The 461,373-nt window shown below is 36.0% G+C and carries 406 protein-coding genes, 3 tRNA genes, 1 pseudogene and 2 riboswitches (1 of these 412 only partly in view); of the genes and pseudogenes, 231 read left to right on the forward strand and 179 right to left on the reverse strand.

From position 1 onward, the window contains the following. The first annotated feature begins 2 nt into the window (after positions 1 to 2). A tRNA-Lys gene (locus FW780_RS00005) sits at positions 3 to 75 on the forward strand. Between the two features lie 149 nt (positions 76 to 224). Here the strand turns inward: FW780_RS00005 and FW780_RS00010 are convergent. Both FW780_RS00010 and FW780_RS00015 read right to left on the reverse strand, forming a co-directional pair. Continuing rightward, positions 225 to 923: a LytR/AlgR family response regulator transcription factor gene (locus FW780_RS00010; protein ID WP_149831626.1), complete on the reverse strand. Its 699-nt coding sequence runs from the start codon at positions 921 to 923 to the stop codon at positions 225 to 227. After that, on the reverse strand, positions 920 to 2,590 hold the full coding sequence (locus FW780_RS00015) for a histidine kinase (protein ID WP_149831627.1): 1,671 nt from the start codon (positions 2,588 to 2,590) through the stop codon (positions 920 to 922). Before FW780_RS00015 ends, FW780_RS00010 begins: the two co-directional genes overlap by 4 nt. Before the next feature lie 110 nt (positions 2,591 to 2,700). On the opposite strand from FW780_RS00015, the gene FW780_RS00020 reads away from it, so the two are divergent. Beyond that, entirely contained in the window at positions 2,701 to 5,076 is a 2,376-nt protein-coding gene (locus FW780_RS00020) for an outer membrane beta-barrel family protein (RefSeq protein ID WP_149831628.1), read from the forward strand. A gap of 37 nt (positions 5,077 to 5,113) precedes the next feature. On the opposite strand, the gene FW780_RS00025 is transcribed toward FW780_RS00020, so the two are convergent. After that, positions 5,114 to 5,590 (reverse strand): GNAT family N-acetyltransferase, encoded by a 477-nt coding sequence (locus FW780_RS00025; RefSeq protein WP_149831629.1) that lies wholly within the window; start codon positions 5,588 to 5,590, stop codon positions 5,114 to 5,116. Positions 5,591 to 6,005: 415 nt separating this feature from the next. On the opposite strand from FW780_RS00025, the gene FW780_RS00030 reads away from it, so the two are divergent. The 3 genes from FW780_RS00030 to FW780_RS00040 all read left to right on the forward strand — a co-directional run bounded on the left by FW780_RS00030 (position 6,006) and on the right by FW780_RS00040 (position 12,766). Continuing rightward, a complete protein-coding gene (locus tag FW780_RS00030) occupies positions 6,006 to 7,499 on the forward strand; it encodes a tetratricopeptide repeat protein (RefSeq protein ID WP_149831630.1) in 1,494 nt (497 codons plus the stop codon). A 163-nt stretch (positions 7,500 to 7,662) separates the two neighbouring features. Continuing rightward, positions 7,663 to 9,087, forward strand: a complete 1,425-nt coding sequence (locus FW780_RS00035) for a tetratricopeptide repeat protein (RefSeq protein WP_149831631.1) — start codon at positions 7,663 to 7,665, stop codon at positions 9,085 to 9,087. A gap of 676 nt (positions 9,088 to 9,763) precedes the next feature. Further along, positions 9,764 to 12,766, forward strand: a complete 3,003-nt coding sequence (locus FW780_RS00040; RefSeq protein WP_149831632.1) for a reprolysin-like metallopeptidase — start codon at positions 9,764 to 9,766, stop codon at positions 12,764 to 12,766. Positions 12,767 to 12,858: 92 nt separating this feature from the next. Here FW780_RS00040 and FW780_RS00045 read toward each other — a convergent pair whose 3' ends face one another. Next, positions 12,859 to 14,025, reverse strand: coding sequence for an FAD-dependent oxidoreductase (locus FW780_RS00045; RefSeq protein WP_149831633.1), 1,167 nt, complete (start codon positions 14,023 to 14,025; stop codon positions 12,859 to 12,861). A 27-nt stretch (positions 14,026 to 14,052) separates the two neighbouring features. Further along, on the reverse strand, positions 14,053 to 14,808 hold the full coding sequence (locus FW780_RS00050) for a helix-turn-helix domain-containing protein (RefSeq protein ID WP_149831634.1): 756 nt from the start codon (positions 14,806 to 14,808) through the stop codon (positions 14,053 to 14,055). A gap of 208 nt (positions 14,809 to 15,016) precedes the next feature. On the opposite strand from FW780_RS00050, the gene FW780_RS00055 reads away from it, so the two are divergent. The 3 genes from FW780_RS00055 to FW780_RS00065 all read left to right on the forward strand — a co-directional run bounded on the left by FW780_RS00055 (position 15,017) and on the right by FW780_RS00065 (position 18,474). Further along, positions 15,017 to 16,678: a GIY-YIG nuclease family protein gene (locus tag FW780_RS00055; RefSeq protein ID WP_149831635.1), complete on the forward strand. Its 1,662-nt coding sequence runs from the start codon at positions 15,017 to 15,019 to the stop codon at positions 16,676 to 16,678. Positions 16,679 to 16,893: 215 nt separating this feature from the next. Beyond that, a complete protein-coding gene (locus tag FW780_RS00060) occupies positions 16,894 to 17,475 on the forward strand; it encodes a Crp/Fnr family transcriptional regulator (RefSeq protein ID WP_149831636.1) in 582 nt (193 codons plus the stop codon). A gap of 63 nt (positions 17,476 to 17,538) precedes the next feature. Beyond that, positions 17,539 to 18,474 (forward strand): ketopantoate reductase family protein, encoded by a 936-nt coding sequence (locus FW780_RS00065; protein WP_149831637.1) that lies wholly within the window; start codon positions 17,539 to 17,541, stop codon positions 18,472 to 18,474. 85 nt (positions 18,475 to 18,559) lie between these two features. Here FW780_RS00065 and FW780_RS00070 read toward each other — a convergent pair whose 3' ends face one another. The 4 genes from FW780_RS00070 to FW780_RS00085 all read right to left on the reverse strand — a co-directional run bounded on the left by FW780_RS00070 (position 18,560) and on the right by FW780_RS00085 (position 20,855). After that, positions 18,560 to 18,910: a 4Fe-4S dicluster domain-containing protein gene (locus tag FW780_RS00070; protein WP_149831638.1), complete on the reverse strand. Its 351-nt coding sequence runs from the start codon at positions 18,908 to 18,910 to the stop codon at positions 18,560 to 18,562. Positions 18,911 to 19,116: 206 nt separating this feature from the next. Beyond that, on the reverse strand, positions 19,117 to 19,701 hold the full coding sequence (locus tag FW780_RS00075) for an NADPH-dependent FMN reductase (RefSeq protein ID WP_149831639.1): 585 nt from the start codon (positions 19,699 to 19,701) through the stop codon (positions 19,117 to 19,119). Between the two features lie 3 nt (positions 19,702 to 19,704). After that, on the reverse strand, positions 19,705 to 20,205 hold the full coding sequence (locus FW780_RS00080; RefSeq protein WP_149831640.1) for a DUF2480 family protein: 501 nt from the start codon (positions 20,203 to 20,205) through the stop codon (positions 19,705 to 19,707). A gap of 23 nt (positions 20,206 to 20,228) precedes the next feature. Further along, the gene (locus FW780_RS00085; protein WP_149831641.1) at positions 20,229 to 20,855 is read right to left on the reverse strand and encodes a superoxide dismutase; all 627 of its coding nucleotides are present in this window, start codon (positions 20,853 to 20,855) and stop codon (positions 20,229 to 20,231) included. Between the two features lie 194 nt (positions 20,856 to 21,049). Between FW780_RS00085 and FW780_RS00090 the strand changes: the two genes are divergently transcribed. Further along, positions 21,050 to 21,670: a helix-turn-helix transcriptional regulator gene (locus FW780_RS00090; protein ID WP_149831642.1), complete on the forward strand. Its 621-nt coding sequence runs from the start codon at positions 21,050 to 21,052 to the stop codon at positions 21,668 to 21,670. Between the two features lie 36 nt (positions 21,671 to 21,706). After that, positions 21,707 to 22,354 (forward strand): hexitol phosphatase HxpB, encoded by a 648-nt coding sequence (gene hxpB, locus FW780_RS00095; RefSeq protein ID WP_149831643.1) that lies wholly within the window; start codon positions 21,707 to 21,709, stop codon positions 22,352 to 22,354. Between the two features lie 526 nt (positions 22,355 to 22,880). On the opposite strand, the gene FW780_RS00100 is transcribed toward hxpB, so the two are convergent. Beyond that, positions 22,881 to 23,507, reverse strand: coding sequence for an RNA polymerase sigma factor (locus tag FW780_RS00100; protein WP_149831644.1), 627 nt, complete (start codon positions 23,505 to 23,507; stop codon positions 22,881 to 22,883). Positions 23,508 to 23,749: 242 nt separating this feature from the next. Between FW780_RS00100 and FW780_RS00105 the strand changes: the two genes are divergently transcribed. From FW780_RS00105 to FW780_RS00140, 8 genes are all read left to right on the forward strand, one after another. Further along, complete coding sequence (locus FW780_RS00105; protein WP_241676804.1) at positions 23,750 to 24,703, forward strand: FecR family protein; 954 nt, start codon at positions 23,750 to 23,752, stop codon at positions 24,701 to 24,703. Between the two features lie 51 nt (positions 24,704 to 24,754). After that, positions 24,755 to 28,042: a TonB-dependent receptor gene (locus FW780_RS00110; RefSeq protein WP_149831646.1), complete on the forward strand. Its 3,288-nt coding sequence runs from the start codon at positions 24,755 to 24,757 to the stop codon at positions 28,040 to 28,042. 306 nt (positions 28,043 to 28,348) lie between these two features. Then, complete coding sequence (locus tag FW780_RS00115) at positions 28,349 to 29,641, forward strand: hypothetical protein (protein ID WP_149831647.1); 1,293 nt, start codon at positions 28,349 to 28,351, stop codon at positions 29,639 to 29,641. Between the two features lie 74 nt (positions 29,642 to 29,715). Then, positions 29,716 to 30,639 (forward strand): T9SS-dependent choice-of-anchor J family protein, encoded by a 924-nt coding sequence (locus FW780_RS00120; protein ID WP_149831648.1) that lies wholly within the window; start codon positions 29,716 to 29,718, stop codon positions 30,637 to 30,639. A gap of 178 nt (positions 30,640 to 30,817) precedes the next feature. Then, on the forward strand, positions 30,818 to 31,561 hold the full coding sequence (locus FW780_RS00125) for a hypothetical protein (protein WP_241676805.1): 744 nt from the start codon (positions 30,818 to 30,820) through the stop codon (positions 31,559 to 31,561). Positions 31,562 to 31,567: 6 nt separating this feature from the next. Beyond that, positions 31,568 to 32,908, forward strand: coding sequence for a S41 family peptidase (locus tag FW780_RS00130; protein WP_149831649.1), 1,341 nt, complete (start codon positions 31,568 to 31,570; stop codon positions 32,906 to 32,908). 116 nt (positions 32,909 to 33,024) lie between these two features. Beyond that, on the forward strand, positions 33,025 to 33,294 hold the full coding sequence (locus tag FW780_RS00135; protein ID WP_047384268.1) for a hypothetical protein: 270 nt from the start codon (positions 33,025 to 33,027) through the stop codon (positions 33,292 to 33,294). A gap of 79 nt (positions 33,295 to 33,373) precedes the next feature. Then, positions 33,374 to 34,096: a sterol desaturase family protein gene (locus FW780_RS00140; protein ID WP_149831650.1), complete on the forward strand. Its 723-nt coding sequence runs from the start codon at positions 33,374 to 33,376 to the stop codon at positions 34,094 to 34,096. 320 nt (positions 34,097 to 34,416) lie between these two features. On the opposite strand, the gene FW780_RS00145 is transcribed toward FW780_RS00140, so the two are convergent. The 5 genes from FW780_RS00145 to FW780_RS00165 all read right to left on the reverse strand — a co-directional run bounded on the left by FW780_RS00145 (position 34,417) and on the right by FW780_RS00165 (position 40,914). Next, positions 34,417 to 35,451 (reverse strand): phytase, encoded by a 1,035-nt coding sequence (locus FW780_RS00145; protein ID WP_149831651.1) that lies wholly within the window; start codon positions 35,449 to 35,451, stop codon positions 34,417 to 34,419. A 6-nt stretch (positions 35,452 to 35,457) separates the two neighbouring features. Next, positions 35,458 to 38,268: a TonB-dependent receptor gene (locus tag FW780_RS00150; RefSeq protein WP_149831652.1), complete on the reverse strand. Its 2,811-nt coding sequence runs from the start codon at positions 38,266 to 38,268 to the stop codon at positions 35,458 to 35,460. 331 nt (positions 38,269 to 38,599) lie between these two features. Then, complete coding sequence (locus FW780_RS00155; protein ID WP_149831653.1) at positions 38,600 to 39,130, reverse strand: TetR/AcrR family transcriptional regulator; 531 nt, start codon at positions 39,128 to 39,130, stop codon at positions 38,600 to 38,602. Between the two features lie 52 nt (positions 39,131 to 39,182). Beyond that, on the reverse strand, positions 39,183 to 39,896 hold the full coding sequence (locus FW780_RS00160) for a hypothetical protein (RefSeq protein ID WP_149831654.1): 714 nt from the start codon (positions 39,894 to 39,896) through the stop codon (positions 39,183 to 39,185). 136 nt (positions 39,897 to 40,032) lie between these two features. After that, the gene (locus FW780_RS00165) at positions 40,033 to 40,914 is read right to left on the reverse strand and encodes a cupin-like domain-containing protein (protein ID WP_149831655.1); all 882 of its coding nucleotides are present in this window, start codon (positions 40,912 to 40,914) and stop codon (positions 40,033 to 40,035) included. Between the two features lie 235 nt (positions 40,915 to 41,149). Here FW780_RS00165 and FW780_RS00170 point away from each other — a divergent pair, with 235 nt between their 5' ends. From FW780_RS00170 to FW780_RS22255, 4 genes are all read left to right on the forward strand, one after another. Beyond that, positions 41,150 to 42,451 (forward strand): Ig-like domain-containing protein, encoded by a 1,302-nt coding sequence (locus tag FW780_RS00170; protein WP_149831656.1) that lies wholly within the window; start codon positions 41,150 to 41,152, stop codon positions 42,449 to 42,451. 312 nt (positions 42,452 to 42,763) lie between these two features. Then, a complete protein-coding gene (locus FW780_RS00175) occupies positions 42,764 to 43,675 on the forward strand; it encodes a hypothetical protein (protein WP_149831657.1) in 912 nt (303 codons plus the stop codon). After that, the gene (locus FW780_RS00180) at positions 43,662 to 44,297 is read left to right on the forward strand and encodes an ATP-binding cassette domain-containing protein (RefSeq protein WP_149831658.1); all 636 of its coding nucleotides are present in this window, start codon (positions 43,662 to 43,664) and stop codon (positions 44,295 to 44,297) included. Before FW780_RS00175 ends, FW780_RS00180 begins: the two co-directional genes overlap by 14 nt. Before the next feature lie 91 nt (positions 44,298 to 44,388). Then, complete coding sequence (locus FW780_RS22255; protein ID WP_167510631.1) at positions 44,389 to 44,553, forward strand: bacteriocin-like protein; 165 nt, start codon at positions 44,389 to 44,391, stop codon at positions 44,551 to 44,553. Positions 44,554 to 44,608: 55 nt separating this feature from the next. Here FW780_RS22255 and FW780_RS00185 read toward each other — a convergent pair whose 3' ends face one another. Continuing rightward, entirely contained in the window at positions 44,609 to 45,751 is a 1,143-nt protein-coding gene (locus tag FW780_RS00185) for an MFS transporter (protein ID WP_241676806.1), read from the reverse strand. A 107-nt stretch (positions 45,752 to 45,858) separates the two neighbouring features. Between FW780_RS00185 and FW780_RS00190 the strand changes: the two genes are divergently transcribed. From FW780_RS00190 to FW780_RS00205, 4 genes are all read left to right on the forward strand, one after another. Further along, positions 45,859 to 46,215, forward strand: a complete 357-nt coding sequence (locus FW780_RS00190; RefSeq protein WP_149831660.1) for a winged helix-turn-helix transcriptional regulator — start codon at positions 45,859 to 45,861, stop codon at positions 46,213 to 46,215. Positions 46,216 to 46,264: 49 nt separating this feature from the next. After that, positions 46,265 to 47,260 (forward strand): MsnO8 family LLM class oxidoreductase, encoded by a 996-nt coding sequence (locus tag FW780_RS00195; RefSeq protein WP_149831661.1) that lies wholly within the window; start codon positions 46,265 to 46,267, stop codon positions 47,258 to 47,260. 61 nt (positions 47,261 to 47,321) lie between these two features. After that, positions 47,322 to 47,876 carry an AAA family ATPase gene (locus FW780_RS00200; protein ID WP_149831662.1) on the forward strand — a complete coding sequence of 185 codons (555 nt, stop codon included), beginning with the start codon at positions 47,322 to 47,324 and terminating at the stop codon, positions 47,874 to 47,876. Between the two features lie 63 nt (positions 47,877 to 47,939). Beyond that, on the forward strand, positions 47,940 to 48,503 hold the full coding sequence (locus FW780_RS00205; protein WP_149831663.1) for a DUF6624 domain-containing protein: 564 nt from the start codon (positions 47,940 to 47,942) through the stop codon (positions 48,501 to 48,503). Here the strand turns inward: FW780_RS00205 and FW780_RS00210 are convergent. The 3 genes from FW780_RS00210 to FW780_RS00220 all read right to left on the reverse strand — a co-directional run bounded on the left by FW780_RS00210 (position 48,500) and on the right by FW780_RS00220 (position 50,529). Then, the gene (locus FW780_RS00210) at positions 48,500 to 48,841 is read right to left on the reverse strand and encodes a YciI family protein (protein WP_149831664.1); all 342 of its coding nucleotides are present in this window, start codon (positions 48,839 to 48,841) and stop codon (positions 48,500 to 48,502) included. The genes FW780_RS00205 and FW780_RS00210 overlap by 4 nt on opposite strands. Before the next feature lie 127 nt (positions 48,842 to 48,968). Continuing rightward, positions 48,969 to 49,304, reverse strand: coding sequence for a nuclear transport factor 2 family protein (locus FW780_RS00215; RefSeq protein WP_149831665.1), 336 nt, complete (start codon positions 49,302 to 49,304; stop codon positions 48,969 to 48,971). A gap of 88 nt (positions 49,305 to 49,392) precedes the next feature. Beyond that, a complete protein-coding gene (locus tag FW780_RS00220; RefSeq protein ID WP_149831666.1) occupies positions 49,393 to 50,529 on the reverse strand; it encodes a tetratricopeptide repeat protein in 1,137 nt (378 codons plus the stop codon). A 169-nt stretch (positions 50,530 to 50,698) separates the two neighbouring features. On the opposite strand from FW780_RS00220, the gene FW780_RS00225 reads away from it, so the two are divergent. From FW780_RS00225 to FW780_RS00275, 11 genes are all read left to right on the forward strand, one after another. Further along, positions 50,699 to 51,202 (forward strand): DinB family protein, encoded by a 504-nt coding sequence (locus FW780_RS00225; protein WP_149831667.1) that lies wholly within the window; start codon positions 50,699 to 50,701, stop codon positions 51,200 to 51,202. A 72-nt stretch (positions 51,203 to 51,274) separates the two neighbouring features. Further along, entirely contained in the window at positions 51,275 to 53,041 is a 1,767-nt protein-coding gene (locus FW780_RS00230) for a S41 family peptidase (RefSeq protein WP_149831668.1), read from the forward strand. A 559-nt stretch (positions 53,042 to 53,600) separates the two neighbouring features. After that, positions 53,601 to 55,763: a type VI secretion system Vgr family protein gene (locus FW780_RS00235; RefSeq protein WP_149831669.1), complete on the forward strand. Its 2,163-nt coding sequence runs from the start codon at positions 53,601 to 53,603 to the stop codon at positions 55,761 to 55,763. A gap of 6 nt (positions 55,764 to 55,769) precedes the next feature. Beyond that, positions 55,770 to 57,029 (forward strand): tetratricopeptide repeat protein, encoded by a 1,260-nt coding sequence (locus FW780_RS00240; protein ID WP_149831670.1) that lies wholly within the window; start codon positions 55,770 to 55,772, stop codon positions 57,027 to 57,029. Positions 57,030 to 57,047: 18 nt separating this feature from the next. Beyond that, positions 57,048 to 61,829 (forward strand): RHS repeat-associated core domain-containing protein, encoded by a 4,782-nt coding sequence (locus tag FW780_RS00245; protein WP_241676807.1) that lies wholly within the window; start codon positions 57,048 to 57,050, stop codon positions 61,827 to 61,829. 1 nt (position 61,830) lies between these two features. Beyond that, positions 61,831 to 62,316, forward strand: coding sequence for a hypothetical protein (locus FW780_RS00250; protein ID WP_149831671.1), 486 nt, complete (start codon positions 61,831 to 61,833; stop codon positions 62,314 to 62,316). A gap of 364 nt (positions 62,317 to 62,680) precedes the next feature. Further along, complete coding sequence (locus tag FW780_RS00255) at positions 62,681 to 63,175, forward strand: hypothetical protein (RefSeq protein WP_149831672.1); 495 nt, start codon at positions 62,681 to 62,683, stop codon at positions 63,173 to 63,175. Positions 63,176 to 63,391: 216 nt separating this feature from the next. Continuing rightward, positions 63,392 to 63,479 (forward strand) — tRNA-Ser (locus FW780_RS00260). Positions 63,480 to 63,944: 465 nt separating this feature from the next. Beyond that, positions 63,945 to 64,841, forward strand: a complete 897-nt coding sequence (locus FW780_RS00265; RefSeq protein WP_149831673.1) for a hypothetical protein — start codon at positions 63,945 to 63,947, stop codon at positions 64,839 to 64,841. A gap of 10 nt (positions 64,842 to 64,851) precedes the next feature. After that, positions 64,852 to 65,697, forward strand: a complete 846-nt coding sequence (locus FW780_RS00270) for a complement C1q domain-containing protein (protein ID WP_241676808.1) — start codon at positions 64,852 to 64,854, stop codon at positions 65,695 to 65,697. Between the two features lie 12 nt (positions 65,698 to 65,709). Then, positions 65,710 to 66,618, forward strand: coding sequence for a hypothetical protein (locus tag FW780_RS00275; protein WP_241676809.1), 909 nt, complete (start codon positions 65,710 to 65,712; stop codon positions 66,616 to 66,618). A 90-nt stretch (positions 66,619 to 66,708) separates the two neighbouring features. Here the strand turns inward: FW780_RS00275 and FW780_RS22260 are convergent, their stop codons facing one another. Both FW780_RS22260 and FW780_RS22265 read right to left on the reverse strand, forming a co-directional pair. Next, entirely contained in the window at positions 66,709 to 66,855 is a 147-nt protein-coding gene (locus tag FW780_RS22260) for a bacteriocin-like protein (RefSeq protein WP_167375285.1), read from the reverse strand. Positions 66,856 to 66,882: 27 nt separating this feature from the next. Then, positions 66,883 to 67,026: a bacteriocin-like protein gene (locus tag FW780_RS22265; RefSeq protein ID WP_002980068.1), complete on the reverse strand. Its 144-nt coding sequence runs from the start codon at positions 67,024 to 67,026 to the stop codon at positions 66,883 to 66,885. A 285-nt stretch (positions 67,027 to 67,311) separates the two neighbouring features. Between FW780_RS22265 and FW780_RS00280 the strand changes: the two genes are divergently transcribed. The 12 genes from FW780_RS00280 (at position 67,312) to FW780_RS00335 (ending at position 80,020) form a co-directional block, all read left to right on the forward strand. Next, the gene (locus tag FW780_RS00280; protein WP_149831676.1) at positions 67,312 to 68,184 is read left to right on the forward strand and encodes an alpha/beta fold hydrolase; all 873 of its coding nucleotides are present in this window, start codon (positions 67,312 to 67,314) and stop codon (positions 68,182 to 68,184) included. A gap of 56 nt (positions 68,185 to 68,240) precedes the next feature. After that, entirely contained in the window at positions 68,241 to 68,609 is a 369-nt protein-coding gene (locus FW780_RS00285; protein WP_149831677.1) for a VOC family protein, read from the forward strand. 98 nt (positions 68,610 to 68,707) lie between these two features. Then, the gene (locus FW780_RS00290; protein ID WP_149831678.1) at positions 68,708 to 69,250 is read left to right on the forward strand and encodes a hypothetical protein; all 543 of its coding nucleotides are present in this window, start codon (positions 68,708 to 68,710) and stop codon (positions 69,248 to 69,250) included. A 435-nt stretch (positions 69,251 to 69,685) separates the two neighbouring features. Next, positions 69,686 to 69,877, forward strand: a riboswitch (cobalamin riboswitch). A 234-nt stretch (positions 69,878 to 70,111) separates the two neighbouring features. Then, the gene (locus FW780_RS00295) at positions 70,112 to 70,336 is read left to right on the forward strand and encodes a hypothetical protein (RefSeq protein ID WP_149831679.1); all 225 of its coding nucleotides are present in this window, start codon (positions 70,112 to 70,114) and stop codon (positions 70,334 to 70,336) included. Beyond that, the gene (gene prpB, locus FW780_RS00300; protein WP_149831680.1) at positions 70,323 to 71,219 is read left to right on the forward strand and encodes a methylisocitrate lyase; all 897 of its coding nucleotides are present in this window, start codon (positions 70,323 to 70,325) and stop codon (positions 71,217 to 71,219) included. The genes FW780_RS00295 and prpB overlap by 14 nt, the downstream gene beginning before the upstream one ends. Positions 71,220 to 71,221: 2 nt before the next feature. Beyond that, positions 71,222 to 72,376, forward strand: a complete 1,155-nt coding sequence (prpC, locus tag FW780_RS00305) for a bifunctional 2-methylcitrate synthase/citrate synthase (RefSeq protein WP_149831681.1) — start codon at positions 71,222 to 71,224, stop codon at positions 72,374 to 72,376. Positions 72,377 to 72,464: 88 nt separating this feature from the next. Beyond that, positions 72,465 to 73,916 carry a bifunctional 2-methylcitrate dehydratase/aconitate hydratase gene (locus FW780_RS00310; RefSeq protein ID WP_149831682.1) on the forward strand — a complete coding sequence of 484 codons (1,452 nt, stop codon included), beginning with the start codon at positions 72,465 to 72,467 and terminating at the stop codon, positions 73,914 to 73,916. Positions 73,917 to 74,049: 133 nt separating this feature from the next. Then, positions 74,050 to 75,546, forward strand: a complete 1,497-nt coding sequence (locus FW780_RS00315; protein WP_149831683.1) for a CoA-acylating methylmalonate-semialdehyde dehydrogenase — start codon at positions 74,050 to 74,052, stop codon at positions 75,544 to 75,546. Positions 75,547 to 75,650: 104 nt separating this feature from the next. Continuing rightward, positions 75,651 to 76,811, forward strand: a complete 1,161-nt coding sequence (locus FW780_RS00320) for an acyl-CoA dehydrogenase family protein (protein ID WP_149831684.1) — start codon at positions 75,651 to 75,653, stop codon at positions 76,809 to 76,811. 313 nt (positions 76,812 to 77,124) lie between these two features. Continuing rightward, entirely contained in the window at positions 77,125 to 78,222 is a 1,098-nt protein-coding gene (locus FW780_RS00325) for an enoyl-CoA hydratase/isomerase family protein (protein WP_149831685.1), read from the forward strand. 55 nt (positions 78,223 to 78,277) lie between these two features. Beyond that, positions 78,278 to 79,162, forward strand: coding sequence for a 3-hydroxyisobutyrate dehydrogenase (gene mmsB / locus FW780_RS00330; protein WP_149831686.1), 885 nt, complete (start codon positions 78,278 to 78,280; stop codon positions 79,160 to 79,162). Positions 79,163 to 79,237: 75 nt separating this feature from the next. Next, positions 79,238 to 80,020, forward strand: a complete 783-nt coding sequence (locus FW780_RS00335; protein ID WP_149831687.1) for an enoyl-CoA hydratase/isomerase family protein — start codon at positions 79,238 to 79,240, stop codon at positions 80,018 to 80,020. Between the two features lie 89 nt (positions 80,021 to 80,109). Here FW780_RS00335 and FW780_RS00340 read toward each other — a convergent pair whose 3' ends face one another. Continuing rightward, a complete protein-coding gene (locus FW780_RS00340) occupies positions 80,110 to 80,571 on the reverse strand; it encodes an Lrp/AsnC family transcriptional regulator (protein WP_047422640.1) in 462 nt (153 codons plus the stop codon). A 195-nt stretch (positions 80,572 to 80,766) separates the two neighbouring features. Continuing rightward, a riboswitch (cobalamin riboswitch) is annotated at positions 80,767 to 80,952 on the forward strand. A 176-nt stretch (positions 80,953 to 81,128) separates the two neighbouring features. On the opposite strand from FW780_RS00340, the gene metE reads away from it, so the two are divergent. After that, positions 81,129 to 83,432 carry a 5-methyltetrahydropteroyltriglutamate--homocysteine S-methyltransferase gene (gene metE, locus FW780_RS00345; protein ID WP_149831688.1) on the forward strand — a complete coding sequence of 768 codons (2,304 nt, stop codon included), beginning with the start codon at positions 81,129 to 81,131 and terminating at the stop codon, positions 83,430 to 83,432. 207 nt (positions 83,433 to 83,639) lie between these two features. Continuing rightward, on the forward strand, positions 83,640 to 84,350 hold the full coding sequence (locus FW780_RS00350) for a hypothetical protein (protein WP_149831689.1): 711 nt from the start codon (positions 83,640 to 83,642) through the stop codon (positions 84,348 to 84,350). 1 nt (position 84,351) lies between these two features. Here the strand turns inward: FW780_RS00350 and FW780_RS00355 are convergent, their stop codons facing one another. Together FW780_RS00355 and FW780_RS00360 are read right to left on the reverse strand one after the other, a co-directional pair. Then, positions 84,352 to 85,149, reverse strand: coding sequence for a helix-turn-helix domain-containing protein (locus FW780_RS00355; RefSeq protein WP_149831690.1), 798 nt, complete (start codon positions 85,147 to 85,149; stop codon positions 84,352 to 84,354). 126 nt (positions 85,150 to 85,275) lie between these two features. Next, positions 85,276 to 86,691 carry an aldehyde dehydrogenase family protein gene (locus FW780_RS00360; protein ID WP_149831691.1) on the reverse strand — a complete coding sequence of 472 codons (1,416 nt, stop codon included), beginning with the start codon at positions 86,689 to 86,691 and terminating at the stop codon, positions 85,276 to 85,278. Positions 86,692 to 87,199: 508 nt separating this feature from the next. On the opposite strand from FW780_RS00360, the gene FW780_RS00365 reads away from it, so the two are divergent. Next, positions 87,200 to 87,847 carry a DUF1062 domain-containing protein gene (locus FW780_RS00365; RefSeq protein WP_149831692.1) on the forward strand — a complete coding sequence of 216 codons (648 nt, stop codon included), beginning with the start codon at positions 87,200 to 87,202 and terminating at the stop codon, positions 87,845 to 87,847. A gap of 53 nt (positions 87,848 to 87,900) precedes the next feature. Here the strand turns inward: FW780_RS00365 and FW780_RS00370 are convergent, their stop codons facing one another. The 10 genes from FW780_RS00370 to FW780_RS00415 all read right to left on the reverse strand — a co-directional run bounded on the left by FW780_RS00370 (position 87,901) and on the right by FW780_RS00415 (position 95,946). Next, a complete protein-coding gene (locus FW780_RS00370) occupies positions 87,901 to 89,127 on the reverse strand; it encodes an RNA polymerase sigma factor (protein WP_149831693.1) in 1,227 nt (408 codons plus the stop codon). Positions 89,128 to 89,172: 45 nt separating this feature from the next. Next, the gene (locus tag FW780_RS00375; protein WP_149831694.1) at positions 89,173 to 90,084 is read right to left on the reverse strand and encodes a PhzF family isomerase; all 912 of its coding nucleotides are present in this window, start codon (positions 90,082 to 90,084) and stop codon (positions 89,173 to 89,175) included. A 140-nt stretch (positions 90,085 to 90,224) separates the two neighbouring features. After that, positions 90,225 to 90,626 (reverse strand): DoxX family protein, encoded by a 402-nt coding sequence (locus FW780_RS00380; RefSeq protein WP_149831695.1) that lies wholly within the window; start codon positions 90,624 to 90,626, stop codon positions 90,225 to 90,227. 13 nt (positions 90,627 to 90,639) lie between these two features. Continuing rightward, on the reverse strand, positions 90,640 to 91,260 hold the full coding sequence (locus tag FW780_RS00385) for a hypothetical protein (protein ID WP_149831696.1): 621 nt from the start codon (positions 91,258 to 91,260) through the stop codon (positions 90,640 to 90,642). Between the two features lie 64 nt (positions 91,261 to 91,324). Continuing rightward, positions 91,325 to 91,927, reverse strand: a complete 603-nt coding sequence (locus FW780_RS00390) for a Crp/Fnr family transcriptional regulator (protein WP_149831697.1) — start codon at positions 91,925 to 91,927, stop codon at positions 91,325 to 91,327. Between the two features lie 157 nt (positions 91,928 to 92,084). Then, the gene (locus tag FW780_RS00395) at positions 92,085 to 92,522 is read right to left on the reverse strand and encodes a hypothetical protein (protein ID WP_149831698.1); all 438 of its coding nucleotides are present in this window, start codon (positions 92,520 to 92,522) and stop codon (positions 92,085 to 92,087) included. A gap of 5 nt (positions 92,523 to 92,527) precedes the next feature. Beyond that, positions 92,528 to 92,875 carry a DoxX family protein gene (locus FW780_RS00400; RefSeq protein ID WP_149831699.1) on the reverse strand — a complete coding sequence of 116 codons (348 nt, stop codon included), beginning with the start codon at positions 92,873 to 92,875 and terminating at the stop codon, positions 92,528 to 92,530. A 184-nt stretch (positions 92,876 to 93,059) separates the two neighbouring features. After that, entirely contained in the window at positions 93,060 to 93,473 is a 414-nt protein-coding gene (locus FW780_RS00405; RefSeq protein WP_047385698.1) for a hypothetical protein, read from the reverse strand. Positions 93,474 to 93,670: 197 nt separating this feature from the next. Further along, positions 93,671 to 94,873: an MFS transporter gene (locus FW780_RS00410; RefSeq protein ID WP_149831700.1), complete on the reverse strand. Its 1,203-nt coding sequence runs from the start codon at positions 94,871 to 94,873 to the stop codon at positions 93,671 to 93,673. Between the two features lie 116 nt (positions 94,874 to 94,989). Beyond that, positions 94,990 to 95,946 (reverse strand): helix-turn-helix domain-containing protein, encoded by a 957-nt coding sequence (locus tag FW780_RS00415; RefSeq protein WP_149831701.1) that lies wholly within the window; start codon positions 95,944 to 95,946, stop codon positions 94,990 to 94,992. Between the two features lie 261 nt (positions 95,947 to 96,207). Here FW780_RS00415 and FW780_RS00420 point away from each other — a divergent pair, with 261 nt between their 5' ends. Then, positions 96,208 to 97,053 (forward strand): hypothetical protein, encoded by an 846-nt coding sequence (locus tag FW780_RS00420; protein WP_149831702.1) that lies wholly within the window; start codon positions 96,208 to 96,210, stop codon positions 97,051 to 97,053. Positions 97,054 to 97,180: 127 nt separating this feature from the next. On the opposite strand, the gene FW780_RS00425 is transcribed toward FW780_RS00420, so the two are convergent. From FW780_RS00425 to FW780_RS00435, 3 genes are all read right to left on the reverse strand, one after another. Then, the gene (locus FW780_RS00425) at positions 97,181 to 97,792 is read right to left on the reverse strand and encodes a response regulator (protein ID WP_149831703.1); all 612 of its coding nucleotides are present in this window, start codon (positions 97,790 to 97,792) and stop codon (positions 97,181 to 97,183) included. A 5-nt stretch (positions 97,793 to 97,797) separates the two neighbouring features. Then, positions 97,798 to 100,788, reverse strand: a complete 2,991-nt coding sequence (locus FW780_RS00430) for a sensor histidine kinase (protein WP_149831704.1) — start codon at positions 100,786 to 100,788, stop codon at positions 97,798 to 97,800. 741 nt (positions 100,789 to 101,529) lie between these two features. Further along, a complete protein-coding gene (locus FW780_RS00435; RefSeq protein WP_149831705.1) occupies positions 101,530 to 102,177 on the reverse strand; it encodes a DUF1349 domain-containing protein in 648 nt (215 codons plus the stop codon). A gap of 88 nt (positions 102,178 to 102,265) precedes the next feature. Between FW780_RS00435 and FW780_RS00440 the strand changes: the two genes are divergently transcribed. From FW780_RS00440 to FW780_RS00480, 9 genes are all read left to right on the forward strand, one after another. Next, entirely contained in the window at positions 102,266 to 103,003 is a 738-nt protein-coding gene (locus tag FW780_RS00440) for a response regulator transcription factor (RefSeq protein WP_149831706.1), read from the forward strand. 96 nt (positions 103,004 to 103,099) lie between these two features. Next, on the forward strand, positions 103,100 to 103,453 hold the full coding sequence (locus FW780_RS00445; RefSeq protein WP_149831707.1) for a helix-turn-helix domain-containing protein: 354 nt from the start codon (positions 103,100 to 103,102) through the stop codon (positions 103,451 to 103,453). 428 nt (positions 103,454 to 103,881) lie between these two features. Continuing rightward, entirely contained in the window at positions 103,882 to 105,138 is a 1,257-nt protein-coding gene (locus tag FW780_RS00450; RefSeq protein ID WP_047422657.1) for an aminotransferase class I/II-fold pyridoxal phosphate-dependent enzyme, read from the forward strand. A 6-nt stretch (positions 105,139 to 105,144) separates the two neighbouring features. Then, a complete protein-coding gene (locus FW780_RS00455) occupies positions 105,145 to 105,777 on the forward strand; it encodes a TetR/AcrR family transcriptional regulator (RefSeq protein WP_047422658.1) in 633 nt (210 codons plus the stop codon). A 98-nt stretch (positions 105,778 to 105,875) separates the two neighbouring features. Then, positions 105,876 to 106,961, forward strand: a complete 1,086-nt coding sequence (gene dnaX, locus FW780_RS00460) for a DNA polymerase III subunit gamma/tau (protein ID WP_149831708.1) — start codon at positions 105,876 to 105,878, stop codon at positions 106,959 to 106,961. Between the two features lie 38 nt (positions 106,962 to 106,999). Then, positions 107,000 to 107,575 carry a hypothetical protein gene (locus tag FW780_RS22610; protein ID WP_241676810.1) on the forward strand — a complete coding sequence of 192 codons (576 nt, stop codon included), beginning with the start codon at positions 107,000 to 107,002 and terminating at the stop codon, positions 107,573 to 107,575. A 401-nt stretch (positions 107,576 to 107,976) separates the two neighbouring features. Then, positions 107,977 to 109,056, forward strand: coding sequence for a chorismate mutase (locus FW780_RS00470; protein WP_047431451.1), 1,080 nt, complete (start codon positions 107,977 to 107,979; stop codon positions 109,054 to 109,056). Between the two features lie 162 nt (positions 109,057 to 109,218). Then, on the forward strand, positions 109,219 to 110,145 hold the full coding sequence (rsgA, locus tag FW780_RS00475) for a ribosome small subunit-dependent GTPase A (protein ID WP_149831709.1): 927 nt from the start codon (positions 109,219 to 109,221) through the stop codon (positions 110,143 to 110,145). A gap of 593 nt (positions 110,146 to 110,738) precedes the next feature. Beyond that, positions 110,739 to 111,155, forward strand: coding sequence for a nucleoside-diphosphate kinase (locus FW780_RS00480; protein ID WP_034687444.1), 417 nt, complete (start codon positions 110,739 to 110,741; stop codon positions 111,153 to 111,155). Between the two features lie 78 nt (positions 111,156 to 111,233). Here the strand turns inward: FW780_RS00480 and FW780_RS00485 are convergent, their stop codons facing one another. Then, a complete protein-coding gene (locus tag FW780_RS00485; RefSeq protein WP_149831710.1) occupies positions 111,234 to 113,081 on the reverse strand; it encodes an alpha-L-fucosidase in 1,848 nt (615 codons plus the stop codon). A gap of 236 nt (positions 113,082 to 113,317) precedes the next feature. Here FW780_RS00485 and chrA point away from each other — a divergent pair, with 236 nt between their 5' ends. The 3 genes from chrA to chrI are packed head-to-tail and all read left to right on the forward strand — an operon-like array spanning position 113,318 to position 115,161. Then, positions 113,318 to 113,539, forward strand: coding sequence for an MNIO class RiPP chryseobasin precursor ChrA (chrA, locus tag FW780_RS00490; protein WP_149831711.1), 222 nt, complete (start codon positions 113,318 to 113,320; stop codon positions 113,537 to 113,539). A 3-nt stretch (positions 113,540 to 113,542) separates the two neighbouring features. Next, a complete protein-coding gene (chrH, locus tag FW780_RS00495) occupies positions 113,543 to 114,640 on the forward strand; it encodes an MNIO family chryseobactin maturase (RefSeq protein WP_149831712.1) in 1,098 nt (365 codons plus the stop codon). Between the two features lie 35 nt (positions 114,641 to 114,675). Further along, positions 114,676 to 115,161 (forward strand): chryseobasin maturation helper ChrI, encoded by a 486-nt coding sequence (gene chrI, locus FW780_RS00500; protein WP_241676811.1) that lies wholly within the window; start codon positions 114,676 to 114,678, stop codon positions 115,159 to 115,161. Positions 115,162 to 115,378: 217 nt separating this feature from the next. Here the strand turns inward: chrI and rpe are convergent, their stop codons facing one another. Genes rpe through chrP form a run of 3 tightly spaced genes read right to left on the reverse strand, consistent with a single transcriptional unit; the run spans position 115,379 to position 117,431 of the window. Then, complete coding sequence (rpe, locus tag FW780_RS00505; protein WP_047375387.1) at positions 115,379 to 116,029, reverse strand: ribulose-phosphate 3-epimerase; 651 nt, start codon at positions 116,027 to 116,029, stop codon at positions 115,379 to 115,381. Positions 116,030 to 116,055: 26 nt separating this feature from the next. Next, complete coding sequence (locus FW780_RS00510; protein ID WP_149831714.1) at positions 116,056 to 116,355, reverse strand: hypothetical protein; 300 nt, start codon at positions 116,353 to 116,355, stop codon at positions 116,056 to 116,058. A 2-nt stretch (positions 116,356 to 116,357) separates the two neighbouring features. Beyond that, positions 116,358 to 117,431 (reverse strand): chryseobasin maturation metalloprotease ChrP, encoded by a 1,074-nt coding sequence (chrP, locus tag FW780_RS00515; protein ID WP_047375383.1) that lies wholly within the window; start codon positions 117,429 to 117,431, stop codon positions 116,358 to 116,360. Between the two features lie 51 nt (positions 117,432 to 117,482). Between chrP and FW780_RS00520 the strand changes: the two genes are divergently transcribed. Continuing rightward, positions 117,483 to 118,187, forward strand: coding sequence for a DUF4294 domain-containing protein (locus tag FW780_RS00520; protein ID WP_149831715.1), 705 nt, complete (start codon positions 117,483 to 117,485; stop codon positions 118,185 to 118,187). A 20-nt stretch (positions 118,188 to 118,207) separates the two neighbouring features. Here FW780_RS00520 and FW780_RS00525 read toward each other — a convergent pair whose 3' ends face one another. Together FW780_RS00525 and mnmD are read right to left on the reverse strand one after the other, a co-directional pair. Further along, on the reverse strand, positions 118,208 to 118,624 hold the full coding sequence (locus tag FW780_RS00525; protein ID WP_149831716.1) for an NUDIX domain-containing protein: 417 nt from the start codon (positions 118,622 to 118,624) through the stop codon (positions 118,208 to 118,210). Positions 118,625 to 118,825: 201 nt separating this feature from the next. Continuing rightward, positions 118,826 to 119,500: a tRNA (5-methylaminomethyl-2-thiouridine)(34)-methyltransferase MnmD gene (gene mnmD, locus FW780_RS00530; RefSeq protein ID WP_149831717.1), complete on the reverse strand. Its 675-nt coding sequence runs from the start codon at positions 119,498 to 119,500 to the stop codon at positions 118,826 to 118,828. Positions 119,501 to 119,585: 85 nt separating this feature from the next. Here mnmD and FW780_RS00535 point away from each other — a divergent pair, with 85 nt between their 5' ends. The 6 genes from FW780_RS00535 to FW780_RS00560 all read left to right on the forward strand — a co-directional run bounded on the left by FW780_RS00535 (position 119,586) and on the right by FW780_RS00560 (position 125,532). After that, complete coding sequence (locus tag FW780_RS00535; RefSeq protein WP_149831718.1) at positions 119,586 to 120,656, forward strand: branched-chain amino acid aminotransferase; 1,071 nt, start codon at positions 119,586 to 119,588, stop codon at positions 120,654 to 120,656. A gap of 195 nt (positions 120,657 to 120,851) precedes the next feature. Further along, a complete protein-coding gene (locus FW780_RS00540; RefSeq protein ID WP_149831719.1) occupies positions 120,852 to 121,364 on the forward strand; it encodes an FKBP-type peptidyl-prolyl cis-trans isomerase in 513 nt (170 codons plus the stop codon). A gap of 81 nt (positions 121,365 to 121,445) precedes the next feature. Then, positions 121,446 to 122,483 carry a peptidylprolyl isomerase gene (locus tag FW780_RS00545; RefSeq protein WP_241676897.1) on the forward strand — a complete coding sequence of 346 codons (1,038 nt, stop codon included), beginning with the start codon at positions 121,446 to 121,448 and terminating at the stop codon, positions 122,481 to 122,483. Between the two features lie 156 nt (positions 122,484 to 122,639). Continuing rightward, positions 122,640 to 123,215, forward strand: a complete 576-nt coding sequence (locus FW780_RS00550; protein ID WP_149831720.1) for a hypothetical protein — start codon at positions 122,640 to 122,642, stop codon at positions 123,213 to 123,215. Between the two features lie 156 nt (positions 123,216 to 123,371). Beyond that, on the forward strand, positions 123,372 to 123,593 hold the full coding sequence (locus FW780_RS00555) for a hypothetical protein (RefSeq protein WP_149831721.1): 222 nt from the start codon (positions 123,372 to 123,374) through the stop codon (positions 123,591 to 123,593). Positions 123,594 to 123,732: 139 nt separating this feature from the next. Then, on the forward strand, positions 123,733 to 125,532 hold the full coding sequence (locus tag FW780_RS00560; protein ID WP_149831722.1) for an AAA family ATPase: 1,800 nt from the start codon (positions 123,733 to 123,735) through the stop codon (positions 125,530 to 125,532). Between the two features lie 115 nt (positions 125,533 to 125,647). Here the strand turns inward: FW780_RS00560 and FW780_RS00565 are convergent, their stop codons facing one another. Further along, positions 125,648 to 125,878, reverse strand: a complete 231-nt coding sequence (locus FW780_RS00565; RefSeq protein WP_149831723.1) for a hypothetical protein — start codon at positions 125,876 to 125,878, stop codon at positions 125,648 to 125,650. A 599-nt stretch (positions 125,879 to 126,477) separates the two neighbouring features. Here FW780_RS00565 and FW780_RS00570 point away from each other — a divergent pair. Continuing rightward, a complete protein-coding gene (locus FW780_RS00570; protein ID WP_149831724.1) occupies positions 126,478 to 126,996 on the forward strand; it encodes a hypothetical protein in 519 nt (172 codons plus the stop codon). Positions 126,997 to 127,107: 111 nt separating this feature from the next. On the opposite strand, the gene FW780_RS00575 is transcribed toward FW780_RS00570, so the two are convergent. The 7 genes from FW780_RS00575 to FW780_RS00605 all read right to left on the reverse strand — a co-directional run bounded on the left by FW780_RS00575 (position 127,108) and on the right by FW780_RS00605 (position 135,150). Continuing rightward, positions 127,108 to 128,466, reverse strand: coding sequence for a M20/M25/M40 family metallo-hydrolase (locus FW780_RS00575; protein ID WP_149831725.1), 1,359 nt, complete (start codon positions 128,464 to 128,466; stop codon positions 127,108 to 127,110). Between the two features lie 3 nt (positions 128,467 to 128,469). Further along, on the reverse strand, positions 128,470 to 129,828 hold the full coding sequence (locus FW780_RS00580) for a M20/M25/M40 family metallo-hydrolase (RefSeq protein WP_149831726.1): 1,359 nt from the start codon (positions 129,826 to 129,828) through the stop codon (positions 128,470 to 128,472). 1 nt (position 129,829) lies between these two features. Then, positions 129,830 to 131,233 carry a M28 family peptidase gene (locus FW780_RS00585; protein WP_149831727.1) on the reverse strand — a complete coding sequence of 468 codons (1,404 nt, stop codon included), beginning with the start codon at positions 131,231 to 131,233 and terminating at the stop codon, positions 129,830 to 129,832. Between the two features lie 55 nt (positions 131,234 to 131,288). Then, entirely contained in the window at positions 131,289 to 132,533 is a 1,245-nt protein-coding gene (locus tag FW780_RS00590; RefSeq protein WP_149831728.1) for a DUF1015 domain-containing protein, read from the reverse strand. 2 nt (positions 132,534 to 132,535) lie between these two features. Then, positions 132,536 to 133,501 carry a D-2-hydroxyacid dehydrogenase gene (locus FW780_RS00595; protein ID WP_149831729.1) on the reverse strand — a complete coding sequence of 322 codons (966 nt, stop codon included), beginning with the start codon at positions 133,499 to 133,501 and terminating at the stop codon, positions 132,536 to 132,538. 123 nt (positions 133,502 to 133,624) lie between these two features. Next, on the reverse strand, positions 133,625 to 134,689 hold the full coding sequence (serC, locus tag FW780_RS00600) for a 3-phosphoserine/phosphohydroxythreonine transaminase (RefSeq protein WP_149831730.1): 1,065 nt from the start codon (positions 134,687 to 134,689) through the stop codon (positions 133,625 to 133,627). Between the two features lie 110 nt (positions 134,690 to 134,799). Next, entirely contained in the window at positions 134,800 to 135,150 is a 351-nt protein-coding gene (locus tag FW780_RS00605; protein ID WP_149831731.1) for a 4Fe-4S binding protein, read from the reverse strand. Between the two features lie 59 nt (positions 135,151 to 135,209). Between FW780_RS00605 and FW780_RS00610 the strand changes: the two genes are divergently transcribed. Genes FW780_RS00610 through FW780_RS00620 form a run of 3 tightly spaced genes read left to right on the forward strand, consistent with a single transcriptional unit; the run spans position 135,210 to position 137,462 of the window. Then, positions 135,210 to 136,244, forward strand: coding sequence for an acyl-CoA reductase (locus FW780_RS00610; RefSeq protein WP_149831732.1), 1,035 nt, complete (start codon positions 135,210 to 135,212; stop codon positions 136,242 to 136,244). A 49-nt stretch (positions 136,245 to 136,293) separates the two neighbouring features. After that, a complete protein-coding gene (locus FW780_RS00615; protein WP_241676812.1) occupies positions 136,294 to 136,731 on the forward strand; it encodes a peptidylprolyl isomerase in 438 nt (145 codons plus the stop codon). Positions 136,732 to 136,772: 41 nt separating this feature from the next. After that, the gene (locus FW780_RS00620) at positions 136,773 to 137,462 is read left to right on the forward strand and encodes a Bax inhibitor-1/YccA family protein (RefSeq protein ID WP_149831734.1); all 690 of its coding nucleotides are present in this window, start codon (positions 136,773 to 136,775) and stop codon (positions 137,460 to 137,462) included. A 466-nt stretch (positions 137,463 to 137,928) separates the two neighbouring features. Here the strand turns inward: FW780_RS00620 and FW780_RS00625 are convergent, their stop codons facing one another. The 5 genes from FW780_RS00625 to FW780_RS00645 form a co-directional block, all read right to left on the reverse strand. After that, positions 137,929 to 138,177: a DUF6952 family protein gene (locus FW780_RS00625; protein ID WP_149831735.1), complete on the reverse strand. Its 249-nt coding sequence runs from the start codon at positions 138,175 to 138,177 to the stop codon at positions 137,929 to 137,931. Next, positions 138,177 to 138,485: a thioredoxin family protein gene (locus FW780_RS00630; RefSeq protein WP_034698499.1), complete on the reverse strand. Its 309-nt coding sequence runs from the start codon at positions 138,483 to 138,485 to the stop codon at positions 138,177 to 138,179. The genes FW780_RS00625 and FW780_RS00630 overlap by 1 nt, the downstream gene beginning before the upstream one ends. Positions 138,486 to 138,608: 123 nt before the next feature. Next, positions 138,609 to 139,241, reverse strand: a complete 633-nt coding sequence (locus tag FW780_RS00635; RefSeq protein WP_047098363.1) for a peroxiredoxin — start codon at positions 139,239 to 139,241, stop codon at positions 138,609 to 138,611. 147 nt (positions 139,242 to 139,388) lie between these two features. Next, on the reverse strand, positions 139,389 to 142,328 hold the full coding sequence (locus FW780_RS00640; RefSeq protein WP_149831736.1) for a M16 family metallopeptidase: 2,940 nt from the start codon (positions 142,326 to 142,328) through the stop codon (positions 139,389 to 139,391). Between the two features lie 33 nt (positions 142,329 to 142,361). After that, positions 142,362 to 143,555, reverse strand: coding sequence for a pyridoxal phosphate-dependent aminotransferase (locus FW780_RS00645; RefSeq protein WP_149388719.1), 1,194 nt, complete (start codon positions 143,553 to 143,555; stop codon positions 142,362 to 142,364). Positions 143,556 to 143,815: 260 nt separating this feature from the next. On the opposite strand from FW780_RS00645, the gene FW780_RS00650 reads away from it, so the two are divergent. The 6 genes from FW780_RS00650 to FW780_RS00675 all read left to right on the forward strand — a co-directional run bounded on the left by FW780_RS00650 (position 143,816) and on the right by FW780_RS00675 (position 152,121). After that, on the forward strand, positions 143,816 to 145,153 hold the full coding sequence (locus FW780_RS00650; RefSeq protein ID WP_149831737.1) for a M20/M25/M40 family metallo-hydrolase: 1,338 nt from the start codon (positions 143,816 to 143,818) through the stop codon (positions 145,151 to 145,153). Between the two features lie 97 nt (positions 145,154 to 145,250). After that, positions 145,251 to 145,886: a 16S rRNA (guanine(527)-N(7))-methyltransferase RsmG gene (gene rsmG, locus FW780_RS00655; protein WP_149831738.1), complete on the forward strand. Its 636-nt coding sequence runs from the start codon at positions 145,251 to 145,253 to the stop codon at positions 145,884 to 145,886. 63 nt (positions 145,887 to 145,949) lie between these two features. Further along, positions 145,950 to 146,354: a hypothetical protein gene (locus FW780_RS00660; RefSeq protein WP_149831739.1), complete on the forward strand. Its 405-nt coding sequence runs from the start codon at positions 145,950 to 145,952 to the stop codon at positions 146,352 to 146,354. Beyond that, positions 146,354 to 146,890 (forward strand): DUF922 domain-containing protein, encoded by a 537-nt coding sequence (locus FW780_RS00665; RefSeq protein ID WP_149831740.1) that lies wholly within the window; start codon positions 146,354 to 146,356, stop codon positions 146,888 to 146,890. The genes FW780_RS00660 and FW780_RS00665 overlap by 1 nt, the downstream gene beginning before the upstream one ends. Next, positions 146,887 to 149,574, forward strand: a complete 2,688-nt coding sequence (locus FW780_RS00670) for a PD-(D/E)XK nuclease family protein (RefSeq protein ID WP_149831741.1) — start codon at positions 146,887 to 146,889, stop codon at positions 149,572 to 149,574. The genes FW780_RS00665 and FW780_RS00670 overlap by 4 nt, the downstream gene beginning before the upstream one ends. A 183-nt stretch (positions 149,575 to 149,757) precedes the next feature. Then, on the forward strand, positions 149,758 to 152,121 hold the full coding sequence (locus FW780_RS00675) for a patatin-like phospholipase family protein (RefSeq protein WP_149831742.1): 2,364 nt from the start codon (positions 149,758 to 149,760) through the stop codon (positions 152,119 to 152,121). Positions 152,122 to 152,292: 171 nt separating this feature from the next. Here FW780_RS00675 and FW780_RS00680 read toward each other — a convergent pair whose 3' ends face one another. The 4 genes from FW780_RS00680 to FW780_RS00695 all read right to left on the reverse strand — a co-directional run bounded on the left by FW780_RS00680 (position 152,293) and on the right by FW780_RS00695 (position 157,710). After that, positions 152,293 to 154,251, reverse strand: coding sequence for a T9SS type A sorting domain-containing protein (locus FW780_RS00680; protein ID WP_149831743.1), 1,959 nt, complete (start codon positions 154,249 to 154,251; stop codon positions 152,293 to 152,295). A gap of 159 nt (positions 154,252 to 154,410) precedes the next feature. Next, positions 154,411 to 155,589: an acyl-CoA dehydrogenase family protein gene (locus tag FW780_RS00685; RefSeq protein WP_047422691.1), complete on the reverse strand. Its 1,179-nt coding sequence runs from the start codon at positions 155,587 to 155,589 to the stop codon at positions 154,411 to 154,413. Between the two features lie 128 nt (positions 155,590 to 155,717). Continuing rightward, the gene (locus tag FW780_RS00690) at positions 155,718 to 156,509 is read right to left on the reverse strand and encodes an NUDIX hydrolase (RefSeq protein ID WP_149831744.1); all 792 of its coding nucleotides are present in this window, start codon (positions 156,507 to 156,509) and stop codon (positions 155,718 to 155,720) included. Positions 156,510 to 156,525: 16 nt separating this feature from the next. Beyond that, positions 156,526 to 157,710 carry an MFS transporter gene (locus FW780_RS00695; protein ID WP_262714021.1) on the reverse strand — a complete coding sequence of 395 codons (1,185 nt, stop codon included), beginning with the start codon at positions 157,708 to 157,710 and terminating at the stop codon, positions 156,526 to 156,528. A 176-nt stretch (positions 157,711 to 157,886) separates the two neighbouring features. Here FW780_RS00695 and FW780_RS00700 point away from each other — a divergent pair, with 176 nt between their 5' ends. Genes FW780_RS00700 through FW780_RS00725 form a run of 6 tightly spaced genes read left to right on the forward strand, consistent with a single transcriptional unit; the run spans position 157,887 to position 168,367 of the window. Continuing rightward, complete coding sequence (locus FW780_RS00700) at positions 157,887 to 160,808, forward strand: SusC/RagA family TonB-linked outer membrane protein (RefSeq protein WP_149831745.1); 2,922 nt, start codon at positions 157,887 to 157,889, stop codon at positions 160,806 to 160,808. A gap of 11 nt (positions 160,809 to 160,819) precedes the next feature. Beyond that, positions 160,820 to 162,379: a RagB/SusD family nutrient uptake outer membrane protein gene (locus tag FW780_RS00705; protein WP_149831746.1), complete on the forward strand. Its 1,560-nt coding sequence runs from the start codon at positions 160,820 to 160,822 to the stop codon at positions 162,377 to 162,379. Between the two features lie 3 nt (positions 162,380 to 162,382). Then, entirely contained in the window at positions 162,383 to 163,807 is a 1,425-nt protein-coding gene (locus tag FW780_RS00710; protein ID WP_149831747.1) for a glycoside hydrolase family 30 protein, read from the forward strand. 9 nt (positions 163,808 to 163,816) lie between these two features. Further along, a complete protein-coding gene (locus FW780_RS00715; RefSeq protein WP_149831748.1) occupies positions 163,817 to 166,039 on the forward strand; it encodes a glycoside hydrolase family 3 N-terminal domain-containing protein in 2,223 nt (740 codons plus the stop codon). Positions 166,040 to 166,077: 38 nt separating this feature from the next. Then, positions 166,078 to 166,887 (forward strand): glycoside hydrolase family 16 protein, encoded by an 810-nt coding sequence (locus FW780_RS00720; RefSeq protein WP_149831749.1) that lies wholly within the window; start codon positions 166,078 to 166,080, stop codon positions 166,885 to 166,887. A 40-nt stretch (positions 166,888 to 166,927) separates the two neighbouring features. After that, the gene (locus tag FW780_RS00725) at positions 166,928 to 168,367 is read left to right on the forward strand and encodes a glycoside hydrolase family 30 protein (protein ID WP_149831750.1); all 1,440 of its coding nucleotides are present in this window, start codon (positions 166,928 to 166,930) and stop codon (positions 168,365 to 168,367) included. Positions 168,368 to 168,609: 242 nt separating this feature from the next. Here the strand turns inward: FW780_RS00725 and FW780_RS00730 are convergent, their stop codons facing one another. Together FW780_RS00730 and FW780_RS00735 are read right to left on the reverse strand one after the other, a co-directional pair. Next, on the reverse strand, positions 168,610 to 169,419 hold the full coding sequence (locus tag FW780_RS00730; protein WP_149831751.1) for an enoyl-ACP reductase FabI: 810 nt from the start codon (positions 169,417 to 169,419) through the stop codon (positions 168,610 to 168,612). 120 nt (positions 169,420 to 169,539) lie between these two features. Beyond that, on the reverse strand, positions 169,540 to 169,839 hold the full coding sequence (locus FW780_RS00735) for a hypothetical protein (RefSeq protein WP_034697596.1): 300 nt from the start codon (positions 169,837 to 169,839) through the stop codon (positions 169,540 to 169,542). A 139-nt stretch (positions 169,840 to 169,978) separates the two neighbouring features. On the opposite strand from FW780_RS00735, the gene FW780_RS00740 reads away from it, so the two are divergent. Together FW780_RS00740 and FW780_RS00745 are read left to right on the forward strand one after the other, a co-directional pair. Continuing rightward, on the forward strand, positions 169,979 to 170,536 hold the full coding sequence (locus FW780_RS00740) for a DNA-3-methyladenine glycosylase I (RefSeq protein WP_149831752.1): 558 nt from the start codon (positions 169,979 to 169,981) through the stop codon (positions 170,534 to 170,536). A 143-nt stretch (positions 170,537 to 170,679) separates the two neighbouring features. After that, the gene (locus FW780_RS00745) at positions 170,680 to 171,441 is read left to right on the forward strand and encodes a Rossmann-fold NAD(P)-binding domain-containing protein (RefSeq protein ID WP_149831753.1); all 762 of its coding nucleotides are present in this window, start codon (positions 170,680 to 170,682) and stop codon (positions 171,439 to 171,441) included. A gap of 266 nt (positions 171,442 to 171,707) precedes the next feature. Here the strand turns inward: FW780_RS00745 and FW780_RS00750 are convergent, their stop codons facing one another. Both FW780_RS00750 and FW780_RS00755 read right to left on the reverse strand, forming a co-directional pair. Continuing rightward, positions 171,708 to 172,562, reverse strand: coding sequence for a nucleoside phosphorylase (locus tag FW780_RS00750; RefSeq protein ID WP_149831754.1), 855 nt, complete (start codon positions 172,560 to 172,562; stop codon positions 171,708 to 171,710). Between the two features lie 22 nt (positions 172,563 to 172,584). Further along, the gene (locus tag FW780_RS00755; protein ID WP_149831755.1) at positions 172,585 to 173,070 is read right to left on the reverse strand and encodes a hypothetical protein; all 486 of its coding nucleotides are present in this window, start codon (positions 173,068 to 173,070) and stop codon (positions 172,585 to 172,587) included. Positions 173,071 to 173,303: 233 nt separating this feature from the next. Here FW780_RS00755 and FW780_RS00760 point away from each other — a divergent pair, with 233 nt between their 5' ends. The 3 genes from FW780_RS00760 (at position 173,304) to FW780_RS00770 (ending at position 178,597) form a co-directional block, all read left to right on the forward strand. Further along, a complete protein-coding gene (locus FW780_RS00760; protein ID WP_149831756.1) occupies positions 173,304 to 175,133 on the forward strand; it encodes a cytochrome-c peroxidase in 1,830 nt (609 codons plus the stop codon). Between the two features lie 352 nt (positions 175,134 to 175,485). Continuing rightward, positions 175,486 to 177,639, forward strand: coding sequence for an alkaline phosphatase PhoX (locus FW780_RS00765; protein ID WP_149831757.1), 2,154 nt, complete (start codon positions 175,486 to 175,488; stop codon positions 177,637 to 177,639). Positions 177,640 to 177,697: 58 nt separating this feature from the next. After that, positions 177,698 to 178,597, forward strand: coding sequence for a leucine-rich repeat domain-containing protein (locus FW780_RS00770; protein ID WP_149831758.1), 900 nt, complete (start codon positions 177,698 to 177,700; stop codon positions 178,595 to 178,597). Positions 178,598 to 178,599: 2 nt separating this feature from the next. On the opposite strand, the gene FW780_RS00775 is transcribed toward FW780_RS00770, so the two are convergent. Next, positions 178,600 to 178,923, reverse strand: a complete 324-nt coding sequence (locus FW780_RS00775) for a translation initiation factor (RefSeq protein ID WP_034696743.1) — start codon at positions 178,921 to 178,923, stop codon at positions 178,600 to 178,602. Between the two features lie 212 nt (positions 178,924 to 179,135). On the opposite strand from FW780_RS00775, the gene gpmI reads away from it, so the two are divergent. The 5 genes from gpmI to FW780_RS00800 all read left to right on the forward strand — a co-directional run bounded on the left by gpmI (position 179,136) and on the right by FW780_RS00800 (position 184,068). Continuing rightward, positions 179,136 to 180,677 carry a 2,3-bisphosphoglycerate-independent phosphoglycerate mutase gene (gene gpmI / locus FW780_RS00780; RefSeq protein ID WP_149831759.1) on the forward strand — a complete coding sequence of 514 codons (1,542 nt, stop codon included), beginning with the start codon at positions 179,136 to 179,138 and terminating at the stop codon, positions 180,675 to 180,677. A gap of 150 nt (positions 180,678 to 180,827) precedes the next feature. Next, complete coding sequence (locus FW780_RS00785) at positions 180,828 to 181,805, forward strand: acyl-ACP desaturase (protein WP_149831760.1); 978 nt, start codon at positions 180,828 to 180,830, stop codon at positions 181,803 to 181,805. A gap of 98 nt (positions 181,806 to 181,903) precedes the next feature. Beyond that, positions 181,904 to 182,335 carry a BT0820 family HAD-type phosphatase gene (locus tag FW780_RS00790; RefSeq protein WP_149831761.1) on the forward strand — a complete coding sequence of 144 codons (432 nt, stop codon included), beginning with the start codon at positions 181,904 to 181,906 and terminating at the stop codon, positions 182,333 to 182,335. A gap of 156 nt (positions 182,336 to 182,491) precedes the next feature. Continuing rightward, positions 182,492 to 183,301 carry a type I methionyl aminopeptidase gene (map, locus tag FW780_RS00795; RefSeq protein WP_149831762.1) on the forward strand — a complete coding sequence of 270 codons (810 nt, stop codon included), beginning with the start codon at positions 182,492 to 182,494 and terminating at the stop codon, positions 183,299 to 183,301. After that, the gene (locus tag FW780_RS00800) at positions 183,301 to 184,068 is read left to right on the forward strand and encodes a class I SAM-dependent methyltransferase (RefSeq protein WP_149831763.1); all 768 of its coding nucleotides are present in this window, start codon (positions 183,301 to 183,303) and stop codon (positions 184,066 to 184,068) included. The genes map and FW780_RS00800 overlap by 1 nt, the downstream gene beginning before the upstream one ends. 47 nt (positions 184,069 to 184,115) lie before the next feature. On the opposite strand, the gene FW780_RS00805 is transcribed toward FW780_RS00800, so the two are convergent. From FW780_RS00805 to FW780_RS00815, 3 genes are all read right to left on the reverse strand, one after another. Beyond that, the gene (locus tag FW780_RS00805) at positions 184,116 to 184,826 is read right to left on the reverse strand and encodes a T9SS type A sorting domain-containing protein (RefSeq protein WP_149831764.1); all 711 of its coding nucleotides are present in this window, start codon (positions 184,824 to 184,826) and stop codon (positions 184,116 to 184,118) included. A gap of 139 nt (positions 184,827 to 184,965) precedes the next feature. Continuing rightward, the gene (locus FW780_RS00810; RefSeq protein WP_089691156.1) at positions 184,966 to 185,298 is read right to left on the reverse strand and encodes a DMT family transporter; all 333 of its coding nucleotides are present in this window, start codon (positions 185,296 to 185,298) and stop codon (positions 184,966 to 184,968) included. A gap of 225 nt (positions 185,299 to 185,523) precedes the next feature. Further along, a complete protein-coding gene (locus tag FW780_RS00815; RefSeq protein WP_149831765.1) occupies positions 185,524 to 186,087 on the reverse strand; it encodes a Crp/Fnr family transcriptional regulator in 564 nt (187 codons plus the stop codon). Between the two features lie 208 nt (positions 186,088 to 186,295). On the opposite strand from FW780_RS00815, the gene era reads away from it, so the two are divergent. Further along, the gene (gene era / locus FW780_RS00820; RefSeq protein WP_047384549.1) at positions 186,296 to 187,171 is read left to right on the forward strand and encodes a GTPase Era; all 876 of its coding nucleotides are present in this window, start codon (positions 186,296 to 186,298) and stop codon (positions 187,169 to 187,171) included. Positions 187,172 to 187,237: 66 nt separating this feature from the next. Further along, the gene (locus FW780_RS00825) at positions 187,238 to 187,666 is read left to right on the forward strand and encodes a DoxX family protein (protein ID WP_149831766.1); all 429 of its coding nucleotides are present in this window, start codon (positions 187,238 to 187,240) and stop codon (positions 187,664 to 187,666) included. A gap of 56 nt (positions 187,667 to 187,722) precedes the next feature. Here FW780_RS00825 and FW780_RS22270 read toward each other — a convergent pair whose 3' ends face one another. Then, on the reverse strand, positions 187,723 to 187,872 hold the full coding sequence (locus FW780_RS22270) for a bacteriocin-like protein (RefSeq protein ID WP_156121020.1): 150 nt from the start codon (positions 187,870 to 187,872) through the stop codon (positions 187,723 to 187,725). Between the two features lie 118 nt (positions 187,873 to 187,990). Here FW780_RS22270 and FW780_RS00830 point away from each other — a divergent pair, with 118 nt between their 5' ends. Next, positions 187,991 to 190,393, forward strand: a complete 2,403-nt coding sequence (locus tag FW780_RS00830) for an alpha/beta hydrolase family protein (protein WP_149831767.1) — start codon at positions 187,991 to 187,993, stop codon at positions 190,391 to 190,393. Between the two features lie 157 nt (positions 190,394 to 190,550). Here FW780_RS00830 and FW780_RS00835 read toward each other — a convergent pair whose 3' ends face one another. After that, a complete protein-coding gene (locus tag FW780_RS00835) occupies positions 190,551 to 191,240 on the reverse strand; it encodes an HAD family hydrolase (RefSeq protein ID WP_149831768.1) in 690 nt (229 codons plus the stop codon). 76 nt (positions 191,241 to 191,316) lie between these two features. On the opposite strand from FW780_RS00835, the gene FW780_RS00840 reads away from it, so the two are divergent. Both FW780_RS00840 and FW780_RS00845 read left to right on the forward strand, forming a co-directional pair. Beyond that, the gene (locus tag FW780_RS00840; RefSeq protein ID WP_149831769.1) at positions 191,317 to 191,877 is read left to right on the forward strand and encodes a Crp/Fnr family transcriptional regulator; all 561 of its coding nucleotides are present in this window, start codon (positions 191,317 to 191,319) and stop codon (positions 191,875 to 191,877) included. A gap of 383 nt (positions 191,878 to 192,260) precedes the next feature. Further along, on the forward strand, positions 192,261 to 192,764 hold the full coding sequence (locus FW780_RS00845) for a GNAT family N-acetyltransferase (RefSeq protein ID WP_149831770.1): 504 nt from the start codon (positions 192,261 to 192,263) through the stop codon (positions 192,762 to 192,764). Positions 192,765 to 192,911: 147 nt separating this feature from the next. Here the strand turns inward: FW780_RS00845 and FW780_RS00850 are convergent, their stop codons facing one another. The 8 genes from FW780_RS00850 to FW780_RS00885 form a co-directional block, all read right to left on the reverse strand. Continuing rightward, the gene (locus FW780_RS00850; protein ID WP_149831771.1) at positions 192,912 to 194,273 is read right to left on the reverse strand and encodes an MATE family efflux transporter; all 1,362 of its coding nucleotides are present in this window, start codon (positions 194,271 to 194,273) and stop codon (positions 192,912 to 192,914) included. Between the two features lie 100 nt (positions 194,274 to 194,373). Then, on the reverse strand, positions 194,374 to 195,558 hold the full coding sequence (locus tag FW780_RS00855) for a sigma-54-dependent transcriptional regulator (RefSeq protein ID WP_149388680.1): 1,185 nt from the start codon (positions 195,556 to 195,558) through the stop codon (positions 194,374 to 194,376). A gap of 56 nt (positions 195,559 to 195,614) precedes the next feature. After that, entirely contained in the window at positions 195,615 to 196,274 is a 660-nt protein-coding gene (locus FW780_RS00860; protein WP_149831772.1) for a YggS family pyridoxal phosphate-dependent enzyme, read from the reverse strand. A gap of 75 nt (positions 196,275 to 196,349) precedes the next feature. Beyond that, positions 196,350 to 197,216 carry a polysaccharide deacetylase family protein gene (locus FW780_RS00865; protein WP_149831773.1) on the reverse strand — a complete coding sequence of 289 codons (867 nt, stop codon included), beginning with the start codon at positions 197,214 to 197,216 and terminating at the stop codon, positions 196,350 to 196,352. 342 nt (positions 197,217 to 197,558) lie between these two features. After that, the gene (locus FW780_RS00870) at positions 197,559 to 200,420 is read right to left on the reverse strand and encodes a heavy metal translocating P-type ATPase (protein ID WP_149831774.1); all 2,862 of its coding nucleotides are present in this window, start codon (positions 200,418 to 200,420) and stop codon (positions 197,559 to 197,561) included. Positions 200,421 to 200,590: 170 nt separating this feature from the next. Then, entirely contained in the window at positions 200,591 to 201,151 is a 561-nt protein-coding gene (locus tag FW780_RS00875; protein WP_149831775.1) for a helix-turn-helix domain-containing protein, read from the reverse strand. Beyond that, positions 201,148 to 201,543, reverse strand: coding sequence for an acyl-CoA thioesterase (locus FW780_RS00880; RefSeq protein ID WP_149831776.1), 396 nt, complete (start codon positions 201,541 to 201,543; stop codon positions 201,148 to 201,150). Before FW780_RS00880 ends, FW780_RS00875 begins: the two co-directional genes overlap by 4 nt. A gap of 97 nt (positions 201,544 to 201,640) precedes the next feature. After that, complete coding sequence (locus FW780_RS00885) at positions 201,641 to 202,054, reverse strand: DUF6157 family protein (RefSeq protein WP_149831777.1); 414 nt, start codon at positions 202,052 to 202,054, stop codon at positions 201,641 to 201,643. Between the two features lie 364 nt (positions 202,055 to 202,418). Here FW780_RS00885 and FW780_RS00890 point away from each other — a divergent pair, with 364 nt between their 5' ends. Then, complete coding sequence (locus tag FW780_RS00890; RefSeq protein ID WP_047375252.1) at positions 202,419 to 202,775, forward strand: RNA recognition motif domain-containing protein; 357 nt, start codon at positions 202,419 to 202,421, stop codon at positions 202,773 to 202,775. A gap of 139 nt (positions 202,776 to 202,914) precedes the next feature. Further along, complete coding sequence (locus FW780_RS00895) at positions 202,915 to 203,664, forward strand: hypothetical protein (RefSeq protein WP_149831778.1); 750 nt, start codon at positions 202,915 to 202,917, stop codon at positions 203,662 to 203,664. Between the two features lie 56 nt (positions 203,665 to 203,720). Here FW780_RS00895 and FW780_RS00900 read toward each other — a convergent pair whose 3' ends face one another. The 3 genes from FW780_RS00900 to FW780_RS00910 are packed head-to-tail and all read right to left on the reverse strand — an operon-like array spanning position 203,721 to position 206,537. Further along, complete coding sequence (locus FW780_RS00900) at positions 203,721 to 205,505, reverse strand: DUF4153 domain-containing protein (RefSeq protein ID WP_149831779.1); 1,785 nt, start codon at positions 205,503 to 205,505, stop codon at positions 203,721 to 203,723. 25 nt (positions 205,506 to 205,530) lie between these two features. Continuing rightward, a complete protein-coding gene (locus FW780_RS00905; protein ID WP_149831780.1) occupies positions 205,531 to 206,022 on the reverse strand; it encodes a BlaI/MecI/CopY family transcriptional regulator in 492 nt (163 codons plus the stop codon). Between the two features lie 8 nt (positions 206,023 to 206,030). After that, the gene (locus tag FW780_RS00910) at positions 206,031 to 206,537 is read right to left on the reverse strand and encodes a phosphatase PAP2 family protein (protein ID WP_241676814.1); all 507 of its coding nucleotides are present in this window, start codon (positions 206,535 to 206,537) and stop codon (positions 206,031 to 206,033) included. 297 nt (positions 206,538 to 206,834) lie between these two features. Here FW780_RS00910 and FW780_RS00915 point away from each other — a divergent pair, with 297 nt between their 5' ends. The 12 genes from FW780_RS00915 to FW780_RS00970 all read left to right on the forward strand — a co-directional run bounded on the left by FW780_RS00915 (position 206,835) and on the right by FW780_RS00970 (position 219,969). After that, a complete protein-coding gene (locus tag FW780_RS00915; RefSeq protein ID WP_149831782.1) occupies positions 206,835 to 207,266 on the forward strand; it encodes an NIPSNAP family protein in 432 nt (143 codons plus the stop codon). 317 nt (positions 207,267 to 207,583) lie between these two features. Further along, positions 207,584 to 208,585 carry a pyruvate dehydrogenase (acetyl-transferring) E1 component subunit alpha gene (pdhA, locus tag FW780_RS00920; RefSeq protein WP_149831783.1) on the forward strand — a complete coding sequence of 334 codons (1,002 nt, stop codon included), beginning with the start codon at positions 207,584 to 207,586 and terminating at the stop codon, positions 208,583 to 208,585. 86 nt (positions 208,586 to 208,671) lie between these two features. Then, a complete protein-coding gene (locus FW780_RS00925; RefSeq protein WP_149831784.1) occupies positions 208,672 to 210,264 on the forward strand; it encodes a pyruvate dehydrogenase complex dihydrolipoamide acetyltransferase in 1,593 nt (530 codons plus the stop codon). A gap of 314 nt (positions 210,265 to 210,578) precedes the next feature. Next, complete coding sequence (locus FW780_RS00930) at positions 210,579 to 211,247, forward strand: ABC transporter ATP-binding protein (RefSeq protein ID WP_149831785.1); 669 nt, start codon at positions 210,579 to 210,581, stop codon at positions 211,245 to 211,247. A 16-nt stretch (positions 211,248 to 211,263) separates the two neighbouring features. After that, complete coding sequence (locus FW780_RS00935; protein WP_149831786.1) at positions 211,264 to 211,842, forward strand: murein L,D-transpeptidase catalytic domain-containing protein; 579 nt, start codon at positions 211,264 to 211,266, stop codon at positions 211,840 to 211,842. Positions 211,843 to 211,859: 17 nt separating this feature from the next. Then, positions 211,860 to 212,537, forward strand: a complete 678-nt coding sequence (gene radC, locus FW780_RS00940; protein ID WP_149831787.1) for a RadC family protein — start codon at positions 211,860 to 211,862, stop codon at positions 212,535 to 212,537. Then, on the forward strand, positions 212,534 to 213,448 hold the full coding sequence (locus FW780_RS00945) for a hypothetical protein (RefSeq protein ID WP_149831788.1): 915 nt from the start codon (positions 212,534 to 212,536) through the stop codon (positions 213,446 to 213,448). Before radC ends, FW780_RS00945 begins: the two co-directional genes overlap by 4 nt. Before the next feature lie 73 nt (positions 213,449 to 213,521). Further along, positions 213,522 to 214,454: a phytanoyl-CoA dioxygenase family protein gene (locus FW780_RS00950; protein WP_149831789.1), complete on the forward strand. Its 933-nt coding sequence runs from the start codon at positions 213,522 to 213,524 to the stop codon at positions 214,452 to 214,454. A gap of 91 nt (positions 214,455 to 214,545) precedes the next feature. Continuing rightward, positions 214,546 to 215,721, forward strand: coding sequence for a hypothetical protein (locus tag FW780_RS00955; RefSeq protein WP_149831790.1), 1,176 nt, complete (start codon positions 214,546 to 214,548; stop codon positions 215,719 to 215,721). Between the two features lie 24 nt (positions 215,722 to 215,745). Beyond that, positions 215,746 to 216,258: a DUF7935 family protein gene (locus tag FW780_RS00960; RefSeq protein ID WP_149831791.1), complete on the forward strand. Its 513-nt coding sequence runs from the start codon at positions 215,746 to 215,748 to the stop codon at positions 216,256 to 216,258. 18 nt (positions 216,259 to 216,276) lie between these two features. Next, positions 216,277 to 216,888 (forward strand): inorganic pyrophosphatase, encoded by a 612-nt coding sequence (locus FW780_RS00965; protein ID WP_149831792.1) that lies wholly within the window; start codon positions 216,277 to 216,279, stop codon positions 216,886 to 216,888. 348 nt (positions 216,889 to 217,236) lie between these two features. Further along, positions 217,237 to 219,969, forward strand: a complete 2,733-nt coding sequence (locus FW780_RS00970) for a sodium-translocating pyrophosphatase (RefSeq protein ID WP_149831793.1) — start codon at positions 217,237 to 217,239, stop codon at positions 219,967 to 219,969. A gap of 152 nt (positions 219,970 to 220,121) precedes the next feature. On the opposite strand, the gene FW780_RS00975 is transcribed toward FW780_RS00970, so the two are convergent. Continuing rightward, positions 220,122 to 221,261, reverse strand: a complete 1,140-nt coding sequence (locus FW780_RS00975) for an aminotransferase class I/II-fold pyridoxal phosphate-dependent enzyme (protein WP_149831794.1) — start codon at positions 221,259 to 221,261, stop codon at positions 220,122 to 220,124. Positions 221,262 to 221,421: 160 nt separating this feature from the next. On the opposite strand from FW780_RS00975, the gene FW780_RS00980 reads away from it, so the two are divergent. From FW780_RS00980 to FW780_RS01005, 6 genes are all read left to right on the forward strand, one after another. Further along, positions 221,422 to 222,462, forward strand: a complete 1,041-nt coding sequence (locus tag FW780_RS00980) for a M28 family metallopeptidase (RefSeq protein WP_149831795.1) — start codon at positions 221,422 to 221,424, stop codon at positions 222,460 to 222,462. A gap of 81 nt (positions 222,463 to 222,543) precedes the next feature. Further along, positions 222,544 to 222,993, forward strand: coding sequence for a GNAT family N-acetyltransferase (locus tag FW780_RS00985; RefSeq protein WP_241676815.1), 450 nt, complete (start codon positions 222,544 to 222,546; stop codon positions 222,991 to 222,993). After that, complete coding sequence (locus FW780_RS00990; protein ID WP_149831796.1) at positions 222,990 to 223,352, forward strand: VOC family protein; 363 nt, start codon at positions 222,990 to 222,992, stop codon at positions 223,350 to 223,352. The genes FW780_RS00985 and FW780_RS00990 overlap by 4 nt, the downstream gene beginning before the upstream one ends. Positions 223,353 to 223,362: 10 nt before the next feature. Beyond that, positions 223,363 to 223,863, forward strand: a complete 501-nt coding sequence (locus FW780_RS00995; protein ID WP_149831797.1) for an endonuclease V — start codon at positions 223,363 to 223,365, stop codon at positions 223,861 to 223,863. A gap of 154 nt (positions 223,864 to 224,017) precedes the next feature. Further along, on the forward strand, positions 224,018 to 225,193 hold the full coding sequence (locus tag FW780_RS01000; protein ID WP_149831798.1) for an acetyl-CoA C-acyltransferase: 1,176 nt from the start codon (positions 224,018 to 224,020) through the stop codon (positions 225,191 to 225,193). A gap of 238 nt (positions 225,194 to 225,431) precedes the next feature. Then, positions 225,432 to 226,742 (forward strand): T9SS type A sorting domain-containing protein, encoded by a 1,311-nt coding sequence (locus tag FW780_RS01005; protein ID WP_149831799.1) that lies wholly within the window; start codon positions 225,432 to 225,434, stop codon positions 226,740 to 226,742. 119 nt (positions 226,743 to 226,861) lie between these two features. On the opposite strand, the gene FW780_RS01010 is transcribed toward FW780_RS01005, so the two are convergent. Next, positions 226,862 to 230,200: a DEAD/DEAH box helicase gene (locus FW780_RS01010; protein WP_149831800.1), complete on the reverse strand. Its 3,339-nt coding sequence runs from the start codon at positions 230,198 to 230,200 to the stop codon at positions 226,862 to 226,864. 135 nt (positions 230,201 to 230,335) lie between these two features. Here FW780_RS01010 and FW780_RS01015 point away from each other — a divergent pair, with 135 nt between their 5' ends. Beyond that, a complete protein-coding gene (locus FW780_RS01015; protein WP_149831801.1) occupies positions 230,336 to 231,133 on the forward strand; it encodes an SDR family oxidoreductase in 798 nt (265 codons plus the stop codon). A 75-nt stretch (positions 231,134 to 231,208) separates the two neighbouring features. After that, the gene (locus FW780_RS01020) at positions 231,209 to 232,123 is read left to right on the forward strand and encodes a helix-turn-helix domain-containing protein (protein WP_149831802.1); all 915 of its coding nucleotides are present in this window, start codon (positions 231,209 to 231,211) and stop codon (positions 232,121 to 232,123) included. 131 nt (positions 232,124 to 232,254) lie between these two features. Here the strand turns inward: FW780_RS01020 and FW780_RS01025 are convergent, their stop codons facing one another. Then, positions 232,255 to 232,866: a GNAT family N-acetyltransferase gene (locus FW780_RS01025; RefSeq protein ID WP_149831803.1), complete on the reverse strand. Its 612-nt coding sequence runs from the start codon at positions 232,864 to 232,866 to the stop codon at positions 232,255 to 232,257. A 192-nt stretch (positions 232,867 to 233,058) separates the two neighbouring features. Between FW780_RS01025 and FW780_RS01030 the strand changes: the two genes are divergently transcribed. Next, complete coding sequence (locus tag FW780_RS01030; RefSeq protein ID WP_149831804.1) at positions 233,059 to 234,213, forward strand: MFS transporter; 1,155 nt, start codon at positions 233,059 to 233,061, stop codon at positions 234,211 to 234,213. Between the two features lie 88 nt (positions 234,214 to 234,301). Here FW780_RS01030 and FW780_RS01035 read toward each other — a convergent pair whose 3' ends face one another. Beyond that, positions 234,302 to 234,691 carry a hypothetical protein gene (locus FW780_RS01035; RefSeq protein ID WP_149831805.1) on the reverse strand — a complete coding sequence of 130 codons (390 nt, stop codon included), beginning with the start codon at positions 234,689 to 234,691 and terminating at the stop codon, positions 234,302 to 234,304. 36 nt (positions 234,692 to 234,727) lie between these two features. Then, positions 234,728 to 236,104: an MFS transporter gene (locus FW780_RS01040; RefSeq protein ID WP_149831806.1), complete on the reverse strand. Its 1,377-nt coding sequence runs from the start codon at positions 236,102 to 236,104 to the stop codon at positions 234,728 to 234,730. 71 nt (positions 236,105 to 236,175) lie between these two features. Between FW780_RS01040 and FW780_RS01045 the strand changes: the two genes are divergently transcribed. From FW780_RS01045 to FW780_RS01055, 3 genes are all read left to right on the forward strand, one after another. Continuing rightward, positions 236,176 to 237,024 carry an AraC family transcriptional regulator gene (locus tag FW780_RS01045; RefSeq protein ID WP_149831807.1) on the forward strand — a complete coding sequence of 283 codons (849 nt, stop codon included), beginning with the start codon at positions 236,176 to 236,178 and terminating at the stop codon, positions 237,022 to 237,024. 101 nt (positions 237,025 to 237,125) lie between these two features. Next, a complete protein-coding gene (locus FW780_RS01050; protein ID WP_149831808.1) occupies positions 237,126 to 237,620 on the forward strand; it encodes a MarR family winged helix-turn-helix transcriptional regulator in 495 nt (164 codons plus the stop codon). Further along, the gene (locus tag FW780_RS01055) at positions 237,617 to 238,381 is read left to right on the forward strand and encodes a hypothetical protein (protein ID WP_149831809.1); all 765 of its coding nucleotides are present in this window, start codon (positions 237,617 to 237,619) and stop codon (positions 238,379 to 238,381) included. The genes FW780_RS01050 and FW780_RS01055 overlap by 4 nt, the downstream gene beginning before the upstream one ends. A 77-nt stretch (positions 238,382 to 238,458) precedes the next feature. Here FW780_RS01055 and FW780_RS01060 read toward each other — a convergent pair whose 3' ends face one another. Beyond that, positions 238,459 to 238,701, reverse strand: a complete 243-nt coding sequence (locus FW780_RS01060) for a hypothetical protein (protein ID WP_149831810.1) — start codon at positions 238,699 to 238,701, stop codon at positions 238,459 to 238,461. Positions 238,702 to 238,941: 240 nt separating this feature from the next. On the opposite strand from FW780_RS01060, the gene FW780_RS01065 reads away from it, so the two are divergent. From FW780_RS01065 to FW780_RS01075, 3 genes are all read left to right on the forward strand, one after another. Beyond that, the gene (locus FW780_RS01065) at positions 238,942 to 239,226 is read left to right on the forward strand and encodes a hypothetical protein (protein WP_149831811.1); all 285 of its coding nucleotides are present in this window, start codon (positions 238,942 to 238,944) and stop codon (positions 239,224 to 239,226) included. Between the two features lie 32 nt (positions 239,227 to 239,258). After that, positions 239,259 to 239,624, forward strand: a complete 366-nt coding sequence (locus FW780_RS01070) for a hypothetical protein (protein WP_241676816.1) — start codon at positions 239,259 to 239,261, stop codon at positions 239,622 to 239,624. A 77-nt stretch (positions 239,625 to 239,701) separates the two neighbouring features. Next, complete coding sequence (locus FW780_RS01075; RefSeq protein ID WP_149831812.1) at positions 239,702 to 240,997, forward strand: cryptochrome/photolyase family protein; 1,296 nt, start codon at positions 239,702 to 239,704, stop codon at positions 240,995 to 240,997. 68 nt (positions 240,998 to 241,065) lie between these two features. Here FW780_RS01075 and FW780_RS01080 read toward each other — a convergent pair whose 3' ends face one another. The 5 genes from FW780_RS01080 to FW780_RS01100 all read right to left on the reverse strand — a co-directional run bounded on the left by FW780_RS01080 (position 241,066) and on the right by FW780_RS01100 (position 247,345). Continuing rightward, positions 241,066 to 241,761: an ABC transporter ATP-binding protein gene (locus FW780_RS01080; protein ID WP_149831813.1), complete on the reverse strand. Its 696-nt coding sequence runs from the start codon at positions 241,759 to 241,761 to the stop codon at positions 241,066 to 241,068. Beyond that, complete coding sequence (locus FW780_RS01085) at positions 241,755 to 243,101, reverse strand: DUF3526 domain-containing protein (RefSeq protein WP_149831814.1); 1,347 nt, start codon at positions 243,099 to 243,101, stop codon at positions 241,755 to 241,757. The genes FW780_RS01080 and FW780_RS01085 overlap by 7 nt, the downstream gene beginning before the upstream one ends. After that, on the reverse strand, positions 243,102 to 244,547 hold the full coding sequence (locus tag FW780_RS01090; protein WP_149831815.1) for an ABC transporter permease: 1,446 nt from the start codon (positions 244,545 to 244,547) through the stop codon (positions 243,102 to 243,104). A gap of 3 nt (positions 244,548 to 244,550) precedes the next feature. After that, the gene (locus tag FW780_RS01095) at positions 244,551 to 246,803 is read right to left on the reverse strand and encodes a TonB-dependent siderophore receptor (protein ID WP_241676817.1); all 2,253 of its coding nucleotides are present in this window, start codon (positions 246,801 to 246,803) and stop codon (positions 244,551 to 244,553) included. Between the two features lie 188 nt (positions 246,804 to 246,991). Continuing rightward, positions 246,992 to 247,345: a hypothetical protein gene (locus tag FW780_RS01100; RefSeq protein ID WP_149831817.1), complete on the reverse strand. Its 354-nt coding sequence runs from the start codon at positions 247,343 to 247,345 to the stop codon at positions 246,992 to 246,994. A 487-nt stretch (positions 247,346 to 247,832) separates the two neighbouring features. Here FW780_RS01100 and FW780_RS01105 point away from each other — a divergent pair, with 487 nt between their 5' ends. Beyond that, the gene (locus FW780_RS01105; RefSeq protein WP_149831818.1) at positions 247,833 to 248,273 is read left to right on the forward strand and encodes a lysozyme; all 441 of its coding nucleotides are present in this window, start codon (positions 247,833 to 247,835) and stop codon (positions 248,271 to 248,273) included. A 32-nt stretch (positions 248,274 to 248,305) separates the two neighbouring features. Here FW780_RS01105 and FW780_RS01110 read toward each other — a convergent pair whose 3' ends face one another. The 3 genes from FW780_RS01110 to FW780_RS01120 form a co-directional block, all read right to left on the reverse strand. After that, positions 248,306 to 248,548 (reverse strand): hypothetical protein, encoded by a 243-nt coding sequence (locus FW780_RS01110; RefSeq protein WP_149831819.1) that lies wholly within the window; start codon positions 248,546 to 248,548, stop codon positions 248,306 to 248,308. A 95-nt stretch (positions 248,549 to 248,643) separates the two neighbouring features. Beyond that, positions 248,644 to 248,838, reverse strand: a complete 195-nt coding sequence (locus tag FW780_RS01115; protein ID WP_149831820.1) for a hypothetical protein — start codon at positions 248,836 to 248,838, stop codon at positions 248,644 to 248,646. A gap of 46 nt (positions 248,839 to 248,884) precedes the next feature. Continuing rightward, positions 248,885 to 249,136 carry a hypothetical protein gene (locus FW780_RS01120; protein ID WP_149831821.1) on the reverse strand — a complete coding sequence of 84 codons (252 nt, stop codon included), beginning with the start codon at positions 249,134 to 249,136 and terminating at the stop codon, positions 248,885 to 248,887. A gap of 129 nt (positions 249,137 to 249,265) precedes the next feature. On the opposite strand from FW780_RS01120, the gene FW780_RS01125 reads away from it, so the two are divergent. The 3 genes from FW780_RS01125 to pelA all read left to right on the forward strand — a co-directional run bounded on the left by FW780_RS01125 (position 249,266) and on the right by pelA (position 254,673). Then, on the forward strand, positions 249,266 to 252,271 hold the full coding sequence (locus tag FW780_RS01125) for a LamG-like jellyroll fold domain-containing protein (RefSeq protein ID WP_149831822.1): 3,006 nt from the start codon (positions 249,266 to 249,268) through the stop codon (positions 252,269 to 252,271). Positions 252,272 to 252,469: 198 nt separating this feature from the next. Further along, entirely contained in the window at positions 252,470 to 253,651 is a 1,182-nt protein-coding gene (locus tag FW780_RS01130) for a DUF4861 domain-containing protein (RefSeq protein WP_142716626.1), read from the forward strand. Continuing rightward, positions 253,651 to 254,673: a pectate lyase gene (pelA, locus tag FW780_RS01135; RefSeq protein ID WP_241676818.1), complete on the forward strand. Its 1,023-nt coding sequence runs from the start codon at positions 253,651 to 253,653 to the stop codon at positions 254,671 to 254,673. Before FW780_RS01130 ends, pelA begins: the two co-directional genes overlap by 1 nt. Before the next feature lie 66 nt (positions 254,674 to 254,739). Here pelA and FW780_RS01140 read toward each other — a convergent pair whose 3' ends face one another. The 16 genes from FW780_RS01140 to FW780_RS01215 form a co-directional block, all read right to left on the reverse strand. Further along, positions 254,740 to 255,858, reverse strand: coding sequence for a pectate lyase family protein (locus FW780_RS01140; protein WP_149831823.1), 1,119 nt, complete (start codon positions 255,856 to 255,858; stop codon positions 254,740 to 254,742). Between the two features lie 263 nt (positions 255,859 to 256,121). Next, on the reverse strand, positions 256,122 to 258,596 hold the full coding sequence (locus FW780_RS01145) for a glycoside hydrolase family 95 protein (protein ID WP_149831824.1): 2,475 nt from the start codon (positions 258,594 to 258,596) through the stop codon (positions 256,122 to 256,124). 217 nt (positions 258,597 to 258,813) lie between these two features. Beyond that, positions 258,814 to 259,716, reverse strand: a complete 903-nt coding sequence (locus tag FW780_RS01150; RefSeq protein ID WP_149831825.1) for an alpha/beta hydrolase — start codon at positions 259,714 to 259,716, stop codon at positions 258,814 to 258,816. Between the two features lie 50 nt (positions 259,717 to 259,766). Next, a complete protein-coding gene (locus FW780_RS01155) occupies positions 259,767 to 260,108 on the reverse strand; it encodes a cupin domain-containing protein (RefSeq protein WP_149831826.1) in 342 nt (113 codons plus the stop codon). A 175-nt stretch (positions 260,109 to 260,283) separates the two neighbouring features. Next, positions 260,284 to 261,021, reverse strand: a complete 738-nt coding sequence (locus FW780_RS01160) for a rhamnogalacturonan acetylesterase (protein ID WP_149831827.1) — start codon at positions 261,019 to 261,021, stop codon at positions 260,284 to 260,286. Between the two features lie 232 nt (positions 261,022 to 261,253). Continuing rightward, positions 261,254 to 262,231, reverse strand: coding sequence for a pectinesterase family protein (locus FW780_RS01165; protein WP_149831828.1), 978 nt, complete (start codon positions 262,229 to 262,231; stop codon positions 261,254 to 261,256). A 191-nt stretch (positions 262,232 to 262,422) separates the two neighbouring features. Next, positions 262,423 to 263,334: an alpha/beta hydrolase gene (locus FW780_RS01170; RefSeq protein WP_149831829.1), complete on the reverse strand. Its 912-nt coding sequence runs from the start codon at positions 263,332 to 263,334 to the stop codon at positions 262,423 to 262,425. A gap of 158 nt (positions 263,335 to 263,492) precedes the next feature. Further along, entirely contained in the window at positions 263,493 to 265,157 is a 1,665-nt protein-coding gene (locus FW780_RS01175) for a glycoside hydrolase family 28 protein (RefSeq protein ID WP_149831830.1), read from the reverse strand. Position 265,158: 1 nt separating this feature from the next. After that, entirely contained in the window at positions 265,159 to 265,914 is a 756-nt protein-coding gene (locus FW780_RS01180) for a rhamnogalacturonan acetylesterase (protein ID WP_241676819.1), read from the reverse strand. Between the two features lie 172 nt (positions 265,915 to 266,086). Further along, positions 266,087 to 267,727, reverse strand: coding sequence for a glycoside hydrolase family 43 protein (locus FW780_RS01185; RefSeq protein ID WP_149831832.1), 1,641 nt, complete (start codon positions 267,725 to 267,727; stop codon positions 266,087 to 266,089). A 50-nt stretch (positions 267,728 to 267,777) separates the two neighbouring features. Continuing rightward, positions 267,778 to 269,037 carry a glycoside hydrolase family 88/105 protein gene (locus tag FW780_RS01190; protein WP_149831833.1) on the reverse strand — a complete coding sequence of 420 codons (1,260 nt, stop codon included), beginning with the start codon at positions 269,035 to 269,037 and terminating at the stop codon, positions 267,778 to 267,780. A 10-nt stretch (positions 269,038 to 269,047) separates the two neighbouring features. After that, positions 269,048 to 270,046, reverse strand: a complete 999-nt coding sequence (locus tag FW780_RS01195) for a DUF4861 family protein (protein WP_149831834.1) — start codon at positions 270,044 to 270,046, stop codon at positions 269,048 to 269,050. A gap of 50 nt (positions 270,047 to 270,096) precedes the next feature. Next, positions 270,097 to 271,515 (reverse strand): pectate lyase family protein, encoded by a 1,419-nt coding sequence (locus FW780_RS01200; protein ID WP_149831835.1) that lies wholly within the window; start codon positions 271,513 to 271,515, stop codon positions 270,097 to 270,099. A gap of 38 nt (positions 271,516 to 271,553) precedes the next feature. Then, positions 271,554 to 272,576 carry a pectinesterase family protein gene (locus tag FW780_RS01205; RefSeq protein ID WP_149831836.1) on the reverse strand — a complete coding sequence of 341 codons (1,023 nt, stop codon included), beginning with the start codon at positions 272,574 to 272,576 and terminating at the stop codon, positions 271,554 to 271,556. Positions 272,577 to 272,658: 82 nt separating this feature from the next. Beyond that, entirely contained in the window at positions 272,659 to 274,473 is a 1,815-nt protein-coding gene (locus FW780_RS01210) for a RagB/SusD family nutrient uptake outer membrane protein (protein ID WP_149831837.1), read from the reverse strand. Between the two features lie 12 nt (positions 274,474 to 274,485). Continuing rightward, entirely contained in the window at positions 274,486 to 277,506 is a 3,021-nt protein-coding gene (locus tag FW780_RS01215; protein WP_149831838.1) for a SusC/RagA family TonB-linked outer membrane protein, read from the reverse strand. Between the two features lie 879 nt (positions 277,507 to 278,385). Between FW780_RS01215 and kduI the strand changes: the two genes are divergently transcribed. The 8 genes from kduI to FW780_RS01255 all read left to right on the forward strand — a co-directional run bounded on the left by kduI (position 278,386) and on the right by FW780_RS01255 (position 288,472). Further along, a complete protein-coding gene (gene kduI, locus FW780_RS01220) occupies positions 278,386 to 279,222 on the forward strand; it encodes a 5-dehydro-4-deoxy-D-glucuronate isomerase (RefSeq protein WP_149831839.1) in 837 nt (278 codons plus the stop codon). Positions 279,223 to 279,230: 8 nt separating this feature from the next. Beyond that, complete coding sequence (locus FW780_RS01225; protein WP_149386301.1) at positions 279,231 to 280,013, forward strand: gluconate 5-dehydrogenase; 783 nt, start codon at positions 279,231 to 279,233, stop codon at positions 280,011 to 280,013. 18 nt (positions 280,014 to 280,031) lie between these two features. Beyond that, positions 280,032 to 281,429, forward strand: a complete 1,398-nt coding sequence (uxaC, locus tag FW780_RS01230; RefSeq protein ID WP_149831840.1) for a glucuronate isomerase — start codon at positions 280,032 to 280,034, stop codon at positions 281,427 to 281,429. Between the two features lie 244 nt (positions 281,430 to 281,673). Beyond that, complete coding sequence (locus FW780_RS01235; RefSeq protein ID WP_149831841.1) at positions 281,674 to 282,681, forward strand: sugar kinase; 1,008 nt, start codon at positions 281,674 to 281,676, stop codon at positions 282,679 to 282,681. A 251-nt stretch (positions 282,682 to 282,932) separates the two neighbouring features. Beyond that, positions 282,933 to 283,592 carry a beta/alpha barrel domain-containing protein gene (locus FW780_RS01240; protein WP_149831842.1) on the forward strand — a complete coding sequence of 220 codons (660 nt, stop codon included), beginning with the start codon at positions 282,933 to 282,935 and terminating at the stop codon, positions 283,590 to 283,592. An 89-nt stretch (positions 283,593 to 283,681) separates the two neighbouring features. Continuing rightward, a complete protein-coding gene (locus FW780_RS01245; RefSeq protein WP_149831843.1) occupies positions 283,682 to 285,217 on the forward strand; it encodes an MFS transporter in 1,536 nt (511 codons plus the stop codon). Positions 285,218 to 285,389: 172 nt separating this feature from the next. After that, a complete protein-coding gene (locus FW780_RS01250) occupies positions 285,390 to 286,853 on the forward strand; it encodes a tagaturonate reductase (protein WP_149831844.1) in 1,464 nt (487 codons plus the stop codon). A 5-nt stretch (positions 286,854 to 286,858) separates the two neighbouring features. Continuing rightward, positions 286,859 to 288,472, forward strand: coding sequence for a UxaA family hydrolase (locus FW780_RS01255; RefSeq protein WP_149831845.1), 1,614 nt, complete (start codon positions 286,859 to 286,861; stop codon positions 288,470 to 288,472). Between the two features lie 474 nt (positions 288,473 to 288,946). Here FW780_RS01255 and FW780_RS01260 read toward each other — a convergent pair whose 3' ends face one another. The 4 genes from FW780_RS01260 to FW780_RS01275 form a co-directional block, all read right to left on the reverse strand. Next, positions 288,947 to 289,975: a LacI family DNA-binding transcriptional regulator gene (locus FW780_RS01260; RefSeq protein ID WP_142716650.1), complete on the reverse strand. Its 1,029-nt coding sequence runs from the start codon at positions 289,973 to 289,975 to the stop codon at positions 288,947 to 288,949. 330 nt (positions 289,976 to 290,305) lie between these two features. Continuing rightward, on the reverse strand, positions 290,306 to 291,727 hold the full coding sequence (xylE, locus tag FW780_RS01265) for a D-xylose transporter XylE (RefSeq protein WP_149831846.1): 1,422 nt from the start codon (positions 291,725 to 291,727) through the stop codon (positions 290,306 to 290,308). Between the two features lie 55 nt (positions 291,728 to 291,782). Then, the gene (gene xylA, locus FW780_RS01270) at positions 291,783 to 293,111 is read right to left on the reverse strand and encodes a xylose isomerase (RefSeq protein ID WP_149831847.1); all 1,329 of its coding nucleotides are present in this window, start codon (positions 293,109 to 293,111) and stop codon (positions 291,783 to 291,785) included. A 67-nt stretch (positions 293,112 to 293,178) separates the two neighbouring features. Beyond that, positions 293,179 to 294,666: a xylulokinase gene (locus tag FW780_RS01275; RefSeq protein WP_149831848.1), complete on the reverse strand. Its 1,488-nt coding sequence runs from the start codon at positions 294,664 to 294,666 to the stop codon at positions 293,179 to 293,181. Between the two features lie 513 nt (positions 294,667 to 295,179). On the opposite strand from FW780_RS01275, the gene FW780_RS01280 reads away from it, so the two are divergent. The 12 genes from FW780_RS01280 (at position 295,180) to FW780_RS01335 (ending at position 317,503) form a co-directional block, all read left to right on the forward strand. Then, positions 295,180 to 296,559, forward strand: coding sequence for a rhamnogalacturonidase (locus FW780_RS01280; RefSeq protein ID WP_206669025.1), 1,380 nt, complete (start codon positions 295,180 to 295,182; stop codon positions 296,557 to 296,559). A 143-nt stretch (positions 296,560 to 296,702) separates the two neighbouring features. Next, entirely contained in the window at positions 296,703 to 298,025 is a 1,323-nt protein-coding gene (locus FW780_RS01285; RefSeq protein WP_149831849.1) for a rhamnogalacturonan acetylesterase, read from the forward strand. A gap of 11 nt (positions 298,026 to 298,036) precedes the next feature. Then, positions 298,037 to 300,814: a glycosyl hydrolase gene (locus FW780_RS01290; protein WP_149831850.1), complete on the forward strand. Its 2,778-nt coding sequence runs from the start codon at positions 298,037 to 298,039 to the stop codon at positions 300,812 to 300,814. A 75-nt stretch (positions 300,815 to 300,889) separates the two neighbouring features. Next, a complete protein-coding gene (locus FW780_RS01295) occupies positions 300,890 to 302,764 on the forward strand; it encodes a rhamnogalacturonan lyase (RefSeq protein WP_149831851.1) in 1,875 nt (624 codons plus the stop codon). Positions 302,765 to 302,810: 46 nt separating this feature from the next. After that, complete coding sequence (locus FW780_RS01300; RefSeq protein ID WP_149831852.1) at positions 302,811 to 303,974, forward strand: glycoside hydrolase family 88/105 protein; 1,164 nt, start codon at positions 302,811 to 302,813, stop codon at positions 303,972 to 303,974. A gap of 324 nt (positions 303,975 to 304,298) precedes the next feature. After that, complete coding sequence (gene rhaT / locus FW780_RS01305; RefSeq protein WP_149831853.1) at positions 304,299 to 305,387, forward strand: L-rhamnose/proton symporter RhaT; 1,089 nt, start codon at positions 304,299 to 304,301, stop codon at positions 305,385 to 305,387. Positions 305,388 to 305,677: 290 nt separating this feature from the next. Then, positions 305,678 to 308,716, forward strand: coding sequence for a SusC/RagA family TonB-linked outer membrane protein (locus tag FW780_RS01310; protein WP_149831854.1), 3,039 nt, complete (start codon positions 305,678 to 305,680; stop codon positions 308,714 to 308,716). A gap of 19 nt (positions 308,717 to 308,735) precedes the next feature. Then, positions 308,736 to 310,814 (forward strand): RagB/SusD family nutrient uptake outer membrane protein, encoded by a 2,079-nt coding sequence (locus tag FW780_RS01315; RefSeq protein WP_174774438.1) that lies wholly within the window; start codon positions 308,736 to 308,738, stop codon positions 310,812 to 310,814. A gap of 219 nt (positions 310,815 to 311,033) precedes the next feature. Then, positions 311,034 to 313,136: a bifunctional aldolase/short-chain dehydrogenase gene (locus FW780_RS01320; protein ID WP_149831856.1), complete on the forward strand. Its 2,103-nt coding sequence runs from the start codon at positions 311,034 to 311,036 to the stop codon at positions 313,134 to 313,136. Positions 313,137 to 313,316: 180 nt separating this feature from the next. Beyond that, the gene (locus FW780_RS01325; RefSeq protein ID WP_149831857.1) at positions 313,317 to 314,597 is read left to right on the forward strand and encodes a TIM barrel protein; all 1,281 of its coding nucleotides are present in this window, start codon (positions 313,317 to 313,319) and stop codon (positions 314,595 to 314,597) included. Positions 314,598 to 314,965: 368 nt separating this feature from the next. After that, entirely contained in the window at positions 314,966 to 316,351 is a 1,386-nt protein-coding gene (locus FW780_RS01330; protein WP_149831858.1) for an FGGY-family carbohydrate kinase, read from the forward strand. Positions 316,352 to 316,354: 3 nt separating this feature from the next. Next, a complete protein-coding gene (locus tag FW780_RS01335) occupies positions 316,355 to 317,503 on the forward strand; it encodes an alpha-hydroxy acid oxidase (RefSeq protein ID WP_149831859.1) in 1,149 nt (382 codons plus the stop codon). 344 nt (positions 317,504 to 317,847) lie between these two features. Here FW780_RS01335 and FW780_RS01340 read toward each other — a convergent pair whose 3' ends face one another. From FW780_RS01340 to FW780_RS01370, 7 genes are all read right to left on the reverse strand, one after another. Beyond that, positions 317,848 to 318,291, reverse strand: coding sequence for a nuclear transport factor 2 family protein (locus tag FW780_RS01340; protein WP_149831860.1), 444 nt, complete (start codon positions 318,289 to 318,291; stop codon positions 317,848 to 317,850). Positions 318,292 to 318,380: 89 nt separating this feature from the next. Then, complete coding sequence (locus FW780_RS01345) at positions 318,381 to 319,427, reverse strand: GntR family transcriptional regulator (RefSeq protein ID WP_149831861.1); 1,047 nt, start codon at positions 319,425 to 319,427, stop codon at positions 318,381 to 318,383. A 237-nt stretch (positions 319,428 to 319,664) separates the two neighbouring features. Next, entirely contained in the window at positions 319,665 to 320,753 is a 1,089-nt protein-coding gene (locus FW780_RS01350; RefSeq protein WP_149831862.1) for a family 43 glycosylhydrolase, read from the reverse strand. A 174-nt stretch (positions 320,754 to 320,927) separates the two neighbouring features. Next, positions 320,928 to 323,066, reverse strand: coding sequence for a hypothetical protein (locus FW780_RS01355; RefSeq protein WP_149831863.1), 2,139 nt, complete (start codon positions 323,064 to 323,066; stop codon positions 320,928 to 320,930). Positions 323,067 to 323,071: 5 nt separating this feature from the next. Beyond that, positions 323,072 to 326,680, reverse strand: a complete 3,609-nt coding sequence (locus FW780_RS01360; protein ID WP_149831864.1) for a DUF4450 domain-containing protein — start codon at positions 326,678 to 326,680, stop codon at positions 323,072 to 323,074. Position 326,681: 1 nt separating this feature from the next. Then, on the reverse strand, positions 326,682 to 328,085 hold the full coding sequence (locus tag FW780_RS01365; protein WP_149831865.1) for a glycoside hydrolase family 28 protein: 1,404 nt from the start codon (positions 328,083 to 328,085) through the stop codon (positions 326,682 to 326,684). Between the two features lie 874 nt (positions 328,086 to 328,959). Further along, positions 328,960 to 329,856, reverse strand: coding sequence for a helix-turn-helix domain-containing protein (locus tag FW780_RS01370; protein WP_149831866.1), 897 nt, complete (start codon positions 329,854 to 329,856; stop codon positions 328,960 to 328,962). A gap of 197 nt (positions 329,857 to 330,053) precedes the next feature. On the opposite strand from FW780_RS01370, the gene FW780_RS01375 reads away from it, so the two are divergent. The 8 genes from FW780_RS01375 to FW780_RS01405 all read left to right on the forward strand — a co-directional run bounded on the left by FW780_RS01375 (position 330,054) and on the right by FW780_RS01405 (position 336,407). Next, complete coding sequence (locus tag FW780_RS01375) at positions 330,054 to 330,905, forward strand: aldo/keto reductase (RefSeq protein WP_149831867.1); 852 nt, start codon at positions 330,054 to 330,056, stop codon at positions 330,903 to 330,905. A gap of 29 nt (positions 330,906 to 330,934) precedes the next feature. Then, positions 330,935 to 331,105, forward strand: coding sequence for a hypothetical protein (locus tag FW780_RS22275; protein ID WP_007845923.1), 171 nt, complete (start codon positions 330,935 to 330,937; stop codon positions 331,103 to 331,105). A gap of 12 nt (positions 331,106 to 331,117) precedes the next feature. After that, on the forward strand, positions 331,118 to 332,101 hold the full coding sequence (locus FW780_RS01380; protein ID WP_149831868.1) for an aldo/keto reductase: 984 nt from the start codon (positions 331,118 to 331,120) through the stop codon (positions 332,099 to 332,101). A gap of 105 nt (positions 332,102 to 332,206) precedes the next feature. Continuing rightward, positions 332,207 to 333,277 (forward strand): alpha/beta hydrolase, encoded by a 1,071-nt coding sequence (locus FW780_RS01385; protein WP_149831869.1) that lies wholly within the window; start codon positions 332,207 to 332,209, stop codon positions 333,275 to 333,277. Between the two features lie 78 nt (positions 333,278 to 333,355). Further along, positions 333,356 to 333,985, forward strand: coding sequence for a flavodoxin family protein (locus FW780_RS01390; RefSeq protein WP_149831870.1), 630 nt, complete (start codon positions 333,356 to 333,358; stop codon positions 333,983 to 333,985). A gap of 31 nt (positions 333,986 to 334,016) precedes the next feature. Continuing rightward, positions 334,017 to 334,757: a carboxymuconolactone decarboxylase family protein gene (locus FW780_RS01395; protein WP_149831871.1), complete on the forward strand. Its 741-nt coding sequence runs from the start codon at positions 334,017 to 334,019 to the stop codon at positions 334,755 to 334,757. Positions 334,758 to 334,859: 102 nt separating this feature from the next. Further along, positions 334,860 to 335,858, forward strand: a complete 999-nt coding sequence (locus FW780_RS01400) for an alpha/beta hydrolase (RefSeq protein WP_241676820.1) — start codon at positions 334,860 to 334,862, stop codon at positions 335,856 to 335,858. 87 nt (positions 335,859 to 335,945) lie between these two features. Further along, entirely contained in the window at positions 335,946 to 336,407 is a 462-nt protein-coding gene (locus tag FW780_RS01405) for a cupin domain-containing protein (RefSeq protein ID WP_047437606.1), read from the forward strand. Between the two features lie 137 nt (positions 336,408 to 336,544). Here the strand turns inward: FW780_RS01405 and FW780_RS01410 are convergent, their stop codons facing one another. After that, a complete protein-coding gene (locus FW780_RS01410; protein WP_007845912.1) occupies positions 336,545 to 337,132 on the reverse strand; it encodes a Crp/Fnr family transcriptional regulator in 588 nt (195 codons plus the stop codon). Between the two features lie 77 nt (positions 337,133 to 337,209). Then, complete coding sequence (locus FW780_RS01415; RefSeq protein WP_167510632.1) at positions 337,210 to 338,163, reverse strand: beta-1,6-N-acetylglucosaminyltransferase; 954 nt, start codon at positions 338,161 to 338,163, stop codon at positions 337,210 to 337,212. A gap of 438 nt (positions 338,164 to 338,601) precedes the next feature. On the opposite strand from FW780_RS01415, the gene FW780_RS01420 reads away from it, so the two are divergent. The 3 genes from FW780_RS01420 to FW780_RS01430 all read left to right on the forward strand — a co-directional run bounded on the left by FW780_RS01420 (position 338,602) and on the right by FW780_RS01430 (position 340,664). Next, positions 338,602 to 339,720 carry a DEAD/DEAH box helicase gene (locus FW780_RS01420; RefSeq protein ID WP_047438315.1) on the forward strand — a complete coding sequence of 373 codons (1,119 nt, stop codon included), beginning with the start codon at positions 338,602 to 338,604 and terminating at the stop codon, positions 339,718 to 339,720. A 50-nt stretch (positions 339,721 to 339,770) separates the two neighbouring features. Further along, entirely contained in the window at positions 339,771 to 339,965 is a 195-nt protein-coding gene (locus tag FW780_RS01425; RefSeq protein WP_002980989.1) for a cold-shock protein, read from the forward strand. Positions 339,966 to 340,205: 240 nt separating this feature from the next. Then, a complete protein-coding gene (locus FW780_RS01430) occupies positions 340,206 to 340,664 on the forward strand; it encodes a MaoC family dehydratase (RefSeq protein WP_002980988.1) in 459 nt (152 codons plus the stop codon). Between the two features lie 91 nt (positions 340,665 to 340,755). Here FW780_RS01430 and FW780_RS01435 read toward each other — a convergent pair whose 3' ends face one another. The 5 genes from FW780_RS01435 to FW780_RS01455 all read right to left on the reverse strand — a co-directional run bounded on the left by FW780_RS01435 (position 340,756) and on the right by FW780_RS01455 (position 342,786). Further along, positions 340,756 to 341,019 carry a hypothetical protein gene (locus tag FW780_RS01435; RefSeq protein WP_034692165.1) on the reverse strand — a complete coding sequence of 88 codons (264 nt, stop codon included), beginning with the start codon at positions 341,017 to 341,019 and terminating at the stop codon, positions 340,756 to 340,758. A 43-nt stretch (positions 341,020 to 341,062) separates the two neighbouring features. Then, positions 341,063 to 341,860: a hypothetical protein gene (locus FW780_RS01440; RefSeq protein WP_149831874.1), complete on the reverse strand. Its 798-nt coding sequence runs from the start codon at positions 341,858 to 341,860 to the stop codon at positions 341,063 to 341,065. 7 nt (positions 341,861 to 341,867) lie between these two features. Continuing rightward, positions 341,868 to 342,098 carry a hypothetical protein gene (locus FW780_RS01445; protein WP_034692167.1) on the reverse strand — a complete coding sequence of 77 codons (231 nt, stop codon included), beginning with the start codon at positions 342,096 to 342,098 and terminating at the stop codon, positions 341,868 to 341,870. Continuing rightward, positions 342,091 to 342,429, reverse strand: a complete 339-nt coding sequence (locus FW780_RS01450) for a cupin domain-containing protein (RefSeq protein WP_034692168.1) — start codon at positions 342,427 to 342,429, stop codon at positions 342,091 to 342,093. The genes FW780_RS01445 and FW780_RS01450 overlap by 8 nt, the downstream gene beginning before the upstream one ends. 138 nt (positions 342,430 to 342,567) lie before the next feature. Further along, the gene (locus tag FW780_RS01455) at positions 342,568 to 342,786 is read right to left on the reverse strand and encodes a hypothetical protein (protein ID WP_034692169.1); all 219 of its coding nucleotides are present in this window, start codon (positions 342,784 to 342,786) and stop codon (positions 342,568 to 342,570) included. Between the two features lie 464 nt (positions 342,787 to 343,250). On the opposite strand from FW780_RS01455, the gene FW780_RS01460 reads away from it, so the two are divergent. Beyond that, complete coding sequence (locus FW780_RS01460) at positions 343,251 to 344,348, forward strand: calcium:proton antiporter (protein ID WP_149831875.1); 1,098 nt, start codon at positions 343,251 to 343,253, stop codon at positions 344,346 to 344,348. Positions 344,349 to 344,392: 44 nt separating this feature from the next. Here the strand turns inward: FW780_RS01460 and FW780_RS01465 are convergent, their stop codons facing one another. Together FW780_RS01465 and FW780_RS01470 are read right to left on the reverse strand one after the other, a co-directional pair. Then, positions 344,393 to 346,660, reverse strand: coding sequence for a glycosyltransferase (locus tag FW780_RS01465; protein WP_241676821.1), 2,268 nt, complete (start codon positions 346,658 to 346,660; stop codon positions 344,393 to 344,395). A gap of 45 nt (positions 346,661 to 346,705) precedes the next feature. Continuing rightward, a complete protein-coding gene (locus FW780_RS01470; RefSeq protein ID WP_034692173.1) occupies positions 346,706 to 347,734 on the reverse strand; it encodes a glycoside hydrolase family 130 protein in 1,029 nt (342 codons plus the stop codon). A gap of 295 nt (positions 347,735 to 348,029) precedes the next feature. On the opposite strand from FW780_RS01470, the gene FW780_RS01475 reads away from it, so the two are divergent. Continuing rightward, entirely contained in the window at positions 348,030 to 348,590 is a 561-nt protein-coding gene (locus tag FW780_RS01475; RefSeq protein WP_202971510.1) for a helix-turn-helix domain-containing protein, read from the forward strand. Positions 348,591 to 349,097: 507 nt separating this feature from the next. Next, on the forward strand, positions 349,098 to 349,367 hold the full coding sequence (locus FW780_RS01480; protein WP_050791153.1) for a hypothetical protein: 270 nt from the start codon (positions 349,098 to 349,100) through the stop codon (positions 349,365 to 349,367). Positions 349,368 to 349,701: 334 nt separating this feature from the next. On the opposite strand, the gene FW780_RS01485 is transcribed toward FW780_RS01480, so the two are convergent. The 3 genes from FW780_RS01485 to FW780_RS01495 all read right to left on the reverse strand — a co-directional run bounded on the left by FW780_RS01485 (position 349,702) and on the right by FW780_RS01495 (position 352,734). Continuing rightward, positions 349,702 to 350,997, reverse strand: coding sequence for an NRAMP family divalent metal transporter (locus FW780_RS01485; RefSeq protein ID WP_034692175.1), 1,296 nt, complete (start codon positions 350,995 to 350,997; stop codon positions 349,702 to 349,704). A 241-nt stretch (positions 350,998 to 351,238) separates the two neighbouring features. Further along, entirely contained in the window at positions 351,239 to 351,913 is a 675-nt protein-coding gene (locus FW780_RS01490; RefSeq protein ID WP_149831877.1) for a DUF6629 family protein, read from the reverse strand. Positions 351,914 to 352,053: 140 nt separating this feature from the next. Continuing rightward, complete coding sequence (locus FW780_RS01495) at positions 352,054 to 352,734, reverse strand: BON domain-containing protein (RefSeq protein ID WP_149831878.1); 681 nt, start codon at positions 352,732 to 352,734, stop codon at positions 352,054 to 352,056. Between the two features lie 145 nt (positions 352,735 to 352,879). Here FW780_RS01495 and FW780_RS01500 point away from each other — a divergent pair, with 145 nt between their 5' ends. Both FW780_RS01500 and FW780_RS01505 read left to right on the forward strand, forming a co-directional pair. Then, positions 352,880 to 355,390 carry a cation-translocating P-type ATPase gene (locus FW780_RS01500; protein ID WP_149831879.1) on the forward strand — a complete coding sequence of 837 codons (2,511 nt, stop codon included), beginning with the start codon at positions 352,880 to 352,882 and terminating at the stop codon, positions 355,388 to 355,390. 89 nt (positions 355,391 to 355,479) lie between these two features. Continuing rightward, a complete protein-coding gene (locus tag FW780_RS01505; protein ID WP_149831880.1) occupies positions 355,480 to 356,037 on the forward strand; it encodes an inorganic diphosphatase in 558 nt (185 codons plus the stop codon). Between the two features lie 80 nt (positions 356,038 to 356,117). Here FW780_RS01505 and FW780_RS01510 read toward each other — a convergent pair whose 3' ends face one another. The 4 genes from FW780_RS01510 to FW780_RS01525 all read right to left on the reverse strand — a co-directional run bounded on the left by FW780_RS01510 (position 356,118) and on the right by FW780_RS01525 (position 359,504). Then, complete coding sequence (locus FW780_RS01510; RefSeq protein ID WP_149831881.1) at positions 356,118 to 357,176, reverse strand: MlaD family protein; 1,059 nt, start codon at positions 357,174 to 357,176, stop codon at positions 356,118 to 356,120. 11 nt (positions 357,177 to 357,187) lie between these two features. After that, complete coding sequence (locus tag FW780_RS01515; RefSeq protein ID WP_149833786.1) at positions 357,188 to 357,967, reverse strand: ABC transporter ATP-binding protein; 780 nt, start codon at positions 357,965 to 357,967, stop codon at positions 357,188 to 357,190. Next, a complete protein-coding gene (locus FW780_RS01520; RefSeq protein WP_149831882.1) occupies positions 357,967 to 358,731 on the reverse strand; it encodes an MlaE family ABC transporter permease in 765 nt (254 codons plus the stop codon). The genes FW780_RS01515 and FW780_RS01520 overlap by 1 nt, the downstream gene beginning before the upstream one ends. A 110-nt stretch (positions 358,732 to 358,841) precedes the next feature. Next, a complete protein-coding gene (locus tag FW780_RS01525; protein WP_149831883.1) occupies positions 358,842 to 359,504 on the reverse strand; it encodes a BON domain-containing protein in 663 nt (220 codons plus the stop codon). 165 nt (positions 359,505 to 359,669) lie between these two features. Here FW780_RS01525 and FW780_RS01530 point away from each other — a divergent pair, with 165 nt between their 5' ends. Then, positions 359,670 to 360,602, forward strand: coding sequence for a 1-phosphofructokinase family hexose kinase (locus tag FW780_RS01530; protein WP_034692182.1), 933 nt, complete (start codon positions 359,670 to 359,672; stop codon positions 360,600 to 360,602). Positions 360,603 to 360,652: 50 nt separating this feature from the next. Here the strand turns inward: FW780_RS01530 and FW780_RS01535 are convergent, their stop codons facing one another. The 3 genes from FW780_RS01535 to FW780_RS01545 form a co-directional block, all read right to left on the reverse strand. Next, positions 360,653 to 361,129 carry a Dps family protein gene (locus tag FW780_RS01535; RefSeq protein ID WP_149831884.1) on the reverse strand — a complete coding sequence of 159 codons (477 nt, stop codon included), beginning with the start codon at positions 361,127 to 361,129 and terminating at the stop codon, positions 360,653 to 360,655. Positions 361,130 to 361,174: 45 nt separating this feature from the next. Next, positions 361,175 to 361,936, reverse strand: a complete 762-nt coding sequence (locus tag FW780_RS01540) for an SDR family NAD(P)-dependent oxidoreductase (protein ID WP_034692184.1) — start codon at positions 361,934 to 361,936, stop codon at positions 361,175 to 361,177. 116 nt (positions 361,937 to 362,052) lie between these two features. After that, the gene (locus tag FW780_RS01545) at positions 362,053 to 362,718 is read right to left on the reverse strand and encodes a BON domain-containing protein (RefSeq protein WP_034692185.1); all 666 of its coding nucleotides are present in this window, start codon (positions 362,716 to 362,718) and stop codon (positions 362,053 to 362,055) included. Between the two features lie 357 nt (positions 362,719 to 363,075). On the opposite strand from FW780_RS01545, the gene FW780_RS01550 reads away from it, so the two are divergent. The 7 genes from FW780_RS01550 to FW780_RS01580 all read left to right on the forward strand — a co-directional run bounded on the left by FW780_RS01550 (position 363,076) and on the right by FW780_RS01580 (position 370,153). Next, on the forward strand, positions 363,076 to 364,446 hold the full coding sequence (locus FW780_RS01550) for a L,D-transpeptidase family protein (protein WP_034692186.1): 1,371 nt from the start codon (positions 363,076 to 363,078) through the stop codon (positions 364,444 to 364,446). Positions 364,447 to 364,453: 7 nt separating this feature from the next. Further along, on the forward strand, positions 364,454 to 365,329 hold the full coding sequence (locus tag FW780_RS01555; protein WP_034692187.1) for a universal stress protein: 876 nt from the start codon (positions 364,454 to 364,456) through the stop codon (positions 365,327 to 365,329). Positions 365,330 to 365,460: 131 nt separating this feature from the next. Further along, positions 365,461 to 366,669, forward strand: coding sequence for a PAS domain-containing sensor histidine kinase (locus tag FW780_RS01560; RefSeq protein WP_034692188.1), 1,209 nt, complete (start codon positions 365,461 to 365,463; stop codon positions 366,667 to 366,669). Positions 366,670 to 366,674: 5 nt separating this feature from the next. Further along, a complete protein-coding gene (locus FW780_RS01565) occupies positions 366,675 to 367,727 on the forward strand; it encodes a response regulator (RefSeq protein ID WP_034692189.1) in 1,053 nt (350 codons plus the stop codon). Between the two features lie 79 nt (positions 367,728 to 367,806). Further along, on the forward strand, positions 367,807 to 368,163 hold the full coding sequence (locus FW780_RS01570; protein WP_241676822.1) for a Rossmann-fold NAD(P)-binding domain-containing protein: 357 nt from the start codon (positions 367,807 to 367,809) through the stop codon (positions 368,161 to 368,163). 85 nt (positions 368,164 to 368,248) lie between these two features. Beyond that, complete coding sequence (locus tag FW780_RS01575) at positions 368,249 to 368,680, forward strand: Hsp20/alpha crystallin family protein (RefSeq protein ID WP_149831886.1); 432 nt, start codon at positions 368,249 to 368,251, stop codon at positions 368,678 to 368,680. Between the two features lie 105 nt (positions 368,681 to 368,785). Then, positions 368,786 to 370,153 carry an MBL fold metallo-hydrolase RNA specificity domain-containing protein gene (locus FW780_RS01580; RefSeq protein WP_149831887.1) on the forward strand — a complete coding sequence of 456 codons (1,368 nt, stop codon included), beginning with the start codon at positions 368,786 to 368,788 and terminating at the stop codon, positions 370,151 to 370,153. A gap of 50 nt (positions 370,154 to 370,203) precedes the next feature. Here the strand turns inward: FW780_RS01580 and FW780_RS01585 are convergent, their stop codons facing one another. Beyond that, positions 370,204 to 373,260 carry a DNA polymerase III subunit alpha gene (locus FW780_RS01585; protein WP_149831888.1) on the reverse strand — a complete coding sequence of 1,019 codons (3,057 nt, stop codon included), beginning with the start codon at positions 373,258 to 373,260 and terminating at the stop codon, positions 370,204 to 370,206. Positions 373,261 to 373,267: 7 nt separating this feature from the next. Then, complete coding sequence (dinB, locus tag FW780_RS01590) at positions 373,268 to 374,410, reverse strand: DNA polymerase IV (protein WP_149831889.1); 1,143 nt, start codon at positions 374,408 to 374,410, stop codon at positions 373,268 to 373,270. A gap of 61 nt (positions 374,411 to 374,471) precedes the next feature. On the opposite strand from dinB, the gene FW780_RS01595 reads away from it, so the two are divergent. Then, the gene (locus tag FW780_RS01595) at positions 374,472 to 375,248 is read left to right on the forward strand and encodes an XRE family transcriptional regulator (protein WP_149831890.1); all 777 of its coding nucleotides are present in this window, start codon (positions 374,472 to 374,474) and stop codon (positions 375,246 to 375,248) included. Positions 375,249 to 375,371: 123 nt separating this feature from the next. Further along, a complete protein-coding gene (locus FW780_RS01600) occupies positions 375,372 to 375,983 on the forward strand; it encodes an alpha-ketoglutarate-dependent dioxygenase AlkB family protein (protein WP_149831891.1) in 612 nt (203 codons plus the stop codon). A 102-nt stretch (positions 375,984 to 376,085) separates the two neighbouring features. Here FW780_RS01600 and FW780_RS01605 read toward each other — a convergent pair whose 3' ends face one another. Further along, complete coding sequence (locus tag FW780_RS01605) at positions 376,086 to 376,811, reverse strand: YoaK family protein (RefSeq protein WP_149831892.1); 726 nt, start codon at positions 376,809 to 376,811, stop codon at positions 376,086 to 376,088. Between the two features lie 127 nt (positions 376,812 to 376,938). After that, positions 376,939 to 377,622, reverse strand: coding sequence for a Crp/Fnr family transcriptional regulator (locus FW780_RS01610; RefSeq protein WP_149831893.1), 684 nt, complete (start codon positions 377,620 to 377,622; stop codon positions 376,939 to 376,941). A gap of 130 nt (positions 377,623 to 377,752) precedes the next feature. Between FW780_RS01610 and pckA the strand changes: the two genes are divergently transcribed. The 8 genes and pseudogenes from pckA to FW780_RS01650 all read left to right on the forward strand — a co-directional run bounded on the left by pckA (position 377,753) and on the right by FW780_RS01650 (position 386,379). Beyond that, a complete protein-coding gene (pckA, locus tag FW780_RS01615) occupies positions 377,753 to 379,336 on the forward strand; it encodes a phosphoenolpyruvate carboxykinase (ATP) (protein WP_149831894.1) in 1,584 nt (527 codons plus the stop codon). Positions 379,337 to 379,388: 52 nt separating this feature from the next. Continuing rightward, a complete protein-coding gene (gcvH, locus tag FW780_RS01620; protein WP_149831895.1) occupies positions 379,389 to 379,772 on the forward strand; it encodes a glycine cleavage system protein GcvH in 384 nt (127 codons plus the stop codon). After that, positions 379,773 to 380,866, forward strand: a pseudogene (gcvT, locus tag FW780_RS01625) (glycine cleavage system aminomethyltransferase GcvT). A 33-nt stretch (positions 380,867 to 380,899) separates the two neighbouring features. Next, positions 380,900 to 381,271: a glycine cleavage system protein H gene (locus tag FW780_RS01630; RefSeq protein WP_149831896.1), complete on the forward strand. Its 372-nt coding sequence runs from the start codon at positions 380,900 to 380,902 to the stop codon at positions 381,269 to 381,271. Next, positions 381,268 to 381,864, forward strand: coding sequence for a methyltransferase domain-containing protein (locus FW780_RS01635; RefSeq protein WP_149831897.1), 597 nt, complete (start codon positions 381,268 to 381,270; stop codon positions 381,862 to 381,864). The genes FW780_RS01630 and FW780_RS01635 overlap by 4 nt, the downstream gene beginning before the upstream one ends. Before the next feature lie 573 nt (positions 381,865 to 382,437). Then, entirely contained in the window at positions 382,438 to 382,719 is a 282-nt protein-coding gene (locus FW780_RS01640; RefSeq protein WP_002980966.1) for a helix-turn-helix domain-containing protein, read from the forward strand. A gap of 97 nt (positions 382,720 to 382,816) precedes the next feature. Next, positions 382,817 to 384,271, forward strand: coding sequence for a DUF3945 domain-containing protein (locus tag FW780_RS01645; protein WP_149831898.1), 1,455 nt, complete (start codon positions 382,817 to 382,819; stop codon positions 384,269 to 384,271). A gap of 20 nt (positions 384,272 to 384,291) precedes the next feature. Next, the gene (locus FW780_RS01650) at positions 384,292 to 386,379 is read left to right on the forward strand and encodes a type IA DNA topoisomerase (protein ID WP_149831899.1); all 2,088 of its coding nucleotides are present in this window, start codon (positions 384,292 to 384,294) and stop codon (positions 386,377 to 386,379) included. Positions 386,380 to 387,031: 652 nt separating this feature from the next. On the opposite strand, the gene FW780_RS01655 is transcribed toward FW780_RS01650, so the two are convergent. Further along, positions 387,032 to 387,697 (reverse strand): hypothetical protein, encoded by a 666-nt coding sequence (locus tag FW780_RS01655; RefSeq protein WP_149831900.1) that lies wholly within the window; start codon positions 387,695 to 387,697, stop codon positions 387,032 to 387,034. 690 nt (positions 387,698 to 388,387) lie between these two features. On the opposite strand from FW780_RS01655, the gene FW780_RS01660 reads away from it, so the two are divergent. From FW780_RS01660 to FW780_RS01685, 6 genes are all read left to right on the forward strand, one after another. Beyond that, a complete protein-coding gene (locus FW780_RS01660; RefSeq protein ID WP_149831901.1) occupies positions 388,388 to 389,938 on the forward strand; it encodes a T9SS type A sorting domain-containing protein in 1,551 nt (516 codons plus the stop codon). 10 nt (positions 389,939 to 389,948) lie between these two features. Further along, positions 389,949 to 393,452: a hypothetical protein gene (locus FW780_RS01665; RefSeq protein WP_149831902.1), complete on the forward strand. Its 3,504-nt coding sequence runs from the start codon at positions 389,949 to 389,951 to the stop codon at positions 393,450 to 393,452. Between the two features lie 8 nt (positions 393,453 to 393,460). Then, positions 393,461 to 397,000 (forward strand): DUF6443 domain-containing protein, encoded by a 3,540-nt coding sequence (locus tag FW780_RS01670; RefSeq protein ID WP_149831903.1) that lies wholly within the window; start codon positions 393,461 to 393,463, stop codon positions 396,998 to 397,000. Further along, positions 397,000 to 397,587 carry a hypothetical protein gene (locus tag FW780_RS01675; protein WP_149831904.1) on the forward strand — a complete coding sequence of 196 codons (588 nt, stop codon included), beginning with the start codon at positions 397,000 to 397,002 and terminating at the stop codon, positions 397,585 to 397,587. The genes FW780_RS01670 and FW780_RS01675 overlap by 1 nt, the downstream gene beginning before the upstream one ends. A gap of 406 nt (positions 397,588 to 397,993) precedes the next feature. Next, positions 397,994 to 398,590 carry a DUF4099 domain-containing protein gene (locus tag FW780_RS01680; protein ID WP_149831905.1) on the forward strand — a complete coding sequence of 199 codons (597 nt, stop codon included), beginning with the start codon at positions 397,994 to 397,996 and terminating at the stop codon, positions 398,588 to 398,590. Further along, positions 398,562 to 399,278 carry a DUF3945 domain-containing protein gene (locus tag FW780_RS01685; protein ID WP_149831906.1) on the forward strand — a complete coding sequence of 239 codons (717 nt, stop codon included), beginning with the start codon at positions 398,562 to 398,564 and terminating at the stop codon, positions 399,276 to 399,278. The genes FW780_RS01680 and FW780_RS01685 overlap by 29 nt, the downstream gene beginning before the upstream one ends. A 193-nt stretch (positions 399,279 to 399,471) precedes the next feature. On the opposite strand, the gene FW780_RS01690 is transcribed toward FW780_RS01685, so the two are convergent. The 12 genes from FW780_RS01690 to FW780_RS01745 form a co-directional block, all read right to left on the reverse strand. Next, a complete protein-coding gene (locus tag FW780_RS01690; RefSeq protein ID WP_149831907.1) occupies positions 399,472 to 401,022 on the reverse strand; it encodes a T9SS type A sorting domain-containing protein in 1,551 nt (516 codons plus the stop codon). A gap of 133 nt (positions 401,023 to 401,155) precedes the next feature. Then, positions 401,156 to 401,461 carry a hypothetical protein gene (locus tag FW780_RS01695; RefSeq protein ID WP_149831908.1) on the reverse strand — a complete coding sequence of 102 codons (306 nt, stop codon included), beginning with the start codon at positions 401,459 to 401,461 and terminating at the stop codon, positions 401,156 to 401,158. A gap of 41 nt (positions 401,462 to 401,502) precedes the next feature. Then, positions 401,503 to 402,780 (reverse strand): hypothetical protein, encoded by a 1,278-nt coding sequence (locus tag FW780_RS01700; protein ID WP_149831909.1) that lies wholly within the window; start codon positions 402,778 to 402,780, stop codon positions 401,503 to 401,505. Beyond that, entirely contained in the window at positions 402,780 to 403,439 is a 660-nt protein-coding gene (locus FW780_RS01705) for a hypothetical protein (RefSeq protein WP_149831910.1), read from the reverse strand. The genes FW780_RS01700 and FW780_RS01705 overlap by 1 nt, the downstream gene beginning before the upstream one ends. 35 nt (positions 403,440 to 403,474) lie before the next feature. Then, positions 403,475 to 406,474, reverse strand: coding sequence for an AAA domain-containing protein (locus tag FW780_RS01710; RefSeq protein ID WP_149831911.1), 3,000 nt, complete (start codon positions 406,472 to 406,474; stop codon positions 403,475 to 403,477). Positions 406,475 to 406,495: 21 nt separating this feature from the next. Then, positions 406,496 to 406,960: a hypothetical protein gene (locus FW780_RS01715; protein WP_149831912.1), complete on the reverse strand. Its 465-nt coding sequence runs from the start codon at positions 406,958 to 406,960 to the stop codon at positions 406,496 to 406,498. Between the two features lie 23 nt (positions 406,961 to 406,983). Next, positions 406,984 to 407,781 carry a hypothetical protein gene (locus tag FW780_RS01720; protein WP_149831913.1) on the reverse strand — a complete coding sequence of 266 codons (798 nt, stop codon included), beginning with the start codon at positions 407,779 to 407,781 and terminating at the stop codon, positions 406,984 to 406,986. Between the two features lie 12 nt (positions 407,782 to 407,793). Continuing rightward, positions 407,794 to 408,936, reverse strand: coding sequence for a DUF3800 domain-containing protein (locus FW780_RS01725; RefSeq protein ID WP_149831914.1), 1,143 nt, complete (start codon positions 408,934 to 408,936; stop codon positions 407,794 to 407,796). Positions 408,937 to 409,064: 128 nt separating this feature from the next. Further along, positions 409,065 to 410,909 (reverse strand): ATP-binding protein, encoded by a 1,845-nt coding sequence (locus FW780_RS01730; RefSeq protein WP_149831915.1) that lies wholly within the window; start codon positions 410,907 to 410,909, stop codon positions 409,065 to 409,067. Positions 410,910 to 410,911: 2 nt separating this feature from the next. Continuing rightward, positions 410,912 to 412,111, reverse strand: a complete 1,200-nt coding sequence (locus FW780_RS01735) for an SIR2 family protein (RefSeq protein ID WP_149831916.1) — start codon at positions 412,109 to 412,111, stop codon at positions 410,912 to 410,914. 388 nt (positions 412,112 to 412,499) lie between these two features. Next, a complete protein-coding gene (locus FW780_RS01740; RefSeq protein WP_149831917.1) occupies positions 412,500 to 416,417 on the reverse strand; it encodes an N-6 DNA methylase in 3,918 nt (1,305 codons plus the stop codon). Positions 416,418 to 416,759: 342 nt separating this feature from the next. Then, positions 416,760 to 417,008 (reverse strand): transcriptional regulator, encoded by a 249-nt coding sequence (locus tag FW780_RS01745; protein WP_149831918.1) that lies wholly within the window; start codon positions 417,006 to 417,008, stop codon positions 416,760 to 416,762. Between the two features lie 641 nt (positions 417,009 to 417,649). On the opposite strand from FW780_RS01745, the gene FW780_RS01750 reads away from it, so the two are divergent. Genes FW780_RS01750 through FW780_RS01760 form a run of 3 tightly spaced genes read left to right on the forward strand, consistent with a single transcriptional unit; the run spans position 417,650 to position 424,503 of the window. Further along, on the forward strand, positions 417,650 to 420,640 hold the full coding sequence (locus tag FW780_RS01750) for a SusC/RagA family TonB-linked outer membrane protein (RefSeq protein ID WP_149831919.1): 2,991 nt from the start codon (positions 417,650 to 417,652) through the stop codon (positions 420,638 to 420,640). Between the two features lie 10 nt (positions 420,641 to 420,650). Next, the gene (locus tag FW780_RS01755; protein ID WP_149831920.1) at positions 420,651 to 422,024 is read left to right on the forward strand and encodes a RagB/SusD family nutrient uptake outer membrane protein; all 1,374 of its coding nucleotides are present in this window, start codon (positions 420,651 to 420,653) and stop codon (positions 422,022 to 422,024) included. A 34-nt stretch (positions 422,025 to 422,058) separates the two neighbouring features. Further along, positions 422,059 to 424,503, forward strand: a complete 2,445-nt coding sequence (locus tag FW780_RS01760; protein WP_167510634.1) for a S9 family peptidase — start codon at positions 422,059 to 422,061, stop codon at positions 424,501 to 424,503. Between the two features lie 14 nt (positions 424,504 to 424,517). On the opposite strand, the gene FW780_RS01765 is transcribed toward FW780_RS01760, so the two are convergent. The 4 genes from FW780_RS01765 to FW780_RS01775 are packed head-to-tail and all read right to left on the reverse strand — an operon-like array spanning position 424,518 to position 426,755. Then, positions 424,518 to 424,787, reverse strand: coding sequence for a DUF6520 family protein (locus FW780_RS01765; protein WP_076597476.1), 270 nt, complete (start codon positions 424,785 to 424,787; stop codon positions 424,518 to 424,520). Positions 424,788 to 424,799: 12 nt separating this feature from the next. Then, positions 424,800 to 426,320, reverse strand: a complete 1,521-nt coding sequence (locus FW780_RS01770) for a DoxX family protein (RefSeq protein WP_323761340.1) — start codon at positions 426,318 to 426,320, stop codon at positions 424,800 to 424,802. An 18-nt stretch (positions 426,321 to 426,338) separates the two neighbouring features. Continuing rightward, positions 426,339 to 426,506 (reverse strand): hypothetical protein, encoded by a 168-nt coding sequence (locus FW780_RS22280; protein WP_164466612.1) that lies wholly within the window; start codon positions 426,504 to 426,506, stop codon positions 426,339 to 426,341. Between the two features lie 12 nt (positions 426,507 to 426,518). Next, positions 426,519 to 426,755 (reverse strand): hypothetical protein, encoded by a 237-nt coding sequence (locus FW780_RS01775; RefSeq protein WP_149831922.1) that lies wholly within the window; start codon positions 426,753 to 426,755, stop codon positions 426,519 to 426,521. A 277-nt stretch (positions 426,756 to 427,032) separates the two neighbouring features. Here FW780_RS01775 and FW780_RS01780 point away from each other — a divergent pair, with 277 nt between their 5' ends. Continuing rightward, a complete protein-coding gene (locus tag FW780_RS01780; protein ID WP_149831923.1) occupies positions 427,033 to 428,736 on the forward strand; it encodes a helix-turn-helix domain-containing protein in 1,704 nt (567 codons plus the stop codon). 46 nt (positions 428,737 to 428,782) lie between these two features. Further along, the gene (locus FW780_RS01785) at positions 428,783 to 429,628 is read left to right on the forward strand and encodes an RteC domain-containing protein (RefSeq protein WP_149831924.1); all 846 of its coding nucleotides are present in this window, start codon (positions 428,783 to 428,785) and stop codon (positions 429,626 to 429,628) included. A gap of 67 nt (positions 429,629 to 429,695) precedes the next feature. Here FW780_RS01785 and mobC read toward each other — a convergent pair whose 3' ends face one another. Further along, positions 429,696 to 431,696 (reverse strand): conjugal transfer protein MobC, encoded by a 2,001-nt coding sequence (mobC, locus tag FW780_RS01790; RefSeq protein WP_149831925.1) that lies wholly within the window; start codon positions 431,694 to 431,696, stop codon positions 429,696 to 429,698. Positions 431,697 to 431,872: 176 nt separating this feature from the next. Between mobC and FW780_RS01795 the strand changes: the two genes are divergently transcribed. Beyond that, a complete protein-coding gene (locus FW780_RS01795; protein ID WP_079240875.1) occupies positions 431,873 to 432,151 on the forward strand; it encodes a hypothetical protein in 279 nt (92 codons plus the stop codon). A 44-nt stretch (positions 432,152 to 432,195) separates the two neighbouring features. On the opposite strand, the gene mobB is transcribed toward FW780_RS01795, so the two are convergent. Beyond that, positions 432,196 to 433,455, reverse strand: a complete 1,260-nt coding sequence (mobB, locus tag FW780_RS01800; RefSeq protein ID WP_149831926.1) for a conjugal transfer protein MobB — start codon at positions 433,453 to 433,455, stop codon at positions 432,196 to 432,198. Continuing rightward, on the reverse strand, positions 433,452 to 433,886 hold the full coding sequence (gene mobA, locus FW780_RS01805; protein WP_079240877.1) for a conjugal transfer protein MobA: 435 nt from the start codon (positions 433,884 to 433,886) through the stop codon (positions 433,452 to 433,454). The genes mobB and mobA overlap by 4 nt, the downstream gene beginning before the upstream one ends. 630 nt (positions 433,887 to 434,516) lie before the next feature. Here mobA and FW780_RS01810 point away from each other — a divergent pair. The 3 genes from FW780_RS01810 to FW780_RS01820 are packed head-to-tail and all read left to right on the forward strand — an operon-like array spanning position 434,517 to position 436,316. Further along, the gene (locus tag FW780_RS01810; protein ID WP_149831927.1) at positions 434,517 to 435,284 is read left to right on the forward strand and encodes a ParA family protein; all 768 of its coding nucleotides are present in this window, start codon (positions 434,517 to 434,519) and stop codon (positions 435,282 to 435,284) included. Positions 435,285 to 435,288: 4 nt separating this feature from the next. After that, positions 435,289 to 435,684, forward strand: coding sequence for a DUF3408 domain-containing protein (locus tag FW780_RS01815; protein ID WP_149831928.1), 396 nt, complete (start codon positions 435,289 to 435,291; stop codon positions 435,682 to 435,684). A gap of 11 nt (positions 435,685 to 435,695) precedes the next feature. Beyond that, a complete protein-coding gene (locus tag FW780_RS01820) occupies positions 435,696 to 436,316 on the forward strand; it encodes a hypothetical protein (protein WP_149831929.1) in 621 nt (206 codons plus the stop codon). Positions 436,317 to 436,349: 33 nt separating this feature from the next. Here the strand turns inward: FW780_RS01820 and arsB are convergent, their stop codons facing one another. From arsB to FW780_RS01840, 4 genes are read right to left on the reverse strand one after another with little or no spacing between them, the layout of a single operon-like run. After that, positions 436,350 to 437,381 (reverse strand): ACR3 family arsenite efflux transporter, encoded by a 1,032-nt coding sequence (gene arsB / locus FW780_RS01825; protein ID WP_149831930.1) that lies wholly within the window; start codon positions 437,379 to 437,381, stop codon positions 436,350 to 436,352. A 21-nt stretch (positions 437,382 to 437,402) separates the two neighbouring features. Further along, positions 437,403 to 438,014 carry an arsenate-mycothiol transferase ArsC gene (locus FW780_RS01830; RefSeq protein ID WP_149831931.1) on the reverse strand — a complete coding sequence of 204 codons (612 nt, stop codon included), beginning with the start codon at positions 438,012 to 438,014 and terminating at the stop codon, positions 437,403 to 437,405. 14 nt (positions 438,015 to 438,028) lie between these two features. Further along, positions 438,029 to 438,502: a DUF6428 family protein gene (locus FW780_RS01835; RefSeq protein ID WP_149831932.1), complete on the reverse strand. Its 474-nt coding sequence runs from the start codon at positions 438,500 to 438,502 to the stop codon at positions 438,029 to 438,031. Positions 438,503 to 438,560: 58 nt separating this feature from the next. Next, the gene (locus FW780_RS01840; RefSeq protein WP_149831933.1) at positions 438,561 to 438,887 is read right to left on the reverse strand and encodes an ArsR/SmtB family transcription factor; all 327 of its coding nucleotides are present in this window, start codon (positions 438,885 to 438,887) and stop codon (positions 438,561 to 438,563) included. A gap of 212 nt (positions 438,888 to 439,099) precedes the next feature. Between FW780_RS01840 and FW780_RS01845 the strand changes: the two genes are divergently transcribed. Genes FW780_RS01845 through FW780_RS01895 form a run of 11 tightly spaced genes read left to right on the forward strand, consistent with a single transcriptional unit; the run spans position 439,100 to position 448,082 of the window. After that, positions 439,100 to 439,405 carry a DUF4134 domain-containing protein gene (locus FW780_RS01845; protein ID WP_047384015.1) on the forward strand — a complete coding sequence of 102 codons (306 nt, stop codon included), beginning with the start codon at positions 439,100 to 439,102 and terminating at the stop codon, positions 439,403 to 439,405. 10 nt (positions 439,406 to 439,415) lie between these two features. After that, positions 439,416 to 439,748 (forward strand): DUF4133 domain-containing protein, encoded by a 333-nt coding sequence (locus FW780_RS01850; protein WP_149831934.1) that lies wholly within the window; start codon positions 439,416 to 439,418, stop codon positions 439,746 to 439,748. Continuing rightward, entirely contained in the window at positions 439,745 to 442,255 is a 2,511-nt protein-coding gene (locus tag FW780_RS01855; protein WP_149831935.1) for a TraG family conjugative transposon ATPase, read from the forward strand. The genes FW780_RS01850 and FW780_RS01855 overlap by 4 nt, the downstream gene beginning before the upstream one ends. A gap of 22 nt (positions 442,256 to 442,277) precedes the next feature. Then, a complete protein-coding gene (locus FW780_RS01860; RefSeq protein WP_122637778.1) occupies positions 442,278 to 442,910 on the forward strand; it encodes a DUF4141 domain-containing protein in 633 nt (210 codons plus the stop codon). 1 nt (position 442,911) lies between these two features. Next, the gene (traJ, locus tag FW780_RS01865) at positions 442,912 to 443,904 is read left to right on the forward strand and encodes a conjugative transposon protein TraJ (protein WP_149831936.1); all 993 of its coding nucleotides are present in this window, start codon (positions 442,912 to 442,914) and stop codon (positions 443,902 to 443,904) included. A gap of 14 nt (positions 443,905 to 443,918) precedes the next feature. Beyond that, a complete protein-coding gene (traK, locus tag FW780_RS01870) occupies positions 443,919 to 444,542 on the forward strand; it encodes a conjugative transposon protein TraK (RefSeq protein ID WP_149831937.1) in 624 nt (207 codons plus the stop codon). Positions 444,543 to 444,552: 10 nt separating this feature from the next. Next, a complete protein-coding gene (locus FW780_RS01875; RefSeq protein WP_241676825.1) occupies positions 444,553 to 444,822 on the forward strand; it encodes a hypothetical protein in 270 nt (89 codons plus the stop codon). 3 nt (positions 444,823 to 444,825) lie between these two features. Continuing rightward, on the forward strand, positions 444,826 to 446,124 hold the full coding sequence (gene traM / locus FW780_RS01880) for a conjugative transposon protein TraM (protein WP_149831939.1): 1,299 nt from the start codon (positions 444,826 to 444,828) through the stop codon (positions 446,122 to 446,124). Positions 446,125 to 446,139: 15 nt separating this feature from the next. Continuing rightward, a complete protein-coding gene (gene traN, locus FW780_RS01885) occupies positions 446,140 to 447,042 on the forward strand; it encodes a conjugative transposon protein TraN (protein WP_149831940.1) in 903 nt (300 codons plus the stop codon). Between the two features lies 1 nt (position 447,043). Further along, positions 447,044 to 447,604 (forward strand): conjugal transfer protein TraO, encoded by a 561-nt coding sequence (locus FW780_RS01890; RefSeq protein WP_149831941.1) that lies wholly within the window; start codon positions 447,044 to 447,046, stop codon positions 447,602 to 447,604. Between the two features lie 10 nt (positions 447,605 to 447,614). Next, entirely contained in the window at positions 447,615 to 448,082 is a 468-nt protein-coding gene (locus FW780_RS01895; protein ID WP_149831942.1) for a DUF3872 domain-containing protein, read from the forward strand. 240 nt (positions 448,083 to 448,322) lie between these two features. Here FW780_RS01895 and FW780_RS01900 read toward each other — a convergent pair whose 3' ends face one another. Then, the gene (locus tag FW780_RS01900; protein ID WP_149831943.1) at positions 448,323 to 448,766 is read right to left on the reverse strand and encodes a JAB domain-containing protein; all 444 of its coding nucleotides are present in this window, start codon (positions 448,764 to 448,766) and stop codon (positions 448,323 to 448,325) included. A gap of 518 nt (positions 448,767 to 449,284) precedes the next feature. After that, the gene (locus tag FW780_RS01905; protein WP_149831944.1) at positions 449,285 to 450,280 is read right to left on the reverse strand and encodes a PDDEXK nuclease domain-containing protein; all 996 of its coding nucleotides are present in this window, start codon (positions 450,278 to 450,280) and stop codon (positions 449,285 to 449,287) included. Between the two features lie 214 nt (positions 450,281 to 450,494). Between FW780_RS01905 and FW780_RS22285 the strand changes: the two genes are divergently transcribed. Further along, positions 450,495 to 450,668, forward strand: coding sequence for a hypothetical protein (locus tag FW780_RS22285; RefSeq protein ID WP_167510630.1), 174 nt, complete (start codon positions 450,495 to 450,497; stop codon positions 450,666 to 450,668). A 95-nt stretch (positions 450,669 to 450,763) separates the two neighbouring features. Next, complete coding sequence (locus tag FW780_RS22745; protein WP_149833787.1) at positions 450,764 to 452,335, forward strand: recombinase family protein; 1,572 nt, start codon at positions 450,764 to 450,766, stop codon at positions 452,333 to 452,335. On the opposite strand, the gene FW780_RS01915 is transcribed toward FW780_RS22745, so the two are convergent. Then, positions 452,295 to 452,369, reverse strand: a tRNA-Arg gene (locus FW780_RS01915). The two genes, FW780_RS22745 and FW780_RS01915, sit on opposite strands and share 41 nt — an antisense overlap. A 566-nt stretch (positions 452,370 to 452,935) precedes the next feature. On the opposite strand from FW780_RS01915, the gene FW780_RS01920 reads away from it, so the two are divergent. Further along, positions 452,936 to 453,757, forward strand: coding sequence for a hypothetical protein (locus tag FW780_RS01920; RefSeq protein ID WP_149831945.1), 822 nt, complete (start codon positions 452,936 to 452,938; stop codon positions 453,755 to 453,757). Positions 453,758 to 454,232: 475 nt separating this feature from the next. Here the strand turns inward: FW780_RS01920 and FW780_RS01930 are convergent, their stop codons facing one another. Genes FW780_RS01930 through FW780_RS01945 form a run of 4 tightly spaced genes read right to left on the reverse strand, consistent with a single transcriptional unit; the run spans position 454,233 to position 456,303 of the window. Beyond that, positions 454,233 to 454,802, reverse strand: a complete 570-nt coding sequence (locus FW780_RS01930; protein ID WP_149831947.1) for a hypothetical protein — start codon at positions 454,800 to 454,802, stop codon at positions 454,233 to 454,235. Further along, a complete protein-coding gene (locus tag FW780_RS01935) occupies positions 454,780 to 455,346 on the reverse strand; it encodes a DUF4468 domain-containing protein (protein WP_149831948.1) in 567 nt (188 codons plus the stop codon). Before FW780_RS01935 ends, FW780_RS01930 begins: the two co-directional genes overlap by 23 nt. Next, entirely contained in the window at positions 455,324 to 455,866 is a 543-nt protein-coding gene (locus FW780_RS01940; protein WP_149831949.1) for a DUF4468 domain-containing protein, read from the reverse strand. The genes FW780_RS01935 and FW780_RS01940 overlap by 23 nt, the downstream gene beginning before the upstream one ends. Before the next feature lie 2 nt (positions 455,867 to 455,868). Then, positions 455,869 to 456,303, reverse strand: a complete 435-nt coding sequence (locus FW780_RS01945) for a hypothetical protein (RefSeq protein WP_149831950.1) — start codon at positions 456,301 to 456,303, stop codon at positions 455,869 to 455,871. Positions 456,304 to 456,494: 191 nt separating this feature from the next. Here FW780_RS01945 and FW780_RS01950 point away from each other — a divergent pair, with 191 nt between their 5' ends. Genes FW780_RS01950 through FW780_RS01960 form a run of 3 tightly spaced genes read left to right on the forward strand, consistent with a single transcriptional unit; the run spans position 456,495 to position 457,517 of the window. Further along, positions 456,495 to 456,779: a hypothetical protein gene (locus FW780_RS01950; protein ID WP_149831951.1), complete on the forward strand. Its 285-nt coding sequence runs from the start codon at positions 456,495 to 456,497 to the stop codon at positions 456,777 to 456,779. Next, the gene (locus FW780_RS01955) at positions 456,742 to 457,272 is read left to right on the forward strand and encodes a hypothetical protein (protein WP_149831952.1); all 531 of its coding nucleotides are present in this window, start codon (positions 456,742 to 456,744) and stop codon (positions 457,270 to 457,272) included. The genes FW780_RS01950 and FW780_RS01955 overlap by 38 nt, the downstream gene beginning before the upstream one ends. A gap of 2 nt (positions 457,273 to 457,274) precedes the next feature. Beyond that, positions 457,275 to 457,517 (forward strand): hypothetical protein, encoded by a 243-nt coding sequence (locus tag FW780_RS01960; protein WP_149831953.1) that lies wholly within the window; start codon positions 457,275 to 457,277, stop codon positions 457,515 to 457,517. A gap of 7 nt (positions 457,518 to 457,524) precedes the next feature. Here FW780_RS01960 and FW780_RS01965 read toward each other — a convergent pair whose 3' ends face one another. Then, entirely contained in the window at positions 457,525 to 458,082 is a 558-nt protein-coding gene (locus FW780_RS01965; protein ID WP_149831954.1) for a hypothetical protein, read from the reverse strand. A 25-nt stretch (positions 458,083 to 458,107) separates the two neighbouring features. Between FW780_RS01965 and FW780_RS01970 the strand changes: the two genes are divergently transcribed. Further along, positions 458,108 to 458,341: a hypothetical protein gene (locus tag FW780_RS01970; RefSeq protein WP_149831955.1), complete on the forward strand. Its 234-nt coding sequence runs from the start codon at positions 458,108 to 458,110 to the stop codon at positions 458,339 to 458,341. Here FW780_RS01970 and FW780_RS01975 read toward each other — a convergent pair. Next, complete coding sequence (locus FW780_RS01975) at positions 458,338 to 458,520, reverse strand: hypothetical protein (RefSeq protein ID WP_149831956.1); 183 nt, start codon at positions 458,518 to 458,520, stop codon at positions 458,338 to 458,340. The two genes, FW780_RS01970 and FW780_RS01975, sit on opposite strands and share 4 nt — an antisense overlap. Positions 458,521 to 458,740: 220 nt before the next feature. Next, on the reverse strand, positions 458,741 to 459,172 hold the full coding sequence (locus FW780_RS01980) for a hypothetical protein (RefSeq protein ID WP_149831957.1): 432 nt from the start codon (positions 459,170 to 459,172) through the stop codon (positions 458,741 to 458,743). 185 nt (positions 459,173 to 459,357) lie between these two features. Here FW780_RS01980 and FW780_RS01985 point away from each other — a divergent pair, with 185 nt between their 5' ends. From FW780_RS01985 to FW780_RS02015, 8 genes are all read left to right on the forward strand, one after another. Continuing rightward, on the forward strand, positions 459,358 to 459,630 hold the full coding sequence (locus tag FW780_RS01985; RefSeq protein ID WP_149831958.1) for a hypothetical protein: 273 nt from the start codon (positions 459,358 to 459,360) through the stop codon (positions 459,628 to 459,630). Then, complete coding sequence (locus FW780_RS01990; protein WP_149831959.1) at positions 459,627 to 459,842, forward strand: hypothetical protein; 216 nt, start codon at positions 459,627 to 459,629, stop codon at positions 459,840 to 459,842. Before FW780_RS01985 ends, FW780_RS01990 begins: the two co-directional genes overlap by 4 nt. Positions 459,843 to 459,902: 60 nt before the next feature. Further along, positions 459,903 to 460,295, forward strand: coding sequence for a hypothetical protein (locus FW780_RS01995; RefSeq protein ID WP_149831960.1), 393 nt, complete (start codon positions 459,903 to 459,905; stop codon positions 460,293 to 460,295). Positions 460,296 to 460,374: 79 nt separating this feature from the next. Then, entirely contained in the window at positions 460,375 to 460,587 is a 213-nt protein-coding gene (locus tag FW780_RS02000) for a hypothetical protein (protein WP_149831961.1), read from the forward strand. After that, the gene (locus tag FW780_RS02005) at positions 460,584 to 460,769 is read left to right on the forward strand and encodes a hypothetical protein (RefSeq protein WP_149831962.1); all 186 of its coding nucleotides are present in this window, start codon (positions 460,584 to 460,586) and stop codon (positions 460,767 to 460,769) included. The genes FW780_RS02000 and FW780_RS02005 overlap by 4 nt, the downstream gene beginning before the upstream one ends. Before the next feature lie 2 nt (positions 460,770 to 460,771). Beyond that, entirely contained in the window at positions 460,772 to 460,918 is a 147-nt protein-coding gene (locus tag FW780_RS22290; RefSeq protein ID WP_167510635.1) for a hypothetical protein, read from the forward strand. 2 nt (positions 460,919 to 460,920) lie between these two features. Beyond that, on the forward strand, positions 460,921 to 461,322 hold the full coding sequence (locus FW780_RS02010) for a hypothetical protein (protein ID WP_149831963.1): 402 nt from the start codon (positions 460,921 to 460,923) through the stop codon (positions 461,320 to 461,322). A gap of 11 nt (positions 461,323 to 461,333) precedes the next feature. Beyond that, a protein-coding gene (locus FW780_RS02015; protein WP_149831964.1) for a hypothetical protein crosses the window boundary here: on the forward strand, positions 461,334 to 461,373 show its start. 236 nt of this gene lie beyond the right edge of the window; 40 of the gene's 276 nt are visible here — the first part of the coding sequence; it begins with the start codon at positions 461,334 to 461,336; its stop codon lies beyond the right edge, outside the window.

Consider the following 461,373-nt stretch of genomic DNA (forward strand, 5'->3'; position numbering starts at 1 on the left):
CCGACTCGGTAGCTCAGCTGGTAGAGCAATACACTTTTAATGTATGGGTCCTGGGTTCGAATCCCAGCCGGGTCACTTAAGGAGATAACTATTTATTAGTTGTCTCTTTTTTATGTCAAAATAATAATTTCAGGTTGTGCTGCTGTGGCATTGATAGTTTGATTTTAAAACTAAAATTGATCAGCTTCTAAATGTAAAAAGCTAAAAAAATACTTTAATAGGTGTCAGATCACCTTATTTTTGATCTCTTTATATTTTGAACGTCCTATGGGTAGTATTTCTCCGTTTTTAATCTGCAGACCATATCTTGAGCCTGGGTTGATGAGTATTTTTTCTGCCTCTTGGAGATTGACGAGATAAGACTTATGAATTCGTTCAAACCCGTCCGGAAGAAGCTGCTGCAAAAGTTCAAGTGATTTATCATGCAATTCCTGCTTCCCATTTTTAAGATGCAGTTCTGTGTAAATTCCTGCTCCTTTAATATATCTAATTTCAGAAATGCTGATAAGCCGGATTTGCCCGGACTTCTTTACCGCAAGGTATTTCATCCCATCATCTGATTTTAATGTAGGACTAATAAATCGGTTCAGAGCCTGAAAAAATCTTTCTTTATCAAAAGGTTTGGGAACGAAATCAAGTACACCATAAGCAAAAGCAGTAATAGCTTTATCAGTATTGGCTGAAACAATAATGGTATGAAAAGAAGCAGCAACCATTTGTTCCAATACTTCAAAACCATTATCACCATTGAGATTGAGGTCTAGAAGGAGTAAATCCGGAAGTTGACGGGTAATTTGATCAAGCCCTCTTTGAAGAGAATCACAGATTGTGATTTGGATAGGCCTGTTTCCAAAGAATTCGGCAGTCATGCGCTGTAAACGACGCGCGATTCTGGCTTCGTCTTCTATGATTAGTATATTCATGGTTTTAAAATTTGAATGACAGATACCCACCCGTTTTCTGTAGTATGCGAATCGAATCTCCAGTTTTGCTCATAGCTTTCAGTGAGGCGCGCCCGGATATATTTAAGTCCATTACCTCCTGTACGTTCTGTGAGGATATTCCGGTTCTTTGCGATGGTTTCAAAAACATATTGATGATGACCTTCTTTCGTTACAAAATAACAGAGAATGAATTTAATAGTATTTCCTGGTAATGGTTCACTGTGGGTAATGCCATTTTCCAGCAATGTATGAATAATAGCGGGTGGTACCAGCTGAGTTTCATCTATTCCGTTTTGTTCCCATATATAATTAATCTCCTTACGAAAACCCATAACCGAGAGGTGTTGACGGCAAAGCTTCAATTCCGTTGTTATGGGAATCAGGGTTTGTTCGGAAATCTCGTTCATAATATCAAACTCTGCAGCCAGTGCCTGTATAAAACGCGCTCCTTCTTTTGGAGATTCTTCTACCCAATCCATCATTGAGGTCAGGGTATTTCTTAAAAAGTGAGGCTGAATATTTTTTTTGAGCAGTTCTAGCTGTAGTCTTGAGGAAAGTAAAATGGCATTCTGATGTTCCGCTTCCATAACACTTGTACGAATGGAATGCAGATAAAGCATGCTTAGAACAATGATCGTGAAACTGATGAACAGTCCAAAATCATAAACCAGTAAACGATTGACCATAGCACTCATTAAAAGGGCGAGCATTGCTATAAACCCTCCTTTTTCCTTTTGAATGATACCATTCAAAACCACAATAAAAGAAGCAACAAGCATAGCCAGACTATAGAGTCGGGCAGTCAGATCATAGTGTCCGTAATTGGACCAGTAAAGAAATACTAAAGCTATCAGGAGTGCCGCCATCAGCCATATTCCTTTTTTAAAATTGAACTGGATGATAAAATACAGCGGAACCAATAATGCATTGGCAAAAGTCAGCCAGCCGATAATCTCAAGGCGCACGAAAAATTGGGAGTAAGGGATTACAACATGAAATTTCAGATATTCCATAATCAGTAAAGAAAAAAACAGAAAACAGATGATACCAAAGATCAGTATATCCCATTGTTTTCGCTTGCTGTTTACATAAAGAAAAAAGTAATACACAGCTGCGATGAGAAAAGCGCCCGCCATGAGATTCATATAAGACATCGTAACCAATGGTTCTGTCAATAAGGAATTATACGGATCAATTTTATATCCAATACTACGTTGTACATGTGGAAGTAAAGATTGTGAACTGCGTAGGGCAACAGTGTGAAGACCAGGTGAAATCAAATGGTCCGGAATTCTGTAATAACTGCTTTCAGTACCGGGTATTTCCGGTTTGCCATTTTTTGGAATCTGACCGTTATTACCAATCAATACTCCATCCCAATACACTTCAAAAGCACCAAAGGATTCAATCTGAAGGCCAAGTGGTAATACCTCATCTTCAACCTGACGCAGATCTAAATGAGTTCGTGACCAGAAAATTTTATCAGAAGTATTCGCTCTCTCTGGTGACCAATTTTTGTCATTGTAGTCCTTAGATGCCCAAGCCATATCATCACCTGTCTTGTAAACAGGTATTGGATCTTCATTACGAATAACTGATGGATTCAGTATGCCGAGCAAAACCAGCAAAAACATAAAATTATGCATAATGTAAATATACAAGGTAATTTGTAAAAGCTGATGGCAGTTTGCAAGTCTGTAGAGCCGTTCACATGTTTTTACCCAAAATGAGTACTTCTGGAATCTAATTTTACATTATGAAACAAGTAATACTCCTTTTCCTGATCATGTTAACTGCTCAAAATTCCTTTGCGCAGCAAGCAAAAATAACGGGTGTCATTTATGAAAATCCATCTGTTCCTGTACCGCATGTTAATGTAACACTAAAAGATAGCACGGAAAAAATAATTATGACCAGTATTTCGGATACCAAAGGGATATTCAAGATGGAAAACATACCAGCCGGAATCTACCACATCACCTATAATCTGATAGGTTTTAAGACAATCAGTAAAACATTAGAAGTTAATACTGACCTGTCTATAGATGTCGGAATAATAACTTTGGAGGCTGATGCAAAACTTTTGAAGGAAGTAGCCTTAACCGGGCATCGGGGGGCGGTCAATTTAAAACTTGATAAAAAAGTTTTTGAAGTAGGTAAGGATGTTCTTTCTCAGCAAGGGGCGGTAACAGATCTGTTGAATATTGTCCCCTCAGTCAGTGTGAGCCCTACTGGTGCGATAAGTCTTCGCGGTAATGCTAATGTATTGGTATTAATTAATGGACGGCGAACTGGATTAACTCAAGGGAATGCCCTGGAACAGTTACCTGCCGATCAGGTAGAACGTGTCGAAGTAATTGCCAATCCTTCTTCCAGATTTGATGCCGGAGGGTCAGCAGGGATTATTAATATCATTCTTAAAAAGAATAAGAAAGATGGTTTCAGTGGCCAGCTAAGGGTAGTTGGGGGTATTCCTAATGAAACCCGTGTAAGTCCAAGCTTAAATTATAAATCAAATAAACTAAACCTGTTCGCAACTTATGGTTTGCGGTTATCAGATTATGTAGGGCTTTATAAAACAGAACAATCTACCGGGCTTTCAGGGATTCCGGTTTTTCTGAACCAACGACAGGATGAAGACCGTCATGATAATGCCAAGTTGCTTTATTTTGGTGCAGATTACCAGATTAATGACCATAATACGATTACCGCGGCCTTCCTTAGGAATTCTACGCATGATCATGATAAGACCCGGCTGAACTATTTATATTCAGGAAAGAATGGTGTTGGTGACAGTACACTCAGTCGAAGTGGCGAATCATGGGAAAAGCGAAGTTACAATCAGCTGGAATTTAATTATACCAAAAGTTTTGAACGCACCGGCAAAAAATTTACAGTGGATATGCAGTATGATTTCTGGGACAGTGATAAAGAATGGAATCTGGCAACCAATAGAGTTTTTCCGGCTTCTGTTATCTTTCCTACAATCAGAACTAGCTCAGTAGGAGGAAGTAAGGATTTGATGATTAAAACAGATATGATACAGCCGCTGGACAGTACTTCAACACTGGAATTCGGATTAAAACTCGAGAACAGGAGGGTGAACAGTGATTTTATTGCTGAACAGCAAAACTCTGCAGGTTGGGAAATTATTGATCAGATTGACAATCATCTTTTGTATAAAGAACTTATTGGAAGTGCTTATGTGCAGTTTGCCGGTAAAATGGGGGATTTTAGCTATCAGGGTGGTGTACGGGGTGAACTGACCCGTATAGGTATTGAAGACCGTATAGGAAGTTATACAAATGATAAAAATTATAGCAGGTTATTTCCTACGTTAAATATCAGTTACCGTTTTAAAACAGGTACTACCTTACAGGGGAGTTACAGTAAACGGATCAACAGGCCATCGTTAGGGATGATTTATCCTTTTAATGAGTTGACCGATCTGAATAGCCGTTATGTCGGGAATCCGGATCTGAACCCATCTTATGCTCATGTATTTGAACTGGCTTTCCTGAAGAACTGGAAGAGCCTTACTTTTAATCCATCCATTTATTATCAAAAAAATACCGGAGTCATTGAAGATTATACATATCAAAATGCTGACGGTTTGTTCATTACCATGCCAGTTAATATCAACAAAGAAGTACGCAGTGGTTTAGAGCTTTCCGTATTGTATAATCCTATCAAATGGTTGCAGTTAAATACTGAACTTAATATATTTCATTACGTAAAACAAGGGAGTTATCAGAATCAGATCTTTGATTATTCAGGGAATACGCTTACAGCCCGTGTCAGCGCTCAGGTGAAATTGAAGGATAAACTTGCTTTCCAGTCGGTGTATAATTTCAGAGGAGCAAATGCGACTGCCCAAACTTACTCAAACGCTTTGCATAGTATTGATTTTGGGTGCAGCAAAACTTTCCTGAAGGATAAAGCAACGGTATCCTTTGATGTCAGTAACTTATTCAATCTTAGGAAATCTATCAGCAAGACAACAGGAGTAGATTACCAGATAAATCAGACCAGTGTTCCCAATGCAGCCCGTTACCGATTAACACTTGTATACCGACTTAATTTAAGAGATAATCAGACCGTTCGACAGGCTAAAACAGGTAACCGCAATTGATAAGTTTTTTATCATTAAGATTTAATAGTAAAAAAACTTACTGAGGAACATATTTCATACTGATTTCTTCAGAAGAGGTATTGGGGATTTCCTGAAACCCTATTTTCCGATACAGATTGTAAGCCTTGTCATTTCCGGGAGTAACCTCCAGAATGATTTCAATACCTTTGAATTTTTGACTGGCTTCAGCAATAACAGCCTCAATCAATCCCTGACCAATATTTTTTCCCTGAAATTCTTTTTTTACATACATCTGGTAAATACTTCCGGTGCTGTTTTCATTTTTAACAAACGTACAGATGCCCACAAGTTCATGCTGTGCAAAAGCACCAAAAACAAATCTTTCCGGTGTTTCTTCTTCAATATCGCTTTCTATCCGGAATTTTTCAATATTCACGGCCTCCTGATAGGTTGCTCCAAAAGATTCAGGGAATTTCTCCAGACTTTCCAGACGGATGGCCCGGTAAATTTTACTTTCTTCGGGAAGAAGTTTTCGATAGGTAGTACTTGTCATAGTCATTTGGTTTACTTATTCTCATTGATACTCGGATACAAATATGGATATTATTTTGAACTTCTTCCTATTATAGCGGGCTGAATTTCAATAACTGTATTAAAATTTTAAACTCATCTGATGTATTTGTAACAAATTTCCTTTCAGATAGTCTTATTATAAAAAAAAACATTTTTTTGTTCGGAAAAGCCTGCAAAACTATCCGGAAATATAAGAAAATGCCTGTTTAAAGGAAAATTTGGGGACTTTATTTAAATGTTACATTTTTGCAAAATTAACTGCTTACTTCCTAATAAGCATGATAATTTATGTATATTTATAACACTTATTGGGGAAAATAGTAAAATAACAGTAGAGATTTATCAACATATTTCAATGGAATATGTATAGGTAGATATAGGGAAAAGTGGTACTGATGGAAAGAATTAGTCTGATCATTTTTAAAAATAAAAAAAGACATTCAAAAGATATTAACAAGATAATAGCCTGTACAATCTGCATAGGGTTATTTTTATGTATGCTTTCGTGCTGCCATGATTCTCAGGATAAAGAAAGAGAAAAATTTGATACTTCTTTATTAAACCAGACTTCAGACCTTCAGCTGTCAGGCGAATATGAAGCTCTTATCCGGCTGAATATAAAATATCTGAAAAAAGCTGCGAAAATGAAATATAAAGCTGGAAAAGGCCTTTGCTACCTGAATATGGCAGGCGTGAATGTCTCGGCAGGGAATTATGATAAAGCCCGTTTTTTTTTCAACAAAGCAGAGAAAGATCTCGGAAACTCTGAGAATAGTTATCATAAAGCAGCATTTTACAATGACTACAGTCTATATTATTCTCATCTTAAAATAAATGAAAAGGCTATTGAATGCAATAATAAAGCATTTTATTATTTAAAACAGGCCGCAAAAACGAGTCTTGCTCAAAAACTTCTTCCAAGACTGTATATAAATAAAGGAATTTACTATGCCTGGAAAGGCTGGTTCGGAACTTCTTTAAAATGTTTCACCAAAGCGAATGTACTGGAAAACTCGGCCTATAGCAATTGTATGGTTGCCCAGTACTATTTATTTGTTCATAAACCTGATGCTGCAGGAATATATATTGAGCGGGCAGATGAAAAGATGCTAAGTCAAAAGACAACTGATGTAGAATCCCTTTGGGTTTATTATACCATGGGGTATTACTATAATGAAGTTGATAACAGCGAACAGGCGGAGAAAGCACTTAGGAAAGCTTTGGACATCAATATTAAAACAAGACGTACTTATTCTTCACATATCAAAGAAGTTTACAAGGCACTGGCAGAGCTGTACAAGAAAAAAAATGACGGAGGTAAGGCTTATTTCTACCTGAAAAAATATATGGAAGAAGAAGGCAGATTTGATGCCGCACGATTTACCACGATGAATAAAGCGACTGAAGATTTTATATCCGAAGTAAAACAGGAGTCGGACTGGCATAAGAATGATCTTCCGTTATTTATTGCCTTGTCTATCAGTGTTCTTACCTTTTCAGGAGTATATGTCCGGAAGATAATTAACAAGTTAAAACTAAAGAAAAACTCCCTGAAAGAAGAAACAGATGAGCTGAAAAATCATGTAGAAACTAAACAGCTGGAAGAAGTAATAGAGCTTGCCAGGCGGAATGATTCTTCTTTTTTATTAAAATTCAAAGAACTGTATCCTGATTTTATAAAATCGCTTTTGAAAATCAATCCTGATCTTGAAAATTCAGAGCTGACTTTCTGTGCCATGTTGAAACTCCGCTTTTCTTCCAAGGAAATAGCAGATTATACCTTTGTACAGCACAGATCTGTACAGCAAAAAAAATACAGAATCAGAAAAAGACTGAATATTCCCGGAGATACAGATATTTATGACTTTTTTGAAAACTTAGCAGAATAAAGAAATTCATCACAATAAAAGATGCCGAATTCTGTTTTATAAAAAATTTTATTGTTGATCTCTGAGAAGTAAAGCTAGAGAATTAGAAAATAGAGTAATGTATTCTGAGAGATCATTTTTTAATCATAATTTATACAGAAATTTAGCTTAAATAGAGAAACATATGAAACGCATTTTTCTTGCTGTTTTACTTATTATTTTGGTTTCGTGCCATTCTCATTCAAAGAAAGAGGCAGAAAAGAAATTTGATGTTTCTCTGCTGAAGCAGAATGAGAAATTCAGAGTAGCCGGAGAATATGACTCTCTGATCAGTCTCAATAAAAGGTATTACAAACAGGCCGATAAAATAAATTATGCAGACGGTAAAGCGCTGTGTTATATCAATCTGGCTGAGCTTAATATTTCATTAGAAAACTTTCAGAAGTCCCAGATTCTTTTTGATAACGCACAAGAAATCCTGGATCAATCGGAAGATAATATCCACAAAGCCAGGTTCTATAATGTTTACGGCCGTTTCAATATAGAACTCCGCAGGGTTGACAAAGCTTTACAATATAATAATGAAGCAATGGCCCTGATACAGAAGAGCGGTCAATCTGAGCTTAAAAATGATCTTCTTTTCAGTATTTATTTCAGACAGGCCATCTATTTTGTCCAAAAAAAGAATTACGAAAAAGCACTTGAATTCTTTCACAAAGCAAAAAAACTGGATAATACAGGTCTTACAGATTGTGCTATAGGTGATTATGTTTATATGCATAAGAATAAAGACTCTGCCTACAAATACGTAAACACAGCTTACAATAAAGCCAATATAAGAGGGAAAGATGATGGGATAGCGCTGTATGCCAATACTATTATGGGAGAATATTTTCTTACCAACGCACAATACGATAAAGCAGAAGAAACCCTTAAGAAGGCTCTGAAGGTCAATGAGAAAACCAAACGGATCTATGCCTACTACGGTAAATATATCTATAATGACCTCAGGGTGTTGTATGAACGTACAGGAGATAAGGAAAAAGCATATTTCTATTTGAAAGCCTATACAGATGCTTATTATAAAACCAATACATCTTTACTAGCCACAATTAACCAGGATATGGAATCTTTTATTATGGGAGCCCAACAGGATGCAGACCATCATAAAAGTAAAATATACTGGATCATCTTTCTGTCATTGGCAGGCCTTTCTTTATTAGGATTATATGCCTGGAGAATTATCAGAGCATTGGGAAAAAGAAAAGAAGTACTTACCATAGAAGCTGAAAATCTTAAAATCAGGATAAATGATAATAAGCAGGAAGAGGTTTTAGAACTTGGTAAGAAAAATGATCCTGAATTTCTTAATCGCTTTAAAGAAGTGTATCCTGAATTTATAGATCAGCTTTTAACAATTAATCCCGGTCTTGAAAGTTCTGAATTGATTTTTTGTGCAATGCTGAAACTGCATTTTACATCCAAAGAAATTGCAAGCTATACTTTGGTTCAGCACAGAAGTGTTCAGCAGAAAAAATACAGAATTAGAAAGAAACTGAATATTCCCGGAGAAACAGATATCTATCATTTCTTTGATACCTTGAAATAACTCAAAAAAAAACTGTCTGATTTATCATGTCAGACAGTACTCGAAATATTCTCTTTTCACCACATGTATTTTTTTTAGTGGTCTCTGGGTCAAATATGAAAATTTTTAACGAAAACAGGAAAAAACGCTCTACTACATGGGTACTACATCAAATATTTTGATTTGTAATCAATTGGTATGTAGTGTGTTATTGTTTTTGTCTTTTTTGAGGATTTATTTATGAAAAAAAGTGCGGGCTATTCTAAACTGCTGTATTTTTTTAGACTGTATTTGTTATAATCTATCTCTTTAGATGCTATTTAAGTAGCATTTACGTATCAGTTTTTTTCCGATTTTCAATTTACTTTTTCATTGATATTTTAATCAAAACACTCAACGTATTTTCCCTTTTAAAATTCTGCTAATTAATGAATAGATTAGAACAGTGGTGTAAATTATTGATATTTAGTCGTTTACAATAATAGTGTATCTATGTAGTATCACTTTTTTTTGTTTTTTATTAAAAATATATAAGCTTTGCAATGAGTTTTATTGTGAATGTTATACGATATGTTTTGTTTTATTGAATTTATGATAATGTTTGTTTTTCGCCATAGAAACAACTAAAGAATAGAAACTGAAACAGTCTTTGGATAATAATTTTCAATAAACTTTCCAAAATAACTTAAATAAATCTATGAAAAAAAGAATTTTATTCGTTTGCGCGTTAGCGTCTTGTTTTACCGTTTTCAATGCGCAGAGATGGGAATCTGTTTCTCAAAAATCTTCGCAGATAAGAGAAGGAGTAGAAGTGCAGCATTCTTACAGAGTTGATTTGAAATCTCTGAGAGAAATACTGAAAAATGCTGAAGAAACAGGAAAGAATGCACGTCCTGTTATTATTTCTTTACCAACAGCAGAAGGAAAGATTGAAAAATTTGCGGTCTACAGCAATCCTGTAATGGATAAATCTCTCGTAGACAGATATCAGCTCGGATCTTATGTGGGAATTGGGGTTGATGATTCTTCTAAGTATTTAAGATTCAGTACGTCTCCGACTGATATGCAGTCTATGATTATCAAAGATGGTATATTTCAGTTTATAGAACCTATAAGTACAGATAAACAAACTTATGGTGTTTTCTATAAAACAAAGAATGAAGGAGAACATGGCTTCAAATGTGATACAGGAGAACATGATTTTAAAGATATTAATAAACTGGTAAAGAATGGTAAAAACATGCTTTCCGGATTAGGAATTACCAACAGACCTACCAATACAAAATACAGAAGTTTCAGAATGGCATTGTCCGTTACCGGAGAATACAGCCAATATCAGTTGACAGCAGCCGGAACCCCTGCTAACGCTACAGATGATGTAAAAAAAGGAGTTGTTTTGGCTGCAATGAACAATACAATGACCCGAATAAATGGTGTTTTTGAACGTGATTTTGGGGCTCATTTAACGGTTCAGGATCTTCCTCAGATTATTTATCTTGATTCTGCTACAGATCCTTATACTAACGACTTAAATACTCAGCTGCAACAAACCCTTACTGCTGCGGTAGGAAATGCCAACTATGATATTGGACACGTTCTTAATCAAAATGCGGAAAGGAGCGGGAATGCCGGGGGTATTGGAATTGTCTGTTTAGATCCTGCCAGTAATACGGACAAGAAAAAAGGATCAGCTTTTACACAAGGACCTGTACCTGTAGGAGAGATTTTTGATTTTACAGCGGCTCATGAAATGGGGCATCAGCTGGGGGCTAATCACACATTTTCAAATACTTCTGTTACAGATGCAAACAAAGGAGCTAATGTAGAACCAGGAGGAGGAACAACCATTATGGGGTATGCCGGAATTACCTATGATAATGTACAGGCTAACGCTGATGGATATTTTCATTACAAATCAATTGATCAGGTACTGACTAATTTAGAAGGTAAGGACAATTGTGGAGTATCTCAGAATATCATTGATAATACAGCTCCGGTAATTAATCCATTGGTAGCTTATAACATTCCTAAAGGAACTGCTTATTATCTTGAAGCTGCTGCTGTGGATGCAGAAAATAATCCTGTGAATTACACATGGGAACAGAATGACAGTACAGATGAATCTTCTACAATTTCAGGAGATAGCGGATGGGGATATAATCCAAAAGGAGCATTAACAAGATCACTTCCCGGTACACCGAACGGAAGAAGATATTTCCCTAAGTTGGAAACTGTAATGAATGGTATTCTAACAGATAAGCAAGGTTGGGAATCTGTATCTTATATCCCTCGTATCTTAAATTATGCTGTAACGGTAAGAGATCAAAATGCTCAGCGTCCTATGGTTTCCAGCTCCACAACTACAGTTACTGTAGGAAATGATGGACCATTCAAGTTCAATGGACTTACTGCATCTTCAGTGCTGTATAATGATGCAGTAAACACAATCTATTGGGATGTTGCCAATACAAATGTCACTCCTTATAATACAGCAAGTGTTAAAATAGATTATACTAAAGATAACGGTGTTACGTGGACTGATCTTGTAGCCGCAACTCCCAATACTGGAAGTTATAGCGCTCAAATGCCAGGTAATCTAAGTGGAGCTGTAAAGTTAAGAGTTTCAGCGGTAGGTAATATATTTTATGCTGTATCTCCTGCAATTACTGTTGGTAGTGCGCCTACATCTAATACATCAGCTCCTACAGGTATTGCTGCCATTGCTACTGAGATTTTCAAAACAACAGCAAGAGTATCATGGAATAGTGTTCCGGGAGCATCTTATTCAATCAATTACAGAAAAACGGGAACTGTAAACTGGTCTAACGCTGTGAGCCAGGCCAATTCAGTAGTTTTGAATAATTTAGAAGATGAAACAAATTATGAAGTACAGGTGGCTGCTGTAGTCAATTCAGTTCCTGGAGCATTTTCTAATAACTATACATTTAAAACAAAAGGATTAAAGACCGGAGTTGACTACTGTTTTTTAAATACAGGTTCACCTTATCTTGGAGCAATCTTAAAAGTGGCTGTTGCTAATATAGATTATACTGACGCTACTGCAAGATCTTATAAAGATTTGAGTGAAGACCCTACTAAAATTGTTAATCTGACACAGGGAAATACCTATACTCTTGCACCTAGAATAGGAAACTTGTTACAAAGCGGAATGCAGGTAAATGTTTCTGCATGGATTGATTACAACAGAAACGGGATTTTTGAAGCAACGGAAAGAGTAGCTCAGGGATCCGGAGCAGCGCCTACAGGTAACGTTGGAATGGGTAACCTCACTTTTACAGTTCCGGCAGCTACCTATTCGGGAGATAAATTGTTAAGAATGAGGATTGTGGGTAAGTTTTCAAATACTTCTCTTGCTGATGTATGTGGTGAAATTCCAAGCCAGGCAGGAGGTATTATGGATCTTCCTGTGAAGATTACTGCCGGCGCACTTGCTGTGAGAGAAGCAGTAGACACAAAATCTTCAGAGGTATCTATTTATCCTAATCCTGCAGATACATTTGTAGAAGTGAAAAACCTTAAAGGTAAAGCAGATTACAAAATCTACAGCGCAGATGGAAGATTGGTTCAGGAAGGTAAAATTGAAGGAAAGATCAATGTTGCTTCTTTGGTAAAAGGAATGTATGTGATTACTATAAAAGATGATAAGAATACTTATAATACTAAGTTAATCAAGAAATAACACATTTGAATCTCCGTATCAGGATCTAAAAAAACGGAGAGAAAAAAGATTTATTTAAAAAAGGCTGTCTCTGGTTGGGGCAGCCTTTTGTTTTATGATGAAGTAAGATGGCCATTAAAAAAATCCAGCATGGTTGCTAATGACTTTTCAGAATGCATCCGTTCTCCATTTTCAAGGGATTCCTGTGTGGCAACAACAGCTCTTTTTCGCATATTGTTTTCGTAGGCTGAAATAGCATACTGCAAAGAACTGTAATGATTATTCGTTAGATATTCACTCAATTCAAGAGCGTCCAACATAGCCATATTAGCACCTTCTCCAGCAAACGGAGGCATTACGTGGGCTGCATCACCTATTAAAGTTAGATTGGATTGTGCTTCCCAACTGTGATCTGAAGGCATAGAGTAGATCAGGCGCGGAACAAAAGGAGTTGCAGCATTTTCAAACAATTCATTCCAGACAGGGCTCCATTCGGAATATTCTGTTTTGAACCATTTTAATAATTGTGTATTATCAGAAAAATCAAGACCACTATCAGAAGGCCAGTTTTCGTCAGCTTTAAAGCTTGCATAAAATCCCAGATCCCCATTGCCTTTCTGGCCAAGCAGAATGTTTTTTGTATTTCCGAATGCCATTATTTTTCCTCCTTTAATCATAGCATCAATCTGAGGGGCACCTTCTTTTGAAACATTTCCTTCCAACATGATGATTCCTGAATAAACAGGTTTAATATCAGTAAGATAAGGCCGTATTTTAGAATTGGCTCCATCTGCTGCAATAACAAGATCTGCATATTCTGAAGTTCCGTTTTTGAAATGCATAAGCCATCCTTCATTCTGACGTTCCATCGTGAGAAAATGACTGTCCCAGACTACCGTTTCAGGATGTAAGGATTTTAAAAGCATATTCCTTAGAGGTCCACGGTCTATTTCAGGACGGAAATATTCCTCGCCAAAATCTTCTTCAGGCTTTGTCTCATGGTCACTGAAGAATATTTCTGTCTGCTCATTGACAATCAGTGTTCTGTCTGCTCCGGGGCGGAACGTCTTTTTAAATTCTCCCAGCAGTTCCGCTTTGCGTATAGCTGCCAGCCCTGAATCTTCATGCATATCAAGAGGAGAGCCCTGTACCCGTGCGTTTTTATTAAAGTCTCTTTCATATACTTTTACGTTTGCACCTTTCAACTGTAAAAGTCTTGCCAGTGTAAGTCCTGCAGGACCGCCACCAACGATTGCTATTGATTTGTTTTCTATCAGCATTTTTAATTTAAATTTTACAATGCAAATTTATTTTCCTTTCAGCACGGATAATAGTACAAATCGGTCGTTTTTATTTTTGGATAATTCTTTAGGAGCAACTCCTGAAAATTTTTTCACTTCCTTGATGAAATGGTTTTGATCGGTATAATTAAGTTCAGGGAAGAGCCTTCCCTGTGCGATGTGTTCCAAAGATGCCCTGAAACGTAAAATAGTAGAATAAGCTTTTAATGATAAGCCAAATTGTTTGGTAAAATAGCGGTTAATCTGCCTGCTGCTCCAGCCTGTTTTTTCAGAAAGTTCCTGTACACTCATTTCTCCTTTTGAGGTATATATCAGGTCGAAAAGCCTACGTTTTCTTTCATCTGCCTTTTGGGGAAGCAGATCCTTTATTGTCTGGGTTGCTTTTAAACAACAAATATCAAAATTTTGTAAATCATCAGCTTTAAAATCCCAGAATTCAGAAGAAAGCTCTTTTCCGATATTCAATAGATCAGCAATAGACGTTTTTAAAATATATTCAACAGCAATGGGTTTGAAACTGACAACAAAAGCAATCATATGAGGAGCGATATATCTTTGCTCCGGATAAGTCTCGAGCCCAAGAAGGGTAACGTGAAAAGGTTCAGTGGCTGATTGTGAAAAGAACAAATCAACTCTTCCGTCAGGGATAATCACTACTTCTTTAGCTTCGTTCGAGAGGTTTTGAAATGTTCCCAGATTTTCAACAAAATCGGCGATATCTTTGTCGGGTTCGATGAAGTTATAATAGAAATCTTGATCCATAGTTATGCCTGCAGAATGTTGCTTTTAAAGAAGAAAATTACAAAATTTGGGATAAACCGGCAAAGTTATAGATATATTCACTGCAATCAGGGAAGCAATATTCTTCAATGTAAAAGATGACTTTAAAATACAGGCTTTTTAGAGTTACGGTTTTCCGTAAGTTGTACCTGGTTTTTTTATTTAATATTGTCGGATAAAAATCTAAACCATGGCAATTTTATTGATTATTATTTTGTTTATACTGATGCTTTATGCATTTGGTCAATCAGGAAAATTTAAAAAAGAATCCCTTAAGAAAGAAACTCAGGTTACCAATCTAAAAAGGGAAAATAATCAGTTGAAAGCAGAGGTTTCCAAGTTACAGCTAGATAAGATTACTTTAAGCAAAAAAATAGCCGAAGTATTACGACACAATGATGCATTAAGAAAATATCAGGATATTATTGATATTAAAGTTGAATGTGACTATCTTCTTAAAAAAGCAGAAAGAGATAGTTTGAGATTGAGAGAAAGGGCTGGACAGGAACTTTCAGAAGCACAGAACCAGGCTAAGGAGATTCGTAGAAATGTAAAAGAAATTACTGAAAAGAAAACCAGAGAAATAGAATTATTGTATGAAAATGCTGTGAATGAAGCTAAGCGTATTGTAGAAAATGCGGAAGTAAGGGCGGAATCAATAGGTGGAGATGCCTATCGAAGTTTAAGAGAAGCAGATCAGATTGCTGATAGAATAAAAGCAATGAAAAATGTTATTCAAGGTTATGGTAATGAATATTTAATACCAACATATACTTTATTGGATGAATTGGCAGAAGATTTTGGCCACAAAGAAGCAGGTGATAATCTTAAAAAGCTAAGACAAAATAACAAGCTTATGATTGTAAGCAGACAGGCCGGTATCTGTGATTATATGGATGAATCAAGACGAAATACAGCTATTGATTTTGTTATTGATGCTTATAACGGGAAAGTAGATTCTATTTTGGCGTCTGTAAAGAAAGATAACTTTGGCATATTGAAACAAAAGATGGATGATGCATTTCAATTGGTTAATTTTAATGGACAGGCTTTTAGAAATGCGAGAATATCCGAAGTATACCATAGTGCGAGAGTTGAAGAGCTAAGATGGGCTGTAGTTGCCCAGGAATTGAAGTGGCAAGAGCAGGAAGAGCAAAGACAAATTCGTGAACAGATTCGTGAGGAAGAAAGAGCTCGTAAAGATTATGAAAAAGCAATCAAAGAGGCAGAAAAAGAAGAACAGACTTTAAAAAGGCTGATTGAAAAAGCTGAATCCCAGGTAGCTAGAGCTAATGAAGAACAAAAAATGCTTTTTCAGCAACAGCTTGAAGAATTACAGCAAAAACTTACTCAGGCTGAAGAGAAAAATCAAAGAGCAATTTCAATGGCACAGCAAACCAGAACAGGAAATGTATATATTATTTCAAATATCGGTTCATTCGGAGAAGATGTTTATAAAATTGGTATGACAAGACGTTTGGATCCTTTAGACCGTGTTCGTGAGCTTGGGGATGCAAGTGTTCCTTTTGAGTTTGATGTTCATGCTATGATCTATGCTGAAGATGCTCCGGCCTTAGAGAAGCAGCTCCATAAAAAGTTTCTAAAAAGCCAACTGAATAAAATTAATCCAAGAAAAGAGTTTTTTAAATTAAATATTCACGATGTCAGAAACTATATTGATTCTATGGGAATTGGTTGTAAATGGACACTGACAGCGGAGGCAAAACAATACCGTGAAACATTAAAGCTTGAGGAAGATATGAAAACTAATAAACAGCTTGAAGCAGAATGGGAACAATATCAGGAGGTTACTGATCCTGTGACTTATGACGAAGTTCTCTCAGACGAATAACTTTTCCACAAGAAATAGAATCCCTTTAAACTTTAGGCTTAAAGGGATTTTATTTTATAAATTTTATTTCGTATGATGTGAAAATTCCCCTCCTCTGGAGGGGTGGCGAAAATTCAAAGAATTTTTGACGGGGTGGTTTTACAACATATGATTAAACAGACTTCCACAAATTATCTCTATTTTTATAACTTAAAATAGATTTAGGACGATACCTCATGGACAAGTCATCACTTAACACTTACTTTCATTCCCTTTTCAGTATCAAAGAGGAGGTGGTTGAAAAGATCACAGAAAAATTCGTCTGTTTTGAATTAAAAACGAATACTGTTTTGCTGGATAAAGATGCCATCAGTACCAAAACATACTTTCTGGAAAAGGGCTATGTCCGTTCATACATCCTGAATGAAGACAATGAGGAGATTACAACCAATATTTATACAGCTCCTTGCTTTGTGAATGATTTTTTGTCTTTTTTCAGGCAGCAGCCTGCCAAGGAAATATATCAGACAGTGACTGACTGTATTTTCTGGGAGACAGGATTGGAAAATGTACAGGATAATTTTCATAATATCCCTGAATTCAGAGAGTTTAGCAGGCTTTTATTTGTTCTTAATTACTACAATATTCATGACAGATTGATAGAAATGGCAAGTCAGAAAGCTTCCACAAGATATTTCAACCTGATGAAGAAAGATCCTGATATTTTTCAGCATGTTCCTTTGAAGATCATTGCTTCTTATCTGGGAATTAAAGACAGTTCACTGAGCCGGATCAGAAGAGATATTCATAAGATGTAATTTCTTTTCATTTGTCAAGTGATATTTCAGAGATCATCACTGATCTTTGCTAAAAATAATGTCATGAACAAAAAACATATTGTCGTTGTAGGATTAGGTGGAGTAGGCGGTTACTTTGGTTTTAAAATAAATCAGACCAATGAAACTTCCGGAAAATATACTGTTTCTTTTGTTGCCCGGGGAGAAACCTATAAAAAAGTAAAAGAAAACGGATTGATTCTGCTTTCTCCCGAACATTCCAATACCCAAACACATCCTAATACTGTTGAAGAGAACATCAGTGATATTCAAAATCCTAATCTGGTGCTGATTTGTGTAAAAGAATATGATCTTGAAAACGTGTGTAAACAGTTACTGCCGGTCATCAATGAAAATACAGTCTTACTTCCGATGATGAACGGTGCAGATATCTATGACAGAATTCGTAAAATAATCCCAGATCATACCATTCTTCCAACCTGTATTTATGTGGCTTCCCATATTAAGGAAAGAGGAACTGTAGAACATAAAGGGAAAGCCGGGAAAATGATTGTAGGAAGAGATCCTGAACATTTCTCTACCCCTGTAGAATGGATTACCAATCTTCTGAGTGAAAGTAAAATTGATTTTGATTTTAAAGACAATTCATTAACGGATATCTGGACAAAATTTATTTTCATTGCCAGTTTTGGGTTGGTGACAGCTAAATATAATTCATCCATTGGGACGGTATGTTCGGATGAACAGCAAAAGCATGAAGCGACTGAAATTATGAGAGAAATAAAGCGGATTGCCAATAAAAAAGAAATTTTCCTTCAGGAAGATATCATTGATAAAACCTTTGAAAAAGCATCCACATTTCCTTTTGAAACCCCAACTTCTTTACAGCTTGACATTCATTCCGGAAAGAAAGATAATGAACTGGAATTATTTGCAGGAGCCGTTTTGAAATATGGAGCAGAACTTGGTATAGAAACTCCTTTTACACAAAAAATCTATACTGAGATTCAGGCAAAATAAACTTGGGCTAAAGCTAAAGAGTAAAAATATAAAAGGCGGGTTTTAACCCGCCTATATTGAAATTAAATATAAAAGATAGAAGTTTTTAAGCATTATGCATGAATTTCTGCCGATCCAGTAATACTTCATCCGTTTCACGATGATCAGGGTCATCTATACAACAGTCTACCGGACATACTGCCTTACACTGGGGCTCTTCATGAAAACCTTTACATTCCGTACATTTTCCGGATACGATATAGTAAACCTCGTCTGAAACAGCTTCATTATAAATATCGGCATCAGCTTCTGTTCCGTCCGGAAATGTTATATGTCCTGAAAGTTTTGTTTTGTCTTTCCAGCGCCAGTCGATAGCTCCTTCGTAAATGGCTGAGTTGGGACATTCAGGTTCGCAGGCCCCACAATTGATACAGGCATCCGTTATTTTTATAGCCATATTATTGATGTTTAGAGGGTTTTAAAAAGGGATTTCCTCAACGTTGAACGGTTCAGAAATCCCTGCTAAACTTAATTACAGCAGTTCAACACTGTTCTTTGAAAATAAGCAGCATAAAGTGTGCTAATTTTTATTTTTAAATCATTAATCTGCAGCATTTTCTACACGTAATCTATGCACCTGCTTTGTAAAGGAGGTCTGTAAGGCTAATCTTTTGGTTGTATGAACGTTGAATGATTCAGGCTTTCTATTTTTTTCGTTGTTGCGATGCTGATAAGTTTATCAAACTTACCGGAATAGAGTTCCGAAATTTCAGTTGAGTGTTCAGTATCAAATAATGATGATCTCACAATAGGGACACTGAAGGGTAATGGCCATGCTCTTAATGATTTGGCAATAGAATCCATGGCATTGATTCCCTGCATCGCCTGCAGACCATCTGCCCAGCATACCAGACCGACAGTTTTATCGGTAAGATAAGGTTCGTATCTGTTGGCGGTTACTTCAAGCCAGTCCAGACAGTTTTTCATCACTCCCGGAATACTTCCGTGATAAAGCGGAGCCAGCCAAATGTGAAGATCAGCATCGGTGAACATCTGAGTCATACGTTCTACTGCCAAAGGAGTTCTTGTAAGAGTGACATCAAATAGCGGAATGCCGGAATCAGCAAGGGTAAAAATATCAGTCTGAATTCCCAGCATTTTCAGACGTTCTGAAAAATAATCGGAAATCAGTCTGGAAGTAGATTGTGTTCTTCTTTCCAGAGATCCGTTGAATATGATTGCTTTCATTTTTTATTGTTTAAAAATTACTTTTGGTAATCCTATTTCACCATACATCAGTGTTTTAACCAATGGTTTCAGAAGTCCTGCCGCTAATAAATAGAGCGCTGGATCATGATGGGTACTCGCCCGGACGACCACTTTCTGATTTCTGTAATGTTTCAGGTCAGCATAGATGAGACGACGTTTCCATAGGTCGAGCAAAACCGTTTCTGCATTGTTTAAATCAACATAAGAAGCATAAGGAGATAGCTTTTCCATGATCAGCATATAGGCCCATGGCGGGATTATGGCATCTGTAGAACAAATAATTCCTACTGCTTTTTCATTATAGACAGAAAAATCCACCGCAGCAATTGATTCTTTAAACTCTTTCTCCTTGACAATCATTCCCATGAAGAGATGATCTTTGATATCCAGTTCTACAATTTCCGTTGTCGGTTTGTAATCTGAAAGATCAAGGGCAATAATGCCTGAAGCTTTTGCTTTATTGATAAATGTTTCCTCAGTCATAGTTTGTTGGTAATAAGTGTTAATTATCTTACTTTTGACAAAGCTTCTTCATATTTTTTCTCCACAGCAGACCAATCCAGAACAGACCAGAAAGAATCCAGATAATCTGCTCTTTTATTCTGATAGTTCAGATAATAAGCATGTTCCCATACATCTATCCCAAGAATAGGGAAACCTCTGTTCATCGAAAGAACATCCATCATCGGATTATCCTGATTAGGCGTGGAACTAATCGCCAGAGATCCATTGAATTTTACAAAAAGCCACACCCATCCGGACCCGAATTGTGCCAACCCTGTTTTTTTCATTTCTGCTTTAAGGTTCTCAAGACTTCCAAAAGTGGCAATGACAGCATCATGAAGTGTCCCTTCAGGATTAAGTTTGGGTTGAGGAGAAAGAATTTCCCAAAACAAAGAGTGATTGTAGTGTCCGCCACCCTTATTTCTTACAGCAGGGCTGTATTCACTTATCCTTTGTAGCAAAGAATCAAGATCTGGATTGGTTTCATTGGTTTGTACCAGGGCTGCATTCAGATTATCAACATAGGCCTGGTGATGGCGCTGGTGGTGAATGGTCATGGTTTCTTTATCTATAAAAGGTTCCAAAGCATCATAAGCATAAGGCAGCTGTGGTAATGTAAATGGGCTCATCGTATTTATTTTTTTGATTATTGTCTGACAAAGGTAAAAATATATTTGAATAAAACAACTTTTTTGTTGTTTTATTGTTTTTATGCTTTGGAAAGGTAATTACTTGTAAATGTTTTGGTTATATGTTGTTTTTGGAGGTTATAGAAAATGACTATATTTGTTGTTGAAAAATAAAACAACCTAAATATTGTCAAATGAAGAAACCGGCAGCGGATCGCATTCTGATGTTTTTAAAGATGAGAGGTGAGGTGACATCCCTTCTGATTGCTGAAGAATTGTCGATTACCAAAGAAGGCGCAAGAAAACATTTACTGAATCTTGCTCAGGAAGGATTGATCCGGTCTTCAGTGAAGAGTGAAGGAGTAGGCCGTCCATCTACTTATTATACGCTTACAGAGAAGGGATTGGCTCAGTTTCCTGATACTCATGCAGATGTAACCGTTCAGATTCTGAAATCAGTGAAAAATCTTTTAGGTGAAAATGCATTGGATTTATTAATCAGTGATCGTGAGAAAAATACTCATGAACGATATGAAAAAGTACTTTCTAAGGCAAAATCTCTGGAACAACGCCTTGAATCCCTGGCAAAAGTCCGCAGTGAAGAAGGATATATGGCAGAATGGAAAAAAGAAGGAAAAGATTATTTTCTGATTGAAAACCATTGCCCGATATGTGCTGCCGCAACAGAATGTCAAGGGTTCTGCCGTGCTGAATTATCCAATTTTCAGTCGTTGGTCGGGAAAGAATATACGGTTGAAAGAGTAGATCATATTGTTTCCGGCGGACAACGATGCGTATACAAAATCAGCCAATAATTTATAATTCATAACTTATAATTTATCATTCAAAAGATGGCTTTAAAAGCAGTAATATTTGATATGGACGGAGTTCTGATAGATTCAGAAAAATTCTGGACTCAGGCTGAGCTTGATGTATTTTCATCGTATGGAGTACAGGTCACGGAAGATCTTGCGGCACAAACCAAATATATGACCACTCAGGAAGTGACAGAATTCTGGTATGAAAGATTTCCGTGGGAAAATTTTGATTCATCTGATCTGGAAAATAAAGTAGTTACTAGAGTAATCGAAATGATACAAACCAAAGACTGTACAATGTCCGGTGTACAGGAGTTTATCAGACATCTTAAAAATAAAGACTACAAAATAGGATTGGCAACCAATGCTCCTTTGCGTGTAGCTCATGTTGTTCTTGAAAAACTTCAGGTTCGTGATCTGTTTGATACCGTTCATTCATCCGAATTTGAAACCCATGGAAAACCTCATCCTGCGGTGTATCTTACCTCTGCAGAAAACCTGGGTATTTCTCCTGAATACTGTATTGCGATTGAAGACAGCCATTCAGGATTAAAAGCTGCAAAAGCGGCAGGAATGCAGACCGTAGTTTTTACCAATGATGATGAAAGCATTGATTCTGATCTTGCCGACTTTAAAATATTGAACTTTAGCAATGCTTTGCTGCCGGTGTTTAATGAATAGTTAAATAGTGAATGGTGAATAGTGAATCCGCTTCGCTGTGAATTTTAAAACGTACTGTAAAAATTGACGATTGACTGCGAAGCAACTTGACGATTGATCTTTAAAACATGAATGGTGAATAGTGAATCCGCTTCGCTGTGAATTTTAAAACATGCTGTAAAAATTGACGATTGACTGCGAAGCAACTTGACGATTGATCTTTAAAACATGAATGGTGAATAGTGAATCCGCTTCGCTGTGAATTTTAAAACATGCTGTAAAAATTGACGATTGACTGCGAAGCAACTTGACGATTGATCTTTAAAACATGAATGGTGAATAGTGAATCCGCTTCGCTGTGAATTTTAAAACATGCTGTAAAAATTGACGATTGACTGCGAAGCAACTTGACGATTGATCTTTAAAACATGAATGGTGAATAGTGAATCCGCTTCGCTGTGAATTTTATTAATTATTGTAAGAAATTGACGATTGACTGCGCAGCAAATTGACGATTGAAATAATCCCGAACCCCGAACCCCGCATCTCAATACCTCGTCAAAACCTCCATCAGCAACAGAATAGAAACCAGTTTTTTAGACGATTGATATTCAGGATTCAATTGTTCACGGATTTCACCCAAAGCTTTGCTTAATTTGTTACTTACCGTTTTATTGCTTATTCCCAATGCTTCTGCGGTTTCATTAACAGACATATTTTTCCTTATCCTCATATCATATACCTGCTGTTCCGTTGAAGGAAGCCGGGCAACCACTTCATCAATCATTGATAATAAAACACTGATCTCATTTTCCTCAAGAATCTCAAAATAGTCTGTATCTGATATCTCAAATTCATTGGGGATGTCAAACTCATCAATACTCAGTGTGGGAGGGGCTTTTTTATAACTGTTATAAAAATCAAGAATACGGTAATGAAGATGGCGGAGAAGGTAGCCTTTTGCACTTTCGGAATCGTCAGTCTGTATTGTATCTGTATTCTCAAGAATCTTTATCCATAGGTTCTGAAGGATTTCCTCAGCAACTTCTTTATCCCGGGTCCGTACAAAAACAAAGTTATATAGACTATCCCAGTATCGGTCATACAGCAGCATAAATGCAGGACGGTCGCCTGATTTTATTTTCTTTAATAATGTATAGTCTGTTGGGCTCATATTGTTGATGCAAAATTACCTAAAGGAAAATTAACTTTTTGTGAACTTTGGGTATGGTAAGATTAAATATTTCTGAAAAACGGGGTCAAAATAAGAATGTAATGTTGAGTAAATGTGAAAAATGATGAAAATTATTAACAATTTGCTCGTAATGTGAATATAACGTTAAGGATGCCCTGGGGAAGTTTTTTATTTTCACTGTCTTATAGATAGAAGTATCTGTGAATACCATGAAAGACTTTATGAAAAATCGTTTAACATATAAAAATATTGAAGCATTTGTTTTCAGACTTTGGGAACGGGAAGTTTCTGAAGACCCAATTTCTGAAAAGGAAAAAGAACTTTTAACAAAATGGAGAATCCGGACTGAAAAAGATCTGGATGCTGTTCATAAAAAAGAATCCAGAGAAAGGATATTATCCGGACTGGAACATTATTTTCCTCAAACAGATATTTCTAGGCATTCTGTAAAAAGGTTTAGAACTAACCTGTATAAAATTGCAGCGGTTATTATTCTGCTTTTGTCGTTGGGAAGGATTTTCACTTATACAATGTTCATTAAGCCCGATGTTTATCTTGCCAAATCAGAAAATCGTATTGTTCATCTTGAAGACGGATCTGTGGTTACCCTTTTACCAGGTGCTGAACTTACCGTTGAAAAATCATTTCCAGCCTCTACCAGAGTGGTGGATTTAAAAGGGGATGCCATCTTCTCCGTAGCCAAGTCAAAAGTACATCCTTTTGTAGTACGTGCTGATGGTTTCAGTACTAAAGTATTGGGAACTGTATTTAAAATCTCACAGTCTGGAAAGAAGAAAGCAGTTGATCTTTATGAAGGGAAGGTGGCTGTATCTTCTCCGGGAGTTCCGGTTTCTTTCCTAAAGCCGAACCAGAAATGGACAAATTTCGGGATTGCACATACTACAGCGGTCATTTCAATAAGTCCGGTGAAAAACTCAGCAAAGAAAGTTTCAGCAATACTGTCTTTAAGCTTTAACGATGTCCCTTTAAAAGAGGTAGTAACTGTTCTTGAGAGCAGCTATAGTACAAATATTTCGTATCCTAAAGATGCTGAAGATAAGAAGATCACGGCAGACTTTACCGGCGGAACGGTAGGAGAAAATATTGAATCACTGGCTTTCATTCTGGGATTGGAAGTACAGAAAAAAGAAAACACCTATATCCTGAAAAAATAAAATACTACTCAAAAAAAAATAAATAATCATAATCAAGAGAACACTTTAAGTATGAAAAGTTTGAAATGTGGGATTACCATAGCAGCCTTATTTTTTACTGTAGCCGCAGAAGCACAGGAGCTGGTTCAGAAAGTAACATTTTCTGTACCTGCCAACAGACCGTTGATTGAAGTTTTGGAAGAATTTGCCGGAAAAACGGGAATGAGACTGGCTTATTCCAAAGTAGATATTAAAGAACTGAAGGTAAAAGGAGTGAAATGCGAAAATACTTCCGTCAACAACTGCCTGAAGGATATTACCAATGGTCTTCCTGTAGTATTCCGTCTGCATGGTGATCTTATTTCGATAAAATATGAAAATTCTAACATTTCTGTACTGGGAAACGGACGTATTTCCGGTAAAATAGTGGATGAGGTAGGAAATCCCATTACCGGAGCAGAAATTACTATAGCCCAGAAAACCGTAGTAACAGATAATAACGGAGATTTTACAGTAGATCTTCCCGCAGGAATCTATAACCTTACCATAAAAGCTTCAAAATATAATACGCTGAAGGTTCAAAAACTATCCGTCATCAATAAAGAAACAAGCTCCGTATCATTTGCTCTGAACAAAGCTTCCGATAAAATTACAGACATTAAAGAAGTTGTGATTACAGCAGCCCGCAAAGCAGATACACAGGCAGGGCTTCTTGCCCAGCAAAAAAAAGCGGCACAGATGAGTGATGGTATTTCAGCAGAACAGATCTCGAAAACACCCGATAGCGATGTAGGAGGAACTCTGAAAAGAGTAACAGGAATTACAACTATTGATAATAAATATGTAGTCGTAAGATCTATGGGTGAGCGATGGAATACGGCAGCAATGGACGGAATTAATCTCCCAAGTACGGAAGCTTATAATCAGAATTTCTCATTTGATATCATTCCCACAGCTATGGTGGAAAGTGTAGTGGTGAGTAAATCTGCAACACCCGATATGAATGCCAGCTTTGCCGGAGGTTATGTAGAAGTAAGAACCAAAGACATTCCCAACGAAAATTTTACGACGGTAACCATGGGAACTTCTTATAACGACCAGTCGGCATTCAAAGAATTCCTGACTCGCAAGCGGGGAAAGTATGATTATTTCGGATATGACGACGGAACCAGGGATTTCCCCAAAGGACTCGAGGCCGTGAACTGGACGGATCCGAAATTTTTTGAACAGTCCAGACAATTTACCAATGACAATTTCAGCACCTATAAAACCAGAGGTGATATGGGATCTAATATACAGCTGGCCCTGGGAAGAACTTATGCTCTGAAAAACAATAATAAATGGGGATTTGCTGGAGCATTTGTCATCAGAAACGAACAAAATAAATTGGATATCGACCATACGGGAAGAGGAAACTGGCTGGATACCACAGGAATGCCGGATGCCAATGGACAGATTCCGTTTTACAACTTCAAAAACAGCGGAGCTTCTTACAATTATAATTCTACGCTGGCAGGGATGTTGAATTTCGGATTGCAGTTGGGAAAAAACAGAATTTCATTCCGTAATTCATATACCCATATTTTTGATAATACATTGACAAGAGTTACAGGATGGAATGAATACTCAACCGGAAGCGGAATGGCTGCCAATGCTGAATTAGCCTATAATTATTTTTATAACGGAGTGATTCCCAATAATGATCCGGCTCAGATCAAAACATTAGACAGACCTTATACCGATAACACAAACTATCCGATTTTCCAGACCCTTTTGCAAAATAAACTGGAAGGAAGCCATAAAATAGGAAATACAGAGATCAGTTGGTTTGGGGCCCGTACAGGAGTTGCTTCCGATACCAAAGATTACACACAGTATATTACCCGATATGATTTTATCGGAAATGAAATTTTAGCCTTTCATAAGATCTACAATTCCGGTGCAGATTTCTACAGAGGATATATTGAAAACAGAGAAACAGACTACAACTATGGAGCTTCCGTGAAATGGGATATGGATGCAGGAAGTTTTAAAAATACTGTTAAAACGGGATATGCAGGGGCTATAAAAAACAATACCAACCAACAGCAGAAGTTTTTTCTTCGTGTTGATGAAAACCGGGACGTTCCGAATAGCGAGAAGAACTATTTGACGATGTATGGTTCGCTTGCTGACTGGTTTAATGGATCTCATTATGTTCCGGGTGGTATTGGTTGGGAAACCAGAGGACTCTATAAAAATGACAAATATGAAGGAGAAGTTAATCAGCATGCTGTATATGTTATGTTTGATAACCGTTGGAAGAAGTTAAGGTTGGTATGGGGACTTCGTGCAGAATATTTTAAATACAACATGATTTCTCAACAGCTGGATCCTTCAGATTCCAAGTATATCATGAGAACGGCTATTGAAGATAAACCATGGCAATGGATGCCTTCAGTGAATTTTACATACAGTCCTACCAATAAAATTAATTTGAGACTTGCTTATAATAAATCAGTAATTCGTCCTCAGTTTAATGAAAGAACAGGGCTTCCCTATTTTGATCCAATTGCTAATGGTTTGATTTACAATACGGAAATGAGTTCTTCAGTCATTAATAATTATGATTTCAAATTTGAATGGTTTCCGGGGCTGGGCGAGATATTTTCCGCAGGACTGTATTACAAAAATATAGACAGACCTATTGAACGTGAAGGGCATATTTCCAGTGAAGGGAATCTCTTCTTATACAACGGAAATTCAAAAAATGCAAAGCTTATAGGAGTGGAAGCCGAAGTGAGAAAAAGTTTAGGCTTTATTGCGGACGGAACTTTTTTGGAAAAACTTTTCATAAGTGGAAACTTTACCTATAACCATACGAAAGTAGTTGCCTTTAAAGACCTGTATAAAACGGGTGATAATGATGAAACCTACGAAGTGAAGCGCCCGCTTTACGGACAGACTCCCTACGCCTACAACCTTGGATTGATCTATGATGGAAGTCGTCTGGGAATGAGTTTTTTGTATAACGCAAAAGGAGATCAGTACATCACGGTAGGATATGCTTACAAAGGAGAGGAAATCCAGCGCCCTTATGCAGTGGCCGATGCTCAGATCTCTTATAAATTCCTTCGTAACAGAAATTTTGAAGTGAAATTTAATGTAAGAAACCTCTTCAACAGAGTGAAGGAGTATTATAACAATTTTAATTCTTATCTGGCTGCAAAAGATGGAGGAGGAAGTAATGTAGGTACAGAAAGAGAAGGCTGGGGGCTTCTTCCCGGAGCAACAGACAAGTATGATAAAAATATTGATAAGATTATGTTTCGGGCGTACAGCGGAAGAATGTTCAGCTTAAGTGTGAATTATACTTTTTAAAAAGAAGACACCAAATGTAAATATAAAAAGAGCTCAGATAGCATCGTACAGGTTTCGGTAACCTGATCAAAAACTGGAAGAATACTGATGAAGCGCACAGCAGTACCGGTTCAGAAAAAACCGAGCGTTAATGGCTTTTCCCAGGTATTAACGGTTTCAATGGGAACTTCCCCAATGCAGCTCCTCCTGCAGTGACGGATGAATTCTAAAAACCAAATCGAAGGAATAGAGAGGCAGATATTCCTGAATATTAAAAAACTGATCTGGTATAAAATAACACGACCGGATTTATTAAAAATTATAACAATGAAAAGACTAACTCTAATTGCAGTGGCAGCATTATCTCTTACAGCTTGTCAAAACGATCAACTGGCGGATTCATCATCTCCATTCGAAATGAAATCTACTTCTGCTGAGTACCTTACAGCTTCGGCTCTTCCGGTAACCAGCGTAAGTGGTGCTATTACTACAAATACTACATGGAGCGGTGTAGTTGAATTAGATGGAGTTGTAACCGTAAAAGATGGAGCTACACTTACAATCCAGCCGGGTACATTCATTAAAGCTAAACCAAACACAAGCAATACAGCTACAGGAGTTTTGGTAATTGCTAAAACAGGAAAAATTAACGCAGCAGGTACTGAAGCACAGCCAATCATCTTCACAAGCTACAAATTGTTAGACGGAAACGAAGATACAACTGCTGCTCCTGGTGATTTCGGAGGTGTTATCATATTAGGAGATGCTCCTACCAACACTCCTTTCACAAAAACAATTGAAGGATTATCTGGTCCTGATTTCTATTACGGAGGTACTAATGCGTCTCACAACGGTGGAACATTAAAGTATGTACGTATTGAGTTTGCAGGATTCGATCTTTTAGCTCCAAACTCAGGAAACGAAATCAACGGTCTTACGTTAGGAGGAGTTGGAAACGGAACTACTTTGGATCATATTCAGGTATCTTTCGGGAAAGATGACTCTTTTGAATTCTTCGGTGGTACTGTAAACGCTTCAAACCTTGTTTCTTTCGCTGCAGATGATGATAACTTCGATTTCGATAACGGATATACAGGAACTATCACTTGTGCGCTTGCTTTGGCAGATTACAACTCTACACACAGTCTTAGCGGATCAAGCCCGGATTCTAACGGTATCGAGCTTGATAACAACGCAGACGGTTCTTCTACATCATTGTTGACTCACCCGGTTATCAACAACCTTACGATCATTGGTTCTAAGAACTCTACTAAAGGTGCTTTGTATGAAAATGGGATCCACATCAGAAGACACGGAAGATTAACATTAAATAACGCTGTGGTTACAGGTTACCCTGTGGGAATCAAAGTAGAAGGTACAGGTTCTGAACTTTCTTCAGCTTCAGCATACAACACAATCCAGATCCACGGATTTACTACTTCAGTTACAGGTACAGGAACAGCAGGAATCCCTGCAGCTAACCTGGCGACTGGAACTCCTGCATCTCTATGGGGTATGAGCCAGCCTTTCTTCAACGAAGGTGGTTGGAATGTATCTCCAAGAAACTGTGGAAACTTCCAGGGACTTTGGACAAAATACAATTTCTCCATTGTAGAATAATAAAAACTTTAAAAAGCAGGGAACAGCACATGCTGATTCCTTGCTTTTACTTCAAAAATTTAATAATCAGCATTATGAAAAAAATAATTTTATCATCTGTTCTGTTTTTATCTCACCTGGCTGCAGCACAGTCTCTGGTTTGGGGAAGTTCTTTTGATACTCCTGCTGACCTTCAGGGATGGACTTTCCATGATTTGAACAGCAATGGCAACGGATGGGTACAGGGGCAGAATATCTACCACAACGGAACATCTTTAGTCTATGGAACTACCGGCGTTCTTCGTCACTCCATCAGTTTGGTTCCAACTGGAAGTGCTACAGGATTTGCAACAGAAAATGACTGGATTATTTCTCCTCAGATTGATCTTACAAATACTGCAGGAACCGTTACTCTTGCTGCCTATATCGGGAGACAGAGATCTACTCATACTATTGTTGCCAGAGAGCTTTTTATCTATGTAAGCACACCACAGAAAGAAGTTCCTACACTATCGGACTTCCAGGCAATGACAGTGGATGCAAGTGGAAATGATGTTCAGAGTATTTATAAAATACAGGTAGGTGATTCAGCTAATCCCTTTCCGGCTGATCTTACCCAGTTTGTAGAATCCCTTGTGGATCTTTCTGCTTTTGCAGGAAAGAAAATCTATATAGGAATGTGGTCAAACAGAAAAACAAGCGGAAATAATGTCCAGAATATCAATATTGATGAAATGGGAATCTACGCTACTTCATTTTTGGGAACTAAGGATGTAAAAAGAAACAAAATTGCAACACAAATAGCACAAAATCCGGTAAAAGAAACGCTGCAGCTGCAACTTAATCCGGCATTGAAAGAAAATATGACGGTGGTAACCATTTACAACGCAGCAGGACAAAAAGTACTTACCGCTCAGTATTCTAAAGAGATTAATGCAACAGGTCTTACACCTGGAGCTTATATAGCAGAAATTACAGACGGAAACACTACAGAAAGGTTGAAGTTTATTAAAAAGTAACTCTTCATCCTCTGGAAACTGATTCTGGAAATACCATGAATTTTAATATAAGATAATGGATAGTATTTGATAAAGGCTATCCAGAACATATCCAACTAGTTTTTTTATAATTATATATTGCCCTGCATTTGGGTAGGGCAATATTTTTTAAGTTTTACAATGAAATAATTGAAGAAAGATGAATAGAATCTTTGCATTACTACTATTATTTACTGCATTGTTATCATGCACAGACAGCAACACAATGGAGTTGTATGATAAAGTACAGAAACCCGGAGAGGTTAATATCAAAGGATTTTCCAAGCCCGATGTCCTTCAGTTGAGGTTCAATGGGCAGCCCGTATCTATTGATGGAAAAACCACTTATACCAATAAAATAGAAACCCAGCTTCAGTTTGTTCTTGATCAGGAAGAAACCAATAAACTGTCAGTATATAATAATGAAACGGGAACCGAAATTGCAAAATACAATATTACGTATGACAATATAAATGATTACAAAAACTTATACTTTTTCAATCTTCCTGGGATTTATCTGCAGACTTATGCTGTAAAACCCCAGGTAAATCTTGGAAAAGTAGGGTTTGAATTTATTTTCCCCAATCTGGGCGAACTTTCAGGAACCACACTGAAAGACGTGAAAGGCATTCTGAAAAGAGAAAATGGAGTGGTACTGGCAGAATTTGACAACATTGGAAAAGACAATTTTACCGCAGTAAAAATCTACAGTTTTTTCAGTTCTACAGCTCCTGTTTATTTGGAATTGTATAAACCGGGAACCACAGAACCTTATTCCGGGTCTAAAATGATTCAGGTGAAATTGAAACAGCACACAGGGGCAAATATGATTGTTCTTCAGGAAAAAATGGAAAATGGAGAATGGGTGGTAAAAGGAGATATTGATGTCGCAGAATATCTGTAATTGTGTATGAGAAACTTTTTAAAACTTCAATGCATTGCGATCGCAGTCTTTCTCATTTCGTGTACGAATAATAATGACGAAAGCGCACCTGTTTTTCCGGAAGGAAGTACAGAATCTGTGAATCTATGGGTTCAGGACAGTATGAAACGGTATTATTATTGGGCAGATCAGATGCCTGCAAAACCAGATTATCGTCTTCCTGTAAAGGATTTTTTTAAAAGTCTCCTGTCTTCCCAGGACCGGTTTTCTTTTATGGTCAATACAGAAGATTCTTCTACTTATCCACGTTCCATAAGGAATATGTACGGGTTCGACTATACCGTTGCCAAGCTTGCCAATAACCAGGTCGTTACAATCATTAAGCTTGTTCTTCAAAACTCTCCTGCCTTCAATGCAGGGCTGGAACGGGGAATGATTATTACCAAAATCAATGGGAAAGTTATTACAGCAGCGAACGCAGAATCAATGGCTTCATCCATTAAAGATCAAACCGTTGTAGATCTTACGGTAGGAAAATGGCAAAATGGAGCAATTACGGATGAAAAAAATATTACCGTTTACTATGGCTTCTCTTTTGAACAGCCCATTCTATCTAAAATTTTTGATAAAAATGGTAAAAAAGCAGGATACCTGTACATCTATGATTTTCCAGACGGAATGACTCAGGCTTTGAATCAAAAATTTGCAGAATTTAAGGCTGCCGGAGTACAGGAACTGATTCTTGATCTTCGCTATAACTATGGAGGTTCGGTATCGTCTGCCGCAGCGCTTTGCTCATTGATTCCTTCAGGGCTGTCATCTGGTTCGCCATTCATTATTTTTAAAGGAAATAAAAACGGAGGAGAAGTAAAAAGAACATTTGCCCAACAGATCGCTTATGATCCTAAAGCTCTTGATTTTAATGCTCTGCGTGCCAATGCATTGGGATTGCAGAAAGTATTTATTCTCACATCCAACAGTACAGCATCTGCAGCAGAAATTGTCATCAACAATCTGAAGCCGTATATGCAGGTTATTCAGATCGGAGATACTACTTTAGGTAAAGATATGGCAGGATTTGTAGTGGAAGACAAGCGGAAACCAAGAAAAATCTCCTGGCAGATTCATCCGGTAATTTATAAAGTGTTTAATGCCAGCGGAGCCGGAGAATATAGTAATGGAATTACTCCACAGATCATTGTCAACGAATATGCAGGACTGCCGCTATTACCTTTGGGGGATGCTAATGAAACCCTTATTTCTTCCGCACTTAACGGAGGTTATTTCAAATCTGCAGGTCAGGAAAAGAATGGAAACGTTACAATTCTATATCAGAGTGACGTGCCTCCGGTTATGATGGAAAAATAGAATTTGAAAAGTGTTTTAATAATAAAAGTAAAAAATAATATATCGAATAGTAAAAGTAAAAAATCAAATCTCTTTATTCTTTTACCTATTCAGAAACTCAATAAAATCACAAAATCATGCAGGGAATAGAACCGAAACTTCACATGAACCTGACCAGCCGTATTGAATATTACCGTCTGTTAATAGAAGCTGCAGAAGATCCTGAAAGCCAGCCTTCGGAGGTGGCGACACAAATTTCAGAACTGGGTCATCTGTATGAAGAATATCTGCTTAATAAAAAGAATCTGGAGAACAGCATCAAAAACTATCGGCAGTATCATAATGATTTACGGAAAAACCTTACCGTAAGACTTCGGGAGCTTAGAAGAAAGGCAAGACAGAAATAATGCCTGAAAATTCCTTTATCACTTGATTTTACTATGAAATTCATACCTTTATGACATCAAGTTGAAGGATGACAGGTTTATGAATTTTAATCACACAGAACTTTTCGGTTATTTGCATCTTTTCTGGCAGTTTTCCTGGCCAGAATGGATAGTGTTCAGCCTTATCATTAACTGCTTTCTGTATCTGTTTTCTATAGGTTTATATGTTTTTATTGAAAAAACCTGCCGTAAGAGCCTGCTGCAGGAAAGAAATCATCCTGTCACAAGATCCGACTTCTATCTCAGTCTCTTTACTATAATCTGCAACAGCTTTGTCATGCTGCTGGGAGCTGTCTTATGGAAAAACGGATGGATTGTGCTGGGAGAAACTCAATCGGTAGTTAGGATGACAGCAGAAGTTGTGGCCTTGCTTCTTTTGATGGATCTTCTGATGTATTTCTTTCATTATGGAGCCCATCTGCCTTTTGTTTATAAAATTCTGCATAGAAAACACCATGAGCATGTAAGTACCAATTTTCTGAGCCTTTTTGTTCTTCATCCTCTTGAAACCATAGGATTCGGATTGATGATGCTCGCTTTGCTTATTGGGTATGATTTCTCTGTAGTTTCCATTTCAATTTACCTTCTGCTCAACCTTATCTGGGGAACCATTGGACATCTGAACAGAGAGTTTTTTCCGGCCTCTTTTGATCGTTTTTTTGTGGGAACAACCAGATTTCACAACCAGCACCATTTGGATGAGAGTAAAAATTTCGGATTTTATACTTCTATTTGGGATAGGGTGTTTGGGACGTATAAGTAGGAGGGAAGAGGGAGGCAGGAAGATGGAAGTTGTTACTGCGATGTAACAATGTAATTATTCCCAAACGCAAAGTTTAAAGATAAATGATTTGCTTCATTAGTTGATTGAAAATCAACTCTTTCTTAGTTCTCTTAAAATATTATCCAATTTAAAATAACCTTTGCGTTGAAGTATTCTAAATCCTAAGTTATTAAGAACAATGAAGAGTATTAAGCTGAAGTCAACTCATGAGATTGCTTCACCTGTGGTTCACAATGACAATGCAGTTCAACTTAATACTCTTAAAACCTTATTAGCCTTAATGGTTTAAAGGTTAATTTTTATTTAGTAGATTTCACGGCAGATTTGATAGCTTTCTCAACCATTCTCCAGTCATAAAAGTGAAATACTCTGCCATTGCTCATCGCAACGAAAACTCCTTTAGGAAATTTAGGACCTAAATTAACATTTGTTACTTCAGAACCATCACTTTCCAGCGTAGAAACAGGAATTTCAGCAATTCTTCCTTTGGACTGATCTTCTCTTAAGTAAACGTTGAAGGTGTCATTCTGCTGATTTGAAACCAGAATATATCCCTTTCCTTTAGAAGTAGAATAGATTGAAATTCCTTCCACATCAGATTTAAAATCTCCTTTCCCAAAGACAGATAATTCGTCATTTCCTTTGGCCGGATCTGCATAATATTTGTGAACGCCAAACTGCTCATCAGAATAATAGATATAACCCATTTCATCATCTACAGCAATGCTTTCAATCTCCTTCAGGCCACTATATTTTCCAAATTTACGAACAACTTCTCCTGTAATGACACCATCTTTTTCAATCAGTTTATACTGCCAAAGGTAGCCGTCAGCCGGACCTGATTTTCTTCCCACAATGACAAAAATTTCTTCTGTCTGCGGATTTTTATACATTGAAATTCCCATCGGACCACGTTCAGATTCTCCGTCAAATACAGAGATTTCTCCAATTTCTTTCAGTTCAGGGAGCGTATATAATTTTACTTTGTTGGTTTCTCTTTCCGTTACGGCAGCGATGTCCGTTTTTTTACCATTGAGCATAAAACCATATTCCAGATCAACATTATTGGGACGTTTCAATCCCAAAACCTTATTGATGATTTTTCCGTTAAGGTCAAAGGCGTACAATCCGCCATCCGTGTCTTTATCGGTTCCAATGATGATACTTTTTGAGGCATCTTGTGGATTGATCCATATAGTGGGATCATCCGTATCATGAACCACAGTTTCCGTGATAACAGTTGGTTTTAATTTTTCTGCTAAATCTTTCTGCCCTGTACAGTTCATCACAAAAGGAAGAACTGAAAGAGCCAATATATAATGTATGTTTTTCATGTGTATTTAAAAATCAAATTTCACCCCCATTGTAAACCTAGGTCTGTAATATTCAGCCTGAGCGGTTCTGCTTTGGATTCCCTGATAGTACCTTAACGGCTGATTCGTCAGATTATTGGCTTCTGCAAAAACTCTTAGCTGGCTTGTAATCTTGTAGGAAGCATTGGCATCAAGAAAAAACTGTTTGTCATAATAACGGTCGTCAAAGGCTTTTCCTCCCAGTTCATCAATATAATGAGAGGCGTAGTTCATGGAAACTCTGGCTGAAAAACGTTTGTTTTCCCACGAAAGAGATCCGTTGAACATATGAGGAGCTGCTCCCGGAAACCCTACATCTGTTCTTTCAATGCCTTCTTCATTGGTGATTCCTTTTGCTTTGGATTTGGTATAAGTATAGTTTACATAAACTCCAAGACCTTTCCAGAAAGCTCCGGGGATGAAGTCAAGCTGTCTTTGTAAAGCCACTTCAAAACCATAAATATCTACATTATCACCATTACGCTGCTGGGTAAACTTCCAGTTGCTTTCCCCTGCAGGAATAGGGTTAGATTGCCCGGCAAAATCATTTGCGAAATCATTTGCCGTATAATTTCTTTGGGAATAGGTGTAAATAAAGTTATTCAGGTTTTTATAAAAAATACCTCCTGAAAGAATTCCTACAGACTTAAAGTACTTTTCTGCCATAAAATCAAAATTATACGCATAGGTTGCTTTTAAGTTTGGATTTCCTGCGGTCACAATTTCATCCTCTGAAATAACATTTAAGTAAGGAACCAATGAGTAATAATTCGGGCGTGCAAGAGCTGTGGTAAAGGCTGCACGAAGCACAAGATCCTGTATCGGAACATATTTAAAGGAAATATTCGGAAGAATATTCGTATAGGTATTGGTATTATTGATTTGCCCTGCCAGATCCTTTTCGTTCATTACATAATTTCCGGTATAATCAATGCTGGTCGTTTCAACACGCGCTCCAACAATCATGGATAATTGATCATTGAAATCCTGATCCCAGCGGATATAACCTGCATAGATCTGCTCCTTTGCATTGTAGTTGCTTGAAAGATATTTCTCAGGCTTTAATTTACCATTAAACAAAGTAGGATTGAATAAATCCAGTCCTCCCAGATACGCTGGATCAACGAATGCTCCCGGAACATAATTTCCCGGCTGGAAGTTCTGGCCGTCAAGATATATTGTCGGCACAGACAAAAGACTTCCCATAGTGCTGACAGGAGTAAAAGCATAGAAATCATTTTCTCTTTCTTTTTTCTTCAGACGCATACGGAAACCGGTCCTAAGACGTCCTTTCTGGCCATCAATTACAGAAAATGGAAAACGGACATTCACTTTTGCTCCCAGTTCCTTTTCCTGTGTAAAATTATTCGCATCCGAAAGGTCACTCAATTTATAACTTCCTAAATTATCTGCAGCAAGAAGATTGAACATCGGTTTTTCAGGATTACTAAGGTCAGGAGAGAAATTCATTTTGCTGTTTTCAAACTCAATATAACGCTGATGAGGCTTATCTTCACTAGCAATGGCGTAGTTTACTGACCAGTCGAGATCTACCTTGGAACCTAATAAATGTTCTCCTCTTAATGCATAGTTCTGAACCTTTTGTTTTTCAAGGCGGGTATTGTCATTATCTGCATCACCACCTTTATTTTGTCTTGTGATACTTCCTTTCCAGTCTGTAATTTCGGTTTCATCAGCGTTATAAACAGGTTTTATTTTATACCCTAATGCCAGCCTGGTTTCCTTGTCATTTCTGAAATTATACATTGCAGAAGCGTAGATCTTGTTTTTGGAATTGAATTCATAATCCATATTAAGATCAAAACTATGTCTGATACGGTGTTCATTATAATAACGTACACCCATTTTGCTTACATAAACAGTCTGTGCAAGATCATTCGCCTGGCTCCATACCGGTTCTATATTATCCGATCCAAAATTGTTGTTGTTATAGGAAAAACTGAATACAGCACCCAATTTTTTGTCTAAAAACCGGTTTCCATAGACAAATCCTGCGGTATAATTTCCTTTTTCACGGATCGGGTTGTATCCTCCGGCAACGGTTGCAGAAATCCTTTGTCCGTTCGGGGAAGCTCTGGTAATAAGGTTTACAGAACCTCCGATGGCATCAGCGTCCATATCAGGGGTTAGAGTTTTATTAACCTCAATCGTGGAGATCATGTCAGAAGGAATCAGATCCATCTGTACATTACGGTTATCTCCTTCAGCAGAAGGAATTCTGTCACCATTCAGGGTAACGGAGTTAAGATTGGGAGCAAGTCCTCTGATAATTAAATTTCTGGCTTCTCCCTGGTCATTCTGTATGGTAACTCCCGGAACACGTTTCAAAGCATCCCCGATATTGGCATCAGGAAAACGCCCGATCTGATCAGAAGAAATGACATTGGTAATATTGGCGTTGTTTTTTTGCTTGTTTAAAGCTCTTGCCTGATTTTTTAAAGTAGCTCCTGAGACTACAACTTCTGCAATAGAGGTTTCTTTTTTGTCGAAAATAATATTCTGGCGGGTATTTTTCTCAGATTCAACTGTCACGTTGTATTCATGAACACCATAACCAAGATAATCAATTTTCATGGTATAACTTCCCGGAGGAACATTCAGGAAAACAAAGTTTCCATGCTCATCTGAGGTTGTATAAATATTCCCCGGACTCAGAGAAATTTTGGCTCCCGGCAGGGCAATTTTCGAGTCGTCATTAATGTTTCCGGAAAGAGATCCGGTTTGTGCATAGAAAAAAATAGAGGCACAAAACAAAACAGATGTAAAAATTTTCTTCACTTTTCCTTTTTTAGATAAAAATCACAACAAAATTAAACGTCTGTTTGGGGAAAGTGTTGAAGAGAAAATTAAGTGTTTCTTAAGAATTGTTAATACAGAGTTTTGTAAAAGATAAAAGATAAAAGATAAAAGATAAAAGATAAAAGATAAAAGATAAAAGATGTTATTGCTAAAGTTCAGACGAAAAAGGTTTGATGATAAGATAAGTATGGATTCGTATGGGATGACAAACTGTATGGATACACGAATATAGTTGATGAAATAATTATTAATACACACGCATATTGTCATTCCGTAGGAATCCAAATAATGTATTTAAATTTTGAAAATATTAATCATTAAGTATTTCCTGCACAATCATTTTAGATTTCTCTATCAATTCATTGGATCTGTAAAGCTGGCTTGTGAGTATAGAGCTTTCAAAAAGAAGATAGATATGGGCTGATATAACATCATTTTGAAGGTCTTCAGTGAAGCATTCTCTCAGCTTATTTTTATGATATCGGATTACCTTGTGGATCTCTTCCTTATCAGCCGGAATTTCAGATAAAATATTCAGAAAGCTGCATCCTCTGAAGTCTTCTCTTTTATTCATATCAATCAGAAAATCAAAAGACTTCAGGATTTTTTCCTGTACTGTTTTTGCTTCTGATATAAATTCTTCAAGCTCAGACGCCCAGTAGTTATATCTTTTATTAAGAAATTCAATGCAAAGTTCATCTTTAGATCTGAAATGCTGATAAAAACTTGCTTTTGATACTTTTGCCTCTTCAATAACCTGATTGATCCCTGTATTGTTGTAGCCCTGTTGATGGAAGAGGATCATAGCGGTGCTTACTATTCTTTCACGAGGTTTGGGCATAGTTTAAAATTTACCACAAATGTAAATAAAATATGAACAGACTGGTACATTTTTAAATAAACCCTCTGGCATAATACAGTTGTATAACGAAAAATAACAGAGTAAAAAACCAGACAACATAGGGATGATAACTGAAATTATTCTTCAGAATATAATGCAAAGCTTTGAAAAGTTTGAAAATACCAATAAGACCAATGATAATAAAAACCAGAAAGACCAGAAAAAACAGATAATCTCTTGTTTCATAATTGGTTACTTTTCCGAGGTGATCCAGATAAGATTCCACATTAATGGTTTGTCCCAGAAACATAGCAGAACTGATTAATATAAAAAATGGAGTAGAAGTATACACGGTGGTATAAATGAAAGAAAACAACAAAGTCCGGAAAGTGGTTGTATTTATTTTTTCCTTTTTGTACCATAATAAAGCAACACTGAAAAGTACTGCGGTAATATTATTCATCAGAAATATAAACAGGGCTTTTTCTACCATGCTTAATCCCTTGATCTTTGAAATAATATCGTGTTCACCACCGTAGTCCATCAGAAGTACAGAAATAATGACAGAGGTATACACGGAAAGCTTAATGGGAGAAAGATAATCCTGAAAACGTTCGGTTTCTTCTTTTTCCATCTCATGTACAGAAAGATCATAGCAGCGGCGGGGATCCTGAAACAATTTGAAAACAGTTACCGGAACCAGTAATATTTCAATAATAATCTGCAGACACAGTTTCTCAAAACTATCGATTAATTTTTCAAACATATACACGGGGATTAGGGAACGTACTATGCAATTTAATTAAATTTTAAACGAGATCTTAAAAAATTAAAGTCTCTCAACAAAAAAAGAGGATGATTATAATAAATCATCCTCTTTTATCAGTATAAAATTCTTCCTGTTACTTAGGAAGTCCTCTTTTTAATGCATTATTAGCGATCTCTACCGCTTTTCTTTCTTTCCAGTCCATATACCTTTTTTTGTATCGGCCTTTCATGAAATTATCAAAATTACGCTGCACAGCAAGATTCCAAAGAGAATGTGCTTTTACAGCCCAGCTTTTGTCCCATGCACGCAGGGAAATAGAGAAAGATCCGTCCAGATATTTCATCCAGTGCCACCAGCCGGTAGGCATGAATAAAGTATCTCCGTGTTCCAGGAAACATTCAATTCCTTCAATACCATCCAATGCCGGGAATTTTTCAAAATCAGGATTGGCAATATCATAATCCTCCAGTGCATAGGTAGCATACGGAAGTTTATAAAGTCTGGATTTCCACTTGTATTCAAATAAAAGAACATGTTTTCTTCCATTGAAGTGGGTATGGAAAATATGAGGCATGTCTATATCATAATGAAGGAAAGTTACAGAACCTTTACCTCCGAAAAACATACTCGGATATTTATCTAAAAATCCACCCATCAGATTCTTTGGCGGAACATAGTCGTCCAAAAGTTTTGGCGCAAATTTTATAGGATCAAAGAAGAAAATTCTCAGATCAGTAGGTTCCCTTTGAATAAGGTCAACATAATCACGAAAAGGCATTTTCGTTGTCGGAGTATTGATAGGAGCGGCAGGATCTGCTTTGGAACTGTCGTAAAGGGGAACTTCAACGTCGCCAACCACTTCTTTCATATATTCCATTGTCCATTTTTGGTAGGCGGGCCATTTTCTTGCCATATTTCTGATTACCACTGGCTTACATGGCTTTAGATATTTTTCACGGAAATCTTCTTGTGAAATATCATCTACAATATCAATTGGTTTAAGGATTATTCCCATTTGTTCAAATTATTAAGCTAAAGTATTAAATATTTGCGACAATAAAACGGAAAGAAATAAAATTATTTGGAATTGATATAAATAAATGATAAAATACATATTTCTGTCTCTTTTTTTAGAGTTATTGCGATAGATTTTTAGCTCCAATAGTCTTACAATGTACAGTGTTTATGCTGTAAAATGATAGTTGTGAAATATAATAATTGTATGTATCATTGTGGTATTAAAAACAACCATGAAAAGTTTTACTTCGATTATTTTTTCGCTTGTATTTGCAAGTGCTTTTTCACAGAAATCAGCTAAAATTTATACTTCAGATATTGACAATTTTTGGGTTGCCTATGACAGCATTCAAAAAACAAAAGATCATACCCAAAAACTGGCTCTGATTAAGAAATTATACACAGACAAAGGAACAGAAGGTTTAAAAGCCTTTATGAAAGCCAGAGATTATAATGATACGGTATTTGTAAGCATCATTGATAAGTATCCTAAATTCTTGAACTCCATCAGGCCAAACACCCTGACGATAAAAACTAAAACCAATGAACTGGAAGCCAGTGTTGTGAGACTGAAAGAAATCTATCCGGAGCTTAAAGAAGCTGAAATGTATTTTACGATAGGCGGACTTAATTCCGGGGGAACAGTGAGTGGAAATAAGGTATTGGTAGGTGCTGAACTTGCCACCGGACTTCCGTCTACAGATGTTTCAGAGTTTCAGGATGATTGGATAAAAGGTGTTTTTGAAAATCAGTCTCTGGATAATATTGTCTCCTTAAATGTTCATGAATATATCCATACCCAGCAGATTGGAGACCGCAGAAGAGTCCTGAGCCAATCTATCAAAGAAGGGGCATGTGATCTGATTGCCGAACTGGTCATGAATAAGCCTTTGGAAAGAAAATATCTTTCCTATGGAGCCGCTCATACCGCTGAGGTGAAGAATTTGTTTAAAAAAGAAATGTTTACCGGTAATTTTGCAAACTGGCTGTATAATGGAAGAAAGAAAGGTGAAAGTGCTGATCTGGGGTATTATATAGGATATGAGATTTGTAAATCCTACTACCAGAACGCAAAAGATAAGAAGCAGGCTGTAAAAGATATTATTGAACTGAATTATGATAACGATAAAGCTGTTGAAGACTTTCTCACCAGATCAAAATTTTTCAGTGAAAAAATTGATAAGAAAAAGCTGATCAAAGAATATGGGAAAAATTTACCCTATGTTGTAAAAACAGAACCTGCAAATGGTTCCGTAAATGTAAGTGCTGATACAAAAGAAATAAGAATTACCTTTTCAAAAGAAATGGTTTCCAAAAGCTATTCCTTCAATCTTTCCCATAAAGGAAAAGAATATTTTCCGATTACCAAAATAATAGGTATGGAGAATAATGACAGAACACTGATTCTTTCAGCAGATCTGAAACCGGGTAAAGAGTATGAGTTTGTGCTAACGAACAAAAGTTTTGTGTCTAAAGATGGTTATCCCCTGAGAGATGAAAGGCTTCTGGTGAAGTTTAAAACAAGTGATAAATAATTTGATCATCATGACTGATAACCAGCTCTTATATTTAGCTTCAATAGTTTGTTTCTTTCTTATTATTGTGACTTTCAGGCACAGTCGGATATTTGGTGGGATCAATATGATCCTGTTCTGCTTATACAATTCAATATTATATTATCATTTAATTTATGATAGCAGCGGAGGAACAGGTTTTGTATGGTGGTTTTATCTGCTTGTTTTATCAGGATGCCATATGCTGGCCCTTTTGATTTACTTTGTAATAAAAACTATTATCAAAGACAACCGTTTACGAAAAATTAAGAATTAAAAGATAACTGCAAAACCTTGAAGAAATTATTCAACCATTTAAAATTCAGATTTTATCAAAGTTTCAGGCTGCTCAACCTGAACCCGAGAGCAGGTGTACCTGTTCTGATTATTCTGGTAGTTCTCGTCATCATGAAGCTTCCTGAAAGCTGGTATTATCCCCCTTTATTTTTTATACTGGTGTTGCTGTTTCATTATGAAAGAAAAGATATTCCTTTCCTTAAAAAAGTCTTTGTAAAAAGCTGGCGGTGGATCATTGTACTGGAAACGGTATTTATTTACAGTATTTTGTTATGCGGGAATATTCATTATACATTTGAGAAAACGGCATTGCTTTCTTTACCGATGTTTGTTTTTCCGGCTTTTGTCACTCCAAGAACCAAACCCTGGATGACATTGCAGTGGAACTTTATTCCGGATGATTTATTTGAATGGAAGAGCTTTCTGAGAAAAAATACGTTACTGGCAGTTCTGGGGTTGGTTATTCTCTGGTGTTCCGCTTATCATCTTGTGGCTCTTATTCTTGCGGGAGTTTTTGCACTGGATTATATTTCACATCTTTACGAGCCTAACGAAAACAAAGAAATGCTGGAAATGTATTTCAAAAAGTATACTTTAAAAGAGAAACTCAGAAGAAATTCTCTGCTTTTCAATGCTTTATTGTTGCCAACATACTGCCTGTTTCTGATTCTGCACTCTGTCGAAAGTTTTTATATACTTTATTATTTTGCTTTTATGAACCTGTATTTTATGTTGATCCTGACCAGAAAATACAAACATTACCATCATAAAGAAAAGAGCAATTATTACACTATAGGTGTTTTTATTGAATATATAATATGCAGTATAACGATTATCCCGGCGGTATTCATCTTGAAAAATAATATTAAAGAAGCATCTCAAAATATCAGAACCTATGTTGGAGATTAAAAATATACATGTTCATTTTAAAAATCAGAATGTATTAAACCACCTGAATCTATCCATAGAAGAAGGCTGCATATTGGGACTGCTTGGAAAAAACGGGGCAGGAAAGACCACACTGTTTGAATCTCTGTACCAAAGCATGCCATTTTCGGGGGATATCACCTGGAAGAATAAACGGTTGAAGCGGGAAATGATTTCTTACCTTGAAACCGAAAACTATTTTTACCCTTACATTACAGGAGAAGAATATCTTGCTTATTTTACTTCAAAAAAAGAAATTGAAATTAAAGAGATTATTGAAAAATTCAATCTTCCGATGAAAAAATATGTGCAGTATTATTCCAGTGGAATGAAGAAAAAGCTGGCCCTTATCGGAATGCTGATGCTGGATAAACCTATTAATATTCTGGATGAACCATTCAATGGAGTAGATTTTGAAGGAGTTCATATCCTTTATGAGATCATCAGACAGTTGAAATCGGAAAACAAAATAGTTATTGTGAGTTCCCATATTATTGAAACTCTTTTTCATACCTGTGATAAAATTGCCTTTCTGCAAAACGGCACTATTGAAAGGATCTATGATAAGGAAGAATTCAGTCAATTGAATGTACTTAAATTCTAGACTGTTTTTTTATATTATTTTAACATCTGGAGAAAGCGCTCTCAATGATTTTTTTATTAAATTACCGTCACAAACTAATAACTTATTTATTATGAAAAATTTAAAGAAAATCGCGAGACAAAATTTAAAAACAATTACGGGAGGCCGCCCGGCAGCAGCAAGTGAGTGTATTGCATGTAGCTGTCCTACATCCATTTGTTATTATATTAATGGAAACGGTGGCGGTGGCGGCTGTGGAAACCTTCTATGTGCATAATCTTTTCTATTATAAAGCAACCTTCCGAATACCGGAAGGTTTTATTTTTTCTGTATTAAAACTTAGGCTCTGTATATTTTCTGATAAGCAACATGATGAGAGCCAGAATTAAGCCTATGATGCTTGACCAGACTATATTTTCGATGCCATAATGAGCAATCCAGAATCCTCCGAAAAGCGTTCCTGCTGTTACAGCGAAATTCCCGCAGGAAGTAAAAATACCGTTGATAAACTCTGAAGAATCTGAAACAGAAGAAGTGACATTGATGTTGCTGATCAGAAAACCTCCGGAATGTATCAGTCCCCAGCATCCAACAATCCAGATCATAGGGGCAAAATGGTTTCCGTAATACCAGATCAACAGATGAACTCCTGATAACAGAATTAAAAACAGAAGAGTAGTCTGAAATGGAAATCTGCTCATATATTTTCCTGCAATTTTATTTCCTGCAATTCCAACCGTTCCAAATAAGAAAAGCATGAGACTTATCTGTTTGCCATTCATCTGTGTTATATTCTTTAAAAAATCAGCCATATAACCATACGTAGAATACATGGCAGCAATAGTGAAAAATGCAAGAAAGAACCCGATCCACAAGTGTTTATTATGAAATATCTGATGTGGAAAGCCTGTTGAAGTCCCGGTTTTATTTTGAATTGGTGGTAAATAAACCCATACACCAGCCAGTGCAATTCCATTAATAAAAGCTGTAAGCAAAAAAGAAGACTGCCAGGAAAAGAGATCAGACATAAAAGTTGCAAGGGGAACTCCCATTACCGTTGCCAGAGTAAGCCCTGAAAAAATGATACTAACAGCTCTGGAGTTTTCTGTAGGATCTGAGGTTTCTCCTGCAACAGATAAAGCAATAGACCAGTAAACCGGATGAAAAAATGCGGGAATCATTCTGACTACAAGGAGCAGATAAAAATTGGTGATGTACGCAGACAGAATATTGGCAGCAACGAAAATAAATAAAGAAGAAATCAATAGATTTTTTCTTTTGAAGGTAGATAAAGCCATCAGCATAAAAGGACCGAAAACAGCAACAATCAATGCAAAAGCACTCAGCAGCCATCCCGCTTTTTCAATGGAAACTCTGAAAGCGGAAGCGATTTCAGGTAAAACTCCAATAACTCCGAATTCTGTGGTTGTAATTCCAAAAACACCTAATGCCAACACATAAAGATTTCTATTCATTTTCATTATTTTTTTGCAAATTTGCAGAATAGACTATCAAGAAACTATATACTTACCTTTTGGTTCTATACTTACCTTTTTGAAAGTGTAAATAAAAAACGATTATTATGCCTCAATTTTTCCACGATAAAAGACTTTATTATACCCCAATTGAATTTGCATTAAGCCATATTGGAGGAACCTGGAAAATGCCTATTCTATGGAGATTACAGGAAAAACCTCTTCGTTTCAGTGAGCTTAAAAAGGATATTCCTCATATTACAGACAAAATGCTGACCAGCCAGTTGCGCGAACTGGAAACTAAAGGCATGATCCATCGTGAAGTGTTTCCCGTAGTACCACCGAAAGTAGAGTATAGTCTTACCGAGAAAGGGAAAAAAGCAATTCCGGTTATTGAAACCATTATGCAGTTTGGCTACGACCTTATCACAGATGAAGGCATTGTTTTTCCGCCTAAAGAATAAAAGTTATATCGTCTTTTTTCATACCTTCACCTAAAATCTATTCTATAGTATGAAGCTGAAATTAGGGATTTTAGATCAGTCACCTGTAACAATGGGTGGCAGCGCAGCCTCTGCATTGGAAAACAGTATCAATCTTGCTTTACTGGCTGAAGAAACGGGCTTTCATAGTATCATGTATTCCGAACATCATGGAGTAGAAGCCTATGGCAGTTCCAGTCCTGAACTTTTAGCAGCCATCATACTCAGTAAAACCAGCCGTATCAAAATAGGGACAGCCGGAATTATGATGAGAAACTATTCTGCCTATAAAATTGCAGAATGGACCAAAATGCTCTCCACTTTTTATCCTGAACGTTTTATTCTCGGATTGGGAAAAGCTCCCGGAGGATTAAAAGATGCTGTTATGGCACTTAATAATCATAAACCGGTAGTTTTATCAAATATGGAAACGAAACTGGAAGAGATTATTCAACTGATCAGAGAGGAAGATGGAATTTACGACGGACTGATTGCACAGCCTACTCATCTACAGTCTATTCCTGAAATTATGTGGCTGGGATCAGGAATGACTTCCGCAAAAGAAGCAGCTAAACATGGGATAGGATATTCCTTTGCTGCTTTTATGAATAGTGAAAACGGAATGGAAAATACAGAAGCTTATCTCAGAGAATTTGATGGTGCTCAATATTTTTCCCAACCTTCTTTGCAGGTGGCAGTTGCGGTATCGGTAGCAGATAGTGTTGAAAAAGCCAGACGAAATGCCTATGGAATGGCCTACCAGTTTTTACAATCCCGCCAGTTAGTTAGCCCCAATGCTGTTCTGTCTCCTGAAGTAGTAGAACAAAAGGTTTTGGGAACTAAAGATGAAGATGAGTTTTTCAACTTTTTAGAGAGAATCATCATAGAAACACCACAGTCTGTGGAACAAAGATTACAACAGGTTTCAGAAAAATACAAGACAGATAATCTTCTGATATTGTGTAATATGTACAGAGAAGAAGATCGTGTTTATACCTATGAAAGCATCATTAAAAATAATAATTAAGCCTCGCAGGAAGCAAAAATTTATGCTTAGATGGGGCTGTATTTTAAAATAATTCAAACTCATGAAGCAGGATATTTCAAAATTATATATCATTACAGGTGGCCCCGGAGCTGGAAAAACAAGGCTGTTGAATGAATTAAGCAAATATGGATTGACAACGGTTCCTGAAGAAGGCAGGAGAATTATTAAAGAACAGATTGAGTGTGGAGGAGAAGGACTTCCATGGCTGAATAAAGAGCTTTTTGCCAGCCTGATGTTTGAAGAGTCTGTAAAAACCTATCTGAAAATGAGTCAATCAACCCATTTGAAACCCATTTTCTTTGACCGTGGAATATGGGATACACTGGGATATATGAGGCTTGAAAATATTCCTGTTCCGGAATTAATGACAGCAAAAGCCAGAGAAATGGTTTATAATAACAATATCTTCATTCTTCCCCCATGGAAAGAGATTTATGAAAATGATCCGGAAAGGAAACAAACCATTGAAAAAGCCATCCTTACTTTTGAATGTATGAAAGATATTTATCAGGAGTATGGTTTCAATAGTATTGAAGTACCAAAAGTAAGCGTAGAAGAAAGAGCAGCCTTTGTTTTTGACAGAATTCTGATGTAAAACTGAAATTAATAGGCTTAGCTAGTGTATGTTGTTTAGCACCAATCAATTATCATTAATAATATGGACAATTTCTTATTTGAAAAAGAACTGATAGAACTTGCCGATAAAGATCTGACTGTAAGAGGAGAACTGTTCGCTGCCGGAAAACTGTCCGGAGGTTATCATCCCGAAATGGAAAAAATCCATAAAGCTAATGCACAGCGTCTCCGGGAAATTATAGCAGAAATCGGATTTCCAACCCTCTCAAAAGTCGGTGAAAAAGGAAGCAATGCAGCATGGCTGATTATCCAGCACGCTATTGGTGAACCTAAGTTTATGAAAGAATGTTACACCATGATGGAAGAAAACAGCAGTGATATTAATCCCATACATAGAGCTTATTTATACGACCGGATTCAGTTCTTTCAAAGCAAGCCTCAAAAATATGGAACACAGCTGACCGGCGAAGGAATAATATATCCCGTAGAAAACAAAGAAAATATAAACAAAGAACGAGAAAAAGTAAACCTTCCGATATTGTCTAAGGCAGAAATTGACAAAATTCCGGAACCTGAGGACATTCCGGAAATAGATGATAAAAACGTTGAATATACAGTCTGGAGAAAAAAAGTAGGGTGGATTTAATTGATCTTTAAAATTTCACGAACCTCAATATTCCCTCCGATTTTAAAGACAGGATTGCCTTTAGCCATTTCTACCGCTTCATCAATAGATTCTGCCCGTACAATAATATATCCGCTGATGAATTCCTTGATTTCGGTATAAGGCCCATCCGTTACAATATTATCAGGTCTTACCGTTTTTGCCGTTCCCGGTGCAGGTAAAAGTGTATTTCCTTTATCTACAAGCTTGTTTTGTGCAGCGATGCTTCCCAGCCAGTTCAGTCGCTCCTGGATCTGTTCCGGAGAAGGCTTAAAATCAGAAATGTCTTTCAGCCTGAAAATTAACGCAAATTCTTTCATAATCAGATTCTTTTATTTCATGACGATTAGGGCATGAGAAAAGGGACAAAACTTTTAATTTTATTTAAATCTGTCCTTTTCAAATATAATATTATCAGATGCTGTATTTCCAGTACATTCAACTTTTTTATTTATCCAGCAAAGGTCTGGGATCAAACAGTACTTTTAAGGTATGAATCTTTCCATCCTTGATCTGATACCATCCGGAAGCTTCTGTCACTTTTTCTCCCATATCAATTGTATACCAGAAACATACATCTTCATCAGATGTGAAAGTTTTCAGAATAGTATACTTAAATTTCATCTGTCTCATATCTTTGATGTAAACAGATGCGCCTTCTCTCTTTCCTAATACTCCTATGAATTTAAAATCAGGATCAAGACAGCTTTCCGCCTTATCAAAATTTTCCTCATTTAAATATTGAATAAACTGTTCCGCCACATTTTGGGTTGTAGTGTCCATAAAAATTGTTTTTATTGTTGAATACAAAAGTAGCGGTTCACTGAATGTTTCACTTGTGACTATAATCACAAAATGACTCAATTTTCTATTATTTTAAAACAGGAATTCTGCCTTTTGCATATGCAATCTGATCTTTTTCCTTTTCCTGATCCGGTTGGTTTTTAAGGTACATTTTATAGTAAATAGCCGCGTTCTTTGGCTGTTTGAGATTCAGGTCATAAAGAAGGCCTAAACGGTAATAAATAATATTACTCGTACCAAAAGTTAATCCTCTTTTATAAGCTATCACCGCATCATTATACTGATTTTTGGCTTCATAAATACCTGCCAATGCTGCATAATACAGCGTGGTGTGATCTGAAATGGCTTCATCAATAGTCTTCTGCGCATAGAGGGCAGCGTTGTTATAATCTTTCAGTTCACGATAGCTTAAGGCCATGAAATATAATGTCCCCTCGTTTTGTACTCCCATATCTTCAAGCATTTTATAAAGACTGATACATTTCTGATAGTCTTTTACATAAAAATAAGCCTGTCCCATATCATTCATTACATTCACATCAGCATGGTTTTTCAGGAGTTTTTCACCAATTTCAATCACTTCCGGATATTTTGAGAGCTGATTGGCAACAGGTAATAGCGCCTGCTGTAAAGTGAAATTCTCAGGATCAGAAGCAATGGCTGTTTTCAAAACATCATAAGCGGGTTGGTATTGTTTCAGACCACTGTAGGTTAGAGAAAGATCATAAGCTACGTCAGGATCCGTAGAATTAAGAAAGTTGGCTTTTTTGAGGTAGCTCAGTTTAGTTTCAGGAGTATCAGCATAAGTGGCAAGCTGTTTATAAGCATTGAAATTAAGGCTATCCAGTTGAATGATCTGTTGAAGATAATTCTTGGCATTGGTTACATTACCCCGCCTGGAATTGATACTGGCCAGACTAAATAGAGTAGCCAGACTGTTCGGTTGTATGGTGTTGATTTTCAGATAATTTTTTTCAGCTTCAGGCAGTTTTCCGGCCATCATATTGCAGTAGGCTATTTGTGAAAGAGCTTTTATATCCTGTGTATCTCCGGGATATATGCTTTGAAGATATTTTGCTGCATCGGCATAACGCTGTGTTTCATAATATTCAAGAAGCTTTTCAGTGTCAATTTTTGCAGACTGAGCAGTGAAAGTGTTAAAGCCAAATAGAATAATGCACAAGCAAATTCCTTTTCTCATCATGGTTATTTTTTAACTAAAATATTGGATATTTAATAAGATTCCAAATTTTGCACTCACTTATTGGGGATTTTTTTAATTTTTATGAATAATTTATAATAAATCAAAAAAACTTTTCTTATTAGATTTCTTATATTCATCCTGCAAAAAAGACAGACAAAGATCAATAGATATGGAAATAAAAACGGTACAATCATTCATTGATTATTATGAAAAAATAAGGGAAAGAACCAATCGTATTATTGCAGTTGTTCCTCCTGAACATATAGATTTTACTTATAAACCCGGGAAATTTACCATTGGTGATCAGATAAGACATATTGCCACTATAGAACGGTATATGTATGGAGAAACCATTACAGGAAAGAAAAGTGCTTATCCCGGATGCGGAAAAGAACTGGCTGACGGCTATGAAAATACCGTGAAGTTTTTCAATGAAATGCACAGACAAACATTGGAAATTATTAACAGTCTTTCTGATGAAGATCTTACCCGAAAATGTCTGACTCCTGCCAATAATGAAATCTCTGTTTGGAAATGGCTTCGTGCAATGATAGAACACGAGATTCATCACAGAGCAGAATTATACATCTATCTCAATCTGCTGGATGTAAAAACACCACAGATCTATGGATTTTCTGCCGAAGAAGTTCAGGAGCTGAGTGTGAAACTATAAATCGAAGTGAGGTTTTAAAGAGTTTTAATCCGTTTGGGTTAATTTGTATATTAGCCCATTCAAAAAATTATAATGGCCAGACCTTTTATCATTCCTCTTTTACTGTTTTTAAACAGTGCCTATGCACAGAATCATTCAGACCTGAAACCCGGAGATACCTTAAAATATTCTCCTCAGTCTCATAAACCTTCCTGGATCTCGGTACAGTCTGCAGATACCAATCTGGGAGTTGCCCTGTTTATGGATGGAAAAAAAGTAAAAGAACAGGACGATTCCAGAGGGATAAACAGTGTTGAACGCTTCTATTTTACGCCGGAGAAAGGAAAAAAATATGAATTTAAAATCTGGGCCAAATCTTATGTAGAAAAAAGCAAAACGGTTAAAGTTTCCATTACAGAATCCAAAAATGTGCCTGTTCTGGATGGGAAATTCAGCCCTGATCAGTTGGTAGAAGACCTTCATACATTCCGCTCTATAAGGGAAAAAGCAAATTCCGGATTGTATGTGTACAGAACAAGAAAACAAATTGACAGTATTTACCAACAGGCTGAGGAAGAAGCCAGAAACAGCAAAAATATTTTTGATTTTTATAAAGTCATTGCAAAAGTTACCGGATTTGAAGGAAGTTGTCACAATTATACAGATCTTCCCAATCATGCCTCTTATTATCTTACACAGAAACCGGAATATTTACCCATTACTTTAAAGAATATTGACGGACGTCTGCTTCAGGACTCAAAAGATAACGCATTGCCTCTTGGCGCTGAAATCCTTTCCATCAACGGAGTTTCTGCCAAAGAGATGATCAGCCGCTTTTCTCAATACTATTTTTCTGACGGATATTCAATGCCTTACAAAGAAACAACAGGTTTTGAAAGAGGAATGCTGGATAAATTTTATATAGAATTCGGAACTCATAAAAATTATGTTATCAGTTATAAATGGAACGGAACTGTAAAAGAAGTTTCACTGGTGGGAATATCGTTGGAAAACTTTAAAAAACTTCAGGATTCAAGATTCTCGCTTACTTTTGATAAAAAACTGCTGTCTGAAAAATACAGCTTGAATAAAGAAGGAAACGGAATCTATCGCCTATCCTTGAGAGGTTTTGATTTTGCAACAGGGAAAGATGATCCTGCTTATAAAAAATTCAGTGCTTTTCTGGATCAGATGATGAATACCCTTGAAAGCGAAAAAGTAGAAAACCTGATCATAGATCTCAGAGGAAATACCGGAGGTACAGGCGCTCTTTATGAAAAAGTATTCTCTTATCTTACACAAAGACCTTTCCGTGACAGCCACTATGCTTATACTAACTTTAATGAAGTGCCTATGGAAGAAAAACTGGTGATAACTTCTCTTTTTCTTTCTAACGGAGTACAGGATAAACATGGCCTGAATGCCTACCTGAAACAACTTTACCCTAAAGAGGTTCAGGGAAAATATTATTGGGCAGATGACAAAAATCCTTCGATTTTACCCAATAACAAAACTTTTAAAGGACAGCTTTACCTGCTTGTGGATCAACGGGTGGCTTCCGCAGCTTCACACTTGGCCTCTCTGATAAAATCTTATACCAATGCCATTGTGATCGGAAAAGAAACGGTAGGAGGGTACTATGAGCATAACGGCCATCTTCCGTTGGTATATCAGCTTCCCAATACCGGTATCCAGACCGGATTCTCTATTGTACATGTCATTCAGGACGCACAGAATCTTCCTGATCAGAAAAGAGGACAGGGAATTATTCCTCACATCCCGATACAACAGACCGATCAGGAATTTCTGGATCAGACTGATGTTTATCTGAAAAAAGTATCAGAACTTCGGAAACCGTAAAAACGATTCTATTATTAAATATAAAACCAGCTGTAAACTCATTATTTGCAGCTGGTTTTTTTATTGTAGAAATTCAGTCTTATTTTAGATTATTTCTATTTTAAGTGATAAATTTATTGTTTTTATTTATTAAAAATTGTTAAATATCCATTTGATAAAGAGGTGTTTATTTCTTTTATTTAAATCATTTATTTTAGAATTATTAATAAAAAGTCGTAGAACTACTACAAAATTTCAGATTACTCACAGAAAATTTTTTGAATAGAAATTAGCGTTTTATCTTTGTAATACCACCAATCTAATTACAAAAAAATTAATAATGATTAAAATTTGCATATCATCACGATAAACTCAGGAGAAATCCTGGAATTCAACAGGGAGTAAAGCAAAAACAATAATTGCTTTACCTTTTTACCCATAATTCGATACCCTGTTTTGATCCCAATATCCGGATTTTATTCATTAGAATACGGATAATGAAAATGTATCTGATCTTTTTAGCTCAGGTAGATTTTAGCCTTAAAAAATTTGACACCCAATCAATCAAAATACTACAATTATGTTTCAGGACGATCATTCACCCAAAATGCCTGTTTCCAAAGATAAAATTCCGGCTGTAAATAATCTAAAAGAGACTCTCAAAGATCAGGCAGTAAGCAAAGCTGCCCAGAAAGTGCAGGAAAAATCAAGCGGAACTGTTAAAAAAGCTACGGAAAAAATGGTTCAGGCGCAGGCTTATACCGGAATGGTTCAAAGTGGTTCTCAAATGTTTATGAATCAGGTTAAGCAGCCTAATCCACCCACATTGGTAGAAGACAAAGTATGGTCAAAGCAGCCTACTTCCGGAATCTATAACGCCAACACAATCCCTGGCAATCAGGTAGCGGGAATCAACCGCGTGATAAAGCTTGAAATTGTAATCGATGGAAAAGTAATCAAACATTTCAAACATTTTCATTTAAAACAAAGTGCAGTAAAGCATCATGAGTTTGATCTGATGTTGGCTCACGATACTCTGGGAAGCTCGGAAAACCATAATCTGGAAGAAGCTCAGAATTTTCTGGGAAAAAGAATTACGGTTATTTTCAGATATAAAGACGTTGAAGACGGCCCTGAAAGAAACTTTGTAGGAGTAATTACTGAAGTAGGTTTCAGTCAGGAAAAAGGAAGTCTGGGAAATATCGTTCTTACAGGCTCAAGTCCCACTGTTCTTCTAGATGCTGCTCCTCATATTCAGAGTTTTGGCGGCGCACAGGAGATCAGTCTGAACAGTATTGCAGATCAGGTAATCAAAGAAGGACTTGGACAAAATTCCTTTGATTTCAGAGTAGATGCCGCACACGGAAACGTTTCTTACAGCTCACAATATGAAGAAACCCATTACAACTATCTGGCAAGAATAGCAGAAGCGTATGGAGAACAGTTTTATTATGATGGTGAAGTCCTTCATTTCGGGAAACTTCCCCCTCAGGAAAAACCTGTGAAACTTACTTACGGAAGCAGTGTGAGTGATGTAAAGATTAAAATGAAAGCACAGCACGTAAATCCTTCATTTTATGGATATAACAGCAGTAAAAATGAAAAATTAACGGCAGGAAGCTCTAAGATTACCCACACTTCAGATATTGCTAAAAGAGCCTATGAAATTTCAGAAAAAACCTTTACAACCCCTTCACTGAGAGTAGCTCCGATAAAAGCGGTGTCTTTTATGGATGTGGAAAACTCTCAGAAAGGTACAGCAGGAAGTAAAGCTTCAGAAGTTTTTGTTATTTCAGGTGTTACAACAGTACCATTCCTGTATCCGGGCTGTATTGCGGATATTGAAATGCGAAAAGCAGAAAGTAGTGAAACGACCTATTTCACCAAACTAATGATTGTAGATATGCATCATGAGGTGGATGCAAGAGGATATTATACCGGAACATTTGAGGCAATAGCTTCTGACACAGGATTTATTCCCCGTCCGGAGTTTCATATTCCAAAAGCAGATGCTCAATTTGCGAAAGTGATTTCCAATACAGATCCTTTAAATCAGGGAAGAGTTAAAGTTCAGTTTGACTGGCAGAATGGCTCTACCACTACAGAATACATCCGTGTAATGACTCCTGATGGTGGCGGAAGTGAAAAAGTAAGCAAAAATCGGGGCTTTATGGCTATTCCGGAAGAAGGTGATCAGGTAGTGGTCAACTTTGCCCATCAGCATCCTGACCGTCCGTTCGTGATGGGAGGAATGTTTCATGGTGGAGTTGGCGGCGGTGGCGGAACCGGAAATAATATTAAAAGTTTAAGCAGTAAAAGCGGACACACCATGAGTCTGGATGATGCAGGAGGAATTACCGTGAGAGATAAAGACCAGAATTCCGTTTTTCTGGATGGTGCCGGAAATATAAGTATAGACAGTAAGATTTCCATTACCCTGACTTGTGGAAGCAGTTCTATTTATATGGATAAAGATGGAAATATTCAGATCAAAGGAAAAGAAATATTTGTACAGGGAGTCAATATCGGAGTAGGTGGAACAACAAGTATCGGCGTTGGAGTAGGACCTGAAGACGGTGACCCTACCTCTGGTGTCGGAATCAAGTCAGATACCCTGGATATCGGAACCAAAACGCTTTCTATGAGAGGAGATACGGAAGCCAATCTCAGCAGTGGAGGAAAAATAAATGTAGGCGGCGGAAGTGAAACAAATATTGTAAGTGGAACTGTAAAACTGAATTAAAAGCAGATGAATCCGGTAGATTTGGAGTTGGTAAAATTAAAAAGACAATGGCAGAAAGTCGTTTCAAAGAACGAAGAAAAACCCATGCTGATCTGTATAGGAGAAAAACATGAAACCGATCTTTTTGACGGATTTATCAAGTCGAAACTTTCCGAAGACGAAGAAGGAGATGATGTTTTTTTACTCCATTATCAGGAATTTAACGGAATGAAATCTTTCGGACAGACTTTACTGGATGAATGGACCGAGTTCTACGAAATGCTGAAAAAAAGTGAAGAAAATATTCCGCAATGGGACATCAAAGATCCGGAGAAAGCTTTTAAAACTGATGCTTACAAAGCATTTTATCCTTTACTGGAATTAAAGAAAAACTTCCCGAATATTAAGGATTCTAAAATCTACCTATATATTGCTCCACTCAGGATCAGCGATACCGAAGAGCTTTCTCTCTGGGTGAAAGAATGGTGTAAGATCTGTGAAATGTCAGAAAATAAAGATATTAAACTGGTCTGGGCAGAACATCACACTCATAGAACACTATCGCAGATCCCTCCAGCACACACTTTCAGGGTAGAAGTGGATATTCATCAGTTAATGCAGAATACCGCAGCTCATACTAACCGGAAGAAAAACAGTCCGGATACAGATTTTCAGCAGCAGATTCTTATAGCGAGTAATCATTTAAGCAAAGAAAGATTCAAAGAAGCGGAGCATTCCCTGAAAACCGCAGTGAAACTGGCTAAAGAACAAAAAAATAAACAGGGAGAGATTTCTGCCTATTTTATGCTTACCCAGGCGTATACAGCAGACAGGAAAAAAGACAGGGCAGAAGATACTTACCGGACCATATTTGAAGAAGTAGAGCCTGACTCACCGTTGGAAATTCAGATGTATATGAATTACGGAAGCCATCTGTTAGGAAATTCCAAAAAATCCAAGGCAGAAAAAATATTTGAAAAAGCTGCAGAAACAGCACAAAAGATAGGAGAATATGCGATGGCTATTGAATGTTACAGAATCATTGGAACATTGAATGACACGGTATTGACAAAAGATAAAATGATAAGGTATTTTGAAAAATGTCTTGACATAGCAAAAATAATGGATCCTTCGGTACGGGACCAGAGCAGTCTGAGGTTTGTAGCCTCAATGCTGGTTCTTAAATACGAAGGCGATCATGATAAAAAAACAACACTGGACAATGAAATGAAGACTTATTTTGGAGATGACTGGAGGGTGAGTGTAGAAAGACCAAAAGCAGGGTAATCTCAAATTAAAAGAATCATGGCAGATCTGAATAAAAAAACAGTAAAACCCATCAAGGTTGCAAAACCGGATATGAACCCGGACCGTTCCCTGAAGGTAAACGCAGACGTTACTTCAGTGAGCTGGGACAAGACTAAACAGGGTTGGAAGAACGGAATGAAAAATAATGTTGATTCCCTGAACCCTGTTTCTATGGTTAAATCCTTAGCCGGAGAAGACAATGCCCAACCACAGAAAAGTAGTGGCGGAGGTGGTGGAGACAGTGCTGTGACAGTAGAAAAAGCAACTCCTGAAAGTAAAGTGAAGCTGATCAAAGTGAATACTCCGGCAATGCCTTCCACTGCAATTCAGCATACGAGCAAGCATTTTGATATTGTGCTGGCAATTGATATCCACTGGACATTGATTCCGCCGCCACCTTCGTTTATGTTTATTCCATTGCCTTTGCCACATCCTTTTATCGGGATTGTTTTTGACATCATGGATTACATTACCATCACCATTCCGATTCCCCAGTTCGCAAGAAATCTGATGCCCTCACTGCCGGAAAGTATTCCGATGGGAGGCTCTATATATGTTCACGGAAGACACAAAGCAACTACCACTACCAGTGTAATGGGAGTGGTGATTCCGTTCAGACATGTCACATCACTCATTCCTGTGTACATCATTCCTTTTCCTCAGGAAGCTCCGCATGAAGGGGAAGTTTACTATGGTTCACAGACCGTTTTGGCACAAGGAAGTAAAATGAGCGGAAACCAGCCCCAGCAGGTACTTACCTGTATGGGATTTCCTTTCGGAATGACCATGCTTCCTGCAATGCCTGATAAGCCTAAGAAAAACCCACTGGCTTATTTTGCCTTCTATAATAATTTTTCAAGTATGTATATCCAGATCAATACGGGAGGTCCTGTATTGGTGGGTGGAGCTTTTGTTCCGCATGTCTATACACCCGGAGAAATGCTGATGCGTCTTGCAGGGATGTTTTTAATGAGAAGTTTAACCAAGAAAATGGGAAAACTGGGAGCAAATGGATTAAAGAAATTCAATAACAGTGTCCTTAAAAAAGCACCTTTCAGTAAATTCAAATTTGCCAATGCATTGTCTAAAAAATTATGCAAATGGGGATTTGAGCCGGTCAATCTTGTTACCGGAGCTATGGTTTTTGAATGGGATGATTTTGAAATTCAGGGAAGTACTCCTTTACAATGGAGAAATATATGGCACAGTGACAGACCTTATGATTTTGGACCTTTAGGAAATGGAGTCTTTAATAATCATGACCTGTTTATTCTTCCTGAAGAAGACAATAAGTTTGCTGGCTGGATGCATCCTGATGAAAATATTGCCATGTTGATTCCCGCACCTGAAATTGGCGAAGAAATGACCTATTTCAGGGATCATAAAATATGGCAGTACAGACCAAGCAGCAGCATTTGGGTGATCCGTAAAGGAACTGATATTTATACCTATAAACGCTTTCATCATGTTACAGAAGGAACAATCTATAAGGTTATTCGTATTGAATATGGTGACGGTACCATCAGAGAATATGAGTATGAAGACCGTAATATTGTTTTGAAAAGCATAAAAGATGTAAAGAGTGGATTCAGTATAGAAACGGTTATTCATCCCGAGTATAAAAAAGTCACAGAAGTCTATTACTGTTATAAAAAACAAAGAGACCTGCAGGTTCGCTACGATTATGATGATCATGGAAATCTTACCCATGTTTGGGATATTCACAAAAAGGCAATTGTCTTTGAATATGATGGAAAGAATCAGGTTGTAAAAAGAACCAACCGAAACGGAATGAGCTATCAGTGGGAATATGATAAAGAAGGAAGAGTAGTTCATACAAAGGGAACAGATGGATATATGGAAGGAAAACTTCAGTATCATGATGAAGAAGGTTTCACGGAAGTTATTTATCCGAAACAAAACAACAAAACAGAAGAGTATCATTATGATGAAAATTTTCTGGTTTATAAAATAGTAGATGGAGAAGGAGGGGAAACCTGGTATGACTACACAGCTCATAACGAACTGAAAATGATAGGATCTCCGGAGGGCAGAGTTGAAGGATATACCTACGATGAAATGGGAAATATCAAGATTTTCCACAGTCTTGACGGGGAAGAATACCATTATCAGTATAATGAGTTCGGACAGATAATTGCCCGTTTCTCCCCTTCGGGAACTTCTGAAACATGGAGCTATGATGAAGAGGGAAAACTGATCAGCTATACCGATCCTGCCGAGGAAAGTGTTTACTATGAATATGCAGACGGTGACAGGGTTCCTGAAAGCAGCAGCAGAGAAGAGATTGTTACCTATTATAAATATAACCAGAGAGGCCAGCTTACTCAACTCACCAACACTGCCGGAGCCGAACAGTACTGGAAATATGATGAGTATGGAAGGCTGTTGGTGTTCAGCCCGAGTCCTTTGAACAGAACCCTCTGGAACCGGGATAAAATGGGAAGAGTGGTTGAAGTGAACGAGCAGGGGCAATTCCCGTTAAAACTCCGTTACGATGCCTATGATCTTCCGGTATATGCCACCGACGGGCATGCAGAATGGCTCATGAGTTATACGCCTATGGGAAGCCTTAAACGTCAGGTCCGCAGGAACGCTCTTTCCCATAAAAAAGAAGAAACGTTGGTTTTCGGGTATGATAATTATGAGAATCTGATGAGCATTACCAATGAAAAAGGGGAAGTTTATCGGTTTGAAAGAAACTATAATGACGAAGTCACCGGGGAGACAGGTTTTGACGGCCAGAAAAAGTTCTTTGTAAGAGATAAAGACGGAATGGTCACCCAAACCAGGACTCCTCACGGAAAAGATATTTTTTATGAATATGATCTGGGCGGAAGATTAACACAGACTCATTATCCCGACGGAACCTGGGAAGCCTATCAGTATGACCCCTCAGGATTATTGGTTAAAGCAGATAATGAAAACAGCAGTGTAGCTTTTCAGAGAAATAAATTAGGCCAGATCACTAGTGAAAAACAGGGTGTGCATACCATTCAATATGAATATGACAGTCAGGCAAATCTGATCGGTTTGAAAAGTAGCTTAGGAGCCGAAGTTGACTATTCTTATAATGATCTGGGACAGCTTAAAACGGTAACTGCTGCTACTCCGGAAGTACATGCACCCTGGCAGATGAATCTTGAGGTCAGCCGGAACGGACAGATGTATTCCCGTGAAATGACCGGCGGGATAGAAAGCACTTTTGAATTTGACCATATCGGAATGCCGGTAAGTCAGAAAGTAACAGTGAATAAAACCAATACTACCTTCCATAAAGATTACGACTGGGGAGCCGGAAACCGATTGCTGCATACGCTGGACAGGGTGACGGGCGGAAGAACAAGATTTGATTATGATGCCTATGGAAGCCTTGTTGCAGCAGAATACTCGAACGGTGAGGTACAGTACAAAAATCCGGATGCTACGGGATGCTTATATGAAAGTGCCCGGCAGACAGACCGCGTCTACGACAAAGGAGGAAAGCTGATGCGCGATAAAAACTGGTTTTACCATTACGATGAAGAAGGAAATTTATTATTAAAAAGTAAACGGCCAATCAACAATGCCAAGCCGGAGCATAAAGAAAAACAAGAGAATACGCATCCTTATTATAAAACCATTGCTTCAGATTGGCTGAACAGCCCGAAACTGCCGGATGGCGCTGATTTACCCAATGTAACCGAAGACTCTCCAACAGAAATCCAAAACCCGGAATGGTCCTCCGGAGACTGGGCGTATTCTTGGAATGCTAACGGAATGCTGGCCAAAGTAAAACGCCCCGACGGCAAAGAGGTAAGCTTTGAGTATGATGCACTCGGAAGAAGAACCTCAAAAATTGGACTAAAGAAAATAACTCGTTATATTTGGGATGGTAATGTTCTTCTGCATGAATGGAGCTATGATGCTGAAGAAGTTCCTGTAACGGTTGTAGATGATGACGGAAATGTCATTGAGGGAAAAGAACCTTTGGAGAATGTGGTAACCTGGGTGTATGACAATAATAGCTATAGTCCTATTGCAAAAATTGTAAATGACAAATATTACTCCATAGTTAATAATTATTTAGGTACACCAGTCCAATCTTATGATGAAAAAGGAAATTTAATTTGGGAACGTCAGCTTGACCTTTATGGAAGTGTAAAAAAGGGAGATAATTATTTCATCCCGTTTTTATATCAAGGGCAATATTGGGATGAGGACGTCCAATTAGCATATAATAGGTATAGATATTATAGTGTTGAATCGGGAACATATATATGTAAAGATCCAATTGGGCTCTGGGGAGGACTTGCTCTTTATATGTATGTTGATGATATTAATTATTTTATTGACCCTCTAGGTTTAGCAAAAAAATCTACCATTGCTACAATTACTTATAATCATAAAATTAAACCTAACAAGACTACTGATATTAAAGAATTAAATAGGCAGATGAGAGAGCAAATAAGAGCTTACAATAAAATTCTTAAAGAAGAAGGGATGGAAGGTTTAAAAGAAAGGGTTCGAAATTATGGTCCAGAACTAGAAAGAGAAGGCAGAGTTTATACAGCATCTTTAGGAAGTGCTGGAGATGGAAAAGTATGGGCTCATACTCCTGATATGAAAACAGGAGGTAAACCAAAAGATGTTTCCAAGATTCCAGCAGGATCAAGAGAAAATTCAATACTTGGAGGAGGAAATGCAAAAAGAATTTCAGATGAAATTTTGAATATGGACAATGATATTACTAAATTTAAAGGAGTTATAAAATATACATAATATGCAAAATTTACAAGAACAATACAACGAATTAAATGACTGGGATCGAGTAGAATTTTTAAGAAAAATTGAATTTGAAGATGACCCATCCAAATGGGAATTATTGGATCATATTATTCAAGATGAAGAAGATTATGATTTGGCCCGTATTGAAGCATTGAAAATTTTAGAAATTGCTGAAATTCAAGGTCATATAAAAGATAAGATTATGAAAACCCTCATTGGAGTTATCGAAAGTACGGAAGATTATGATGTTAGAAACTATGCAACCAGTGCTATAGTAAATTTTGTAGAATATTCTCAAATAAGAATTGTTGCAAGAAATCTGGTTTTAAACATAGATGAAGATATTGATATACGTTATAATGCTTTTGACGTTATCAAGAAAATTTCTGACATAGATGAAAGAAATGAAGTACTGAAAAGGTTACTTGATGATACGGATTTTCAGAAATCTGCTCAGAGAGTTCTTACGGAAGGTAGCTGATTTATATTAACAGTTAAAAATCTGAAAAAGGTACTTCTAAGATTTTTATTACAATTAAAAATAAACTAAAAAAGATGAGCTTATTGCTATGGGGTTGAAGGACGGTTCTGTACTTCATAATAATTATTTTTACCCAAAAAACTATTATCAAGGAAAACCTTTAAAACAAATTTTTATAATGATAAGGCTCCATTAGTTAAAGCAGAATAATTTTATTTTAAACTTTAAAAAAGCATGTGAAGATGAAACTTTAATCAAAGACTTGTTTTCACGGGCTGAACTGGATTGATCAAAATAATAAATCTGAATAGGTCTGTACTATGATGAATAGATAAAAACTTAATCCAAATCCAATCCAAAATATATGAAGAAAATATTCTCAGAACTTAAAGGTTTTGTGGTGTTTAGCCCGCAGCTTTTAGCAAAATATCTACAGGAAAATAACCTTCCAGGTACTAATATTTTAAAATATTTCGTAGAAAATGAACATGGAGATGAAATAACAAAGTTAGGAATAGCAATCCCAATAATAGGCGTAGAAGAAGACTATTATGCATTTCAGGTCTCAGTGAATGACGAAAAGATATTGAATGATAATGAGGTAGAGGTGGAGTCCAAAGGCTGGATATTTCAAGCCGCCAATAATGAAATAAAAATTGTTGGTATTGGTTATTTAAAAGACATTACTTCTATTAATGCTGAAAACAGCATTACTTTATCTTTAGAAAATGGCTGGTATTCTTTAAAAATACGGGGAGGAAATAAAGATGGTGAAAGATTATTTGAGCTGAATATGCAGAAACAGGACATTCATCCGGCTTTTAGCGGAGATGTTACTACCGAATATTACTATGGTTAGAAATATATATTAAAAATAGCGATGAAGGCTGAATACCTTTTGTTAAAGGGTAAATGGCTGAAGTTGAGTTGCTAAGAATATTGATTTAACAGTCTAAGAAAACAGAATTTTCTTTGAAAATATAGAAATGTAAATTTTCTTCCAAAAATATTTTGTCAGTAATAAAAAACTTTCTATATTTGCACCACTGAAAACAACGGTATAACCGGAGTTAAAGGAGAGTTGGCAGAGTGGTCGATTGCGGCAGTCTTGAAAACTGTTGACTGTAACAGGTCCGGGGGTTCGAATCCCTCACTCTCCGCCAGTTGGGAAACCAAAATAAGCTAAAACGCTGTAAACATCAATGTTTACAGCGTTTTTGTTTTATGCAAATACCAAATGTGCTAAAAAAAGGATCACAATCTGAAAATGTTTACTACCCGATAAAAGCTTGATCATTTTCTTTATTTGAAAGTATCCGAATGGTATTCATACCAAAACCCTTTAAGAATCTTAAACTCATAAAAAATCTATCGGCACATCGAATTCTATCGATATGTTATTTTTTGCTTGATTAGGGAAAATCAACAATTTTGCAAAAAAATTATTGTTGAAATAGCTCGACCTGATGTTTACATCAATGAAAACAAGATTCTAAAAACACATTTGCCCAATCCCTCAGACAGAATATTTTTATTAATTGACTGTTGCATTTTGTTGAAGATATTATTTTCATTTTGAAATCCGGTGAGGTCAGCAACCCTTATTACCTCAAATTTTAAATGAGAATATGAGAAAAAAAACACATAAAGCACTGATCTTACCTTGCTGCTTCTTTATCGGTATATTGAGTGCGCAAGTAGGAATAGGTACAAGTAACCCACAAGGGATTTTACATGTAGATGGAGCTAAGGATAATTCTGCTTCAGGAGTACCAACGGCAACACAGGTTTCTAATGATGTTATTGTCAATAAAACAACAGGATTCATTGGTGCAGGAGTTCTTAATCCTCAGGTTCAGCTAGACATGAGATCAGCGGGTAGTGAAAATGCTCTTGGTTTAGGGACAACAACCATGTTGGCAGCAACAGCAGGTGCAGGTGCTACACGATATGATGTAAACAATATACCGGTAGGCGCTAAAATAGAAGTGTCTGATGGTGTGGTATGGCACAAAGCCTATATTGCTCCTCAAAAGGCTGTGGTCGTTGTTCGTAAAATTGTAAGTCAGTCTATACCATCTGCCTCAGCAACAACCATTATTAACTGGAATGAGGTACGTGACATGAACAACAGCTTTGATCCCAGCTCTGGTGAATTTACAGCTCCCAGAAATGGAACTTATACTTTTTTGTTAACATTCAATTTTAACGGAGCAGTTATTAGTGACGGTTCCAGAGTTGAGTCACAATTCTACAATCCCACTACAGGTACTGTTCTTGCCAGTGTATATAAAACTTTCGGACAGTCTATGACCGGTACCGCTGATGACGCAAATGCTACACGCTCAACACAGGCTGGAGGGTCAAGTACTGTTACCCTTACTCTTATTGCAGGAACTAAAGTAAGCGTAAGACTATTTCAAAATCTTACTTCAGGTAGTATTCCGCTTAGAGTTACTACAGATTCTTCAAATCCTGCGAATCCAGATGATGGATTTAACAATTTAACTATAATAGAACATTAAGATATAGATTATGAAAAAGATCAGTATAACTTATAAACTATTGGCCTGTATTTTATTTTTTTCTGCAACTAAAACAATTGCACAAACAGGTTTTTTTACGCCTACGCCTGCACAGCCTTTACATATAGATGCGGGAAAAGATAACGGCTCCGCACCTGATGCAACAAAAATATCTAATGATGTTGTTATTACATCAGAAGGGCAGGTTGGCATTGGACTTTTAAATCCGGTTACTAAAGTTGATCTGAGATCTTCTTCTGACCAGGGAATTATTGGTTTAGGTAATAATACACAAAGCCCTTCTGCTGCAGGGGGAGGAGCTATACGTTACAATAACGGAGGTTTTCTGGAATATTCTGACGGTGAACAATGGATAGCATTGCCACTTACAGCTCCAACCAAAGCACTGGTAAACGCCAGTAAAGGTTCGGCGCAAAGTATTCCAAGTGCTGCTTCAACCGTTATTACAGGGTGGACAGAAACAGTTGATTTAGGTGCAGGTGCCAGTGGAGATTTTGATCCTTCTACAGGTATTTTTAAAGCTCCCCGTGATGGTTTTTATCTGGTTTCTTTCAACATTACCCTTGCTAATGGAAATATCCCTAAAAATACATTTATAGAAACGGCAATAGAAAGCAATCAAAGTACAGATAATATTCCTGTATTTAAAACAATAAATTCTTATCCTGCTTTTCAGGCTGGTGCAGTAAGTAATTATATAAGTGGTAATTGCAATGCTATTTTCAACCTTAAAAAAGATGATACTATAAAATTCAGCATAAGGCATAATATAGGCAGTGCCCGAAATACTTTGAATGATAGTAAATTAAATAATTTAAGCATCAGTGAATTATAAAAATATATAATAATGGGACGAAAAAATAAAATAAAAAAATTGATCAGTGCTGTTATTGTTTTGTCACTGAATGTAACCTACATAAACGCTCAAATAGGGATAGGAATACCCAATCCGACAAATCCTCTTGAGGTTAAAACGGATGCAGGTAATATTATCATTAACAGTTCCGGAAAAATAGGTGCAATGGTAGCCAATCCCAAGGTAGCTCTGGATCTCCGTGGTGGAACAAATAGTTCTGTAGCTATTGGAAATACGACGAAAACAGCGGTTCAGGCTGGGGCAGGGGCATTACGGTATGTTGCAAGTCCGGCTATTGGGGTAAAGGGATATTTAGAATTTTCCGATGGCTCAGATTGGGTCAGCTTTTATCCTAAAGGTAAGCCGCGTATTATAGTAATGGCAAGTAAAACTACTCAGGATACTTATGTATTTGAAAGTGCTGTCCCTTCAGAAATAGGAACCAAATCTGGAATAGTTCAAAGAAGATCCTCTTATTTAACAAACTGGACTGAAAAACTAGACTCTGATTCAGGGGTTCCAACCTCCAATTTCGATCCGGCTACAGGTGAATTTACAGCGCCGCGTGATGGCGTTTATTTTGCAACTTTTACTTTTGCATTACAGTCCAGCCAGGTAAATACAGGTGCTAATAATCAGACTGAAGCAATTTGGGAAGTTAGAAATCCTACCGGCACAATTACACAAAGAATAAAAACAAATAACGGATATGCTTCCGATACCGGAGCCAGTCCCAATGCAGTACCGGTTGGTTCAGCCTGTACAGTAAGCGTTTATCTGAATAAAGGCAGCAAACTAAGACCTTTTACCTGGATTACAGTAGCATTTGATGGTACAACCAGCCAGTTTGATGTTTCAGGAAGTGGTGCTTACAACGCACTTACCATAGTTGAACAATAAAGATATTTAAATAAGTCTGAACAATTTGATTTTAAAATAAACCCTGTAATTCCTACAAATTACAGGGTTTTATTTTTGAAGAATATAGTGTTAACTTAATATCTCACATGGTGCTATACAAATCACCCAGGGACATCTCTTGATTCCCGGAGGAGGGCAGCATGCTTCGGAACAACTCAATGCTCCGCCATTAATATTCTTCAGCTGATCTCTTGAAATTTTTTTAGAATTTTTCATAGTCAAGTAATTGAATTAAACTAAAAACTAAGGTTGGTTTCCACCACCACATCCGTCATATGGCATACATTGCCACTTTCCACCAATTAAACAAAGCTGTCCGCCTCTGCAGTCAATACCACCCTTAATTGTTTTCAATTCCTGTCTTTCGATTTTCTTTAAATTTTTCATAATAATATAGGTTTAGTTCTACTCGAAGTTAATCAATTTTTATCAACTGTTGTAGAATTATCATAAAAATATTTATTTTCAATGGATTTATTGTTTGATGTTTTCCTTTATGTTTTATGTAATTAAGTAAAATATACAGTGCATGAAGTGGATTCAATAAGGCTTAATGAAGGAATGTACAAAGAATAGATATCTTTTGAGTAAAATCTTGTCTTGTGGCAAGTTGGATTTCATAATGACTTACTAATTTTGGTTAAAAGTTTAATCACCAAATCCGATAATATTATGAAAAGTCTATTCAAATTCTCAACCTTATTGAAATCATTGCTGGTTTTAACTGTTATCGTTATCACATCCCAAGTATATGGGCAAAAAGTGAAACCTTCTGAAAGTGGTTATGCTCCTGCTAATGGAAGTAAAGTTTACTATGAAGTCTATGGTAAAGGTAAGCCCATTGTATTATTGCATGGCGCTTTTATGACGATTGACATGAACTGGGGGCAACTGATCCCGGAGTTATCAAAAAACAGAAAAGTAATCGCTGTTGAATTGCAAGGACACGGGCATACTCCGTTTTCAGAACGCAAATTATCACATACTGCTTTGGCCAGTGATGTGACAGAAGTAATGAACTTTCTGAAAATTGATAAGGCAGATGTGGTAGGATATAGCTTTGGAGGAGAAGTGGCTTATCAGTTGGCTATACAAAACCCTGAAAGACTTAACAAGTTGGTTATCATTTCGTCAACATATAAAACTAGTGGCTGGCTGCCTGAAGTAAATAAAGCACTTGAAGGAATGAAACCGGATCTTTTTACGAACAGTCCTCTGCATACAGCTTATAATGCCGTAGCACCTGATAAAACAAAATGGACAAAATTTCTGGAACAGATGATGGCTTCTGCCAGACAACCTTTTGATTTTGGTGATGGTAATATTTCTAAAATTCCGGTACCTGTTTTAATCATAGCCGGTGATAATGATGGATTGGATAAAACAGAACTTTCAAAAACCTATAAATTATTGGGAGGTGATGTTTTTGCAGATATGGGGCCAATGCCAAAATCTCAATTGGCTATTGTTCCAGGGCAAACCCATGTCAGTCTGATGATGCAGACTGCAACAATTCTGAACTACCTAAACAGCTTTTTACAATAATCAGATACAATATCACTTATTTTAATTAATCCTTTTACAATTGTTAAATCTACAATATGGATACGAAATTTGAAGCAGGAATAAATATTGCCATAAAAATTCCAAAAAGTAAATATGAAAAAACGGTAGTCTTTTACAGAGACATCTTAAAGTTAAAGGTTGAAGAAAAACCGATTAATAATTCAACGGTTTCCAGAACCCATGAAGTAAAATTCGGGAATAATATTATCTGGCTGGACTGTGTAGATAATTATACCCATTCCGAAACCTGGCTGCAGCTTACAGTTCCTGATGTAGAAGAAGCTACAGAATACCTTCTGTCGGTCGGCGTAGAAACCTGTGACGAAATTGAAGAACTCCCTGAAAATATGCACTGGATTACAGATCCTGCGGGGACAGTGTTCAATTTGCAGGAAAGAAAATAACAAAAGACAGAATGCGATAGGGAAAATTGCTTAGAATATGGTTTTAATCAAAATTTTAATACCTTTAACCATCAAATTATTAAAATTTTAAACAATCCATGAAGACGAAATCTTTAACTTTCATCTTAACCCTCTTTTTTCAGCTGGTAAGTATCACTGTATTTTCACAAAAAACAGCTGTTCTCAACTCTTTATTAGATAAAAATACAGAATTTATTTTTCCACAGACTCCCGATAAAATCTCAAAAGCATTGAATACTAAACCTGTATTTTATGAAGATGCCAACGAGGAAAAGTATGTGAAATGGCCTACAAAAACAGGACTGGAACTCTATTGCAGTTTAGGGAAAAATAATACTGTTGATGAAATGTTTTTTACCATTTCAGACAATAAACCAGTAGTGGTAGAAGGACTCCCATTTGGCCTTATTCTGAATAAAAGTACCTTGCAGGACAGCAAAACTAAGTTCAGTAAATACAAGGCTAAAACACAGAAACTTGGTGCAGACAGTGAATTTCCGGGAGGTTCAAAACTGATTTTTAAGAAAGGGAAACATTATGCAACCTTGCTTTTTGACAATAAAAACCTGCTCAAATCTTTAGGACTTACCACAGAACTTATTGATCCGGCAGCCAATTAATTTTAACAGCTTTCAAATACTATAAATCCGTCACTTTTTGGCGGATTTTTTTGTACGTCTGCTTTCAGAAAATAGATTGAAAAATAAGATCAGATTTCAGACTAAATTGATATAAAAAAGATCACTTACTATCAAAAGATAGAGATTTACTATCCTTAAAGAAGCAGTTCAAAAAAACGCTTTAATTATAGGATGGAAAACGATAACGGACAGACGGTTTCTTTGAACTTGTTTGATTTTTTTGCACTATATCTTAAGAATTTAGCAACAAAAAATGAGTGAAATAATCTAAATTATAATATTTATTGAATGAAAAGTTGATTTTTAATAGCAATAAAATCAATGAGTTATGGTTAAATAGTTATTGTTTGCATAAAATATCTTTCACGTTTTTATAAAATACCTATATTTACCACCAAGGAGTTCTTAACATCTTCTTTATCAACCGAAACTGGTTACACTTAGCTGTGTCTTAAAAGGGAATCGTGTGTAAATCACGAACTGTCGCGCAACTGTAAGTAGCATTAAGGTTTTTATCAAATAAAGGTCCACTGTATACCTCGTTATATGGGAAGGACGATAAAAACTGTTACAAGTCAGGAGACCTGCCTATTTCGAATTGACGATGCTTTCGCGGTCTGAAGCTTATAGTCAGGTATGATACGATATGGATAACAGTGAGATCAATATATTTTGTCAGCTCGTGTTATTTTTGTGATGCAGATAAATAGTGGGGCAGTATGCTCATTTATTATCGTGTATTCATCGTATTTTCCTTTTCCATATTTTTCTTTCTCACAAGCATTGTGAAGTTTATCAGGAGCTTTTTATGAAGATTTAATCAATATAAAAAGTTAAAAAATGTACCCATTCAATTTCGATTATTCATGCTGGAGCAGCAGACTTGGAGATCAGCAGGTTTGCAGGGAGGCAATGGTGTATAATTCCGGATTACAAAAATCGGATAAAACAAATCCGTTTCCTTTTGATTTCCTTTTTACCAAAAGTGGCTATTGCTATGCCGATTCAAGGTTTTTTGTAAACAAATTTCAACTAAACAATAAATATTATAATGACTACAAGTGAAAGTTTGAAGTCTCCCGGTATGAAATTTCGGGAGGCCATGCGAAAAGAAAGTCCTCTTCAGATTGTTGGAGCCATTAATGCCAATCATGCGTTGTTAGCGCAGCAGGCAGGTTTTAATGCTATTTATCTTTCAGGAGGCGGTGTTGCCGCTGGTTCTCTGGGGATTCCGGATTTAGGAATTACCACACTGGAAGATGTATTGATTGATGTTCAGCGTATCACAAATGTTTGTGACCTGCCCCTCATGGTAGATGTTGATACCGGATTCGGACCTTCGGCATTTAATGTGGCAAGAACTGTAAAATCACTGATTAAAGCTGGAGCTGCGGCCCTGCATATTGAAGATCAGGTAGGTGCAAAACGCTGTGGACATCGCCCGGGAAAAGAAGTGGTAACCAAAGAAGAAATGGTAGACAGGCTGAAAGCTGCTGCAGATGCCCGTACCGATGAAAATTTTGTCATTGGAGCCCGTACTGATGCGTTTGCTAATGAAGGATTAGAAAAAACATTGGAAAGAGCAGTAGCTTATAAAGACGCTGGAGCAGATTTCATTTTTGCAGAAGCCGTTCCGGATTTAAGCTTTTATCAAAAGTTTGTTGAAGCTACAGGAGTTCCTGTACTGGCCAATATTACAGAATTCGGGATGATCAGAATGTACACGGTGGAAGAATTAAAAAATGCAGGTGTGGGACTGATTCTCTATCCGCTTTCTGCTTTCCGTGCTGCTAATAAAGCGGCTCAAAATGTATATGAACACCTTCGTAAAGACGGAACACAGGCCAATGTCTTAGATACCATGCAAACAAGGGAAGAACTTTACCAAAGCATTGGATACTACGATTATGAACAAAAATTAGACAACCTTTTTAAACAAAATAATTGATAATGTCAACTAACAGTGAACCCACATTTAAGCCTAAAAAAAGCGTTGCGCTTTCAGGGGTAGCAGCAGGTAATACTGCTCTTTGCAGTGTCGGAAAAAGTGGAAATGATCTTCATTACAGAGGATATGATATTCTGGATCTTGCAGAGAAAGCACAATTTGAAGAAGTAGCTTATCTTTTGATCTACGGACAGCTGCCTACCGGAGCGCAATTGAAAAACTATAAAGCCAAGTTAAAATCTTTGAGAGGTCTACCTCATTCTGTAAGAAATATTCTTAAGAGTATTCCTGCTGCTGCCCATCCAATGGATGTGATGCGTTCCATGGTTTCCGCTATCGGAAGTATTCAGCCGGAAAAAGATGATCATAATATGGCGGGAGCAAGGGATATTGCAGATAAATTATTGGCATCTTTCAGCTCAGGTCTGCTATACTGGTATCACTATACCCATAATGGAAAAGAAATTGACGTAGAAACCGATGATGATACTATAGGAGGGCATTTCCTTCACTTACTGCATGGGAAAAAACCTGCAGATTCCTGGGTGAAAGCAATGGAAATCTCGTTAAACCTCTATGCAGAACATGAATTTAATGCCTCAACATTTACCAGCCGTGTCATTGCCGGAACAGGATCTGATATTTACTCTGCCATTACCGGAGCAATTGGTGCTTTGAGAGGACCTAAGCATGGAGGAGCTAATGAAGTTGCTTTTGAAATCCAAAGCCGTTATAACTCTCCGGATGAAGCAGAAAAGGATATTCGCCAACGTATTGCGAACAAAGAAGTAATTATCGGATTTGGGCATCCGGTGTACACCATTTCAGATCCGAGAAACGTAGTCATCAAAAAGGTGGCTAAAGAACTTTCAGAAGAAGCGGGAGATATGCTGCTGTATAATATTGCTGAAAGATTGGAAACAATCATGTGGGAAGAAAAGAAAATGTTCCCGAACCTGGATTGGTTCTCCGCTGTTTCTTACCACCTGATGGGAGTTCCTACCCTGATGTTTACTCCGTTATTTGTTATCTCAAGAGTGACCGGATGGAGCGCCCACATTATAGAACAGAGACAGGATGGAAAGATTATCCGCCCAAGTGCCAACTACACAGGGCCGGAAAACAAAGAATTTGTGTCTATCAACGACCGGAAATAATGAAGGACATCGGAAATGAAAAGAAATAATTCATTTTCAATTTTTCCCTCTTAACTTTTAATTAATTAAAATTTTTCAACAATAAAAAATGAGTTCACACATCTCAAACGAAAGACCGCAACCCGATCAGGTATTAACAGACATTGCAGACTATGTCTTAAACTACGAAATTAAAAATGACCTGGCATGGAAGACCGCTCATTACTGTCTTCTGGACACGATCGGCTGTGGTCTGGAAGCATTGACTTACCCGGCATGTACAAAACTTTTAGGACCTGTGGTAAAAGGTACTGTAGTTCCTAACGGAGCAAAAGTACCAGGTACCCAATTCCAGCTGGATCCCATTCAGGCAGCGTTCAATATCGGAGCCATCATTCGTTGGCTGGATTTCAATGATACATGGCTGGCGGCAGAATGGGGGCATCCTTCTGATAATCTTGGAGGAATTTTAGCAACTGCAGACTGGTTATCCAGAACAAATATTGCCGAAGGAAAATCACCTTTAAAAATGAAGCAGGTATTGGAAGCAATGATCATGGCCCACGAAATTCAGGGAGTAATGGCACTGGAAAATTCATTCAACAAAGTAGGACTGGACCACGTTTTATTGGTAAAGCTTGCTTCCACAGCAGTTGTAGGGAAGCTGATTGGGTTAAACCGTGATGAAATTATCAATGCCGTATCGCTGGCTTTTGTGGACGGACAGTCTTTAAGAACTTACCGCCACGCTCCCAATACAGGTTCCCGTAAATCTTGGGCAGCAGGAGATGCTACATCAAGAGCGGTACGCCTTGCTCTGATTGCAAAAACAGGAGAAATGGGCTATCCATCTGTACTGACAGCAAAAACATGGGGATTCTATGATGTTTCCTTCAAAGGGAATGAATTCAAATTCCAGAGAGAATACAGTTCTTACGTAATGGAAAACGTACTCTTTAAAATTTCCTTCCCTGCAGAATTTCACTCGCAGACCGCAGTAGAAGCGGCAATGACATTACATGCAACTTTAAGAGACCTTGGAAAAACAACAAATGATATCAAAAAAATTACCATCCGTACCCATGAAGCCGCTATTAGAATTATTGATAAAAAAGGGCCGTTAAATAATCCTGCTGATCGTGACCACTGTATTCAATATATGGTAGCTGTACCATTGATTCATGGAAGACTGACTGCCGCTGATTATGAAGATAACATTGCTTCGGACCCAAGAATTGATGTGCTTCGTGACAAAATTGAATGCGTAGAAGATGTTCAGTTTACAGCTGATTATCACGATCCGGAAAAACGTTCCATTGCCAATGCGATGACGGTAGAACTTAATGACGGAACTGTTTTAGACGAAATAGTGGTAGAATATCCTATTGGCCACAAACGCAGAAGAGACGAAGGAATTCCTGAACTGATCAAGAAATATAAAGTGAACCTTGCCCGTATTTTCCCGGAAAAACAGCAAAGAACGATTCTTGAAAATTCATTGGAATATGACACCTTGGTGAATCTTAACGTCAATGAATTTGTAGATCTTTTAGTCATTTAAAATCAATAAGAAAATGGAGAATTGAATATCAGAACTTTTTAATGAATAGTCGATATTTTTTGAAAAATGATCAATTCTCCATTCTCATTTTTATGACTAGAACTTTCAATGATCCATTTTTAATTTAAAAACTATGTCACAAAAAATAAAAATATTAATCAATGGAAATTTTACAGAAAGTAAAACAAAAAACTATCTTCCTGTAGAAAACCCTGCTTCACAGGAAATCCTTGCAGAAGTTCCCCTCACGGAATTATCTGAAATAGATGAAGCTATTGAAGCAGCAGCAGAAGCTTTCAAAATATGGAAAGAAGTTGCCACTCCGGAAAGAGCAAGACTATTCCTGAAATACCAGCATCTTTTGAAAGAACATCAGAAAGAAATTGCGGAAATCCTTTCCAAAGAAAACGGAAAAACCTTCGCAGATGCTATGGGAGACGTGTGGCGCGGCATAGAAGTCGTAGAGCATGCCTGCAATATTCCGACCCTGATGATGGGAGAAACAGTAGAAAATGTAGCAAGAGGGGTAGACACCTACAGCTATATTCAGCCTCTTGGGGTCTGTGCGGGAATTACTCCTTTCAACTTCCCGGCCATGATTCCTTTGTGGATGTTTCCTATGGCGATAGCATGTGGTAATACCTTTATTTTAAAACCTTCAGAGCAGACTCCTATGACCTCCATGAAAATGGCAGAGCTGTTTTTGGAGGCAGGTTTTCCTAAAGGTGTTTTAAATATTGTTCATGGCAGCAAAGATCAGGTAAATCATATTTTGAATCACGCTGATATCAGAGCTATTTCATTTGTAGGTTCTGTACCGGTTGCAGAACATGTTTACCGCACAGGAACCGATAATCTGAAAAGAGTTCAGGCTTTTGGCGGTGCTAAAAATCATATGGTGGTCATGCCGGATGCCAATAAAAGTCAGGTGATCAATAATCTGGTGGGAGCTTCTTGTGGCGCTGCCGGTCAACGTTGTATGGCTATCAGTGTTGCTGTATTGGTAGGAGAGGCACAAAACTGGGCAGAAGATATTAAAACAGCTTTAAGTACAGTTAAACCAGGAGTTTGGTCTGATGACTCTGCTGCATTTGGCCCGTTGATCAATAAACAATCCAAAGATAAAGTGTTAAGGCTGATCCAAAGTGCTTACGACCAGGGAGCAGAGGTGATGCTGGATGGAAGCCAATGTACCGTAGAAGGTTATGAAAACGGATATTTTGTAGGACCTACCTTATTTAGCAATGTTTCTGTGGATATGGATATCTATAAAGAAGAGATTTTTGGGCCCGCATTGCTGTTATTAAAGGCAGACACCTTAGATGAGGCGATCAGAATCATTAATGAAAACCCATACGGAAACGGAACCTCAATTTTTACCAACTCAGGAGCTGCCGCAAGAAAATTCCAGCATGAAATTGAAGTAGGGCAGATTGGAGTTAACCTTCCGATTCCTGTTCCACTGCCGTTTTTCTCTTTTACAGGATGGCGGAAATCATTCTTTGGTGATCTGCATTCTTACGGAAAACAAGGCGTTCGCTTCTACACTGAAACCAAAACCATTACGGCCCGTTGGTTTGAAGAAGATGTGCCGGGAGGAAGTGTAAATATGACCATCAATCTGAAATAAAGAAAAGCAGGTAATTGAAATGATTTTACTTCTCAATTATCTACTTTTTACTTTTAATTATTCATTCTCAGTTTTCAATTCAAATAAATTTTCAATTCAATACTATGGAATTTAACCTAAATGAAGATCAGCTCGCATTTCAGGATGCTGCGAGAAAGTTTGCTGAAAAAGAACTGTTTCCATACGCTTCAGAATGGGATGCTGAAAAGAAATTTCCCAAAGAAGCTATTGTTAAGGCCGGAGAATTGGGTTTCTGCGGAGTATACACCAGTGAGGAAGCCGGAGGACTGGGATTGTCACGGCTGGATGCTGCCATTATATTTGAAGAATTAGCAGCTGCATGTCCTTCTACCACTGCCTATATTACCATACACAACATGGTTTCATGGATGATTGATGAATTTGGAAATGATGAAATCAGAAAAAACTTATGTCCGGATCTGGCATCAGGCAAACTTCTGGGTTCTTATTGTCTTACCGAACCGGGTTCAGGCTCCGATGCAGCAGGTCTGAAAACGACAGCTGTCAAAAGAGGGAACAAATATATCATTAACGGAACCAAAGCGTTTATTTCCGGAGCAGGTGAAAGTGATATATTAATTGTCATGGCCCGCACGGGAGATTCCGGTACCAAAGGAATTAGTGCATTTGTAGTACATGCCGATGCTCCGGGAATCAGTTTCGGAGAAAAAGAAAAAAAGCTGGGTTGGAATACACAGCCGACCCGTTTTGTGTTTTTAGATCATGTGGAGGTAGAGGAGAAATATCTTTTAGGTACATTAGGGGAAGGATTTAAAATAGCTCTGAAAGGACTGGATGGAGGCCGTATCAATATCGGTACATGTTCCGTTGGAGCAGCACAGGGAGCAATTAATCAGGCTCAGCGCTATATGCATGAAAGGCAGCAATTCGGAAAATCTTTGGCCCAGTTTCAGTCTCTTCAGTTTAAAATTGCAGATATGGTGACGGAGTTGGTTGCAGCCCGTCAAATGGTACAGCTGGCAGCATTTAAACTTGATTCCAAAGATCTCAATGCCACTACTTATTGTGCTATGGCGAAAAGACTGGCTACGGATATGAGCTTTAATATCTGTAACGAGGCTCTTCAGATTTTAGGCGGCTATGGCTGTACACAGGATTTCCCGGTTGAAAGGCTGATGCGTGATGCCAGAGTACATCAGGTAGTAGAAGGAACGAATGAAATTATGAAACTCGTGATTTCAAGAAAGATACTAGAAGAAGGAGCTACTTTGCAAATAAGATGATAAACAGATTTTCATTACTATAGATCTTTAGTGTTTAACTTAGAAGTTGTCTAAACTTTACCAAACCACAAAAGTCACAAAAGTTTTAAACACTTAAGTTTTTTCAGAGCCAGGTTTTATGCATAATAAGTACACCTAAGTTTTGTGAAAATCAAAGATTTTCATCTTATGTGAACTTTTCTGAGGTATTATTTTAAACTTACTTAAGTGAACTAAAGTGTTTTAAAATAATAGCTTTTGTGCCTTTTGTGGTTAAAAATAATCAATATAAAAGTTTAGACAATTTTTTAATAATAATTTTCAATTAAATACCATGAATGTAATTATAACAGAAATAAAAAATAAGGTCGGAATTATTACCCTGAATTCAGAGAAAACGCTCAATTCGCTGTCATTGGAAATGATAGAAGAGCTGAAAACTGTCTTAGAAGACTGGAAAACCTCTGATGAAGTAGCCTGCATATTCCTTCAGGGAGCCGGCGAAAAAGCATTCTGTGCAGGTGGTGATGTAAGAAAATTACATGATGCTATAATTGCACAGCGAAAAATAGATGGCACAAAGGTTCCACAGGATTGTTTCGATTTCTTTTCAAAAGAATATCAGGTAGACTATGCTATTCATACTTACCCAAAACCTGTCATTGTATGGGGACACGGAATCGTCATGGGAGGCGGAATTGGCCTGATGGTCGGAGCCTCACACCGCATCGTTACTGAAAGAAGTAAGTTGGCAATGCCTGAAATTACAATCGGTCTGTATCCTGACGTGGGTGCAACCTGGTTTTTGAATAAAATGCCTTCTGCCTATGGAATTTATTTAGGATTAACAGGTGCAAGACTGGACGGAGCAGATTGTAAATTCTTAGGGCTGGCAGATTATTATATAGAATCCTCTTCAAAAGAAGCTATTCTGAATGCCCTTCAACAGGCAGACTGGAACGGAGCATCTCATAAAACCGTTTCCGATATCCTGGAAAATATTTCAAAAGAAGCCTTCATTCCCGAATCTCAGGCGGAATTACACGCATCTTTTATCAAACAGTTTGAAGAAGTCAATTCTCCAGAAGATTTCAGAAAAATATTGATTAGCCATACTGATAAAGATGAATGGATCAATAACGGTGTGAAAAGCTTTCAAGCCGGATCTCCAAGCTCAGCACATATTATTTTCAGACAATTGAAACAAGGTGAAAATTTAAGTCTTGAGGAGGTTTTTCAAGCTGAACTTAATTTGTCCTGCCAATGCTGTATTCACCCTGATTTTGCTGAAGGAGTAAGAGCATTATTGGTAGATAAAGATATGTCTCCGAAATGGCATCCCGCAGCATGGGAAGATATTACGGAAGAATGGATAGATTCCTACTTTAAAGAATTAAAAATGGCAAACGAAACATTGAGAATGGAGATTTAAGTATTGAAAATAGAGAATTTTGAACTATCAACTTTAAGCTTTAAACTAAAAAATTATGTCAAATATAGCATTCATAGGATTAGGAAATATGGGTGGGCCTATGGCCGTTAACCTGATCAAAAAAGGTCATAACGTTGTAGGTTTTGACCTTTCGGAAGAAGCCTTAAAAATATTGGTGTCAGAAGGTGGACAGATTGCGGAATCTGCTGTAGCTGCCACTAAGGATGCGGATGTAGTGATTTCAATGTTGCCTTCTGGAAAGCACGTTGCTGATCTTTATTCAGAAGAATTTATAAACAGTCTTAAACCAAACACATTATTGATAGACAGCAGTACCATTGATGCGGTTACAGCCCGTACAGTTGCTGAACTTGCTGTTTCAAAAGGCTGCAGAATGATAGATGCGCCTGTTTCCGGAGGAACAGCCGGCGCTCAGGCGGGTACACTAACCTTTATTGTCGGAGGCAAACAGGATGATTATGAAAAAGCCCGTCCGATACTCAAGTGTATGGGACAGAATATATTTCATGCCGGAGATTCCGGAGCGGGACAGGTTGCTAAAATCTGTAATAATATGCTGCTGGCCATTCATATGATCGGAACTTCAGAGGCCATTAATCTGGGGGTGAAACATGGTCTTAATCCTCAGATTTTAAGCGAAATTATGCAGAAAAGTTCAGGGAAAAACTGGTCGCTGGATGTTTATAACCCTTATCCTGGAGTGATGGAAAATGCTCCGGCTTCCCGTAATTATTCCGGAGGTTTTGCCGTAGACCTGATGACAAAAGATTTGGGCCTTGCCGCAGAAGCAGGATTGGAAACCAAAACATCCACACCACTCGGTAATACCGCATTGAATTTATACAGAATGTGGAGTGAATCCGGGAATGGGAAAACAGACTTTTCCAGCATTATTCAATTTCTAAACAGAGATCTTTAAAAAATGAAAATAGAGCATAAACACCTTTCTATTCTCGCTTTTTAATAATTTTTAACTATCAACTATCAATTAAAAATGACTTTCAAAACATTATTATATCAACAAAATGGACCTATCGGAATATTGACGATAAACCGTCCGCAGGCATTAAACGCTTTGAATGAACAGGTTTTACAGGAACTGAAATCATTTGCTGACCAGATAAGATCAGATAGAAATATCAGGGTGTTAATTATTACCGGTTCCGGAGAAAAAGCTTTTGTTGCAGGAGCTGACATTAAGGCAATGCAAGAAATGACTCCTTCTGATGCAGAAACTTTTTCTATTGCCGCACAGACTGCTTTTAACGCTATTGAAGAACTTCCTTTCGCTGTGATAGCCGCTGTAAACGGTTTTGCTTTGGGAGGAGGCTGTGAACTGGCATTGTCCTGTGATATTATTCTGGCCAGTGGGAAAGCAAAATTTGGACTCCCTGAAGTGACATTAGGATTATTGCCTTGTTTTGGCGGAACCCAGCGTCTGCCAAGGGCTATTGGATTATACAAAGCAAAGGAAATGGTTTTCTCCGGAGAATTTTATTCTGCGGAAGCCTGTAAAGATTTTGGTTTTGTCAACCACGTTTTTGCTCCCGAAGAATTAATGAACGAAGCCCAAAAACTGGCAGAAACAATTGCTGCCAAAGGACCTGTAGCCGTGTCAAAAGCAAAACAGTCTTTAAATACCGGATTTGAACTGCATATTACAGACGGATTGAAACAGGAAGCCTCTTTATTCGGAGAATTGTTTACAACAGAAGACCATCATGAAGGCATAGGAGCATTCATAGAAAAAAGAAATCCGAATTTTAAAGGAAATTAATAGATTGGAAGATAGAGAATTGAAAATAATATGATTTAACTTAAGTACCATCTTCCATTTTCAATTCTCGATTTTCCCATTTTTATTGACTAAATGGTCAGACCATGATTGTTTTTCACTTCAGCCATCACAAACGTACTGTGCGTACTCCCTATAGAATCTACAGATCCCAGTTTGTTAAACACAAAGTCCTGATAATGTTTCATATCCCGTACCTGAACTTTCAGGAGAAAATCAAAATCTCCGGAAATATTGTAGCATTCCGCAACTTCTTCAATTTCTAAAATTTCTTTTACAAAATCATACCCTACAGATCTGTCGTGAATTTTCAGTTTGATCTGACAGAAAACCGTAAACCCACGGTTGAGCTTTTCAGCATCAAGAACAGCAGCATATCTTTTCACAAATCCTTCCTGCTCCAATCTTTTTACTCTTTCAAAAACCGGTGAAGTTGAGAGATTCACTTCTTTTGCAAGCTCTTTTACGGTTAGTTTTGCATTTTTCTGGAGCAGCCTCAGCAGCTGTACATCCTTATCATCGAGTTGTTCCACAGAATATTATTCTTTTAGATTATAAAAACAGTCAAATTTAAAGAATTATATGCTTTTATTTATGTTTTTAAAAGTTTATTTTGCTTAATTAATTAACTTTAATTGTATTTTTATTCTGTATTATTAATTTTACACAAAATTAAAAACTTTTATTGGTGATGATTGTCATCAGTAAAAGTACAGTTCTTTAGAGATACTTCATCAAACAGGAAAGGTTTTACATAACGTAGATTAATAGGGAATCGTGTGAAAATCACGAGCTGTCGCGCAACTGTAAGTAACACACCAAAGGTTTCTGTCCTTGTATATCCACTGCCAAAAGCGGGAAGGATGGCGGAAACTGTTACAAGTCAGGAGACCTGCCTTTACTGAATTGACAATGCTTTCGCGGTCTGAAGCTTTTGGGTCATACAGATGATATATCGGATGTATACACTTTCTCGGTAAGGGAAGCTGTATTGTTTGTTATATCATGATCCCTGAAATTTTCATCCGTTAAAACATTACGAAGCATTTTAAAAAGGCTTTATCAATAAGTTTAATTAAAAAGTTTAAAAATGCAAACTCACATTCTGGGCTATCCGCGTATTGGTAGCAAAAGAGAACTCAAAAAAGCCTGCGAGCAATATTGGTCAGGTAAAATTCTTCTGGAAGAACTGCTGAATACGGGTAGAAATATCTGTAATCAAAACTGGAACATTCAGAAAGAAGCAGGAATAGACCTTATTCCATGTAATGATTTTTCATACTATGATCAGGTATTGGACATGAGTCTTGTGGTAGGGGCAATTCCCACACGTTACCATGAAGTAGTGCTTAAAAAAAACAATTCTGAGCTGGATCTTTATTTTGCTATGGCGAGAGGATACCAAAAAGAAGGCTTGGATATCACTGCAATGGAAATGACAAAATGGTTTGATACCAATTATCACTATATCGTTCCCGAGTTTTATAAAAACCAACAGTTTAAGCTGAGTTCAGATAAAATTTTCAATGAATTTGCAGGAGCAAAACAGGCAGGAATCAATGCAAAACCTGTAATTATCGGACTGGTTTCCTATTTGTTATTAGGAAAAGAAAAAGAAGAAGGGTTTGATAAACTGGATCTAGCCGGAAACCTTCTTTCCGTATATACAGAGATTTTGACCAAACTTCAGGAGCAGGGCGCAGAATGGATTCAGTTTGATGAACCTTTTTTAGCATTGGACTTAACGGAAAAAGCAAAAGAAGCCTATCATTTTGTTTACACTGAAATAAGAAAACGTTTCCCGAAACTGAAATTTATTGTGGCCACTTATTTTGAAGGATTAAATGATAACGGATCTCTTGCAGTATCACTTCCTGTGAATGTATTGCATGTAGATCTTGTAAGAAACCCAGAACAATTGGATGATATTCTGAATATTATTCCGGAAAGTTTAAGCCTTTCATTAGGAGTAGTTGACGGAAGAAATATCTGGAAAAATGATTTTGAAAAATCTTTGTATTTCATCAATAAAGCAGTTGAGAAATTAGGTTCTGAAAGAGTTTTAATTGCTCCTTCCTCTTCATTGCTTCATTCACCATGTGATCTGGATTTTGAAACTTCCCTTAATCCGGAAATTAAAAACTGGCTGGCTTTTGCCAAACAAAAAGTGACAGAAGTGGTAACGCTTAAAGAACTGGCATCCGGAACAGAAAATGAACAGACTCTTGCCTCTTTTGAAGAAAATAAAAAAGCAATTGCAAGCAGAAGAACATCCTCGCTTATTCATAATGATGGGGTGAAGCAAAGAGCAAATGCGGTCACTGAAAAAGATGCACAAAGGATAAATACATTCAAGATCCGTAAAGAAGAACAGCAGAAAGTATTACAGCTTCCTTTATTTCCAACAACAACCATCGGGTCATTCCCGCAGACCACGGAGGTAAGAAGCTGGAGAGCAAAATTCAAGAAAGGAGAACTGACGGCAGAGCAATATGATATTTTACTGAAAGAAGAAACCCAAAGAACCATTAGCTGGCAGGAAGAAATAGGAATAGATGTATTGGTTCACGGGGAATTTGAGCGTAACGATATGGTGGAATATTTCGGGGAACAATTGGAAGGTTTTACATTTACAAAAAACGGATGGGTACAAAGCTACGGAAGCCGTTGTGTAAAACCTCCTGTAATCTTTGGTGATGTTTCCCGTCCCACACCAATGACGGTATACTGGTCTCAATATGCACAATCCCAGACAGAAAAATGGGTAAAAGGAATGCTCACAGGTCCTGTTACAATTTTACAATGGTCTTTTGTACGTGATGATCAACCTCGTTCAGAGACGTGTAAACAAATTGCTCTGGCCATCCGTGATGAGGTTGTGGATCTTGAAAAAGCAGGAATCAGAATTATTCAGATTGATGAGCCGGCCATTAGAGAAGGGCTTCCATTACGAAAGACGGACTGGCAGAACTACCTGAAATGGGCCGTAGAAGCTTTCAGAATTTCAGCAAGCGGAGTAGAAGATGCTACACAGATTCATACTCATATGTGCTATTCGGAATTCAATGATATTATTGAAAATATTGCCGATATGGATGCAGATGTGATTACCATAGAATGTTCCCGCTCTCAGATGGAACTGCTGAATGCTTTTGCAGACTTCAGATATCCGAACGAAATTGGTCCCGGAGTTTACGATATCCATTCCCCAAGAGTTCCGTCAAAAGAAGAAATGATTGAACTGTTGAGAAAAGCCCAAAACGTGATTCCTGCCAATCAGCTTTGGGTAAATCCGGACTGCGGACTGAAAACAAGACACTGGGAAGAAACAGAAAAAGCTTTGATAGCAATGGTAGCCGCGGCTAAAGAAGCCTCTGTAGAATATGCACTCTAAAAAAAATTAAAATAATTAGATTCCACAATTCAGATCGTGTTATGATTTTTCATAGCACGATCTGTTATTTTAAAAAGGTGAAAAAATAATGATCATATCATATTCTATTCATTTTTATATCCTATTTTTGCTGCCCGATGCATTTGACAGATATGAGTCTGAAAAATATATTGAAAAACTGATAACCAGCGAACTATACATTTAAACATGAAAGAATCATTTTCTGAAATGAGATCAGAAACTTACAGCCCGGAATATATATCCAGATTAAGATGGAGTATTGTTATCCTTTTTGCAGCCATTGCAATTATTTTACTGGGATTTTTTATTAACGCAATTTCCAATACCTCTACTGACACCGCATCTGATATGATCTTCTTTTTACTCTTTTTGATTAGTGGCTCACTGGCAGGGTGGCTGGCTTATCAAATGACCGGAAATCAGGATGAGAAAATCAGTGGTCTGCTGATCAATCATCAGGGAATCCTGTTTCTCAACAGAAAAGAGAAAGTTCTGTCAGAAATTAATTACCAGGATTTGGTTAAAAGTAAGGATCCTTATATAAAAGACATTTATTCCGAATCTCAGAATCCCGGAAAATACAGTAATTTCAGGAAAAATCTATACGTTCATGAAAAAGATGAAACTGGAAAACCCCAAAAGAAACTCATCAATCTGGATGTGATTCCGCTTAAAAATCGTTATGATCTTATCGGACATTTTCTGAAAGGAATACACACTTTTCGTCCCGATCTGAAAATTGATCCTGAAGTTTACAAGGATTTTTATCTTGATGAAAAAACATTACGCTATGCTCCTGATAACCTTAAAAATGATATGAAAGTGAAAATCATTACTATAGCTGTTGTCATTTTAGTAATCCTCGCTTTCAGATACTTTTTTTTAGATGAAGTCTAAGTTATTTTGCCTGTAATGAACTCGGCGGATAACCAAACTGCTTTTTAAATGCAAAAGAGAAATGGGACAAATTTTCAAAACCCAGATCCAGATAAATATCAGAAACCGATCTCCCTTTTTGGGTAAGCAGAAAATGAGCTTCCTTCAATCGTCTAAGCTGCAGCCATTGTCTTGGAGGTATTCCAAATATTTTCTGAAAATCTCTTTTAAAGGCAGAGAGACTCCTTCCGGTCAGATAAGCAAATCGTTCTACATTGACATTGAAATGAAAGTTTTTGTTCATAAAAGTTTCAATATCTATTTTGTAAGGCTCGGAGAAATCAAATAAAATATCTTTAAGACCCGGATCATCGCTCAGCATCAGAAGTAAAGCTTCTTTCTGTTTGAGGCGGAGAAGTTCTGTGGAAGCAGGAAGTTCTTCATAGGCCAGTAAAGAATACATAAAAGAAGTTAATGCCTTTTGATCCGGTTTTATAAAAGCCGGAGTATTGTCTTTCTTTTCTGCCTGATATCCGTACTCACGGCTGAAATCACGTAAGATGGCTTCATCAAAATAAATGGTTACCGTTCTTATCTCCCCATTTTTAGGAGGATATTTGGCAAACTTCAGGAGACGGTTTTTTCTCGCAGAATAAAGTTCCCCTTCTTTAAATATCGTCTTTGTGATCCCGTCATTCAGTTCCATTTCTCCGGAAAGAACCAGCCCCAGACTATGGATTCGTGCAAATTGTTCTCCTTCCCTGAATTCTGAAAAATGACAGGAGTAATTGATAGGTAAAGGAATATTATTTTCGCTCATGGCTCACACACTTATTTCTTGATCGATTCTTTGTTCAAACTTACAAAACTTTTTTAGTATCAATGATGGGTTACTATTGTTTAAATCCTCAAAGCCTGCCATTCACAGACTTTGAGAATTTCAATATCAGGCAAGAATAGTCTTGGGCTCAAGATATGCTTCCAATCCGAATACCCCATACTCACGGCCAATTCCGCTTTGTTTGAATCCCCCGAAAGGAGCATAAGGGTCATGCGAAAATCCATTGATACAGATTCTTCCGGCATCAATCTGTGCTGCAATACGTTCTGCATGTTCCTTATCCGAAGAACTGATGTAAGCTGCAAGACCATAAGTGGTGTCATTGGCAATAGCAACCGCTTCCTCTTCATTGTTATAAGGAATAATAGACAGTACCGGCCCGAAGATTTCTTCCTGAGCGATACGCATATCATTACGAACATTGGTAAAGATAGTTGCTTTTACAAAATTACCGCTTTCAAGACCTTCCGGTTTACCTTCACCGCCAGCGAGTAAAGTTGCTCCTTCTTCCTGTCCAAGACGGATGTAACTTTGTACTCTTTCAAACTGTTTGGTGCTTACCATAGGCCCTACAAGGGTATCTGCTTCATTAGGGTTTCCTACTTTTACCTGCTCTGCTGCTTTTTTAGCCAGCTCATTCACTTCATTCAGTCTGTTTTGGGGAACAAGCAGACGGGTAGGAGCAATACAGGCCTGCCCATTGTTCATATACGCTCCGAAAACAGCCATAGGAATAGCTTTTTCAAGATCGGCATCTTCAAGGATGATATTTGGAGACTTTCCGCCAAGTTCAAGGGTTACTCTTTTCATGGTATCTACAGCTCCTTTGGCAATAGCTTTTCCTGTAAGAGTAGACCCTGTGAAAGAGATTTTTGCGATATCAGGATGCTGAGTAATTTCTGCACCTACCACATTTCCTAATCCGTTTACAATATTGAATATCCCTGCAGGCAAACCGGCTTCATGAAAACATTCAGTAAGCAGCTGGGTTTGTGCAGCACTCATTTCACTTGGTTTGATAACGGCTGTACATCCGGCAGCAATAGCGGTAGCCAGTTTGTTGCAGATAAAACTGTTGCTGGCATTCCATGGAGTAATGATTCCTACCACTCCCAGAGATTCAAAACGTATTTTAGAATGTCCCACTGTCTTTTCAAAGTCATAAGATTCCAGCGTAGTAATGGTTGTTGTAAAGGCTGAAATTGCATTTTGAACACTCATCCTGCAGAACTGCAAGGTTCCTCCATATTCATTTACCATCACAGAAACCAGTTCATCTTCCCGTTTGCTCACAGCTTTATGCAGTTTTTGAAGTAAACTGATACGTTCTTCTTTTGTCGTTTTTGAAAAGGCAGTAAAAGCTTTCTTCGCTGCGGCGATAGCCATTCGGGTGTCTACTTCATTTCCCAGAACAACTTCTCCGGTTTTTTCATTGTTCGTAGGATTTATAAGATCAAATGTTTCTGTTCCATTCGGTGTAACAAATTCACCGTTGATGTAAATTTTATTAATCTGTTTCATTTTGATGATTTTAATACGACAAAGTTCGTCAGAAACAGAAAAGATAGGTTTGCTGTATAGGTCAATTTTTGTTTGTTGTATGGTTCATGTTTGTGTATGGAATATAAGCTGTTTGTTTTCCTTTTTGAATTAATATGAAAAAATAATCTGATCTTCCGTGAAATTGATTACTTTTATCACAACCAAGTAAATAGGTCGTTTTGAGAACAACACTTAAACTTATTACTACTTAGTATCAGTCTCCGTAACCACAGGCTGATCGTTCTTTCGTTTGGGTAATTCTACCCGAACAGGTTTTCATTTCATCATATTATCAATTGCATTGCCTGAAAATGGGCAGCTATATCTGTTGTTTTAGCCTTAATCATTATGATTTCAAAGACTGAAATACAGGTCAAATTATACCTTAAGATAATCTTTGGGTAAATCTCAGATGTATCAACCTTCTTGTAATGCGTGAATAATATGGAAAAAATCCAACAAAGAATAGCAAGCACGATTATAAGTAATGAGTACAAAACATATTTGGGAGGTAAAAGCGAAAAACACTCCCTTACTAAAAAAGAAATGCAGTCATTGTAACAGCGACAGGTTTTATTGCAGCGATAAATTCAGACTGAATGCTCAGAAAAAGAATATTGATATATGGTTAATTTACCGATGTGTAAAATGCAACAACACCTATAACATGACTGTATTTTCAAGAATCAGAACAGAATCTATCAGTAAAGAAATATTCAATAAATTTTCAGAAAATAATACAGAAATTGCCTGGGAATATGCCTTCTCACAGGAAATAAGACGGAAAAATAATGTAGAAGCAGATCTGGAAAGCGTAGAATATGAGATTTTATACAATACCATCCCTATTGAAGATCTGATCAATATGGAAGGTGAGATGATTTCGTTTCAAATACAATGTTCATTTGATTTTAACGTAAGAGTTTCAACCGTTATCAGGACATGTTTAGCTCTTTCATCATCTAAACTGAACCTTCTGCTTGATTCAGGCACCGTTTATTTTAATGGAAAACCTTTACAAAAGAAGTACAAGATTAAAAACGGTGATATTGTTAACCTCAAAAAACAAACACTGATTGACATTTACCTTATGGGGAAAGAGGAATTGTTTCTCAATATTGTAAATGATAAATAATAAAAAAGCCTTCCAATCATTGATCGGAGGCTTTTCTTTACATTTTACGTTGACTATTTTAAAAGATTGAGCTGTTTCTGTAAAGTCAGTTTTTCCGGTTTTGACTTAGTGAGACGAATCGCTTCTTCAAAATGATAAATCGCTTGATCTGCTTGAATTTCATAATATAAATATCCCAATAGTGCATGATAATATTCGTTGCCGGTGAGGGTAAGCTTTTCTGCTTCAGTAACAGCGACCTCATTTCCATACACTTTGGAAAAAGCAAAAGCTCTGTTTAAGGCAGTAACCGGAGAATATTCAATGATAACAAGTTGATTATACAGCGTTAAAATCTGCTGCCATTTATCTTTGGCAGATGAAGTGTGCCAATACGCAATACCTGCTTCCAGATGGTATTTTGAAACGGAAGTACTGTTGGTCTGGCAGGCTTCTATCAGGTAATAATTGCCTTTTTCGATCAAAGCTTTATCCCATAATTTTTCGTCCTGATCATCAAAAAGGATGGCTTCTCCTTCATTATTAATTCTGGCATCGAGTCTTGAACTCTGAAAACACATCAAAGCCAGCAGCGCATTGGTTTTTGGTGTATTGGTAAACAGATTATCAGTAAGGATCAGGGTAAGTCTTAGGGCTTCCAGACAAAGGTCTTTACGGATCAAAAGATTATTGGTTCTGGAAAAATAGCCTTCATTAAACAATAAATATAAAGTAGTGAGTACCGTTTCCAGTCGTTGGTGAATATCCTGTTCACTTAAAGAATCTATTGTAAAATGGTGCGTTCTGAGAGCTTCCCGCCCTCGTTGCAAACGTTTTTTTATAGTCTCCGTTTTGGAAAGAAAAGCATTGGCGATTTCTTCAACGCTGAAGCTGCAAAGAATCTGAAGAGCCAAACATATTTGAGTTTCCCGGGAATTGACAGGGTTGCAGGTCGCGAAAATCATTTCCAGCTGGCTGTCAGAGATATTTTTGGTATCAAAATCAATGGTTTGGTATTCTTTTTCGGTAGTTCTTACTCCTTCCTTTTTGTTTTTTTCAATAATGGAAAGATGTTTGAAATAATCTTTTGCTTTATTTTTAGCCACTGTGTAAAGCCAGGCTGCCGGATTATCAGGAAGTCCGTTTAACGCCCAATATTCCGAAGCTTTCAGGAAGGTTTCGCTGGCAATATCTTCTGCAATTTCGATATGTTTGATATCAAAACTTCTGCAAAGTACGGCAACAATTTTGCTGTACTCAGTTCTGAATAAATGCGGCGTTATTTCATTCGGATCTGTCATTGCTGATTTTTTAATGGGGACAATCTTTTAATATAAATGTCAGAATTATTTCAAATCCATAATTGTTCTGAAAACACATACTGCATTTCCGGTGATACTGATTATATTGGATTGATTGTCTTTCACGCTGACCCTTACTTTTACGTTACCAATCCTGTTGATGGCTTCCCCTTGTTTTCCGGTAAATTCAAAAATACCATCAGCAGTTTCTATAATTTTATTTTGAATAAGATAACCTCCCAGAGGACCGTTGGCATTTCCGGTAACCGGATCTTCAGTAATACCGATGGCGGGTGCAAACATCCTTCCATTGGTTAAAATATCTTTTTCCTTTGTATCGAAAGTAAATACAAAATATCCGTTACACCCGATTTCTTTACTGAGCTTTGTTAAAGCAGCAAGATCAGGAACAAGATGATTTAAGGTCATATTGCTTTTAATGCCGATCATTACTTTTGAATGTCCCGTAGAAGCAATTTGTACAGGGCATTTTTCATCAAGATCATTCATTGTCAGTCCTAAAGCCTCCACAATTCTTTGAGTTATTGAAGCATCAAAAGCAGGGCTCAGTTCAAATTTTCCCTGTGTCATAGTGATGAGATAATCATTGTTTTCTCTTTCAATATAAATAGGCAGTATTCCTATTTGTGTTTTGATTTTGATGGTGCAGGAGTCGAGTTGGTCTTCCTGAGCTTTTGCGTAGAGCGCAGCAATGGTAGCATGTCCGCAGGATGGAACTTCTGTAGTAGGGGTGAAATATCTGACATGATAATCAAAATTTTCTTTGGGATCATCAGGTCTGAAAACAAATGCCGTTTCAGAATTATTAAGCTCTCTGGCAATAAGCTGCATTTCTTCAGACGTCATACTTTCAGCATTTAATACAACTCCCGCAGGATTTCCTTTGAATTTCTCTTTGGTAAAAGAATCAATTTGATAGACGATAACTTCTTTCATGATGGATGATTAACTTTACTGTAAAAATACGGAATGAAACCGGTGATCCGATGCCTGTTTTATTGTCATTTGGCAAAAAAATAAATCAGAATCCTGGGATCCTGATTTATCAATTAGTGAATAGAAAATTTCAAGGTATTTTAATCCCACTTATTCTGGGTAGAAACTGCATATTTTCCGGCTCCTGTAAAGAAAAAGCTCAAACTTACAAGCATATAAATCACCAGTAATTCCAAAGCCCAGCCTCCAAATTCATTAAGTTTGAAAATATTAGCCGTCTGAGCAAGAATAGTGGCTGTGAAGCAATTGACTGCGAAAATTAATCCAGCCAGTCTGGCCCTGAATCCCACAATTAGCATAACAGGAGCTATAATTTCTCCTGCAAAGACACCATATGCAAAGAAAGATGGTAAGCCATGCATAGTCATCATATCCTTTATAAATCCAACTCCGTGGATCAGTTTGCTGATTCCGTAAACCGACATGGGAAATCCGATGGCTATTCTGCAGATAAGCATTCCTAAATCAATGTTCTTTTTCATTTCTTATAATTATTTAAAAGTTATATTTTATAAATGCCCCGATATTTTCCAGGGTCTTTTTTCCGTTGTTAAACTGATCAAAATTGGAGGCCAGTCCATACATCATTTTATCCTGTTTTACACCAAGTCTGATAAACTGGAGTCCTCTGGGATACCCACTGTCATCCAGATTTCCAATTGCCAGTACACTGAAATATCCTTTAAGGTTTTCTGTGAGATAAGGAGTGTATTCAAATGATATAGACTGTTCCAGCGAAAATCCCTTCTGATACGTAGTTCCAATAGAGTAGGAGAGAGAATAGCTGGGCTGGGTGATCTTGTATTGTAAATAGGCACTGAAAAATGCTCCCGGATTTTTCATTCCAAATGCTGCGTTGGCGCTAAGTCTTCTGGTAAAGTTATATGCGAGGGTATTTCTGATGAAAAATATATTTTCTTTGTCTTTGGTATATTCTGTATCAAACAAAGTAAGATTGTTCAGTTTCAGCCGTTCATTCAGCTGATAATTGACATTGTGCATATAGGTATACGACCGATGTCCTAAAACAAGATCAGGTGTATAGGAAAGTTTCTGTGCATTCAGATTCAGGGAAGCGGATGCAAGAGCTGTTATTGTGATGATTTTTGCCTTCATATTTCACTCATTAAATTCTGTGAGCAAAATTATTCGGGCTGGAACGGAATAAACTTAAGAAATCTTAAGAAAGGTCAGACAGATGTTTTTTTCTCAGATAACTCAGATATTCTACCGTGATTCCCAGGTAGGAAGCAATCATGTATTGAGGAAAACGCTGCTCAATATTGCGGTAGGTCGTTACGAATGTCCGGTATTTGGTGTAGGCATCAACCCTTGAATGTTCAAATGTTCTTTCCTGTAATGTAACATACGCAGACTGCATTTTCAGGCGCCAGAATTCTGAAATGGCCGGAACTTCTTTGTATAATACTTCCAAATGATTTTTACTGATCTGTATAATCGTGGTATCTTCATTAGCCTGAATAAACATTCTTGAAGGCAATTCGCTCAGATAGCTGTACAGATCATTCACCCACCAGTTTTCAATACCTAACTGAGTGGTATTTTCTTTTCCTTTTTCATCAATATGATAGGCGAACAGACTTCCCTTAGCAATGAAGCGCATGTGTTTGGAAACCTGTCCTTCACGAAGCAGATACTCTTTCTTTTTGAGCTGTATAATTTCTAATTTTGAAGTAATACAATCAATATCCTTATCTTCTAAAGAAACGATTTCCTTAAAATGTTCTATCAGCTGTAAAAGTATAGTATCTGTTTCTGTCATGAGGTATTGAGTTCTGTTCCCAACGATTATGGTAAGGGTGAACTACGGGGGCAAATTTACATAAATATTAAAAATTGCAGGAAGAACACAGGCTGAACTTCAGTTGAAAGAACACAGTTGATGTCAGAAATGATACTTTTTTAAGTAAAAAAAGAATTTATCTGGCCTGACCGATATCCAGTTTATCAAATTTCCCTTCCGCATTTTTATGGAATTTGAAATAAGTCTGAAATGTTCCCCATTTTCCGGCTTTAAAATTTCCATATATATTTTTCCCATCATTTTCTACACGGTCTATGCTGAGAAACATCTCATTGCCCAAAGCATTTGAGAAGAAAGATTTGAAATCTATAGAATGGCCATCGTCAGTCATTGCAGGATTTTCAGTAAAGAAATTATACCAGCTTTTATCACCGTTTTGTAAAGCTTCTATGGCTTTTTTTACTTCAGGGTCTGTTATTTTTGATAAGTCCATTATTTGTTGTTTTTTTGAAAGTTGTGGTTGTAGATTTTGTTTCTTTTTGTTTGTGCTTTGTCCGCAGGCCATACAGGAAAAGCCTGTCAGGAATATGATGATTAGCTTATAGGTTCTCATTGGCTTTAGCTTTTGAGAGGGTGTTGCAGATAAATAATAAGCAGATTTAGACAAAGAAAAGGAAGTTCAATCATGGCTCCTTTCAGGTCTTTATTTAAAAGCTGAAGACAAATAATCAGTAAGATTCCTGCAGCCATCAGAAAGTTTCCCCAGACAAATGTTTTTGGAAATAAAATCATTACAGAAGCCAGTATAGTAACTGCTCCGTTGATCATAAGCCCTGTTTTGTCAAATCCCCATTTTCCGAACATTTCCGTCATCTCAGGTTTGCCGGAAATCATAGCAATTCCTTGTTTGAAGCCCATAAAGACTGCAAATAGAATCAATACAGAATTAATAATCTTTAGAATCATTGACGTGTTTTTTTATATTGTTAATACAAATATCAATGAAATTAATGATATATCAATGGTGAAGTTTTCGGAATTTATTGTAAATGAAAAAGATGAAGGATTGTGTATGCCTTATTCAAGAAGAAGACCACAATTTAACTTATAAATTGTGGTCTTCTACAGCTTAGAACTATTTAAACTTAAACTACGATTCTGTTTTCAAATAACCATAATGTAAAGCTGTTTCTTTTCCGAACAAACTTGAGAAAATGTTCTGAAACTCATGGATGTACTTGCATTTTATAGCATTTCCATATATTTTCAGACCTTCCAGTATTTTTCTGGAACTCAGGTCTATATCGTATTTTATAAAGGGTTCCGGTCTTTCATACCGTATACTCTTATCCGAACTGTACGTTCTTGAGAATCCCAGTTTTTCAAGCCATTCTTCTGTTATCTTAATAGGTTTGATAGAAGCTGCCGGGACTGAGATACTTTGAATATCATTTTCAATTTTAACAAAATAAGCCTGCTCGACATTGTGAAAGATCTCAGAGATCGTATAAATCTGATTATTATACTCCACCAAGTTCTTGATTTTTAAATCTGCTACGTTCATAATATTTTGATTTTTAGGTGATGATAAAGTCCTGTATAAACAGCAAATACTATGCCCGGCATCATAGTATTGTGCCCTGTTTTTGTGATGGTTAGGTTAAATTTTTATTATAAAAAATTAATAGTATGTTAAAATAGTACACACACAGGCGAATTATAACGTATTACCGGAAAAATGGATGTGGTATGTATGTGGTACTAGTTTTTTGTTCTTCCTGCAGGCACTCTATTAGCCGTAGCTAACAGAAGGGCTGTAATAACAGCTATAATAAGAATTCCTATGAAAACATTCCAGGAATAAGCATGAAGGAGATACCCTGTACCACTACCCAGAATACTCGAACCAAAATAGTAAAATAACCAGTAAATAGAAGTGGCTGAGGATTTTCCCCGTTTGGCATACAATGCAGTCATCTGGCTGGCCATAGTGTGGGCCGCGAAAAAAGAAAGGGTAAAAAGACCAAGACCAAAAATGAGGATATAAATGTTTTCAGATAGTAACAATGCGGCTCCGGTGAGCATGAACAAAATAGAACCTTTCAGGATATTGTTCATGGGAAATCTTCTGGAAAGACGGCCAACGATCATAGTTCCAAAGACCCCGAAAATGTACATGAGAAAGATAAAAGCAATTATAAAATGGCTTAATGAAAATGGTTTTGCTTCCAATCTGAATGTCAAGTAATTATAAACACTCACGAAAACACCCATTAGTAAAGCGGCTGTACAATATAATCGAAGCATATAAGGATTAGTCAGGAAAAACTTCATTTGTTTTACCTTAAGATGATAATCCGTTTTTTGTGGATTGAAAAACCTTGATTCCGGAAATAGCTTCCAGAATACAGCCCCCAGAATGAAGCTTTCTATCCCAATGAAAAGAACAGCATTACGCCATCCGAATTCACCGGCAAGTAAAGTAGCCATTATTCTTCCACTCATTCCTCCGATCGTATTACCGCTGAGATACATGCTGATAGCTGCCGGCACTGCCAGAGCATTCACTTCCTCTGTGAGATAGGCCAGAGCCACTGCTGAAACTCCGGAAACAACAAAACCTTTCAGTACTCCGATAGCAATCAGGAGACTTAAGCTTGGAATCCAGGTGGAAATAATGGTAAGTACAGCAGATGAAATCAATGAGAAAACCATCAGACTTTTTCTGGAATAGCTGTCCGCTTTAAAGGCAAAAAACAGTAACCCCAATGCCATACCTATTGTGGAGGAAGATACAAGAAGGGAAGTGTCACCTACAGACACTCCGAACTGTTCTGCAGCCATAGGCAGCATCGGCTGGAAAAGATAAAGCTGAGCAAAAACTGAAAGTCCTGAAAAGAAAATACAAAGTTTTATAAATCGGAAACGTGAGCTTCCCTGACTGGCTTTTTCAGATGAATTCATGATTTTTTTGCAATTAAAATGCAGTGGTTTGACAGAAAAATTAAGTCTTGTAAATTTCCTGATTATTTTCCGAATTTAAAAATCATTATCTCAATCATATCTATTGGTGAAACAAATCAATGAATTTGTAAATTACTGATATATTCTGAGGGAGTAATATTTTCCATCTGTTTGAAGACCCTGTTGAAAGTAGACTGATTTGAGAATCCTGCCTCCGTATAAATATACATAAGGGTTACTTTCTCAATATCATTTTCAGTAAGCAGTCGTTTCACGCATTCAATTCTGTGCATATTCAGATAATTATTGAAATTGGGGTATCCCTTTACCCGGATCGATTTTGAGATATAACTGCTATTGATATCCATTTCTGCAGAAAGCTTTGAAATATTGAAATTGACATCTTTATAGAGTTGTTTTTCTCTCATTACTAGTTCAATTTTTTCAAACAGCTCATCTGCAAAAGGAGCTTTTTCTGCCACAAGAGCTGGCTGAACTTCCGAATTCAGGATTTTCTCTTCAATTTCATGGTAAATTTCAACTCTTTTTATTTTATCCTTAAAGTAGAGCAGAAGAGATATCACAGCCACATTGGAAATCATCAGAATGGTGTCTGTAACTCTTACATCTTCAGGCTTGTGTTCCGGAAAGTTAAAATTGAAGGTTTTTGAAATAAGATATCCCGCAATAATATTCAGTAATACAAACAGGCTGTAGATAAAGACGTATTTTCTCTGAAAGAAAACATATGCCGCCAGCGGAATCGGGATAAGCCAGACAAAACTTGCTATAGAATTGTTCCAGAAAGCAAGCATGATATAAAAATTATAAAGAGTGGCAATGATAATATAGGAATGCACCATCGCATTTACCGAATACGTTTTACGCACAATCAGGTAAGTGTAGACCATTAAAAAAAGTCCTCCAAAAAGATACCAAGCCATTATTTTATCAGGAATGATAAAAGTAAATATCAAACCAAATACAGCAAGAATCACAGACATCAGAATGTTGTAATAATAGACCAGTTCTCTTTTGTACTGTTCAATTTTTATGTCTTTTGCGGTAGTCATTTGTGGTAACAGATAATTTTTAAATCATTTCAATTCGCTTTACAGCAGTCAAATATTAAAAAATGACTGTTTTAAAATATTGATTGTTAGTTATTTGTGTTTTGATGAGCCGTTTCCGGTTTTTCATTGATTATTCAGGAATTTGATTTGTCAACGCGGATAACTTTGCACCAGCTAGCTCAACAAAGATTAATTGGTGATATGTCAATTGACCCGCATGATATATTCACTCCTAAATAAATTTTAAACAAATATACTAAAATGAAGAAAATAAAATTAACTCTTGCCAGCATAATGATGGGCTTTTCAATAACAGCATATTCCCAAGTAGGGATAAATACGGATTCTCCTAAAGTAACATTACATATTGAAGGAAAACCGGATATCGCTACCATTCCTGATGGAGTAATGGCTCCAAGAGTAACAGGCGATCAGCTGAAGGCGAAAGATGATGTCTATTTAGCTGCGCAGACAGGAGCATTGGTCTATGTGACCCAAGCTGTCACGATGCCTTCTGTAAAAACAGCAAAAGTAGATAAAGCCGGCTATTATATGTTCAATGGAACTACCTGGAAGTTTGCATTTGGAGGTAAAGATGATGATATTACAATTGGAGACCTCATCTATTATCATGGAAGCATTCCTGCAGGAACCTCCGGAGCTGGAACATTGGCCAGCACCTATCTTTCTGATCTTCCCGTGCTGGGAGGTTTCTTAAGGTTAGATGCTCAATTTAACAGCAGTTCAGCGGGTACAGGAGCAGCTACCACTTTTAACCCAAGACTTTATAATGTAGGAACTTCAGATGTGAAAATCTGGGTTTCGGAAATGTCTACCCATACCGGTGATTCTGACAACGGAAATATTAAGCTGTCACCAGGTGCCTACAGACAGTTTGATGACGGGGTTTATCTTACCCAGACCCATAATGAGACCGTGACCTTTGATATTACCATACAGGAACCTGAACCAAGATGGTACAGAGTGTATTATGCATTCCGTGTGGATAATAAATCTACAACCGGAAGCAGTGATGCTACTACAACAGATTCTAATACTTCTGATAACACAAGAGAACTGTTTCTTTCTGTGCAGAGGCTATATTAACAGAACGCTTTTCTATGATTCTAAAAATACATTGATCTATAAAAAATCAACAGATCACCAGTGAAAAATCTATTGGGATTTGTGTTTTTTCTGGGGACGGAATACTTTGAGATTCCGGCCCCGTTTTTTAATGCATCATTTCGTAGGCTTTGATCAGTTCTGCAATGTTGGCGACATCAAGCTTTTGAAAAATTCTTTTTTTGTAAGTACTTACGGTAGACATCTGGATATTAAGCTTGTTGGCTATCTCAAGGTTTCCGTTTCCGTCAGCCAGGAGCTTAAAGATTTCATATTCACGGGATGAGAGCTTTTCTACAGGATTGTTCCTTTTGTTTTGAATAATAAGGCCAATCAGTTCTACAGGATAAAAATATCCTTTCTCGATGACCGTTTTCACAGCGTTTTTGATTTCTTCCTCACTGCTTTGCTTATTCAGATAACCTTCGGCCCCTTCTCTGATATATTGGATGGCGACATCTTTACCATATCCTGAAAAGATAAGAATCTTGAGATCACTCTGTATATTTTTAAGCTCCGGAATCATTTTTTTATACTGAGTTCCAGGCATATCAATATCTAAAATAAGTAGATCATACCGTGAACTTCCAATCTTTTTTTTCACCTGGTCATAGTTTTCTGCAAAATCTATTTTCAACTCCGGATAAGCGGTTTCAAGAACCAGGGAAGTTCCCGCTCTTACTACATAATGATCATCAGCAATTAAAATTCTTTCATTCATAGAGATTAGTTTTTATTGAGTATTATTTTCACAACCGTTCCCGTGGGTTGGTTTTGGCTGAAACTGATTTCAGCGTTGATCTTTTTCACCAGATGGATCACCATGTGCAGACCAAGCCCTTTCCCTTTGAAGCTGGGGGTCTCCAGCTCAGGATTTCTGAACAGGTTCATATAAATGGCAATCTGTTCTGCAGACATTCCGATACCTGTATCAGCGATTATGATTGTGGATGTTTGTTGGTTTTCAGTTATATTCAGGCTTATATTTCCCTCAAAGGTATTTTTCACGGCATTATCAAGGATGTTATGAATAATGGCGGTTAAAATACTTTCGTTTACTTTAGAATACACGGTATGTTCAGCAAGCTGGGCTATTGTTGTTCCCTGCTGCTTGGCGATTTCACAGAATAGTCTGTTCTTGATTTCCAGAATCCTGTTGATAGGATATTCCTTTTCTTCAAAAATATTCTCCGCTTTGTAAAGTTCTGTATATTCTTTTAAATTCAGGGTAAACTGATAAAGCTGTTCTGAAGATTTATAAATACTGTCAAAATATTTCTTCTGAAGTTCCAGATCATCAGACTCATGAAGCTTCTGGGAAAGCATGGCTATAAACCGGATAGGAGTGGTAATATCATGGCTGATGGTTTCCACCAGTTTTTTCTGATATTCCGTTTCTTTTTTCAGATTGCTTTTTACCACTTCAAGATGAAGAGAAGTTTCTTTCAGTTCAGAGTCTTTATTACGGACAATTTGCTTTAACGCTTTATTTTTTATTCTTAAAAAATTGGTAGTCAGCTGAACAATGACAATGATAAGGATCAGTATAATAACAGAAGCAGAGACTCTGAACAATAAGGTCTGATAAAAAAGAGGCTGAATGTTGAAACGGATGGTCTTTACCTCATACTTTCCATCCGGAGAAATAAGTATTCTTATACTAAGTGTATATTCACCCGGAGAAAGATTGCTGATGGTGTATTTTAATTCGTTTCCTGTTGGAATCTGTTCCCAATCGGTATTTTCCTTTCCAGATATTTTTCCTTCTAGATAAAGATTTTCCGGATTAGAAAAATAGGGGATATCAATAAAAACATCCGCAGTTTTATAATCATTCTTTAAATCAAGGGTCTGATGAAAATACTGAGGTTCAGAATTTCCGATTTTCACCCTTTCAATATAGATTTTATTCTTTTCCGGATAATAAGTCCGGATGTTGTCCGGGTTGAAAAACACAAAGCCATCCATTGAAGGGAATACAAATTCTCCATTTTTCAAAGCATAGGCATTAGGCTCCGAACTTCCATTGAATTCATTCGTCAGGAAGCCGTCTCTTTTGGTGAAACGGTAATAAAAAACCGGAGTGTTTCTGTTTTCTGCGTATTTCAGCAGTTGTTTTTTAGGAACTTTAAAAAGGCCGTTGTTGGAAGAAATCCAGTAAGCACCCTTTTGATCTTCAAGCATATAATGAGCTGATTGCAGGTAGCCATTCCTGTCATTCGGCATCTTGATGAGTTTATGGTTTTTGAAAAGGTAAAACCCGTTTTTATTCGTAGTAATCCAGATCAGATGATCCTTTGTCCTGAAAATACTTTTGATATGGATGTTTTTGATGATGGGAGTTATGGTATTGTTTCCCAGCATTATCGAATACAAACCGTCACTATTACCGGTCAGAATTTCATGATCACTGTATTGGAAAAAAATATTGACAAAACTTTTAAAATTATAAGTGAAATCCGGATGGGTAAACAGGCCTTTTTTATAAAGATGAAGCTGAGTACCAGAAAAATCCGTAAATGTAGTGCCATAAAGATTTCCGCTTTTCATAAAAGATTCAAACCCTTTGCCGACGAAAGTAGAGTCTTTCCTTTTATACCCCGAATTTTTGTAATACCTGATGATACTGTTTCTCTTTCTGATCAGAATGTTTTCAGAATCATCATACATCATCAGATAATTGTCATTGCACCCGAACAGGTGCTTTTTTACAATGCCGTTTTTCCCGAATTCTGTTCCGTCCTCAGCGATGATTGTACTTTTACTGAACGGCAGCGATGCGTAATAAATATTGTTGGAAAAATCTGCTTCTTTCTTTGAAATATAAAAATTGGTAAGCTTAAGTACATTAAGCCCGTTGTTAAGCGTTCCCAGATAAAGTTTATTGAAGTCTTTATCAAAAAACATAGAACAGTAAGAGTGATTTCCTATTTCCTCAAACTTAATGAGAAATCGTAAGCGGAGATTTTTTTCGTTACCCTCTAAAATATAAATATTATCATGATTGATGATAAAAGTCTGATTGGTAATCTGCTGCCAATAGATTTTGGTGTCCGGATGATTAAAAAGTGTTGGATCTTCAGAAACAGAAAGTTGTCCTTTATAAATAGAGTAGGTTTTCCTTTTCTTCAGATCATTGATAAAAAGAGTATCATTCAGTACAAAAATATTATTCAGATCCTTATTGGTAAATGGGAGCGCTATTCTTGTCTCCTTTTTCCCTTCTTTATAGAGGATAGTATTTTTTTCTGTAAAATAATAGGTTGAATTTTTAAGCTGTATAAAATAGTGAATATCGTTATAGAAGCTCGATGTTATTATATTATTGGCAATCCGCTGTACAATAGTATTGCCATTGGAAAAAGCCATTTTATCACTCCCGGTGAGATTGGAAAGTTTTGGAAACCTGTTTTTAATGATAATTTTATTCTCCTGAAAATTATTGAGGACCGTAATACTGTCCAGAATCGGGTCACCAATAAATTCTCCGAAATGAAGATTGTTTACCTTGAAATTATTAAAAGTAATAAACGAACTCCCGTCATATCGTACAAGTCCGTTTTCTGTAGAAATCCAGATAAAACCATATTTATCTTTCACAATAGCCTTTGCACTGCTTTGCGGAAGCCCATTGTCTATATTGTACCACGTAGAAGTGTGGCTCTGTCCGTAAACGTTTAAATAGATGCAAGCAAATATAAATGCCCAAACTCTCATATACGTGCAAAACTGATCTATATCTCCTGCATTAGTGCAGAAGACGGTTAATAATAGTGTTTTTACAAGTCAATGTTTTTTTAATGGGCAGGAACGATTGAAAATAAATTTTTATCATTGAAGTTTTCAGGTCTTTTGTGTTTTATATTTTTTGATTGTGTAAAAATAGTGAAATTATGGCGATAAATCAGTATCTCAAAATCTGTTTTGTATAAGTTTTATCCCGCTTTTCAAAAGGTAGAGTAAAATAAATTTCATGAAACATTATAATATTTCAATAATAAGTGATAAATTTACGTTGAATTCGTTTTGAAATTACTTCTATAAATCTCAGTGCTGTACCGAACTTGTGATAGATTTTAGGATTTTGCAAATAATAAATATGAATGCCTTTGTCATTTTTTAAGATTTCCTTATGAACGGTTTTTAGTTAGATTTAATTGCTTTTTGTAGTAAAAGTTTGACAAAAAGCTGAGGTTAATTCTACATGATATCTTTGTTAAGGCTTATGAATATTCATATTTTTGCAAAAATATTTTCACAACGATTAAAGAAGATTTATTGTATAAATAATGATTCTAAGAACACAAACGGTTTTATCTCAAAAAACAAAAGAGGCTGCATCAAAAGCAAGACCTCTTTTTTTATTGCTCAATCAAAATTCATTTTTTAAACATAAAAACCTCCCATAGATACGGGAGGTGAATTAAACTGATTGTATATTGAAGTGTAATTCAATCGTTATTTATGAGCCTCAAGCCACTTCAGTCTGCGTTCATCCGGCAAATGTTTTACTTTAAAGTTTTCAAAAACAGCATTGAATCCCTGTCCGTCCGGGCAGGCAGCCATTAAACCAACCATTACCGGAGTATTATCCTGAAGGGGAGCATTCCGCATCATGATATAATTTTTATCATCAAAAGAATAAAATATTTCTACAGCATCCAGTCTTCTTACTGCTTTTATCCATACGGCAGGAGGAGTTTTTTCTAATGTTATGACGCTCCAGTCACTTTTGTTGTGAGTTACCACAGTGCTGAGGTTGTATTTGCCGTCTACAAATTCCACTCCGGCTTTGATGTAATGCTCTTTATCAGTTCTCAGCATAAGACCCATCTGGTCAAACCTTGCCTTGTAGCTGCCGGTGATTTTTACTTTTGCTTCAAACTCACCACCATAAGTAGTGTAATAAAAAGGAGCATCATCCACCGTAAATCCATAATGTGAAACTCTCCAGTAATCACTCTGCGGTGTCACAAACATCGAAAGGCTGTTGTTTTTGATTTCCCATTTTTCGGGTTCATTAAACCAGGTCATTTTCTCCAGGCTCTGGGCAGAAAGCTTTTGAATCAGGAACAGGGCACAAAAGCCTACAATCAATTTCTTCATTCTCTTTGGATAAATTCTAAGGGTAAATTATTATTTTAGCAAAAGTATTACTAAACCTTATTCGCGTCAATACTGATAAATAACCATTATGGAAATCCGTGAACAGCTCAGCGATAAACTGCTTGATAACACTTCCGGAAAGTGTATGCTTGATATTGAAATCTATAAGCAGAGAGCGCTTGCGTACTCCGGGATGGAAGGAGCAATCTGTGTTTTAAGCGATATGCAGGCAAATAAAAGCTATATTTATAAATCTGCAGCAGCTGTAGAACTTGGACTGACTATGGAGAGAAATCCCACGGAAATAGACTCTATCTGGGAAGAAGAAATGCTGAAAAAAATCCATCCTGACGACCGGCTGAAGAAATATATTCATGAACTCCGCTTTTTCAACTTGCTGGAGGCTATGGAAATGGAACAGCGTACAGAGTACAGTGTCGTATCAAAAATAAGAATGAAAGATAAAAATGAAGAATACCGCTGGGTAAAACACCGTATGTTTTATGTGTATTCACCTTTCAATGGCAGATTGAGACTGGCTCTCTGTCTTTATAATATTGCGCTGTCTTCTTCTTCGGTTCCTGATTTTATGATTATTAATACCATAAAGGGAGAAATTGTTGTAAAAGATAAACTTGATTATAAAAATATTCTGAGTCCGAGAGAGCTGGAAGTTTTAAAATTTGTAGGAGAAGGCTATGCCAGCAAAGAAATTGCTGATATACTTTTCATAAGTGTGAATACCGTAAGCAGACACCGACAGAATATTCTGGAAAAGCTGAAAGTAAAAAATTCTACACAAGCATTCAAAGATAGTTTTTATTAACTATTCAGCTTTAAATATCCGAAAAGTTCACCATGTTATTTTGTATCTTATGATTAAATTTATAACTTGAATACAGATTAGCAAGAACAATAAGTGATGAAAAGAAGTGAAGAAATTACCCGCCAATATTTTACCTTTCTGAATAAACACATTCAGGATGTCATTTCCGGAACCGCTCCGGATTTTTTAGAACTGAACGAAATTGCCGGAGAGCTTGCTGTTTCCCATAAACACCTCACCGATACTGTTAAAAAAGAAACCGGGGAGCATCCCTGCTATTTTTATGATGGAAAAATTATTGAACAAGCCAAAGATATGCTCGTTAATTCCGATAAATCTGTAGCAGAAATTGCCCGTATTTTTACATATGATCCATCCAACTTTTCAAAGTTTTTTAAAAAAATGACCGGCTTTACTCCCGGAGAATTCAGGAATTCAAACAAGCTTTAGCCTGCTTATTTTTTTTCTTTAAAATTGCTCTAGGAGGGAATTTGTGACGATTTGCCTCTCTCGGTAGGGATTTAAGCATGCGTATTTTCAGTTTTTATAGGTGTTTTAGTGAATAATCATCAGAAAAAGGGCTGAAAATAATCTTTTATAAATGAGATGGTTGTAAGGAATAATCGCCTTTTTTTATTATTTATATATTAATATTTCTTTATTGTTTACTTTTTTTATTAAATTTAGGTAAGAAAAAACTAATTAATTCAATAGGAAAAAGAATGTTAAAAAGACACAGATATATAAAATAGTTTGGTTACCAGATCATAAGAATAAATTATTGTGTCTTTAATAATATTTAATCTTAATCCAGGTGTTTAAGCCCTCTAAATAGTTATATATTTGTTTCTTTTAAACCACAACAAACAAGATTAAGGATGAGCATCAATTTCACAACAGCAACTATTAAAGACTTTGAGAATATACCAGACAATGATATGGCTCAAAGGGCTGAAATTTTTTATGAATATTTAGACTATGTAAAGTCTAATGGACACATGAATTACAGACTGAAGAACACTTCAGGAACCAATGCGATACTGAATGTAAATATTGCAAACCAAAACAGAGAATTTGTTAGTTTTGTATCAAGTGATTATTTAGGATTTACACAGCACCCAAAAGTAAAACAGGCTGCTATTGAAGGAATCGAAAAATATGGTACAGGTACAGGAGCTACTCCTCTTATTGGCGGATATTTTGATTACCATAATGCCTTAGAAAAAAAAATCTCAAGTTTTTTTAAAAGAACAGAAGATGAAGCCGTAGTATTTACTACCGGTTATACAGCTAATAGTGCTTCTTTACAATGCTTAATGCAGAAAGAAGATCTGGCTATTTTAGATATGGCAGTACATGCCAGCGTACATGAAGGATGTGCTTTTACCAATAAAAAAACATTTCCGCACAATAATTTGGAATCTTTGGAACACATTTTGAAGGTATCTGAAAATCTGTACCGTACGAAACTCGTTATTGTGGACGGAGTGTATTCCCAGGATGGTGATACCTCCCGTATTAATGAGATCTACAATCTTGTAAAAAAGTACAATGCCTTTCTAATGGTAGACGACGTACACGGTGTCGGTATCCTTGGAGAAACAGGAAGAGGTACTTTGGAACAGGCTGGATTGTTGGATAAAGTAGACATCATCACAGGAACATTCAGTAAAACGTTTGGTAACCTTGGAGGATATGTCATTGCCGATAAAAAAATAGCAGCATTTATCAGATTCCAATCCCGTCAGCAGATTTTCTCAGCAACAGCTCCGCCATCATCCGCAGGAATTGTTAAAGCCATTGATTTAATTGACGAAGAACCTATCTGGAGAGAAAAACTCTGGAACAATATCAATTATTTCAAAAAAGGACTTGATGATTTAGGATTGGATACCGGAGTTACCTGCTCCGCAATTATTCCCGTAAAAATTGGAGATCCTTATGTAACAGGAGAAGCCGGAAAACTACTAATAGAAAAAGGAATCTATACCAACCCGATTCTTTACCCGGCTGTACCAAGAAAAGATGCGCGTATAAGAATGAGTGTGACCGCAAGACACGAAAAAGAACATCTCGACAAAACGCTGAACGCGTTTGATGATATTAATAAAAAATTGCATATTGCAAAAAAATAATAAATTATGCCTAGAAAAGTAGTGCAGGGCCCCATTAGGGACAAAGAAAAAACAAAGCAAAAACTGCTTGCTGCAGTTGGTAAAATTTTAAGAGTTAAAGGATACTCCGGATTAAAAGTAAGTAAAATTGCTGCAGTGGCCGGATTTGATAAAAAATTGATCTATGAGTACTTTGGAAGTACAGATAAACTGATCGATGAATATATCAAATCTCAGGATTACTGGAGCCAGGTAAATCAGGACGTTGATATGGATTTTTCCGACGGCGGACATGAGCTTACCAAAATGGTGGTCCTTAATCAATTTGAAAATCTGAAGAAAAATAAAGAACTTCAGAAAATTATTCTTTGGGAACTTTCAGAAAGCAAGCCTATTCTTAAAAAACTAGTTGAACAACGTGAGGATGTAGGAGAGGTTTTATTTGGAAATATCTCAGATCCTTACTTCGGAGAAGGGGTAGCAACAAGACACAGAGCAATTATGGCTCTTATTGTTTCTGGTGCTTACTATCTTAACCTTTATACAGGATATAATGCCAACAAGTTTTGTGGTATTGATCTGAAAACTGAAGAAGGTAGAAAAGAGATTGAAGGCGCTATTGTTGAATTGATTGACTTTGCATACAGCAAAAAAAAGTAGAGGTTAAAAGTTTTCCTATTTAAACAGAAATATGTTTTTTGTTGATATTTGAAAACTTTTAATTTTCAAATTAAAACTATATTTCTTATTTTTGACCAATGGAAAATTTTATAGTATCTGCAAGAAAATATCGTCCTCAAGAGTTTGATACGGTTGTAGGACAATCTCATATTACGGATACTTTAGAACATGCAATTGAAGAAAGCCAATTAGCTCAGGCATTGCTTTTTTGCGGTCCTCGTGGGGTAGGTAAAACTACCTGCGCAAGAATTCTGGCAAGAAAGATCAATGAGAAAGATGGTTCGGTTTCAGAAGACGGCTTTGCCTATAATATCTATGAGCTGGATGCAGCATCCAATAACTCTGTAGATGATATCAGAGAACTGATAGATCAGGTACGTTTTGCACCTCAGGTTGGTAAATACAAAGTGTATATTATTGATGAGGTTCATATGCTGTCTTCTGCCGCTTTCAATGCTTTCCTTAAAACTCTGGAAGAGCCGCCTGCTCATGCAATCTTTATTCTGGCTACCACGGAAAAACATAAAATTATTCCAACAATTTTATCCCGTTGCCAAATCTATGATTTCAAGAGAATCACGATTGAAGATATCCAGAGCCACCTGAGAAATATTGCCCAAAAAGAAAATATCCAGTACGAAGATGATGCATTGTACCTGATCGCTCAAAAAGCTGATGGTGCATTAAGAGATGCACTTTCTATCTTCGACAGGCTTTCTACCTTCTCCCAGAAAAATATTACGCTGGCAAAAGCAGCCGAAGTATTGAATATTCTGGATTACGATCAATACCTCAATATTGTAGATCTTGCTAAGGAAAATAAAATCCCTGAAGTACTTTTTGCATTCAATGAAATTGTAAAAAAAGGATTTGATCCCCACATATTCATTGCCGGATTAGGAAATCATTTCAGAGACCTGATGATGGCACAGAATACTTCTACTATTGATCTCATTGAAGTAGGAGAGAAGACAAAGTCCAAATTTATAGAACAGGGACAGAAGTGGGCCGCCCAACAGCTGATTGACGGTATTGAAATCTGCAATCATGCAGATATTAATTATAAGAATTCTAAAAACCCAAGACTTACGGTTGAAATTGCATTAATGCAGCTGGCTTCACTGACAGCTAATTTAGGCGATACTAAAAAAAAAAGTTCCTAATCCTAGCTCCGTTTCTTAGTGAGAAGCAGGAAGTAAAGATGCCGGAAAAAGCTCCGGAGAAAAAAGGAGTTAAGACAGAACAACAGCCTGCAGCTTCGGAAAAAGTAGAGGGAGCTCCAGTAGCGAAAACAACCAAGCCGTTGTCAAGGCCGGGAATCTCTTCCGGTTTCAGCATCAATTCTTTCCTGAATAAAGAAGATAAAGTGGAAGCAACAGAAAATGTTGCTGTGAAAACTGAAAACCTTCCTCAAAACCATTTTACAGATACAGATCTGCAAATGGAATGGAAAATTATGCTTAAACAGCTCCAGGTAAAAAATAACTTTGTATTTAACGCAGTAAAAACCTTTAAACTGGAAAAAGCTGAGGAAAATAAAATCAAAGTTTTATTCCCTTCAGATTCTGCAAAAGTAGAATTTGATAAAATAAGCGGAGAATTTTTTAATCATTTTAAAAGAAAAATTCAAAACCATAGAATTGAGGTAGAATACGTCAGAGACGTTGAAAACCTGAAGATTGAGGTGGTGACCAAGAGGAAAATGTTTGAAAAAATGATCGAAAAAAATCCACTTTTAAAAGATCTTGATGATTTAATGAAGTTTGATTTGACATAATTTTTATATATTTGTCAAATATTTCTGTTGAAAATATGTTTTCAACAAGAACAAAATACAACCAGAAAGGCTAAAACAAAGGCATTTCTAGAATAAAATGGAAAAATTGACTAACACATATCTGTCTTTTTTTGCACCCGCTAATTACTTTTTTAGCGGTTATTTTAGTTTTTCTGCTTCTTATTATAGAAATTTCAGAACGTATTACCGATTTTATTGGTACTGTTAACTGAATTTCTTTCCAAAAAATACAGGAGAAGTAGAGCCCTATTATTTTCCTGATTCCTTTAAACAATTTTGAACGGCATTTTTTGAAAAGAATTATAAATTAAATTTTATAATCCAAAGGGCTATTGCTGTCAAAGAAAAAATTATATAAAAAAAACAATAAAATTTAGAATATGAATTTAAATGATTTGAAAAATGAGTGGATCGATGGGCTTACACAGCCTCTAATGATCGCGGGACCATGCAGTGCGGAAAGTGAAGCTCAGATGCTTGAAACTGCCAGGAGAATTAAAGAATCCAATGCCAATGTATCTGTTTTCCGTGCAGGAATCTGGAAACCTCGTACTAAACCAAACGGGTTTGAAGGAGTAGGAGTGATCGGTTTGAACTGGCTAAAAAAAGTAAAAGAAGAATATGGTTTTAAAACAGCTACTGAAGTAGCTAATGCACACCACGTATTTGCCGCTCTGGAAGCAGATGTAGATGTTCTTTGGATCGGAGCGCGTTCTACGGTAAACCCATTTACAGTACAGGAAATTGCAATGGCTTTAAGAGGAACAGATAAGCCTGTATTCGTGAAAAACCCTGTGAATCCGGATCTTGCATTATGGATTGGTGCTTTGGAAAGGCTTTTAGGACAGGACATTAAAAACCTGGGAGTAATTCACAGAGGATTTTCAACATACCAGAAAACAAAATACAGAAACAATCCGAACTGGCAGATTGCCCTTGACTTCAAGAGCCAGTTTCCCAATATTCCAATGCTGATTGACCCGTCACACATCTGCGGAAACAGAACAGGTCTTGCTGATATTACACAGGAAGCCCTTAACGTAGGATACCAGGGAGCTATCATTGAATCACACTGTAATCCTGATGAAGCGTGGAGTGATGCTTCTCAGCAGATTACTCCGGAGGTTCTTGCGGATCTTATTGGTAATCTTAAAGTAAGAAGCTCTAATCTTGCAGGTTTTGAAGGAGAAATGGGAAGACACAGAACTTTAATTTCAGATCTTGACTTCCAGTTAATTGAACTTCTTTCTCAAAGAATGAAAATTTCTGAAAAGATTGGTAAACTTAAAAAGGAGAATGACATTGCGATCTTCCAGCCTGAGCGTTGGAAAGTGATCACTGAGTACGCTACACAAAAAGCAAAAGAAACAGGGATGTCTCAGGAATTTATTGAAAAAGTCTTTAAAGCAATTCACGAAGAATCTATTGAAGTTCAGAATAATATTATGATCGAGAGATAAATTTCGGATAATGAGTAAGAGCGATTAAAGTTTTTACTCATTTCAGTAAAAAAAAATAATTAGGGCCTAGGCTTCAGGATTGAGGGGAACTGAAACACGTGTTTTTAAACCTATTTCCTGAATACTAAGCCCTAATTCCTTATATTTGCACCAGTATTATCTATGAAAGGAAAAATCATTAAATCTACAGGCAGCTGGTACCAGGTTTTGGAATTGGAAACAAATAAAATTTTCGAGGCCAGAATCAGGGGGAAATTCAAATTAATAAAAACAAGGCTTACCAATCCGCTTGCTGTAGGAGATTTTGTTGAGTTTCAACTGGAACAGGATGATATTGCCTGGATTACGAAAATTGAACCACGCTCCAATTACCTGATCAGAAAATCAGTAAACCTTTCAAAAGAAGCCCATATTATCGCCTCCAATATTGATCTGGCATGTTTTATCTTTACTCTGAAACATCCTGAAACATCATTAGGATTTCTGGACAGATTTCTGGCATGTTGCGAAGCCTATAATATTACACCATTGATTCTTTTTAATAAGATTGATGTTCTCCATGGGGAAGAAATAGAAATTGTAAAAGATATAGAATTTCTTTATCAGGAAATTGGATATGACACCTTGGAAATCTCATCCTATTCAAGATTAAACCTTGATCAGCTGGAGGAAATTCTTAAAGATAAAACCTCAGTGTTTTTCGGGCACTCCGGTTGTGGGAAATCGACTTTAGTAAATGCTTTACAGCCAGGATTGAATTTGAAGACATCTGAAATTTCAGATACCCACCTGAAAGGAAAACATACGACAACTTTTGCACAGATGCATTTCTGGGATTTTGGCGGAAACGTTATTGACACCCCTGGTGTTCGTGAATTTGCCATGATTGATATTGAAAAAGAAGAAGTGCAGCATTATTTTCCTGAGATTTTCAAAAAGAGAGAAGAATGTAAATTTCACAATTGTCTTCATGTTAATGAACCGAAGTGTGCCGTTCTTGATGCTCTTGAAACAGGCGAAATACAACATTCGCGCTATTCTACTTACATCAAACTGATGGATGAGGCGGAAGAAGCCTCTCAGAAATAATTATTACAGATCAATTTTACTATATTAAACACCACTGCAGATTAATTCGGACAATTTGTACATATTCTGTTGTTATCATGTTTGAATAATATTTTGCAGATATTATCTTTTAATGGTCAAATTTAATATTATTATTGGTTGTCTATTTTTTATGCAGGCCTTTTGAATTTTTGACAAAAAAATCTGTTTTTTAGATAACTCTACTTTTTAGTATGACAAATTTGGCAGATAACTCCACTTTTGGCATATTTTATTTGGCAAAAAAAAAGATGTTTTAGAAAATCCGATTATTTTATTAATTGAAAGAAAAGTAATAATGTTATTAAATATACTTTATTATTGTAATTTAAATTATTGAATTGCTAAAAAAAGGTTGTTTTTTTTTGAAAATAAAAAACCCAGCCGAAGCTGGGTAAAAACTAATAACCATGAAAACTCAAATTAAACATGAGAATCGCAATAGAATAAACAATTACTGTGCCAAAGATTGGTTCATGATTTCTTAATAAAAGTTATTTTTATGTTAAAAAAAAATTAAAATAAAAATCAAAGATATTTTTTGTAATTTTGCGCCATTAAAAAAATATACATTTATGTCTAACATTACATTCACTATGATTAAGCCTGATGCAGTTGCTGACGGACATATCGGTGCTATATTGGGTAAGATTGCTGAAGGAGGTTTTAAAATCAAAGCTTTAAAATTAACTCAGCTTACAGTTGCTGATGCAAAAAAATTCTACGAAGTACATGCTGAGAGACCATTTTATGGAGAATTAGTAGAATTCATGAGCTCTGGTCCTATCGTTGCTGCAGTTTTAGAAAAAGACAATGCAGTTGAAGACTTCAGAACATTAATCGGTGCTACTAACCCTGCAGAAGCTGCAGAAGGTACAATCAGAAAAATGTTTGCAAGAAGCATCGGAGAAAATGCAGTTCACGGTTCAGATTCTGACGAGAATGCATTAATCGAAGCTCAATTCCATTTTTCAGGAAGAGAGATTTTCTAAGAAAATCATCTCACAAAATAAAAATCCGGAGAACTTTCTCCGGATTTTGTTTTTATGTGAATTCTGTTTTAGGACCTATTAAAGATTGTTTTCAATAGCTCCCACATCTTCTCTGTATAGTTCTATAGGTTTATTGAGTAAAACAGCAATGACGGTCATTTGTTTATCAAGCTTTTCCTTTGGAATGTCAATATAAATAATTCCCGGTCTATTGCTCCAGTAAAGCTTATTGTATATTGTATGTGACAACATAGTGCCTTCGCCTACCACTCTTATTCTTGCAATTTCGTTTTTTATTCCTTTTAAGGCAATTGGACCTGTAGGTGTTCCTTCCACAAAAAGATAAAGAGTCTGTTTATCTTTTGATAAAGCACTCATTCCAGAATAATGACCTTCCGAAAGTCCTTTTCCAGTCTCAAAAAAAGCTTCTGCATGTTTACTTATCCATTCTATGGTTTTAGGGTTTGTTTTCGGCGTTTTTTTAATTTTCATGTCAAGTCCATCAGGAGTCAAACCGTCATGGGTCAGTAAATTATTATCATAGTTCAGCGCATTGGACATATCATAAACTGCTTCCTGTGTATTTTTGTTATCCATGATTTCGGCGAGAGGATGGCTTTCCTTCTTAAAATCTTTCAAAAATACAGGTGGAGTATCAAAAGTAAGCTCTGCAATGGTGACATCTTTGTCAAATTTTACATTGGAAAAATTCAGTGTCAGTGTTTTTTCAGCATTGTAGTCTGTTTTGATGATAGCAGAAGGATCTCCGATAATTTTTGCCGAAGTAGGTTTTGTTCCCAGTCCATAAATCTTTGTAAAGTTTTTGGCTTCCTCCAGATAAAGGAATAAAGACTTTTTTGTGGTGGATAAAGAAGACTTCCCTTTGTAATTTTCAAAAGGAATCCCACGGATTGTTTCGTAAATGGCATGCTGATTTTTGGAAGTCCACCTTCCGAGGTTTTTAAGAATCTCAATCTGTTCCTCCGGAATGGAGCCATCTGATTTTGGACCGATATCAAGTAAAAGATTTCCTCCCATACTGATCACATCTGCCAGAGTTCTTACAATCATATTAGGAGTCTTATAGTTTTTATCATAAGGTTGATATCCCCAGGAATCATTCATGGTATAGCAAAGTTCCCAGTATGGATTTTGTGGTGGAACTACAGGAATTCCCTGTTCAGGAGTATCATAATCCCCATGATTGTTAAGTCTGGAATTGATGATGATATTGGGATTGTATTTCTTAAGCAGATCCAGTGTCTGAGAAGCTTTCCATTCCTCAGAAGTATGTTCCCAATCTCCATCGAACCAAAGAAGATCAGGTGAGTATTGAGAGGAAAGTTCATTAAGCTGACTTTGATAATAGCTGATGAAACTTTGCCATCGTTTCGGATCGTCTTTTATTTCGTACCGTTTTTTTATCCGGGTATTGATGTCGTAATAGGGGTGACTCCAATCTGGCAAAGAGAAGTAAAGTCCTGTTTTTAATCCTGAATTTTTCAAAGCGGAAACAAAAGGACTTAAAACATCTTTTTTGGCCAAAGACTGTCCGGGAATAGTGGTCGCCTTTTCAGCCTTAGAATTCCACAATGAAACCCCGTCATGGTGTTTGGTTGTAATAACAGCGTATTTTGCTCCGGATTCTTTAAGAAGTTTTACCCACTGCTCAGGCTGGTATTTTGAAGCTGAAAAACCATTCAGCTGTTTCATGTAATTTTCGTGATTGATATAATTGTTGAAAAATGACCAGGATTCAGAGATTCCATTTACAGAGTAGATTCCCCAGTGAATGAAAATACCCAATTTGGCATTTTTAAACCATTCCATTTTTTTGCTGTTGTCAACTGTTTGAACTTGAGCATTGATATTATAAGCAGATAATATCAGCCCAAGAAAAACAGCTTTAATCAGACGGCTTTTCATATATAGTTTTATTTTAATCTTAAATATAAATAAAGAAAGCATTACCACCATAATTTCTTGAGATTTACTAATAATTATTATCAAATCGTTTCCTTTATTATTGTATTTTTATGATTTAAACTCATAAAGAAAAATGAAAATCATTTCCCTAGGATTTGAACTTCAAAAAAGAGTTTAAATATATTGGTTAGATAAATGGAACGCTTATTGTAAATTTTATCTGAAAAAAAGAAATTATGAAAATTCCAACAATATTAATGGCAAGTTTATTAGCGGTAGGAGTTTCTGCACAAACTACCAAACCTAATGCTAAAACAAAAAAGCCTGTAAAAAAAGTGAAGAAAGCAACAGCATCCGACACTGTTGAAAAGAAAAAACCGGGAACTCCTAAGCCAATCGTGAAAAAAGATACACTTGTTCTTCATGGCTATGGCTGTCCGGCTTGTGGAATGGGATAAAAGATGAAAAAACCACTGTTAGGAATATCAATGATGCCAGAAGCTGATTTTGTTTCTGCTGTTTTGCCATTGTTGCAGAGCAACGCTGTTGATGTTCTGGAATGGTCCTTTGACACTCTTTACAATACCAATGAACCGGATTGGCTTCGGGATCTGCTCAACTTTTATGCAGAAAATAACCGTTTGATAGGACATGGTGTTTATTACTCCCTATTTGATGCAAGGTGGACAGAAAGGCAGGAAGAATGGCTGCAAAAATTAAAAGAAGAAGTCAGTCTAAGAAGATACAATCATATCACGGAACATTTTGGTTTCATGAATACGGAAAACTTTCACCAAGGGGTGCCATTGCCGGTATCTCTGCATCCTAAAACTTTACGAATAGGAAAAGACAGGCTGCACAGACTCCAGCAGGCAGTAGATATTCCTGTTGGGATAGAAAATCTGGCGTTTTCATTTTCTATTGATGATGTCAAAGAGCAAGGTGTTTTTCTTGATAAATTAACGGAGGATACCAATGGTTTCCTGATTCTTGATCTTCATAATATTTATTGTCAATCCTGTAATTTTGGAGTAGGAATGCAGGAAATAATTGATCTGTATCCTTTAGATAAGGTCAAAGAGATTCATCTTTCCGGTGGGAGCTGGCAGGAGAGTGTATATGGAAAAAAGCAGATAAGGCGAGATACTCATGATGATATCATTCCTGAAGAGATTTTCTCTGTTTTACCCTCTGTTTTTGCAAAGTGTCAAAATCTGGAATATATTATTATTGAAAGGCTGGGACATACACTGAAAACAGAAGATGACAAAGAGAATTTCCTGAATGATTTCAATAACGTTAAAACAATAATTGAAATTTCTGATTGGAAAGAAAGAGAAAAGAGTAGTTGGGGTAAACGGCAAATACAACTTCCGGAAAAACCTGTTGAAGATATGGCTTTGTTTGAAGAGCAGTCGAGGCTTACCAGACTTCTTTTTGATGGGGCAGGAGCTATTGCCATCAAAGATCAGGATTTTCATTATTTTAAAACAGAAAACTGGGACCCTGAAATGATTCTTACGGCCCAGAATATTATCAAAAAATGGAATCCTTATTAATTCTATCCTGATAACCAAAATCAAAATATATGAAAATGACAACATTAGTATTGATCATTACCGCTGTCCTCACTGCTCTGATAGGAGGACTTTTCTATGCTTACTCATGTTCTGTAGTTCTCGGATTGGGAAAACTTTCTGATGCAGAATACCTGAAAGCTATGCAGAATATCAACCGTGAAATTCTGAATCCCATTTTCTTCATGAGTTTTATGGGGACAGCAATTCTCCTTCCGGTATCTGCCTTTTTGTTCCGTGGGCATCAGCCTGTTTTTATTTTTCTCCTGCTGGCAGCCTTAGCCTATCTGATTGGAGTTTTTGGGGTTACAGTTGCCGGAAATGTCCCAATGAATGATGCACTGGATAAGTTTGATATCTCCGGTTCTACAACAGAAGCAATCAGACAGATGCGAGATAATTTTGAAAACAGATGGAATTTTCTGAATAATATAAGAACTGTCTTTTCTGTTGTTTCAATCATTTTTGTAGTCTGTGCCTGTATTTGGAACAGGGAAGTGTAAAAAGAATCTGATACGTATAAATACTTAACGGCAGATTCAGTATTTATACGGATGTGCAGATGTGTTTTTATTTGGATATTTGTAATGTTAGCAAGACAAAACAGAGTTTTAACATTTTCAAAATGTTGAGAAAAAATTTATAACCACGAAGACTTCATTTCAAACAAGAGAAAAGGCAGCCATTGGCTGCCTTTTGTTTTTATGATAAAGATAATGATTAAATCTTTAGAAGCTCAATCGTTCTCTCAGGGCTTTCTGCCGAGAAAACAGCATTCCCCGCAACAAGAACATCAGCTCCGGCTTCAAAAAGCTTAGAGGCATTATCAAGATTCACTCCGCCATCAATTTCAATAAGTGCTGTAGAATTGTTGCTTAAGATCAGATCTTTGGTTTCAGCAATCTTTTTGTATGTGTTTTCAATGAATTTTTGTCCTCCAAATCCTGGATTTACACTCATTAACAATACCAGATCAACATCTGCAATGATGTCTTCAAGCATTAATACCGGAGTGGAAGGGTTCAAAACGACACCCGCTTTTACTCCTTTACTCTGAATGTGATGAATGGTTCTGTGAAGATGAGTACATGCTTCATAATGTACGGAAATAAGATCTGCACCATGATTGATGAATTCATCAACATATTTCTCAGGTTCCACAATCATCAGGTGAACATCTACAAATTTTTTGGCATGCTGCTGGACTGTTTTCATTACCGGAAAACCAAATGAAATGTTGGGTACAAAACGGCCGTCCATTACATCAATGTGGAACCAGTCGGCCTGAGAATTGTTCAGCATTTCAATGTCTCTTTGCAGGTTCCCAAAGTCTGCAGATAAAAGGGATGGAGCAATAAGCTTCGTTTTCATTTTTACTTTTTATACTTTTACTTTTATTATCCTATTGAAAATGAACGGTCATGGGTGAAATAATAATTGGTTAGATATCCTATTATTAAAACCGCTTCTATGACAGATAACTTTTTATTGTTGATATTTCTGAGTAAAAACCTGTCGATCACAAGGAGTCCGGACAGGACCAAAAAGAAAATTACTTCTATCGTAATTCCTAAGCTTTCACTAGAATGGAATGTAAATAATTGATAAACAATTAAAGGAATTCCAAGCCCTATAAGTATAATAAATATTACAGAGATAAAAGTTGGTTTTTTAATTAAATCAGAAATAAAGTTCATTTTTAATGATATTTCAGTTTCATTTCCGGTTTGATCTTAAGAACAGTTTCATAGATAAGTTTAATCACATTAGCTACATCTTCCTTAGACACCATTTCTACCGTAGTATGCATATAACGCAAAGGTAAGGAAATTAAAGCACTTGGTACCCCGCCGTTGGAATGGGCAAAAGCATCAGTATCAGTTCCTGTAGCTCTGCTTGCTGCTGCTCTCTGGAAAGGAATTTTTTTTGTTTTTGCCGTATCAATAATTAATTCTCTGATCGTGTGGTGAACACTTGGAGCGAAGAATACTACGGGCCCTGCACCACATTTTTGATCTCCTTCTTTCTTTTTTTCAATCATCGGAGTGGTAGTGTCGTGGGTAACATCCGTTACAATGGCAATATTCGGTTTGATGGTATCAGCAATCATATCTGCTCCATATAAACCTACTTCTTCCTGTACAGAATTGGTAATATAAAGTCCGAATGGAATAGATTTTTTATTCTCTTTCAGAAGTCTTGCTACTTCAGCAATCATGAAACCTCCGATTCTGTTATCCAGCGCTCTGCAGACAAAATATCTGTCGTTCATTTCAAAGAACTCATCCGGATAAGTAATCATACATCCTACAAAGATTCCCATTTCTTCCACTTCTTTTTTGGAAGTAGCACCACAGTCGATGAAGATATTTTCGATTTTCGGAGTAGGCTCATTTTGGTTTGTTCTTGTATGAATGGCTGGCCATCCGAATACTCCTTTTACAATCCCATTTTCTCCGTGAATATGGACAACTTTTGAAGGAGCGATCGTTTGATCAGAACCTCCGTTTCTTATAACGTAGATTAATCCGTCATCCGTAATATAATTGACATACCATGAAATTTCATCAGCATGTGCTTCAATCACTACCTTAAATTCAGCTTCCGGATTAATGATCCCATAGCAGGTTCCATAATGGTCAACTTCTATTTTGTCAACATAGGGTCTGATGTAGTCCATCCAGACTTCCTGTCCTTTGTGTTCGTAACCTGTTGGAGATGATGTGTTTAAATATTTCTCTAAAAATTTCAAAGATTTCTTTTCAAATTTCATAAAAAGGAATGATTTTTGCGTTCAATTTTTGTTCTTATAAGTGTAAAAATAATGAATTTTAGTAAGATTATCTGCCTTTTTATTTTCTTTTTTGGAGTCAGTGTTTTTGGCCAAAAGGATGGTGTAGTGGCAAAACCGCTCAATCAATATCCAGCTGAATCCTTGAAAACGGATGAATTTGGCAATAAATATTATTATGACGAGCAGCAAAAAGTCAAGATTTATGAAATCAACGGCGAGCCTGTAGTTGTATTAGACGAGTTGGTTTTGGTTAATAAACCGAGATTTAATAATCAGCTGGATAAAAATTACTACTATTTTCTGAATAAAAAGCTGTACAGGGTATATCCGTTATTTGTTACCGCACTACAGCAGTACAGAGATATTCAGAAAGACATGAATGATATGGATAGTAAAGCTAAAAGAAAATTTGTAAGAGAAAGACAGAATATGCTGGCAGATCAGTATGAAAAACAGCTGAGAGATCTTACCACTACCGAAGGGCAGGTTTTTGCAAAGCTGATGAATAGAGCTACCGGAAAAAATGTCTATGAAATCATCAAAGAATTGAGAGGCGGATGGAGTGCTTTCTGGTGGAATGTAAAAGGAAAAATGGCCGATATTGATCTGAAAGACCACTACGACCCACACAATAACAGAACGGATGAATTTGTAGAATCATTGCTTCAGTCCAATTGGAATTCAGGGTATCTGCAGCCTTACCCGGGAGCAAGTGATTTTAAAGTCAAGAAATAATATAAATACCTGTAAGAAACTTACAGGTATTTTTCTTTTAATTTATCAAATACAATTTTATCTATCGGAAGAGGGAAAGGATTGTCTGGTCTGTCTATATCAATCCACTCTGTTTTTTCGATGCAGGGATCCATGATAATAAAATCTTCTTCATTCACGATATCTACTATATAATATATGGTAAGAAGCTGCTCGTTTTCTTTGAAGCGGGAAACCAGAAAGTTTTCCTGAGTATAAAAATGTTCCAGGACATTGATCTGTACATTCAGTTCTTCATCAAACTCACGATGCAGGCATTCCAGGACCCCTTCACCATATTCCAATCCGCCACCCGGAAATTTCATTAAAGGTTCGCCGGCATATTCTTCAAATAAAGTAAGAACTTGTTTGTCTTTTACCGCACACGCATACACTCTAATGTTGATCTTATCTATCATATATATAATGTATAATATTTGTATAGCTAATGTAAGGAATTTTGTTGAAAAACAGGATGAAAGGAGCATTAAGCTGGAAGTTTTATACTATCCGTTTTATTTTTAAAAATTTCCAATCAGCTTATCCTTATATAGTAGTTGAAAAAACTTAAATCTTTACAATGAGTAGAAACCTCCAACTTCCGTCTTCAAGCTTCCATCCTATAATTTGATAGCATTAATCATTTCTCTCTTTCCTGGGGGACCCTGTTTTTTTTCTACCTGAAAATTCAGTTCCTGAAGAATTCTTCTTACACTGCCTTTAGAAGAGTAGGTGGTTAATAATCCGTTAATGGCCATTTTGTCAGAAACCAGTTCAAATAGTGGCTTTTCCCAGAGGTCAGGCTGTACTCTGGCACCGAAACAATCGAAATAAACAAGATTGATTTTAGGCAAATCGATGTCTTTTAGGTCAAAAAAATCACATTCTATCTTTTTTAAGTTGAATCCACTAATGATTTCTACTGACTTTTCCCACTCTGCCAGATGAATTTTCTGATAAATATTTTTAAACTCAGGGTTGTCAAAATGTTCAAAGTAAGCCAAATCCTTAACTTCGGATTCATTTATGGGGTATTTTTCAAGCGAAAAATAATTGATGACATGATTTTTGTCAGTTTTTAAATATTCATTAATTGTTACTAAAACATTCAAACCTGTTCCAAAACCGAGTTCTAAAATATTAATTTCGCAATCATTTATTAAATTAAGTCCATTTTTAATAAACACATGTTCAGCTTCCTGAAGCGCTCCATGATGAGAATGGTAGTTTTCATTTAACTCATTGATAAACAATGTTTTACTACCGTCGTTTGTGGTCTTTATTTCTCTTTTCAAGCTATTTTTTTGTCAAATTTACTCTAAAATTTTTATATTTAGAAAATTATGTTAAATTTGTAGAACATCGTAAAAATTTTAAAAAATGATAATTCAAAAAACTGAAAACTCCAGAATTTCTACATTTGACCCTAACGATTTTTCATTTGGTGGTACTTTCATAGATCATATGATTATATGTGAGTATGAAAATGGGAAATGGGGTGATGTAAAATTAGTTCCTTACGGTCCGATTCCATTTACACCTGCCATGATGGGAGTAAACTATGGACAAGCTTGTTTTGAAGGTATGAAAGCCTATAAAGACAAAGACGGGCAGGTTTTCCTTTTCAGGCCTGAAAAGAATTTTGAACGTATCAATAAGTCAGCAAAGCGTCTTGCTATGCCTGAGGTGACTGAAGAAATGTTTTTGGACGGATTAAAAGCGTTAGTAGATATTGATAGAGAGTGGATTCCACAGGGGGAAGGAATGTCTCTTTATATCAGACCATTGATCTTTGCTACGGAAGAAGCTTTGAAAGCGAGAGTATCTAATAAATATATGTTTGCAATCGTTGCAACACCAGCAAAGAGCTACTATTCTGAGCCGGTATCTGTAAAGATCTCTGATCACTATTCAAGAGCTGCAAACGGAGGAGTAGGTTCTGCAAAAGCTGCAGGTAACTATGCTGCTTCTTTCTATCCTACGCAATTGGCGATCGAAGAAGGATATGAGCAAATCATCTGGACAGATGATGCTACTCACGAATATTTTGAGGAAAGTGGTACAATGAACGTATTTGTAAGAATCAATGATACAATCTATACACCTCCAACTTCTGAGAAAATCCTAGACGGAGTAACAAGAGACAGCTTTATCCAATTAGCTAAGAAAAGAGGAATCGAAGTAAAAGTAGAGCCAATTCCTGTGAAAACAGTTATTGAAGCGGTGAAGAACGGATCCCTTAAAGAAGTATGGGGAGTAGGTACAGCAGTAGTTACCACTCAGTTCCAGGCTTTAGGATATGAAGGTGAAAAACTAGAGCTTCCAAGATTATCTGACGAAGAAAGTTTCGCTGCTATTCTTAAGAAAGACCTGGTAGACCTGCAAAACAACCTTTCTGAAGATCCTTTCGGATGGAGAGTTGTGGTAGATCACGCTTTAGAAACAGTTTAATATTTTTTTAAATAACTATATAAAAGTCGGGTTTTTTCCCGGCTTTTTTTGTATTTATGTATTCGTATAAAATGTATGAATGACATTATTCAGTAACTGGTTTTGTTTTATTAGCTTTGATGCATTCTTACATTCACATATTTCTGGGCCAAGTTTTGTAATTGATTCGCGAAATGTGTATTTTCGCAAAAGTTTATGAAAAAAATACTCTTCATATCAGCCATAAGCCTGTTGAGCTGCAACAGAAATGCACAGACGGCGCATCCTCCTGTAGGAGGTGTTTTAAGCCAAAAAGATCTGGATGTTTCTAAAAACAGGATGAAAAATCTGAATGCCATAGAAAGAGGCCAGATTCAGGATTGGATCAATGGTCAGTCTGTGAAATTTTATCCTACGCAGCTTAATTACTGGGTAACAGCGGAAGGATATGACCAGAGAGAAAGAAGAAAAGATGAAACTTTGATTTCTTATTCTTATGATTTGTATGATTTTGATCAGACTAAAATATATGACCAGTCTTTTGAAAGAAGAGATGCCAGATTCGGGCACTTTGATGAACTGAGGGCAGTGGAGAACGCTTTGCGTTTTATACATGATGGAGAGGAAGTAACGCTTTTGGTGCCGTCTTCTTTGGCTTACGGAACTTTCGGAGACGAAAAGAAAATAGATAACGACATTCCATTAATCATAAAATTAAAAGCGCTATAATACATGAAATTGTTTAACAAGAATATAATTCTGGCAGCGGCAAGTATCTCGCTGATGAGTTGTACCCCAATTTATAAAAAAATGAACGTAGACAAAGAAACTTACGAAGGTCTTAATGACGGGCTTTATGCCAATCTTCAAACTACAAAAGGTAACTTAATTGTAAAATTTGAAGACAAGAAAGCACCAGTAACTGTAGCCAACTTTATTGGTCTTGCAGAAGGGAAAATCGACAACAAAGCTAAGGCTAAGGGAGTTCCTTATTATGACGGAACTATTTTCCACAGAGTAATCAAAGATTTCATGATCCAGGGGGGAGATCCTCAAGGAACTGGAGCAGGTGATCCGGGATATAAATTCGAGGACGAAAGAAACGACCTTAAGCATACAGGAAAAGGTATTCTTTCAATGGCAAACTCAGGGCCTAATACAAATGGTTCTCAGTTTTTCATCACTGAAGTAGCTACACCTTGGTTAGATGGAAAACACACTATCTTTGGAAAAGTAGTAAAAGGTAATGATGTGATTGATGCTATTGCTAACGTTGAAAAAGGAGCGCAGGATAAGCCTAAAACAGATATCGTTTTAGAAAAAGTTTCTGTTTTCAGTAAAGGTGATGAGTACAAGCATTACGATGCAGCTAAGACTTTCAGCGAAGGAAAAGCTAAAATCGCAGAAAACAATAAAGCTTTTTTGGCTAAAGAAGAAGCTGAAAGAAAGAAAAAAGAAGAAGAATTCAAAGCTAACCAGGAGAAATTAGTTGAAAACCTAAAAGCTGGTATGCAAAAAACTGAATCAGGTCTTTACTATAAAATTACAAAAACAGCTGACGGTAAAGCACCAAAAGCTGGTGATAATGTATCTGTACACTATGCAGGTAAACTGGTAGACGGAACTGAGTTCGATTCTTCATTCAAAAGAAATGAGCCAATTGAAATTCCAATCGGAATGGGAAGAGTAATCAAAGGATGGGATGAAGGTATCCTATTATTGAAAGAAGGTGAAACTGCTACATTATTGATCCCGCCGGCAATGGCTTACGGAGAAAGAGGAGCAGGAGGAGTGATCCCGCCAAATTCTTGGTTAGTTTTCGATGTTGAGCTTGTAAAAGTAAAATAATTGAATACTCAAAATATTATTAAAAGCCGTCCGAAAGGATGGCTTTTTTTATTTAGCTCGAATACATTCTGTAACGATCTGTGTAAAGGTTGCGACACATTTTAATAGTTTTTCCAGTAAAAAAATAATCTTAAAATTTGTAATAACCATTAAATAATGAAAACCAAATCATTTCTTTTTCTGTTCATTCTGCTGTCGTTTATGGCTTTTTCGCAGGCTAAGGCAAATCCTGACGATGCAGCAATAAAAAAATCACTTACTTATTTTGTAAACAGTATTCAATCTAAACAGATAGATCAGGCAGTAAGCTGTATATATCCAAAATTCTTCACCATCATTTCAAAAGAGCAGATGACGCAGATTTTAAACATGACTTACAATAATCCATTCATGAAAATTGAAGTACAGGATTTGAAGTTTGGAAATCTTGAAAAACCTGAACTCATTACCGGCGAATATTTTTCTATTACCCATTATTTTTTGAAACTGAAATGTAATGTCAGTTCATTAAATGAGGATATGAAAAAGAAAATGAACAGCGCTTTAACAGCCAAATATGGCGCAAATAATGTAAAATATTTAGCCAGCGAAGGCTCATATCTCATTAACGCTAATATGAAAGCATGTGCTGTTTCAAAAGATAAAAAGTCATGGAAATTTGTTATTCTTGAAAAGGAATATAAAAAAGAACTGGTGAAAATCTTACCGAAGAAAATTCTTGATAAATTTTAAAAGGTTAAGCTGTAAGCATCGACTTTTGTATTACAATAATGCCGTCTTGAAAAAGGCGTTTTTTTGTTTCCTATAAATACCGTAAAAATACGGATTTCGGTAAGGCTTTATTACTTCTATCTTTATCCTGCACTTATAAGAAACAAAATAGAAAATATGTTTGATCTGAATTACGACCTCATAAAAAAAGAAATTGAGTCAGAAATGTGTGAAGAACACGGTCTGCACCCGGAACTGATTAAAACAGATGAAGGCTTCGGAATAAAAGCCTGCTGTGAACCTTTCAGAGAAAAGATGGTTGAGAAATCCGGAAATATGATCGAAGAAGAAACCAAAAAGGCCCTTGAAGAAATGATGAAGGATCTGTTTAAAGAATAAGTTTTTACGATGTTAAGATAACTTTGTTATCACGAGCTGCTCCGGAGGGGGTGGCTTTTTTGTTGGAAATACCGTAGAAATACGGATTTAGTATGATGCTAAATAGAAGTAAATTTGATTATAATTATATACTGCAACTATGAAATTTATTTATTTTAGATTTAAAAATTTTAAAGGTATAGAGGATGAAAAGTTAGATTTATCTAAGACTCCAGAAAGTAATATTTTTACATTAGTTGGATTAAATGAAAGTGGTAAAACAACTATTCTAGAAGCAATTAATTATTTTAAATATAAACCAGAGAAGCTTGATGTGTTGGAATTGAAAGAATATGAGATTCAAGATATACATACGTTAATTCCTATAAATAAGAGGGATAATTTTAATGATAAAATAACTATAGAAGCAGGAATAGAGCTTGATGATGAAGATATTTTAAAAATTAAAAAAGAGTTTGAGCAAAAAAATCTTATAATAGATAAATTAGGTACTAAATTCACATATACACAAATTTATCATTTTGAAAAATCCAAACATATTAAAGAGAGGGATCAAAGTTTATGGACCTATGATATAACGGGAAGAAAAAAAAATGGAAAAAAAATAAATAAGCTAGAAAATAGTGATGCATTAATAGCAAATAATTTCATTACAAAAAACCTTCCCAGTATTTTATATTTTCCCAATTTTTTATTTGAATTTCCTGAAAGGATATATTTAAATAATGAAACTCAAAATGAAAAAGATCTTTTTTATCAAAAAATTATTCAAGATACTCTTGATTCACTTGAAAATGATTTGAATATAAATGACCATTTAATTTTTCGAATAGTTTCTCAAGATGCTAATGATAAAAGAAATCTAACTAGCCTTATTGGAAAATTACAAAAAAAATTAAGTGATGTAATATTTAATAAATGGAATCAGATATTTAACAAACATTTATCTAATAAAGAAATAATTTTATATACTGGAGTTGATTCAATAGGTACTTATATTGAATTTAACATTAAGGATGATGTAGATACGTATAGGATTTCTGAAAGGTCTTTGGGATTTCGGTGGTTTTTTGTTTATATTTTACTTACACAATTCCGAACATATAGAAAAGAAAATAAAAATGCATTTTATTTATTTGATGAACCTGCTTCTAATTTACACCCATCTGCCCAAATAGAACTTTTGAAAAGTTTTGAAAAATTATCAAAAGTAATATATACGACTCATAGTCAGTATTTAATAAATCCTAAATGGTTAGAAAGTACTTTTGTTATAAAAAATGAAGCAATCGATTACGAAAACGAAGCTGATTACAATTCAAAAAATACTAATATTAAAATTAGCAAGTATAGAGAATTTGCAGTAAAATATCCTAATCAGAGCAACTATTTTCAACCAATTCTTGAAGTTTTAGATTATAAACCTTCTAACTTAGAGTTAGTTCCAAAAGTAATAATAACAGAAGGGAAAAATGATTTTTATACATTGAATTACTTTAAAGAGATTGTTAAAAATAAATATATTATAAACATTATTCCTGGTACTAGTGCAAGTAATTTAGAGACACTAATAAGCTTGTATTTAGGTTGGGGATCAAAGTTTATTGTAATATTAGATGATGATAAACAAGGTAATGAACAAAAAAAACGATACATAAATATTTTTGGAGAGATTGTAAAGGATTCAATTTTTACACTAAGAGAAATTGATAAGAATTGGGATAAATATGAATTAGAAGATATTATATCTGAAGAAGATAAAAATATAATTATAGATAAAGTTTATACAGAGTCTAAAGCAAGTAATAAAACAATTTTGAATCGTAGTATTCAAGAACTTTATCTTAATAATGTCTTTCCAAGTTTATCTAAAACAACTCTGCAAAATTTTAATATATTGTTTAAGTTTTTAGAAGGTAGGCTTAATGATTTAAGTTAATTTGGTATTATTATTTTAATTCTTATTAATATAGTGAAGAACTGAGATGTTGAATAAAAAACCGCCCCAAACAGGGCGGTTTTTTCAGTAAAAATTAATTGAAAGTTATATTTTATTATCTTTTCTTCATACTTGTTCCTGATAAAGAACTGATGAATACAAGGCCAAAGCCGATATAAGCGGCAAATGCCGTCAGATATATAATTAAGCTGTTTAAGCTTGGTTTTAAGGCGTATACCAATACAGAAAATGCAGCAAAACTTAGTACCAGCAATAGGCTCCATATATTTAACTTTGCAGCATCTTCATTTCTCTTAAAAATCATTTCAAAAAAGGCTCTCATCATTACTTACATTTTAAGGGTTATACAATTAATTAAAAAAATAAAGGCGTACTCATCGCGGTAAAAAGAATAAATTCCTTTACTGGGCTAAGGTTCGTGATGACTTTGCCGTTTATCTATATCGTAATACCGGGCTGAAAGTCCGGGATATTTTTGTTTTTTTGAATCAATAAATGATTCTGGTTATTGATGATACCAGTGAGATACGGGGTGCAAAATTGCTGTGAAAAACTAACGGGGGTTAGTTAATCACGGACCCGTATCTGTTACGGCATCGTAGAAAAAAAAGGATTCATATGCTAGATATGAATTTGAATCAGTGGAAAAACTGAAAATCCACAGAAAACCTTTTTTCTCATCCTTAGTGTTTTTTTAATTTTTTCTCAATATCTTACATGCCAATATCATGCCAAAATGGAATTTTTGCGATTAACACTTTATTTCAAGAGATTGTTGAAGCTTCTGATGGAGCGTATTTTCATCTGTTATTTCCTTAAACGTAGAAAAATTTTCTGTTTTTAATGATAAGGTGTTTGAAACAAAGAAAATATTACGGTGTAATTGTTTTTTATATATTTAAAATCCTTTAGTATAGTTTAGAAATGAACAAGGAAAATTTAAAAGAAAGCATCAATATCTGTATAACAAATCTGTTGCAGTTGGCAAAAATCAATTGTTGGAACCTCATTTCCTCCAATTTGTTTTTTATTTTGTCTGATTTTAATGAATTTGAAGGGGCAAATTCCACTGAAAAGAGATGGTCCCGTAACAGAATAAATAATTCAAAAAGGCTGCTTACTTTAGATTCAGCAATAGAGATTTTACATAAAGAGTTCTATGATCTTTATGATGTTACACTATATATTTTCCGGGCAAATACAAGAGAAACTATTATAGAAATTCAATATTACAGAAAATCAAATTTTGAAGCTGATTACTTTGCTGTAGTAAAAGATAATCCACCGATGTTTCATTCAAAAATTGCAATGCCCGTATATGCATGGGAAGGAGGAAAATTTGATATCAACTGGGAATCGGGAGGTGGAATTCATCGTGTGTGGAAAAACTTTCTATGGAGTAATTTTTTGTACAGACGTAAAATTAAAAACCTCAAAAGGTAATTTTGCAGGGTAAAAAGTTAATTAATAAAATAAGCTTGTTTTTATTGAATTAATGATATCAGCAGCATTGCTAAATAAGAAAAAACCGCCTCTAAAGACGGTTTTTATATTTTACCAGTTTTTATCAATCATATAAATAATCTGTGTCAAAGCGGTGGCGCCTAATAAAAGCTCCCTTCTGTTCACTTTTTCAAAAGTATCTTCTTCTGTATGGTGAATGTCGAAATAGCGCTGAGAATCCGGCATCAATTCAGCAGCAGGAATTCCCATGTCATGAAGCGGGTAGAGGTCTGTTCCGGAAAACCTTTCTTCAAAATTGTAAACTCCGTAAGGAAGAAATAGGTTTGACCAGCCTTTGATCTGATTTCTTTTGGCATCATCCATATCCAGGGCAATTCCTCTCGGTGCAAAACCTCCGGCATCTGTTTCTATGGCAAAGAGATGTTTTTCATTTTTCTCCTTTACTGTTTTACCATATTGAATTCCGCCTTTTACTCCATTTTCTTCATTGGCAAAGCAGACCACTCTGATGGTATGGTTATTTTGCAGTCCTAACTTTTTAAAGGTTCTTAAGACTTCAATACTTTGAACGATTCCGGCTCCGTCATCATGAGCGCCTTCACCTACATCCCAGGAATCAAGGTGTCCGCCGACAACAATAACACTTTGGTCTTTTTTACCGGTGATTTCCCCGATTACAGAATGGGAAAGCTTTTCGCCTTTCATTCCGCAGTTGGAATTAAGTTTAGCGGTAATTTTCTGTTTTTTAAGTAAGGCTTCCAGTTCATCTGCTGTAGTGCTTCCGATGGCTACGGCTGGTATTTTGGAAACTTTGTCTTCGTAGCGCATGGCTCCCGTGTGAGGCACATCATCAAAAGCTGATGACAGAGATCTTACAATGGCAAATTTACCTCCCTTTTTTGCGGTTAAAGAAGCGGCTGTGGTTCTGTATTTCGCAGCATCGCCATATGCCTTGAAGGTTTCTACGAACGACTGGCTGAAAGGATAGTTGAAGAATACAATTTTATCTTTTACCTTTTCAGCAGGAAGTTTGTCATATTCTTCCATAGATTTTACCATGATAATTTCTCCTGAAACATCTTTTCCTCCGGTTCCTTCAGAATTTCCGAGAGAAAGCATTTTGAGACTTTTCCATTTTCCGTTTGAAGTCTGGATGTGCAGAGATTCTTTTCCTCTTTCCCATACCGGAATCATGACTTCCTGAAGCCAGACTTTATCAGCTCCAGCATCACGGAGTTTCTGTTCTGCCCATTTTACTGACTTCTCGTAAGCTTCAGAACCGCTTAAACGGTGGCCTATGTTTTTTGTAAGCTCTCTCAGCTCAGTATATCCTTTTCCATTGTTCAGAATTTCCGTAGAGATTTTTCTGAACTGGATAGAATCTTCTTTAGACTGGCCAAAAGCGACCATTCCAAAAAGCAATAGTGAAGTTCCTAATATCTTTTTCATTGTTTACCAATTTTTATCAATCATATAAATAAGTTGTGTCATTACCGCAGAACCAAGTAACAGTTCTCTTCGGTTGACTTTTTCAAAAGTGTCTTCTTCGGTATGGTGAATATCAAAATAACGCTGTGGATCCGGGACCAGTTCAGCAGTGGGAACTCCCATTTCATGAAGCGGAGCAATATCCGATCCGGAATATTTCCCTTCAAAATTATAAACTCCATAAGGTAAGAACAGATTAACCCAGCTTTTGATCTGATTTCTTTGGGGATCATCCATCTCCAGAGAAATTCCCCGTGGTGAAAAACCTCCGGCATCCGTTTCTATGGCAAAAAGATGTTTTTCGTTGTTTTCTTTAACTATTTTGCCATATTGTTTTCCGCCTTTTGTTCCGTTTTCTTCGTTGGCAAAGCAGACTGCGCGGATGGTATGGTTATTTTGTATTCCTAATTTTTTAAATGTTCTTAAGACCTCAATACTTTGTACAATTCCGGCTCCGTCATCATGAGCGCCTTCACCTACATCCCAGGAATCAAGGTGCCCTCCGACAACAATAACGTTCTTGTCTTTTTTACCGGTGATTTCCCCGATTACAGAATGAGAAAGTTTTTCACCTTTCATTCCACAGTTGGAGTTCAGTTTGGCTGTAACTTTTTGCCTTTTCAACAAGGTTTCCAGCTCATCTGCGGAAGTATTTCCGATCGTAATGGCCGGTATTTTTGAAATGTTTTCATCATAGCGCATATTGCCCGTGTGAGGAACATCGTCAAAAGCGGAAGAAAGTGACCGGATGATGGCAAATTTCCCTCCTTTTTTAGCCGTCAATGAAGCAGCAGTTCTTCTGTAGGGACTGGCATCACGGTAAGAAATGAAAGTCTGGACATTTTCCTGATGAAAAGGGTAGTTGAAAAATACAATCTTATCTTTCACCTTTTCTGCAGGAAGTTTATCATATTCTTCCAGTGATTTTACCATAATAATATCACCTGAGATATCTTTTCCTCCGGTTCCTTCGGAATTTCCGAGAGAAAGCATTTTAATGTTTTTCCATTTTCCGTTTGAAGTCTGGATGTGCAGAGATTCTTTTCCTCTTACCCAAATCGGGATCATGACTTCCTGAAGCCAGACTTTATCGGCTCCGGCATCACGGAGTTTTTGTGCGGCCCATTGTACAGATTTCTCATAAGCTTCAGAACCGCTTAAACGATTGCCTATAGTTTTGGTAAGCTCCCTCAGTTCATTGTATCCTTTGCCGTTGTTCAGGATTTCCGTAGAAATTTTTCTGAACTGAATAGAATCTTCTTTAGTCTGACCGAAAACAGTCATTCCAAAAAGCAATAATGAAGTACCTAATATCTTTTTCATATTACCAGTTTTTATCAACCATAAAAATCATTTGTGTGATGGCAACCGCTCCGAGAAGAAGTTCCCTTTTATTTACTTTATCAAAAGTATCCTGTTCGGAATGGTGGTAATCAAAATACCTTTGTGTATCAACCACCAGTTCTGCTAAGGGAATATCTAGTTTTTTTAAGGGTGAGATGTCCTGAATTGCCTCAGTTTGGTCAAAATCATAAACGCCATACGGAAGAAAATATTCTTTCCAAGGGTAAATCAATCGTCTTCTTTGAGGTGACATGTCCAAAGAAAATCCTCGTGGAGAATAACCTCCGGCATCTGTTCCTAAGGCAAAAACATGTTTTTCATCTCTCTTCTTCACAAAAGCAGCATACATCTCACGGCCCTGACCTCCGTTTTCACTGTTGGCGTAAAGGACTACGCGGATGGTATGATTATTTTCGTATCCTAGTGCCTTCAGTGTTCTTAAAACTTCGATACACTGAACGACTCCTGTTCCATCATCAATGGCGCCTTCACCAAAATCCCAGGAATCAAGCTGAGCCCCTAAAACAATTACTTTAGAATCTTTTTTGCCTTGAATTTCAGCAATAATGTTGGGATTTGTAGTATCACCCCTTGATTCGGCAGTCATGTTGATTTTAGCCGTAACTTTTTGTTTTTTGAGTGTTTTTTCCAACTCATCTGCGGATCTTACTCCAATGGATAAAGCAGGAATTTTAACTTTATCATCTGGTTCATAGTAGATCATTTTAGCATGAGGAGTATCGTCATTGGCTGTTGTCAGCGATCTTATAATTAATGCTTTTGCTCCTGTTTTAGCAATAACAGAAGCGGAAATTAATTTCGATTTTGCAGTCTGTAAATAGGAATCACTTGTATTGATCATTTTCGGATCCATAGGAACATTTACGAAAACTATTTTGTCTTTTAACTGACCTAGTGACATTGCATTAAGTTCTGAAGTGGAATTAATTAAGACAATTTCACCTGTAAGATCTTTTCCGCCGGTTCCTTCAGAGTTTCCAAAAGAAAGCATCCTGATATTTTTCCAGTCTCCATTTCCTGCCTTTATCTGTAAAGATTCTTTTCCTCTGATCCATACAGGTGCTTTGGCTTCTTGCCTCCAGATCATGTCAATACCAATTTCCTTGAATTTTTTTTCTGCCCATTCTACAGCTTTTGTATACCCTGGAGTTGCGCTGAAACGTGATCCGATTCCTTTTGTAAGTTCTCCCAGATTATCATAAGCCTTACCATTGGTCATAATTTCATCTGAAATTTTTCTGAACTCATCATGATAATTGAATTTGGCAATAGTTGTTTTTTTTGCCGGATTTTTTTGTGGCTTTTTTTGAGAAAATAAAAATCCACTCAAAAAGAGTGGAAGTATAATGAATATTTTTTTCATTTTTTATTTACCTTTCTTTTTCCTCTGATAAAAGTAGGGAAAAAATAGGAATTTATTAAGGTTTCATATCGTACATTACCAGGGCTGTAATCAATTTTGGTTCAATGAATGTACATTTTGGAGGCATGCTTAATCTTAAATCCGAAATTTTAATCATATCATTAAAACTTACAGGATAAATTCCGAAACCAACTTTACCTTCACCACTGTCTACTTTTTCTTTTAAAAGATTGATTCCGTTGATGTTGGATGTTCCTTTTACATAAGAAATAAGCTCAGAGCTGTCCGGATCTTCAATTTTCAGTATATTTTTGAAAATATACTTGTCTATAAGGTGGTGATCCAGATTATCCAGAGACATTTCTTTGGAACGAAGGTCATGCTTCACATGAAGAGAGTAGAATTTCCCGTCCATATACATTGAAATATGGAATTTCTGAGAAGGGTAGTAGGATGTTTCTCCTTTTTCGTGAATAAGGAAATAGTTTTCGAGTTCCTTCAGGAAAGTTTCAGGAGACATACCATTCAAATCGTGTAAAACTCTGTTATAATCATGAATTTTAATGGACTGATTGGAAACAATAAAACTGTAGACAAAGTTGTAAAGCTCTGTACCATTATGTTTTTTGTTTTTCTCTTTATGATATTTGGCGTTTATTGCTGTAGAACCAATTCTGTGGTGTCCGTCAGCAATATAAAATGAATCAATCTGATCTATTACTTCTTTAAACTGCTGTAGTTTCAGGCGGTTGTCTATTCTCCAGATTTTATGTCTGATACCAATGGAGTCTACATGGTTGAAGATAGGAACGTTTTTTTCCTCATGATTCATCAGCAGCTCAATTTTTGAGTTGGCCGGATAGGTAAGTAATACAGGTTCTGCCTGCAGGTTTACTTTTTCAAGGTAATGAGCCAGTTTTTCTTTTTTCTGAGGAATGGTACTTTCGTGTCTTTTGATTTTTCCATTCCAGAAATCTTCAATACTTGCTAATCCCAGAAGTCCTCTGAACACCTGTTTGTTGGGGTAGATTTGCTCATAAAGATAGTAGGCTGAATTGTCCTGGACCAATTTCTTCTCGTCCAGAAGTTCTTCAAAGGTAGAACGGATCTTTCGCAGATTCCGGTCAATATCTTTAGATTTACTTACAACATAGGGTTTAATCATATTGATGTAAGTATTTTCAACTTGAGCCTTCTCTGCAATCTCTTCCTGGGTAAAATTATCCAGTGGATGGGTAGGGAAAGTACTCTCGAAGTCTCTATGAGGTCTTATTCCACGGAAAGGTTTAAAAACAGGCATATTTATCTTATAGTTTCTTTTTGTAGCTTAATAATTTGTTCTGCAAGTTCGATACCGATTTTTTCCTGAGCATCTACTGTATTTCCTCCAACATGTGGGGAAAGAGACAGGGCAGGGTTCATCAGTAAAGGCAGTTCCGGGCTTGGTTCGTTTTCAAAAACGTCCAATGCTGCTCCGGCTACTTTTCCTGATTCAATAAAATCTATCAGTGTCACTTCATTGATGACACCTCCTCTTGCAGTATTTACAATATAGACTCCGTCTTTCATTTTTTCAAACTGAGGGGTATCTATAATATATTCATTCGTTTTCGGCGTATTGATACTGATGAAATCTGCATCTTTCAGGAATGCATCCATATCATTGGTGGAAGTGATTTCAAAGTTAACAGATTGTCCGTTAAAGAAGTTCAGGGTAAGAACTTCTGTTTTAGGGCTTCTCGTCAGAACGGTTACGTTCATTCCTAAAGCAATTCCTATTTTTATGACTTCCTGACCAATACTTCCAAAGCCGATTACTCCTAATGTTTTTCCTGAAAGTTCATATGCATTGCTGAATGATTTTTTCATAGCACTGAAATGAGTATCTCCTTCCAAAGGCATCAGTCTGTTGGATTCGTGAAGGAATCTTGCCAGTGAAATGAAATGTCCGAAAACTAGTTCAGCCACTGATTTTGAAGAGGCCGTAGGAGTATTGATTACTTTAATCCCCTTGCTTTTGGCATATTCCACATCAATGTTATCCATCCCGATACCGCCTCTTCCAATGATTTTAAGGCCGGGACATGCATCAATAAGCTCTTGTCTCACTTTCGTTACACTTCTTACAAGCAGGACGTCTACATTATTATCGTTGATAAAATTAATAACGTGATCCTGAGCCACTCTATTGTCCAGGATTTCAATTCCGGCTTCTTTTAAAGCGTTTTCTCCTGCTTTCGAGATTCCATCGTTTGCTAAAACTTTCATGAGTTATTTTGATTTAAAGATTGAAAAATGTAAAAATTTCAAAATTTTAAAACTGAGGCGCAAATTAATAAATTTAAATTAACTGCTTTTCAATCTTTCAATCTTTGAATTTTAAATACTTAATTATTTGATTGACTTCATTACATCTACCAAAACCTGCACACTTTCAATAGGTAAGGCATTGTATAAACTTGCTCTGTATCCGCCCAGGCTTCTGTGTCCGTTTAATCCACTAATACCTGCGGCTTTCCATGCGTTGTCAAATTCTTCTTTTTTGCTTTCGTCGGTGATTTTGAAAGAAACATTCATCAGTGAACGGTCTTCTTTCACGCAGAAAGTTTCAAATAGGGGATTACTGTCGATTTCGTCATATAAAAGCTTGGCTTTTGCTTCGTTTCTCTGTTCAGCAGCAGCAATTCCTCCGTTTTTTTCAAGATACTGAAGGGTAAGTAAAGAGGCATATACAGGGAATACCGGCGGCGTATTGTACATTGATTCTTTGGCGATGTGCTGAGAATAATCCAAGATAGAAAACATGTTTTCTCTTCCTGTTTTACCAAGGATTTCTTTTTTTATCACCACTAAAGTAACTCCCGCAGGTCCCATATTTTTCTGAGCGCCCGCATAGATCAGATCAAATTTGGAAAAATCCAGTTGTCTTGAGAAGATATCAGAACTCATATCACAAACCATCAGGGTGTCCACTTCAGGGAAAGATTTCATCTGAGTTCCATAGATCGTGTTGTTGGAAGTACAGTGGAAATAATCATATTCTGCACCAACAGTATAGTTTTTAGGAATAAAAGAGTAATTTTCTTCTTTTGAAGAACCTACTACATCTACTGTTCCTACTTTTTTTGCTTCTTTGATGGCTCCGGCTGCCCATGTTCCTGTATCCAGGTAAGCTGCTTTTCCTCCTACTTTCATCAGGTTGTAAGGAACCATGGCAAACTGCAGGCTGGCACCACCTCCTAAATAAAGAACTTCATAATCATCACCAAGATTCATCAGTCTTTTTACAATTGCACGCGCTTCGTCCATTACAGCTACGAAATCCTTACTTCTGTGAGAAATTTCAAGAAGAGACAATCCGATACCGTTGAAGTCCAGAATAGCCTGTGCTGATTTTTCAAATACCTCCTGTGGCAAAATACATGGCCCTGCGCTGAAGTTGTGCTTTTTGTTCATATTTTTATTTTTTGGTTGCTTCCGGATTTTATATTCCTTCCGCTTTATTTTTGGTTAAATTGAATTTTTGGACAAAAAAACCGCCTCACAGATGATGAGACGGAACTTTTTTATTCGCCGTGTAAGAATGCTTTTTTATCAAGAAGAGATTCTTCAGATTCTACGTGATCCTCGTCAGGAACACAACAGTCTACAGGGCATACCGCCGCACACTGAGGTTCTTCGTGGAATCCTTTACATTCTGTACATTTATCTGTTACAATAAAATATACATCATCACTTACAGGTTCCTGTGGTGCATCTGCATCTACAGTAAGTCCCGACGGCATAGTAATTGTACCTTGAAGAGCCGTACCGTCAGAAGCTTTCCAATCTACAGCTCCTTCATATATTGCATTGTTTGGACATTCCGGTTCGCAAGCCCCACAGTTAATGCATTCATCAGTTATTTTAATAGCCATCGCTAATTTTTTTTAAATTTGCACAAAATTACAAAATATTCCCCAATTTTAAAGTAATTATGAATACCGAAAATCAAGTTTTAGGACTTATTAAATTAAGTGATTATATAAAAGCGTTTTTAGCGAAGAAACCGGAAGATCACAATGAAAACGATGCAGATATTGAATTATTGTTGAAAAGGTCTGAAATAGAGAATCCATGGTTTACTGTTGATAATCAGAAATTTGCTTTACAGCAATGGGCAGATCTTTTGACTGAAGAAAATATCAAAAACTGGCTTGGAAATTATTCAATCTCTAAAATTTCAAAAAGAGTTGGACTTATTTTAGCCGGAAATATTCCTTTGGTAGGCTTTCATGATGTGATGTCTGTTGTTTTAAGCAATCATATTCCTGTTATTAAACTTTCTTCAAAAGATAAGTACATGGTTCCGTTTTTATTAAAAAAATGGAATGAGTTTTCTAATGAAAATGTAGTGTTTGAATTTGTAGAAAAATTAGAAAATTTTGATGCTGTAATTGCCACAGGAAGTAATAATACAGCCAGATATCTGGAATATTATTTCAAGAATCATTTGAGTATTATCCGTAAAAACAGAACTTCCATTGCCGTGTTGAAAGGTGATGAAACGGATGCAGAACTGCAATTGCTGGCAAAAGATATTTTCCAGTATTTTGGATTGGGATGCCGAAATGTGACGAGAATTTTTATTCCTCAGGATTTTGTTATTGACAGATTGTTTGAGAATTTCTTAGGATTTCAGGATATCATCAATCATAATAAATATGCTAACAATTATGATTATAACAGAGCGGTTTATCTTTTAAATCAGGATAAATTCTGGGATAATAATTTTGTGATGCTTAAAGAAGATGATAAACTTTTCAGTCCGCTTTCTGTAATTAATTTCAGCAGATATGAGTCTTTGGATGATGTGAAAACATTTATTGCTGAAAACGAAGAGAATATCCAGTGTGTGGTATCTAAAGAAGAGTTGGGATTGAATGCTATTCCGTTTGGAGAAGCACAGAATCCGGGGCTTGATACCTATGCGGATAATGTAGATACAATGAAATTTTTAGAACTGGTCTGATTTTCGTATCTTCCATCACTTATTTCACCAGATAACAAAAATGAATACTATGAAAAAATTATTGCTGGGAATTGCTCTTGTGGGTGCGCAGTTGATGTTTGCTCAGAAAGTAGCAGGTGTAAAGGTTGAGGGTAACCAGAAAAAAGAGCAGCCGGCTGCTATAAGCAAGGAGAAGGTAAGTCTTTATAATGATAACTTCCTTAAGTTTGTTGAGGCTTTGCAGGCTTCTGATCGTAAGACAATTGACGGATTACTTTCCGAGAAGGTAAAGGAAATTGTGACGGATGATGTGCTTAAAAAAGTCAAGGACGGCATTGATCCCAATAAAAAACTTGAAGTCTTAAAAGCGGGATATTATAAAACAATGGATGGAACCAATCATCCAAGTATTAAGTATAAATATGCAGGGGAATCGTCTTCCAAAGAAGCTATTACAGCTGTATTTGAGGATGACGGAAAAATTCTGGGTGTATTGCCTGCGAAATAAGATTAAAAATTTATTTTCGATTAACTAAAAAAATATTAACTATGATGACAGATGTTTTAGTCGCTCATTCTTCGGAAGTTGAAAAGGCGAGTTTTTACAAGAAGACGTATTTGCATGTTGCTTTATCTATTCTTGCATTTATTGGAGTTGAAACGATATTATTGAAAACGGTTCCGAAAGAAATTATTTTCATGATGTTTGCTCAGAAATATATTTGGTTACTAATCATTGGTGTTTTCTGGTTAGCTTCTGTTTTAGCTTCTAAATGGTCGCTTTCACAAAGTAAATCTACTCAGTATTTAGGACTAGGGTTTTATATCCTTTTGGAAGCCATTATTTTTATGCCTCTGCTTTTTATTGCTACAAATATAGAAGGAGGATCAAATATAATCTTTCAGGCTGCAACTTTAACGATCGCAATGTTTGCGGGTATTTCCGCTGTAGCATTCACTTCTAAAAGGGATTTTTCTTTTTTAAGAAATATTATTGTGATTGGTGGGTTTATTTCCATAGGACTTATTGTAGGTGGGATGATCTTCGGTTTTAACCTTGGGTTGTGGTTTTCAGTAGGAATGGTAATTTTAGCTTCGGCTACTATTTTATATCAGACCAGTAAATTAAAAGATTCCTATGGTACGAACCAGTATGTGGGGGCGGCATTACAGCTTTTTGCTTCTATTATGCTTCTTTTCTGGTATATTCTAAGCATTCTGATGAGCAGAAGAAACTAATTGATATTTTATCTTTTAAAATAATAGTCCCGGTGATTTTTCATCGGGATTTCTTTTTTAACACAAATTACACAAATGATTTCACAGATTACACAATTGAAGAGGATTGGGATTTATTTTATAACCACAGATTTCACAGATAGACACAGATGATTGTGTGTTGACGGAATACTTTCGCATTCTTTTATTTGCAAAATTAGTGCAAAGATACTTGTGTTATTAGTGGTTTGGGGAATTTAAACCCAAAAAATCCAGATGAAGTTTCACCGGATTTTATTTGGATATTCTTTAAAAGTTTTCATACAACTACCAGCTTCATGAGACTGATTAAGGTCCTTTGAAGTAAGTTTTACTGTTGACGTAAAAAGATTCTTAAAGAATAGAAAAAGTATAGTAATGAGGAAAACCTCAGGTATTGTATTTTGTGTTTTTTGCAATCTTTTAATTAAAAAATAATCAAAAGATATTATTTGTCAATTGATCCTAAAACCTTCTGGGCAAAAGAGTTTAAAGCATCTTTTTCGCTCATTCCGTTCTGTACTTTGGCGTGAACTTCTAAAGCTCCGCAGATGTTGGTGATCAATTCTCCTGCAACATTTAAGTCTTCTTCACTTGTTCCTCTGAATTCGCAGAAACTTTCCAGTACTTCTAATGTTTTTTCAAGGTTTTCAGGAGTCTGATTCTGATAAAACTGTCTGATTACGGGTAATTTCATTATGCTAATTCGTTAAAAAGGTTAATTAAACTTTCTGCCTGGTTAGATTGAACCTGGTTTACCAATTCTCCGTTTTTAAAGATGGCGAAAGTAGGTAAGTTGTCCACTTTTGCTAATTTTCTGCTTTCAGGAAGCTTTTCAGCATCTACATATAAAAATGGAATAGAGTCATTTTCAGATGCCAGTTTTTTGAATTTTGGCTTCATGATTCTGCAGTTTCCACACCATGTTGCGCCATACTGAACAACTACTTTTTCGTTGTCGTTAACTATATTCTGTAATGTATCTTCGGTTAATTCTGTGTACATGATTGTAATTTGAAAATTTATTAATTGGGATGTGTTACTATTTGTAAAGAAGAAAATGAGATAATTTTTAATAACCTTGAGATTAATTTTCAAATTATCTCATTTTCAAATTAACACATTATATTAGTTCTTAGCTAAATATTCTGCTGTAGAAGTTCTGTCTGCTTTCATTGCATCTTTTCCTTCTTCCCAGTTTGCAGGACATACTTCACCATGTTTTTGAACGTGAGTGTAAGCGTCAATTAATCTTAAGAATTCTTTTACGTTTCTTCCCAGAGGCATATCATTTACCGCTTCGTGGAAGATTTTTCCAGTTTCGTCGATAAGGTAAGTTGCTCTATAAGTTACGTTAGAGCCTGTGAAAACTTCTTCTCCTTCTTCATTGTATTCGAAGTCCTGATCAACAATTCCTAATGTATTTGCCAATTGTCTGTGAGTATCAGCTAAAAGTGGGTAAGTTACTCCTTCAATACCTCCGTTATCTTTTGGTGTGTTCAACCATGCGAAGTGTACTTCGTTAGTATCACAAGATGCACCGATTACTTTAGTGTTTCTTTTTTCAAACTCTCCTAAAGCCTCCTGGAAAGCGTGAAGCTCAGTAGGGCATACGAAAGTGAAATCTTTAGGGTACCAGAATAAAAGAACTTTTTGCTGGTTGTTTACTGCTTCATCAAGGATGTTGATTCTTAGATCGTCACCCATTTCCGACATTGCGTCAATTGTTAAATTTGGGAATTTTTTTCCTACTAAAGACATAATTTTCTGTTTTTATATTTAAATTTCTGTTGCAAAGATATAAAAGATTCATCTATCGAACAAACAAATATTGATAAATAAAATCTATAATTGTTTTTGATGTGTTGTTAAATAAAAAGCCCTGATAACAGGGCTTTTTTGTTTATTTTAATAACCAAATACTTCGGTTAAGTTAAGTTTTTTTACCTCACCTAATTTCTGCATATCGGCCTCATTTACTTTATCTTGAGAAGCTACAAGACAGTATGTGTAGTTTTTGTTCTTCATTTCCTTATCGTGGAATGTATTGATGTCCGCAAAAGACAGTTTTGGTGCCTGTTCGTAGACATTCTTTCTCATGTCAAAATTGTTTCCGAGTCTTTGAGATTTCAGATAAGAGAAGATGATTCCGTCCTGAGTGATTCTTTCAGAAGCAATGGATTTTTTCAATCCGCTTTTTGCTGTTTCAAATAACTGTTCAGATTTTGGAAGAGTTGTTAAAAGCTCATTCATTGCTGTTGTAGACTCATTGAATTTATCAGCCTGAGTTCCTACATAAGCCATAATCATATCCTTGTCTGTTTTCTTGCTTGGAAGTGCAAAATAAGAGTAGGTAGAATAGGCCAGTGCCTTAGATTCTCTGATCGTCTGGAAAACAATAGATCCCATTCCGCCTCCGAAATAATTGTTGAACAAACTTACGGTAGGGGTTGTAGAAGGATTGTATTGGTCTGCATTTCTCACCCAGAAAACCTCTGCCTGTACCATGTCGTAATGGGCAAATAATACTTTGTTTTTATCGGTTGGGACCTGAGCAAATGTTTTAGACTTAGGAAGATCTTTCAGGGTTGCGGGAAGTTTGTGGACAGGCCTTAGAGATGCTACCACTTCGTTTCCTGATTTCGGACCGTAATACAATACTTTATGCTTGAAATTGAACAGGTCGTGAAGTACATTGATCAGGTCTTCTGCTTTTAAAGCATCAAGTTCAGCATCACTCAATACATTGTTGAAAGGATTTTGTGCGCCATACTGTGCGTAACTTCTCAGTCCGGCCATGATGGTTCCTTTATTTTGTTTCGCATTCGCTCTGGCTTTTTTCAGTCTTGTTTTGTAAGCATCAAGAGCTTTCTGATCTGCCTGGCAGTTTTTAATCAGATCTTCAAATAAAGCAATGGTTTTATCGAAGTTTTCATTTAAACCTTCCAATGATACGTAAGTTTCCTCATTTCCTGCACCAACATTGAAGCTTGAAGCAAGTTTGTAGAACTCTTTACTGATCACTTCTGAAGATTTGTCTTTAGTTCCTAGGTACTGAAGATATTCTGCTGCTAGAGGAAGGATTTTGTTATTCCATTTTCCGGAATCAAAGTGATAATACATTCTGAACAGCGCATTGTCTGTATTTTTTACAGAAAGTACATCTACATCAGCTAATTTGTTTTTAGCAATGTCTTTGTCATAGTTTAGCCATACCGGAGCGATAGGGTTTTCAGGCATTTCATCAATCTTCTTAAGGAAAGGAGACTGGTCTTCTCTGTTTACGGAAACCGGAGTGATCGTTGGTTTGTCAACTTTCACAATGCTCTTGTCTTCTCCTTTTCTTTTGTAAACTGCAACGTAATTGTTATTCTGAAGATATTTGGATACGAAATCCATAATGTCTTTTTTCGTAAGTTTTGAAATTTCATCAACATATTCCAACGATGCCTTATGGTCTACGTCTGAAGTAAATTCATCCATCAGAATGCTTGCTCTTGACGAATATTTTTCATCCTTTTGAATAATACCTTTCTTTTCGTTGTTGACGATAGACTGAATCAGGTCATCAGAAAATTCTCCTTTTCTTAATTTATCAATTTCCTGAAGAAGAAGGTTTTTTACTTCATCCAAAGATTGGCCCTCAGTTGGTTTTCCTTGTAAAAGTAATACTGAATAATCCTTTAAAGCATAAGAACCTGCATACGCTCCCAGTAATTTTTGTTTTTTTACCAGATCAAGGTCGATTAACCCTGCCTGTCCGTTGGTAAGCATGTTTCCAACAAGGTTCAGCATTCTAGCATCTTTCGTAGAAGCGCCCGGAAATCTGAATCCAAGCATTACATTTTCAGGATTAGGTCCTACAACTTCTTTTACAATGGGAGCTGTAATGGGTTTTTCCTGTCCTACTTTATATTCAGGAATAGCTTTAGGCTTCATGTAAGAGAAAGCCTTGTCGATTTTTGCAATCACTTCATCCGGGTTAAAATCTCCGGACATGATGATTCCCATGTTGTTGGGAACGTAATAGTTGTTATAGTATTCTCTGATCGCGTGTAGAGAAGGGTTTTTCAAATGTTCTATCGTTCCGATGGTTGTCTGCTTTCCATAATTGTTGTTAGGGAAAAGATTGGCAAACATGGTATCGAAAACTTTATCTCCATCATCATCAAGAGATCTGTTTTTTTCTTCATATACTGCTTCAAGCTCCGTGTGGAAGAGTCTTAAAACGGGTTCTCTGAATCTTTCAGCCTGTACAGCAAGAAATTTGTCAAGAACATTGGACGGTACATCTTCTGTGTATACCGTTTGTTCAAAGGAGGTGAAGGCATTGGTTCCGTCGGCTCCCATACCAGCCATCATTTTGTCGTATTCATTTGCAATTGCATACTTAGCGGCCTCACCGGAAACCTTATCAATCTCCTTGTAGATTTCTTTTCTTTTAGCTTCGTCTTTCGTCTGGTTGTACTTTTCATAAAGAGCGTCAATCTGGTCTAAAAGAGGTTTTTCTTTCGCCCAGTCTTTAGATCCGAATTGATTGGTTCCTTTGAAAAGCATATGCTCCAGATAGTGGGCAAGACCCGTGTGATCTGCAGGGTCGGTTTTGCTTCCTGCCTTTGTAGCGATATACGTCTGTATTCTCGGGTCCTTGTTTGTTGGACTCAAAATAACTGTTAATCCGTTCTTTAAGGTGTAATACCTTGCGGAAGTAGGATCATTGGTAACGTATTTATACTTGTAGCCATTAGAATTTCCTTCTTTCCACTGAAAATCCTGGCCAAAAGCATATCCTGCAAAACTTGCAGCGGCAATACTCGATGCGATGGTTAGTTTTTTTAAAAGATTCATTGCTGTTGTGCTTTATTTTTGGTTATTAATTTGTTAATTGAATTGTTCCAGTAAGTTTTTGATTCGCTTCATCGCTTCTCTTAAATCTTCCTCGGAAGCAGCGTAAGAGAACCTTATACATTCCGGACTTCCGAAAGAGAATCCGCCAACACAGCCTACATGAGCATTTTCCAGAAGGAACATGGCAAAGTCGTCAGAATTCTTAATTTCAGTTCCGTTCAGGGTTTTTCCGATATAGTGCGAAATATCCGGGAAGAAATAAAATGCCGCTTTAGGAAGCAATACTTTAAATCCTGGGATTTCTTTGATCAGTTCATACACAAGATCTCTTCTTTCTTTGAAGGCATCAATCATGTATCTGTATTCAGAAGGATCTGTTTTCAATGCAGTGATAGATGCTCTCTGGGCCATAGTGTTAGCTCCGCTGGTCATCTGTCCCTGTACTTTTTCACAAGCTTTTGCCAGCCATTCCGGACATGCAGAATATCCGATTCTCCACCCTGTCATAGCAAATGCTTTTGACATTCCATTGATTACCGCTGTCTGTTCATATACTTCCGGAAACTGTGCAATAGAAGTTGTTTTTGTTTCGTAATTGATATATTCGTAAATCTCATCAGAAATTATCGTTACCTGAGGATATTTGGCGATAACTTTTGCAATGGATTTTAATTCGTCGTATGTGTAATAACCACCTGATGGGTTACATGGAGAACTGAAAAGTACTGCTTTGGTTTTTTCAGTAATAGCCTCTTCAAGCTGTTCTGCTGTTACTTTAAAGTCTGTTAAATAAGAGGTAGGAAGCATTACGGAAGTTCCGCCCATCATTTTTACCATTTCATCATAGCTTACCCAATACGGAGCGGGAAGAAGAACTTCATCACCATCATTGATAATAGATGCAAGAACATTCAGAATAGCTTGTTTAGCACCATTTGAAACACAGATCTGGGTAGGTTTGTATTCCAGGTTATTATCTCTTTTTAATTTATAAGCAATAGCCTCGCGCAGTTCCAGAAATCCGGGAACAGGAGAGTAGTGGCTGTAGTTTTGGTTAATGGCATCGAAAGCGGCCTGTTTGATATTGTCCGGAACATCAAAATCCGGTTCACCAAGAGTTAAGCTGATCACATCTATTCCGCTGGCTTTCATTTCTCTGGCTTTATTAGACATTACAAATGTCTGTGAGTATCCTAATCTTTTTACTCTATCTGAAAGTTTATCCATGTAATTTTTGAATTTTAACAAATATATAATAAAAACGTCTTTTGGGGATAATAAAAGTAGGGGTTACTTAAAAGATTTTTGTCAGGTTTTGAACAGATTTTTCCTGTTTAGAATCATTATGTTACTTTGACAGGGATAAATAGCTGAATCATATTTTGACCAAATGACGATCAATGATAGAGGATAAGTGCAAAATAGGTTACATAAAAGTACTACTGAAGTTCAGGGTTTCGTATCTTTAAACAATCAAAGATCATTCTATGAAATATTTCGTTTTTTTATTGCTGATTTCCTGCACTGTGTTTTCTCAGGGACATTCAAAAGATAATGAAGTGAAGAAATATGTCTCGCAAGTGAGTGAAGACTCATTGAAGTCATATATCAGCAAACTGGTAAGTTTTGAGACCAGACATACTCTGAGTACAATAGATGATCCAAAACAGGGGATAGGAGCAGCAAGAAACTGGGTTATTAAAAAATTCAATGAGTATGCTAAAAATTCCGGAGGCAGAATGGAAGTGTACCTTCAGCAGGAAGATCTCCAGCCGGATGGAAAGCGAATTGATCAAGCGGTGAATCTCGGAAATGCTGTTGCTTTTCTGAAAGGTACAGATCCTGACGATAAAAGAATCTTTCTGATTGGCGGACATCTGGATTCAAGGGTGACAGATGTGATGAACCGAACTTCCAAAGCACCCGGAGCCAATGATGACGGCAGTGGAGTAAGTGCTGTTATTGAATCGGCAAGGATATTAAGCAGATCTTCATTTCCGGCCTCCATTATTTTTGTAGCTTTTTCAGGAGAAGAGCAATCATTGTTAGGCTCTAAGCAATTGGCTGAAAAAATGAAAAGAGAAAATTTACAGCTGGAAGCCGTCCTGAATAATGATATGATTGGCAATCCTAAAGCAGGAGAAACAGGAGAAGTTAATACCCGAATACTCCGTGTATTCAGTGAAGGTCTACCGTATAAAGATCTGGACAAAAAAGCAATGACAATCAGAAATCTGGGTTTTGAAAATGACAGCGAATCCAGACAGCTGGCAAGATATATCAAAGAAATTACTGAAGAGTACATCAAAGGACTTGAAATAAAACTGATTTACAGAAATGACAGATTCCTGCGTGGAGGCGATCATACCAGCTTTGTCAATAACGGATTTCCTTCCGTAAGACTGACTGAGTATTATGAAAATTATGATCATCAGCATCAGGATATAAGAGTAGAAAACAATAAGCAATATGGTGATCTTCCGGAATTTATAGATTTTAAATATCTGAAGAAGAATGTGGCTGCCAATATCGCGGTACTTGCCAATCTTGCAAAATCCACTTCAAAACCTGAGAAAGTAGAAATGGATGTTAAAGAATTAACGAATTCAACAACCCTTCATTGGGAAAAGCCAAAAGCAGGAACTCCGGCAGGATATTATGTGCTGGCACGGGAAACACACAGTCCGGTATGGCAGAAAAGAATATTTACAACAGGGCTTTCCATTAAAGTTCCGCTTTCCAAAGACAATTATATTTTTGCAGTACAGACAATCAGCCAGTCCGGAAACCTGAACGTGCCTGTAATTCCGGGTATTGCGAAGTAATGATCTCTGTTGAAAAACCGAGATTAAGGACTGTCAGAAAAAGTAGATTTGAATACAAGCGAAATAAAACTTATTTTTGCTGTTTATAATAATTCACATGTCTGCATCGTTACTATTAAAATATTTTCCGGATCTTACTGAAAAACAGAGAGAACAGTTTTCTCAATTGGAGAACCTGTACAATGAATGGAATGAAAAAATCAATGTAATTTCCAGAAAAGATATGGAGTCGCTGTATGAAAAGCATATTCTCCACTCTTTGGGAATTGCAAAAGTGATGGAATTTGCTCCGGGAACAAAAGTTTTGGATATCGGAACCGGAGGTGGTTTTCCGGGAATTCCTCTGGCGATCCTGTTTCCTGAGACAGAATTTACTCTGATTGATTCTATTGGTAAGAAAATCAGTGTGGTACAGGCTGTAGCAGAAGGTGTAGGATTGACGAATGTAACGGCTATCCACGGAAGAGCAGAGAAACTGAAAGAAAAATTCCACTTTGTAGTCAGCAGAGCGGTAACTCAGATGCCGGAATTTTTAAGATGGCTGAAAGGAAAATTTGAAAAAGAACAGTTTAACCCTAAACATAACGGGATTTTATATTTAAAAGGTGGTGATCTTGCAGAAGAGCTGGCCGGAATTAAATGTGAAATTTTCAACCTTAAACACTATTTTGATGAAGAATTTTTTGATACTAAAAAAGTAGTTTATGTATCAAAAGGTAATTTTAATTCCTGATTTTTATGTAAATAAGGAATAATTTTTGCTAAATATTTATTAATAATCAGAAAATTAAAGGTTATGAAAAAACTTTTAAATGTTGGATTTTCAGTATTACTGTTTGGCGGGCTTCTGGTTTCGTGTAATGATGACGATTACCATACAATCGAATCTATCGATAAGATCAAAATAGACAGCGTAAAAATTGTCAATGATACCATGGACGTTTTTGCGATACAGAGCATCAAGACTTATTCCACCTATCCGTCTCAGTGTGAGGGTTTTTACGGATATGATTATATTTATAATAACAATCTGGAAAGAACGGTTACTTCCTACAAATATATTACAAACGGGCCTTGTACACAGGGAAATTATGTAGGGGCCAGTCAGATCAACTTCAGTCCGCAGAGAAAAGGAACCTATACTTTTAAATTCTGGAACGGTGGCAATAACTGGATTACGAAAACAATTGTGGTAGAATAATGAGATTGACTTTTGTATTGTGCTTATTGGCAGCTGAGTTGGTATTCGGGCAAAAGATTACCTGGGAAGAAGGCCGAAAACTCACATGGGATAATTTTAAAAGCCCGGTGAATAAGAAAAAGAATCCCGATATAGCAGCGTATACCCATTGCGGCTGGGAATTTTCCTCTATAAAATCTTCCAATCCAAAAGCGCCGGTTACCATTACCATCAAAACCGTATTTAACGAAGAGAAATCCTGGAAGGACGTAAAAAAAATGGATGATTACATCCTGCTTCATGAGCAAAAGCATTTTGATATTGCAGAATTATTTGTGAGAAAATTCAGAAAGGCTGTCGCTGAAAAAATCAGGACTTCCGGTGATTATAACAAGTATTTTAAAGCAATTTATGACGGGATATCTACTGATTATCAAAACTTTCAGATGGCCTACGACAGAGAAACCCGTCATGGGATCAATAAAGAAAAACAGGCTGAATATAATAATACGATTTCTGAACAACTAGACAACTTAAAAAGCTATCAAGCCCCTTGAAATTCCTCAATAAGATCATTCACGAACTGCTAGCGCAAAACCCGGACCTCTCTGCGTTTAATATCATTCTGCCCGGAAAACGTCCCATTGTGTTTATCAGACAGATTCTGGAGGAAAATAATTACTCAGGGCTTCTTCCGAACTTTTTTACGGTAGAAGAACTCATCAATAAAATTTCTGATCAACAGCCGATCCAGGGAATTCCATTGTGGCTTTTCTCATTCGATGTGTACAGAAGTCTGAATCTCATTCCAAGAGATGATTTTTCGGACTTTTTGAAGTGGTTTCCTACCCTGCAGAAGGATTGGGATGATATTCTGAAGTTTTCAGACAGTGATCAGGCAGTTCTGCAGTATATGTTTGACGAGGAAAGGATCAAAGAATGGGCTCAAAACCTTGGGGATGATGAAGATGTCCCAAGAAAGAAGTTTCTTAATTTCTGGCAGAATATGAACGTTTTTCTCCCTGTTTTAAAAGAGAGACTGCGGGAAAAGAACTGGGCGACTTCCGGAATGATTCACGAAGCTGCTAAAGCTAAGATTGCTGATTTTGCTGAAAACACGAAGGAAGAATTTGTATTTTGTGGATTCAATGCCTTTACTCCGGTGGAGGAAAAGCTGGTAAGAAGCCTTTTGAAATGGAATAAAGCGCAATGTTTCTTTCAGGCAGACCATTATTATTTCGATGATGAAAGACAGGAAGCCGGAAAATTTCTTAGGAATCATAAGACCTGGAAAGAATTTGATGATAACAGAGCTTTTCAATGGATAGAAGACGATTTTAACCAACCTAAAAAAATTAAAGTATACGAAGTATCCGGAAATGTAACCCAAACCAAAGTACTGCCGGAAATCTTTAAGGAAATCAATAATAAAACCTATTCCAATACAGCAGTGATATTGCTGGATGAAAACCTTCTTCCTGCAAGTCTGGATGTGATGCATGGTGTTGATAATCTGAATATAACAATGGGATTTCCATTGAAGAACTTATCTTTCTCCAATGCTGTGAAACGTCTGTTTTATCTGCAGAAACAACTGGAAAAAAATAAATCTTCCTATTACTACAGAGATGTTTTTCCGATTTTGGAAGAACTGCCTAAATCTGATGAAGACGAGCTGGTAATCAATGAATTTAAAGCCAAAGTAGAAGAACGGAATATTGTTTATATTTCTAAAAAACTCCTCTATGAACTGCTCAGCGGGTTGTCATATTTTAACCTTCTTCAAAAAGCTGAGGGAACCAATATCTATCTGGATATGCTTATTGACTTCTGTCAGAAGGTAAAATGGCTTGAAATAGATGATATTCAGTATGAGAATGTTTCTCACTTTGAAAATGCATTCAGAATCATCAAAAATCAGCTGACTCCCTACAATATTGAGATCAAAATGGAAACACTGGAAATTCTGATCAATCAGCATATTAATTCTGAAAGTATCGATTTTCAGGGAGAACCGTTGAGAGGACTGCAGATTATGGGATTGCTGGAAACCCGTCTTCTGAATTTTGAAAACGTTATTCTGCTTTCTGTGAATGAAGGAAAACTTCCTCTTGGAAACTCTCAGAATACCTATATTCCTTTTGATATCCGAAGGTTCTTTGATCTTCATACTTTCCTGGAAAACGACAGTATTTACGCCTATCACTTTTACAGGCTGATTCAGGATGCTAAGAATGTTCACTTACTCTATAATGCTTTAAGTTCCGGAGTGAATACAGGGGAGAAAAGCCGTTTCATCACACAGATTGAAATGGAAAGTTCACATGAGATTGAACACCTGATTATTGAAAATTCTTCCGAACCCATTACAACTAAACCCATAGAAATTTCCAAGACACAGATTGTACAGGACCGTCTTCAGAAATGGAAAGAAAAAGTATCCGCGTCCCACCTTACAAGCTATCTCTATAACCCGATTGATTTTTACCTTTCCAAGATTTTGAATACCTCGGAAACAGATGAAATTGAAGAAGAGCTTTCTGTAAAAAATTACGGAAACCTGGTCCATTATTCACTTCAAGAAGTGTATGAGGTATTGAAGGGTAAGGTTTTAAAAGAAAGTGATTTAAAGGATTCAGTTAAAGCAATAGATCACTATATAAATATTGCCATTGAAAAGCTGAAACACCAGCCGGAATTCTACGAGAAGGGGATGAATTATATTCATAAAGCAATTGCTAAAAAGGTGATTGAAAATGTCCTCACTCATGATCTTGAATTGATAAAACAGGGAAACAAACTGGAGATTGTTGATATCGAAAGAAGGTTTGAAAACATTGATTTTCCTTTGGAAGGAAATGATAAAATTTCTTTCTTCGGATTCATTGACCGGATTGATAAACTGAACGGAACGCTAAGGATTATTGATTATAAAACAGCCAAGATTAAAAATCTCAGCGTGAAAATTGATGGAGATAACGTAGCTGAATATTTCCATAACAGTGAACGAAAACAGGCCCTTCAGCTCTGTATTTATCATTATGTTGTTCAGCATCTTCCTGAGTTTTGGGGATACCCAATCGAGACAGGGATCTGGAGTTTTGCTGATGCTAAAAAAGGAATGGTTTCCCTGCAGTTTGACAAAGGAAATATTGATGATGCAATGAAATCAGTCAGAAGTCTGATCCTTGAAATCCTGAATCCGGATGTTAATTTTGTGGAAACAATAAAAGCATATTAAAATTATTTAATATTGATCAGATGATTTTTTTTATTTGAAAGTCAATCGGTTATTTGTTTTAAGTGATAAACTGAAATACATTTATTTACTTCTTGAAAACAGCCGTAAAGCAGGTGGCTTTTTTATGTATCTTTACTCTTTATTACTTTTAAAGTTTCAAATCGGATACACCAAGAATCACCAATGAAAAAGATCCTGATATTTTTTGCTATAGCTTTCTCTCTTATTATCAAATCCCAGCAAAAGAATGATTCCCTGAATGTTGCCCTTCAGAATGTGACCAAAGACACTAAGTTTGGCCTTGCGCTCAGTGGTGGTGGAGCAAAGGGCTTTGCACATATTGGAATTCTGAAGATGATCGATTCATTGGGAATCAAGGTAGATTACATCACAGGAACCAGTATGGGCGGGATTTTAGGAGGTTTGTATGCGATGGGGTACAATTCGGACCAGCTGAAGCGTACGATCTATAAAATGGACTGGAACAGGATTCTGAGTAATAAGATTCCTTACAGCAAAGTCAATATCAGTGAAAAAGATGAGTATGACAAATATATTCTTGAATTTCCTGTTGTTAAAGGATTTCCGACTCTTCCAGGCTCGTATATTGAAGGGCAGTATATGGGAGAGGTTCTTAATACACTTACTTTTAATGCAAAACATATCAATGATTTCAGCAAGTTGAGAATTCCTGTTCAGCTTACTTCTTCTGATATTGAAAACGGAGGTCTGGTGATGCAGAAACAAGGCTCTTTACCGCTGGCTATTCGTGCTACGCTGGCAATTCCTGCAGCTTTTGCCCCAGTTTATATTGATGGAAAGCTTTTGGTTGATGGCGGATTGGATCGTAATTATCCAGCCAATGAAGTTCGGGAGATGGGAGCAGATTTTGTGATCGGAGGATATACGGGCTTCAGACTTTTTACCAAGAAAGAAATTGAAAACCCCATGAAGATGATTTACCAGACTCATGCCATCCGTTCGGTAGAGGATTTTAAACATCAAAAGGAGCTGTCTAACGTACTGGTAGACTTTGTAGACCCGTTGGGCGAGATTACCACTAAGGACTTTGCCAAATTCAGGAGGATCATCAAAATTGGTGAGGTAGAAGCGAGAAAGCATCTTCCCGAGTTTGTTGCTTTGGCAGAAGCTCAGCGAAAAGCAGGAATCCAATATGAACATCAGATGATTGAAGAAGTGAAGCTGCCCACTACAAAATTCACATTCAATGAAGAAGATGGTACACCTATTAACGATGCTACAGAGATTGAAGTGCTTAAAAAACAAATGGGGCTTACAGAAGGGAAGTATTATGATGCAAAAACCGTAAATGAAGCAATAGACAGGGTATTTGGAATGCGTCAGTATGTAAAGGTATACTATACTTACACAAATGAAAATGATAGTCTTGTGATGAATGTTTTTGTGAAAAGGGCAAAAAAAGGGGCTTTTAAGCTGGCTCTGCACTACGATACAGAACAGTCGGTAGGAATTATTGTCAATTATACCTACAGAAATATCCTTTTGAACAGATCGAGATTTTTGGCAACTGTAGATATTTCTGAGCGTTTTAAGGCTAAACTGGCGTATCAGCAGTTCCTGGACAGCGGAGAGCGTTTGTGGCTGGATCTGGAAGCTAAAATGATTAATCTTAAAAGTAATGACCTGAACTTCAGATTGTATGATGTGAATGACGATGGCAGTGACCGTTTTCCAAACCACATGTACCGTAATATAACGGGAAAGATCGCTTTGAATTATAATGTAAGCCCAAATGCTTATCTGTCATTGGGAACAGAATTCAGTACGGAAAGAATGTATAGTTTACTGGATAAAGTGGATCAGTCAAAAGTGGATAATTATAGTAAAAAACTCTACAACCATAGCAATTTCAATACATTTTTAAAGTTTGAACAGAACAGTCTCAACAAAAGATACTTTACAACAAAAGGGAATCATCTTCAGGTAAGTACAAGATTTTATTACGGAGATCAGTATGAGCTTTATGATCTGAATACAGTACAGCCTCTTCTGTATCTGATACTAAACCCTAAAGATTCTTATTATTATGAACCTAAAAACCTTATTTCTTTTACTTTGAATGAGAATTTTTTCTATCCCATCACAAGAAGGCTGACAGTTAAGGCAAATGTGTTTTTGGGAGCAAGTTTTGGAGCGAAGAGAGACGATCAGGTTCCTTATTTATTCCTGAATCAGAAATATAATCTTGGGGGGAGTGAGTATAACAATGATCTCTTAAGCCCTGAATTCAATGGTCTTCGCCAGAAAGAACTTCCTATGACTTCTGTTGCCAAAACAGCAATATCACTTCAGTACAGGATTATGAAAAAACTTTATCTTACCCCTTCATTCAGTTATGGAAAGGTGAGTGAAGAGCTTTCTCCTTTTAATAACAGTTTCGATATGTTTGGGTATGGAGTGAACCTTGGATATGAATCTCTCATAGGTCCTATAAGTATCAATGTTTCCAGAAACAGCCAGCTTGATTTTTCAAGAATCTATTTCAGTGTTGGCTTCAAGTTTTAATAATTAATGGGATTTATTGCTTAAATTAAAAATGTAAGTAATTGGTTATATTATTCTTTATATCAGTGTTTTATTAATCGTTATTTATTTGTTTTATTTGACGTAAAAAAGCACTTCATTGCTGAAGTGCCAAAAATTAACTTGAAATGAGATATATAAGAGTGATTGATTCTAAAGTTTTACTTTTTTATTAATGACTCTCCCATTAGAAAGTGTGATTTGTACCAGATAAACCCCTGATTCTAAGTTTCGGGATTCAAACTGTGATCTATTTACTTCCTGCTGAACGATCAGTGCGCCGGAAATACTATAAATGCTGATGTTTTTAATATCCTTGTTGGATTTTGCAATAATTTGCTGCTTTTGAGTGAAAATATCAGTACTGTTCTCTGAAGACGATGTACCTCCAATTGCTTTATTAAACTGAAGATTATAATATGGAGTTACCACTTCAAAAGTATAGTTTTTATTCTCCAGATCCTGTATATTAATTCCTCCGGTTTCGCGATATTGTTTTTGAGAAATACTTTTGATCAGTGTTTTGTTTTCATCAAAAACGTTTACAGCAGTAAGTTCATCCTGATCAACTTTTAATTGCAGAACTGATGAATTTGCAGATTGTACGATTTCGTTTTCAGCAACTTCTTTAGGTGTGTTTTTGATGTACGGAATTATTTTATTTTCGTTGTTTTCCGATACTTTCAAGAGGTAAACTCCATCCTTTAAAGCTGATAAACTATGATCATTGGCTGTTCTGCTCTGTACTTTTTCCTTATTGAAGTCTGTAATTTCAACCAGTTGCAGGGTTCCCAGATCCGGCTGTATCTGTGAAGAAAAAAGAGTAGGTTTTTCATGGTTTTTTTCCGTTGACTGCTTTCCGAAAATAGATCCTGCAATGGCCCATTCATTAAGAAGTCCACCACTTCTCAGCGTATTGAATTTAGCATTAGAAGCCAAAGTAAAAGGAAGTATGCCGCCTACATGACCAAGTGGTCCCCAGTAAAAAGAATCCAGCTTGTATTTATTCAGATCCCACCATGCATAATATCCACGTTGAACATCAATAGTTTTAGATGTATTTTCAGGCGGAATGGCTAAATCAACTGTAGAGTGGCCTAATGTCATAGGTGTTTTGTTGTACCAGTCGTATACATCCTTTGGTTTCATGCACTGTCTTAACTTATTATTGGGGTTGTTTGTGACATCGTTCACGAAGTTTGTCGTAAAGAGTTTTCTCCAAATCACAGGACCCCATAAAAGCCCTCCGTTATCCTGAACAACATGATAATTATATTTATCAAGATATTCCGCAGAAATAACTTCCGAAATGTTGTTATTATATGTTTTATATCCTGTATTGTTACAGGTATGAAGAACATTGGCCAGGAATGAGGTAAACGGGTAAATATCTTTTTCCAGAACTCCCTTATTTAAAGTAACTCCGGAAAAATCATAGGGCCCGTCACCCATATAAGCGTATTTGAATTTGATATTGTTGGGATTCGAGATGCTTAATCTTTTCAGAGTAGACATCGCAGCATGGGCTCCCTGTGAATATCCGGCTAAAAAGTACTCATCATAACGTTTAACACCTAATTGACCCAGTACTTTATTGGCCGCCGTAATGAAGTCAATAGTAGCGCCTGCTTCAGTGGCATAATCTACATAAGGATGAACTCCGTCTCCGGTTCCCATTCCTACATAGTCAGGTGCCATTAAAATATAGCCATTGAGTACATAAGACAACTCAACAACAAATCCAGCTGTTAATGCTCCTTTAAAATTGGACGGAACATTATTTCTGCTGTCTGTTGTTCCGTGATCTGACACAACTGTTGATAATTTGAATCCTACATTGGGATACATAAGCAGACCGGTGGCTTTTACAAGAACATTGTTTTCATTTTTGGTGTAATAAGTGATCTTGTAGCCCTTTAGACCCACATTAAAACTATTCAGGTAGCTGGCAAATTCCGGAGCATCCTGATCGCCAAGATTATTGGATATAAAATTGATGACTCCTTGTGGTGTTAAATCCAGTTTCTGTTCCGCACTTACGACGTCTCCAGCCTGTTGTGCAAAGTAGAATGGGGCGGTAAGGCCCAGTAAAAAAGTTGTAATTTTTCTCATATTGATGTATTTTCTATGGTATTAAGGTAATAACTTTAATAAATTCATGAAAATATTACGACATCAATAATTATTCATTGAATATCAATTCTCTGCAATGTGAGTAAAATAAAAGAGTCTGACCTTTGGCCAGACTCTCTTCATATATTTTGACTTTCTTTAGAAAGCGTTGATTCCTGTAATGTCTAATCCGGTGATCAGTAAGTGAACATCATGCGTTCCTTCATAAGTGATCACAGATTCAAGGTTAGCAGCATGTCTCATCATTGGGAATTCACCCATGATTCCCATACCACCAAGGATTTGTCTGGATTCTCTGGCAATTTCAATAGCCATATTAACGTTATTACGCTTTGCCATAGAAATCTGAGCCGGAGTTGCTTTGTGGGCATTTTTAAGATTTCCTAACTGAAGACACAATAACTGAGCTTTTGTAATCTCTGTTAAGAATTCAGCCAGTTTTTTCTGTTGAAGCTGGTAAGAACCGATTGGTTTTCCAAACTGTTTTCTTTCCTTAGAATACTGAACAGCAGTACAGTGGCAGTCAATAGCCGCACCAATTACTCCCCATGAAATTCCGTATCGTGCAGAGTTCAGACAAGATAAAGGTCCTTTCAGTCCTGTTACTCCTGGAAGAAGGTTTTCTTTTGGAACTTTTACGTCATTGAATACCAATTCTCCGGTTTTTGAAGCTCTTAAGCTCCATTTATTGTGAGTTTCTGGCGTAGTAAATCCTTCCATTCCTCTCTCAACGATCAATCCCTGTACTTTTCCTTCTTCATTTTTTGCCCATACCACAGCGATATCGCATAGAGGAGAGTTAGTGATCCACATTTTAGCCCCATTCAAAAGATAATGATCTCCCATATCTTTAAAATAAGTTTCCATAGAACCTGGATCTGAACCATGATTAGGCTCTGTCAATCCAAAAGACCCGATCATTTCTCCGGCAGCAAGCTTAGGAAGATATTTCATTTTCTGTTCTTCAGAACCGAATTCATTAATAGGAAACATCACCAAAGAGCTTTGTACTGAAGCAGCAGAACGTACTGCAGAATCTCCTCTTTCCAATTCCTGCATAATCAGACCATAAGAAATCTGGTCTAATCCTGAACCGCCATATTCAACCGGGATATAAGGTCCCAGCGCTCCGATTTTCCCTAATTCTCTCATAAGATTAGGTATATCCGTATGATTTTGAGCGGCCTGATCAATCTGCGGCATTACAAAACTTTCTACCCAGTCTCTTACAGATTGGCGGATTAGTTTGTGTTCTTCAGTAAGTAAAGCATCAATTCCATAATAATCAGGGATGCTTGTAAGAGGATAATATGACATGATTTTTTGATTTGGTTAAAAGTAACATTTTTCGTGGTGTCTTGAAAATTTTTTTGAAAACTTGTCTTAAGGTTGGTTTTCAGACAGATAATGTTCTTTTTATTTGTTTATAAGATAAATTTTGTTTTTTAAGCATCCTCTTCATCATTGGAGATAGGATACTGATTGGTAGAATTGTGAACCTTGCTTTTAAATTTATATAGATAAGGGGCTTTATTGGCTGAGCCATCATACAATTTTTCAAGCCTGTCAAGAATATTTAAACTTAAAATTTTGCGCTGGAAATTATTCCTTCTGAATTTCTGGCCTAAAATGGTTTCGTAAAGAGACTGAAGGTCTTTCATTGTAAACTTTTCAGGGAGAAGATTGCTGGCCGCAACTTCTGTATTGATATTCATCCGCAGGTATTCTAATCCAGTTTCTATGATTCTGTCGTGATCAAAGGCCATCTTGGGCAAGTTGTTTACCTCAAACCATTCACAGCTTTCATTGAAGGCATCAGGGAAGGTATTGGCCATTGAAAAATCAATAAGGCTGCAATAACCCACTGTAATGAATCTTTGAAAAATCCAGTGATCTTCCGGTACCTCAATTCCTTTATTGTTAAGAAGAATCTGATGGACATTATTTTCTGTACGGTCTATTCTTCCAAACGTATGAAATTGTTTCAGAAATATATCTTTAAGATGTGTTCTTTCGAATAAAACCCTTTCCGCAGCTTCTCTTAAATCCTCATCATTGAAAACAAAACCACCCGGAAGTGACCATAAATCCAAGTCATGATACTTTAAAAGAAGAACTTTTAAAATATTATTATGAAAGCCGAATATAGTACAGTCAACAGAGATATGGGCAACAAAATCTTTAGTATCGATAAGTTCCCGAAGTGTTTCTTTACTTTTTGTGTCTTTGATTTTCATGGCTGTAAAAATAAAACTATTTTCTTTTTGAAACGTTAAAAAATACTAAACTGGTAACAAAAAGAACAAGGACGAAAGATAAGATATATAACGGATAAAAGTCTAATAATTTTTTTTCAAACAGAACAGCCATGATAATCGAGCTTACAGAGCTGCCCAGTGAGGAAAATATAACAATAAGAGAAGTGAATAAGTTTACTTTTTCCTTGTCCATCTGTGCAATCATTTTTGAATTGATAACAGGATAGAGGGGGGACAAAAACAAACCGATCACCGGAAATAAGAAAAGAATTATCCTAGAATCTGCTGAATCAAAATACTGCACACTTACAATAATGACCAATAAAGAAATAATAAAAGCCATGCATGAAAGATAGTAGCCCGGCAATGAAAATCTTCTGATAATATTGGCTGTTATTGTTCTGCCTGCATAGGAAAATACTGCCAGAAAAGAGGTGGCCTGAAGGGCAAAAAATGAATTGACTTTCAGGTGGTTTTTATAAAAAGACGGAAGCCAGGAGTTGAATCCCTGTTCTACAAAAACGATAAAAAATATAACCCCAAGAAATAATGTTATAGAAGGCGTCACAAACCCTGAAAGTTCAGAGAATACACTTTTACTTTCCAAAGGTTTAGCTTCAGAAATTGTAATTTTTGATAATAAGAATATCGTTAATGCTGATAAGAAAGCAATTAATAAAAAACAGAACTTCCAATATTCAGAATATTCACTGGATACTACCCATCCAAAGCAGGTATTAACAACAAAAATTCCGATCATGAAAGAAGCCTCTACGCTGTTCATGGTCTTTGCCAACGATTTCTCATCCGAAATATTATTCCTGATAATTCCAAAAACACAGATTTTACCAATCGCAAAACAAGCTCCAATGATGGCAAACCATAATTTGAAAAACCAGAAAACCTCAACAAACGGAAGCAGACAGGAACATAATCCAACGATGACCAAAGCTGAAATCAATGCTTTTTTTGTTCCCGTTTTGTTGATGAAGCTTACTGCAAAAAGAGAAATAAAGGCAATCGGCAAGTCCTTAAAAGATTCTAAAAAACCCAATTCTCCATACGTTATTTTCTCTTCGGACAACTGCAGAATGATAAGCCCCATACAGTTCAAAACCATTGAAAAAATAAGAAAGGTAAGTTTTAGCGGGAGAGAAATTTTAGATTGCTTGATGATCATTTTGGGAGACTTCTTTATTGTTTTTTTGTGAAATTTTATGAAATATTGATGCGAAGATAGGGCTTCTAACCCTGAAAAATAAAAGAAAAATTAAAATATTTATGAATAGAATGTTAATTAATTGAAAAAAAATATATTTTTATTGTCTCAATTTGAGAATTAAACAATAACTGTATATGAATGTAAGAATATCACGAAGCGTAGGAGTGGTTGCCGTCCTCTATTTTACGGCCAACTTCAGTGCCCAGACCACCAAGGTAAAGGACACAATTGCTAAAGAAAACAAAATAGACGAAGTTGTAGTGATTGGTTACGGAACTCAGAAAAAGAGTAATGTAACGGGAGCTATAGCAAGTATTAAAGCCAGCGATATTGAAAATATTCCATCTGGTAAGCCGGAACAGGTATTACAGGGAAGGGCAGCCGGAGTTTCTGTAGTGACCAATTCCGGACAGCCTGGAGCTGCTGCCACCGTGCGTGTAAGAGGTATTACCAGTTTTGGGGCAGGAAGTAACAGTCCTTTGTGGGTAGTAGACGGTATTGTTGTAGATAATATCGGATGGCTCAATCAGTCTGATATAGAAAGTATTGAAGTCTTAAAAGATGGAGCTTCATCTGCAATCTACGGAGTTTCTGCTGCAAAAGGAGTAATATTAGTTACTACGAAGAAAGGTAAAAAGGGAAAACTGACTCTTTCTTACAATGGGTTCTACGGTTTCTCCAATGCTTCTAAAAAACTGGACCTTCTGGATGCTACGCAGTATGCTAAAATTATCAACGAAGGCTTTGTAAACGACGGCGGAACTCCTCGATTTACCAATCCGGAATCATTTGGAAAAGGAACCGACTGGCAGGATGCTATTTTTGGTACAGGTGAAAAATCCTCTCATGAAGTAAGCATTACAGGAGGTAACGAAAAATCAACATACTATACATCGTTCGGGTATTTTGATCAGTCTGGTATTGTATTGAGTGATATTTCTTTTTACAAAAGAATCAATGCGAGATTTAATTCAACCCATAAAGTTACAGACTACCTGACAATAGGGCAAACCTTTGCATATACCCATGTGAAATCTCAGGGAGTAAGTGCAAACGAAGAATTTGGAGGACCGTTGGCTTCAGCAGTTAACCTGGATCCTACCACTCCCGTTGTCGTAACAGATTGGTCAATGGTAGACCCGAGTGGTTATACCAACCCTTATATCATCCGTGATTCTGAGGGACGTCCGTACGGAATTTCACAGTATGTAAATAATGAAATGACCAATCCTCAGGCTTTCCGTCACATACAGCAGGGTAATAATAACTGGTCTGATGATTTTGTTGGAAATGTTTTTGCAGAACTTAAGTTTCTTGATCATTTTACATTCAAAACAAGTTTAAATGGTAAAAAATCTTATTGGGGAAGCCGTACTTTTACACCGAAATATTATTTGAGTCCGAATTTTAACAATACCAACTTCAATAGTCTGAACAAGGTGGAGGAAAATAAATTCGAGTGGAGTATGGAAAATACTCTAACTTATCAGAATAAGTTTGGCGATCATAATATCAACATTATGGTAGGTCAGGGAGTTTACCGATACAACATTGCTGGGGGAACTAGTTTGACGTATAGTAACCTGCCTATAGATAATTGGCAGGATGCTTCCTTCAACTTCGATATTTCTCAGGATAATATTGTTGCGAAAGGATGGGATGGAATAGAGACCCGTAAAGCATCTTATTTTGGTAGAATTATTTACGATTATGCAGATAAATATTTATTCACAGGAACAATTCGTAGAGATGGTTCTTCAAAATTTGCAACCAATCAGCATTGGGGAACTTTCCCATCTATGTCACTGGGATGGAATGTGCATAAGGAAAACTTCTGGCCAGAAAATAAAGTGGTTAATAATTTAAAATTAAGAGGGGGTTATGGGGTATTAGGAAATGATGAAATGGATAACTTCAGATTTGCAAGTTTCATGGTTTCCGGAAGTAATTATACCAACTCCAGCAATAATATCATCATTGGTTATGCGCCTAGTACACTGGAAAATCCAAACCTTAAATGGGAGCAGACCAGCCAGCTGAATATTGCTGCAGACTTAAAATTATTCAACAATTTTACCTTAACAGCAGATTGGTATAAAAAGAAAACAACCGATATTCTTAGACAAATCAATATCCCAGGATATGTAGGGGTTCCTAATTTACCTTGGTCAAACGTAGGGGATATGGAGAACACCGGGATAGAGCTTGAATTGGGGTACAAAAAGAATTGGCAGGATTTCAGCATCTCAGTGAATGGTAACTTTGCTACCATAAAGAACAAAGTTCTTAGACTAGAAGATGATATTGAATATTTCAACCTGGCATCTTTCCAAACCATGGGAGCGGTATCCAGAGTTGCAGTAGGGCAGCCTTACGGATCATTTTACGGGTATACATATGGTGGAGTCTTCCAAAATCAGGCACAAATTGACAATTATGTAAATGCCAACGGCGTAAAACTATTACCGGATGCAAAACCAGGAGACTTTATGTGGCAGGATAATAATGGAGATGGTAAAATTGATGATAATGATAAAGTGAACTTAGGAAGCTCTATACCAAAATATACTTTTGGACTTACCGTGAATATGAGCTATAAGAATTTTGACCTGATGATGTTTGCACAGGGGCAGGCCGGTAACAAGATTTTCCAGGGTTTAAGAAGATTAGATTTGCTTGATGCCAATTATCAGACAAAAATCTTAGATAGATGGACAGGTGAGGGATCTACCAATGATAATCCGAGAATTACCCGTAATGACCCTAATCACAACTATTCATGGATGTCCAATTACTACCTTCAGAAAGGAGATTATGTACGTCTGAAAATTGTTCAGTTAGGTTATACCATTCCTCAGGATGTTACCAAACGTTTTGGAATGAGTAAAGTAAGATTGTATATCACTGGAGAAAACCTGCTTACTTTCACAAAATATACAGGATATGATCCTGAAATTGCGGGAAGAAATAACTCTGAACAGGATATTATCGGTGTAGACAGAGCTTACTATCCTCAAGCCAGAACATTCTTAATAGGAGCTAATATTCAATTTTAATGACCAACAAAATGAAAAATAAAAATCTTATATATAAAGGACTTGCCGTTGCGTTTCTGACAGGTCTGAGTTTTACGAATATAGGTTGTAGTGATTCCTATCTGGATGAAGTACAAAACTCCGGGGCATTTAGTACTGATTCATATTTTAAAAATGAACAGCAGTCTTTTAGCGCATTGATTTCCGTCTATGATGTTTTAAGAAAATACTCCAGTGGATTCGAGAATACCGTTACATTTTTCAATGCAGGATCTGATGACTTTTATTCCGGTGGAGGAAGTTCTAATGACGGAGCAGGTATTCAGGGGATGAATAACTATATGATCAACCCCAATACAATGCCGGCCAGCTACTGGAAAGATTATTATCAGGGAATTGCACGTGCTAATCTTGTAATAGAAAAAGTTCCTGGAGCTTCAATGAGTGAAGATCTTAAAAAAAGATATATTGCAGAAGCCAGAGTTCTACGTTCTTTATATTATTTTGAACTCGTAAGAATGTTTGGAAATGTTCCTCTAATTCTCAAAAGCATAACAGTTTCAGATGATTATTGGAATATACCACAGGCAAAATCAAGTGATGTTTATGCACAGATAGAAGGTGATGTGCTTGCTGCGATTCCGGATCTGATGATGACGCCAAGTATCAGTGATAAAGGGCGAATTACACAAGGAACGGCCAGAGCTATATTAGGTAAAATTTATCTTTATGATAAAAAAATGTCTGAAGCGGCTGCACAATTTGCCCAAGTAAATGGTACACCAGGGGGAACCAGTCAATATGGATACAAGCTTGTGGCAAATTATGCAGATTTATTTAAAGTTGCTTTGGAAACCGATCCGGATCCAAATAAATACAAATTCTTATCAGAATCTATCCTTGAAATAATGCATACCAATAAAGGAAGTTCTGATTGGGGATTCTGGGGACAGGGCAAGGATGAAGGAAACTCTATCAACGTAATGGTAGGTCCTCGTTCTTATTCATTAAAAAATATCCCGAATAATGATGCACCGGATATCTATTCCGGCTGGGCATTTAATACTGTTACAGAGAATTATGTTAGCTTTATGCAGGGAGATCCAAGGCTGGATGTGACTGTTTTCAATGCTAAAAAACTGGTGGCAGAAGGTAAGATATCTTATGGGTCAGCTTTTGCAGATACCGGATATTTCCTTAATAAATATCTTCCTACAAATGCACTGAAAACCTCACTTCCTGGTCCTGCAGAGCTAAATTTCAGACAAAATTATATCGCGATAAGATTAGCAGATACTTATCTGATGGAAGCGGAAGCTTTAGGAGGTACAGGAGCAAGAGCCCAGGCTTTATTAGATGCAGTAAGAGCAAGAGTTGGCTTAACATCGGTTCCTGTTTCTTTACAGGCTATTAAAGATGAAAGAAGAAGAGAGCTTGCCGGGGAAGGGCACAGATGGTTTGACCTTGTAAGATGGGGTGATGCTCCTTCTAAGCTTGCCTTCAAAGGATTTAAAGCCAATAAAAATGAAATTCTTCCAATTCCTTTCAATGAATTGCCGAATACAGCTTTAAAACAAAATCCCGGATACTAACCCATGAAGTTTCACAACTTATATAGTTTCTTTAGAGGTGCCGCACTACTTAGTGGTGTGGCCCTTTTTTCTTTGTCATGTACATCAGTTGCTTCCAACAACGGAAACGAAGTACAGTATTGGCTTACAAAAGGTGATGGAAGTGTAAAATTACAACAGCAGACCTCTGTTAAATTTGTAAATAACACCAACAGCTTTCAGAATATTGAAATTGATGATTCTCAAAAGTTTCAATATGTTGATGGCTTTGGATATACATTAACAGGAGGAAGTGTTGAGGTGATCAACCGGTTGTCTCCTTCCAAAAGAAAAGCACTGCTTAACGAGCTTTTTGGAACTGATAAAAACTCAATTTCTATCAGTTATTTAAGAGTAAGTATCGGAGCTTCCGATCTTGATGGCGAAGTGTTTTCATACGATGATTTGCCGGAAGGACAGACGGATCCTTCTCTGTCAAATTTCAGCCTGACAAAAGATAAAAATCTGATTGCTATGTTAAAAGAGATTTTAACAATCAATCCAAAAATAAAAATCATTGCAGCGCCATGGTCACCTCCGGTTTGGATGAAAGACAACGGGAGTTCAAAAGGAGGAAGCTTAAAACCTGAATTCTATGGAACATATGCCCAGTATTTTGTAAAATACATTCAGGGGATGAAAAAAGAAGGCATCACCATTGATGCAGTAACCCCCCAGAATGAACCTCTACACCCGGGAAATAATCCCAGTTTATACATGCCGTCTGAAAAGCAGGGAGATTTTATTAAAAATCATTTAGGTCCGGTTTTTAAAGCCAATGGAATCACCACTAAAATTGTGGTGTATGATCATAACTGCAACAAACCTGAATATGCCATTGATATTTTAAAAGACACTGAAGCAAACAAATATATAGACGGATCTGCTTTTCATTTGTATGAAGGAGATATTTCAGCATTAAGTACCGTGCATGATGCTTTTCCGGATAAAAACCTATATTTTACTGAACAGTGGACCGGATCAAAAGGAACTTTTACCGAAGACCTGAACTGGCACACGAAAAATGTAATCATCGGGTCTATGAGAAACTGGAGCAAAATCGCTTTAGAATGGAATCTTGCCAACGATCCGAAATACGCTCCGCATACAGACGGAGGATGTACAGAATGTAAAGGAGCTATTACAGTTGCCGACAGTGAAAATTTCACAAGAAATGTTTCCTATTATATTATTGCCCATGCTTCAAAATTTGTTCCTGCGGGTGCCCGTCGTATTGCTTCTACACAGACTGATAAGCTATCCACTGTTGCTTTTAAGACTCAATTTGAGAAAATAGTTTTAATTGTGCAGAACGATAACCCTTCAGATGAGAATTTTAATATTAAATTTGCCGGTAAAACCGCTGCTGTAACAATTTCAGGACATTCTACAGCAACCTATATTTTTTAATTTGATACTATGAAAAGAGCTTATTTCTTACTGGCATTTTCCGCATTGGGAATGAATGCTTACGGACAGAAAACAATTGATCAGAAAGTAGCAGAATTGCTGTCTAAAATGACCCTTGAAGAAAAAGTAGGGCAGATGGTACAATACAGTGGGTTTGAGTATGCTACAGGACCGCAAAAATCCAATTCGGCAGCTGTTTTGGAAGAAATTAAAAAAGGAAAAGTAGGATCAATGCTGAACGTTGCAGGATCAGAAGAAACTAAAGCATTTCAAAAATTGGCTATGCAGTCAAGGTTGAAAATACCTTTGCTGTTTGGTCAGGATGTTATCCACGGATACCGTACCACATTTCCTGTAAATCTTGGACAGGCGGCAAGCTGGGATCTTGGAATGATAGAAAAATCAGAAAGAATCGCTGCAACGGAAGCTGCAGCTTATGGTATTCACTGGACGTTTGCTCCAATGGTGGATATCGCCCGAGATCCGAGATGGGGAAGAGTAATGGAAGGCTCCGGAGAAGATACTTATCTGGGAACAAAAATAGGATTGGCAAGGATCAAAGGATTTCAGGGAAGAGGTTTGGGAAGTCTTGATGCAGTGATGGCCTGTGCAAAACATTTTGCAGCATACGGTGCAGCAGTAGGTGGGAGAGATTACAATTCTGTGGATATGAGTCTCAGACAGCTGAATGAAACATACCTTCCTCCTTTCAAAGCTGCTGCGGAAGCCGGAGTAGCAACTTTTATGAACTCTTTCAATGACATCAATGGAATTCCGGCAACGGCCAATAAATATATCCAGCGAGATCTGTTAAAAGGAAAATGGAACTATAAAGGTTTTGTAGTTTCAGACTGGGGAAGTATTGGGGAAATGATTCCTCACGGGTATACTAAAGATGCTAATGAAGCAGCAGAAAAGGCAATACAGGGTGGCAGCGATATGGATATGGAAAGCCGTGTATACATGGCGGAACTTCCAAAATTGGTGAAAGAAGGAAAAGTGGATCCCAAACTGGTAGATGATGCAACGGGAAGAATTTTAACAAAGAAATTTGAAATGGGCCTTTTCGATGATCCTTACAGGTTCAGCAATGAAAAGAGACAGAAAGAACAAACCGATAATCAGGAAAACAGAAAATTCGGGAGAGAATTTGGTTCAAAAAGTATTGTACTTCTTAAAAACCAGGGAAATATTCTTCCCCTTTCAAAAACTACAAAAACAGTTGCCTTAATCGGCCCTTTTGGTAAAGAAACAGTGGCCAATCACGGTTTCTGGTCTATTGCCTTCAAAGATGATAACCAAAGAATAGTTTCGCAATTTGACGGAATTAAAAATCAACTGGATAAAAACTCTACTTTACTCTATGCAAAAGGCTGTAACGTTGATGATCAGGATAAAACCCAGTTTGCAGAAGCCATAGAAACAGCTAAAAAAGCTGATGTGGTAATTATGACATTGGGTGAAGGCCATGCGATGAGCGGAGAAGCAAAAAGCAGAAGTGCTATCGGATTTACAGGAGTGCAGGAAGACCTGTTGAAAGAAATTGCGAAAACAGGAAAACCAATTATTTTGATGATTAATGCAGGGAGACCTTTGATTTTCAATTGGGCAGCAGACAATATTCCTACAATTATGTACACATGGTGGTTGGGAACTGAAGCCGGAAATTCTATTGCAGACGTTCTGTTTGGTACTGTGAACCCTGGAGGAAAGCTTCCGATGAGCTTTCCAAGAACTGAAGGGCAGATTCCTGTATATTATAATCATTATAATACAGGAAGACCGGCAAAAAATAATACAGATAGAAACTATGTTTCAGCATATATAGACCTTGATAATGATCCGAAATATCCGTTTGGATATGGTTTAAGCTATACTGATTTTAAATATTCTGATATGGTCTTAAGTTCAACAAGCCTTACAGGAAACCAGACTCTGAATATCAGCGTTACTGTTTCCAATACGGGAAAATATGATGGAGAGGAAGTCGTTCAGCTTTATATCAGAGATCTTTTCGGTAAAGTGGTAAGACCTGTAAAGGAACTGAAAGGTTTCCAGAAAGTACTCATCAAAAAAGGAGAAAGTAAAAAAATAGAATTTAAGTTGACACCGGAAGACCTGAAGTTTTTTGATGACAATCTGAATTTCGACTGGGAAAGCGGAGAATTCGATATTATGATTGGAACTGACTCTCAACATGTTCAGACAAAAAGAATTAACTGGACAAAATAAATTCAGTAGAAGTAGACTTTAGCCAAAATTTAATAAAAATGAATCTGAAAGTTAAAAATATCATCAGAATATGTACAGCAGGAGCTTCGTTTTTCTTTGCTTTAAACTGTGCTTCAAACCAACCTGATTCTCACCGAACTCTGATCTGGAATGATGAATTTAATGGTAAAGGACTTCCGGATTCATTAAAATGGAACTATGATGTAGGAGGCGGAGGTTTTGGAAATGAGGAAGCTCAGTTTTATACTAAAAAAAGGCTTGAAAATGCCAGAATGGAAAAAGGCAACCTCATTATTGAAGCTAAAAAAGAAAATTGGGAGAACAATAAATATACTTCTGCGAGACTTTTAACCAAGGGAAAATTTGCTTTTCAATATGGAACAATCGAAGTCCGGGCAAAACTTCCCAAAGGTCGTGGAACATGGCCGGCAATCTGGATGATGAGCGAAAATATGAAGAAATGGCCGGATGACGGTGAACTTGATATCATGGAACATGTTGGGTATAACCAGGGATTTATACATGCTTCTGTACATACCAAAAAGTACAACCATATCCAGGGAACACAGAAAACAGATACCCTGTTTGTAAAAGATGCCAGCGAGAAGTTTCATGTCTATAAGGCAGACTGGACACCGGAAAAGATAGACGTTTATATAGATGATCAGAAGTTTTTTACCTACGAAAATAAAGAGAAAAATAATGAAGCATGGCCTTTTGACAGACCTTACTATATTATTTTAAACCTTGCAGTAGGAGGAATGTGGGGAGGTCAGAAAGGAATTGATGACTCTATTTTTCCACAGAAGTATTACATAGACTACGTAAGAGTCTATAAGAATAAATAATGAAAATGAGGACAAGAGGTCCAAAAACAGAAAAGAAATCATGAGAAAACTAATTGTAAGTTGTTTTGTAGTGGGTGTTGTCATCAATGTCAATGCGCAGAATTATTGGAAAAAGAATGCAGGAAAAACAGCTAAGGTGATCCTTACCAACTCGAAAGCGAATGAGAAAATGGTGGATAAAGGAGCCGTGAAGTTTGAACAGTTTGGTCAGCCCAAAGAAACGGAAGCCTGTATTTTTGTGGCTCCGAGTTTTAAATATCAGAAATTGATAGGAATTGGAGGTGCTATTACGGACGCCTCGGCAGAGACTTTTTATAAAATGCCAAAGAACAAGCAAAAGGAAATTCTTGACGCTTATTTTGGAAAGAACGGATTGGGCTACACTGTTGTCCGTACCAATATGAACTCCTGCGACTTCTCCAGTGATTCTTACACTTATGTAGAAGATAATGACACTTCCCTGAAGACATTCAACGTTGCTCATGATGAGAAGTATAAAATTCCGATGATCAAAGAAGCGCAGAAAGCGATTGGGAATAATTTTACATTTTATTTTTCTCCGTGGAGTCCGCCAGCCTGGATGAAATCAAACAAAAGCTTATATAAAGGCGGAAGATTAGAAAATGAATACTACCAGACATGGGCAGATTATTATATCAAATTCATCAAAGAATATGAAAAAAGAGGAATTAATATCTGGGGGCTAACCGTTCAGAACGAACCCATGGCTACCCAAAGCTGGGAGTCATGTATTTACACCGCTGAAGAAGAAGGAGAATTCCTGAAAAAGAACCTTGGGCCAACCCTTTGGAAAAACGGATATAAAGATAAACAAGTCATGATCTGGGATCACAACAGAGACCTTATCTACCAAAGAGCAACGACTACATTAAGCGATCCCGAAACTTCAAAATACGCCAACGGTATTGGCTATCACTGGTATGAAACATGGAACAATAAAACGCAGCTTTTTGACAATTTGGCAGAAACTCACAGAGCTTTTCCGGATAAGTTCCTGGCATTCACTGAAGGATGTAAAGAACAGTTCAGTATGGATAAGATCTATGATGTAAGTCTGGGAGAATTGTACAGTAAAAATATGCTGAATGATTTCAACAAAGGAAATGCATTATGGACCGACTGGAATATTTTATTGGATGAAACCGGAGGGCCTAACCATAAAGGAAACTTCTGCTTTGCCCCGATTATTGCAGATACCAAAACAGGAGAGGTGTTCTATACTTATGAATATTATTATATAGGACATGTTTCAAAATATATCAAACCAAATGCTCAGAGAATCGGAAGCTCTTCTAACAGAGCTGCACTGACGTCTTCTGCTTTTATGAACGAAAACGGACAGCTGGTAACCGTGATCATGAATGATTCAGACAACGATATTGAAACCAATCTATGGATAGAAGGAATGGCTGCCAAACTGAATGCTCCGGCACACTCTATACAGACCGTAATTTTTTAATATCATATTAATATTATTTTTGACAGACCCGGCGGCCTCGAAGAGGCCGCCGGGTTTATTTTATAGAGCTTATAAATCCTTTTTAATTGCTGAACTTTTCTATTTTAAAAACCTTTTATAATTTGCTCTAACCGGGAATAGATGAGATTCCGGATAACAGAAAAAGAAACCCCATGAAACATATTCATGGGGTTTTATGTATAGTAAACGAAACTTTTATTAGTTCGTTATTTTTCTATTATTTATTCTGCATCATACTTGCTGATCACTTTCTGAGTAACACCTGAGCTGCTGAAGCCACCATCATGGAAAAGGTTCTGCATTGTTACTTTTTTAGTAAGATCAGAGAAAAGAGTTACACAGTAGTCTGCACACTCAAGAGCAGTAGCATTTCCTAGCGGAGACATATCTTCTGCATATCCAAGGAATCCTCCGAAACCTTTCACACCGCTTCCGGCAGTAGTCATTGTAGGAGACTGAGAAACAGTATTTACACGTACTTTTCTTTCACCCCAATAGTTTCCGAAAGTTCTTGCAATACTTTCAAGATAAGCTTTATTATCAGACATATCATTGTAATCCGGGAATGTTCTCTGAGCAGCAATATAAGTAAGCGCCAGGATGCTTCCCCATTCGTTCATACAGTCTTTTTCCCAAGCTACACGCATTACTTTATGGAAAGAAACAGCTGAAATATCCCAACCTTTTTCCAACCAATCGTAATTCATTTCTGTATAATGTTTTCCTTTTCTTACGTTGATAGACATTCCGATAGAGTGAAGGATAAAGTCGATTTTTCCAAATTTTGCAACAGCGGCATCAAAAAGTTTTTCAAGATCTTCTATAGAAGTAGCATCTGCTGCTATTACTTCAGAACCTGTTTTTTCTGCTAATCCATTAAGTTCCCCCATTCTCAAAGCAATAGGAGCATTGGATAAGATAAATTCAGCACCTTCCTCATGGCATCTTTCAGCAACTTTCCATGCGATAGATTGTTCATTAAGGGCTCCAAAAATAATTCCCTTTTTGCCTTTAAGTAAACCGTATGACATAATTTTTTAATGTTTATTATAATACAAATGTAGCAATAATTGTGGTTATGACATAATAAAAAATGGAGCCTTATCAATTTAAGACTCCATTTTATTGAAAATATTTATATGACTGAAATACTAATTGGTTTTCTTATTCCATTCTGCCTTTACATCCTCTGCCGCATCTTTGGTTTTTTCCCATGCCTCATCTGCTTTATCCTTGATATCCTCCCAGGCATCGGAGACATTAGCTTTTACCCTGTCTAGCCAGTCTTCCTGGCTGGCCTCCTGATCATTATTCCTTTTCTCATTAATATAATCTTTAGCCTTATCTGCCAATTCATTGATTTTCCATTTGGCTTTGTCCGTTGCATTTTGTAAAGAATTTTCTACATTGTTTACTGCATTTTCCGCTTTGTTGTACTCTGAATTGTTCATAATAGTATAAATTTTAGTTTGGTATCAATAATTAAACAATAACCATTCCTAAAACAGGACGTCTCTGTTAAACTTTTCATAATCTTTTGTTATATTTTTCCAAATCAGCAGTATCTTTAGTTGATAAAATTTGATAATTATGGAAAAAGTACGATGCGGATGGTGCGAAAAAGATGATCTCTACAGAAAGTATCATGATGAAGAGTGGGGAAGACCTGTGTATGATGACGAAACAATATTTGAATTCCTTATTCTTGAAAGCTTTCAGGCCGGACTGAGCTGGTATACTATTTTATCTAAAAGAGAAAACTTCAGAAATGCTTTTGATCATTTTGATTATAAAAAAGTAGCTGCTTATTCAGAGAAGAAGATTGAAGAATTAATGAACAACTCCGGAATTATCAGAAACAGGCTTAAAATTCTGGCAGCAGTTACCAACGCTCAGCGATTTATGGAAGTCCAGAGTGAATTTGGAAGTTTCTCCAAATATATCTGGGGATTTACTGGCGGAAAACCCATCGACAATAGTCCTGAAAAGCTTTCTGATGTTCCTGCTACAACGGAAATTTCAGATCTTATTTCCAAAGATCTTAAAAAAAGAGGCTTCAAATTCGTGGGTTCTACGGTAATTTATGCCCATATGCAGGCTACAGGAATGGTCAATGACCATATAAAAAGTTGTTTTATCAGAAAATAGTAGTTGATATTTATTCAAATTATAAATATCGCCGCTTTTAAATAAATTACAAAATAAAAAATCTTGAAAGGCCTATGAATACTTTGTTTCATAACTTATTAATATTTTTGTATCATTAAAACAATGAAAACCTCTGTTGAAATATGAAGAACATAGGAATTATAGGCTATGGCTGGCTGGGAGAGAGAATAGCCTCTTCCTTGTCCGGAAAATATACAATATCTGCAACGACAACAACAGAAAATAAGGCCAGCGACCTTAATAACAAAGGACTGAATGCTGTAGTGGCATCTTTCCCGGACTATCAGTTGACGGAACCTGTTCCTCAATGGGAGGAAATTAATATTATTGATGCTTTAATTATTACCATTCCTGTTTCTGAAAAAAGCTGTTGTGTAAGTTCTTTATATAACAGAATTCAGAATTTATCATCGTTTATCGGAGATTTTAAAGGCCAGATGTTTCTGATGAGTTCCACAGGAGTTTATCCCGATCTTCCCAAAGATTTTATAGAAGAAGATGTTCCTTTGGAGAGTGTATCGGGAGAAAGGATGTTGAGAAACAAATATCCTCAGCTTAGTATTTTGAGATTAGGCGGGTTGATGGGAGATAACAGACTTTTGAAAAACTACAATGTAGGCAATCTTGATCATGCGGTGAATCATATTCATTACGCTGATATCACTGCCATTATCTCACAAATGATTGAAAGCAAAACTGAAGCAAAACTTTATAACGTTACAGCTCCGATTCATCCGGCAAAAAGCCAAGTGATTAATGCACAGAAAAATATACCTGATGAGGAAGTTTTTGAAGTGAAAGGAAAGAAGGTCTTATCTTCAAAATTAGTTTCTGAGCTGGATTATGTATTTCAGTATCCTGACCCAAGAACATTTCATTTGTAATCATGGCATTTGTATCATTTATTACAGGCTTTTAACCCATTTTTGCTTACGAAATTTCTATTGACACCTTTGTCATTCCGTAGGAATCTCTACGTTATTTTTTAAGTTTTGTATTTAGATTCCTGCGGAATGACAAGATGAGTGTTGAGTTTTATTCATCGTGAAAAGAACAAAGTTTAGCAAAATTCCATATGCTTTAGCCAAAACCAATAAAAAACCTCCGGAAACTGTTTCCGGAGGTTTTTATGTTTATGTAAATAAAATAATTACTTAATAATTCTTTCCAATACCCAATCAATAAGGTTTTTCTCTGAAGCATGGTGGTCTGCAGAGAACTCACCGCGTCTTCTGTTGGCAATAACGTTATTTACGGTAATGGCTTTGTGGCCTAATAATTTTGAAAGTGCATAGATGGCAGAGGTTTCCATCTCAAAATTGGTAATTCCAAGATCGTTCAATGTTTCTAAGAATTTGTCATCTACTGCCTTTAAACGAAGCTGTCTGCCCTGTGGAGCATAGAATCCCGGGAAGGTTGCCGTATTTCCGTGGTATTTGGCATCTTTATAGTAGTCTCCCATTTCTTCAGCCCAGTCTGAGAAATAAAGCATCGGCTTGATTCTTTCGTAAGGGAATTTTTCCAGGAAGTTTTTGGAAAACTCATTTTCAAAATTGTAATCCTGATAGAAATGCATTAATCCGTCTAGTCCTACAACATTTTGGGTTACCAGCATATTGTCAACCTGTACATCCGGATTTACACTTCCGCAAGTTCCCATACGGAACAGTTCAAGAGCTTTGTGTTCAGTCTTAAATTCTTTATTTTTAAGATCAATGTTCACCAAAGCATCCAGTTCGTTCATTACGATATCAATGTTTTCAGTTCCGATACCGGTAGACATTACAGTGATTCTTTCTCCGCGAAGGGTTCCTGTATGCGTATAGAATTCTCTTTTATTTTTTTTGATCTCTACAGTATCAAAGTATTTTGAAACTTTTGCCACTCTGTCAGGATCACCCACAAGGATGATTTTGTCAGCAATATCTTCAGGTAAAAGATTCAGGTGGTATACACTTCCGTCTTCATTCAGAACAAGTTCTGAGGCAGCAAGTTTGTTTAGCATAATATGTATATTTTTTGTTTTTTTAATTAATGATAATTGCGTCTTTATAAGGAGATGCCATCACTTCATAGATATCATTGTATTCTTCTACGATTCTTTTCTGGCCGTTCATCACTTCGTATACCGTAACGACAGTTTTTTCAATGTTTTTGGGATCTTTTCGCTGTGATGTGATTTCATAAAAATGATCGTCTTTTTTAAGAATAGAAATTAGTTCTTCCTTTGTAGAATTGTTGGATGTCATCATTCCGGGGAATTCAGACACAATCTCTTTTAGATCAGAATAATTTTTATAGGGTTGGGTAACACCGTTGGAATAAACATACACATTGGGAATGTTTTTATCCTTTTCAAGGCGGACCAGATAATAATCAGAACCTCTTTTCTCAGCATATACAGCCATTTCCTGTGGCTTTCCAGCTTGTTTTTCCGGTTGCTTTTTTTTCTGTGAAAATGCAGTCAGAGAAAGAAAACTTGCTGCAACAGCAAACCATAGTTTTGTTTTCATAATACTATTTTAGTTTTTTGATGTGTTGAATTCAACTTAAAAAATCCTCGTTCCCATAATCTCCCGCCATTATTTTTTAACCGGTATTTCGAAAAACCGTTTTCTTTAGAATAATGAATTTGATTTCGGGGTTTAAAATTAGTGAAAAATATGATATCAGAAATATAAACATTATTTAATCTGCTATTAAAACTGAGATAACATCAGATCGATACTTTTGCCGCTAAAAATTCATGAGATCTTATCCACTGCTTGTAATTGTCCTTCTGATAGGATTTGCAGTAATGTCTTTCAATCCTGCTTATAAAGGAAAAGAAAGCGAACATACATTTGTCAATAAAGGTTTATCTGACTTCAAAATCAAGCTTGAACAGCTGAAATCAGATGTTGATAAGTTCTCAGAAGACCGGATTTCCCTTGAAGAACTACAAAAATCACTGAGCAGCACAAGAAATTCATTCAAAGAAATAGAGTTTTATGTGGCTTATCACTACCCTGAGTTTACCAAAACCCATCTGAATGCAGCTCCTTTGTTTCATATTGAAGCAGCAGGAACATCCGCTTATACACTTCCTCCTGAAGGATTGCAGGTGCTGGATGAATTGATATTTTCAGAGGAGGCAGGAAATGAAAAAGAAAAAATCAAAACAATTACCACCTTTTTATACAACAGCTATTCCGGGTTTTATCTAAGTGCTTTAAAAAATGGTTTAAGCAAGGGTAATAACAAGACATTACCGTTACGTATTGAGCTGATCAGAATCTATTCTCTCGGAGTGACAGGTTTTGATACGCCGGGTTCTTTGAATATCGCCGAGGAAACCAGTCATGCTTTTTCAGGGATGCAGAAATACATTAATGATGATCCTTATTTTAAAAATTATAATACACAGAAAGCTAATCAGACTTTAACGGAAGCTATCAGCTATCTTTCAAAAAATACTGATTTTGAAAATTTTGACAGGATTGAGTTTTATAAAAAATATGTACAGCCTTTGTATGAAGAGCTTGGAAAATGGGACGGGAGACCTGATGATCTTAAAGAATTTTCCGGTTGGAATGTAGGAAACAAAAACTTTTTCAGCAGTGATTTTTTAGATCCGTATTTTTATACCTTATTGAAATCCTCAGAAGATAGTCCTGAACTCCGCAATCTTGGAAAATCAATTTTCTATGATCAGAATTTAAGTGGCAACGAGAAAATGAGCTGTGCAACGTGCCACCTTCAGGAAAATGCTTTTACAGACCTTAAAGCAAAATCACAAAGCAATGTGGAAGGAAAAACAGTGCTGAGAAATTCTCCGTCATTATATAATGCTGTTTTTGCCAAGAGGTTTTTCTATGACCTTCGTGCTTTTTATCTGGAACAGCAGGCAGAACACGTCATTTATAATGAGCAGGAATTCAATACAAGTTATGAAAGTATTATTCAGAAATTAAAAACAAAACCTGAATATAAAAAAGCCTTCCGTGCTGCCTTCAAAGATGGAAAGATCAGTAAGGAAAATTTCTCAAAAGCATTAAGTTCTTATGTGGCTTCATTGTACTCATTTGACAGTGATTTTGACCGTTTCATGAGGAATGAAAAAAATGTTTCTGATGATGTGAAAAAAGGATTCAACCTGTTTATGGGAAAAGCGAATTGTGCAACCTGTCACTTTGCGCCTCACTTTTCAGGATTGGTGCCGCCATTCTTTAATGAAAATGAATCTGAAGTACTGGGAATATCTACCAGACCAATCAAACAGCTTCCGGTAGAACTTGACCAGGATTTAGGTAGAGGAAACAGTCCTGTTAAAAAAGAAAAATCCTGGATTTATGATTACTCATTCAAAACAGTCACTGTCAGAAATATTGCTCTTACCAAACCTTATTTCCATAACGGAGCTTTCAATACATTAGAAGAAGTTCTTGACTTTTATAATGAAGGAGGCGGAGAAGGATTGGGATTAAAAATGAAAAATCAAACCCTTGCACCGGATAAATTAAATCTTACCGAAACAGAAATAAAACAGATTATCGCATTTCTGAATGCTCTTACAGATACAAGTAAAGCGAAATAGGCGGGATGCGTGAGGGTTTGAGTGTAAGAGAGTTTGAGGGTGGAAAAGACTTTGAAAAGAAATATGGATATGATGAATTTTAAGCAAGTTGCTCATTTTTTATCTTTATTTAATCATATCTTACATTTCAATCTGAATCTTTTCCAATCACATAACCATCTCTTTCTCTCTCCCTCAAACTCTCTTACTCTCGAACCCCGTAACCCGTAACCCGCATCATTAACAAAAAATTAATCCCATTAACATTAGGTTTTTGATAAGTTAATATTTGCTGATTTATATTTAAAATCCTATTAACAGAGGAAAAGCGCTAAAAAAATAGTTTTGCAGTGTCTAATAAATCAAATAGAAAATGAAGAAAAAACTACTAACAGTGGGAGCGTTGGCTATATTGGCCAGTACAAGTTTCCAGGCACAGACTCTGATATTCAATAAGAATGCGTCTTGGAGCTATAAAGATAACAACCAGGCTCAGCCTGCCGGATGGAATGCCCAGACCTATGATATTTCAACATGGGCAGTAGGAAACGGTCCGTTAGGATATGGAGATCCTGTAACCACAACAATCAATTCAGGGCTTACAACAGCCTATTTTGCTAAAGATTTTACAGTAGATCTTTCAACACTTTCCGATAATATGGAGTTTGGAGTAATGAGAGATGACGGTATTATTGTGTACCTGAACGGAGAAGAAGTAGTAAGAGACAACATGCCTGCAGGTGCCGTTACATTCAATACCTTTTCATCTACAACTATTGATGGAGCTGCAGAAAGTGTTTATAACCTTTTCACTATTCCAAAATCAAAATTTGTAAACGGTGTCAACAGACTTTCTATAGAATTACATAACAGAAGTACAACAAGTTCAGATTTAAGAATTGATGCTTATCTGAAAACAACAGCCAATACAACTATTCCCGTAACTTGTAACGGAACGCACATCAGCTGCTTTACTTCAATTGTTCCTACAGCACAGACTGATAAATTGATTATCCCTGCTGAACACAAATACCAGCTTATTTTAAAAGAAGGAGACAATTATACTGAAGGAGGAGGATTAGTGGGAGGTCAGAATGACTTTACAGCGTATGTTCCAAAAACCGGAAGCAGTACCAACGGATATCTTTCTGTAAACCATGAAACGAATCCCGGAGGAGTTACCATGGCGGAAATCAATTATAATGCGACTTCAAAGCTTTGGCAGCTGACAAAATCAAGAGCGGTAAGTTTCTCAGATCCAAGTTTGGTACAAACCATCAGAAACTGTTCAGGAGGAATTACACCTTGGGGAACCGTTGTAACAGCTGAAGAATCTGTAACTTCCAATGATGTAAACAATGATGGATATAAAGATTACGGCTGGTTGGTAGAGATTGATCCGGCAACAGCTCAGGTAATTTCTAAAAATACAGACGGTTCCAAAGGAAAACTTTGGCAGATGGGAATCATGAACCACGAAAACGTGGTGGTTAATAATGCAGGAACAACTGCTTATTATGGAGAAGACGGTGGAACTCACATGGTGTACAAATATGTAATGGATACCCCAAATAACCTTTCTTCAGGAAACCTGTATGTTTTAAAATTAGATCAGGGATTATCAACTGCGGGAGATCCGGTAGGAACTACAGCAACATGGATTCAGGTTCCTAATAAAACAAAAGCAGACCAGAATAATACGGCAACACTTGCTCAGTCATTAGGTGGAACAAAGTTTAATGGAGTAGAAGATGTTGATATCAGCCCATTAGACGGGAAAATCTATTTTACAGCAAAAGGATTAGACAGAGTATACCGTTTACAGGATAACGGAACTACAGCTTCTCAGGTAGAAACGTTTGTAGGAGGTGGTTCTTCAGTATATTCTTTCAATACCGCTCAGGGAATGAAATCTGAAGCTTGGGGGGACGGAAATGATAACCTTACTTTTGATGAACTTGGAAACCTTTGGGTACTTCAGGATGGAGGTAAAAACTATATCTGGGTAATTGCTCCGGATCATACACAGGCCAATCCTAAAGTAAGACTATTTGCTTCTATGCCGGCAGGTTCAGAACCTACAGGACTTACATTTACGCCTGATCATAAATTTGGTTTCTTCTCTATTCAGCACCCGGATTCAACAATCTCTACAGATGTAGATGCTACAGGAAATACAATCAATTATAAAGGAAAATCAGCAACCATCGTTATTGCACTTAAAAATAACTTAGGAACTGAAGGTACTTTAGGTACTATCGACAGCAAAACTGCAGAAAATACAGTAACGGTAGCACCAAACCCAACTTCAGGAATCGTAAAAATCAATTCTGTAAAAGGATTGAAAGATATTTCAGTGACAGCTTACAGCATGGACGGAAAAATCGTTTATACGAAGAAGTTCAACGGTACAAACAAAATCTTGGACCTTGACTTTACACAACAGTTGGAAGGATCTCGTGTTTTAGTTTTAAATATTGAAGCTGAAGGAGGTTTCCAAAAAACAGTTAAACTTTTAAAGAAATAAATTATTTATAATTCTTGTCTGTCAGTGACTTCTGTTGCTGGCAGACCTTTTTATGTTTATGAAAAAGCTTTTCTTACTTATTTCCATACTCTCACTTTCTCAGATCAAAGCGCAGATTGATCCGGTGAAATATCCTACTTTTACCAATATTGAAGATGCTTTAAACAGTAAAAAAACGGTCTATAGTATGAGCTTCAGAGAAAAGGGATTGTTCAATCTTCCTCCTCAGATCGTGAAGCTGGATTCACTATTCTTTCTGAATATCATGGCCAATAAGTTTGAAAAAATGGATCAGGAACTCTTTGCATTGAAAGAATTGGAAATTTTAAATGTGAACGAAAACAGCATTAAATATATTCCTGATGAGGTAAGCAATCTTAAGAAACTAACTACTTTTTCAATGAATCTTAATAGTCTTACAAGCATTAATCCCAATATTGCAAAGCTTCAGAATTTAAAAGTTGTACATTTTGATGCCAATAACCTGAATACCTTCCCCGAAGCACTTATGGAAATTGCAGCATTGGAAGAAATTAACCTTCAGGGAAACCAAATTAGCTTTATTGCAGACAAACTTGATCAGATCAAAAACCTGAAATTCCTGAACCTTTCTGACAATCAGATTAATGACCTTGGAAACCTGTCATTCCCTAAAAATTTAAAATATCTTGAACTGCAGCAGAATGCAATCAACAAGCTTCCGGAAAACCTTTTCAAAGCTCAGCACCTTGAATTTCTGAATGTAAGTGGAAACAATATCTCGGAAATCTCACCCAAAGTAAAAGGGTTGAAAAATGTAGTCAGTATGAATCTGGCCAACAATAATCTGAAAGATATTCCTGTAGAAATCAAGCAGCTGAAAAATCTGAAAACTTTGATTCTTACAGGAAATCCTATAGAAAAATCTACAATTGAAAATTTAAAAACCTTACTGCCGGATACGCAGATCTACTTCTAGATCTATCCGCCAACACGTTTGGTTTTGTATCCCATTTCTTTAAGGATATTCATTATTTTATCACGGTTATCCCCTTGAATGATAATCGTTCCATCCTTCTCAGAGCCGCCTATACCTAAGGTGGTTTTTATTTTCTTTGAGATTTTTTTCAGGTCTTCCTCACTGCCTTCCCAGCCTTCAACAATCGTGACTGGCTTTCCATTTCTCCCTTTTTTCTCAAATTTGCATACCAAAGGCTCTTTCTGCTTGAATTGCTCTTCAGGCATCTCAAAATCCTGCTCTTCATGATCAGGAAAAAGATTCTTCAATTGATCTCGTAAGTCCATACCGCAAAATTAAAAAGATTTACGGATTAATGAACTTAAATAATCAACGAAATTGTAATTTTTCCCCGTGTCAAGGTTTTAAACCTTGACAGGATGGAAGTCAATAACTTTAAAAGAAACCGTTTGTTGATCAGTAATCAATAAAATTAAGGACTTCAAATTCTTCTATTCATAGGAAATTAGGTAAATTTGTCTAACAAAAGTTTTACAAAATGTCAAAAAAAGCAATACTGGCAATTCTTGACGGATGGGGATTGGGAACAAACCCTGACGTTTCTGCAATAGATAAAGCAAATACACCATTCATAGACAGTTGTTACCAAAGATTCCCACATACTACGCTTGAAGCGAGTGGATTGGCTGTTGGGCTGCCGGCCGGACAGATGGGGAATTCTGAAGTTGGACACATGAACCTGGGAGCGGGAAGAGTGGTTTACCAAAACCTGGTGAAACTGAACATGGCTGTTGAAAACGGAACACTGGGTCAGGAAAAAGTGATTCAGGATGCTTTTGAATACGCAAAAAAAGAAAACAAAAAAGTACATTTTATCGGATTGGTTTCCAATGGAGGAGTACACTCACATATCAATCACTTAAAAGGATTATTGACTGCTGCAAAAGAGTTCGGTTTGAATGAAAACGTTTTTGTTCATGCATTTACCGATGGTAGAGACTGTGATCCGCATTCCGGATTTGGATTTATTGATGAGCTTCAGAAGCATATGGATGCCACTACAGGAAAACTGGCAACAGTCGTGGGAAGATACTATGCGATGGACAGAGACAAGAGATGGGAGCGTGTAAAATTAGCATATGATGCCCTTGTTGAAGGAGTAGGCGAGCCAACAACAGATGCTTTGGCTGCGATTAAAACTTCCTACGATAATAATGTAACAGACGAATTCCTGAAACCAATCATCTTAATGAATACTACCGCTACAGGAAATGTAGTGCCGGTAGCAAAAATCATTGATAATGATGTTGTGATCTGCTTCAACTTCCGTACAGACAGAGGTAGAGAGATTACAGAAGTTCTTTCTCAGAAGGATTTCCCGGAATTTGGAATGAAAAAACTCAATCTTTATTATATCACATTGACGAATTATGATAAAACATTCCAGAATGTACAGGTTGTTTTTGACGAAAATGTGCTGACGGAAACAATGGGTGAAGTTCTTGAAAAAAACGGAAGATCCCAGATCAGAATCGCAGAAACAGAGAAATATCCACATGTTACTTTCTTCTTTTCAGGAGGTAGAGAAGAAGAATTCAACGGCGAAAGAAGATTGCTTTGCCCAAGCCCGAAAGATGTTCCTACTTACGACCTGAAACCTGAAATGTCAGCCTATGATATTACCAATGCAATTGTACCGGAACTGGAACAGGGAACTGCTGATTTTGTTTGTCTGAATTTTGCCAATACAGACATGGTGGGGCATACAGGAGTTTTTGAAGCGGCTGTAAAAGCTGCTGAAGTAGTAGATCAGTGCATCGAAAAAGTAGCAACCGCGGCTTATGAAAACGGATATGCTGTCTTTATTCTTGCCGATCACGGAAACTCAGACGTGATGATGAATCCGGACGGAACTCCTAATACACAGCATTCAACGAATCTTGTACCTTTTATTGTGATGGACAAAGACCAGACCTGGAATTTAAAACCAGGAAAGCTAGGAGATGTTGCCCCTACAATTCTTAAAGTAATGGGCGTTGAAATACCGGCTGCAATGACAGGAGATGTTTTAGTTGATTAAAATTCAATAATATGATCAAAAGAATGCCGTTATACTCTGTATGACGGCATTCTTTTATGATTTATGTCAGATAAAGTATGAGTTGCATACTTTATTATGCGTTAAATAATAAATAAATCATATCTTTGTAAATTAAAACTGAATAGTAAAATGTATCAAAAGCTTGTTAGGAAAGAAGTAATGGGATTATTGGAAAAGGAAGTAGGTTCTTTTCTTGATAAATTTTTAACGCCAATTGAAAAAATATGGCAGCCTTCCGATTATTTACCAGATCCTTCAAGCGATGAATTTAAACATGACTTAGAAGAAATTCAGACTTTTGCCCGCGAAATGCCTTATGATCTTTTTGTAACACTTATTGGAGACTGTATTACAGAGGAAGCTCTTCCTTCATATGAGTCTTGGTTAATGGGAGTTGACGGAATCAATCAGGAAGAAAAATTAGGCTGGGCCAATTGGGTAAGAGCATGGACTGCTGAAGAAAACAGACACGGAGATTTATTAAACAAATATCTTTATCTGTGCGGAAGAGTAAACATGAGAGAAGTTGAAATTACTACTCAATATCTGATTAATGATGGTTTCGATTTGGGAACAAGCATGGACCCATACAGAAACTTCATTTATACAAGCTTCCAGGAGACAGCTACCAATATCTCTCATAGAAGAGTAGGTACATTGGCTAAACAATCCGGAAACGGGAAATTGGCAAAAATGTGTGGTGTAATTGCTGCCGACGAAGCAAGACACGCTAAAGCATACAAACATTTCGTATCAAAAATCCTTGAAGTAGACCCTTCAGAAATGATTCTTGCATTTGAAGATATGATGCGTAAAAAGATCGTAATGCCTGCTCACCTGATGAGACAGTCCGGACAAAAGGCTGGAGAACTTTGGGGGCATTTCTCAGATGCTGCACAAAGATGCATGGTTTACACGGGTCAGGATTATATCAATATTATGAAAGACCTTCTGGATGAATGGAAAATTGAGCATGTAAAAGGACTTACAGAAAAAGCAGAAAAAGCTCAGGAATACCTGATGAAGCTTCCAGCAAGACTTCAGAAGATCACAGACAGAGTTTCTACTCCGGATCTTCAGTTCCAGTTTAGCTGGGTAAAAAGCTAATGAAATTTACATTATTATTTAAAATATAAAAGTATTGAGTGCCTTTCTTTTGGGCACTCTTTTTATTTCTTATCTTTGCAAAGCTAAAAAAAAACAAAATGTTAAATAATAAAAAGATTGCTGTTGACTTTGACGGAACTATTGTTGATGATGCTTACCCGGCAATCGGAAAACCAAAAACTTTTGCATTCGAAACGTTGAGAAGACTTCAGGCTGAAGGATACAGACTTATACTTTGGACTTACAGACACGGAAAAACATTAGATGAAGCCGTAGAATTCTGTCAGAAAAACGGAATAGAATTTTATGCCGTGAATTCAAGTTTTGAAGGAGAAGTTTTCGATCCTGAAACTCAGTCAAGAAAATTAGATGCGGATTGGTTTATTGATGACAGAAACTTAGGAGGATTTCCGGGATGGGGTGAGATCTACAATATTATTCAGGAAAGAATAGAATTCCGTGTAGAAGGGAAAGAAGTTCTTGCCTATTCAAAACTTAAAAAAGAAAAGAAAAAAGGACTTTTCTGGTAGGAAAGGAATGAGAAGCCAGATATTAGAAGTTAGTTTTTAATATCAAATCAAAGCTTCTGTTTTTTATCAGAAAAAGTTGATAGATTGTTATAATATAGAAATACACATCATGCTGTAATCTAACTTTTAACATCTAATATCTAACATCTATATACAATGATTCAATTAAAAACGATAGACGAATTACGTCTGATGAAGGAGAGTGCCCGACTGGTTTCTAAAACATTGGGAATGTTGGCAAAAGAAATTAAACCAGGGATTACGACCTTATATTTAGATAAACTGGCTCATGATTTTATTAAAGATCATGGTGCTGAACCTGCATTCTTAGGATATGGAGGATTCCCGAATTCTCTTTGTATCTCTCCGAATGAGCAGGTAGTTCATGGTTTTCCCAACAAAGATATTGTAAAAGAAGGAGATGTTCTTTCCGTAGACTGTGGAGTTATTCTTAATGGTTTCGTAGGAGATCATGCCTACACTTTTGAAATCGGAGAAGTGAAACCTGAGGTTAAAAAATTACTACAGGTTACCAAAGAATCTCTATACAAAGGAATTGAGCAGGTTGTCAGAGGAAAGAGAATCGGAGATATCTCCCACGCAATCCAGGCACATTGTGAAAAAGAAGGATATGGAGTGGTAAGAGAGCTTGTAGGGCATGGTTTAGGAAGAAAAATGCACGAAGATCCACAGGTTCCTAACTATGGAAGACAAGGAAGCGGAAAAGTAATTAAAGACGGTTTGGCAATTGCCATCGAGCCAATGGTTAATATGGGTACTGAGAAAGTGAAGTTCCATAATGACGGCTGGACAGTAACTACTTTAGATAATATGCCATCTGCTCACTTTGAACATGATGTAGCAGTAATCAACGGTAAACCGGTATTGCTTTCAACATTTGACTATGTATATGAAGCTTTAGGGATTGTAAGTGATGAAGAAAAGCAGTTCCAACTGGATTTTTAATGAAAAAGGTAACGAAACTTTTACTGAATAAAATTCCGCGCCCTATGCTTATTAAAATGAGTATTTGGGCAAGGCCTCTTATTTATCAGTTTTTCAAAGGAGATCGGTTTTTTGATCCTATTGATGGAAGATCTTACAGGAAATTCCTTCCGTATGGATATGGAAAACAAAGAGAAAATGCTCTTTCTCCAGGAACCTTAAGTTTGGAGAGACACCGCCAGATGTGGCTGTATCTTCAGAATGAAACTGATTTTTTTATTAAGAATTATAAAGTTCTGCATATTGCTCCTGAACAGGAATTTTTAAGGAAATTCAAGAGAATGAGTAACCTGAATTATATCTCAGCAGACCTCTATTCTCCCATTGTAGATGTGAAGGCTGATATTCTGGATCTACCTTTTGAAAATGAAAGTTTTGATATTATTTTCTGTAACCACGTTCTGGAACATATCGAAGACGATGCCAAAGCAATAAGTGAACTGTATAGGGTAATGAAACCTGGCGGATGGGGAATTCTTCAGGTTCCGATGAAAAATTCTCTGGAACAGACCTATGAAGATTTTACCATTAAAGATCCGAAAGAGCGTCAGAAACACTTCGGCCAGTATGATCACGTCCGATGGTACGGAATGGATTATTTCGACCGCTTAAGAAAAGCAGGTTTTGAAACAGAACCGAACTTCTATTCACAGAAATTTTCGGAAGAAGAAATTAAAAAATATGGCTTGAGGCATAATGAAATCCTGCCTATAGTTTATAAAAAATAAAATAAAACCCGTTTTCAGCTATTGAAGACGGGTTTTTTATTTTTCTATTACTCTTTTGTAAAAGGATATGATTTATAATTTTCCAAAACCAAAATATACTGTCCTTTTTGAAAACCGCTTGTATCAATTGATATTTTCGCGTCATTTGTTGTAGTTTCAAATACCAGTTTTCCCGATAGATCATAAATCTTAAGCGGAAGTCTTCTCTCAATATTTTCAAGATGTAAAACCTCTTTTGTTGGGTTTGGATATGCTTTAAACGTTTTTGTAGCCGCATCAATTTCTTTAGTACTCAATTGCGCACTGTTGTTATAGTAAATCTTATTTCCTGAAGGATCTGTAATCACAAGAGTCTTTAGATTACCAGTGGTGGTGATCTGATAGCTGTATATTGATGCATAAGCTGCCAAACCGTAGATATCACAGTTTTTCTGATCGTAGGCTCTAACAGGTCCTGCATTTCCTCCGTTATAAAACAAAAGAGTACACGAGCTTGATGTTTTGATGAGATTATTACCTCCGGGCATGACCCCGAAACTCATCATGGATGTATTATAATACCTGGAATTAATAACATAGCTTGTTCCTCCTGCTGAATTAAATGTAGTGGCAGGAACTCCGTTATCAATTAATGGGGTATTGGTGGTCTGGCCGCTGCTTGTCACCATTTTGGAAATATACCAGTTGTTATTAAGCAGTTCGGAAGTTTGCTGGGCAGTCAATAAACTACCTGCTAAAAGGAGTAAAAGTTTTTTCATAGGTTAAATAGTTTTCCACAAAGATAAAAGAATTTCTTTCTTCTCAATTTTATGAAGTTAAATATAATAAGAACATAAAAAACCGCCTTCAATATGAAGACGGTTGCCATTTTTAAATATAGATAGAAGTTTATGCTTTTTAATGTGATGAAGACACTGCTTTCAGGCCTACCACAGAGCCAATAAGCGTTACGATAAAGAAAACTCTCCAAAAACTTACAGGATCTTTAAAGAAGATAATTCCCATTAAAGCCGTTCCTACTGCTCCGATTCCCGTCCATACCGCATAAGCTGTTCCGATAGGCAGTGTCTGAGTAGCTTTAATAAGCAGAAGCATGCTGATAGTCATTGTTATCAGAAAGCCGGCATACCACAGGTACATTTCAGTTCCTGATGTTTCTTTTGCCTTTCCCAGACATGATGCGAAGGCAACTTCAAATAATCCCGCGATAACTAATATTAACCAATTCATTTTTTTAAATTTTTCTACTGCAAAGTTCAGAATTTGACAGGAGAAAAAATTTTACAATTGTTAAAAAATGAAGATGGTTTTTAAAGAAGATGGGAGAAAAGACGATAGTCATATCAATAGAAATGGGCTTTAGTCATCTCTTAATAGTAAATAACCTGGCTAAAACATAAATTAAGAATCACAGAATTTTTAAATCTTTCAATTCTTAAATTTTTCAATTAAAATCTACTTTATCTCAGCCCGTATCCTGCTCAAACTTACCTGCGTAATCCCAAGATAAGAAGCAATATAACCCAGTTGAACCCTTTTAAGCAAATCAGGTTGATAGGCTATAATATCTTTATAACGTTCCAGCGAAGTTTTGAATTGTCTGGAAATAATCAGTTCTTCAGATTTTATCATCTCGGCTTCAGCCAGTTTTCGGCCCCAATTGGCAATATGAATATTTTCATTGAATAGTTTTCTGAGGCTTTCCGTTTCAATTCTGTACAGATCACAGTCTTCCAGTAATTCGATGCTCTCATAGCCTGGTTTATCCTCTACATAGCTTTTCATAGAAAGAACACACTGCCCTTCACTACCGAACCAGAAGGTAATATCATTATCAGCCGTTGAAGAGTAGGCACGCGCAATTCCTTTGCGGATAAAATAGAGATACGGAACTACTTTATCAGCTTCCATCAGGCAAAAACCTTTAGGATGAGAAACCTCAGTAATATGCTCTTTTAAACTATTTTTTGATGTTTCAGGCAGGATGTAAATCTTATCAAGAATCTGGTCTATATTCATAAAGATGAATTCTAATATTCAAAAATATCAGTTTTAGACAATGCAATACAAAATTATTTAATGGTTTTTGCGGAAAAATAGTGTACTAATAATTTCTTTTATGAAATGAACGTAAAATCCAATAACTCTCTTTTTTCTTGTAAAAATTAAGATTAACCGTAAAGACCAATTTTGTTTTAGTAACTTTGCAGTTCGTAATATTATTTTTATGCACAAAGCTGGATTTGTAAATATAGTTGGAAAGCCCAATGCGGGGAAATCGACCTTACTCAACCAATTAATGGGAGAGAAGTTGGCGATTGTGACGCAGAAAGCTCAGACAACCCGCCACAGAATTTTTGGTATTTATAATGAAGATGACCTTCAGATTGTATTTTCTGATACTCCGGGAGTATTGGATCCAAAATACGGATTGCAGGAAAAAATGATGGATTTTGTAAAAGACTCTTTACAGGATGCTGATGTTTTCCTGTTTATTGTAGACGTTACCGATAAAGCGGAACCATCAGAATTTTTAATTGATAAACTAAATAAAATCCCTGTACCTGTACTTCTTTTATTAAATAAAGTAGACCAGACCGATCAGGCAGGTCTTGAAAAATTAGTTGAAGACTGGCACAACAGAATTCCGAAAGCTGAAATTCTGCCTATTTCTGCGTTGAATGCTTTTAATACAGAGGTTATTTTACCTAAAATAAAATCTTTACTTCCTGAAAATCCTCCTTACTACGATAAAGATCAGTACACGGATAAGCCCGAAAGATTCTTTGTAAATGAGGCGATACGTGAGAAAATCCTTTTGAATTATGATAAGGAAATTCCATACTCAGTAGAAGTGGTAACCGAGCAGTTCAAAGAGAAAGAAGGAATTATCTTCATAGATTCCATTATTTATGTAGAAAGAGATACTCAGAAAGGAATTATTATCGGACACAAAGGAGAAGCGATCAAGAAAGTAGGAACTGAAGCAAGATTAGACCTGGAAAAGTTTTTCACCAAAAAAATTCATTTAAACTTATTTGTAAAAGTGAAAAAAGACTGGAGAAAGAACGACAGAGATCTTAAAAATTTCGGTTACAGATAAACTAAAACGGCTGTAACCCCGTTGTATTAAAAGATTTTTATTACCTTAGTATAAATTTTTTAGTAAATGAACTATAATAATTCAAATTGGAGCTCAGTACCTAAAGATGTTATTTTATTAGCAGTGAGAGTATTTGTTGGTTTTGCAATGCTGTCTCATGGCTTTCCAAAACTTCAGATGCTGTTGGCAGGCGGTAAAATCGAGTTTTTCGATTTTATGGGACTTGGCCCTCAGATATCTCTGATTCTTACGGTTTTTGCTGAATTTGTTTGTTCAATACTCCTTATATTAGGGCTTTTTACAAGAGTTGCTTTAGGTTTTCTGGTCTTTACCATGACCATTGCTGCTTTTGCAGTACACGGAGCAGATCCTTTTGAAAAAAGAGAAATGGCACTTGTCTATCTTTCCGTCTATCTTTTACTCATGGTAATTGGGGCAGGAAAAGTTTCTGTAGATCATATGATAGAAAGAAGAAAAAGAGCTTCAGACTGGTAATTTTATAACAACATAAAATAAAAGGCACTTCAGGAAATGAAGTGCCTTTTCTGTTCTTAATAATTGCAATGAGGCAGGCACTCCCAAACCAAGTTTCCGTTTTCATCTCTCACTCTGCAAGCCATGTATCCCGAATCACATAATGGGGCACTTCCTCCTTTAATTGTTTTCAGATTGCTCTTTGATAATTTTCTTAAATTTTTCATATTATTTTAATTTGTAAGATAAATGTAATGAAAAAAGAAATATGACACCAAAAAGAGTCTTATTTTTTAATGTTAGAATTCTGTTAAAATTTACTACATTCGTAGAAAATGAATTTATATGAAGATAAAACTGACTATTTGCCTATTGGCATTTCTCAATTTTTATGATGCACAGGAAAATATTACGTATCAGAAGCCTTCTGCTGAAATTTTAAAACTTGCAGATTACCAAAGACCTCCAAGTGTTCTCATGAACAGCAAGAAAGACTGGGTAGTTTTTACTTATCGTCCAACATATAAAACCCTAGAAGATCTAAGCCAGAATGAAATGAAGCTTGGCGGCCTTAGAATCAATCCGGTTACCAATATCTCAAGCAGCATGACCTACTCAAATAATCTGAAGATCAGAAAGATCAATGATAAAAATGAGATTCAGGTAAAAAATCTGCCTTCCAATCCAAAAATTGCCTATGTTTCATTTTCACCGGATGAAAAGAAACTGGCGTTTACCAATACAACAAATAAAGGAGTAGAGCTTTGGACCGTAGATATGGAAACTGCTTCTGCTAAAAAAATTACAGCTGATAATCTGAATGCCAACTTGGGAATGCCTTATGTATGGTACAATGATTCTCAAAGCTTCCTGATCAGAACACTTCCGCAAAACAGACCTGCCCTTATAGATGCAACCAAAGATCTTCCAACGGGTCCAATTGTTTCAACAGCAGATGGTAAAGTCTCTCAAAACAGAACTTATCAGGATCTTTTGAAAAATCCTCAGGACGAAAAAAACTTTGAAACTCTTACTGCTTCTGAGATTTATAATGTAGATCTTACAGGAAATCTTAAGAAATTGAAAGATCAGGATATGTATGCCGGCTTAAGCTTTTCTCCAGACGGAAATTACCTGATGGCTACAACAATTAAAAAGCCGTTTTCTTATATCGTTCCACTCAGCAGATTTCCATCAACAACAGTTATATATGATATGAAAGGAAATGCTGTAAAAACAGTGAATGAAGTTCCTTTGAATGAAATAATGCCGAAAGGTTTCTCATCCGTAAGAACCGGAAAAAGAGATATGACATGGAGAAGTGATGCTCCTGCTACGCTTACCTATGCTGAAGCTTTGGATGGAGGAGATCAATCTAAAACAGCAGACTACAGAGATGAGATATTTACCTGGGAGGCTCCATTTACAACAGCTCCAAAATCATTCTTCAAAACAAAACAGAGATATAATGGTGTAGTTTGGACTAATGATCATTATGCCATTGCTTCTGAAGGCTGGTATGACACAAGAAATACTAAATCTTACCTGATAGATACCAACAACGGGGAATCTAAAATTTTCGATGACAGAAATTATCAGGATGTTTACAGTGATCCCGGAAATTTTAATACAACAAAAAACCAGTACGGAAGATATGTAATAGATATGAAAGGAGGAAAAGCTTACCTGATCGGAGATGGATTTACCAAAGACGGACAGCATCCTTTTATTGATGAAATGGATGTAAAATCACTTAAAAAGAAAAGACTTTATACCTCTAATATAAAAAACGGCAAAGAAGAAATCATTGATATTCTTAATGCTTCAAAAGGGGAAATTCTTACGACTCAACAGTCACCGAGCCTTTATCCTAATTATTTCAAAAAGAATATTAAATCTAATAAAGCAGAAGCCGTAACTAACTTTGCAAACCCTTTTGAAAGTATCAAAGATGTTTATAAAGAGGTGATTACGTACAAGAGAAATGATGGTGTTACTTTAACCGGAACTCTTTATCTTCCTGCTAATTACGACAGAAAAACAAAAAAAGAGAAGCTTCCGTTACTAATCTGGGCTTATCCTACTGAATATAAAGATAAAAATACAGCAGGGCAGAATACTCAAAACCCTAACGACTTTACATTCCCTTATTATGGATCTTTTGTGTACTGGACAACCAAAGGATATGCAGTTCTGGATGACGCCGCTTTCCCGATTATTGGTGAAGGAAAAACAGAACCTAATGATACTTTTATCCCTCAGTTAGTGGCAAATGCTGAAGCGGCAATTGATGCCGTAGATCACCTGGGATATATTGACAGAAAGAAAGTGGCAGTAGGAGGACATTCTTACGGAGCCTTTATGACAGCAAACCTTTTGACTCATTCAAATCTTTTTGCGTGTGGTATTGCAAGAAGTGGTGCTTATAACAGAACATTGACGCCATTCGGGTTCCAGAGTGAGCAGAGAAATTATTGGGATATTCCGGAGATTTACAATAAAATGTCTCCCTTCATGAATGCTGATAAAATGAAAACACCGCTTCTTCTGATTCACGGTGATGCAGATAACAACCCGGGAACTTTCACCTTACAGACTGAAAGATACTTCCAGGCATTGAAAAACCTGGGGGCTCCGGTAAAAATGGTTCTTCTTCCAAAAGAAGCCCATGGATATCAGGCTAAAGAAAATATCTTACACCTTTTATGGGAACAGGATAAGTTCCTTGAGAAGTGTTTGAAGAAATAAATGACAAAAGAGACTGTTTATCACAAACAGTCTCTTTTTTTTGATTAAAATATAATAAGGAAGTTAACAAGATATTCACTAAAAGCTTTATAGATACAATTGCTTAAAGTGAAGCTTATACTAATCTTATCAACTTAATAAGCCTTAATGGTAAATATTAAAGATGCTTTAAGATTTCATCAACACTCTTAAGCTCCATAAAATTTGGATGATCCAGGTTAACATCATGCTGTTCATGACTCCATGTGACATGATAAGGAATATGAGCTGCAAAACCACCAATCTCCAGTACTGGCAGAATATCTGATTTTATAGAATTTCCAAGCATCAGAAAGTTTTCAGGCTTGCAGTCCAGATGTTTCAGAAGCTTTTTGTAATCATTTTCTTTTTTATCACTCATGATCTCGATGTGATGAAAATAGTCCTGTAATCCTGAGTTTTTCAGTTTACGCTCCTGATCCAGAAGATCACCTTTTGTAGCAACCACCAGTCTGTATTTTCCCTTTAAGTTTTCAAGAGTTTCTGTAACTCCCTCCAATAATTCAATAGGTTTCTGAAGAAGATTCTGACCCAGCTGGATGGCTTTGTTTACCAGTTCCAATGAAGCTGTGTTATTGGAAACTCTGCCAATGGTTTCAATCATACAAAGCATAAATCCCTTTACTCCATAACCGTACAGATGAAGATTCTGCATTTCTGTTTTAAATAATTCCTGTGATACCGAATGTTGTGGAAGATAATCCTCAAGCAGCATACAGAACTCTTTTTCTGCCTCCTGAAAATAGGGCTCATTAATCCAAAGGGTGTCATCTGCATCAAAGGCAATTGTAGTAATATGATTATTCATTTTTGTTTTGTAATTTTCTGTTCGCAAAATTCAATATAAAAATTAAATAAGCAAAGGACATTTGTCCCGGATCCATATGTTACGAACAAATCAGGCATTTTTAAGCTATTTTGAGGAACTTTATCATAAGCAGGAGGGTAAAGACGTAATTTTAAAGTCTTTCTCCAGGGATGAAAATATTTTGGTCCAGGATAAGCCACTGTCGAAGGTTATGTTAATCAAAGAAGGAATTGCCAAGTGCTATTTCACCGAAGAAAACGGAAAAGAATACATTGTAGAATTTCTGGGAAATGGTGAAATCCTCGGAGAAGTAGAATTTATTAAAAATATCATCTGTTTATGCGGGGTAAAAACAGTATCTGAAGTAACCGTGTATGAAACAACTGTTTCTTATTTTAAATCGTTGATTAAGGATGACCTTACCCTGAATCACTTATTACTGGATTCATTTGCAGAACGAATTATCAATACTTCCAGCAGGGCTTCCTATCAACAGCTTTATACAGTAGAACATACTTTAACCCAATTATTGAATATGCAGTCCAAACAGGGAATTCAGATTTCAAAAGAAGATATGGCGGCCTATCTGGGAATTACAGTGAGAAGCCTCAATAGAATTTTAAAGGATTTTAAATGATTTTGTTGGAAAATTGTAAAACCGCAATTTTTTTCTAATTCTTATTTATAGTTTTAAGGCGCAAGAAAATCAAAGATTTTCAGCAAGTTGAGGAAACTATATATGTTTTTTAATTAGAATTTGCTTAATTAATAGAATTTTCAAGTGATTAAAAAATAAGCAATGTTCAATTTTATCAGTGATAAAATCCTTGCGCCTTAAAAATATTAGATCTTTCAATTCCATTGCACCTTTGCGTATTCCAATAGAAGTTTTTTTAATTAATGTTTTTTTTAAGGGGTGGTTTGTTATAAATTTTGAAATTTTATAATTTTGATATGATTTAAATGGGGTGTATTTTAAAAATTGTTATTTTTGTATAAAATAAAGTTGAATATTCATCAATGGAAAAATTAAAGTTCAGAAATGCTGAGTTGGCAGATTTAAATAAAATCGTAGCTATTTATAATTCAACAATTGCTTCAAGAATGGTTACTGCAGATATGGAAGAAGTCTCTGTAGAAAGCAAGTTAAAGTGGTTTGAAGAACACAATCCTCAGACAAGACCGCTTTGGGTAGTTGAAGATGAACAGAGCCAGATTATTGGATGGGTAAGCTTCAGTTCATTCCATGAGAGAGCAGCATACAACGGAACGGTGGAAGTAAGCATTTATCTGGATGAAACCTGCAGGGGAAAAGGGTATGGTAAAACAATTCTTCAGTATTGCATTGATAATGCCGGAAAATTTGGGGTGAAAAACCTTGTGGCTCTTATTTTCCTTCATAATGAGCCTAGTTTAAAACTGTTCAGATATTTTGGGTTTGAAGATTGGGGAAGCCTTCCTAATGTAGCTATTCTGGATGGTGTTGAAAGAAGTCTGAAGATTTTAGGAAAGAGGATCGATTAAATTGAGATAAAGCAAATAAGCTTATGTCTATTTGTGAATTTAATTTGTGCTATTTGTGTTTAGAAAAGATATAAATCAATGTTCTGCTGTAAATTTAACGAACATAAAAAAAGGCTGTCTCAAATATGGAAACAGCCTTTCTTATTTTTATGAATTCTGCTTAATTCTTTTTGCAGACATATTCAGGAATCGTTTCACCAGGAAAACAGCAGAAACTGTCAATCCTAATCCGAGTGCAATCCACATTCCGAATGCGCCCATTTCCAAAGTAACACAGAAGAAATACCCCAAAGGAATAGTAATCACCCAATAAGCGATAAAAGTATAAATGGATGGAATTTTCACATCCTGCAAACCTCTCAGCATTCCTAAAGCTGTCACCTGAATTCCGTCAGAAAGCTGGAAAAGTGCGGCAATGATCATTAGTTTTGATGCCAGCATAATCACTTCTACTTCTTCTTTTTTCGTGAAGAAAGTCGGAAGTATATTTCTTCCTAAGATAAATACCAATCCGCAGATGCACATGAAAATAAAGGCAATCTTCAGGTTGTTGATTCCAACCTTTCTGAGTTCAACAAAATTCTGTTCACCCACTTTTCTTCCGATCATTACCGTAGAGGCAACACTAAACCCAACACATAGGTTAAAGGTGAAGGAAGCCATGCTTAAAGCGATCTGGTGAGAAGCAATATCATGAGCAGAGATTAAACCGCAGATAAACGCAGCTCCGGCGAAAGCGGTTACTTCAAAGAACATCTGTAAAGCTGTAGGTAATCCCAGTTTTACCATTTTATCAAACATTTGCTTTGAGAAATCCTTTATTTTTAAAGAGAAATCTTTGATATAACGTCTTGTTTTTTCTTCCTTCACTAAAACAAAATAAAGGAAAACAACCATGAAGATTCTGGAAATCAAGGTGGCGAGAGCAGATCCCTGTACACCCATCGCAGGTATTCCCCAAAGTCCTTTGATGAAGACATAGTTTAAGGCAATATTGATGATATTCGCAATAATGGTTGCCTTGGTAACTCCAATGGTATAAGATAAACCTTCAGAAACTTCACGAAGTGTCTGAAATGCCATAAATGGTATCATGCTGACTACCATGATACTTAAGAAGCCTACTGTATCAGGAATAATCTTTGCCGGCTGTCCGGAGTGATAGAGTAGAGGCATCCCCAAAAGTAAAATTATCATCAGGATCACCCCAACAGACATGTTGATGATAAATCCATGACTGAAGACGGAATTAATTGTCGCGTGATCTTCTCTTGAGTGGGCTTCAGAAACCAATGGCGGGATGGCAAATGAAAAGCCCAGAGCTAATACAAATATGGAGAAAAACACAGCGTTTCCCAATGAAACGGATGCCAATGCATCGGCACCCAAAAGTTTTCCGACAATAATATTATCGAATAAGTTTACCGAAACTTGCCCCACCTGGGTAAGCATCACAGGCAGAGCCAAAGTCAGGCATTCTTTCGTATAGTTTTTGTTTAAAAATTTCATAATATTTTAAGATTCATATAGTTTATAATTCAAATAGGGCAAAAAAAAATTTGCAGTGGTAACACTGCAAATTTTTATAATATCGTAAATAATAGCTTTATTATTTCCTTACAAAACTTGCAACGTCACCTTCAGAAACAGTGTTTCCACCAAGAATAATCAATCTTTCCACAACATTCCTTAGCTCCCTGATATTTCCAGTCCATGAAAGAGATTTTAAAGCATCAACAGCTTTATCATCAAACTTTTTCACAGCCGTACCATGCTCATCAGCAATCATACCTGAGAAATGCTCAACCAGCAATTTGATATCCTCTTTTCTGTCATCCAATGGTGGAACATAGATTTCAATAACAGATAGTCTGTGATAAAGGTCTTCTCTGAATTTTCCTTCCTCAATTTCTTTCTGCATATTCTTATTGGTTGCCGCAATTACTCTTACGTCAACTTTTATTTCTTTATCACTTCCTACAGGAGATACTTTGCTTTCCTGAAGCGCTCTCAATACCTTAGCCTGAGCAATAAGACTCATATCACCAATCTCATCTAGGAAGATCGTACCACCGTTAGCCTGTTCAAATTTTCCCTGCTTGTCTTTAATAGCTCCTGTAAAAGATCCTTTTACGTGTCCGAAAAGTTCAGATTCAATAAGTTCAGATGGGATTGCAGCACAGTTTACCTCTATCATAGGACCTCTTGCACGCTCACTTTGATTATGAATAGCATGGGCCACCAATTCTTTTCCGGCACCGTTAGGTCCTGTAATCAGAACTCTTGCATCAGAAGCGGCTACTTTTTCGATCATATCCTGAATCTTTTGAAGAGCAGGAGAATCGCCGATCATCTGGTATTTTTTATTTACTTTTCTCTTTAAGGTTTTGTTTTCAGTCTGAAGATTTTTGTTTTCTTTCTTCAGGGTTTCCTTTACCAAAGCGTTTTTCACACTCGTGATCAATCTGTTGATATCAATTGGCTTGGAGATAAAATCGTATGCACCCTCTTTCAAACAGGAAACAGCAGAATCAATGTCTGCGTGGCCTGAGATCATGATAAAAGTAGTTTCTGGTTTTAATGCGAGACTTTGCTTCAACAGTTCAGTTCCTGAAAGTTTAGGCATTTTAATATCAGAAATCACCAATGCGAAATCTTCTTTCTCTACCTGTTTGTAACCTTCAAGGCCGTCTTCAGCGATAACAAATTCATAATCGGTTAGTTCATCCGAAAGAATACTGTGAAGTACTCCCGAGATTGCTTTTTCGTCTTCTACTATAAGGATTTTTTGCATAGTTGCAAATTTAAATTTTTTGTTTCAATTATTAGCAAAAACTGTACCTAAATATTCTATTTTGAATAGTCTCTTCTTCCAAAAATTGCAGATCCAACTCTCACAGAGTTAGCACCACATTCAATTGCCACCGGGAAATCATCACTCATCCCCATTGATAATGTATTTAGTGTTTTTAATTGATTTAATTCATCAAAAAGCCCCTTCAGGATTAAAAATTCATTTCTGACTTGTTGCTCATCATCCGTGAATGTAGCCATTCCCATTAAACCGGTAATTTCAACATTGGGAAACTGGCCTTCAAGATACTGTTGGAACAGATCTTTAGCTTCAGTAATTTCAAGCCCGAATTTACTTTCCTCAGCCGCAATTTTTACCTGCAGCAGAACCTTAATTATCCTGTTGTTCTTTCCAGATTCTTTGTTGATTTCTGATAATAATTTTTCAGAATCCACACTTTGTATCGTATCTATAAAAGGAGCAATATATTTTACTTTATTGGTCTGTAAGTGGCCAATAAGATGCCATTGGATGTCCTGAGGAAGGAGAGGGTGTTTCTCCATCAGTTCCTGTACCTTATTTTCTCCAAAAACTCTTTGTCCCAGATCATATACTTCCTGAACTGCAGCAGCGGGATGTGTTTTAGAAACAGCAACCAGCTGAACATGGGATGGCAGCTGATCTTTTATAGATTTATAATTTTCTTTAATACTCATATCTGCAAATTTCCGAAAATTCCCTGACAGTTGCCAGTCATGTCTACGTTTTACTTTGTTCTTTTATACAAATTTTTAATTCAAAACTTCATTGATCTTAGGATATTGAGAAATCTTTCTGAAAACAAACTTGTTGCTTTTCTGCAGTTTTTCAATAAACAGATCCAGTTCATTGATAGAGTCTGTATCTCTGAGATATTGATCATGAGTAAGGAAAACCAGATGTCTTGAAGTTTTCTCAAGATCGTTAAAGAAAATGCTGTCCACTTTCTTGATCATGGCTTCATGGCTTCCTTTTAAAGTCATTTTCTGGGAAGGTCTCCATTCAAGATCCCAGCCGATTACTTTGTAACCTGCTTTTTTAAGGCCATCAGCGGCTGCGGTAGAGCTTTTGATGTCTGTTACATTAATATTGTTAAGCCTCCAGATATTTCTTCCTGGAGTTCTTGCTATTTTATCAGTAAGCTTCAGACTGTCTTTGGCGATATCAAAATCGTGTACTACAGACTCAGCATTTTTATAAAAATCGGTGTATTTGTTATGGGCATGACTAAAGCTATGGTTGGCAAGTTCTACAAGAGGGTTTTGCTTCAGCAGCAGAAGATCGTCTTTCTGTTTTTTGCTTCCATAGGCATGTTTCCCTACCAGAAAGGCGGTTGCACAAACATTTCTTTTATCAAGAATTTTTAAAAGATTTTCGGTTCCCTGATTAGGGCCGTCATCGAAAGTAAGGTAAATCACTCTTTTATCGGGATCTACACTTTCATCATCCATTTTGGGGACTATTTTTGCGGAAGGATGTTCCTGTGAACTGACGACGGGGTCAGTATTCACTTCATTTTTAAAATTACAGCTGTACAATAAAGCCGAAGTTGCACTCATCAATGCAAACATCCCGAGAAAAGTCTTATTTGTTGACTTTCCCGCAAAAATTTTTCTCATAAAGATAATGGAATTTTAATTGTTAAAAATCGTTAAAAATAACAGTTGAAAGTTAACAAATTACATGCCATGCTGTGCAGGTTTTTCCTTTTTAAGTTTATTTTAAGAACTTTATTTTAAGGGATATTTCAATTACCTGATCAATTGTGAATTTATGATTTGGTTTTCTTTAAATTTTAACATTTATAAATGTAAAACCAATAGTTTTTCTCTATTTTTATTGAAATAGATGTAATTTCCTTTTGTGGGGAATTATTTTTAACAAAATATAAGTTTCTTTAAACCTAATAAAAAAAGACAGCCTGATCTATGGGCTGTCTTTTTTCTCTTTTGTTATTATTTTTATTTTATATCCAGATTCACGGAGTTTAATCGTAATGAATTCAGAATCACCGAGAGGGAACTGAAGCTCATTGCTGCAGCTGCAATCATTGGTGATAACAGAATTCCAAAGAATGGATACAATAATCCTGCCGCTACCGGAACTCCCAGTACATTGTAGATAAACGCGAAGAACAGGTTTTCTTTAATGTTTTTGAGAAGCTTTTCACTTAATAATTTTGCTTTTGCGACACCCAGGATATCTCCTTTCAGCAAAGTAATTTCAGCGCTTTCAATAGCCACATCTGTTCCTGTTCCCATAGCAATTCCTATATTAGACTGGGCAAGGGCTGGGGAGTCATTGATTCCGTCTCCGGTCATAGCAACGATCTTACCTTGTTGCTGCAGCCTTTTTACTTCGTTCAGTTTGTCTTCCGGAAGACAATTGGCCTTGAAATGTTTGATTCCTAATTCATCAGCTACTGCTTTGGCAGTGTGTTCATTATCTCCAGTCATCATAATGACATCAATTCCTTCACTCATCAGTTGTTTAACTGCTTTTTTTGAGCTTTCCTTTATTTTATCCGTAAAACTTATGAAGCCAAGCACCTGCTGGTCCTGTGCAATATAAGAGATGGTATGTGCTTTTGATTGTACTTCCACAGCTTTTTGCTTTAAACTTTCCGGAATGGCGATCTGATGTGAGGTTAACAGATTTTCATTTCCTAAATAAGCTGTTTTACCATTAATATTTCCTTTTACTCCTTTTCCGGAAATGTTTTCAAACTGATCTACTTTTTCAGAAGTTATCCCTTCTTCTTTTGCTCTTTTTATGACAGCATTGGAAAGCGGATGTTCTGAGTTTTGATTCAAAGAAAAGGCCAGTTTTAAAATATGGTTCTGATCTCCGGCTACAGTTTCAATATATTCTACAGAAGGTTTTCCTTCCGTTAAAGTTCCAGTTTTATCCGTGATCAGAACATTTACTTTGTTCATTTGTTCAAGAGCTTCAGCGTTTTTGATCAGGATTCCGTTTTTGGCACCTTTCCCAATTCCTACCATTAAGGACATAGGAGTTGCCAGTCCCAGGGCACACGGACATGCAACAATTAAAACAGCGACAGCGTTCACAAAAGCAAATAAGGTTCTCTTTCCTTCCGGTCCGAAAAACTGCCACAGGATAAAGGTAAGTACCGCAATAAGAATTACAACGGGCACAAATACTTTTGAAACTTTGTCAGTAAGCTTCTGGATTGGAGCTTTGCTTCGGCTGGCTTCATTTACCATTTTAATGATCTGTGAAAGCAGTGTTTCGTCACCTACTTTTTCAGCCTTCATGATGAATACCTGATTACCGTTTATCGTTCCCGAAGAAACTTTGTCACCTACATTTTTTTCAACAGGAACAGGTTCACCCGTGATCATACTTTCGTCTACAATAGAATTTCCCTCGGTAATTTTTCCATCCACAGGAATTTTTTCACCCGGTTTTACTTTTAATAAATCTCCTATTTTTACCTGAGAAAGCAACACTTTTTTTTCTTCACCGTTTACAATAAGGTTGGCTTCGTCCGGTGAAAGATTCATCAGTTCCTTGATGGCATTACCTGTTTTTTTATGAGCGGCAGCTTCCATTAACTGGCCTAAAATAACAAGGGTTAAAATCACACAGACCGCTTCAAAATATAATGGGATTTCATGATTGTGTCCACGAATCTCATGCGGAATAATGTCCGGAAATACTAAAGCCACAATACTGAAAATAAATGCGGCAGCCACGCCCAGCGCAATAAGGCTGAACATATTGAGATTCCATGTTTTGAAAGAAACCCAGCCTCTTTTTAATAGGAACCATCCGGAATAAAACATCACAGGAAGTGTTAAAGCAAGTTCAATAAACCCCTGAATCTGATGAGAAAAAGGAAAATTGATAAACATTCCACCCATTGATAAAATGAAAACCGGAATGGTAAATGCTAATGAGGTAATGAATTTCCTTTTTAGGATATTGTATGTTTCATCCTCTTCATCCTCGCCGCTGTCCGGCATTCTTACGAGATCCATTCCACAAATGGGGCAGTCTCCAGGCTCATCACGAATGATTTCCGGATGCATAGGGCATGTATATTTTGCGGTTTTCTTTTCCGGATACTTTACCAGATCCATACCACAGACAGGACATCCTACGTTGGAATCATAGGTTTTATCTCCTTCACAGTACATCGGACAGTAATATCTGCCGGCCATTTCATCAGTTACTTTGGGAGCTTCATGGTTATGGCTGTGATGATCATGATGATGAGAATGAGAATGAGAATGATGCTGGTGTGAACTTCCTTTTTGAACAAGTTCTTCTGTGATTGGCTCTAAATGCATGTGGCAGACTGGGCAATCTCCTTTTTCATCATATACTTTACCACCCTCACAAAACATAGGACAATAATGTTTTCCGATACTGTCTTTAAAGTTTTCAGGAAGGTTTGTTGCAGAAAAGGTTGGCTTATGATTGGGATCTTTGGCTAGTTTTTCTTCAATAGGAACCAGATACATTTTGCAGACAGGGCATCTTTCGCCTTGTTTGAAATATACTTTATCTTCTTCGCATTCCATTGGACAATAGTATACAGAAGACGGAGATACTCTGTCCTGAGGTTTTACAAAGGCTTTCTCAGGATTATTCGGGTCTTCAAGTCTGTATTTTCCTATTTCTGCCAAAGCATCATTTAAAACTGAAAGCTTTACTTCGTGATCGGAAGTGATTGTTGCGGTATTGTTTTCCAGATTGACATCGGCTTGAACACCTTCAACACTGTTCAGTTGATTTGAAATCTTTTTCTGGCAGCCGGAACAGGTCATTCCGAGTATTTTATACTGTTGTTCCATGATTCATAAATTTATACTACAAATTTCCAAAATGGAAGGCTAAGGTTGTTATAAATTTAAGGATAATAGTTATAAAATTAGGTGGAGTGGAAGAGTTTGAGTGTTTGAGAGTTTATAAGTGTGATAGGAATATTTAACTCCTTCATCCCTAAATGCTCAAACACTCAAACTTATAGATTGTCAAGTGATTTACGGTTGTGTTCTTTAAGTTTTTTGAATTCAGTGGGAGTGAATCCGGTCACATTACGGAATTGGGAAGAAAGATGCTGAACGCTTTTATAGCCAAGCTTTCCGGCAATTTCAGTAAGATTGAATTCATTGTAGAGAAGGAGTTCTTTTACCTTTTCAATTTTCTGAAGAATGAAGAACTGCTCTAAGGTGATATTTTCGTTTTGTGAAAATGTTTTTGAAAGCGAACTGTAGTCTTTATGAAGTTTTGAACTTAAAAATTCTGAAAGCAGGAAGTCTTCGGCAATATCAAGATCGCTGATCTTTGTAATGATCAGATTTTTGATTTTTTCAACAACCTGATGTGCAGAATCCATAATTCTTTCAAAGCCTGTAGCAAGCAATTCTTTTTCTATGGCCTGCATTTTTTCAGGGGAAACTTCAGCTTCTGTTTCGGCTTCACCTAATAAAACGGCGCTTGTTTTCACACCTGCATTATGGAAGATATTTTCTACTGCCGCAATGCACCTGTTGCAGACCATGTTTTTTATGAAAATTTTCATAGGCTGCTGTTTAACCTGTCTTTTACGAATTCAATCTGGGTTTTACTGTGAGGAGAAGGATTGCCATCTGCATCAAGGTTCACCATTACAATTTTTTCAACGGTAATAATGGTTTGGTGGGTCATTTTGTTTCTTACATCACATCTTAAAGTAATAGAAGAAGATCCGAAATGAGTTGCTTCAATTCCTATTTCTATAATGTCTCCCTGTTTGGCAGAGCTTACAAAATTGATTTCTGAGATAAATTTGGTCACCACTTTTGTGTTTTCCAACTGAATAATGGCGTATAATGCTGCTTCTTCATCAATCCATTGCAGAAGTCTTCCTCCGAAAAGTGAGTGGTTGGGATTTAAGTCTTCGGGTTTTACCCATTTTCTTGTATGGTAGTTCATATCTTTTAATAATTTGCACTACAAATTTAGTGTTAAAAGCTGATGTTTTCAAAAGAATAGCATTTATTGATCTGAAAATAATGATTCATTTTCTCAATCATTTTCTTTTGGAGCGCATGGCTTTGGTTTTTGCTGTAGAAGCATTATTAAGGAGTGTCTGGTATTCTGTACTTTCTACAGGAATCAGGGCCACTTTTTCTTCACCATTATGATGAATTCCAAATCCGTATTTTTTGGCTAAAGGTGAACATCGGAGGCAGGGCTGTCCTTTGGAAAAGAATTTTTCTCTTTCTTGCTGTTTTTCGTTTTCTGAAATACCATTTTTAATAGCATAACACTCAAAAATAATATCGTCTGATGAATATTGATAAGGATTTTTTATGAGTTTCTCATATTGAAGTCTGGCAAGTGTTTTTTCATTTTTCTCAGGAGGAATCCGGGACTTGGAAACAGGGTAGTCTTCGGCTACTTCAATAAAGGTGTTGGTGTAATTGGTAGTGTGTTGTTTCATATTCTGACTTTTAATTGGTTTTTATTGAATTTAGAGAGTCATGAGGACTACAGTAGAATACTATCTTATAGATTGTCAAAGTTATAGATGTTCAAACTCTTTTTTATTTGAAAAAAATTAACTAATTTTATAATATTAGATTTTTTGAATTTAACTGTTTGAAAATCAGTATATTTAATTGTGTTTAGGCTGTTTTTAACTTTTGAGATTCAACATAATGTGAGAAATATGTAAAAAAAGCTTTGATTTGAAATTTTTAATTGTATCTTGCATACGTTTATATTTGGAATCAATATTTGTTCATTAATTTATGTTGTTTTTCTTTTATATACCAAATTTTTATTAATTTTTTAATTTATTTAAAATGAACATTTTTGTTTCAAACATCAATTACGCAACTAAAGAGTATGAGTTGCACGATCTATTCGCAGAATTTGGAGACGTATCATCAGCTAAAATTGTTACAGACAGAGAAACTGGTCGTTCCAGAGGTTTCGGTTTCGTAGAAATGGGTGATGAAGAAGGAAAGCAAGCTATTGAAGCTCTTAACCAAAAAGAATTCAACGGAAAAGCTCTTAACGTATCTGAAGCTAAGCCAAGAGAAGAGAAGCCAAGAAGAAGCTTCGATAACAACAGAGGCGGAGGTTATGGTAACAACAACAATAGAGGCGGAGGCTATGGTAATGGTAACAACCGTGGCGGAGGCGGAAATCGTTGGTAAAAATATGAAGCGGCTTTTAAGCCGCTTTTTTTATGCAATTTAATTTCCAGTAAATCATTAGATTAGAGTTTTGTATTGAAATATTGAAGTGTTTTGGCATAATTTTAGAAAATTATCAATCAATCAAAAAGTAATTATAATGAAAAAACATTTATTAGCATTAATGATGGTGTTTGGCGGGGTATTGATCAATGCACAAAGCATTTATGCAGGGCAGACATTAAGACAGGATAAAAAATACTGGGCGGATAACAATGGATATTATCTGATCTTTCAGAATGACGGTAACCTAGTTTTCTATAACAGATCTGGTGCCCCTGCATGGGAATCAAAAACGACAAACAGAGGTGTGAGAGCAATTTTCCAAAGAGATGGTAATCTGGTAGTGTATACAAGAGGGAATGGTGTTGCTTTCAGCTCAAATACAGATGGGCAGGGAGCGGATAAGCTATCCGTTCAGGATGATGGTAATCTTGTGATTTATAATGGTTCTAATCCTTTATGGGCTTCTCAGGGAGGTATTAGAAATAATAACGGCGGTGATCGTTATCGTGGAAATGACTATGTGTCAACAGGGTACAGATTTCGTAAGGATGTAAAACTGTATTCTTCAGACGGACGCTATTACCTGGTATTTCAGGATGATGGTAATCTTGTTTTGGCTAATAGAAACGGGAATGCTATCTGGGCTACAGCAACTGATAATAGAGGAAGCAAAGCGGAATTTCAAGGTGACGGAAATCTTGTAGTATATGATTCTTATAACAGAGCTGTCTGGAGTTCAAATACAGAAAACAGAGGGGCTGTAAAACTTACAGTACAAAATGATGGAAACCTTGTGATCTACGGAAGAAATTCTCCACTATGGAGTTCCGGAACCAATAGATAAATGAATTTTCTATACAATAAAAAAGACTGCCGTAAGGACAGTCTTTTTTTTATCTATTATTTTAATCTTATCAGAATATAAACATTCTCAAAATAAATACTGGCTAACTCATTGTCAGAATATTTTTCTCTTGTAATGTCACTGAAAAGAAGTTTGACATGGTATTTGCCCAAATCAGATTCCATTGCTATTTCAGGAACTTTTACGGTGCCGTTTTTGTTTTTATTTTCTTCAAATAATTTCATGATTTGTGGCCCGAAATCTACTTCTTCCTGAGAATTTAATCTTAGTCTCAATGAGGATTTATCGGTCAGCTGATCCGTAAGTTCAAACTGATCTTCATTCAGGTTCTGCGGATCTCTGCTGTAACGGTGGAAAGTAAGTAAATATTGATAGTTTTCAATTCCTATAATTTGTTTTTCAGGAACAAGAACAATTCTATTGAGTTCGTAAGGTCTATTTTTAACAGTGATATTTACATCCGAAAATTTATTTTGAATCGTATAATTAATGCTATAAAATGCCCCCTTTTCAATATTATCAGATAACTCGGCCTGATCTTTTTGATTCAATAGATTTGATAAAAATTCACCTTGTTTTCTCTCTGCTAGAAATTCAAATTTATCAGCAATTTCATTACGAACTGTATCTGTGACTTTTTTATTGAAATTAATTTTACCGGCACTGATTAATTGATTTTGATTTAAAATATTCATTAGTTCTGTCTTCTGACTTCTCTTGGCAACACTGAAAGCATTGAAATAGGGGAAGATTAAAGCAAAAGCTCCAAATAAAAATAAGCTGACCGGAATAAACTTTATCGTTGCCTTTCTACTGAAAATAAAGTAGATAACTATGCTGAGCAGCCAAAGTGCGAGAAGGAAAACAAAGTATCTCGGTTCTGTATAGCCATACTCCAGAATTCTTGTGAAAATAGCTGTGAAAAGCAGGATGATTAAAGGAATAATGGTGTAGTAAAATGCCTTTGAGAATATCTTAACCCATGATTTTGCATTTTCCTCTTTTAATGGATGTACCAGAAGCAATGCCAGAATCCCAACAATGCTGTAAGCCAGAACAAGATAAGAAACCCAGCCTCTTGGAAGCTGCCAGTTGATCAGGATTTTAAAAGAATAAAAATAAAGAATTGCTACATAAATAAGCAACAGCGGGATTAAGATAAACTGTGTGAAAAATTTTAAAACAACAGGGTATGTTCCGTCTTTTTCAAGATTATTTAAACCTTTATCATTGAATAAAAGGAAAATAAAACTGCTCCCGAAAATAGCCAGAACAAAAAATGTATCTGTATAAATCCTGTGATGAAAATGAAAGTCAAAAAGTTTATCGACAGCTAGAATGGCTAATTCAACTCCTCCCGTCAAAACCCCTGTAAATACAACAGTAAGGAAAAAATTGACAAAAAGATTTTTGTTGTATTGCCAGAATCTAAGTTCTCTGTCTTTTTCAAGAAACGGAACAAAAGAAACCAATAAGTGGGAGAGGAGAGCCGTAACTGCAATGATGTAAGCATAGACCTCTGTGAAGTTATTCTTTTTATCAGGAAGAATACAATAGAATCCAATGAGAAAAGCAACACCGAATACGTTTAATAATAATTCTTTCCCGATTCTCTGTGATGCCATTTTCAGGGCAAACATCAGTGAAATTCCGAGACAGGCACAAATCGTAAACTTAATGTACGCTGTAACTTCCTCAAGTTCTGTTTCAGCAATGCAGATAGCACCGATTGCTGCTAATAAAGCCACTGCCAGAACCATCGGATAGCGGAAAATAACTTCATTGGCCCGGCCTAACGTTTCCTGGAATTTTGTTTTCATGATTTGGTGTTTTTTGAGAATAAGATTAATCTTTTTTCTTCTTTTTCTTTTTGTCTTTGTCCTTGTCTTTCACCTTTTCTTTGGTCTTCTTTTCTTTTTTAGGACTTAGGATTTCTTCAGCAATTTCAAACTTCGGTTCTTCAACCTTTGCTGGTTTTATTTCGATTTTTAGATCGAAATGTCCCTTCATGTCTTCCTGGGAAATTAATTTTTCGCTTAATAAAAGCTCCAGGATTTCCTTCCCTGAATTATTAAAGAAGTTGTGCGAAAGTTCTTTCAATAGGAATTTTTTATATCCTTCCAAAGGAACAAGCACAGAATATTTAAAAATCCTTCCTTCTTTTACAGTGGATAGATAGCCTTTCTCAACCAATATTTTCAAATAAGTGGAAACCGTATTCTGGTGTGGTTTAGGTTCCGGATGCTGCTCCATAACGTCCTTCAGATAGAAAGATTCCATTTTCCAAAACAGCTTCATAAAGTTTTCTTCTGCGGCAGTAAGATGATTTATTTTCATAGAGTATTCTAATGTTGAAATTGAATATTGCAATAAAGATAGATAAAAGATACCATAAAAGCTATTCCAGCTCCCATAAATACTTCTTTTACGGTGTGTCTTTTTAAAATAACGCGGGTAATACCAACCAAAGCAGCAATTCCCAGCCATAGCAGACCCATTTTCCAGTCGAGGCTGAAAAATAACGCCGCTACAAATATATTGAATGCGGTATGCATCGAACTTTTGATGAAAAGATTGCTGACCTGTAAGGCAAATAGAAGAATTAAAATAAACAACATGACAAGATCAACAGATCCGTTTTTGATGTAATGGAAGAGAAGATAAGCAATTACACAGGCTGCAATAAATATATACAGTGTTTTTCTTTGAACCCGGTTTGATACATCCATATTAGTATACCTTCCTGTTTTTACATTCCACACCAGCCAAATGACAACCGGAATAATAATCATTGCTAATATGGGAATGAAGTACATCATAGAATCTTTAAGGGTGTATTCCCTGATACTCATATATATGAAAAAAATGATCAGAGAGACCAGGGGATTGAAAAAATCAGAGATAACTTTTGAAATTTTGTGTAATAATGAAGACTGCTTTTCTTCCATAATCAAGTTTAAAAACCAAATATACCATTATAACCTCAAAAAACAAACGAAAAACGGAGGTATGAAAGAGGTTGGATGATGCAAAAACAATTCATAATCAGTTGTTTTCGATGGCGTAAAATTATTTTTCAGTTATTTTAAATTACTATTAAATTTTGCCGAAAATGTATACCTTTAATTCATCAGTATTAATCTTATATAATGAAACACCTATTCACATTCCTTTTGATCATCACAAGTTACTTTACTTTTGGACAAAAACTTTCTCAGGAAAATACTTCTGTGCAGTCAGTTCCCTTACATCAGTTAAGAATTTATGAAGTTCCGAAAGAAAACAAACAGGTTTTTCTGGACCGTTTCCGGGATCACGCGCTTAGAATAATGAAGAAATACGGATTTACTATTGTCGCGATCTGGGAATCAGAATTCAGGGAAAAAACAGAATTTGTTTACCTGCTTGAATGGAAAAATGAAGACGCAATGAAAACAGCATGGGAAGGATTTATGGCAGATAAAGAATGGAAGGAGATTAAAGCCAGAACGGCAAAACAATATGGTAATTTCGTTAACGATATTGAAGACAGAACCCTCAAACTTACAGATTTTTCTCCGGAAAAGAAGCTCTTGAAATAACCAAAAGAGATATTAACAATAATTAAAGAGGAAAGAAATAGAAGAATAAAAAGTATCGAATTCTGATATCTCCGAATTATTCATTGTTTCAGGAAAGCCATATGGATAGGCCGATTCCTTATATATCGTAATAAGAAAGCAACAGATAAAATCTTACTTCATGAGCCTTTCGCTGGGTCGAAAATTAAGAATAATCCATTCGGCCTGCAAATAGATTTTACAGAAAAAACGAAAAGTTATCTATGTATAGAATAAAAACAAAGTTTTTTTCATAATTTTGCTCAACTATTTCATCATAAAAAAGCAAGAGCTAACACATGAAAGAATTTTCTAAAGAGGTATACCTGAAGTGGTATGAAGATATGACAATGTGGAGAAGGTTTGAAGACAAATGCCGTTCTCTTTACCTAAAACAAAAGATCAGAGGATTTTTACATTTGTATAACGGTCAGGAAGCTATCCCTGCAGGATTCACGCATGCCATGGATCTTACAAAGGATAGTATGATTACTGCTTACAGATGCCACATCCATCCAATGGCGATGGGAGTAGATCCTAAAAGAATCATGGCTGAACTTTGTGGTAAAGCTACTGGAACATCCGGAGGTATGGGTGGATCTATGCACATTTTCAGTAAAGAACACCGTTTTTATGGAGGACACGGTATCGTTGGAGGACAAATTCCTTTAGGAGCAGGTATTGCTTTTGCAGATAAATATTTTGACAGAAAAGCAGTGAACATCTGTTTCTTTGGAGACGGAGCTGCAAGACAAGGTTCTTTACATGAGACATTCAACATGGCAATGAACTGGAAACTTCCTGTAGTATTTGTGGTAGAAAACAACCAATATGCGATGGGAACTTCTGTAAAAAGAACTGCCAACCACGAAGATATCTATAAATTAGGATTAGGATACGAAATGCCTTGTCTTGCTGTAGATGCAATGGATCCTGTAAAAGTAGCTGAAGCTGCTTATGAGGCTATTGAAAGAGCAAGAAGAGGAGACGGGCCTACATTCATTGAAGCAAGAACATACCGTTACAGAGGACACTCTATGTCTGATGCTGAACCATATAGATCTAAAGAAGAAGTAGCACTTCATAAAAATGATGACCCAATCGAACTTATAAAACATAGAATTTTAGAAAACGGATGGGCTACAGAAGCAGAATTGGAAACTATGGATAACAAGTCAAGAGACTTCGTTGAAGAGTGTATCGAATTTATGGAAAACTCTCCATATCCAGAGACAGAAAAGATCTATGAATATGTATACGCTCAGGAAAACTATCCATTCCTAGACAAATTAGAAAATTAATAATTAGATAATTTGAGAATTTGAAAATGAATTAGATTTTTTAATTCTCTCATCATCACATTAACAAATTATCATATTAGAAAATTATGGCAGAAGTAATTACGATGCCCCGCCTATCCGACACTATGACGGAAGGTAAAGTGGCAAAATGGCATAAAAAAGTAGGAGATAAAGTAAAAGAAGGAGATATCTTAGCGGAAATTGAAACTGACAAAGCCGTTCAGGATTTCGAATCTGAAATAGAAGGTACCCTTTTATACGTAGGCGTAGAAGAAGGAGGTGCTGCTGCTGTAGACTCTGTTTTGGCTATTATCGGGAATGAAGGAGAAGATATTTCAGGATTAACAGGTGGAGCTGCTGCTCCCGCTGCTGGAACTGAAGAAAAAAAATCAGAAGAACAACCTAAAGCAGAAACTGCTGCACCTGCTGCAGAAGTTCCGGCTGGAGTAGAAGTTATTACCATGCCAAGACTTTCTGATACAATGACAGAAGGTAAAGTAGCTAAATGGCACAAAAATGTAGGAGATACAGTAAAAGAAGGAGATCTTCTTGCTGAGATCGAAACAGATAAAGCGGTACAGGACTTTGAATCTGAATTCAATGGAGTATTATTGAAGCAGGGTGTAGAAGAAGGAGGTGCTGCTCCGGTTGATTCCGTATTAGCAATTATTGGCCCTGCAGGAACAGACGTTTCCGCTGTAGGCGCTCCAAAATCTGCGGCTGCATCAACTGAAAAACCAGCTGAACAAAAAACAGAAGCTAAAACAGAAGAAAAAGCAGCTCCGGTTGCAAATACTTCATCTTCTGACAGAGTTGCAATCTCTCCACTGGCTAAGAAAATGGCTCAGGATAAAGGAGTTGATATCCACAGTGTTCAGGGATCTGGTGAGAATGGAAGAATCGTTAAAAAAGATATTGAAAACTATCAGCCGGCTGCGAAATCAGCTGCTTCAGCTCCAGCAGTAAGTGCTGCTCCAGTTGCAGTAAGCTTCGTACAGGGTGAAGATACAGAGACTCCAAACTCTCAGGTAAGAAATATTATTGCAAAACGTCTTTCTGAAAGTAAATTCTCTGCTCCTCATTACTATCTGATGGTTGAGATCAACATGGATAAAGCAATTGAAGCAAGAAAAGAAATCAATTCTTTACCTGATACTAAGATCTCTTTCAATGATATGATCATTAAAGCGACTGCAATTGCTTTAAGAAAACACCCTCAGGTAAATTCAAGCTGGGCAGGTGATAAGATCATCCACAGAGGAAATATCAATATTGGTGTAGCAGTAGCTATTCCTGACGGATTGGTAGTTCCTGTATTGAAAAATACAGATCAGATGACGTATACTCAGATTTCTGCATCCGTAAAAGATATGGCTTCAAGAGCTAAGAGCAAAGGTCTTAAAGCTAACGAAATGGAAGGATCTACATTCTCTATTTCTAACTTAGGAATGTTCGGAATCGAAACGTTTACAAGTATCATTAACCAGCCAAACTCTGCTATCCTTTCAGTAGGAGCAATCATCGAGAAGCCAATCGTAAAAGATGGTCAGATTGTAGTTGGAAACACAATGAAACTTTCATTGGCATGTGACCACAGAGTAGTAGATGGTGCTACAGGTGCGCAATTCTTACAAACATTAAGAACATATTTAGAAAGTCCATTAACATTGTTATTGTAATTTCTGAAATAGAAAATATTGAAACCTCCCATTTGGGAGGTTTTTTTGTTTTGTAAATAGCAATCCCAATAGTTGGACAGCACTTATAAGATTTTAAAAACCATATAATTGTAAAATGTAAAAGCAACGAGATTGAATTTTATACTACTTATATCAGATTCTCATAATCATTAGAAACAAATTTTAGAAAATCCATTAAATATAATATGCTTTAGAAATTATGCCAAGATTTTATAATGATGTCAATTTGAGAATTAGAAATTATCACGGTATTTTTTGATGGAATTTCAAAATCAAATTACTATTTTTGAATCATGATTAAAGCAAGAAATATCCATAAATCTTATGGGAATTTAGAAGTACTGAAAGGAGTTGATATTCATATCAAAATGGGCGAGGTGGTTTCTATTGTAGGAGAATCAGGAGCAGGTAAATCTACATTGCTGCAGATTTTAGGAACGCTGGATCATCCGAGCCAATCAAATAAATATGATACTGAAATTGAAATAGCAGGAGAGTCATTTATTAATATGAATGATAAGCAGCTGTCAAAGTTCAGAAATCAGAATATCGGTTTTGTATTTCAGTTTCATCAGCTTCTTCCGGAGTTTACAGCACTGGAAAATGTATTGCTTCCAACAAAAATAGCCGGAGCAAATGAAAGAGAAGCTCTTGAAAAGGCTTATGCTTTATTTGAAGATTTGAAGATAGAACAAAGGCTGAATCATAAACCCAATCAGCTTTCAGGGGGAGAAGCGCAAAGGGTAGCTGTAGCAAGAGCTTTAATCAATTCACCCAAAATTATTTTTGCGGATGAACCTACAGGAAACCTGGATTCTAAGAATGCGGATGATCTTCACAGATTATTTTTCGATCTGAGAGATAAATACAATCAGACATTCGTCATTGTAACCCACAACCCGAATCTTGCAGAAATTACAGACCGCAAACTCATCATGAAAGACGGAATGATCATAGAATAGAAGTACACAGCACCAGATGATGAAACACTTTATTTTTCTTTTTATAATTTTAATTTCCTGTTCAAAAGCTGAATCTCAGCAGTTGAATACATTGAATGTACCCCAGACGAAGATTTCAGAGGTTAAAAATTATATCAAAGGAAAAGAATATAACCAGGAGCTGGCTGTTTTTATCAACTTTAAAATCCCTTCCGGGAAATATCGTTACTTCATCTATAACCTGAAAAATAATACAATTGTACAACAGGCTGTTGTATCTCATGGCTCAGGCTCTGTCATTCCAAAATCAGATGCTTTAAAATTCAGTAATATTGAAGGTTCTTATCAATCATCTCTGGGAAAATATGCCATAGGAGAAAGCTATGTGGGAAAATTTGGTAAAGCTTACCGTTTAAAAGGCCTTGACTCTACCAACAGCAATGCAATGCAAAGAGCAATTGTCCTTCATTCCTACGGATGTATTCCGGATGTAGAATCTCAGACCCCGGCATGTTTAAGCTTAGGATGTCCTATGCTTTCGGTGAATGCTCTTAAAGAAACCGCAAAATATATTGATCAGTCGGCAAAACCGGTGATCCTGTATGCATTTTATTAATTCATAATCTCTTTTCCATGGCTATAAAATTTCTTGCAGAAGATGACAGACCCAGAGAAAAGTTTTTGCGGAAAGGCAAAAGCACACTTTCTGATTCTGAACTGTTAGCTATTATTATGGGCAGCGGAAGTAGAGAGGAAGATGCTGTAGAGCTTGCACGAAAAATTTTTGCCTCCGTCAATAACAATTGGCATCAGCTAAGTCTGCTTTCTGTTAAAGATCTCATGAAATTTAAAGGAATTGGAGAGACAAAAGCTATTTCTATCATTTCAGCTTTAGAAATTGGAAGAAGAAGAGCAGGGCAGGAAATTCCGGAAAAGACTATCATTGGTAATAGTCACGATGCTTATATGGTTCTCAGAAACCAGCTTTCTGATTTAAGAACAGAAGAATTTTGGGCCATTTTCCTGAATAATAACAATAAAGTGATCCATGTTTCAAAACTTACCCAAGGAGGAATCAGTCAGTCTATTGTAGATGTGAGAACTCTTTATAAAGGGGCGCTGGATCATTTTTCAACGGGGATTATCATCGCCCACAACCATCCTTCCGGAAGCTTAAAGCCAAGTCGGGAAGATATCCATATTACAAAAAAAATTAAAGAAGCAGGAGACACATTAAGTATCCAGCTTTTAGACCATATTATTGTTACACAGGATTCTTACTTTAGTTTCTCGGACGAAGGATTGTTATGATTAGAAGATTAAAATATCATGAAATTGATTTTGTAAAATATGCTCAATGTTTAGAAAATTCCGAACAAAGAAAATACTCTGCTGCAAAAGATTTTTTAGACACTACTTCGACAATGCCATGGGAAATTCTTGTTTATAAAGACTACGAAGCAGTAATGCCCGTACCTTTTGTAAGAAAATACGGGATGAAAATTGTACATAACCCAAAACTTTGTCAGCAGCTTGGTGTTTTTTCCAGTAAAGATAATGTAGACCTTAATGAAGCATTTTTAGAATATCTGGAAAAAAATTACATGATCAGAGCATATCCGTTCAATGATGTAAATCAGCTTCGGACAAAGATCAGGATCAAGAAGAACTTTTTATTGTATCCGGAGACTTATGAGAAAATTTATGCAAGATATTCTCCCAAGAGAAAACGAAAACTTCGGTTAGATGAAGCTGTGGTAAAGGAATCGGAAATCAGGACAATCTCTTACGATATAGCAAAAGCATTTATTGAAGCTAATACGATAGGACTAAGCAAGGACAATGATCTGTTTGAATTCATGAGGATTTTTGAAAGCTTTTACAAGTTAAATTATCTGAAGTTCACGGCTTTTTACTATCAGCAACAAATCATCAATGTAATTGCTACTTATTCTGATGGTAATATGGTTGCGCTTCTGGGTAATTTTAATGATAAAGATTACGTCAGATTATCAGGAGCTTCCGTATTGATTGACCATATTATTAAAGAAAATATTGAGACTCATATTTTTGATTTTGAAGGGGGAGAACTCCCTAATATTGAAGAGTTTTTCAGAGGATTCCGCCCGGAATTAAGACCTTATGGCATTATTGAGAATTCAAAAAAGAACCTTTTTAAAAGACTGGGTTATCTTGTATTGAGAGGAAAGTCCTTTTTATGATGAAAAGCATTGTTTAGATTGGTTCTAATTAAGTAATATTCCGTAACTTTATAAAATCCTTAGTAAAACAGTTATGTTACAACAGATTCGTCAGTACAAATTATCATACATGCTTTATAATTTGTTTAAAAAGAGTAAATTAAAGCATAATATTCCATTATATAAAAAATACGGAATCAATAAAAACTATTTTTCAAGTATCTCAAGCAAAGATTTTGCCCATCTCCCTGCCAGTGAAAGAACATTAGATTATGCGAAACTTAAGGAAACTTCTTTTTTTAAAAAGCTGACGGATGAGAATAAAGAAAGCGCTCTTCACTATGATGATAATGGATATATGATTCTGAGAAACTTCCTGACTCCGGAAACTGCTGATCAAATCAATACAGAAATTGATAAGCTGATGGAAGATGGTACACTGAAGTTTATTTATGGAGGAAAACTGATGTTTGCCATTCATCATTCAGAAATTATTAAAAACATTGGAAGTGATAAGGAACTGCTGGACTTTTTATCTGTTTTGCTGAATGGAAAATCCAAACTTTTTCAAAGTATTAACTTTATCAACGGAAGCCAGCAAAAAACACATTCAGACAGCATTCATATGACTACTTACCCTTTAGGAGGATTACTCGGAGTCTGGATTGCATTGGAAGATGTGGATGAAACGAATGGTGCTTTGCATTATATTCCTAAAAGTCATAAACTTCCTTATTTCCTGAATTCTGATTATGATAATGAAGGTACCGCCATGAAAATAGGAAAGAAAAGCTACAGAGCTTATGAAACATTCCTTGAGGATAAAGTGAAAGAATTAGGATTAAAAAAAGAGATATTTAAAGCAAAAAAAGGCGATTTATTAATCTGGCATGCCAATATTCTTCATGGAGGAGAACCTCATACTGATAAAAACAGAACGAGAAAAAGTCTTGTATACCATTTCTTTGACGAAAATAGTGTGTGCTACCATGAAGTGACCCAAAGGCCGGCACTCTTTGAGCTTTAAAGCAATTTTATCCTTTATTATAAAAGCTTTTTATAAGCATATAAGTTTAAATGATAGTTTTTTTACATTTGTATACTTATAATATCAACATATGAAAAAAAGGGAAAATATTCTTGTTTTTATATTTTCAATCTATGTATGCTGTATGTCATACTACCTATATACCAACCATTATTACAACACTGATATGGAAGCTTATATGGGATTGATCTATAAAACGGAATATCCCGAAATGAAAATTGAAGAGATTCACAAGAAAGTATATGATGAATTGCGGGAAAAAAATCCTGATTTTGCGGGATTAGGACCTGTAGATCCAATGGTGAAAGAAGTAGCGAAAGGAGAAAGTACTTATTACAAAATATTATCACAAAATCCTAAAGCCTATGAAGAAGAATTACAGCTTTTTGTGGTAAAGCCTTTTTATAATTTCATCAATTGGTCATTCTTTAAATTGGGTTTTAGCGCATCTGCTTCCAACTCTTTAATTTCAACTATTTCTTACGCTCTGATTCTTATTCTGATTTTCAGTTTTTTGATAAAAACCCTGAAAAACTATACTCTTGCTTTTATCATCACGATTTTAATTTCGCTGTTCAAACCTTTGTCAGAGTCAGCAAGACATGTTTCAGCGGACTCTTTATCATGTTTACTGCTTCTTTTAAGCTTCTATGCATTTTTAGTAAGAAGAAATTTCTTTCTCGCAGGCATCTTTGCTATGTTGTGTATTCTTACAAGACCGGAATATTTTATTTTTTATTCATTCCTGTATGGCCTTATTTATCTTTATAAAAACAGGCTTCAGGTGAAAACAGGTCCATTATTAATATCATATGGATATCTGTTTCTTTCCTTCTTTTTGATACAGTTTTTTAATCAGGTTTCGTGGTCTACACTTTTTATGAATCAGTTTATTAAAGTTCAGATCTATCCTGTATCACAGCCTGATCCATTTTCTTTTTCAGATTATATTCATTTTATTAAAAGTAAAATGATGCTGGAGTTCAACATTTCTTACTTTCCGGTTTTGTTGATTTTTATAATCATTATTCTGGCAAATAATTTTTCCCTTTATAATAAAAAAAAGCTGGCTCAGGCTTTATTTTTTGTAATTATTTATGGAACGGTCATGATGAGATTTCTGGTTTTTCCGTCTTTGGCAAACAGAATGATGTCGGGCTTTTACCTTATAATTATATTAGCATTAGTTTATATACAAAATTCTAAAGTGGATATCTTTAAAAACTCTTTAGAAGACGGAAAATAATTAGTAATTTTGCAGTCTAAAATTATGACGAGTCTTTCAGGATATCTACCGTATGCATTTGCATTGATTATTGCAATTCCTTTTCTGGTTTTGCTCAGACAATTTGTACACTCGTACATTACCCTTAAAAATCAGGAAATCAAACTACTTTCCGTGAAGTCTAATTCAGAGAATAAAGCACATTCTTACGAAAGAATGACCTTGTTTCTGGATAGAATGAAGCCATCAAACCTTATTCAGAGATTTGATAGAGAACTAGCCGTTCATGAATTTATTTTCCTTACCGAAAAAACAATTAACGAAGAATTTGAGTATAACTCCTCACAGCAGTTATACATTACAAAAAATTCATGGAAGAATATTGTAGACTCTAAAAACGCGATCATAGAACTCCTTCACAAGACCTATGACGGGTTGAAAGGTGAGGTTCAGCTGGATGAATTCAAAACGATTTTCATCATGAACTACATGGAGGGCAACGATTATATTGTGGAAACAATAGAAGACTTAAGAAAAGAAATTTTAATAATAACTTAAAAAATAACAGATAAAATAATGATTCCAAATTTTAAAGCACATCCATGGCACGGAATTTCTGCAGGAGAAGATGCGCCAAATGTTGTAAACGTATTTGTGGAAATTGTTCCTTCAGATACTATTAAATATGAAGTAGATAAAGAAACAGGATACTTAAAAGTAGACAGACCGCAGAAATTCTCTAACATCATCCCTGCTTTATATGGTTTTGTTCCAAGAACATACTGTGATAAGGAAGTAATGAGACTTGCTGTAGAATCGGGAGCTACGGATGTTACAATGGGAGATCATGATCCTCTTGATATTTGTGTTTTAAGTTCTCACAATATCCACGCTGGAGGTTTATTGATGGAAGCTATTCCAATCGGAGGTTTCAAAATGATCGACGGAGGAGAAGCGGATGATAAAATTGTTGCAGTAATGATCAATGACCACGCTTTCGGACACTTCAGAGATATTGCTGAATTGCCAGAAGCTGAAGTAAAAAGATTGATGCACTATTTCCTAACGTATAAAAACCTACCGGATGAGCCTGCAAAATGTAGAATCCAGGAGGTTTACGGAGCTGAGCATGCAAGAAAAGTGATTAAAGCTTCTCAAACAGACTACGCAGATAAATTCGGAGGATAAGATTCTCTTGATTCATAAAATAAAAAAAGGATAGACAGTTTTCTGTTTATCCTTTTTTATTGACTAAAAGTCATTGCGAATAGAATATAAAGCAATTTTCAACTTTGAAAAACTCTTTTAATCTCCTCATTATATTTTAATGGTTTACTTTATTCAAAGTTTTTTTACTCATATAATTTCTCTGAAACCTTTATTCAGTCCTGTTTTTTCATAAATTTTAATGGTCATGAGTTCGTTGCTGTATTTCCATTTTTTTTAATGATAAGCACCATACTGTTAAATTTTTTAATGCTTTGATGGTAATTATTTATTATATTTAATTTTCTATTACCAAAAAAATATTAAACTATGGATCTATTTGTGTTAGTGCCAATTTTTGGTGTCGTAGCTTTGCTTTATACATTTCTTCAGAGCAACTGGGTAAATAAACAGAATGCCGGAAATGAAAAAATGAAAATAATCAGCGGTCATATTGCAGACGGTGCAATGGCTTTTCTAAAGGCTGAATATAAAATCTTAATGTACTTTGTGGTGATAGTCGCCATCTTACTTGCCGTAATGGGATCAAGTAATGCCAACTCGCATTGGAGTATAGGTATTGCCTTTGCGGTAGGAGCTGTATTTTCCGCATTAGCTGGTTTTATCGGGATGAAAATTGCCACCAAAGCCAATGTCAGGACAGCAGAAGCGGCAAGAACATCATTGTCGAAAGCGCTTAAAGTATCTTTTACAGGAGGTTCTGTTATGGGAATGGGAGTTGCTGGACTTGCTGTTTTAGGTTTAGGAGCATTATTCCTGATCATTAAACAGATTTTTGCGCCTGACGCTACAGTAGATTCTCATGAAATGGAAAAGACGATTGAAATTCTTACCGGATTTTCTCTGGGTGCAGAATCCATAGCGCTTTTTGCAAGAGTAGGAGGCGGTATTTATACAAAAGCGGCAGACGTAGGTGCTGACCTTGTAGGAAAAGTAGAAGCCGGAATCCCTGAAGATGATCCCCGAAACCCCGCAACGATTGCAGATAACGTAGGAGATAACGTAGGAGATGTGGCAGGAATGGGAGCTGACCTTTTCGGTTCTTATGTTGCAACTGTTCTGGCAACCATGGTATTAGGCAGAGAAACTATTTCCGATGATGCTTTCGGAGGTTTTGCTCCAATCCTTTTACCGATGCTGATTGCAGGAACAGGAATTATATTCTCAATGATCGGAACTTTATTTGTGAAAATTAATGATAATGAAGGCTCATCTACTTCCAGTGTGCAGAATGCTCTCAACCTTGGAAACTGGGGAAGTATCGTTATTACAGCTATTTCATCTTACTTCCTGGTAACCTATATCCTTCCTGAAAAAATGGTTCTAAGAGGCCATGAATTTACTAAAATGGGAGTATTCGGAGCTATAATGGTAGGATTGGTTGTAGGTACGTTGATGAGTATTATTACAGAGTACTATACCGCAATGGGTAAAAGACCCGTTTCCAGCATTGTAAGACAATCTTCTACAGGACACGCAACTAATATTATCGGAGGACTTTCTGTTGGTATGGAATCTACTTTACTCCCGATTATCGTATTGGCAGGAGGAATCTATGGTTCTTATCTGTGCGCAGGACTTTACGGGGTTGCCATTGCAGCGGCAGGAATGATGGCTACTACAGCGATGCAGCTGGCAATTGATGCCTTTGGGCCTATTGCTGATAATGCCGGCGGTATTGCCGAAATGAGTGAACTTCCTAAAGATGTGCGTGAAAAAACAGATATTCTGGATGCTGTAGGAAATACAACTGCAGCTACCGGAAAAGGATTTGCTATTGCTTCAGCAGCTTTAACAGCATTAGCCTTATTTGCTGCTTTTGTGGGAATTGCAGGAATTGACGGAATTGATATTTACAGAGCAGATGTTCTGGCAGGTTTGTTTGTGGGGGGAATGATTCCATTTATCTTTTCATCATTGGCAATCACTGCGGTTGGGCAGGCTGCCATGGCCATGGTGGAAGAAGTAAGAAGACAATTTCGTGAAATTCCCGGAATTTTAGAAGGAAAAGCACAGCCGGAATATGAAAAATGTGTTGCTATCTCTACAGATGCATCCATCAGAAAAATGATGTTGCCGGGTGCTATTGCCATCATTTCTCCTTTATTGATTGGATTTATTTTCGGTCCTGAAGTATTGGGAGGATTTCTGGCTGGTGCTACAGTGTGTGGAGTCTTGATGGGAATGTTTCAGAATAATGCAGGAGGTGCATGGGATAATGCTAAAAAATCATTTGAAAAAGGGGTAGATATCAATGGACAGACTTATTACAAAGGTTCAGAGCCACATAAAGCATCCGTAACAGGAGATACTGTTGGAGATCCTTTTAAAGATACTTCCGGCCCATCTATGAATATCCTGATCAAGTTAATGTCCATCGTTTCTTTGGTTATTGCACCTACTTTAGCAGTATTGCATAAAGATAAAATTGAAGCCAACAGAAAAGCAAAGATTGAAAGTCTTACCGGAGTATCTGCTGCCACAGCGGCTGGTCATACAGATCTTACAACAGTTCCGGTTTCTTCTGGTGAAGTTCGAGGCCATCTTAATGAAAGTGGTGACTTTGTGTATGAAACGGGAAATATCCAGAAAATAAAGCTTGATGGAGGGAAAACAATCGCGATAGGAGATGGAAGCCAGTTATATCAGCTTTATAATGTGGTGAAACAAAAAGATAAATCTGCTTTAGACCCTAATAAATGGTACACGATCGAAAACCTTTATTTTGAAACAGGTTCAAGCGATCTCAAAGCAGAATCTGCACTCCAGCTGAATACTTTAGCTGAAATCTTAAATGCTTATCCAAATTTGAAAATTAAATTAGGGGGGTATACAGATAATAGCGGTAATGAGGATAGTAACCTTAAGCTATCCAACCTAAGAGCGCAAACAGCAAAACTTAAACTCCTTGAATTAGGTATTTCAGCAGATAGAATAGAAGCAGAAGGATACGGATCACAGCATCCGGTGTGTGAAGCCAATGACACGGACGAGTGTAAAGCAAAAAACAGAAGAATTGATGTAAGAGTTCTGGCTCTTTAAAATCATTAGAATACAATAAAAAGCACTGCCTTGGCGGTGCTTTTGTCATTATTTGGAATAGTATGATAATTGGAAATCAAAAAAATGGATATCAATAATCATCTGCGTAAATCCGTGTAATTTGTGGGAAAAAAACAAATCCGTGAAAAAAATTAAAGATTTCTTTTTAAATGCTCCAATGCCTGAATAATTAGTTCGTCCTTTTTAGCAAAACTAAACCTGACATAATCAGAATTTTGTCTTGAATTATAGAAAGCAGAAAGTGGAAGACAAGACACCTTCTTTTCAATTGTAAGCCATTTTGAAAACTCCACATCTGTCATTGTTGAAGAAACATTCCTGAAATTAACGACCTGAAAAACACTTCCTTCCGCTTGTTGCTCAACTTGCAGAGGAGTCTCCTGAATCAGCTGATTAAAAATATCTCTTTTATGCTGCATCATTTCTTTATTAATGGCCGGATCAAATACATCCAGATACTTTGCGATAGCATATTGAGCAGGAGCATTGGCGCTGTAAGAAATATACTGCTGGTGGCACTGAAATCTTGCCGTTAAAGTTTCAGAAGCAAGCATATAGCTGACTTTCCATCCGGAAGTATGAAACATTTTGCCAAAAGAAAATATACAAAATGTCTTTTCACTAAGCTCTGGATGTATAAAAGAGCTGTAGTGTTGAGCTTCGTCATAGCAGTAGGTATCATATATTTCTTCAGAGATCAAATAAATATCACGGTCCTTAATCAATTCATACAACTGATTCCAGTCTTCCTTTTTCCATACTTTTCCGGTTGGATTTTGAGGAGAGTTTACAATAACAGCTTTGGTTTTTTCAGTAATACAGTTTTTAAACAAATCCCAATTGATCGTAAAATCATTATCAAGATCATAATAAACAGGAATCCCTCCATTCATAACAACAGCAGGTCCATAAGTATAATAGGAAGGCTGAATAATAATTACTTCATCGTATTGATTTAAAATTGATTTGAGGGAAGTATATAAAGCAAAGGTTGCACATGGGACAATGGTTATTTCCTTCTCTGTAACAGGAATTCTGTTAGTCCGTTTCGCATTGTAACGGATGATACTTTCAATCAGGAGAGGATTGCCGGCAAGAGGTTCATAATGATAAGTCTCTTTTTCTGCGGCCTCTTTTAAAAATATTTTAAGTCGTTCATCAATATCAAAATCGGGGAGACCCAGAGAAAGATCAAAGCTTCCGTGCCTGGCTGCCAGCTCGGACATTTCCGTAAAAAAGGAATAATGAGTAAATCCGTAAATCTCATCCACTTATTTTATATTTCAATCAAATATAATAAAAAATCAATACTGTATTAGGTTTTAAATTGAAGTATTGTTAATTTTATAATGAATAGCATATGATCTTGTGATTTTGATCTCTCATATTGCGGTTCGATAAAATTTGTTATTTTTAAGAAATTTATTCTTTATGAAAAAAATACTTATTCCGTTATTTGCCATGGCTGTAGTAACCAGTTGTGGAACGGCAAAAATATCTGATGGGAATGCTTCACATCCTGTTTCAACAAAACACAGCAAGGCATTTAACAATGCATACAAGGTAATTAACGCTGAGGATTTAAAGAAAAATCTGTATGTTATTGCCGCAGATGATATGGAAGGACGTGATACAGGAAGCAAAGGACAGAAGAAAGCGGGAGAGTATATGATTAATTACTATAAAAATCTTGGTATTTCCGGACCTAAAGCATTAGGCTCATACTATCAGAAAGTTCCATCCGAGTTTATGAAAAAGAGAGGAGGCGGAAATCTTCCTGATTCTGAAAATATCCTGGCTTTTATTGAAGGAAGTGAAAAACCAGATGAGATTGTTGTAGTTTCTGCACATTATGATCACGTAGGAACAAAGAATGGAGTAGTGTACAACGGAGCAGATGATGACGGAAGCGGAACTGTAGCCGTAATGGAAATTGCCAAGGCATTCCAGCAGGCAAAAAAAGCAGGAAAAGGACCTAAAAGATCAATCCTGTTCCTTCATGTTACAGGAGAAGAACACGGACTCTTTGGCTCAGAATATTACTCTGAAAATCCTGTTTTCCCATTAGCCAATACTGTTGTGGACCTTAATATTGATATGATTGGACGTGATGACCCCGCCAACAGAGGAAAACAATATATTTATGTAATTGGTTCTGAAATGTTAAGTTCTCAGCTTAAGGTAATTAACGAAGCAGCAAATAAGAGAACCAATAATCTGGAACTTAATTACAAATACGATGATTTGAATGACCCTGAGCAACTATATTACCGTTCAGACCACTATAATTTCGCCAAACATAATATTCCTGTGGCTTTCTTCTTTGATGGTATTCATGAAGACTATCATAAACCAACAGATGATCCGGAAAAAATTGATTATCAGCTATTGGAAAAAAGAACCCAGCTTATTTTTACCACAGCATGGGATATTGCCAACAGGGAAGAAAGAATTGTGGTTGACAGAAAATAATCAGTAATTATAATCCTTGTCAAGGTTTTAAATTTTGATAAGGATTAAGAAAAAAAACTTTGTATTTATCAACAAATTACCATGAACATAGTAATCAGAGAAGCAAGACCGGAAGATATTCCGCAGATTCAGATTGTAAGAAATTCTGTGAAAGAAAACATGTTATCAGATCCGAGTTTAGTTACAGATAAAGACTGTGAGGAATTTCTTTTTCAAAGAGGAAAAGGATGGGTAGGGGAAGCAGAAGGTCAGATTGTAGGCTTTTCTATTGCAGATCTGAAAGAAAGCAATATCTGGGCTTTGTTTATACATCCGGATTTTGAAAATCAGGGAATCGGCAGAAAACTTCATGACATCATGCTCGACTGGTATTTTGAACAAAAGAAAGATGATGTATGGCTTGGTACTTCACCAGAAACAAGAGCGGAAAGTTTCTATAGAAAATTTGGCTGGAAAGAAACAGGAACCCATGGAAAAGGAGAGGTGAAATTTGAAATGACCTATGAACACTGGAAAAACAAAAAATTATGATACCAAAACTGAAATCCATCAGACCTTTTATCGGGGCAGAGAATTTTGATATCAGCAGAACCTTTTACAGGGATCTAGGATTTGAAGAAGTTATTCTTGAGCCCAAGCTGTCACTGTTTATACGGGAGGAAATAGGCTTTTATCTTCAGGATTATTACACAAAAGATTGGGTAGATAATACCATGGTCTTTATGGAAGTAGCTGATACTGACGCTTTCTGGAAAGAGCTTTTATCTTTAAAGCTTACAGATACCTATGAAAATGTGAGACTCACTCCTATACGAACTATGGATTGGGGAAAAGAGTGTTTTGTGCATGATCCTTCCGGGATTTTGTGGCATTTTGGTGAGTTTTTTTAAGGGAATACATATGATTTACGCGTTTGATACCTATTATTATGAAGATTATGCCAATACGGTATGTATCGCCTTTGAGGACTGGACGTCTGAAAAAGAAGTGGAAGTTTTTATAGAGCAGACTTCTGTGAGTTCAGAATATGAAAGCGGGGCATTTTACAAAAGAGAATTACCCTGCATCTTAAGTTTGCTAACGAAAATAGCTTTAAAACCAGAAGATATTATCATTGTTGACGGATATGTTACTTTGGATAATAATGGGAAAATTGGCCTAGGCGGCCATCTTTATGAAGAATTGAAAGAAATGTATCCTATTGTTGGGATTGCAAAAAATGAATTTACAACTCCGGATTCTCAAAGAAGAAGTGTATTCCGGGGAGAAAGTAAAACCCCTCTTTTTGTAACGGCTAAAGGAATGAATGTAGATGAAGTTCAATTAAAGGTAGAGCAGATGCATGGCGCTTACAGAATGCCAACACTTCTAAAAAAGCTGGATCAGCTGAGCAGAACATAAAAATAAAGTCTTACTGTAAAGAGTAAGATTTTTTCTTAGTGTTTAATATACCAATCGGTATATTTTAATTATCTTTGTATTAGTTCCTTGTGAAAATAAGAGAGAAATTTTTTTAATCATGAATATACCGATCGGTATTTTAAAATAGTATTTTATGAAAGAAGTATTTATATTAGCCGCAAAAAGAACTCCAGTAGGTGGTTTTATGGGAAGCCTGTCCGGACTTACAGCTCCTCAACTGGGAGCGATTGCAATTAAAAACGCCTATGAAAACATTGCTTTGGATGCGGAGCATATAGACAGTGTGTATATGGGAAATGTACTCAGTGCCGGACTGGGACAATCACCTGCAAGGCAAGCCGCTATTTTTGGAGGAATTCCCGTAGATAAAGATGCAACAACAATAAATAAAGTCTGTGCTTCCGGAATGAAGTCGGCAATGATTGGCGCCCAGCAAATCCAGCTTGGTTTGGAACATGTCGTTATGACCGGCGGTATGGAAAGTATGAGCAATGTTCCCCATTACGTTAAACTTCGTCAGGGAACAAAGTTAGGAGATACCAGGCTTACTGATGGGGTAATCAAAGATGGTCTGTGGGATGTATATAATGATTTCCATATGGGAAGTGCCGCTGAATTAGGCGTAAAAAAATACGGTTTAACACGCCAGCAGCTTGATGAATATGCTCTGTTTTCCTATCATCGGGCTCAGGAAGCTGCAAAAAACAATAAGTTCAGCAATGAGTTGATCCAGATATCAATCGAAGGAAAGAAAGGGACTATAATTGTGGATAAAGATGAAGATATAGACAAACTTATTCCGGAGAAGATCTCTATTTTGAAACCGGCATTTGAAGCAAATGGTACTTTGACGGCTGCCAACTCCAGTAATCTGAATGATGGAGCAGCAGCGATATTGTTAGGATCTTCAGAAGCCATACAAGAACATAATTTGAAACCTCTAGCCAGAATTGTAGCATATACAGATGCGGCTCAGTCTCCGGAATGGTTTACCACTTCTCCATCTATTGCCATCCAAAAGCTGCTGAAACAGACAGGTCTTGGTTTATCCGATATTGATTATTTTGAGATTAATGAAGCCTATTCCTCCGTTATTCTGTCCAATCAGCAGATTTTGGGGTATGACCTGAATAAAGTAAATGTTTACGGTGGAGCAGTCGCTATTGGACACCCGATTGGTGCTTCAGGAGCCAGAATTATAGCAACTTTAGTTAATGTGCTTCATCAGGAAAAAGGGAGATTCGGAATAGCTGCCATCTGTAATGGAGGAGGTGGAGCGTCTGCAATTCTCATTGAAAATGTAAGTTAGAACAGATAAATTCCTTAGATTTCATTCTTTTATAACGAAAAACCCTTTCTTAAAACAAAATTTGAGAAAGGGTTTTTTATTTATAACAGTTTGATTATCCATTAGTAAAATGAATTGTTTGCTAAATGTTTATAGATTGAAAAAGGCCTATTTTTATTAAACTGACAAATATCATTACATTCTTATTTTTATTCATTCTAAATAAATATAAATTTGTCTCAAGAAATTTAACCAAAAAATGAAAAAAATAACTACTCTTTCTGGTATTGTACTTTGCTCACTGATGAATGCCCAATTGCAATATTGCATGCCAACATTTCAGTATGGAGCAGACAGTAATATGATTAGTAATGTTACTTTCGGAAGTATTAATCACTCATCGCCGGTTCAGTCCGGAAATGCACAAATTTATGAGAATTTCACCTCAATGTCTACAGATTTACAGCCCGGAAGTAATTATAATATATCCGTAACAGGTCCTTCCAGTACATTTCCGAGTGATGTAGTTCTTTTTATAGACTTTAATCAGAATGGTAATTTTGATGATGCCGGAGAAAGCTTTTATATTGGAAGACTTGAAGCAGCCAATCCAGCTAATGCATTTACCATCAACAATACCATAACGATTCCTGCTACAGCAGTCAATGGGAGTACACGAATGAGGGTTCTTAAAAATACAAATGTTCAGGCTTATTCAAATCCTGCGGCTCCCAATTCTATCAGTTCAGCTTGTGATTCAGGTTTAAGAGCAGGTCAGACAGAAGATTACACGGTCAATATTGTAGGAAATACAGTTAATTTTCCGGCTCCTTACTGTGGTGCTGAAAATGTGACCAGCCTTACGGTAAGTGAAATAAGCAAGGTAGAATTTGCTGGAACTGTAAAAAATAGTGCTATTGATGGAAACTCAGACGTTCTTGAAAACTTTATAGCGACTGTTTTTACTGTTAATCGTGGAAATACCTATCCTATAACGGTAACAGGAGGTACACACGGGCAGAATACGGTATCAGCGTATGCCTATATTGATTTTAACCATAATAATCAGTTTGATGCGGATGAAAAGTTTAACCTGGGGTATTTGGATAATTCCAATCCGGTTTCTGGGGAGCAGTCCGGGGTTACAACAGGAAATATTACTATTCCGGCAGGAGCTCAACTGGGAGAAACCCGTTTCAGACTGGTAAAAGCATATGAATCCAATTCATGGATGGGAACGCTTGAAAATCTTCCATGTCCTTCAGGATGGTTTATAGGACAGGCAGAAGATTATACGCTTAAAATTCTGCCGGAAAGCCTTTCCACAATAGAAGTTTCTAAGGAAAAATCAGCTAATGTTCAGCTATATCCGAATCCTACAACAAATTCAGTAAACATCAGGATGAAAGAAGGTTTGGAGAAGTATGAAATTTACAATATATCAGGACAGAAACTGCTGGAAGGAAATTCATTAACGATTTCTATGGACAGTTTTGTTCCAGGAACTTATCTGATTAAAATTCAGACAAAAAATCAAAAACTCATCACAGAAAAAATTATCAAAAAATAGACACATCATATCTAAATCATATCCATATCAATTTTTGTTTTTTAATCGACAGGTCCTTTACCTGTCGGTTTTTTATTGTAAAAACTTCTGTATTTAATAGATTTTTTGTGTATTATGAATCAATCAGACTTCAATAAATCCATAAGATCCTGTTTTGAAAGTCCTTGAAGTTTCTTGCCATCGGTTGTAAGCAGATTCTGGGCCAGCTGTTTTTTCTTTTTCTGAAGCATAAGAATTTTTTCTTCCACGGTATTAGAACAGATCATTCTTACCGCAATTACATTTTTGGTTTGTCCTATACGGTAGCTTCGGTCAATAGCCTGGTTTTCGGCAGCAGGATTCCACCATGGGTCTACCAGGTAAATATAATCCGCCTGCGTTAGGTTAAGGCCAACGCCACCAGCTTTTAAACTGATCAGGAATACCCTGATATCATCATTTTTCTGGAAATTAGCAACCTTTTCTCCTCTGTCTTTAGTCTGCCCTGTCAGGTATTCAAACTGAATACTGTGACGTTCCAGCTCTGTTTTTATCAGATCAAGCATTCCGACAAACTGAGAGAAGACCAGAATTTTATGATCTTTTGATTTTCCAAGGATCTGCTCCATCAAAATCTCGATTTTAACGGCATTTTCACCGGAATAACCCTCTTTCATCAAAACGGGAGAATTACAGATCTGTCTGAGCCTTGTGAGGCCCGTAAGGACGTGCATGCTGTTTTTATTCAGATCATCGTCATCATTGGCTGCAATGAACTCACGAAGTTCCTTTTCGTAGGCATCGTAGATCTTGCGCTGTTCAGTATTCATTTCACAGTAGATGACTGTTTCTGTCTTCTCAGGAAGCTCTTTTGCCACCTGTTTTTTTGTTCTTCTGAGGATAAAGGGTTTTATCTTTTGCTGAAGTTCTAACGCCCGTTTACTGTATTCAAATTTATCAATGGGGATGGCATAAATATCCTTAAAATACTGTTTGCTTCCCAAAAGTCCCGGACAAGCGAAAGAAAGCTGGCTGTAAAGGTCAAAAGTACTGTTTTCAACAGGTGTACCCGTCAATACAATCCTGTTTCTCGATTGAAGCAGGCGCGCTGCTTTGTATCTTTCCGAATTTGGATTTTTAATGGTCTGTGATTCATCCAGAAAAATATAATTAAAATTAAAATTTTTCAGGAAACGGACATCTGAAAGCAGCATCCCGTAAGTGGTAAGGACTACTTCATAATCAGACATATGAGCAATTGTCCTGGGTCTGTCCGCACCATAATGCAGCAGAACTTTTATAGAAGGTGCAAACTTGGAAATCTCTTCCTGCCAGTTGAAAAGCAGAGAAGTGGGAACTACAATAAGATTGGTAATATGTCCTCGTTTTTCCCGTTGTGAGAGAATAAACGCAATAATCTGAATGGTTTTTCCAAGTCCCATATCATCTGCGAGACATCCTCCGAAGTTGAATTCATCAAGGAAATTAAGCCAGTTCAGTCCGTCATGCTGATAATCCCTGAGTTCTGCGTTTAGGTCTGCCGGAATATTGACTTCCGGTATCTCTTTTACTTTTGAGAACTTAGTGGAATAGCTGGTGAGTTCCTCCTGAACTTCCTGGCTCAGGACTTCTTTTTCAAATAGTGAAGTAACTTCAGTGAAATTGATTTTCGGAATCTTTAAAAGTTCTTCGTCAATTTCTCCTGCATGAAAGTAGGCAGCTATCTTTTCCATCCATTCTTCAGGGAGAATTCCCATACTGCCATCATCCAGCTGAACAAATTTACTTTTATTCCGGATCGCGCGGTGAAGTTGTTTTAAAGAGGCTTCTTTGGGACCAAAACCTACTTTTAGCTTAGCATTAAACCAATCCAGTCCGCTGGTGATCTGAATATTGATTTTAGCCCGGTGAGAGTTTAATTTATTATTTTTTAATTCATTAAAGCCCAATATAATTACTCCTTCATTTCTCCAGATTTCAAATGCCTCAAGAAACCAGTTGTTATCCAGGAATTTATCTCTGTGAAGATAAAAATACTGATAGCCGTCCATCTGATCTTCAAAATCAGGATGCTGCTGCATAATCAAAGAAGTAAAACGGGCTTCTGCCGATTCATTTCTTTCTATTTTAAATGGGTTTCCATTCTGATCGGTATCAAAAAGCTGCTTTCTGGAATAGACAGGAACTTCTACATCTCCGTATTTCATTACCGGTGTTATTCCTATATAATTTTCCTGCTGACGAAGATAAACAACTCTTTCGGTCTGATAATTTTTGTCTTCAAGTTGTACTTTTGTTGCAGGTTGTATGTAACTGTAATTTATATGAATACGTTCTTCTAAGGTAGAGAGAATGTTCTTCATAAATGCCTCGTATTTTGAAGAATGGATCAGTAAAATTTCATTATTTGCCTTAAAGAACCTGATGATTCTGAGCATATCCGGAAGATCTACAAAGCTGAAAGTGTTTCGGTTATAAACAAAATATTCATTTCTGAGTACAACATTTTTGAAAGGAACAGAAATATCATTAAAAAGTATTTCTCCGGTTACTTCGTAAAACGGATCTTTCTTAAATACAGATAATTGAATCTCGGCATCTAAAGTGTTTAATTCAATATGAGAAAGTGACTTTGCAAAAACTGTTTCTGCAATTTCCCGGTCGTGATAATAGACATCAAGTCCCAGAGGATTTTGTACAATGAGCTTTAACGCTTCCAGTTCTGAAGGATTGTAATCTTCATTATAATTATTCTGAAAAGAGTGGATGGCTGTGTAAAATTTGATCTCTGCAGGTTTCTCTGCTTTCCATATCAGCTGCATGGCATCTACAGGGGTCACCGGATTTTTGAGTTTGCCTGTCTGCGTTATTTCCGCTTCCATCAGAGAGAAAGTCATATGGTTATAATAACGGTGTTTACCGATAACCAATATCTGTTTCTTACCAGTTTCTAATATTGCCAGTTCATCGAGTCTGGATGGAAGCTGGGGAAGAAGATCTTTTTGAAACAACACATCATCTACGGGAAGCATTTCCTTGATCTTAGGAAGGATTTCAATTTTACCATCCCTATATTCCAGTTGAAAATATTGATCCAGATCTGTTTCATTTTCAAGACCATAGGCTTTGGCTTTAGGAAGAAAAGCTTTTCTACGGAGTATATCATCAAAAAACAGGCGATAATTTTTATTCTCAATGATACAATGAATAATTTCTGTCTGGTGAGAACAAAGCCGGTCTTTCTGATCATTACACGTACATGAGCAGAGTAGTGAACTGCCAACCTTACTGATGCTGACCATAGGAAAATCCTGTAACGAAGATTGCTTTGTAAATATTCCCGTATTGTTTTCAATAGCAGCAGGATAGATTTCGTGAAAATCTCTGATTCCGATGAATGCACTGTCTGAAGTATGTTTCAGCAGGTCGTATACGGAAAGTGTACTGATATTGATGTTGTTAAGAATATATTCTGCCATAAAAATTGATGAAGGCAAACTTACAAAAAAACAAATGTATTTAAGAATCCATTTTGGCTACAGCTTACCGCATTTTGGCAACTCCGGGGTTTATTCTAATTCTGAACTTTGTCCTGTAATTTTAAACAAAGAAAAATGAAAACAATTTTTATAACAGGTGCTTCTACAGGATTAGGAAAAGCAACTGCTCAATTATTTCAAAACAACGGATGGAGAGTAATCGCTACGATGAGAAACCCCGAAGCAGCGACTGATCTTGCCGCTCTGGAGAATGTAATTGTACTTCCCTTGGATGTTACCAATCCGGAGCAGATAAAATCAACTGCTAAACATGCTATTGAGCTGGGAAATATTGATGTGGTTTACAATAATGCAGGATACGGTCTTATAGGCCCTTTGGAAGCGCTTTCGGATGATCAGATCGTAAAACAGCTTGACACGAATTTATTAGGGGTTATACGCGTTACACAGGCATTTATTCCTTACTTCAGAGAGCAGAAAAAAGGAATGTTCATTTCTACAACGTCTATAGGAGGACTGGTTGCATTTCCGTTAGGCTCCACTTATCACGCTACTAAATGGGCGCTTGAGGGATGGAGTGAGAGTTTAGCTTTTGAGCTTAATACGTTGGGAATTGATATTAAAACAGTTTCTCCAGGTGGAATCAAAACAGATTTTGTAAGCCGTTCTCTGGACTCAGCATCCAGCCCGGCATATGAAGACATGACAAATTCTCTGTTTTCTAAAATGGAAGGAATGATGGAAGCAGCTTCTACACCGGAACAGATTGCAGCAGTGGTGTATGAGGCTGCTACAGACGGTAAAAAACAGCTGAGATATGTAGCCGGAGAAGATGCTAAAGCAATCTATGCACAACGTCTGGAATTAGGTGATGAAGTGTTTAGAGAGCAGTTTGGGAAACAGTTTATTTAATTGGTTTTTTAAAGACAGTATAAAGTAAATCTCATTTATACTGTCTTTTCATTCAATAATTTATAATTTTATATCATGGAAAAGAAAGATAATATTCCTTTGAAAATTTCATCCATATCAGAACTGCACGACATGTTGCAGCTCCCAAAGCCGCTTCATCCGTTGGTAAGCCTTGTGGATAATACGAAAATGAGTATCAGAAAGGATATGCTGAAAAGAAGCTTTATTCTGAATTTTTATAAAATTTCATATAAATATTCAACCACCGGAAAAATGGGCTATGGGCAGGGATATTATGATTTCAATGAAGGAGGAATGATGTTCACTGCACCCGGACAGGTACTTTCCACTGATGAGAATGCAGAATATTGCGGCTATACGTTACTGGTACATCCGGATTTCATCAGAAGTTACCCTTTAGCAAAGAATATTAAGAACTTCGGTTTCTTTTCTTATGATACTAATGAAGCACTACACTTGTCTGATCAGGAAAAAACAACCATAACAGGATTATTGAATAATATTGAAAATGAGCTGAATACTACGATTGATGAAGTAAGTCAGGATGTTATCATTTCTTATATGGATGTTCTTCTCAATTACAGCAACCGCTTTTATAAAAGACAGTTTATTACAAGAAAGGCAGTTAACAGTGATCTGTTGACCAAAATGGATGCTGTGCTTGAAAATTATTTTAATCAGCAGGAAACACTGAATAAAGGGCTCCCTACAGTAGAATTCCTGGCTTCAACACTCAATCTTTCACCTCATTATCTGAGTGATATGCTTCGTAACCTTACAGGACTGAATGCCCAGCAGCATATTCATGAAAAACTGATTGAAAAAGCGAAAGAATATCTTACCACTACAGGTTTTTCCGTGTCTGAAGTAGCCTATGCACTGGGATTTGAACATCCGCAGTCATTCAATAAACTGTTTAAAAAGAAGACTGATAAAACCCCTCTAAGTTACAGACAGTCTTTTAATTAGATAAATATCAGTGCTGTCTAAAGGAATAGGGATGCTTCTGAGAATTTGTTTCAAAGAAAATTATAAAAAATAGACTTGGCAGTATAATATTTTTTCCCATCTGGAATTGATTTTATACTGCCTTTTGTTATTTATAGAGTTTGTTGTTTTTCTTTTATCAGGTTTTCGATTTTAAGCTTTGCTGCATTCCATTCATCATCTAAAATACTGTAATAAGCCGCATTTCTTGTACTGCCGTCGCTGAGAACCTTGTCTTTGCGTAAAACACCCTCAAATACACCCCCGATTTTTTCAATGGCTTTTCTTGATCTGAAATTATTGTCTTTCGTTTTTAATTGTACTCTGTTTGTTTTCAGAATATCAAAACAGAAGGTGAGGAGCAGTAATTTGCATTCAAGGTTGATGGCTGTTCCCCAGAATTCTTTGATAATCCATGTCCATCCTATTTCCAGCTTTCTGTCTGCAGGGTATATTTCAAAAAAGCGAGTGGAGCCGATTAGTTTTCCAGTTTCCTTATGACGGATTACAAACGGATACTGATTTCCGGTTTCTCTTTCTGACAGGGCAAATTCATAGCTTTTATAAAACAGATCTTTATCTGAACAGTCTGTAGGAATCAATTCCCAAAGTTCTTTGTCTGCAGCCGCCGCAAATAATTCTTCAAGATGTTCTTTTTCAAGAGGAATTAATTCAACCGTTTCTCCTTCTAAAATTGTTGGATAGGAAATCCATTTTTCTTTCATGGTTCATTTTTATAGAACGAAATTAATAAAAAATGAAGATCAATGTTCCCAAAACAAAATGATTTTCTACATACTGAAATCTGTATTCTTGCTGATTGGTTAAAATGGAACATAAAAATGACAAAAATGGACTAGATTTTAATAGAGGAGCGTGTTTACCTTTGCAAAAGGAATTTTTATCACCCTGTTATAATGAACGAGAGAGAATCTTTTAATGCAAAAATGCCAACAGCCTGTTTCTTACTTTTCTTTGCCCATGGACTTGTTTTTTCTTCCTGGGCCAGCCGGATTCCTATCATTAAAAATGCACTCTCCATCAATGAAGCAGAATTGGGAACATTATTGCTTCTGATGCCGATAGGACAGCTTTCAACGATGGTTTTGGCCGGAAAACTGATCAGTGTCTATGGAAGCAGCTGGATTATTAAAAGAGTATTTTTACTATATCCTTTTTTTCTTTTACTGATTGGTTTATCACCTTCTTACTGGACGCTGGCGGTTGTTCTGTTCTTCTTTGGCGTTTCAGGGAATATGTGCAATATAGCAATCAATACGCAGGCTATTGAAATAGAATCTATTACCAAGAGATCTCTTCTCTCTTCCTACCATGGAGCCTGGTGTTTTGCTGGTCTTACGGGAGCCGTTGTTGGGTTATTGATGATCAATCTCCATGTAGGAACTTTTTACCATTTTGTTTTTACTTTTATATTTGTTGGGATACTTTGGTTCTATAGCAAAAGGAATCTGACCAATGTTATTCATAAAGCAGAGCCGCAAACCCGGTCAATATTCAAGTTTGTAAATCCAACACTTTTGGGACTGGGAGTTATAGGATTCCTGAGTATGGCAATTGAAGGAGCAATGTTCGACTGGAGCGGGGTGTATTTTCAAACTATAGTTAAAGCACCTGAAAATCTTGTTATACTGGGATATACGAGTTTTATTTTAATGATGACTTTAGGTAGGTTTATCGGGAACAGAATTATAGAAAAGTATGGGAAAAAGATCGTTCTGCAATGCTGTGGTATTCTGATGAGTGGAGGACTTTTTCTAAGTGTTTTCTTTCCGGAATTATGGATTTGTATCATTGCTTTTATGATTATCGGTCTTGGAAGTTCCCTGAGTGTGCCATCCGTTTATAGCACAGTTGGAAAGGTGAGTACGGTAGCACCAAGTATTGCATTATCGTTTGTATCCAGTATCTCATTTTTAGGATTTCTGATGGGGCCGCCTCTTATCGGATATATTGCTGAAAGTTTTGATCTCAGGTATTCATACGGTCTTTTTGCCTGTTTTGGGATTTTACTGGCGGTAATGGCCGGACAGATGAAAGTTTTCAGAAAATAGTAATTTTCTTTTCCTGGATATGAATAAATATATCAAACGGCCCAAATATTACACATATCTGGGCTGTTGACTTTCAATATAGAAGCATTTATAACCAATTTTCTATAAGATGAAGCCACAAAGCCTTTTGGTCATTAAGTAGGAAAATAGCTGATGATGTCCGTTTGTTTGTAGTTTCTCCAGTGATCTGAGTTTCAATATAAGTGGCAAGGCCATGATGATCAGAATGATTTACTTCAATATTTTCCACCTGAATACTGCGTTCCTGAAATTTTCCAAATACAGTTGGAAGCCATTCTTCAAGCATAGATAGAGTAACAGTATCTCCGTTTCCATTAACCATCTTAAAATCTGGAGAGAATCCGGATAATAATTTGTTATAAAGATCTTCCTGATTTTCTGTATTCCCCTGAAACCATTTTTCAATATTTTTGTGAAAACTTTCTATTTCCTCTATAATTTTTTCTGTATTGTTCATATTTAAATGTATAATTTTTTTGTTAGTAAATGTCTTTTAATCAATGATTTTCCTTAATTTTCTTCCTGCTCCTATTCCAATGAGTTGGAAAATACCAATCATTGCTATGGCCACTACAAATGCTTTTGTGAATCCCAGAACAGGTATCAGATTAAAAAATAAAGTTCCAATAATAGCTCCGCCGGTCACACTGCCGATCTGTATCCCTATACTGACCAGACCGGAAGCCTGTCCTGCTTTGTCTTTAGAAACCAGAGAAATCGCAGTACGCATCATAATCGGCATAATGACGCCATGCCCAAATCCGGCAATAAACAAGGCGATATGAGTAAGAATAGAAGGCTTCTGCTGAAAATAGAAGATCACTGCACTCATTACAAAGCCTGTCATCAACAATCCTAATCCTAAGTAGATCATTTTTTTGGTTTTCAGTTTTATTTTTGAAGTCACCAAAGGCCCCAGGAAAAAGGCAAGTCCATAAGGAACTATGGCCAATCCTGTCTGCATTGAGTCCTGATGAAGAAACTGCTGCAAATAGTAAGGGTAACAGATAAATAAACCGGCAGTGAAATTGTAAAAGAAAATAATGATAAGGCTTAATGCAAAAGGTGTATGCTGCAGCAATGCCGGATCTATAAGTATCGGACGGTTTTTTAACAGCTGTTGTTTCTCATATCTTAAAAATGAAATAAGTAATAAAATTCCGGAAAGAATAATCCCGAAAATCCACCATGCCCACTCAAATTTCTGTCCGAAAATAAGAGGGCAGATGAGCATAAGCAAAGCCAGAATTAATAATAAAGCTCCTGTAAAGTCAATGCCTGTTTTTTCTTTCTGATTACCATCGCTCATTGTAAAATGGATACCCAGAATACAAATCACAGTAATAGGTACATTCACAAGAAAGACCATTTCCCATGAAAAATTTCCCCAGTGCATACTGAGAAGAACACCTCCAAGCAATTGCCCAGCGACTGAAGCAAGTCCAAATACAGAACTGAAAAGACTTACCGCTTTAGGCTGTTCCTGACTGCTGAAAAGATCCTTTATTGAAGCCAGTACCTGAGGAGCAAGCAGTGATGCTCCGATTCCTTGAAACATTCTGAAAATGATCAGCCATGTAACATCAGGAGAAAAAGCACAGGCAAGGGATGAAAACAGGAAAGTATATAACCCCGATATAAATACCTTTTTACGGCCATAAATGTCACCCAGCCGTCCACCACAAACAACAAGCGCTGCATAAGTAAGCCCATAAATGGCAATAACCATCTGAAGTTGATGATCACTGGCACTGAATGCTTTTTTGATAGAAGGTAAAGCCATATTGACAATGAAATAATCCAAAGGTGAGAGAAAAGCACCTGCGATGAGAAAATTGAGTGCCTGCCATCGTTTAGGATATGTCTGCATATTTTTTTGTGCAAAAATACCCGCTTTATATTCTGTTAAAATTGTACTTTTGGAGGAAAAATCAGTGTATAATGAAAGGACTGCCACTTGAAGAGATTAATGTAAGAGAAATTAAACTGAAAGAAGAAGAGATCATGTTTAAAACAAAGGCTTTTCTCTCATTCATTTATGTTGTCAAAGGGGAAGGGACGCTTACGTATGATGATCGCAGTATTAATTTTTCACAGGGTAAGCTTTTCATTATCCCACAGCAGGAAGTATACCGTTTTCAAAGTGAAACCGCTCAGCTTATCAGTATTCAGTGTCCGGTTGAGTTTATTGATAAAATCCGGTTGGAAGCAGACCGTATTGAAAGCTGTGAGAATTTGTATAAGCTACAATATATCAGCCATAATTATCACGCAAGGGCTGGCTGTGTCTTCAGGAATAAAAATGATGAACGGTTTGCGGAAACCCTAATTCTGCAGATCATGAATGAGTTCAAAAACAAAGCAGAAGATTATCTTATTATCCGTAACTGTATGTCAATCCTTCTGAATCTGATTGCCCGAAATATCATTCAGAGTGAAACTTCTGACCTTCAGGAAAACCGCAAAGCCTTTTCAATAATGAAGATCATCACTTATATCCAACAGCATATAAAAGATCGTGACAAGACAGGAATTCAGACTATTGCTGATCATTTCGGGATTTCCGGAAATTATTTCGGAGAGTATTTTAAACAGCAGACGGGAGTTTCCTATCAGGATTATCTGTTGGACTATAGATTGAAATTAGTAGAAACTTATCTAAAATATAGCAGCATCCGTTTAAGTGAAATCGCGTATGAACTCCAGTTCAGTGATGAAAGCCACCTTTCCAAACTTTTTAAAAAATATAGAGGAGTAACTCCTGGTGAATATCGGAAAAACTTCAAATAGAACTCTTTTTTATTAAGATTTTTAATTCAGTAAAAAAAAATATAAAGTTAACTATATAGTTAACTTTATATTTTTATATATTTACAGCAAATATATTTCAGATGGATTTTGACTTTATTAAAGAATTAGGATATAAAGCTTTGGATAGCAGACTGAAAAGAATCAGTGACAGGATGTCTCATGATGTCCGGAAGTTTTATAAAGAATTTGGGATTGATGTTGAACCCAATTGGTATCTGGTGTTTATGCTGCTGAAGAAAAAAGGGGAAATTTCAATTACAGATATTGCTGAACCGCTGGGGTATTCGCACCCGTCTGTTGTGGTTATTGTTAAAAAAATGAATGAAAACGGTTATCTCATCATCAAAAAAGACAGTGTGGATAAACGAAAGCAGATTATTTCATTATCTCCAAAAGCCATTGAAATGCTTCCCGAGCTGGAGAAGATCTGGGACAGTTGTGAAAAAGCAATTTTGAAAATATTATCAGAAGATCTGGGAATTTTTACTTATCTGGATCATATTGATCAGGAGCTAAAAGATGAATCTTTCCATCACAGGTTCAAACAGGAATATTTAAAATCAATCAAATCATGAAAGCATTAATTCTCATCACAGCATTTCTTTTTTCCAATCTTATGATTTCGGCAACGGAAACAAAAATCATGATAAGAGCTAAAGCAAGAGATGCTAAATTTATCGGAACTTCATTAGGAGGGGCTCATATCATCATCAGAAACAAGCTTAATCAAAGGATTCTGGCAGAAGGGAACACTACAGGAAGTACCGGGAACACTGACTTGATTATGAAAACACCTAAAGCAAGGGGAAACTCCATTGCAGATGCCCAGACCGGAGGTTTTATAGCGACAATGGATATTGATGAACCTACATTTGTGAATATAGAAGTAATTTCTCCATTGAACAGCAAACAGGCTCAGGCGGTGGTAAGCACAGAGTTGTGGCTGATTCCGGGAAAACATATTTTAGGAGAAGGAATTATCCTTGAAATTCCGGGATATATTATTGATATCCTGAAGCCCAGAACGCATCAATATATTGCTTTGAACAGTATTAAAGACAAACCTTTCCAGTTTCAGGCTAATATTGTCATGATGTGTGGATGTGTCATAGACAAAGGAGGTGTATGGAATTCTGATGAAATAGAAGTGAAAGGAATTCTGAAAAAAGACGGAAAATTTGTAAAGAATATAGACATGTCACTGGTTTCCACCAATCTTTTTGAAGGAAGCCATATCATCAGTTCTCCGGGAAATTATGAACTGGTGCTGTATGCTTATCATGAGAAAACCGGAAATACGGGAGTAGATAAAGTGAACTATGTAGTCTTCGAGTAAATAAAATTACAATATATTTGAATTTAAAGAGATCTTGCAGGATCTCTTTTTTTAATCCTGAATCTTCAGAAAATTAATTATAAAACCTGAAGCTCTCTGAAAACCTCTATAATAGCCTCAATAAGCCCTTTGTCTATAGTTTTTTCCGAAGCAGCATCCGGCAGAAGCGCCCTTAAGTCGCCATGATCATCACGTTCGATAACAACTTCAGTTCCATAGACATCTACATAAAGCTTATATCCATAAGAGTATGTGGCTAGTCTTCCATTGAAAAATAATTCCTGTCCCTTGTATGTTACCGGTACTTCAAATTCTTCCATTGTTGTGAGTTTCTATTTTATGTAAAATCTGGACAAATGTCGGAAAATTATTAGAATTATTTGATGAATTAGCTGTTTGTAGAAATATATTAAAATCAGATATGGGGGTTTTCCCCCTGTATTTAAATTAATATATTTCATTATACTTGCATTTTCATTTAGAAATTATGAGTTTAATGAAACTTTCAGCTGGCTCACTGTGAGAAATTTGAATAAAAACTAAAACCTGAAATTTTAAATATGACAAAAAAGACTGGCTTATCTATCCTAGCATTTTTATTATTTACTTTAGTAGCTTATTATTTCTTTCAAAAAGAAACCGCTTCTATTTACAGCAAATCTGCTGGTGCAGGCTCTTCGGATAACAGCCAAGGACAATTTGTTCCTAAGCAAAATACTGATTATATTGTTGTTACAGAATATTCTGAATCCTGGTTTAACATCCAAAACATTACAATTCTTATTATCGTGTTAATAATTGTCTTTTTAATTGTGAGAAAAATAAGAACCTCCCGAAAATATTAATCCTAAATGTTACGTCCAAACAAACCTTAAAAATGAAAAAAATAGTAACAGTAATTCTCCTTTCACTAGGAATAGCCAGCCTATCAGGACAAAGTAAAAATAATTCTAAAGAAATCGAATTTAAATTCAAAGACAGTAAAAATACGGCATGCTTTGTCTGTAACCATATTTTTGATAAATCCAAGTCTGTTTTATATGTAACCCATGATTCAGATGGATATTGGCAATTTTTATGTGGTGAAGACCATCACACAGAAGATGATATAAAAGTTATTTCATTATTGCAGGCCGTACAATTAGATAACACGATCAATGATCTTTATGAGATGCCTCTAAACGTTGGAGCAGAAAGAAAAAGCATTACTGAAAAATGGGAGCCATTTAAAATGAATGACTAACAATTGAAATGATAAGGGAATGTTTTTAATTGCTTAATAACTATTATGAAATAAGAATAAACGAATTACCTTTGAATATGAAAAATACAGTCACTCTTTTCTGGTTCAGACGTGATTTGAGGTTAGAAGATAATGTGGGACTTCACCACGCACTTCAATCTGAAGCTCCTGTAATACCCATTTTTATATTTGATACCGATATTCTTGGAAAGCTGGAAGATAAAGAAGACCGCAGGGTTGATTATATTCATCAGGCTTTGACAGGTGTCAATATTTCATTACAAAAATATCATTCAGGAGTTAACACCTATTACGGAAAGCCAATAGAAATATTCCAAAAATTATCTGAAGAATATCATATTGAAAGTGTTTTCTGTAACCGGGATTATGAACCTCAGGCCATTGAAAGAGATAAAGAAATCTATTATTTTTTCAAAGAAAAAAATATTCCTTTTAAAGCCTATAAAGATCAGGTCATTTTTGATAAAGACCAGATTGTTAAAAAAGATGGTTCTCCATATACTGTTTACACCCCTTTTGCAAAGAAATGGCGCGAGGCATTAACTCCGGAACATTATAAATCTGTAGAATTAAACTTTAAAAATCTCTTTCCACAGGAATATTCAGACATAATTGCCTTAAAAGAGATTGGTTTCAGGAAAACAGATTTTGATTTTATAAAGCCTGTTCTGGATGCTTCCATAATAGATGATTACGATAAATACCGTGATTATCCGGCCTTACAGCATACCACACAACTCGGAATTGCTTTACGGTTTGGGACAATCAGTATCAGGAGATGTGTGGACTTTGCATTGAATAATAATGCGACATGGCTTTCAGAATTGATCTGGCGTGAGTTTTTTATGCAGATTTTATATCATTATCCACAGGTAGTCCATCAATCCTTTAAAAAGCAGTATGATACTATCAACTGGCGGAACAATGAAGAAGAATTTAAACACTGGTGCGAAGGAACTACAGGATATCCCATTGTAGATGCCGGAATGAGACAGCTTAATCAGACAGGCTATATGCATAACCGAGTGCGAATGATTGTGGCGAGTTTCTTATGTAAGCATTTACTGATCGACTGGCGTTGGGGAGAAGCCTATTTTGCCCTAAAACTGAATGATTATGATCTCTCTGCCAACAATGGAAACTGGCAATGGGCGGCAGGCAGCGGTTGTGATGCAGCTCCTTATTTCAGGGTTTTTAATCCGACAGCTCAGGCTGAGAAATTTGATAAAGATATGCTTTATATCAAAAAATGGCTTCCTGAATGGAATACACCTGCATATCCAGCACCAATAGTAGAACATGCTTTTGCCCGTGAAAGAGCTTTAACCGAATACAAAAAAGCCCTGACATAAAACATCTTAGGCAAAAATGCCCGGCAACAAAACGTCACCAGGCATCAACCAAATATTTAATATGAAAATTAAATCGTTTTCAGATACAGTTCCTGTAATTCCTGTGCGGTAAAAGCTTTGGAAGGTAGGTTCTGTACAAGTTCTCCCTGCTTCATAATCCCGATATTGGTGGCTACACTTACGGCATTGAAAATATCATGAGTAGCCATTAGAACAGTTCTGCCTTCTTTACCGAGCTGGCGCACGATTTCTGTAAATTCTGCTGTAGCTATGGGATCCAGTCCGCTGGTGGGCTCATCCAAGAGCAATACCTTAGCATCTTTGGCGAGGGCAATAGCAATACCTACTTTCTGGCGCATCCCTTTGGAATAGCCTCCCAGTGCTTTCTCATGGGCAGCTTCCTGTAATCCGGTGCGCTGAAGTAATGCAGATAATTCTTCTTTCTGATAATCAAACCCTGCAATTTTGGAGAAAAAATCAAGATTCTCTATTCCTGTAAGATGAGGATATAAAAGAACGGTTTCAGGGATATAAGCCAGATGTTTTTTAATTTTTTGAGGCTGGTCTTTTACAGAAATATCATTAATGAAAGCATCTCCGGAAGTAGCCTTAATAAGCCCAAGAAGAATATTGATTGTTGTACTTTTTCCGGCCCCGTTTTGTCCTAGAAGAGCAAAAATTTCCCCTTTCTTTACTTCAAGATTAAGAGAATGAAGGGCTGTAAAATCGTTGTATTTTTTATGTAAGTTGATTGTTTTTAACATAGTTTTCTGTATTTGTTTTGTGAAAGGATCATGAATAAGGCAATAAAGATGAGGTAAGGCAGAAATAGCTGAAACCATTTCAAATGTTCAGACAAACTGAATACCTGTATAGTCTGCTGTGCCCAGTTGATAGATTCGGCATTCTTTCCCGAGAAAATAAGCGGGTAGAAGAACAAACGTTTTTTCTCATGAAATTTTTTGAGTGAAGAAGCATACTGCAGCTGATTACTCATGTCAGTTTTCGCCAGGTGACTCTCGGTGAGCTGGGTATGAAGATTTGGTAAGAGATAGCCTAAATAAGTTGCTGCCTGATTTCGTTTCTGCATTTTTTCGGTGTACAGTTCTGCAGATTTCGCAGACTCCAGATCTCCCATATGCTGCATGGCATAATACCAGGTCCAGGTAAAAGCATCATTTTCTTCTACGGTAAAATTTCTGTATTGAGGATATACCTTATAGAATTTTTCCATAGTAGGACGTTTGGTTTCATCCCATTTGTTATGATATCCCTCTCTCTGTTCCATAACCGCTTTAAGGGATTCATGAACAGGATACATCTTTTGGATCAGAATATTACTGCTCATCGGAATGATAAAATTGATGCTGACCCATACAATGAGAAGAATCAATGCATTCTGAGCTGATGATTTCCGGAAAGAAATAACCCATCTGCACAGTGCAAACCAAAACAGGATATAAAGCCATCCACTGATTGTAAACGCAATATAATAAAGGTCTAAAGGTATTTTAATCCAAACGGAAGCGATAATCATCAGAGCCAGATACACAGCCGTTACAGCACACAGCCGTATAAGTATTTTATGATCCAAAAGCTTTTGTAAATTACCACTTTGAACTGAAAGCAGCTTCCAGGTTCCTCTTTCTTCTTCCTCAGAAATAAGATTATAACAAAAGGCGACAATCACCAAAGGGAAAAGAAATATAATCACAAAACTGAAATCGAAATTTCCGACAGCAGCATTGGCAGGATTATAGAAATCAGAATTATAACGCTGTTCTTCAAGATTCCGGATGGTTACCCCCTGGATAGAAGGATGCAGATCACGCATTCCGATATTTAAAGCAGCCAGTCTGGGAGTTTCATTCACCAGATTAAATTTAATATAATAAAGAACCAATCCCAGATCATCTTTATGAAACTTCGTGTTTCTTTCAATGCTTTCTTTCTGGAATGCTCCGCTTTTAGAAATAATATCTTCATTCCGGTCCAGAAATTTCTTTCCAGTATAAATAGCCATAATTCCGGCTATGAACAAAAATAACAATGCAATAATGTAGGCTTTGTTACGGTAAAATTGGATATATAAATAACGATTCATCTAAATTAATTTTAATTTTCTTCCACTTATTTCAATTGCAGCGATACACATTGCTAACCAAAGAAGCAAAGCAACAGCAGGTATTGACTGTTCTTTCAGGCTGTCCGAAACAGCAGTATACTGGTAATTAAAGTCCGGGAACTTCTTCCAGTTGTCTTTACCAATCACAGCAGGCGGTCCTCCTTTTTCCGGTTTTATATTGCTGATGTGCTTAATCTGCAGATCATTTAAATGCTGAGCCATCTGATAGCGGTACTCTTCAGCCTGTTTTTGAAATTGAGTATAAGAGAAGAAATCAGTGCCCGTTGCAATCATTGAAAAGTTTTTAACAGCAATGGCAGGATTGATTAATCCCGAAATATCAGTAAGATTCTGTTGTCTGGAGTAAATGGCTTGCAGTTCTTTTTGATGTCTGATATAGATCTTGGAGCTTATTTTTTCCCCTTCCTTCATCACAAATCCACCATAGTTGAAAGGAAGTTCATTCGTTGTTTTTACATTATAATGAGCAAGTAAAGAATCTTTAATTTTCTTAAAATGAGGATCGTCAGGATTGTGGCTGTCTCCCGATTTTAAAATATCCTTTTCCAGACTGGTTTCAAAAGCAATACGGGAAGGAGCCGGATATAAATTCTGGGCTGCAAACTGAACTCCTTTAGGCAAAACAATAATGAAAAGAAGCCAGAACCCGATAAGGCTGATCAGTGCTGAAGATGTACTTTTACTGTTCGCAGAAACAATAACCGTTAAGGAGCTGATGAAAAAATAATACATCATATAAGCAGGCAACAGCAATGACAAACGAGTCAAGATATCAGCAGAATCCGTAGTTTCTGACATCCATGCAGCCACGAAAACAAAAGGAATTACCGGAATCAGGAAGCATAAAGAAAACAGCCAGAGTCCCAGAACTTTTCCCCAGATAATAGTTCTTCCTGAAGCGCCCTGTACACTAATGATTTTTAAAGTGGCGTTCTCACGTTCCTGTACTATTAATCCAAACCCTAAAAAAAGAATAATCATCGGAACAATACTCTGCAGAATAAAAGCACTGCTGAAAGCCCCGAATCTCACCAAAGTGCCTGAACTTCCAGCTTCCGAAAGATTGGCAGTATTCTGCTTATGTGCCTCAAGAAATATAACATTTCCAAGATAATCATCTAATCCATTGTCAAAAATATTAAGAGGATGCCCGATTCTGAAAACCAGATAACCGTAATGAGCCATGCGGTGCGGATGCTTATCTGGCCTGTGTTCCCAGTGTTCCCGAACTTCTTCCCGATATTCTTTTATTTTTGAAAAAGAATCGGTGTATTTTGTAAACCCTATACCGATGCTCAGCATACAGAAGAGGAGTACCGTGATAGTGATAAGCAGGTTCTGTTTCCCTTTAAGCAGATCCCGCCAGGTCTTTCTCACAATCAGTTGTAAGTTTGAAATAGCCATAATTTAAAATTTATAAGTAGCAGTTAGTAAATAGTTTCTTGGTGTTCCCGGAAATAATCTTAGATAATTCTGAGCCCCGATCCAGTAGACCTTATTGGCAATATTATTCAGGTTAAAAGCCAGCTGAACAGATTTTGCAGGAGTATAATATAATGCCGCATCTATGGTAGTATATGCCGGAAGCTCGAAACTTCTTGTAAACCACGGCACTTTTGAACTCTGATAAAGCATTCCCGCTCCAATTCCAAAATCTTTTATCAGTTCTATGGTTGAAAAGTTGTAGCGTGTCCAGACATTGAAAGAATTTTTAGAAGTATTTTCTTTCCTTTTCCCCACAAGATCAGGATTCGTATCATCCAGTATTTTAGCATCAATATAGCTGTAACCTCCGTAAATATGCCATTGAGGAAGAATATGTCCCGAAAGCTCAGCTTCAAATCCACGGCTTCGGTCGGCACCTCTCTGGACAAGTTCATCCGGTTCCGAAGGATTATTGGCATTGATTAAAATATTTCTCTGATTGATCTCATACACAGCAAGATTCAATGAAATTTTTCCAAAAAGCAGTGCTTTCATTCCCAGTTCTTTAAGATCTGACGTCAAAGGTTTAAATCTGGCAGCAGACCCTGTAAGGCTGGAAGTATTGGGCATTAATGTTACCGTATTGGATTGTGGCTGGAATCCGGTAAGGTAAGTTCCGTAAAAATTGATGTCATCTGTAAGACTATAGGTTATTCCAAATCTGTACAGAAGTTTATTATTCCGGAATGAGGACTCATTGGATTCTTTGAAATTGGTAATGTCCTGAAACCATTCCTGACGTATTCCCGATAGGATTTTGAACTTTTTCCATGTGAAAAAATGCTGAATATAAGCAGCGTGTGTAGTGGTAAGAGCAGAAGGGAGAGAAGTTATGACATTCAGCGTATTAAAATCATTACCCTGATAATTTTCTGCACCCGGATTAAGATCAAACGGAGTGACGTTGGGTTTAGGAATGAGTGTTCCGTTGTAATTGAAAGTCTGGTAATCAGCAGCATTGGCAGGTTTGTAAGAAGCTGCTACAGAACCATCCTTTAAAAGAAAGCCTCTTGCAGCATTTTGCTGTCCGCCTTTTCGTTTTTCCCAAATTTGGTTGTCATAGCCAATTAAAGCCTGATGCTGAACAGCACCTGTTTTGAATTTAAAATTAAAATAAGCATTGATATTGTCTGTTGCCCAGTTTTGTTTTCTTTGTACAAACTGCATCATCGCAAGGCTTGAAACCGGTTTGTTATCCATATCAGGGACAAAAGAATTGGTGGTCCGGTGTTCCTGCAAATTTTCTCTCCAGTATTGCTTCATATAAGAGGCATTAAAGCTGATAGCTTCGTTAAAATGGTGGGCAATACTTCCCATTATAATCAGTTCCCTTGTTTTAAAAAAATCATTGGGCGCTCCCAGATTCAAAGATCTTGGCGTACTGTACAAATCTGTTTTTCCTGCAACAGCACCAAAAATAGGCTGCCCTCTGTCCAGATTTCCATACAAATCATTGAAAATCATTTCTACATTCACAGATGTTTTTTCATTCGGAACAAACGTGATGGAAGGAGAGATTAAAATACCGCTGTTTTTAACATGATCCCTGAATGACTGAGCATTTTGATAAGCGCCGTTAAAACGATAGAGCAAGGTTTTACTCTTATTTAAAGGGCCTGTAAGATCTGTGGTGACACGGTAAGTATCAAAACTGCCTCCTGATGAGCTGATTTCGTGACGGGAAGTTGACAGCGGTTTTTTGGTAACCATATTAATTGTTCCTCCAGGATCTACGCTGGACATTGTAATGCTTGCAGGACCTTTGAAGATTTCTACACGTTCGATATTGGAGGTCATGGGCTGTAGAAAATAATACTGTCTTGTTCGCATTCCATTGATGATCTGACCTTCTTCATTTTGACTGATTCCCCGGATGTTGTATTGGTTGTAATAACTGGAAGGAGAAACTCCGTTCACATTTTTCATAACATCTCCAAGCTGAAAAGCCTGGCGGTCCGTGATCAGTTCCTTGGTAACCGTATTAAGGGTTAAAGGCAGGTCTTTGTTTTTCATGGCAATCTTTGTGGCAGCGAAAGAGTAGTCGGAGGTATAATCTTTAGACTTTCTTCCGATGATTTCAACCGTTTGTACCACTGTAGATAATGAATCTTCAGAACGGGACTGAGCATGCAGAAAAGAGGATGCGGTAATGAAACTTACACTTAAAAGTTTCACAGAATTTGGGGAAATACAATGAATTATTCCCGAATAATTAAAATTACTGGTAATCATGAATAAGGATGTACGGGCAGTGAGAATGCCCATTAATAAAAGGATATCTCTAGTGGTGTGAAAACACAGGTATCCACGGAATAGCAGTACAGACTAAAAAATCTGTATACGAAAAATAACAGCAGTATAAATTAAGCTGTCGCGAAAAATGAGGATGGGGGAGCCCTGGAGCTGAAGAAATCGAGAAGACAACGGTATGAAATGGCTTTTGGTTGAGGCATTTCGCTGTCATTCGTACTGTTGATGGCAAAATCCATGTCCAAAGGTTCTGGAAGGAGAACATTGTTCATATGCATATGAAGCGCACACTGACATTCGTCGTCCTGTGAGAACGTAGGAATTTTCTCTTCTTTAGACCCTTTTTTATAGATCACTTTACTTTTCGAGTGATTAGCATGATCAAGGCATGTGCTTACACCGCTGACATTAGAAACAAATATCAGAAGTAAAGAGAAAACAAAAAAGACTCTGAGAAATTTTTGCATAATAGAAAAACAAAAGTACAATTTAATTTGATAAAAACTGAATAATGAAGAAAAAGTAACAGATATTTTTTCAAGCTGTGATTTTAAATCCAATGTTTTTATCGCCCGCTGAACGGATGAAATAATTTCGTATCGGTATGATCCAGATCATATTTTGTGAGAGAAACAACTTATTATATTTGGCCCATTGAAATTTCATATTTCTGACAAATTACAGTATAACCTTCCGATGATTCGGGAGGTTTTTTTGGTTTTATATTAAGTTTATAAGTTACAGCCTCAATAAATTCAGAGATTGAGCAAATTCAACAAACATCCGCTAACAAGCCGAAGGTAAACAGCAAACAAAAAATACCGAGACCTTACAGCATAAAAAAGAAAGTCAGTACTTAAAGGACAATAATAACACCCGATAAAAATAGGGGTTTTTCCTCACTGTTTTGGGATTTACAATTTTAATTTTGCTGAACAACATTAAACTAAATAAATGAAAACATCACAAAAAGGAATCAACCTGATTGTATCATTTGAAGGTTTCAGCGCTAAGCCTTATCTGGACTCTGCAGGAATTCCGACAATAGGGTATGGTAACACTTATTATCCGGGAGGGAAGAAAGTAAACATGACAGATCCTGCAATCACAAAAGAACAAGGAGTAGAATTATTTGCTGCAGTCCTGCCAACTTATGAAAAGATAGTGAACTCAAAAGTGAAAATAACACTTAATCAAAATCAATTTGATGCTTTGGTTTCTCATGCTTATAATACCGGAGGGTCCGATACTTTATTTTCTCTGATCAATAGAAGAGCTGCTGATGCAGAAATTAGAGGTTGGTTTACAAAAAGATATATTACAGCAGGAGGGAAAGTTTTAAATGGTCTTATCCGTAGAAGAAAGGCGGAGAGTGATTTGTTTTTTTTTAAATAAAAAACCCCACATAACAGCGGGGATTGTTTTTCTTAGTAATTAAAGAATTCTGAAAACTTACTTTTTAGTAATTCATCAACAAATCTTGAGTAAGAAGCACTATAATCATTTGTATCAAATTCTGGTTCAAACATGAATTGCATTAATCCGGGTATGTATGTCAGAGTTAATTTTTTAAACCCTCCATTATCTATACTTTTTAAATATTCCATTAGCTCTTCTATGTTGAATCGGTTGTCTACAGATTCACCCATTACAATGAATATTCTATCCATAAATATTTTGTTTATATAAAGATACGAAGAAAATCACCTCGTCCATTTTGGGTAAATAAATGATATGAAAACCCCACCTAATAGTGGGGAAGTGTTTATTTAGTAGGAGTATTTTCTGATATAAATCTTAATGTTGAAGCTTGGATTGATAAAAGATGATTTATTTCGTTAAGCTGAGTTGGAGGTATTGTACCTTGCATATTAATCAATCTTAAAAGTTCTTGATTTATAGCCTGATTTTGCTGAAGAGCTTGAGAAATCATTCTCAATAATTCGTTTTGATTGTCCATGGAAAATAAAATTTTGTTAAATCACTAATATACAAACAATCCAAACTCACGCCTTACGGTTTCCCGTAGACTTATCACTACAGTCATATCCGTAAATTCCCTTATCATTAAATTTTAAGATTGTGAATAATTCAAATGAGTTGAAAAGAGACATTTTTTTACCTCCTAATGCATAGGAGGTTTTTTGCTGGGAAAGCCTTAAATATGCTGAATATGTAGCCCCAACGGATGATTTCTCGAATCTTTTTAATGAAGATTTATTGAAAATAGAAAGTATATATGAATTATTTTTAGTCATGACCTATTGATATTTACACATTGTTTTTTACGGATTCTTTGTAATTGCTTGATATATAGTTCAACAGGATGGAGCAGGATACTCAATATTGGTTTTGTGGATAGATTAGTTAATACAAAATTAATATTTATGAAAAATAAATCTTTATTGTTTAAGCCAGCTCTTAAATCTTTATTGTTTTGTGGATTAGCATTATCCGTAGTTGATTTGAGTGCTCAGACATTGGCATTTCCGGAAGCAACCGGTTTTGGAAGATATACTACGGGAGCAAGAGGGGCGGCAAATCCTCAGATCTATCTGGTTACCAACTTAAATGACAGCGGCCCAGGTTCATTCCGTGATGCGGTAAGTCAGCCGGGTAGGTTTGTTATATTTAAAGTGGGAGGTATTGTTAACTTACAATCGATTGTTGCTGTGGCGGCTAACACCACAATTGCCGGACAAACTGCTCCCGGAGAAGGAATTGTCTTTTTGGGACCCAGAGTATCATTTACAGGGGCCAATAATACGATTGCCAGATATCTTCGTATCCGTTATGGCGGGACATCTCAAAATCAGGACGCATCAGGGATAGCCAACGGAGCAAATATCATCTTAGATCATATGACTTTTACCTGGGGTACAGACGAAGTATTCTCGGTTAACTGGGATAACAACGGAACAAGTCCCGATAATATAACGATTCAGAATTCTATTATAGGACAAGGAATGCACCGTCATAATCATTCTGCGGGAGGATTAATGCAGCCTCCACCAGGGGGGAAGATCAGCTTAATCGGGAATTTATATATCTGTAATAAAACCCGTAATAATAAAATAAAAGGAATCAACGAGTTTGTCAATAATGTAGTTTACAACTGGGGTAATTATGGAAATACCTATGGCCACACCCAATCCGGGGAGGCATACATCATGGGAGGAGATTCGGCAGGAAGCTCTTTTGCCAATATCATCAACAATTATTTTATCGGAGGCCCTAATACAAGCACTACGGTTACCACACCTTTTAGCGTAGGAAATGCCAATTTCAATTTATATGGTTCCGGTAATTATTTTGACAATAATAAAAATGGAGTATTAGATGGAGCCGCAGTTCCTCAAAGCTTAATGGGTTACCCTGTGGGAGATCCGGCCGCTATAATGGCTACTCCGTATGATTATCCGATGAAAACTCCTGCATTAACTGCTCAGGAGGCATACAGTAATATTGTTACAAGTGTGGGAGCATCATATCCAAGACGTGATCAGGTAGATGGTCTGATGATTTCAGATTTAATGTCGAAAGGTACAACAGCTACTTATGTGTATGTACAAACTGATTTAACAGCCCAATTTGGTTTTACTAATGGTGGTGCAGGGCACGTTTACGGTGCGCCGGCTCCTCTGGATACGGACAATGACGGGATGCCTGATGCATGGGAAACGGCCAATGGACTAAATCCAAACGTTTTTGATGCTTTGGCAGTAAGCACAACACATGCTCCGTATCTGAATATTGAGGTTTATATCAATAGTTTACCCAATACAGTTCCTCCGGATTTCATTATTCCGCCTACAAATGTGAATTTTACCAATACAATCACAACTACAGGAACTTCACCTTCAAGCTCTTTAACTGTTAATTGGAACGATAATGCGACAAATGAAACTCATTATATTGTAGAACGTTCTTCCGATGGTACCAATTTTACGGTCATTGCAACCTTGGGGGCGAATGCAACAAGTTATAATGAAATCGGTTTAACACCTGATACTCAATATTATTACAGAGTTAAAGCAACAAATGCGACAGAATCTTCAGTTTACACATCAAATGCATCAGTAACCACACCACCAATCCCGTCAGCTCCTACAAAAGCAAATAACCCGGTTCCTTCAACTGGCAATAATAATGTTGAGTTGAACGGTGGAAACCTGCTTTTAAAATGGAATGGTAGCCCAAATACAACAACGTATACAGTTTATTTAGGAACAGACCCTTCAAATTTAAGCACTATTGCAACTGTACCTTATTCTGCTGTACCATCATACCAGCTTAATAATTTAAACCCGGCAATAATTTACTATTGGAGAATTAATGCGTCCAATGCTCTTGGCACTGCTGTGGGAGATGTATGGAATTTCCGTGCATTGGCTCCGGGTATTGTCGGCAACTGGCCATTCGCGGAAGCTCCTTCCGCTGGTGAACAAATTGCAGACATAACGTCTTTTGCTAATCATGGAGTATTAGATACAGCTTACGACAATGCCAATGTAAGAATACTGGGAAAAGAAAACAACGCCCTTGATCTGGCTACGTCGTCCGGTAATATGTACATCGCCAGTATTCCTCATCAGAATCATATTTTATTTGATAATCATTCGTTTACTGTTTCTTTTTGGATGAAGGCAAAAGTCAGTATGATACCATCGTCTTCATCTGCAAGTCTTTATGTATTATGTAAAGGTTCTTTCACTAAAAATACGGCAACAGGAGCCACAGGGAAACGTTTTAATATAGAAATTAAAGGAGGCCAGCTGCGATATGCTATTGACGATGACATTACGAAAAAAGAAATTACATCACCTATTGCCAATTATTTTACTGGTAACTGGGTACATGTTGTGATTCAGAGGGATATTGCTGCGCATAAAATGAGAATTTACACCAATGGTGCTTTAATCACTGAAGGAGATGAAACTTCGGTTACAGGGATTGGTGAAGCAAGTGATCTGATCATCGGGAATATAGGTGAGCTTGAGTTTTTATCAACCGCGAATGCTCCGGCTCCCTATAAAGGAGCATTCGATGAACTTAGGTTGTACAATTATGCTTTATCTCCGACAGAAATATATACTTTGTATAATCAGGACGTGTTGGGTAATGATGAATTCAGCATCAGCAAAAATGTTGGAACGGTATATCCGAATCCTGCAAAAGACAAGATTTTTATTAAGCTTCCCGAATATAAAAAATCCAGTTTAACAGCAACTATTATTGATCTGACAGGAAAAATCATTGTCAAAGAAAAGATTAATGCTGATGAAAGTGGAACCTTTACATTAAATATTGCAGACAAAAAAACCTCAGGAAACTATATTCTTAATGTTTCAGGAAAAGATTTGAATAGTAATTTTAAAATTATTATTAAATAAAAGGGGTACCAAAGTTTAATTTCATTCCTATTCAAAAAAAAGTCCTTTCAAGTTATTTTGAAAGGATTTTCTTTAATTGTAAATAGTATTTCAAATATTTTTCTAAATCAACCTGTTAGATTTAAAATTTGATTATTTTTTTGATGTTCATTAGAAACTTATCATTATTTTTGATTTTTACAACTCAATTGAATAATTATGTTCAGATCAAAATTTTTAATTTTCGGATTTACTTGTGCAATCGTTTGCATTGATTCTTTTCTGAAAGCACAAAATTCTATTCAGGTAAAAAATACATTGAATTTTTCAAGAAATGAAATCGTTTCAATACCTGTTTCTCAATTAGCTCCTTTTCTAAGTAGAAACAGTGAATCTGACCTCAGGATAAAAGATAGTGGTAAAAACATTCTGCCCATCCAATGGATCGACTATGATGGGGACGGAAAAAATGACGAATTGCTTTTTCAGGTGAATATTGAAGCCAAAAAAGCAAATACTTATGCTATTATTGCAGATGCTACAATTCCAATTCCTGAAAGCAAAACTTCAACATATTCAAGATTAGTTCCTGAAAGAGCAGACGATTATGCGTGGGAAAATAATAAAATAGCATTCCGTGTTTATGGCCCGAAAGGTCAGAAAGAAGCACTGGAAGGGATAAAAGGTAGCACGCTATCCAGTGGAGTTGATATCTGGCTGAAAAGAACAGACAAACCAGTGATCAACAAATGGTATAAGGGCTATCTGACCGATCCGATGTACTATCACAAAGATACGAGAGGCGAAGGGTATGATCCTTATCAGGTTGGAGACAGCCGCGGAACAGGTGGAATCGGGATTTGGGTGAATGAAAAGCTCCAGGTGTCACAAAATTTTGTAAGTTCTAAAACCATTGCGGAAGGTCCTTTAAGAACGGTTTTTGAATTAACTTACAATCCGTGGAGTGAATTCGGAGTAAAAGAAACAAAACGGATTTCCCTTGATCTGGGTTCCAATTTTTCAAAATTTGAATCCAGTTTCCAGGCTGAAAAGCAGGTTCCGAATTATACAATCGGAATTACCCTGCATAAAAACGAAGGTGAAACAAAACTGAACGACAAAAGCGGATATTATTTACACTGGGAAAAAATTGATGATGCTTTTGTAGGTGAAGGAATTGTAGTAGATCCTGAAATTGTTGAAAAATCTGTTGCCTTTAAATCCGAAACCCCGGACCAGAGCAACCTGTTAGTTGTGACAAAACCTCAAAATAAGCTGATTTATTATGCCGGATTTGCATGGCAGAAAAGCGGGCAGATTCAGACACAAAAAGATTGGGAAGCTCTATTGCAAAAACAATCTCAGATAATTGCAAACCCATTAATGATTAAAGTTAAATAATGATGAAATTAAAACTTTCAGCAGCTGTCTTTTCCTTAACAACAGCCGTTCTTTCTGCTCAGATTAAAGATACTTTAGCCGAAAAAATGCTGGTATATCAGCTTCCCATTGGCGGGTGGGGCAAGCAGCTGGACGATAAATCTGTAGTGAATTATAATTTACCGCTCGATAAGGATCTTTTGAAAAAGATAAAGGCAACGGGTGACGATCATGCAACCATTGATAATAATGCAACGTCAAGGGAAATTAACGCCTTAATAAAAGCATATTCCACCACAAAAAATCCTGAATATCTGAAATCTGCAGAGAAAGGAATTAGTTATCTTCTTTTAATGCAGTATAAAAACGGAGGTTTCCCACAATATTATCCTAATTCCGGATTGTACAGAAAGCAGGTGACCTACAATGACAATGCGATGATTAACGCTTTGACGGTTTTGTATAATGTGGCGGAAGGGAAAAATGATTTTGATGTTGTTGATTCTAAATTAAAGGAAAAATCAAAAATAGCCGTACAAAAAGGAATTGAATGCATCTTGAAAACTCAGGTTTTACAAAAGGGAAACCCAACAATCTGGGGCGATCAGTACAACGAAATCACGCTTCAGCCAGATAAAGCAAGAGCTTTTGAACCGATTTCTCTGGCAACAGGAGAATCTGTAGGAATTATAAGATTTTTAATGCTGCAGCCCGTAACTCCGGAAGTTGAAAAATCGATAAAATCTGCTGTAAAATGGTTTAAGCAAAATAAAATTGAAGGCTACAGCTACAATGTCTCAAAAGTAAACGGAAAAGCTGTCCGGACTTTGGCAGAGGATAAAAATTCTGTAATCTGGGCAAGATTTTATGATATTAATAGTAACAAACCTCTTTTCGGTGACCGTGACGGAAGCGTAAAATACAATTATAACGAGGTTTCTGAAGAAAGAAGAAACGGCTACAGCTGGTTTGGAGATTTTGCCGATAAGCTGATCAATAAAGAATATCCAAAATGGCTTGAGAAAAATAAAATTTCTGAATAACAATTTCAGATTATAAAAAAGACTGAGAATTTCTCAGTCTTTCTTGTTCTAATTTATTGACTAAAATTATAATGAATTACAAATATTTCCTGTTAATGTTGCTCCTGCATTGGCTGTTACGTCAGACTTTACAGAAGATAAGGACAGCATCGGGATGGTATAAGGAGGAGTAAATGCCGTACCGCTTCCTGCTGTGTTTCCGGTAACGTTGGTAAATGTATTGTTGGAAGTAACCGTAACTGCTGTGTAACCACTCATCAGGTTAATAGGCTCTTTTACATTCTCAAAAACGTTTCCATCGACACGGATATTCGCCTGAACTCCTGCTGCAATACATTTGTTGCTTACAGAACTGTTGAAATAGCTGTTAACAACATGTATTTTACCAAATCTCACTCTCGGCATACGCTCTCTGCATCCCGGAGCCCACCAGCAGCGAACGAATGTTACATTCAGTTTTCCTGCATCTGCTGTTGCCCCGTCACTAGATCCGATAAGGTTGGAGAATCTGTGGTCGTCTGTTCCGCCTGAACCGCCAGGTTTCGGAGCTTTCAGATAATGAAATTTCGTATAAGAAACTGTAACGAAGTCGGATTTGTTTTTAATGTCAAAATTCCCGTCTACACCGTCTCTGAATTCACAATGGTCTATCCATACATTTCTGCAGTCATCTAAAATGGCATTGTCCCAGCCGTCTGTATCATAAGCTCCCGGACCTTCGAAAATCAGGTTTCTGATCACGATATTGTTGCATCGTTTAATATTGATAATTCCTGATCCGCTTGCAGTCTGATCCGTAGAAACCAATTTAGCACCGCTTGTCCCGTAAAGCGTTTTTCCTGTTTGATCCTGCAGCGATAAACGAGTTGTAATGGTGATGGTTCCTGTCACTTTAATGACTTTTACTGCTGTGTTTTCGATCGCAGCTTTTAATTGTGCATAGGTGGCCACGGTAGTTTCAGCGGCTGTTCCTCCACCTGTTGTTCCACCGTTTTGAGAAGCCCATCCCGGGGCCACACAGTTTGCTAAAGGAACTACGGCCTTGGCAGCGAGTTTGTTTCCGATACTAAGTTCGTTTGGTTTTTCCGCTAAATCTGTTTTAATGTCTTCCTGCGCGCAACCAGTCAGGGCAAAGGTAGAGCTTAGAGCTACCATAAGAAAGGCAGCTTTAAATGTTGTTTTCATAGTAATGATTTATGTTATTTGATTCGGTTGTAAAATTATATTTTTTATATTTAAATGTTTTATATTTTAATATATTAATATTTATATAATTATAATGTTATTAATTTAATTTATTCAATCGGTTGCATTTTATTATTAATTGAAAATAATATTAATTGGTTGGTGTTTATAAATAAACCTCCCGCAGATTTCAGAATTACAAGGGTTATTTACTGTGAATTCTAAAATCTGCGGGAGACTTTCTGCTTATTATTTATTACCTATTATTTTGATTCAAAAATATACGTTTGTCCTTTTTCAGTATCAAAATCAAAAACCTGTGTTTCAGGAATTGAGTAACCTTTTAATTCCGCTTTATCTGAAACTAATGGCTTTTTAATAGCATTCACCTGGTAATACAGATTCGGATTTTCTCCTTTTGCTGAGGTTAAACCTGTCTTGGATTTAAACTGAATATCTTTCGCAACTCTGATTCTCGCATTTCCTCCCAGAGCAGATTTTACAATAAGTTTTTTCAGTCTAGAATTCTTCCATTCCATATCGATTTCAAAACCGCCTCTTGCTTTTAATCCTCTCACAGAACCATTCGGTAAAGCATCGGGAAGGGCGGGCAAAATATAAATATAACCGTCATAACTTTGCAGTAATAGTTCAGCAATTCCTGAAGTACATCCAAAATTTCCATCAATTTGGAATGGGGGATGCGCATCCAGAAGATTTGGATAAGTTCCTCCCGACTGGCCTTTTGTTTCCATAGGTGCGGGAGTCAGCTGATCGGAGATTAATTTAAAAGCTCTGTTTCCGTCCAGTAATCTTGCCCACCAGTTTACTTTCCAGCCCATCGACCAGCCTGTGGATTTGTCACCGCGATACGTCATCGAATTTTTTGCAGCTTCTGTTAAATCAGGATTTCTGAAAGGAGAGATTTGTCCCGACGGAAAAAGTCCGTACAAATGCGAAATATGTCTGTGTTTATCATTGGTTCTGTCCATATCTGTAAGCCACTCCTGCAGTTGGGTGTGTTGCCCGATCTGCATGGGCGGAAGTTTAATTAAAGCTGATTTTACTTCATCCGAAAGGCCTTTATCTTCATTTAGAATTTTTGAAGCATTAATGAAATTATTAAAAACATCAAAAACCAACTGGTTATCCATCGTTGTTCCGGCCGTAATTCCCACACTTTTCATATAGGTGTTTTCGGGCGACATGGAAGGGGAGACTACCAGATATTTTTTCGAAGGATCCTGTTGTAGGACATCGAGATAAAATAAGGCACAGCCTTTCAGAGCAGCATAATGTTTTTTCAAAAATTGCTGATCTCCGGTGTATAGATAATGATTCCAGATGTGCTGAGTCAGCCATGCTCCGCCCATCGGCCACATTCCGTAAAACCCGCCGTCTACAATTCCGGTGATTCTCCACAAATCTGTATTGTGATGCATATTCCAGCCTTTGGCGTGGTACATTTCCTTCGCAGATTCCTGTCCTGTCACCGATAAATCCTGAATCATATCGAATAAAGGTTCGTGCATTTCACTGAGGTTTGTATTTTCAGCTGGCCAGTAATTCATTTCTGTATTGATGTTCACAGTGTATTTACTGTCCCAGGCAGGATTTAGCTGATCATTCCAGATTCCCTGAAGATTGGCAGGCTGGGTTCCCTGTTGTGAAGAAGATAGTAAAAGATAGCGTCCGAACTGGAAATATAACGCGACCAGATCCGGATCTTTTGAGCTTCCAAATTCTTTAATTCGAATGTCGGTTGTTTTTTTCGTCTGTTCGGTAGTTCCTAAATTTAACTCTACACGCTTGAAATATTTCTGATACTTTTCAATGTGTTCTTTTAATTCAGCATCATATTTTTTATGCAAAGCAGATTGTACATATTCTGAAACTCTCACATCAGGATTTCCGGAAATATCATTGTACTTTTTAAAATTAGTAGCAATGGAAATATAAATGATCACCTCATCTGCTCCGGAAATTTCAAGCTGATCTTTTATTGAGGTCAATTTTCCACCTTTTAAAACCGGAAAAGCCACTGTTTTAAAATTAATTTTTCCAATTTTATTATCGGAAGAACTGCTTGTTCCGTTAATCACCAATTGGTTTTTCTCTGTAAAAATTGATTTTTTCAAGTGTGGAGTGGAAGCATGAATAGAAAAATTCAGACTTCCTTTTTTGCCGGAAGATAGTTTAATCATGATCACGTTATCCGCAAAAGATGAGAAAATCTCACGCCTGAAAGTCACTCCATTTACTTCATAGGAAACACTACTGACTGCCTTTTCAATATCTAACGTCCGGGTATAATTTTTAAAATTTTCATGACCTTTAAAATCCAGAAACAGATCGCCCATCGTCTGATAAGGCATTCCGTAATTCAAATCTTTTGGAGCGGCTCTTGGATAGGTTGCATTGGATAGTTTTTGGGCTTGTTCAAACTGACCTTCATTCAATAGTTTTCTGATTTTCCGGATACTGTCGAATGTATTTTTCGGAACATTATTCCCCGGCTCTCCTGCCCAGATTGTTTCTTCATTAAGTTGAAGATGCTCCTGCGAAGCCCCGCCAAAAATCATAGCACCTAATTTTCCGTTTCCAATTGGTAAAGCCTCGTTCCAGTTTTCTGCAGGCTTGTCATAAATCAGTTTCAAATTTTGCTGTGCCTGAACTGAAACTGAAATTACCGTTCCAAAAGCCAGTAAAAAGATTTTATGTTGAATGATTTTGAACATTTTTATATTTTGTTAAAGTGATTTGATTTGTTGGAAAAAACGCAAGAGGCAAAGGTTTTCAATTATAATAATGCTTTAAGGCACAAGAAAATCAAAGATTTTCAGTAAGTTTTTATAATAATCAATTTATCGAAGATAAAATCCTTGCGCCTTAAAACGTAATAACCTAAATAATTTTTTGCGCCCTTGCGTTTTTCCAATATATTTTAATTACCCATTACTTATTGATTATGGCTTTAAGCCAGTCAGAGCATAATTTTTTCCAGTTATCCGTCAGTTCAGATTTATTCGTAATTCCGATTTTATGTCCACCTTCAGGGAAAATAAACATTGCACCTTTTACTTTGTTTTTTATCATTTCCTGATAGTATAAAATACTGTTCATGACAGGAACTGTTTTATCATTTTGAGCATGAAATAAAATTGTGGGTGGAGTTTTTTCCGTTATCCGGTTTTGCATCGAATATTCTTTGATTTTTTCAGGAGAAGCATTTTCACCCAAAAGGCTATTGCGGCTTCCGATATGGGCAAATTCTCCTAAATCAATAACCGGAGAAATCAAAATCGCAAAATTGGGAATAGTTGGAATTGAAGTCCAGTCTCCCTTTAATTCCGTATAATCTGTGGAAATATTACTTACAGATGCAGCCAGATGTCCGCCTGCAGAAGTTCCGATGACCCCGATCTGTTCCGGTGAAATACCATATTGCTCTGCATTTTTTCTCAGATATTTTATAGCTGCCTGAATGTCCTGTAGCGGGGCAATTTCTTTTTGTTTCAAGTCTGGAGAAGTCGGCAATCGGTAATTTAAAACAAAGGCTGAAATTCCTTGGGTATTGAACCATTTTGCGATCTGATAACCGCCCAAATCATAAGTGAGTTTATAATATCCACCACCGGGAATGACGATTACAGCCATCTGTTTTCTTTCTTCTTTTGGAGGTAGAAAAGCAAAAAGTTCGGTCTCTTTTATCTGTATGATTCTTCCGTCTTTTTCTTCAGTTTTCAATGGTAATCCTTTGGAGTTCGGCATCTGACCTTTCGGCCAGACCATAATTTTTTCCTGTGCAGATAATTGAAGAGTAAGGAAAATTAATAGGAGGAATGCGATTTTTTTCATAGCAAAATAATTTAACGAAATGCTTTTCTAAACCTTGAAGATTTGATTTTTTAATCTTTCATGAAGTCTTCTCTAAAAGGAGTGAAAGCATCAATGAGCTGTCCCGCTTCCAGACATTTTACTCCATGGAAAATATTGGGCTGTGCGAAAAATCCGTCACCTTGCTGTAAAATTTTTGTTTCGCCATCAACGGTCACTTCAAACTTTCCTGAAGCAACATAGGTGATCTGAGAATGAAAATGCTGGTGTAAAGCTCCGATGGCATCTTTTTCAAACTTTACAACCACCATCATTACCTGAGAATTGTACCCCACAAACTGTCTGGAAACTCCACCTCCTAAATCATCCCATTCGGAATTACCGTCAAAGAAAGGTTCTTTTTTGAACTTCATTTTTTATTTTTTTATTGTTAGCTAATCGCAAAGACGCAAAGTTTTTTAATGTTTTAAGGCGCAAGAAAATCAAAGATTTTCAGTTATTCAGTGTGAAGTTTTATCGAGGATAAAATCCTTGCGCCTTAAAGAATATTTATAAATCCCAGAATTCCTTGCGTCTTTGTGTTTAAAACTATTTAATATATTTCTCTAAACCGATTTTTAAACTCTTCAAATTTTTCAACGCTAATTTTGCAACTGATTCCGCGCCTAAGGTTGATAAATGAGTATCATCGTCTTTTCCTTTTGGATAGTAAGGGTTTTCTCCTTCTTTATAATGCAGATGGAGTTTTTTTGAATTTTCAGGACCGTAAGAAACTTCCAGTTGTTCTGTCAGTAACTGCATATCCACAAACGGAACTTTCAGATCATTGGCCACCATTCTTACCACTAAAGGATATTCTTTATGGGTATCAATCAAGACTCCGTTTTCATTGAAATTTCTTCTTACAATAGAAGTCATCAGAATGGGGGTTGCTCCTTTTGCTCTGGCTTCATTTACATACCTTTCCAGGTTGGCTCTATATTGTGTATATGGATTAGTGAATTTCGTGGAATCTTTAAATTTCTGATCGTTATGTCCAAACTGAATAATGACAAAATCACCTTTTTTCAGCTGTTTTTCCACTTTATCCCATCTGCCTTCAGTCCGAAAGCTTTTTGAACTTCTGCCATTCATCGCATGATTCTGAATTTCAATTCCTGTTGTTAAAAATTGTGGCAAAACCTGTCCCCAACCATGTTCTGGATTTTTATCCGGATTTTCTTTGTTGGCCATAGTAGAATCACCGATGAGAAAAAGGGTGGGTTTTTGTTGAGCAAATACGAATGTTGCCAAACAAATGTATACTATTAAAAGTAGTTTTTTCATTTAAATAATTTTTTAATTCATGTTCTTTTGTCTTAAAACAAAAGAACCAAAAGTTCAAGACTTGGAAACTTCCGCTAAAAAATTATTCCTGTTATCTAAAAATTCTAAAACTCGCACGAATTTAATATTTGCTTTTCAGTACAATTTTAGTGTCGTGCTTAAACAGTACAATTTTCTTAACACTCCATTTTCCTATGTCAATTTAATTGTGGTAATAATTACTTATTGACCATTACTTATTACTCATGTTTGGATTCCATCCATCAAAAATTTTTTCAAGGGTATAATTTTTCAAATCCTTTTTCGTCACCTGATGCGACCAGCTTACTCGTTTGGAGATGTCTCCTCCTTCACCTTTGCTGCCGGATTCTGCATAATAAGCGGTCTTTTCTTTATCAGGAAACATTTTGTCGCCTTTCCATGGATTCCAGCCTTCGGGAAGGATGTGTTTTCCCATTTCAGTGTTAATGAAAACAGTTTTGGCGTAAGGTCTCCAGGGTCTTCCCAAATAAACTTTTGTGATGTTTTCTTTTGCAATTAATTTACAGTCTAAAAAGACAAAACCATACGGTCTGCCGGCTTCTGTAGCGGCTGCGGTAATATAAGAATCGGCCAAACTTTTAATGGTGCAGTTTTTAAAAACAACGGTTGCCTGTCCAAAAATGAAATCAGTTGTTCCTTCAATATAGCAGTTTTCGAAATATTGCCTGCTGTGATTGGTTGCGGAATAAATGGTGTCCTGGCAGCCCAGAATATTTGAGTTTTTAATTACAAAACGGTCACCTTCCACATGAAGAGAAACCGCCTGTCCTTCATTGCATGAAGAGTTTTGTATGGTCAGATTGCTGATTTTAATGTCATCACCCATTACCAATAAAGTATAGGAATTGAAGGTTGTCATTTTTTCATTAAAAGCATCCGGTTTCCCTGAAAAATCATTATTGCTGATGATGGTATTGCCTTTATTTTCGCCCTCTAAGGTAATTTTATGTTTTGAAGAGGGAATAATCACTTTTTCATTATAGATTCCGCATTTAATGAAAACTAAAGCTTCTGCAGGCCCTAGATCTCTGATAGAATTTATGGCTTTCTGAATGGATGTGAAATCTCCGCTTCCGTCTTTGGCTACGGTAATTTTTATGTAAGAGTCATTTCCCGCAAAGAGAAAATTTGCCATCGATATGAACAGAATTAAAAATAACTTTTTCATAAACTGGATTATTGTTTTTTAATGCAAAGATTTTTATGAAACCTCATAATTTTTAGAAAGCAAAGGCGAATAAAATTTACTTCGTGAAGCTGTGACGATAACTTTACTAAATCAATTCGTTGATTCATCCTTGCTCGCTAAATATTCATTTATATTAAATTAAATCTTTGCGTTTAAAATCATAATTAATACTATTTCAAAACTTTATTTAAAAAATCAATTGTTAAATTCAAAGTTTCTGTAAACCAAGGTTCTGCCGACCAGAAAGAGTGCGGAGTATCTTTGATTTCATGAAATTCTGTCGGAATATTATAACTCTTTAATTTTTTCATCATATCGTCTCTTCCCGCATGAAAACGGGGTTGAGAGCTGTTAATGAAAAGGGTAGGAGGTGTATTTTTATCTACATACTCGAGAGGTGAAGCTTCTTTCCAGATTTTTGGATTGTCTTTTTGTGAATACCCCAGCCAATAGGCATCGTAGGTTCCTTCTTTTCCGGATTCTTCATGAACAAAAGAAACTACGCCATCTACATTGACAATAGCCTGTAATTTAATATTTTTCCTGACTCCGACTAAAGTAGCGATCTGAGCTCCGGCAGATTCACCCAAAACTGCCATTTTCTTTTTGTTTAAGGAATATCTTGAATGATTTTTCTTTACCCATTGAATACCTGTTTCAATATCTTCAACTCCGGCAGGATATTTCGCGACATCAGCCAATCGGTATCCGATAGCAATCACAACGTAGCCGTTTGAAGCCAGTTCCATTGCCATGAATTTTTCATTTTCCTTACTTCCGGAAATCCAGCCACCGCCATGTACCATAGCAATTCCCGGATATTTTTTTGATTGGTCGCGAGGATAGTATACATCGGCTTTTAAAGAAATTCCTTTGATATTGGCATATTCTACCTCTTTATCTATTTTGATATTTTGCGGCACAGGTCTGTCAATGGGTGTGATAAAAGGATATTTTTTCTTAAACTTTTCAAAAGTGCCTTCGTTAGTGTAAGGAGTGGCATTCGGTCTGTTTACCTGTCCAAATGCCATTGTCCCTACACAAAAAATAGAAATATAAGTATGTTTTTTGCTAAAATTCATGTTATCAAATTTTAAAATTTTAAACCATAAGAATATTAAAGGAGTTAAGTTTAATTAGAAAATCATTCTGATTTTAAGTATTATTCAAACCAAAGCTCGGCTTAATATTCTTAAAAACTTAACCAATCTTAATGGTTTTATCTTATCCTTGATGCATTTTATTTAACTGCGTTTTTTGCTACATCTTTTCCGAGGGAAAGTGAATTTTTATTGGATGTCACTTCTTTAGGAACCAATACTGCTCCTGTTTTGCTTCCTAACACTTTCACAACAGGTTTATTGGCAGATTCAAACTTCACTGTTGAAAGATTGATGTTTTTACTGTTGTAAATGGTTGCTCCCGTTCCTTCCGAATATTTCAGTTTTACATTTTTCAATTGAATTCCGTCTGCGTCTACAATGGTTAATGCTTTTCTCGTATCAAACTGCGAATCTTCAATGACTATATTTTTAAGATTCATTTCTGCTAAACCGAATAACGTAATGGCTTCATCAGAATTCACGGCATTGATATTTTTAAAGAAAATATTTCTGAAAACAGGTGTTTCTTCTGTTACCGGATATACTTTTTCCGGCGTTTTGTTGCCTTCCTTCTTTTGGCCATCCTCTAACACAGGAGAAGCTCCTTCATAGAACATATTGAATCCGATTACCTGTGTCGGAATATTAATCATATCAATATTTTTAATGTAAATATTTTCAACAATTCCGCCTCTTCCACGGGTTGTTTTAAAACGAAGACCGATATCTGTTCCGATGAAGGTACAGTCGGAAACATGGATGTTCCTTGCTCCGCCGGACATTTCACTTCCGATAACAAAACCTCCGTGACCGTGGTACACAACATTGTTTTTAATAATCACATTTTCAGTCGGCATTCCTCTCTTTCTGCCATCCTTATCTTTTCCTGATTTTATACAGATGGCATCGTCACCCACATCAAAAGTATTATCGTAAATCAAAACATTTTTACATGATTCGAGATCTACACCGTCTCCATTTTGTGAAAACCATGGATTTCTGACCGTAAGATTTCTTAAAATAATGTTGGTACACATTAACGGGTGAAGATTCCATGCCGGGGAATTCTGGAAGGTAGGTCCGTCTAACAAAACTTTATCACAACCAACTAAACTTACCATTACCGGACGAAGAAAATCTTTAACTGTCGTTAATTCATCTTTAGAAATTTTATCGGGGACATTGAAACTAGAACTGCTTTCAAATCCTTTTTTATAACTTTCTGAAGGGAACCATGTTTTTCCGTCTGCAGATAATAATCCGCCAGATTTCACTATGTTTTTCCATTCAGATTCTGAAACTTTGCTTTTTTTGATGGCTCTCCACGCATCACCACTTCCGTCGATTACTCCTTTTCCTGTGATGGCAATATTGGTTGCATTTTTCGCGGAAATAGGAGACTGGCAGCGAATGGTGTTTAACCCTTCAAAACTTACGTCAACCAAGGGATAATCTGCTTTATCTTTACTGAAAACGATGAAAGCGCCTTCTTCCACGTGAAGATTGATATTGCTTTTCAACTCAATGGGACCCGTTAACCACATTCCGCGGGGAATAACCAATTTTCCGCCGCCTTTTATACTAAGGTCTTCAATTGCTTTTTTGAAAACTTCCGTATTTTTTACATTTCCACCTGCAACGCCACCATATTGTGTGATGGAAACGGTGTTGGCTGCAAATGAAGTTTCTGCCACCTGAGGCATTTTAAACTCAATATTTTTATAAATATCCAGGTTCTGAGCATATGTTTGCCCTGAAAACATCATGGCTGCTAAACCGATAATTGTAAGAGACTTCTTCATTTTATTTTTTCTGAGTTTTAATTACTTTTTTAAATTCCTGGTAAACAATGGACGCCACTGCTTTTGCACCTTCCGGCTGAAAATGGGTATTGTCTTTTTGACCCTTCGGATAGGCTTCATACACATTCTCAGGGAGATTCATGAAATAGTGATTCGTTGTAAAATCTTGTCCTTTTTTGGTAAAATATTCCATGGATAATTTGTTTAAATCGATGTAAGGAACATTCATTTCTTTAGCAATTTCAATGGGAGCCTGTGCATATTCTCCATGTACATTTTCCAGTTTGCCATCTTTCCAGGGATAATTTCTGGCAACGGGTGTTAAGATGATAGGATGTGCACCTTTTTGTTTTGTCTGCGTTACAAATAATCTTAAAAGTTCTTTATATCCTTCAATATTTACATACCGTTCTGTATGCTTTTCAGAACCGTCATTATGACCAAACTGCATAATGACATAATCGTTCGGCTGCAAATGGTCATATACATATCTCCATCTTCCTTCCTGAAAAAATGTTCTGGTACTTCTTCCGCCATGCGCTCTGTCGATAACAGCAACAGAATCTGTTGTAATTGAGGGTTTCAGAGAAGCCAGACTGTCTTTTGTAAAATAGGGCTGAAAAACCTGTCCCCATCCGGTAATCGGGTAGCGGACTTTCATATAATCTTTTCCAGGTTCGTAATCCCCGGTATAATCTGCCATTGTGGAATCTCCGATAAGATAAATATGGGTGACCTTTTTATTGTTTTTTGCCATTGCCTTTTGGACGTTGTTTTGTGATTGACATGCAGACAATAGCAAAACGACGAATAAAAATGAAACTATACTATATCTTTTTTTTGTCATTGATTTTGATGAATTAGGCTCTAATTTTATCAAACCTAACAGGTTTTAAAAACCTGTTAGGTTTCTATATTGTTAAATGAAATTAATTTTTAGTAATTCTGAACCAGTCAAAATCTGCATATCCTCCACGAGGGGCTTTTGCTGTACTTATACTATATAAACCGACTTTTGCACCGATCCATTTTCCGGGTTTTGACTGAAAAACGTCACCTGCTTTTATGAAATTTTTTCCGTTTTCACTGTAACTGAACTGGCATAGGCCATTCGGCTCGCTTACATTTACTTTTAAATAGACTTCGTTTCCTTTTAATTTTGTTTCAAACAAAACCTTCTCTTCACCTCCTTTATCTGCTTTTTCGGCTCTTCTTAACTGAATATAGAATCCATCGGGTTTATTGGTAATCACAATTGACTCATGATCTAATCCCATTACTAATAAACCTGCAGTTTTGCCTTCTTTAGCATCTTCGGGAGTTAATTTTACTTTGGTAGAAGCTGCAAAATTCGGGGCAGGGAATTTTTGGGTTAACAGATTCGGAACATTCCATAGATTTTTTTCACCTTCAGGAACTTTTATTGAAAATAATCTTAAAAATTTCTGTCCGGGAAGTTTAGAAGACCACACGATATTTTCGTTGGCGCTCCATTGCCATTGAATTCCTAATTTTTCACCATCAAATTCATCTGTTTCAGGAGGAGTAGCGACAGGGTAGGATTTTCCCACGTTGGGTTTTTTATAGGTTAAAACCGGCTCTCCGATTCCGTTTTTATTATTATCGATCCCGATGATAGGCCAGTCTTTTTCCCACTTCATCGGTTGTAAGTGAACGATTCTTCCGCCCGCATCCACATCCTGGAAATGGTAGAACCAATCTTCCCCTGAAGGTGTATCTACCCAAGCACCCTGATGAGGTCCGTTGATTTTTGTTGATCCCTGTTCCAGCACTACTTTTTCTTCGTAGGGTCCGTAAATATTTTTTGATCTTAATACCAATTGCCAACCGGTTGCTACACCACCTGCAGGAGCAAAAATGTAGTAATAACCGTTTCTTTTATACATTTTCGGACCTTCCACTGTTGGGTGTGCATCGTGGCCATCGAAAATGTGAACCCCTTTATCCAGGACTTTTGTTCCTTCGGGATTCATTTTGTTAAGAGTCAGAATACTTTTCACTCCGGCGCGGCTTCCTGCCCAACCATGCACTAAATAAGCATTTCCATCCTCATCCCAAAACGGACAGGAGTCGATTAAACCTTTTCCTTCCATTACCAAAACAGGCTTCTCCCAGGTTCCCAGCGGATTTTTAGTTTTCACCATGTAAATTCCAAAATCGGGATCGCCCCAATAGATGTAAAATTCACCTTTGTGGAATCTGATACTGGGTGCCCAAACTCCGTCACCTCTTTTTGGTGTGGAAAAATGGTTGTTTGGAAGTACATCAGGAAGTGCATAATTCATCAGTTCCCAGTTGACCATATCTTTTGAATGAAGAATGGGCAGTCCCGGAGCTTCATTGAAACTTGAAGCGGTCATATAATAATCTTCACCAACACGAATAGCGTCCGGATCAGAATAATCGGCGTATAAAACCGGATTTCTGTAATTTTTCCCCTGATCTGCAGTCCAGACTTCAGAAACGATGTTTTTCTCCTGTGCGTTGAGGTATGTTGGGGCAGCTGAAAATAATATGATCACTGCTATATTTAAAATTTTTGTCTTCATAAAATCAGATTCATTATTTAGGTAATAGGAATCAGGTTGTGGTTCTTGATTTATTTTTCAAATTCTAAACTTGCCAAAATGAACGGTCCTGTTCCTTTTCCGTCATTTGAACGGATTTCTTCGTTTATATAATATTCGTAAGAGCCATCTCTGTAAGGCTTTCCTCCTAATCCGGCAACAGCACAGCATTTATTTAAATTCACCACGCCGTTTTCATCAACCGTGATTAAATTTTTGATAATTCCGTCATAACCTTTTTTCGCAGCAGCTTTATATGATTTTGGAAGATAACCTTCGTTGACCGATTTAATGATCGTGTAAACGAACATTGCTGATGCTGTTGCTTCTTCATAATTACCTTTTTCCAAAGGCTTGTCTAAGACCTGATACCAAAGACCGGATTTTTTATCCTGAACTTTAATGACGGCATCTGCGTAAGATTGTAGGTAAGAAATTAATCTTGCTCTTCCCGGATGGTTTTCAGGTAAATAATCTAATACATCTACCATGGCCATTCCGTACCAGCCCATCGCTCTTCCCCAGAAATTTGGGGAAAGTCCGGTTTCTTTATTGGCCCAGGCTTCTTTTTTACTTTCATCCCAGGCATGATAAAGAAGTCCTGTTTTTTTGTCTAAAAGATTTTTCTGAACGGAATCAAATTGGAAAACAATATCATCATACGCTTTCTGAGCATCTGCGCCTTTGATAAAATCTTTTGTATAGTGTGTGTAGAAAGGCATTCCCATATAAAGCCCATCCAGCCAAACCTGGTAAGGATAGATTTTTTTATGCCAGAAAGATCCTTCATTGGTTCTGGGCTGCCCATCGATTTGTAAACGTAAAGTCTGAAGAGCCTTCAGGTATTTCTCTTTTTTCTCTTTTTCATAAAGGTAAAGAAGAACATTTCCGCTGTTGAGCATGTCAATATTATACTTAGAAATGTCGTAGGTAAGGATTGTACCGTCTTCTTTAATCAGGTCTTCACCGAAACCGCTGATATAATCGTAATATTCTTTTTTGCCTGTTTTTGCATATACTTTTTCTGCACCGTCCAAAACTATCGCTGATGGATAGGTCCATTTCGGGCTTTTACTGAAATCAAGCATCCAGGCTTGGGGGAATCTATGTATTTCGGAAAGCAGCATTCTTTCTGACCATTTCAAATTGGAAGGAATTATTTTTCCTGATTTTGAAGTTTCTGTTGAAGTTTTTGCTGCGGTTACATTTTTGGTTTGAGCACATGCAAGGAACATTCCTGAACCTAAAATGGCCACCGCATATGCTTTTATGGTATTATTAATGAAATTCATGATCTAAACTTTAAAGTTGATTATTTTTATCTAAAATTTCCAGTTTTTTATCCAGGTCCTGATAAAATGCTTCTTCTGTTATCAAACCGTTTGGTTCCAATGACCAGGCTCCTAAAAAGTAATAAGAGACATTCTTTGTTTTCTTGAAAACCACGGTATGCGTTGATTTTGTTTTTACATATTTATCAAAACTTTCGAGAGGATAAAAGATAGCCATCCCCAGATTGTCATCTTTTTTCGTTTCGGTTTGATTGCCATAAGTAGCAATATAGCCCCATTTTTTATTTTTACTGATTCCCTGTTTTAACGGAATATTTTTAAAAGCAACAATTCCGGTACATAATCCTGAAATGGTATTGCTTAAGTTTAAATCTACTTTTACAAACCTGTCTCTGTTGAAAATCGTCAGTTTTGACTGTAAATCGATGGGATTTCCCCAGGTTTTCCAGCCTTTATAATCGATAGATGCGTAAGACTGGTCTTTTTCATTAACAACTTTTACGGCTGTATTTTTTACAATTTTAAAAGTTTCAACAAAATCATTTTGTTCATCATATCTTCCATAAGAACCGATGCCGATTGTACGTCCGGATTTCAAGATATCCTGTCCCCAGGATGCATCGTGATGATAGGATTCAAAGCCGTCTTGTCCGACTTCAGGTAAAACCAAAGTGTTTATTTTTTTACCGAAAATATCCGTAGCATTTCTCCAGTCCAGATATAATCTGTAGCCGATCTGGTTGTTTTCCAGTCCGATACCTTCATATCGGATATAGTAAGAATGATCGGTATGAGATTCAGGAAGAGTGATTTCCTGAATATTTTTGAAAGTTCCTCCAATGTATTGATTACCTTCCCATTTTCCGCCTTCTTTTACGGAAAGTTCTGCATAGGAAAAGGGAGCTTTTGGATTTTTCTTAATTTTTTCAATTACAGAAGTCTGAGCCAGAGAAAATGCTGAACTCAAAAATGCTCCTGCCATTATTATTCTAAACAAGTTGAATTTCATAATATTTTTTTTATTAGATAACTGGTTTTTTTAACTAAAAGTTTTCATGGTTATTGGTATTGTCTTTCGGTTATTTTTTTAACCAGATCGTTAAAATATACTTCAATATTATCGTAGTTTTTATCCAAATTCCGTTCGTTGGAATTGGCAACTTTTGGATTTAATTTATTCTTAATTTCCCATTCATCAGGCATTCCGTCGTTGTCTGAATCGGGTAGGGGTTTTCCTGTTTTTAAATCCGGAAATCCGCCGACATCTTTTTGAGAATCTATGATTCCGTTGGAACTTCCTTTTGAACCGCTGTAAGTGAAGCTTCCGTTTTTTACATCTTTTAAAACATGTAAATCCACAGCATCCCTTACTAAACTGGCACCGCCGATCTGTAAAATTTTATCATAAGCTGCTTTCGCAGCATCAGTTTTTACATTATTCTGAATATCGTGAGGTTTGTTGATCTTTATCTCATTTTTATCTTTGTCAGTCAGGTTATAAGAAGGTTTCATCTGTGCGAAAACTCCTTGTGTCCAATTGTCTTTTGTTACTTCTGCATTTCCTTCAATCACATTTCCGCTGATGTAATATTTCCCCCAGGTATTGTAAACTTCTGTCTCTGGTTTTTCATTTTTATCAATGGCAACAATTCTCTGTCTGGTCATCGTTGCAGGTCCCGGTTTGTAGTAATTATTAACCATATTTACATTCATTCCTTCACCACCGTAGACATTGTTGTGTCCCCAGTTGTAAATCACATTATTTCTGAAATCAGTAAGATCGGTCAGGGCAAATTTACTTCCCGCATATTCTCCCAATCTCGGGTTTCTGCTGTCGTGATGAGCGTAGAGATTATGGTGAAAACTTGCAAATTTTCCTCCTGCAATTCCACCATATCCGTGAGCGCCTTTCCGGTGAGCAGAATTTCTTAAACTTTCTGCGATCACGCACCATTGAAGCGTGGTGTTTTCATTCACATAAATGGATACTGTTTCATCTGTTGACCAACTCATAGAGCAATGATCAACGATTAGATTTTTGATAAATCTTGCCCCTAACGCATCGCCTTCAAAATTTTTCTGATCACCCATTCTGAATCGCATGTAACGTATAACCACATTGTCTGCGCCTATGAAAGTTTCGTAATTGGCAACTGTAATTCCATCTCCGGGAGCGGTTTGTCCGGCAACGGTAACATCGCCTTCCTTTATCTTTGAAGGTGATTCCAGATAAATGGTTCCGCTGGTTTTAAACACAATATATCTCGGACCTTTTTGGTCTAAAGCATATCTTAAAGTGCCTTCTGAGCCATCATCTGTTAGTTTTGTTACGAAATAAACCCTTCCGCCGCGGCCACCTGTTGTATATCTTCCGAAACCTTCTGCTCCCGGAAAACTCAAGACTTCCTGAGCATTGGTCAACATAGCAATACCACATAAGGTCCCTATCGTGAACATTTTTTTGAAGTGTTTTTTCATGATTGAAAATTCTTTGGTGTTTTGGATTTGGATTAGGTTTATTTCAAACTTTTTTTGATGTTCCAACGGTCGTTTCCTTTTAAAATAATTTCTGTAGTGTATTTTTTTCTTTCTTCTTTTGTTAATTGATGTGACCACGGAACTCTTTTGGAAATATGGGCTCCGCTTCCTTTTGAGTTGAATTCTGCGTAGAAAGTGGTCTTTTCTGCATCAGGTTTGCTCCAGTTGTGCCATCCTTCAGGTTTTATGGTAGAGTTGATTTCACAATCAATGTAAACGGTTTTTGCAAAAGGTCTCCAGGGTCTTCCTAAATACACTGAGTTTTCTTTGGCATTTCCGATGATTTTTGAATTGATAAAAACAAATCCGAACTCGTTTTCCTGTGGGGTAGAAGCGGCTGTAACGTAGCTTGCCGTTTCTTTAGAATAAATGGTGCAGTTTTCAAAAACGGCAGTTCCGGCTCCGAAAATATAATCGGTTGTACCTTCGATATAGCAGTTTTTAAAGTAATTTCTTGATGGTTTTGTCTTGTCAGTGGAATCCTGAGCTCCTTTTAAGTACAAGGTATCCTGATTTCCTAAGAATCTGCAGTTTTCAAAAGCAATTCTGTCACCTGAAGTCAGTGCGGCAACGGCCTGTCCAACTCTTCCTGAGCTGTTTTCAAATGAAATGTTTTTCGCTGTGAAATCATTTGAATAAATAAAAATAGTAGAAGAACCTGTGGTTCCGATATCTTTTCCTTCTGCATTCTTTTTTGAAGCAAAATCATCATACGTAATGATGGTGTTCTGAGGGTTTTCTCCTTCTAACACAATGGGACCTTTTGTTTCAGGAATGGTAATTTTTTCTTTGTAAACTCCGGGTTTAATTAAAATTTTTGTCCTTATAGAAGAATCATTTTCAATGGCATCAATGGCTTGTTGTATGGTGGTAAAGCTGCCTTTTCCGTCTTTTGAAACCACGATCGTTTTATCGGCAGTTTTAAAAGAAAGAAGGCTTAACAATAGTATCGAAAGTATTGAAATGAAGTTAAAATTTATATTAATCAGAGGAGCTTTCATAAAGGTTTAATGTGATTTAAAATACAGACTTAGCCTAGGCCAAGCCTGTATTCTCAACTTAATATGAATGTATTTTTAATTTCTAGTAGCCGTAATCTTGTGTAAGGTTATAATTTGACATAATGATATCACTGTAAATAGGCAATAATTCTCTTTTGTTGGGCTGGAAATATTGCGCAAAACCTTTTACAGGATCGCTGATATATGTTGGTAACACTGCGGCTCTCCACGCTATTTTAGTATATCCTGCTGGAGTTGCATCCTGAGAAGGCAGATAAAATACCTGGGACTTATCTCCTCCTGTAAAGAAAATATCGATATCATTAATATTTTGCTGCGCCGTTTTTGTAGGATCGTAAACTGATTTCTTATAATAAAGATTCAATGGTACGTTAGCATACTGACCTGTTCCGTTGGCAAAAGCGGTTAATTTTTGTCTTGTTTCCGTAATTTTAGCATCTAATAAATTCCAGCGGATCAAATCATATTTTCTGATCCCTTCACAACCCAGTTCCAATAATCTTTCCTGAACAAGATAATTGAAGAACCCATTTTTATCGGTAGGAATTGTTCCAACTTGTCCTAAATTTCCTGTGTAAGCCCTGTTTCTTACCGCTTTTACCGCATTGATGGCATCTGAAGAAGGCGCTCCGTGAAGTTCATTATCTGCTTCAGCAAACATTAATAATACATCTGAAAAACGCAGTAAAGGCCAGTCAACAGCAAGATTTTGAGAAGGTCCTGTTACATTGGTCCAGGACTTTCTGTATTTAGAATCTGTGAAAGAAATGGCATTTACGAGTTCAGCCTGATTAGAATTATTCACTTTGAAAATTCCAACGTTCATATCTCTTCTCAAGTCATATTTACTGAATTCGTAGAAATAAGTCGGAAGGGCATTGATTCCTCCTCCACCTTTCCAGCTGGAGTTGTCATCATGCTTTAAGCCATTATAGTAACCGATTTTACTGTCTGTTCTTGCGTTTCCTCCGAATGCTCCTACACAGAAAATGATTTCGTTGGTGGTGTCTTGCGAGTTTGAATGTAAAGCTTTGAAAACTTGCTCGTAGCTTGGGTTTAAGCTATGTTCACCAGTATGATTCATGATGTCTTTACATTCATCAAGAGCAATTTGATAATAGGTTTGAGGATTGGTTCCCTTCACCATCTGCTGTGGATTTCTTCTTAAAGAATATCCTGCTCTTGCTAATGCGATTCTTGCTCTTAATCCTTTTACAAAACCTTTGGAAATTCTGGCATTGGTCGTGCTTCCTTCGGATCTCCAAGGAACTAAATTGGCAGCCTGGGCAAGATCAGCAATCATTTTTTCGTAAATAACGTCTCTGTCAGTTTTCGCTAAATAAAGATTGTCATAATCTGCAGATGGTTTGTCCTGAAAAGGTACATCACCCCAGTTTCTTATCAGTTCATAATAAAACTGAGCTCTTAATGTTAAAGCTTCTCCAAGGTATCTGTCCATTAATTTTTTATCAGCGTCAGAACCTGTCTTGTAAACAGGAGACAGCGGAATGTTTTTAATGCAAAGATTGGCTCTTTCAATTCCTGAATATAATTTTAAGAAAGGTTTATTTAATTCTGTATTGGTAGGGCAGGCACCAAATGTTGCGAGACCTCTTCTGTCATTACAGTTGTAATCTCCCGAAGTTCTGAAATCATCACTTGAATGCGGATATATTAATGCTAATCTCTGCCCGTATCCGTCATCACCTGCAAGCTGGCTGTAAACTCCCACTAAAGCGGTAAATGTGTCGGATACACTATCGAATTGCTGAGCTTCTGCAACACTTGAATAGTTTTCAGGTTCAAGATAATCGCTACATGAATGTATGGTGGTAAGAGATAGAATGCAACTTATTATAATTATTGTTTTTTTCATGTTAATTTTCAATTAAAAGGTTAAATCAATACCTGTTAAAATAAATCTGCTTCTAGGATATGCAGCGTAATCAACTCCCGGAGTTAAAGGGTTTCTTCTCGTACTGGCTTCAGGATCATATCCTTTGTAACCTGTGATGGTAAATAAATTATTTATCGTAGCGTACAGTCTGAAATTTTTGATACCAAGCATTTCCAGTGAGTTTTTTGGCAGGGTATATCCTATTGTAACATTATTCAGTCTTAAGAAAGATCCGTCTTCGATGGCATAAGAATGGAGGATGTAATTTCCTTGTGGCGGTGTCCACATGGTTGTGTTTGCATTTAGCGCTGCCAAAGCAGTAGGATCGGTAACTTTTACCCCCTGATCATTGAACCATCTCCATCTGTCTGCAACATCGGCAGACATGTTGTTGTCTCTGTATAAATATTGAGTGGAAAACTCGATTTTATTGGCATTATATACTTTGTTTCCGATAGAGAAATTAAAGAATAAACTCATATCCCAGTTTCTGTATCTGAAAGTCTGGCTGAAACCTCCGAAGAATTTTGGCTGTGCATTTCCAAGTTCGGTCTGGTCGGCTGCCGTAATTTGTCCGTCACCATTCAGGTCTCTCAATTTAAGATCTCCCGGCTGGATTGGTTTTGAACCGTTAGCTACAGCACTGCTGCTTGGAACTCCGTTTTTTAATGTATAAGCCTGAGTGGTCGGGTTGAAATCGAAATCACTGATCTCATAGCGTCCTTCAGTTACGTATCCATAATAAGTTCCTACAGGATTTCCCACTTTAGCAATGAAATCATACAAACTGTTTACCCATCCTGAAGCTACCAGATAATAATCATTTCCTCCCGAAACATTCGCCCCCAGGCTTTTAATAATATTTTTGTTGGTAGAAATGTTGAAATCTGTTTTCCATGTAAAGTTTTCTTTATTGACAATAAGTCCTCCCAGTGTAAATTCCAGACCTTTGTTCTGTGTTTTTCCTGAGTTTTGATACTGATACTCATATCCTGACGTCTGAGGAATTTTTGCTAAGACCAATAAATCTTTTGTATCAGTAATATATCCGTCGATGCTACCATATAATCTTCCGTTAAAAAACCCGAAGTCGAGCCCTAAGTTTTTAGATACGGTAGCTTCCCATGTTACGTTTTTGTTTGCCAAAGTATTTCCTGTAGTAGCTCCCGGAGTTACACCGCTTCCGAAGGTATATCCGTAGTCGGTGGAAGTCGTGAAGAAAGTATCATAAAGGTAGGCCGGAATTCTGTTGTTTCCCGCAAGACCATATCCGAAACGTAATTTAAGCTCCTCCAGCCATTCTTTACTTTTAAGGAAATTTTCTTCTTTAAGTTTCCATGCTACAGAAACTGCAGGAAAAGTTCCCCATCTGTTTCCTACTCCGAAGACATTGGACGCATCGGCTCTTATAGAGGCTGTTATGATATATTTATTATTAAAAATGTAGTTTGCTCTACCAAAAAAAGAAAGAAGTCTGTCTGGAGGTAATGCACCGGTTTTGGGAGCATCCTGAATCATTCCTGAAGGTGGAGTTGCAGATTGGATATTAGCAAAAGCCTCATTAGGTGTAATAGATACTGGTAGCCATTTGGTGTATGTACTTGAGGTTTCTCCGTCAGTCTGTACGGTTTCTTCTCCCAATAATAAATCTAATTTATGATTTCCGAATTTTTGGGTATAATTTAGAGTGTTGGTATTGGTAATTCTTCTGGTCTGGTTTCTCGTTAACTGTACAATCGGCTGATTGTTATTCGATCTTGCATCACTGGTAACGGTGCCCCAGAACTGATTAATAAAATTATCTTTCTGAACATATCCTACAACACTTCTGAAAGTTAAGTTTTTGGTAATGTTATAATTCAAATATGCATTTAACAATAAATCATTTGTTTTTGCTTCCTTTACTTCGTTATCATTTAAAATTAAAGGATTTACAAGATTTGTTAATGTGGCGTAGTTAGGATCAAAATCATCAATAGGAACATTGCTGCCTCCTTCGAAAGGCTGATATCTTACAGCGTTTCTTAATCTGTTGGTACCCTGAGATCCACTTGCAGAAGTTCCTGCTCCGGAAATCAGCTGACGACTGTATCGTACATTAAATCCAACCTTCAATTTTTTTGAAATATCATAATCATATTTGAAATTGGCCATGCTTCTTCTGAAGCCCGAGGAGAGCATAATCCCATCTTCTTCCACATGATTTAAAGTCAATGAAAAGGCAGATTTATCGGAACCGCCTGTTAAGCTTAAATTATGAGTGAAGTTGAATGCTTCTTTTCCGAAAAGCTCATCCTGCCAGTCTCTTTTCTTTATATTTCCGTATTTCTCAGCAAGCTCATTGAAATTACCATATCGGGTTGTAAATGCTGTAATGTCATCGGCAATACCATTTTTATTGTAAAGCTCATACTGATACATTACAAATTCATAAGGATCAAGAACAGGAATTGTGTTTGTGATTTTTCGTACCCCTGTATAACCGCTGTAGTTGATTTGAGCAGCAGCTTTTTTGCGGCCGCCTTTTGTGGTGATCAAAACAACACCATTGGCACCTCGCGATCCGTAAATAGAGGTAGAAGCAGCATCTTTTAAAACTTCAATAGATTCAATCTCTTTAGGAGAAATGATTGATAGAGCGTTATCCATCTGGATTCCGTCTACAATATAGAGAGGAGCATTACTTTGTGTAATCGAAGTACCGCCTCTTACTTTAATTTCAACTTCAGCGCCGGGCGAACCTTCACTGGCCGTGATCTGAACACCGGCAACTCTTCCCTGAATTGCCTCTGCCGCACTGTTTACAGGCATATCTTTTACATCGTCAGCCTTTACGGAGCCAACAGCATTGGTAACATCTTTTTTTGAAACTTTAGAATAACCAACCAAAACCACTTCATCAATGTTTTTTTCAGTTTCTTTTTTAGTTTCTTTTTCTTGAGCCGTAGCAAGGACAGGAAGTAGAAAGACAGTTAAATATAACCACTTTATTGAATGTACTCTTTTATCCATTTTGTATCCTTATAGTTTTAATTGTTGGTTGAAAGTTTTTTTCAATCGTTTTGTTTTGTGTGGATTTGTAAAGTATTCTACTGATTTTTAGCGGCAAATATTTTATGAAAGATTATACACATTTTAGAGTGCAATCGATTGCGTAAATTTTCATGACAAATATCCTGGCTTCTAAACTAATATTATTTTTTAATACGCAAAGAAAAAAATATTATTTTTTCATTAATTTGATTGTTGAAAGAGGAGTGGATTTGCAAAATGATGGATAGTTCTAATACTTTAAAGCGTTGTAAATTAACTGTTTGTTAATTTTGTGTTAGCTTGGGATATTGATGTAAAAGAAATCAATTTTCTTTATTCTTTATTAATTTAAAACTTAGTTTTTGCCTAAAATTGATTCGTTTTTACTCTTAAAAATTTCCCAAAACTAATAGTCAAGATTATTTTTTTTGTAATATTTCTGATTTTTATCATCTTTTCAGGTCAATATTCTTGGCTTAATTTTATACTCTATATTAATTATTCTTATTGTGTACAATATATACAGCTATTTTGGTTTATTATTATTAAATCAATATCTTGATTTTGTTATTTTATTTTGGCATGGTTTTATATTGAAACATCATTTAAGCATTAATTTTGGTTAATATCTTCCATACAATTTCTTGTGGATTTTCTGATTTTTCATGTTATTTTTAAAATTAATCGACTGTAAATTAGTTATTTAAATATTTAAATTAATTTTTTGTTAACTAATTAAAGAATAATTATATATTTATCCACAAGTATTTCTATCAGATTTTAGTGTAATTTTATGCAATCGATTACACAGTGTTTAACAGGTTTTGATAAAACCGCAAAAGAAAAGTATAAAGTAGTATGTCACAATCAGAATTTCGTTACGCCCATCATCCCGAAGATGTGAAAAAGTATACCACTGAAGATCTTAGGAGGGAGTTTCTAATCAATGATTTATTTAATGAAGATAAGATAAAACTAGTCTATTCTATGTATGACAGGCTGATTGTAGGAGGTATTATGCCTTCAGCACAGGCTTTGAAGCTGGAACCTACGGACGATTTGAAAGCCCAGCATTTTCTTGACAGAAGAGAGCTGGGAATCATCAACGTTGGCGGTGCCGGAAAAGTAACAGTAGACGGTGACGTATATGAGCTAGGAAACAAAGAAGCCTTATACATCGGGAAAGGAGCTAAAGAAGTAGTTTTTGAAAAATCAGGTGATGCACAACCTTATTTTTATATCAACTCAGCGCCCGCACATCATACTTATCCAACTAGAAAAATTACGAAAAGTGAAGCCGAAATTGTAGAATTGGGTGAAGAGAAATATGCCAACAAGCGTACGATTAATAAACTGATTGTAAATTCTGTACTGGAAACCTGCCAACTTCAAATGGGAATGACGGAACTTCATCCGGGAAGCGTTTGGAATACAATGCCTGCGCATACTCACACCAGAAGAATGGAAGCCTATTTCTATTTTGATCTGGAAGAAGGGCAGACGGTAAGCCACTTCATGGGACAGCCTGATGAAACGCGTCATATTTTTATGACCAACAGACAGGCGGTGTTGTCTCCGGAATGGTCTATCCACTCAGGAGTCGGAACTTCCAATTATACTTTTATCTGGGGGATGGCCGGAGAAAATATGGACTACGGTGATATGGACGGTATCAAAACTAACGAACTAAAGTAATTTTTCCAATGAATTTATTTGATTTATCCGGTAAAGTAGCAGTCGTTACAGGCGGTACTCACGGATTAGGAATGGCAATGGCAGAAGGTCTTGCCGCTGCAGGTGCTGAACTAGCGATCACAAGTACAACACCATCAAAATTAGAAGAAGCTTTAAACTACTATCATTCAAAAGGGTATAAAGCAACCGGTTATCTTTTTGATGTGACAGACGAGCTGGAAGCCGCTCAGAAAGTAGCTTTAATGGAAGCTGCCCATGGAAAAATAGACATCCTTGTCAACAATGCAGGAATCATCAAACGTATTCCGGCAATCGACATGGAAGTGGAAGACTTTAGAAAAGTAATTGATGTAGACCTTACAGGACCTTTTATCATGTCGAAATTAGTTGGCAAATACATGATCAAAAGAAAATCCGGTAAGATCATCAACATCTGCTCGATGATGAGTGAGCTGGGACGTGACAATGTAGTAGCCTATGCTTCTGCAAAAGGCGGCCTTAAAATGCTTACCAAAAATCTGGCGACAGAATGGGCAAAACACAATATTCAGGTAAACGGAATCGGCCCCGGATATTTTGCGACTTCTCAGACAGAACCAATCCGGGTAGATGGACATCCTTTTAATGACTTTATCATCAGCAGAACTCCGGAAGGAAGATGGGGAAATCCGGAAGATCTTGCAGGAACAGCTATTTTCTTAGCTTCTGATGCAAGCAGATTCATCAACGGACAGATCATCTACGTGGATGGAGGTATTTTGGCAACCATCGGGAAGCCTGCTAATGAGTAACAACAGAATCAGACTAGAATGAAACCTTTTATTACAGATAACTTTTTATTACAAAATAAATACGCAGAAGAATTATACTTCAGATACGCGGAAAAACAACCCATCATTGATTATCATAATCATTTGATTCCTAAAAATATTGCGGAAGACACTGTTTTCGATAACATCTCAAAGGTTTGGATTGCAGGTGACCATTACAAATGGAGAGCCATGCGTACCATGGGAGTGAACGAAAAATTCATCACGGGGGACGCTTCAGATAAAGAAAAATTTGAGGCGTGGGCAAAAACAGTTCCATATACATTGAGAAATCCTTTGTACCACTGGACACATCTGGAATTAAAAAGATATTTCGGAATTGATGAATTATTAAATGCAGACAACGCATCAGAAATCTACGAAAATATCACCGCTCAGCTTCATACTCCTGAAAAATCAACAAGAGGCTTATTAAAAATGATGAATGTAGAATCTCTGTGCACTACGGAAGATCCTACAGATCTATTGAATTATCACCAGGATCTGGCAAAAAGCGATTTCAGTATTAAAGTAAGTACCGCTTTCCGTCCTGATAAAGCAATTTTAATTGAAAATCACAACTTTGCGGATTATATTTCAAGATTAGGCGAATCTGCCGGAATTGAAATTGATTCCTATCATACTTTATGTGATGCTTTAATCAAAAGAATTGAATATTTCCATGAAAATGGCTGCAGATTATGCGACCATGGATTAAATAATATTTCTTTTGAAGAAGCTTCAGAAGCGGAAGTAAATGCAATTTTTAATGATAAAATTTCAGGAAAAGTAATTGCTGAAAAGCAGGTGAATCAATTCAAAACTGCCATTTTATTATTTTTAGGAGAAGCGTACCACAAATACGGTTGGGTTCAGCAGTTCCACCTTGGAGCATTGAGAAATAATAATGAAAGAATGCATAGAATTCTTGGTCCTGATACGGGATGGGATTCTATAGGTGACTTCGTTCAGGCTGAAACCCTGTCTAAATTACTGAATACATTAGACGGAAAAGATAAGCTAACAAAAACCATTTTATACAATTTAAATCCTGCCGACAACGAGATTTTCGCAACAATGATCGGAAATTTCAATGATGGTAGCATCAAAGGAAAAGTACAGTTCGGATCAGGATGGTGGTTTCTTGACCAGAAAGACGGTATGATCAAGCAGATGAATGCCCTTTCAAACATGGGGTTGATCAGCTGTTTCGTTGGAATGCTGACAGATTCCAGAAGTTTTCTTTCTTTCCCGAGACACGAATATTTCAGAAGAGTATTGTGTAACCTTTTCGGAGAAGAAATGAAGAACGGTGAATTACCTGATGATATCGAACTGATTGGTAAGACCATTTCAGATATTTGTTATCACAATGCAAAAAATTATTTTGATTTTTAAATTTCAAATTAAATAAAAAATCTCTCGCAGATTGAGCAGATTTTTTAAACATAATCATCTGCCAGATTTGCTAAATCTGCGAGAGATAAAAATAAATTTTGAACCAATAAGGAAAATTAAGAAGAAAATCGAGGATTCCAAACTTATGTGGTCTTTTTATTTTCAATATATTAAACTTCAAAAATACTAAGCATCAAAAACTTTTGTGCCTTTTGTGGTTAAAATAATGAGAGTTAATTAAAAAATGAGCAGCAAAATAGTCACATTCGGGGAAGTCATCATGCGACTTTCACCACCAGGAAACAGAACCATGAAGCAAAGCCATGAAATGGAATTCTTTTTCGGTGGAACGGAGCTTAATGTAGCATCTTCATTGGCAACAATGGGCTGTGATGTAAGACATATCAGCAGCGTTTCTGATGATTTTGTAGGTGAATCGGCCATTTCCTTCATTAAAAGTTTTGGGATTGACACCGCATTTATCAACAAAAATGAACATCCTTTAGGTTTGTACTTTTTAGAAGTAGGCTCATCAGTTCGCGCCAGCAGGATTGCTTACAATAGACTGAACGGTTCTTTTGCCAATAGTAAGCCTGAACAAATTGACTGGAAAAAAGCCCTTGAAGGCTGCCAGTATTTCCATTGGACAGGCATCAGCCCAGGAATTTCCGAAGCCGCTTATGAAAGTCTGAAAGAAGGTTTACAAACAGCCCGTGAATTGGGAATCGAAATTACAACCGATCCTGCTTACCGTTCAAATCTTTGGAAATATGGCAAAAACGGAAACGAAGTTTTGAAAGAGCTCGTTTCCTATTCAACGATTTTTATCGGTGGAGTGAATGAAATTAATGAAATTCTCGGAACTCAGTTTTCATCAGATAAAGAAGGTTTTATTGATGCATGTAAAGAATTAAAACAGCAAATTCCTTCTATTCATAAAATTTTTGACAAAATAAGAATTGGCGTTACAGCAAGTTCTCAGCAGACACAGGGAAGAGCTTTAATTGGCGATAGCTATTTTGAAACTGAATTGTTGGAAGTTAATCCTGTAGTCGATAGAATCGGGACAGGAGATGCTTTTGCAGCAGGTTTAATCTATGGGTTAATCAATTTTGATGACGAAAAAGCATTGAAATTCGCTAATGCAGCCTGTGCAATAAAGCATACCATTTTAGGGGATATCAATTACAGCAGTGCAGAAGATATTCTGGAAGTTATGAACGGAGATTCAGGCGGAAGAATAAAAAGGTAGCTGGCTTTGTTAGTTTTTTGACAATTGGTTTATCGGTAAAACTAAAAAATTGTAGACTTCGCTGAGTGAAATCGAAGATTCGACGTAATCAAATGCCTTTGCGAACTTAAATACACATCAGGCCTTAAAAAGAAAAGCTTTGCACCCTTTGCGCTAAAAGAAAAGATTAAGATAAAGTCTTGAAGGAACAGCATACTAAAGGATGGATAAAACCCCATCAATGATTATTTTCAACAAAGTAATTCAACAAAATGACAAAAATTCAATCAGTTACAAATACGATCATCAACCAAGGGGTTTTGCCTCTATACTATAATGCTGATGAAACAGTAACTCTGGAAATACTGAGATCACTTTACAAAGCAGGAATTCGTGCAGTGGAATATACAAGCCGTGGTGATGCTGCGTTAAGTAATTTTACAAAAATGGTAGAAATCCGTAATGCAGAAATGCCGGAAATGCTTTTGGGAATTGGTACAATAAAAAATGTGCAACAAACTGAAGAATACTATAAAGTAGGAGCAGATTTCTTTATCAGTCCTGGTTTCGTAGCTGAGGTTGCAGAATTTTTGATTCCGAAAGATCTGTTGTACAGTCCGGGTTGTATGACGCCGACTGAAATTATCGAAGCTGAAAATGCTGGTGTTACTTTCATTAAACTATTCCCCGGGAACGCCTTAGGAACCGGATTTATGAGTGCGATCAAAGATGTTTTCCCCAATCTGAAATTTATGCCGACGGGTGGAGTAGATACCACTAAAGAAAGCATCGAAAGCTGGTTCAAAGCCGGTGTTTCAGCAGTAGGAATGGGAAGCAAACTGGTAAGCAAAGAATTAATGCTTGCTAAAGACTATACAACGATAGAAAATGAAACGGTAAAAGTTCTGGAAATTATTCAGACTTTAAAATAATAATGATTAAGAAAGCTGGAAACACCTTGTGATCCTGGCTGAGTGAAACGTCTTAAAAACATTCAAACAAAACTAATTCTAAAATTAATATGGGTTCAGTTAAGTCTCTTAAACCGAGCAACTTCAGATGGACGATATGCTTTTTGCTGTTCATTGCAACAACGATCAATTATCTTGATCGTCAGGTTTTATCTTTGACGTGGAAAGATTTTATCGCACCGGAATTTCACTGGAACAATAATGATTATGGAAATATCACGGCATTATTCTCTATTTTCTATGCAGTAGGAATGCTTTTCGCTGGAAAATTTGTCGATTGGATGGATACTAAAAAAGGTTTCCTTTGGGCAATCGGAATCTGGTCTGTCGGTGCAGTTTTACATGCATTTTGCGGAATTGCAACTTCAGGAATTCTTACCGGAAACTGGCTGGCAGGCTTTCACGGATCTAAAGAATTGATTTCTACTATTTCCAATACCTCTGCTATCATCAGTACGAGTGTAACGCTGTTTATTTTTGCACGTTTCGTACTGGCTATTGGTGAAGCAGGAAATTTCCCGGCAGCAATTAAAACTACAGCGGAATATTTCCCTAAAAAAGACAGAGCTTTAGCAACAAGCATTTTCAATGCAGGAGCAACGGTTGGGGCCTTGGCAGCACCGGTTACCATTCCTTTTATAGCAAAAGCCATGGGTTGGGAATGGGCATTTATCATCATTGGAGCGTTGGGATTTGTATGGATGGGTTTGTGGGTTTTCTACTACAAAAAGCCTCACGAACATCATAGAGTTAACGGGCATGAATTAACCTATATTCAGCAGGATCAGGAAGACTTTGCTGTTGAAGAAAATACCGTGAAGGCAGAAGAAAAAAAGTTCACTTTCAAAGAATGTTTCAGTTACAGACAGACCTGGGCTTTTGTCTTTGGAAAATTTATGACAGACGGCGTTTGGTGGTTCTTTTTATTCTGGACTCCGGCTTATTTAAGTTCCGTTTACAAAATGGATTCTACACAAAGTGCATTACCATTATTCGTTCTTTATATGATTACTTTATTGTCAATCATCGGCGGGTGGCTTCCAAAATATTTTGTGGAAAAGAAAGACATGAATGCTTACTCAGGAAGAATGAAAGCCATGCTGATTTTCGCATTTTTTCCTTTGTTGGCCCTTTTAGCACAACCTTTAGGTTCGATAACGTATTGGATTCCGGTTTTAATTATCGGAATTGCAGGAGCGGCACATCAGGCATGGTCGGCGAATATTTTTTCGACAGTAGGCGATATGTTTCCGAAAAAAGCTATTGCAACCATTACCGGAATTGGCGGAATGGCGGGTGGAATTGGTTCATTCATTATTAATAAATCTTCAGGCGTATTGTTCGATCATGCTCATAAAGCCTGGTCCACGGTTGACGGAATTCCTTTATTGGAAAAATACCCTCAATACATCAACGAAAGATTACCCGACGGATTTTTTGAGCAGTTGGAAAAATCAGGATCAGTAGTTGTAGACGGAATCGACAAAGGCTATATGATCATATTTTCAGCCTGTGCCGTAGCATATCTTATCGCATGGACAGTAATGAAAATATTGGTTCCAAAATATAAAGTGATAAGTCAGTAGAAAAAAAATCTTGGTGAAAATTAGCGTTCTTCGCTGAGTGAAATCAAAGATTTGACATAGTCAAACGCCTTTGAAACTTAAAAAATATACAGCATGTTAGCAAAAAAACTTTGCAGACTTTGCATTAAAAAATTTATAGAATTAAAAATATCATTTAATTCAAATTAGAAAGATGGAAAATCAGACAAAACAAAAATTAAATCGTGAATTAAACAATTCTCAGGAAAAACTTCCTATTAAAATAATACAGTTTGGAGGCGGAAATTTTATGAGAGGATTCACAGATTATGTCATTGATAAATTAAATAAAGAAGCGGGATTCAATGCCGGAATTGTAAACGTTCAGCCAACAGCGGGCGGTTCAGTTCATAAATTGGAAGAACAAGGTAATCTATACACGCTTTTCTCAAGGGGAATTAAAAAAGGGGAAATTATTGATACAAAACAAGTAATTTCTGCGATTCAGAAGTCGATTAATCCTTATACAAATTATGATGAATTCTTGGCGTTGGCGAAAGAAGAGGAATTAGAATTTATCTTCTCAAACACAACAGAAACAGGAATTGCTTATGACGAATCAGAAGATGATTACGTTGGTCCGCACAAGAATTTCCCTGCAAAACTAACGGTTTTATTATATGAAAGATTCAAACATTTCAACGCAGCTGCAGAAAAAGGAGTAAGAATTATTCCTTGCGAATTGATTGAAGACAATGCATTTGTATTGAGAGATATGATCCTGAAGTATGCCCGACTTTGGAATTTAGATCCTGATTTTGCACAATGGATTAATCAAAATAATTATTTCCATAATACATTGGTCGACAGGATTGTTCCGGGTTATCCGAAAGATGATGCAGAATCATACGAAGATCAGTTGGATTATGAAGATCAGATGATGGTTGTTTCTGAAACATTTTTACTTTGGGTAATTCAGGATGCCGGAAATTTAAAAAAGAGAATCCCTTTCGATAAAATTAACGAACAGATTTTGGTGGTTGATGATATTCAGCCGTACCGTTTGAGAAAAGTGAGAATCCTTAATGGCGGCCATACCTTAATGCTGGCTCCGGCAATTTTATCAGGAAAGGAAACGGTAAAAGAATCTATTGACGATGCATTTATTGGAAAATTTTTAAGGGAAACCATTTTTAAGGAAGTGAATCCGACTTTAGGTCTGGATGAAGCGGAACTGAAAGATTTTGCAGAAGAAGTTTTTGACAGATTCAGAAATCCTTTTATTAAACATTATCAGGCGAGTATTGCGTTATATTTTGTTTCTAAATTTAAAGTAAGAATTCTTCCGAGCTTGCTGGGTTACGTTGAAATCAATAAAAAATTACCACTAAATCTGGTATTCTCTTTGGCAAGTTTAATCAGATTCTATCAGGGAAATTTTGGTGAAAAATCTTTGCCAATTAATGATGAAGAATCTATTATTGCTCAATTCAAAGAAATCTGGACAAACGGAGATTATGGGAAAGTAGCAGAATTATCATTAAGCGAAACCGCTTTCTGGGATACAGACCTTACTCAGGTTGACGGACTGAAAGATGCAGTAGCAAAAGCTTTGTGGGAAATAGACCACAACGATGTAGAAACTGCATATCACAACTTTATACAATTTTATTCTTAGAAAAAATGCAAAAGAAAGTACTAAAAGTAAATCCCAAGGATAATGTAGCGGTCGCACTGGTAGATCTGGCGCAGGGGGAAACGGTTACTTTGGGTGAACTTACTTATGAAATTATAAAAGACACGAAGGCGAAACACAAATTCGTGACCGAAGATCTTGCCGTAGGTGATTCTATTATCATGTACGGAGTTTTGGTGGGAAAAGCCAGCCAGCCGATCCGAAAAGGAGAAGTGATTACCACCGAAAATGTAAAACATCAAAGTGCAAAAGTAGAACGCAAAACAGAAACCACTTCCTGGACCGCTCCCAATGTTGATAAATGGAAAGATAAAACATTTATGGGCTATCACCGCGAAGATGGACAGGTGGGTACAGAAAATGTCTGGTTATTTTTTCCGCTGGTTTTTTGTGAAAACAGAAATGTTGAGATTTTAAAGGATGTTTTTGAAAAAGAACTGTTATTTGAAAAAGTGACAAAACATCAGTTATTGCTAAGATCATTAATTAATAATTCCGAAACGGAAACTGCTGTTGAAGAAGAGCAGGATTCAAGAGTATTTAAAAATATTGAAGTTAAATTCATTACACACCAGGGCGGTTGTGGCGGAATTCGTCAGGATGCCGAGGCATTGGGAAGATTGCTGGCAGGATATGTTAACAATCCGAATGTAGCCGGAGCAACAGTTTTGAGCTTGGGCTGTCAGAATTTACAGGTTCAGATTTTTAAAGATGCCCTGGAAAAAATCAGTCCAGATAATAAAAAGCCAATCATCGTTTACGAACAGCAAAAGTCCGGAACGGTGGATGAAATGCTAAGCGGAATTATTAAAGATTCTTACGAAGCCATCAAACAGGCGAATGAGATAGAAAGAAAACCTGCACCCATTTCTAAGCTTGTTTTAGGATTGGAATGCGGTGGTTCAGACGGTTTCTCAGGAATTTCTGCAAACCCGGTTTTAGGGCAGCTGTCAGATTTAATGGCAGGAATCGGAGGCTCAACTATTCTTTCAGAATTCCCGGAACTATGCGGAGTAGAGCAGGAACTGGTCAACCGTTGCGTGAAAGAAGAAGATGCAGAAAGATTTTTACAATTAATGAAAGATTTTGAAAATTCAGTTGTTGCTGCAGGATCTGGCTTTGATATGAATCCGTCACCGGGGAATATTAAAGATGGCCTAATAACAGATGCCATGAAATCTGCAGGAGCAGCTAAAAAAGGAGGTTCATCGCCCATAAATGATGTACTTGATTTTACAGAATACATCAAAGAACCGGGCTTAAATTTACTGTGTACGCCCGGAAATGATGTGGAATGTACTACAGCTTTAGTGGGCTCGGGCTCCAATGTTGTTTTATTCACAACAGGCCTGGGAACTCCTACAGGAAATCCTGTGGTTCCCGTAGTGAAAATTTCATCAAATACATCGTTATCAGAAAGAATGCCCGATATCATCGATTTCAATACAGGAGATGTGATTACAGGGGAAAAGTCAATAGACGAAAAAGCAGAAGAACTGTTAGAATTTATCATAGAAGTGGCCAGCGGAGAGGTAAAAACCAAAGCGGCAATTCTCAATCAGAACGATTTTATCCCCTGGAGACGAGGCGTTAGTTTATAGTTATTGTTTTTATATATAAATTATTAGATTTGAAAATGCTTTCAACATGATGTGGGAAGCATTTTCTTTTGCAGTAAATTAAGTTTAAACACAAATGAAACAAATATTTTCACGAATAAACACAATGTTTTTAATCAATAGGAGCGGACTTTAGTCCGCTTAAGAATATACAATCAGATTAGGCTTTAGCCAAAACTTAAGGATTCTTTCAGAATGACAAACTGAAATATTAATAAATGACATAGGAAATGAATGCGTTAAGAAAATAAACTATGCGAACGTTAAGAAAATTCTACTGTTTGAAGCGCGACATAAATTCATAACCGAAGAATGAATATTGAATTCTCGCAAGTTTTAGAATTTTTACAGAGTATAGGTTATTTTTAGCTTTTCATTTCCAAGTCTTGAATTTTTGTTTCTTTTGTTTGACTACGTCGAATCGTTGATTTCAATACAAAAGAAATTTATAAAAAACTACCTCCTTTTCGAAGACTTCCTGATATAAAGCTGTGGTGCCAAAACCACCTTTTTCTCAATAGAAACCCCGGAACCATTTTCTTTTACGTTTTCAATAAAAACCTGTCCTGCCATTTTCCCCATCGTCAGGGGAGTCTGATCTACAGAACTTATCGGAAGCTCCATAAATTGTGTAAAAGGTTCATTAGAAAAGCCAATAACAGCAACTTCCTGTGGGATTTTGATTTTACGTTTTTTCAGTTCCTGGCAAGCACCTAACGCAGCAAAATCACTGGATGAAAAGATGGCATCCGGAACAGACTTTTTATCCCAAAGTTTTTTAACCGCATCAATCCCTTCATCGATTGAACTTCCGGTTGTGATAATATTTTCTTCCTTTATGCTTAAATTATGGTCCATCAAAGCCTGTTTGTAACCTTTCAGACGGTTCTCATAAATTTCCAGATTTAAGTCGCCGGAGAAATGGCAAATATTTCTGTACCCTTCATTAATCAGATGTTCAGTCGCCATATAACCACCACGAAAATCATCAATAGTTACTGTACTGATTCCTGAAATATCCTTTTTACGGTCAAAAAATATAATAGGAGTATTGGTGGAACTCAGAATATTCTGAATATGTTCGGTATCAATAGTCGTCTTGGAAACAGACATGAAAATCCCATCAACCTGAGCATTAAGCAGAGTATTTAAGTGTCTTTTTTCAATAGTTACATCTTCGTGGCTCTGGCAGATAATTACATGATAACCATGTGGAGAAAGCTCTTCTTCAATTCCACGGATTACGGATGAAAAGAAATTGGTATTAATATAAGGCACGATAATTCCTACATTTTTTGTTTCCCCGCTTTTCAGAGCTTTGGCAAGGTTATTTTGCTTGTAGTTCATTTCTTTGGCCGTCTTCTTTACCAAATCTTTTGTTGCCTGGCTTATTCTCGGATGGTCGTTCAGTGCTCTGGAAACAGTTGCCACACTTACGTTAAGCTTTTTCGAGATGTCATATATTGTGGCATTTTTCTTATTCATACATGCTTTTTCTGAAGTTTTGGGTATGTCTGGGATAACATACATTATAGTGGTAAATTTAATCAAATTATGTCTATCAAAAAGGAAATATTGAGATTTTATACAAGATTAAGAGTGATTAAAATCAGATTAAACCTAAAAAATATTGAATTGGCTAATTTTTTATTAAGATAGGGTTGAATTTTCCTTTAAAATAAAAACCGGATTCGCTGGAAATCAAGCTTATTAACAACAAAAATTTGATTTAATAATAAAAAAAGGTCGGTTAATTTAACCAAAAAGGACACCGAAAACCGATGTCCCCATGGTGACTATTGATCTAAAAAATAATTATCTTTTCCAAAGTTTTTCAATTTCCTCCAAAGATTTTCCTTTAGTTTCCGGAACCATTTTCCATACAAAAAACAATGATAAAACACTCATCACTCCGTAAAAACCATAAGTAAAAGCTCCGCTAAATTCCATCATAAAAGGATAGGTGGAAGAGATGAGGTAATTGGCTGCCCATTGAGCAGCAACTGCAACCGCAATTGCTGCCCCCCTGATTTTATTAGGGAAAAGTTCTGAGATCAAAACCCAACAAATCGGTCCCCAGGACATCATAAAAGATGCGGTATAGATGATGATGAAAACCAAAGTTGCAATTCCGATAATATGCAAATAAGAGAAAACTGCAATAGCAAACATTCCAATTGCCATTCCTATGGAACCTACGATAAGTAAAGGTTTTCGTCCCCATTTATCAACCGTGAAAATAGCAACCACTGTAAAGATGACGTTAACCAATCCCATAACAACAGTTTGCAGCATTGAAGCATCTTTATGAACACCCATGCTCTCAAAAATCCTCGGAGCATAGTATAAAGCGACATTAATTCCCACAAACTGCTGAAAAACAGAAAGTAAAATTCCAATAATAATAACTGTTTTTCCGAATGCAAAAAGCTCACTTTTATGCTGGACAACCGTTCCCTTAATTTCCTGAAAAATTTCATGTCCCCGAAGCTGCCCATTAATTTTTGTTAAAATTTTAAGCGCTTCATTATCTTTTTTAGTTAAGGTTAAATATCGGGGAGTTTCCGGAACAAAAAACAGTAAAATTCCGAATAAGGCAGCCGGAATTGTCAGGGATAAAAACATATAACGCCAGCCGATATCGTTGATCCATTCTACTGATTTTCCGTCGGCAATACCCCAATTGACAAAATACACCACCAGCATCCCAAAAATTATGGCAAACTGATTTAGAGAAACCAATCTTCCTCGTACTTCAGCAGGGGCTATTTCTCCAATATACATCGGGCAAACCGCTGAAGCAAGGCCAACACCAATTCCTCCAATAATTCTATAAAAGTTAAAAGCCAGCAAAACCCCCATTGATTGTTCGCCCTGCTTAAAAAATAAAAACTCAGGATAGGCAGCTCCCAAAGCACTGATGAAAAATAAAAACGCAGCTATCATCAGTGATTTTTTCCTTCCCAATCCGGTTGAAAAATATCCGGAAACAGCCCCTCCGATGACGCACCCTATCAATGCGCTGGAAATAGTGGCTCCATGAGCCAATGAACTCAGTCCCAGTGGGATAATTAAATATTCCTGAATGGATTTTTCTGCCCCTGAAATAACGGCTGTATCATATCCGAACAAAAGCCCACCCAAAGTGGCAACCAAGGTAAGCATGGTGACATATACCATGTTGATTTCTGCCTTTGTTCCTGAAGAATATTTCGGGCCCGAATCTATTATTTGCATAGTCTCATATAGTTTTAGTTGTTAAAAATCAGGTACTTTGTTAACAGCATTTGTATTATAAATACTGATTAATCAGGTTTTCCAGATATTCCTGCTTACCGCTTTCTCTGCCTATTTCTCCAAGTCCTTCCGCATGGGCAGCCAGGTCAGTAAGAGATAATTTCCCCTCTTCAAAATCTTTACCTTTTCCGTTATTGAAAGAAGCATATCTGTTAGTTCTGATTTCAGAATATTTTGATTTTTCTAAAATAGCATCTGCAGCCAGGAAAGCTCTTGCAAAATTGTCCATTCCACTGATATGAGCGATGAAAATATCCTCCAGATCTGTTGAGTTTCTTCTGATTTTAGCATCAAAATTTACACCTCCACCCTGAAAACCTCCTGCCTGAATAATCACCAGCATCGCCTGAGTCATTTCATATAAATCAACAGGAAACTGGTCTGTATCCCAGCCATTTTGATAATCTCCGCGGTTGGCGTCAATACTTCCTAAAACGTTGTTGTCGGCTGCTACTTGTAATTCATGTTCAAAAGTATGCTGGGCTAAAGTTGCATGATTGACCTCAAGGTTAAGCTTGAAATCATCCAGCAAATCATATTGACGAAGAAAGTTTAAGCAGGTTGCGGCATCAAAATCATACTGGTGTTTCGTAGGCTCCATTGGTTTTGGCTCAATAAAGAAAGTCCCTTTGAACCCTTGTGAACGTGCGTAATCTTTTGCCATGTGTAAAAACTTTGCCATATGCTCCAGTTCACGTTTCATGTTGGTGTTCAGTAAAGACATGTATCCTTCACGGCCGCCCCAGAAAACATAGTTTTCTCCACCTAACTTAATCGTTGCATCTAAGGCGTTTTTAACCTGTCCTCCGGCATAAGCCAACACGTCAAAGGATGGATTTGTAGCTGCGCCATTCATAAATCGGGGATTGGAGAAACAGTTTGAAGTTCCCCAAAGTAATTTTACTCCGGAAGCAGCCTGTTTTTCTTTGGCATAATCGGTTATAAATTCTATTCTTTTGGTTGATTCTTTAAAATTATCCGCTTCATCAATTAAATCATAATCGTGGAAACAGTAGTAAGGCACACCCAGTTTTGTAAAAAATTCGAAAGCCGCATCCATTTTTTCTGTTGCTCTTTGCTTAACATCTGTTGCGTTTAACCATTCAAAATGCTGTGTTCCCACTCCAAAAGGATCTCCACCCGTTGCACAGAATGTATGCCAGTAAGCCGTTGCAAATTTGAAATATTCTTTCATCGTTTTCCCTCGAACCACTTTGTTTTCGTTATAAAATTTGAAAGCCAGAGGATTGTCAGATTCTTTTCCTTCAAATTGAATTTTTCCAATTCCTTTGAAATACTCTTTGTTACCCATTGTAATTGCCATATATTTTAGTTTTAATTAAATGAATTAATTTAATGCAATCGATTGCATTAATATGTGAAAAAATTTTTTAATGATTTAGATTTTTCAATAATTTTAATTTCCATTTCTCATAACTATCCTTGTACTGGTTATAGTTTTTAGTATCAGGATAATAGCTTTTTAAAATGTCTTTGTCTGTCAGGATCTCATTTTGCGATTCGAATGCTCCAGCTCCCATGGCTGCGGCTCTTGCAGCGCCTGTAGAACCTGTGGAATCTATAATTCTTATTTCAGTATCCAAAATAGTAGTGATGGTCTGCGTGAATAAAGAAGAACGGAATAAATTGTCACCGCCTGCTTTTATAATACCTTTCTGAAGACCATCAGACATTAAAATATCTGTTCCGTAAACAAAAGAAAAGGCAATACCTTCCAATCCCGCCCGGAAAAGATGCTCGCTTTTATGACGGTTAAAATTCAGGTTAAAAACAGACGAGCCAATATCTTTATTATGCAGCACTCTCTCTGCTCCGTTTCCGAAGGGCAGGACAATAACTCCATCGGAACCGATCGGTATTTTTGAAGCTAAATCATTAATTTCATGATAGCTGTGTCTTTTTTGGTCCACCTGATGTCGAAGCCAGCTGTACTGGATTCCCGCACCATTGAGGCAAAGCATTTTCCCGATTCTCGGTTGTTCCTTTGTGTGGTTAATGTGGGCAAAATTGTTAATTCTTACAGATTCCTTTGATTTAATATTGTCAGTCACACCATAAACAACTCCGGAAGTTCCGCCTGTTGCGGCAATCTCTCCGAGATTCATTACATTGAGGGAAAATGCGTTATTGGGTTGATCTCCGGCTCGGTAATAAACAGGAATCCCCTCGGGAAGACCACTTTCTTCTGCTCCCTGTTTTGAAACATAGCATTGTTCAGTGAAATTTTCCACAATATCAGAGACAAAGGATTCCTCAATTCTCAGGTGTTTCAACATTGTTTTCGAAACTTCATGTTTTTCAAAATCCCAAAGTATACCTTCTGAAACTCCTGTAACAGAAGTTGTTGCTTCACCACTGAGCTTAAATGCAATGAAATCTCCCGGAAGCATAAATTTCCAGATCTTGTCATAGATTTCGGGGGTATTTTCCTGTACCCATTTCAGTTTGGAAGCGGTGAAATTTCCCGGAGAATTAAGCAGTTCTCTCATGCATTTTTTTTCTCCGATCTCATTAAAAATCCGGTCGCCAATTTCAACAGCCCGGCTGTCACACCATATAATTGAAGGACAAAGTACCTGTTTGTCTTTTCCAATCAATACTAATCCATGCATCTGATAGGAGATACCGATTCCTTTAATCTCATTTTTGTGGATTTTGCTCTCTGCAATTATTTTTTGTGTGAGAATCCGGAGATTTTGCCACCATTCATCTGGGTTTTGCTCTGCCCAGCCTGCTTTTGGAGAATCTATTGACATCTCATGTTCCGGGTATTTGGCATGGGCAATTAATTTACCCTGATCATCTACGATGGAAGCCTTTATCGATGAGCTTCCTACATCATAACCTATAAACTTCATTAATTATTAATAATTGTAATGCTTTAAATGTAATAATTTTATGTATTATACCGAGGATTTTTATAAATATGTTAATTTTTACTATTGTTTAATTTTAAATTATTGTAATTCAGTGTTTTAAATTTAATTAATTATTTTTCAGATGCTTTATTTCCAATTAAATTAAACAAATTGAGTAATTAATTTTAACTAAAAAGGGCTTTAATTATCCAATATTGAGCAATCGATTGCGCAAATTGATGATTAATTTATATTTTGCTGGATGTTAACCGGGATAAATCATCGCAAAATAATCAACATGAAAGAGCAGGATACCGCCAAATCCTAAAATGTATACTTTTATGAAAATGAAATGAAAGAATAATTTTCGTTATACAGTTGAAGATTATTTGCTGATTTTTTGTAAAAATAAACGGAATAAATTTTATTTAAATGATATTCCTTTATTTTGCCATTCTTTTGAGTGCTGAATTTTATTAATGAAAAATCAGATTCTACAATAAAAAATAAATTATGAAATCTCAAAATACATCAAGCTTTTTATTATCTCTGTTGATATTCTTACTGTTTTCATCGGGCATAAAAAGCCAGGATAAATTTCCCGACGGCACCATAATTCCAAAATGGTTTAAAGAAAATAAACCTACAGACATCAGTAAATTAGGTAAAAAATATATTCTTACCGATAATGGAGTGAAAAACGACAGTACGATTCTTCAGACAAAACAGGTTCAGGCGGTCATTGATCTTGCGGCTAAAAATGGGGGCGGTGTAATTATTGTACCCAAAGGAACATTCCTGATCAGTTCTGTATTCTTCAAACAGGGAACACATTTGCATTTGGAGAACGGTGCGAAATTAAAAGGAAGCGATGATATCAGTGACTTTCCGGTTGTGGAAACAAGAATGGAAGGACAGACGGTAAAATATTTTCCTGCAATAATCAATGCAGACGGATTGAATGGTTTTACCATTTCGGGAAAAGGAACACTTGACGGAAACGGGTTGCGTTTTTGGAAAGCATTCTGGAAAAGACGCCAGTGGAACCCTAAGTGTACCAATATGGACGAAATGAGACCCAGAATCATCTATGTTTCAAACTCTAAAAACGTTCAGGTTGAAGGGATTACCATAAAAAATTCTCCTTTCTGGAGTACTCATTATTATAAAAGTGAATTTGTAAAATTGTTAAACCTGACAATTTTTGCACCAAAAGAACCGGTAAAAGCACCAAGTACAGATGCTGTTGATATTGATGCCTGCACGAATTTCCTGATTAAAAATTGCTATATGTCGGTGAACGACGACGCCATTGCATTAAAAGGCGGAAAAGGCCCGAAAGCAGATAAAACTCCTGAGAATGGTGAAAACAGAAATATCATCATCGAAGATAACAGCTTTGGGTTTTGTCACAGTGTTCTCACTTGCGGCAGTGAATCTATCCACAATTATAACGTAATTCTGCGCAACTCAAAGGTGAAAGATGCTTCGAGACTGCTCCACCTTAAAATGAGACCGGACACTCCTCAGCATTACGAATATATTACCGTTGAAAATATCACAGGGAATGTTAAAACTTTCTTGTATGTAAAAGGCTGGAACCAATTTTTCGATTTGAAAGGAGAGGAAAGACCTAAAAAATCGTTAGCGAACAATATTCTGATCAAAAATATTGACATCAGTTGTGAAACGGCATTTGATGTTGAAAAATCTGACTTGTATGATTTGACAGATTTCACGTTGGATAATCTGAAGATAAAGGCGTTAAAACCTAAAGAGGAGAATTTGGAGGCTATTAAAAATTTGAAAAAAATTAAAGTAAATGTTACTCAGGTTGCCTCGCTAGACCAGTCTTATGATAAGAAAGATGATTCCGACATTGCAGCAAAATGAATTCTTTGTCTAAAATATTCGGCCTGGTATGCTTATGCTCCCAATTATTGCATTCTCAATTTAAATTGGGACGGTTTCTAAGCATACAAGCGAATAGAAATTTTTGAATTAATGGTGGAGCCAATATTTTTAATGGAGTGATTATGAAAAGTTGGATAAGAATTATAACCATTTTTATTTGTTCATCGATGTTTGCCCAGCAAACCAATTTCAAATTTGATTTTGGTGGAAACAGAGTTCAGGATGGCTTTATTCCCATTACGGAACATTCTGAATTCGACAGGAAAGCAGGCTATGGATTCATGGATATTTCCGGTTTAAAATCAGTCGACAGAGGAGGAAACGTTTTAACGGGAGATTATATTACCAGCGACAGACCTTTCTATTTTTCGGTGGTACTTCCGGAAGGAAATTATGATATTAAGTTAAATTTAGGTGATTCTAAAGGAACTTCCCAAACAACAGTTCGTGTAGAAAACCGCCGTTTGATGCTAGATGATGTGAAAACAAAAGGAGGTGAAATAGTTGAAAAACTAATCACCGTTCATGTTAAAGACAGCATTCTCCGTAATCAGAATGGAGTTGAAATTGGAATTGTAAAATTAAAACCAAGAGAAAGAAAATATTTACATTGGGACAACTTATTGACGATCGAATTTAACGGTAAAGCTCCAAAAATTTGTGCAATAACCATTCAGCCCAACAAAACTGCGAAAACAATTTACCTCACAGGAGATTCCACGGTTGTAGATGCGCAGTATGAACCCTGGGCTTCCTGGGGACAAATGCTGCCCTGTTTTTTTGTTCCGCAAGAAGTTGCTATTGCCAATTACGCCGAAAGCGGAGAAACTTTGAAAGCTTTTGAAGACCGCCATCGGATTGATAAAATCTGGAACAAAATAAAGCCTGGAGATTATCTGTTTATCCAGTTTGGGCATAATGATCAGAAGTATGGGAACAGCACAAAATCTGGTTATAGAAAAAGATTACAGGAATGGGTTAATAAAGTAAAACAATTGGGAGCGATTCCCGTTTTAGTTACATCAATGAATCGAAGAGTTTTTGATAAGAATAATAAGATTGTCAATACTCTTGATGATTTTCCTGCTGCGATGCGGGAAATTAGCAAAGAAGAAAATGTATATTTAATCGACCTGAATGCAATGAGTAAAACACTTTTTGAAGCGTTGGGACCGGAAAATTCTAAAAAAGCATTTGTCTATTATCCTGCAAATTCTTATCCCAATCAGCGGGATGCTTTGGCAGATGACACTCACTTTAATACGTATGGCGCTTATGAACTGGCAAAATGTGTCATAAAAAGTATTGTCGATCAGAAGCTGCCTTTAACTAAGTTTATTTCTAAAAAATATAAAGGCTTTGATTTAAATCAACCTGATCCCTTCGAAAAATTCTATTGGCCGGAAAGTATCTTCATGGAATCTTTAAAACCGGATGGAAACTAAAAAGTAAGAAAATGAATATTCAATCTATAATAAAGGCAGGCATAATGTGTTTTGTATTCGGGAATTTTCCCGCACAAAATCCGTGGCCAAAAAGCACTGAAACGGCAAAGCCGTGGACACGATGGTGGTGGATGGGAAATACTGTCAATGAAAAAGGATTGGATAAAGAACTGACAGCACTTAGTAAAGCAGGTTTCGGAGGCGTAGAAATCGTTCCCATTTATGGAGCAAAAGGCTTTGAAAATCAGTACATCAATTATCTTTCTCCGGAGTGGATGAAAATGCTTCAATTCACCACAGACAAAGCAAAAAGTTTGAATATGGGAGTTGATATGGCTGTAGGAACAGGCTGGCCAATTGGTGGTCCGGAGGTTGACGAAGAAGATGCAGCCACAAAAATGATTGTTCAGAAATACACAATTTCATCAGGTGAAAAATTTTCAGAAAAAATCATTCTCAAAGATGAAAAACAGAAGAATTTAACAACAATAAAATTAGATATTGTAACGGCTTACAATGAAAAAAATGAAGCAGTTGTTCTAACCGATAAAATAACAAATGACGGCCCTCTCAACTGGCATCCGGATTACGGGAAATGGACAATTTATGCTGTTTTTACAGGCAAAACTTTACAAAAAGTAAAACGTGCAGCTCCAGGTGGTGAAGGGTATACACTAGACCATTTCTCACCTGATGCAACGAAAGATTATCTTAATACCTTTGATAAAGCTTTTGGAAACTCAAACTATGGAATCCGTTCTTTTTTTAATGACAGTTATGAGGTTTATAATGCCGACTGGACCCCTGATTTTAAAAATGAATTTAAAAAAAGGAGAGGATATGACCTGAGTCCATACATTAAATATCTTGTCAGTAATGAAGAAAATGAGATAACGGGTAGAGTTAAATCAGATTACAGGGAAACCCTGAATGAGTTGATTTTGAATAATTTCACTAAGGATTTTACAAACTGGGCTCATTCCAAAAATTCAAAAAATACCAATCAGGCGCATGGATCACCAGGAAATTTACTGGACTTGTATGCTGCAGTCGATATTCCTGAGTCTGAAACTTTCGGAAGTACAGTTTTCGATATTCCGGGGCTGAGAAGAGACAGTGCAGATGTGCAAAAATCTGATAAACCGGATATTAATATGCTGAAATTTGCTTCATCGGCTGCCAATGTTACGGGTAAACAATTAATTTCAAATGAAACTTTTACCTGGCTTACAGAGCATTTTAAAACTTCCTGGTCGCAGACAAAACCCGAAGTGGAGCAGGTTTTTCTATCGGGAATCAATCACGTTTTTTATCACGGCACAACGTATACACCGGCAGATGTTCCTTTTCCGGGATGGTTGTTTTATGCTTCGGTTAATTTTGTTCCGGAAAACAGTTTGTGGCCACACTTAACAGGATTAAATTCTTATGTTGCCCGTACTCAAAGTGTTTTGCAGAGCGGGAAATCTGATAATGAATTGTTGATATACTGGCCAATTTATGACCAATGGGCTAACCCGAAAGGAAAAGATATCGCATTTAAAGTTCATAACGTGGAAAAATGGCTGCAGCCAACTCCAATGTATAAGAATTTAACGAAGCTAAGCAAAATGGGCTATGCTCTTGATATGATTTCTGACAAGATGATTGGCGAATCCCAATCGGAAAGCGGGAAAATTCAGACTGCAAAAGAAGGATCCTCCCACCAGGTTTTAATTATTCCTGAATTAACTTATTTGCCGGAAACTACGTTACATCATATTCTCAAATTAGCTCAAAATGGCGCTTCGGTTATTTTTCAAAATGAGCCAAAAGATATTCCCGGAAATTTTGAAGTTGAAAAAAGAAGAGCAGAACTGAAATCATTGTGGGCTCAGATCAAGTTTCAGGATCAGGGAGAAAATATAAAAACTGCAAGCTTCGGAAAAGGAAAAATTGTTTTAAGTTCTGATATTGAAAAAGGCTTGGAATATTTAAAAATACAAAAAGAACAATTAACGGAAACCGGATTGAAGTTTGTGAGGAGACAGTTTGACGGTGGGAAATACTATTTCATTGTTAATCATACTGCAAAGGACATTAATCAGTTGATTCCTTTAAACTATACAGGAAAACAAGCCGTGATCATGAATCCGGAAAACGGAGATTTCGGAGTTGCGGAAATACAAAACAATTCTGTAAGAATTCAACTGAAATCCGGACAATCTTTACTTTTAAAAAATACTGAAACTGTTGATCATTCCATTGCAAAATGGAATTATATTGAAAAAACAGATTCCCCTATCAGTTTAAATCAAGCATGGCAGCTGACTTTCAAAGAAGGCGGTCCCGAACTTCCAAAATCAAGGATTCTAAAAAATCCGGAACCCTGGACGAACTTTTCAGAAGATTCTGCAACACAGAGCTTTTCAGGAACCGGTGTTTATACAACAACATTAGTTTTGAAGAATAAAAAAGCAGACGATTATCTTTTAAAATTCGATAAATTATATGAAAGTGCAAAAGTAATTGTTAACGGTCAGGAAGCTGGGATTGTCTGGAGTATTCCTTTTGAAATCAACATTGGGGAATATCTGAAAAAAGGGAAAAATACCATTCAGATTGAAGTCTGCAATTTGATGGCGAATAGAATCCGTTATATGGATCAGAGTAAAATTCAATGGCGTAATTATCATGAAATCAATTTTGTAAACATTAATTATAAAGCTTTTGATGCCTCCGGATGGAAAGTTCAGCCTTCCGGATTGGATGGACAAATTCAGTTATTTCCATTATATTTTTCAAAATAGAATTCATATAAAGAAAAGTATATCAAAATAAATTGCGCAATCGATTGAATTATATTAATTTAATAGTTCAGAATTATGAATATAAAATATAACTTTATTGTACTGATTATTCTTTTTTCACAGCTCCTTTCAGCACAAAGGCAGATGGAGTATTTAAAAAGAGGAATTGTTGCAGTACCTTCAGAAACAGGAATTTTTGTGAGCTGGCGTTTACTGGGTACAGAACCTCAGAATATTCAGTTTGATCTATATCGTATTGAAAATAATAAAAGCAAAAAGCTGAACGAAAAACCATTGCTTAACGAAACCAGTTTTTTAGATACAACGGCAGACAAAACAAAGAATTACACTTATTTCGTAAGATCCAACACCCAGGATCAGGAGATTGATCAGGATTCTGCGAAGTATGCTGCCAATCAAAAACCTTATTTTTCAATTCCTTTAAGAACTCCGGTGGGATATACGCCCAACGATGCTTCTGTTGCCGATCTTGACGGAGATGGTCAATATGAAATTATCCTTCATCAGACGGGGCAATCCAGAGACAACAGTCAGAAAGGCTTTACGGATGAGCCCATTATTCAGGCGTATAAACTGAACGGAAAATTCTTGTGGGAAATTAACTTAGGAAAAAATATCAGGGAAGGGGCGCATTACACACAGTTTTTAGTGTATGATTTAGACCAGGACGGCAAAGCAGAAGTCGTTATGAAAACGGCAGATGGAAGCAGAGACAGTAAAGGAAAATTCATCGGGGATTCTTCCAGAGATTATCGCAATGAGAACGGATTTATCCTTTCCGGACCTGAATATTTGACTGTTTTTAATGGCGAAACAGGCGAGGAAATTAATACCGTTCATTATATTGTTCCGAGATTTCAAGGCAGCCTGAATCCGACTCCGGAACAGCTTACCGAAACCTGGGGCGATGCGAAAGGAAATAGGGTAGACCGGTTTTTGGGTGCAGTTGCTTATCTGGATGGCAAAACGCCCAGCATCATTATGTCGAGAGGTTATTATACCCGAACGGCGATCGCTGCCTGGGATTATAAGGATAAAAAACTCAGTTTACGATGGCTTTTTGATACGGAAAGTTCAGAAGAAAATAAAAAATACCGTGGTCAGGGAAACCATAACCTGAGCATTGCCGATGTAGATAATGATGGAAAAGATGAAATTATCTTTGGTGCAATGACAGTTGATGATAACGGGAAAGTCTTAAACAGTACGGGCTTTGGCCATGGTGATGCACTGCACGTGGGTGATCTGGATCCTTCCTCTCCGGGATTGGAAATTTTTGATATTCAGGAAAGATTTGATGATGCGGGTGCTCATTTCAGAGCAGGCGCAACGGGTAAAGTTTTATGGAAATTACCTTCTTTAATTTATAGTAAGCAGGGTAAATTTCAGGGACCTGGAAGAGGACTGTCTTTAAATATCGATCCCCGTTATCAAGGTTCAGAATCCTGGGCTTCAGGAGCTGGTGTGAAAGGTATTTACGATACTAAAGGAAGAAAAATAAGTGATAAAAATCCTGCCTGTAATATGGGGATTTATTGGGATGGAGATTTTTTAAGCGAAATTTTAGACGGAACTTCTGTGTCAAAATGGGATTGGAATAAAGAAAAGTCCAATCTCATTTTTGATGCTAAGGATTTTCAGTGCGAATCTAACAATGGCACTAAGAAAAATCCTTCTCTGGTTGCCGATTTATTTGGAGACTGGCGGGAAGAGCTGATTTACAGAACATCAGATAATCAGGAACTTCGGATTTTCAGTTCTACCATTCCTACGAAGCACCGTTTGTATACGATGATGCATAATCCGCAATACCGGTTGAGTATTGTTTGGCAAAATGTAGGCTACAACCAGCCTCCTCATACTGATTATTATTTGGATGAATCTGTTTCAAAAGTTCCTTCGTCAAATATTTATACAGTTAAACCTTAAATCAATCTTAACCTTTAATTTTCTAAAATAAAAAAATAAAATAATTATGAAGCAAGTACTAATGAGAGGCGCTTTTTTTGCGTTGATGTTTGGAGTTTTATATTCCTGCTCAGTTCAGAAACAAACGATGGCAAAAAACGTTAATCTTCCGGATAAAAAAGAAATTTTGGACATTTCACGCAGGGCAAATCAATATTTCATGAACAAATGGCCGGATGCGGGAAAGGAAGTTGTCGGCAAAAAAGTATGGCCAAGCAATTTATGGACACGGGCTGTTTACTATGAAGGGCTGATGGCTCTGTATAAAATAGATCCTAAAAAAGAGTATTACGATTACGCCATCGACTGGTCTCAAAAACACAATTGGGACATGATGCGCGGTACCTATACCCGTAATGCAGACAATCAGGCTTGCGGACAAACATATCTGGATCTTTATGAAATTGACGGCAAAAAAAATCCGGAGAGAATAAAATTTGTAAAAGCTTCTATGGACAGTATGATTGCCTCCAAAAAATCAGATGACTGGTGGTGGATTGATGCGCTCCAAATGGGAATGCCGATTTTTACAAAGCTGGGCAGAATTACAGGTGAACAAAAATATTTCGATAAAAATTATGAGATGTATGCCTTTACGAAATATAAGCATGGAGGAAATGGTTTATATAACCCAAAAGACAAACTTTGGTGGCGGGATAAAAGCTTCGTTCTCCCTTACAAAGAACCCAATGGCGAAGATTGCTACTGGAGCCGCGGAAACGGCTGGGTAGTGGCAGCTCTGGCCCGGACGTTGGAAGATACCCCGGAATCTGATCCGCATTATAAGGAATATTTACAGGATTATAAAGATCTGTTATCAGCTTTGCTACCCATTCAGAGGGAAGATGGCTTTTGGAATGTAAGTCTGCATGATCCTGGCAATTTCGGAGGCAAAGAAATGACGGGAACCGCTCTCTTTGTGTATGGAATGGCGTATGGAATTAATAAAGGACTGATTGATAAAAAAACATATTTACCCGTTGTTGTAAAAGCATGGAGCGCAATTGTAAAAGATTCTGTTCAGCCGAATGGATTTTTAGGCTGGGTTCAGGGAACAGGAAAAGAGCCTAAAGACGGTCAGCCGCTTGCCATTGATAAGCAGCCTGATTTTGAAGACTATGGTTTAGGCTGTCTGTTGCTTGCTGCAAGTGAAGTGTATCAATTAAAATAAACGAATATTCAAAATTGTTAACATTCATTGAATTAACATTATTGACTTAGGAAGCAGGAGCGTTAAGGAAATTAATTCTGTGAACGTTAAGAAAATTCTACTGTTTGAAGCGCGAGACAAATACTGAATCGAAGAACTCATATTGAAATCGCGCAAGTTTTAGAATTTTTAGAGAATAGAATTAATTTTTAGCGGATGATTCCAGGTCTTGAATTTTTGATTCTTTTGTTTTAAGAAAAAAGAATTAATATGACAACATGACACTACAAGATGCGCAATCGATTTCATAGTATTAATTTTCAAATTCAATCCATAAGATAAATTATGAATGCATTATTAGGAGTTTTTTTTCACTTCTTAGGAGGTTTTTCTTCAGGCAGCTTTTATTTACCCTATAAAAAAGTAAAAGGCTGGTCCTGGGAAACTTATTGGTTAATAGGAGGAGTTTTTTCCTGGATCATTGTTCCGCCTCTTGCGGCATTTCTTACCATTCCCGGTTTTTGGGATATCATTCGGAATGAAAGCTCTTCCATATTAGGACTGACGTTTTTGTTTGGTGCTTTGTGGGGAATTGGCGGTTTTACTTATGGTTTGGGCGTCAGATATCTGGGCGTAGCACTTGGAAGCAGCATTATTTTGGGGCTTTGTATGGTGTTTGGATCACTCGTTCCTTCTATTTATTATGAATTTTCTCCGCAAACAGGAAAAGACAATATCGGTTTGCTGTTTTCCAGCCAATGGGGACAGTTTGTTTTGCTGGGACTTCTGGTTTGTGTCATCGGAATCATCATCAGTGGAAAAGCAGGAATGATGAAAGAAAAAGAGTTACAAACCGATTCAAAAGATCCTCATGGTCTAGAAGTAAAAACGGAATATAAATTCGGGTTGGGATTAATCGTTTCTATCATATCCGGTGTTTTAAGTGCATGTTTTAACTTCGGACTGGAAGCAGGAAAGCCAATGGCAATTGCAGCCAATGAAGCTTGGAAAATAGCTAACCCGGATCAGGGAGAATTCCTTTTTCAAAATAATGTAACCTACATTGTTGTGCTTTGGGGTGGTATGGCAGTCAATCTTATCGGGTGTTTGTACTTAGCTGCTAAAAATAAATCCTATACCGATTATACCAAAAGAAACGTACCGGTGGTGCGTAACCTGATTTTCTGTGCGCTTGCCGGAACCATGTGGTTTTTACAGTTCTTCTTTTACGGTATGGGCGAAAGTAAAATGGGAAATGGTGCCAGCTCATGGATTTTACACATGGCCTTTATCATTTTTATTGCCAATTTATGGGGAATTATCATCAAAGAATGGAAAGGAGTTTCCAAAAAAACAATTGTAACCATTTCTGCCGGAATGATTGTAATGTTTATCTCTATTTTGATTGTAGGATACGGAAATTCTTTACGATAAAATTCATTTCACATTCATCTATTCATATAGTTTCAGAGTTAGAATTTTAACTCTTTTAAAGGCACTGAAAAATCAGTGTCTTTTTATTAAAAATAGAGGGATTTTTAATTCACGGTTTAGTTAAGTATTTTATCAAATAATTAGTGATTTGCAATTGTTTTGTTGTTTGTTTTGAAATATAACTTAAATATTGTGGTTAATTGTGATAAATTATTAATATTTCAATACAGGATATTGCAGGATGCCCGGATTTTTGTAACGGTGTATTTTGGTAACATAAAAATTAACATATGTCTTTAATAGTTAAACACAAAAATATAAAGCGAATCGTCTTTCCGGCATTTATGCTTTCAACAAGTTTTGTCTGGGGGCAAAAGACGGTAAATGATTCTGTGAAAAACACAAAAGATATTGAGGAAGTAGTCGTTATCGGTTATGGTAAAGTTAAGAAGTCAGACTTAACAGGATCTGTTTCTTCAGTTTCTGCAAAAGATTTGGCAGCTACACCGGCAATGAATGCTTTACAGGCGCTGCAGGGAAGAGCATCAGGTCTGAATATCGTAACAGCAGGTGGTGCTCCGGGTGCCAATGCCAACGTTACGATCAGAGGTGGTTCTTCCATAACTCAAAGTTCCGATCCGCTGTATATTGTAGATGGTTTCCAATTGGATAATGCTTTGAATGTGATTAATCCTAATGATATTGAAAGTATCGATGTACTGAAAGGTGCTTCTGCCATTGCCATTTACGGAGCCCGTGGTTCTAATGGTATTATTGTTATTAAAACTAAAAGCGGGAAGAAAGGAAAAACGACTATCACCTACAATACTTTCATGTCATTTGATATGCTTTCAAAAAAATTGGATATGCTCTCCAATGTGGAACAATATGTAAAGTATCAGTACGAATTGGGAGTACTTCAGTCCAAACCATCAGCTTGGAGCAATGTTTTTGACAATAATCTAGGGACCGATGCACCGGGGTTTTATTCCGGAGCCAATCAGAGAATTGCCAATCGCTACGGATCTGATTCTGCATTAGACTGGCAGGAAAAAATGCTGGGAGGAACGGGATTAACTCAGAACCACAACGTAAATGTTTCTGTAGGAAATAATAAGACACAGGCATTCATCAGTTATAATTACAATAAACAGGATGGTTTGCTTCAAAATTATAGCGAGACAAGGAATTCATTACGTGCTAATATCAATTCAGAATTGTATAAAGGGGTAAGAGTAGATTTCAATACCATGTTTACGAACAATTCTGTAAACGGTGGAGGTGCTTATTCAGGAATGAAAAAAATTCTTCTTCAGCCTATTACTGGTGGTACATTATTTACCCAAGACCATTTGTTCAACACTCAGACTTTCCCGGATTTTTCAGCACTGGATTCTGGTTTCGATACAGAAAATCCATACATAGAAACCCAGGCTTCAACTTCAAACAAACGTACCAGAACATTCGTAGCCAATGCAGGTGTCGAATTTGACTTCCTGAAAAACTTCACATGGAGAACTGCCGGACAATATAGCTGGATAAACAGCAAATCGACATCATTTTCGGATCAGAATTCCCGCGCGTTCCTTACAGATCCTGTAAATACTGGGATCAACGGAAATATTGCCAATGCAGAGACATTCCGTTATCAGATCACCAACACTTTAAATTATAATAAAACGTTTGGTGAAAAACATAAAGTAAATGCTTTAATCGGGAACGAAATCTGGTATGAAGAATCCGAAGGAAGCAGCATGAAACTTACAAAATTCCCATATCCTAATTTCGGACTGGATGATATTGCCAATGCAACGGTTGCTGATAAAAATACAGATAGATCAAGCAACAGCTTACTTTCCTATTTTGCCCGTGTAAACTATAATTATGATAATCGTTATTTAATCACAGGAACAATACGTGCGGATGGTTCTTCAAAATTTGCAGAAGATTCTCGTTGGGGGTATTTTCCATCTGTAGCAGGTGCATGGCGTGTTTCTCAGGAAAATTTCTGGCAGGGTCATAAGATCGATAAAATCATTAATGATTTTAAATTAAGAATTGAATATGGAGTAACAGGTAACAATGGTGTCTCCAATAACTTATGGAGAACCAATGTTCTGCTTACAGATTATCCAATAAACAATACTCAGGGATATCCGGCATACGTTACTAGTACAAATTGGGGAAATCGTGATCTTCAGTGGGAAGAGCTGAGAACTACCAATATTGGTGTAGATCTGGCATTTTTCAATAGCAGAATTAAATTGACTTCCGAATGGTATAATAATAATGTAAGCAAAATGCTTTTCGAAAGTGTACTTCCCGTTTCTTCAGGCTATTCAAGACAGTACCAGAATATCGGCTCTATGAGAAACAGAGGAATGGAATTCACATTAAATACAGTGAATGTAAAATCCGGAAACTTCAGATGGACGACAGATCTTAATATCTCTTTTAACAAATCGAAAGTTCTTTCTCTTGAAAACGGACAACTGAATAAAACATTCAGTGTAGGAGGCAGCAGAACGGGAATGGTGACCTACTATGCAACGGTAGGAGAAGAACTGGGAGATATGTACGGGTATATTTATCAGGGAGTTTATACTACGGATGACTTTACCCAAAATTCGGACGGATCTTTAACCTTAAAGCCGGGCGTTGTAAAACCTTCAGCCGGAACTCCTAAACCGGGCGATATGAAATTTGCTGCTGATAATGAATCAGGAGATCAGTTTACAAGAAAAATGCAGAAGATCGGAAACGGTACCCCGGACTTTATCGGGGGAATCAGTAATAACTTCTCTTACAAAGGTTTTGACTTAGCTGTATTCATGAAATTTAGCGTTGGGAATGATATTTATAATGCGACTAAACAAAGCTTAAGCCCATATGCTATGTTCCAGAATGTTCCTTCAGAATTCGGGAATAATTATTATCACCTGATTGATCCTAATACAGGGCTGGCAACAACCAATTTAGTAAGATTAAAAGAATTGAATCCAAACGAGGACTCAAGCCTTTGGAGCTTAAGCAATACAAACACTTCAAATATTGCCTACCCATCATCATACTATGTAGAAGACGGTTCTTATCTGAGAATTGCCCAGGTAACATTAGGATATTCTTTTCCTAAAGAATTTTTGAATAAAGTAATGTTGTCCAATGCCCGCATCTATTTTACTGTTAACAATTTAGCAACAATTACAGGGTATTCAGGTTATGACCCTGAAGTTTCTGCAGCAAGCGGGGTGACTGTTACACCTGGGTACGACAGTTCTACGTATCCCCGCTCAAGAAGCTATGTTCTTGGTCTTAATTTAACTTTCTAATGATGTAATATTTAAAATCATGAAAAATATATATAATACTCCCATATTTTTAAGAAAATTAGTCATTCTTCCCTCAATTTTCGTTGCTGTTTTAGCGATGAACTCATGCAGTGACGATTTTCTGGATCAACCCGCTTACAATTCATTAGATACAGAATCCGTATTTAAAAATATAGATACTGCAGAAATGTTTGTTCTGGGCTGTTACAGAGGTATAGTTCCAACTGAAATGTATTATCAGTTAGGAGCCGGCGACACAGTAACCCACTCTTCAGAAGATGGCTCTACCAATAATTCCAAATATAATATTGCCAACTATCAATATGATGCGTATACCCCCAATACGGTAACAGGGATTTACTCTGCGATGTATGCCGTTATTGAAAGGACCAATATTGCAGTCAGCGGATTAAGTAAAATGGAAGCAAGCCCAAAACGTGATGCTTTATTAGCTGAAGTTAAGGCCATCCGTGCATTTTGTTATTATAATTTAATTCGTGTTTACGGAGACGTTCCTTCAGTTTTTAAACCTTTGGATGAGATGGATCCGAATGACCCGAGTACACTATACCCAAAACGTACTTCAAGAGACGAAATTTACGATCATATCATTGCTGATCTTCAGGAATCCGTAGCCAACGTTCCAAGTTTTGGGCAAAGTGGATATGCAACAACAGAACGTTTAACAAAACATGCAGTGAACGCCTTATTGGCAAGAATTGCTCTTTACGCAGCAGGATATTCCCTTCGTTGGGACCTGAATACAGGAAGTGGAGCCATGATGTCGCGCCGTAGTGATAACAGCAGAATTCAGCAACTGTATCAGATTGCGGATAATGCCTGTGCAGCTATTATTAACGGAGGAACCAATTCTTTGGTTCAGGCTCAGGGTGGCAAAAGTGGTTTCGAAGCCTTGTGGTTCAATTTCTGTCAAAGAAAATTTTCAGTCACAAATCCAGAAATTCTTTGGCAGGTTGCGGAATACGGGGCAAATACAAACTCAGCTTTCGGAGTTTACGCCAATGAGGGGTCTCGTGGAGGAACGTATGGATCAAGAAAGGCATTACAATTCATTCTTCCTAGTTATTATTTGTCTTTTAATCAGGGGGATACACGTAGAGACGTTTCTTGTACTTCTTACAGTGTATATTTCTTAAACAATGGTAATGCAAGTGACACCTGGGTGAATGCCGGAACTACATATTCATGCATCCTGTCAGGTAAATTCAGAATGGGATGGTGTATTGCTCCCCAAGCGGCAGATGCCCGTAATTTAAATATTCCTGTTTTAAGATATGCAGATGTTTTATTAATGTATGCAGAATCTCAGAACTATCTAAACGGAGGACCTACTGCTGCAGGAACCACGGCTTTAATGCAGGTAAGAAACCGTGCAGGAATTGGTTCTGTACCTGCTCCGTCTGGTCAGCAGGCATTTGAAGCCGCTATTGTTCAGGAACGTAAATGGGAATTTGCAGGAGAGTTTAATCTTCGTACAGACTTGATTCGTATGAATCGTTTGGCAAGCGAAATTGATGCAACAAAACAGTCAATGAAAAACCTTTCAAACAAAACGGGAGCCTATGTAAATACACCTGTTTACAGACTTTATAAGCTAGAAAAAAATGCCCAGATTTATGGTGATCCGTTTTTAGCGTTAAAATATATTGACATTACGAATCCTGCAGAAATTTCGGTAATTACTAATGTTCCCACAAGTTCTACAGGCTTTGCGAATTATCAGACCGCATTAAGAGATATTGCAGTAGCACACGGACAAACCACTACAACAGATGACAAATGGTATCCTGCGAATATGTTCCAGGCTTATAACAGTACATTTAACAGCAATGCAAAAAGGACAGCTGGATTTATAGGAGCTGCTGCAGGCCAGCTTCAGATTGGCAGCATCATCTATACCAAACCAACCGGTTCAGCTGAAAACGGTGGAACGTATCCAAACTGGATCGAAGGTGGAGGAGACGGACTTTTCTACGGATTTGTACCGAATAAAACAGAATTGCTGCCTTTTGCCGCACAGGCGGCAGGTCATCCGTTAGTTGATAATCCAAATCTGTCTCAGCTTCCCGGATATTAATCAAATTAACCTCAAAGTATATTTTAAACCAATCTTTTTAATCACAAAATAGTAATTATAAATATCCTCAGCCGGATTGTTTTTATAAAGATGAATTGACTGACAAGAATTTAAACATTAATTTATCTTTAAATACAGTATTTACCAGTATAGTACGGGATGCTGTAAAAAATATTACAGTCTAATTTTGGATAGAAATTCAGAAATATAAGTAAACCAATGGAAAAAGTAAAAACATTCAAATACGTAGACTATTTATGGGATGAAAGCAAAGCAGCCTCTTTCGGAAATGATCAGGTGGCTTTATTTTTATACCGCTCAAACATATTAGGGGCAGATTTAAGAATTACCAATTACGGAGGAGGTAATACAAGCTGCAAAACCATCGAAAAAGATCCGTTAACTAACGAAGATGTTGAGGTGATGTGGGTGAAAGGTTCTGGTGGTGACATCGGAACATTAACAAGAAAAGGGATTGCCGGATTATACACAGAAAGATTAAGAAATCTGAAAAATGTGTACCAGGGCTTAGCAGATGAGGATAGAATGGTGGGCTTATTCAATCACTGTATTTTTGACCTGGACAGCAAAGCACCTTCCATTGATACACCTTTACATGGTTTACTTCCATTCAAGCATATCGATCACCTTCATCCGGATGCTTTAATTGCTGTAGCTGCCGCAAAAGACAGCGAAAAAATTACAAAAGAAATCTGGGGTGATACAATGGGCTGGGTTCCATGGCAGCGTCCGGGTTTCGACTTAGGATTACAATTGGAAAAATGTTTAAATGATAATCCAGGGATCAGAGGAATTGTTTTAGGAAGCCACGGATTATTTACCTGGGGTGATACTTCTTATGAATGTTACATCAACAGCTTGGAAGTTATCGAAATGGCTTCTGAATATATTGCTGGAAAAATCGAAGAAAAAGGACAGGTTTTCGGTGGCCAAAAAGTAGAATCTCTTCAAGCTGATGAGCGCAAGAATAAAGCAGCTCAGTTGATGCCTTTGTTACGTGGTCTGGCTTCTTCCGAAAGCAGAATGATAGGTCACTTTACAGACAGTGATGTGGTTCTGGAATACATCAACAGTAATGATTTGGAGCGTTTAGCACCACTTGGAACTTCCTGTCCGGATCATTTTTTGAGAACTAAGATTCAGCCGTTAGTTTTAACTTTAGATAAAAATGAAGATTTAAGTGATTCTAAAGCTATTTTAGAAAAATTAACTCCTCTTTTCCAACAATACAGACAAGAGTATAAAGCATATTACGAAACCTGTAAACACCCAAACAGTCCTGCGATGCGTGACCCGAATCCAGTGATTATCATTTATCCGGGAGTAGGAATGTTCAGTTTCTCAAAAGATAAACAGACTACCCGTGTAGCTAGCGAATTTTACGTCAATGCAATCAATGTAATGCGTGGAGCAGAAGTCATTTCCGAATACACCTCATTACCAAGACAGGAAGCTTTTGATATTGAATATTGGCTGCTGGAAGAAGCGAAACTGCAAAGAATGCCTAAAGAAAAGCCATTGTCAAGAAAAATTGCTGTTGTTACAGGAGCCGGAGGTGGAATCGGACAGGCTATTGCTGATAAAATGGTTCAGGAAGGTGCAGTCGTTGTTTTTACCGACCTGAATCAGGAAGCTTTAGATTCTGTTACAGAAAAATACAGTAAAGATCAGGCTGTAGCAGTTACTTGTGACGTAACCAATGAAGAGGCTATTGCTAATGCTTTTAAAGACACAGTTTTAGCGTTCGGTGGAGTAGATATCATTGTTCATTCTGCTGGCTTAGCGATTTCCAAATCCTTGGAAAATACCACTACAAAAGACTGGGATTTACTGGAAAATGTTTTGGTGAAAGGTCAGTTTTTGATGGTTAAAAATGGGGTGGAAATCATGAAAAAGCAAGGCTTGGGAGGAGATATCGTTAACATCGCAAGTAAAAACGGATTGGTTGCCGGCCCGAATAACGTAGCATACGGAACTGCAAAAGCTGCTCAACAGCATATGACAAGATTATTGGCAGCAGAATTGGCAACAGATAAAATCCGCGTAAATGTTGTAAATCCTGATGGGGTAATTGTAGGAAGTAAAATCTGGGAAGGAGCCTGGGCAGAAGGCCGTGCAAAAGCAAACGGAATTTCTGTTGAAGAACTGCCTGCATTTTACGCAAAGAGAAATTTATTAAACGAAATTATCCTTCCTGAGGATATTGCAAACGGAGTTTTTGCATGCGTTGCCATCTTAGATAAAACCACAGGAAACATCATTAATGTAGACGGAGGAATGGCAAATGCTTTCCCAAGATAAAATTTTAAAATTTAGCCACAAAAGTCACAAAGTTTATTATTGATTCATACAATTTAGAAAAGAGCAAAAAGGTTTAAGATCTTTGATTTCGTCCTTCTTTTTGAACTTTTGTTTTCAATAATTTTAAGCTTTAAATTATCAGAAGCTTTTGTGGTAAAAATCAATTCAAAAAATCAAATCATGATTATAGGAAAAGATATCATTGAACAATACAACAAAACAGAAATTGAAAGCTTTACGACAGATTTCGATTTTCTACAAAATAAATTAACAAAATCAGGAGCCAATGTTGCTGAGATTGTCAACAAAATTGCTGATTTCCAGGTGGCCATTCCGAGCTGGGCTTTAGGAGCGGGAGGAACCCGTTTTGGAAGATTTACTTATGGTGGTGAGCCTTCTTCTTTAGAGCAAAAATTAGATGATATAGGTTTAATTCATACTTTAACACATTCTGCAGGAGCTGTTTCATTACACATTCCATGGGATATTCCAACTGATGTGAAGGCCATTAAAGAAGTTGCTGCTTCTTACGGACTTGTTTTTGATGCCATGAATTCTAATACATTCCAGGATCAGGCAGGTGCTAAACATTCTTATAAATTCGGTTCTTTGAATGCTGTGAATGAAGATTCAAGAGCCTATGCTGTAGAACACAACAAAGAAGTGATTAGGATAGGAAAAGAATTAGATTCAAAAAGCTTAACGGTTTGGCTGGCGGACGGAGCAAATTTTCCGGGACAATTGAATTTTCAGACAGCATTGTCAAACACAGAGAAAAGTTTAAAAGAAATCTATGCAGAAATGCCTGAAGACTGGAAACTTTTCATTGAATATAAGCCTTACGAGCCGAATTTTTATTCAACAACCATTCAGGATTGGGGAACTTCGTTTATGTTGGCAAATGCTTGTGGCGAGAGGGCTTATACACTGGTAGATCTTGGTCATCATCTACCGAATACCAATATTGAGCAGATTATTGCAACCTTGATGTACAAAGGGAAATTAGGAGGTTTCCACTTCAACGACAGCAAATATGGGGATGATGATTTAACGGTAGGTTCCATTAAACCTTATGCTTTGTTCTTGATTTTCAATGAATTGGTATACGGAATGGAAAATAATCCTCAAAACCCTTATCCGGCCTGGATGATCGATGCAAGCCATAACATTAAAGACCCGCTGGAAGATTTATTACAGTCTCTGGAAGCTATTTTAATTGCTTATGCACAGGCACTTTTGGTTGATCAGAAAGCATTAAAAACAGCTCAGCTGAATAATGATGTCGTTGGTGCGCAGGATATTTTGCAAAATGCCTACAGAACAGATGTTCGTCCATTATTAAGAGCTGCAAGATTGCAGAAAGGTGCTGCTTTAGATCCGATCGCAGCTTACAGGAGTTTAAAGGTGAGAGAAAATTTAATTATTGAAAGAGGCCTAGAAACCAAAGCAACGGGATTATAAAACCCTGTTTTAAAATTGATAATTTCAACTTTTGAGTGCAATCGAAAGTTTTTATTATATGTATCCTTATATTTTTATCATTAAGGTTGAAAGTGTTTGGAGGTAGGATATTAGCTTTTTGCTGCTTAAGAAATAAGTGGATTTTTTCTTAATTCATCGTATCATCTGAACACTCCTTAATGGTGTTTCAATAACTAAATTTAAAATTATTGAAACACGAATACGCACTAAACTTTTTGCACAGATATCATGAATCAGCACTGTGACATTTGTGAAGATATTAGCGTTACTTGTGTTAAAACAAAAAAAAATAAATTGCTTTGCCGCTTTGTTGTTGCAATGACAAAAAATAAAAATTCATCCCAGAAATGTCTAAAAAAAAGGTAACCATCGTATTTGATATTGGAAAGACTAATAAAAAGTTCTTTTTATTCGATAAGAATTATAAAGAAGTTGTTCGGGAATATACAGAATTACCACTCATTACTGATGAAGATAATTATCCTGCGGAAGACCTTTCAGCCTTGCAACATTGGATAAAAGATAATTTTAATGCCATTCTTGATCATGAAGAATATGAAGTAAAAGCCATCAATTTTTCCACCTATGGAGCAAGTTTTGTGCATCTGGATCAGAAAGGAAATGTTCTGACTCCATTGTACAATTACACCAAACAAATGGATCAGGAAATTCTTGATTTATTTTATGAAAAGCATGGAAGCAAACAGAAAATTGCCCGTGAAACAGCATCACCCCAGGCTGGAATGCTTAATTCAGGTTTGCAATTATTCTGGCTGAAATATAAGCATCCGGAAATATTCAGAAAAATCCGTTACAGCCTTCATTTACCTCAATATTTATCGTATTTGTTTACCGGAATTTGTGTGTCGGAATTTACTTCAATAGGCTGTCACACCAATTTGTGGGATTACGACAAAGCTGACTATCACGACTGGGTGTATGAAGAAGAAATAGACGCTTTATTACCACCAATTGTACCGACTTCTGCGAGTATCAATACTTCTTACAGAAATAAAAAAATTAAAATCGGTGTTGGGATTCACGATAGTTCTTCAGCGTTATTACCTTATATTTTAAGCAAAAAAGAACCGTTTTTACTTCTCTCAACGGGAACCTGGAGTATTTCGTTAAATCCTTTTAATGATGAAAGCCTGACTGATGAAGATGTAGAAAATAATTGTCTGAATTACATGAGAATTGATGGGAAACGTGTAAAAGCATCCCGTTTTTTCATGGGAAATGAATACAAAATCCAGGTTGAAAAACTATGTGCTTATTACGGAAAAGAATATGGTTTCCACAGAGAAGTGCAGTTTGATCAGGATTTGTATTTGCGCTTAATGAAAAATAAAAATATCTATTTTCGCTTTGAAGGAATTATTTTAAAACGAAAAATGATCAGTGAAACAGATTTAAAATCATTCACTACTTTTGAAGAAGCATATCATCAATTAATGATAGAACTGATGGATTTACAGATTCATACCATCAAAAATGCAATCGGAAATTCAGATATCGAAAACATTTATATCGATGGCGGATTCACTGATAATGACGTATTTATGAAGCTTATGTCTCATCATTTTCAGCATTACAATGTGATGTCTACCCATTCTCCGCTGGGTTCTGCATTGGGAGCTTCCATGGTGATTTCGAACAAAAAAATAGACGAAACTTTTTTACAGCAGCATTATCAGATGAAAGTGCTTCAACCGTTAATTCTTAATTTATAAAACATGGCATTTCCATTTGATACCCGTTACGCTTCGCTTGAACTTTTAATCGAAAAGGCAAAAAAAAGAATGCCCCGTTTCGCTTTCGAATACCTGGATGGCGGTTGCAATGAAAACATAAACCGGGACAGAAATACGAGCGAACTAAGAGAAGTTCTTCTTCGTCCACGTTATCTGAATAATTACAGTGAAACCAACATGGAAACTGAATTATTTGGAGTAAAATATTCCGCGCCTTTTGGAATTTCTCCCGTTGGGTTACAGGGACTGATGTGGCCCAATGCTCCCGAAATTTTGGCAAAAGCTGCTTTTAAACATAATATTCCCTTCATATTAAGTACAGTTACAACAAGCAGTCTTGAAAGAATTTCCGAATTAACAGAGGGAAAAGCCTGGTATCAATTATACCATCCGAGAGAAGAATGGCTGCGCGATGATATTCTCGATCGTTGTGAAGCTTCCGGATACGATGTACTTGTTGTTTTGGCTGATGTTCCGACTTTTGGATACAGAGCAAAAGAAATAAGAAATGGCTTATCAATGCCGCCTCAAATTAATTTCCGAAATGTTTCCCAGGCTTTGGTAAAGCCGCAATGGTGTTTAGAGATGCTGAAACATGGTGTTCCGAGTTTTGCAACGATGAATAAGTATATGGATAAAAATATGAATGTGAAACAGCTGGGCCAGTTTATGAATTCTACTTTTTCCGGCAGATTGAATTCAGACAGAATCAAGGCGATTCGTGACAAATGGAAAGGAAAATTAGTCATTAAAGGTGTCGCTTCAGACGAAGATGCCGCAGAAGCAGTTCGTTTAGGTTTCGACGGAATGATTATTTCCAATCATGGCGGAAGACAGCTTGATGCGGGTGAATCTACGATTTCTGTAGTGAAAGAAATCAGCGAAAAATATAAAGGTCAGATCAAAATTATGATGGACAGTGGTGTAAGAACCGGCCCGGATGTTGCCCGCGCTTTAAGTTGTGGTGCAGAATTTACCTTTATGGGAAGAACTTTCATGTATGCAGTAGGAGCTTTAGGTGACAAAGGCGGTGACCATATTATTGAAATGCTTAAAATGCAGTTCAGACAGGTGATGGAACAGGTTTGCTGTGAAAAACCGGAAGATTTGCAAAACTTCAGAGTGAAATAAAATCTTTAAGGTTATATTAATATTCAATTGGAACGGGCTTTAGCCCGTTTTTCATTGTAGCAGATTCTTATTGACTTTAGTCAAAAAGTAAAATTCTGTTTGCGGATTCCAAAATATTTTTAAACGAATATTTAAAATAGTAAAATGCATTATTTAAGGAAGCAAAGTATTGCAACAAAGTTGCTGATGAAGCTGGCTTTATTAGAATCAATTTATTGATTCCATTCTTTGCTCACTTACAATAGGCAGTATGATAAATAAAACTTTGCGTTAAAAAAATGACCATTTCAAAATAAAAATTCGCAAAGACAGCCTTGCGAATTTTTTTATGATAATTTGAAAATTTATTTCTTCTTCTCCGATTTTACCGCCTGTCTCGCCAATAACTTCCAGTCATTTTTTACTTTTGACCAAACCAATAAGATATCCAGCATCACATCTCCCGGTGCTTTTCCGGCATCAGCAGTCGTTGCATAAAAATGATGACGGACAATGGCTGTATTACCAACAATACTTACCGTTTGATTCGTAATATCAATCGTTATAAAATCAGACCTTTTGCTGGCCAGTTTTTCTACAAATTCCCTGGCATCATCAATATGACCTCCAGAATGTCCATACGTTAATTCCGGCAGGATTAAAGATTGTAAATCAGTTTTTTCTCCGCTTATCATCGCTAATCTGAACTTTTCGGCAACAGCATTTACAGCCTCCTTATCACTTATTTTCTGTGCTGAAATACTTATTGCCATCATAAAACCAATGGCAAAAATTAATTTTTTAATCATAGTTGAATAATATATTTTGTTTGATAGTATTTAAAAGTGTTTTGTTCTAAATTCGAAAGTATAATTCGTGTAATCGATTGCATAACTATTTATAAAGAATCTCTCTGAATAAACTTAAAGACGTTATTCACAGATTCTTTTTTATTTTTCAGAATCATATAGGCCGCAGATTCTCCCATAGCTTTAAAGTCTGTAGTAATTACCGTAATTCCCAGCAGTTCTTTAAGAGGCGTTTCATTATAGGAAATAATTCCGATGTCTTTGCCTAGTTCAAGGTTTTTCTGCCGGATTTGCTTAACCAGGTTCACCAGATCCCGTTCCCGAATTGTGATGAAAATATCTTTATCCTGCAATTCCATATCGGGATAAATTTCGTCAAGAATTTCATAATCCAGTATAAAATCTTTACAAAACTTCTCAAAACCCCGTACAATACGGAAAGGGTAGGGATGAATGGATTTGTCGGGATACACTAAAATTATCTTCTCGTATTTCTTTATTTTGTCTAAACCTTCCTTTAAAGCATTATAAATATCATGTTCAAAATCCTGAAAAATAGAGCCGTATTCTCCGGAAACATTAGGCTTGGTATTGTCTAACAACAGCAACTTGTTTTTCGGGATCTGTTCAATCATATCTAAAACCTGCTGTGTTGAGCTGGTATGTTTAGACTGTTCATCACGGAAATGGGGCATAATCACGTAATAATCAAATCCGCCAAGATTCTTTTTTAAAGAATTAATGAAAAGTGTTTCGTCACAGTGGTAAATATACATTTCAACATTGCCTTTGGTACCGATTGCATTGACGAAATAATTATAAATCATCATTTTATAAGTACTCGGTTTGTTGATCAGGAAGAAAATGTTAATCACATCATTTTTATTAATCCGTGAAATATAATATCCTTTTCCTTTTACAGATTCGATGATTTGTCTTTTTCGGAGTTCTTTATATGCTTTTTCTACCGTATCTCTTGAAAGAAAGCACGACTCGCTGAGTTCATTTATAGAAGGGATTTTCTCACCAATCTTAATCTCTCCGCTATCAATTCCATTGAGAATAGAATCTACAATCTGTTTATATTTAGGAACTCTGGAATGCTCATTGATTATTATTTCAAATGTTTCTGCCATGATGTTAAAGTAGGAGATGTTTATTTCAGTTTAAAGAATAATTCAAAGGTTAACGAACGGGCTAAGGCAAGTTACAAATATTTATAATATTAATTGTAATTGCAATGGTTTTACTATAAATTATAACGTAAAAATAGAATTTTAGTATACAAAGTTAAATACAATATGCAAAAAACTTAATAATATACCTTAGCATGGTAATTAGAAAAGTAAAAGAAACAAAGAAGGAATTGAGAATTAAATTGTAGTGCTTGTAATTTCAAAGACAAAAGAGGTAGAAGTTTCAAACTTTCCTCCCTGTGTTGCTCCGAACAGAAATTTAGGGGTCTTACCGTCTTTGTCCATTAAAATCATGGGACGTTCTAATCTTCCGAATCGTTTTAAATGACTGGGTGGTACAGGTTCCTTACTATAACTTTTCATATCAAGGTAAGCAATTTTCGGTTTGGACCAGTTAAGGCCATCCCTGGAAGTTAAATGTAAACCGTATTCATGGTTAAAGAACCCCATATCACGGGCTACTATATGAAATTTTCCATGTTGTTTCCAGATAAAAGCATCTTCGAGCTGGGCATTGTCAGGCTGTAATGAAAAATCAATGACAGGATTTTCCTTTATTTTCTCGTAAGGACCTGAAGGGTGATTTGCCTTTGCCAGTCCGTATTTTCGGTTTCCTCTTACCGGACCTTTCTGGTTTTCATATTCTTCGGTGTTCCAGGATTTATAAAAAAGCCAGAATTTGCCATCATTTCCTTTTATAAAAGCGGGATTGGTAGTACAATGGTCGTCCCATGCGCCTTTTTCTCCGGGAAGTAGCAGAGGTTTTTGCGGCCTTTCCCAATCTCCGTCAAGACTTTTTGAAGTGGCAAGCCCTATTCTTTTGGTATTTGTTTTTCCGTTTTGGTTACCCATGTAGAAAAGATAATACTCATCTTCTACTTTGGTAATTAAAGGATTATGACAAGTAGTGGCATCCCAGAATTCGCCGCCTCTGGGGGCAAGAATAACTTGTTTATGCCTGAATTCGTCATAGGGAGAATCAGCTTCTGCACGGCAGATTTCAGAGCCGTTGAGCCAGCCGCCCATCCCTTTTTCTTTTTTCCATCTTGAATAAAAAAGATGAACCTTACCGTCTTCGCCCCAGATTGGAGAATTACACCAAATGTAATAGTTCTCCAATGAAAAGGTACGCCCAATTGGTTTTAAGCTGAAATAAGGTTTGTCGGAAGATGAACCTGTAAATGACAACCCCAGAACCGCAGCTGTGATCCCAAGGGCTGAAGTCTGTAAAAAGTCTCTGCGTGTAAAGTGTCTTGGTTTGTCCATCTCATCTGATTTACGGCTAATTTAGTATAAACATATCAACAGACTGTCCTGTACTTTCGGTGAACTGTTTAGCCGGAATTTATCAGCCTTTGGACTTGAAAAAATTAAAACTAGAGCATAAAAAAGCCCGCCCTAAGGCAGACTCTAACTACTACTGTTGTATGAATATGAAATTTAAGGCATCTTTTTAAAACCTTCCGCTTTTATTTTCCAGGAACCGTCTTTTGGAAAACCGGGAAATGTACCTTTGGAACTGTCCCAGCCTTCGAGCATCATGGCAACAGTCGTTAATATTCCTCCGTTTCCGGGAAGATAAATACGAAGACGTTTATCCTGGAAATTATGACCGTTTGTAAGATAGGTATTAGTCTGAATATTCATAAAAAGTGCATCCAGAGCTTTATTTGGAAGTCCCAGTCTTGCGGCGTTCATGGCCGTCATCGGGAAATCCCAACCCCAGGTGTGTTCCCAGTTCCATCTTTCCCAAACAATGTCCAGTGTATTTTTCATAATTTTTTTATCCAGTTTCGGGGATTCAGGAACCATTCCTAATGCTCCCAGAACAGCCGGATGATCAGTCATCCATTTCGGAAAAGTGAAGGAATCCTTTGCAGATTCGGTTGATAAATAAACGCCATCCTGAACCGGAAGCGGGGCTAGTTTTGCAATAACCTCATCCCATTTTTTATCTCTCGGCTGCCCCAATCTTTCCTTCCATTGTTGAGCAACTTTCAGTGCCCAATCCCAATATGCTACTTCATAAGTCGGGTTGTACGTATCCTTTGCAGGGAAAACTTCCTGTGCGGGAATAACACCTTTTCCGAGATTATAACGGTTTTTCTCTTTATCATAATGAGCATAATCTGCCATAAATTCGGCTGTTGCAAAAATCAGGTCTTTATATTTTTCCAACACTTTTTTGTCCTGTTTATCGCGGTACAGAAGCTCGGTCATATAGATGATATGCGGCTGTTCCCAGATCAGGAATGCGGCCACAGAAGATGGGCTTTCATTTCCTTCATTATCCGACATTTTAATCCATCTTACACCTTTATAACCTTGTCTTTCTGCTAATTTTTTTGCTTTTTCAAAACTTCTGAAATAATAATCCAGTTGTTTTTCTAAAATCTCAGGCCTTCCCCACAAAGCGTAGTGAACCCCGTGCCACCAATGCATCTCTGTATGTGGTTTTCCGTACCAGCTGTTGAAGGTTAATCCTGTTTCCTGTGGCGGGTTGCTTCCTCCGCATTGTACTTTGGTTAAATATTCTGACAGAACAACCCTGCGTTCCAATTCGCTTGCTCTGGGGTCTGTACTTCCTTCAAAGTCAACTGCTGCACCGCTTTTCCAGAAAGATTCCCATCCTGAAGCACTTTCTTTTTCTGCATCAGTAAATAACGCTTTTCCATTTTTCGGATTTTTAGCTGAAAACTCAACACTTAATTCTATTTTTTTACTTTTTGAAGATGGTTCGAATACAAAATAATGTTTCCCCGCTTCTCGTAATTTCCCTTCTGTAAAATAAAACTGGGTATAATAATCTGCACTCTGCAACTGATGATGAATGATACCCTGCGTTGATTGTAAAGAAACAATTCTTGTTGTGTGATCGTTTTCATTGCCATAAAAAGCAGCGTCATCCAAAAATTGTCCGGTAGGAGAAGGGTAGCGTGCGAAAACTTTTAACCTGTTTTGAGCAATTAAACCAGACTCGATTTTAACTCCTATTTTATCAGAATTCTGAAAAGAAGCCGTCCAGACTTTTACAGGTATTCCGTCCAGTGAGAATTCACTTGTTATAATTCCTGTCCAAAGATCAATTTTTTGATGAATGTTGGTAAGATCTGAAATTTTTGCTTTCTGACCATCTTTTTTAAGCAGTTCAATACCGATATTTCCTAATTGCAGACGATGTTTGTTGACTCTGAAATACTCAACGGCTCCTTTATTTCGTTCAGGCTCTTTGAGTTGCACACTGTATAGTGCTTTCCGTCCTTCATTGTTGAAATCGTATGCTTTTAATGTTTCCTCAAATGTATAATCTTTAGTATTTGGAAAGCTGTTCCAGCCCCATTCCGACTGGGTTCCCAAGGAAACTCCATTTTTGTAATATTCAGGAAACGACTGCATTCCGGTAATATCGACCGTGTAAGCAAATTTTCCGTTTCCAACCGTTAAAGTAGAAAGGGTATCGGCTTTTGTGTTGAGCACATTGTGACGTTGTACTACTTTCTTCCGCTCTATTTTCTGAGCAGTTAATGAAGAAAAGCCTATCAGAAAAAATCCAAGATATACTGCTAATTTTTTACTCATATTTTTTATTTAAGAATAGTGGCACTCATCAGTCCGATAACGACATCATTGCTCACTGCTGTTAATTTTATTGATTTTAATTCTCTGTTTGGATCAATCGGCAGATCCAGAATGGTTGCGGCACCGCCTTCAATAGCCCGGCTGCTTACTCCTTTAATTTCTGAATATTTCATTAAACTTCCCCCTTTGTACAATTCCCCGGTTTTCAGCTGAACCCGGTACGGAATTTTATCATCCGGAATTTCAAAAGCAAAATTATCATCAAACAAATCCTGCTCAATAGGCCACCAGTTTACGGGATTTTTTAATTCTAATGCTGTACCCGAACCGTCTGAATATTGAACGGAGATTGTTCCGTTGGTAATCTGTGACTGCATCGGATTGGTAGAACCTGCCATCAGAAAATAGATTTTCTTACCTTTTCCCGTAACAGGAATTTCAACCGATTTAGGAAAATTATCCCACTGACTTGTAAAGACTATATTTTTCTCTTCGTTATTAATTAAAAAAGGAATTCCTAAGAGCTCTAGTTTTCCATCTTTTCGTTTTTTCATCAGTCCGCTGTCATCAATTTGAGTCGTGGTCAGCGGATAACACCAGTTCCCGATTCCTTGCCATGGAAGCTGTAGAGTAGGGACATTGAGTCGTGGTGAAAGATATTTTTGATTGAAAATTTCGGTTACTCTCTCATTATATTCTGAGGCTAATGAAACGGGATTGAATGCGCCTTTATTTTCAATTTCCCAATCTGTTATTTCTACATTTTGCCTGATTCCATTGTATTCAAGCTGAATAAAGTTGGTTCCCCTGCTTAAAACATTTGCTGGAATTTCAATTGAAGTATTTTGATTTTTTTGAATTGAAAAACTTGTACTTAAATTATTAATACTCAATTTTCCATTGATTGTATTGAATGATTTAGACTGAATTTGTAGTTTTTTATTCGCCCATTTTGTTTCCAAAGGAAATCGGATGTCAACATTTATAGGTTGCCACCAAGTTGTTCCGCTTTGCTCGACTTGCACGAAAAATGTTCCCTTTCTTTCCTTTTGGTTTAATTCAAACTTTTGGTTGACCACCTCGTCTTTTCCCTTTGGTCGAATCCACCCCTCCAGAGGAGGGGAATTTTTTACCAATCCTTGAGGGTCATAAATATTTTTGATTTTCTTTTTTGAATCAAAACTCAATTGAAGATTTTCAGAAATATAAGCGATGTAATCTGTTTTTTCTATTTTTAATTCATCTCCCGAATACGTAATTTCAATGGTAAATTCTTTTCCTTTTTCTGTTTCTAACTTTATAAAGGGCTGTAAAATAGAATTTGGATGAATTACAAATTCCGCTTTTTTACCGTTTACGGTTACTGATTTTATTTTAGTATGATTCACAGGAATCAATACATCAAGTGAAACTGCATTGGAGTAATTTGATTTAAACCAATAACTCGTTTTTTTTGAAGTTCGGTTAAATTTAAATTCCCAATCCTGAAGCTTCAGTTCTGCAAAATTCCAGTCTTTGGGAAACCCTGGTTTTATAGTGATTTTATTTTCTAATAATTCAGGATAGATTCCGAAAAGACCTTCCGTTAAAGTTCTTGCAGCCACACCAATCGGATCGGCAAAATCACGGTACAATTCCCCACGAAAAGCATCATAGTAAGATAATTGCTCAAAATTTCCCGGACTGATTCCATAATACATACTTTCGGCCAGATTGCCTTTCCAAAGTCGATAGGCTTCATCATTTCTTCCTGCCTGCCAATATGCCAAAGCTGTTTGTAAATTCTCTGCCAGCGCTACATTGTTAATCGACCAATCATAAGGCTGCCAGCTGGTGGTGGAAAGGGTGTAATAATCTTTATTAATTTCTCCTTTTACTGTTATAGGAATCTTCGGAATATGATTGTTGATGTACTGTGTGTTTTGATAATCCTCAAATTCATTCAAAATATAAGCATCCGAAACATGATAAATAGACCATATTCCCGGCTTATCGTGAAGTATCTGATTCCCCAAAGCGTCTTTATATTCAGCAAAATACCCTTTGTTTTTAATCCAAAGCTCGTTTTTCATAGCTTTTAAAGTGGATTCAGCTTCTTTTTCGTACGGGATGGGATCTTCGCCAATGATTTTCGCTAGTTTTGCCATTTCACGGTTAGCTCTGTAATTATAGGCAGAAGTGTGGGTTACTTTTCCACCAGAATACTGCAAAGCATCGCTCGCCCAAATGGCCGCATACGCATCATAAAGATTGCCCCGTTTGAAATTTCTTTTTTCCCAATTCATGTGACGAACCATTGTAGGCCACATTTTTTTTAAAAAATCCAGATCTCCTGTGTAGTTGAAATGAGAAAACAGCTGGTCAAAGAACACCAGATTCATATCATAATGATGAGGTTTTGAATTGTCATTGGGATTTCTGGAAATATATCCGCTTGAGAACACCGAAGTTCCCATTTCTTCTTTGTGTCTTGCCAGATGCAAAAGTGTGTCCATTTCAACGGGTGCCGAATCAGGTTTTAAAACCTGAGAATTGGAATAGCTTTCAAAATGTTCTTTTGCGCGATCATGCCAACTGAGAACATCGGCTGCGTAAGCTCCTCGCCAGGCATTTAGCCTCATCCTCCAGGCAACTGCGCCATGAAGAAATGTTGGATTTTCCCAAATGCCATCTGCGGCAACGGCAAGGGTAGCTCCGAAGTTATTTAAATCCGAATCCGGAGTTTTTAATTGGATGCGGTTGATTAATGATGATCGGAATTGTTCAGCTTCATTGAAAATACCCGCAAGTTGTTTGTCTGAAATATTCTGATCTGATTTTCCTTTTTTAATCTGAATATAAACCGGTTTTTTTTGCGCTGAATATGCTGCGTAAATGATCGGAGATTTTTCTGCTTTATTTTGTGCAAAATCAGATAATTTTTCCAACGTTTTTGCATCTGTTAATTGTAATGAATTGGCGCTCGAAAAACTTCCGCTGATGAACTGGTTTTCTTTTTTCTTGTTTAAATAAGTAAGCTCAAATTGGTTTTTATTAATTTGAAACTGATTACCTACACAATATTCCGGAAGCAAATAAAAACCGGATTCCGGGTCTGCACCGATGTCACCATTTCTGCTGAATGTTTTTCCGCTTGCTCCACCATAAACAGCATAGATCTTTGATGAAGGATCTACATTTCCTGTCTCCATTTTTAAGATCAAACCTTCTTCTTCAGATTGTGCTAAAACCTTTATTTTTAAATTTCCATTTCCAAGAATATGATCTTTAATGGTATATAACATCATGCTCGGACGATAACGGGTTTCAATGGTATCGGCCTGAATTAATTTTTTAATTGAATTTCCTTTTTGAATAACAAACTGAAGATTACCACCCATTCCAGGAAGATACAGCGCAAATTCCGGCAAATCTCCGGCTTCTATTCTTGAGGCGCGGTTGTTACCATACAAAGCACGGTTGAAGCGGTATTTACCGTTAACCAGCAAAAAATCACCTTTGTCTTCTTTGTAATGCAGCTCTCTTTCATTTTTCTGCCAATGTCTGGATTGGGAAAAAGAGTGTGAAAAGGCAGATAAAACAATAAAGCCTGCTAAAATGGATGTTCTTCGCATTTTATTTATTTAAATCAGTTAATGGCTGTCCGTTAACAGTAACGTTTTTCAGAGTGACATTTTTTAAGAAATCAACTTTATAAGGAATTTCAACATTGTTAATTTTAGCATTCACCATCGTAAAATCTGTTACCGGAGAAGATTCGTAGGCATCAGAAAGAACGGCATATTTTCCGCCTTTTTCCACGGTCAGGTTTTCCACCCAAATATTTCTGATTGTAGGGATGAAGTTGCCCGGTTTTTCATAATGCATATTAAAACGCACTGCAGCTTCTTTATAAGCGCCTACTTTTGTATTGTAGAAGAATACATTTTCGATAATTCCGCCCCGGCTTGAGCTTGTTTTAATACGAAGTGCCCTGTCAAGGTTTTTACTATCCATCACATTTTCTATGGCATAAATATTTTTTGCTCCGCCCGCAATTTCGCTTCCGATCACTACGCCGCCGTGTCCGTCTTTCATTTCACAGTTTTCGATGATGTGGTTTTCTGCCGGTTTCCCTATACCTCTTCCGTCTTCATCTCTTCCTGATTTTATGGCAATGCAATCATCTCCCGTATCGAAATATGAATCTTTAATCCACACATTTTTACAGGCTTCGGGGTCAAAACCATCATTATTAGGACCGTGGCTGATTACTTTTACTCTTTCAATCAAAACATTTTCACACAATACAGGATTAAGGTTCCACATCGGAGAATTTTTCACCAAAACATCTGCCATATAGAAATTTTTACTTTTATAAGGCTGAACGAAATTGGGTCTCAAATAATATCCGTCACCGAATATTCTTTCTCTCGGATCCTTCTTTTGAGCCATGTATTCATGCAGTTTTGCACGGGCAGGATTTTGTCTTCCCGGGCGGGATTCGTTCCAACCGTATTTTTTTGCACCACACCAAAACCACCAATGGTCGTTATCAGAGTTTCCATCCAGTGTTCCTTTTCCTGTTATAGCTATATTTTCTTCTTCGTAGGCGTAGATTAACGAGGAATAATTCATACATTCCATTCCTTCCCATCTTGTGAAAACAATAGGGTAGTCGTTGCTGTCCTGGCTGAACAGGATTGTTGCACCTTCACTAACATGCAGATTCACATTGCTTTTTAAGTAAATAGCTCCTGTCAAAAAGATACCTTTTGGAACTACAACTCTTCCTCCGCCTTCTACATTACATTTTTCGATGGCTTTCTTAAAGGCCTCCGTATTTTTTGTTTTTCCGTCACCATTAGCACCGAAATCAGTAATGAGATAGTCTTTTTGTCTGAAGTTGGGCTTTACAATCTGTTTTTTTAATGTATTGATTTCCTGTAAAGGCTGTTCCGAGGAAGTCCATGGTCTGTATTGCCCCGAAACGGAAACTGATATGATGAATGCGAAAAGTATTAAAGCGTATTTTTTCATAATGTCCGAAAGATATTAGTTTAAGAAAGAACATCCGTATTAAAAATCTCTTTCTTTATCGCAATCTAGAACAATTATGATTAACAATTATCCTGCACTGTCTGTATAAAATTCATTAATTACATAAGCAACCAGAGGTATACTTGGATGTTGAGTAAAACGGACGGATAATTCCACTTAGAAGTATCATTGGCCTTGGACTTTCCGGGGTAATATTACAAAGTACCATAAATGAGAAGCAATTGTTGATTATAACCTGAAAAGATAATATTTGATGTAGAGAATTTTCAAACCAATAGCAAACAGTTTAATCAATAATTTTTTTTTTTTGATTAATAGGGAGTTATGAAATGAAAAAACCGACATCGAAGAGTGAAATCTTCAAATGTCGGTCTTGTGACCTTGACGAGTGTATCTTCAAACAATTTTATCGATGATTTGGTTCGATTAAGTCAAATTAAAAACGGATTATATTCCCCTCTTTTATTCAACAGATTATTTTAACTTACATTTAAGGCAAGATAATTTACCAAACTTTTAGAAATCATTATTGGAATTGTAAAGTCTTTAATTGGCTATTTCGGTCTTGTACCCATAAACGAAGAGATATCGAAACATTTAGTGGAAGATTTAGAAAGAATCGTAGAATTAAATAATCCTTTAATGTGACCAAGACTAGCGTATCTTCTAACACTTTTATCAATGATTTGCTACGTGTGAGCAAAATTAAACAAGAGTTATATTGCAATAGTAAGTCTTTATTTGGCTGTGCTTTTCTCTATATTAATTGAAAATAAAATAGAGGTATTTGGTATGAAAGTTAGAAAATTTTTAACTTCCAAATAAAAAGTAAATAGTTATTCTGATAACAGATTTAATTCAAACTTCTATATTCATTAGGAGTGACACCCGTTCTCTGCTTGAAAAGTCTGATAAAATGCTGTGGATATTTAAATCCTAATTCGTAAGCAATCTGAGCAATAGACTGATCAATGTTGAAAACTCTTTCCTTGGCAACATCAATAATTTTATTCTGAATATATTCCTGTGCAGTTTTTCCTGTTTCTTTCTTAATCAGATCTCCAAAATAGTTGGGTGAAAAATGTAATTCATCTGCACAGTAAGCTACAGATGGAAGCCCTACGGTATTAGGTTTCTCAGATGAAAAGTAGTTGTTTAATAATTCTTCAAATTTTTCTAAAATACCTTTATTGACATTTTCCCGCGTAATAAACTGACGGTCATAAAAGCGGTCACAATGATTAAGAAAAAGCTCAATATTTGATGTGATAACTTTTTTACTGTGTTTATCCACTGGCCTGCTCAATTCAGATTGAATATCAGCGAACATTTCCAAAACCATTTGCTGCTCTTTTTTAGAGAGGTGTAATGCTTCATTGGTTTGATATCCGAAGAAACCGTATTCAGAAATACTTTTAGCTAAAGAAGTTCCCTTGATTAAATCCGGATGAAAAACTAATCCATGTCCCAAAGGCTGATAGATGTCAATTTTATTTTCTACATCAACAATTTGTCCCGGAGAAACAAAAACCAACGTTCCTTCCTGGTAATCATAAGTTGCCCGACCGTACTTGAGGTCACCGCATTTCACATCTTTTAAAAAAATACAGTACAGATTAAAGTACATTTTAGACCCGGTCCTTTTATGCGCTTTTGAAAAATCTATCACACTTACCAACGGATGTAAAGTTTCCTGATTATTAAATTGATTATAATCATCCACTGTCTCAAAATTGATGGAATTGCTCATTGCTGTATCATTTTGTAATGCAAATCTAAAGATAAAAACAACCTCTTTTTTACAATCAGAGTCAGAACAGTAATATTGGTTATCAATTCCGTAATCTGTCTACCAATATGCTTGTCAATAGGTTGGAAATTTGCAATAACAAGTTGATAAACAATATTAACTTCTTTATGAAGCAATAATTTAAATTAAAATCAAAAATGAAAAAAGTAATATTAAACAACGGATTAGAAATGCCAATTTTAGGATTTGGAGTATTTCAGGTACCGGATCCTGCGGAATGTGAAAAAGCTGTTATTGATGCTATCGACACTGGATATAGATTAATAGATACTGCTGCATCTTATGGAAATGAGCAAGCTGTTGGTAATGCGATCAAAGCCAGCCAGATTGCAAGAGAAGATTTATTTATAACAACAAAGCTTTGGGTGCAGGATGCTGGATATGAAAATACATTAAAAGCTTTTGAAACATCATTGAAAAAACTTCAGTTGAATTATCTGGATTTATACCTTATTCATCAACCTTATGGAGATGTATTTGGTTCTTGGAGAGCAATGCAGGAATTGTATAAACAAGGAAAAGTAAGGGCTATAGGTGTTTCCAATTTTCATCCGGACAGGATCGCAGATTTAATTGCCAACAGTGGATTTACACCGGTGATCAATCAAATCGAGACTCATCCTTTCCATCAACAGGCTGAAACACAAAAATTCTTAATTGAAAATAATGTACAGATAGAATCCTGGGGACCTTTTGCAGAAGGAAAGAATGATATTTTTAATAATGAAGTTTTAAAAACAATCGCAGAAAAATATAACAAATCTGTAGCTCAGGTGATTTTGAACTGGTTAACAAGCAGAAATGTTATCGTTATTCCAAAATCGGTAAGAAAAGAAAGGATGGCTGAAAATTTCAACATTTTCGATTTTGAACTTTCTTCTGAAGATATGAATGCTATCGCCACTTTAGATACTACTTCCAGTCTTTTCTTTGACCATAGAGATCCTAATATGGTTAAATGGCTTAGTGAAAGAAAATTGGACTTGTAATCAAATTTCATCAGTAAAAATATGATCAAATGAATAGAAGAGATATAATAAAGACAGCTGGTTTAGCAGCCGTTGGAAGTACATTGCAAACTTTCAATTCCATACTTAAAGCAAATACAATTGATCATAAATTGTCAGAAGGAATATCACCTTTTGTACAGCAATTTTCCGATGTGGAAGCGCCTTTAAAAACAAAATAAAATTTAGTAAAAATGGAAAAAAGATTATTAGGAAATAACAAATTAGAGATTTCCGCATTAGGATTAGGATGTATGGGATTAAGTTTTGGTTATGGAAAAGTAACCGAAAAACAGGAAGCGATTCAGTTAATAAGAACCGCTTTTGAAAATGGAGTAACTTTTTTTGATACAGCCGAATGTTATGGTCCATTCACTAACGAAACATTGGTAGGAGAAGCATTGAAACTCTTTAGAAAAGATGTTGTAATTGCCACCAAATTCGGATTTGAAGATGGAGATTCTACAAAGGGCTTAGACAGTAGCCCTGCAAGAATCAGAAAAGTGGTAGAGGATTCTTTGAAAAGACTACAGACGGATTATATTGATTTATTTTATCAGCATAGAGTTGACCCAAATATTCCGATTGAAGATGTTGCCGGAATGGTAAAAGATTTAATTACGGAAGGTAAGGTCAAGCATTTTGGTCTTTCGGAAGCTGGCGTGGAAACGATTCGCAGAGCACACGCAGTACAATCCGTAACCGCTTTACAAAGTGAATATTCTTTATTTTACCGTGAACCTGAAAAAGAAATCATTCCTACATTGGAAGAATTAGGAATCGGATTTGTTCCGTTCAGTCCATTAGGTAAAGGTTTTTTAACGGGTGCAATTAATGACGAAACAAAATTTGAAGACTCAGATTTTAGAAATATTGTGCCTAGATTCTCTGAAGAAAACAGAAAGGGAAACCAGGCCTTAGTAGATTTATTAAAATCAATTGCAATGGAGAAAGAAGCTACTCCTGCTCAGGTTGCTTTAGCTTGGCTTCTTGCTCAAAAGAGCTTTATTGCTCCAATTCCGGGCACTACCAAATTACATCGTTTAAAAGAAAATATTGGCGGAGTTGATTTAAAACTGAGTTCTCAGGATTTATCTGAAATCGAAGATGCTCTTTCTGTAATTAAAGTTGTTGGAGAAAGATATCCGCAGCACTTAAAAGAAAGGGTCGGAAAATAAGAATATACTAAAATCAATCAAGTGTAATATTTTATTCTTACCAAAAGAAAAGTGTATTCATTTTCTTTTCTAAATTATTGATAATTAAATTTAAAAGAATGAGCAATGACAAATAAAACAATGAAATATTTAAGCTTAATCATCTTAATTTTAGTCTCCAATTTTTTTGTTAAGGCGCAAAATAAGGTGACACAAAAACCAATTACTATTGCATCACAAGGCAATTTCTCAGCCGGAGGTTCGGTTATCAAAAGCGATGGTGTTTTCGATCCTTTAAAACCGTGGAATGTTCCCCAAGGTGGACAAACAAGACACGGAGACCACGCGGATGTTTTTTACCAAATTCCTGTAAAACCTAAAAAACTTTCGATGATTTTCCTGCACGGTTACGGGCAGTCCAGACGAAGCTGGCAGACCACAGCGGATGGAAGAGAAGGATTTGCCAATCTATTTTTAAGAAACGGTTATAGTGTTTATCTTGTCGATCAACCAGGTCGTGGAGAGGCCGGGCAGACTACAAAACCCGGACAAATTAGCGGTACGCCAGATGACCAGACTTGGTTTACCCAATTTCGAATGGGTCTGTACCCCAAATTCAATGAAGGAGTTCAGTTTCCAAAAGACAGCGTTTCTATGGATCAATTTTTCCGTATGATGACACCTAATACGGGAAATGTAGATGAAACAATAATTGTTAATGCAATGTCTTCGGTTATGGATAAATCCGGAAACGGGATTCTTTTCACACATTCGGCAGGAGGCTCACCCGGATGGAAAACAGCCATTAAAAATGAAAAAATTAAAGCTGTCGTTGCCTATGAACCCGGAGGATTCACCTTTCCGGAAGGAGAAGAACCTGAAGGAAACCGAGGAGGAAAAGGTGTTCCCATACAAGATTTTATGAAGCTAACCAAAATCCCAATTATAGTTTACTATGGAGATTATATTCCAACTGAAGAAACTACTGCAGCATCACTAAATTTTTGGAGAACCGTTCTGAAAACGGCAAGGCAATGGGCGAAAGTTGTCAATAGTCACGGTGGTGACGTTACTATTGTTCATCTTCCGGAATTGGGTATCAAAGGAAATACCCATTTTCTAATGTCTGATCTGAATAATGCAGAAGTTGCAGGATTATTATCAAAATGGTTGAAAGAGAAAGGGTTGGATAAGTAATATTGGTTGCATTATCCGTAATCTGTCTACCGATTTTAAACTGCTATTTTCTGAATTTTGTTAAACAATAAATGATATATGGAAAAGTTGAAAAATTTTGGTGTATGGTTTTGTGCAGTACTTCTATTATTATCATCTTGCTCAAAAGCTCAGAAATCAATGTCTGAAAAAAAGGAAATGTTGAAAGACAAAAATGTATTGATTGTTTATCTATCTCGAACAAAAAATACAAAAACAATTGCCGACATCATTCATCAAAATACCGGTGGAACCTTAATTGAGTTGGAATTACAGAATCCTTATCCCGAAGATTACAAAGCAATTGTAGATCAGGTGGCGAAAGAAAATGACACTAATTTTTTACCTCCGCTTAAAACAAAGATTGACGATATAGAAAAATATGATGTGATCTTTTTGGGGTTTCCAACCTGGGGAATGCAATTACCACCTCCGATGAAAAGTTTTTTGGGCCAGAACAATTTTAAAGGGAAAACAATTATTCTTTTTAATACCAATGCAGGTTATGGTATTGGAAACAGTTTTGACACCGTGAAAAAGCTAAGTCCTGGCAGTACAATATTAGAAGACTTTACGATCAAAGGTGGTGTTGAGCGGGATGGTATTCTGTTCGTAATGGAAGGAAAGAAGAAAATTGAAGCAGAAAAGAAAGTAAAAGAATGGCTAACCAGGATCGGAATGTCTAAATAATGTAGTTGAATTAAACTTTAAAAGTAAAATAATGAAACAATTGAAGTATTTCATTTTAATAATCCAGATAATGAGTGTTTCACTTTTTGTAACTGATATGAAAGCACAACAATTAACAACACCAAGTAATCATTTAAGTGAAAAAGATAAAAGTACCATTGCTATTTCCTCATTTACAGCGCAAGGTAAATTGAAAGAATTAAAAGGTAGTTTAAATTCCGGTCTTGATTCGGGTCTGACTATTAATGAAATAAAGGAAATTTTGGTACATACCTATGCTTATTGTGGTTTTCCGAGAAGCATAAGAGGTTTACAGACTTTTATGGAAGTTCTTGATGAAAGGAAGGTGAAAGGTATTAATGATATTGTTGGAAAAGAAGCTTCGCTTATTGATAATGAAAACAACAAGTATGAGCGAGGAAAGGAAATTCTGGGTCAACTTACCCAAACAAAACAACCAGACAAACTTTCCGGCTATTCAGCATTTGCACCGACAATAGATATATTTCTAAAGGAACATCTATTCGCAGATATTTTTGAGAGGGATGTTTTGACTTATGCACAAAGAGAGTTGGTGACGATTTCTGTAATCAGTGCTATTGGTGATGCTGAACCAATGTTGCACTCTCATTTAGGGATTTCGTTAAACGTTGGATGGTCACCACAGCAGTTGAAGGAATTTGTTACTGTTGTCAGCTCTACTATTAATAAAGAAAAATCAAATGCAACCAAAATGGTTTTAAATCACGTTTTAGAAAATAAACCTAAATAAACGATCTAAAATAAAAAAATGAAAAAGATAATAATGTCAATGACAACATTAATTATTATAGCAACAAGCTTTAGTATTAATGCACAAACAAAAAAAACAAAAATGGAAAAAATTGAAGTTGTCAAACATAATAATCCTTTCGGATTGGTTTATGATGATGCAATCAAAGAAAATGTAACAGGAAAAGTAAATATTTCTCCTGTAAAGTATAAATTGAATGGAATTGATATCGCTGCCAATGTTTACACACCGGCAAATTATGATCCTTCAAAAAAATATGCTGCGATCACTGTTGCACACCCAAATGGAGGTGTTAAGGAACAGACAGCAGGTCTTTATGCACAACGTTTAGCGGAAGCTGGCTATATTACCATTGCTGCAGATGCATCTTATCAGGGAGCAAGTGGGGGAGAACCTCGACACACCGATAGACCTGTATATAGAACGGAAGACATTCGCGGAATGGCAGATTTCATTTCACAATATCCTGGAGTTGATATTAATAGAATCGGAGCATTCGGAATTTGTGGTGGTGGAGGGTATACTTTGAAAGCCACTCAATCTGACAAAAGATTTAAAGCGATTGCTACTTTAAGTATGTTTAATTCTGGAGAAGTAAGACGTAATGGATTTATGAATTCGGGATTGAATACTATTCAGGAGCGTTTGAAACAAGCCTCCGATGCAAGGGCACAGGAAGTAACGGGTGGTAAAATAGTATATTCAGGTGTGGCAAGCATTACCGATGAAGAAATTCAGAAAACAAATACGGATCTCTATCGGGAAGGTTATATTTATTATTATCGCACCAATGCTCATCCCAACTCGACTTTTTTATATCCCACCAGCAATTTACTGGATTTAATGACCTGGGATGCTGCGGACAATATGGATTTGATTAATCAACCTTTATTGATGATAGCTGGAAGTAAAGCAGATACCAAATATATGACAGATGAAGCGTTTCCAAAAGCCATAAATGCAAAGGAAAAAGAATTATTCATTATCGATGGTGCGACACATATCCAAACGTATTGGAGACCTGAATATGTAGAAAAAGCAGTGAGAAAACTGACTGAATTTTTTGGAAAAAATCTATAAAAACATGAAAGTTCTACCATTCGTTACGGTAGAATAAATTATAACAAGCCCTGTATTTATTAAAGAATTAAGATTAAATATATAAATATGAAACAAATAGTTACATTACTTTTATCAATATTAATTGTATCAAGCTGTTGTAGTAAATCCACATTGGAAAGAGCAAGGACTAATATTTTTCCTAAAGGGGGAAAAGTAACCAATAACAATTTTACAGGCAACGTTTGGCTGCAAATGCTGGGACAGGACGAACAGACACTTAATACGGGTGTAGGCAATGTAACTTTTGAACCTGGAGCGAGAACTAAATGGCATCTTCATCCCGGTGGACAAATTATCCTTGTAACTGATGGGATAGGATATTATCAGGAAAAAGGGCAGCCGAAAAAGATTTTACATAAAGGAGATGTTATCAAATGTCCTGCAAATGTTGAGCATTGGCACGGTGCTAGTGAAAATTCATATTTCGTTCAGATTGCAGTCACTGATAATAAGAAGGGTTCGGTCGAATGGTTACAACCTGTGACAGAAGAAGAGTATCATAAGTAATGGAAATGGGGAAGATTCTTAATAGATAATTATTAACCAATCAAAAATAAATTTTATGAAAAGCAAACCTAAATTATTTTCTGTAGCCATTATAATATTCAATTTGGAAGTTTTTAGTCAAGTAAAAAGATATATTATTAATAAAATATTTTGCGATTGATAACCAAGAGTATTCCTAGATTTTGCAGTTTTTTAATTGTTCTTATAACAGTTTCCACTCTTAATCCTGTTAGTGATGCAATTTGCTGTCTGGTGAGAAATACTTGATAAGAATCAGTCGGAGGTTTTGATTTTTTTAAGTAGTTGAATAGATTCGTTATTTTTTCTGACGGGCTTTCTGATGCAAATCCTTTCATCAGGTAGGTATAATGCATATTTTCTGCGGTATATTTGTATAAATCTAACAGTATTTTGGGATTATCTTTTAGCATTAAATCAAAGCCCAATCTTTCCAATTTGATTATCCTAGAGTTCTCCATTGCAATGGCACTTACAGAATATGGATGTTTTAAGAACAGGAAAAGTGCTCCTAGACAATCACCTTGAATAGAAATGTTGTGAATAAATTCACGACCCGCTTTTTTCTCACTGACAATCTTCACAGTTCCTGTTGAAATTTGAAAATAAGAGACTACGTCATCATTTTCTTTAAATACATATTTTCCCTTTGTAAAATTTACAATTTTAGCTCCATAGTTCATCAAAAGCTCCTCTTTTATCAGCATCAATTTTTATTTTAATTATTCATATGAAACTATCTTGTGTGCAGTTCCTAATTTATTTACAAGCGTACAAAGCTTTCTTATGACCATTTGTCATCGTGATCATTTCTCTTAAGTTCTCTTTCAACTTCATTAATTTCAGGTAAAGGAAGAAGATAAGTGTCATTAATATATTTTAGAATATTTTTATTTGTTTTATCATCTATTTTTCTAATGAAAAGGTTATTGGAGGATTTTAGAGTTTCGATGAAGTTGTCAGCATATTGGTCTTTACTAAAAAAAGTTTTTTCAATGACTGCTCTTTTATCATCATTCACAATAATATCACTAAAGGCTGTGTTGAGGAGTACTGTCTGGAAAAATGATTCAGCTGGTAAAAGAGTGTGAAGGTAATAATCTTCAAAATCCATTACCCTTTTATTATTGGTTAAAAATACACAGGTTTCTCTTGTAAGGATAAACCACTTCCCACCAATATAAGGTATAACTTCCTTCATAAATTCTCTTTTATAAATAAATGAAGATATTTTATGGGTCAGCTCTGTAAAATGATTTTGTATCCTTTGCAGTGTATCGGGCCTGTAAAATTTCTGGTCATAATAAAAAAGATAATTTCTTCCGTTATTAACGGTAAGGAATTGACGGATAATATTTTGTGACTTGAGTGGGAAATCTTCACCACTCAGGTTGATAAAATAATCCCAGTCATGACTTACATTCAAAAGATATTCCATCGCATTAAGTTCAGCCTGGATCATACTAAATCCTCCGGACACAATATTCATGCTTTCCAAAATATACACATTGGGGAAATGTATTAGATATAATTGTATTTCTTCTGTAAATTCAGCTTTTGCTTTCCGGTCGATATGAATAAGGTAAAACTGATCCCTTGTATAAATTTTCTGAAACATCTCTTTAAATGCATCAGGTTTATGATGGATCATAATAAAGTAAGCAATTGTCACCTGCGGAGTTGAATGCAGATCGGTAGTTTGGGAATGGGGATGAGTTATGGGAAATGAAGTTTGCATGGGAGTAAAATTTAAAATCATCCGCAAAGGCAAACAATTCAGTTTATGTGCGTAAGCTACGAATATATTTTTGATAATCAGTTAATTAAATTTACTGTTACCTAATTGTTTTGTTGTATATTTGCAATGCATTTATAAAACAGGTTTCTGCCTTTGCCATTCTGTAATAGTTTAAACTCACCATTTTTTCTTTCAGTTTTTGCTTTTTCAGCCACCCAATTATCAATCGGGTTTCGAATGTGAAAACACTCCACAAGTCTTTTCATCCTAGAAGGATACGTTATTGCAGGCTCATGAATACTACACAGGTAATTTATCGGAAGTTAAGCAAGTAAAATGATGAAGAAAAAAGATTTTTTTATTCATCATTATGATACACCAATTCAAATTCTGAAAAGGGAATTTGCTTACAAAATATCGGGAAGACCGAACATTATGATGAGTTTCAAAAATTTAAATTTAATCAATCCCATTATCCGTGCTGTAACAGAAGCAGGGTATTCTAAGCCAACTGAAATACAGTATACAGCAATACCCCATATTCTTGCAGGAAAAGATATTATAGGATGTGCCCAGACAGGTACAGGAAAAACGGCAGCATTTGCAATGCCTATTCTTCAGTTGTTAAAAAAATATACCCCTGATCATAAAGAGATCAGAACATTAATACTTACGCCGACCCGGGAATTAGCAATACAGATTGAAGAGAATTTTGCTGTGTACAGCAAATATTTACCTTTATCACAACTCTCTGTTTATGGAGGAGTCCCAGCGGGCGGACAGCTTGCGGCTCTTAGGAAAAGAGTAGATATTCTGGTGGCTACACCCGGCAGATTGCTGGATTTGGTTAATCAAAGACATATTGATCTTTCTAAAATAGAAATATTTGTTTTGGATGAAGCAGACAGAATGCTTGACATGGGGTTTATCAATGATGTCAAAAAAGTTTTAAAGCTGATTCCCCAGAAAAGGCAGACCTTATTTTTTTCGGCCACAATGCCTTCAGGTATAAGAAAATTTGCGGAAACAATTCTGAATAATCCTGTAGAGGTTACTGTAACTCCAGTATCTTCAACCGCACAAACGGTGAAACAATCCGTTTATTTTGTGGAAAAAAGAGATAAGACGGGTTTGTTGATTGATTTATTGCAAAATGAAAATATGAGGCGTTCACTGGTTTTTACCCGTACTAAGCATATTGCCAATAAGCTGGTACAGCAATTGGAAGGAGTAGGGATTTTTGCTGCAGCGATTCATGGGAACAAATCTCAGACCGCAAGACAGAATGCACTTGATGATTTTAAAAGCAGTAAGATTAAAGTATTGGTAGCTACAGATATTGCAGCCAGAGGTATTGATATTGATGATCTTCCACATGTAGTAAACTATGAGCTTCCCAATATTCCGGAAACGTATGTCCACAGGATCGGAAGAACCGGAAGGGCAGGAACGGAAGGTACTGCTATTTCATTTTGCGATACCGATGAGCGCTTAGATCTTAAAAATATTCAAAAACTGATAGGATTCACAATGCCGGTCAGATCATTTTATAAATAAATCTGTAGAGTTTACAGAAAACAATAAATAATTTTTTAATAATAATTACAATGCAACAAGGCACAGTAAAATTTTTCAATGAAGCAAAAGGCTTCGGATTTATTTCTCCTACAGACGGGAGTAAAGATATATTTGTACATTCTTCAGGATTAGACTCAAGATCAATCCGTGAAAATGATAAAGTCGTTTTCGATGTACAAAAGAGTGATAAAGGTTTAAATGCGGTTAATGTAAAACTGGCATAATTAAGCTTTAATATCATCTGTTTGAAATAAATATTATTTTCAATTTCAGTATTATATTTTTATATTTTTTTACAATTCAAAGTCCAGTAATCTTTGGAATTTGAGTATATTGTTTGAAAGAACATTGGTGTAAGTTAAATTACTTTTTATTTTCCATTATGTTCATTTACCTCTCACATCGACGTGAGAGGTTTTTCAAGGAAGAATTTCAATCAGTCTAAATAAAAAAGACAGACAAACATGATTATCATTAACAATTTTAGAGAGTATAAGGCTTTCGAAGGACAAATGGTCGGGTTTTCTGATTGGCATACCATAGATCAGAAGCAGATCAACAGGTTTGCAGAGGCAACCTTAGATGACCAGTGGATCCATATTAATAAAGAAAGAGCTGAAAAAGAAGGCCCGTTCAAATCTACAATTGCTCATGGCTATTTGCTTTTATCGCTGATCCCTTATCTCTGGAAACAAATTGCTGAGGTGAGAAATGTAAAAATGGAAATCAATTATGGGATTGAGAACCTTAAATTTGGCCAGGCTGTTCCTGTAGAGACTGACGTAAAACTACAGGCCACTGTGAAATCGGTGACAGATCTCAGAGGAACTATAAAAGTAGTAGTGGAAGCTAAACTTCTTATAAAGAATCATGCGAAACCCGCCTATACAGGGGATGTAATTTTTCTATATCATTTTTTATAATAGGAAGCCAGATTAAAAAAATTAAAATACGGGAAGCCTCCAATATCTTACTGTTTGGATTATGATACTAACATTTGATTAAATAACTTTTTCATATAAAATCATAGTGATCCAGTTTTATCACAAAATAATGTTCAATTGTTTTTTGAGCTTTTTTGCACATTGATAAAAGATCATTTCCTGATGTATTGTCGAAACTAAAGTCATCATGTGTTTTCACAATATATTCAGTTACTATTTCAATATTCATTAAATCAATTTCCGTTACATCGGTTTTCAACCTATGCTCTTCTTTGAAGAAAGGAATTTTACGGAAAATAGAATCGTTAAACCGAAAGAGATGTATTGTTTTCATTTCAAAAATATTTAATAAGATAAAAAAATTAGGTGGAGGTTCATTAAGAAAACTTATCTTTCATTTTTCTGCTGATCTCTCTTTTGGATAAGGTACGTTCTGATGGTAATGGGCACATACCACCTGAAAGGATGTATAATATGCTGTTCCAAAAATTATTTTTTCTATAGAATTTATGATTGTAGTTAGTTAATACTTTTAAGTATTCATGTTCATATTCTTTTGCTTCCTGTAATGTGTAATTTTTTGGAATATTTTTAATAATATCCATAGCAGTTTGGTTGAAGATTTTAGGCGAATATTTTTCTATAAAGTTCAATTCAAGCCTGCACATCCCAATAAGTGGAATGAGTAAAGAAAAAATTTCATCGTAAAAGTTACAAATATTTACTTTCCATGATGATCTTTCTTCTTCCGGTAAAATCTGAGTAGTCAATAGAATGAGTTTTTTATGGGTTACTTCCATTTCATCTGTATAGACTTCGTTTTGCTGCCAGAATATAGATGCATTGATTTTATTTTTTTTAGTAATATTTTCCAGTATATATTCAAACTGGATTCTAATATTCTGTATGTTCCCGCTCAGGTCTTCTAAAACAGACTGCCACAGGTTATGCTGGCTTAAACTACAGTATGTGCTAAATACCAATCTTGATCTGTTGATAAGCTGCTGTAATTCTTTTAACATTCTTAGAATCTCTTTAGCATCTCTTTCTAAGGTTATGTTTGTATTTCGTAGATAGAACAGCGAGGTAAACTGGGAATAATAGGATCTTCTTGAAATATTTTTTTTATTTCTGAGCCCTAATTTACTCTTTGGATGCTTAGTTAACTTTTTCATCAGAATTTTATTGTAAATCATTTTTCATGATAGCCCTTTTTTCAAAGGCCTTTTGCTGTATTATAAGGGAAATAAGATACTGTCTTAGATCTCTGATTGTTATATTTTTCTCTGTAAAAGAAAAAAATAGTGGTGTTTCGTCTAAAAGCTCATAGAGTTCAGGAAATTCTTTTTGAATTTCAACTGTTTTTTTTAATATCTTTTTCGTTAAAATAGATAGGGTATTCAGATTATTCATAGCCGCTTTTTATTATTGTTACGATCATCTTAAAGCGCTTATTTCCTTTTATAGAATGAGATTTATGGGCAGGAACGATAATGCATTCACCTTCTTCCATAAAGTAAGAAGCTCCGTCTATAATGATTTCAGCTTTACCTTCAATGATCTGTGCAACAGTATCAAAAGGAGAAATCTTTTCAGATAACCCTTCTTTGTCATCAAAAGATAAAATACTGATATTACCGGTCAGTTTTTCCAGTATATTTTTACTCACTACAGAATTTGGGATGTAATCTACAATCTGGCTTGTAATATATACTTTCGATTTTTCAAGTTCTCTATGATTCATCACTGTGGGTTTAAAGATAAAAAGAGCAGATGGTATTGTAAATAAAAGGGACAGAACTATCTAATATTCCATCCCTTTTACAGTAAAACTTTTGATAAATATATTTTTTCATTGGCTTTAACTGTCCTTGAAAACAATTTATGAAAGATTGATTTCTTTGATAATATTGAGAACTTCTTCACGGTTTTTTCTTAATCTGTTTCCGATTCTTTCCAGCATTTCCCTTTCTTTCCCTTCTTCAAGTTTCAGATCGTGGTCCGTTAATGTTGAAAATTTTTCTTTCAGTTGTTTTGACTGCTCAATCCAGGCTCCAGGAGTTTTGAAAAATTTGTCGCCTTTGTTTTGGTTTGTGTCCATAAGGTGGATTTTAGTGTAACTTCATTGCTACCATACAAAGATGGGTGTTTAATAATCTATTGTATTACAGATTGTTTCTTTTATGTTGCACATATCACACTTTTACAAAATTCCAGCTTCTTTTTAAGAATATGTAAGAGGGTTGATCATAAAAACAGTTGCTTTGATGGCTATTTATGAAGTAATGGAGATTTTTGAGCCTTAGGACATGATTACAAACCTAAAATACTACTATATAATTCCAAATAAGTGATTAATTAATCGTATCTTGCTGAATAACTACATTGAACTGATGATCCGGACTTTAAGTTCCGACCTATTCACTTTTTTCATTATTTGATATTTCCAGTATAACCTCTCTAGTCTGCTTCAAATCATTTATAGAAACTGTTTTGAAAAAGGGAATATAAATCTTGTGATTTTCTCCAAAGGACAATTCAATTGTAAAAAATATTATTGTTTTTATGAATATAAAAAAATATTTATGGATGTGGACTTTTTTAGTTCCTATCCTGGCGTGGCTTTCTTATGTTGGGAATACTATTTTTTCTTCAGGATATTATTCTGTGATTCTTGCTTTATTTTTGATGGGGAGTGTTTTGGCAGCAGTGTATCATTCCGAAGTTATTGCCCATCGCTTGGGAGAGCCATTTGGAACCTTGCTTCTGGCATTTGCCATTACGGTCATAGAAGTAGGACTTATTATTTCTATTATGATGGGAGCAAAAGGCTTGGAAACCATTACCCTTGCCAGAGATACGGTTTTTGCTGCCGTAATGATAATCCTTACCGGAATCATTGGGAGCTGTATTGTGATAGGTTCCTTAAGATACAGAGAGCAGAGCTTTACATTACAGGGAGTAAGTACGGCACTCATTACGCTAACGTCAGTTATTATTTTTGTGCTTATTCTCCCCAATTATACGGTGAGTCATCTCGGAGGCGAATATACATCCTTTCAATTGCTTTTTATCGCCTTGATTTCTTTAGGACTTTATCTCGGATTTACTATGATTCAAACGTTTAGACATCGAAGCTTTTTCATTTCTCCAGAGAATAAACTGTCCAAAAATCAGCCTGTACAAGATAATCATGAACTGATTTCCCGAAAACAATTGTATATCAGTTGTATATTGTTACTATTATCCCTGGGAATAGTCGTTTTATTGGCAAAGCTTCTTTCAAAGGATGTTGAGCATATAGTGGTTTCCGCAGGTGCCCCAAAATCACTTGTAGGTATCATTATTGCAGGTATTGTTCTTCTTCCGGAAGGACTGGCTGCATTCAGGGCTGCAAAAAGTGATCAGATCCAAACCTCATTAAATCTGGCCTTTGGTTCTGCTTTGGCCAGTATCGGACTCAGTATTCCTGCCATAGCTATCATATCTGTAATAACCGGTATAAGAATGACATTAGGAATAGATATTAAATCAACAATACTTTTAGGGCTGTCGCTTTTTATTATTACTGTTTCACTGGCAACTGGCAGAACCAATATTATGCAGGGAATTGTACTGATCGCTATATTTTTAATTTATCTCTTTATTACAATCGTACCATAAACTACTGTGTATTAATATCTAAATATGGCGATAATTAAAGGCTGTTATTTTGGAAAACAGAGCCTTGCCATGAGGTAACTGACTGTTGATTCTGCTCCCTGATTGAGATTAACATTTTTCTCTTCAAGCCCGTCATAACATCCGCCTGTTGCAGGGTTATAAATAATCTGATGTAAGTGATTCTTTCCTAAAAACCAACTAAAAGCATTTCTCATCATCTGCAGGTATTTTTCATCCTTAAAAACCTTATAGAATGTGGATAAGGCCAATATGGTATAAGCGACATCAATAGGCTGTTCACCACCAATTGATTCAGGGCTTTTAATCGTTTCTCTCTGCAGCCATCCTTTGTTGGATATTACTTTAATGGCTCCCTTACTAAATGTTTTAGAAAGCAAAAACTTGAACGATTCATTGGCAACCTGTTTATACATTTCGTCCTGGGTTGTAATCCACGCACACAATAAAGCTTCAGGGAGTACGCTGTTTCCATAGGTAAGGTAGCTTTCAAACCAATGCCAGTCTTTATGTTTCTCATGCTGATACATTTTTACCAGTCTGTTAGCCAGTTTTTTCAATAATGGAATATTGTTTTCAGAGTTTTGATAATGCAATCCCTTTATAATAAAAGCCATTGCACGTGTAGAATAAATTTTATCACTAGACGGAAGACTTTTTTCAATGATGGACTCTGCTTCATCAGAAAAAAGTCGTGGTAAGATTGCTTTTATAGAAAGAAGGTATCCCAATGCCCAGATTGCCCTGCCATTGGAGTCTTCAAGGTTGGTTTCGTAATTTTGTTGTGCAAATTCCTTATCTTTATTTACATAGTTGAGAAAACTACCATCCGGTTGTTGACAAAACTTTATTACATTCAGGTAGGTTGAGATTAAGTCAAGATCAGATTCATCTCTGCTTACTTCGTAATGTCTGCAGGCTACAATCAAAGCACGGGCATTATCGTCCAAAGTATACCCGGAATTGATATCAGGTTTGTTGATTTTAGAAAATTGGATCATTCCAAAATCCGTTGTCATATTTTTGATATGGCTAAGATTGATGATCGGGAATGTATAGTGTAATGTCATTTTGTCTTTGTTGTATTGTTGAAATAATAAGGCGTGTGAAATAGATGAATTCTCCCAGGCTGTGGGAGCCATTTTTTCCAGACTATTTGATCGTAATTTTTCCTGTGCGGTTTCATTTTTCAATAATGTATTCACGGCAGCAGCAAGCTGTTCCGGAGCTTCAAAATCAATAATAATTCCCAGATCTTCATTTAAGACTTCCACAGCATGAGGAATAGGGGTAGAAACAATAGGGCATCCACAGCTGATGGCATAGGAAAAAGTACCGCTTACTGCCTGATTTCTGTCTTTTGTAGTGAAAAGATAGATATTGGTAAGCTGAAGATAATCTAGCAACTCATTCAAAGGCAGATATTGGTTGATAAAGTACGTATGTTTTTCCAGATGAAGCCTCTTAATAGTATCCTGTAAAAAATCACGGTACTTTTCTCCTTCATATTTAATGATTCCGGGATGTGTCTTTCCGATAATCAGGAACATTACATCCGGATTTTGGGAAATGATTGCAGGCAGAGCTTCTAAAGTGGTTTCAATATTTTTCCCAGCACCCAGTAAACCAAATGTTGAAAGTACCTTTTTATCTTTAAATCCGTATTTTGTTTTCAGTGAAATTTTATCTATAAATGGCAGCAAATGGGTACCGTGGGGTATCACTTTAATTTTATCAGATGAAATATCATAATCATTGGTAAGGATATCCGCAGAAATACCGGTCATGACAATAATGGATTTTACGAAACTGCTGATTTCTTTTACTTTTTCTTTTAATTTGGGATCAGGTTTCGGTAGAACAGTGTGAAAAGTAATGATGAGGTCTTTCTGTAAATTTTGAAGGAAAAGGAGTAATCCGTCTTGGGTTTCGTTGAAAAATCCAAATTCATGCTGGAGCATAACCAGTTGAATCCTGTCATTTTTGTTGATTTTATCAGCCAGCTCCAAGTAAGATATGGCATCGGATGTATTTAAGCGATATGCTGGATCTGCTTCATATTGATAATGCTCATCCTCAGTTTCCATCGGGCAGGTAATGATGCTAAATGATTCTCTGAATTTTAACTTAAGGGATTGTATCAAATCCTGACAATAGGTCGCAATACCGCACACCTTAGGAGGAAAAGTACTTATAAAGATAATTTCAGGTTTATGATAAAATGTGTTTTTATTACTTTGTACAGATCGTCTTTTTGTCTTTTCCTCCACGTCTGATTTTATATTTTTATTCATGATGATATCTGTTTTAAAGTCTGACATCCTGTATTGAATCGTCAGTTATGGTGTGTACCGTAGTAATTCTTTCAGTAATTCTGAAATACTTAAAGAAGCAACAGCAATTCTTTGATCTGCTGCTCCATAGTAAACATGGAGTGTATCTCCTTCTACGATGGCTCCGGTAGGGAAGCAGACATTGTTTACTTCTCCTTTCTGTTCCCATTCTTCTTCGGGTTTGAAAAGAGGATAAGGAAGCCTTGAAATTTCCTTTTGGGGATTATCAAGATCCAGTAAAGCAGCACATGCACTGTAAACATACCCTTCAATGGTATCATGTACCCCATGGTATATCAAAAGCCATCCATGCTTGGTTTCTATAGGGGGACATCCTCCGCCAATATAGCTTACTTCATGCTCATATTTAGGAGATAATACAATATGTTCTTTAAAATGAAGGAAGTAATCTTTCCAGAAATCTGGATTCAGATCTTCAATGCTTTCTATACCTGCAATTTGGATATCAGGTCTTATGCGATGAAGAAAATAAAGCTTACCGTTAATTCTTCTTGGGAAAAATATGACATTTTTGTCCCAAAGAAAGATCTCTTTATCTTTTTTATGAGCAGACGGGAGTTTGTTGAAACGTTTGTATTTTTCTCCTATTTCACCTTGGGACTCCGATAAAAATCTAAACTTGTTATAGGGAATTTTGGAAACAATTATCCCCTGTTTTTGCCACGAAGTAAGATCCTCTGATACGGCAAGTGTTCCCAATGCGTTAACCCCATCATAACTTGTATAGGTAATATAAAATAAATGATCGATTTTTACGATTCTTGGATCTTCAACCCCATGCTTTTCATATTCAAACTCGGGAATGATCACCGGAATGCTCAATCTTGTTTCTATGGTCTTATAATCTGATAATATACAGTATCCGATACTGGAGAAATTATTTCTGGCAAGAGCCCTGTAGAATAAGTGTATTTTTCCGCTATCCTGAATGACAGCAGGGTTTAAAACACCCTCACTCTCAAAGTCTAAAGCTGTTTTTGTGAGTATAATTCCGTCTCGTTTTACAGATACCACTCAGTTTACGTTATTTCGGGCTTCTTGTTTCCTTCCTCTTCGTTTACTCATTTTATCCTCCCGTTTCTCTTTTGCGGATTTTGCGGGTGGCGTTTTATCTGATTTCTTTTTTCCGTCTTTTTCTTTTGACATTGTAATTTTTTTTGTTACCTGTAAATTTCAATCATTAAAAAAGGAAAGCTTTGCAATTGTCTTTTAATTTGTTGTATAAATCATAGATATTTCCGATTGAATAGACTAACTTTGAATAAATGGCTGTTAATGAAATAATTGGCCGGTATAAATCGTAAGGGAGATGAAGTTGTATATAAAATATATGGTAAGTTTGCGCTGCAAAATGGTTGTCCATCAGGAACTGGAAAAACTGGGCATTAAAAATGCTGTCGTCGATTTGGGAACAGTAGAATTGTTGGATGATATTAGCTCAGAAAAAAGACAAATCCTTAAAGAAAATTTACTTAAAACAGGACTTGAGGTATTAGATGATAAAAAAAGTATCCTGATAGAGAAAATAAAGAATGTAGTGATCGAAATGATTCATTATTCAGATGAACTTCCAAAAGAAAATTTCTCAGATTATATAAGCGAAAAATTAGGATATGACTATACTTATCTTGCGAATACCTTTTCTGAAGTGAAAGGAATGACACTCCAGCATTTTATCATTATTAATAAAGTAGAAAAGGTAAAAGAACTGCTGTTGTATGACGAACTGAATCTTACAGAAATTTCTTATAAACTCAACTACAGCAGTGTGGCCCATCTTTCTAACCAGTTTAAAAAGATCACAGGGCTTTCTCCTTCATTTTATAAGCAGTTGAAGCAAAGACGCCTTGGCAATCTGGAAGACTTATAAAAGGTGGGATATATGTAAGATTATTCCGGATATATATAGCTTAGTCTATACTGAAACGGCCATCTTTGTAGTATAATAATCAGGAATTTATCAGATCCATTAAAGTTTATATCACTATAAATAATGCAAATTTTAGACTGGAAAATATAGCAAACAGTTGAAAGTATACATCGTATATAATGCTGGTCTCCGGTATTAGAAAACATTGTAATAGTAAAAAAAACTAGGGAAAACGAATATACACCATGATAAAATTAATAGACTTACGGATTCTCAATTTTAATAATGAGCTTATTAAAATCTCTATAAAATAGGTAAATCTGTTTTCAAAAGGTTTTAATTAATTAAGGATAGGAACCTCTGGTTTCTGTCCTTTTTAACCCTATTGATATATATAATATTTCATCAACTGAATCTACAAAAAGAAATCTGTTTGAACATTCATGATTAAACATCATGTTTATATATAAAACAGACTTTCTTATTACCACCTTAACGCTAGAAATTATGAAAACAATACATCTTTTTCAATTTAAGAATTCTATTTCCCTAAAACATCCTTTTTTTAAGGAAGAATGCAGATTAGATAATTTAAATGATTTAATGGCTTATGATCTTATGAACACTGAAAAAATGACTGAGTTCATTATTGAGGTTCATGATGATTTTATTTTTGAGGATATGACCAGAGAAGATCTTTTGTCAATGTGCGAAAATGCAAAGGAAATGATTGAGCATTATTTTGTAACAACCATGAATGACTATGATGTTATCTGAGCATTGATTTCAGCAGTGTAAAAAGCTTTTGAGATTAACATTAAATTTTAGATGCAATAAAGTTTCAGCATATTGGATACTGGGTTATAATTATAATACAGGATTATTTCTTGAAATAGTAACGAAGGATACTGAATGAAAAGGAGAAATTGTTCTCTGCATTGATTGATGTCATTAGGAATGATAATTATTAGTCCTTTATTTAATATTTAAGTCTCAAAAGAAGATTTCCTTTAATATAACACTCAGATATTGCAGCTATTAACTTAATATATAATTATATAAAAATGGTTAATATTAGCTGTTACCTTTCTACATTATTTACAGATTTATTTTAAATAGTAAAAAACATAGCAATTGATGCTGTAGCCATAAAGAAAAAAGTGGCCCATAATAAAGTTTTTGAAAGCCGCCTGCTTTTAAACTCTCCCATAATATGCTCACTTGCAGATATTCGGATGATAAGAAACAACAGAGGTACTGCTGCTACTCCGTTGAGTACTGCGGTATAAACTAATGCTTTCACAGGATTAATTCCAATGAAATTCATACACAGACCGAGAAGTGTTGCGATAATAATAACCATATAAAAACCTGTTGCTTTTGTAAATTTCAGGTTTAAACTTGCATTCCAATTGAAAGCTTCTGAAACAGCATAAGATGCGGAGCCTGAGAGAACAGGCACAGCAAGTAATCCCAGCCCAATGATTCCAATGGCAAATATGATTTTTGATATCATTCCTGAATTTGGAAATGATTGTACTAAAGGTTCTAAAGCCTTCGCTGCGTCAGCGGCAGTATTAATATCTGTTATATGGGCACTATGCAGTACAGTTCCTCCAACTAATATAATACACCATGTTGTAAATTCAGAAATGACCATACCTATATTATTATCCTTTCTCATCGCATGAATATGACGCCATCCGATACTTGGTTTTCCATCTCTGATCAACCCTCTTTCATTTTCTTCTTCTACTTCCTGAGATGCCTGCCAAAAAAACATATAAGGTGTTATAGTCGTCCCAAAAACTCCAGTGATTATGAAAAGAAAATTGAATGAAAATTCAAAATGAGGAACCATAGAGGCTTTTAGTATTTCTTTCCATGGCTGATCAATCATGAAAGCTGTAAGGGGGTAGGCAAGAAGTGATAATGCCAGCCACTTAAGAACTTTTGAATATACGCGATAACTGGTGAAGACCTCTAATATAAGTATACTAATAGTAAAAAACAGCATCAGGATAACAATATCGGCAGGAATAATTAATTGTGCGGCAGCTGCCATTGCTCCAATATCCGCTCCGATATTGATCGTATTAGCAATAACAACAAGCCCTACCGAGCTATATAGGATTTTTTTACTGTAATGTTCTTTAATTACGCCTGTTAATCCTTTACCGGTAACTATTCCTATTCTTGCACAGGCTTCCTGTACTGCGATCATAAATGGTAGCATATAGAGTGCGGTCCATAGCTGCCCATAACCGAATTGGGCTCCTGTCTGAGAGTATGTAGCAATGCCAGAGGGATCATCATCAGCGGCACCTGTTGTCAGTCCTGGACCTAATAGGCCGAAGAATTTTTTAATCTTTTTTGTTTGATTCTCAACATTTTGTTTGATAGACATTGCTAAATTGTTTTTAAGTATAATATACTATTAATTAAGATATTTTTGTAGAAAATATCAGGTTCTTACTTTACTAAAGTTAATGTAAGACATCTGTAAGTATTCAGTTCAAGAAATATAGTGAGCTTTTGAAAAGTTGGGGAAATCCATTTTTAATCCATTTAAAATACCATGCTTACCCTCCCGAGCTTGTATTTCTTCATCTTTTCTGTTGTTTTTTAGTGATATAGCTAAATTATTTTTATTTGACATAAATTTCAGGATATTCTCTTTGCTTTTTATCTGTTTTTTCACTCACAATTATATAAACAGACATGCTTATGATTGCCGCGAAAAAACACCAAACAGAGAGTATGTAATGATCGTAAAAGATCTCTGAAACTATATAAGAAACCAAAATGGCTATACCAAAAAAGTGCATTCTTTTTAGTTGGGAAAAAAACGGAGGAGCAATTGTTGCCACGCCATATGATATAATACTATAATTCCTCAATGAAGCAGGATAGTTTTGGATGTAAGTAATATGATGACCCATAATCTTTGCTTCCACATGATATGATAAAAGACAATATGCCAAATAAATACTTACGATGATTCCTACACCTAATAATATCTTCTGTACTTTTTTTCGGGGCTCATTGTCCTCAAACATTAAAAGAGAAATAGGTACCCAAACGGGCCACAGAATCTCTGCAAAAAATAGAAATATAAAGGTTGCAGCCCGTTGCATAATGATATGATCTGGCTGGGGAAGGGTTAGCCAAAGTATTCCTTCTGTTAGCTGTTGGACTCCAAAAATAAATGGAATACATGCGAAAAGATGCTGTGAAGGATGGCGTGTTTTTTTTATACATGCTATACCAACAGCCGTGAGTGCTATACCTGCTGAAAAACTTGAAATTGCTGAAAAACACATTTGCTTTGGATTTTAAAAGTTATTTTTCGTGACTTTTTTACAGAATAATGTTAATCTTAATTGCTATTCATTATTGTTAAAACAAAGTCTGCTCTAATTTCACAATTCGCTGCTCTACAGCTTGAATAAAAGAGTCATATCTACGATGATAAATTATTGTTTGAATATTCATAATCTACCAATAGCCTATTATCTACATGCCGTATCCCAGGAGTTTTCCATGCAATACGACCGGCTTCTTCTTTTTGATACCATGAATTTACTGTTCCTGTTAAGATTACTGTAGCACCGGATACTTGAATGTGAACATCATTATTATAAAACGCCCAGTTCATGTTCATTGCATGTTCAATATCTTTTTGTTTAATATCATCCATTATGTCTGATATGATTTTTATATGATTGATTACCCCTTTTACGCCTGAAAGATACCGGATTGCATTTTGAGTAATTTCCCGTTGATAATCCCATTGCAATTCACCTTCCAAAGTCACCTGACCATTTTCTACAATTACTTTGATTTTGTTCTCTGGAATCAATGCATTGGATTTAAAAGTTTTTAAAATCTCTTTGGCAATTTCATCATCAGTTATTGATAAGGAATCTGGAGATTTAACGAGAATGTTTTCTACTAAAACTTTTACTCCAATAACTTTTTTTGCAGCATTCTCGGCCTCTATTTTTTTTGCATAATGATCAACTACTCCAGTAAGGGCAACGACACCGTCTTTTGCAGTCACCCCTATTTCTGCTGCATGTAGTAATGGCTCTCTTTTAATGGCATCCTGAACATTTTTTTGTAATTCTGTATTTGTCTTCATGATAACGTAATTTATCAATCAAAATTCCAGAAACTTGGGAAAAAATACGATGATATATATCACATTGAAACCTGATACTGGTCAAGAAGGGAAATTGAATTCGTATATAATAATTGCTTATTTTTAGATAACCTATTTATTTGTTATGTCTTACAATATACCCGAAGGTCTTACAGGTCTTACACATGATGAAGTGGTAGCTTCCCGGCAACGAAATGGATATAATCGTTTGGAAGGGGTCCATAAAAATACATGGTTTGATCTGGTCATTGATATTTTAAAAGAACCTATGCTGATCTTGCTTATCATTATTTCTGTCATTTATGTGATAGTGGAGGATTATGGTGAGGCTGCCTTTATGTTTGTGGCTATCGTAGCGGTAACTGCTATTTCTTTTTATCAGGATAATCGCAGTAAAAAAGCTCTTGAGGAACTTGAGAAGCTGAACGAACCTTTAAGTAAGGTCATCAGAAACTCCCAAATAGTAGAAATTCCAACCCATGAAATTGTTGTAGGTGATTTATGTGTTACTGAAGAAGGAAAAAATATAAATGCTGATGGAGTGATTGTGCACAGCAATGATTTCTCTGTGAATGAATCATCTCTTACGGGCGAAAGTTTTTCAGTTTTTAAGGATAGTAAATCCGAGGATAATCTTGTATATAGTGGTACGGTTACCGTTTCAGGTTTGGCGGTTTTTAAAGTTAAAAAAATAGGCTCAGAAACCCGCGTAGGAAAAATTGGGGAATCTATATTGAATATAAAAGAAGAAATATCACCATTACAATTCCAGATCGGAAAGTTTGTAAAATGGATGGCTGTCATTGGGGTCATTATTTTTTTGATGGTTTGTATCTTCAGTTATATTAAAACCGGAGATCTGGTTACGAGCCTGCTTAGTGGATTAACCCTGGCAATGTCTGTATTACCTGAGGAAATTCCTGTGGCATTTACAACTTTTATGGCCTTGGGAGCGTGGAAGCTTATGCGTCAGGGCATTATTATTAAGCGGAGCAGTATTGTAGAAACCCTGGGAAGTACCACGGTTATCTGTACTGATAAAACCGGAACCATTACTGAGAATTCGATGAAGCTTCAACATTTATATAATTACCTATCCGATACAATTTATGAAGAAAAAGAATTTAAAAATGATGATTTAAGTGAACTTATTGATTATGCAATGTGGAGTAGTGAGCCAGTCCCTTTTGACCCTATGGAAATCACTCTGCATAAAACGTATGACGAAACTCAAAAGAATGATTTACGAAAAGAATATAAAATGTTTCATGAATATCCGCTTGAAGGCAAGCCACCCATGATGACTCATCTTTTTGAGAATGAAAATAAAGATAGAATTATTGCAGCAAAAGGAGCTCCGGAAGCAATTTTGAATGTTTCCCGCCTTTCAGAGACAGAGAAAGAAAAGATAAGGGACATTATAAAAACATTTGGACAGCAAGGTTACCGCGTTTTGGGAGTTTCAAAGTCGCATTTTGTAGGGAACAATTTTCCCAAAAGACAGCAGGATTTTGTATTTGAATTTTTAGGGCTGGCTGTATTTTATGATCCTCCTAAAAAAGGAATAGAAGAGGTCTTTCAAAGTATTTATGATGCCGGTATTAAGGTAAAGGTTATAACGGGAGATAATGAAGATACAACCAAAGCAATTGCAATACAGGCAGGAATTATCAACACTACTCCTGCCATCAATGGTAGTGAAATAATGAATAATACTGAAGAAGCATTAATGGAAATCTCGGAAAAAACTACTTTATTTACCAGGATGTTTCCGGATGCGAAACTTGCAGTAGTCAATGCGCTGAAAAAGAAAGGCGAAGTGGTGGCTATGCTTGGAGATGGTGTAAACGATGGTCCTGCCTTAAAAGCAGCGCACGTTGGTGTTGCAATGGGAAGTAAAGGAACCGAAATTGCCAAATCAGCTGCTGCGTTGGTTATCACGAATGATGATTTGGAAAAACTGATTGTTGGAATTGCTGCAGGAAGGAGAATTTATAACAATATTAAAAAGGCGGTTCAGTATATTATTTCTATTCATATTCCTATTATACTGACGGTTTCCTTGCCTCTGTTTTTGGGATGGGTATTTCCGCACATATTTACTCCAGTACACGTTATTTTCCTTGAGTTAGTGATGGGGCCGACTTGTTCTATCGTTTATGAGAATGAGCCCATGGAAAAAAACACAATGAGGCAGCCGCCACGAGCCATCGGAGATACTTTTTTAAGTTTGAATGAGTTGGGAATCAGCTTTATTCAGGGGATCTTGATAACCCTCGGCGTTTTATTGGTCTATCAATTTACCGTTCAAAATGGAGGGGATGAAGACAAGACAAGAGCAATGGTATTCAGTACTTTGATCTTTGCCAACATATTACTGAGTTTTGTCAACCGATCATTCTTTTACAGTGTGGTGGAAAGTTTCAGAAACCGTAATCCCTTGCTTATTGGTATTTCTGCCTTAGTTTTGGGTTTGCTTTTTGCAATATTATACGTAAAGCCTATCTCTCAATTCTTTAAAGTAACAGCTCTTAATATAGGTGAATTGGGAATGACTGTTTTCATCGCAGCGGTTTCTGTCTTATGGTTTGAGATCTATAAGTACGTGAAGAGAATAGGAAAAGCAAAAGCATAGTGACTACTACCCACTCTTAAGAATACTATATTCTTGAAACTTATAGGAATGAATTAAGACAATGGAAATAAACAATTAATACTAATATAATGATAGGAAACCAACATCCGTGGCATGATGTTTCACCAGGAGAGCATCTGCCACAAATAGTTACAGCAGTTATTGAGATTCCCACCGGCAGCCGCACAAAATATGAAATAGACAAACTCTCGGGATTAATAAGATTGGATAGGATTCTTTTATCTTCCATGTATTATCCTGCCAATTATGGGATCATACCACAGACCTATTACAGTGATGGAGATCCGTTGGATATTGTTGTACTATGTTCGGAAAGCCTCGTTCCACTTACTCTGGTTAATGCAAGGGTAATAGGAATAATGGAGATGACGGACGAAGATAAAAAAGATCATAAAATAATAGCGGTGGCTGAAAATGATTCTTCTATGCTGCACATTCATGATATTGAAGATCTGCCGGCTTATACCATTAATGAGATTCAGAATTTTTTTGAAGAATATAAAAAATTAGAAGGGAAAACGGTACAGGTATTTGGTTTCAAAAATAAGAAAGAAGCTTTCAACTGTATTGAAGAAAGCTTAATGATGTATGCCAAAGAAATCAAACCTAAAATAAAAAATATTTAACTTAGTTGCCTTTCCGTGTATATTATAGTAGGTTGGTATGAATAAATAAATCATACCATTTTGAATGGATTAGGCAGCAATCATTTTTTTTGTTTTTCACTTTCTTTTTTCTTTTTATTAAAATAACCCCTTAGCAAAAAATTGTTCTTAGCGGCGGCCTCTATTTCTCTCAGTTCAACAACACCTTTTTCAATATTGACAATAGTGGAATCTACAGATTTCCCAAGTTTGGGATTGTTAGTAAGTTTCGATAATACATTTTCATCATTATTTATTTTAGACGTAAATTGAATAAGATCATCAGAGCTTTTTTCAAGATTGTGCAGTATCTTTTCTATTGAGAGAGCTAAAGAATCGTTGGAAGATAATTGAGAAAACATATTGTTTTTGTCATTTAGTTTTGTAGTGAAAATACTGATTTCACGAGAGCTGTTCTGTAAATTAGAAATGCTGCTTTCAATATTATCTGACCATTTCTTATCGGTAAATATTTTTGCAATAGTTCCGTTTTTATTATTCAGTATAAGGGTGAATTTTGCCAGTTCCTGAGAGCTTATCTGTAAATTTTCTATGGTTCTGTCAATGGTTGACGCAAAATCTTTATCGGTCATTATTTTTGTCAACAAGCTATTCTTATCATTCATTTTACTACTGAATTTAACCAGCTCATCAGTAATGGTCTTAGCGTTATCGGTACTTTGTTTTACACTCGAGAGTAGATCATCTATCTCGATGGTTTTATAAGAAGTAATGAAGTCATTATCCTTCACTATAGTCTTAGATTGTGGACCGGGGGTAATAATAAGTATCTTATCACCCATTAATCCGTCAGATGCAATGCTGGCAACTGCATCAGTTTTGATATATTTTTGAACATCCTTTCTAATTAATAACTTTACCAAAACCAATGAATCTGAAATAAAATCTATTTTGCTGACTGTTCCAATGTTAATTCCGGAAAGGCGGACATTACTGCCTTGCTTTAATCCGCTGACGTTTTTAAACTCAGAACGAAGAGCGAAGTTAGAGCCAAAGAAATTTCTGTTGATCCCAATAAAGTATATGGTTGTTATGAAAAGAAGGATGCCAATTGTGACAAAAATTCCCAATTTCCAGTTGTTTGATGACTCATTGTTCATGATTGTTCTATTTATTTTTCAAAAAAAGATTTTACCCAATCATCGGCATTATTTTCTATATCTATATAGCTGCCTTCGGCCTTAATTAGACCGTCCTTTAGGACGATGACTCTGTCACCGGTATATTTTGCACAGGTTAAATCATGTGTTATGATAATGGATGAGGTATTGTATTGTAGTTTGATATTTCGAATGAGCCCGATAATTTCACGAGCTGTGATGGTATCAAGACCTCCTGTCGGCTCATCATATATGATAATTTCAGGTTTAATGATTAGCGCTCTCGCCAGCCCAATTCTCTTTCTCATTCCTCCGGACAGTTCTGCCGGCAATAGGTCAATCGCTTCCTCCAGTCCTACATTTTGTAAAGCTTCTTTAACAGCTGTTTCTATTTCCTGTTCGGTAAGCATTTTATTATTGTGCTGCAACGTAAAAACTAAATTCTCTCTGACCGTCATTGAATCATATAAGGCTCCATTTTGGAATAAAAAACCAATTTTCATTCGGATCCGGTTGAGTCCTTCCTCATCCAATTTTGTTATATCCTTTCCTGATATTAATATTTCTCCTTTATCAACTTTGGTGAGACCTACTAGACATTTAACAGTAACTGACTTCCCCGAGCCCGATTTTCCTAAAATGACCAGGTTTTCTCCTCTTTTAACGGTAAAGCTGATTCCATTGAGTACCTTATTACTGCCATATGATTTGTAAACATTTTTAAATTCTATCAATGTCTCGCAGTTTTGTAATTCATTATACTCGGCTGTAAATTTTTCCCTATTTTCCATCATAATTCAAAAAATAAGTCGGTTATCTGTACGGCTATAAGATCAATGATAAAAATGATCAATGATGCTGAAACTACGGCTGAATTTGCCGCTTTTCCTACACTTTTAGTTCCCCCCGAAGCATTAAATCCTTCATAACAACCAATAATACCAATAAAAAATCCAAAAAAGAAGGTCTTAATGATAGCCGGTAAAATATCTTCATATTCTAACGATTGAAATACATGGGAAAAATAATGTTCAAGATTGCTTTTGCTATGCATATTGATGCCGATAAAGCCACCGATAATCCCAATCAGATCGGCATACAGTACTAAAACAGGAATCATTAATGTCGTAGCAAGAGTTCTGGTTATCACCAGGTACCGATATGGATTGATCGCTGAAACCTCCATGGCATCAATTTGTTCTGTGACTTTCATAGAACCCAGTTCTGCTCCAATTCCTGACGAAACTCTTCCTGCACAAATCAAAGCTGTAATAACCGGTGCAATTTCTCTTATTAATGACAGTGAAACCATACCGGGTATCATAGATTCTGCACCGAACCTTGCCATAGCCGGACGTGACTGTATAGTGAGCACCAATCCCATGATAAAAGCTGTTATCGTTACTAAAGGCAATGACTGGTAACCAACAACAAAACACTGTCGTATAAACTCCTTAAACTCAAATCCCGGTTTTAAAATTTCTTTAAAAAAGCGACGGGAGAATAAAGCTATATTGCCTGCGATGCTAAGATAATTTTTAAAATAGGTTTTCACGATGTTGGATTTAAAATATTCCAGTGCATTTTGTTTATAATCTATAGGATTAAACCTATCAACAAAACCGGTGGTTTGCAATGCTTAGAAATGGGGTAAAGGTTTATTAGTTATAAATCATACTCATAATCTACTTCTAACTTATTTTTTACATCCTGTATACCAGGCGTTTTCCAGGCAATACGACCAGCCTCTTCCTTTTGATGCCAGGTATGTACCGTGCCCGTTAATATGACAGTGGTTCCGGTTACGGACACCCTGATTTCACTATTATCAATCGAACTTCTGTCAAGTGCCCTCTCAATATCACTCTTTTCAACGGTGTCCCGGATTTCTGGGTTAATGGTGATATTATTGTAAATACCTTTAACGCCGGGAAGATACCTGACAGCATTTTCTGTAATTTCCCTTAAGTACTCCCAAGATACTTCACCATTCAGATCCACCCAGCCATCTTCTACTTTCACTGTTATTTTTTCTTGTGGAATAAATGAGTTTGCATTAAATGCAGCTATAATTTCACTGGCGATTTCGACATCGGTTTTTGACCTGGGATCTGGTAATTTTACTTCGATATCTTCTACCAATACTTTTACTCCCAAAACATTTTTTGCAGCATGTTCAGCCTGCAGCTTTTTTGCATAACTGTCTACATTACCCGTAAGGGAAACAATTCCGTTATTTACAACAACACCAATTTCTGCTGAATGCAGCAAAGGTTCCCATTGAATGGCATCCTGAACATCTTTTTGTAATTCTGCATTTGTTTTCATTTTTTATACAGTTTTGTACTTCAAAGTTCCAGCAACTTCACAAAATATAAGATGACCAACATCACAATGAATCATGATATTAATCAGGGTAAATGCTTGGTGGTGTGTATTTTATTGTTGAAATTTGGATAGCTACGTACGTGTGTAGCTTAAAAAAAAATAAAAATGGACAAAACTATTTTAACAATAACACTGAATCCGTCGGTAGACAAAAGCAGCAGCGTTCAAAGCATCGTTCCTGAAAAGAAATTGCGTTGTAATTCTCCTAGATATGAACCGGGAGGAGGCGGAGTTAATGTATCCAGAGCCTTAAAAAGATTGGGAGTAGTCTCAGACATTTTTTTTACTTCAGGGGGAAGAACCGGCAGGTTACTTGAAAAATTGCTTAAAGCCGAGGAGCTGAATATATTTCCTTTCCATGTTTTTTCAGAAACCCGGGAAAATTTCATCGTTTTAGATATCTCCAGCAACAACCAGTATAGGTTCGGATTTCCCGGAGAAGAGCTGACGCAGGAACAACAAAAAGGTATTCTAAACAGTTTGCCTACCATAAACCCCTGTCCGGACTTTGTCGTCATCAGTGGTAGTTTACCAACACAAACAAATCCAAACTTTATAAGAAAACTTGTTAATATGTATAAGTTAAAGGGAACTAAGGTCATTATCGATACATCAGGAGAAGCTCTTAGAATAGCGGTAGAAGAAGGGGTGTTTTTATTAAAACCTAATATTGGAGAACTTGCCTTTTTAGTAGGAAAAGAAAAACTGGAAGAACCTGATATAGATCAAGCCGCCCAGCTTATCATTTCACAGGGTAAAGCTGAGATTGTGGTAGTATCATTGGGCTCTCAGGGTGCTGTCTTATTTTCAGGAAGTGAAAAAATTAAGATTGAGGCACCGGTTGTTGAAGTAAAAAGCACTGTTGGCGCTGGAGACAGTATGGTTGCAGGAATGGTTTCGGTTTTGGTAAAGGGAGGTGATTATAAAGAAGTCCTTTCCCTGGGAATTGCTTGTGGATCTGCCACTACAATGACCGAAGGAACAGGACTTTTTACCAGGGAAAATGCGAAGCACTTATTTTATAAAATTTGGAAATAACTTTTACTCAAAAATGATATCATGGTTAGCTCCAATTTTTGTCTGCGAAATTATTCTACTATATGTGAACGTAAAGGCCAAGCCATTTTCTGATGTATTTCTAAGAGACGCGTTATAAAATGACTTGTTGCTACGTCGTGTAAGTCATCCTTACAATTCATGGTATATTCACAAAGTCTAAGAATAAGACTTTCATGATCTTGTAATAATTCTGTAATAAAAGCATGGCTGTTATGTCTCTCCCCATTTTGTTCTGTAAAATGTGTTGAACTTACGTACGATTTTAGAGTTGCCGGTACATACTGACCGAGAGAACGTATTCTTTCTGCAATACTGTTGATGATATCATCCAATTGTTTGCATTGAGTATCAAAAAAAGTACGTTTGTCATGATAGTCAGCTCCCTCAACATTCCAATGGGCATTTTTTGTTTTTATATATAAAACGTTTTCATCTGCCAATATTTTTATGAGCTGATCCGCTATTGCATGACGATGATTGTCTGCTATTCCTATTTGTATTTTCATTTTAATTGATTTTACTGTTTTTTGTACTACAGACAAAACATATTACTATTTTGCAGACATTCCTCCATCAATGATCTGAGTTGTTCCTGTAATGAACTGACTGTCTTCGCTTGCAAGAAATAAAGCCAGTTTTGCAATTTCAATAGGTTCAGCATAACGTCCTAATGGTATTGCCGCCTCAAATTGCTTCTTAACCTCTTCACCATGCCCTGCAGAAGAGCTTTCTTCTATAGAACGCATCATTCTGTTATTTACCGGAGAAGGGTGAATTGTATTCACTCTGATTTTTCGCGAAGATGCTTCAAGGGCTGTAGTTCTCATAATGCCAACTACGGCATGTTTACTAGTGACATAAGCACTTAACCCTGCAAACCCCAATATTCCGGCCACAGATGAAGTTATAATGATGCTTCCACCATCATTCATTTGGGGTAAAACATATTTATTGCCCAGCCATACCCCTTTGACATTGACGGACATAATTGTATCAAAAACGTCTTCAGGATAATTTTCAATTGGCTTCACAACTCCTTCAATACCGGCATTGTTGAAAAACACATCTATTTTTCCAAATAGTTTTATGGTTTCCGCAACATAGTGTTCAACATCAACAGCTTTTGAAACATCAGCAACTGCATATCTTATATGTTCGCTATTTAATTCGTAGGCAGCTTCTTGTAATTCTTTTTCATATAGGTCGACGAGCATTACTTTTGCTCCCTCTTCTAAAAATAGTTTAGCTGTAATTTTGCCAATGCTTCCGGAGCCGCCTGTTATAATGGCTACTTTATTTTCTAATTTGCTCATGAGTTCAGATTTATTTAATGAATAGATTTTGATAATTTTTTAATAGTAATCTATATTGAACTGAAATTGAACTGCAGAAAAAGTTATCTTCCAAAGGTCAAAGATTAAATCCGGGGTTAATAAAAATCATACTCATAATTAACTTCCAGTTCATTCTTTACATTCCATATACCCGGAGTTTTCCAGGCAATACGACCGGCTTCTTCTTTCTGATACAGTGAATTTGCAGTTCCCGTTAAAGTTACAGTTGTTCCTAAAACAGATACTTTAATATCATTATCATAAATTGAGCTTCTTTTCAATGCGTCCTGAATGTCTTTTTTTTGTATCACATCGTCTAATTCTGATTTAATTGTAATTTTATTAATCAAGCCCTTTACACCGGTAAGATATTTTACTACACTTGCTGCTTCCTCTTTTTGGTAATGCCACGGTAATTCACCTTCTAAGGTTACCCATCCATCTTCAACTTTTACCATTATTTTATCATCGGGAACAGAGTAATTAGACTGTAAGGCATCCAGTGCTTCCTTGGCTACTTCGGCATCAGCCTTTTTCAATGAGCTTGGAAATTTTACTTCAATGTTTTCAACTAAAGCCTTAACACCTGCAACTTTTTTCGCAGCATTTTCTGCTTCTGCTTTTTTCGCATAATTGTCAACTATGCCGGTAAGAGAGATCACACCGTCTTTTGCAATAACGCCAATTTCTGCAGCATGCAGTAATGGCTCCCATTTAATGGCATTTTGAACATCTCTTTGTAATTTCGCATTTGTTTTCATTTCAATTTTTTTTTGGATTAATAAATGTTTAAAGTTTGCTCATTGCAAGAATTTTATAGTTGCATCTAATTCTTAGAGTACTTTTTACTTAAGTCAATGCTGTATGTTAATTCATCCCAAAGGTCACGAACCTGCATGAGAAATAATATGACAGGTATCACTGCAAAAAATGATACTGATCAGTTCAACACTTCAATCTTTTAAACGCATAAAATTTTAAATCGATTTGCATTTAGTAAGTATTTGGAAAGCGTTGAAAAAAACAGATTAAAGTATAGCGATATCATTATTTTTAGTGATGGCAGTCATTATTTGACAGTATGGTAATTTGGAAATTTGTGGCATAAACTTCAGATTATGAAAGCTTTTTTAACATTCACCATTATTCTTTGCTTTACAATAATTACACAAGCTCAGGATTTGAAAACAACAAACGAGATTACTTCTTTACTTAAAGACAATGGTACGCTCTCAAAGCTGCATTATCCGCAATCGGTTATTAGGTTTTATACCGGAAATAATTCTGAATATGCGTGGATAACTCCAGAGAAATCAGATCAGCCTGAAACTGCAATGTTACTGTTGGAATATTCCTATCGATTTGGTCTTTCTTTATCTGATTATCATTGGGATGCCATTTCTCTTCAGAAATTAAGAAAATTGCGAGATACTCCTGTTGAAGAGAATCAAAAGGAAAAAGCTGAGTTCGATATTCTGATGACGGACGCCCTTATCACATTCATCAATAACATGCATTTAGGGAAATACAACCCTTTGTATAAATCATCATATATTGATTCCAATGATATAAATGGATTTCGATCCGACCATATACTGCTGAATGCAAGACAGCAGACAGATTTTCTTAAGACAATCCTTGAGGTTCAGCCTAAAATAAAAGAATACACGGACTTCCAGAACTATTTAAATACTCTCTATGAGGAAGATGATTGTATAGCTCCACAAAGGGAATCTGAAAAAATCATCATCAATATGGAGCGCTTACGGTGGATCGATACCCATGATACTTCCTATATCCTGGTCAATATTCCTTCCTATACATTGAAACTTTATCACCAGGATGATGTATTTGATTTTAAAGTGATTATAGGAAAGCCAAACACCAAAACGCCAGTTTTGAGCAGCAGTATTCATTATTTTACAACAGCGCCTGACTGGAAGGTTCCCCAAAGTATTTTCATAAAAGAAATGCTGCCTAAAATCTTAAAAAGTCCTCAGTATTTAGAGAACCATCATTATTCAGTTTATGATAAAAATGGAAATCAGGTTGAAATAAGTTCATCAAAACTAAAAGAGATCCGTCAAAACCCTTACCGATATAGTATAAGACAATCATCCGGATGTGATAATGCATTGGGAGCGGTGGTTTTTAGATTTGACAACTCTTATGGAATATATCTCCATGATACTTCTCAAAAACAATTGTTTAGTAAAGATGAAAGAGCTTTGAGTCACGGATGTATTCGTGTTGAGAATGCTAAAGAGCTGGCAGCTCTCCTATTAAAAAACGATGGTTTAGGAAACAAGATTCCTGTTTTAGAAAATGCAATGTCAGAGTATAAAAGAAAAGATTTTGTTCTAAAGCAACCTGTTCCGATTATTATAACCTATCTGACCTGTCTTATAACGGATGGAAAGCCTGTATTATATAAGGATATTTACCATTTAGATGATTCATTAGAAAATATGTTTAACCAAAATAAATAATCAGATTATGAGAACGATTTTAGTCGCCACTGACTACTCAAAGCCAGCGCGAAATGCTGCTTTTTATGCACTTCACTTGGCCCATGCCCTGAAAGCCAACATCGATTTCTGCCATGCCTTTGGATTACCGGTTGAAAGTCCAATGCTGGGGCAGATCGCGTGGTCTGTATACGAATATCCAGATTTATATGAAGAAAATACAAAAGAGCTTAAAAAGTTGGTAAAGGCACTGGAAGACAGAGAAAAAGTTGTATGGGGAGATGAAGCTTTCCCATTTCATCCTTCAATACATTATGGAAGTGAGGGAGGCGATGCCGTTCATGTGATTAACAATATGGCAGCCGAGAAAAAACCGCTTCTTATCGTCATGGGTATGCAAGGAGCAGGGATGCTTACCCGTTTTATTTTCGGAAGCAACAGCATACAGATGATTGAAAACACAAAGTATCCGCTTCTTTTAGTTCCCTTAAACCATAAATATAATGGGCTTAAGAAGATTGCTTTCGCTACAGATCTGAATAAAAAAGACATAAAAACAGCCCAATTATTAATTGAATTTGCCAAATACTTTGACGCTGAGCTTTTAATTACCCATATTATTCAGAGTGATAATGATGTGATTCAGGATGCCACTTATGAACATAAGAAAGAGACATTTCTAAAGAACCTTAATGGTAAAATTTGTTACAACTGTATATACAGTGAAAATATAGATTACGGTTTGGAAATATTAAAATACAAAGACATCGATATGCTGGTGATGGGCCATCATGACAAAAGTTTTTTCAAAAGACTATTTTTGGGAAGTCATGCCGCAAGACAGGCTGTAGAATTGGAAATTCCGCTATTAACGATTCCTGAAAATGGTCATATTCATTTTTGAATATTTGAATTAATTATTACATATAATTGTTTATAATAAAAATAATATTGAATACGAAAACATTTTCATAGATCATATATGTTCATTATGCTAAAATGCATAACTTTATATGTCTGCATAATACGATAACTATGGAAAGTGCCAAACTGTTGCAAGCCATTATTGAAACGGCTATTGACGGTATTATAACCATTGATGACAGGGGGAGGATAGAAAGCCTGAATCCCTCTGCACTAAAAATATTTGGCTACAAAGAGGAAGAATTAATCGGAAAAAATATTTCAGTATTAATGCCGGAACCCGATAAAAGCAGACATGATGATTACCTTATTCATTATCAGACTACCGGAGAAAAGAAAATCATTGGAAAAGGAAGGGAAGTCAGAGGATTAAGAAAGGATGGAACACAATTTCCTTTTAGGCTTGCTGTAAGCGAAGTACAATATCAGGATAGGATGATTTATACAGGTTTTATCCACGATCTTTCCAAAGAAAAAGAAGCGGAAGAATCTCTTAAAAGGTATGCTGGTGAGCTGGAAGAATTAGTCGAAAACCGTACAAAATCACTAAAAAAAATGCTTCATGAATTGGAGGTGGCCAAGGAAGAAGCTAATACATCGCTGGAAAAAGAAAAAGATCTTAACAAAATGAAAAGCCGGTTCGTATCAATGGCATCACACGAGTTTCGAACCCCTTTAAGTTCTATGCAGCTTTCTGCCGTACTTATTGAAAAATATCTTCAAGCTTCAGACAATATCCAAATATTAAAACATCTCCATAAGATAAAAAATGCAATTGCCAGTTTGAATTCCATCCTCAATGATTTTCTTTCCTTAGAAAAATTGGATACCGGAATTGTAAAACCCCATTATGATTTATTTGATATTGTTAAGTTTTCAGAAGAACTTACAGAAGAAATGCAGCTTATCACCAAAGAAGACCAAATTATAATTTACCAGCACGCAGGATCAGAAAGTGAAATCAATTTGGATCAAAACTTATTAAGAAATTGTTTAATGAACTTAATGAGCAATGCTATAAAATATTCAGGAGAACATACGTTGATTGAATTCTCTACAGAAATAAATGAAGATAGGTATGTGTTTTCAGTAAAAGATAATGGAATAGGAATACCCGAAGGAGACCAGTCCGGTCTTTTTCAGCCATTTTTCAGGGCACATAATATAGGAAATATTCCCGGAACAGGTTTAGGTCTCAATATTGTTCAGCGGTATGTAAATCTCATGGATGGTCTGGTTCATTTTGAAAGTACATCAGATAAGGGTACTGAGTTTACCTTATCATTTCATAAAAATTCAGCTAACAATACTCCAATTTAGTACCAATGGAAAAGATACGCCTACTGATAATCGAAGATAATGACGATATCCGCGAAAGCACTTCGGAGATTCTTCAGCTTGCCAGTTATGAAGTATTTCAGGCTTCTAATGGTAAACAGGGAGTAGATCTGGCTATTAAGCATATACCGGATGTGATATTATGTGATATTATGATGCCGGAGCTTGACGGGTATGGGGTTTTACATCTTTTAAGCAAAAGAGAGGATACTGCGCTTATCCCTTTTATTTTTATAACGGCAAAAACGGATCGGATAGAAATCCGAAAAGGAATAGAAATGGGGGCGGATGACTATCTTACTAAGCCATTTGATGATATAGAACTCCTCAGTGCTATTGAAAGCCGATTGAAAAAGAAAGAACGTCAGAAAAGCCTTTATAGCAATATTCTTAGTCAAATGACCAATTTATTTCATGGTGCGCACGGACTTGATGAATTAAAGAAAGCTTTTGATGAACGAAAAGTCAAATCTTTTAAAAAGAAACAGATTATCTATTATGAGGGTGATACTGCAAATGCGGTTTATCTTATTATATCAGGCTCAGTGAAAACAACAAAAATGACAGAAGACGGAAAAGAATTCATGACAGCAGTCTACAGTCCGGAAGAATATTTTGGAATCACTTCATTATTTGCAGGAAAAGAATATAAAGAGACGGCTGAAGTATTGGAGGATACTACCTTATGCTCAGTTCCCAGAGAAGTTATTGATCAACTACTGTATAAATATCCGGACATAGCGGAAAAATTCATCAAAATTCTTGCCCAGAATGTTATTACCCACGAAGAGCAGCTATTGCAGCTTGCTTATTTTTCTGTGAGAAAAAGAATGGCGGAAGTTTTACTTAAGCTCCATACAAAACATCCTCACACTGAAAATTTTGAAATTTCAAGAGAAAACCTTGCTTCTATGGCTGGAATGGCTATTGAAACGGTAAGCAGAATTCTGAGTGATTTTAAAGAAGAAAATTTAATAGATAGAAATGCAGGCAGGATTACAATATTGGATGTTCCCCGTCTTCAAAAATTAAAAAACTAATCTCTGTCACTTTTTATAATGATTTTATACATTGAATAGTGATAATGGGATCTATACATTTGATGATTCAAAAGACAGTATGAAAGTCATCGTTTATCATATCAGCCAGGAAGATAAAAAGCTTCTGGCTTTGGCTAATCGTAAAAAGCATAAAATTACGATCATAATAAATTCTTTAAGTGAAGCTACCGTTCATTTTGCAGAAGCAAAAGATGCTGTCATAATTATTGATCAGGAAAACCTAGTTTCAAACAGGCTTATTTTTAAACTTATATCCTTTGGGATTAGATATTTTATATTCAGATTCCAGGAACAGGCTCCTGTGGATGTATCAATAATTCAGGATGCCGGATTGAAATACATTACCATTACAGATTCAACATTCAAGATTTCCTCAATAATTAAAATTCTCGATGCCTGGGAAAAAAGTGATTAGCATCATTTCAAAACGCAACGATCGTCATAATTTAAAAATTATTTCTCTTATACCTTTGAAGTATAAACCTTAAAATAATTGTGTTATGAAAACTTTGGAAAAAACCAATCCATCAAATGAATCTCAATCATTAGAATCTCAGGTAGAAGATTTTTGGAAGAATGATGATCTTGTTAATCAGTTGGCTAAAACGGAGCCAACAGTTAACATTATTGATAAAAATGGTGTTTATAAGCTTAAAGTATCAGCTCCGGGATTTAAGAAAAAGGACTTCAAAGTTGCAGTTGAGGACGGAACATTGATCATTAGTGCTGCAACCAGTGCAGAGAAAAAAGAAGAAAAAGAAAATTATGTCAGAAAAGAGTTTTCAGCTTCCTCATTTGTCCGCAGTTTCCGCTTACCGGATAGTATTAGTTTAGGCCATATAAAAGCCAATTATAAAGGGGGATTATTAAATATTACCATTAATAAATCTAATCTGGATAAAAAAGAAGTAAAAGAGATCAAAATACGCTAAAATTTTTCAGTATTAATTCATCAAAACCTATTGCGCATTCAGGAGATTATTCAAGTATCAGAGCCAGAATAGGCCGTTGCGCAACAGATTTATAAAACTAAAAAAATGGATACTATTATTTTAAAATCTCTTGGAGGAGCCGAAACAGTTACCGGATCCAAGCATTTATTAAAGACCTCGGAACTTACTATATTAGTAGATTGTGGATTATTTCAGGGCATTAAATCTTTGCGTGAACAAAACTGGGAATCATTACATGTCGATGTTGCTGAAATAGATATTGTCATTCTTACGCATGCTCATCTTGATCATTGCGGTTATATTCCTCTTCTTGTAAAAAACGGATTTAAAGGTAAAATTTACATGACTGAGCCTACCAAAGAATTAGCAAAATTGATTTTACTCGATAGTGCAAAGCTGCAGGAAGAAGATGCGGAGAAAGCGAATTTTCATCATTATACCAAACATAATCCTGCAAAACCGTTGTATACGATAAATGATGCTGAAAGATCTTTTAAACAATTTTTTACGGTTAATGAAAACACTGCGATCAAACTTAGTGATCATATTCAATGCAGGTTTAAACCCTGCGGGCATATTATTGGAGCCTGTTCTGTGGAGATCAAATGTTTTGAGAAAACGATCATTTTTTCAGGAGATATCGGACGGACTCACAGCACTATTTTACCTCCTCCTGATTTTTTCACCGAAGCGGATTTTATAGTGATGGAATCGACATACGGAGACAGACTTCATGACAATACCAATTTATATGATAAATTGGAACACTGGATCAATCTCACTGTTAAAAACCATGGTAATATAATTATTCCCAGTTTTGCTGTAGGCAGGGCACAGGAGCTTATTTATATTCTTTATCAGCTCAAGGAACAGAACAGAATCCCTTACAATCTTCCTGTAATTATGGATAGCCCAATGGCTGCTTCTGCTACGGATATTATGGTTGAATATGCTGAACACACAATTGTTAATAAAGAAAAATGGCTGGAAATTATTGAACAGGTGAATATCAATAAAGAATATACGAATACTGAAGAAATAGTTCATAATAAACAAAGTAAAATAATAATTGCCGGCAGTGGTATGATGACAGGAGGGCGTGTGCTTGAGTACTTAAAGCATGATATAGGAAACAGCCGGAATACCGTATTAATTGTCGGTTTTCAGGCAGAAGGTACTCGTGGAAGAGCATTGCTTAATGAATCTCATGAGTTAAAAATTCACGGAAAATATTATCCTGTAAACGCAAATGTTGTTGAATTGACAGGATTATCTGCACATGCTGATCAATCTGAACTGATGGAATGGATAAGAAAATTTAAAAATTCTCCACAACAGATCATGCTTGTTCACGGTGAACCCTCTGCCCAGGAAGCATTACGAGTTAAAATTCAAACAGATTTGAAAATACCGGTTAAAATTCTAATAAAAGATACAGAAGTAATCTTTTAAGTATTTTTTACCAGTAGTGTAATTTTAATTGAAGGGATCTCTATTCTGTATTATTCAATCATCTTATTACGGGATAATCCAATTTCATGTTCCTGGGGATACGGTTTTCTAAAAGTCATACTGACATCCTCATGCAAATTACGCTGGGCTTCCAATGATTTTTCTTTATCCATGGAATACCTGGGATCAGGAATGAAAGGCATTTTCGCCATTTTATGAATGGTAATGGTAGGGAAATGGAAATCGACCTCCACTGTTCCCAATAAGAGATAGCAGCCACCACCCTGAAAAGGATATTCTTCAAGACAGCTGGGAAAATGAGCCGTATCAAAATATTCTCCTTCAGCATCAATCCAGGTTCCGAAGTACATCGTTCCTTTCTTTGTAGGTACATGCTTTCTTGAAATAAGATACGCCAGCATTTTAACCTGATGTTTATGGAACTTCAATAAGTCTTTTACCAAAACAGAGCCTCTGTATCGGGTCTGTAATAAATCAAAAGGACTGAATGAAATAGGAAATCCCAATATTTCTATCTCGTCAAAAGCATCTTCAAACTTATTTCTTTCTATACTAGGTAACTTATAATCCTTTTGAGGTTCTTCCAGTAAAGTCAAATGTCTGAAAGGAACCTTATGAGTTCCCAGAAGAAATCTTGATTCAATCAGCAGTTCATGTTTCTGTTTTCCGGTAAAGCGGAATGCTCCGATAAAGATTAAAATTTGTAGTGTTTCGATGCCAATAGGAATTCTTTTAACAAAATTTTCCAGGGAAGTATACTCTCCATTCTGATTTCTTTCTTCAGGAATAAGTTGCGCTAATTTAAGTTCCAACCTTTCAATATGCATCAATCCCAAATAAACGTCCGAACCATAGACCGTTGTCTGATATTCACTCAGATTGATACAAGGATTATGAATAGAAGCTCCCGACATTCTGGCTTCATGAATATAGACTTCGGTTCTGTAGAACCCGCCGCCGTTATTAATTGCAGAGACCATAAATTCAATAGGATAATAGACCTTAAGGTATAAACTCTGATAGCTTTCCACAGCATAGGAAGCAGAATGTGCTTTGCAAAATGAATAGCCTGCAAATGATTCGATCTGACGGTATACTTCCATGGATAATTGTTCAGGATGTCCAAGCTTTTTACAGGACTCAAAGAAGTTATCTTTTACTTTCTGTAATGCAGATAAAGACCTGCCTTTACCGCTCATGGCCCGTCTCAGGACGTCACCATCAGGGGCGGATAATCCGCCGAAGTGCAGGGCAATTTTAATAACATCCTCCTGATATACCATAATACCGTAGGTTTCTCCCAGTTCTTTTTCAAAAACATCATGGAAGTATTCAAATTTTGAGGGATTGTTATGCCTGAAAATATATTCCCGCATCATCCCGCTTTGGGCAACACCGGGACGTATGATAGACGAGGCAGCTACCAGGACTTTGTAATTGTCACATTTAAGCCTTCTGAGCAACCCCCTCATGGCTGGAGATTCAATATAAAAACAGCCGATGGTTTTTCCGGAACTTAAGAATTCATTGCATTGGACTTCGTCTTTTGAGAGAGATATATCCCGGATATCGATATCAATACCTTTTTTTTCCTTCACCAGTTTTACTGTGTCGTTAATGGTACCTAAACCTCTCTGTGAAAGAATGTCAAACTTTTCAAGACCAATCTCTTCAGCAGTATACATATCGAACTGTACGATCGGAAAACCTTTGGGAGGCATTTCGAGTGCGGAATAATTGGTGATAGGTTCTTCTGATATCAGGATTCCACAGGAATGCATACTTCTCTGGTTAGGAAACTTTTCCAACAATTTTCCGTAGTAATGAACCTGTCTGGATACCGAATTGTTATCATGCTCCTGGATGGGTTTTGTTGCGAGCATATCCAGTTCCTCTTTCGGAAGGCCGAAAACTTTTCCTATTTCCCTGAAAATAGAGCGATATTTAAATTCAACATTGGTTCCGCAGAAAGCAACATGGTCTTTACCATATTTCTCAAAAATATATTCAAGGATAATATCCCTGGTCTGCCAGCTCCAGTCAATGTCAAAGTCAGGAGGTGTTTTACGGTTGAGGTTTAAAAAACGTTCAAAATACAGATCAAGTTCCAAAGGACATATATCAGTAATTCCGATGCAGTAGCTGACAATGGAATTGGCACCGCTGCCTCTTCCTACGTGCATAAATCCCATCCGGTTGCTGTATTGGATAATATCCCAGGTGATCAGGAAGTAAGCACAGAAATTAAGCTGGTCAATGACTCCTAACTCTTTATCCACTCTTGTTCTTGCCTGTAGATTATCATCGGAATACCTTTTTGAAAGTCCTTCATACACTAACTTCTTTAAAAGCTCAAAATCATTTTCCCTGCTGTCAGTGAAATGCTTTTTGTTTTTAGGGGTTGAAAAGTCAAAATCAAAATGACAAGTATTGACAATATATTTTGTGTTTTCAATAATTTGTGGCTCATGCTGAAACTGAGCCAAAAGCTTTTTTTTATCAGTAAACATTTCATTGTCTTTACAGTAATGAGCTTCTGTTAGCTTACTGATCAAGGTATTGAGATCAATGGCCCTTAGTATTTTATGAAGCTCATATTCTTCAGGAGTTGTAAAGGTAACGGGATGCAGGATGACCATTTTATGGATGAACGGTTTCAATTCAGGTTGAATTAAAAGGTTGAGCTGGTCCTTTCTGATACCTATAAATTCATGATCTGCTAATTGTTCCGGAATATTCTCCAGTGGGTAAATAACAAAAGTATCTGTAAAATCAGGATTTGCTTTAGGAATTTCAATGCCTTCACAATTAAACGCAGTTAAAAGCCTGTTGATCTCTCCGATACTTCTCTGATTTCTGGACAGGCAGATATAATACAGTTCATCCTGAACCCGTATTTCCACTCCGACAATCGGTTTGATATGATGATCCTGGCAAAGTTTATAAAAATCATAGATCCCGGTAATGGTATTGATATCTGTAAGAGCTAAGGTTTTAATATTAAAATGTACAGCCTGCTTAACCAGTTCTTTAATAGAAATGGTTCCATACCGAAGACTATGATAAGAATGACAATTCAGAAACATCTTATACTTATTTTAATAAACCTGAGGCTCTTCCTACACTTGAAGTTCCAAACCTGTTCTTGATTTTATCCATTGTCTGGTACAGTGATATCAACTCTTCCGTATCTTCAAAGAGATCCATTTGATGGCATCCGTGAACCAGTCCGGTAAACTTTACTCCAACTAACCTGATTCTCATACGTCTGGTATATACTTTTTTAAAAAGTTCTAAAACATACCTGAGCAGGGTATGGTCAGCTGAGGTGTAAGGAATCCTGCATTGTTTGGTTTCCGTATCAAAATTGGCATACCGGAGTTTTACCACTACTACCGATACCAGCCATTTCTCTGCCCTGAGCTGATAACAGAGTTTTTCAACCATTCCTGAAAGTATACTTTGAATCCCCTGAATATCTATAGTATCCTGAGCAAAAGTATCTTCTGTAGAAATGGATTTTCGTTCCGAATATGGAACTACAGGGGTTTCATCAATTCCGTGTGCTTTTTTCCAAAGTTCATTTCCGTTTTTACCAATCAGCTGCCCAAGCACATCAACAGGCATTTCAGAAAGTGTTTGTATCGTTCTGATCCCCAGTCTTGAGAGCAGTTGAAAGGTTACATCTCCGACCATAGGAATCTTCTTTACCGAAAGCGGATTCAAAAACGGCTGTATGTCACATTGCTTTAGTTCAAATCTACCTGTAGGCTTCGATTCTCCGGTTCCGATTTTGGAGACGGTTTTATTAGCAGACAACGCAAAACTTATCGGTAATCCTGTGTTTTTCTGTACGCTTTCCGCTATTTCATGCGTCCATTTGTAACATCCGAAAAACTGATCCATCCCGGAGAGATCCAAATAAAATTCATCAATACTTGCTTTTTCAAGAACAGGTACTTTTTCCTGAATAATCTCCGTTACCATATGGGACATATTGGAATACATTTCCATATCTCCTTTAATCACTTTAGCTTCGGGACACAGCCGTAATGCCATTTTAATCGGCATCGCACTTCTGACTCCGAAAAATCGGGTTTCATAAGAGCATGACGCTACTACACCACGGTCTCCACCTCCTATGATGACAGGCTTTTTCTCCAGTTCGGAGTTTTTCAGCCTTTCACAGGAAACAAAGAACGTATCCAAATCCATATGTACAATTGCTCTTTCCATGCGACAAAATTAGTTACGTTTTGAAACAAATTTTGTATTTTTGTTGTCTAAAATTGTAACAATGTCAAAATTCTCTGATAACATCGTGTTTTTGAGAGGAAAGAAAAATATGACTCAGCAAGAACTGGCAGATCTATTAATTCTTACCCGATCCAGATATGTCGCCTATGAATATGGCAGAACAGAACCTCCAATTGAAATATTGCTTAGAATTTCAAAATTCTATAACATCAGCATTGACCTACTATTAACTGTAGATGTCAGAAAATTTTCTATCGATGAACTCATGGAGCTTCCTGAGAACAGGATTGTTCTGCCTATAAAGGTTGATCAGGATGGAAACAATCAGATTGAGATTATTCCCCAAAAAGCTTCTATGGGCTATTTGAATGGCTATGGAGATCCGGAATACATAGAAAGTCTGGAGACCATATCATTACCTTTTTTAAAAGGAGGTAAGTTCAGGGCTTTTCCGGCTGACGGAGATTCAATGCCGCCCTATAAGAACGGAACCTATATTGTGGGAAAATATGTAGAAAACCTTTCGGATTTGAAAACGGACAGAACGTATGTTTTCATTACCGTCAATGATGGTATCAGTTACAAAAGGTTTCAGTTTCATGAAGCAGATGGTATATGGGTGAAGGCTGACAATCAATTTTATGAGCCGTATAAAATTCCATTGCCTGAAATTAAAGAAATCTGGGAATTTGCCTGTAGTATTACTACCAAAGAATATGAACCTGATGAATTTGCAGAACATCATATTCAAAATTTTATCACAGAAATTAAAACCGATATCAAACAGATCAAAGAAAAAATGGGAGATAGGAATTGAAACTATTTTGAGTAAATGACATAACAAAAAACTTCTCCGAAGGGAAGTAAAAAACACAAATGATGAAAAAACATCCCGAAGTAACGGGATGTTTCTAAGATAAATATTTTAATTTAAAGTTAAATGACCCAGCTGAGTTTATTTGATACAGAAGAATTCTATGAGTTTCCAAAAGATCTTTTGGAATACAGAGAGAGTTTTCTGAGCAGGGAAGAAGCCGATTTGTTTAAAAACAAATTATTGGAAATGGCTCCTTGGGAACAGCGTACACAGAAGATGTATGATAAGGTGATGCTTACTCCAAGATTAACGGCCTGGTATGGAGATTCAAAATATAGTGATTCCGAAGAAAATCAAAAACCAACTCATCCATGGACTCCTGAATTGTTTACATTAAAACAAAGAATCGAAAAGGAATTTGGCTGTCAGTTCAATGGTGTTTTATTAAACTTATACCGAGACCATAATGACTCCGTCGCCTGGCACCGAGATAAAGAAAGCAGATATGGGAAACGACCTATCATTGCATCCATCAGTCTTGGACAAACCAGAAACTTTGATTTCAGAAAGAAAGACCACCATCAAAGCAAATACAGCCTTGCACTTCCTCATGGATCGTTGCTTATTATGAAAGGAGACCTACAGGAAAATTGGGAACATCGGATTGCTAAATCAAGTACACCAATGAAGGAACGTATTAACTTGACTTTTCGATTAATATTACCTAATATGTAGATTCTTGAAGACGTATTGATAATCGTTTTTACTATTCTGAAATTTCAAAACAGATTTTAAAATAATTGTTGTTGCTCCAATGAATAAAATAAGAAAATGGAGCTATCTCAACTTTCTTTTCAGGTGATAATACCGGAATAATAACCTATCATACCATACGGCAAATAATAAGAAAATAACAGGGAGAAGAAGTGTTTTCAGTTGAAATTGCTGATAGGTAAATCCCCCAATAATTCCCCCTAGAAAAAAACAAATGATGATGATTAGCTTTAAAAAAATGCTTTTATTCAATTGTATTTTTTTTCCTTTTTGCTGATGGAAAAATAGCTGAGATAATTCAATTCCCAAATCAGTAAATAGCCCGGTGAGATGGGTAGTTCTTACTACAGACTGGGAAACTCTGGTAACAAGAGCATTCTGTAATCCCATAGCAAAAAGTAATGCCGAAGAAATGATGAGCGAGACAGAAGAATTTTTAGGTAATATATCAGGTGAAAACGCTATGATAAGCATGATTATAATTTCAATGGACAAAGCAATGATATAAGATGTATTGGATTTATGCTTTGTAGCCCATTCTGTGATAAACCCGGAAACAAAGGCTCCCAGCAAGAAAAATAGGATATACAACAGATAAAAAAGTGCCATTTTATAATTCTTTATAAACAGCTCTTCAGAAAAATAGGCGAAATGTCCTGTTACATTGGTAGTCAGGGTACTTACGGAAAGTACCCCAGTGATATTCACCAATCCTGCAACGCAAGACAGAATAGAGGCCAGCTTTAAATTATGGGAATATGTTCGTCCTTTTCCCTGATGTCTAAACATACATCATTCTTTTAGTAATTGTACATTAGAAATATTATGGAAGAGAAGTAACACTCAGTGTAAAATTATTCCTGAACCATTATGCCTCAAAAATTTTCAGAATATCCAAAGATATTATCATCTTTTGTTAAAGATTAGCGATACGTGTCAGTCTTTCTATATTTTTCAGCTCTATTTTTCTACCTTCCATCACAATAAGTTGTTCTTCCCTAAAATCATGCAGGATACGGGCTAATGTCTCCCTTGCTGTTCCTACCATATTGGCTAAGTCAACGCGAGATAATGTAATATATACATTTTCTGCAATATTATTTTTTGATTTGTATTTATTATGCAGAATCAATAAGCTGAGGGCTGCACGTTCCCTGACAGTTCGTTGGGATAAAATAGTCATCAGGTTGGCCATTACACTAAACTCATGACTCAGGCTTTTGAGAAGAAATTTAGAAAAAACTTTTGATTCTTCAAGAATATGCAAAAAATCTTCTTTTGGGATAAATGCAATAACAGAACTTTCAATGACCTGTGTGGTGTCGCCATAAGAATAATCACTTAAGATGGCTGAATATCCAAAAAATTCCCCGGCATTATAGATATAAATAATCTGCTCTCTTCCGTCATTATCAACCTTATATTTTTTTACCTTTCCTTCTTTCAAATAAAAGATACCATTAGGAATAGTCCCTTCAGTAAATATAGCATCGTTTTTACGGTAGTTTTTAATCTGCATCACTTTTTGAAGCATTTCTTTATCGTATGTTGAAAGCTCCTCAAAAAGATATTGATTATTAAAAATAAATTTTGAAATCATGATTTACTAATTTACACATTTTTACCCTAACTTAAATTTGACTTAAATCACGTTTATAACAGATTTAGATCCTTCCTGTTTCCTCATAAAGTGCCTATTTTTACAACGATAAGTAAACTTTAATTCATCTATGGAATATTTGGAATCTCTAAAAAATATTGGAGTTGTACCCAGTAAAGAAGTCTATTGGAATTTATCTGTCTCACAGCTGATTTCACAAACCTTAAAACAAAATCAGGGGATTATTACAAGTTCAGGAGCTTTGGCTTGTGATACAGGCGAATTTACAGGCCGTTCACCAAAGGATAAGTTTATTGTTAAGGATGGTACAACCAAAGACTCTATTTGGTGGGGAGAGGTTAATCATCCTTTTGTACCAGAAGACTTTGACAAATTGTATGATGATGTTATTATCCATCTTTCTGGTAGAGATATTTATGTCAGAGATGCCTATGCATGCGCCAAACCTGAATACAGACTGAATATAAAGGTTATCACAGAAACGCCATGGGCCAACTTATTTGTTAATAATCTGTTTTTAAGACCTGAAGCAAGGGAATTGGAAACATTTCAGCATGAATGGTTGATTCTTAATGCTCCGGATTTCAAAGCTGATCCTAAAACCCATAAAACCCGTCAGCATAATTTTACGATCATCAATTTTACAAAGAAAGTCATTCTTATTGGTGGAAGTGCCTACACAGGGGAAATCAAAAAAGGAATTTTTACCGTACTAAACTATATCCTTCCTTTTGAGAAAAATGTACTTTCCATGCACTGCTCGTCCAATGTAGGAACCACTGGTGATACCGCTGTATTTTTTGGACTTTCCGGAACAGGAAAAACGACTCTTTCGGCAGATCCTTCAAGAAAGCTGATTGGAGATGATGAACATGGATGGGATCATGAAAGTGTATTTAACTTTGAAGGGGGCTGTTATGCTAAATGTGTTAACCTGAGTGAGGAAAAAGAACCGCAGATATTTTCTGCCATACACTCTGGAACTTTGCTTGAAAACGTGCGCTTTTTTGATGGAACTTATATTGTAGATTATGATAATGTTTCCGTAACAGAAAACACAAGAGCTGCTTATCCCATCGACTTTATTGAGAATGCGGTACATCCTTCCATAGGGAAAACTCCCAATAATATTTTCTTTTTAACCTGCGATGCTTTTGGAGTTCTTCCTCCGATATCGAAACTATCAGTAGGACAGGCGATGTATCATTTTATTTCGGGATATACTGCTAAGGTGGCAGGAACTGAGGCTGGCATTACGGAACCTCAGACCACATTTTCAGCGTGTTTTGGAAAACCTTTTTTACCGCTTCATCCTACAAAATATGCAGAACTGTTAGGAAAGAAGTTAAAAGATAACAACATCAATGTATGGCTTATTAATACCGGCTGGTCTGCTGGTGCCTATGGTACCGGGGAACGTATCAAACTTGCTTATACCAGGGCTATGATATCGGCAGTACTTGAAAATAAATTGGAACACGTAGATTTCGTACAAGATGCTGTATTTGGACTGCAGATACCTGTAGAGTGTGAAGGAGTTCCTTCCGATATTCTAAATCCTAAAAATACCTGGGATGACCAGTTGGCATATGATGAAAAAGCATTACACCTTGCCACTCAGTTTGCAGAAAACTTTAAATCATTCGTGTCTTTCGCCGATGAAGAAACAATAGCAGGAGGACCCTTAGTCTAAAATGATATTAACTCATTGAATAAGTATATAAATTAAAAAAAGAACTGTAAGAATGAACATTCCAGAAAACCTGCTGTACACTGAAGATCACGAGTGGGTTCGATTAGAAAACAATACGGCTTATATCGGAATTACCGATTTTGCCCAACATGAATTAGGAGATATTGTCTATGTTGAAATTGAAACATTGGGAGAAAAATTAAAACAACATGAAGTATTTGGGAAAGTTGAAGCTGTGAAAACGGTATCAGACCTGTTTTTGCCTCTTGCCGGAGAAATACTGGAAATCAATCCGAAATTGGAAGCCAGTCCTGAATTGGTCAATTCAGACCCTTACGGGGAGGGCTGGATGGTTAAAATTAAGGTGGAAAATCTTTTTGATGCAGAAGGATTGTTAAGATTTGGTTCATACGCATCCCTAATAGGCGCATCATAAATGGGAACTGTAAAACTAAAGAAAACAGCATTTAATGCCATCCATTTTGCTCTTGGAGGGAAAATGGTAGAATTTGCAGGCTATGAAATGCCTGTTCAATACAAAGGCGTAACACATGAACATGAAGTGGTTAGAAATAATGTCGGGGTTTTTGATGTGTCTCATATGGGAGAGATCTCAATACAGGGGAAAGGCTCTTTGGAACTTATTCAAAAAATCACTACTAATGATGTCTCAAAACTTTATCCCGGAAAAGTACAGTATAGCTGTATGCCCAATGATACGGGCGGTATAGTTGATGATCTCTTGATTTATAAAATAAGCAAAAATGATTACCTATTGGTAGTTAATGCTTCTAACATTCAAAAGGATCTGAAATGGATCATGAGACATAACTCTTTTGGAGCAGAGGTAACCAATATTTCTGATTCTGTTTCTTTATTAGCTGTTCAGGGACCAAAATCGATAGACGTTTTACAGAAGTTGACGGATATCCATTTGAAAGATATGGAATATTACACATTCACCATAGGTGAGTTGGCTCATATTCCAAATGCTTTGGTATCTGCAACAGGATATACGGGTGAACCCGGCTTTGAAATTTATGTAAAGAACAGATAGCTCACTTATGGGAAGCCATATTTGAAGCCGGAAAAGATGAAGGTATTGAACCTATCGGGCTGTCGGCAAGGGATACCTTGCGTTTGGAAATGGGGTATTGCCTTTATGGAAATGATATTGATGATACAACTTCTCCATTGGAAGCAGGATTAGGATGGATCACAAAGTTTACAAAAGATTTTGTGTATAGCGGATTTTTAAGCATCCAAAAAGAAAAGGGAGTCACTAAAAAATTGATAGGTTTTGAAATAGAAGATAAAGGAATTCCCCGTCACGGTTATGAAATATGGGATAGTAGCCATCAAATTATTGGGGCGGTAACCTCCGGAACTCTTTCACCTACCCTAAAAAAAGGAATAGGGATGGGGTATGTTGCAGCTGATAGCACTAAGATTGGAAATGAAATCTTTATCAATATCAGAAATAAGGCGGTCAAAGCTAGTATTGTTAAAACTCCATTTATTAAAAAATAGATCCATTTACAAACCAGTCAGATTAATAATTATATGCTTGTTCCTAAGAACCTTTATTATACGGAAAACCATTTGTGGTTGAGAAAAATTGGATTATACGATTTTTGTATTGGAATTACAGATTTCGCTCAAAAGGAAATAGGAGAAATTCATCTTGTTGAATTTAATTTGCAGAAAAAAAGCTTAAAAAAAGGAACTGTCTTTGGAATTGTTTATGGAATCAATAAGACTTTTCAGTTGGTTGCTTCTTGTGACTCTAAAATTATGGAAGTTAATCAAAATATAGCTGTAAAACCTTCCCATATTAATACAGACCCTTATAACTGCTGGTTTTTAATTCTTTCTACCTACATATCTACGAATGAGCTTTTAACTTATGAGGACTATACACAAATAATAAAATGATTTTTAAACAGCTTAGAGAGAATATGGATGTAAAGGATGCCGTTTTTAATGAACTTTATCCTCCCAATATAAAAGCGGCAGCGGAAAGACACTGGACTCCAGTAACGGTTGCCAGAATGGCGGCAGAATATCTGGTAGAAGAGTCCGGGAAAAAAGTACTTGATATTGGGGCAGGAGCTGGAAAGTTTTGCCTGGTAGGCGCTGCTTCTACCAAAGGGTTTTTCTATGGTGTAGAGCAAAGAGCTTCACTTACTAAAATATCAAGGAAAATAGCAGACCGACATAATATCACCAATGTAGAATTTATCAACTCCAATATCAATGAAATTGATTTTTCCGATTTTGAAGCCTTCTACTTTTTCAATTCTTTTTTTGAAAATATAGATACCTCTAATCCGATTGATAATTCAATACTTCCTGATAAGAATTTATATGATATTTATTCAGGTTATGTTAAAGAACAATTAGAAACAACTCCTGTTGGAACCCGCCTGGTTACGTATTGGAGTAAATGGGACGAAATTCCGAGAAGTTTTGATCTGGTAGATTCAGCCTGTAACGGCTTTTTAAGCTTTTGGAAAAAAGTATACTGACTTTAAGCATTGAAAGAATGCTATAAAAAGTATCTTGGGATTGATGTCTTGAATATGGTACAACTTCAACTGGAAAGATGTTGCTGATATCAATCCAAAAGGCTCTTTAACATAGAACCTTTCTCCTGAAACATCCAATTATTTGAGCCTTCAGTAAGAAAATTTATGATCAATTAATTATACGGTTGGCTGGTCTGAAAAGCATGAATAATAATGAACTTAGATTGGTATTTTAATAAGGTTAGATTTAATTTTTTATAAACAGAAATACATAGGTCTGAATATTATGTATATTTTTTTGGGTATTGCTACAATTTTGTAGCAATACCTTTTTGTAATTGATTTTGTTTACAATTATAGCATATTTGAAATTAAAACTTTCCAACTATCATTACTCTTTAGGTTTCCTTTATGAGGAGACTTTTTTATACCAATGATAGAATTAAAATTTTTTGCACTTTTAGTTTAAAATCGAGGTTGTGAAAAATCTCTTCGTAACTACGAAAAAGTAGTGATTTTATATGATTTCTGTTGATCAATTTTACATCACCAGCAATCATAAAAATCACCATTATGAATATCGAAAGAACAGAATTTATAGCCTGGATGGAGAGAATCATGGAAAGATTTGATCTACTGAAAGAGCAAATGCTTAAGAACCAATCCAGATTTATAGAAGTAGACGGAGAGCAGCTTCTGGATAACCAAGATGTTTTACAGCTATTAAAAATAAGTTCCCGATCATTACAGCGGTACCGAACTGATAAAAAGCTGCCTTACTATACCATCAGCGGAAAGCTGTACTATAAGCTTTCGGATGTCCATCAATTGATCAGAGAGTGCTTAAACTCTTAACGATAATAAGACATTAACAGCCAAATCATTCATCATCATTCCAATTCTTACGAGTCTCTTAATTGACCTATACCTTCGTTCCATTAAATAAAACAAAATGGAAGAAGAAATAATAAACTCTCAGGAGTCCGATGAACTCAAACCCTCAACAGACACACTCCTTGTCCTGAACATTCATACTAACCAGGTTGAAATGGTCAAAGGAATTGATCAAGATGGGAATCTTCAAAAAGTTCCTCCAAAAGAAAAAAAGGATAATGAGCAGCTGATTAGGGTAGATAAACACGGAGATATTTTTTCCAACTTCTTTTCCAATTTTTATCGGCAGCTTAAAAATCCCACGCATTTCAACTTTTTCAAAGTTTCAGAATACGATGCTGTTAATACCGCTAAGGATCTTCAAAAATATGTTGATCAGGCATCCCCCGAAGAAAAAGAAAAGCTGAAAGACTATCAAGTGTTACCAAAGAATAACAGCAATCCAAAAAACCAAAATACAATGGACAACAACACAGACAATCAGGAATATCGTTTTCAGCCTGAACAGATCGACTGGAAAACGATGGAAAAGTTCGGACTTAATCAGGAGAAGCTTGAAAAGATGAACGCTATGGATTCATTACTCAGAGGTTTTAAAACCAATACATTAATTCCCATCACTATTAATCTGGGAACGGCGGTTAGTAAGATGGATGTTCGATTATCTCTTCAAACAGGAGATACAGGACAGGTTGCCGTTCATCTGCATGGAATCCGAAAAGAGCCCAGTCTCAATAATAAATTTCTGGGTCATCAGTTCACGGATGAAGACAAGAAGAATCTCAAAGAAACCGGGAATATGGGCAGGGTAGTAGATCTTGTCAATCCTAAAACAGATGAAATCATTCCATCAGTCATCAGCCGTGACCGCCTTACCAATGAATTGGTTGCCTATCGAGCGGAGTACATGAAAATTCCTGATGAAATCAAGGGAATAAAACTTGATGAACATCAGAAACAAACCCTACTGGAAGGAGGTCCACTGTATCTTGAAGGCATGACCTCTAAAAAAGGTGAACTTTTCGATGCCACCGTACAGTTCAATGCAGATAAGCGGTATGTAGAATTTTTATTCAACAATAACCAGGCACTCCAACAAAGTCAACAACATTATTATAACCAACAACAAACTCAACCTACAGATCAGGAAGCACCCAAAGTATTCAGAGGAAAAGAACTGGACGATTCACAATATGAAAAGTTCAAAGCCGGGCAAACCGTGTACGTTGATGGTCTTACCGATGCTAAAGGTAAAGCCTATCAAGGTTATATTACCTTCAACAAAGAAACCTCCAAAACTGATTTCTCATTCACTCATCCTAATAAACTTAAAGAGCAGGCAAAACCTTCAGAAGAACATAAAACCCAAACAGCGGTTAATTCACAGGGAAAAACCAATGAAGCTACTAAAAATGTGAAGGAGCCTTTAGAATCAAAACAGCAACAGCCTGTTAATAAACAGCAGGAAGACCAGCAAAAAAAGGTTAGAAAACCAAGAGGACGAAAACTATAATAAACATCTAAATCCATCATATGAAAGCAATCATCGCAGAAAAACCCAGCGTTGCAAGAGAAATCGCACAATTGTTAGGAGCCCATGAAAAGAAAGATGGTTATTTATCTGGTAACGGATATTGTGTCACCTGGGCATTAGGACATCTGATCGCATTAGGAATGCCGGAGGATTATGGTATAAGAGGCTTTAACAAAGCCTCTTTGCCTATCTTTCCCAACCCTTTTATTCTAACTCCCAAAAAGCTAAAGAAAGCAAAAGGCTATGAGCCTGATCCTTCCGCTTTAAAACAGCTCAACACCATACAACAAGTTATCAGTCAATGCAGCAGTATCATTGTAGCAACAGATGCAGGAAGGGAAGGAGAGCTGATCTTCCGCTATATCTATCACTACCTACAATGCAACAAACCTTTTGAAAGACTCTGGATCAGTTCCCTTACCGAAAAGGCAATACAGGACGGTTTTAAAAGCCTTCAGCCAGGCGATGCCTTTGACGGTTTGTATCAAGCTGCTAAAGCCAGAAGTGAAGCGGACTGGCTGGTTGGAATCAATGCTACCCAGGCATTAACCATCGCAGGGAACCAAGATGTTTATTCATTAGGCAGAGTACAAACACCAACCCTTGCTTTAATCTGTCAACGGTTTCTTCAGCATCAAAACTTTACCAAGCAAAAATACTTTCAGATTCAGTTGAGCCACAGAAAAGAATATACAGATTTCACCAGCCTTTCATTATTGCAGTGGGAAGAAAAAAAGCAGGCAGAACAAATCCAAAAATCCATAGAGCGGGAGGGAAGAGCTGTTGTAGAAGATGTATCCATTATAACAGTACAAGAGCAGTCTCCTTTACTTTTCGACCTCACGGAATTACAGAAAGAAGCCAACAGTAAACTGGGCCTTTCTGCCAATGAGGTTTTACAGATTGCCCAAAACTTATATGAAAAGAAATTCATTACCTATCCCAGAACCGGCAGCAAGTATATTCCTGAAGATGTATGGCCTGAAATTCCTGAACTGGTCAGAATTCTTAATGCAACCGATCATTTCAAGACACCCATATCAACTTTAAAATTCGGAAACTTCAACAAGCGGATTGTAAATGATCTAAAAGTGACAGATCATCACGGTTTACTCATCACTACGAAAGTTCCATCCGCACTTAGCGCTACGGAAAAATCCATTTACGAGATGATTGCTTACCGCTTATTGGAATCCCTATCCCATGCCTGTACCAAACAAGTCAGCCATATCATGATAAAAGTATATCATTATGAATTCCAGATCAAGGGATCAAAAATACTCAACAAGGGCTGGCGTGCCATCAAAGGAATTCTCACTGACAATGAAAATTTCGATAATAAACATGAAGTCCTTACTGAACTTCCGGAACTCAAAATCGGAGATGAGCTGAAAATATCAAAAACAGAACTATTGGAAAAAGTAACGCAACCTCCCAAACTTTTTACTGAAGCTGATCTCTTATCAGCGATGGAAAATGCAGGCAGATTTATTGAAAACAAAGAAGAACAAAAAGCACTCTCCAATATCGGCATTGGAACCCCAGCCACCAGAGCCTCCATTATCGAAACGCTGCTCAGCAGAAACTATATTATCAGGAAAAGCAAAACGCTACATCCTACAGATAAAGGCCTACAGGTTTACAACCTTGTCAAAGACAAAAAAATAGCTAATGTCCAAATGACCGCAGAATGGGAAAAAGCACTGGATAGAATTGAAAAAGATGAACTCAGTAAAGACCAATTCATGAACGACATCCAACACTACACAGCAGAAATCACCAGCGAACTTTTATCACTCTATATTCCTCAAGAAAATATACCACAATTAAAATGCCCTAAATGCCAAAAACATACTCTTATTATCAAAGCTAAAATTGTCAAATGCCCAGATGAACAGTGTAACTGGATTCTCTTCAGAATTACATGTGGAATACAACTCAGTATTAAAGATCTTACTTTGTTACTAACTCAAAACAAAACATCATTAATTAAGGGCATGAAAAACAAAAACGGTAAAAAGTTTGATGCTTTTATCATTCTAAAAAATGATTTTAGTGCATCATTTGAATTTGAAAAGAAGAATTAATTTCAAGAAAAATAATAATGTAAAGAAGCAGCCAATGAGCTGCTTCTATATTTTATATTTTTATCCAAATTTAACCCCTTTTTCATCTACGGTTTTTACCATCGCCGCATGGTTCATTATTAATTATGAAAGGAGACTTACAGGAGAACTGGGAGCATCGGATTGCTAAATCAATATTGGCTTTACCTCTCTGCGGTAGAACCAATCATTTTTTATAAACTGTCATATAAAATATAACTTTTAATTTCTGATGTAGAAAACAATGTAAGAGTAAGATAAAAATATTTTATATTCTCTTATAATTTAACCATTTTCTTGACAAGAAGAATAAAAGAGATATTATGAGAACAATTGTAAAGGGCCACAAAAATATCTTCGATAATAGATATAAAATGAAAATACCAGCAAAAGATATAATAGAGAATATTAAGAATAATTTTTCTTTCCCAATAAGCTTTAAAAAATTATAAACAAATAACATTAGAAATCCAAAAAAAGTAAACTGTCCAAAATTATTTTGTAAATAATTGTAATTTAAAGCATTATTATAATCTGGACTTAACCAGATATAGGCGAAAAACATTACGCCGATAAAAGACATAATTAAAATAATAATATCTTTAGATTTTAGTGTTTTCATACATAATATATTTTAGCAACCTGCAGCTTCTAGACAGTCAACAGCTCCCCATCCAGCACCAACAAAGCCTATAACAGCACCTCCCCAAGCTCCGAAGAAACCTCCTGAAGCTCCTCCAACAACTCCACCAATTACAGTAGCTGCGATCATTCTTGGTTTCCATTTGGTTACACAAGCTTGGCAGGCTGGGTTTCTTTTTCCGGCCAAAGCAAGATTTTCTTCAACAATAAAATCAGCTTTTCCGATAACTCTTTCTATAAATTCTTTATTTTCACCGTTATACTTTAATTGAGGATATTTGTCATAGAGAGTTGCTAGTAAATCATTCATTTTATCAAGAGATTCTGATACTTCATCATTTGAATATCCTGTTAATTCTACGAAATACGCTTCTTTTCCACTTTCAAAATTAGCTTGATTAAAGTTCGTTCGGAAACCTTCTTTATTAGGCATATTCTCGAAAAGTGAAAATATGATACTTCCATATTCTATAAAATTCTCGTCTGTAGATAATTGTTTTACTAATTCATCTTCAGTTAATTCATCTGATTTTGCTGCTTGATTATTTGAAATGGTTTTTGATGACACAAGATTATCATCGACATTATTATCATTATTTGAACAAGATGTGAAAAGGGATAAGGACACGATTGTAAGAACAGTTAAAATTTTTTTCATTTTCTTTAGTTTAATTTGTTTGTATATATAATTGTGAATGGTTTGTGATAATACGTAAATAATTACCAAACCTTAAATTATTTACTTTAATGCTCTGGGATTTTCATGATTATTGTTATTTGACGAAAATAAATATTTTATCATATAAATCAAAATTTTATTTATATTTTTTGTTAATACTTAAATATACAAGCTTGAAACGACAAAACTCGTCGTATTAAATTTGAAGTTTCATCAGTCAACTAAGGTCCATTATTGGTCTTTTCTCTGAGGCTGAGCTGCTGTACCTTTTCCAAAGTAAAAATTTTTGTTGTGCTATTTATTAAACTGTAAATTATACACAACGTATCTTTAGTTGAGTACTTTATATAACAGATTATTTAGATGGTTTTCAATATGGTTTTTCAGAGACTACCATTTGACTTTATATATTAAGTAATACAATAATTTAAGCCATGGATAGCAATTTATGCTTTAGTAAAAATATAATACGACGTATTTTGTCGTTTTACAGATATATCTTTGCCTTATTAAAAAAAGTTAATCAATTTCATTTGGGCGAACTTTAAAAGGCTTAATTTTGCAGGCATAAAAAACATAACCATGAACAATAATTATTCTATACAGTTTGTGTATTTCTAATATACACGACTATAAACCACTATTTATTAACGTTAACTACAATATAGCATGAAAAAACTCTACATGGGTGCATTATTCTTATGCACTATTGGGATATTTGCTCAAGAGGTACTCTGGCAGAAAGACATAAAGTCCAATTCACAGGATTTTTTAAGCCAGATTACTACTACCATTGATGGGCAATACCTTATCGTGGGAAGTAGTATCCAAACGGATAAACTCCAACAAAATAGCAAACAAAACAATGGTTATGACTTTCACCTGATAAAATTGAATCAGCAGGGAGAACAGGTTTTCGAGAAATATTTATCAGGAAATAATCACGACTATTTATCTTCCACTGTCACTACCCAGGACGGTGGTTTTCTGATTTCTGGGACGTCCTATTCAGAAAAAGGACTTGATAAAAAAGAAGACTCAAAGGGAGGATCAGACATTTGGCTCATTCGGATCAATGAATTTGGTGATGAATTGTGGCAGAAAACATTAGGCACCTCTTCGAATGAAGAAGCGAGAGCAGTTATCCAGACTATCGATCAGGGATTCTTTGTTGCGGGGAATGTACAAAACTCCATTAAAGGTTATGGTTCTAAGGACGTCTGGATTGTAAGACTCAACAAAGATGGGAAAATATTATCTGAACAAACATTGGGAGGACGCGGACTTGATGAAGTTGAAAAGATGATCCCAACGAAAGACGGTGGAGCATTACTGGGAATTTATTCCAGAAGTGAAGCTGTAAGTGGAGATAAGACGGGTAAACAGACAGAAAACTTTGGTGAAGGTGACTACTGGATTATTAAATTGGACAAAAACGGAAAGGTAGAATGGGAAAAGAATTTTGGAGGAAAAGGAGATGACCATTTGAGAACCCTGGCATTAACTTCAACTGGCTTTGTCATTGGTGGAGAATCCAGATCAGAAAGATCAGGAAATAAAACAGTAGGCCTTGAAGAAGGATCAGACTTATGGTTGATATCTTTAAATGAAAGAGGCGAAGAACAGTGGCAAAAATCCTACAATTTTAAAAATCGAGATATCCTGATGGGGATGAGTGTGATTCATTCTGCAGATGATAAATCTTCGAAAGGAATTCTATTAGGGGGCTATACTCAAGCTGAAGGAAGAATACAAACCGATGATGAAACCTTCTGGATGCTCTATATTGATCAGAACGGCAATGAGCAATGGAGAAAGCATGTGCAAGGAGAAAGTAAACAAAAAGAAGAAAGACTTTCAGATTTAAAGCTGAATAAAGATGGTTCTATTATTCTGGCAGGAACGAGCGCAGAAGAACTGGGTAAAGAAAACTGGAAGATTATAAAGCTGGGTGACAAGCAGGTAAGTGAGCTTCTTCCCCAATATGATATCAAGATCTATCCGAACCCTGTTTCAGATTATGCTTATGTAGAAATCGGCTTTGATTTTAAGGATGCTGATATTTTGTTATATGATATGAGTGGAAGACAGCTTCAGAGTCTGAAAACAAAAAATAGAGTAACCAAGATCAATACCCAGGCTTTGGTGCAGGGGGCTTATCTGGTGACGATAAAAACTGATACAAATAAAACGGCGAATGCAAAGCTGATTAAAAAATAAAATATAAATAATGAAAAAGGTATTTGTCATAATATTGTGGCTTTTAAATTTAGCTGACTTAAATGCACAAAATCAAAATAACATTAACCTTCCCACTTCACCTGAAGTGGCAATGTTTAAAAGGTTTGGAGATGTTCCTGTTGGTACATATACAGGAGTAGCACAAACGAATGTTCCTATCTATACAATTCGTGAAGCAGGATTTGAACTACCTATTAATTTGAACTATAATGCGTCCGGTATTAAACTGGATGATCAGGCTACATGGGTAGGATTAGGCTGGAATCTGATGCCCGAGGGCGTAATATATCAAGATGTCAAAGGAAAGGCGGATCAGAATGATGTAAGTTATGCTACCCCAAACGAATATACCCCATTTTATAACAGACTTGAATTATATCCGGGAGGAACAGGAAGGTTTAAAGTGGTAAAACAAAAAGGATTTGTTGATTATGATTGGTGTACTATCGGTAACCAGCAAAACCCAGGATGTTTCCCTCCATCATCTCCAAGCGGATCTGATGGAAATACAGTTGTAAATGATATAGTATATAAAAAAAATGCTGAGGTAGATATTTTCAGATTTAATTTCTTTGGACATAGTGGAAGTTTTTTCATTAATCTTCAGACCCGTGAGATTCTTCAGTTGGAGAAAAGTGAAGATATAAAATTTGAAGTTTATAATGATCAGATTATAGCTACTGATGATAATGGGATAAAATATTATTTTGGTCAAAAAGAAATATTTTCCAGCTACAATGGAACGCCTTTATCAGAAGAATTTTCAAGTAGAAGCTATAAAATCAGCAAAATAGTATTTCCAAATACGAAGCAGATCTCTTTTGAGTATCAGGATGCAAATTATAATTTTTATTCTTTTTCCCAACAGAGAAATATCAGAACTTCTGCTTATAGTTTAGGCCCCACTGATATGTGTTATGGAAAAATAAATTATCAGTTTGAACCAGCACAGGCCACATTAAATAATAGTAATGTGAAAATTTTGAAAAAAATTAAAACAGATGAACTTGAAGTAATTTTTAACCTTGGAGATAGACAGGATATTAATCTATACACTTGGAACAATCTTAAGAGACTTGAATCTATTGATTTTATAAATATAAGAAATAACAAAAAATTTAAATCTTTAGATTTTATTTATACCTATTTCCCTTATCAGGATGATTTTCCATCTGCCATTACTGAATTGCAAAACTTTACTCAGATGAAAGATGCATTTGGTAAAAGATTAAAGCTGGATAAAGTTTCTTTTTTTAGTTATGATAATATCGGTAACAAGATCAGTAGCAATGAAGAATTTAAATTTGACTATGAGCTTTCCGCTACCTTACCTCCAAAAGTTTCTTTTGCTAAAGATTTCTGGGGATACTACAACGGACACTATAATAATAATTTATTACCTGATTTAAGCTTTTATCTCACTCCCGCAATGGGAGTACCAGTATATTACGAAGGGAATAATAGATATTCTAATAAAGACTTTGTAAGTTCTTATATGCTTAAAAGAATTGAATATCCTACTAAGGGCTATACTGATTATGAATATGAGCTTAATTCCTTTAAGAATCAGTTTATCCCTAGTCATGACCAGATATTCAACCTCAGCGAGACAATCCATCTTAATAACAATGGTATTGGGGGATATAGTCCTTTAAACAATATATATGATTTTCCATACGACAAAGGAGGTTCTTTGAACTTTCATGCTGAATTTTCAGGCGGATTTGATGGCGGTCCTACTGGCCCACAGTCTAAAAGATATAACTACTATCAGATGGCTAATGCTAATGCCAGTATTAAACTGCTAAAAATTAAAAAGAATGCAGGTGGCGGGGAAACTGTATTGGAAGTTATTAAAGAATGGAAGTTCGGGGAACTTACTAATAATACTGATTTCAGTCAGAATTATAATTTTCAGATGGATGGGGTATTCAACTTTATCAATTATAATGATCCAACAATTCAAAATAGAGTGGTTTTAAATATTGATAACAGTATGTATCAAGCTGCAGATATTTACCATTCCGCAGGCGTTAAAGTTTCTTTTACTATCGTTAAAAAACCTGATATAGGAAGTGATTTTACTTCTTATGGTCACGGACCCAGAATAAAATCCTTAAAAAATTATTCTGGTCAGGGAACTTTAGCAGAATGGAAACAATATGAATATGAAAGTGGCGTTCTTCAAAATAAAATAAGTCCTTTAAGGCAAATGGATTATTACTGTTTTAATTGCGGACAGGCAACCAACTGTTCAGGTTCTTATTCCTATAACAGTTTTTGGTCTATTACGGACCAGATTTCGTCTGGTGAATATGATGCAGTGGGATATGGTAAAATTACTGAAAGTACAGTGGATGTTAATAACCCGTTAAAAATAAAAGGAAAAACTGAATATCATTATAATAATGTAGAAAATGCTGTAGCAGACTACTTCCCTGTAATTAAAAATCAGCTTAATGGACTTTTACAACAAAAAGTGATCAAAGATGCAAATAATAATCCTATTGAATCTGTCACATATAAATACAAAAATCTAGTACCATTTAATCAATTTTATAGTGTTAGAGCTGAAAAGAAGTTTTTATTGAGTGGAAAAGATCCTATAATAGCCTCAACTGGAGAGTATGACGGTATTGCTAAATATCATTTTTATACTACTCCTATGATGGCAGAATCTCATAAAATTGATTCTATAATGACCCAACGATATTTTGGCAATAAAATTATCGAAAGCAAAGAACATTTCACTTATAATACCCTTGGATCAGTTGAGAAACATGAAGCAATAAATCCTGACCAGACGATAATTACAAGTTATAAATATTCTGAAGGAGGTAATAATCCTTATTTATTTAGTAAAGGAATTACTGGAATTCCACTGGAAACTGAAGTAAAAAAGAATAGCAATATTATTTCCAAAATAAAAACTCAATATCCATTATCCCAAGCTGATGCAGACTTAAAAACGTCAAGCCTTCCAATACCTTATGAAGTGCTTAACAAAAATTTGTACTCTGACGATATGGAAAAAATGGTTGTCTATAATCAATACGATTCCAAAGGAAATTTACAACAATATACTGCAAAAAATGGTGTTTCAACAGTGATCGTTTGGGGTTACAACCAAACCCAGCCCATTGCCAAAATAGAAGGAGCCAAATTAGCTGATATTCAACAGTCCTTAATTGATCCTATTGTGACAGCTTCCAATACAGATGCATCAGCAGCTCCCAACAACGATGAAACAGCCTTCTTATCAGCATTGAATACCTTCAGAGCTAATACTGGATTGTCCGGTTATCAGATTACCACCTACACCTATGATCCATTAGTTGGAGTAAGAAGTATCACGCCACCATCAGGAATTAGTGAGTTTTATATCTATGATCCATCAAACCGATTAAAAGAAATCCGTCAGCAGGAAAAAGACAGCAGTGGAAATATGATTTATAAGACGCTGAAAGAATTCAAATACAATTATAAAAATTAAACACCATCATGAAAAAACTTATAATTCCTATAGGGATTCTTATTATTGGAACTGCCCAGGCACAGCTTACCAATACAGAAAACTATGTCTATTCAAAGACGTATTTATCAGATCCTACGCTCCCTAATATTAAAAGCACAGAAACCGTTCAGTATTTTGACGGGTTGGGAAGAGCTAAACAAATTGTCAACGTAAAAGCCTCTCCATTAGGGAAAGATGTAGTTATTCCCATTAAATATGATCAGTTCGGAAGACAGGTTCAGGATTACCTTCCTGTTCCACAGGGAGGAACTCTCAATGGCGGTATTATTACCGATCCATTAGCCAATGTGAGCAGTACCCCTTATGGTTCAGAGAAAATCTATTCAGAGAAGATTATTGAAAACTCACCCTTAGACCGTGTTTTAGCACAAAAACAAGTGGGAACTGCCTGGGATAACAAACCTGTACAATTTGAATATGATGCCAATGCGGATGGCGAGGTTAAAAGATATACTGCCACTTTTGATTATAACAATTTTACTTCTCAACTAATTTTATCAGGTTCTTACGGAACAGGGCAGCTGTATAAAAATACGGTAACCGACGAAGACGGAAACGTAACTATAGAATTTAAAAACGGACAGGGGCAGGTTATATTGGTCAGAAAAGTAATCAGTGCTACAGAAAGCGCCAATACCTATTATGTTTTCAATGATTATGACCAATTGGCGTTTGTAATCCCTCCCAAAGCCTCTTTAGAAGCAGATCCTAATACCGTACTGAATGATTTATGCTATCAGTATAAATATGATGGAAGAAACCGTCTTATAGAAAAAAAGCTTCCTGGTAAGGGCTGGGAATATATGATCTATAACAATGCCGATCAGTTGGTGATGAGCCAGGATGCTCTATTAAGAACAAAAGGACAATGGCTTGTTACCAAATATGACCAGTTTGGAAGAGTAGTGTTTACAGCTATTACCAATAATAATAGTACGAGACAGTCTTTGCAAACTACTATTACAGGAGCTGCTTATACGTTTGAGATAAGAAGCGCTGGTTCTTTTACAGTAAGCGGAATGCCTATTTATTATACCAATAGGGCTCTCCCGGGAAGTCTGGCCCAGGTCTTAAGTGTTAATTATTATGATACTTATCCTGCAGGCTCCTCTGCGGTCACCAATGTGTTTGCCCAGCCTCTTCTTACCGATAATCCGGCTAATGAACAAACGACCAAAGGACTTCTTACTGCTTCCTATATCAAAAATATAGAAGATGATAAATGGACCAGAAATTTTATATGGTATGATACCAAAGGAAGGAACATTGGTTCAAGAAGTAACAATCATTTAGGAGGATATACCGTGGTCAACAATAAACTTGATTTTGCAGGTGTTATCCTTCAGACCAATACTTATCATAAAAGACTTGCTGCAGATCCTGAAAAGGCTATCGTAGAAAAATTCACCTATGATCCGCAGAACAGGCTTCTGACCCGCACCCATCAGGTGGGCAGCAATCGTGTTGAATACCTGACCCAGAATAAGTACAATGAAATCTCCCAGCTGGAATCTAAGAAAGTAGGAGGAACGGCTGCTGCATCCCCATTACAGACAGTAGATTACCAATATAATATCCGGGGGTGGATGACAAAGATCAATGATCCTGCCAACTTAGGGAGCGATCTTTTTGGTTATAAGATCAATTATAATCAGGTAGAAGGATTGGAAATGCCTAACTCGGATTTTTCTGATTTAAAGGTAAAACCAAAATATAACGGAAATATCGCTGAAGTATCATGGAAAACATTAACAGAAGATAATGAGCCGTTGAAAAGATATGGGTATGTTTATGATAGTTTAAACAGGTTGTCAGCAGGGTTCTATCAGAAAACAGGAGCAGAAGTTGCTAAAGAATATTTTGAAAAGCCAGAATATGATCTTAACGGAAATATTACACGGCTTAAAAGATCCGAAGGTATTCTTCCGGGAAGCACTGTGGCAATGAGCATCGATAATCTTAAATATGATTACTCCGGAAACAGGCTGATAAAAGTAACCGATGAACAGCAGAATCCTTCAGGTTACCCTTATCTTGCTGTTCCTAATTCTATTGAATATGATAATGGAAATCTCAATGGGAATGGAAACATGACTAAACATTTGGATAAAGGGATTTCCTCTATTGAATATAATTATTTAAATTTACCAGATAAGATTACCCAAAACTCAAAATTGACAAGCTATCTTTACAGAGCAGACGGCGTAAAAGTAAAGAAGCTCTTTGGAGATCTGGAGACCCATTATCTGGATGGCTTCCAGTATAAAACTACATTTTTAAGAGAATCCTGGGATGGAGAAGGAACTTTCATTCCTGATCCTAATGAGATTCCAGAATTGAAATTGAGAATAATTCCTACTTCTGAAGGATATTATGATGCTCTTCTCAACAAGTATGTCTATAATTTTACAGATCATTTGGGAAATGTAAGATTAAGTTATACCGATACAAATGGAGATGGTATTATCCAGCCAAGGAGATATAATACATCAACATGTTCCCCAATATTTGGTTGCCTGGGTGAATGGAAGCCAGGAGAAATTGTAGAAGTAAATGATTTTTATCCTTTTGGATTACTGCATAATTATACAGCTACAACGCAGAATGCTTATCAGTATAAATATAACGGCAAGGAGCTTCAGGAAACTGGAATGTATGATTATGGAGCTAGATTCTATATGCCTGATTTGGGTAGATGGGGAGTAGTCGATCCATTGGCTACTGAAATGAGGAGTTATAGTCCTTATAACTATGCTTTTAATAATCCAATAAGATTTATTGATCCTGATGGGAGAGCTCCTGTCGGAGGCCCGGGAGATGGAACTGATGGAAAAACTTATAATATAGAGGAAATTGTAATAACGGTTAGACGAAAAACAAATAATTTTCTGATAAGAACTTGGAATGCAATCCAAAATGCTCTTGCTCATCAATATAGTTCTAAGACCAATGCCGATAAATATGGAGGATTAAACTCTTATCGCCAATGGCAGGCTAGTCCATTTTATAATGAAGGAGAAACAAAAACAGATAGGATTTTTCGATTAATTGGGAATAGTAAAAGAGAAGAAATGCTAGATTTCGGTGGTGGTGGATACAATATGTGGGGTGGCTATGGGCGAGCAACAAAAGCAGTTAATGCAATAGAAGAAGCAAGCAATTTAATACCTGCAAAAAGTACAGCACCACAAGTTGGTGAAAGCTTAGGACTAACAGTAAGAGAAGGTAATATTTCAATAGGAGGTAATGCGAATGGGCGTTTTGATTTTGTTGTTACTAAGTCAGGAGATTTAAAAGTTGGATCTGGTCATTATTATTTGTCTGGGGAAGCTAATAATGTACAAGCCGCGGGGCAGATAAGATTGCACAATGGTCAAATCGTAGAAATAAATAATGTTTCAGGACATTATGCTCCTTCCGCTCAGGAAGCACAAAATTTCCCATCAATAATATCTAAAGCAGGAGTAAACACAAGTAACGCTAAGTTAACAATATTTAAAGAATAATGAATAAAATTAATATCACATCGCCTATAAAAGAATTATCAGATTCTTTGTTTAATGATAGAAAAACAGGACAGTTAAAATATTACCCAATAGACAGATTTTATATAGTTGATAATAATTATTTAGGAAGAGTATTATCAGCGAATCATTTAGAATTTCTTTTTTACAATTTAGAAAAAATGAACCCGACCTATAGTGTTCAGTTATTTGTATGTTTACCAGAGCTATGGGAAAAGCTAACTTTTAATGATGTAATCACTTTGATTGAAAACTTTACAAGTCCTTTTTCTTTGTATTCTTTGGTAGAATTTACATATAAATATTTAGAGATCGATGTAATGGATGATATATTTTATAATGAAAAAGTAGATATTAAATTTAAAAAAGACTGTCTTAGCTATTTTATGAAGACCATTGCAAACCTATATATGAATGAATTTGACTATATGGAATTAGAAGATAACTTATATGGAGTAAATATTGAACAAATAAAAAAGATACGGCAGAAATTTAAGAATGACAGTAATTTCAAAAATGTTATGCCCAAAGAAGACGTTTATAAAAAATTATCAGCAATTCAAATATGATAAGAATTAATCTATTAATCTTAATGGAATTATTTAATACATTATCCCCAATGAATTGCATTTTTACTTTGTAGAGCAAGTATATAAGATGGTTATAAATAGTTTAAATGATTTTACATTGATATATTTTAATAGTCAAGAACGGGTTCTCAAATTGGTATCATTGTTTATTTATTATTTAATAAGTTAATAATGACCAGTCCTGAAAAAGGTTGACTAGTTTAATATTTCCAATATATTTAAATCAGAGTAGGAATTTTCCTATTCTGATTTTGTTTTTTGTATTTTGTATGTTTTTAATTTCACTTTGTAGTGTCACCGAGTGCCAAATAGTGATAATCAGCGGCCATTGATGTAAAAAACTTTTTTCTCTTTGTATCTTAGATCCTTACTCAATATTTAAGTCATGGATAACAATATAAACGAAGAACTGAAAACAGTTGAAAAGACTGGCGATACCTTACTGGTACTCCATCATGAAACGGGTACTGTTGGTCTTGTTAAGGGATTGGGTGATAATGGGGAGGTAAATAGAATAAGTCCTGAAGATCTGAGCCGTGATGAAATGCTTAGTATTGAGCGTAATGAGAATTCTTTTACTGAGTTTTATTCAACGTTTTATCACCAGCTGAAGGAACCTTCGGAGTTTTCTTTCTTTAAAGTGACGGAATATGAAGCAAAGCAGACAGCTTTAAAATTACAGAAGTTTATGGATGAGTCTCCGAATGATGTGAAACAGGAATTAAAGAAATATGAGATCTCCATTGATATGGTGGAAGCGCATAGAAAGGCTGGAGACGGGAAGACAGCAGGTAATGGAGAGGATGCTGGAAATAGGTATGTATATACGGCTGAGCGGATGGACTGGAAGATGATGGAGAAGCTGGGCTTGAATAAGGAAAGACTGGAAGAGCTGGGGGCTTTGGAACCGATGCTGAAAGGATATAAAACCCCGATGCAGGTTCCGGTACGTATTGAACTGGACAATATCGGGTACGATTGAAGCTAGGCTTTCTCTTCAGGCTAATGATTTTGGAGAAGTGGAACTCAGGTTTCATTCGGTAAGGAGAACGCCTGATTTTTCTAAGCCTTTCTTTGGACATGTATTTTCAGAAGAAGATAGAAGGAATCTGATGGTAAGTGGGAATATGGGAAGGGTTGTGGATCTGGTTCACGGGATTACAGGAGAAACAGTGCCTTCTCTTATCAGCAGGGACAGGCTGACCAATGAGCTGGTGCAGGTGAGGGCTGAGTGGGTGAGAATTCCGCTGGTGATCAAAGGAGTGACCTTGGATGAGAGTCAGAGAAAGGTCTTAAGGGAAGGAAAACCGCTGTATATTGAAAATATGTTTTCAGCTCGGGGGACCCTGTTTAATGCAGCGGTTCAGTATAATGCAGATAAAAGATATGTGGAGTTTTTGCTGAGGATGGGAGTTACGGATTTAAGGGAAGTTCCCAGAGTGTTTAGGGGAAAAGAATTAAAGAAATGGCAGGTGGAGAAATTAAAGGCTGGGGAGGTGGTGTATGTGGATGGGTTGGTGGATAGGAAGGGGAAGGGGTATCAGGGGTATCAGGGGTATTTGAGGTTTGATAAGAGAATAGGGAAGTTTGAGTTTTCGTTTAAAAATACTTGGAAGGAGGAGAAGAAAGAAGAGAAGGGGAATGTTAGAAATAGAGGGAGGGGGATATGAAAGCCTTCTGTGGGAAGGCTTTTGCTTTTGGGGTAAAGCAAGTGTTTAGGGGGTTACAGTTTAATCTTTTATATTTCACTGCCTTTTAGGGAGTTGTTAATTTTAAATAAGGATACTTTTTTCTGATCTTTTTCATACTCTTAAAGTTAAAGAGTATAATAATTGTATCCTAACAAAGTTAGAAACTTCAATATTACTTCTTTATCAATTTCTGAACAGAAATTTTATTTCCTGAATTGATTTGTGACCAATACACTCCTTGCTTTGAGATTGGCAGTTGCAGCTGTTCCGGAGTCTGAGAGCATCTGAAATTTTCTTTTCCATAAATAAGTTTACCCGAATAATCAAAGATACCAATGCTTACTTTGGTCTCTTTTTCACATTTTATATTAATATTGTCTGAAAAAACTGTCGGGAAAATCTTGAAGTTATCCGCTTTTTTAGGCTCAACAATTCCTAAGTTATTGTATGTGTATTGTGCAAGTGCAAATTTGCTGTTGCTGGGAAAATCTGAAGAAGAAGCCAATCCTGCAAGAATTATTTTTGAATCAAAAACCAACGATGAATACGGAATATCCTGAAATCCTGAAAAATCTGTAATTACAACACCGGAATTTCCGAATTGTGTATCTAAAATCCCAGATAGATTAAATTTCATCATCGCAAAATTTTCATTACCATTGGTCGCCGAGTACGTAGAACCAACTGCGATAATATTATTTAAAGAATCTAATTTCATATTTCTCAGCTGACCTCCGATACTTGGAAGAAGTGTCTGTACAACACCGTTCGTTCCGAAAGAATTTTCAAAAGAACCATCCACATTGAATTTTATTATCGTAAAGTTAGATGAAACATTGTTATTGCTTGATGAGAATGATTCTCCGCCCAATAAAATACTTCCGTCACTTAAAATAATATTGGTATTTGACAGTGAGCTACCTATATTCGTAACATTAAAATATCTGTATCCTACGGAGGCAAATGAAGTATCCAAAGTTCCGTTTGGTAACAATCTTAATATAAACATTCTACCTTGGTTGGAGCCTGTCGTCAGCAAAAGATAGCCTGAACAAACGATTGTTCCATTGTGAGCAATATTTACAGCATTTAAATAATGGCGGTGATTAACAGGTGCAATAGTGAATAGTCCGGTATTATTAAACGTAGTATCAAATTGACCGTTCTGTAATAAACGCAAAACGTAACCTTCTGTCAATGCATTCGTGCCTCTTTTGTTACCGACCACAATTATTTTTCCGTCAGATTGCAGTTCACCGTTAAAGACATTGTCATCTGACTGAGCGCCAAAATTGATTTCCAGGATACCATTTGTACCGAAATTTGTAACATAATTTCCATTTTCATCAACTTTACAGACGATGATGTTAAAATAGCCGTCGGCGGCAAGCTTAGTTCCGAGAATGATCATCTCGTTGTTGCTTGTCTTTAATATTTTTTCAATTGATTTAAACGGAAGCTGTTTGATTCCGTTGCTCTGAAAAGAAGTGTCAAAAGAACCGTCAGAATTGTGTCTCACAAGATAAGCGTTGGTATTGTCAGTACCTCCAACCAGTATTTTACTGTTGCTCACAGCAATCATCGACCCTATTTTCTCAAGATTTGAATTTGCATTGATGTCATAAACCATTTTTCCATTGATTCCAAAATTATTATCAAGTACCTGAGCAAAAATGAGGCGTACAGATGATAACAAAACAATAAAGATCGCTTGATATTTCATGATTATTAATTTAACTGATTTCTGATATTTGACGATGGAGTCAGCGGCTTTATCCTGAAATTCAGCAGAATTTAACCACGCAAATATAGGTAAAAACTTCAATGAAAGAACATGAATCCCACTTTTTAGAATGCTACCACTTCTTTTCCGTAACAATCTTTTTGAGTAAATTTATAGGATTATTATCATTTTTATTTTGATCTACATAAATTTTTATCTCTTGTTCATTTTCTTGTTGAGGTAATAGTGTCTTTGCTACTTTTTTCCCATACTGTATTTTTTGCCAGTATCCCATGGGTGGCAATGGAATATCAAATTTTATACAGATTTTTCTTAATCCGTTATCAGACAAATTAAACTCTTTAGGTATTGTAGTTAGAGGTGTAGTCAATACTTTATCATAAAGTTCTGTACGTTTAAGTTTAACGAAATTATTCATAATAATACCTAAATAGGTTATATTAATTTTGAAGGTTATTATTACTCAGGAAATTCATCAACATTTTTAACCTGTTCTTTGTACTCTGTAAACCAACCAAGTTCTTGAATGTTTGATTTTATTATTACTTCATCTTCTATATCAAATCTTCCATAGTTTTTGTGCATCTGAAAGGTAAAGTAAGGATCTGAGCTCACCCCAATAAGTATAAAAGTTTGATGTTTGTATTGATAATGAAATGCAAATGTTTCAAAAATTAAATCAAACATTCTTAGTAAGGAATCTTCACCCCATTGTGGGAAAAAGTTAAAAAAGACAAGAGCTAAATTACCATGTTCTGTAAAACGTCTTTTTATCATTCCTTCAGGAGCATTTTGTATATCATCAAAGAATTCTTCAAAGTTGATACCTACAGCTCTGCGTTTTAACCTATTTAAAGAAAGTAATTCCTTAGCTATTTCCTCCATCAATGGTTCTTCACGATTTAGAATCTCATTCATCACCAGATTATCAACAAAATAACTTGCGGAATCTGCAAACTCTTTTCGTATAGCATTGGGTGAGTTTTTAAATATTTCCCAGGCACCTTCTATATCAATAACCATATAATTCTTCTCACTGTTATCTGTAATGGCCTTTGGAAAACTGCGGGCATTTGTGAAAAAATATGCAAGTAAATCTTTCTCGGTACCAATTATCTTAATGGAATCTTTAATATTTTCATCAAGGTATCTTAAGTCGTTCTCATTCAGGTTTTTTGGTGAATTTGATGAAATGACTTGAACAACTTTGTTTTTAAAGAGTAGCTCTCTCTTTTCCAAATAATCAATAAAATCTGGAACTGTATTTAGTTCTTCAGCAATGGTCTGAAATGTTTCTTTGTCAAATATTGTTATAAAATCTGAATGATTTTGTGTTCTTGTAATGTCATAAAAATTAAGTCCTTCTCCGAGGTTAATTATTATTTTAAAAATTTTTGTAATCTGATTTTTAGGGAATTCTTCAATATCTCTGTCAGGATGTTTTATCTCTACTTTATCTTTTTTAAATAGAGTTTTGTAAGCTCCATTTAATTGTCTTATTGCTTTTTCAATTGTATTATTGAAATAACGAAGGTGATTTCCTTTAAATTCATAGTTCTTTACGGAAAATATAATGCATATGTCGTTAAAAATAATGAGTAAGTCACAGATTTCTTTTTTGTCTCCATTTTCAAATTTGGGTCCTGGATAACACCAATATTTGAAAAATGATTTGTAAGCGATCTCATTTACAAAATTTTCTCCTTCGTCTCCTTTTATTTTGCTATCAACTGCCATTATTTAACGTTATTTTGTTTTTCAATATATAAACTCCAGAACAAATCTATTTCTTCTTTGATTTCCTTAAGTTTTTCTATTGAATATTCGATTGATCTTGTAACCGAAATTTTATCACCCTTCCAATCTGTTGCAGTTTCTCTTTTTGTAATCATTTGTGCAAGATTAAAACGATAATCTTTCAGATTCTCAACAACTTTATTAATATCATTTGTAATTGTAGTGGTATAATCTTGCGTGAAACTTTTTAAAGTCAATGTATTTTCTATAGACATTTCAAAATCCGGTAAAATTGTATTTAAAAACAGCTCTATTTTATCAATTATTTCATAACCTGCTTTAACTTTTTTTCCTTCAAAGATTTCACGGATATAACTATCTGAAATTCCTATTTTTTTGCTATACACAACAGATTCTCTGTATCCTACAATTTTTGATAAAGCTTCCTTAACTCTAGCTGTTTTATTTATTCTGTCCTGCTGTATCGCTTCGTATATCCTGTTAATCTCATCTTCAGACGGAGTTGAGTGCATATATTCATCCCATTTTTCGACTGGTATAGATACTCTATAAGCTAATAATTGTCTGGCATTGATTTGTCTCTTAATATCTGTCCATCTGGTTTTAATTTGTTTAGGGGTAAGAGGTTCTGAGTTCATATTTTTTAAGTTAGTGTAGAGTTGTAATTATAGTATTAGCTTTTGGTAATTTCATATTTTAAAAAATTGGCAAGCACTCCGGAAGGTGTTTTTGCATTTTTGTTAAGAATCTTGGTATTGGCGAAAACAATGAAATTATCTTTTGCTCTGGAGACTGCCACATTTAGCATATTAGGTTTATTGTCCCTGTCGAAAAATAGAGTGCCTTTATCTTCATCACCATATACCATTGAAAATAAAACAATAGGTCTTTCTGCTCCCTGAAGTGCATGAACAGTTCCTATTTTAAAATCATCAACGTTAAATCCTGCATTTTTTAATGTGCTTTTTAAAAGATGTTTTTGTCCTGTAAACGGGGTAATAATGCCAACAGCCTTTTCTATCTGCCCATATTTTTTCTGAATCGAAATTCTGTTCTTTGTTAACCATTCTACAATTTCCTTTGCCTCATTTTGATTGAATCTGCTTCCATTGTTATTTTTTGTAGATTGCCCTTCAACATGTATGCAGTACATTGGAGCAAATAGAAGATCCGATGAAGCCTTTCCTCTTAGTGGAACTAACTGACCATCATAAGCTAAAACATTACAGTAATTAATAATTTCATCATAACATCTTCTGTGTTCAGTAAGTAGAACTCCCTTTTCATGAAGATCCGTCTCTTTAAAGCCAGAAGCATTCTGAGCCATTTTCATAATACTTCCTGTAGAAGATAAAAACCCTTTTTTGTCAAATTCCTTCTCATAGATAGTATCATCATAATCTTTAATAATCTGACATTTTTTAAGATTTCCAATATCAATTTTATTTGTAATATTCCAGACAGGCTCAATTTGTTTAACATCTCCCACAACAACAGCTTGTTTTGCCAAGGCAAAAGTTGCAATTCCCACTTCAGGTGAAACCTGTCCGGCTTCGTCAACAATAAGCAGATCAATAAAATCTAAAAGTGGAGGAGTATCATATAAGTTTTTACCATCTTCAGCTTTTTTAAAGAATTTATAAAAGCTAAAGAATTTCGGTGCCATAAAGAAAGTACTTACAAAACATGGGGTAAGCATAGCGTGTCTCTGCCATCTCATCATCATCGGATCTTCACCTTTTCCATCAAAATTAGATTCATAGAGACTGTTTTCTAGTTCTATGAGATATCGGGCTTCCCAGTAATGTAAGGCCAACTGAAATGCTTTATGTCGCAATGATATATCCAATTCATCATAGAAACAGTTAGCAGGAATTTTCTCATTAATCTTTGTTAACTCAAAATTCCAGTATTCTTCTTCTGAAGATGGTGGGTTACCATTTATTTGATTATCTTTTTTCCAAACTTTCCATTTTTCTACAACATCAACTATTCTTTTAGCAAGGCTTATTTTGAAGTCAATTTTATTCAAAATCTCTGCTTTTTTGAAAACAAAATCATTAGTAATTACAATCAAAGAATCTCTAAGAATGATTTTAACCTCACTCGCTCTATTTTTTAAAGCTGATTTAAACCCTAAAAAACAAAATATTTTTCTGAAAAAAGGTTCTTCTTTAAAATATGAAATTATTTGTCGTTCAATTAAAATTAAATTCTGAATGTCAGTGATTAATACAGACTCATTTAAAATACCCTCCTTATAATAGCGATCAGAAGATGAAGATAAATATTCAGATGTAAATTCTTTTTCAGATATTAAATAATCTTTCCATAATGTACCTGCTTTTTTTAAGCTTTCTTCAATAAGAATAATCTCATTTCGAAGATTTTGTGCCGCATTACTAAGACTAAGACTAAGAATAGGTTTATTAAAATAGGTTTTACCTTTTTCTAAGAAATATTCCTTAGCTCTGCTAATATATTCTTGATTTTCAATTTTTCCGAAGATGCCACTCCCGTTCAACTTTTTATAATTTGTTCCTTTAAGCTCTTCTTCACTTTTAAGAGTGGAAGGTAAATAAGTAGCATAACCATCAACATCAGGAATCCATCTGCCTTGTAATTTCCCCTCTCTTGTATTAGAACGGGAAAAGCTATCAATTATATTCGTGACAGCTTGATTGTTGGTAGAACAAGCAAGGATGATAGGAGCTTTTTTTCCTTCTAAAGCAGTTGCTACTACTTTAGTGGCCACAATACTTTGAAGTAAAGTTGTTTTACCGGTTCCTGGAGGTCCATTTACTGCAAAAACTTTGTCATTAGTACTCAAAAGAGTATTTAAGCTTTTTCTCTGAGATATTGAGATAGGGAAATCAAATCCCATCTGTCCTAAATGAAGTTCATTAAAATTGATGTGGTCATTAACAGAAACAGGGAGCTTCTGATTGTTATTTTTTAACGTGATTAATGATTCTAAAAGAGGCGGAGTATTTTTGCCTTTAAGAATTTTTTCGTACAGTTGGATAATACCTTCAGCAGCATTAATATCTTCCTGAGGAAGTAATATCAGACCATTATACACTGTCTCATTTCCCTCTGTATGATATTCGTATAGCTTTTGATGAATAGCTTTTTCAAATACATTGACTACATTGGATACATATTCTGAATATCTGGTATAGCTTTCTCTTCCCAATGTTGTTGCATGATCAACATCTTCTACACTGCTAAAGATAAACTCATTTTTTTCATCTGCTAAAGGCTCCAGATATTTTCTCTGAAATAAAGGAAAAGTCTCTTCAGAGATGGATAACTTACCATTCCTATCAAGAACTGCAGAAAACCAAAACGGAAATTTTGGTTTTTTATCTTTGAGATGAACTAAATGTTCCGGAAGCGGTTTAAGTTTAAATGGAGCTATAAGTACAGGAGCGTACTCAATATAAATCCACTCTTCGTTTTCTTTGCTTTTTATACCTTTTTTATCATTAATCTTTTTTTCCTCAAAGTCTATTAGTGCGTTAACCTTTTCAATTTCACCAATAAATTGATTTTCGATTTTAAAATTTTCGATTTCAAAATATTCTGATTTATCAATGTCAATATCTGTATTTAAGGAATCTGATAAGTTCTTTTTCCAATAGGTCAACCATTTATGATGTTCCTGATTCATATGTATTTGGTGATTATTAATTTAAAAAGCATTCAGATATTCTTCCAAATACTTAGTTGAGTTTTTGTATTCGGTGTAATTTTCTCTGACATATTTATTTGAAATATAAACAGTTTTTCCATTTTTAGCAATTTTATGTTCTGTATTTTCTGCCAGCTTTATTGATGGAATAAACCAAAAATCAGGTGTAGATCCTAAATCATCAATCTTGCCATTGTAACATACCAATGCATATATTAAATTAGGAGCTGTGGTAAACGTTCCGGAATTTGTAATGAGCCAGTCATTACGCTTGTTGACTCCTTTAACTTCAACGATACATATTGCTCCTAAATTAGTTTTGACGATTATATCAACCCCTTTTTTATTACCTAAAGAAAGAAAAGCATCTTTACCTGTTCTACAAAGAATACTCATAATAAGATATTCAGAGGCGAGATTGGTATTGTAATTATTATCAGCGTTTCTAACTATTTTTTTTATCATGTCATGAGTTGTAATTGTTTCAGCTATAAATACTTTTTCACCTGTTCTTCTACAAATGAAAAATCAATCCATTTACTGAAATGCAATAAGGCAAAGTGCTGCTGTTCTGCATCCAATTCTTCTAGTTTTTCCATAAGAATTTCTGGTTCGATTTCCCCTCTAATAATTAGTAGTAATAAGTAATATGAATAATCTACAATCTTCAGAAACTCAAAGAAATCAAGATTTTCGGAAGCACAGATTTCGACAATTCTTTTTTTATGAGAGTGGTACAGCTTAGTTTCCCAAATTCCTTCAGCATTTTTTGCCAAAATATTTGCGTTTTCTGGTTTAATTAGTAAACTTAAATAATCGACATAGCCGGATGAAAGGTATTCATCTAATATTTTTTCAGTTACATCAGTTTGCGCAAACTCAACGTACCTTATTGCTGCTCTTTTATCATAAGAACTTTCAGAATTAAAAAAAGTATTAAAAAAGTTAATTTTATAATCATCAGGCAATTGAGATAATTGCAGTTCTAAAACTTTTCTCAACCTTTGTGATTTTCGATAACTTATTCCAGATTCCAACAATTGGTTAAGATCTTCATACATTTTTTCATGATCATTATAGTTTGGTATTCTCTTTTCGATATTGTTATATATTGAATCACTAAACTCGGGAATATCATTTTCAATATAATCTCTAACTAATCGTTCAAAATCTACTGTATTGAAAATGGCGTGAATTAATGCGTTATAAGGATGATCTATTTGTGATGTTGCTTCTTCTTTTTTTTCAAACAATGAGATTAAAAGTTCTTTTTGATGTTCATTCATAATTACTTGTTTTTATGGTTGTAACTTTTCAATTATATCTTTCAAAGTCTCAAATTCTGGGTCATCTAAAATATCCAAAGAGTTATTTGTTGCCAATAATATCGATTCTCTACACAGATTAATTCTTCTCAGGAGTGGCAATACTATTGAGTTGCCATGTTGAACATATTTTTTAATTTCATTATTATTAGCTGGTATTTTATAACCTTCACGACTACTTCCGATAAGAATACCCTTATCTCTTAAACTACCCACCATATTGACAAATTGTTCTTTACTCAATGTGGACTCTCTGTTAACATTCAGATGTTCAATAAACTCCTGAGCAGTTGTATAGTTTTTATAATGATTGGATTCGTGATATCGAACTAAGACTTTTAGAAAATTTATAGCATCTTGCAATTGCTGGGTTTCGGGCGATGCAGTGTCAAGATAATCAAAAATACTTCGAAGACTAAGATCTGTAATTGCCTGACTGTAAAATTCGTCAGCCTTTGTTTCATTATACTCATTAATCTTATACACTTTTGGAAAATGATTAATACTAATAATCTTTCCAGACAGTCTTTCTAAGAATTGCTGTGAATAATCGCTTTTTTTATGTTCATCAAAAATATAGCCTAATGTCCCGGCAATAAAATCAGCAACTTGTACCCCTAACTCTTTATCACTTTTATTAACAAAAAATTCTGAGCCTTCAAATAAAGTGCGTATATGATTTTGTCTCACATAATTCTTAAATTCAAGCATAAATTCATTGCCTCCATGTTCATCAACTTTAAGTTCCAATTGTGGAAACGTTTTATAAAGCTCTTTATACAGTATACCGTTTAAATATTTATAGAATGATCTTTTATATTTAAATCCCTCTCCGTACAGTTTCGTCTTATCAACAACTACTGAATAAATGTTGAACTTAAGCTTCACTAGCTCATCTAAAATAAGCAGCCTCCTTTTATAATTGTCTTTTACTTTAGATGATTTGATTTCTCCAGTCTGAAAATATTTTGACCTGATTTTTTCAACTTCAATATAAAATTCATCCAAATCTTCATAATTGACAATAACACTTGCAATAATAAAGTGTGTACTTTCTGTCGAAAATTTAAATGAATTATTCCCGAATTCGTCTGCGAAAGCGATAACCTGTTTCATGATTATAAAAGTATTACATTAAAAATACAGAAAATATAAACGGAATTTTTAATTTTGAAGAATAAATATACCTAAGACATAGGTAAAACCAAATTTTATAGAAAATTGTGGAGTTTTTAACTATCTGTCTAAATCCAATTTTCAATTAATCTTATTGTTTTATTATCTGGTTCGTTTGCTTTATCTATGGAAGAAATATCAACCATGATGGGTATTTGTAGGCATTGGCCAGCAATTATACATGTGCCGGTCGGCAAAATGGGTAATGATTCAAAAGAAACTTTGTCCAAGTATGACACAGTTCTCTCAACAGCAATAATATCATTATTATTAATTAATCGGTGTAAAATGAAATTGTGCAGTTGTGAAATAATAGTTGCAGAAATATCCGAAGGCCTTTGACTGGCTATTGTCATAAAAACACCAAATTTTCGCCCTTCTTTTATTATTTCCTCAAACGTTTCTAATCTATAGTCTTTCCATGTTTCACTTTCTCTTTCGGAAATAAATGAAAGGATATTGTGAGCTTCATCAACTATTATATTTAATGATTTTTCTTTTTTCCTATTGTATTTCTTATGTTCGGAGTAAAGTTTTTGTGATACAAGTAAGGGAATCATTTTCTTTATATGCGTGTTAGTTTTATGTAAATTAATAACACAAAAAAAATTATCATCCCAAAAGTCCTCTTCATCTAAATCATCTACAACTTTAATTACAGCATCAATATCTTTATAGAAACTTTTTAGTTTATTAATAACTGGAGAAATATGTTCATTTGCAGCTCTATTACTAAATATATCATGTATTAACTGTAAATAAAGGAAATGTATAATTCTCGAAATAAAGTCTTTGCTAAATTCATATTGATTTACTTGCTGGTAAAGTAAAGTTTCTTCTATTCTTTCTGGGTGACTTCGTAAATATGTTCTATCAAACATAAACTCACTTAGTTTATTATTAAAATCAACATCGCTAGCTAAATCAACTTCGATATTATCATCGTCGTATAGTGGAGGTAAAATTTCTCTAAAATAATCAAGAAGTAGCTCGGCTTTAACTTTATCAGCCATTTTATATACATCTTTAACCCTTTTTCTGAGGATATTCTGAAAATATTCTAAAGCATCTTCTGAATGGAAAATTTTTTTATAAAACTCTAGTGTTCTTGCTACAAATGGTTTTTGCGTCTTTTCCGTCGCATTTGCAATTATACTGAACAGATCTTTATCAAGTAAATCGCTTTCATAAAAAATAAGTTTATCCTTCTTTCTTATAGTACGAGTACTGAGATTGTAAATTTTTTTTTCTTCAATTATACTATATTTTGATTCATATTCTCCGTTAAAATCAAATAAAAGAAATTTTGCATTTTTTTTAAACTTTTCCTCGTGTTTAAATTTCATGAAAAGTTCATAGTATACTTTTGCCAAGGTATATGATTTACCACTTCCTGTGTTTCCAAAAATACCAATATGGCTAGCAAAAAGTTCGTTAATACCAATTTCCACATTTTGATTGGGCTCATGAGTTAGAGTTCCAATATTTAGTGGTAAATCAGTTTTTCCTACAAACTGGTGAACATCTTGAAATTCTTTTTTATCTAGCAGAAAACATTCGTTATTAATTAGAGGAAGCTCTTTAATGCCCCTTTCAAAACCACGTTTTGTAAAAAAACCTAAGAGTTTTACTATTAAGATTCGCTTAATTTTCTTTTTTTCATTTGTATAATTTTTATCAGTAAAATTGGAATCCTCATAAATATATTCGCCGTCAACTTTGCCGATGATACGATTAAATCCCTTTGTAATTTTAATATAGCTATTTACCGAAATATTTCTAATTATTTCGCCATTGTACAGTAGATGCGAACTATTTTTACTTTTATCAACTTCAATTTTTATCGTTCTACCTTCGACTGAAACTACTTTGCCAACTCTGAAAATAGAATCTTTTTGTAAATCTTTTTCCATTCCTACAAGCAATTAATATTATCCAACATTTTTTTAAATATGGTTTCATTGATGATGTTAAGATTAAAATTGTCAATCTCATTTAATAATTCTACATTATGAAAATCTTTTAAATCAATATTATCTAATTTAAGATTATTAACTATATCTGTTGCAGCTTTAGTGTAAGAAGAAATAAAAACTTTTAGAGTAGGATTAGATCTTATGGCTCGGAAAGTAATATCTCGGATATGCTCGTCTGCCATTGAAAATCCGAAAATAAATAAGACACTATTTTCTTTTTCTAGTTCATTAGCGTAAAGCCTTAACATTTCATAATATGATTTGTTGAATGTAGTATCTTTGAATTTTGCTTTTGTTGGATTTACAACTTGTAGCATTTCATATGCCGCAACGAAATCTGTAGTATCTATAATTGTTGTTTTTTCTGCTGCTTTAACAATCTCTTTAAAGGGAATATTTTTTTTGTATTTATTCCAATAATCGTTATCTAGCTTAATTATGTCTAAAAATTTAATTTTATTGTACTCTTCTTCAATTGAATAAATTGTATCAATATCATTAAACATTAATTGATTGTCCTGAAGTTTCCATGTAATTGATCCATGTATTTTTAATAGATTATAAACAGGGATTTCAGCAATGTTATCATAATGAAGACTTTTTTGATAAAAAGATTTTTTAAAATTACTTAAGCTAAAAGTTTTTTTGAAAACACCATTAAACCCGTCATTATAATGAAGATTTAGATCTTCGATCACTTTTTCTAAAAATATATCAATATTTGTTGTAAATAAGTTAGTTTGTTTATTTACTGTATTACTCCTTCTTTGATAGACTATTTGATTAATTAATCGAAGAAAATCCTTGTAACCTTTGTAGGTATTCTGAAGTTTTTCAGTATCATTTTTTGGTGTTGAAATTAACTCATCTTTAATTAACGCTACACTGTATAACATTATATTTTTCTGCATTGCTACAACAAAGTAACTTGCATATAAACTTGCTTTAATGTATTCTCTTAGATCTGCTTTTAATGAATTATCATTTTCTAATTCAGTGAGCCAAATTTCAATATTTCCTAAAGTTCCAAAAAAAGGATTTGAAAGGCCTGAACCAATCAAAAAATTTAGATTACAATCTTGGATCATATTCTGCCAAGTCTTCAACTTTTCATCAAATGAATTAATGGTAGCGCTCATGTTCTATGGTTATTTAGTATTAATCTGAGCGAAAAATATAATATTATTTGATTTAAGCACAGATTATATCAAAAATAAAAATATTTTCTTAGGTTTTTTACGGGTTACCATAATTAATTAGGAAATTTATTCATTTCTAGCTAAGTACTTGGTTGAATATGTATTTTTACCTGAAGAAAATTCAATGAATTTCAAATCAAAAAAACTCCAAAGTTTTCGACTTTGAAGTTTACTCAAAAATATTGAAAATAAAGCAGAATATATGTACGTTTCTTTATCTTCGTTTATATTTATCTAATGAATTATAATTACTTGGTTAATTTTACATTCTAATTGTCAAGTATTAAAAATAGCAAAAACATCTAATTATTGAATATCAAATCTGAATTCATAAAAATCTGTTAATAATTTCTTGTTTTTTTAAGTCTACTGTTTCGATTATTGCCTGTGCTATACCGATTTTGTTTTCTATTTTTTCAACTTCTTCAATTAGTTTCTTTTGTATCGACTTAGATGGAGCTTTTATAGAAATAGTATTTACACTATCCATTGATGCTCTATTAGCTCTTGAAAATCTAAGTCTTTCACCTTCAAGCTTTAAAACCCAAGATAAATACTTGGGATGAATGTCATCCTTTTTAATTCTTATAACACCACAATGGTCAGTAGGATAAAATTCGTAATTTGCGGGCAAACAATTTACCATCCAATCACCATCAATACCCCAGATAACACTCGAACTTGAAAAATCATCTAGTAATTGTTTATTAATAAATCCAAATTGTTGAAAAACGTTCGCACTATATACTGGGATTCCCAATCCATCTCTATTAAGTTCTTTTTTAAGAACTCTTTTTCCAATAGAAATTGCAAAATAGTCATTGTCGCTTATTTTGTATATCCTGTCTGCTTTCAGATAGGCTTCATTATATAGCGCTTCAAGTTTCTCTTGTTCCTTATCAATTGATTGTACAGCTTCAAAAAATTCTTTATCTATTTTAGTAAACTCTTTAATCAACTTTTTTTCAATTTCATCAGGCATTACTGGTATTTTTAAATTCGAGTAAAAATCCTCTGGAACTCTTCTATGCCCGCTGGATCCAGTCATGTTTTGCTCTGCTACTTTTCTGATATTAGGATTATTTAGAAGAGCAAAAATATATTTACTTTGCTCAGGATTATTACATCTTATAACATGAAATTCAGTACTTCCAAATCCAATTTCAGTTGGTAGATCGATTGCTAAGGCACATTTTCCGTTTTCCATGCAAGGTGTTATTTTTGCGATTAAAATATCTCCATTTTGAAAATAGGTATAACCACCGTTTTTAACGTCTTTATATTCTTTCTCCTCTATTTTTGAAATAAATCCTCTATCACTTACTGCAGCCATATCAACAAAACTAATTGTAGTTGCATTACTGATGTCCCTAATCTCGGTTTTTGAGGGATTTATGGTTGCAATAGTACTTAGTTTCACAAGATTCCATTTCGTTTGGAAGTTGTATGTTGTACTCGGAGTTAGAGTGATTGATTTATTGAAATTAATTTTTCTAAAATCTATCATTTCATATAGGGAAGATATGGATACGAAACTTTTGAGAGTTTCTGGAATAGTTATCTCTGCTTTTCCAAAGTTTTGCGCAATTAAAAAATTTATTTTTTCAAAGTTTTCATTATCTTGAGGATCATATAAAGGTGTATTTATATTATTTAAATTGTAAATATTGCTTAAAACTCTTACATCATCTTCTTCTAGAATTACGTCCCCATCCTCATTTTCTTCAATGTTTTCACCAATTATATCTTCTAACACTGAGTCACTAATGTATTTTATACCTTCCTTTCCTTTAGCACTGCTCCATTCATAGCCCAAAAACTCTTTCATCTCTGTAATCTTAGAAGGGCTTTTAACAATAAGGACTTTTTGAGGGTTTTGATTAGCTAATACAAAATAATATAACTTGTCCTTTTCACATTCCTGCACATACTGTACAAATCTTAATTTTAATTCAAGTTCTTGTTCATCTTTAGATAATGCTTTGAATGTAGACTGTTTTTTTCTGTTTTTAATCTCTGCCCAATTATTAAATTCTTTAAAATATTCTAGAAATATTTCCGAATCTAATAACTCGGAACTTGGACTACCCTTAAGTAAGGTTTTATAATGTGTCAGTGAAATTTCTAGGTGAATACAATAATGTTTTAATAAATGCTCATCCTCAAATATGCTATCTTTTGTTTCATCACTTTTAAACCATGAATCGATTCTATTTTTAAAATGATCAGCAGGAGCTGGCTCCTCTTTTTTTCTTCTTATAAAAAGAGTGACAGTATTTGTACCTGTTTTTCCAAATGTTCCTTTTCCAAATTCTGCAATTGCGATAATATCGAAATATTTAAGTAATATTTCTCTAGTCGCTACAAAGATATTAGTTGATTTTGATGTACTTTTTGTTTTTCCTTTTGTTAATATAGATGCTGGAACAATAATACCAGCTACTCCGTCAGGTTTTAATATTTGCTTGGCCCTTTCTATAAAAAAAGCTTCAATACTATTATTATTGGGGAAACTCTTTTCTCCAACAGTTTTTATCAACTGAAATTTTTTTCTGTCACTTTCAGACAAAGTTTCTAGAAACCCTTTTACACTATATGGAGGATTTGCAATTAAAATTGAAAAATCTTTTTCTTTTATGGTAGGTACATTCCCTAAGGCATCAGCATAAACAATGTTTATTTCATCTTGTCCGTACATAAAAGCAGATACTTTCGAAACTTTAGAAAGTCTATACTCTTTCTCAATACCTAAAATTTGTGAAAAATAGTTGCCAATCTCAGCATCTTTTATGTCTTTGATTATAGGCTTAATTTCTTGCGCATATTCATTTAAAAAATGTCCTGCTCCACAAGCATAATCAATTACCTTGGGAATTGAATCACCTTCTATAATAATCTGTTCAAGGGGTAATGATTTTAATATAAATTTAACGATTGGCATTGGGGTAAAGAATTGACCTTCAGATTGTTTAACTCCTTGGTCAAGAAATCCTTCGAACATATCACCTAAAAATTGATGCTCTTCATCATCCGATTTAAGTTTAATATCTTGCAGCATTTTTATAAGTGCAATTAAGACTTTAGTATTCTGGTGAAATAGCTTTTCATTATGAACATCTATGAATCCAAAATCATTATTATTATAGAATTTTAATTCTTTAAAAAATTTTTTTATAGTTTCTTGGGTTGCATCAGGATCTTTTTTGAAAAATCTAAAAGCTTCCTCAATTTGATTATTACTGACATACACTACATCCTCACCTAAAAATCGCTGCATCCCCTCTTGGTAGAGTCTTTGAAGTCTATCAACTAATTCAAATGGACTATCATAAGCAATTCCTTTCCAGTAGAATTTTAATTCTTCAGGATTATTTGTTTCATCAACTATTTTACATAAAAATAAATTTACTAATTTATCAAATGCATTTTCTCTACCAGAAACATTATGCTGTCTTAAGATAGTTGCAAACTGATGATATTTACCTTGAATATCTTTGCTACTGATTCTATCTAAGTCAGCAATGGAATATTTTTCTTTGCCAATCTCATATGCAGGTATGTCATCTTCGAATAATCCCTTTGTGGCATAGTCTTGGGAATAAGTGTTTTTCCAAGCTTTAAAAATATCTTCTTTATCTAATAATTTAGCTTCTGCATATGTTAAAGGCTGCTGATCACCACTTGAGAGTTCTTCTAAAAGCTTTATATTATCTTTTAATGTAAGTAGATAATAAGTTGGATGGATTATTTCGTCATCTATAAAGTCTGAAGTATATAATGCAACAAATTGCGTACTTCCTGCTTGTTTAGCATAAGATAATAATTGACCACCATTAATTAATGTTTTTTTCCATTCATCATCAAACTCTTTACCTGATGTTTTACATTCAATAATTATAAGTGATTTTTCAGAGTTATCTTTAATCATTATATCGGCACGACCTCCACTTGCACCATGCCCCACAATCCATCGTGGTTCAAGTTCAATATGTTGAGGTTTATAGCCTTTAGCAAAAAGTCTACTAACGCATTCAAGTACCACAAAATTTTCTTTATTAGCAAATGTAGTAATAAAGTCACCGCTTAAAATAAGACCTTTATCAAGAGGGTAATAAATTTTTTCCTGCTTAAAATCTACCTTGAGATAAGCATCTACATCGGGGAAAAATTTTTCAAGTACATATTTACTTTTTTCAATAAACCCGATTCTTTTTAAAACCTTTTTTAAATTTTCCTTATCAATCATCTTATACTCATCTAGATCTACAAAAGTATCAATTTAATGGATGAAATTTATGAAAATTTTTAATATATAAGGTGTAAACTACTCGTGTAATTGAGGATTTATTATGTAAAGATATAGTAATTAAAAACTTATAATCCCAAAAAAAATGCTGATATAAAAAATATACTTCAATTTTGAAATCTAAAAAAAATCCTTAAATATTTATATTAGGAAGATCTTTAAGATAATTATTATAACAGTATATCTAATCAGAGAAATAAAATTATAAGAAGATGAACGCTAGGAAAATGCTTTTAAACAATATTGTGAAATGGAAAATAAAATATCGACATTCTTAAGATTTTACTTATTTATATTGCGAAAAAATTCTTCTAAAGTGATTTCTTTTTTTCGACAAATCTTAGCAATAGTTTTTAAGGACATATTGTAATCCGTCTTTGATGTTCCTAGTGCAATATTTTTAATTCTTCGGACAGTACTTTCTTCGATATCACATTTCGATGCAAATTCTCTCTGTGATTTTTCTTTCGAAATCCAGTTTGAATTAATATACTTGCAAATTGCAATAATAACGTCTTTCTCTTCTTCCATTAAAACAAAATAAAGGAAAGACCAAAAATATAATGCGGTTTTTTGTGCGCAATAATAAAATATTATTATATTTGTAAAAGTGGTTACAATAAATGTAACTTTGCGATACTTCAAAGAAATATAGAAGCTATTGCTTAGAATCTTGATTTGAAAACTGGCACTTTTTAAAGAGACAAGAGGATAAGTATTTAAGCTCACGACCTAGGCGTGGGCTCTCTTGTCTGTCTCAAAGGTATGCCAGTACCTCAAATCGGATAATGTAGAGTCTCACGCCGTCTTTTTCAATGCAGTTCGCTTTATCTCTACATAAAAAATCTAAGCTCGCTTCCTAAAAATAGTATCAGACACGATACAATAGGAATGTACAACCTATTGCGGCTTTAAAAAGCTTACACGGGAACACAGATTTCATTCATATTAAATTCTTTCCGGTGCCTAAAGGTCACTGATTGCAGAACCTCACCAGTCCTTTTTCATACCAAAGGGCATCAGGAAAGTCTTTATCTAAAAAATGAATCAAAAAACTACTCAACTTAAAATCAGAAGAAAGAAAAAAGCCCCTTCCCATAGAGTTTGCAGACCAACGGGAAAGAGCGGAGTTCAGTATTTAATCCTTAAAAATTAAAAACCTTTACAAATCTATGAAAAATTCCTATTACCATATAGGAGGCATTTTCTTTGGGCTCATATTTACCGCTGTAAGCATTCATACGAAAGCCCAGACACGCACCATTTCCGGTACTGTCACCTCATCAGGTAAACCTTTACAGAAAGTCGTAATCTCCCAAGAGGGTAGTGATCAGGTAACGATGACCGGCAACAACGGGACCTATACATTACAGGTTTCAGCAGAAAATACCATCCTATTGTTCAGACACCCTGATTATGCTGAAGAGAAATTCACACTCACTAATCAGAAGGTCGTTAATATCAGCTTAGAACAAAAAGTAAAGGGAATCGAAGAAGTTATTCTCAACGCTGGCTACTACAAGGTTAAAGACAAAGAAAGAACCGGTAGTATCGCCAAAGTTTCAGCAAAAGATATAGAAAACCAGCCTGTCACCAATGTTTTATCAACCGTACAGGGAAGAATGGCAGGAGTGAATATCACCCAGAATTCAGGAGTTCCGGGAGGCGGCTACAGCATCCAAATCCGGGGACGTAACAGCCTGAGAACTTATGCCAACAGTGAAGTCGATGGCAGCCAGCCTTTATATATAGTAGATGGTGTCCCCGTGGGAAGCGGAATGACTGCTGCTTATGGTGCCAATATTTTGTCAGATGCCAACCTGAATCCTTTAAGCAATATCAGCCCCAATGATATCGAAAGCATTGAAGTTTTAAAAGATGCAGATGCGACCGCGATCTACGGTTCACGAGGAGCCAACGGAGTGGTACTGGTAACGACTAAACGGGCCAGGAAAGGAACTTTAGGGCTTTCCTTCAATACATCCTATGCGTTAAGCAGCAGCCTTTCCAATCTTACCATGATGAACACTGAGCAATATCTGGGAATGCGCAGACAGGCCTATGCAAATGATGGAATTACCGTATATCCGGCCACTGCTTATGATATCAACGGAACATGGGACCAGTCCCGTTATACGGATTGGTTCAAAACACTTCTCGGCAATACCTCTGTAACTTCCAATGTCCAGCTGTCTTTATCGGGAGGCGGGGAGAGGACCTCTTTTCTGGTAAGTTACGGACACAATGAGCAGACTACGGTCTTTGCCAAAGATTTCAGGTATAAAACCAATACCTTACTGGGTAACCTGTCACACCGCTCAGCAGACAACCGTCTGAACTTTACCATGTCAACACTCTTTTCAAAGCTGGAACATAATGTAATCAGTCTGGACAATACCGGCAGCGCTTTGTTTCTGGCTCCCAATGCTCCCGCTCTGTACGATTCAGGAGGAAATATCAACTGGCAGAACAATACTTTTGATAATCCTTTGGCTGCCTATAACAGTACTTATTCCAACAACAATGTGCAGTTCATGAATAACTTCACGGCGGATTACGAACTTATGAAAAATGTACAGGTCAGACTCAATGGAGGAATCAGTTACCAGACCTTTGATGAACTGTCATTGCAGCCCAGTACGATCTATAACCCATCATTAGGGATAGGGCCTGCCAATTCCAGGGCGTTACAAAGCAATAAAAGCAGAATGTCCTACACTTTGGAACCGCAATTGAACTGGAGCTTTAAAAAAGATAGCCATCAGGTGGATGTCCTGGCCGGAGGTACCTATCAGAGTGATCTGAATACTCAGGGTGCCATACAGGGATATGGTTTTACCAGTAATGCATTTATTGAAAATATTGCCGCAGCTACCACAAAACTGATCTCGGACCAGACCAAAACAGAATATAAGTATACAGCCGTCTTCGGAAGACTTAATTATCAGTTTGACCATCGCTATATCATTAATATTACGGGCAGAAGAGACGGAAGCAGCCGTTTTGGAACCAACCGTAAGTTTGCGAACTTCGGGGCGGTGGGAGCGGCCTGGCTGTTCTCCAACGAAAGCTTTATGAAAGAACTGTCCTGGCTCTCCTTTGGAAAGCTGAGAGGAAGTTATGGCTCATCCGGAACTGATAATATTGGGAACTACCAGTATAACGATACGTTTATCACTTCTACCTTAGGATATAATAATGTAACAGGACTGGTTCCTTCCAAACTTTTCAATCCTAATTTCAGCTGGGAGAAAACCGTCAAATTAGAAGCCGCACTCGAAATGGGATTCTTTAAGGACAGATTTCATGTTACGGCATCTCATTACCGCAACCGTTCATCGAATCAACTGGTAGGCTATCAGCTTCCATCGGTAACAGGGTTTATTTCAGTGCTGGCCAATCTGGATGCCACCATTCAAAATACGGGGTGGGAATTTGAGATCGCGGGCCGTCCGTTTACCGGAGCTTTTAAATGGGAAACATCTGCCAATCTGAGCATTCCGAAGAATAAACTTCTGTCGTTCCCGGGACTGGAAGGCTCTACCTATGCCAACTCTTATGCAATTGGGCAGCCTGTGAATATTGTAAAATTGTATCATCTGGAAGGTATCAATCCTCAGAACGGTCAGTATATCTTTTCGGATTACAATGGCGACGGCAGGATCAGTTCCCCTGATGACAGGCAGATTATTAAAAATATAGGCGTAGAGTTTTTCGGGGGTTGGAGCAATAATTTCAGCTATAAAAATTGGTCGCTGTCACTTCTTGTCCAGTTTGTCAAACAGCAGAGCCGCAATTTTAATTATCAGATGTCTTCCCCCGGACTGATGCGGAACCTTCCTGTAGAGGCCTTGAATGTCTGGTCACCCGACAATCCGAATGGATTGTATATGCCGTATCATGCTACCGCATCACCCCTGCACAGTTTATTTCAGATGAGTGATGCCACCGTGTCCGATGGGTCATTCATCCGGTTGAAAAATATTCAGCTCAGCTATCGGATTCCTCTGCAGGGGAAGCTCATCAGAGAAGCTAAGATCTATTTTCAAGGGCAGAACCTCTATACCTGGACCAAGTATTTCGGGCTGGATCCGGAGTTTTCATCTTTAGGATTTCTGCCGCCTCTAAAAACGTATTCTTTCGGCATGCAGATTAACTTTTAAAACCAGTACAATGAAACTTTATAAACAATTCTATATCATAACAGGATTTTTAATACTAAACAATATGAGTTCCTGTGAAAAACTGATCGAAGTAGAACTGCCTTCCAATCAGATTGCTTCAGATCAGGTATTTGTAGATGTACAGACGGCAGATGCTGCTCTGGCTGGATTATATTCTGGACTGCGCGACAACTCACCGTTTGCAGGAGATCAATCGGGCAGACTATTAGGGCTTTACACCGATGACCTGGATTTTTATTCCACTACGGCAACCAATGGACTACCGGAGATATCCCAAAACCTTCAGAACGATTCCAATGTCAGTATTTATACAGACTGGTCAACTTCATATAAGCAGATCTATGTGGCCAATGCCATACTGGAAGGCATTGAAAAGTCAAAGTCTATTTCCCAGGCAGACCGCAACCGAATCAAAGGAGAGGCATTAATGGTCAGATCCATGCTGCTGTTATACCTTCAGCAGGTATATGGAGATATTCCTTATCCGACAACTACCGATTATCAGGTTAATCAGTCGATTTCAAAAACTGATAAGGCACAGGTGCTTATACATCTGAGTGAAGATCTTAAAGAATCCATCAGCCTGCTTCAGGACAACTACAGAAATACGGAGAGGATCTTCCCTAACCGTAAAATGGCGGAACTGCTATTGACTAAAGTCTATTTGCTGGAGGGAAGATGGGGAGAGGCTGAGTTTCTGTTAAAGGGCATTATTCAAAGTCCGATGTACCAGTTTCAGAATGATATTACCAAGGTCTTCATCAAATCCGGTTCGCATATTCTCTGGCAGCTGAAACCTAAAAATTCCGGTGACGGCACCAAAGAGTCCGGAATCTATTATTTTAACAATTCTGCACCTTCAATGACCGCTCTCAGTACTGGTCTTGTCAATGCATTTTATCCCGCAGATCTCAGAAAACAATACTGGATGGCACCGGTAACTTTTAACGGAACAACCTGGTACAGAGCTGAGAAATATAAAAACAGGACAGGGAATACAACGGAGTATTCAATTATTGCCCGGCTGGAAGAAGTATATCTTCTTTTAGCTGAGGCTTTGGTACAGCAAAATAAAATAGATGAAGCCCTTTTTTACCTCAATAAAACCAGACAGAGGGCAGCAATAGCATCATTAGCTTTGCCTTTATCAAAAGAAGAAGCACTCAGTGAGATCATATTGGAAAACCGGCGAGAGTTTTTTACAGAGATGGGACATCGTTTCTTCGATTTGAAAAGAGTCGGAAAGCTGGATACATCTATACAGGGAAAGCCTAACTGGAAGTCTTTTCATAAACTATGGCCAATTCCCCAGCAGGATATTTTGTTAAATCCCAATTTAAAACCTCAAAATGAAGGCTATTAAAATCAAAGCGCTGTTATGCATAATGATTATTTGTATGTGCAGCCAAGGACTGTTGGGACAATATAATATTGATTCTATACAACAGAGATATGCTGCATTTTATACTATTGCTCATTTAAAAGTATCAGATGATAAGCGATGGGTTTCTTTTTCAAAGATTTACAAGAAAAATACAGATACCACCATTATTGCCACTGCTGACAAACAGCAAACTGTCAAAGCTGTTTTAACTGGAGTTTCTGAAAGCTACTTTTTGAAGGATAATCATTTTTTCTGGCTGGGTAGTGGCAAGGCACAACTTATCAATCTTCGAAACGGAGATAAGAAAGATTTTAAGGAAGTTAGCAAAATAGAAATACTGCCCGCTCTGGGATATTATGCTGTATGGTACAAAAACCGTTTTCTAGAAGTATTTGACAACAAAAACAAACTTGTTGCCTCAGTGTCTGATGTGACACAGTTGGTTAGTAATAAACAGAATAAATTATATGTAATAGTTATCCGAAGCAATCTCTCATCGGTTTGGTCTTTGCAATCCAAAGAATTTAATAAAGTATATACCTCTGAACAGATTATAAAAAAAATCATGCTCGCACCCTCACAGAAATATCTGGCAGTTACAGAGCAGGAGAAATCTTCTGATGGATTACAGCTTGTATTACTTGATACCCACTCACTCAAAGTTTCAAGAGTTGGCAATGGTTTTATTAAGTCTGATTATATTGAGATGCGTGAGATCAAAAACGGACTTGCTTTTTTTCTGGATTTTAATAGTCGTCCAAAACCTGCTCCTACCGCCCAGCCGGAAGTAAAATATGGTATCGATCCCGATTTATGGCTTTATAGAATGGGAGAGCGGTATCATGAGTATTGGGTGTATGATGTAAAGTCAGAGCAGTCTCAAAAGGTAGATACTGGTTTTGCGTTTATGGCTGCTATGGATCATGAACGATATTTTCTGAACTTTGACAGAAAGGAAAGGAATGCCTACATCAGTTCTGTTTCTTGGTTTGACATTTATTTGTATGACCGCTATAGTAAAACTTCAAAAAAGATACTCTCTCAGATCTCCAACCTTGTAGTTAGCCGACAGGGTAAATATGTAGTAGGATTCAGTGAAGAAGAAAAGCGATGGATTCTGTATAATACTTTATTATCCGGAAAAATAACGATTGAAAACCCTCATATTGGGAGGCCAACTTTTAGTGATGACAATCATTATGTTTTTTTTGAGAGCGAGAATGGAATATACAGGTTGAATGTACGGACGAAAAATCTGGAACAACTGCCCTTAACAGCGAATAAAAAAGTTGCTATTCTCAATGTCAAAGAAGATGTGATCTACGGAACGTTAGGCGCAGATTTTAGAATCCGCAGCATTAATGCCAAGAAGCCTATTATCCTTGAGCAGTATGATCAAAACAACAATGAAACATCATATGTTCAGTGGTTTCGGGATAAAGTAAATGTACTTCTTCCGTCTACTAAAAATAGGGTAAGTGATTTCAAAATAAATCTCCTGAGCCAGGCGGTTTTCAGTCTGGAAGAGAATTTTAACAGTCCTCAGGCAATTTATCAATATCATAGCGGTCATAAGAAAGAAGTGTATCAAAGCAATAGGCATGATCATGAGATCACTATGGCCAGGCAGGAAATACTTTCATACAAGAATAGTTTGGGAGTACAAATCAAAGGTGTATTGTATTATCCCCTTAACTTTGATGCCCGAAAGAAATATCCCCTGATTTTGTCGATCTATGAAGTTCAGAATAAAAGTGCATCGGTATATCCCTATCCTTATTTTTCGGGAATAGGAATTAATATCCGGTCACTCATTGATAATGGCTATTTTGTTTTTCTTCCCGATGTGGTTTTGGATAGCCGGGGACCTGGGTTCTCTGCGTTGGATTGTGTGCACTCAGGACTGGATGCCCTAAAAGGATATGCCAATATTGACAGCAATAGAGTAGGACTCATGGGGCATTCCTTTGGCGGGTTCGGAACCAGTTTTATAGCGACCCGTTCCCATCGTTTTGCGGCCTATATATCTGGAGCAGCCGTTACTGATCTTGTTAAATTTTATTTTTCCTTCAGTCAGGAAAGAAATCTTCCTAATTATCCCCGCTTTGAAAACGGACAGTTTGATATGAAGGTGCCGTTTTCTAAGAATAAAATGCTTTACTATGATAACAGCCCTATTGCCAATGTAGAGAAAGTTAATAAGCCGATCCTTCTCTGGACAGGACTGAAAGACGGAAACGTTCCTTATACTCATACCGAAGAATTGTATACGGGTTTGCTGCGGAATCAAAAAAAGGCGGTAGTACTGTATTATAAAAATCAGGATCATGACCTGGCAAAAAACAGTGCGGAGAGCATAGATCTACATTTGAGAATCCTGGAATGGTGGGATTACTTTTTGAAAGATAAAAAAGATATTCCCTGGATTGATAAAGAAATGAAAAAGGATGCCCTGTAAGGCATCCTCTTCTTTTACTGTGGAATTTCTCTTAGAACATTATCGCAGAAAGTTTCTGAAACCTGTTCTTTCAGCTGGGTGCCGTCAGACAGTTCACAGATCGGTCCTGTCGGAATGTCACTACAGTTTTTACCTGCTTGCTCACAAGTGAAATTTCCATTACCATCCGGAACCATTACGTATCCCGGTACAATAGCTTTGTTCGTCTGATTTGCCATCTTAGTGGCAAATGCTGTTCCTGTTCCTAGTACCACTAGTAAAGCAGGGAAAAGGATTTTTTTCATAGAATGAAATATTTAGTGCTGCCTACTCTGTTGATCGGTTTTCGGCTTCCCCGATTTAATATATTGAGATAATGCTTTTGTCATTTTATATTGGGTGAGTTCATTATTATGGATGGTATACAGATATTTTTCGGTTACAATGATATCATTGAGTGTATGATCATCTTTCTTGAAAATATAGATGCTGCCTACATAGCTTTGGGAATCAATGTCGTAGACATCCAATACATCTGATTTTTTCCAGGCTTTTCTCGATTCGTGTCTGCCCATCAGGTTGGATTGAACGAAAAGTAAATTTTTGTACACCACGGATCTGATATTGACCTTTAGTGCTGGTGCTTTCATCTTGTAAGTGCCATCAGAAAGCTTCGTTGTTTTAATCTGGACAGTTTTTACGGTATCAATAGTTTTTAGAAATTTTTGCACCTGCATACTGCCGTTCATGACAATTGTCTGATTTCTGTAAGTATAGGTATATAACAGTTTTTTCGTATGCGATTCGTAGGCCATGCTTCCGTCGACGTCAAACAGACCATCGGTCTGTTTCTTTAAAACAGTTGTTTTTAATTGTAATTTCTCAGGACTGTCAATATCAAGTAATCCCAGAACCAGATGATTGCTTGGACGTATCTGTGTCCTAATGGCAAAACGGGAAGAGTCAATGACCTTGAGATCATTAAAATAAGCATCTTTGTAACTTATTCTTGTAGTAGATTCGGTCCCAAGTTTACCTTTAAATAAGATAGGTACCGACCCGTCATAAATATAAAAATGATTGTCTGATACGATTTGCCTGATATTTTTATAAGGATGATCTGTTTCTATTCGGGCAGAGGTAATAGCTGTTCGGTGCATCGAAGAGTCCATTGTGAGGAGCTGCTGCGGATATTTCTGGTTAGACAGATAAATATTATGATCATCAAACCCAGCAAAATAATAGAAACTATTGTCCAAATGTACAGATTGATGCTCGATGACAGGGTGCTTGATAAACCGCCTTGTAAAATTATTTTCTTTTTTAATGACATGCTCCGAGGAAAGAAACATACCTATGATTAAAATAATGCTCAGTACGATTGATGTTGATACCGTTATAGTAGTTTTTGATTTCCGGACAGGAATATTTTTTTCCATTAAGAATAAGGCAATAATTATAAGTAATACACATATTACATTAAAAACTAAATGTTCAGTCCAGCCCAGTTTTTCGAGAATTCCTCCACAGGAACAGGGAACAAAGTCACTATAGTTGAGAATGATGAAAATATAGGCTGTAAATGCTGACATTAAAAAAAGTGAGAGGTATAAGCCTGATCGTCTGCAGATGGGTACCAACAGTAAGATGGAAGCAATCCATTCTATTATAATGACGCCGTAAGAAACAAAACCTGCATATGCGCTGAGAAGTGGTGATTGTGCTAATTGAATCTGAAATCTTTCAAATTCAAAAAGTTTACTTACACTCGCGTACACAAATAATACAATAAAAAAGTAACTTACAATAGTAGGGAATATGTTGGAAAAATTTTTCATGCTTTGTTGTCATTATGTTTAACAGACCTGAACCAGTCTCCATTTAATCTTCCATCCGCAATATTCAGGCATCGGTTCACCCTTAAAGAGGGTTACAGTTGTTTTGAAATTCCCCATACTTTCCCAGATGCCACTCTTTGGACATGGTAAGCCTGTAACAACTGTTATGGAGGTATGAGGAATCATATTTTTTTGTTTTTAATCCTGAGTAAGCCGCCAATTATCACCGTCTCTGACAGGAGGATCTTTTGTTCCAGGATCTTCAATGACTTCTACGGATTTAGCAGAATCCTGTTTCATTACTAAGCCATTTATTGTGGGCTCTGATTTTTCAATATATTCACTATTTGAAATCATATCTTCATCTCGAGGGGTGCAGTTTTGTAGACAAACTGCTGCGATGATTATGCTAAAAAATGGGATAAACTTTTTCATTTTAATAATTTTAATTGGGTTATCCCGGCCGGATTATATTAGAATTCTGATGTCAAAATTATCCGGCTTATGAGCTAAAAAAAACTGTTATATGGCTCTATTTTAAAATTGTTACGTCTCAATTTTAAAATTAATACATGCGAATATCAGAGTTCAAGTGGCTGTATTTGCATATTTTACAGGATTTTTGTCTTTCTGTTATTTAATTCATTGAAATTTGATTTATTTAAAACATAAATGTTTATTTTTGAGATGGTGAGGTTCTAAATATCAGTCTATGAAAAAGTTTTATTACTTTCTCATCTTATTTCCTGTTTTTTCACAATTTTTATTTTCACAAAAGAAAGAGGAAAAAACTTTCAGTGAAATTAGAAAGCCTTATGAAAAAATGGCAATAGATGAAATTCATGCAATGCCCTATGTAAAACTGTACATTGAGAAAGCAAAAAACGAAAATAATTTTTCAAAGCTGATTCAAGGGTATAGAGATGCGAGACAGTTTGATTATAAAAACAAGATGAAGTATGCTGACAGTGCGCTTACTGTCAGTTTACAGCATGGAAGCCAAGATGACATCAGTAAAGAATATTTAAGCAAGGGAATCATCTATTATTTTTATCAAAAAAAATTTAAGCTGGCTTTAAATGAATACATTAAAGCCTATACGCATTCAAAAGGCTCAAAAGATGAGTACCATAGGTATAAAGTCCTTTATCATTTAGGAATTGTAAAAAGTCATTTGGGCTATTATGATGACGCTATGAAGCATTTTCTTGAATGTACTTCATTTTACAGGTCAAAGCTGAATGAAAACCATCATGAAAATGAACAGTTTAACTATGAGAAGGCGTATCTCAACTGTTTACATCAATTGACTGTCCTCAACAGATATCTGCATCATTTTGCCAAGAGTGATAGTTTAAGCAATTTAGGTTATCGGCTAACTGCCAATAATAATGATTTTGTACTTGAAAAAAGCTATTTCCTAAAATGCATCGGAATTTCCAAATTTCATCATAAAGATTATGTTGGTGCTCAAGATCACTTGCAAAGATCTTTACCCAATATTCTAAAGAGAAATGATTTTGCCTGGGCTTCTGTAGTATATTATTATCTGGGTAAAACGTATGAAGCACAGGATAATATAAATAGGGCTGTAGGATGTTATAACAAAATAGACTCTATTTTCAATAAACATGATTTTATACTTCCAGAGGTTTATAAGAGTTATCACTATCTTATCGATCATTATAAAGATAGAGACCTCGAAAAGCAACTGTACTATACCAATGAGCTTTTAAAAGCTGACAGTTTAATCAGTAAAGATTTTCCCTATTTATCTTTGAAACTTCATAAAGATTTTGACCGACGTACACTGATGGATGCAAAAGAAGAAATCGAGAGATCCAGTACTAAAAAAATAGTATTGGCTCAGATACTTATTGCTTCAGGAAGTGTAGTTCTTGGTTTTTTTGTTGTCCGGTATCGAAGAGATCAAAAGATAAAAAAACAATATCAGCTTCTTCAAAAGAGAATTGCTGAAGGAAGATATAATAGGAATGATATTTTAAGTGAAGAAATGATAGAACTGCCTGTAAGAAAGACTTCTCTTACCCCGGAAATGGCTTTAGAAATAAAAGAAAAGCTTGAGAAGTTTGAGCAGGAGCAACATTTCAAAAAGAAAGGGATTACGCAGAAAAGTATTGCTTTAAAGCTGGGAACCAATTCCCATTATCTTTCGGTTTATATTAATGAACAAAAAGGGATTAATTTTAATAAATACATGGCTGAACTGAGAATTAATTATATCACGAACCTACTTAATACCAACAGTAAATATTTAAATTATACTATCGAGGCTCTGGCTGATGAATGTGGTATAGCGGCACGCCAGAACTTTTCAAATCTGTTCTTTGATATCAATGGGATCAGACCTACTGATTATATAAAGAATCGGAAAAAGGAGCTGGGTATTAGTTGATTAAGTCGTGCTTTAGGTAATTTTTGTAAATTCCTTAAAAAAGGACATGGTAACAAAAACTATTTTTAAAAGAACTTCGAAGTTATTGGAGGATCTGGACCTAAAGATTAACGAAGTCAATGCTGACGGAAATGATCTGATCAAAATTTCAGAAAAGGCATTACTTATTATTGATGAGTCGATAAGGAAATTAAAACTTTTGGTTTCCAACCATCATTTTGATCATATTGCTGAAGAAGTATTCTTTTTTAAAAAACTGAAACCGCAGTTTATTGCAAAATTTATTTATTATTCTGCAGTACTGGATATTGAATCTCATAAACCGGCTGCCGGAAATAAGACTTTAAAAAAATATTATGAAGCAGAACAGGAAAAATTGAAAGACTTTTATTTGGAGCATTCTGAATTTTACAGTTACTATAAACGGGAAGCAACCTATCTTGATCATAAAATATTTGTTCGCAATTCCTACGACCTAAAAATGAAGCTATCATCCGGATTTTATAATTATGATCCGAGTTTTACAACTTCCCACGATCATATGATCGCCAGATTTATTTCTAATGAGCAATTCGATCAGTATTTAAAAAAGCAAATTGAAAATTCGAATGATAACTTTACGGCAAAAGTATTTTCTCCTTTGAGCTGGTCGGGGTCAAAGGTTGGTCTTATAGAACTTATTTATGCGCTTTACCAGATGCGTTGCTTTAACGGTGGTAATATAGAGTTAAGCGAAGTGATAAAATTTACAGAAAAGTCATTGGATTGCGATTTAGGTAACTTTCATAAAACCATCTTTGAAATCCGTAACCGAAAACAGGGACCAACCAAATTCCTTCAATTGGTGAGTGACAATTTGAATCAATATTTTATGAACAGCGATGCTGAGTAACATACATACATACATACATACATACAAATGGAAACCTCAAATCGTATGGTATTTGAGGTTTCATTCTTTAATCCGATTTCAATAAATGTTGCAAATCAGGATCATTTTTTATTCGAGCCATTTCATCTTTGATGATATTGAGAATATCTGACTTAATTTCTCTGTAATTATCCTGAATCTGTCTGGTCATAGAATCATTCCCGTCTTGATCAATAAAGGATCGGATCGGTGGTATCTGCTGATAGCTTTTCGTTTCTTGAGAAAGCTTAACATTGTCTACAACAATCTCGGAATGAAAAATCTTCTGCTGAATCCTTTCATCAAAGTTATCAGATACAGCACCAACAAAAAATCCCTGGGTCAGGGTAGAAATCTTCGAAGCAGGTATCAAACTGTCCAATTGGGTAGAAATAGAGGTGGACGTATCATTCTTATTGATGGATATACTCTGTCTTTTTTGCAGTATTTTTCCAAAACGGTCAGATAACGTTTTTGCTGTTTCCCCAACCACCTGACCGCTGAAAATATTGCCGACCGTATTCTGAATGACTTTACTTTCCTTATCTCCATAGTCTCTTGTCAACTGAGAAAAATCCTGGAATCCAAGACATACGGAAACTTTATTACTTCTGGCAGTAGCAATTAAATTATCCAGGCCTCTGAAATAAATAGTAGGCAACTCATCAATAATCACTGAACTCTTCAACTGTCCTTTTTTATTAATTAACTTAACAATTCTCGAATTGTACAACCCAAGAGCAGCAGAATAAATATTCTGACGATCAGGATTATTTCCAACACAAAGAATTTTAGGCTCATTGGGGTTATTGATATCCAAAGAAAAATCGTCTCCGGTCATTACCCAATACAATTGTGGTGAGATCATTCTTGACAAAGGAATCTTTGCGGAAGCGATTTGCCCCTGCAATTGATCCTGGGCGCCCCCTTGCCATGCATCCATAAAAGGAGATAGGTAGTTCTCTAATTCAGAATAAGAAGTTAATATCGTAAAGACCTCTTCATATTTTTTGTTAAGCAGTTCAATAGCGTGTGGAAAAGTGCAGTATTTACCGTTCTTATATATCTTAAGAAACCATATGATGGCAGCTAGCAGTATGATAGGGCTCTCAACAAAGAAATCGCCCTGTTTTTGTATCCAGCTTCTGTTCAGGTTTAACATAATGGTGTAGGCAGCTTCATATGCATCAGATATATCCGTCATAAAATCGGGATTTAAAGGATTACATCGATGACTTTTTCTTGGGTCGTCAAAGTTGATGATATAGAATTTCGGCTTTACGGTATACGCATCAGAATGATTGAGAAGATGGTTGTAAGCAATAGTAGACAAATCATCGAATTTAAAATCATAAATATACATGGAAAATCCTTTTTCAATATGTTGTCTGATATAGTTATTTACCACGGCAAAGGATTTTCCTGAACCTGGTGTTCCTAAAACAATGGTCGCACGAAATGGATTGACTACATTAATCCATCCCTGATGCCAGTTTCCCTGATAATAGAATTTTGTGGGAAGATTAACTGAGTATTCATTATAGAGTAATTTAGTTTCCTGCTGAAAACTTTCATTCTCACTGTTAAAAACATCCCTCATTAAGTTATGCTTCAGAAGACGGCTTATCCAAACCCCTGCCTGCATCAGAAGAATGTATCCGAATCCAGTAAATAGAATATAAAGTATAGGAGTAAAACTGCTGGCAGATTGTAAGAGAATTGCGTTTAAAAAGAATAGTACAAAACCTATAGAAAAAACAATACTAATTTTTTTCCAAGTAATCTTTTCATTTTTGACTCCCTTTGTTCCGAGGCAACTCAAAGCCAGTAAAACTATTGCGAATAGCTTAGAATAAATAGGTAGAGAAAAAAGGCCTGCTGTCTTATTAAAATTATAAAGTATTTTATTGATGAGTTCCAGTGTCCATTGTTGCTTTGCAAAAAATCCGTAACAAAACCAATAGAGGTGCATTAGTACTAGAATAATGCTTACCGCTCGCATAAACGCCATGATTTTGGCAAGTCCTCTTAAATCGTCTTCACCCTGCATTTCAAATAGTTTAAATTAACAGGTTGAAAATATTAGATGTATGATCTTATCAAAAAAAATGGCAGTATGTGGAGCTTGATAGCATTTATTTTCTTCGATATTTATTTTTTACGTTTTCCCGTAAAAGAAATAATATACTAGGTACTAAATTTACAACAATTTAAAACTAAAATAATATGGCAGAATTTACAGAAGATGATTTACTGTATGATGATTACGAGAAGACAACCACTGCAAGTGATGATCCTAAGTACATAGGAAAGAAAGATAGGGATAGGGTAAATAAGAAAGAACTTTATGAAGTCAAAGATTTTTGTAATGCATTTTTGAAAAAGCATAATTTAGAAAAAAAGGGTAGTTTTCAAAAAGTTGAAGAATTAATTCGCCTGCCTGAAGCCAGCAAAATTGTTATGAGAGATGAATTAATAAAGTTCGTTGAAAAACATTGGAAATAGTTGAAAAATATAGTAAAGCTCTTAGATTGTAGCTTTACTATATTCTAACGATTGTTTTTTTTCTTTTTTCTCTGTTTCTTTTTCATTTGAAATGCAAAAACTTGTTCCTCCTGATCCGTATTTGTATCTGAAGACAATAAGCTGGAAAAGAATCCGTCAAAAACTCCGCTTATGCTAGCCGTAAGAAATTGTTCTGTGCATACTTCCTCAGAAAAATTAAAGTGATCATTATGATTATATTTTGTTTCACTCTTAATTTCTAACTCATTCCACAGTGTATTGAATGAGTTGGCAGATAGTTCTTTACTCAGCTGTGAGCCATTCCAGACTAATTTTGAGTTATGATCTATGAATGTAATTCCATATATTCTTCCCTGATTATTTTTTCTAATAACTGTAGCAACTCCCTGCTCCAATAGTTGAGACTTAAAAGAAGCTTCCGATTTACTCGTGCTGAGTGCAGTTTCTACTGTTCTTTTAAGAAGATGTTTTGAAGGATCATTTTTTATTTTCACTTTAGATTTCTCAATGAGCACCTGAATATTTTCTACTCCTGCATGCTTACCAAAAAGGGATGATTTAAAAGGATTACTTACTTTCTTTCCATTTTCATCCGTAGCAAAATAGACGATTCCCTTTCTCATCTTTCCATGCAGTTCTCCGCTAACCTCTTCACTGGAAATATTAAATTGAGAGAGCAAAGCGTTATAAGCACCCATACTTTGAAAGCCATAGGTTTTAGGGATATGCCTTATTACGGATGATAATTGTGTTTTGATACTTCCTTTAGTATAATCTACAGTTTTAAAAATAGAGCTTTGATTTAAATTTCTGTTCTCACCAGCGACTTTCAGGTTATATTGTTTTTCCAGTTTTCTGCAGGCTTCCATTGATCGCGGGTGATCATAGCGATCTGATATTTTCTTCCCATCGATTTGTACACAAGTGGTGACGATATGGATGTGAGTTCTGTCGATATCCGTATGTTTAAAAACGACATAGGGTTGGTTGCCATACCCCATTTCCTCCATATATTGTTGAGCCATTTCTCTATAATCTTTGTCATCAACCTGATCGTTAGGGTCAGGATTAAGGGAAATATGTCTTACCGGTTTTTCAGTTTTGTTATTGGCAATCAAGTAGGGTTCAAAATACTGATGAAAAAATTTAACCGAATAAGGTCGATCCCACAAATCAGGAATCTTATTAGTGTATAAAACCGTTCCATTTTCGTTGTCCACTTTTTGCTGATTGTAGGTAAGCGCACCCCAAAGATTTTCACCTTTTCCAATTTTTGCGATCATTTATCAGTAGTTTTTTGAATATGGTTTTGTTCAAATTCTTTCGTAAGTTCTATCACCTGTTTACAGATTACAGCTAGATTTTTAGTATGATTTTCCAGTTTAAAGAGATAGAGAGAAGCTTTTTTCTCAGTAAAGTTTCGATATAAAATTTTTACAATCTGATTATAATTGTTTCCAATCGACTGAAACTGATAGAAAAATTTAGTGAGTTGGGTATGATAATCCATCGTTGAAACATCCACTTTTATAATTTTTAATTCTCTCTGAAGCAAAATTGTTGTAATAAATTTGGCTTTGTTGCTCATACCTGAAGCTTCAAATAATTTTAGAAAACCAACATTTTCTTCATCTGTCAATCGAAATACATATCTGTTTTTACTTGGGTTCAGCTTAGGCTTACGCCCTCCTTTATTGTTTCTATTTGTTTCCATATTCTCTAATTTAATTTTAAGAAAATCACGACTTCGGAGTGGTTTTTAAAGCCCCAGCCAGGGCAAGTTGTTTTGAGGTACGAAAAAAGTTATGAGGCACTCAAAACATAACTTGCCCCTTTCGGGTGAAAGGAAATATCTTGAATTGAATAGATTTATAACATTATACTATTCAGACACTACCATTTCAAAAAACTCCTCAATCCTCTAAAGCAAAGTAAATCACATTCAATTAGAGAAACGGAATAGTAAACAAAGCCAAAGAAGGAAGTGGGCTGCCAAGAACTACCATTATAAAAGCACTGAAACAGAAATATTTTTCATTTGCATCAGATTGAGGTCAGGACTAACTGCAAATCCGATAGAATTCTATAACTCTGGAAATCCTGCCTTCTTGCCTTCTAGACTGTCAGCTTTCGTGATATCATTTTTGACAGATAGAAGTCAGAAATTCAATCTATCAGGAGTGCAAGATGGATGAGATTGATTAATCAATGCTGGAAGCCAATACAGCTTTCACGGATCATAGCTAACATTCGTGAGGGCTAAGTATCATGCTTGAGTTTATGATGGTTTGAAGGCCTGCTGTCCATCAGCCTTTCAACTTTGGATTAACTAAAATTCAATATAATGAAAACAAAAAAACAACCCACAATTATTGCTTTTTCCACTCAAAAGGGAGGTGTAGGAAAAAGCACGTTTACAACATTAATGGCAAGTATCCTTCATTATCGAATGGGATATCAGATTGCTGTCTTTGATTGTGACTTTCCTCAGTACAGTTTACTCCAGATGAGAGAGCGGGATTTAAAAATGGTGATGCAGAATGAAATTTTAAAAAAGATGGCTCACAAACAATTTACGAGTATTAATAAAAAAGCTTATCCTATTTTTCAAAGTAAAACTGATCAGGTTTTACAAGAAATAGATATGTATGTTGATGGCTCGGAAATAACTCCTGACATTGTTTTTTTAGATCTGCCGGGAACTGTGAATACTGTTGGTATTTTAAAAACGTTGACGAATGTCCATTATATTTTTTCTCCTATTACTGCAGATCGTCTCGTATTGGAAAGTACGCTAAGTTTCACGAATGTTCTAACCAATGTATTAATGAAAGAAACGCAAACAGAAATCCGGGATATCCATCTTTTCTGGAATCAGGTGGATGGAAGAGAGCGGACGTTACTTTACAAAAATTACAGTAAAGTGATTTTGGATTTAGGGCTTCCGCTTATGGAAACAACCATTACAGATAGTAAAAGATTTCGAAAAGAAGGGGAGACCATTACAAAGGCTGTTTTCCGATCAACTTTACTGCCTGCAGATCCTAAGCTGCTAGCACAATGCAGGCTGGATCAATTTATAAAAGAATTTTTAAGAATTGTAAAACTATAAAAGTATGGATTACGATAATAATAACAATCAAGATCACAGTATCGATGAGCAATATCTGATGTCCATTATGGCAGGAAGTCCCAAGAAAGAAGTTCCTGTAAAAAATGCAGACCCCAAAAAAGAGAAAGCTGCAACAAAAAATAAGTTGAAGATTCAGAAAAGTAATGATGTAAGTTATATGGAGCAGTTTCTTAAGCATCATACAATGACTAAGCGTGGGGATAAAAGTATTTATATCCGTCCTGAATATCACGAACGCCTCTCACGCATTATTCAAATCATCGCTGATGACCAGATTCCTCTTTATGCTTATCTGGATAATATTCTGGCTTATCATTTTGAAATGTTTGAAAAGGAGATTACTGATGATTTCAATAACAAATACCGTCCAATCTTTTAATCTATCATCTTATGGAACAAATAATCATCATCGGTTTATTAATCATTCTTGTTTTAGTTCTTGTAGACAAAAAATTTTCAATCAATATCCGTGGAAAAGATAATGTTACTAAAACTAAGAATCTACCGTCTATTATGGGAGATACAAAACAAAGAGAAAGACAAGCATCGCCAATCGATACGAATGAGAGACAAAATGAATCTACTTTACAAGCAGAATATATTTTTGAATCAGAAACCAGAGAAGCTGAATTTGATACTATGGGTCAGACTAAAAATCTGGATGATATCCTAGTTAAAAATGATGAATGGGAGCAGGAGAATGAAGATTGGAAATATGAGAGCTCTACTATTGAAAGCGGGTTTGCTACAGGGGTTACCTTCCAGGAATTGAGTACTGCGGGTGAGCTGCTTCAACAGGACGTGCTGAAGCCTGACTTAGAACGACAAGCAGTAAATATAATTCAAAAAATTCAGGGAACCGAGCTTTTTGATCTGTTAGAGAACTCTTTAGGAGATGCTTCAAAAAGAATTGCCAGTTTGTTAAACGAGAGTATTTCAAATAATGACAAGGCCGTTACTTCTAAGCATAATAATTCTGTAGATGGTTTCGATATAGGGGAGTTTGTATAGACGAACTCCCTTTTTTCTATATTAATGGTCGTATTAAGTATAAACCATTTTCTTTAGCCATAAACTTATTCTAACAAGCAATATTAAAACTGGTACTTCTACCAAAGGCCCGATTACGCCGACAAATGCCTGTTGAGATTGGATTCCGAACACTGCAATCGCTACAGCAATCGCCAATTCAAAATTATTTCCTGTTGCTGTAAAAGCTATCGAAGCATTTTTATCATAAGGAACACCAAGCGATTTGTTGATAGAGAAACTCACAAAGAACATTAGCACGAAGTATATCATTAATGGTATAGCTATTTTTACCACATCTGATGGTAATTCTAAAATCTTATCTCCTTTAAGACTAAACATAAGTACAATCGTAAATAAAAGCGCATATAAAGTCAGTGGAGATATAGTAGGAATAAATTTTCTATTGTACCATTCCAAACCTTTCGATTTGATTAATAAGTAACGGCTCAAAAAGCCTGCTAGAAAAGGAATCCCTAGATATATCAAAACACTTTCAGTAACGTCTGTCATTAATACAGTCACATTAAAATTAGCCAAACCAAGCTTTGCCGGTAAAACATTGATAAAAAGCCAAACCAGAAAACTATAACTTAATACCTGAAATATACTGTTCAAGGCTACCAACAATGCTCCATACTCACGATTACCTTTTGCTAAATCATTCCACACAAGTACCATTGCAATACATCTGGCTAAACCAATAAGAATTAAACCAATCATATAATTAGGTTCATCTCTCAGGAAAATAATTGCTAATAAAAACATTAAAACCGGACCGATAATCCAATTCAGTAACAAAGAAATTCCAATTGTCTTTTTGTCTTGAAAAACTTTAGGCAACAATGAATAATCAACCTTTGCTAACGGTGGGTACATCATAATGATTAAGCCAATTGCCAATGGAATATTTGTTGTTCCGATGGACAAGGAATTGGTAATATTAGAAATACTGGGAAAGAAGTATCCTAAACCTATCCCTAAAAACATAGCCAAGAATATCCATAAAGTGAGGAATCTATCAAGAAATTTTAATTTTGGTTGCATTTACATTTGTTTAATCAATTCTTATTTTTTTATCTGAGAAAAAACATAGAACATTTCTGCACCAATCTGCAAACTTCTTTCATTGTAAACCGCCGTTTGTTCGGGCGTATTATCTGAAATTTTAGGGTCTTCAAACGTTATTGGAATGCGTTTATCTGCCCCTGCAATAAAAGGACATCCTCCATCTGCCTGAGAACAGGTCATAATCGCAACAAAGCCACTAGTAGGATTAAATGAACTGTCATATCTCTTAGAAAAACCAATAATTGGGTGTTTATCTTCATCATACTTGATAGTGTATACAGGATTTTCTGTATCAGAAATTTTATTGATAAAAAGCCCCTGTTCTTGCAAAGTCTCTACAACTTTGGGAAACATAGCTGTTTCTTCCGTGCCTCCTGAATAACAAATTACATTCGACAAATTATAATAAACACTTGCAACCTGTGCCCAAACTTGTGACAAATGGCTTCTTCTTGAATTATGGGTACAAATAAAGTTAATGGTTACTTCTTTTTGTTCTTCAACCCTTTTTTGAATAAAATCAACTAATGGAGCTAAAGTAGCTTTTCTATCTTCGCTGATTTCCTGATTTTTCAATAACTCTATTGTTTTTAATAGTTTTGAATACATAATTTTATTTGAATTTAGCAGCACCCAGAATTTGGAGTGCAACAAGAGGTTTGATTATTAGAAAGTTCAGATAAGTTTACTTTTTGTTTTTCAGCTGGAATTCCGCAAGCATCCTGAGCTAAGCACGCTGTTGTTTTATTTTTAAGAACAAAATTTTTCCCATTAAATTCCAAATCAAATTTGCCTATTGTAGTATTTTGATATTCAACTTCAATTTCGTCATCTTCAATACCAAGTTTTTCTTCTGATAGCTTAATAATATTTAAAAGTTTTGCGGGTTTTAGACGATGTTCAAAATCATCAGCATTCCACAATTGAAAGTTTACTACTTTTTCATTTCTGATTGTTCCGCCACAATCGATAAAATGTTTTGTTATAGTTCCTACTTCTGTTACATGAAAATGCTCAGGAACAAATGTTCCATTTTCTAATTGAAATTCAACATTATCCAGTGTGGGTAAGATTTCTTTAATTTCAGATAGTTTCATAAATTTTTATTTATTGGTTAAATGCAATATTACGATATATGTATTTAAAAAAAATGCCTTAACAGCATTTCTGATTTGTAGTCGTCAGAATTATATTTGAAAAATAATCTTTTAGTATTGCAAAAGTACTTTCATCAATACAGTAGCAAATCGCAGTTCCTTCAATGTTACCTTTTATAAGACCAGCATTCTTTAATTCTTTTAAATGTTGAGAAACCGTTGCCTGCGCTAATGGCAATTCGTTAACAATATCACCACAGATACAGGTATTTACCTTCGAAAGATATTCAATAATCGCAATTCTTGCGGGATGCCCTAATGCTTTTGCTATTATAGCAATTTTATTTTGTTCATCTGTAAAATGGTCGGTTTTGGTCGCTCCCATAATTTTGTAAAATAATTTATCGCAATATTACGATTAATTTTTTGAAGTTCAAAAATTAATTTTAGTAGAAGTGGTCATATTACTATTTAGGTGCCACTAAAAGCCATTCACTTCCCACTGCTGACATTTCCCGATAAGTCTGTTTTTCCAAAGCACATTTGCTCCTGAGTCCTGCAGAGTGCAGTTCTCATTAACAAAAAAATGTTTACAAAATGGAAAAACAGAGAAAAAAACTGATCTATGCAATACTGGCAATTTTGGTTGCTCCGTATGCTTTTTCACAAGGCAATGGCAGTGCCGGGATCAACGAGGCTACGCAGATGGTCACTTCTTATTTTGAACCCGCTACCCAATTAATTTACGCCATAGGTGCAGTCGTCGGACTCATTGGAGGCGTTAAAGTTTACAATAAGTTCAGCAGTGGTGATCCTGACACCAGTAAGACGGCTGCCAGTTGGTTTGGTGCGTGTATTTTCCTAATCGTTGCAGCGACAATCCTTCGCTCATTCTTCCTTTAAAATGATGATTATGAATACCTATCATATCAATAAGGGAATAGGAAGGACCGTAGAATTCAAAGGTCTTAAAGCACAGTACTTATTCATCTTTGCCGGAGGACTCTTAGCAATATTGATTTGCGTTATGATCATGTATATGGCTGGAGTTAATACGTATCTGTGTCTGATTCTAGGAGGTACCACTAGTGGACTTCTCATCTGGCAGACTTTTGCACTGAATGGAAAATATGGAGAACATGGTCTGATGAAAATGAGTGCTCAAAAAAAGCATCCAAAATATATCATCAGTCGAAAGAGTATTTACAGGTATTTGAAAACTAACCGTAAAAGAACAGACCTATGAGAAATTCTTCCAAAGCAGCAACCTTGGAAAGTAAATTTCCACTGCTTGCGATTGAAAATGATTGTATCATTTCAAAGGACGCTGATGTTACCGTTTGCTTTAAGGTTAGACTCCCTGAGTTGTTTACCGTTGCTTCCGCTGAGTATGAAGCCATGCATTCAGCTTGGTTTAAAGCGATTAAAACATTGCCCGACTTTACCGTTGTGCATAAGCAGGATTGGTTTATCAAAGAAAACTACAATCCTGATCTTTCAAGAGAAGATCAGAGTTTTCTTTCCAAGTCTTTTGAAAGACATTTCAATGAGAGACCCTTTTTAAATCATTACTGCTATCTCTTTATAACAAAAACCAGTAAGGAGAGAATGCGGATGCAGAGTAACTTTTCATCTCTATGCAAAGGCAAGCTGATTCCAAAAGAGATTAAGGACAAAGAAGTCATCAATCGCTTTCTTGAATCTGTTGACCAGCTGGAGCGGATAATGAATGACAGTGGTTATATCCATCTGGAAAGGATAACAGAAGATGAGATATCAGGAACTTCCGGAAGGTCAGGACTACTGGAACAGTATCTCACCTTATCCCGTGAAACCAATCCGTCATTGCAGGACATCAAGCTGGGGTCGGAAGAAATGCGGGTAGGTAACAACCGTATTAGTATGCATACTTTATCTGATACTCAGGATTTGCCCGGTACTGTTTCATCGCATAGCCGTTATGAAAAGTTGAGCACAGACAGAAGTGATTGCCTTTTGTCATTTGCTTCTCCTGTAGGACTTCTTTTAAGCTGCAATCACATTTACAATCAGTATCTGTTCATTGACAACAGTGACGAGAACCTTAGACAGTTTGAAAAATCTGCAAGGAATATGCATTCACTGGCGAGATACAGTAGAGCAAATCAAATCAATAAAGCATGGATCGAGAAGTATCTGAATGAAGCACATTCTTTTAGTCTGCAATCCATTCGTGCTCATTTCAATGTGATGTCATGGTCTGATAATCCTGCGGAGTTAAAGCAGTTAAAGAATGATACAGGTAGTGCCCTAGCCTTAATGGAGTGTAAACCCCGCCATAATACGACGGATACAGCTACCTTGTATTGGGCTGGAATTCCGGGCAATGCAGCAGATTTTCCAAGTGAAGAAAGCTTCTACACATTTATCGAACCTGCTGTATGTTTTTTCACAGAGGAAACCAATTATCAGGATTCACCATCACCTTTTGGGATCAAAATGGCTGACCGCATAACGGGAAAGCCTATTCATCTGGATATTTCAGATCTGCCGATGAAACAGGGAATTATCACCAATAGAAATAAGTTTATTCTTGGTCCATCAGGAAGCGGAAAATCTTTCTTCACCAACCATATGGTGCGACAGTATTATGAGCAGGGAGCGCATGTCCTTCTTGTAGATACCGGAAATTCCTACCAGGGATTATGTGAACTCATTAAAGGTAAAACCAGAGGAGAGGATGGTGTGTATTTCACTTATACAGAAGACAATCCTATTGCTTTCAATCCATTCTATACCGATGACGGAATCTTTGACATTGAAAAAAGGGAGAGTATCAAAACCTTGATTCTGACACTATGGAAAAGAGATGATGAACCACCAACCCGTTCAGAGGAAGTGGCCCTGTCCAATGCTGTAAGTGGATACATTGAAGTGATAAAATCTAATGACCAGCATCCTTCTTTCAATAGATTCTATGAGTATGTCAAAGAAGATTACCAGAAGGTACTGGAGCAGAAGAAAGTCAGGGAAAAAGACTTTGATATTGCTAACTTTCTCAATGTGTTGGAACCTTACTACAGAGGAGGGGAGTATGACTATCTGCTCAATTCAGAGAAGCAACTGGACTTGTTATCCAAGCGTTTTATAGTCTTTGAAATTGATGCGATTAAAGATCATAAAATTCTGTTCCCTATTGTGACCATTATCATAATGGAAGTCTTCATCAATAAGATGCGAAGATTAAAAGGAATCAGAAAACTCATCCTCATCGAAGAAGCCTGGAAAGCCATTGCCAAAGAAGGTATGGCAGAGTACATCAAATACCTTTTCAAGACGGTAAGAAAATTTTTCGGAGAAGCCATTGTGGTGACTCAGGAAGTCGATGATATTATCCAGTCACCGATTGTTAAGGAAAGTATCATCAACAATTCGGATTGTAAGATTCTTCTTGACCAAAGGAAGTACATGAACAAGTTTGATGATATTCAGGCAATGCTGGGACTAACGGATAAAGAAAAAGCTCAGGTGCTTTCTATCAATATGAATAATGACCCTCGAAGGCTTTACAAAGAAGTTTGGATTGGATTAGGCGGAACGCACTCTGCGGTCTACGCGACCGAAGTATCTACCGAAGAATATCTGGCCTATACTACAGAAGAAACGGAAAAATTGGAAGTGATGAATCTTGCATCAGAACTTGAAGGCAATGTCGAACATGCCATCAAGAGGATTTCTCTTAAGAGAATCAAATCGAATACAAAAGAAAATTAAATCATTTAAAAATTTAAAAACAATGAAAAACTTAATCATTAAAACCTTAATGGTAGCATTTTTTGCTGCCGTGACCTATACAAAAGCACAATTTGTCGTAACAGATCCCGCAAACCTGGCTTCGGGAATTTTAAACTCAGCCAATGAAATCGTGCAGACTTCATCAACGGTATCTAACGTTGTTAAGAACTTCAATGAAGTTAAGAAAGTATATGAACAGGGTAAGGAGTATTATGACCAGCTGAAAGCCATTAATAATCTGGTCAAAGATGCCAGAAAGGTTCAGCAGACTGTTCTTTTGGTAGGTGATGTTTCTGAGATGTATGTGAATAATTTCGGTAAAATGCTGAGTGATCCCAACTTCAATGCGCAAGAATTAGCTTCTATTGCCAATGGTTATTCTGCGCTTCTTACCGAGAGTACGGAGCTATTGAAAGAACTCAAAGAGATCATCACTTCTAACGGTCTTTCTCTGAATGATAAAGAAAGGATGGATGTTGTTGACAGAGTCTATAAAGAGGTCAAAGCGTATCATAATCTGGTACGATACTATACCAATAAGAATATTTCGGTTAGTTATCTCAGAGCAAAAAAACAGAACAACACCCAAAGGGTGTTAGATCTTTACGGAACCTCTAATCAAAAATACTGGTAAGATGGAAACGAGCAACTTACACGAAGTACTTCGTTCCGTTTATGAGGAAATGATGCCGATGTGCGCTGATATGGCGGCAGTAGCCAAAGGTGTTGCGGGATTGGGAGCTTTATTCTATGTAGCACTAAAAGTCTGGCAGTCATTGAGCCGTGTAGAACCTATTGATTTGTTTCCCATGCTGAGACCTTTTGCCATAGGCATATGCATTATGTTTTTTTCGACATTGGTTTTAGGAAGTCTTAATGGGGTAATGAGTCCGATTGTTAAGGGAAGCCACTCAATGCTGGAAAATCAAGTGTTGGATATGAATGAACTGCAGCAGAAAAAGGATCTTTTAGAACGAGAAGCGATGCTCAGGAATCCGGAGATGGCTTACCTTATTTCAAATGAAGAATTTGATAAAAAGCTGGAAGAGCTAGGATGGTCGCCATCGGATTTGGTCACGATGTCCGGAATGTATATTGAACGAGAAATGTTTGCCATCAAAAAAGATATCAGAGATGGTTTCCGGGAGTTTCTTGAAATATTGTTTCAATCGGCAGCCTTGGTTATTGATACGATAAGGACATTCTTTCTGATAGTGCTTTCAATCTTGGGACCAGTAGCATTCGCGATTTCAGTTTGGGATGGATTTCAGACCACTTTAAGTCAATGGCTGACAAGATATATCAGTGTTTACCTATGGCTGCCTGTTGCTGATATTTTCAGTGCCATTCTTGCCAAGATACAAACCTTGATCTTGGAACGGGATATCGAAATGCTCGCAGATCCAACCTTTATTCCTGATACCTCAAATACCGTTTACATCATCTATATGGTGATTGGGATCATAGGTTATTTTACGGTGCCAACGGTGACTGGTTGGGTAATTCAGGCTGGAGGAGCAGGCAATTTCATACGTAATGTAAATCAAACTGCCACGAAATCAGGCAATGTTGCAGGAGCAGCAGTAGGTTCAGCAACAGGAAATATTTCGGGAAGATTATTAAAATAAAAAAATGTAGTGGTATGGAATTTAAAACTTTAAGAAATATTGAGAGCAGCTTCAGGCAGATCCGCTTGTTTACGTTTGTTTTTGCCGTGTTGTGTTTTGGAGTGGTAGGTGTAGTTGTCTTTAAATCCTATCAGTTTGCCGAGCAGCAGCGTCAGAAAATATATGTCTTGGATAATGGCAAATCTTTAATGGTAGCGCTATCTCAGGATATGTCGATCAACAGGCCTGTGGAAGCAAGAGAGCATGTGAGACGATTTCATGAATTGTTCTTCACGATAGCACCTGATAAGAATGCTATTGAAAGTAATGTCAAAAGGGCTTTCAATTTAGCCGATCAATCTGCATTCAATTACTATAAGGACCTTCAGGAGAAAGGCTACTATAACAGAGTCATTTCAGGTAATATCCAGCAAAGAGTTGAGGTAGATAGTGTCGTTGCCAACTTTGACAGCTATCCTTATGACGTAAAGACTTATGCAAGACAGTTTATAATCAGGTCTAGTAACCTTACCATCAGAAATTTAGTTACCAACTGTTCACTGGTTAATTCTGTACGGTCTGACAGCAATCCTCAGGGATTTACCATTGAAAAATTCAACGTGCTTGAAAATAGAGATGTCGAAACTGTTGAACGCTAAAGGAAAAATAATGAAAAAACTAAGGGATATAATCGAAAATTATGTTGTAAAGGTTGAAAATCATTGGAAAGTTCTTCCAGTTGAGCGACAAAAATTCCTGACCAAGGTTTTCTTTGGCAGTTATGTTTTGCTGACAATTATTGTCATTATCAGTGTTTTTATTTCTACAAGTCAAAGGAGTAATATAATGAATATCAATCATATTGATGGTGTTTCTAAGAAAGCTATCGAAAAAGATTCTGAACAGAATGACACAGTAGAGTCACTCATTAAAAAATAGAATATGAAAGATTCAGAGAAAATCAAAGTGACAGAAAATGATCTCTCACAAAATTCCAAAGGAGTGAGTGACCCTCCCAAAGCGCCGTGGGAAAGACTGAAGAAGCCTATCATCTATTTTTTGATGGCTGCCGTGTGTGCGTCATGCTTTTACCTCATTTTTAAACTAAAAGCCAACAATAGGATTATTGAACAGAGTGGCTTTAATGCAGTCATTCCGCAGGCAAAAGATGGTCAGTTGCAGTCTATTAAGCAAAAGGCTTATGAGCAGCAGTTGTTAGAGCAAAAGAACGAAGAGAAAAGAAATGCTGTAACCACCTTATCCGATTATTGGAATGACCAAAGCGATTCAAATTCTAATAACAATCCATCAACTGTAACGACTGGAAGGAGTATTCTTCAGCAATCTGATCAGAATGCAGTGAACAGTTATCGAAATGCACAGCAAACCTTAAGCTCATTTTACAGTCGGGATGATCATGAAGTCAATAATCTGAGGAAAGAAATTTCAAGATTAAAGAATGAAGCCATGCAGAACAATGCTGCTTCTGTAGGTCTTGGAATGAACGATCAATTAGAACTGATGGAAAAATCATATCAGATGGCAGCCAAGTATCTTCCAACGACTTCAAAACAGGAAGAGGCAGTACCAAAACAACAGGAGGAAAAGCCAACTGAAAATAAGATAAAGCTGACACTGGCAAGACCATCATATTCGACTATTGTTTCTTCATTATATAGACAGCAATCGGATAGTGCCTTTATTGCAGGTTTGAATCAGAATAGATTTTATGATAGTCAAAATGATTCAGAGAATTTAGTTCAAGCAAAAAACGCAATAAGAGGTGTGGTCTATGAAACTAAGGCTTTGGTCAACGAAAGCATAGTATCCATAAGGCTTTCTGAAGCGATGCAACTCGGGCGAACTGAAATTCCATCGGGGAGTTTGCTGATTGCCACAAGTAAATTTCAGGGAGGACGACTTCAGTTAAAAATATCTTCCATTCAATATCAAGGTAATGTTTATTCTGTAGAAATCAATGTTTATGACAATGACGGACAATTGGGTTTATATGTTCCGTATTCACCGGAGCAGAGTGCCGTAAACGATATTGTAGCCAATATGAGCCAGACTTCAGGTACTAATATTATGATGACCCAATCAGCAGGACAACAGATTGCAGCTGATCTGGGCAGGGGAGTCGTACAGGGATTGTCGGGCTATTTTCAAAAAAGAGTCAGACAATTGAAAGTAACTGTAAAAGCGGGCCATCAGGTATTACTCTTACCCAAAAATAACTAATCAAAAAATTAAAAAATGAATACACAAAAGAGCCATTATATTCTCATTATGCTATTACTTCTGTTGGCAAGCAAAATATTTGGTCAGGATTCTGTGACAACTTATATTTTCTTGGAACAGGGAAAATTGGAACCTTTCAAAATGCAGGTCACCTACAGTAAAACGAGCCACGTGATTTTTCCATCACCTATACGATATGTTGATCTGGGGAGTGAACTGTTAGTTGCCAATAAGGCAGAGCCTATCGGAAATGTTCTCCGGATTAAATCGGTTGTGAGAGATTTTGAAGAGGAAACCAATTTTTCGGTCATTACTGAAGATGGAAAATTTTACAATTTTGATGTGTCTTACAGTTCTTATCCAGAAATACTCAGCTATGATTTATTAAAGCTTCAAAGGGGTATTGAACGGCAATATACTACTGATGTATTATTTGAGGACCTTAAAGGTAGCTCAACTACTCTGACTGGGCTTATTATGGAAAATCTCTACGAGAAAAGCAACAGAACTACTAAACATATTGTTTCAAAAAGTTACGGAATTGAGTTTTCAGTCAGGGCACTCCACGTTAATGAAAGCAAATTTTATTTCACATTGCAAATTGAGAATCAAAGTAATGTGGCGTATAGTATTGAATGGGTCAACTTTAAAATTGTTGACAAGAAGAATTTAAAACGAACCGTTGTTCAGGATAGGGTATTAGAAAAGGTACGTACCTATTTCCCGCAAATGACAGCAGTTGATCATTCAAACATAAAAGGTGTTTTCCTGCTGGATCAGTTTACTCTTTTAAAAGATCAGGTGTTGGAAATTGAAATTCTGGAGAAGAACGGGGGAAGACATCAGAAGGTACAGCTTGAAAATTCAGATCTGATTCGTGCAAGATTGATAAACAGTTTAACAATAAAAACGAAGTAAGATGAACAAAATATTTTTAGCAGTCATCTTAACGATTGCATTGAACAGCAAAACATTTGCTCAACAAATGATCCCTGGACAAACAGGTGTTGAATTTTCTTATTCAGTATTTCCAAAATCTCCTGAAAAGCAAAATTATGCGCTAAGTGCGGGGCTTGTTTCTTACCTAAGGAATGGTAATTACTTTTTTGCATTGGCAGAATATAGCATAAAGTATTATGAATACACCAACTATAATATTCCGATAGATACTTTCCTCCTGGGCGATGGTTACAGTTTTTATATATGGGGAGACTTCATGCGCAGTGTCAATCTTAATCTTGGAATCGGAGCTCTTGCAGGTTATGAACGGCTTAATAGAGGTAATGAATTGCTATATGACGGTTCATTGTTAACAGCAACAGATAACTTTATTTATGGAGCAAATGGTAAGCTTTCCTTTGAAAGTTATCTGACGGATCACTTTGTTTTTTTGGTCAACGGGCAACTTCGGTTTTTGAAAAATAGTCAAATGGCTCAGTTTCAATCTCTGTTCGGGGTTGGAATAAGATATAATTTTTAAAATATTTAAAATGAAAAATATAATTAATAATAAAAAAGGAATACACTTTAAATTTTTCATCATAGCAGTTATGGTCGGATTACTTGTACAATCATGTGAAAAAGATGATTTAGAAATTCAACAAAATTTTCCTTTTGAGGTAGAAGTGATGCCTGTTCAGAAATACGTTGCTAAAGGTGAAACTGTAGAAATCAGATGTCGTATTATTCCAAATGGAAATTATACAGGAACCACTTATTCAATACGATATTTTCAGTACGAAGGGCAGGGAAGTCTTCGTTTATTTAACGATCCATCTTTTGTTCCTAATGATTTCTATCCGTTAACTGAAAAGGAATTCAGGTTGTATTATACTTCTAAATCTACAGTTTCCCAAAGTTTTGATATTTGGATTTCAGATAATGTGGATAATAAACAAATGTTCAGTTTCCAATTTAATCCTCAAAGTGAGGGACTTTATAAAAAAGCTATCATTTAAATTTCAGGCTATTTCATCAGAAATAGCCTTTTGCTTTTAAAATAGTAGGTTATAAATAATAACCTACTATTTTAACTGTAATCTTTTTGAGAAAATTCATATAAGCTATTTTTTTTCAATAGGGTTACTCATAATTTGCGAAAAGACGTTCCCGCTCAAAGAAGGAATTGTTTTTTCGCCGAATTGATATAAGCGACAATTCATTATTGTCGCTTATGTTAGGTAGTGATAATTTTTGATTCAAAAATGCCCTTCATCAGCAAATGACAAGTAATCAGTTGAGGTCAAAATACAATGATCCAGCAATTTAATATTTAAAAATTCTGAGGCATTTTTAATATTCTGAGTAATTTTTTGATCTTCCGCTGAAGGTTTTAAATTTCCTGACGGGTGATTATGTGCTAAGATTATGGCAGATGCATTGCATAATAGCGCGGCCTGCATAATAATTCTTACATCGACTATTGTTGAAGAAATACCTGATTCAGATATTTTCTTTATCCCTAAAACTTTGTTTGCCTGATTTAAATACAAAGCAAAAAATGATTCCCTATAATCTATTTCATCAATATCAAAGTATTGACGGAATACATCAACAGCATCACGTGAACAGCTTATTAATTTCTCTGAATTACCTTTTCGTGAATAACTTAATTTTATTTCATTGACAATATTAAAATCCATGTGATTGCTCTTGTACGGCAGAGACTTGAATTTCCCGTACTTATATTTGTGATTTGTTCTTATCTTTTATCCTTCTTTGTCCCTACAAACCTTTTAGGGTTTGTTTAATATTTTTCAAAAGAAAAACCGGAAAAAAGAAAGCAGATATGAAGTGCTGACAATGAAAAAAGCCAAAAGGAAACGGAATAATTGGAGGGTACCTTCAGGGAGGAAGCCGTTTATGCCGTAGTCTTTTGGCTGCATAAGCGATGGCTGGCAACAATAGCTTAGCTGCCTTTTTACCGGTTATTTTTGGAAATGTTAGAACTTTCAATAAAAATCCAGTAGGATTAATGAATATAAAGTCTTATTATAAAACTAAGGTGTTGCAATATAAGATCTAAGGTGGGAGTTATTTGGACATGATTTACAATCACTAAGTATAAGTGATTAGCTATGTAGTTTTTTCAGCACAATCAAATTTTACTGATTTTCCAATATAATCTGAAAGGCTTAGCTTTGTTATATACTTGTTTTATTTAGCTGAGGTTATCCAGTTCAAGTTTTAATCGATCTGCTTCGATAAGCTGCTTTAATTCTTTCTCATCGGGGAGATATGTTCTGTATTTACTTGCGAACAATTTTTCATTTTCAGACATAACAGAATATTTTACCACTGTTTCATCTTTTTCCGTACATAGAATGATGCCAATAGTTGGATTGTCATCATCACCTTTTTTAAGATCATTATACATTCTAACGTACATATCCATCTGCCCAATAGCTTCGTGCGTTAATTTATGTGTTTTTAAATCGACAAGTACGAAACACTTAAGATAGTAATTATAAAAGACAAGATCTATAAAGAAGTCGGAGGTATCGGTAACAATGTGCTGTTGCCTTGCAACAAATGCAAAACCTTTCCCTAACTCCATCAGGAATTGTTGAAGGTGAGAGATGAGTGCTGATTCTATTTGAGTTTCTGTTTGTGAGGTATCATTTGGTAATCCTAGAAATTCAAATATGTATGGATCTTTTATGAAAGATGAAACTTCTTTCCCATCATTATTCTCTGGAAATTTTAATAATCTGCCCAAGTACTGGCTGTCAATATTTCGTTGCAATGTTCTGGTATTCCAATTTCCTTCAATGGAATGATCAATATACTGAATTCTATGATTCGGGTTATCAATTCTGCTTATAATCCTGTAATGAGTCCAACTCAATTCGGTACGCACTGCGTTCCAAATTGGGAAAGAGCTAAAGAATGCCCTCATATTGCTCAGGTTCCTTTCATTGAACCCCTTGCCGAACTCAAGAGATAGTTGGTTTGCTAAATTTTTAAGTAAATATTTTCCATAGCCAGCACGTTTTTCACCATTTTGCTCATCCTGGACAATGAGTTTACCTATTTCCCAGTACATCTTTAACAATATGGTGTTAGTAGTTCTGTAAAGGCTTGATTTTGAATCTGCAATAATTTTAGCAATTGAATGATAAAGTTCTTGCTTTGGCTCCAGGTGCTGTTCTTTCATAGTCTCAAATGTACAAAAATTAGATGTTTTGGATAAAAAAAACTGTAGTCAATTAAATGTAACAGACTGCCATCAAATACATTTTGAAGACACTTGGAAACTTTCAAGTATAGGAAAATAAGTCATTTACTGCCAAACAGATGCTTTTACTTTCATAACGATACCTTCTCTAAATTATGTATTCAATTTTATGTTCCAAAACAAAAGTGTGAATATGGAAAAATTACAAATAAGTACAATGACAACTGAAGAAACAATTGAGCTTCTTAAAACTGATGGTGTGTACGTTACTGTGGAGGAAGCGAAAAATATTTTAGTATTTTTATATTTAATTGCCGGTCTTGTAACTAGTGAAAAATTCAATTTTGAAATAATACTAGTCGATTAACTTCTTTAATAAATCTTGTTTTTACTATTAAGTTGATTACAAACCTTGTAAATACTTTTCGATATCTTTAGGTGAAAATTTTTAAACTAATTATTATGAGTAATGTTGCTTTATATATTCGTGTATCAACTGATGAGCAGGCAGATAGAGGTTACTCTCAACGTGATCAGGAAGAACGCTTAAAAAGGTATTGTGAAACTAATAATCTTAAAATTGATAATCTTATTTTTGAAGATCATTCAGCAAAAAATTTTAATCGTCCAGGATGGAATGAGCTCTTAATTTATCTAAAGAAAAAAAAATCTAAGATTGATAAAGTTTTATTTACTAAATGGGATCGCTTTAGCAGGAATGCAGGTGACGCATATCAAATGATAAGTATCCTTAAAAAACTGGGAGTAGAAGTCCAGGCTATAGAACAGCCATTGGATCTTTTCATACCAGAAAATAAAATGATGTTAGCCATCTATCTTGCTGCACCAGAAGTAGAGAATGACAGAAGAGCACTGAATACATTTTATGGTATGCGAAGAGCTCAAAAGGAAGGAAGATGGATGGCTAGTGCTCCTTTCGGATACATTAACAAAATTACTGAGGATGGCAAATATAAGTTTATTGAGCCTAAAGAACCTGAAGCTTCAATAATACGTTATTTATTCAATGAAATAGCAAAAGGAATTGAGGCTCCTGAAACTATACGACGACAGCTTTCAGAAAAGGGAGTAAAAATTTTGAGTAATCAAGCTTTTCATGTTGCGATAAGAAATCCAGTGTATTGTGGTAAAATATTTATAAAGAAATACCGGGATGAAGAAGCTCACTATGTAAAATCTTTACATGCTCCTCTTATAAGTGAGACACTATTTTATAAAGTTCAGCTCATTTTAGAAGGTAATAAAAGAAAAACCCGAAAGTATATAAAATTTAGTTCTGCGGATGTTTTTCCATTGAGAGGTTTTTTGATTTGTCCGAAATGTGGAAAAAATTTAACTGCCAGCGGTTCAAAGGGAAGTCAGAAAGTATATTATTACTATCATTGTAAATCATCTTGTGGATTTAGGCAAAGTGCTGAACTTACCAATAATCTTTTTGTAGAGGAATTAAAGAAATATGAGTTTCTTCCTTCAGTTCAAAAAATCTTACAAAATATTCTACTAACAGCCTATAAAAAGTATAATAACAAAACTGGCGATAGAAGAAAAAGAATAATTTCTGAAATAGAAACTTACAATGCTAAGATAGCTTTTGCACGAGAAAAATTATTAGCGGAAAAAATTGAAGATGACGATTACATGATTATTAAAGCACAGTCTAAACAAAAAATTGAAATTCTTGAAAATGAACTTCATTCTTGTTTAGTTGCGACTCGTAAACCAGAAAAAGTTGATGATCGCTTAAACAAGGCTCTATCAGTAATATCTAACTTATCATTATTATACCAATCAAGTAGTGTAGAAGCAAAAAGAAAAATAATTAGTTCGATATATCCGGAAAATCTTGAATTTACAGGAATTGAATATCGAACTACCAGAGTAAACTCTGTATTAAGAAGTATATCTCTTGTAACCAGTAGATTAGGTGATGTAAATAATAAAAAAAATGATAAGAAAACAGCTTATCCCTGTCTGGTAGCCCCACCAAGGATCGAACTTGGATCTAAAGTTTAGGAAACTTTTATTCTATCCATTGAACTATGAGGCCTGTTCTAAATAAAACGTTTTTTGCTTCTCTAAACTGTAAGCTAAACGTTTGCTTATTGAGAATCAACGAAGTTGATTACATCTTTGCTGCCTTTAGAATATAAGTAAACCTTTGCGTGAAAATGTAAGCAGTAAAAATACTTTTTTCCAGATTTTAACTGAGTCGAATAATCTTCAGTAAGCTTTATTTAAAAAGGGTATATGGGTAAAAGAATCTGCCCTTTAGGGACGGGAACAACGTTCTTTTAAAATCTAACATGTTGATAATCAATGTTTAAAAATTTGTAAAAATTTCAATAAAAATTAAAATTGTGCCATATTTGTGCCGTTTTGTTAAACGATATATTCAAAATTTGCTAACAAAATTGTTAAGAAAAAACACAAAAAAAGTTAGAAAGTATAATATTTTATCACTTTGCTATTCGTAACTTTACTATTGTCGATACTTATTACACCAATAAAAAGTTACTTTTAAAACAATATAAAAAGCCACTTTAAGGATTACACTAGCTAAATGTATGATGTATCGACACCCCTTATTGTGGCTTTTAATTTAAAATAAATTCTATGGGCAATTTAACAAATTTTGCTGACAACAGCAACAGAAATGAAACAATTAATAATGCTCTTTCAGTTTTTAATGATGTTCTATCTATCAGGGCATATTTTGAAAGAATAAGAGAACTTAAAAATTCCGGAGAAAAATATCCTGTAGATCTGGATGATGTTTGGGCACTGTGCTATCCAAAAAAGCAAAATGCAACAAATTCTCTAACGAGTAATTACATAGAAGATTTGGATTATTCGGTTTTTACCAAAAATGGTAAAAACTCCAAAGGAGGTAGGCCAAAGATAGCATATATGCTGTCTGTGTCTTGTTTTGAACACTTTATAGCAAGAAAGCATAAGGAAGTTTTCGATGTATATAGTAAGATGTTCCATAAAACAATGGATGAGGCAGATGGTAAAAAGATTATGTCTCAGATTGATATTTTAGTACAGTCAGCTTTAGCTTTGCAAGAACATGATAGACGAATTTCTACCGTCGAAGAAAAAGTAAATATGATATTAGAAGATCAGGAGCGAAATATCAAGCAATTAAATGAAATTCCTTTCGAGCTTCATAAAGAAGAAACTGAACTGGAATTGCCGGTAAGAGACAAGATAAGACTTCTTGTAAATAAAATATCAGCAGCAACTTCTATTTCTCAGCATGAGATCTGGAATAACGTTTATCAAACTCTATATTATAATTATAGAATATCAATTAAGAGCTATAAGAAAGAAAAGAAAAATGAAAGCTATCTGGATATTGCAGAAAGAAAAGGTTTCCTTGAGTGTATTTTTGCAATTGTAAGTAAATTGGTAGCTGATAAACAAGTAGCATAATACTATGAAAACACTAACTGTAAGCCTAAACGATATTTACACTTATGTGTTCAATATTACTTGCAAGGAAGAATTCGCGAAGTTCTTAAACTACCATAAAAGTAATTATGATGTGATGGAGGACTATTATCCAAGAATGGAGGACGGGACAATTTTTGATGATACATTGGCCTTCTACGAGAGTAAACAGATGACAGTCGATTTGCTTATGACCTATTCCGCAATGTCTCATTTGTTAATTGAGTTGAAAAAATATTTTAAACTACAATTATTTGATGATGGACAAGCGTTAATATACGATAGAATTTTAGATAGTGAAAAGCGATTGAGGAATATATTTCTTAAATAAAAAAGTTAGCGCTATCAAAGTGCTTAAAATTTACTGCTAAAATACACTTAAATACTTTGCTGATAGGCATTGTCATAGTGCTATCAACTTAAATATGTTCAAATAAAAAAGGCCCCGTTTGGGGCTTTATTTTTTACTAGGGGTTGTATAGTCTTTTGTGATTCTAAGGAGTGTTGCTGTTTCAATTACATTCATTTGATAATATATATTGTTTTTTTTGAAAATTACATAATAAATATAATCTGACAAATCACTAGAATTTCTCAATATGTTCACAATTTCATTAAATTTCAAATTATTTTTATATATTTTATCTTTGATGCTACTTACGAATGAGTCTACAATAAAATAATTAGAATCGTCATTTAATGTTTTAGATATTATATACCACGACTCTTTGTTGTCAAACTGCCTTTTAGACAAAATAGATATTTCGTCTATTCCAGCTATATCATCCTTCTCATATGCTATGATACTGAAAGTATCATATTCATAAACTCTTTTTTCAAGTCCAAAATTTGTTTCTCTGTCTCTACTTGATTTACCAATTGATATTTCGAAATCAGTATAGGATGTATTAATTCCTGCTGCTATCTTTTTAAATTGATCTGAAGTTTGAGAAAAAAACAAATTTGATGCTAATAAAAATAAAGTAAGTAAATTATTTTTCATCCTACCAATTATTATTCGTTTCATGTTTTTTATTCATAGCGTCTTTTAAATCGTAAATTAACAATTTAATTTTTTCATCAGTTTTTTCTTTTATGTCATTCCATGGACCTTTTCTCAGAAAAACATCATTGGTTTTGTCGGGTTTATCATTAGTGGTTAACAGCCCATAATTTATTGCACTTTTTGGCCTGCAGTTAGTGCCCTCATGAACTAATGAGTGAATAATATATTTATAGCGACCATTTTTTAAGTATATGTTTATTTTAAAATTTACATATCCTATAGTACACAGAGCACCAACATATATTTTTTTTGTATAATATCTCAGTTTTCCACCGCCTGTTATTTCTCCTTCATTGCTATCTTCAATTGTAAATACTTCTCCGTCATCTTTCAGGCTTTTTGTAATCCAATCTCTCGCCCTATTGTATAACTCCTGTTTTGTCACTGTAGAATCAACCGGCACGACTTCTTCATATTTTAATTCTTGAGAGTAAATTAAGCTTGAAATTAGTAATGCAAGCAAAGCGCATATATTCTTTATATTACCAGTCATTGTTGCCTTCATAATTTTTGTTCATTCCCTTTTCAAGACTAGAAGACAGTAACTTAATTTTAGAATCTATTTTTTCTTTGACATCTTCTAATGCTAAATCGTATGCAATTCCTTTTCCTATGCTAGGAGCCTCTTTAGTGTTAGAAATTACTCCAAAATTACCAGCTCTACAAAGATTACCGGCGGATCCTTTATGATCGAATAAATCATATAAATATTTATATCTACCATTCTTAACAAAAATACTGAAGTGATATTTAATAGGCCCTTCCACGCATGAATAGCCTTTGTATTTATTATCTGTTCTATAATCAATTACTCCAACGCCACTTATTTCTCCATTGTTCATATCCTCTGTTATTATAAAGCTATTCTTGCTATTGTAATTTTCTTTCGCCCAGACTCTAGCCCTATTAAATAGCTCGTCTTTTGTGATTGTTGAATCAACTTTTATAACTTCTTCAAACTTAAAGTTCTGAGCGTAGGCAAACGTTGTGCTTATTACAAATAGAAATGAAAGTATTTTTTTCATGATTATTTTTTGTCGTATCTAACATCAAAACCAGATTCGTAAATCACTGCTTTATTCCCATCTAATTCTTTAAGATAAATCGTTCTCATTTTGGTTTTATCACCTTCTTTGTATGAAAGATATAATACTGGATTGTCGGTTTTAGTCGCTCCAATAATTATGTATGTTCCTTTCTGAATCTGTCCCATTGCGTTTTTGCTTTGATAATTTGAATCATTATCAAAATCAAAGGTAGATTTATCTACATCGCCGTTGTAAACCCAATAACCTGGAGATTTGTGCCCCCAAAATTCCCAATGACCAATCATTTGAGATTTTATATATTGAGAATCCTCAAACTTATTCTGTTCAATTGGCGTGTCATCAGAGCTGGAACAACTTGATAAAGTACTTAGTGATAGAATACTTATAGCTGAAGCGATAATAATTTTTTTCATGATTAATTTTTGCCACAAATATAGAAATTAAAAAGTATAAGAAAATTACGGAAACCCGTAAAAAATAAGTATAAATACGGTATTGTAGAATGAAATAATTATATATATTAGCAGGACTGATAAAGCTAGCATGAATTCGTGTAATGCTTTAATTATTAGTATTTTTACATAGAATTTAAAACCCTTATTTTATGAAAACAAAACTAATAATCTTTACTGCAGTTGTAGCGGTGTTACTTTGTGCATGTTCGGATCGCGATGAAGAAGTAAGAAAAGAAGCAATCGAGTCAGTAAAAAACAGTAACCAAAAATTTAAGTTAAACAAATCTGGTATTGATAGCCGAGATGCTGAGCCACAAACAATCAATGATTCAATCATTGTGAAAAGTGGTAATGCAACTATGGCAGATGATCCAGATACAAATCTAGATCCAGGAAATGAAGGAGATCCAAAAGACGTTCCTCCAAGAAAGTAAAATCAAAAAATCAAAATCTGCAAAAATAGGGTCGGTGCTTTTAATAGTATCGGCCATTTTACCTTGTATAGATGTTATTTTTAAAAGATATGTTCCTGGAATGGACACTTTAAAAGACTCACAAGGAGTGCTTGTAACGGTAGATATTTGGCTTGTTACGTTGTTTATTTCGCCCGCTTTAATACTGCTGGCTGTATCGTTTAGGCCCAATCCTAAACTTTATTTTTTCCCTCTTCTTACCTCGTTTTATAGTGGGACAGTATATTTTTCCCCTATTCTAGGAGGAAAAGTTGATTTTCTAAAAGTAAATAGTTGGACTTTTTTTATTGTTTCAGCTGTAGGGGCTCTCTTATATATGTGGCTTTTAAAATACATAAGATGGCTAAGGTTGGAAGAAAATGCTTCTGATCATTTTAAAAATGACTTAAAAGAAGAAATAAAAAGATTAAAACAAGAGAACGAGCAGTTAAAATCCAACAAACACCAGATTTAAAGATGAAAAGCTACGATTATTTACTTTTAGAGAAGCTGCTTGAAAAAAACAGGAGAATGTTTCGAAAGAAATTGATTGAATCCGAAGAGTATATTGATAATCATGAAATAATAATGACTAAAATTAAAAAAGTCATATTTAAATTTGAGAAATATGATATTGATATATTGCAAAATATGGATATTGACGAAACACTTGAAAGGTTCCGAAGAGAGATATTTTTAGTTAAGTTTAATCTTAATTAAATACAGCTTAACTTTTCTCCTTTTTTTGCGTTAAACTATTTTTAAGATCTAGAATTAGATCCGAAACCGCTATTCTTTCCTTCTCTATAAATTCAATAATTGCTTTAGCTTGATCTTCGTTCTGTTTTTTTTGTGCTTCTAGGCTTTTCTTTAATTCTTTTACTTCTGATAATAGGGTGTCAAAATTAGAATCTGATTTAACTGCTTTATTATCTGTTTTTAAGTTTGTGGGTGTGTTTTCTTTTTCTGATTGGTTATACATAGGCAGCTCGCCCAATAGAAGCCATTTTTTTGATACATTATATGTATCAAGAATACTATCTATAATTGCTTTTGACGGTTCTGGATATTTGTCAATATTACCTCTTTTGTCAATCTTAAATAGCCTATCAACACTTTGTTGACTTATGGTTTTTTCTCCTTTAGTTTTCTTCTTTAGATTTTCACTAATTTCTCTTGCAAAAGCAGCAGTGTTTCCAAAAGTCTTTTCAGTTATAAGTTCTTTAATCCTTAAATTAATATCCGGCAATATACATACCGCGTTTGTATTTTCTTCTTTTTTCATATATTTGTATAAATATTAGATGGTTATGAACGACAAGGAAATAAGTATTGAGCTTTTAAAGCTGTATCCCCAGTACGAACATGAATATACTTTTGAACAGTTTTTAAATTTATTTAATGCTATTAGAAAGTTTATTCCTAATAGAAAAAACACAGTGACACATATTACAAAGGACATTTTAAAGTCCTTTCAGGGCTCTTTCAAAGAAGATATTTCACAAGCTGTAATTATCGAATTTGATAGATTTACTGAGCATTAATTTGCTTCTATGTAATCTAATCCCTGTTTTGTAATACGAACGTAAATAGTAGAGCTTTCAGTTGCTCCAATTTCTTTGACTAATCCCTTCTTAATTAATTTTATTAGATCAGTGTATTCCGGATCAGATACTGAAAACTCTCGTTGACCTTCTTTTATTTTGACTAAAATTTGTTTCATATTTTAATGATTAACAGTTATGAAAGAGTACATATCTTTGCTTGAGGAATATTTGTTTTGGGCAGAAAATCGAAAAACATTTGATATAATTACCTCCCAATTATTTAATAACTCTATAAAATTGTCCTATAAGGTCTCACTACTTAAGTTCACTCTAAACATTCTCAGAAATGATTATCCCGAAATATTGGAGCGACTAAGATTTACCAGAAATATTGATTTAAATTCTGCCACTGGTAATTGAAAAGCCTTTAGTAGTACCTGGCTTGTTTGTTCCAAAGCTAACAGGAATAGAAAATTTAATTTTGTTTATAGCTGTGTTTTTCAAATTTAGCTCATCAACACTTTCATTTTTGATGTTTCCGCCTAAGCTAAAATTGAATAAAGAAACTACTTGTATCCTAGCATTTCCTTCTTTGCTATCTTTTTCAATATCAATTTCTTCTTTACTTATAGATACTGACAAATCAAATACTATTTCTTGTGCCTTTCTTACAACCCCTTCATTATTCGTTCTAACATTCCCGCTAGTATCAGTTGCGGGATTTATTAAAACATCATACTCTTTCAAATTTTCTTTTGCTTTTTCAACGCCAATTGCTATTTCTGTAATAGTATCAGCCACAAAAGCAGATAGATTCAATGTTTCCATATAAAATTTTTCTCACTGGTTATCAATTAGTTAAGTGTTTTGATGGTAAAATAAACAAACAGCGCTTGTAAATAACAAACATTGTATGTATATTTGTCTCAACAAAACAACAACGCAAAGTTAATCTTTTTGTTGGATGTGAAAAAACAGTGATAAAACTAATTTTTAATTAAAACAAATAATGTATGGAAAGTTTAATAATTGGGAAAACGATAAGTGCAGAAATTTCCTACTACTTGAAAGAATATACAACGGCTCAGGATATTGCTGATGTCAATACTGAGACTGGTATCGGAACTTCAACTTTAAATTATGTAAAACGAAGAGCAGGTAATATTTCAGAGGAAAATAAAAAGGGCATTATCAGCTTAGCAAAAAAGGCTTACGAAAACGCAGAAGCAAAAAGGAAAGAAGCTATTAAATGCAAAAAGGAACTTAGTTTAATTCTTCAATTATGAGTCTGGGGCTTAATGAACTTGTAAAAGGACAAATTCAATTCTGTTTAAGTCAAATTAAAAATCCTGAAGAAAGATTTCAATTACTGCAAGAAATGATGCCGGGGTCTTCAAATGAGAAAGAAATATTTGAGTTGACAAAAAAAAGGATTGAAGCAAGTATCAATAAAAAAGAAAGGTTTAAAATATTACCTAAGAGAAGAGTAAAAAAATGAGTCGCACTGCTGTAACAGAACGACTCGGCAAAAACGAAATAGTAATAAAATCACTACATCATGAAGGCAAAAGTACAAAAAACAATTTTAGGAAAAGAGATCAAAGGTTTTGCATTTTATAAGCAGCTTGATCACAGAGTAAACAGAATGCGTGTTCATGGAGTTATTTGGTTGGATGAAGGATATAGAATACATGTAGTTCCTAATGAGTTTAGACAATTGAATGAATTAGGACAGGTGTCAGGGTCGGTTTTAAAATCTAATCCCGGTTACAGACAAATAAAGAGAATGATTGCTAGATGGTTTCAGACTTATAGAACAAGTAGAAAGTCATTTTTCAGAGAAAAAGTCTCAACAATGAGAGAAGCGTGTCAGCAAGCAGAATATAGTTTGAGGATAAAGATGATCCAAAGAGGTAGAATATCGTTTAACCATTATTTTACAGCATCATGAAAGCTTTATTTCTACTCAAATGCTGGTTTATATATCAGTTCATCTGTTTAATTGAATACTTACTTAAAAAACAATAATCATGGAAGCGAAAATTAAAGGATTTATAGAAGTTAATGTTAAATCTAGTGGTGAAATAAAAGTGTTAGTAAACGTATCAAACATTGCTGACGTGACAAGTATGGGAGGAAATAATGCAATTATTTCAACTAATGCAGGTTCTGAATCTCACATAAAAACCAAAGAGTCATATAGTGAGATAATATCATTAATCAAAGAAGCCACCGAGATATGAGCATAACAGACTACCTACAAAAGCCAATTTCCGAGAGAAAACAAATTGTAACTGAACCGGTAGGGATTAAAGATCAGTTTTGGCTTGAAAGACTAAAGACTGCTTTTAAATTTTCTAATCCGTTGGCTGTTTCGCTGCATAAAACATTAGTAGATGAATACTGGACACTTAAAAAATCATAATCATGACACTATCTGTAAGAATTACAATTGCTAATGAAGGCGGGATCTTCTACATAAATGGCAAAAGACTAGGCCACGATACATTAACCGAAATGGAAATGCAGGTCTTAAACGAGTTCATCAAAGAGTTTAAACAATCAAATCAATAATTATGACTAAAGAAGATAAAATTAAAGAAGCTTGGGGCGAATATTACGAGCAAATTAAAAATGAATTAGATGAACATGGTAGATATAGCTACAGTGATCAAAATACTAACGAAAGAAAACGTAAAATGTGGCAATTTGAAAATATAGAGTGTCATCAAATTTACGATTTGGAATTATTAATTCCTTCAAGTATTAAAGGAATCGAAAACAACAACGGATGGAATGCATGCATGAACGAAAGCCCACAGCCGACTGAGTCTGGAATGTATTGGGTAATTATACATCATTTGGGTAAAATATTTTTAGATACTAGATTTTATAATTCCACTACTAATGAATGGGATGGGTATCCTAATGTTAGCCACTGGCAATTATTGAATAGACCAGAAAATCCTGTTTACTAAGCAAAAATGATATGGATATTCAAGACTACAGCCGGGGGCGGAATAACGCTA

The organism is Chryseobacterium sediminis, from assembly GCF_008386505.1.
In the GTDB taxonomy this organism is placed as follows: domain Bacteria; phylum Bacteroidota; class Bacteroidia; order Flavobacteriales; family Weeksellaceae; genus Chryseobacterium; species Chryseobacterium sediminis.

What these genes read in the sequence shown, in the direction of transcription:
- FW780_RS00010 (WP_149831626.1), bottom strand. Translation starts at nt 923, where the DNA reads ATGAATATACTAATCATAGAAGACGAAGCCAGAATCGCGCGTCGTTTA.
- FW780_RS00015 (WP_149831627.1), bottom strand. Translation starts at nt 2,590, where the DNA reads ATGCATAATTTTATGTTTTTGCTGGTTTTGCTCGGCATACTGAATCCA.
- FW780_RS00020 (WP_149831628.1), top strand. Translation starts at nt 2,701, where the DNA reads ATGAAACAAGTAATACTCCTTTTCCTGATCATGTTAACTGCTCAAAAT.
- FW780_RS00025 (WP_149831629.1), bottom strand. Translation starts at nt 5,590, where the DNA reads ATGACAAGTACTACCTATCGAAAACTTCTTCCCGAAGAAAGTAAAATT.
- FW780_RS00030 (WP_149831630.1), top strand. Translation starts at nt 6,006, where the DNA reads ATGGAAAGAATTAGTCTGATCATTTTTAAAAATAAAAAAAGACATTCA.
- FW780_RS00035 (WP_149831631.1), top strand. Translation starts at nt 7,663, where the DNA reads ATGAAACGCATTTTTCTTGCTGTTTTACTTATTATTTTGGTTTCGTGC.
- FW780_RS00040 (WP_149831632.1), top strand. Translation starts at nt 9,764, where the DNA reads ATGAAAAAAAGAATTTTATTCGTTTGCGCGTTAGCGTCTTGTTTTACC.
- FW780_RS00045 (WP_149831633.1), bottom strand. Translation starts at nt 14,025, where the DNA reads ATGCTGATAGAAAACAAATCAATAGCAATCGTTGGTGGCGGTCCTGCA.
- FW780_RS00050 (WP_149831634.1), bottom strand. Translation starts at nt 14,808, where the DNA reads ATGGATCAAGATTTCTATTATAACTTCATCGAACCCGACAAAGATATC.
- FW780_RS00055 (WP_149831635.1), top strand. Translation starts at nt 15,017, where the DNA reads ATGGCAATTTTATTGATTATTATTTTGTTTATACTGATGCTTTATGCA.
- FW780_RS00060 (WP_149831636.1), top strand. Translation starts at nt 16,894, where the DNA reads ATGGACAAGTCATCACTTAACACTTACTTTCATTCCCTTTTCAGTATC.
- FW780_RS00065 (WP_149831637.1), top strand. Translation starts at nt 17,539, where the DNA reads ATGAACAAAAAACATATTGTCGTTGTAGGATTAGGTGGAGTAGGCGGT.
- FW780_RS00070 (WP_149831638.1), bottom strand. Translation starts at nt 18,910, where the DNA reads ATGGCTATAAAAATAACGGATGCCTGTATCAATTGTGGGGCCTGCGAA.
- FW780_RS00075 (WP_149831639.1), bottom strand. Translation starts at nt 19,701, where the DNA reads ATGAAAGCAATCATATTCAACGGATCTCTGGAAAGAAGAACACAATCT.
- FW780_RS00080 (WP_149831640.1), bottom strand. Translation starts at nt 20,205, where the DNA reads ATGACTGAGGAAACATTTATCAATAAAGCAAAAGCTTCAGGCATTATT.
- FW780_RS00085 (WP_149831641.1), bottom strand. Translation starts at nt 20,855, where the DNA reads ATGAGCCCATTTACATTACCACAGCTGCCTTATGCTTATGATGCTTTG.
- FW780_RS00090 (WP_149831642.1), top strand. Translation starts at nt 21,050, where the DNA reads ATGAAGAAACCGGCAGCGGATCGCATTCTGATGTTTTTAAAGATGAGA.
- hxpB (WP_149831643.1), top strand. Translation starts at nt 21,707, where the DNA reads ATGGCTTTAAAAGCAGTAATATTTGATATGGACGGAGTTCTGATAGAT.
- FW780_RS00100 (WP_149831644.1), bottom strand. Translation starts at nt 23,507, where the DNA reads ATGAGCCCAACAGACTATACATTATTAAAGAAAATAAAATCAGGCGAC.
- FW780_RS00105 (WP_241676804.1), top strand. Translation starts at nt 23,750, where the DNA reads ATGAAAAATCGTTTAACATATAAAAATATTGAAGCATTTGTTTTCAGA.
- FW780_RS00110 (WP_149831646.1), top strand. Translation starts at nt 24,755, where the DNA reads ATGAAAAGTTTGAAATGTGGGATTACCATAGCAGCCTTATTTTTTACT.
- FW780_RS00115 (WP_149831647.1), top strand. Translation starts at nt 28,349, where the DNA reads ATGAAAAGACTAACTCTAATTGCAGTGGCAGCATTATCTCTTACAGCT.
- FW780_RS00120 (WP_149831648.1), top strand. Translation starts at nt 29,716, where the DNA reads ATGAAAAAAATAATTTTATCATCTGTTCTGTTTTTATCTCACCTGGCT.
- FW780_RS00125 (WP_241676805.1), top strand. Translation starts at nt 30,818, where the DNA reads ATGAATAGAATCTTTGCATTACTACTATTATTTACTGCATTGTTATCA.
- FW780_RS00130 (WP_149831649.1), top strand. Translation starts at nt 31,568, where the DNA reads ATGAGAAACTTTTTAAAACTTCAATGCATTGCGATCGCAGTCTTTCTC.
- FW780_RS00135 (WP_047384268.1), top strand. Translation starts at nt 33,025, where the DNA reads ATGCAGGGAATAGAACCGAAACTTCACATGAACCTGACCAGCCGTATT.
- FW780_RS00140 (WP_149831650.1), top strand. Translation starts at nt 33,374, where the DNA reads ATGAATTTTAATCACACAGAACTTTTCGGTTATTTGCATCTTTTCTGG.
- FW780_RS00145 (WP_149831651.1), bottom strand. Translation starts at nt 35,451, where the DNA reads ATGAAAAACATACATTATATATTGGCTCTTTCAGTTCTTCCTTTTGTG.
- FW780_RS00155 (WP_149831653.1), bottom strand. Translation starts at nt 39,130, where the DNA reads ATGCCCAAACCTCGTGAAAGAATAGTAAGCACCGCTATGATCCTCTTC.
- FW780_RS00160 (WP_149831654.1), bottom strand. Translation starts at nt 39,896, where the DNA reads ATGTTTGAAAAATTAATCGATAGTTTTGAGAAACTGTGTCTGCAGATT.
- FW780_RS00165 (WP_149831655.1), bottom strand. Translation starts at nt 40,914, where the DNA reads ATGGGAATAATCCTTAAACCAATTGATATTGTAGATGATATTTCACAA.
- FW780_RS00170 (WP_149831656.1), top strand. Translation starts at nt 41,150, where the DNA reads ATGAAAAGTTTTACTTCGATTATTTTTTCGCTTGTATTTGCAAGTGCT.
- FW780_RS00180 (WP_149831658.1), top strand. Translation starts at nt 43,662, where the DNA reads ATGTTGGAGATTAAAAATATACATGTTCATTTTAAAAATCAGAATGTA.
- FW780_RS22255 (WP_167510631.1), top strand. Translation starts at nt 44,389, where the DNA reads ATGAAAAATTTAAAGAAAATCGCGAGACAAAATTTAAAAACAATTACG.
- FW780_RS00185 (WP_241676806.1), bottom strand. Translation starts at nt 45,751, where the DNA reads ATGAATAGAAATCTTTATGTGTTGGCATTAGGTGTTTTTGGAATTACA.
- FW780_RS00190 (WP_149831660.1), top strand. Translation starts at nt 45,859, where the DNA reads ATGCCTCAATTTTTCCACGATAAAAGACTTTATTATACCCCAATTGAA.
- FW780_RS00195 (WP_149831661.1), top strand. Translation starts at nt 46,265, where the DNA reads ATGAAGCTGAAATTAGGGATTTTAGATCAGTCACCTGTAACAATGGGT.
- FW780_RS00200 (WP_149831662.1), top strand. Translation starts at nt 47,322, where the DNA reads ATGAAGCAGGATATTTCAAAATTATATATCATTACAGGTGGCCCCGGA.
- FW780_RS00205 (WP_149831663.1), top strand. Translation starts at nt 47,940, where the DNA reads ATGGACAATTTCTTATTTGAAAAAGAACTGATAGAACTTGCCGATAAA.
- FW780_RS00210 (WP_149831664.1), bottom strand. Translation starts at nt 48,841, where the DNA reads ATGAAAGAATTTGCGTTAATTTTCAGGCTGAAAGACATTTCTGATTTT.
- FW780_RS00215 (WP_149831665.1), bottom strand. Translation starts at nt 49,304, where the DNA reads ATGGACACTACAACCCAAAATGTGGCGGAACAGTTTATTCAATATTTA.
- FW780_RS00220 (WP_149831666.1), bottom strand. Translation starts at nt 50,529, where the DNA reads ATGATGAGAAAAGGAATTTGCTTGTGCATTATTCTATTTGGCTTTAAC.
- FW780_RS00225 (WP_149831667.1), top strand. Translation starts at nt 50,699, where the DNA reads ATGGAAATAAAAACGGTACAATCATTCATTGATTATTATGAAAAAATA.
- FW780_RS00230 (WP_149831668.1), top strand. Translation starts at nt 51,275, where the DNA reads ATGGCCAGACCTTTTATCATTCCTCTTTTACTGTTTTTAAACAGTGCC.
- FW780_RS00235 (WP_149831669.1), top strand. Translation starts at nt 53,601, where the DNA reads ATGTTTCAGGACGATCATTCACCCAAAATGCCTGTTTCCAAAGATAAA.
- FW780_RS00240 (WP_149831670.1), top strand. Translation starts at nt 55,770, where the DNA reads ATGAATCCGGTAGATTTGGAGTTGGTAAAATTAAAAAGACAATGGCAG.
- FW780_RS00245 (WP_241676807.1), top strand. Translation starts at nt 57,048, where the DNA reads ATGGCAGATCTGAATAAAAAAACAGTAAAACCCATCAAGGTTGCAAAA.
- FW780_RS00250 (WP_149831671.1), top strand. Translation starts at nt 61,831, where the DNA reads ATGCAAAATTTACAAGAACAATACAACGAATTAAATGACTGGGATCGA.
- FW780_RS00255 (WP_149831672.1), top strand. Translation starts at nt 62,681, where the DNA reads ATGAAGAAAATATTCTCAGAACTTAAAGGTTTTGTGGTGTTTAGCCCG.
- FW780_RS00265 (WP_149831673.1), top strand. Translation starts at nt 63,945, where the DNA reads ATGAGAAAAAAAACACATAAAGCACTGATCTTACCTTGCTGCTTCTTT.
- FW780_RS00270 (WP_241676808.1), top strand. Translation starts at nt 64,852, where the DNA reads ATGAAAAAGATCAGTATAACTTATAAACTATTGGCCTGTATTTTATTT.
- FW780_RS00275 (WP_241676809.1), top strand. Translation starts at nt 65,710, where the DNA reads ATGGGACGAAAAAATAAAATAAAAAAATTGATCAGTGCTGTTATTGTT.
- FW780_RS22260 (WP_167375285.1), bottom strand. Translation starts at nt 66,855, where the DNA reads ATGAAAAATTCTAAAAAAATTTCAAGAGATCAGCTGAAGAATATTAAT.
- FW780_RS22265 (WP_002980068.1), bottom strand. Translation starts at nt 67,026, where the DNA reads ATGAAAAATTTAAAGAAAATCGAAAGACAGGAATTGAAAACAATTAAG.
- FW780_RS00280 (WP_149831676.1), top strand. Translation starts at nt 67,312, where the DNA reads ATGAAAAGTCTATTCAAATTCTCAACCTTATTGAAATCATTGCTGGTT.
- FW780_RS00285 (WP_149831677.1), top strand. Translation starts at nt 68,241, where the DNA reads ATGGATACGAAATTTGAAGCAGGAATAAATATTGCCATAAAAATTCCA.
- FW780_RS00290 (WP_149831678.1), top strand. Translation starts at nt 68,708, where the DNA reads ATGAAGACGAAATCTTTAACTTTCATCTTAACCCTCTTTTTTCAGCTG.
- FW780_RS00295 (WP_149831679.1), top strand. Translation starts at nt 70,112, where the DNA reads ATGTACCCATTCAATTTCGATTATTCATGCTGGAGCAGCAGACTTGGA.
- prpB (WP_149831680.1), top strand. Translation starts at nt 70,323, where the DNA reads ATGACTACAAGTGAAAGTTTGAAGTCTCCCGGTATGAAATTTCGGGAG.
- prpC (WP_149831681.1), top strand. Translation starts at nt 71,222, where the DNA reads ATGTCAACTAACAGTGAACCCACATTTAAGCCTAAAAAAAGCGTTGCG.
- FW780_RS00310 (WP_149831682.1), top strand. Translation starts at nt 72,465, where the DNA reads ATGAGTTCACACATCTCAAACGAAAGACCGCAACCCGATCAGGTATTA.
- FW780_RS00315 (WP_149831683.1), top strand. Translation starts at nt 74,050, where the DNA reads ATGTCACAAAAAATAAAAATATTAATCAATGGAAATTTTACAGAAAGT.
- FW780_RS00320 (WP_149831684.1), top strand. Translation starts at nt 75,651, where the DNA reads ATGGAATTTAACCTAAATGAAGATCAGCTCGCATTTCAGGATGCTGCG.
- FW780_RS00325 (WP_149831685.1), top strand. Translation starts at nt 77,125, where the DNA reads ATGAATGTAATTATAACAGAAATAAAAAATAAGGTCGGAATTATTACC.
- mmsB (WP_149831686.1), top strand. Translation starts at nt 78,278, where the DNA reads ATGTCAAATATAGCATTCATAGGATTAGGAAATATGGGTGGGCCTATG.
- FW780_RS00335 (WP_149831687.1), top strand. Translation starts at nt 79,238, where the DNA reads ATGACTTTCAAAACATTATTATATCAACAAAATGGACCTATCGGAATA.
- metE (WP_149831688.1), top strand. Translation starts at nt 81,129, where the DNA reads ATGCAAACTCACATTCTGGGCTATCCGCGTATTGGTAGCAAAAGAGAA.
- FW780_RS00350 (WP_149831689.1), top strand. Translation starts at nt 83,640, where the DNA reads ATGAAAGAATCATTTTCTGAAATGAGATCAGAAACTTACAGCCCGGAA.
- FW780_RS00355 (WP_149831690.1), bottom strand. Translation starts at nt 85,149, where the DNA reads ATGAGCGAAAATAATATTCCTTTACCTATCAATTACTCCTGTCATTTT.
- FW780_RS00360 (WP_149831691.1), bottom strand. Translation starts at nt 86,691, where the DNA reads ATGAAACAGATTAATAAAATTTACATCAACGGTGAATTTGTTACACCG.
- FW780_RS00365 (WP_149831692.1), top strand. Translation starts at nt 87,200, where the DNA reads ATGAGTACAAAACATATTTGGGAGGTAAAAGCGAAAAACACTCCCTTA.
- FW780_RS00370 (WP_149831693.1), bottom strand. Translation starts at nt 89,127, where the DNA reads ATGACAGATCCGAATGAAATAACGCCGCATTTATTCAGAACTGAGTAC.
- FW780_RS00375 (WP_149831694.1), bottom strand. Translation starts at nt 90,084, where the DNA reads ATGAAAGAAGTTATCGTCTATCAAATTGATTCTTTTACCAAAGAGAAA.
- FW780_RS00380 (WP_149831695.1), bottom strand. Translation starts at nt 90,626, where the DNA reads ATGAAAAAGAACATTGATTTAGGAATGCTTATCTGCAGAATAGCCATC.
- FW780_RS00385 (WP_149831696.1), bottom strand. Translation starts at nt 91,260, where the DNA reads ATGAAGGCAAAAATCATCACAATAACAGCTCTTGCATCCGCTTCCCTG.
- FW780_RS00390 (WP_149831697.1), bottom strand. Translation starts at nt 91,927, where the DNA reads ATGACAGAAACAGATACTATACTTTTACAGCTGATAGAACATTTTAAG.
- FW780_RS00395 (WP_149831698.1), bottom strand. Translation starts at nt 92,522, where the DNA reads ATGAGAACCTATAAGCTAATCATCATATTCCTGACAGGCTTTTCCTGT.
- FW780_RS00400 (WP_149831699.1), bottom strand. Translation starts at nt 92,875, where the DNA reads ATGATTCTAAAGATTATTAATTCTGTATTGATTCTATTTGCAGTCTTT.
- FW780_RS00405 (WP_047385698.1), bottom strand. Translation starts at nt 93,473, where the DNA reads ATGAACGTAGCAGATTTAAAAATCAAGAACTTGGTGGAGTATAATAAT.
- FW780_RS00410 (WP_149831700.1), bottom strand. Translation starts at nt 94,873, where the DNA reads ATGAATTCATCTGAAAAAGCCAGTCAGGGAAGCTCACGTTTCCGATTT.
- FW780_RS00415 (WP_149831701.1), bottom strand. Translation starts at nt 95,946, where the DNA reads ATGACTACCGCAAAAGACATAAAAATTGAACAGTACAAAAGAGAACTG.
- FW780_RS00420 (WP_149831702.1), top strand. Translation starts at nt 96,208, where the DNA reads ATGAAGAAAATAAAATTAACTCTTGCCAGCATAATGATGGGCTTTTCA.
- FW780_RS00425 (WP_149831703.1), bottom strand. Translation starts at nt 97,792, where the DNA reads ATGAATGAAAGAATTTTAATTGCTGATGATCATTATGTAGTAAGAGCG.
- FW780_RS00430 (WP_149831704.1), bottom strand. Translation starts at nt 100,788, where the DNA reads ATGAGAGTTTGGGCATTTATATTTGCTTGCATCTATTTAAACGTTTAC.
- FW780_RS00435 (WP_149831705.1), bottom strand. Translation starts at nt 102,177, where the DNA reads ATGAAGAAATTGATTGTAGGCTTTTGTGCCCTGTTCCTGATTCAAAAG.
- FW780_RS00440 (WP_149831706.1), top strand. Translation starts at nt 102,266, where the DNA reads ATGGAAATCCGTGAACAGCTCAGCGATAAACTGCTTGATAACACTTCC.
- FW780_RS00445 (WP_149831707.1), top strand. Translation starts at nt 103,100, where the DNA reads ATGAAAAGAAGTGAAGAAATTACCCGCCAATATTTTACCTTTCTGAAT.
- FW780_RS00450 (WP_047422657.1), top strand. Translation starts at nt 103,882, where the DNA reads ATGAGCATCAATTTCACAACAGCAACTATTAAAGACTTTGAGAATATA.
- FW780_RS00455 (WP_047422658.1), top strand. Translation starts at nt 105,145, where the DNA reads ATGCCTAGAAAAGTAGTGCAGGGCCCCATTAGGGACAAAGAAAAAACA.
- dnaX (WP_149831708.1), top strand. Translation starts at nt 105,876, where the DNA reads ATGGAAAATTTTATAGTATCTGCAAGAAAATATCGTCCTCAAGAGTTT.
- FW780_RS22610 (WP_241676810.1), top strand. Translation starts at nt 107,000, where the DNA reads ATGCCGGAAAAAGCTCCGGAGAAAAAAGGAGTTAAGACAGAACAACAG.
- FW780_RS00470 (WP_047431451.1), top strand. Translation starts at nt 107,977, where the DNA reads ATGAATTTAAATGATTTGAAAAATGAGTGGATCGATGGGCTTACACAG.
- rsgA (WP_149831709.1), top strand. Translation starts at nt 109,219, where the DNA reads ATGAAAGGAAAAATCATTAAATCTACAGGCAGCTGGTACCAGGTTTTG.
- FW780_RS00480 (WP_034687444.1), top strand. Translation starts at nt 110,739, where the DNA reads ATGTCTAACATTACATTCACTATGATTAAGCCTGATGCAGTTGCTGAC.
- FW780_RS00485 (WP_149831710.1), bottom strand. Translation starts at nt 113,081, where the DNA reads ATGAAAAGCCGTCTGATTAAAGCTGTTTTTCTTGGGCTGATATTATCT.
- chrA (WP_149831711.1), top strand. Translation starts at nt 113,318, where the DNA reads ATGAAAATTCCAACAATATTAATGGCAAGTTTATTAGCGGTAGGAGTT.
- chrH (WP_149831712.1), top strand. Translation starts at nt 113,543, where the DNA reads ATGAAAAAACCACTGTTAGGAATATCAATGATGCCAGAAGCTGATTTT.
- chrI (WP_241676811.1), top strand. Translation starts at nt 114,676, where the DNA reads ATGACAACATTAGTATTGATCATTACCGCTGTCCTCACTGCTCTGATA.
- rpe (WP_047375387.1), bottom strand. Translation starts at nt 116,029, where the DNA reads ATGAAAACGAAGCTTATTGCTCCATCCCTTTTATCTGCAGACTTTGGG.
- FW780_RS00510 (WP_149831714.1), bottom strand. Translation starts at nt 116,355, where the DNA reads ATGAACTTTATTTCTGATTTAATTAAAAAACCAACTTTTATCTCTGTA.
- chrP (WP_047375383.1), bottom strand. Translation starts at nt 117,431, where the DNA reads ATGAAATTTGAAAAGAAATCTTTGAAATTTTTAGAGAAATATTTAAAC.
- FW780_RS00520 (WP_149831715.1), top strand. Translation starts at nt 117,483, where the DNA reads ATGAATTTTAGTAAGATTATCTGCCTTTTTATTTTCTTTTTTGGAGTC.
- FW780_RS00525 (WP_149831716.1), bottom strand. Translation starts at nt 118,624, where the DNA reads ATGATAGATAAGATCAACATTAGAGTGTATGCGTGTGCGGTAAAAGAC.
- FW780_RS00535 (WP_149831718.1), top strand. Translation starts at nt 119,586, where the DNA reads ATGATAATTCAAAAAACTGAAAACTCCAGAATTTCTACATTTGACCCT.
- FW780_RS00540 (WP_149831719.1), top strand. Translation starts at nt 120,852, where the DNA reads ATGAAAAAAATACTCTTCATATCAGCCATAAGCCTGTTGAGCTGCAAC.
- FW780_RS00545 (WP_241676897.1), top strand. Translation starts at nt 121,446, where the DNA reads ATGAACGTAGACAAAGAAACTTACGAAGGTCTTAATGACGGGCTTTAT.
- FW780_RS00550 (WP_149831720.1), top strand. Translation starts at nt 122,640, where the DNA reads ATGAAAACCAAATCATTTCTTTTTCTGTTCATTCTGCTGTCGTTTATG.
- FW780_RS00555 (WP_149831721.1), top strand. Translation starts at nt 123,372, where the DNA reads ATGTTTGATCTGAATTACGACCTCATAAAAAAAGAAATTGAGTCAGAA.
- FW780_RS00560 (WP_149831722.1), top strand. Translation starts at nt 123,733, where the DNA reads ATGAAATTTATTTATTTTAGATTTAAAAATTTTAAAGGTATAGAGGAT.
- FW780_RS00565 (WP_149831723.1), bottom strand. Translation starts at nt 125,878, where the DNA reads ATGATGAGAGCCTTTTTTGAAATGATTTTTAAGAGAAATGAAGATGCT.
- FW780_RS00570 (WP_149831724.1), top strand. Translation starts at nt 126,478, where the DNA reads ATGAACAAGGAAAATTTAAAAGAAAGCATCAATATCTGTATAACAAAT.
- FW780_RS00575 (WP_149831725.1), bottom strand. Translation starts at nt 128,466, where the DNA reads ATGAAAAAGATATTAGGAACTTCACTATTGCTTTTTGGAATGGTCGCT.
- FW780_RS00580 (WP_149831726.1), bottom strand. Translation starts at nt 129,828, where the DNA reads ATGAAAAAGATATTAGGTACTTCATTATTGCTTTTTGGAATGACTGTT.
- FW780_RS00585 (WP_149831727.1), bottom strand. Translation starts at nt 131,233, where the DNA reads ATGAAAAAAATATTCATTATACTTCCACTCTTTTTGAGTGGATTTTTA.
- FW780_RS00590 (WP_149831728.1), bottom strand. Translation starts at nt 132,533, where the DNA reads ATGCCTGTTTTTAAACCTTTCCGTGGAATAAGACCTCATAGAGACTTC.
- FW780_RS00595 (WP_149831729.1), bottom strand. Translation starts at nt 133,501, where the DNA reads ATGAAAGTTTTAGCAAACGATGGAATCTCGAAAGCAGGAGAAAACGCT.
- serC (WP_149831730.1), bottom strand. Translation starts at nt 134,689, where the DNA reads ATGAACAAAAAGCACAACTTCAGCGCAGGGCCATGTATTTTGCCACAG.
- FW780_RS00605 (WP_149831731.1), bottom strand. Translation starts at nt 135,150, where the DNA reads ATGGCTATTAAAATAACTGATGAATGCATTAACTGTGGGGCTTGCGAA.
- FW780_RS00610 (WP_149831732.1), top strand. Translation starts at nt 135,210, where the DNA reads ATGAATACCGAAAATCAAGTTTTAGGACTTATTAAATTAAGTGATTAT.
- FW780_RS00615 (WP_241676812.1), top strand. Translation starts at nt 136,294, where the DNA reads ATGAAAAAATTATTGCTGGGAATTGCTCTTGTGGGTGCGCAGTTGATG.
- FW780_RS00620 (WP_149831734.1), top strand. Translation starts at nt 136,773, where the DNA reads ATGATGACAGATGTTTTAGTCGCTCATTCTTCGGAAGTTGAAAAGGCG.
- FW780_RS00625 (WP_149831735.1), bottom strand. Translation starts at nt 138,177, where the DNA reads ATGAAATTACCCGTAATCAGACAGTTTTATCAGAATCAGACTCCTGAA.
- FW780_RS00630 (WP_034698499.1), bottom strand. Translation starts at nt 138,485, where the DNA reads ATGTACACAGAATTAACCGAAGATACATTACAGAATATAGTTAACGAC.
- FW780_RS00635 (WP_047098363.1), bottom strand. Translation starts at nt 139,241, where the DNA reads ATGTCTTTAGTAGGAAAAAAATTCCCAAATTTAACAATTGACGCAATG.
- FW780_RS00640 (WP_149831736.1), bottom strand. Translation starts at nt 142,328, where the DNA reads ATGAATCTTTTAAAAAAACTAACCATCGCATCGAGTATTGCCGCTGCA.
- FW780_RS00645 (WP_149388719.1), bottom strand. Translation starts at nt 143,555, where the DNA reads ATGGATAAACTTTCAGATAGAGTAAAAAGATTAGGATACTCACAGACA.
- FW780_RS00650 (WP_149831737.1), top strand. Translation starts at nt 143,816, where the DNA reads ATGAAATATTTCGTTTTTTTATTGCTGATTTCCTGCACTGTGTTTTCT.
- rsmG (WP_149831738.1), top strand. Translation starts at nt 145,251, where the DNA reads ATGTCTGCATCGTTACTATTAAAATATTTTCCGGATCTTACTGAAAAA.
- FW780_RS00660 (WP_149831739.1), top strand. Translation starts at nt 145,950, where the DNA reads ATGAAAAAACTTTTAAATGTTGGATTTTCAGTATTACTGTTTGGCGGG.
- FW780_RS00665 (WP_149831740.1), top strand. Translation starts at nt 146,354, where the DNA reads ATGAGATTGACTTTTGTATTGTGCTTATTGGCAGCTGAGTTGGTATTC.
- FW780_RS00675 (WP_149831742.1), top strand. Translation starts at nt 149,758, where the DNA reads ATGAAAAAGATCCTGATATTTTTTGCTATAGCTTTCTCTCTTATTATC.
- FW780_RS00680 (WP_149831743.1), bottom strand. Translation starts at nt 154,251, where the DNA reads ATGAGAAAAATTACAACTTTTTTACTGGGCCTTACCGCCCCATTCTAC.
- FW780_RS00685 (WP_047422691.1), bottom strand. Translation starts at nt 155,589, where the DNA reads ATGTCATATTATCCTCTTACAAGCATCCCTGATTATTATGGAATTGAT.
- FW780_RS00690 (WP_149831744.1), bottom strand. Translation starts at nt 156,509, where the DNA reads ATGAAAATCAAAGACACAAAAAGTAAAGAAACACTTCGGGAACTTATC.
- FW780_RS00695 (WP_262714021.1), bottom strand. Translation starts at nt 157,710, where the DNA reads ATGATCATCAAGCAATCTAAAATTTCTCTCCCGCTAAAACTTACCTTT.
- FW780_RS00700 (WP_149831745.1), top strand. Translation starts at nt 157,887, where the DNA reads ATGAATGTAAGAATATCACGAAGCGTAGGAGTGGTTGCCGTCCTCTAT.
- FW780_RS00705 (WP_149831746.1), top strand. Translation starts at nt 160,820, where the DNA reads ATGAAAAATAAAAATCTTATATATAAAGGACTTGCCGTTGCGTTTCTG.
- FW780_RS00710 (WP_149831747.1), top strand. Translation starts at nt 162,383, where the DNA reads ATGAAGTTTCACAACTTATATAGTTTCTTTAGAGGTGCCGCACTACTT.
- FW780_RS00715 (WP_149831748.1), top strand. Translation starts at nt 163,817, where the DNA reads ATGAAAAGAGCTTATTTCTTACTGGCATTTTCCGCATTGGGAATGAAT.
- FW780_RS00720 (WP_149831749.1), top strand. Translation starts at nt 166,078, where the DNA reads ATGAATCTGAAAGTTAAAAATATCATCAGAATATGTACAGCAGGAGCT.
- FW780_RS00725 (WP_149831750.1), top strand. Translation starts at nt 166,928, where the DNA reads ATGAGAAAACTAATTGTAAGTTGTTTTGTAGTGGGTGTTGTCATCAAT.
- FW780_RS00730 (WP_149831751.1), bottom strand. Translation starts at nt 169,419, where the DNA reads ATGTCATACGGTTTACTTAAAGGCAAAAAGGGAATTATTTTTGGAGCC.
- FW780_RS00735 (WP_034697596.1), bottom strand. Translation starts at nt 169,839, where the DNA reads ATGAACAATTCAGAGTACAACAAAGCGGAAAATGCAGTAAACAATGTA.
- FW780_RS00740 (WP_149831752.1), top strand. Translation starts at nt 169,979, where the DNA reads ATGGAAAAAGTACGATGCGGATGGTGCGAAAAAGATGATCTCTACAGA.
- FW780_RS00745 (WP_149831753.1), top strand. Translation starts at nt 170,680, where the DNA reads ATGAAGAACATAGGAATTATAGGCTATGGCTGGCTGGGAGAGAGAATA.
- FW780_RS00750 (WP_149831754.1), bottom strand. Translation starts at nt 172,562, where the DNA reads ATGCTAAACAAACTTGCTGCCTCAGAACTTGTTCTGAATGAAGACGGA.
- FW780_RS00755 (WP_149831755.1), bottom strand. Translation starts at nt 173,070, where the DNA reads ATGAAAACAAAACTATGGTTTGCTGTTGCAGCAAGTTTTCTTTCTCTG.
- FW780_RS00760 (WP_149831756.1), top strand. Translation starts at nt 173,304, where the DNA reads ATGAGATCTTATCCACTGCTTGTAATTGTCCTTCTGATAGGATTTGCA.
- FW780_RS00765 (WP_149831757.1), top strand. Translation starts at nt 175,486, where the DNA reads ATGAAGAAAAAACTACTAACAGTGGGAGCGTTGGCTATATTGGCCAGT.
- FW780_RS00770 (WP_149831758.1), top strand. Translation starts at nt 177,698, where the DNA reads ATGAAAAAGCTTTTCTTACTTATTTCCATACTCTCACTTTCTCAGATC.
- FW780_RS00775 (WP_034696743.1), bottom strand. Translation starts at nt 178,923, where the DNA reads ATGGACTTACGAGATCAATTGAAGAATCTTTTTCCTGATCATGAAGAG.
- gpmI (WP_149831759.1), top strand. Translation starts at nt 179,136, where the DNA reads ATGTCAAAAAAAGCAATACTGGCAATTCTTGACGGATGGGGATTGGGA.
- FW780_RS00785 (WP_149831760.1), top strand. Translation starts at nt 180,828, where the DNA reads ATGTATCAAAAGCTTGTTAGGAAAGAAGTAATGGGATTATTGGAAAAG.
- FW780_RS00790 (WP_149831761.1), top strand. Translation starts at nt 181,904, where the DNA reads ATGTTAAATAATAAAAAGATTGCTGTTGACTTTGACGGAACTATTGTT.
- map (WP_149831762.1), top strand. Translation starts at nt 182,492, where the DNA reads ATGATTCAATTAAAAACGATAGACGAATTACGTCTGATGAAGGAGAGT.
- FW780_RS00800 (WP_149831763.1), top strand. Translation starts at nt 183,301, where the DNA reads ATGAAAAAGGTAACGAAACTTTTACTGAATAAAATTCCGCGCCCTATG.
- FW780_RS00805 (WP_149831764.1), bottom strand. Translation starts at nt 184,826, where the DNA reads ATGAAAAAACTTTTACTCCTTTTAGCAGGTAGTTTATTGACTGCCCAG.
- FW780_RS00810 (WP_089691156.1), bottom strand. Translation starts at nt 185,298, where the DNA reads ATGAATTGGTTAATATTAGTTATCGCGGGATTATTTGAAGTTGCCTTC.
- FW780_RS00815 (WP_149831765.1), bottom strand. Translation starts at nt 186,087, where the DNA reads ATGAATATAGACCAGATTCTTGATAAGATTTACATCCTGCCTGAAACA.
- era (WP_047384549.1), top strand. Translation starts at nt 186,296, where the DNA reads ATGCACAAAGCTGGATTTGTAAATATAGTTGGAAAGCCCAATGCGGGG.
- FW780_RS00825 (WP_149831766.1), top strand. Translation starts at nt 187,238, where the DNA reads ATGAACTATAATAATTCAAATTGGAGCTCAGTACCTAAAGATGTTATT.
- FW780_RS22270 (WP_156121020.1), bottom strand. Translation starts at nt 187,872, where the DNA reads ATGAAAAATTTAAGAAAATTATCAAAGAGCAATCTGAAAACAATTAAA.
- FW780_RS00830 (WP_149831767.1), top strand. Translation starts at nt 187,991, where the DNA reads ATGAAGATAAAACTGACTATTTGCCTATTGGCATTTCTCAATTTTTAT.
- FW780_RS00835 (WP_149831768.1), bottom strand. Translation starts at nt 191,240, where the DNA reads ATGAATAATCATATTACTACAATTGCCTTTGATGCAGATGACACCCTT.
- FW780_RS00840 (WP_149831769.1), top strand. Translation starts at nt 191,317, where the DNA reads ATGTTACGAACAAATCAGGCATTTTTAAGCTATTTTGAGGAACTTTAT.
- FW780_RS00845 (WP_149831770.1), top strand. Translation starts at nt 192,261, where the DNA reads ATGGAAAAATTAAAGTTCAGAAATGCTGAGTTGGCAGATTTAAATAAA.
- FW780_RS00850 (WP_149831771.1), bottom strand. Translation starts at nt 194,273, where the DNA reads ATGAAATTTTTAAACAAAAACTATACGAAAGAATGCCTGACTTTGGCT.
- FW780_RS00855 (WP_149388680.1), bottom strand. Translation starts at nt 195,558, where the DNA reads ATGCAAAAAATCCTTATAGTAGAAGACGAAAAAGCAATCTCGGGAGTA.
- FW780_RS00860 (WP_149831772.1), bottom strand. Translation starts at nt 196,274, where the DNA reads ATGAGTATTAAAGAAAATTATAAATCTATAAAAGATCAGCTGCCATCC.
- FW780_RS00865 (WP_149831773.1), bottom strand. Translation starts at nt 197,216, where the DNA reads ATGAGAAAAATTTTTGCGGGAAAGTCAACAAATAAGACTTTTCTCGGG.
- FW780_RS00870 (WP_149831774.1), bottom strand. Translation starts at nt 200,420, where the DNA reads ATGGAACAACAGTATAAAATACTCGGAATGACCTGTTCCGGCTGCCAG.
- FW780_RS00875 (WP_149831775.1), bottom strand. Translation starts at nt 201,151, where the DNA reads ATGAAAATTTTCATAAAAAACATGGTCTGCAACAGGTGCATTGCGGCA.
- FW780_RS00880 (WP_149831776.1), bottom strand. Translation starts at nt 201,543, where the DNA reads ATGAACTACCATACAAGAAAATGGGTAAAACCCGAAGACTTAAATCCC.
- FW780_RS00885 (WP_149831777.1), bottom strand. Translation starts at nt 202,054, where the DNA reads ATGAAACAACACACTACCAATTACACCAACACCTTTATTGAAGTAGCC.
- FW780_RS00890 (WP_047375252.1), top strand. Translation starts at nt 202,419, where the DNA reads ATGAACATTTTTGTTTCAAACATCAATTACGCAACTAAAGAGTATGAG.
- FW780_RS00895 (WP_149831778.1), top strand. Translation starts at nt 202,915, where the DNA reads ATGAAAAAACATTTATTAGCATTAATGATGGTGTTTGGCGGGGTATTG.
- FW780_RS00900 (WP_149831779.1), bottom strand. Translation starts at nt 205,505, where the DNA reads ATGAAAACAAAATTCCAGGAAACGTTAGGCCGGGCCAATGAAGTTATT.
- FW780_RS00905 (WP_149831780.1), bottom strand. Translation starts at nt 206,022, where the DNA reads ATGAAAATAAATCATCTTACTGCCGCAGAAGAAAACTTTATGAAGCTG.
- FW780_RS00910 (WP_241676814.1), bottom strand. Translation starts at nt 206,537, where the DNA reads ATGAGTATCAGGGAATACACCCTTAAAGATTCTATGATGTACTTCATT.
- FW780_RS00915 (WP_149831782.1), top strand. Translation starts at nt 206,835, where the DNA reads ATGAAACACCTATTCACATTCCTTTTGATCATCACAAGTTACTTTACT.
- pdhA (WP_149831783.1), top strand. Translation starts at nt 207,584, where the DNA reads ATGAAAGAATTTTCTAAAGAGGTATACCTGAAGTGGTATGAAGATATG.
- FW780_RS00925 (WP_149831784.1), top strand. Translation starts at nt 208,672, where the DNA reads ATGGCAGAAGTAATTACGATGCCCCGCCTATCCGACACTATGACGGAA.
- FW780_RS00930 (WP_149831785.1), top strand. Translation starts at nt 210,579, where the DNA reads ATGATTAAAGCAAGAAATATCCATAAATCTTATGGGAATTTAGAAGTA.
- FW780_RS00935 (WP_149831786.1), top strand. Translation starts at nt 211,264, where the DNA reads ATGATGAAACACTTTATTTTTCTTTTTATAATTTTAATTTCCTGTTCA.
- radC (WP_149831787.1), top strand. Translation starts at nt 211,860, where the DNA reads ATGGCTATAAAATTTCTTGCAGAAGATGACAGACCCAGAGAAAAGTTT.
- FW780_RS00945 (WP_149831788.1), top strand. Translation starts at nt 212,534, where the DNA reads ATGATTAGAAGATTAAAATATCATGAAATTGATTTTGTAAAATATGCT.
- FW780_RS00950 (WP_149831789.1), top strand. Translation starts at nt 213,522, where the DNA reads ATGTTACAACAGATTCGTCAGTACAAATTATCATACATGCTTTATAAT.
- FW780_RS00955 (WP_149831790.1), top strand. Translation starts at nt 214,546, where the DNA reads ATGAAAAAAAGGGAAAATATTCTTGTTTTTATATTTTCAATCTATGTA.
- FW780_RS00960 (WP_149831791.1), top strand. Translation starts at nt 215,746, where the DNA reads ATGACGAGTCTTTCAGGATATCTACCGTATGCATTTGCATTGATTATT.
- FW780_RS00965 (WP_149831792.1), top strand. Translation starts at nt 216,277, where the DNA reads ATGATTCCAAATTTTAAAGCACATCCATGGCACGGAATTTCTGCAGGA.
- FW780_RS00970 (WP_149831793.1), top strand. Translation starts at nt 217,237, where the DNA reads ATGGATCTATTTGTGTTAGTGCCAATTTTTGGTGTCGTAGCTTTGCTT.
- FW780_RS00980 (WP_149831795.1), top strand. Translation starts at nt 221,422, where the DNA reads ATGAAAAAAATACTTATTCCGTTATTTGCCATGGCTGTAGTAACCAGT.
- FW780_RS00985 (WP_241676815.1), top strand. Translation starts at nt 222,544, where the DNA reads ATGAACATAGTAATCAGAGAAGCAAGACCGGAAGATATTCCGCAGATT.
- FW780_RS00990 (WP_149831796.1), top strand. Translation starts at nt 222,990, where the DNA reads ATGATACCAAAACTGAAATCCATCAGACCTTTTATCGGGGCAGAGAAT.
- FW780_RS00995 (WP_149831797.1), top strand. Translation starts at nt 223,363, where the DNA reads ATGATTTACGCGTTTGATACCTATTATTATGAAGATTATGCCAATACG.
- FW780_RS01000 (WP_149831798.1), top strand. Translation starts at nt 224,018, where the DNA reads ATGAAAGAAGTATTTATATTAGCCGCAAAAAGAACTCCAGTAGGTGGT.
- FW780_RS01005 (WP_149831799.1), top strand. Translation starts at nt 225,432, where the DNA reads ATGAAAAAAATAACTACTCTTTCTGGTATTGTACTTTGCTCACTGATG.
- FW780_RS01010 (WP_149831800.1), bottom strand. Translation starts at nt 230,200, where the DNA reads ATGGCAGAATATATTCTTAACAACATCAATATCAGTACACTTTCCGTA.
- FW780_RS01015 (WP_149831801.1), top strand. Translation starts at nt 230,336, where the DNA reads ATGAAAACAATTTTTATAACAGGTGCTTCTACAGGATTAGGAAAAGCA.
- FW780_RS01020 (WP_149831802.1), top strand. Translation starts at nt 231,209, where the DNA reads ATGGAAAAGAAAGATAATATTCCTTTGAAAATTTCATCCATATCAGAA.
- FW780_RS01025 (WP_149831803.1), bottom strand. Translation starts at nt 232,866, where the DNA reads ATGAAAGAAAAATGGATTTCCTATCCAACAATTTTAGAAGGAGAAACG.
- FW780_RS01030 (WP_149831804.1), top strand. Translation starts at nt 233,059, where the DNA reads ATGAACGAGAGAGAATCTTTTAATGCAAAAATGCCAACAGCCTGTTTC.
- FW780_RS01035 (WP_149831805.1), bottom strand. Translation starts at nt 234,691, where the DNA reads ATGAACAATACAGAAAAAATTATAGAGGAAATAGAAAGTTTTCACAAA.
- FW780_RS01040 (WP_149831806.1), bottom strand. Translation starts at nt 236,104, where the DNA reads ATGCAGACATATCCTAAACGATGGCAGGCACTCAATTTTCTCATCGCA.
- FW780_RS01045 (WP_149831807.1), top strand. Translation starts at nt 236,176, where the DNA reads ATGAAAGGACTGCCACTTGAAGAGATTAATGTAAGAGAAATTAAACTG.
- FW780_RS01050 (WP_149831808.1), top strand. Translation starts at nt 237,126, where the DNA reads ATGGATTTTGACTTTATTAAAGAATTAGGATATAAAGCTTTGGATAGC.
- FW780_RS01055 (WP_149831809.1), top strand. Translation starts at nt 237,617, where the DNA reads ATGAAAGCATTAATTCTCATCACAGCATTTCTTTTTTCCAATCTTATG.
- FW780_RS01060 (WP_149831810.1), bottom strand. Translation starts at nt 238,701, where the DNA reads ATGGAAGAATTTGAAGTACCGGTAACATACAAGGGACAGGAATTATTT.
- FW780_RS01065 (WP_149831811.1), top strand. Translation starts at nt 238,942, where the DNA reads ATGACAAAAAAGACTGGCTTATCTATCCTAGCATTTTTATTATTTACT.
- FW780_RS01070 (WP_241676816.1), top strand. Translation starts at nt 239,259, where the DNA reads ATGAAAAAAATAGTAACAGTAATTCTCCTTTCACTAGGAATAGCCAGC.
- FW780_RS01075 (WP_149831812.1), top strand. Translation starts at nt 239,702, where the DNA reads ATGAAAAATACAGTCACTCTTTTCTGGTTCAGACGTGATTTGAGGTTA.
- FW780_RS01080 (WP_149831813.1), bottom strand. Translation starts at nt 241,761, where the DNA reads ATGTTAAAAACAATCAACTTACATAAAAAATACAACGATTTTACAGCC.
- FW780_RS01085 (WP_149831814.1), bottom strand. Translation starts at nt 243,101, where the DNA reads ATGAATCGTTATTTATATATCCAATTTTACCGTAACAAAGCCTACATT.
- FW780_RS01090 (WP_149831815.1), bottom strand. Translation starts at nt 244,547, where the DNA reads ATGGCTATTTCAAACTTACAACTGATTGTGAGAAAGACCTGGCGGGAT.
- FW780_RS01100 (WP_149831817.1), bottom strand. Translation starts at nt 247,345, where the DNA reads ATGCAAAAATTTCTCAGAGTCTTTTTTGTTTTCTCTTTACTTCTGATA.
- FW780_RS01105 (WP_149831818.1), top strand. Translation starts at nt 247,833, where the DNA reads ATGAAAACATCACAAAAAGGAATCAACCTGATTGTATCATTTGAAGGT.
- FW780_RS01110 (WP_149831819.1), bottom strand. Translation starts at nt 248,548, where the DNA reads ATGGATAGAATATTCATTGTAATGGGTGAATCTGTAGACAACCGATTC.
- FW780_RS01115 (WP_149831820.1), bottom strand. Translation starts at nt 248,838, where the DNA reads ATGGACAATCAAAACGAATTATTGAGAATGATTTCTCAAGCTCTTCAG.
- FW780_RS01120 (WP_149831821.1), bottom strand. Translation starts at nt 249,136, where the DNA reads ATGACTAAAAATAATTCATATATACTTTCTATTTTCAATAAATCTTCA.
- FW780_RS01125 (WP_149831822.1), top strand. Translation starts at nt 249,266, where the DNA reads ATGAAAAATAAATCTTTATTGTTTAAGCCAGCTCTTAAATCTTTATTG.
- FW780_RS01130 (WP_142716626.1), top strand. Translation starts at nt 252,470, where the DNA reads ATGTTCAGATCAAAATTTTTAATTTTCGGATTTACTTGTGCAATCGTT.
- pelA (WP_241676818.1), top strand. Translation starts at nt 253,651, where the DNA reads ATGATGAAATTAAAACTTTCAGCAGCTGTCTTTTCCTTAACAACAGCC.
- FW780_RS01140 (WP_149831823.1), bottom strand. Translation starts at nt 255,858, where the DNA reads ATGAAAACAACATTTAAAGCTGCCTTTCTTATGGTAGCTCTAAGCTCT.
- FW780_RS01145 (WP_149831824.1), bottom strand. Translation starts at nt 258,596, where the DNA reads ATGTTCAAAATCATTCAACATAAAATCTTTTTACTGGCTTTTGGAACG.
- FW780_RS01150 (WP_149831825.1), bottom strand. Translation starts at nt 259,716, where the DNA reads ATGAAAAAAATCGCATTCCTCCTATTAATTTTCCTTACTCTTCAATTA.
- FW780_RS01155 (WP_149831826.1), bottom strand. Translation starts at nt 260,108, where the DNA reads ATGAAGTTCAAAAAAGAACCTTTCTTTGACGGTAATTCCGAATGGGAT.
- FW780_RS01160 (WP_149831827.1), bottom strand. Translation starts at nt 261,021, where the DNA reads ATGAAAAAACTACTTTTAATAGTATACATTTGTTTGGCAACATTCGTA.
- FW780_RS01165 (WP_149831828.1), bottom strand. Translation starts at nt 262,231, where the DNA reads ATGAAAAAGTTATTTTTAATTCTGTTCATATCGATGGCAAATTTTCTC.
- FW780_RS01170 (WP_149831829.1), bottom strand. Translation starts at nt 263,334, where the DNA reads ATGAATTTTAGCAAAAAACATACTTATATTTCTATTTTTTGTGTAGGG.
- FW780_RS01175 (WP_149831830.1), bottom strand. Translation starts at nt 265,157, where the DNA reads ATGAAGAAGTCTCTTACAATTATCGGTTTAGCAGCCATGATGTTTTCA.
- FW780_RS01180 (WP_241676819.1), bottom strand. Translation starts at nt 265,914, where the DNA reads ATGGCAAAAAACAATAAAAAGGTCACCCATATTTATCTTATCGGAGAT.
- FW780_RS01185 (WP_149831832.1), bottom strand. Translation starts at nt 267,727, where the DNA reads ATGAAGACAAAAATTTTAAATATAGCAGTGATCATATTATTTTCAGCT.
- FW780_RS01190 (WP_149831833.1), bottom strand. Translation starts at nt 269,037, where the DNA reads ATGAATTTCATTAATAATACCATAAAAGCATATGCGGTGGCCATTTTA.
- FW780_RS01195 (WP_149831834.1), bottom strand. Translation starts at nt 270,046, where the DNA reads ATGAAATTCAACTTGTTTAGAATAATAATGGCAGGAGCATTTTTGAGT.
- FW780_RS01200 (WP_149831835.1), bottom strand. Translation starts at nt 271,515, where the DNA reads ATGAAAAAACACTTCAAAAAAATGTTCACGATAGGGACCTTATGTGGT.
- FW780_RS01205 (WP_149831836.1), bottom strand. Translation starts at nt 272,576, where the DNA reads ATGAAAGCTCCTCTGATTAATATAAATTTTAACTTCATTTCAATACTT.
- FW780_RS01210 (WP_149831837.1), bottom strand. Translation starts at nt 274,473, where the DNA reads ATGAAAAAAACAATAATTATAATAAGTTGCATTCTATCTCTTACCACC.
- FW780_RS01215 (WP_149831838.1), bottom strand. Translation starts at nt 277,506, where the DNA reads ATGGATAAAAGAGTACATTCAATAAAGTGGTTATATTTAACTGTCTTT.
- kduI (WP_149831839.1), top strand. Translation starts at nt 278,386, where the DNA reads ATGTCACAATCAGAATTTCGTTACGCCCATCATCCCGAAGATGTGAAA.
- FW780_RS01225 (WP_149386301.1), top strand. Translation starts at nt 279,231, where the DNA reads ATGAATTTATTTGATTTATCCGGTAAAGTAGCAGTCGTTACAGGCGGT.
- uxaC (WP_149831840.1), top strand. Translation starts at nt 280,032, where the DNA reads ATGAAACCTTTTATTACAGATAACTTTTTATTACAAAATAAATACGCA.
- FW780_RS01235 (WP_149831841.1), top strand. Translation starts at nt 281,674, where the DNA reads ATGAGCAGCAAAATAGTCACATTCGGGGAAGTCATCATGCGACTTTCA.
- FW780_RS01240 (WP_149831842.1), top strand. Translation starts at nt 282,933, where the DNA reads ATGACAAAAATTCAATCAGTTACAAATACGATCATCAACCAAGGGGTT.
- FW780_RS01245 (WP_149831843.1), top strand. Translation starts at nt 283,682, where the DNA reads ATGGGTTCAGTTAAGTCTCTTAAACCGAGCAACTTCAGATGGACGATA.
- FW780_RS01250 (WP_149831844.1), top strand. Translation starts at nt 285,390, where the DNA reads ATGGAAAATCAGACAAAACAAAAATTAAATCGTGAATTAAACAATTCT.
- FW780_RS01255 (WP_149831845.1), top strand. Translation starts at nt 286,859, where the DNA reads ATGCAAAAGAAAGTACTAAAAGTAAATCCCAAGGATAATGTAGCGGTC.
- FW780_RS01260 (WP_142716650.1), bottom strand. Translation starts at nt 289,975, where the DNA reads ATGAATAAGAAAAATGCCACAATATATGACATCTCGAAAAAGCTTAAC.
- xylE (WP_149831846.1), bottom strand. Translation starts at nt 291,727, where the DNA reads ATGCAAATAATAGATTCGGGCCCGAAATATTCTTCAGGAACAAAGGCA.
- xylA (WP_149831847.1), bottom strand. Translation starts at nt 293,111, where the DNA reads ATGGCAATTACAATGGGTAACAAAGAGTATTTCAAAGGAATTGGAAAA.
- FW780_RS01275 (WP_149831848.1), bottom strand. Translation starts at nt 294,666, where the DNA reads ATGAAGTTTATAGGTTATGATGTAGGAAGCTCATCGATAAAGGCTTCC.
- FW780_RS01280 (WP_206669025.1), top strand. Translation starts at nt 295,180, where the DNA reads ATGAAATCTCAAAATACATCAAGCTTTTTATTATCTCTGTTGATATTC.
- FW780_RS01285 (WP_149831849.1), top strand. Translation starts at nt 296,703, where the DNA reads ATGAAAAGTTGGATAAGAATTATAACCATTTTTATTTGTTCATCGATG.
- FW780_RS01290 (WP_149831850.1), top strand. Translation starts at nt 298,037, where the DNA reads ATGAATATTCAATCTATAATAAAGGCAGGCATAATGTGTTTTGTATTC.
- FW780_RS01295 (WP_149831851.1), top strand. Translation starts at nt 300,890, where the DNA reads ATGAATATAAAATATAACTTTATTGTACTGATTATTCTTTTTTCACAG.
- FW780_RS01300 (WP_149831852.1), top strand. Translation starts at nt 302,811, where the DNA reads ATGAAGCAAGTACTAATGAGAGGCGCTTTTTTTGCGTTGATGTTTGGA.
- rhaT (WP_149831853.1), top strand. Translation starts at nt 304,299, where the DNA reads ATGAATGCATTATTAGGAGTTTTTTTTCACTTCTTAGGAGGTTTTTCT.
- FW780_RS01310 (WP_149831854.1), top strand. Translation starts at nt 305,678, where the DNA reads ATGTCTTTAATAGTTAAACACAAAAATATAAAGCGAATCGTCTTTCCG.
- FW780_RS01315 (WP_174774438.1), top strand. Translation starts at nt 308,736, where the DNA reads ATGAAAAATATATATAATACTCCCATATTTTTAAGAAAATTAGTCATT.
- FW780_RS01320 (WP_149831856.1), top strand. Translation starts at nt 311,034, where the DNA reads ATGGAAAAAGTAAAAACATTCAAATACGTAGACTATTTATGGGATGAA.
- FW780_RS01325 (WP_149831857.1), top strand. Translation starts at nt 313,317, where the DNA reads ATGATTATAGGAAAAGATATCATTGAACAATACAACAAAACAGAAATT.
- FW780_RS01330 (WP_149831858.1), top strand. Translation starts at nt 314,966, where the DNA reads ATGTCTAAAAAAAAGGTAACCATCGTATTTGATATTGGAAAGACTAAT.
- FW780_RS01335 (WP_149831859.1), top strand. Translation starts at nt 316,355, where the DNA reads ATGGCATTTCCATTTGATACCCGTTACGCTTCGCTTGAACTTTTAATC.
- FW780_RS01340 (WP_149831860.1), bottom strand. Translation starts at nt 318,291, where the DNA reads ATGATTAAAAAATTAATTTTTGCCATTGGTTTTATGATGGCAATAAGT.
- FW780_RS01345 (WP_149831861.1), bottom strand. Translation starts at nt 319,427, where the DNA reads ATGGCAGAAACATTTGAAATAATAATCAATGAGCATTCCAGAGTTCCT.
- FW780_RS01350 (WP_149831862.1), bottom strand. Translation starts at nt 320,753, where the DNA reads ATGGACAAACCAAGACACTTTACACGCAGAGACTTTTTACAGACTTCA.
- FW780_RS01355 (WP_149831863.1), bottom strand. Translation starts at nt 323,066, where the DNA reads ATGAGTAAAAAATTAGCAGTATATCTTGGATTTTTTCTGATAGGCTTT.
- FW780_RS01360 (WP_149831864.1), bottom strand. Translation starts at nt 326,680, where the DNA reads ATGCGAAGAACATCCATTTTAGCAGGCTTTATTGTTTTATCTGCCTTT.
- FW780_RS01365 (WP_149831865.1), bottom strand. Translation starts at nt 328,085, where the DNA reads ATGAAAAAATACGCTTTAATACTTTTCGCATTCATCATATCAGTTTCC.
- FW780_RS01370 (WP_149831866.1), bottom strand. Translation starts at nt 329,856, where the DNA reads ATGAGCAATTCCATCAATTTTGAGACAGTGGATGATTATAATCAATTT.
- FW780_RS01375 (WP_149831867.1), top strand. Translation starts at nt 330,054, where the DNA reads ATGAAAAAAGTAATATTAAACAACGGATTAGAAATGCCAATTTTAGGA.
- FW780_RS22275 (WP_007845923.1), top strand. Translation starts at nt 330,935, where the DNA reads ATGAATAGAAGAGATATAATAAAGACAGCTGGTTTAGCAGCCGTTGGA.
- FW780_RS01380 (WP_149831868.1), top strand. Translation starts at nt 331,118, where the DNA reads ATGGAAAAAAGATTATTAGGAAATAACAAATTAGAGATTTCCGCATTA.
- FW780_RS01385 (WP_149831869.1), top strand. Translation starts at nt 332,207, where the DNA reads ATGACAAATAAAACAATGAAATATTTAAGCTTAATCATCTTAATTTTA.
- FW780_RS01390 (WP_149831870.1), top strand. Translation starts at nt 333,356, where the DNA reads ATGGAAAAGTTGAAAAATTTTGGTGTATGGTTTTGTGCAGTACTTCTA.
- FW780_RS01395 (WP_149831871.1), top strand. Translation starts at nt 334,017, where the DNA reads ATGAAACAATTGAAGTATTTCATTTTAATAATCCAGATAATGAGTGTT.
- FW780_RS01400 (WP_241676820.1), top strand. Translation starts at nt 334,860, where the DNA reads ATGGAAAAAATTGAAGTTGTCAAACATAATAATCCTTTCGGATTGGTT.
- FW780_RS01405 (WP_047437606.1), top strand. Translation starts at nt 335,946, where the DNA reads ATGAAACAAATAGTTACATTACTTTTATCAATATTAATTGTATCAAGC.
- FW780_RS01410 (WP_007845912.1), bottom strand. Translation starts at nt 337,132, where the DNA reads ATGCTGATAAAAGAGGAGCTTTTGATGAACTATGGAGCTAAAATTGTA.
- FW780_RS01415 (WP_167510632.1), bottom strand. Translation starts at nt 338,163, where the DNA reads ATGCAAACTTCATTTCCCATAACTCATCCCCATTCCCAAACTACCGAT.
- FW780_RS01420 (WP_047438315.1), top strand. Translation starts at nt 338,602, where the DNA reads ATGAGTTTCAAAAATTTAAATTTAATCAATCCCATTATCCGTGCTGTA.
- FW780_RS01425 (WP_002980989.1), top strand. Translation starts at nt 339,771, where the DNA reads ATGCAACAAGGCACAGTAAAATTTTTCAATGAAGCAAAAGGCTTCGGA.
- FW780_RS01430 (WP_002980988.1), top strand. Translation starts at nt 340,206, where the DNA reads ATGATTATCATTAACAATTTTAGAGAGTATAAGGCTTTCGAAGGACAA.
- FW780_RS01435 (WP_034692165.1), bottom strand. Translation starts at nt 341,019, where the DNA reads ATGAAAACAATACATCTCTTTCGGTTTAACGATTCTATTTTCCGTAAA.
- FW780_RS01440 (WP_149831874.1), bottom strand. Translation starts at nt 341,860, where the DNA reads ATGAAAAAGTTAACTAAGCATCCAAAGAGTAAATTAGGGCTCAGAAAT.
- FW780_RS01445 (WP_034692167.1), bottom strand. Translation starts at nt 342,098, where the DNA reads ATGAATAATCTGAATACCCTATCTATTTTAACGAAAAAGATATTAAAA.
- FW780_RS01450 (WP_034692168.1), bottom strand. Translation starts at nt 342,429, where the DNA reads ATGAATCATAGAGAACTTGAAAAATCGAAAGTATATATTACAAGCCAG.
- FW780_RS01455 (WP_034692169.1), bottom strand. Translation starts at nt 342,786, where the DNA reads ATGGACACAAACCAAAACAAAGGCGACAAATTTTTCAAAACTCCTGGA.
- FW780_RS01460 (WP_149831875.1), top strand. Translation starts at nt 343,251, where the DNA reads ATGAATATAAAAAAATATTTATGGATGTGGACTTTTTTAGTTCCTATC.
- FW780_RS01465 (WP_241676821.1), bottom strand. Translation starts at nt 346,660, where the DNA reads ATGAATAAAAATATAAAATCAGACGTGGAGGAAAAGACAAAAAGACGA.
- FW780_RS01475 (WP_202971510.1), top strand. Translation starts at nt 348,030, where the DNA reads ATGAAGTTGTATATAAAATATATGGTAAGTTTGCGCTGCAAAATGGTT.
- FW780_RS01480 (WP_050791153.1), top strand. Translation starts at nt 349,098, where the DNA reads ATGAAAACAATACATCTTTTTCAATTTAAGAATTCTATTTCCCTAAAA.
- FW780_RS01485 (WP_034692175.1), bottom strand. Translation starts at nt 350,997, where the DNA reads ATGTCTATCAAACAAAATGTTGAGAATCAAACAAAAAAGATTAAAAAA.
- FW780_RS01490 (WP_149831877.1), bottom strand. Translation starts at nt 351,913, where the DNA reads ATGTGTTTTTCAGCAATTTCAAGTTTTTCAGCAGGTATAGCACTCACG.
- FW780_RS01495 (WP_149831878.1), bottom strand. Translation starts at nt 352,734, where the DNA reads ATGAAGACAAATACAGAATTACAAAAAAATGTTCAGGATGCCATTAAA.
- FW780_RS01500 (WP_149831879.1), top strand. Translation starts at nt 352,880, where the DNA reads ATGTCTTACAATATACCCGAAGGTCTTACAGGTCTTACACATGATGAA.
- FW780_RS01505 (WP_149831880.1), top strand. Translation starts at nt 355,480, where the DNA reads ATGATAGGAAACCAACATCCGTGGCATGATGTTTCACCAGGAGAGCAT.
- FW780_RS01510 (WP_149831881.1), bottom strand. Translation starts at nt 357,176, where the DNA reads ATGAACAATGAGTCATCAAACAACTGGAAATTGGGAATTTTTGTCACA.
- FW780_RS01515 (WP_149833786.1), bottom strand. Translation starts at nt 357,967, where the DNA reads ATGGAAAATAGGGAAAAATTTACAGCCGAGTATAATGAATTACAAAAC.
- FW780_RS01525 (WP_149831883.1), bottom strand. Translation starts at nt 359,504, where the DNA reads ATGAAAACAAATGCAGAATTACAAAAAGATGTTCAGGATGCCATTCAA.
- FW780_RS01530 (WP_034692182.1), top strand. Translation starts at nt 359,670, where the DNA reads ATGGACAAAACTATTTTAACAATAACACTGAATCCGTCGGTAGACAAA.
- FW780_RS01535 (WP_149831884.1), bottom strand. Translation starts at nt 361,129, where the DNA reads ATGAAAATACAAATAGGAATAGCAGACAATCATCGTCATGCAATAGCG.
- FW780_RS01540 (WP_034692184.1), bottom strand. Translation starts at nt 361,936, where the DNA reads ATGAGCAAATTAGAAAATAAAGTAGCCATTATAACAGGCGGCTCCGGA.
- FW780_RS01545 (WP_034692185.1), bottom strand. Translation starts at nt 362,718, where the DNA reads ATGAAAACAAATGCGAAATTACAAAGAGATGTTCAAAATGCCATTAAA.
- FW780_RS01550 (WP_034692186.1), top strand. Translation starts at nt 363,076, where the DNA reads ATGAAAGCTTTTTTAACATTCACCATTATTCTTTGCTTTACAATAATT.
- FW780_RS01555 (WP_034692187.1), top strand. Translation starts at nt 364,454, where the DNA reads ATGAGAACGATTTTAGTCGCCACTGACTACTCAAAGCCAGCGCGAAAT.
- FW780_RS01560 (WP_034692188.1), top strand. Translation starts at nt 365,461, where the DNA reads ATGGAAAGTGCCAAACTGTTGCAAGCCATTATTGAAACGGCTATTGAC.
- FW780_RS01565 (WP_034692189.1), top strand. Translation starts at nt 366,675, where the DNA reads ATGGAAAAGATACGCCTACTGATAATCGAAGATAATGACGATATCCGC.
- FW780_RS01570 (WP_241676822.1), top strand. Translation starts at nt 367,807, where the DNA reads ATGAAAGTCATCGTTTATCATATCAGCCAGGAAGATAAAAAGCTTCTG.
- FW780_RS01575 (WP_149831886.1), top strand. Translation starts at nt 368,249, where the DNA reads ATGAAAACTTTGGAAAAAACCAATCCATCAAATGAATCTCAATCATTA.
- FW780_RS01580 (WP_149831887.1), top strand. Translation starts at nt 368,786, where the DNA reads ATGGATACTATTATTTTAAAATCTCTTGGAGGAGCCGAAACAGTTACC.
- FW780_RS01585 (WP_149831888.1), bottom strand. Translation starts at nt 373,260, where the DNA reads ATGTTTCTGAATTGTCATTCTTATCATAGTCTTCGGTATGGAACCATT.
- dinB (WP_149831889.1), bottom strand. Translation starts at nt 374,410, where the DNA reads ATGGAAAGAGCAATTGTACATATGGATTTGGATACGTTCTTTGTTTCC.
- FW780_RS01595 (WP_149831890.1), top strand. Translation starts at nt 374,472, where the DNA reads ATGTCAAAATTCTCTGATAACATCGTGTTTTTGAGAGGAAAGAAAAAT.
- FW780_RS01600 (WP_149831891.1), top strand. Translation starts at nt 375,372, where the DNA reads ATGACCCAGCTGAGTTTATTTGATACAGAAGAATTCTATGAGTTTCCA.
- FW780_RS01605 (WP_149831892.1), bottom strand. Translation starts at nt 376,811, where the DNA reads ATGTTTAGACATCAGGGAAAAGGACGAACATATTCCCATAATTTAAAG.
- FW780_RS01610 (WP_149831893.1), bottom strand. Translation starts at nt 377,622, where the DNA reads ATGATTTCAAAATTTATTTTTAATAATCAATATCTTTTTGAGGAGCTT.
- pckA (WP_149831894.1), top strand. Translation starts at nt 377,753, where the DNA reads ATGGAATATTTGGAATCTCTAAAAAATATTGGAGTTGTACCCAGTAAA.
- gcvH (WP_149831895.1), top strand. Translation starts at nt 379,389, where the DNA reads ATGAACATTCCAGAAAACCTGCTGTACACTGAAGATCACGAGTGGGTT.
- FW780_RS01630 (WP_149831896.1), top strand. Translation starts at nt 380,900, where the DNA reads ATGCTTGTTCCTAAGAACCTTTATTATACGGAAAACCATTTGTGGTTG.
- FW780_RS01635 (WP_149831897.1), top strand. Translation starts at nt 381,268, where the DNA reads ATGATTTTTAAACAGCTTAGAGAGAATATGGATGTAAAGGATGCCGTT.
- FW780_RS01640 (WP_002980966.1), top strand. Translation starts at nt 382,438, where the DNA reads ATGAATATCGAAAGAACAGAATTTATAGCCTGGATGGAGAGAATCATG.
- FW780_RS01645 (WP_149831898.1), top strand. Translation starts at nt 382,817, where the DNA reads ATGGAAGAAGAAATAATAAACTCTCAGGAGTCCGATGAACTCAAACCC.
- FW780_RS01650 (WP_149831899.1), top strand. Translation starts at nt 384,292, where the DNA reads ATGAAAGCAATCATCGCAGAAAAACCCAGCGTTGCAAGAGAAATCGCA.
- FW780_RS01655 (WP_149831900.1), bottom strand. Translation starts at nt 387,697, where the DNA reads ATGAAAAAAATTTTAACTGTTCTTACAATCGTGTCCTTATCCCTTTTC.
- FW780_RS01660 (WP_149831901.1), top strand. Translation starts at nt 388,388, where the DNA reads ATGAAAAAACTCTACATGGGTGCATTATTCTTATGCACTATTGGGATA.
- FW780_RS01665 (WP_149831902.1), top strand. Translation starts at nt 389,949, where the DNA reads ATGAAAAAGGTATTTGTCATAATATTGTGGCTTTTAAATTTAGCTGAC.
- FW780_RS01670 (WP_149831903.1), top strand. Translation starts at nt 393,461, where the DNA reads ATGAAAAAACTTATAATTCCTATAGGGATTCTTATTATTGGAACTGCC.
- FW780_RS01675 (WP_149831904.1), top strand. Translation starts at nt 397,000, where the DNA reads ATGAATAAAATTAATATCACATCGCCTATAAAAGAATTATCAGATTCT.
- FW780_RS01680 (WP_149831905.1), top strand. Translation starts at nt 397,994, where the DNA reads ATGGATAACAATATAAACGAAGAACTGAAAACAGTTGAAAAGACTGGC.
- FW780_RS01690 (WP_149831907.1), bottom strand. Translation starts at nt 401,022, where the DNA reads ATGAAATATCAAGCGATCTTTATTGTTTTGTTATCATCTGTACGCCTC.
- FW780_RS01695 (WP_149831908.1), bottom strand. Translation starts at nt 401,461, where the DNA reads ATGAATAATTTCGTTAAACTTAAACGTACAGAACTTTATGATAAAGTA.
- FW780_RS01700 (WP_149831909.1), bottom strand. Translation starts at nt 402,780, where the DNA reads ATGGCAGTTGATAGCAAAATAAAAGGAGACGAAGGAGAAAATTTTGTA.
- FW780_RS01705 (WP_149831910.1), bottom strand. Translation starts at nt 403,439, where the DNA reads ATGAACTCAGAACCTCTTACCCCTAAACAAATTAAAACCAGATGGACA.
- FW780_RS01710 (WP_149831911.1), bottom strand. Translation starts at nt 406,474, where the DNA reads ATGAATCAGGAACATCATAAATGGTTGACCTATTGGAAAAAGAACTTA.
- FW780_RS01715 (WP_149831912.1), bottom strand. Translation starts at nt 406,960, where the DNA reads ATGATAAAAAAAATAGTTAGAAACGCTGATAATAATTACAATACCAAT.
- FW780_RS01720 (WP_149831913.1), bottom strand. Translation starts at nt 407,781, where the DNA reads ATGAATGAACATCAAAAAGAACTTTTAATCTCATTGTTTGAAAAAAAA.
- FW780_RS01725 (WP_149831914.1), bottom strand. Translation starts at nt 408,936, where the DNA reads ATGAAACAGGTTATCGCTTTCGCAGACGAATTCGGGAATAATTCATTT.
- FW780_RS01730 (WP_149831915.1), bottom strand. Translation starts at nt 410,909, where the DNA reads ATGGAAAAAGATTTACAAAAAGATTCTATTTTCAGAGTTGGCAAAGTA.
- FW780_RS01735 (WP_149831916.1), bottom strand. Translation starts at nt 412,111, where the DNA reads ATGAGCGCTACCATTAATTCATTTGATGAAAAGTTGAAGACTTGGCAG.
- FW780_RS01740 (WP_149831917.1), bottom strand. Translation starts at nt 416,417, where the DNA reads ATGATTGATAAGGAAAATTTAAAAAAGGTTTTAAAAAGAATCGGGTTT.
- FW780_RS01745 (WP_149831918.1), bottom strand. Translation starts at nt 417,008, where the DNA reads ATGGAAGAAGAGAAAGACGTTATTATTGCAATTTGCAAGTATATTAAT.
- FW780_RS01750 (WP_149831919.1), top strand. Translation starts at nt 417,650, where the DNA reads ATGAAAAATTCCTATTACCATATAGGAGGCATTTTCTTTGGGCTCATA.
- FW780_RS01755 (WP_149831920.1), top strand. Translation starts at nt 420,651, where the DNA reads ATGAAACTTTATAAACAATTCTATATCATAACAGGATTTTTAATACTA.
- FW780_RS01760 (WP_167510634.1), top strand. Translation starts at nt 422,059, where the DNA reads ATGTGCAGCCAAGGACTGTTGGGACAATATAATATTGATTCTATACAA.
- FW780_RS01765 (WP_076597476.1), bottom strand. Translation starts at nt 424,787, where the DNA reads ATGAAAAAAATCCTTTTCCCTGCTTTACTAGTGGTACTAGGAACAGGA.
- FW780_RS01770 (WP_323761340.1), bottom strand. Translation starts at nt 426,320, where the DNA reads ATGAAAAATTTTTCCAACATATTCCCTACTATTGTAAGTTACTTTTTT.
- FW780_RS22280 (WP_164466612.1), bottom strand. Translation starts at nt 426,506, where the DNA reads ATGATTCCTCATACCTCCATAACAGTTGTTACAGGCTTACCATGTCCA.
- FW780_RS01775 (WP_149831922.1), bottom strand. Translation starts at nt 426,755, where the DNA reads ATGAAAAAGTTTATCCCATTTTTTAGCATAATCATCGCAGCAGTTTGT.
- FW780_RS01780 (WP_149831923.1), top strand. Translation starts at nt 427,033, where the DNA reads ATGAAAAAGTTTTATTACTTTCTCATCTTATTTCCTGTTTTTTCACAA.
- FW780_RS01785 (WP_149831924.1), top strand. Translation starts at nt 428,783, where the DNA reads ATGGTAACAAAAACTATTTTTAAAAGAACTTCGAAGTTATTGGAGGAT.
- mobC (WP_149831925.1), bottom strand. Translation starts at nt 431,696, where the DNA reads ATGCAGGGTGAAGACGATTTAAGAGGACTTGCCAAAATCATGGCGTTT.
- FW780_RS01795 (WP_079240875.1), top strand. Translation starts at nt 431,873, where the DNA reads ATGGCAGAATTTACAGAAGATGATTTACTGTATGATGATTACGAGAAG.
- mobB (WP_149831926.1), bottom strand. Translation starts at nt 433,455, where the DNA reads ATGATCGCAAAAATTGGAAAAGGTGAAAATCTTTGGGGTGCGCTTACC.
- mobA (WP_079240877.1), bottom strand. Translation starts at nt 433,886, where the DNA reads ATGGAAACAAATAGAAACAATAAAGGAGGGCGTAAGCCTAAGCTGAAC.
- FW780_RS01810 (WP_149831927.1), top strand. Translation starts at nt 434,517, where the DNA reads ATGAAAACAAAAAAACAACCCACAATTATTGCTTTTTCCACTCAAAAG.
- FW780_RS01815 (WP_149831928.1), top strand. Translation starts at nt 435,289, where the DNA reads ATGGATTACGATAATAATAACAATCAAGATCACAGTATCGATGAGCAA.
- FW780_RS01820 (WP_149831929.1), top strand. Translation starts at nt 435,696, where the DNA reads ATGGAACAAATAATCATCATCGGTTTATTAATCATTCTTGTTTTAGTT.
- arsB (WP_149831930.1), bottom strand. Translation starts at nt 437,381, where the DNA reads ATGCAACCAAAATTAAAATTTCTTGATAGATTCCTCACTTTATGGATA.
- FW780_RS01830 (WP_149831931.1), bottom strand. Translation starts at nt 438,014, where the DNA reads ATGTATTCAAAACTATTAAAAACAATAGAGTTATTGAAAAATCAGGAA.
- FW780_RS01835 (WP_149831932.1), bottom strand. Translation starts at nt 438,502, where the DNA reads ATGAAACTATCTGAAATTAAAGAAATCTTACCCACACTGGATAATGTT.
- FW780_RS01840 (WP_149831933.1), bottom strand. Translation starts at nt 438,887, where the DNA reads ATGGGAGCGACCAAAACCGACCATTTTACAGATGAACAAAATAAAATT.
- FW780_RS01845 (WP_047384015.1), top strand. Translation starts at nt 439,100, where the DNA reads ATGGAAAAACAGAGAAAAAAACTGATCTATGCAATACTGGCAATTTTG.
- FW780_RS01850 (WP_149831934.1), top strand. Translation starts at nt 439,416, where the DNA reads ATGAATACCTATCATATCAATAAGGGAATAGGAAGGACCGTAGAATTC.
- FW780_RS01855 (WP_149831935.1), top strand. Translation starts at nt 439,745, where the DNA reads ATGAGAAATTCTTCCAAAGCAGCAACCTTGGAAAGTAAATTTCCACTG.
- FW780_RS01860 (WP_122637778.1), top strand. Translation starts at nt 442,278, where the DNA reads ATGAAAAACTTAATCATTAAAACCTTAATGGTAGCATTTTTTGCTGCC.
- traJ (WP_149831936.1), top strand. Translation starts at nt 442,912, where the DNA reads ATGGAAACGAGCAACTTACACGAAGTACTTCGTTCCGTTTATGAGGAA.
- traK (WP_149831937.1), top strand. Translation starts at nt 443,919, where the DNA reads ATGGAATTTAAAACTTTAAGAAATATTGAGAGCAGCTTCAGGCAGATC.
- FW780_RS01875 (WP_241676825.1), top strand. Translation starts at nt 444,553, where the DNA reads ATGAAAAAACTAAGGGATATAATCGAAAATTATGTTGTAAAGGTTGAA.
- traM (WP_149831939.1), top strand. Translation starts at nt 444,826, where the DNA reads ATGAAAGATTCAGAGAAAATCAAAGTGACAGAAAATGATCTCTCACAA.
- traN (WP_149831940.1), top strand. Translation starts at nt 446,140, where the DNA reads ATGAATACACAAAAGAGCCATTATATTCTCATTATGCTATTACTTCTG.
- FW780_RS01890 (WP_149831941.1), top strand. Translation starts at nt 447,044, where the DNA reads ATGAACAAAATATTTTTAGCAGTCATCTTAACGATTGCATTGAACAGC.
- FW780_RS01895 (WP_149831942.1), top strand. Translation starts at nt 447,615, where the DNA reads ATGAAAAATATAATTAATAATAAAAAAGGAATACACTTTAAATTTTTC.
- FW780_RS01900 (WP_149831943.1), bottom strand. Translation starts at nt 448,766, where the DNA reads ATGGATTTTAATATTGTCAATGAAATAAAATTAAGTTATTCACGAAAA.
- FW780_RS01905 (WP_149831944.1), bottom strand. Translation starts at nt 450,280, where the DNA reads ATGAAAGAACAGCACCTGGAGCCAAAGCAAGAACTTTATCATTCAATT.
- FW780_RS22285 (WP_167510630.1), top strand. Translation starts at nt 450,495, where the DNA reads ATGGAAAAATTACAAATAAGTACAATGACAACTGAAGAAACAATTGAG.
- FW780_RS22745 (WP_149833787.1), top strand. Translation starts at nt 450,764, where the DNA reads ATGAGTAATGTTGCTTTATATATTCGTGTATCAACTGATGAGCAGGCA.
- FW780_RS01920 (WP_149831945.1), top strand. Translation starts at nt 452,936, where the DNA reads ATGGGCAATTTAACAAATTTTGCTGACAACAGCAACAGAAATGAAACA.
- FW780_RS01930 (WP_149831947.1), bottom strand. Translation starts at nt 454,802, where the DNA reads ATGAAACGAATAATAATTGGTAGGATGAAAAATAATTTACTTACTTTA.
- FW780_RS01935 (WP_149831948.1), bottom strand. Translation starts at nt 455,346, where the DNA reads ATGAAGGCAACAATGACTGGTAATATAAAGAATATATGCGCTTTGCTT.
- FW780_RS01940 (WP_149831949.1), bottom strand. Translation starts at nt 455,866, where the DNA reads ATGAAAAAAATACTTTCATTTCTATTTGTAATAAGCACAACGTTTGCC.
- FW780_RS01945 (WP_149831950.1), bottom strand. Translation starts at nt 456,303, where the DNA reads ATGAAAAAAATTATTATCGCTTCAGCTATAAGTATTCTATCACTAAGT.
- FW780_RS01950 (WP_149831951.1), top strand. Translation starts at nt 456,495, where the DNA reads ATGAAAACAAAACTAATAATCTTTACTGCAGTTGTAGCGGTGTTACTT.
- FW780_RS01955 (WP_149831952.1), top strand. Translation starts at nt 456,742, where the DNA reads ATGAAGGAGATCCAAAAGACGTTCCTCCAAGAAAGTAAAATCAAAAAA.
- FW780_RS01960 (WP_149831953.1), top strand. Translation starts at nt 457,275, where the DNA reads ATGAAAAGCTACGATTATTTACTTTTAGAGAAGCTGCTTGAAAAAAAC.
- FW780_RS01965 (WP_149831954.1), bottom strand. Translation starts at nt 458,082, where the DNA reads ATGAAAAAAGAAGAAAATACAAACGCGGTATGTATATTGCCGGATATT.
- FW780_RS01970 (WP_149831955.1), top strand. Translation starts at nt 458,108, where the DNA reads ATGAACGACAAGGAAATAAGTATTGAGCTTTTAAAGCTGTATCCCCAG.
- FW780_RS01975 (WP_149831956.1), bottom strand. Translation starts at nt 458,520, where the DNA reads ATGAAACAAATTTTAGTCAAAATAAAAGAAGGTCAACGAGAGTTTTCA.
- FW780_RS01980 (WP_149831957.1), bottom strand. Translation starts at nt 459,172, where the DNA reads ATGGAAACATTGAATCTATCTGCTTTTGTGGCTGATACTATTACAGAA.
- FW780_RS01985 (WP_149831958.1), top strand. Translation starts at nt 459,358, where the DNA reads ATGGAAAGTTTAATAATTGGGAAAACGATAAGTGCAGAAATTTCCTAC.
- FW780_RS01990 (WP_149831959.1), top strand. Translation starts at nt 459,627, where the DNA reads ATGAGTCTGGGGCTTAATGAACTTGTAAAAGGACAAATTCAATTCTGT.
- FW780_RS01995 (WP_149831960.1), top strand. Translation starts at nt 459,903, where the DNA reads ATGAAGGCAAAAGTACAAAAAACAATTTTAGGAAAAGAGATCAAAGGT.
- FW780_RS02000 (WP_149831961.1), top strand. Translation starts at nt 460,375, where the DNA reads ATGGAAGCGAAAATTAAAGGATTTATAGAAGTTAATGTTAAATCTAGT.
- FW780_RS02005 (WP_149831962.1), top strand. Translation starts at nt 460,584, where the DNA reads ATGAGCATAACAGACTACCTACAAAAGCCAATTTCCGAGAGAAAACAA.
- FW780_RS22290 (WP_167510635.1), top strand. Translation starts at nt 460,772, where the DNA reads ATGACACTATCTGTAAGAATTACAATTGCTAATGAAGGCGGGATCTTC.
- FW780_RS02010 (WP_149831963.1), top strand. Translation starts at nt 460,921, where the DNA reads ATGACTAAAGAAGATAAAATTAAAGAAGCTTGGGGCGAATATTACGAG.